We start from the raw sequence: 439,103 nt of genomic DNA, 5'->3' as shown, positions 1-439,103 counted from the left end.
CATCGACGCCTTGGGTCAGAATTTTGTAGAAGATATCTTCAAAAATCGTCGTGTCTTGGAAGCGTCGGACATAGTTTTTTCCGAAGGTTGAAAAATGAGGAACCTTTTCATCCAATCCAAGTCCTAGAAACCAACGATAGGCGACGTTCGTTTCGATTTCTTCGTCTTCCGCATAGAAGGAATACCGAATAAATATTGAAGGAGAGCCATCTTGATTAAGAGAACAGAATCCACGCTAGGTCTTCCGTTATTTTCACAGTATAACTTTTCAACCAATGGATAGATGAATTGAAAGTCCATCACCTGATCGACCTTGCGGACCAAGTGGTCCGCAGGAACCAATTGTTCGAGTGTGACCGTGATGTTTTCAGAACGATGGGGTTGATTTCGTTTTCCCATCATGGGAAACCCTCCTTCGTGGTATATTTTTTTACTTTATAATATGAAAGAAAGCTAAAAAAGCCTCGATTTCCGATCTAATCGCTTCCTAGTGGAAAGCAAACAGGAGCGACTCTGCAGCGAAGCGAAGCGGCGCGATGTTTGCCACAGGAAGACGATTAGGGAGGAAAGAGAGAGCAAAAAAAGATGGGAGATCACATTCAAGTGACCTTCCATCTAGTTTGTCTACACGCTGAAATGCCTGACATCCGAAGAACGGGTGTCAGGCATTTTTTAGAGATGCGGATGATCGGCGACGACGGCATATTCCGTCACGGCATTCGAGAGGACAAGTGGTTTGACTTCAGAAGTCCCAGCGTCTCGTTTTTTATGGACGCCTTTATATGCTTGGCTCGCTTGCCAAGCGTGGAAATCTGCTTGTTTTCCCCATGTCGTCATGATCGTCACGACATCGTGTTCGTCCTGACTAATATCGACGAGCACTTGCATCCGGATGAATCCTTCCATCTGCTCAATCCCTTTTGTCGTCTTAAAGCGCGCCGCAACTTGATCGGACTTCCCTTTGACAACGCGTAGTTGATTCATTACAATCCACATACCGATTCCTCCCTTGTTCACTGCAACTAGTATACCGAATGGGAAGACGAGTGCCCACTCTTGATGCTTCAGTCGATGGTGTTCGATAGGAAGCGAAACCGTTCTGCGCCTGAGGCGTCGACCGCGTGGAGATCAAAGAACAGTGATTTCGGAAAAGCTTGTGGGAGCTTTTGCACCGTATGGAACCGTTCCTTCGTTGCGACGTCAAATGTACGCGTCATCGCTTCGATGGCACGGATCTCTTCTGCGCCGTTCGTGACTGCAACCTTGAATGGTGCTACCGTCAAATGATCAATCAGGCGATGGTGATTTTCACCGACGACAATCAGGAAACGGCCGGCGTCCGTATCGATGACATCCGCTTCCGCCCACTCTTGTCCGTCGTGTACGGTACGGCGTGTGACGTGAGTGACGACGTACGTTGCCTCGTTGCGCCGTAACACAATCAAATAGCGCGTCGTCTTCGTCTCAGCATAAGCGATTGCCTGTGTATCGCTTAATGTTTCTGTCCAGTAGACCTCTTTCGTCGTAAGCTGAATGGTCGCATCTTTGTTGAAACCGGCGACGACCGCTTGCGGTGTTAACTCAGGGGCCGGATCATGGAACGCTGCGGAATGGTTGTCGTGTTGTAAAAATAAGAAACAACCGATCCCGACGAGGAAACTGCTGATGAGCCATACAAGTTGTTTCTTCATGCGATTCTCTCCTTGTGTAAGCGACGGTCCGTTCAACCGATTGATGGTTTCGTCTAGTTCTTTAGCATAACAAAGACCTGCTCGTCGCAACAAGAGCAGGTCTTATGTCCCGATGGAAAATCCATCAAAGTGTCGTCCGCCATGTTGTGTTAGCCACGTCTCGATCAACTGAATGACCGATTGTTTCTCATCATGACGGAAATAACGTTCGAAAGCATCCGTGAATCGGTCAGCATCTGCTTGACTGAGGGCGGCGAGTTCACGCGGCAACCATTTTCCTTGACCGAGCCAGCGTCCGGATGCCGTTAAGTGAAAGGCAGCTGCTTGATCGAAAAGACGTGTTGCGATGGCGAGTCCTTCCGTCCGGTCCTCTACCCCGATGAAGTCATCGAGCAGATCCGTCAAAAAATAGCGATTCTGATTTAATTGTTCAACCGTCCATCGCGTTGGTCCGGCAAGCAATTGGCGCGACGCTTCCGTTTTCAACCGGTCGACGAGTGGATGCACCCGGACCGGCACCGCTTCCGCGACCATCCGTTGCAGCGAGGGGCGTCGACGTGCGCGATCCGCTTCGAAAAAGTCGGCAATCGTCGCTTCCGTGTAAATGAACGCTTCGACGGGGTATCCTTCATACAGAAACGACTCCCGGTAGGTGCGTGCTCCTGTTGGCATGAGGACGATCAGGTCGATGTCAGACGTCGCTGTCGCCCGTCCACGGACATGACTGCCGGCAATCATTGCAGCTAAGGATTCAGGGAATCGTTCAGCCACCAGTTCATTCGTCAGTGTAAGAATTTCTGGATTCATGTCACTCCATGACCCGATCTTGGAATAAGGCGTTATCACTGGCGAAAACGGCCAGTTCATCTCCCGGTACAGCGACGATTGAGGCCGTCGCTTCGGCGTTCAACCGTAAATCGACCGTCCAGGATTCGTAATACGTGTCCGAGCCGTTGACGACGAGTGTCTTCCCGGAACTGAACGTCAGAAAAAGGTGCGGAATCGTTTTTCCGATGCGTACACCAGTGATTCGTTCAGTATGTAAGGTGACGATCAAGTGTAACATCTCTTCTTTCGTCATATGACGGACGACCCAATCTTTTGACGATTCGACGTCCCCGTAATAGAGGCGATCGGTTTCAATCCGTAACGAAATTTCCGGGTTCATCGTATCGTAGAGATTAATGAAATCCAGGCTGACGAAACTAGCCAAGTGAATCGTCGAGAGCTGTGTTCCGGTTAAGTAGGTCGTTAAAAGTTTTCTCGCAAGTTGATGGTCTTCTTTGTTCATCTGTACACACCTCTTCATGTAAGTTTTAAGTCAGTTCAAGATGATTTCCAGTCCATACATCACCGTCATGAGTCCGGTCATCGCGAGCAGCAGACACACTAACACGATTTGCAGGATGCCGGTATACACGTGTCGCATTTGACTGAGTAGTACGATCGAACAGGCCGACAGCAAAATTCCCAAGTAAAACAGCCAACTGAACGGATCGGCGACGGCGATTCGGAAATAGCCGCTCAGGACGATACTCGAGACAATCAAATAGAGGATCGAAGAGCTGACGACGACAGGGCTCGACCGACGCAATACATGATTCAAGAGCGTACCTCCTCTTAAAAAGAATCTTTCTTCCAACAAATTTACCACATATTAGTAAGTCACGGGAGTCCTAAAGAAAAAAGGAATCCTATCGGTAACGATAGAACCCCTCTTCAGACCGACTCAGTCTGCTTTCTTTAAGATGTTGAGTAACCATTTTTGCAGGTCTTTTCCACCTTCGTAAAAAGAGCTGTCACGTAATTCGAACGTGTGCCCGCCTTGCTTGATTGCTTCGTTAAACGTATCACCAAGATCGCGGTTTTCCCACTTGCGTTCATCATTCAAATATTTAAAGCCGAAATTACATTCGACATTAAAAATGATATGGAATGGTTCTTTAAATGAATTGACGGCCCGAATCATCTCGAGCAGAATCATCCGCTTCGGTGTCGATTGTTTGATGGTGTCGATCGTCGTCGTCCGACGCCCGTGAAACTCGACGACGCGGACGGCACGTCCCTGGTCTGCTTTAAAATCATAACTTGTCCGGATGGAGACGATAATTTCTCTCATGCTTTCTGTCATACGCTCTCACTGCCTTTCTCTCGCTTTCGAGTATACCACCCCACTCCACCTTCCTTGAAGAAAAAATTTTAGTATTCCGTCCTGAGACGGATTGAATACTACCATATTTTGTATTAAAATGAAGTAAATGACGAAAGGAGCCTTGTTTTGAAACCGTTATTTTCCATTATCCTGACTGTTTGTTTAGTCTTCACAGGGTGTTACTGTTCCCTTGAAGCACGAACAGACGACCCGCACTTCAAATCACGGACACGTTCGATTTCGACGTATCATACATTCGCTATTGAATTTTCACATGGACTCCGCGCTGATCAAGTTTCGAACCGAACCGTTACCGTCACGGATTCGACGGGGGAACGGATGCAAAATGAACTCGTTGTCATCGATGGGAAAGAGTTGCGGATTAAACCGCCTCGCTCTGGGTATCGGAAAGGACGACAATACATTATACATATCCGTGACTCGATTGATGCCCGGAAACAATTGAAAACAACGACTGTCCGCGAACGGATTTTTACTGTTGATCGTTAACAGTGAGATTCGTTTTTCTTATGTATTTTATTAAAAAATCGGATTGAACAAGCGTTATTTGCTTTCGGACAAATTAAAAGATGACGGGGATGTCCGTCATCTTGATTACGCTACAGCCTATTGCCCTATTATAGTATATGCTCTCGTCTTATCGGCCTAATAGGCACTCCATCCCCCGTCTGCAACGACGATTGCCCCATTGATGAAACTCGCGTCGTCTGATGCAAGAAACAAAGCGAGCTGTGCGATTTCGTCAGGTTGTCCGGTTCTGGGGTTCAAGCCCATCCCGAGCATCGTCCGTCCCATCCCGAACTCACTGATGTTCGTCATCGATTGTCCGATGTTCGTCTCGACGGCACCGGGCGCGATTCCGTTACAGCGAATCCCTTCTTGTGCATACATGAACGCCGTGTTTTTTGTCAGACCGACGACGGCGTGTTTGGAGGCGGCGTACGCAGCACCGGCACGCGCTCCGTTTAGTCCACCGATTGAGATGTTGTTGATGATGTTTCCGGAACCTTGTGCACGAAATAAGGGAATCGCGAGCCGCATCGTCTGCATGACGGCAGTCGTATTGATGGCGAGAACGCGGTCCCAGCGTTCATCGGTCAGCTCGTCGACCCCTTCCATCCCGTCCATGATTCCGGCATTGTTGACAAGGATATCGAGTTGTCCGTAAGCCGCTAACGTCTCGTCAAACAGTTGTTTAATCGCTTCAGCAGACGTGACATCCGTTTTGATGGCGGTCGCCGTCCCGCCGGCTGCTTCAATCGCCGCGACTACTGCGTTTGCCCCGTCCAGCTGAATGTCAGACACGATGACACGTGCTCCTTCTGCTCAAACCGCTCCACGATGCTCTTGCCCATTCCGGACGCCGCCCCCGTCACGATGGCAACTTTGTTTTCGAGTCTCATGTTTTTTCATCCTCTCTGCTTAAACACGACGATCTTACTCGTCTTTACCCGTTTCGACGTGTCATTTCACTTCAATCACGAAAGCCGAGTTCCCGTCCCCTTGCTCCCAATCAGCAAGGACATGATACACATAGATTCCGCGCGCATCAGGTGCTTTGAGTTGTTCGTCTTGCAGCGTAACTGTCTGTCTTGTCTCTGCATCTTGCCACTGTTCGATTTTTAAATCGTCCGGCGTAGGACCGTCATGAAAGGCAATCGTAATCGGTGACTCCGGTCGGACCACGGTCGGCTTCAATTTTTCTGTCATTTCGAGCGGGTTCGTGTAGATATAGTCGACACATTGTCCCCGTATGAGACCATGCCAGCAATAGGACCCTTGCTGCGTCGGGATCGTTTGGTTTCCGACCGACACGTCAGGAAGCGGCGGTTGATTTCGGAATGGTTCGATGATGAAAATCAATCCAATCACAAGTAAGATGACGATTAAACGAATCGTCCGTCGTTTCATACGAACCAGCTCCTTTTTTTCATAAGTGTCTTCCGTAGGTTTGTCCTGCAGCAAAACAGGCAATAACTCAACAGTGAGCATAAATCAGTGAAGCAACTACTACAGGAGGTTATCAATCATGGCTGAAAACAAAGTCGTCATCATTACAGGTGCATCAAGCGGTATCGGGGAAGCAACAGCGAAGTTACTTGCGAAGAACGGTGCAAAACTTGTCCTCGCAGCACGTCGTGAAGATCGGTTGCAAGCATTAAAAGAAGAAATCGAGCAGCTCGGTGGTCAAGCGGTCTATCAAGTGACGGACGTGACAAAGACGGAGCAACTCGAACAACTCGCGAAACTGGCACAGGAGACGTACGGATCAGTCGACGTCCTCGTCAACAATGCCGGTCTGATGCCGTTGTCGCAACTCCATAAAAACAAGCAGGATGAATGGGATACGATGGTTGACGTCAACATCAAAGGCGTTCTTTACGGAATCGGGGCTGTCCTTCCGTACATGCGAAAACAAAAATCAGGGCATATCATCAACATCTCGTCCGTCGCAGGTCACGAAGTCATGCCGTCAAGCGCTGTCTACAGTGGAACGAAGTTTGCCGTGCGTGCGATTACGGAAGGTCTCCGGAAGGAAGAGTCGGTCGATAATAACATTCGCGCGACAATCATTTCACCGGGAGCCGTCGATACGGAGCTAAAAGACCACATTACGGATGAAGACATCAAACAAGGGATCGGCAACATGCAGGCGATTGATGCCGACGCGATTGCTCGGGCAATCAACTATGCGGTCAGTGAACCGGATGATGTTTCGATCAATGAAATCCTGATCCGTCCGACATCACAAAAATAAGGAGTATACAAGAACGGCCGACACATCGTCGGCCGTTTTTTAGTGCTGTATCATCTGTTCGGCGATCAACCGGTACGATTTGAGCCGTTTGTCTTGGTCGTAAGCATTGTTGATTAACAAAAATTGATTCGTCCCGTACCGGGTTGCCAACTGTTCGAGTGCTGCTTCAACTTCCGTCGCCGTTCCGACGATAGTCCGGCGCCGGTCGTGTTGGATCCGTTTTAATTGTTCCGGGTTCCAGTCCTTCGTCCCGACGGTATCAAACGACGGGACGATCGAGTTTCCGAGCCGGATCCCTTGAATCCAGGCATCTTGTGTCGTCGCCAACTGTTCTGCTTCTGTTGTCGTTTCGGCACAGATCGCAAACACACAGACGATGACCGTCGGCTCCTTGAACTGCGCACTCGGAATGAACTGCTCGCGGTATGTCCGTAATGTCTCTTCCCAGCGGTCCGGATTGATGAAATGACCGAAGACAAGCCCCATCCCCCGCTCTGCCGCGAGCCTTGCGCTGTTCGGTGACAGGCCGAGCAAATAGAGGGGAGCCGTTTGCGTGAGGCGCGGCGTCGTCTTGACGATCCGAAACGGATGCTTTGCGGACAACGAATCAGTTAAAAAACCGGACAATTCATCCATCAAGCGTGGGAACTCAGAATACTTATTCGCTTCCCCGTCCGTCAAGGCACTTCGTGTCCGCTCACTTCCGCCTGGAGAGCTTCCGATACCAAGTTCAATCCGTCCCGGATAAAAGGCTTCGAGCGTCGAAAAATTTTCCGCGACTTTTAACGGGCGGTACTGCGGTAACAGGACGCCACCCGTCCCGAGCTTAATCGTTTTTGTATCACTCCCCATCCGGGCAATGAATAATTCAGGCGCTGCGCTAAGTAAACCGTTCGTATTATGGTGTTCGGCGAACCAGTAACGCTCATAACCAAGCTGTTCTGCTGCTTCGACGAGTCGTTTCGTTCGAATCATCGTGTGTTCGATCGTATCCCCTTCGTGGAGCGGGACTTGATCGAGTATGCCAAGTCGCATCATGCGTCGCCTCCTTTACTGATAAGTGTAAAGGGTCAGCCGTCCGAAAACAAAATCGGTGCTCCGTCAGACCGTGACGAGTCGCGAATCTTCGATGACAAGTCCGTCCTTCATCTCGATTTTTCGATTGGCGCGGTCAGCAAGCTCCGGGTCATGGGTGACGAACAAAACGCCACATCCTTTTTCAGCGTTCAACCGTTTTAAAAGTTGAAAGATGATTTCCCCGGTTTCCGTATCGAGGTTCCCCGTCGGTTCATCCGCGAGGAGCCACTTCGGCTCATGGACGAGTGCCCGGGCGACGGCGACACGCTGCTGTTGTCCGCCGGAGAGCTGGGACGGCAACGAGCTGGCTTTTTCTGCAAGACCGACTTGGTCGAGTAAGGCAAGTGCCCGCTCCTTCTTATCATAGGAAACTTTGCGTCCGAACAATGGAGCCATCACATTTTCAAGTGCCGTCAACGTCGGAATCAAATGAAACTGTTGGAAGATAAATCCGACGTTCTCGAACCGGAAATCAGACAGTTCTTTGCTCTTCAACTGATTGATCGGGCGGTCGCCATACAATAGCTGCCCTGTCGTCGGTCGATCAAGTGTCCCGATCAGACTGAGTAACGTCGATTTCCCTGATCCAGACGGTCCGATGATTGAGATGAAATCACCTGCGTCGAGCGTCAGATTGACGGCGTCAAGTGCCTTCGTTTCGATACCGTCCCCTGAAAATGATTTACCGATGTCCTGACACTGAAATGTATCCTTCATCTGATTTCCTCCTTAAATTCATCTTGTCCTGAATGGAATTCGTGATATATTTGGAAAATCCTGCAAAACAAAAACGACCTTTAAAAAAAGATCGTTTTACGTCGAGACAGAGGGACGTTTAACCCGTTTTGCACAGACTTCATACGGAATCACATAAAACAGACAGGCGATGACGGCAAAGCGAACGATTCCGAGCACGTTCAGTTGGATATCGATGGATGATTGACCAAACGCTTGATAACCACCGATAAACAAGAGAATGGCGAAGGTCAACGTCGTCAGATAAATCAGGAGACGTAACGGTAAAGGGTACCGCCCGGCAATCCATAACATGGGAATCCCGAACAAAAATGAAAAAAGTGTCACGGCAAACGTTCCAAATTGATAAAGAAATTCATTTTCTAAGTTGTTTAACAGCGCATAACCCGTAAAACATAAAAACGATAAAAGGACACTCACAGCAGAGTAACTGACTAAGCGCATCGTTTATCCTCCTTTGAATCCGTTTACAAATCCAGACACGACCACCATCATCTCGGAATGAGACGATGGACGACATCAGCTAACGTTTCTGCTGCGAGTTCTGCTTCTAACGCCTGTTGAGCCCGGCTGAACGTCGTCTCGAGCGCGCCTTGAATCTCGCGGCCGATCGGACAATTCGGATTCGGGGACTCATGCATCATGAATAAGTCTTCTTTCGGCTCAACAGCACGATAGACCATCAGCAATGTGATGTCTTCCGGCTTTAGTGTCAGGATTGCACCGGTCCGTCCCGCCTGTGTCTTGAGCAGTCCTGCTTTTCGCAGGAGACCGGTCAGGCGACGGATGACGACAGGGTTCGTATTGACACTCCCGGCAATGATTTCGGAAGACATCGGTTGTTCTTCACTTGAACTGATTAAAGCGAGTATATGCACTGCGACCGCTAGTCGACTATTGATCATTGTTTTCACCACCAATATCTTCAGTTTAGTGAGGGGATGTTTTTTTGTCAATTTCCTTGACAGAATAAATTTTTGTAACTAAAATGATTACAAGTGTCATGCTACATAAACTTAAAAGGAGGAGATGTGAGATGAAAGTTGCGATCATCGGTGCAAGTGGGAAAGCAGGACGAACTATTTTACGGGAACTGGCAGAACGGGGACATGCCTTGACGGCAATCGTCCGAAATGTAACCCGGACGACGCACGACTCCGTCCTCGAAAAAGATGCGTTTGCATTGACGAAGGACGACCTGTCGGGATTCGATGTCGTCATCAATGCCTTTGGCGCGGCGCCTGGAGATGAGATTCAGCACGTCGAACTCGGTCGCCATTTGATGGAGGCATTGTCAGGAACGGCAACGCGTTTAATCGTCGTCGGTGGCGCCGGCAGCCTGTTCGTCGACCAGGAACAAACGACACGTTTGGCAGATACACCGGATTTCCCGGAAGCATACCTTCCGACGGCGAAAAGTCAGACGCTTAACCTGATTGATTTGGAACAGGCGACCGACTTACATTGGACGTTCGTCAGTCCGGCAGCCTTCTTCGATCCGGAAGGTGAACGGACAGGAACGTACCAACTCGCTTCAGACGTCTTGACCGTTAATGCAGCAGGTGACAGTTACATCAGTTACGCCGATTATGCCGTCGCCATTGCGGATGAGGTCGAACACAATCGCCATGATAAAGAGCGCATTTCAGTTGTCTCGAAGTAACAGATAACGCCCGATGTCCTGTTCAAAAGGACGTCGGGCGCTTTTTCTGTCATGCTTGGTTTAATTCTTTACTTCAAAGGAGTTACGTAATGCCCAAATCGTGGTACCTAACTCCTCCAGTAAGGCATGTGCCCGTTTTTCGATTTTTTCCGGGAGCGCATCTTGACTGAAGTATGCCAAGTCAAAACTTTCGTCATCATTGATTTGTAATGTCCCCGTGACTTCGTGCGCGTGGAACAGGTTGATCACACTATCCGTCTCGTCTCCGTTCGGATATGTGAACTGGTAGCGTGGTCCGGAAAAGACACCAATGAGTTTGACCTTGTCCGTCACAAGTCCCGTTTCTTCATATAATTCCCGGATTGCGACTTCTTCTAATGTTTCCCCGAGTTCCATCGAGCCGCCCGGTAATCCCCAATCGTTTGTATCGGAACGGTGTTGGAACAAAAGTTGTCCTTGTTCATTGATGACGAGGATTGTCGCACCGACGCTGATAATCGGTCGACTGCCGATGAATTTTCTTAATTCTGTTATGTATCCCATTAGTTGTCCTCCTTCGTTACAATTGCTTCCAATTTCACTGTACCCTCTTTTGTAAAATACTGTATGATATGAAAGTTAGTTCATTTTACCAAAGGAGTGGATTTTAGTGAAGTCGTTTCCTGAAGAACTAGACCTGTTGTCCTTATTTTCAGTAAAACCGGATGAACCGGTTCCACTCTTCTATTACGACGAATCGACGTACCGCTTTCAAAATGCCGTCGAACAGTTCATCGTTCGTCTGACACCGGCAAGCGGTCAGTTTTCCCTTCAAGTCAATCAGCGTTCCGACGGTCGACTGCTGTCGAGTATGTCCTTACAGGCATTATCGTCATTTGAAATCATTCAAGACGACCGGGAAGCTGCACGGATTTTACTGACCTTGGAACAAGACGAAGTCGTCCAAACCATCGAAATCGACGTTCGTCCGAAGTTTCGTCTCATCTTTCAAGAACAATTAACGCGTTAAAAGGAGCAGATCATGTCGTATTTCGTATTATTGGGGACTTTTTTGCTGGCGACGCTCCTCCATGAACTCGGACACGTCGCAGGTGCCAAGCTCGTCCGGATACAGGTCCGCACCCTGTCAGTTGGGTTCGGTCCCGTTCTCGCGCGGGCGACATACCGTGGCGTCACCTACCAGCTTTGTTTGCTGTTACTCGGAGGGTATGTCTTACCGGCTGACGCTGCTGTCAATCGCGGTAGACGGATCGTCTTCGTCGCTTCGGGACTAATCATGAGCATCGTCCTCGTCCCGCTTGCTTGTCTCTCGGTCCTGCAAATCATGAATCCGGCACAATCTCTAGTGGCCGGGTGGTATCACCTGATAACACCGTGGGTCACGTATCCGGTTCACTTCCTGTTTGATAGTCTGCCGTCTCTTTTGCCGGACGGTCCTTACACCGTGACGGTCCTGCTTCAGTTACTCGCTGCGACGAGTCTCTTTCTCGGATTGACGAACTGTCTTCCGCTGATCATGCTCGACGGCGGACAACTGCTTTTGCTGCTGTTTGAAGGTTGGTTTCCCATGTTGCGGCAACAAGAGCGCAGATTACTCAAAATCAGTTATGTCCTGCTCGGCCTATTGATTGCCGTCCCGATTCTCATTGTATTCGTCAAACACATCGAGACGACGTATCCGATTCTGTTGGTCGGTGCCTTCATACTTTACCGCGTCGTCAAACTGTCTCCGGGCATGCGCCTTTAAAATCAAAAAACAGACCACTTTGTGTGCAACGGCAACAAAGTGGTCTGTTTTTTGTATAGAGAATATCCCCTCGTCCGGTCATTTGACGATCATGACGGGGCTTTTAACGCGTTTCGCGACTTTATGGCTGACGCTGCCGAGGACCATTTCCTGAAGCGAGTTCAACCCGCGGCTACCGATGATCGTCATATCCGTCGGCTGCTGATTCGCATGCTCGACAATGGCCGGCCCCGGTTCCCCGCGGAGGATTGTAACGTAATAGGACACCCCTGCCGCTTCGAGCTTTTCTTCGACCGGTCCGAGCTTTCGTCGCCGTGCGACTTCTAGCGCTTCGCTCCCCTCCGAATGCAAGACTTCTTCGCGTGCTTTCGCGAAGTCCGCGACGAAGACGACCTCAATCTTGCTCGATTCGTTCAAACGTGCGAGTTTAATCGCCTCTTCCGCTGCACGGACAGAATGGTCAGAACCGTCGACGGCTAATAGAATATGATTGTACATACAAATCACTCCTTCAGGTTAATGGGGTGAGGACTTCGAATCCGGTCGGTTATGAATCGCCAAGCGATCGACGAGACGTTTACTTTCCGGATTCAATCCAAGGATCGTGATACTATTCTGATTCGACATCAAGCGTAACATTACCTTGTCGATGGCACCGACTCCTGAATCATCCCAGATTTGTGTCGATGAGAAATCGATGATGATCGCAGTATCATGGACCTCATAATCAAAAGATGCGATGAAGTGATCGACGGAAGCGAAGAAGAGTGGTCCCTGGACGGTATAAATCGTCTGATCCTTCTCCTGTCGCTTGATGACGTTGATTTTTGAGACTTTCGCGACAAAGAACAAGGCGCTCAAGATGACTCCAGTGATGACTCCGATTGACAAATCATGTGTTGCGACGACCGTGATGACCGTCGTCAACATAACGATTGCATCGGCTTTCGGCGCCTTTCGGATATAGGTGAAGGACGACCAATCAAATGTTCCGATTGAAACCATGATCATAATCCCGACAAGAACCGGCATCGGAATTTGAATGACCCAGTTGCCAAGGACGATGATTAAGAACATTAAGAACAGTCCCGCGACGAGCGTCGAAAGTCGACCACGTCCCCCGGATTTAACATTGATGACGGATTGTCCGATCATCGCACATCCAGCCATCCCTCCGAAAAATCCGGTGACGAAGTTCGCGATCCCCTGCCCCCGTGCTTCGCGGTTCTTTTCGCTCTCCGTTCCCGTCATGTCGTCGACAATCGTTGCTGTCAGCAACGATTCGAGCAATCCGACGATCGACAAGGCGAGTGCGTACGGGAAGATGATGCCGAGCGTCTCGAATGTGAGCGGGACGTCCGGTAAGAAGAACGATGGCAATGACCGCTCAATCGTTCCAAGATCTCCGACCGTCCGTAAGTCGAAGCCGAAGTAAATCGTCAGTCCCGTCAAGACGATGATGGCAACGAGCGGTGCCGGAACCGCGTTGAACAAGCGCGGCAACAAATAGATGATGGCGAGTGTGATGCCGACAATGACATACGTCAACGTTGAAATCCCGACGAAGTGCGGGACTTGTGCCATAAAAATCAAGATTGCCAGTGCGTTGACGAAACCAATCATGACGGCTCTCGGGATGAACCGCATGAAGCGGGCAACCTTCAAGATACCGAATACGAGTTGAATGACACCGGTTAAAATCGTTGCCGCTAATAGATAATCCAGTCCGTGTTCCTTGACGAGCGGGACCATCAGGAGTGCCATCGCACCGGTCGCTGCCGATATCATTCCCGGACGTCCGCCGACGAAAGCGATGATGACGGCGATACAGAACGAGGCATACAAGCCAACCATCGGATCGACACCGGCAATGATCGAGAAGGCGATCGCTTCCGGAATCAATGCGAGGGCGACGACGATTCCCGCTAAAATATCACCGCGGATGTTTGAGAACCACTGTTCCCGGAGTGTCAAATTCATCAATTTCGTTCCACCTTTCCTTCCACCCCTACAGGGTTTCCCGTATACTAAGGGGGACCCGAATGGATGGTTTCGTTGAATGTCCGTTAAGCGTACCACTTAAAGTATCATAATGGAACTGTTTTGGGACGATTGATTTTACGACTAGTGTACGATGTGAGGAGAATTTTATGATTATCAGTTATATGCGTCCGTTTTATGAAGATCCGGAATGTATCCTTCAAATGGAAGCCGTTCAAGCCTTCAAACCCGAACGCCAAGTCATCGAAGAACACGCTTCGTCCAAACGACGGGAAGCGCTCGAACAGTTAATCGCTTCACTGGCGACGGGGGATGTGGTTGTCGTCTCGCAACTTTATGTCTTGGCTGACTCATCGCGCCATTTGATTGAATTGCTTGAACAAATCGAACAAAAGCAAGCATACCTCGTGACGATCCGGGAACAAATCGATACCCGCGAACCGCTCACGCACTCGTTTCGAGAACTCGTCGAACATCTTGTCGCCCTCCAAAGCGATGTCGTCAGTATGACGACACGCCAAGGGTTGACGAAAGCGAAGGCGGACGGGAAACAGACGGGCCGCCCGCGTAAAGCAGATGCCAATGTCAAACGGGCAATCGAAATGTATCAAAGCAAACAGTACAACCTCGCTGAAATCCGTCAGGAAACGGGGATTAGCAAAAGTACGCTCTACCGCTATTTGGAGCAATGATGCGAGACCTGTTAATCAAATCCGTGTTTCCTTCCGAAGTGACAGGAAACACGGATTTTTCATATTTTACAGTGAAAGTGGGTATACTGACTGTAACGAATAGATGAAGAATGGAGGTACTCCCCATGACTGCAACGGAAGAAGAACAGACAGTACTGAAACAACTCGAAACCCGCTTCAAGGAACAGATGCACCGGCACCCGAATGTCGACTGGGCTAATGTCGAAAGACGCTTACAGCAACAGCCTGATGCGTTAGCGGTTATCAAACGAATGGAACAGACCGGTGGTGAACCGGATCTCGTCACGGACCCGGACGCACCCGATGACTTAACCTTTTTTGATTGCGTCAAGGAAAGTCCTACGGGTCGCCGCAGTTGCTGTTATGACCAGGCTGCCCGCGAGAAGCGTAAAAAAAATTCACCTGCGACGAGTGCGCTCGAACAGGCAACGGAGATGGGGGTCAGCTTATTGACAGAAGCGCAATACCGAATGCTGCAAGCACTCGAACCAATGGACCTCAAAACGTCGAGTTGGGTTGCAACGCCATCATCGATTCGTGACCAAGGTGGTGCGCTTTATTGCGATCGCCGGTATGATACGGTATTCGTTTATCACAATGGAGCGGATTCCTATTATGCGAGTCGTGGCTTTCGCGGCTGCTTGACGCTGTGACGTGAAACAGAGATAAACCAAGAGTTACTCCGTGCTTACGTTGGAGTGTGTCTTGGTTTTTTGTTTACCGTCTAGTCAAGGTGTGGTCACTTGCATCAATCGCTCGTTCAAGGAGTTGGACCTGTTGATGCATCGTATCTCCATGACGTTTTAACTGTTCCTGCCGCGCGATGTTCACATTCATTTGATCACCCAGCGTCTTGCCGTACGTTTGTAACGTCAGTAAGGTGTGCTGGATGGTCTTGAGGTGCGAGGCGACTGCTGGATTCACCGTATTGACCGCATGGCGTTCCAGCTCGACGTGTCGTAATGCTTCTTCAATCCGAGATGAACCGGAAAATAGCTGGGTCATCCCGTCCGTCGCTTGACCTAACTGTTGGAACGTGTCATTGATGTGGGTCGTCATCTGGCTTAAATCGCCTTCCATCGTCGTGACACTCGCTGTCAATTCGTCGTTGGCTTGATTGATGCTCCGAATCAAGTGCGTCACGTCAAGCGATAGCAGTTCGACTTCTTTTGCGACGATTGCGAAACCACGCCCCGCTTCACCGGCGCGCGAGGCTTCTATCAAGGCATTAAGCGATAACCGTCGTGTCGCCTCAGCGACGCGTTGAATCTGCTGAATGGAGTGGTTCATCGAATCATTTTTCTCACGTGTGCTGTGTAGTGACCGCAAGACGACGTCGGACGACGTATGTAACGTCTGCGTTCTGATTTTCAACGCATCAAGAATGGTTTCTTCCTGTGCGATCTCCGACTGGAACTGGACGAGCGTCCGTTGACTCTCTTGTAGTGATTGATTCATCCGTTCTAACGCTAACGAGGAGGTGTGCAGGAGTTGATCCGTTTCTTCGACGACAGATTCCACTTCCCGTGAATGGGTGGTCAAGGAAGTGGCGACTTCTGAGATCGCCGTCACCGACTCCTCGGTTGCCGATAGCTGGCTCATGAATTCCGGTTGCATCCGTTTGAGCTGGTTACTCGTGTTGCCCAGTTCATCCGTCAAGCTTGTGATTTGGTTCATCAATTGATTGTACTGGAACACTAACTGTTCGACTTCAAACGTGGTGGTCTTAAGTGAAAGCGGCCGATAGTTCCGTTTCGCGTGGGCCTCTTCAATCTTCAGCGAGAGGACGGATAACGGGGCCAGCTGTTGTTTAATCCGGAAGCGGATCAGCAGACTGACGAAAAACAGGACCGCGAGGCTTAAGGTCCCGAGTTCGAATGCCAGTGCCTTGGCCGGACCGATCAGTTGATCCCGGTCGACCGATAAGAAGACGATCGTATCGAGTTCCTGAATCGCTTTTGCCAGGATGAACCGGTCTCCATGTGTTACCGTCGTGACGGTTTTCGTGTTTAAGTCGCGCCGGACGGTGGTTTGCTCGGTGTTCGTTAATGCAATTGCCGGGAAAACCTGATCTTTCGTACGGAACGTTTCGAACGCAGCTTCATAATCATCTTGCGCAAGATCCGCCAACTGTTGATTTTTCGTCCGTTTCACCGCTTGATCCCGCGCTTTATTCGCTTCCGGATAGGTCAGCGCAATCGCTTTGACGCTTGTATCGAGCATCGTCAACTCCCGTTCGAGCCGTTCCGTCACTGACTTCGTCGATGTCTGATATACTTCATAGACGCTCAGTAAACTAATCGTCAGTAAGCCGATTCCGACTAACGGAATTAACCACCCGTTCAATTGTTCACTCAGCAATGGTTTTCTTTTTCTAGGTCTCATGGCGTATCATCTCCTCGTCGAGTCTATCGGAGATGTCGACCGTTTCATTTATGAAGGGCGTGTAACGATTCGGTAAACTTCTGGTGCGGGCTGCCGCTACACGACTTCGAAAGGAGAAATGACATGACAAACTGGCAAATCTGGATGGACCATTATGGGTATCTCGGTGTCTTTCTCGCCCTGTTCGCCCACTTTATCCCGACCGAACTGATCATGAGTTATGCCGGCTTTTTAGTGGCGACGAATCAGCTCTCCTACGTTTTGATGCTTGCGACGGGCGTCATCGGATTCGTCCTGTCGCAACTCGTTTTGTATGGTCTCGGCTACTTCGGCGGTGAACGGCTGCTGCATGTGCTGACGAAGTGGCTTCACGTACGTCCGGACCGTTTGCAACGCGCCGAACACAACTTACGCCAGTATGGTGGCTGGTACCTGCTCTTGTCCCCGCTCTGGAAAACGGTTTTTGCGTTTGGTGCCGGGACGGTCCGGATTCGCTTGACGACATTTTTACTTTCAACGGCACTGTCCTTTACGGTCTGGTCCTTGCTCTTCATGACGAGCGGTTACTATCTAAAGGAACGCTGGGATCTCGTTGCCACATTTGCCATGAAACACGTCTCCTGGATGGTCTTGTTCGTCGTGCTTTCTGTGCTCGTGATTCGTTGCTGGAGCAGGAAAAGAGATTGATTGAAGAAATCAAGGACCGCATGACTCGTCTGACTTTACTTGATACTTCCTTCGATTCGAATCGAGATTTGTTTAATCAAGATTGCGACGAATAAGATGAACGGGAAGAATTGAAGTGGGAACAAAAATAATAACAACGTCGCCGTGACGAAAGGTTGTTTCAAAATGACGGTACAGCTCGCAGCAACGGCGACGGCGACGAGTAACCCGGGTGTATATGGAAACAAGACGGCAAACGCGAAGCCGATGGAGGTACTTGAGAAAATCGCCGGAAAGATTTTCCCGCCCCGCCATCCGAATGAAAAACAGATATTCGTCAGCAAAGCTTTTCCGAGCGCAAGCAAGACTAAAAAGAGAATGGATTGATCGAGCGCTTCTTTTGAAAAGTCTAATAGTTCATGTTCACCGGAAAATAAAAAATACGGTGACCAGATACCAAACAAACCGATGGCGAGTCCGGCGCTGATTGCGAGTCCGAGCGGTGATGGATATTTGATTGCAAGCTGGTCCGTCCATCGACCAAGAAGAAGAAACACTGCTCCGAAACCTGCCCCGATGAGGATTGCCGGGACTAAGAAGTAAAAGACTTCCCGCGTCCAATTGACTTCGGGGGTACTGATACCGAATACGGAAGCACTCGGGAAGAGGCGGTTCAACAACGTAAACGCTAAAATCCCGCACGCTGTCGTAATCCCGTACAAGAGGGCTTTCGTCAGTTTTGATTGAAAACGACGTTCTGCGATTCCCTCTTCGATCGCTTCACTGACACCGACGAACGGTGCATAAAATATCGTCGCTAACATCGCCCCGATCCCGAGTTCAAGCAATTGTTCCTTTTTATGAATCGTCCACGTCATCCGGTCGCCGATCCACGTCATCAATCCTCCCAAAATACTGACGAGTGCCGCTTCCGGACCAAGACTTGCCCCGAACGTTAAGACAAGTAATGCCGCGCTACTGTTTTTGATAATCGCCCCTTCATACGTAACCCGTCCGGTTTCCTGAAATTCACGTAACGTTTCGTGCATCGTCTTCGGATAATCCCCGATGTATTTCTGAAACAGTCCAATCAACACCCCACCCGTCGCTCCCATCCAAATCGGGTACCAGGTGCTGTCAAACGTTTCCGGTAATGTCGTCCACACAAGATGAATCAATGCGTTGACGACGCCTAAAAAAAGTGACGCGACTACACCGACGAGAATCCCGAGTAAGCAACTGTAGAAGATAAAAACCAGATTGAACTTCACATCATTCCCCTCCTCCTTTAGACCTCATTTCGGCTTCCGTTTCGTTTGATGAAATTCTTTTAACGCCCGATTGAAGTTGGCAATGACGGCACTGAGGACCCCGATGCCAAGCAACACGTAGACCATCGAAAAGATTTTTCCGAGTGGCGTGATCGGATGAACGTCACCATAGCCGACCGTCGTCAATGTCATGACCGCTAAGTAGACGGAATCGAGATACGTCAATTTTTCGACGCTATGATAGAAGAACATTCCGACCGCGAGTAAGAAGACGACGGAAAACATGACCGCTTTCTGTTCTTCTTGGCGAAACAGGATTCGGACGACATGAAACATGTTTCGCATCAATATGAAAAAGGCAATCATCGAATCAGTCCTTTAATTGGAATGGAAGTTCATCAAGATTGAATGACCGGTTGCTGAACCAGCTGGATTGACGCAACCGTTCTTCGAGATAACGGTTCAGGACGGCTGCTGCTTGTTCGCCCGTCAAGGCGTTGATGTCCGGGACCTGATTGATTACCAAGTCTGTATCCGCTAATCCATAGTCCGGTAAGCTCGATTCGATTGCCGTCACCTCTTCTTGAGACAGGCGTTTCCCGGTGACCGTCACCGTCAATTGTTCTTTTTGTTCATCATAGGACTGGTCAATCACCACGTTTTCCGCGAACTGCTCATCGATTAACGACGTGATCCCGGTACTGATGACACTTTCCTGGACTAATGTCACGGCAGAAAAAATACTGGGGATCGTAATCAGGATGGACAGGACGGCAAGTGCAATGTTAATGCGAGGGTTTTGACGTTTATTAGCATTCACTGCAGAAGCAATGCCCATGAACCGAATACCGATGAACGTCGCAATCGTGATGAAGCCGCAATTGATGACGAATAAATAACTCGATCCTAAAAAATAGTCCAAATTCATCGTCGCAATCGAATAGCCGACCGTACAAAGAGGCGGCATTAAAGCGGTCGCAATCGCGACACCGGGTACGATGTTATTGCTGACTTTTTTTCGCGCACCGATGATGCCTGCCGTCCCGCCGGCAAACGCAATCACGACATCCCAAATCGTCGGTGACGTTCTTGCAATGATCTCATTACTTGCATACGTGATGGGTGAAATGGAAAAGTATAACGTTGCCACAATCAGACTGACGGACACTTGGACAATCAATAATTTCGTCGCACGTTTGAGGAGTGTTAAATCGGATACGGATAATGCAAATCCGACACCTAAAATAGGGGTCATCAACGGCGAGACGAGCATCGCGCCGATGATGATTGGAATGGAGTTCATGTTCAGACCGATTGAGGCAATGAAGATTGAACACATGAGAATAACGGAGTCGCTCGGTGTTACTTTTAAATCGGCATACATCTTATCTTTAAATTCACTTGGCGAATAATGATGATCCATTATTTAATCAACTCCTTTAAAACAAAAGGACAGCTGTCGTGAACGATGCATGATGTTGATCCATTTAATTAATGGTGATGCGAATGAGGTGCGGCACGCCCCTCGAGTTCACAAAGTAAGGCATCACTATGCTCGTGATTCGCAGTCTCGATTTGTATCGTCGCATGATGGATATGTTGATCTTCAAGCTTATGCTTGATTTCCTGAAGTAACGCCTCCCCTTCAGCAATCGACATGTCCCCGTCCGTGACGACGTGACACGACAGGGCATTCAATCCACTCGTGATCGCCCAGACATGTAAGTCATGGACGTCGTTGACACCCTCTGTCCCTTGAATCGTCGCGGTGATTTCTTCGAGATTGACGTTCTCAGGGACACCTTCCATCAAAATATTGACGGCTGATTTCGTCACGAAGTAACCACTTCGTAAGACGAGCAGCGCTACGATGATACTTGCGAGCGGATCGGCCCAGTTCCAACCGAAAAACATGATGAGCAAGGCTGCTGCAATCGCACCAATCGAGCCGAGTGTGTCACTCAAGACATGGAGATAGGCACCTTTCATGTTCAGGTTTTCTTTGACGTCGCCTCCGCGTAGCATGATCCAAGCGACAAGCAGATTGACGAGAAGACCGATGACACTGACGATCAGCATCCCTGTCGAGGCAATCGACGTCGGCTCTGTAAAACGACGAATCGCTTCATAAAAGATATAGAGCGAAATCGCGATTAAAGCGACACCGTTGATGACGGCAGCCAGGATTTCGAAACGTCTGTAACCGAATGTCTTACTGCCGCTCGCTGCCCGTTCCCCGAGCTTAAACGCGACGAGCGAAATCGCGAGTGACGCCGAGTCACTTAACATATGTCCGGCGTCAGCGAGAAGTGCCAAACTATTCGTCAAGTATCCGCCAATCACTTCAACGATCATAAATAGTGTGATGATGGAAAAAGCAATCAATAATACACGTTTGTTTCCAGTGTGTGCATGGTCGTGCCCGTGGTCATGTCCCATTTCATTCTCTCCTTTAAGTGTTGTCTGCAATTCGGACAGTCGATCGTCCGTAGATGCACGCGGAAAGGATGAAGCAGCTTCTTGTTTAAAGCAGATCGCAACCCGTTCAATTCCTCGTATATTGCAAGTAGTTCCTATCCACTCGATACCCGAAAAAGACAGGAACAATTCATCCGGTTCAAAAAAAGGAATTACAGTTCTGGATGGAAGCAGAACGGAAACCTAAAAAATCGTCGTATAAAAAAGTAAAATAATTCAAAAAACATGGTATTATATAGGTTATATAGAATACAAGAAGGTGAATCCGCATGCTTGTTTTAGGAATGAGTATTGGTATTATCATGGCATTAATCTTTACCAAACTTCAAAAACCCGATGAAGCTTCTCAATTATCAGTTGAACTGATCGGACATCATACGAAAGATGTTATTTATGTTTACGAAGTGAAACCGATCCAACGCTTTCGGTACATCAGCCCGTCGCTTGATGAACATATTGGTGATGGCGTCGTCGACGCGAGCTACGCCGATCCGGCTGTCTGTTTTGACCGTATTCATCCGGATGACTTTGATGTTTTGATTGCAAAGATATCAGGTACGGGAAATTATGATACCGCCTTTTTACAACGGTGGCGGACGAATGATGGACGATATGTCTGGTTTGAGGAGTATACAACTCCGATTTATGAAAATGATGAACTTGTCGCAATCCAAGGAATCATACGTAATGTTGAACAAGCGATAACTGAAAAAAATGAATTAGAGAAACGGTGCAGGACTGATGCTTTGACAGGACTTTATAACCGTTATCAATTTGATAATATGATATCGGAACTTATGCCGTGTCAAAACGTTCCACTCGCTATCTTATTATTTGATTTAAACGACTTAAAGATTCAAAATGATCATCACGGTCATGCTGCCGGAGATGAATTGCTCAAATTGACCGCGTTCGCTCTAAAGCAGCATAGCCAAAACGTTTACCGCATTGGCGGTGACGAGTTTGCCATTATCGAATCACACTTGACGCTTGAAGAAATCGAAACACTAAGAGCAGGCATTCATGCTGAAATGGACAAGATGCATATCGCTCTCGCTTCGGGCTTCGCGAACGGAATGGCACAAGATGTCGAGCAGCTCATCATGCAAGCTGATGCTGCCATGTACATTGATAAATCAACAAAAAAAATCCGTACATCTTCCACACTTTAAAACGCGGAAGATGTACGGATTTTTTATATAAGCGAATGAATGGTGCTTCGCCTTACCGACTGATTTCGTCATGCTCAGGAGCACCGTCTGAACGAATCAATTTCTCTAGAATCTGAACAAGCCTTGAACGTTTGACCTGACTGGATGCATCTTGATGCGGATTTACGAACTGGCAACTATCGTTATCGTAATATTTTCCAGAAGCATTTTTGAACTCGTCTGAAAGTGCGGCGTCCACTAAAATTTTTGCGCCAATTTTCACATCATGACCTTCAATATGACCTTCAATGCCAAATGCAGACTTGACCATTTTACTTCCTAATAGTGATTTAGGGTTAATAGCGATAAAGGCAGGTGCTTGCTGTTTCGCCATTTCGATGGTCCACATTGTAAGTGCTAACTTGCTTTGAGCGTATGCATCCCCGTCAGGCAATACTTTTTTTCCGAGAAGGGCATCGACCTCTACTTCTTGTTGAGCTGCTGACGAAACGTTAATGACGCGACTACTTGAAGACATCAATGGCAGAAGCGCTTTTGTCAGCGTATAAGGAGCAATTGTATTTACGGCAAACCGAATGTCTAAACCTTCAGCAGTAACCGTTTCGGGTGCACCGTAGACGCCGGCATTGTTAATGAGCACATCGATTCCGGAAACCTCATGAGAGAGTTGCTCCGCCAATCGCTTAACCTCGATTAACCTAGACAAATCTGCTACAAAAGGTACGATTGTCGAGTTTTTCAAAGTTTTACACACAGCGGTTAACTTCTTTTCGTTCCGTCCGTGTAACAATATCGTATGACCTTGTTCGGCTAGTATCTTTGCTGTCTCAAGTCCGATTCCGTCTGTAGCACCGGTGATTAGGATATTCATCAGAATTCTTCGATGATTTCAGATTGCTCGAGTCGCGATTTTGGTAAGGATGCATTAAAATCAGAAGCAGCCCGATAGCCTAATGAAACGACGACACTTGAAGTGAAGCCTTGCTCGCGTAAGTTAAATTCTTCATCTAATACTTTCATGTCTAGTCCTTCCATTGGGACAGCATCGATTCCTAAATCCGCGACGCCGAGAAGGAATGACCCTAAGTTCAAGTACACCTGCTTTTCCGTCCAGTGTTGAAGATCTTTAAAGTCGTATTTGTGTAAATCAACGAAAATTTTTCGCCCCCCATGATTTGCCTGCTTAAATTCTTCTTCAGCAAACCGGCCATCCGCATCTTCTTTTTCCGTCAGATGAAGTAAATATTCGTCTGAAATGTCGCTTTTCGCGGCAAAGATCACGACAGCTGCTGCACCGGTGATTTTTGATTCGTTGAATCCGAAAAAGCCTTGTGCCGCCTTTGCAATCCGTTCTTTCCCTGCTTCACTTGATGCGATGACAAAGTGCCACGGTTGGACATTTGTTGACGAAGGTGCTAGTTGAAGGAGTGATTTAATTGTTGCCATATCTTCCTGTGAAATTTGTTTTTCCTGATCAAACTCTTTTGTAGAGTAGCGTGTTTGTAATGTGTTGATCAATGTCATATTGCCACGTCCTTTGTATGTTTAATGTGTAAAGTACTTCGTCAGTATATATCCCGGAAAATCGGCAAACAAGTACTGACATTTTTATCCGTACGGACATTAAAGTACAAAAAACGTGAACCGTTCACCCCTTAGTAAAAGGCGCACAGTTCACGTTTTTATGTTTTTTACTCGTATTCCTCGCTAAAAGAAATTTCACCATACTCATACGTTTCGTGGTAGGTTTTTCCCCAAGTGCCCAACTCTTTCAAAATCGGCAGTAATGCTTGTCCCAAGTCCTCTAACGCATATTCGACTTTCAATGGCAATTCGTCATATACTGTTCTTTTTACAAGCCCCGCATCTACCAGCTCTTTTAGTTGTCTTGAAAGGACACGTTCATTCACATTCGGTATTTTTCGTTTCAATTCGCCGAACCGGAGGATTTTTGCTCCGCCGATATGATAAATAATCAAAGGCTTCCATTTACCGCCCATGACATCTAAAGAAAGTTCAACATTACAATAAAAGTGCTTCTTGTTTTGATTCACCATCTTAATCTCCTTTCTATCATTCCCTTTTTGAGTTTATGCTTTTTGAATGAAAGAAACTAGGAAAATGCTGATTGATGGTAATACCAACATGATTCGAAAGGATTTTTAAACAACTGTTTACAGCTTGATTGATGTAGCTAGTAATTTCTTGATTGTGATTTTTATAAAATTCCAGCTTCTCGGTTTCTAATGAGGCATCAAGTTGAAAATCCAATGCCAACTCGTCAATTAAAGTAGGCAGATAAGTCTGATCATAGCCTTCGATTTCAAACAAAGGAACCGTTAGCGGAGAGAGTTTGAGTTCATATAATTTAATAATCCGACCATTTAAACGGTTGAAATCCCTGTAAGATTTTTCTAAATCCGCCTGCCATTGCTCGCGTGAGACGTACGCGACCTTCTCGAGGTAAAACGCTAACCATACCTGATCGGATATCAAATGACAGAGGTAACCGAGGTAAAACGGTTCCGCTAATCGTGTTTCATATGTATGCAAAAAGCGGTCCAGGTTAATCCGGTTCTTCCCGTTCTCATCTAGGTCCTTGAAATGGGTTTTCCCTTTCGGCACGCCCATCAGACCGTGGATATCCGGTGCAATCCCGCCTAACAGAAAATCACTCCGGGGCTCCGGTTTCAGCTTGTCCGCGAGCAATGACGCAATACAATAATGCATGATCCGCGATCCCATATGTCTTCGCTCCTTTTAGTTTAATCGTTCGCGCGTTCATCGATTCGGCGGACGGCATCAAGGACGGCGTTTGGTCGGTCCAGATGAATCGCATGACTTGCCTGCTCCACAAAAAGTAGTTCGCTTTGAGTCGATAAGTCGGCCTGTTCGCAAATCAATCGTTTCCATGTGTCCTCAAGCAAGCGTAGCTCCGCTTCCGGCAACCCCTCTTCGATTCCGCTGTTCACGGCCAGTTCCTTGTCGCGTCCGAGCACAATAAGTGGAAGATCAGCGAGTCGACCGCGCCGTTCCAACGTAACAGCGTCGTTCTGCCACTGTTCGATGGCGGTGGCCATTTCGCCGTACAGCAACGGATCGGTTTGGAAATCGAGCAGCTCTCGTTGGACGCTTACCGGTAACTGCCGTTGCTCGTGTGTCAGTTCTGGTCGAATGGCCTCGCATAAGGCGTGACGTGTCATTTCCGCGTAACTTCGGCACTTGTCAAGCCAGACCTGATCCGTCGACAGTTCATCGAGGACCGGTAACGTCAAGGAATCGAGTTGCCGTAAGCGAACGGATGTCGAGTCGACGAGAACGAGTCCACGGACGGTTTCCGGGTAATCATGCGCCATCTGTTGGGCACACAGCCCGCCGTAAGAGTGTCCGACAAGCAGGACCGGCTCCGTGACGTCTAAAGTTTTCAGTAATTCCTGCAATTGCAAAGCGACCGCAACTGTCCCGGTTTGAGTTGTGTTCATCAGTTCATGGCGGTGAAATGAAATCACGCGAAATGTTTGTTTTAATGATTCAATGACTGGATACCATTCATGATAGGTGCAGCCAAGACCGGGCAGAATGACGAGTGGTCGTCCCGGCGTTTTCGTATCGAAATGGGACATGTATATCCTCCGTTTTCTACAGTATAAACATTTTTTCCTATAGTCGTCATTTTTCCATTATAATGAAATTATGTTTTGATTTTATTATAAGAATGGCGGTAATTGAAATTAAAAATATTCAAGCTGTTATCTTTGATTTAGACGGTACCCTTCTGAATCGTCAGTTGTCCTTACAAAGATTCATCACGGGACAATACCAGCGTTTTTTTAACGACTTACAGCCTGTTTCACTGCCGGACTATTCGCGTCGCTTCATCACATTAGACAATGATGGTTACGTTTCAAAAGATGTTGTCTATCAACAATTACTTCAAGAGTTCGAGATCACGACGGTAACGTGGCGTCAATTATTCGACGATTACCTCGTTTTCTTTCCAGACCATTGCATCGCGTATCCTGATACGACGGTCATGTTAAACAACTTAAATAAACAAGGTTATCTGATTGGCCTCATTTCAAACGGCGCATCTGACTTCCAGCGCGCCAATTTAGAAGCTTTAGGGATTGTACATTATTTCAATCACATCCTCATTTCGGAAGACATTGGAATCAAAAAGCCGGACCCGCTTATTTTTAACTACTTTTTAGAAAAGTGTGCCCTTGACGCACATGCGACCGTCTACATCGGCGACCATCCCGTAAACGACGTTTACGGTGCGCAGCAAGTCGGGATGAACGTGATTTGGAAAAGAAACGGCTCCACGCGTCGGCCCCCGTGTACGGACTGGATCGACGACTGGTCCGAATTAGGCACATTGCTTCAGAATGACCAACAAAAAGGAGTTTTTACCATGTCAGAACTGCAATACCAAATCCGCCCCTACGCGGACCACGATTTCGAGGCGATTCAACGGTTGAATGCGGCTGAAGGCTGGAGTAATCTCGTCGCCCGTGCTGACGAAACAAAACGCGCCTTTGCGGCGTCTAACGTTGCTTACGTTGTCGTCATCGACGGCACCGTTTCCGGCTACATCCGTGGCATGACGGATACGGCGATCACGCTCTACATCTGTGAGCTGTTGATCGCGGACAGTGCCCGCGGGCAGGGACTCGGACAAGCTTTGCTCGGACACGTCCACGCCCTCTATCCGGCGACACGGCTCGAGATTCTCGCGAGCGCTTCCTCCCACTCGTTTTACGAACAACTCGGCTATCGTCCGTTTTATGGTTTTCGAAAGACGATCGATGCCACCGTCACAACGCCTCCCACATCGCTTTGAAGACGACCGGGTCGACCTTAAAGAAGACACCCAGTTGGTGATAGACGACGTAGCCGCCTGCAATCAGCCGCAGCGAAACTGTGATCCCGTCCGCTTGCGTCACGCGTAAGACCTTCATTGTTTTGTAATCCGTGACTTCTGGCGGTACTTCTTCGCGTGTCATCGCACGGGCCTCGTACAAGGCATCAATGAAAGCCCGGTACCGACTGTCCGCTGTCATCGGTTGTGCCGTTTCGTCGTCGTTCCACTGGTCAAATGTTTGATAGGCGAGGCGTCTGACCGGCGCGTCGAGGTTTAAATCCCGGAAAAAATCGTTGCCTGTTTTCAGCACGAAGCCCGTCTGGCGCTCGAGTAGCCAGACTTTTTTTATGCCTTCTTCCTCCCCTACAGCGAACAGGCGCACGGACGGCTTATAGCCGTCGACCCGATACAAAGTGACCGGTCCGAGGTTCGAGCCACTTTCCAGTGTTTCAGGGGTAGTATCACCCGTTTCCTCAAGTGTTGCCGTCACGCGCCCCAGTTTCTTCCCTTGCAGGGCACGGACGTCATCCGTCAGCGGTGTCTCCATCGCAAGATAAAGCTCATTTTGATAGACGAGCCCGGGGAGCATACTGCCTGCGGTCGAACTGCCCTCCACTTGTTCGTCCTGCGCCCAGTTCGGGACGACGACGGCACCGTCTGTCCGTACGATTTCTGCCGCAGGCGGTGTCTCTTCCAGTAGCATGCCGCCACCGACCGTCAACAGGAGTGCCGCTGCAACCAGTCCTGTCGCGGTCTTACGTCCGACGAAGCGCGGACGGCGTGCCTGCTGAACGCCGGCGAGCAAATGACTGCGGACCTGTCCGCGGGGCACATCGATTGAATCCACTGCGCGTTTGACCTGCTCTTTCATTTTGCCCCGCCCCCTTTCACCTGTTTGGCCTGAACCTTTTGAATGGCCCGGTAGAGTGTACTTTTGACCGTACTGACCGGTATTTGCAGGAGATCGGCGACGTGCTGCAGTGTGTAGTCCTCGTAATACCGTAAGAACAGGATCGTCCGTTCCGCTACGGTGAGCACTTCGAGCAGCTCCTGCAAGTAAAGATCATTGACGAGTCGCTCCTCGAAAATAACTGGTTCGGCGACATCCGTTGCCGCCGTCGCATAATCGACCCGGATTCCTTGGGTTTTCTTTAGCATGTCGAGCGCACAATTGATCGCGATCCGCGTCAACCAGGTTTTGGCGATCGTCGCGTCCAATAACGTACGGCGGTGTTTCCAGGCGCGATAGGCAACTTCCTGCACATTTTCGAGCGCATCCTGGTCATTTTTTAAGTACAGGTAGGACATCTTGTAAAGATAGGTATCATGACGCGTCAAAAACATCAGAAACGTGTCATCGTCAAACGCGGGTTGCCGCTTGTTTCGCCGACCGATCATCGCCCGTTCTCCCCTTTCTGTCTGTCACTACCTGTTAGACCGCGTAACCGACGGATTTCGTTTCAACGATTTAAATTTTTTTCACTCAAGTTGCTTCATTCTCCGCTTCATGGACACCCGGCCAGTTCTTTCCCCACTGTTTTTCCGTCAGCCGTTGCCGGTAAATCACTTGCCGTGCCGTCGCCTGGAACAGCGGCGTCGGCTGCAGCCGTTGCTGCAACAAATCACCAACACCGTAGGCCGTGAAAAATTCGAGCTGGTCCGCTTGTAGCGTCAGACCGATCGCCGTCACCGTCTCCGGAAACTGTGCCATCGCGTCGCGGGACGACCGGTATGGCGGTAAGTCATTTTTGGTATGCATCCGTGCCTGATTTTTGACGGACCAGGGGTAGTCCGGCAACTGTTCGTTCAGTCGGGCTTCCAGCATTTGGTCAGTCGCTTCCGTCGTGTCGGATGCGTCAAAATAGATGACGTCGATGTCCGCCACCGCTGTCGCTTCCTTTTGCTCTAAAAAATCCCAAATTTTCGCCCGGACATACCCGGCACAAATCCACCAGTCCGGTAAGTCGAGTGTCGCGACCGCCTCAAGAAGTATTCTTGTCTCCCGGTCCCGTTCAAACATCTGGACGATATCTGTTTCCGTCTTCATTTGCACCATCGCTCCTTTTTAATCGAACCACGTCACGCCATGCTGCTTGATGAAGGCAAGTTCTTGCTCATAATGCGTCGCATGCCCCTCCTCAATCATCCGCTGAAACGCCTCCTCCCCGTCGGCTGCTTTACGATGAATCGTCAACAGGAGGGCTTCAATCCGCAGCAGTAACGTATCAAACAATTGCTCTTTTAATTCCGGCATCCCGTAAGCCGCTAAAAAGATGTCGATGCGGCGTTTGATCCGGTCCGGTCCCGTAACGGGGTCATAGTCGACTTGTCGCCCGTGTTCATCGTGATGATGGCGGCTGAGCGGGACGAACGTATACAACGTGTAGGCGATGTCCCAAATCCGTGGTCCGGGTGCCGCTAAATCAAAGTCGATGACGCCGATTGGTTTTTTGTCCTTAAAAATGACATTGTAGACGGCAAAATCATTGTGACAGATGACTGCATACGGCAGCGGCGTATTGTCGAGCGGCTCCCATGACGCGGGTACTTCGAAGTCTGCCGTGGCATCATGAAACTGACGGAGTAACCGTGCCGTCTCTTCTAACACGGCCTCCGACCACATGTAGGCCTTGAGGGGATAGTTTCCCGCCTCCCCGTCAAGATACGACAGGATTTCCCGATTTTGTGGATCGATTCCGAGAAATCGTGGACTTGCCGGATACTCTTTTTTCTCGAGGTGCACGAGCAGCCGGTGAATCCGCGGGCTGTCCGGCGTTTGTTCCCGCCGGACCGTATCGCCTGCGCGACTGACGGCAGAAACGTTTCCCCCTGTTAACGGTTGTTCCTGTTCGCTTTTCTTTGACAAGATGTAACCTCCCTATCGTTTCGAATCAAACTTCGGTAAGAAGACGATGATACCTGCACCAATCAAACACATGATGACATCACTGAACGTAACCGACGCTACATCAAAATCAAGCATCGTCCTGATAAGCTGCCAGACGAGAACGAGCGTGATTGCTAAAGGAACGGTCCGTTTCATCCAGCGGGGTATGCGAATCCATTCCCGTAATAACCGTGCTCCCCATTTCTTCAACACGTCCCCACCTTTCACGATTGGTTAATCCCATATTTTCCCTATCCAATTTCAGTATAGCATTATCGGAAGGCGTGATACACTGGTTAAAAAGACTTGTCAGAGAGGGTGGATGTTCGGTGAAAGCAATGACGATTGAAAAATATGGAAACGTACCACTCGAACTAACGGAACAGCCCCTTCCCGTTGTCTCCGCGCATGATGTCTTAGTCGAAATTCATGCCGCGAGCATCAATCCGGTTGATTTTAAGATTCGGGACGGCAAGGTCAAACTGTTGATTCCCTTCCAGTTCCCGTTGATTCTCGGCAACGATTTTGCCGGCATCGTCACGAGGGTCGGTTCCGCGGTAACACAGTTTCAAGTCGGCGACGCCGTTTACGGACGCGCCGAAAAACAGCGGATCGGGACGTTCGCGGAATTCATCGCGATTCATGAAGACCTACTCGCACGAAAACCGGAGGCGTTATCGTTTGAAGAGGCGGCGTCGATCCCGCTCGTCGGTTTGACGTCCTATCAGGCACTTCACGACGTCTTACAAGCGACACCGGGTCAAAAAATCTTGATCCAGGCCGGTGCCGGGGGTGTCGGGACGTTCGCCATCCAACTGGCGAAGGCGATGGGACTGTATGTTGCGACGACTGCCAGTCCTGCCGGTCATGATTTGGTCAAAGCACTCGGTGCCGACGAAATCATCGACTACCGGACCGTTGCGTTCGATGAGGTCTTACATGACTTCGACGGCGTCTACGATACGATTGGCGACGAGACGCTCAGACGGGCCTTTAAAATCGTCCGGCCCGGTGGACAAATCGTCTCGATTTCCGGATTGCCGAATGGTCGGTTCGGCAAAGCGTACGGGTCCGGGGTTTTAAAAACGATGTTATTTCGTCTCTTGACGGTCCGCGAGGCCTTTCTCGAGCGGAAATACCGCGTCACATACACGTTTTTGTTCATGAAACCGAGCGGACGACAACTGCAGCACATCACGGAATGGATTGAGACTGGGCAAATCAAACCGGTCATCGATCGCGTCTATCCGTTTGAAGCGGCACAGGAGGCGCTCGCCTATTCAGAATCCGGTCATGCGAAAGGGAAAGTCATCTTGAAGGTGAAGTAAGCGAATTAAATGTTTTTGACAACCCATGCTGAAAGGAGCAGACGGATGCAGTTTTATATCGGATCAAGCTTTGCCAATATCACGAACGTCCGGATATTACAACACAAACTGATCGATCGCGGATTTACGCTGACGTATGATTGGACCCAAAATGAACGGGCGACGAGTAAAGCGGCACTGCAAACGATTGGTCATGCTGAAAAACAGGCCATCACGCTCTCGGACTGCGTCATCATTTTACTGCCGGCAGGGAAAGGAAGCCACATCGAGCTCGGAATCGCCTTAGGACAAGACAAGCCGATTTTTCTCCATTGTGTTGATCAGACATACGACCGGTTCGAGACGACGAGTACGTTCTATCATTTGCCGGAAATCATCCCCTGCAGCGGGACGCTTGAAGAATTGACCGAATTGATCGTGCATCATCACCAACAGATGTTTACGCGTGGATTGTAGAGGGTTCTCCTCTGCAATCTTTTTTTGTATCGGTAACTACTACACCTGGATTTTTTTGTAAGTTTCACTAGCTATTTTTTGCTGTTACCGCTATGATTTGTTTAACGGTTAACTTTTATTAACCGGTTTATTTTATGAGAAGAGGTGTTGGAAATGATGCAAAAGTCGATTTTGATTTTAGAACACTATGAACAGCTGAAGGTCATCAGTGACCCGATGCGGACAAAGATGTTGATGCACTTGATTGAACAACCGCATACGGGTCACCAGTTAGCTCAAAAACTGGATGTCTCCCGGGCAAAAATCCTGTACCACTTACGTGAACTCGAAAAGTACCAGCTGATAACGTTGGTGAAAGAAGAGATTCAGGGCGGAAACGTCTTGAAATATTATCAATCCGTCGCACGCGGCTTTATTCCGGCGGATCATTTGCTTAATTTAGTCGAGACACAACAAGCGACACGTCAGTCTTATCTTGAAGTCCTCGACCGCGCGAAAACACGTGTCCTCACTGCGCCGGACGACTCCTTTCAACCGCGTTCTTCCGATGTCGAAGCGTGGACCAGTTTGTCCGTCCAAAAAGAAGTCGCGACGACCCCGCAACAATTTTTAGAATTCACGAAAAAATACCGTCAGCTCCTGGCTGAGTTAGAAGATCAACTTGAAACGAAAGACGAAAAAAAACTTTTTTATATCATGGCGACCGGGTTTGAAATCGACGAGGCATTATTCGAGGAAAAATAACGGAAGGAGGAACGCTAATGTATGAACGCACGGTGAAAGAAAATCTCTCCTTTTTTCGAAACCGCTCCTTTCTTAGCCTTTGGCTAGCGAGTACAAGCTCTTTTCTTGCACTATCGAGTTACCTCTTTGCTGAACAATGGTATATCTTACGTGTGCTGCAGCAAGAGGCTTACCTCGGTATCGTCCTGATGTTGACGCTTCTTCCGCGAATTTTTCTCATGTTGATCGGCGGCGTGATCGCGGACCGCTTCAAAAAGGCGATGATCATGCGCTTTTCCAGTCTATTCCGGTTAGGCTTCGTCATCGCCCTTTTGTTTGTCTATCAAAATGATGCCTTAGGAATCGTCCAGTTGTCACTGTTCGCGTTTCTATTCGGTTGCATCGATGCGTTTTTTTCACCCGCCAGCTCAGCACTCCTTCCGTTACTCCTGTCATCCGAAGACTTCACACGGGCAAATGCCGTTGTCCAAACGTCGAACCAACTCGCCTTATTTTCCGGACCGCTTCTCGGCGGGATTCTTTTAACGACCTACTCGTTCACTCTTTTATTTGTTGTCGTCGGCTGTTTTTTGTCCGTGACGTTCCTTTGTTCCTTATTCATTAGCGAACGCCGTGTTGAACACCGACGTTCAACGTCTGCAACGGCTGAACTTATCGAAGGCGTCCGTTATGTTTTTTCTGAACCTTATTTACGAAAGATCCTGTTCATCTTAATCATCATCAACTTTTTCTTTTTCGGTCCACTCTTAATGGGAATCCCGTTATTAGTCGATGGTGTGCTGCACGGACAAGCCCTCGATTTAAGTTATCTGCAAGGAGCGTATCAAATCGGCATGTTGCTCGGTGCTGCCTTGATAGGACTACGCAATATCAAAAGTCAGTCGATCCGCTTACTGCTTCTACTGATTGGCGGATTAGGCATCGGGTTAGCCGCACTGGGTCAAATCTCAACGGTCTTTCAAGGTGTCGTCCTGTTGCTTGTCATGGGGCTGATGTCCGCTGTCATCAACGTCTTACTCTTGACGACCATTCAAGCGAAGAGCCAACAGCCGATGATGGGACGTGTCATGAGTTTAGTGAATGCGGCGTCGAACGGCTTAGTCCCGCTGTCGTATGCGTTAATCTCACTTTCGCTCTACTTCCATTTCACCATCACATGGATTCTCTTGTATTGCGGCATCATGATCGTGACCACTTCCTGTTTTTTCTTCATCCGTTCAATGAAAAAAGATTGATGAAGCTTAAAGATTTTACGTACAGATGCCGTTTTGTCGAGACGGAATACGCTTTAATACGTTTAGATGACGCATCTTTTTTTGGCATCTTCTAAATAAGGACAGATGCTTTTATCACTCAATATGACTTTGGCTACATATTGAACTATATGTACGAATTAATGATTTCAGTTGAAAAAACCGCTTGAATTGGATAAAATTAGAAATAGAAACATAGGACAATAATTCATTCGGCAATGCCCATACATTTTAGTAATTCAGAACATGAGAGGATACAATAGATGCTAACATTACAAAACATTTCGAAGACGTTTGGTGATCGGCTTGTCTTATCAGACATGTCGCTTACGATTCCGCGTGGAAAAGTAGTCGGCTTGATTGGTCCGAACGGTGCCGGGAAAACAACACTGATTCGAATCATGAACGGTGTGATCTCCCCGACGCATGGCACGGTCCGTTATGATGATCAGCCAATTGAAGCCCTTCGTACGAAAGCTGGCATCGTCACCGAAAGTGCGGGATTGTACCCTGACATGACGGCCCTTGAAAATTTAACTTTTTACGCGTCTTTATACGGTGTCAGAAATAAAAATCATCTGCTTGAACTGTTGAACCAGTTTGATTTGACCCATGTCCGCGATGTCTATGTCCATACGTTTAGTACCGGTATGAAAAAAAGACTCGCGCTCGCTAAAGCAATGCTGCATGACCCGGAAATTTTATTTTTGGATGAACCGACGAATGGACTGGACCCCGACGGCATTCGCCAGGTCCTGGATATGATTCGGTCCGTGAATCAAACGAAGGGAACGACCGTCATCATCACGTCGCACCTCCTCTACCAATTGGAGAGTGTCTGTGACGCCTACATCTTCATCGAACAAGGCCGCTTCATCGATCAAGGGACACTCGCGGACTTACTGAAGCGTCACCAAACGGCGATTCGCGTCAGAATCCGGACAAACCTTCCACCAGGTTCCGTCCACACGATGTTCGAAACAGCTGTTGCACCTGTTGCTTCTGACGTGATTGAAGTATCGTTTAAAGACGAAACGTGCATCAGTCCTTTTTTGAAACAAATCATTGATCAGGGCTACGCGGTGTATGAGTGTCAAGTAATCGACCGTGATTTAGAAGGTGTCTATTTTAAGTTAAGGGGTGAAACGAAATGAATTTACCACTCGTGCTTGCCGTGATTAAAAAAGACAGCATCCAACTCTTTCGAAAAAAGATCTTGCTGTTTACGTTGATTATCATCCCGGTCTTGATGGGGCTCGTTCTTCCGATCGGATTCTCCTGGTTCATCATCGAGCTTGATCCGTCCACGTTAACCGACCCGGAAGTGCTCGATTTACTGAATCGTTTTTTGGCGACTACGGCCAGTCCGGATGTTCTGACACTGACGTTTAATGAACAATTGCTTTATTTGTTCCTAAACTATCCGCTCGTGACGTTATTTTTGTTAGTTCCGGTCATTACATGTTCCGTCATCGCTGCCAATAGTTTCGTCAGTGAAAAGGAACAGCACACATTAGAAAGCCTATTGTTTTCGCCAATCACCATCCGTGATTTGTTTTATGGCAAGCTGCTGATCTCGATTGCCTCATCCTACCTGATTTCCGCCGTCTGCTTTTTGATAAATCTGCTCGTCATCAACACTTTGATTTCCGTCAACGGCTTTTCAGTCAGCTTTCCCTCGACCCAGTGGTGGGTGTTACTCTTTCTGCTGTTACCGATTCTTTTATTGACGACGGCGTTAATTAATTTATTGATCTCGACACGGGTCAGTACGTACCAGGAAGCACAAAACTTGAGCGGTATCATCATCTTACCGTTCATCGGATTAATCATCGGTCAAATCAGCGGATTATTCTTTATCGATACGCTGTTCCTGATTCTGTTATCGATCGGTTTACTGATTCTAAACATTTTCCTGTTAAAACTCGCGTTGCGCTTCGGGACACGCGACCAGCTGTTTAATTCCCAAATGTCATGAATCGGGTAACTTATGAAAAAATCGGTCTTGTTGAAGTTTTGCGTCACGGTTTTAATGCAGGTGTCTGTGTAAGGAAGTAACAAAAAACGCCTTTCGGGATTCAAAAGAATCTCGAAAGGCGTTTACTTTATAGCCGGATCAGGACAATTCCGCCGATCATCACGAGCAAACTGAGAATTTGAACACCGGTAACCGGCGTCCGGGCTGCCCCGAACCAACCGAACCGGTCAATCAAGAGACTCCCCGTCAACAGACCGATCGTCACGATGATGATGGCGACGCCGGTGCCGACGAGCGGGACGATGAACGCATTTCCGGCAATGAACGTCGCACCAATCAGACCGCCGATGAACATCCACCACGGTTTTGGTGCCGTCCGGTCCACTTCGAGCTTCGGTCGCACGAGCAACAACACGAACAGTAACGTCAGCGTCCCGATGACGAAGGAAATCAATGCCCCTTTAATCGCCGAATCGAGGACACTTCCGAGATGCCCGTTAATCGCTTCTTGCATCGCACTCATCATCCCGGTCGCGATGCCGAGTAAACGCCAACCGGTCAGGTTGACTTCCGCAAGGTTCTTCGTTTCCTGTTGTCCGCGTTGCCGGCGTTTCGCTAACCAATCCCCTAAGGCGACCGTACCGACGACACCAAGCAGGACGAGCACGGCCCCGATTAACCGGGTCGGCGACAACCGGTTGACCGCTGAATCAAACCATCCGAAATGGTCAATCAACAGCCCCATGATGACTTGTCCGAAGATGGGCATGATGACCGTCTGGACCCCGCCCAGTTTTGGAAAGAGTAAGATGTTTCCCGTTAAGAAGATGACCCCGAGAACACCACCGAACCAAATCCAGCGGGGTTCCGTCGTCCAGAGGGCTTCGTTCAATGTGAAGTCCCCTTCGACGATCAGGGTCAAGAGGACTAAAAAGACCGTCCCGATACTAAACGAGATGAAGGATGCCGTAAACGGTGATCCGACAACTCCACGCAGCCGCGTGTTGACGCTCGTCTGCACCGGAACGATGATGCCGATCGCTAAACCAATGATAATTGCTAACATGACGTGCCTCCTCTAACTACAAACAGATTCCGTCTCATCATACGGCAACTGTTTGCGAAAAGGCGATTCCTCTGCCTATATGTTCAAACGAACTCATGATGAGAGGCACCTCTCTGTTCCTTAAACGAGCTGCGTGATCGCCATCAGGTCATCGACGATATACTCGGCCGTCGCGAGCTCTGCTTCCTGTGCAAAATCAAACCGGCAGCCGATCGCCGACCAGCCGTTTTCTTTCGCTGCCGTAAAGTCCGATTGCCGGTCGCCGACGACGACACCCGACTGTAATCCGTGTTTCGTGCGAATCATCCGGACGAGTTCGGATTTGTTGAGCGAATCAACGTCTTCGATGCTATAGACGCCGGTCAGGTAACGGTCTAACGCAAACTGCTCGACGATCGCCGCTAGATATGCCGAAAGTCCATTACTCGCGACATACAGGTCGTGTCCGGCCGCGTGGAGTGTTTGCAATACCGTCACCGCTTTCGGATACAAGGCGCCTTGCCCTGCTTGAATCCTCTCGATCAAGGCCTGTTGAAACCAGTCGTCCATCAGCTTTCGGTCCGCCTCCGGATGGTTCGGCAAGAGCGTCGCCCAGACTTGCGGTAACGGGACACCCATGATCGCTTCGTATGTATCAAGCGGTGTTGCGTCATGCCATTTCCCTGCTTGCCGTAACCGGGTGAACGCCACGTCTAAAGCCGGTCCTAAAATCCGGTGCGTCTGAAATAACGTTCCGTCCATATCAAAGATGATTGCTTGTTTCATCGGTCTCCTCCTCTGCTTGAGCGTTCATATATAACCAGTCGCTCCAGTACATCGTACCCGTGATCCGGTGCGGATTGTCGACCGGGCAGATGAACTCGAGGCTGTTCCCGTCCGGATCATTGAAATGAATCTTCGCGTGCGCGTGGTGCGCCAGTGCCATGACGAATGGTTCCGTCGGTTCGAACCCGAACGCTTTTCGTGGCGTGTAACCGCGCGCCGTCAGCCAATCGACGGCATCCGTCAATGCCTCCAGTTCGACATGAAAGGCGATATGCCGGATCGACGGGTGGTAGTCGAGTTCGACTTGATCCGCGACCCAGAGGCCAAGCCAACTTTCTTCTTTGACAATCCAGAGGAACGCCAACCGGTCGTCGACGATATGATCGAGCGTCAGCCCGAGCCCTTCGTAAAAGGCAATCGATTGTTTTAAATTCCGGACCGGGAGATGGGCTTCGTACAGGCCGTTAATCATCCGTGCCGCCTAACGCGTCGATGTAGCGCGCGGCCGACCGCGCGACCGCACCTGCCGCGTCGGTCTCGACGATGCGGTGAAAGGCATCATACAACTGGTTGAACGAAAGCGGGCTAAGTTGTCTTGCCATCTGCGCTACCGTCGTTGCCGGCAGCGGAATCAGGTTCGGGTAACTGTACATGAAGCTGACCCATGCCCGGTCAGCGACGACACGGACGATATCGCCCGTCAACAGGACACCCCGTCCCGCGTCTCCCTGCGTCCACTCAAGGACCGTCGCTCCGTCAAAATGACCACCGACCCGCTGCAGGACGAGGTCTTCTGCCAGTTCCAGCCGGTCGCCGGACCAGAAAATAATCCGGTCGCTCGGTCGCGTCACCCACTGTTCGTCCGCCTGGTGGATATAAATCGGAACGTCAAACGCTTCCGCCCAGTCGACTTGTGTCGCATAGTAGTGCGGATGCGACAAGGCGATTGCGTCGAGTCCCCCCTGTTGGTTGATTTCATCAATCACGGTCTGATCGAGATAAGTAATGCAGTCCCACAACAGCCGTTTTGCCCCGGCGACCAGATACGCCGTTTGTCCGATTCCGAATTGTGGTGATGTCACGAGGCTCATCAGACCCGGCTGCTCCGGTGTCACCGTCGTCCGGTAGTTCTTGGACGCGACCATCGCCTCACGCGTCGTCCACGATTGTCCGTCCGGATTGACGTATTGCCGTTCATCACTGCAAATCCGGCAGGTCGTTGGTTGAACCGCCTCCTCATCCGTCTGCACCCCGCAGGTCGTACAAATCCAATAACTCATTTCTTTTCCCCCTTATTTTAACCAGTTACGCGTGCCGCTTCTTACGGGCCACTACGGCACTGATGCCCCCTAACAGGAGTGCTCCGCCGACGAATCCGAGAAAAACACTCCAGTTGAACTCTCCTTGTACGCTGTACATGATTGTTACTCCAATCAAGGCGCCGATTGTGATCGCGATCAGTCGCGCTGCTAAGGATGACGCGCGGTTCTGTTTGTTCATCTTGGTTGCCTCCCTTTTAGTTAAAACTCGTGTCATAACGTCCGTGGTGGACTCGCCATCGCATTCGCAAGAATCATGTAGATGATGACGTTGACGGGCAGTGGAATAAAGATAAAAATCAAGCGGACGGCGAATGACGACAACCCAAGCTGTTCCGCAAGTCCGCCGCAGACACCCTGGATTGATTTGTCCGTCGCTGATTTCCGTAATGTTCTTGCCATTTCGATACACCCCTTGCTGAATGTAAATATTCGATTTACCTGAACCTCCAGAAAAAATGGAGAATCCGTCCATCTGTTACAATAATTAGGTACTTCACCAGTCTACACGTTTTGGTATCGTTTTTCATCTGATTGACGATTTTCACTCTACTTAAAAAAGGAGAATCCCTCATGTACACCAAAACTGCTTTCGCCATCGCCGCACTTGCACTCGTCGTCACAAGCGGATGCATGAATGACACCGCATCGGTTACGCAAAACTCATCCGCCGTTAAAATGGAAGCTGTTTCAAAGTTTGCCGCGAAACCGGTTTCAAGTAAACATAAGCCGGTGGCATTATCAAAAAAGGAGGCACTGGTCTCGGTCGGTACGAAGCATTCATACAACCTGTCGCCTTTTCTTGTCGGGCAGACGGTTCAGGTTGCCACGGAGTATCTGTATGAACACGATATTTATTACACGCACTTCATCCAGACGAACGAAAACAAGGTCAGCAGTACGATCTACCGCTATACCCCGGGGTCGAACACGAACGAAGTCATCCAGACGGTCGATCAGACGATCGGCTCATTGACCGGTGTGTCCCATTACCTGTTCTGGGTCGCGTCAGCGCCGGCAGAAAACGGGATTGCCTGGACGATTCATAGCTTCAATCTTAAAAACGGAAAACAGGATCTGCTTGACCGAGGGATCAGCCGCTTCGACGCCTCCATCCCGGTGCTTGACGCTTCAACGACCCGCCTCTCCTGGCTGATCCATGACGCGACCGCGAAGAAGACGACAACGCTGATAAAGTCCTTTGATGTAGCCGCCGATACAATCATCGTCCACGAACAGTACGACCTAAACAAAAGAAAACAGGACGGCATCTTACCGTTTGATTTCCGGTCGGGCGACGCCGGACGCTTGATTCATACCCGCACGTTCAAGGACGGGACTAAAACCTCGCGCCTTGCGAGTGATGACGGCAGGTTCCAACGACCGATTGATGGGTTGATTGATTTCGAGTACGGTGCCGATTACGTCGCAACCGGTGAAGAAGGACACGCTGCTTTTTTACCGCTTGATTCAAAACAATCCGACTTCACTTATGAATTATCCGATCGGCATTCGACCGCTGATGCGTTTCGTTTCTTGTCCCGCGACCGGGTAATCTTCCGTGAAAACACGTCGCAGCTCCTCTATGCCGACTTAACGCGCGGAACCGTCGCCCCGTTGACCGAAATGGAAGACACGATGTCTAAACCGATTTACGTCAATGGGACAATTGCCTATGCCGTTTCGGACGGTCAGGATGTTACGTTTCATGTCATCGACGTCACGCCGTAACCGCTACTCCACCTTGATCTTTTCTTGAACGGGTGGAGTTTTTCGTCTGCATTGAAACGGTTTAAAATATGCTAAACTGACATATAGACTAAACAACGGAGTGCCGACTGCGGCCCGTTTTCGAAAGGACGTCCATAAGTTGAAACAAATCCATCACCTCTGTATCCAAACGGCTGATTACGCGGCCTCTAAATCCTTTTATGAAGCACTCGGGTTCGAACTCGTCCAGGAATCACCTGACTTTCACACCCGTGCGTTCAACAGTTGGCTCAAGCTCGGCGACTTTTATATCGAACTCCAGACGAACAAAGTCGACGAGACTTTGACGCCTTATACGAAACATACGTCTGGTCCCGTTCATTTCGCTTTATACGTCGACGATTTAGCGGCGGAAGTCGCACGGCTCGAACAACGCGGTGTCACCTTCCTGCCGAAAAACGGCGGGAACATCTATTTCGTCGTCGACGGGCACCTCAGTAAATTAAAAGCACCGGAAGGGACGATTGTCGAGCTTCGCGATACATTTGTCATTTCCTGACCGCTCAATCATTGACAGCCTCTCTGTTTTAATTTAAAACAAGATTTATATTTTTTTGGAGGACTTCTAACATGCGCATTCAAATCATCGGTGGATCCGGCACCGGCAAAAGCACGCTCGGCGAGTGGATCGGGCAACAAGAAGGCATACCATGGATCGATAGCGATCACTACTTGTGGACGGATCAAACATTCACTGAAAAACGGTCGGTCGACGACCGGTATGCCTTATATAGACAGGACATCGAACGCCATCAACAGTACATTGTTTCTGGTTCCGTCTTTTCATGGAATCCATACGGCTTCCCGGACCGCGAGCTGCTCGTATTTTTAACGTTGGACGAAGAAACACGGATGAACCGGTTAATCAAACGGGAACAGGCACGCTATCCCGATTTTTCAGGGTCAAACGATTTCCTCGATTGGTGCAGGACGTATTTGACGGAGACGGATCCTGCCAAGATCGGGACATTGGCAGAACATCAGCTCCAGATGATCCTTTCAAGGTCACCTGTCATCCGGATCGATGCCGCACAATCGACGGACCAGATGTATCAACAAATCAAACAGCTGTATCACGAGCTGTGTCCGACAACGTAGTGCCCGCTTTTTTTTTGATATAAAATATACGAATCATAAGGAGTGAGAAAAATGGGGCAACACCGGCTGTACACGACAGCGTTCTCAAGCGTCTATCCGCTTTACGTCAAAAAAGTGGAACGGAAAGGTCGGACGAAACAGGAAGTCGATACAATCATCCGTTGGTTGACCGGGTACTCGGAACAACAGCTCTCGACGTTATCGCAAGATGCGACGACCTTCGAAACCTTTTTTGCGGAAGCACCAGACATGCAGGAGCGCCGATTGTTAATCAAAGGTGTCGTATGCGGCGTCCGGGTCGAAAACGTCGAGGAGCCGTTGATGCGCGAAATCCGCTATCTCGACAAACTGATTGACGAGCTGGCAAAAGGAAAAGCGCTCGAAAAGATTTTACGGTGACCGTGGGGAATGCCTCATGTTGGCGACTCTCGCTTCCATCTTCGGTGCAACATCCCTTATAACCAAACGCTTCTAAAGAAAAACCGGGCCCCTAAAGAGGAGTCCGGTTTTTCTGAACTGTTAAAAACGCTCATCCAACCAGTTCAAGATGTCGGCAATCATGTCATCTGAGACAGTATGGTTGATCAATGGATATTTGAGGAACGTGACATCACTGTTAGTTGAAGCAGATTGTTCCACAAAATGCTGTTGTGTCGCAATCGGAATGACCTCATCGTCCTCTCCATGTAACAATAATGTCGGCGTCACCTGCTCTTGCGACAAGGGATCATACTTTCTCAGGCGTTGTTCTTCTGAAGTCGACAACGTCGTTCTTTTATCGCGGCTTCGTAAAAGCTGTTCCGCAAAGAGGAAGGAGCCTGAGCCGTTGATGTTAATCAATCCCGCGCTTCCCTGTTGTTTAGCCGCTACACCGCTCGCGATGAATCCTCCCATCGAGACGCCGAGCCAGATGATGTCCCCTCTTGGAACGTTCAGCTGTTTTGCGAGCGTGCCCGATTCTTCAATGCTTTGAAACACCACTTCCCAAAAGTGCTGTTCGACGATGCCCCGATCAAAATACGCACCTAGCGCATTGCGGCTGTCATGCAGAATCAGCTCCGGCACGATGACGGTAAATCCTTTATCGGAAAGCATCCGCGCGAATTCATCATATTTGGTCACACTCGATCCCCAGCCATGATACAAACAAATCGTTTTACGGTGTTTTTGATGTTCGGCCGGATATGTCCGGATCGACAGAACGGAATCATTTACTGTATGCATCGGTCTGTCCCCCTTTCAATTTAGATGTAAATAAATTACAACTATGTGAGTTGCATAATTTTCCCGTTTTTTATTATTTTTGTGAACGAGAGGAGGAGAAACATGCACTTACTCTGGTTCAATCTGATCATGTTTTGCTTTTACTTCCCCAGCCTGATTCTGCACGAATACGGCCATACGATCGTTGGTCGCTCGGTTGGGCTACGACTATAATCCATTTCCATTGGTAAAGGCGAACCCTTCTTACGAATTGGTCATTTTTCCGTCGCCCGAAAGCAATTTCGGGAGGGACTCTACCAATCTCACCCGTCAGAGATTCCGCTCCGTCGCGGACAAAGAGCAGCGATGTTACTCGGTGGAGTTGGTGCCAACTTTATCAGTGGTGTATTCGTCTTTATTCTGAGTCAGCACTTCCCAAGTCCAATCATGCATCTGTTGGAACTGCCCTTCATTCAGATGTCAGTCATTTTCGTCTAGTTAAATCTGTTTCCGATTCGGTTGACAAGTTGGTGTTCCAAGCGACGGACTGCAGTTGCAGCAACTGTTTTTCAACAAAAATCAACGGATATCCTGATAGGAGTTGAGTTCATGTTAAAACCATTGCTGTTCGCAAGCAGTCTACTGCTCGCCGGATGTGCTTCTTCCGAGGAACCAAAAACCGTTCCGTGGGGTGAAAATACACCGGCTCAAATGGAACGACTACAGTCCAACGACATTGATTTTACAGTTGAAGGCGACCAATTGCTGATCCCGCAAGATCAGGTCGATCAAGCGACAAAGTGTTTTACCTGATGCAAAAGATATAGCGGCCAATCCTAGACAATTCAGGAACCAGCCGCTATTTTGTATTGATTTAAGAATCGGACTGATCCAGTTCTTTTTGTGTCCGGCGTAATGAGATTTTTGTGAAGACCCATTCGTACAGTTGCAAAAATGCGATTACGACAACGAATGTCACCAGGACTCTCAGCCAGTCACGCAACGTCTCCGGCATCCCGCGCAGGAAAAGCATGACGATTGCAAAAAAGAGACCGCCGGTAAGGTGTGTCCAAAAATGTTGTTTCATTTTCTTCTTGAAACTGCGTTCGTCATCGACTTCCGTATCATAAATACCTTCCAGTGCCATCTTCGCTAACGCATAAAAAACATAGACGATGACATAGACGAGACTGGCTCCCCAATGTGAAGCCGGACGGTCCAAAATGAATCCCCGGACAATCAGGTCAAGCATCGCCAGGACGACGATAAACAGTCCGGCATTATGGAATGACCGTAACTCCTTCAGTTGTGTCCGTTCATCCTCTACAGTTTCAATCCCTAACCATTGTTTTAACTTATTCATCGGCTTCCTCCCAAAATAGCGTATTTAAATCGGTGTGCAACGCATGGGCAATCTCAAGACATAGTTTCAGACTCGGATTAAATTTTCGGGCTTCAATCAGGGCGATGGTTTGACGTGTCACTTTTACACGGTCGGCCAATTGTTGCTGCGTCCACCCTTGTTCCATTCGTTTTGATTTCATCGGACTCATGCTTGGACTCATGTTACTCACCTACTTCAAAGATTTTCCTTTTTTAGTATGTCATATATACATTCCATATGCAATGTATAAATTACATTTCTTTATCCTGACCTGATTCTATGATTTTTTTCAATAAAATTCATACAATCCGTCATCAAAATAGCGGAATGTTTCTTCTGAGATTAGTGAAAATCCATATCCGGAATAGAACGCATCGAGCATCTTGATATCCGTCCGAAAAGATCGCGTCGCCAAGGCTTCATCGTAGCGGGGATCGCCGACCGTCATTCCGGCTACATCAATAAACGCAACGATTGCGTTGTCTCGGACCACCAGATTGTCCGTCGTACAATCCCCGTGTATCCGCGTCGCTGGAACAGGTTCCGGCTGCTTGGTGGATAATGCGTTAAGCAACTCGCGTGATCCATTTGTCCAGCCCTGTTCAATGTAGCGATTGGCTTGAAGCAGCTGTTTGTCCAGCCAGTCTTTTGAAGATTGGGTAGAGCTAATCCCGCCCGTATGAAGCTGTCTGAGAAACTTTCCAAATGCACGGATCAGCTCAAGACGCTGCAGTTCGGAAGCATCCGCCAGTGCCGCTGTCAACGTCTCACCGGCTATGTAGGACATCAGTAAATAATCCTGTTGCGCGTCTTCCATATAATCAATATAAGTCGGGATAATGATGTGTTGCGACTTGAACGTCTGCATCACTGTCGCTTCCTGCGCCAACCATTCGCGGTATAGGGGTAAGCTTGCCTGCTTGAGGATATATGTGCCGCCTAACGTTTTCACATAGTAGACGATGGCTGTTCCCCCCTGCTCGACAACGGGATGGATCGAATGGATCAAACCGACTTGTTGTTCAATTCGTTGTTTGATAGAAACGTTCATATCAAAATCCCATCCCCGACCGTAAACGCCTTAAAGGCGACCGGCGACGACAAACGGATCCAGGTCGACGGTTTTCCGTATTCCATCGAGGCATCGATGAACGCTTCGAGTGTCTCGACTGACGGCGTGTATAGTTTGACCATGAAGTTAAACGTCCCGGCAAGCCGGTGGCACTCGACGACATCCGGATGGTCTTTACAAAACGCGATGAACGCCGCACAGCGTGTCTGCTCGAACATCAAAATCGCCATGATTGTTTTTTCGATTGCGACGGGATTGATGACGGCGCGGTATCCTTTAATCACTCCCCGATCTTCCAACTTCTTGACCCGTTCGTTGACGGCGGGCGTTGACAGGCCCACCGTTTTACCGAGTTCCGTCCAGGACATTCGCCCGTCCGCCTGCAACGCCCGGATAATGGCGTAATCAATTTCGTCCAATTTTTCACCCTCCTAATATTATGAAGACATATCTTTAAATTACCATTGTTTCTTAGGCGAAGCTACTTGAAAACGAGGAAAACCATCTGTCGGACCGTGACTCCATTTTGTAAAATAAAGATAGGTAAACAAGAAAAGTGAGGTGAGACCGATGCAGGCAACGACGTGTACCCGCTGCGCAGAGGCGTTCAAAGACAACCAAGTGACGTATCATTGTTCGCACAACTGTACATATTGCGCAGATTGTACGAAGACACTCGATTCCATTTGTCAAAATTGCGGGGAAACATTGATTCAAGTACGGCAGTAAATCGATTTTTTCTCTAAAGAAAAAGCCCTCCTGCTTAGGAACGGGCTTTTTTGTCTGCTTCACTGTTGTTCCGCATATTCTTTGAAGCGGTCAAGGATCGCCTGCCAGCCCGCTTGTTGCATCTCGGGCGGATTCGCCGACTCCGCTTCAAATGTTTCGACGACGTTCGTTTCGTCTCCATTTGCTTCGAACAAGACCGTCACGTGGCGACCGTCGTCCAGTGTATAGGCTAATTTTTCGTTCACGACGACATCGTCATAAACACCGGAAAAATCAAACCCCATGCTGCCGTCCTTTGCCGCCATGTGACTGAAAAAATGACCGCCTGCCTGGACATCATTCGTCGCTTCCGTCGTATGCCAATCGTCCGATGCCGCATTCCATGCCTTGATGTGCTCCGGTTCCGTCCATTACGTCCAGACTTCGGTGACGGGTCGTCGGATGACCGTCTGGATCTGAATTTCTTGAGCTTGGTTCAAATGAATCACTCCTCTGTAAGTTCAGAATCTGTTCTTTGCTTAACGTTCTGCTTTAACCGAACAAATCCTTCTTTTTTAAAGGTGGTTTATTTTGTCAATCTTTCAGCCGTACTAGCCTTACAGCTAATAAAAGTTAACCGATTATACCATTAGATTTGAACGCGTCAAGGAGAAAGCCCGAGGTGGAAAAGTATTGAATTTTTCAGGCTGTCGTCCGTGGGTTCATCCCTGCTGAGTATCTCCTGAATCTTGTCGAGACAAAACTTACATCCCTGTTCCTCTGACGTGTAGGACTAAGAAATCCTGTCGTTCCAACAAGAACTCCAACTTTCATCCGAACAATTTTTGCCGTTTACGAAATAGTTCCGTGAACTGTTGCAGGACATCGAACAAGATTCGTCATTTCACGCAAACTGATGGTTTTCTAGGTCAGATCCAGTACAATCCAAGAAAAAGATAAAACAAAATCGCACCTGTTATTAGCCAAACATTTTGGCGATTTGTCCAAAGAAACAGAAGCAACATTCCAAATAAAGAAACGAACGCGGCAATCAAAAGTCCTCCGGCTCTACCAGTACCATCTTCTCGATCAAGGTAAAAAAGAAATAAAAATAGCGCGGTGTCAAACAAAATAAAATAGACTGTTTCTCGAAGCCGGACATCCTCAATCCATTTCATGTGACCACCTCTTGTACCGTTTAATTATTTTTGCCTTCTTGCGTAATCTCGCAGCACACCTTCAACCAATTCATACAATTTCACGTCATTCTCGAGCACAATATATATCAAATGTTTCCGCCTGATTGAGATAGGTTACACAATCCGAAAGAACTCGTTTCGTCACCGAGACGAGATATGCCGCCTGTCCGATACCTAACTTCGGCGTTGTGACCAGACTCATAAGCCCCGATTGTTCTTCAGTAAGCGTCGTCTTGTATGTTTCGGACGACCTCATCTCTCCAAGTGTTGTTCATGATTGCCCGTTCGGATTGACATATTGACGCTCGTCTGTACAAATCGGTCAGATTTCGTCTGATGTCGTGCTTGGGTCCATCTGAACGTCACATGTTGTACTTATCAAGTAAGTCGTCACAGTTCCCCCTTAGCTGTTCAAGATTTTCTCACACGCACCCAAATGATGTTGATCAGAGCGAAAATAGCGGCACCGGCACGAATCCTAGCAGGATACTGACGTCAAAGATTCATTTCGCTTCGTAAACAATAAGTAAGCCGACGATTGCGCCAATCAAAATGCCTAACACACGAAGTGCAATCTTTCCGTTTGTCATCGACATAACCTCCTTTTGTTCATTTGTTTTACAACGTTCTTGGTGCATCCGCCATAGCATTAGCGAGAATCATGTAAATGATTAAATTAATCGGAAGCGGAATGACAATGAAAATCAGGCAGACGGCCAATGATGAAATACCGAAGTGTTCCGCGAGTCCGCCGCACACCCCTTGAATCGATCGATCTGTTGCTGATCTGCGTAATGATTGTGCCAATCGTCTCCCCTTCTTTCTTCGATTCCATTTTGGATTATTAATCCATATATTACAATAATTAGTATAACGTAACAGAGTCCGATTTTGCAGAGTACAGCCCATTTGAATCGAAATCTGACAGAAAGGACGTGAGACGTTGGATATTTTTTATTTGATCCAGGAACGGACGTTACCGTTCTCGATTTTAGCTTTACTGATGATGGCCAGTGCCGTCGTCGTGTATGTCGTCTGGAAAAGACAGGTCAGCTTACCGTTGCCGTTGCGTATTTTTACGACCGTGATCTGCCTGACCTGTATCACCGGTTCGACCGGTTTGATGCTTTTCACACTATTCGTCGGTTACAATACGTGAAACAAATGTGATTCCGTTAATCAAACAGACGTCATTCTCTCCCTTTAGGGAAAATGACGTCTGTTGTTCATTCATTGAGCGACTGCCCGTTCAAAAGCGGACTGAGTGCGGTACTCGTAATCCAACCAAATCCACCGTTTCGCTGTTCCTTTTTTTAATTGATAAGTATTGTGGTCAAACTGATTGCCGGAACTCGTTTTGAAGAAGTTCGCGACAAACAGGTTATCCCGCCCTGTCGTAAATGCATTATGGTCAATCCGATTATCGCGGACATCATGTTGGACGAGCAGCTGACCGCCTTCAAGTCCCTTCGTATCATTACCGGTGACCTGATTGTCCGTAATCCGAACCCGTTTCGTTCCACCGCGCTTTTTATCGTATCCGCCGATCGAAATGCCGGTAAACCGGTTTTGTTGGACGAGATTGCCGCGGACCGTAATGTCTTCTGCATACTTCTTCGCATGTTCACTTGTTACTTCAATCCCGATATCATTTCGCTCGACGGTATTGTGTTCGATTGTCAGCTGTTTCCCGCCGTCGACGTAAATCCCCGCTGCATTGTAGTCCTTGCCGTAGACCGGATTGCCGTAACTCGAACTGTCGGAGACGTGATTCCCGGAAATGACTCCATTACGGACATAATCCTCCGAGTTGTTTGTCGCGACTCCCTCATAACCAATCAAGTCGATGCCGATATTATCGTTACGACGGACGATGTTGTCCGTGACGGAAAACCCGTCAATGTTGCCGTTTAAAACAAGCGCTTCGCTCGCACCGAGCCGGTTGTCTTCGACACGATTCCCACGGACGGTGATTTGCTTCAAGCGACCGGTTCCGTAAATCGCAATCCCATGGGCATTGCCGCCTTTCGCATTCGTCTTGATGCGGCGGACCTGATTATCGATCAGTTGAATGTTCCGTCCTGTCCCGGTGATACATATCCCAATCGGTGTCTCATCGTTTCGTGTCGTCGCAATGTCTGCGACAACCAGTCCTTGAATCGTCACGTACTGCAGGTTTTCGATTCGGATGAGCGTCGTCTCCCCGTCCTGTTTCTTCAACGCCTTCCCACTTAAGACGACTTTTTCCGTTTGGTAATTCCGGAAGACGACCGGTGCCTGTTTCGTTCCGCTGTACCGGACTGTCAACGCTTCCGTGTATGTTCCTTGACGCAGATAGACCGTCGTCCCGGCTTTCGCAAGCTGACTCGCCCGTTTCAGTGTTTTGAGCGGTCGTTTCAACGAACCGGAATTCGTATCTTTGCCGGCTGGCGCGACATACATGACTTTTTTGGAAGCGGTCGCCTCTGCCTGTTCCTGGTTCCATGTCGCTAAACAACCGAACAGTCCAAGCGACAGGAAAAGAATAAATCGTTTTTTCACGCAAATCCCCCCTTTCCGTGAACACTTTTCTGATTGTAAATAACATCCAATCCTTTTATACTTACTTTATTTACATACGAAGGACGTGAAGTGGATGTTGAAACAAATGCTCGTCTGTTCATTATCGGCACTTTTACTTACCGGTTGCAGTTCGGAAGAGACCGTGCCGAAAAAAGTCGTCAAACCGATGGAGTTGCCGTTGACACTCACACTCGATACGACTAAAACTCCATCAGATTCGGATAAAAATGAGGCTGTTTATATCATGACTGGGAAAACCGACAACCTCCTTTACCTGACCGGAATTGAGTATTTTGCATCCGGCGAACAAAAAAATTGGTTTACCGAAACCATCAAACCCGGTCACTATGATGGGGAAAAACTGACACTCGGGCAAGTGTTCGATACGACAAAAGGCTACCGTTCATACATGTTTGACTTAGATGGTCTCATGCAGGAAAAATCCGAGGAGTCAGATGTTTTAAAGAAAGTCATGATGAGTGGCGTCGAGTTTCGTGATACGTCATTTCGCCCATCTGAATACGAGGTGTTGATGTTTGAGAAATCAACCGTTCAGGAGTCGATGGGAACAGACTCAATCGACGCCATCCATTCTCCTGAAGATATCCAACTCAAAAAAGGCGAGCGCGCTTTTACGATTTCTTTATCGACAACTCCTGTCGGCAGTTCGAGTGACGATACATTATGAAAACAGACCTGCCCCTTAAGTCAAAGAGGCAGGTCTGTTGTATTCACTTCCGTTGATGCGGTAAGGGAATCGTCAACGGCTTGAAGTCCGGTCCGAGCAGGATCTTCATTAAAAAAATCAGCTGTCCGGTGTGATAGGCATAATGCGCGAGTTGCCGTTCGATTGCGTCAACGACAAGATGCGGTTCCTCGCGAATCAAAACGGTCCGTTCCAGATCGTCCGGTGTCAGGGACGCGAGCGTCGCTTCGACAAGCTGCCAGCCGTCATCCCACAGTTTCAGTAACGTCGCTTTGTCATGTCCCTGGTCGATAAACTCGGCGTCCCGGTTGCGGTCCGGCTTTTCCCCGTCCGTCGTCAAAAAATCGGTCCAGCGTGACGTCATATTGTTCGTCATATGCTGAATCAACAACGCGACGCTGTTCGTGTCCGGTGCCAGTATCTGATGGAACTGTTCTTCGTTCAGCCAAGCGAGTGCCTGCTCGGCCGGTTCGCGGACTGCGCGGAACCGTGCTTGAATTGCCGTTAAATACACCTCTTCAATAGCCATTTCCCTCACTCCTTCTGCTGTTAATCGATCACAAAGTCCACACCTTTTTCTCCATCAATCGGTATCGTCCGTAACGTTTTTAACTGGTCATCCGTGACGATCAATCGGTATTCACCAGAAGATGACATGTCCGTTTCCGTGAAGTAGGAAGTCTTCTTATACGGATTCCGGTACAGGTAACGGTAATAGTTACCCGGCTTCCAAAAATCAGGTCGGACCGGTTCAACCCGGAACGCTTGTCCGAACGTCCACTTAACGAACCGTTGATCCGTATCGTTTTCACCGGTGCCGATGATTTGATAACCCGTCTGTTTGTTGATCATCCGCATCGGTTCCGTCGCCCAGTAGTTGACATCATCCAATACTGTAAATGACTTTTGCTGCATCGTTCCGTCCGTCTTTAGCTTGATCATCATGCCGTCGGTCGTTGCAAAATACGCTGTGTCCTTAGCGCCGTATAAAGCAGTATAAGCATATGGTTCAACCGCTTTTCGAATGACGTGTGATTTTCCGACGGCTTTGCAGCGTTTGATGTGACCCAGGCATCTTTCCCGTAATGGGCAATGGATGTTATCGATGTATTCGGCACCTCGTGTTTCTTGAACGTCCCTCGTTTTAAGTCATACGTAAAAAAGTGGTCCGCTTCGATACCGTCCGGGTGATGGATATAAATATGCCGCGGGTCAGTTCCTTTTTGTGAAAATGCCATCCGATACAAATCCGGATCAGCAATCGCCTCCGTCTTTAATGCTGTTCCCGTTTTTGATAATGTCGTCATCAGTGCCGGCTCTTGCGGATCATCCTGTGTTTCTTTAGAACGGTTAATATCGCTTCCATACAGCAGGATAACCTGACCGTCGTTCGGCTTAAACGTCATCGTCGTGACATCTTTTGATATGATCGGGTAAGAACTGGCTTTTGGTTCTTCGGGATGCGCGCCGATATAGAATGCACTCGCACATCCAGCTGCTGCTAGTCCAGCCGTTCCGTAAATCAATCGTTTTTTCCATGATTGCAGCAAAATTATCCACTCATTTCGTTTGTCATTTTCCCCTTCCATTGTAACGCTTTTTTTGTAAAAAAATTCTTTTGATCACATCCTCTGTTACTTATTGACCAAATATTTCATTAAGAAAAGACACTGCCGGATGGACAGTGCCTTGATTTATCCTCAGTTATCTTGCCGTGACCCCACTGTCGACCGGAAGACAGACGCCTTGAGATATGGCTCGCTTCATCCGTCGCGAGGAACAGGACAGCATGCGCGATCTCTTCCGCATTCTCGACATGACCAGGCGGAAACACCTGTTGCATCCCGCGAAACACACTGTTGACGTTATTGAACGTCAACATAGTTTCTTGTTATTTCTCACTAAACAAATAGAGAGTGCACGGTGCTAGCCGTGTCACTCTCCTATACTTTATGAAATTTGTTCAGCCGATTGATTCGCTCCGTTATTGACTTTCTTTTGACCGACGAATACAAATGCTGCCAAGACGAGTACAAGTAGCCCGCTGAAGACTGGAATAAGTTTCTTTTTCCAGTAACCAATCAATAAGCCGATGGCTGCTACCACTTCAATTGTTCCAACAAAATACATGAACCCTGTTCCATAGCCGTACACGTTTTCAAACGAGTCGACCATTGTCGGATCTGCACTCAGTTTCATAAATCCAAATAATAAAAAGCCAACTACTAACACCCCTTGAATAATTCGTACACTCCACTTCATTTTTACAACCACCTGTTTTTTCTGTCTCTTACTCTCTTATCATAAAGTCCTGTTTGTGAACTGAGAAGTAGGCACATTAATGTGGTTAAGTATCTAAAAGGATACTACGCATAATCAGCAGGCACTGACGAGCCAAGGCTGTCTCAGTTTTTAACCCGATAATAAAAAGAAAAATAGACAAAATTTTCAAATAATTTTATAGTTGAGTTACCTTATTTTGTAAAAGGAGCGTTCGAATGGATATTTCCGTTAATCACCTCTCCCATGCGTTTCAATTAGCCGGGAGTCCATTACTCGTCTTAAACGACCTCACGTGCCAGTTCTCAGCCACCGAAGTGACGGCAATCGTCGGTGCCTCGGGTTCCGGCAAGTCGACCTTTCTCAGTATGATCGGTTCACTCGACCGTCCGACGTCCGGACAAATCGAATACGACGGCCAAGACATCAGCCGTTGGAAAAATCGCCGCCTCTCCGCCTTCCGGGCACAGGAAATCGGCTTCGTCTTTCAACAATTTCACCTTCTGCCTGCGTTGACGGTCAAAGAAAACGTGCTCGTCCCGCTCTTAAAACAAAAAACGGACTTCAATAAAGAAGAGCGGATTGCCCAGATCCTCGAGAAAGTCGGCTTACTTGAAAAACAACACGCGTTACCGGCCCAACTGTCCGGGGGTCAACAGCAACGGGTCGCAATCGCACGGGCGCTGATCAGTCGCCCGCGCTGGATCCTTGCCGATGAACCGACCGGAAATCTTGATTCCGTCACCGGCGAGACAATTTTTCAATTGTTGCTTGACCTGCACAGGGAAGAGCAGTGCGGCATTTTGTTCGTCACCCATGACCTGGCACTTGCTGAACGGGCGGACCGGATTCTGTTCATGCAGGACGGACAAATCATTGAAGATCGTCGTAAGAAGACCATCCAAAGCGGGTAAACGAGACATCACAGCTCTTCTTATCGGCCTTTACCAAATGCTCCACGGCTCACCTCGCTACTCATTACAACATCAAGGAGGATCCAGATGCTACGTTTCGTTTTGAACCACTGGCGCCGGCAACGCTTTAAATTCATCTTGACGCTTGTCGGTGCCCTGATTATCAGTGCCGGACTCAGTTTGATGTTCAACCTGACCGATTCAAGTCAAGGAACGGTCGAACAGACATTACAGAAAAAATGGTCGTCCGCTTACGACATCGTCGTCCGACCGAAAGGCAGCCAGATGGCGACCGAAGCGAGTGACCTGCTTGAGCCGAACTATTTGAACGGCATCAACGGCGGGATTTCCTTTCAACAGTATGAGGACATCAAACAGATGAAGGAAGTTGATATTGCCGCACCGATTGCTGTGATGGGGTACGCGAATTCGAGTGTTTCTTACAAAAAAGCGTTAAAGTTTCCGACAAAGCCAGGCATATATCGTTTGACGACGACGAATTACATTCAAAATGGTTTTACGAAAGAACAGCAATCGCAAGAAATCATCCATATTGCACAAGGCACAAAAGTCCCTGTTCCTCAAAATGCCTCCTTTACGACGAATCCAGTTGAATATTTTCAAGATGCCAACGCAAGAAATCCTGCCCTTGTCGTCGCCATCGATCCGGTCGAAGAAGCGCGACTGGTCGGACTGGATGAAAGTGTCAGTTCGAAAAATAAATCGCGTTATTTCTCTAACCTTGATCACCATAAACCTGGAAACAACCCGGGTGAACATATCATTCCCGTCCTCATTAATCCGAATTCCTTTAATCAGGGCAATTATGAATACACGATTGAACGATTGGATGCTCCTTTTGTAACGGAACAAGATCAACAAAAGCTGATTGATGAATTGATTAAAAAACAACCAAAACGTTCCATTACTAACTCTGCCCTTACTACGTATTCTGCTAAAGTCATTCAACATCTCACAATCCCGATGTCTAAAGTAGAAAAAACGTATTTACAACAATTGCTAGAAAAAACGAACGCTACTGCCTTAGGCACGGATGAGTTAGAGGGGGCACAATTGCTCTACACATCAGGTCCGCTCCAGTTCAAAACAATCAACAGTCCTTATCCAACCCGTTGGACTACGGCTTATGAGATAAATTCCGCTCCCATCCAAATTAAAAATTGGACATATGGGAAAAATTATTTCCCTGAGCATGGATTCCGGTCACTTGAATCGAGTGGTCGAAAAATAAACAAGCCAAAGCCAGGTGAAGTAGACACTGCGTTCCCATACTTATCATTTAATGTCGTCGGTTTATATGATCCGAACAAAATCAACGTCTCAAAAGATCCACTCAACGAATTACCGATGGAAACATATCGTCCGTCGTCAGCTGATCTCGTCCTTGACGCCGAAGGAAAACCGATCAATCCGGCTAAACCGATTGATACGTCAGGAAACCCGGTCGGTCTATTGACCAGTTCACCAAATATCCTGACGACGCTTGACAGCGCCTTAGCAGTTAACGGGAAACAAGCGATTTCATCCATTCGTTTAAAAGTCAAAGGAGCAGCGACCGTCAGCGAACAGTCGGAACAACTGCTGCAAGACGTGAAGAAACAAATTGAACAAGAGACCGGTCTCGTCGCGACGATCACGAAAGGCTCCTCCCCGCAACCGGTCGTGACGAAAGTCGTTGATGACGGGAAGACACTCGGCTGGATTGAACAGCCGTGGATCCACATCGGTGCCGCGATGACGATTTTCCGTGAGACGAGCGTCGGCTTCTCCGGTGTCATCTTCGCGATGCTTGCCGTCGCCATCGTGTATGTCCTCGCGACGAGCTACGTCTCGATGCTTGCCCGCCGGAAAGAGTTCGCTGTCTTGCTCGCACTCGGCTGGCGGACGAAAGATCTTTACCGGATCGTCATGATTGAAGCCGTACTGCTCGCAGGCTTCGTCTCGCTCGTCGCCCTGCTCGTCGAAAGTATTTTCTCGTATGTCCGCAATGAAACGATGAACGTACTGAGTCTCGTCTTGATCGCCGGATTCAGCTTACTCATCTACCTGACCGGTGCTGCCTGGTCCGCCTGGACGATTCGTCAGATTTCGCCGTACGAAGCGATCAAGACCGGTGAATACGCCGCATCCTCACACATCAAACTGGGTCTGCGTTCGACCTTTACACTGGCGTTAAAGGAAATCTTCGGTAAATGGAAACGTAATGCGTTGTCGATTCTGTCGATTGCGTTACCGACAGCGCTGTTGACGTTCTTCCTGTTCGTGACGTTCCACTTGCAAGGTGTCCTCTATACGTCCTGGCTCGGCCAGTTCGTCGCGCTTCAAGTCGGCCCGATGCATTACATGACGATGGGCGTCGCGATCACGATCGCCATCTTGACGACCGGTGAAATCATGTGGCAAAACGTCACCGACCGCCGCGCCTCCCTCGCCATCCTCAAAGCTGTCGGTTGGACGAATCGTTCGATCCGCCAATTGATTCTGCTCGAAGGGATGCTGATCGGATTCGTCGCAGGGCTGGTCGGTCTCAGCATTTCCTATCTGACGATTTACGTCCTGTATGATTTAGTCCCGTGGGACGAACCGCTCTTGATCGGTGTCTCGCTTGCTTTGCCAATCCTGTTCGGGACAATCGCTTCACTGCTGCCGGCGCAAATCGCGGCACGGGTCAATCCGTATCAAGAGTTGAAAGATGCAGGCTAACCGCATCCATACACAAAACAGGCATGATGGCTCGCGGCCATCATGCCTGTTTCGTGATTCATTGCTTTGGAATCGGCAACGTCTCTGTCAGTCCGAGTTCAATCACTTTATTTTTCTTTAAGCGGTACAACATGTATTGATCCTGCTTGTATGCCTTCAGCTTGACGGCGATTTGGTGGCGCCGCTCCTTACTTTCGTCCGTATCGGCATATGCCGGACGGACCTCGACGATTTGTGCTTTTCCATATTGTTTTTGGACATATTGCGTCACTTTTGCTTGAACCATTTTTTCATAGGCGACGTCCGGTCCCCGGTTGAGGACGACATAGCCGACGCAACCAATCAGTGTCAGTAAAAAGAATGCTAAGATGGACTTTTTCACAATGTTCCTCCTCGGCCAAGCGATTCGTCTTTCCTGTGAAACGTACTTCTTATCGCAAATAGTTGACCGTTCACTTCTTTCTATTTATACACAATCGCTTCGTTTCCTTCTTCCGCATCGATTTAAGTGATTAAATGATGGATGCGATCATTTACGGAGTTTCAAGACGGGTGAATTTTCTTTTAACCGGAAGTCATAATCCGCGGCATTGACATATAACGGAGCTGTATACAGTGACGTCGCATCAATGACTTGTTTATTAAATGCAGCAAACGACAAGGTGTCCTCTTCCCATATCCAGTCACTCGTCTTGCCGGACTCTTTTTCATAGACGTTGCGTGCGAACTGATTCGTCGAACCGCTCGACACGTAATTGGCGATCATGATGCGTGACGGACCCGCCGTCACAGTATTTTCCTCGAAGCGTGTCGTTTCCACATAGTGCTGGACCAACAGTTGTCCGCCGTCTTCGCCCTTCGTATCGTTCCGGTAAAGGACATTTTGTTGAATCACCGTCTGTCGTGTCCCGCCCCGCTTGCTGTCGTAGCCGCCAATCGCGATGCCCGTGTAGTTGTTTTCATACACTGTATTCCCGACGACGTTAATCTGTTCAGCATATTTTCCGTGATGCTCGGATGTCACTTCGATTCCGATATCACTTCGATAGACGGTATTGTTGATGATGTCGATATTTTTCCCGCCGTCGACGTATATCCCGCCGGCAGCATACGCGTTCCCGTAAGCCGGGTTCCCGTAGGACGAGATGTCGTGGACGATATTGCCGGTGACGATTCCGTCCCGAACGTAATCTGTTCCGCTCGTCGCGACGCCCTCGTGCCCGATCAAATCGATTCCGATGTTATCATTTCGGCTGACCCGGTTCTCTTTGACAGTGAAACGTCGGATGTCCCCGTTTAAAACAATTGATTCACTCGAACCGAGCCGGCAATCTTCGACACGATTTTTTGTAAGCGTGATGTCATGCATCGGTTCTGTCCCGTAGACGGCAATCCCGTGCCCGTTTCCGTCTTTCGATGACGTTTCGATCCGGCGGACGGTGTTTTGCTCGAGCGTCACGTCGTGGCTCGGTCCCGTCAGGTAAATGCCGATAATCGTTTCATCGGCACGCTTCGTTTTGATGTCCTCGATGATGAAGCCGCGAATCGTCACGTAGGCCTTCCCGTCCATCGTGATGAGCGCCGTTGTTCCATCTTGCGACTTGAGTTTTTTCCCGCTTAAGATGACTTCATCATTCCGGTACGGTCGAAAGACGACCGGTTTCGCCTTCGTCCCGCTGTTTTTGACGACGAGCGGTTCCGTGTAGACGCCGGCATGGACATATACGGTCGTCCCTGGTTTCGCTAACGCAGCTGCCTGTTTTAGCGTCCGGACCGGGTTTTTCCGGGATCCGTCTTGTACATCGTCACCGTCCAGTGCGACATGAATTTCATTCGCCCTGAGACTCGGATTGATCCAGACGGTATAAAGAAAAGCCCCTCCTAGCAAGAGAAACAAGAGGAGGATGTAACGATTTTTCACAAGCTTCACGTCCTTTAAAAAACGATCTGACGTGCAATCGTTTCGTCTCTTCTTTTCATTATACTTGATTTTCAGAACGGTCTCCTAAAAAAAATCAGAAGCCGCTTCCTCGCTCCTGACGAATCGTTTAGATAACGGTCGTGAATTTTTTCGAAGTTTGATTCAAGGTCTCGGCCGCATGACTGACTGTATCAAACCGGCTTAACGTCTCTTCCATGACGCGGACGCTTGACGAGGCATCTTCGTTCGCCCGGGTAATCCCGGTTTCAATCCGGCTTAATTCCTTGTTCATGTCATCGGTCGTCGTCCGGACGTTGACGACGGCGAGTTCGACGAGTTTCGAAAGATTTCTGACTTCCATCGCAACGACGTTAAATCCACTCCCGTGTTCACCCGCGCGTGCTGCTTCAATCGAGGCGTTCAAAGACAACAAGTTCGTTTGGGCGGCAATCTCTTTAATCGTCCCCGCGATTTTTGTGATTTCCGACGATTGTGCCTGTAAGTTCGCTAACGTCTGCAAATTGTTTTTGGCATCCGTCGCCATTTTTTCAATCGTTCGCTTCAATTCTTCACTTTCCTGCTTTCCTTGAAGCGAACGCTCATCGAGATGTGTCGCAATTTCTTCGAAGGATGTCGCATATTCTGCAATCGTTTCCTGTCGCGCCGTAATGTCTGACGCAATCTTGACGACGCCGACGACCTGATCATTTTCGTAAATCGGCATATACGTCGCTTCGAGCCAAATCGCATTGCCCCGCGAATCAATCCGCTTGATTTTGTCGGCGGCACTGAAACCGCTCAGTAACTTATTCCAAAGTTCCTGGTAAGCAGGGCTGTTGACGAATTCCGGTGGACAAAACAGATGATGGTGCATCCCAATCATTTCGTCGCGTCGGTATTTCATCGTCTTCGCGAACAGATCATTGACGTCGACGACACGGCGTTGTACGTCAAACCGGATCATGGCGACATTTGTTTTTAAGGCTTCCAGGACATGGGTGGATGAGAGTGTTTTTTCGTTTGAAAGAAATGTAGTCAAGTGGGTGGTCTCCTTAGCTTAAATCTTCTCCCGTGTACAACCGTCAGTTTTATACATGGAGAAGTTTTTTAATAATGTACATAATGGAATGATTGACAATTAATTCTAAATATTAATAGTAAGAATTAAAGATAAATGGTAAAAAAAAGATTTGGGTCATTTTTACATAAAATTCTTTATCCTCATATACTATACGTATTAAGTAATTATATCCTGATTTATCAGGTTTTAAACTTTTTTCCGAATTAAATCATGATTTAAATTTAAAAGACGTTTTGTAAGCAGAGTTACAGCCTTTCTGCTACAGATGGTGTAAGGTAATAAGTAGATTTAACATTAAGGAGGAATAGAATACAATGAGTGCATTTCAACTAGGTACACATATTCCATCATTTACGCTCCCTTCTACAACAGGTGAAGATTATCACTATCCTTCATCGAAAAAACAAGACAACAATTGGCAGCTAATCATCTTCTTTAGAGGGGCATGGTGTCCTGTTTGTGTCGCAGATTTAAAGGAACTTGAAGAAAATAAAGGCTTTTTTGATAAACATGGCGTCGATCTCATTACGATTGCGACGGATCAATTAAAAAATTTGTCGGAAATGACTTCAAAAGAGCAACTGTCCTTCCCTGTGCTCTCCGATGAAGAGCTGAAGGTCCTTAAAGACTTTGACGTCTATTACCACGGTGAAGATTCACCTTATGAGGATCATGGATTACATGGTGAGCCGGCTTATTTCCTTGTTGATGAAACAGGATCTCTTCTTTATCAGCAACGGCAAACTAGCCCGTTTGGTCGTCCTACTGCTACTGAACTTCGTAAAATCATTACGTACATTAAGAAGAACTTAAAATGATAAAAAAATAAATGGGTGAACGCTTATTTCATTCACTCCAATGAAAAATGTATCCAACAAAAACCAGGCTGCCCTTACACGGATAAAATACTGTGTAAGGGCAGCCTGATTAACTTGTTGATTTCTAAAACTCCGACTAGCTGGACTCCGAAATTAAACTCACGTTCATCCTCCCCCTAAGGAGTGGACTTTCTCGTTCACAAATCCTGTAATGTGTGAAACTAACCGACATTAAAGTCTGAATATTCAGTCAATTATTCACGTTATTATCTTGAAAGACTCCAGTTATATTCATCGAACTTCCACATCACTCATGATGAATTCAAACGTTCCCATACAATTGCGGGGAGCTTGTCCCTGCGGAATAATGAAATGATCTCCCGCTTGAACCGGTACATTTTCAATCTCTCCGTGCCCGTTTAAAATTGTGATCGTACGGAAACGTTCAAGTGGCTTAAGGACAAACCCGTCTTTTACTTTGACGTGATATACGTTGAATTCCGGAACTTTAATAAGCGTCGTGATCTCTGCGTTTGTCACTTGCTTCGTCTCTGTTCGTCCGTAAAACGTAACATCGGGTGTTGTAATGACATTAAACGCTTGTTCAAGGTGCAAAACTCTTTTTTCTCCAACATCATCAATACGGTCGAAATCATACAGCCGGTAGGTCGTATCAGAAGATTGTTGTGTCTCGAGAACCACAATGCCTTTTCCAATCGCATGGATCGTTCCGCTCGGTACAAAAATAAAATCGCCCGCTTTGACACGTTGTGTCCGCAACAAGGTACTCCATTCAGCTTGTTCGATTGACTCTCGCAACGCTTCTTTCGTTCGGGCAGTATGACCTAAAATGATTTCCGCATCTTTTTCTGCTTCGATGACATACCAGCATTCCGTTTTTCCGTATGCTTCACCCTCCAGCTCAAAAGCTTGTTCATCACTCGGATGGACCTGAACCGACAGATCTTTTTCTGCATCGAGAATCTTCACTAATAGTGGGAATTCCGCTAATGTGTAGTCGCCGAACAATTCCCGTTCCTCAGACCATAACCGTTCTATTGAGTAGCCGGCATAGTGTCCTGTTTCAATGATGCTCATTCCATTGGGATGACCCGAAATCCCCCAACATTCGCCGATTGGACCGTCAGGAATTTCATAGTTAAAACGTGAGGCGAGCTTTCGTCCCCCCCATATCCGTTCTTGAAATACAGGTGTACATTTTAAAATCATTTTCGGCTTCATCCTTTCATCTCATCGTCATCCATAGTGCATATAGATTGGCCGCCGTGTACTTCAGAGTGTCATATGCTTTTTTAGGCTGCATCATCTCCTCTAGCGCGACCGGTTGTTGTGTAATCGAAAACGCAGCTGTGATCCCTGCTGTCCTTATGTGTTCAATCTGTGCGTCGACACTTCCGCCTAATAAAATAACGGGGATGCCGAACCGGTGTCCGAATTGCCCGATTGCTTGCGGCAATTTCCCTTGAAACGTCTGTCCGTCAATTTTTCCTTCACCTGAAAAAATAAACGCATAGTCCGCTACTTGCGCCATGACCCCTGTTTCCTCCAAAATCAGTTCAGCACCGCGTTTTAATTCAGCCTGTAAGAGCGACGAACAAGCACCTCCTAATCCACCGGCGGCACCTGCTCCTTGAATAGATTGAACATCTATTCCAGTATGTTCCGTAATTACTTTTGCTACATGGATGAGACGGTCATTCAGCTCGACAACATCACGCTCGGATGCCCCTTTTTGGGGACCGTATACATATGCAGCTCCAGTTGGACCGTAGAAAACATTATCGACATCACAAATGATTGTGAATTGACAATCTTCGAGAGCAGGGTGAACCCGTGTCTCATCGATGGACGCCAAAGAAGTAAGTTCTTGCATCTCTGTAATTTCCGTCCCGTCCTGTGCCAGAAATCGGTACCCCAATGCCTGAAGCATGCCGACCCCTGCATCAGTCGTCGCCGAACCGCCGAGTCCTAAGTAAATCCGCCGTGCTCCTGACGACAGGGCATCTGTAATTAATTGTCCGACCCCGAACGATGTCGCAGTTAGCGGATTCCGTTCTTCCTTTTTCAGTTGTGGTAATCCACAAGCAGATGCGACTTCGATCACGGCACGTTTTGTCTTTTTGTTATGACCATATACGGCTTCAGTCGGACGGCCGTTTGCATCATGCACAGTAACTTTCCGTCTCGTTAAATTAAAGGGGCCAGTCAAGGCAGCGACCGTTCCTTCGCCGCCATCTGCCACCTCGATCGATTGTATGGATTGATTCGGATTGATTTGACGAATTCCTTCCATGACCGCCCCGTTTGCCTGAGCTGAACTTAAACTTCCTTTAAAAGAGTCCATTGCGACTAAAATGGTTTGTCGTTCTTGCATTCGTCAGCCCTCCTGTCGTTTTACAGACCTTCAAATCCGACCATGGTCTGACGGTTAATTATCTTTTAATAAGAATTGTTTTTACCTGGTTCGGTGCGACCTCATAAGATTTGTCTTGTACCGCTGACGTGATTTCAACTGGATGTGCTTCGTTTAAATTGACTTCATGGAACGTTCCCGTTTGGTTTGATTTAAATCGAACAGATCGGCTGGTCGTCGTCGGATTGAAGACACGAAGAATGAGTCCTTCCCCTTGCTCTGCTTTTTTCAACGTACTCATGATAATCCCCGTCGATTCGAGTTCGAATAACGAATACGATACCGGCAAATGGAGTCCGGTCGGATTTAAACGCATCGCATCGTGCGGGATTTTATTGTAAGCAACAGTCGGTGATAAGTGACGCTTAGCGCAAACGGCCAGTTCTTCTTCTTTGCGGAGTGAAACGAGACCGAAATCAAAGCTGTATGTTCCGATCATCTGCGAATCCGGTGTCGCTAATTTGATTCCTGACGGACGACCCGGGCGGCGTACGAGCTCTTCTTTTCCGAGTACACCTACGCTACGGAACAGCGTAACTGCAAGCGTTGGTCGAGCTCCTGCAATGACCTCATATTCCCGTGAGCTGTTCGTGATTAAACCGAGTCCGTTCTCTGTCTCATCATCCTTTAGCCCAACATACGATAACATCGGGAAGATACCGTCTGGTCGTTCATTCCATTGTTCCTCTTCCCACACACGGAGCGCATCATCGACGAAGGGGCGGTGTATTACACCAAACTGATTATCTGAAAATGTTTGCCGGGTGTTTACTTCTGCCGGAATCAACAAACGTAAACGGTGGTCCTTCGCGTTGTTCGTAATCGTCACATTAAAGGCAATAACAGGATCGTCATGCTTTAAGACGATTTCAAGCGCGACCGTCATCTCTTTCGTCCGTTTGCCTTGCTTCCGCTCTTCTAAATCTGCCGGTACAGCGAAGCGGTGATCAATTCGGATCATTACCCGATAATTTGTTTGTGTGACTTCGATTGTCGGGCGATCCGTTTCTGTCGTAATACTCACATCATGAAGCAGGGGCGAATAATCATATTCATCTCCATCGTCCCCACTGTCCTCAAGCAGGAAGAGATCGCGGTACGTCCGATTCGACTGTTTATCTGTCACATCAAGTGTACCGTTCGACTGAATTACTACGTGATACAGCGCTGTGTCACATTCCGTTATACCTGTTTCCGCCTGCGGCAACGCGTCCGGAGTCGCACTCTCTTCAACAACGAAAAGTGTTTCATAACTCAAGGCCGGAAGTGTGATATCAAGTTCAATTGTGTAACGATAAAACGGATCATAGTTTCCATAGTGGACGATTTGGCGGTCAATCAGCCCCGGATCGATGACTGCTTTTTTCATCAACTGATAAGGAACAGGCTGCCCTGCTTCCGTTTCCAGACGGATATTTTCAAATTTACTGATGATTTCCGTCGTCGTTGTGGTCGTTTCCTGACTCGCATTCAAATTAAAGAAGGTTAACCGGTCTTCCGTTCGCTCCGTCGCAATCGAATCGACAATCTTTCTTTTATAGAATGAAATCAATTGATCGGTTTTTTCGTTTGCAATGAAAAAACGGTTGTAAATTTCTTGATGGACTTTATCGGAGCAGCAACATCCGATGCTATCATGGGCATGATTTTTCATGATTTCTTTCCAAATCAATTCGACTAGCCCGTGATGGTATTCAATCCCAAGTGAATAGGCAAGGCTCATTAACGGTTCTAATGTATTCGTCAGCTTGTTTTCGATTTGAGTATTCATCGCTTTGATGTCCATCCGTGTCGAATAGATGCTACGGTGAACACGCATATATTTCCCATCTAAAAACTCTCCTGAAATGGTCGGCAGATTAAGTTGTTGCTCCAGTTGATCAAATAAATCTTCGTATCGACTCAAGAAAAACTCGCGTTCCGGATACAGACGATGTAGTTGTTCGATGACTTCCGTAATGTTTTGCTGGAGCGGCATTTGATCATGACCATTCGGTAACAGCAGATGATCTCCGGTCGCACCCTTATCGAGGACAGGCAAATATTTATCCATTCGCTTTCTTAGTGCCGTTTCTTCAGTCGGTAAATATTTACCGATTGCATAGCCGAGCGGCATCAGCTGGACGAGTACATTGGAACCGTCCGCTGAATTCCAGTTGAATTCAGTTTTGTTCGTTCCATGCCGTTCCGACGTTCCTCGCCAGAAAATCGAGCGTTCGATATCGAATCCGTTCAAAATCATCGGCATTTGTGCCGACTGCCCGAACGAATCCGGTAAATAACCAATCTTCATATGGGGACCAAATTCACCTGAATCTTTAATGCCGTACAATAAGTTTCTGACAATCGACTCCCCGCCTACAATCATTTCGTCTGTTTGGGTATACCAAGGTCCAATAATCAATTTTCCTGATTGAACTAGCTGTTTTATCCGTGACCGGTTCTCCGGCTTTACCGCAAGATAATCTTCGAGGATTGATGTTTGTCCATCTAAAACGTAATATGGATAATTTTCATCCGTTTCAAGCCTTTCCATGATTTCTTCTAAATTATTGACTAATAAGATGCGTGATTCTTCGGTCGAGAAGTACCATTCCCGATCCCAGTGCATATGTGGTACGACATGAACATTTTTCATTGTTTCCAGCTCCCTTTAAGCAACATTTTTCAGTGCATCCTGATGCTTTTTATTTTTATGTTTTCGAGTGAGAAGGAGAAGGACCATCGAAATGAACGCTCCAACCAATGCCGCACCAAGCCATACTGATGCCGCAAGTACGAGGGGTTGTCCCTGAAGTAATGCCAACGAAAAGATACCTGCTCCCGGTACGTTCAGACCGATTCCGAAATAGGCCACAATCGCTCCCGTCACGGCGGATCCTGCGACTAATGAGGGAATGACACGGAGGGGATCATTAATCATGAAAGGAATCGCCCCTTCCGTAATCCCTGCTAAACCGAGTAACCAGGTTTGTTTTCCAATTTCCCGTTCTTCTTTAGTGAACGCCTCTTTGCCTAGGCGGGTTGCACCGGTTACGGCAAACGCTGATACCATCTTGACTGAAGCAAATGTGGCATACGGGATTAAATTTCCGCTCGCCATCGCTCCGATACAAAATGTATACGCCGCTTTATTGATTGGTCCACCGAGATCAAACGAAACCATCGCACCAATGATTGCCCCGAGTAATAAAGCATTAGCCCCCTCTAATCCATCCAGCCAAGAAATCAGTCCTGTATTTAAATACGCTAACGGACGACCGACGACAAATAACATGATTGACCCGACGACAAGTGTTCCGACGACCGGATAAAACCAAAAACTGATAAACCCGGCAAATGTACCCTTCGGTTTAACTTTTTGCTTTAAGAATTTGAGGAAATATCCGGCAAGTAAGCCTCCGAGCATTCCACCTAAGAAGCCACTACCGATTAAGTTGGCTGCGACTCCGGCAGCAAATCCAGGTCCTAGAGCAGGCTTATCAGCAATCGAATACGCCATGTATGCAGCTAAAATCGGAATCATTAACTGACCGAGCAGGGCTCCCCCTAATTGACGCAGTAACCATAACCACGAACCTTCTTCCGCATAGAGCGCCTGTAAATCAAACAGTTGGGAGATGAAGACGGCGACGGCAAGCGTCATCCCTCCGGCAACGATAACCGGAATGATATGCGAGATACCTGTCAGCAATGACGCTTTCACTTCGCTTTTCCAATTCGTCGGCTCCTCATCCGCTTCATCCGCCATCCGGTCAGCATCAGACTTCACATTTTCACTTTTCGTCAAAGCTTTTTCCAGGAGATCCTTTGCACTACGAAGCGGGGCAGCGACTGATGTTTTTATAGACGGAATGCCTTTAAAACGTGCTTCGTCCTTTACCGCGACGTCAACTGCAAAGATGACGGCATCTGCCTGCTGTAAATCTTTGGCTGCATGTCGGTCTTCGATTCCGTTTGCGCCTTGTTTTTCAACCTTCACTTCGATGCCAAGTTCGCGACCGGCCTTAATCAATGCTTCGGCTGCCATGTACGTATGCGCAATCCCTGCCGGACATGCTGTAACTGCCAGTACTAACTTTCCAGACGAAGGAACTTCTGCTGTTGAGTCCGTCTTTTCATCGACAGAGGCGTCTAAGGCTGCCAGTAAGTCTTCTGCTGAACGCGATTGAAGGAGGCGGTTTTTGTAGTCTTCGTTTGAAAGACGGGTTACAAATTCAGCCAATAGTGTCAAATGGGTTGATCCCGCTTCCGCTGAAGGAATCGCCAGCAGGATGACCAGCTCCACCTTGTTTGCCGGATCAATGCTTTCCCAGTCCGTTATCGGTTTTGTCAACGTCGCAATCGCAAATGATGCTTCTCTGACACTATCTGACTTACCATGGGGAATCGCAAGCCCCCCTTCAAATCCTGTCGGTGACAGTCCCTCCCGAGCGATGACTGCTTCATAAAATGCTTCTTCCGATGAAATTTTACCGGCTTCGGCGAGTTCGTGAATTAAAAAGCGAATCGCTTGATCTTTTGAATCAAATGTCTGTTGAACATGTAAAAGTGAGGTTGATGTATTCGCTTGCAACAACATGTTTGTAACCCCTTTCATTTTTACTTTTAATGAATTACCTGTAGTGTATCAACAAAAAAAGAAGAAGCTTGATTCTTCTTCTTCTTTCACATCCTTTTCTTTTGTAAGGGTTTTCATGTGTATAAATACACATCACTTGTGATTTTTCCAATACTGTTCTAACAGATGACGCAACAAGTAAAAAATCGGAGTCGGGTTTGTAATGTTGTGATGTAATAAGCGTTCAGGGGGCGAATAAAAATAGAGGCGGTAATCGGCATAGTTCACGAGGCTGTTATGCGTAAAGTGGGTGATACTGACAATCGGAATGTTTTTCTCTTTTGCCCGCCCTGCCAGTTCAATGACGGCTTCACTCTCGCCAGAAACGGATATCAAAAGAAGTAAGTCCTTCGGTGTCATCGCTTCTAGTTCCGTGATTGTCGTATGACGGTGAAGATAAAACTCACATTTTTTATTAACGACTCGATACCCTTGCACCAAGTATTCGCAATAGGTGACAGAGTCTCCAATACCGTATACGAGTACGCGACGGGCTTGTTCGAGTAAATGATGAACTTGCTCGACATGTACTTCATCGATGAGTTCTTTCGTCTTTTTTAATACGTCACCCGGCACATCTTCTTCATTTGCTTCAAGTTCATGCTTGATTGCATTTTTCATGTGCGAAAAACCGTCATAGCCTAATTTTTTAGCTAACCGGACGATTGTATTCGGGACTGTAAAAGATTCTTCCGCAATCGCCTGAATCGACATGCGTGTTACGTTCGTAAAATGATCGTTGATATATGAAATAATCTGATCGTCTGTATCGTTCAGGTGATATTCATACTTTTGAATCCGTTCCTTAAAAGTCAACATATACCCCACTCCTGCCGCAACGTTTAACCGTTTAATTGTCTACCAATTAAACAGTATACAAAAGCTCGAGTCAAAACAACAGTCACTTCAAGGACAGACCCTTTAACCGGTTTCAGCGAATTCCTTTTAATGAACGTTCACGCACGCTGGAATGCCTTCTCTTCATGACTTCCGTATATTTCCTTGGTCTGCGTAATCGTTAAATAGGCAGTGGAGTCCGTTGCCAACACAAAACGCTTTAATTTCGTGACGTCCGGTGACATCAAATGCACCGTGATTACATGTTGCTTCGCCTTCGAAGAATTCGTATTAACGACATGAACCGTTGCCGGTGCCTTTAATTCCTGTAGAATAAAGGACTGGATATGTTCAAATTGATGACTGATGATGACAACTTCACTATGCTGCTTTAATTTCTGTAGCAAAGTATCGATTAGGACCCCATTGAGAAATACACCAAATACAGCATACATTCCCTTCTCAATTCCAAATAGCATACTGGACACAAGCGCAATGCTTAAATCAAATAAAAGTACAGCTACTCCAATTCGTACACCACTCCATTTATTCAATATCATCGCTAAAATATCTGTTCCGCCGGTCGAAGCATTATGACTAAAAATCAATGCCATCCCGTATGCATTAATCGAAAAACCAAATACTAGCTGGATGAATAAATCATTTCCTACCGGTTGACGGATTGGTGCATACAAATCGAGCATATACACAAACAAAGATAATACCAGACTTGCATAGACTGTTTTAAAACCGAAAGTAAACCCTAAGAAAGCAAAACCGATACAAAAAATAAAAACGTTCAATCCTATCATGAGCACACCTAACGACAAGTTCGGCAGAAATTCGTGGATGATAACGGAAAGCCCTGAAACCCCGCCGGCCGCGACCGAATTTGGTACTAGGATAAAGTGAATATTAAAGGCCACCATCAAAAGCCCGGCATGTAATTGCAGTACATGTTTTTTTTGCATTTTTTTGCTCTCCTTTGTAGTAGAACTAAATTGTAGTACAATTTAGTTCTACTACATAAAACCTGTTTTGTCTATTGCTTTTTTCAGTTATAAAAACCATTCGATTTTTCAGAAAGAATCGACCGGGAAAAATGCTAAAATAAAATAAGAGACAATTCAATGGACGGAGGAACGTTTTCATGAAAACTGTAAAACCCATCGAAACGATTATTATTGAAAAAATTAAACGAGCTATCCTCAATCGGGAATTTGCTCCCGGTATGCAACTTACTGAATCCGTCATCGCCGAGAAACTTGAGACAAGCAGGACGCCCGTCCGGAACGCTTTTAAGAAACTCGAACTTGATGGATACATCGTCTTGAAACCGAATCGCGGAGCTTATGTGATTCAACCGACCGTAAATGACATCATTCAGGCGTTTGAACTCCGGATTGAATTAGAAGGTGTCGCCGTAAAATTTGGTCTCGCGAATGTCGAACAGAAGGATCTTGACTATTTAAAGCAACTCATCGAAAAAGAACTGGACGCCTACACTCATGAAGATTTAACCGAATATACGAGCATCAACAAAAAATTTCATATGCTACTCGCCGAAAAAAGTCAGAACCGGTATGTCATTGAATTTTTAAGTCGGATCATTGATCAAATCGACGTCTATTTAATGATGTACAATGTCATTGATTATAAAAGTAAAAGAAATAACAAGAGCCTTAAGGAGCATCTCGAGATCATCACAGCGATTGAATCCCGTCAGGTTGATCTTGTTACCGATGCCCTGCAACGCCATTTACACCAGACATTAGACTCTATTAAGTCAATAACGGAACCTTACCAGTCGCTTGAAGATATGTTCTAAAAAAAACGCAACGCATCCATTTCCCGACGACTCGGAAGTGAACGCGTTGCGTGTGACAGATTACATATTATATTGATGCTGCAGTTAAGAATAGTTCATTTATTCGTTTACGCTTTTGTCCAGTTTGGCACCATTTCAACATTTGCAGCGACCATAGTCGTGTAGACTGGGCAACGTGAATCCACAATGTGTTGCAATTCTTGTACACGTTCTTCGGATTCACTTGTTAAGACTTTTGCATTGACTGTGATGCGTTCGAAATAGGGACGAACTGATGCATCCCCCATCATACCGCGTGGATCCAGCGTGCCTTCCACTTCAAATTCAATTCCTTGCAGATCGAAGTTGATTTCTTTTGCGACGAAGTTAGCAATCGCATTTTCGCAACCTGTCAAAGCAACAAGCAGTGTTGCAAGTGGATTTGCACCTTCATCTGTTCCGCCCATTTTCGCCGGCTCATCGATGATGACTTTATGACCGTGTGAAACGCCTTCTGTATACATACCTTTTGATACTGCTGTAATTTTTTCAACCATTTGTAATCTCTCCTCATACACTTTTTTGTTGGTTTCTTTACCACACGCATACCGTACCACGCAGTCTTTTCTCTCTCCAAGACGAATGCTTACGCGTGTAAGCCAGCTTACACTTTCGGCGATTACCTGTTCATGTTTGCTGCTGATTCGAAACTATCTGTTTAGAAAATCTATGAAAACCAGTTATAGTGAAAAGACAATCCTCATCTTGATGAAGAGATGACCAAAAGGAGTAATAACATGGATAAACTTAAGCTTTTGTCGCAAATCAGCTTGTTTGAAGAACTTCCGACGAACGAATTGCAACTTATTAATGACGCAAGTGAAATGGTCCAGTTGAAACGGGGCGACGTTATCCTCTCGCCGCATCAACGGCAAGACGCACTATTTTTTCTAAAAGAAGGACAAGTTCGTTTGTATCGGATGAATAAACAAGGCAAGCAATTCACAGTTGATGTTTTAGTTGGTGGCAACACGTTCGGAGAAACGGCAACACTATCGTTGACGGACGACGACATATATGCAGAAGCCATGACAGATACGTGCCTTTGTATCATGCCAACTGATCAGTTCGAAACATTCATCGAAAGTAATCCAAAAATTGCGATGAAATTGATTCAAGTCTTGTCAAATCGACTAAAGGATGTCTACTCCTTCAGTGAGCACCTCGCGCTAAATGATGTGAAATACCGAATCGTTTATTTGTTGCTGAAGCTGAGTGAAAAATCGGGCACGCGACACAAACAGTGGCAATCAATCGATTTGAAACTTACCCACACTGACATCGCACAAATGATCGGTTCCACAAGAGAGACAACGAGCCTCATTCTGAATCAGTTAAAAAAAGAGGAAGTGCTCAAAAAAGAGCTCTACTTCGCGATTGATGCCAATCGTGCAAGTGAGCTTCTCAACCAATTTTAATTTTTTAAGTACGGCCTACTAATTACGCCAACTAAAAACGGTCATTGCCCGAATCTTTTTTCGAGAAATGACCGTTTTTTAGGTTTAAGCACAAGTTCAAACAATCTGATGGCCATCTGCCCGGAACAGTTCAACCGTTCGCTCGAGCGTGACATCTTTTACGAGAATATAGTCCGTATCATATGTGGATAAAGCAAAGATACTGATTTCATGTGCTGCAAGTGGACGAATCAGCTTGGATAAAATACCCGTCAATGCAAAATCAAGTGGACCTTCGACCTTGATTGCCCGAAATCCGGACTCGATTTTTAAGTATGTCTCGTCTGTCGGAATACTGGATGTCTCGCAGACGACCGATAGCTCATCACGTGTTTTCATGATGTTCCAAAATGATCCACTCTGAAAGATCCATTCTGGTAGTGTGGCTTCAACCGCATAGCGAACGACCGATAATTCTTCTGGTAAGACTGTTAAGTTCAATTGTTTATCCCCCTCTTATCTTAGATGTCATAAGAATACCCCCGAATCTTAGCCTTGTACAGGTCTAGATTTCGGAGGTGTTTTTTACGCTTTCGTCCAATTCGCGACAAGTGTGACGTCCGCTGCGACGAGTGTCGTCGAAATCGGACAACGGGCATCGACGATTTTTTGCAATTCCTGGACCCGTTCTTCCGTTTCCGATGTCGTGACCTTCGCATGGACCGTGACCCGCTTGAATTGTGTCCGGACAGACGGGTCACCCATCATGCCGCGCGGGTCAATCGAACCTTCGACTTCAAAGTCGATTCCTTGTAAATCAAACTCAATCTCTTTTGCGACGAAGTTCGCGACCGCATTTTCACAACCGACGAGGGCGACGAGTAGCGTCGCAAGAGGATTCGCGCCTTGATCTCCACCACCCATGCTTTCCGGTTCATCAATCCGGATCGTATGAATCCCTGCCTGACCTTCCGTGTGCATCCCTTTTGAGACTGCTGTCACTTTTTCGATCACAATCAACCGCTCCTTTTAATCGTTTAGTTTTTCAATATGAAAGTAGATTATTCAACGACGTTGCCTTCAGCCGGGATCGGGTGAGCTTGCAGCAGCTTCGCGAAATGCATCAAGTTGTAGGCCATGACTTTCGCATGCCCTTGCGTGAACGCGTTGTTTTTTCCATTTGCTTCAATGAAGGACGGACCCGGTCCCGCTTCGCCAACCCAGTACGTATCGACGTTCGGCGGAATCGTAAAGCCGATATGTGATAATCCGTAAAGGATCGACGCCGATGCATGCTTCGCCCCGTCCTCGTTCCCCGTGACGATGACTCCCCCGACTTTGTTGTAATACATGTATTGCCCTTTCTCATTTGTTAACCCGCTGCCGCCATACAACCGTTCAATGACTTGCGTCGCGATGCTGCTCTTCTCACCGAGCCAAAGTGGTGTCCCGATGACGACGATGTCAGCAGCCTTTACCTTTTCAAAAATTACCGGCCACTCGTCCCCGTCTCCCTCGTCAGTCGTCACGCCATAGGCGACGTTATAATCGACGACGCGAACGATTTCCGACTCGATGTCAAAGTCTTGATAATAAGCAATCACTTCGTTGATTAAGGCTTCCGTATTCGATAATTCATCTGACGATTTTAATGAACAATTTAAAAATAAAGCTTTTGTCATAAGTCTCAACTCCCTTATTGTCTAGCATTCACGTACTTTTTTATAATTCCTTTGTTTTTGATTTGTCAAACCTGACCGTCCTGCATTTTAAACCGTCACAACTTCTCCATTCAAAAAAATTGAACTTTTATTTTAAAACATCGAAAAAATAATTTTCAGACCGATAGTATATATATCACCAACTAGAAATCCACCAGGAGGTCCATCTATGACTGAAGCAAGAACCCATTCCATTCGTACACGTTTGTTACTGATCATCAGCTCCATCCTCATCATTTTTTTCCTCTTTAGTAGTGCCGCCCTTTATTACAACACGAACCAAACAGCGGTTTCGACGCTTAAAAAAACAGCGGAACAAGACGCTCTTCGCATCGCAAAAACATTCGACACGGCTGCCTACGCTGAATTTTTGAGCAATCCGACCGCTTCCGAGAATTATGAAACGCTTCGTGAATCGCTCGATACGTTACGTCAGCAAAACGGTTTACTGTATGCCTATACGGCAACGATCGACCAAAATAAAGTCAATTTGTTGATTGACGGTCTACCGAAAGCAGAAGCCGCAGCCATTAATGACCCGGCGACAGGTGCCGTCGCGCAGGACATGAAACACGTTTTGAACGGTGAGACCCATACGACGGACGTGATTGATGATCCGGAATACGGACAATACGTCAGCGTCTATGTACCGCTGAAAGATGCCTCGAACACAATCATCGGCATATTAGGTGTCGATATCGCTGCAAAAGACGTCGATGCGCTGTCGACAACTTTACTCAAACAAAACCTACCGCTCTTCATCGGTTTATTACTGATTTTACTTGCACTCACCTTAGCTGCCTTGTACTATATGCTCGGACGGAAGCTGAAACCGCTCGAGACGCTCCAAGCCGTCTCGGAAAACATCGCGGCCGGGCAACTTCGGCAGGCGGATACACAACTGACCCAGCTCGAAATCAAATCGCATGATGAGATTTATTCGCTCGCCCACTCGATTAAACAGATGAACGACATGTTACGGACGATGATCACCGACATCTCGCAGACGTCACTTCTCGTCCATGAGACGAGTCAATCGATCGACGACAGTACAACGGAAGTCCTCGACGGTTCAACACAAATCGCACAGACGATGACCGAAATCGCGACCGGGACCGAAAGTCAGACCCACGTCACGTTATCATTGACGGATGAAATGGATGCATTCTCGCGATTAATCGGGGCGACTTCGACGGAAGGTGAACAGGTCCAGATGACGGTAGCTGAGATGCGTGACATGACAGACGCCGGACGTTCCCAAATGGAACGGTCGGTCAGTCGGATGGAAACGATCCATCAACAAGTTTACGCTTCAACAGACCAAATCCAGCACCTGAAACGACAATCGACGGAAGTCCAAGCGCTCGTCACAATCATTCGCGACATCGCCGCGCAGACGAATCTGCTTGCACTGAACGCCGCGATTGAGGCAGCACGTGCCGGAGAACAAGGAAAAGGCTTTGCTGTCGTCGCGTCCGAAGTCAAAAAACTGTCGAACCATGTCGCAAGCAGTGTTAACGAAATCGCGGCAATCGTCCAAAGCGTCCAGGAAAATACGCAGCAGATGGAAAGCACCTTTGCCTTGACGCTGCAGGAAACGGTGTCCGGACAAACGGATATTAAAGAGACGGATGCTTCGTTCCGTCACCTCGCTGAACATGTCACAAGCGTCGCCTCGTCGATGGCACAAATGACCGATCAGATGACACAAGTCACCCGGTCGGAACAAACCATCCGCAGTGCCTTGCACGAAATCGCCACGGTCGCAGAGGGACATACCGCAAGCAATGAGGAAGTCGCAGCCGCTTCTGAACAAATGATTGCGACGATTACGGGCCTGCATACGCTTGTCGAGACCTTGAACACAACATCCCGTCACCTGGAAGATCAAACGAACAAATTTTCCTTATAATGAAAACCGCGCAGAGCCCAAATGGGATACACTTGAAAAAGTGAACCGTTTGGATTTTTCTATTGTTAGACGCCACTCGCCGGTACTGCGCAATCATGATTGGATTACCGTAAAATCAAATCGACACCTAGAAAGTGAGGCATCTTATGGTCATCAAACTATCACCGCTCAAACCCGTCTATTATGAAGGAGGTGAACGCGCCGTTCTCCTCTTACACTCGTTTACAAGTAGTCCGAACGACATGAAACCGCTCGGACGTTATTTGCAGCAAAATCAGTATTCGTGTTACACCCCGGTACTTAGTGGTCATAGTCTGCCGGCAGAAGACCTTCTGACCTATGGACCAGCCGACTGGTGGCAGGATGCACTCGACGCTTATCAACTGTTGCAGGACAAAGGATTTGAAAAAATCGCCGTCGTCGGTATTTCGCTTGGCGGTGTCCTTGCGTTAAAACTGGGACAGGAATTGCAGGTCAACGGTGTTGTAACACTGTCTGTGCCGATGTACAAGAAAGCCGGTTCCTTGCAAAAACGGCTGCTATATTATGCCCGACGCTATAAACAGATTGAAGGGAAAGAGGAGCAGCAAATCGAGTCAGAAATGGAAGCGCTCCGGCATCTCCCCGTTGATTCATTGGTCGATTTTGAACAGCTCGTCAACCAAACACGGGACAACTTGGTGCAAATCGATTCGCCGATTCGCATCCTGTACGGAGAATTAGACACGCCCCTGTACAAAGAAAGTGCCGAGGAGATTTTTAACCGCGTGGCGTCAGATCAAAAATCAATTAAGGGGTTTGCCCAATCAAAACACTTGATGACGTTAGGTCAGGACAGAAACGACATCAATGAAGAGATTCTTACCTTCTTAAACGAGCTGACGTGGTAGAAGACAGGCACGGAAAAGCAAGTTCAAATTGTTTTAAGGCATCCTGTACGCTACAGGATGCCTCTTTTTATATCGTCAGCATGCAGAGAATCAAACTAATTGACGACGTAATCAATAGATGTTATATTTATCTCGAATTAAAGATATTAGAATTACAGATATTCGAATTAAAGATAAATGGAGGTGAACGACATGGAACAGCCGAATCCGAACTTAAAAGCATTGACCGTCATGGTTCGGGCCGTCGATGCGCTTCATGAAGTCATCAAAAAGGATGTAGCCAAGTCTGGCTTGAATCCGACCGATTTTTCCGTACTCGAGTTGCTGTACCATAAAGGAAGGCAACCGATTCAACTGATCGGTAAAAAAGTCTTGATTACGAGCAGCAGCATCACCTATGTCATCAATAAGCTTGAAAAAAAGAATTACGTCGTCCGGCAGGCGTGTCCGACTGATCGGCGCGTGACATTTGCCGAACTGACCACAGAAGGCCGAGAATTAATGGACACGATTTTTCCGGAACATGAGAAAACAATCAATCAGGTGTTCGAAGGAATTGACCCGTCTGACATCGAAGCGTTGATTAACACCGCTAAAAAAGTCGGCTATCAGGCACAAAACCATTAATTTTTTTAATAGATATCTCGAATTCGAGATAATAATCAAAGGAGCGATTTTCATGAATGAATTAAAAGGAATCCACCACGTCACGGCGATCACAAGCAGTGCCGAGAAAAACTATGCGTTCTTCACAAATGTCTTAGGGATGCGTCTCGTCAAGAAGACCGTCAACCAGGATGACATTCAGACCTATCATCTATTTTTTGCCGACGACAAAGGGTCAGCCGGGACGGATATGACATTCTTTGATTTCCCCGGCATCCCAAAAGGAACACACGGTACAAATGAAATCTTTAAAACTGCTTTTCGCGTCCCGACGGATGCAGCGCTTGACTACTGGATTAAACGGTTTGATAAATATGACGTCAAGCATCGCGGCATCAAGGAACAGTTCGGGAAACAGACGCTCTCGTTCGTCGATTTCGACGACCAGCAGTACATGCTGATTTCAGACGAGTTGAACGAAGGCATCGCCTCCGGAACCCCGTGGCAAAACGGGCCCGTTCCATTAGAATTCGCGATTACCGGTTTAGGTCCGATTCACATCCGGATCGCGGAATTCGACCGGTTAAAAGACGTCTTGGAAAAAGCGATGCTGATGCGGGAAATCGATCAAGCCGGTTCCCTGCATTTGTTTGAAATGGGTCAAGGCGGAAACGGCGCCCAGGTCATCGTCGAGCATAACCTGTTACTGCCGAGTGGACGTCAAGGGTTCGGCACCGTCCACCACGTCGCGTTCCGCGTCGAAGACACGGCTGCCTTAACTGAATGGATCGAGCGGATGCAACAGTTACAATTCAACACATCCGGCTACGTCGACCGGTTCTTCTTCGAATCCCTGTATGCACGGGTCGCCCGCGGTGTCTTGTTCGAATGGGCGACAGACGGTCCCGGCTTCCTAGGCGATGAGCCGTACGAAACGGTCGGAGAAAAGTTATCCTTGCCACCATTCCTCGAATCCCAACGGCTACAGATTGAACAAATGGTCCGTCCGATTGATACCGTCCGAAGCACACGGACGATTGAAAAAGAATATCTTTAAGAAGGAAACACTACTTCAAGAGGAGGAAACGATCATGACAAAATTAAACATCGGCATCATCTTAGGCTCAACACGGGAAGGCCGTTTAAGTCCGCAGGTAGGCAGCTGGGTCAAACAACTGGCCGACCAACGCGGCGACGCCAACTATACGATCATCGACATCGCCGAGTACAAATTACCGCTGCTTGGTGAAAAGGACGGCGACGCAACAGGAGCAGCCGCCTGGTCTGAAGCAATTGCGGCGCAAGATGGGTTTGTCTTCATCACCCAGGAGTACAACCACTCAATCTCCGCTTCCTTAAAAAATGCCCTTGATTACCTCCGGGTCGAGTGGCATAACAAAGCGGCAGGGATCGTCTCCTACGGCTCAGTCGGCGGTGCGCGTGCGGCAGAACATTTGCGCGGCATCTTAGGTGAATTGATGGTTGCCGATGTCCGGGTCCACCCCGCTTTATCATTGTTCACGGATTTTGAAAATGGAGCTGTGTTAAAGGCGGCATCCGTCCAGGAAACTTCCGTGAACCAAATGCTTGACCAGGTCATCCCGTGGGCGACGGCCTTAAAAACGATTCGCTGAGCACCGCATCGTGGTGAAACACCTATGCAAGCGCACTAAAAAAGCGACTCCGGCACGATACCGAAGTCACCTGATTGCTACTCTTTTATAGACGTAAGGCGTAGTTCCGAAGCGGGAGCTACGCCTTTTAGTTCGCAACTTCCGTCATAACGTCGTTGCGACTTCCTGCAGGTCATCCGCCGTCTCGGCAATTGATTCTGCGACGGTCCGCATTCCTTCGATTGTGCCGGCGACATCCTGGGTATCGCTCGACAAGTCGACGAGTTGTTTTGAGACATGGATCGTCTGATTCGAAATCATCGTGAAGGCCGAGACGACACGCGCCATTTCATTCGTCGTCTGCGTGACTGACTGTTCCGTTCCCGCCATCTGACTCGAGACCGTCATCATTTTCGACGTGATTTCCTGCGCGATATCGGACGCTTCCGCGGCTGACCGTTTGCTTTCTTCCGCTAACTTGCGGATTTCCTGGGCAACGACGGTAAAACCGCGCCCCATCTCGCCGGCGCGTGCCGCTTCGATGGAAGCATTCAGACTCAATAAATTCGTCTGATCGGAAATTGCTGTTACCATCGCGGCGATCCGCTCGATTTCTTGCGACAAGAAGGCGAGCTGGGCGACCTGTTCCGTCGTCGCCTTCATGTCCGTGACGACGGCTTCGAAGCGTTGTGTCTCTGCTTCGACCAACTTGACACCATCTTCCGCCTCTTTGACGGCTTCTGCCAACTGACTTGAGATTTTCTCCGTCGTCATCGAAACGTTGTTCGCATGCCGCTCCATCTCCTGGAAACTTGCAGATGATTCTTCACTCATCGCCGCCAGTTCCTCGGTTGATTTTTGGACGGCGGCACCGACACGCTGTTTCGTCTCCAGCACACCTTGACGTTCCTCGTCGACAGTCGCTTCATACATCGTCAAAACGATTTGTTGTTCGAGATTGAATAACTTCCCGACAGAACGCAACATTTTCATCTTTTCGAGCTCCGGCCAAGTACTTCGTTCGACGTGTCCGCTAAAGACGTTTAATACATTCTGAAAAGCGGCGATGTACCACTTATTATGTAGGCCGATCTGAACATGACGCATGGCAATCCGTTGCCGTACCGCAATATAATCTGTCGTCACTTTACCTTCGAACATTTGTAAAATGTGCGTCGCAAGCGTCCCTTTTAACCGCTCAAGTGTCGAGTGCCGTTCAATCAGTTGCTTGAGTTCCGGCACACGGACGAGTTCTGCATAAAAGGCATCGACCATCTGTGGCATCCAGTCTTTAACGTCATCACGGATGACCCGGACGTTTTGTAAATCCTCGACCGTTAAATCAATCAATCGGAGTTGTTTCACTAAATCTGTCCCGAGTTCGAGCTCGACTTCGCTTGCGACCGACGCACGCGCTTTCTCAAAGTCGTTTCCTTGTCGGTTCGCTGACCACCATTTCATCATCCATTCCCCCAGTCATTCGTTCCCTCCCTACTATCGGTTCATTTTCCAGATATTAAACGCTTTCAACACACTTTTTTCTTTTCTAGAACAAAATCATATGGATGATCGGCTTATCGTAGTCGTTGATTAATTATTTCCTTATCTTACGGTTTTGTTAGTTAACGAACCCGTGACGAACTGCTACACTAGATTTAAGTTTTTCACCACTTTAAGGGAGACTCCGCTATGCGAAAGACCACTCACGCACTTCAACCCGATTTGACGGACTATCAAAAAATTATCCGCTTGATTCAAGGACTCCATCATATTCACCCAGAGCCGATGAGAGCAGCACATTATCAAAAGCTCGCTGCCTATCTTCCCTACCCGCCACTCGAAGAACTCGAACAGCGTTTTGACTCCTGGACGAATTTATTGCAGGAAGCGGGTGTTATCACGGAAGGACAACTGACACCGGCAGAACTGTCGACATTGAACCGACCAAAACCAGGAACAGGACCAAAAAAGCGCTGGACGGTGGAACAAAGCATCGCTCATTACGTCGAAACATACGGAACGCGCGTGACGATTAAACGCTATTCCGACTTACGCGAGACCGAGCGTCGCATGGTCAGCAGCAATACGATCATCCGCCATTACGGGACGTGGAAAAATGCGTTGGAACAGTTTGCTTTGTCCTCAAACGGCTGTTTTACGAACGAAGACTGTCTCAATGGATTACGGCAAGCCGCGGACGAACTAGGTGATCGTTTGACGAGTCAGACGTATGCACGGTGGGCGCGCGAACACCATGCGCCTTCATTAACATTATTGATTGAACGGTTTTCGAGTTGGCGGGAAGCCGTCCGGTATTATGAAGCTCATGATTTCGAAGCGTGACGACCGTAAAAAAAGGACCATCCCGCTCGAGGATCGTCCTTCTTCGACTTATCATGTGTTTACGTTGACAGCTAACCAGTGGTCAAGCCGTTCTAATTGTGACGTGAACCCTTCTTTCATTCCCATCTCAAGAACTTGACGGACGGCTTCCGCTGACCCGAAATCAGACCGGAAGATGACCCGCGTCTTTCCGTCAAGCGCTTCGAATGTCGTCTCATTTTCGCTTCCTGGTAAGGTTTCAGAAATCGTTCCTGCCTCGTCGGAAAAATAATCGGCATGGGCATAACGGACCGGGGCGTCGATACTCCGGAAGATTGCTTTCCCCCATGACTCCATCCCGTAAAAGTCTCCTTGTGCCGGATCCTGACACCGCATGCAGTAATGCCAAATGCCGTTCGGGACGAACTCGAACTGCTTGATTTCCGTCTCCCAGCCGGCTGGTCCCCACCATGCCTCGAGGTGATCTTTTTCTGTGAAAGCAGAAAAGACCAGGTCACGCGGTGCATCAAACGTCCACTCCATGATTAAGGTTGATCCGTCAAGCGTCGTTTTCAACTTTTCAGTCATCATCCGTCACTCCTTCAGTTGGTTTTTCCTGCAGCTCTAAAAGATACGATTCAAGGCGTAACATCCGTTCCTCGACTTGTTGTTCGAATGATTGGCTCCACGCCGTCAGCTTAAAAAAAGTTTCCGGACGCAAATGATAGATCCGCCGATTACCGAGCGGTTTTACCTGAACGATCTCAGCATCATGTAGCGTCCGCAAGTGCTTCGAGACTTGCGGTTGATTTAAACTCAATCGCTCCGCAATCTCTCCGACCGTCAACGGTCCCCGTTTCAACAAGTCGACGATCGCAAGACGGTTTGCGTCTGCTAAGGCGACGATGATCTGTAACATCGGTTCTGTCATGGCTGTCACCTCTTCTATATCTTCTATATACCCAAAAAGGAATATTCCAAAAGAGGAATATATAAATTTGAGCGAATTGATTGTCGCCACGAGCGGTTCTGCTGTATCGTCAATCACAGTGAACGACGAAGAAAGCGTGGGATTTCAATGAAAACGGAATGGTTGGAAGCATTTCAGATGACGGCTGAAACAAAAAGTTTGACGAAAGCGAGTGAGCTGTTACATCTGACACAACCGGCACTCAGTAAACAGATTAAGAATTTAGAACACGATCTCGGTACAAACGTCTTTCACCGCTCGGCGACGGGGGTCGCTTTGACGCCAGCCGGCGAAATCGTTTATGCTCAAGCCTTACAGATTTTGTCGCAACTGAGCGACATGCAACGGCAAATCGACCAATTGCAGGGTCAGGTTACGTTCACACTCGGGTCATGGCCGAGTGTCGCGATGTCCTACTTGCCGCAACACTTGGCGCTCCATCCGTCGGCAAACGGTCCGGAACTCAAAATCAAGACGGCCCATACGTATGTCGAATTGATGGCAGGACTCGAGCAACACCATTACGACGGTGTCCTGCTCGACGACCGGAAAATCGACCATCCGTATCCGTCGACGCATCTTTATACGGAACAGTTTTTACTCTATTTCCACCGTGAAGATGAACGGTTTACGGGGTGCGACGACGTCCGGTTCGACCAGATTGAGGCTGCTTCGTTTCTGTCGTTACCGACCGACTGCGACTCGACGAACATCTTAAAGGCGGCGTTCCAGGAGCGCGGTGCCACTTATACGGCTGCTTCCGAAATGGAGTTCGGGTCAAGCGTGCTCGGTTTCATCCGTGCTAAGCTCGGGATTGCCATCTTACCGGAGATTTTCCAGGACGGGCTTCCCCCGGAAATCCGGACATTGCCGATTACAGGGTTCGATGTCAAACGTGAATTATCGCTTCTGACGCGTGACGCGACGCATCACAAGACATTGCTCGGTTTGATTGGTCATGACTAAAACGGATGATCCACTATACGAAAACAAAGCTCGAGTTCCCGTTGTGCTTCGGGAAGTCGAGCTTTGTTTTTACATATAACCCGGCAAGTGGCTAATTTGACCTTAAGCATCCTTGACATCAAGCAGCGGCCGCACTTCCATCCGCCAGCCGTACTGTTCCGCTTCCGCAAGTTGCGTCGTCGGATGGAGCAGCGCCAAGTCGACGGCCTGCTCCAAATCATCCGCTTCAAAAAGGATCAGGCTGCCGATTTGCTCCGCTTTACGCGTATCCGGTCCATCCTGCCGTTCAATCTGACCACCTGACAATCTGGCTTGTTTCGTGTCCGCTCCCGGGTGCCACTCCTGCAAGACACGCGTCTGCTTAAAAAACTGTTCCAATGGTGGATTGCAGCGTTCCATGACGGCATCGAGCTCTTCTTGCGAGGACTGATTCATCTTTTCTGCATCGTAATAGCCGATGAATAGAAAGTACATCCAATCCCTCCTAGTTCTAAGGCTTTCCTGACACGTCGCTCTTTAAAAAAATACCCTGATTTCAGTTGACTTACTCGCTCAAGTCCCTTATTTAACAGAAAAACCCCTTGTCTCCCTGACTGAACTGAACCCTGAATGGTGGACACTTGATAAAAGACCCCATTCGGGGTTTTTTGTGTTTAAAGATATCGATATACTGTATCTATTCAATTTAGACGGGAGAATTATTCATGAACAGACGTACCTACAATAGCGAACGAAGACAATGGAAACTACAAAAGATGACTCCGGTACAATACCGAAGCCATCTCATAGCAGCTTAATACGTTAAGGGTGCTTTTATTAAACTGTCCAAACTCTAGGGCTCAGTTCAGACCGGAAACAAGGGGTTTCTTATTTAATGGTAATCTTGCGTAACAGATACAGCGCGTACACCATTGACAGAATCGCCATGACGAGCACCGCAATACGCAACAGTCCAAAAATGAAATTCAATTCTATATTATCCGTACCTACATCGTTCTTGCTTTCGTTAGTTGAGCGACTTCGCGACAACTTGCCGCGTTTTTTCAAAACCGATTCGCTCGTAAAAGACATCGACCCCGTCGTTGCTCATCCAGTAATCGAGTTCAACCTTATGTATTCCTTGCTCGCGTGCCCGCCGTTCAATGTCTTCGAGCAACAGGCGACCGTAGCCGTTCTGCTGTTTCGTATCCATGATACAGAGATGATGGACACGGACTTTCGCGTCAGCAAACTTAAATGCACTCTCAGCACGTCTGACGTACTCAATCCACGCGTAACCGATTGCTTCATCCTCCACTTCGAGGACCAGGAACTGATACAGCGCTTCCCCGGCGATTTTCGTAAAAAAAGCACGGACGGCATCAACGTCGTACGGCTTAAAATGATGCGGTTGCTGACGCACATGCGGCTCATGGACGTACCGGTTGAGTCGTGCCAGGACGTCGACGTCCGTTGTTTCGATGATTCGCATCGATTACACTCCCGTCTTAATGTGTGATTTGCCCATTGAAGATATACGGCACCGTTTGTTGTTTCGTCAAGATGTGTTCATACTCCGGCTCGAGCTGCATGTAGCGGACGGCGTCCGGAATCGCAACCCATGTGATGTCTTCGATTTCATCCGGGAAGACGGTGCCGATGACACCACCGACGATTTCCGATGTGAAAAAGAAGAACAGGCAGTGTTCGTCGACTTGCGGGAAAAACGCTTCACTGACGTGTAACAGGTCTCCGACTTCGACGTCAAAACCGGTCTCTTCCTTCGCTTCGCGAATCGCTGCTTCCGGTAAGGTTTCACCTGCTTCGACCGTCCCGCCCGGTAGCGTGTAGTACGAATACGACGGGCCGATGTTTTTGACCATCAACAGCTGATCCCGCGTCTCATTGAATAAGACATTATAGACGATATTTTTCCGTACAGTCATTCCTTACTCCCCCCCCATGGACAGATGGTATTTTTTAACTTACTTACTATAACATATTCCATTTCAAATACAGCAAGGAGTTATCACAAAACGATAAAAGGTAAATTATCCCTAATACATAATGCTTATGGTACACTTATTCCATCTAAAATCAGGGTGTTGCCTTATCTGATAATACACTGGTGCAAACTTCCTGTTTTATTACGGACGACTAATAAGGTGAGCTGATTTTTAATTTTTTATCACATCCTGCACCCACTAACTCTTACTTAGAAGGAGCAAGCTATGATTCCAATCATTCGAAATGAATTTTTCCAGACGTTTAAAAGTTTTAAGTCCGTCGCAATCGTCCTATTTTTTACGTTAACCTCCTTTTTGACTGCCACTTATCTCGCGAACCATCCAGAACTGTTAGGAGATGGAGGCAATGACTCGGCTTATACATCAAGCATCAAGTTTTCAATTTTCTTTTTAGGTTTTCTGTTCGTCTTCGCTGTCTCGCATGACATCGTGAATCGTGAGCTCGATGATCAAACGGTTCGCCTGCTTGTCAGCAAAACGTCCCGTTTCAACATCATCGCCGGTAAGTTTCTAGGATCATTTTTGTTTTGGGTTTGTTCGATTTCCATCAGTTTTTTTGTTGTAACACTCTATGCCAAGTCCACATTTTTTCTTGATTACCTGACTGTCATCACAGTCCTGTTCTTCATCACTTGCTTAAACGTCTTGTTGTCGACAGTTCTTACTCGGCCAGGCATGACGATGTTCGTCGGTATTCTATTGGGTGTTCTCTGTCCCGTCCTCGGGTTTTGGGCCGCTTTTTCGAACACCTGGTATTTGCTGTCCTTCAAGTATCTCTTACCGTATTATTATGTCGTCGCATCCGGCGGGTATCTCGTTGTTCCGTTTTTACTTGGTTTACTGTTTCTCGCAGCGTCATATTTCATGTTTAACAGAAGGGATTTGTAACGATGGTAGCAATTGAAGTGCGTGACTTACATAAGCAGTATGCGACAAAGGATGTCTTGAAAGGAATTCAACTCCGCGTCAAGCAAGGGGAAATCTTTGGTTTTTTAGGACGAAATGGCGCCGGCAAGTCGACGTTCATTCATATCTTGACCGGTATCACCCAGCCGACGCGTGGTTCGTTTACGATTTTAGGGGAAACGCATCACCACATGGATGCGATTAAACAGAAAATCGGTGTCATGCCGGATACGTCCAACCTCTACCAACACATGAAGGCACTTGATTTTTTGAAGTACATGGCGGCACTCAAAGGTGATAGAAGAAATACGACCAAGTTAAAAAAATTACTTGAACAAGTCGGGTTGCAGAATGTTGCCAAACAAAAAATTAAATCGTTTTCATTCGGAATGAAAAAGAAAATCAGCATTGCCCAAGCTCTACTCGGCAACCCGGAACTCCTTTTCCTCGATGAACCGACGTCTGGTCTTGATCCAGAATCCGCCATCGAAATTCAGCAGCTGATTGTCTCGTTAAAGGACCAAGGCAAGACAATTTTTCTGACATCGCATAATTTAACGGAAATCGAAAAGATTTGTGATACCGTCGCCATCATGACAAATGGTTTGATTGCAAAAATCGGGACAATCGCACAACTAAAACGCGTGGCGAACGAGACGATTCGTGTCCACCTTCGGACCAGTCCGTCACTTGACACGTCGATTTTACAGCATTGCAAAATAAACGACATCCGGTTCATCAAACATGAACAAGATTTTGCCGTTGTAGAAGTGAAAGAGGAAGAAGGTATTCCACTCTTGATTGAACAGTTGACGGCAGCGCGTATTAAAGTCTACGAAGTCAACATCGAAGCTATGTCTTTAGAAGATGTCTTCATGACGGTCTAGGAAACCCTCAACTTCTTACATGAAGGTGAGGGTTTATTTTTGTAATGATCTGTCTTTCTAATATCCTACGTCTTCATATTTATCCAATCCTTGATAGATTGTTGAACTACCTCCACCTACGCTTCGCTAAGAAGTGGTTGAAGACGAAGCGCGAACAACCGACGGTCTTCGCGATCAGGATTTCCTGCTCTTTTGTCGGGTATGTTCTGAATTTGCAGGCCTTGTGTGTCAACATGATGTTCACATCCTTACAAAGGATATACCCGAAAGAGAGGGTGGCGATTCATCTCCCACTTTCACTAGGGCTTCACCCGGATCGTTTAGAAGTGGGCGTATTCTCGCCTAATTTTGATAAAGATCACGCTTTAAGTAATCATGCATGATGGCTTTTCCAAGCATATAGTTGCTCTAGAAGGAATAAAAAACGACTAATCCCTTTGTCTTTTTGACTAATATCATTGTCATCAAGACGAGTATTGGTTATAATTCAAGTGAGGTGAAGGAAATGAAATCAAGATTAAAGGAACTACGGGCACGCCATGGATGGAATCAAACAGAATTGGCAAAACGCGCCAACATCTCACGTCAGACTGTTAGTTTGATTGAACGGGAGGAATTCATGCCGTCGCTCTTGATCGCTACTAAAATTGCCCTAGTTTTCGAGACGACAATCGAGAATATTTTTCAATTCGACGAGGAGGAATTACTGTGAAAAAAACTCTACAAATGATCGTACGGATACTTGTTGGTGGCACCATTGGATTTTTCGTAATGTATTGGATTATGAATAGTCCGCTTGAAGGACTCGCCTTCTCACACTACAGTTTCATCGTAAACGGTCTACTGCTTGTGATACTGGTAGGATTACTTCTGTTTTCGCTGATTCGTTATCGTCAAATTCAACGTCTTCTCAACCAGTCACTGACGGGTGATGCTGAAGATGTGGCAGACCAACAAATGTATCGCTGGTTCAGCGATGGTACGCTGAGTTTAAACTTAACCCTCCCAATCAGTCTTGCTCTAGTCAGCGTAAATTTAGTACTCGATCAACAACTCCCACTAGTTGTGATTGGAACCACTTTGATTGTTGTCGGATTGGTCGGTTCAATCCATTTTCAAACGCTTGTTCAGCAGATGTATCCGGAACGGAACCTTCCTGACGTCAGTGAAACGGATTACGGAATGAAACTCCTAGCGGCATCTGATGATGGTGAGAAACATATCATGCTCGAAGGACTTTATAAAACACATTCTGTTGTTAACATGATGTTGATTGTCGGAATCATCTTACTGCTCTTTTATTCCTTGTTGACGTCGACCTCTCAGTTATTCAGTATTTTCGTGATCACCTTGATCTTAATCGTCAGCAATACAAAATATTATTTTTCGATTCGAAATCGTTAAAAGGAAAGGAAAATCATCATGCCAAAAAATTATTGCTGTCGTTCTGACATCAATTTTTGTTTCTAGCGTCTTGACATATTGGTCCTATACACCGATGTCGGAACGAGCAGACGATACGTTGTATACATCAGCAAGCGAATTATTCATCTTTCAACGGATTTAAAGGTTTTTCTTCTGTCCGATTTACATTTATCTTACAAATATTTTATATGTACTATCAGGTGCCGTCATCGGAATAATTCTGATTTTACAGTTCACGAAAGGTGATTTTGATATTCCGAGTTCTCTGACGATTGCTGGATCATCAGCTATGCTCTACTTCATCGTATCTTGGATAATCGAACGAACTGGGCGGCGTTCTACATAAGAAAAGGATGTTTTCGTATGTTCAACAAACTGATTGCCGCCGGACTGACGTCAATCGTAACATCGGGTCTGTTGACTCTGATTTTGTCCATCTACGCATTTTTCCAAGATTTCGGCGAAGATGTCTATTTTTCAGCCGTTGATCTTTTTTTAATCTACACCGTTTATTCGTTTCCAATAATTTTAATTTCAGGACTTATGGTTGACTTACTTATGAAACGAATCCTTTTGTTCTTTCCGACTAGTCGGAACACTTTTTTCATATCAGCTGTTCTCTATGGTTTGTCCGGCAGTCTAATTGCCCTAGCCCTCCTGCTGTTCAACCATGAGGGCAACTATGTATTCAGCGACCTCTATTTTTTGTTGCTCGCCATTTTGCTCGCCGGGTCATCGGCTTTCTGTTATTTTTGGACATCTTATCAGTTGCAACGAAAGCGACCGCTTACTCCCCCTAAAAAATGACTCCGCTCAACGGGAAAATTCGCTAAAAACACCTTACCGTCTCCAGCTGTAATGCATCAATTGTATCCGTTGACCGTCTAACACCGCTTCTTCTTTCTTGTCTATCGGCTCAAATCCGTTGTGCTCCAAGATTTTTTGTGAAGCGATGTTTGCATCCGTCGTTTTGGCCTGGACTTCATCAGTGTCGTGTTCCCGACATTGTCCGAGTAGCAAGCGGACGGCTTCTTTTGCGATTCCTTTTCCCGCATGTACTTGTCCGATCCGGTAGCCGAGTTGAGCAGTTTTTTCGATTTGGTTCCGGTCGACCAGATTGATCCGACCGAGAATTGTTCCGGCTTCATTCTTGATCAGGTAAAAGAACGAATTGCCGTCTTGCTGTTCCTGCAGGAGCGCCGCGTGCCGTTCCTTAAACGTCTCCGGCAAGTAATAGGCGTCGCCCCGTGAAGGAATCGATTGTTCGAAGTAGAGACGGTTTTCGATTTCAAAGGCATAGAGTGCTTCTGTGTCTTTCGCGGTACAGCTCGTCAGTTGGATGTTCATGTCATCCCCTCTTCATCTCAAGAATTGTTGCAACAAAAACACGAGCAGCCATAATAACAGGAGGCCCGTCGTATTGACAGCGATGGTTTTAGACAACGGATTTTTCGACGTGTCCCGGAAACTGAACACGTACAGGACGAACATTGTCACGTACAGGACAAAAAACCACTGCGTGACTATAAAAAGGAGCATTCCGGTAATCGTTACGTTTGTCGACAGGCGATCTTGTTGTTGATTTTTGATTCTCGCAAACATCTAGTGTCCTCCGTTCTGCATCATCTCACTTTTTCTTTTAGTACATTATCCCTCGTTAATAAATCCAATTATTCCTTCCTTTTCCTATATTTTATAATTATAATCATATAGAATACCGTTCTGCATCATCACTCAAGTCAGGAACATTCATGTTTATCAAACGAAAAGCAATTGATTTAGCCAGCAATCATGCCGGTTGCTGTTGTGAGATCCGTTCCATGACTGATTGAAACATCCCGTCTGCTAAAAAAAGACACAACGCTAGAAATTACTGTGTCTTCGGTCCCTTTTGCTTTTTTCCGAGAAATAATAGTGCACACAGCAGGAAGAGCGTTCCTAAACCAGCGCCGACGAGCATCGCGGAGTCAAACAGGTTACTCAGTCCAAGTCCCCCCATGATGACGGCAGCATACAGCAGGAGAAATATGACTGTATAATTTTTCTTCAATTTGCATCAACCTCCTATATCGCTAGTATACTCGGACATTCATTCATTTGAATACACGCAGCCTCAAGAAATGGACGTGATTCTAGTCTTTTACCGCAAAATCATCGTCGCCTCACTTGCAGGTTCACTGTTTGCGATCGTACTCGGACTGTTCGTACCGGATCCGAGTGCTGATATCGGTTATTCAATCCTGCGCTATCTCTCGACCGTGATCATCAGTATTCCTGCCTATTTGATGTACAGCTTTCCGGTCATCTTCCTTTATGGTGGGACGACATCGATTTTGAGTGAGACACTCAGTCGATTCATCTACCGAAACCAAGAAAAGAATGCAAAAGAAGTCGTACTTTCCGGCATACTCCATGTATCGTTCGGTCTCGTTTTTCTTGTCCTCAACCCACTTATCGCTTTCCTCAGCGTGATTGCTGCCGTCCTGTTTTTTACGGTTGATTGTTATTTACGAAAAAGACAAGCGACGTACCGATGGACGCAGGCATTGATGAGCCTTGAGATCCCACTCGCCGTCTGGATCCTGTTCTCGGGAACCGACTATCTTATAGGTCTGTTCCAATCCCTAATCACCCTCTTGCAGCATACTATCAACTGAAAAGGAGTCGTTACATATGTCAGTAACCACCTGCCATCGCGCGTTTGGCGTCTATGGCTTACTCGTAAAAGACCATCAATTATTAGTCATCAACAAAAATGGCGGTCCGTACATTAATCGCTATGACCTCCCGGGAGGCAGCCTCGAAGCGGGCGAAGTGTTAGCCGATGCGATGCGTCGCGAGTTCTGCGAAGAGACGGGGCTCGAAATCGAAATCCTCCAAAACATCGGCGTGATTGACTTTAAACTGCCGTGGCTTTGGCGAAGTTTCACCGACGTCCACCACATCGCCGTCTACTACACCGTCAAGGCAATCGGCGGTGCCATTACTGTTCCGGAGCAATTCGACGGACAGGATTCGCTCGGGGCTGTCTGGGTCTCGGAACAGGACGTGACGCCTGACAATGCATCACCGCTCGTCCTCAAAGCCTTTGACTGGATCCGGTCGGCACAGTTAGGGATTGAAGCAGAAACGTATGATGCCTGGACTGTTTTGAAGTAATGTTTTAAAACACTGCTTTCAATTCTTCCCCACCTTCAAATACCTCACCGTCTTCATCCACATATTCGACTTGGATCGTGCCATGCGGGAGGTGGTTGTTTGACTGCAGTGTTGTACTCAAGTTGTTTAAACGCTTTTTGTCAGTCGTTTGTTGCTTGCGGTGAAGGGTGATACTGATGGTCGGTGAAAGTTTCATATCACGATAATCCACCTCGGCACCCGGCTGAAGATTTAACGCCATCACGCTTTCTTCATCAAAATGGACAAGATAATCCGCATCGTTCCCGAACACCGCTCCAACTGACGGCTGGATGACCGCGACCACGTCGGCTGTCCACTGTTCGACGTAATAGGTATCCACAACTTTATTTGTCGACTGATCGAGATAGACTAAAAACTCAATGCCTGTTTTGCGATCGATGACTTGTGCCGCGTAATCAAATGCTACATGATTCCCCATGTTGTCAAAGTAGACGTCTACAACTTCGGCCTCTTCATAATGTTGTTCCAGATAAGCTTCTGCTTGGCGTTTGACGATTTTTTCCTGCTCCGCGTCTGGTTGCATCGACCGGATGAAGAGGACTCCGAGTATTATAGTAGTTCCGAGAATTAATCCAAAACCGAATAACATACCTTTTACGAATCGACTCATCTGTCTCCTCCTGTAGTGAGCGTCCTATCCATACGGAGCAAAATTTAACGTGATGCCATTTCTTAGCTAAAGAAAGTGTAGGTGGAATCCTCGAAATACAAAATCCAGTTCTTGTTGGTTAGTTGCCTGACGTCATTCGTTTTATGTGCCTGTTCGGCAGACGACGCCTACGTCATCGTCGACATACAAGGAGACCAGATCTTTTTAGGACCGGACGAACAGGACCCGGACGCCTCCTATGCGTTGACAGAAGTCACGGTTGACCGGAAAACACGGATTTATGGCAAGCGGGACAACCGATCCGTTTTAAAGAAACATGACGTCATCCGGTTCGACTATCGGACGGATCAGGAGCCGCTTGTCGAAACGATTGAGCACGGCAATTAACGATAGAAAGAAGGTCATCCTTATGGAGATTACAGGAAAACGGATTCTCGTCACCGGGATCAGCGGAACACTTGGCCCACGGGTCGCCCGCCGTTTTATAGAAGAAGCAACCGAAGTCCGGGGGCTCGTCCGGAGCGAAGGACAAGCCGACCGTTGCAAACAACTTGGGATTACGCCCGCGTTCGGTGACTTGATGGACGCCGCGTCGCTTGAAACAGCGATGCAGGACATCGACATCGTCGTCCACTGTGCCGCTTACCTCGGCGACGACATCGAACTTGCCGTAGCAGCGAACGTCACCGGAGTCGAATATCTCGCGGCTGCCACGCTTGACGCGCGCGCCTTATTCCTCCACATCTCGACGACTTCCGTTTACGGCGAACCGGCGGGCGGTCTCATAACGGAAGCGACGCCACTGAGCGACGATCATCCGGCACCGTACATCTTGACGAAAGTGCGGTCCGAACGGATTTTACAGCAGTATGCGGCTGACGGGCTTGACGTCATCATCCTGCGTCCCGGTGCGATCTGCGCCGAAGAAAACTCTTACTGGGGCGACCGTCAAGTCCAACGGATGCAGGAAACAAAAGTTGTCACGTGGGTCCATCCGGATGATGTGGTCAACTGGGTCCACGCCGATAATCTGGCGGAAATGGTTCACCTTGCCGTCCGGCGCGCAACACCGGGAGATATCTTTCATGCGGTTGACGCCAACATCCCGGAGACCGAATTTCGGATGCAACTGATAAAGGCGTCCGGTAAACCCTATCAGATGCCGGACCGACCGGTTGAATGCCCTCTCTACACAACGGATAAAATTAGGACGCTCGGCTACACACCTGTTCGTTCGTTTTCGGATACGATGCAGCGATTGATTGAGTTGTTTTGAACGTATCTTTGACAGCAATACTGAAAGACGCTATGACGTGAATTAATCAGGCGTGACGGCGCTTGAGTTCCGCTCTTTGCATCTGCACACAGTAACGCCTGCTCGAACTCGACGCGCATGTTGTTGAAGAACAGCAAAACACGCCGACCCGCGACCGTTTTCTTGAAATGACACAGCTCCTGAAAAAACGGCGACTCAATCAAATGAAGAAAATCAGAAATCATCTGCTCTGACGCGTCACGAAGATTGATTTCCATATCGTGATGCTTCAGCTTGTATCCTTTTCGAAACCAACGTTTGGTCGGACGCGGAATGAGTGTATAGGACACGCCGTAACTTTGGACGAACTGTTCATACTGACGCTGATTCGCTTTGCTGCACGAGATGACGAATTCCTGCATCGCCAGTTCCTTCACCAATTGCGGTAAGGCGGACGGCACACCATCGACGGAATATGGCAAATCAATCGTCACCCAGTTTGCCTCCGGATCGATTCCGTATGTTTCTTCCACTTGTAAATCAATCGCATCGGGACTCAGGAATTCTGCACCTTGATCGAAATAAAAGTCCCCGGTCACAGTCTTGTTATTTCCCATCGCTTCTTCAAACAGTTCGCCCGCCGGCTCCGTCGTCCAATACGAACGCATGTAAGGATTGTAGAGAAATTGCAGTCCGTCTTCCGTGTAACAGCCGAGTGGCAACATCGACTGATGAAGCGTATGTAAGTCAGGCAACGCATCCGACGTAATTTCCTGTTCAAACGTCGTGTAATCGGTCATGAACACGGAACCGCTGAAGCGGGTAAACAGTTGTGTCCGAAGAATCCGCTCCAGTTGCCGGGCAGTCAGATTTTCAAACGTGACGCGTTTTAACGGCAATTCTTGCATGCGGATGTGACTGAATTTATAGCGCGGGATAAAAAAAGCATCTTCTTTTTGAGACATCGTTCTGCTACGTTTATTTTACAGCCGGCTAATAAAAAGTCCGACTTGCTGCTGAATCGTCCAAAAAATCCACCAACATCCACCAGCCAGTAACACGCTGATGAATATGGACACCCCTTGATTGAGTAATATGTATAAGATCAGCACCAGAAAAAATGTTGCCGGCAATCCATAGAGTACACTTTTAACGAACATCGTCACTTCCGTTTTAGACTGTCCTTGTTGAACCAACCAAATCAGACTGAGCAGGCTGACGAGTGGAAGTGCTGCGATCACACCACCATATGTCACCGAACGGCGTGCCACTTCTGTCACGATCCCGATGACGACTGCGCTTGAAAGCACCTTAATCAGAAAAGCAGTCATCTGCCGTCTCCCGAAATAACCGAAATGCCTGCTGAATCGACTGTTGTTCGTCAGCCGATAACTGACGGAGTACGTGCGCGACACGATCGACGTCGAGTTCTGTATGTGACCGAACTGCGCGTAACCCTTCATTCGTTAGACTCACATGAACCACCCGTTGATCGTCTGAAGCACGATTTTTTTCGATATAACCGAGTTGTTCCAGCTTTTTAATATGTTCCGACGCCGTATTCGGTGAAAGGGCAAATTTTTCAGCGACCTGTTTAACCGTAATCGGTGCCGTCATCTGAATCATCTGCAAAATACGCACGCTTTGATGTGACAAATTTTCTTTCCATTGCGGATGAAGATGGTAATAGAGTCTAGCAAAATCTTCATGAATCGTCATCAATATCCCCCTTATATATATCGCATGAGGCGATTATATCGTAATTAACGACATATATAAAGTATTTTACCAATCACCTACACTAAAGAAACGAGGTATCACTTTATGAAACGTATTCTCTCACTTGCCCTCGCAGTCAGTCTCATCCCGTTAAGCGGCTGTTCCGACGACACGACACGTGTTTCGACGACTGATACAATCGCCGCAGAAGCCCGTCAAAACAAAGATGCCGACTTAATCCGAATCAAAGACCGTGTTTACCAGCTATCCGATGCACCCGTGACGCTTACACAGGCAGACGTCAAATCGTTTGCGACCGTCACGAAACAATTGACCGCAAACGAGCCCTTAGCGGAAGGGATGGCGACAGACTGGCCGGCAGGAACGAAACTGTACCGGGGCGACACGACGGGTGTCATCTACATTTTCGAAAAAAATCAAGCGTACTTGTATGAAGCGATTCCGGAAGGCTGATTTACTTTCCGAGTTCTGCTGCCGTCGCTTCGAGTAACGGATGATTTTCTCCTTCGGCACAATCCGTCAACAGATAGACGTGCGTTTCACCTATTTGGTCTTTTTTCAACGCCTGACAGCTTTCCCCGTCCCGGTCGTCCGCTTGGTTACCGAACTCATCTTGCGACGAATCAAGTGAATAACTGAACTGTTTTCCGTCATACGTGACGTCCTGAAAAACCGGGTCACCTTCTGTCGTGTAGGAAGTAATCCGGATGCTGTCCTTGCCTTTTTGATCGACTTGGTTCAAAAATGTCTGGAACCGTTCCACATTCTCACGACTTGGCATCGTTACAATATCACCATTTTCGATTGCTTGTTCAATCGGATAACTTTTTCCACATCCGACAAGAACGACTACCAAAACAAGACCTACCCATCGTTGCTTCACCATTTGTCTGCCTCCTACCATAATAAGCTGTCACCATGCACAGTACCGTGCGTTAATTTCCTGGATGACGCCGCAACTGTTGCCGTAGTATATCGACGTCTGCCTGTTTAAATAATGTCTCATCCTGTTCCCCGTACCGTACGAGATGATAGAGCACCGGATCAACTGTCAGCCCGATCCGCTCTAACCATTCCTTCATCGTCTCTTCCGGTCGACGCCTAGATGAAGCGGGAAGGCGCTGGTCAAATATCTGAATCAATCGACGGACTTCAGAGACATTGTTTGATTGGTAAGAATGTGTATCATTACTCGGCGACGTTGACGGTTTTTGTAAGATGTTCAGCTCCTCTTCAAAAGAGGTATCACCACTTTGTTTTACCGTTCGTTTGTTCCGTTTCCTCTTCAACATAGACGCCAGTAAAATCAACAGCCCGATCGTCACGATGGCGCCGACTGAAGCGAGTGCTTTCGGAAATGTCACATCAACAAAATGAGGCATCGGACCAGCGGGAAAAGGTTGCCCCCTCAAATCTGGTGAGCCGAGTGGCTTACGTGGTTTGATGTCGTACTTAAACGCATAGTCAGCCGGTTCATGAATATATGTCGTGTAGAGATACTGCCCGAAGACTTGAAAAGAGGCTGCTAAAAAACAAACGACCAAAATAGCTATCCCTACTTTCCGTTTCATCTCACCCCTCCTTTTTTCCCAAATAATAACATTAAAATTAAGTGCTTACAGCATTTTTCTTTCTTTTCAGTCAATTTAGACGTACAGTAAAGACAGACTTTTTTAAGATAGGATGTGGCTAGATGTACTTACCGACGTTTCGACTTGATCAAACAACAGCCCTCGTGACCGGAGCCGGACGCGGCATCGGACGGGCGCTTGCCATCGGGATGGCAGAAGCTGGTGCTGACGTCATTCTCGTCGCCCGGACGGAAGCTGATTTACGGGAGACGGCAAGCCGGATTGAAGCACTCGGACGACAGGCGTTCGTCCTGACGTGTGACGTGACCGACCGGACGCAAGTCGTCGCGACGATCGAAAAAGCCTATACGCTCGTCGACCGGATCGATACGCTCGTCAACAATGCCGGGATGAACATCCGCTCGAAAGCGCTCGACGTCACGGAAGACGAATGGGAGACGATTCAACAGACGAACTTAAAGTCGGCCTTCCTGTTTTCGCAGGAAGTCGGACGCCGGATGCAGGACACGGGTGGCAACATCATCAACATCGCCTCGGTCGCAGGTCACGTCGCTTTGCGGACCGGTGTCGTCTATGCGACGACGAAGGCGGCCTTGATTCAGATGACGAAAGTTCTCGCCCTCGAATGGGGTCCGAAAAATATCCGCGTCAACGCGATTGGTCCGTGGTATTTCAAGACGCCGCTGACGGAGCCGTTACTGGCCGATCCGGCGTACTTAAAAGACATCGTCGACGTGACACCGCTCGGTCGGGTCGGTGAACTGACGGAACTCGTCGGTCCGACGGTCTTCCTCGCGTCCGATGCCGGATCGTACATCACCGGTCAGACACTGTTCGTCGACGGCGGGATGACGATTAAAGGGTTTTAAGTACAACGAAGCAACAGGGACTTCCGAGCGTCATGGAAAGTCCCTGTTTGATGTATTACATATTTGATCGGAGGACTTCATGACAGCATGGATTGGAAAAATCGCAGTCGTCACCGGTGCGTCACGCGGCGCCGGACGCGGGATTGCTTACGAACTCGGGCAAACCGGGGCAACAGTTTATGTGACCGGGCGCAGTACACAGAACGGGACGACCGACAATCGTCCGGAAACGATTGAAGAGACGGCCGCCGGTGTCACGGCTCGCGGTGGCCACGGAATTGCGGTCCGCTGTGACCATACGGATCCGGATGATGTTGCCCGATTGTTTCAACATATCCAAGCGCGACACGGACGGATTGATTTGCTCGTCAACAGTGTGTTCGGCGGTTCGGAAGCTTCGCTTCCTCCCGGAGAGGGCAAACGGTTTTGGGAACGTCCGCCGGAACACTGGGACGCGATGATGGTCGCTGGACCAAAAGCCTATTTGCTGACGACGCGGGCCGCTGTTCCGTTGCTTCAGCAAAGTCCGGCAGCATTGATTGTCAACTTGACGTCGTTCAGTCCGAATCAAGCCGCCGGCAACCTGTATTATGATTTGGCGATGCAGTCGATCAACCGAATGACGTGTGTCATGGGGCAGGAACTTCGGGAGAGTCACATCGCTGCTATTGCACTGTGTCCCGGTTTCATGCGGACGGAACGGGTCGTGGACGCAGGATTCGGCAACGATGCAACCGAGACCACCACGTACGTCGGCCGGGCCGTCGCCGCACTCATGAGTGATTCGACCTTGATGCACCGGACCGGGCAAGCCTTGATCGTGTCTGACCTCGCCCGTGACTACGGCTTTACGGATCGGGATGGAACGCAACCGGCATCGTTTCAGCTTTCAGATGAACATTCCACATCTGCACCAACTGTCCGCAGAAAGGACTAAGCATGTATGTATCCAAGAAACGATTACCCCTTGATCGAACAAGCAGTCAAAAGTTTCGGTCTCGTTTTTCACTCACTGGAAGTCCACCCTAACACATTAACGACACACGGCAAACATGGCGATAAACACTACAAAATCTTGATTGATGGTCAATCCTATTCGATTCGTCTGTTACCAGAACAGCGTTATGCCGAATCTGCCCTGTCCCACTCTACACCGGATTTACTTACAGAACAGTTGCGATATACCGATTATTTGCGGGCAAATGGCATCCCGTTCATGAAACGCGTGCAACCAATACATGAGGGACTTTTCACGACAATCCGCGATTCAACCGGAAAGGAGTGGACATGTTGCCTATTTCACTGGCTTGACGGTCATCACGTGACTGTCAATACGATGCATTCCGCTGCTCAAATTGGAACATTAGCCCGTCAAGTGCATGATTTGTCACGCAACTATCAAGGGTTTCACTTTCCATTCGTCGACCATACGGTGGCCTATCAGCGTTGGTTCCATGATTTGCAAGAGCTTTCGTTTTCATCGATGCCGGAATCGGTCCGGGATTCGTTTCAGGAGTATCTGAGTCTTGTCCAACAAAAGATCGATACCGCGAGACCTACCAATCATTCTTCTTCTCAATCGGTCATCTCGACCGACTTGAATTCGCTCAACGTCTTATGGGACACCACTCAACAAATCGTCGGAATTGTCGACCATGAACATATCGGCGCAACGGACCGCGTGCAAAAATTGGCCTGGCTGATCAAATGGTATACCCGGACAGAAGGCATCGCGTCGCATGATGTGTCCGGTCATTTAGCGAAAAGTTTACTTGCCCACTACAACTCCCAGACCGTTCTCGTGCCGGAAGATGATCCGCGACTGGCTTCCTTGCTTTGGCTCTCGGGCTGCTTCAATTTACATTTCGTCGAACAGACGACACATTTGTTGCAAGAAGCCGGGCAACATCCGGAACAGGATAATCCGCTGCAACTTCACTTGGAGACATATCGTCTTCGGGGTGAGCGACTGACCGGTCTGCTAAGCTAAAAAAGAAACAAGTCACAGGACTTGTTTCTTCAGTGTGTAGACAAACTTTGAACATGCGATATCGAGAGGCAATCCGTTTTCGCTTCTCTGTCTCGTCTTCAAAGCGATGCAAGACGGATTACGCGCTAAACTGTCTGCGTTCCCGGATTCCCCTGATGGTATTCCCTAAAAAGCGTCACGTTTCGTTGACTCCTACGGGGTAAAGTGCGTTTATAACGCACTTTTCAGAGGCAGGCAAGACCCTGCTCCTTGTCCGTGAGGACCAAGGAGCAACGGCTTGCGCCTCGCCCGAGGAAAGCAACGAAAAAAGACGCTTGATTTCCCAGGTAGCACGTTGCCTACAGTCTGAAGAAACAAGTCGCAGGACTCGTTTCTTTACAACAAACGGAACGGGCTGACAATATTGGATTTTTTTAAGCGGTATTCGGCAATCGGCTTAAAGTGAATGTTCAGTGTCTTCTCACGAAATCTGACTCGGATCAATCCATTATTGAAAATCGTAGTTTTCCCAGGTCATTCCATTCCGTTATGTCCACCCTCCAAAGCGGAAGTACACAAATGGGCCTTCCAGGTGTTTAATTAGGGACGTAATGAAAACACATGGAGGTGCAACACATGATTGAAAAAAATGTAGTGAACGGACAATGGTACGAAACAGAACAAACGATTCCGGTCTTTAACCCGGCAACAAAAGAATTACTCGGGCACGTCCCAAGCAGTTCAGCAGATGACGCTCTACGGGCAGTCGACGCAGCGAGTGATGCCTTCGTCACCTGGTCTAGCTTAACGGCGGATGCGCGTGCCGATAAAATCGACGCCTGGTACCGTTTGATCAATGAACACCGCGACGAAGTCGCTGACATCATGACACGCGAACAAGGAAAACCGTTTGTCGAAGCACTCGGCGAAGTCGATTACGGCAATCAATATGTCCGCTGGTATGCAGAAGAAGCACGCCGGATTTACGGGGAAACGATTCCGGCATCGGTTCCGGGTAAACGCCTGTTCGTCGAAAAAGAACCGGTCGGCGTCGTCGCCGCGATCACGCCGTGGAACTTCCCCGCTGCGATGATCACACGAAAACTCGCCCCGGCTCTTGCAGCCGGTTGTACGGTCGTCTTAAAACCGTCGGAGGAAACACCTTTCACAGCCCTTCGCCTCGTCGAACTTGCTGAAGAAGCAGGCATCCCGGCTGGTGTCATCAACGTCTTGACAGGTGACGCCGCAACAATCAGCGGTGTCTGGCAAGCCGAACGCCGTGTTCGCAAAATCACGTTCACCGGCTCTACTGCCGTCGGTAAATTAATCATGCGCCAGGCAGCCGATACGATGAAAAAACTATCACTTGAACTCGGGGGTCATGCACCGTTCATCGTCACGGAAAACGCGGACATCGACAAAGCCGTCACACAAGCAATCCGCTCGAAATTCCGCAACGGCGGCCAGGCCTGCGTCGCAACGAACCGCTTTTACGTCCAAGCCTCTGTGCTCGACGCGTTCACAGAGAAGTTCGTCGCGGAAGTGAACAAACTAAAAGTCGGGAACGGTCTTGACGCCGATTCAACGATCGGACCCTTGATTAACGCAAAAGCCGTCGAGAAAGTCAAAGCACACATCGACGACGCGGTTGCGAAAGGTGCAACGATCTTAACAGGCGGTACGATCGATGACTCGGTCGGTTACTTCGTTACACCGACAGTTCTCGCGAACGTCACGGAAGACATGATTTGTATGCAGGAAGAAACATTTGGTCCGCTCGCACCGATCTCGGTCTTCGAGACACTTGACGAAGTCATCGAACGGGCGAACAACACACCCTACGGTCTTGCGGCGTATGCGTTTTCTGAACGAATCGATGAAGCGCTCCTACTCGGTAAAAAACTCGAGTACGGCATCGTCGGCTTGAATGACGGCGCACCGTCTGCTGCCCAAGCACCATTCGGCGGCTACAAAGAAAGTGGACTCGGCCGTGAAGGCGGCGTCTACGGCATCGAGGATTACCTCGAAGTCAAATACTTGTCACTCGGTTAAACCAAAAAATCCCGCTTCTGAACCATCAGAGGCGGGACTTTTTTAATTAATCGACATATTCATAGAGCACGACGCTTTCGATGTAGTGGATGAAACGACGTAACTCTTTTTCTTTTTCCGAAGAAAGGTCCCCTTCCTTCGACATTTCGGCAATTTCTTGACGCTGGACTTCGATCGCCCGTAAGCACAGTTCTTCTTTTTGCTGTTCGATGTCGCCCTTACTGCCGACCGGTGACGCCCACTGCGTATGTTTACCGCGGAGGCGGAAGTAATGTCCTTTGACGCTTTGGACGACTTCCGTCGGATACTTGTCACGGCACGTCTCGAGCCGGTCGATGATGTCGCCGATGACATGTTCATAGAGGGCATGTTCCATCTCCGTCAGACGAATCAATTCATCCGGTGACAACGTGAACCGTTTACGTTTTCGCATCAGCTTCCGTAACGGCTGATAGAGCCGGACCGTCGATTCGGAATGAATCGCCCGGCGCCGGTGTTCAATCGAGGCAACCGTTTCTTTTTTCAGTAAATCCGGCACGTCATGGTTCTTAAAGAACGCTTTGACGAATTCCGTTTCCCACGCGACGGCTTCAAGGCGCAGTTCCTTCAACTGTTCGTTGTAGACGTTGAGTTCCTGTTCGCTCTTCTCTTCTGCACGCAACAACCGCAACATGACATGGTATTCGTTCAGCAGGTCAAACGCGACCGGTGAATTATCGGAATTCGTCGCCTGTTTGACTTCCTGAATCGCCCGTAACATCATTCGTTGCTTTTGGGCATTCAATCCGAAGTCCGTTTGACTGACCGTCTCTTTTTGACTCAGCAACGGTAAGGCAATCGTCGCGAGCACTAACGTAAAGATGATGACGCCCGCCGCGAGGAAGATGATCAACGACCGTTCCGGGAACGCAACACCAGCATCCGTCAAAAACGGCAGCGATAACACACCGACCATCGTGATTGTCCCGCGCACGCCGACGAGCGTCGTGATTAAGTCGCGCTTGAACGAAGGTGGCCGTTGCTCCTCTTTACGAAGAAAGCGATGATCAAACCAATTAAAGAACAGTGTCCAGACTAAGCGGATCCCGAGAATGACAAGACCGATTAAGCTGACGTACCCGAGTAAGCGCCAGTTGTTGATGGCGTCATCAATGAAGATGGCCTGCGTCGCTCCGGGCAACGTCAAACCAAGCAATAAGAAAATGACCCCGTTCAAGATATAGGCAATCATCGTCCAAATGTTATCCGTCAAGACTTGTTCCTGGGCAAAGAACGTCTCTGTCCGTTCCTTAATTAAGGCATGAAGTAAGCCACCGGCGACGACGGCGATGACGCCAGACGCATGAAGCAGTTCTTCCGAGACGAAAAAGATGATGAACGGCGTCAAGATTTGCAGGAGGGCATAAAAGACGACGTCATCAATTCCTGACCGGCGGAGCCGGATCTTCAGCCAGTTCATCACGACGATGATGACAAGGCCGACGACGGCACCGACAGCAAACATATAAACGAATTCAAACGAAGCTTCACGTAAAGAGAAATAGCCTGTCATGACGGCCGTGACGGCATAACTAAAGGCGACGAGTCCCGACGCATCGTTAATCAACGATTCTCCCCGGACAAGATTTAAAATCGGTTCCGGAAGCCGGACACGTTTTGCGATCCCGTTGACCGCGACCGGGTCAGTCGGTGATAAAATCGCGGCTAACGCAAAAGCGGCAGCGAGCGGAATGACCGGCAACATCCAGTGGATGAAGTATCCGCCGATCACGGTCGTCAATAAGACGAGCACGATGGCGTTGCCGAGAATCGCCCCGCGCATCTTCCACAGTTGTTCCCGCGGAAAATGCGAGCTGTCGTTGTACAGTAAGGGAGCGATGAACAACAGTAAAAACCATTCCGATTCGACTTCAATCGAAAGTTCTTTGATTGATAAAGCAACGAGCGTACCGACGATGATTTGAATCAGGGCCGTCGGAATAAAACGGATGTAATGTCCGATGACGTTCGTCAACAAAATTAAGGCCAGTAACAATAAAATCAATGATAACGTTTCCATAGTAAATCACTTCCATTCTTTCACTTTTCTCTAGTTTTATCGTACCATAATTTCTTGCTGGCATAGGAGAATCACTCCTTTTTTCAGGCATCATAGGACACGAGCAGGTCCCTTGCCTGTTTCAGGATTTCTTCCTTTAGTGTTGACGGTTCAAGGACTTTTACGTTTTCGCCCAGTCCAAACAACTGCCGTCCGAGAAACGGTAACTCGGTAACCGGAACAGACCACGTCCGCTGTGCGTTCAGCGGTAAAATCCCTTCAAGCAACCGTTCCCCGAGTGACGTCATTTCCAGTCGGATCGTCACCTGTTCACCTGACTTCACCTGACGTTCTGCCTCCTCGAACGTCAGCTGTTCGGACGAAATGGTCGTCGGTAAGACCTGCTCCATCCGGTCGACCCGGTACTGCCGCAGTCCCCGGTCAGTCTGGGCGAGCAGATACCAGCGATTGCGTTCAAACGTTAAACCGATCGGATCCATCAAAATCGTCCGTCGTCCGCTTGTCGTCCGGTAAGTGATTTCCCCTTTGACTTCCGCTTCCAACAATCGCAACACGTCTCGCGTCAACGGAGATGGCGGCGTATCGGGTCGGGCAAAACGGACCCGTCCTTTCAGGCGGTCCATCTTCGCTTCAAGGTCCGGCGGCAGTTCATGGAGATACCATTCAGCAAGATCCCCCCGTAACGGACCGAATGGCAGATCGGGAATTTGACCGACCCAGTCGAGCATTAAAAATAAAGTGATCGCTTCCTGTTCCCGTAAGGCAAGTGGCGGCAGCAAACGGTTCGGCAGGACCCGGTATCCGCCCTCTGCTCCCCGCTCGCTGTAAATCGGATATCCATTTGCTTCAAGTTCGAGTACGTCCCGTTGAATCGTCCGTAACGAGACGCCGCACGCTTCCGCCAGTTCCCGCGCCGTCAACAGCTGTTGCCGATTAAGCAGACGCATCAGTTTCAAATGGCGACCTTTCATACAAAATCCCCTCTCTAATTACGACATCTTTTGTCATAATTATAGCGTAGACTAGAGATAGCTCGAACAAAAGGAGGAGTTATTGATGACTAAAACCGTTTTATATATCGCCTGTAGTCTCGATGGAAAGATTGCCCAATCAAATGACTCGCTCGATTGGCTGTTCGCTGTCGAAGGGGACGGTGATAATGGGTACGCGGCGTTCATGGAAGACGTCGATGCCGTCATCATGGGTCGAAAAACCTTTGACGAAGTCTTGGTCCTCAGTGAGGACTATCCGTACAGTGGACTCGAGAACTACGTGTTGACCCGGCAGAGCGATCAACAGTCCGAATACGCGACCTACACGAATGAGCCACTCGATGTGTTGATTGACCGGATTAGTCCGACCATCAACGGCAAGATTTGGCTCGTCGGCGGCGGCGAGTTGATTCAAGAAGCCTTACGGTTACAATTGATTGATCAGCTCGAACTGGCGATCGCGCCGGTCGTCCTCGGCAGCGGGATTCCACTGTTTCCGGAAGGGACGCTTGAGACACGGTTCCGGCTGACCAGCTGTCGTCCGTCCGGTCAGTTCATCATGGCGACGTATGATGTCTTGAAGTGACGTTCTACGCAGATAAAAAACACCTTTGAAACGCTGTAAACTGTACCCTGAGTAATAGACACTTAAAAAAAGTCTATTGCTCAGGGTTTTTGTGTACACTGGATTAAATCAGATCGGGAGTGAATCGAGATGTCGACAAAGTTATTTACGTCTAAAGAGATAAATGCTTTACGTATCAATCCATATGTGAAGTCCGTAAGCCCGAAAGGGGTCACGTATACCGATGAATTCAAAGAACTTTTTATAGCACAGACTTTTGATGGAAGATTTCCTGTGGAAATTTTTCAAGACTGTGGTTTTAATATCGAAGCGTTAGGGACACATCGTATAAAATCCTGTAAAAAACGATGGTTAGCGTCCTATAAACGGGATGGGGTAATGGGCTTACGTGATACTCGTAAAGGCAATTCAGGTCACAAGAAAGATGGAACACTCTCTGCGGAAGAACGTTTTGCGAAGCTCGAGGCAGAAAACAAACTGTTGAAGGCGGAGGTCGAACTATTAAAGGAAATCCGTTTGGCAGAAGGGAGAGAAAAGCAGGCTTAAGCGCATCGCAAAAGTATGAGCTGATTCAAAGAATCGTCATCAAGCACGAAATGAAAGGGATGGTTAGCCACCTCTGTCAAGTAGTCAGAGTATCACGTCAAGGATACCACGCCTATTTTTCAAAACGGAGAATACAGATGAGACAGGAGCGTGAAACGAAGGACATCGTTCGCCGTGACCTTGTCTTGAAGGCATTCCACTTCAAAAAACGTAAAAAAGGAGCTAGGCAGATTAAGATGGTTCTGTCTGGTCACTTTGGTGTATCCATGAATCTAAAATGTATCCGGCGTATCATGCGGAAATACAACATCGTGTGTCCGATCCGTAAGGCGAAACCATATAAACGGCTCATCAAGGCGACATCCGAGCACCGGGTGGTGCCGAATCATCTCCGGCGCGAATTCAAGCAGGAGACGCCCTATAAAGTCCTCCTCACTGATATCACTTATATATTTTATGGAAACGGCAAGCGAGCTTATCTTTCAACCATCATAGACGGCTCAACCAACGAAGTACTAGCGCACCAACTTTCTGAAAACATTAAACTCGATATCGTATTGGATACACTGAAGAAGTTACGGAAGAACCGTCGGGTTCGTTTGGCGAAGGATGCCTTCATCCACTCAGACCAAGGTGGGCACTACACGAGTCCTACTTACCAGAAACAAGTAAAACGTATGAAGTTAGTTCAGTCCATGTCTCGTAGGGGCAACTGTTGGGACAATGCCGTTCAGGAGTCTTTTTTCGGACATTTCAAGGACATTATTGAGTTAGATCAATGCACAACGTTCGAATCTTTGTGTAGTGAGGTCCGTAGGACCATCAACTACTACAATCATCATCGTTACCAATGGAACATGAAAAAGATGACTCCCGTACAATACAGGAATCATCTACTTGAAGCAGCATAAGTTTTTTTCAAATGTCCTTTACATAGGGTACAGATTACTGCAGGCAAAGGTGTTTTTTGCGTCAGTCTGACGGTGTCCGTCCTGACGAAGTGGCATCTAATCCGTTTTACCGGAATCCTCCACGACCGACACGATGACATTGCCGTATTTCCGCCCGGAATCGACGTAACGGTGGGCAGCGACGATCTCTTCGAGCGAATATACCGTATCGATGACCGCTTTGATCTTCCCAGTTTCAAACCACTCATTCAGTAGTATCAAATCTTTTTTCAGCGCCCGCGCCACGCCGTGTCCGGCGACTGAACGAAACGCCCCTTTCGCTCCGACGTGCTTACGTGCCGTTCGTTTCTCCACCTTTCCGGACGCGTCAAATACTGCGTCATACGTCGTCAGGTGCGCATCATATCCTTCTGCTGTATAGTCGACGACACCATCCGCGCCAAGACCTTCCACCAACTCAACGTGCCGTCCGCTGCAGACCGCCGTCACATGAAGTCCGTATTGTTTGGCGATTTGGACGGCAAGCGAACCGACGGCGCCCGAGGCTCCGTAAATCAAGATCGTTTTCGCCTGCTTAAGGTTCAGCTTCCGGAAAAAATGGAGGACGGTCGTTCCGCCAAACGGAAGACTGGCTGCTTCCGCGAAGCTTGCATTGCGCGGCATCTGCCCGACACAGCTCGTTTCCTTGATACAGGCATATTCAGCGTAACCACTAAAGCGCATCCCGGTCAGGGCATAGACACGGTCGCCGACTTTAAAATCCTGGACGCGATTGCCTGTCGCGACGACTTCACCGGCTAAGACAACCCCTAAAATTGGCTGTCTCGGTGCTTTAAACCCGATGACGACACGCATCGGAAGTTTCCCTGCTGCCGGTACATCGAGTGCCCGCAGACGACGATCACCTGAATGCACGGCGGAGGCATGGACTTTTATCAGTAACTCAGATGCTTTCGGGACAGGCTGTTTCACTTCTCGCAGCTTAAGTACATCCGGCGGACCATATGCAGTACAAATGACGGCTCTCATCGTACCCCTCCTCAAGCTTATTTGTTACTTAAGTAATACGACAGATCGGTACAAACAACCTGCACGGTTCAGGCATTGTGAACCCTGGAATCATCCGATATACTATTGGTAATATATGTATACAAAAAGCGGGTGGATTCCCCTTGTCTCGTGCTACGACGCTCCTAGCTTCATTCGGCATTTCGCAATTCGGTGACTTTATTTACCTTGTCGCAATCAATGTCTACCTCTATCAATTGACCGGCTCTGCCACCGCTGTCGCCGGACTCTGGATCATCGGTCCGTTTGCCGCCCTGTTCACGAAATTTTGGGCCGGCAGTCTGATTGACCGGGTCGATGTACGCAGGTGGTTGATCGGGACGGACTTCATCCGGGCGTTGCTCGTCGCGCTGATTCCGTTCCTGTCGACACTGCCGTTGATTTATCTGACGCTGTTTGCGCTCGCCCTTGTCAAAGCGTTTTTTGAGCCTGCTGCGACGACCTACCTGACACAACTCGTGCCGGACACCGGTCGGAAAACGTTTAATGCCTACCGTGGTCTGATCACGTCGAGTGCTTTTTTGATTGGTCCGGCGTTAGCCGGCCTGCTGTTACTCGTCGCGACCACCGATGTCGCGATTTGGATCAATGCCGGCTCGTTTGTCGTTTCCGGGGTTCTACTAGCTTTCCTGCCCTCCGTTCCCCGTCCCCCTGATGTCGAGAAATTACGATTCACCGACGTCGCAGCGGACTGGCGCACCGTCGCCCGATTCAGTCGGTCGAACCGGTTTATCATCGTGATTTACGTCATCGGATTGTTGACGATGAGCCTTGCGCTGGCGATGGACGCCCAGGAAGTCGTTTTTCTGCAGACTGTCGTCGGACTATCGGTAACCGATTATGGACTGTTGATCAGCTTGACGGGCATCGGTTCCGTGCTCGGCGGACTGACCGTTGCCCGTTTCTCGCGTCGCCTGCCGCTCAAAACGTTGCTCGTCAGCGGTTATCTGTTCGTCGCAATCGGTTACTTGATCTATGCGACGGCCACCTCTTTTTTACTCGTCGCGACCGGTTTCATCTTGCTCGGCTTTTTTAATGCCTTTTCCGGGACCGGCTTTATGACGTTTTATCAAAACAATGTGCCCGATGAATTGATGGGTCGTGTAACGAGCCTTTATGGACTTGGGCAAAGCATGCTCCACATCGTGTTGATTTTATTCGTCGGTTTTACGGGTGACCTGTTCCCGCTCCGCTTCACCGTGTTGACGGCTGCCTGTCTGTTGGTCGGACTGAGTCTGCTTCAAAGCATCGCTGTCCTCCTGCCGGGTAAACAACTATATTTTAAAGAAGATTTGCCGGCGAAACACATTTCCTAAATCAGACGGCGTGACGTTCTCCTTTTGAAATTGACAAATTATGCTAAACTTAAACCCATCTACATAATCAATGACATAATACGAACGGAGTGAATGCCACATGCACATTTTGATTGGACAACCGAAACAAGAAACAGACTTACAACAGTTACGACGAGAGATTGCCGCCTATCCTGACATCGACATCGTGTTGTATCCGGAAGGCTACTGCCGGCAGACCGATCTCGCGACGCTCTGTCAACTAGCAAAACAGTACACGACGATGATCGTCACCGGGTACCGGGACGCCGACCGGTTAGATCGGGCCTTGATCATTAACGAACACGGGGAAGTCATCCTCGACCGGGCAAAAACGCCGGAAGCCGGTCCGCTCTATCAACCGTCGACCGTCGACGATGATGGACAACGGTACGGGTATCTGCTCTGTCGCGAAATCTTCTTAGGACTGGACGGGCTGAAAAACGATACCGTTGAGTTAATTTTCAATCCAATTGGCGTCGGGATGTTCAGTCCGGAACAATATGCCGAGTGGTCCGGCGAAGCAGCACGCATCAGCCGCCAGCAATCCGCCATCGTCATCGGGACGAGTCATGCTGACGGTTCTTACCGCAACTGCGGCTTTTCGATTCCGACGGCGTTTGCGTATGACGCGACCGGCGAAGCGATTTTCCTGTCAAAAGACGATCGACAGACACGGATTCTCGATACGGTCACGAACACGGTTACCGTCATCGATTCGTTGATTGAGAACAGAACATAATCAAAAAGCCCTCGACCGCTCAAAGTGGTCGGGGGCTTCATTCGTTCATTGATGTTGTTTTTCGTTCTGTTCCGCTGCCTGACGTTGCGTCACGTACTCCTCCCGTAAAATGGAGTACATCTTGACATCGTGAAACGTCCCTTTGATGAAAATCAAGCGGCGTAACGTGCCTTCGTACGTCATCCCGACCTTTTCCATCACCCGTGCTGAACCGACGTTCGGTTCCATGCACCGCGCCTGAATCCGCTCCAGCTGTAACGCCTTAAAACCGAAGTCCAGCACCCGTTCCACGGCTTCTGTGACGATGCCTTCGCCCCAGAATTGCCGCGATAACGCGTACCCGAGCTCGGCCTGTTTGTTTTCATCAAGCAACAGATGAATGAAATCAATCGTGCCGATCATCTGTCCCGTCGCCTTCCATTCAATTGCCCACGGTGCCTGTTTTCCCTGTTCGTAGTTCGACAGGACGTGCGTCAGGAACTGCTGCGCCTGACCAATCGTCTGATTTGCATTCCACGTCACGTAACGCGCCGTCTCCTCGTCCTGGGTATAGGCGAACAAATCGTCTACGTCCTCTTGGCGCATCGGCCGCAAGAGCAAGCGGTCCGTCTCAAGTGTTGGTAACGTCTTGTAAAATTGTTCAGTAGTCATCCAGGATTCTCCGTTTCTTTTTTTACATTATATACAAAAAAACGAGACAGTACAATTATTGGATAAAAACCGTTTAATCCTTGCACTGTATGTGTACTTCTACTCGCTTGATCGCCGTAGCGTATAATGAAGACATTCAAAAACCCCCCGAATCGGAACTTGTATCAAGTGTCCGTCATTCGGGGGTTCCGTACATTATTCAACTATATGTCAAATGACTATTTTGAGACATCTCGTAAATTTTGATGATTTCCTCTTTCGTAATCGGTCGTGGTCCAGTTGTCGTACTCGGTTCACTTCCCGGGAACATTCGTACTACATCTTCGGCCATTCTTTCGAATTGGTCAGACGGGATGTCAACATCTTCAAGCGTCAGATAAGATTCTGTATCTTTCAACCATTCCACGACTTTAACTGAAAGTAACTTAGCTGCTTTCAAATCATCTTCTTCCGTTACACCGAAACATCTTCTAGCTAATTTTGCCCATCTAGCAGGCATCGCTTCTGCCATCACTTTAAGATATGGTGGAATAATGATTGTCATCCCTCTTGCATGCGGTAAATCATAAACAGCACTTAAAGGCATTTCAATTGAGTGCATCGGAATTGATCCCATTCTCCCTAGCGCCTGGAAACCAGACCATCCAAAGATTGAACATAACGCGATTTGCCCTCTGACAGCGATATCGGTCGGATCTTTAATGATTTTATCAAAATTTTCTTTTAGTGTTAAAATCATTCCTTCTGTTGCCCGATCTGCAAATTCCGATTCTGCCTGGCTTGATAAATAATGTTCGATCAGATGAGAGAAAATGTCGACACAGCTGTCTTTAGTGATCGAAAGTGGTACAGACGTCAATAACCCTGGATCTACGATGGCAACTTTCGGGTAACGATATGCTGATCTAGAAAAGCTTTTCTCATTCGTTTCAGCATTTGTTAAAACACCACCAGCATTACACTCTGAACCCGATGCCGACATCGTCGGAATCGCAATGATTGGATAAGCGCCTGTGTACTCACGCGGAACTCTGTCCCCTAAGACAACATAGTCCCATGACTTACCGCCAGAAAAACCTGTAGCAGCGATATATTTTGAACCATCGATTACACTTCCACCGCCTAGTGCAATGACGAAGTCACACTGCTCCGACTTAAATATCTCAATCGCTTTATCGATTGTCTGCGCTCGTGGATTTGGTTCGATTCCAGTAAACGTCACAAATTCAATTCCCGCTTCTCTTAACAGGGATTCCACGTTATCAATGATCGGGTCTAAAAATCCACCTCTTTTATACGTCGCAATCATTGCCTTTTTTCCGTACGACTTAGCGATTTTACCGATTTCATTGACTCTACCTTCACCATAAACGATTTCTGTAGGGAAATTCCAATTAAAATTATCCATTTTCAATCTCCTTTATTTAAAAGATTTTTAACGTAACAACTTCTTTTTGTCTCACAATACGGAACGGCGTTCCATAAAATAATTATAACGTTTCTTAAAATAAAAATCTACATAAATCCCTTGTATTTCGCGGAATTTCAAAAGCTTTATTACGATATTCAGTTTAAAAACCGCATCTTTTTCTTATAAACTGTCCTCTACTATTTGACCGGCTTCCCTTTACACTCTTACCTTTTCAACTTCTTCGCCATCCCGTCGCACACTTCTGACTTTTTCTACATATTGTGCGGCGTATTCACTAATCAGGTTATAATCCCCGCTCTTCGCCGGGGTTATAAGATTCCCCCCCACCCCTACGGCTACACATCCGTTTTTTATCCATTGATCTACATTGTCTAAACTAACACCGCCGGTCGGCATTATATTTACTTGGGGCAGTGGTGCATGGACCCCTTTAATGAATTCCGGTCCAAAATTGTTCCCTGGAAACAGCTTTACAATATCGACTCCTGCCTCTAGGGCCTGTTTCATCTCTGTAATTGTCATGCAACCTGGCATATACGGTACCTGATACAGATTGCACAACTTTGCTGTAGCTTCGTCAAAACAAGGACTTACGACGAACTGTGCACCTGCTAAAATAGCAATCCTTGCCGTAGTAGAATCCAGAACAGTCCCTGCTCCAATCACCACCGAATCATCGCCAGTAAAGAGTGATCTTAATTTTGAAATGACACTATCTGCTCCATCAACTGTAAATGTTATCTCAATGCCTTTAATCCCTCCCTCCACGCAGGCTTCTGAAATTTTAATAGCTTCTTCTTCACTGTCTGCTCTTATTACCGCTACTACACCACAGTTCGTAATGCTGTTTAAAATCTTTAGTTTATTCATTAAGTTCCCTCACTTTTCAATAATTTTTCATACCACTTAAGAATTTTCAAATTTAGTTTCATTTCCTGTTATTTAGTAAGCCAAATTTTCATCAATCTTTGGTATACTTGAGAAACTAAACAAGTCTTGAAGAGACTGATTTTAAACAGTCCCTAAAACAAAAATACTAAAATAAAGAGGTTGAAGATTTTGTCTAACGTTCAATCATTAGAAAGAGCACTTACTATTTTAAACAAACTGTCAGAATATCCTGATGGCCTTAAAATTTCCCAATTAACTGAACAACTGGACTTATCCAAAAGTACTATTCACCGGTTGTTAACTACGCTGGGAAGCATGAATTATATCGCTAAGGATGCCGAAACAAACAAATACAAACTGGGGTTACAAATTCTTTTCCTCTCTAGAAATATTTCGGACAGCAACGAAATAATACGTGCTGCAAAACCTTTCATCGAAAAACTGTCCAAAGACATAAATGAAACGGTTCATTTATGCATAGAAGATCGTGGTGAAATTGTTTATATTGATAAAATCGAAAGTAACCACACAGTCCGAATGTTTTCACGGATTGGTACACGTGGCCAAATGTACTGTACAGCCGTAGGTAAAATCCTGCTTTCCGGAGTAACTCCAAGTTATTTTGAGGAAGTTGTTGAAAAAATTGATTTTGCTCCACGAACTCCAAACACGATTACATCACAAGGAGAATTCCGGCTAGAAATCGAAAAAGTAAAACAGCAGCAATATGCACTGGATAATATTGAAAACGAAGAAGGTATTCGTTGCATCGCTGCCCCGATCTACAACCATAAAGGTGAGATCATTGCTAGCTTTAGCGTATCTGGTCCTAGTAACCGGGTAACGATGGATATGATCGAAGATACTTTGATTGATAAAATGAAAGATACGAGTTTAAACATTTCGCAAACACTTGGTTTTACGGATGTTAACTAGTTTTCAATAATTCATACGATAAAAGTAAAGAAAACCGTTGAACACGGTCATCTTTACTTTTTTTCTACATTGTCAAATCAATTGCATTGCCTGCCATAAATTCTCCTAAACGTCTACGATCAGGCAATCCGTCATTGTCCCCAGGTGACATTACCGCCAACGCACCGATAGCAGTTCCCCGTCTTACTGACTCTTCCAGTGATAATCCTTCCAAGATACCGCTTATCACACCTACTGCAAAACCATCCCCGGCACCGACAGTGTCCACCACTCGATCAACCGGATAGCCATCTGTATAAAATTGATTTCCTTCCGAGCTAGTGTAGGCTCCATCAGCTCCAAGCTTCATCACGACTGTTTTAACCCCGAGATTATGATAAAATCTTGCAATGGCTTCAATTGACTTTTGTCCTGTCAATATTTCCCCTTCGCCAACACCGGGTAGTACGATATCCGCCAAAGAAGCTAACTCATTGACGACTTCAACCATCTCTTCTTTACTGGACCAAAGACCGGGCCGTAAGTTTGGATCATAAGAAACTTGAATACCTTTCATTCGTGCTTTTTGCATCAAGGTGTAGACCATTTCTCTGCAGTCTTTAGATAACGCAGGTAAAATCCCTGTCACATGAACGTGATCAATTGCTTCCAAATCCAAGTGTCGGATGGTTTCCGCATTCATATGTGATGCTGCAGAGTTTTTTCTCGCTGAGAACACTTCTGGATCAAATTTGCTTACCTTTTGTTTCCACTGCATTCCTGTTTTATAGGTTTCGTCATACGTTATATGACTCGTATCAATTCCATTCTCGAGTAAAAAATTCTCAATCGTTCTTCCGAACGGGTCTTGACCTAGTTTCGTGACGTATGTCATCTCATGTTCAAGACGAGACATCCCGATTGAAAAGTTAACTTCCGCCCCAGCCACAAAGCGGCTAAAGTTTTCAACATTTTCAAGTGGACCTTCTTGTTCGGCAACAAACAATGCCATAGGTTCTCCAATAGTTACAATTCTACTCATCATAATCTCTCCTTATTATTTAAAAGGTTTTTCTCTGAATTTTACGATTGTAAGACTTCTTTCATCTCTTCCGGATGATTTTGAGGGTCTTGGTGATCCTGATTTTTGTTTTTATTTTTCATATACTTGGCCCAATAGGCAGTTAAAATCGGTACTAAAATCGAAGTTACGATAACTGAAGCTGCAACTAATGCTGTAGCAGATTGTGCAATAGGAAGGAACTCCGGCTTCATCGTCGCGATAATCATCGGGTTTGCAACTGCAGCTCCCGCCGTACTAGAAGCTGCCAATCCTGCAGTACCGTTACCTCCCCCAATGAATTTGTCTGCCAGCATCAATGGAATACCAGTCACAATGATGACTAAAACCCCTAATATCACTCCACCCAGTCCTGTCTGCAGAATTACTTTTAAATCGATTGCATTACCTAATGCGAATCCAAAGAAAGGAATCATTACGTGTGATGCTCTACTGAAGAAGTCTCGCACATCACTATCCAGATTCCCCAGTATAAAACCAACCAGGAAAGGCAATACTGCGCCTACAAAAACATGCGGTTCAAAAGCAGCTACTCCTGTAGATCCTAAAATTAGCATGGTCACTAATGGACCCGACTCGATTGACATTAAAACAAATGCACCGGCTTCTTCTTTAGAACCGTATTGTTGCATGATTGATGCGTACAGTCCTCCGTTTGTCATATCCATCGCCGCAATTAAAGCTAAAACCGAAAAACCTGCAAAAATGCCTGTTTGGATACCATCAACCGGAATAAAGGACGATGCAATAACAGCAACTACCCACGCTACGGCAATTTTAGTTAGTACAAGAGTTCCAGATTTTCTTAATACTGTACCGGTCGCTTTAATATTTATTCCTGTTCCCATACAGAAGAACCAAACCGCTAAGATTGGAACGGTCCCCGTCATTAAGCCGTTCGTAAAAGAACCAAAATATTCACCGGATCCCGGGGCAAACGTGTGAATAAGTGCTCCGAGGAACAACGGAACTAACATTAAACCACCGGGAATTTTATTAAGTGTCTTCATAATTTTCATTTTTTACACACCTTTCATAATTGATTTAAATGCTAAATTTCATTGAAAAGATTATTTGGTTACTACAATGCAGATTACCGCCAATATTGATAACGCTTTCAAAAATATGTTTTTTAAAATTTCAGCCGCGAGTGACCACCCATGATCTATCCGGTGTATGTGACTCCTTCTCTACAACAACGTTTTTAACTTTAAGAACGAAATAACTACCTAGGTATTTTTGATCTGCTTCCAAAAATTCTTCTACATTCATCAATTCAGATTTATTTAAATAGAAAAGCGTATCTTCTTCATCATAACGACCAACTGAATACGGAGAAAAACCTGTTATTTCTAAATCGGCTAAGACTGTTTTTAATTCCTCTTCTAGAATATCCGTACTTTTAAGTTTGTTAATTTCCAGTAATCAAGTTAGCATCGTCTCACATGAACCTTTAGCGTTCAGACACTCATCGCATTTCCTCTAATTTTACTGGAATCGCGTCACTGATTGTTTTATTGTCGCCTGCCATCCCCCAAACAAATGCATAATTACTAGTTGCCGTACCGCAATGAATTGACCATGGAGGTGAAATCACTGCTTGCTCATTTTTCAGAATGACATGTTTTGTATTACGCGATTCCCCCATGAAATGAAATAACCGTGCATCCTCGTCCAAATCAATATACAGATACACCTCAGTTCTCCGATCATGTGTGTGTGTAGGAACGGAATTCCATACACTTCCTTTATCGAGTTGAGTCATGCCCATGACAATCTGGCAACTTTGAATGCCTTCCTCGTGAATAAAGCGACGAATCACACGTTGATTGGCATTATTTACAGTGCCCAACCGATCTCCCTCAATTGAACGAAAAGATACATGTTGAACGGGGTATTCTTTATGCGCCGGTGCTGAAAAAATGTAATACTTTGCTGCGTGTCCAGAAGATTCGCTTGAAAATACTAGTTCTTTTTTTCCTAACCCTACATAAAGGCAGTCCTTGTTTTCCATATCGAAAGTTTTACCATCGACGACAATCTTTCCTTTGCCCCCAACATTAAATATTCCGACTTCTCTCCGATCTAAAAAATATTCTGATTGCATCTGATCCGTACCTTCTAATAAAATCTGAGCATCCTTCGGTGTAATGCCTCCAATGATTATACGATCATCCATTGAATAAACTAGTTTAGTTTCATTTGATACAAATAACTCCTCGATCAAATAATTTTCCCGTAACTCCGCTGTACTAAAATCTTTAACTTGGTTTGGATGAGTCGAATATCTTGTTTCCATAAAAAAATACATCTCCTTTAGTTTCTGAATTTTAAACGCGAAAAGACAAATCTAATTTAAAATGAAGGCGTTTACAAAAAAGATTAAAAAAATAGTTTTTGTTCCGTATTGTGAAACGACGTTCTACATAATGATTATATAATGCTGTTTTAAAAAAAGCTAGCGAATTAATATTGTCAAAATTATGAATGTAACTTGTGTATTTTTTCACTAATACGTAATTAATTATCCATATATAGGTTTTAAAAGGTGAGCTACGTCCTCATCAAACCTCTCTTGAATGCAAAAAAACAGCAAATCTTTTTTAACGGATGATTGGTCGGTAGGAGATTGTTTTACTTAATCGTTACTTTTTTAAACAAGCATATTTGCTTGCTGTTAATAGTAGAACTATTTCGATGTAAGTAAAAATCCGGTTGGAAGTGATCATATAACTCTTGAGTACATAAAACTATTTTTTACAATGCTTGCTAATTCAAACTAAAATGAACGGGGGCTTCTGTATGTTTTATGTAAATAGAACGCTGTTTTGTTTTTTTTATTGTTAAGCAATAAAAAAATAGGAAATACACATTCAAGTGAACCTCTAGATTAATTATTTTTTAATTTTTTTACCTTTCATGAATAAAAACGTGAATCATAATTTGTACTTTTCTAATTTCTTGTTTTCTTATTTCTCATTTCCCATCTATAAAAAATCCGTTTGCGTTTGGAAATAATAAACAGTATATTTAGACTGAGTATTCTGATAATTATTTCCAAATTAAACAGGAGAAGGAGTGTTTCTATGATGACGACTCAAAAACGCTTGCTTTCACTCGCTACAATCACCGTCCTTACCGGAGGAGCTGTCTTTGCTTTTACGAATACAGATGGATTCAATACGCAGGACGAAACGGTATCCGATGTTGCAACGACTGACACTACCGTCACAAAAGTCAGCACTTCCCGAGTATCGGGTACCCCGTCAATCCAAAAATTAATGAGTGCCGGGATGGTCCAGACGTATCCGGGCGATCCTGCACTAAAGAAAAACTCTTTCCGTGTTGATCCGATCGTTTTATCTGCCCCAAAAGAATTGAAGCTGAAAGAAAAAGACGGGTACCGCTACATTACGGTTCCGCTCATTTTACACAATAAAGAAGGTACGTCAGACGGCTATAGCGTCTATCGTCCGAATGCTTTCTCGATTAACGACGGTCACGGGCATGACTATGCTCCGGTCGACTACATCAGTCATAACAAGAAAGCCTGGAAGTACGAACATCAATACATCGCTCCGAACCGTCTCGTGATGGATGTCGTCTACCACGTCCCGAAAAATGCCAATACGTTCGTTATGTTTGCGTCAAGCGATGCTTTCCCGAAGACGTATACCGTCAAAATCAGCATCGATTAACATGCTGATCTTTTCTACCCTGATCGGTTAAAACGACGGCCGGTTCCGATTCGGAATAGGCCGTCTTTCATATCGCTACACGTAAAAGGAGGTGGACGCCTATGATGTCCTTCATTTGGAACTCATGGTGGCGAAACAAAGAACGGTTCATCCTGTTACTCGTCGGTGTCCTGATTGTCAGTACAGGACTGAGCTATTTAATCGGGACGACCCAAGCGAACAATGGGACCGTCGTTGACGAACTGCAAAAACGCTGGAACTCGTCATATGATATCGTCGTCCGGCCGCCGGGAAGCCGGAGCGTAACGGAAGACTTACATTTACTCGAGCCGAATTATATGAGCGGTCTCGACGGCGGCATCACGATGAAACAGTATCAGACAATCAAAGACATCACGGACGTCGAAGTCGCAGCGCCGATCGCGATGATCGGAAATAAATCGACAGGCTCATCCGTCGGGACGCACACGTTTGATGACCCCGGCGTCTATAAGCTGACGATCACCGATTATCAAAATACCGGTCTGCAGGTCGACAAGTCGACGACGGTCCGTTATTTAGCCGCCGGCTGGGACGCGAGCGGCGATACGAAACAATCCGGCGTCTCACCGATCGGTCTCGGAAAACAACCGCTCGACGAGTATGGCAGTGATACGATGATTGCCGGGATTGATCCGGAAGCGGAAGAACAACTCGTCGGGCTTGATCAAGCGACGAAAAAGTCGGACCACAGCCGTTATTTCACGGATGAAGACGTCGTGACGGCGCTCGAGAACGTCGATATGATTCCGGTTTTGATGAACGAACGGGATTACATCGATGCGTCCCGGACCTATAAATATGAAAAACTTGATTTACCGCTGATTGATGACTCGATGGTACCGACGATTCAAGAAGTCACGAAAAAGGGCGGCAAAACATACTTAGACAAGCTCCCTACCGTCGATGAAAAGCCACAGACGTATAAAATCACGACGGCGCAAGTCCAAAAACAATTCATTCATGATATTTTGAATAATTCATTACCTGAAAAATACAGCGGCTACTCGGAATGGCTGATTCTCAAGCCTTCACCAATCACCTATCAATCCGTCGAGAGTCCCTATCCGTCACGCTGGCCGTTCACCTATCAGGTCGAACCGAAGCTGATCAACCCGGATTCTTTGCTTGCGAAACGCAGCATGTACCGGGCAGCACGCGAGTTCGGGACGTCGAGTGATGACTGGCCGCGGATCAACCCCTATTACATCGGAGTATTTGATCCGAAGAAATTGAATTTATCGAAAGATCCGTTGACGGAACTGCCGATGGAAACCTATTTCCCGGCGAAGGCAAAGTGGGTCATGGATAAAAATGAGACACCGGTCAACCCGCCGCGTGACGTCAAACCAACAAACGACCCGTACGACTTCATGACGAAACCGCCTTCGATGTTGACGACGCTAGACGCTGCTTTCAAGATTCGCGGCAAAAAAGCCATCTCCGTCATCCGGGTCAATGTCAAAGGCATCGATACGATGAATGAACAAAGCGAGAAAAAATTACAGGCCGTCGCGCAGGAAATCGAGGACAAGACCGGACTGATCACGGATGTGACGCTCGGTTCGTCACCGCAACTGGCGTTGACGTATCTGCCCGGACTTAAAGACCAGTCAGCACTCGGGTGGGTCCAGCAGCCCTGGATTAAACTCGGTTCCTCGATGGCGATTTTCCAGGAAGCGAAAGTCGGGATGAGCGGGGTCATTGCAAGCGTCATTTTGGTGGCGCTCGTCTATGTCTTCAGCTCAAATATCATCCTGCTTTACGCCCGGAAAAAAGAATTTGCGATTTTACTGGCCCTCGGCTGGCGCCCGCGCCAGCTGTCGAAGATGCTGTTCCTCGAAGCGACGTTACTCGGTTCACTCGTCGCCTTGATTGCCTGGACGATTCTCGGGACGTTTTGGCTGACGACGGACCATCCGATCGCCCTTGCCCAGATCGTTCTGATCGGTCTCGCCGGACTGTTGATTTACTGGGGCGGCACGTTCGTCCCGATGCTGTTGATCCGGAAGATTCAACCGTACGAAAGCATCCAGGCGGGAGAAGTCTCGCGGGGACGTCGTTTCGTCCGTTCGCAGTCCGTCCTCGGCATGAGCGTCAATCAATTGGTGACGTACTGGCAACGGACATTACTGTCGCTTGTCGCAATCGCCTTACCGACCAGTTTGTTCATTTTCTTCCTGTTCGTCACGTTCCGACTCAAGGGGGTCTTGTATGCGTCCTGGCTCGGCGAATTCGTTGCCCTTGAAGTCGGCATGATGCATTATGTCGCGATGGGGGTTGCCCTGCTGATCGCCATCTTGACGACGACGGAAATCATGTGGCAGAACGTCAACGAACGGAAATCACAGCTCGCCGTGCTGAAAGCGACCGGCTGGCGCGACGGGATGATCCGTCAACTCGTCTTTCTTGAGGGGGTCATGACCGGTCTGATTGCCGGATTGATCGGTCTTGCCGTCTCGCTCGGGTTGATTTACAAGATGTACAATCAATTCCCGACGGCCGAGCTCGGATTCCTGAGCCTGACGCTGTTGATTCCGATTACGACCGGGATCATCGGTGCTTTATTACCCGCCTACCGCGCGGTTAAAATTACACCGAATGCAGCCATCGGGAGCGTCGCCGTCAATGCCAAGGCGACGGAACGCCGCTTCAAAGTCGCGCTTGGAACAGTCGGGACCGCGCTTGTCGTGGGTGTCGTCGGACTATTCTTCTTTGCGACGACGAGTGAAGTCGAGCACCCGGCGGCCGAGCCAACAAGTCAAACAACTGAAACGACGACAGGGACGAAGCTCGCCGATTTGACCGCCAAAAAATCGACCGCCATACAACCGTCGAAACAGGAAACGGCAAAAATCGAAAAGCTGATGAATCAGGGGCTGCTCAAAACGTATCCCGGTGACCCGAAATTAAAGGATGCCACCTTCCGTGTCGGGAAACTGTTAGACCGCCCGCCGGCTGAACTCAAACTGACACAGCAAGCCGGTATACGCTACATCACGCTCCCGTTGTTTTTGCATGACCCGGATATTACAGAAGATGTACTCGGCTCCTACAGTCAATATAAACCGGACCGGTTCACACTTCAGGATGGGAATGGGCATGTCTACGAGACGGTCGATTACGTCAACCGTAATGAGAAGGCCTGGAAAAACAGTTACCAGTACTTTGCTCCCTATCAATCAAGGGTCGATCTCGTCTACGAAGTACCGGAAACGGAAAATGTCTTCGTCATGTTTGCGTCAAGTGATGCATTCGCAAAACCGACTACCGTCAAAATCGAACTCAACTAAAAAATAGTACTTCTACCCGTTGGTTGATGCGCGAGTAGAAGTACTGTTTTAGTTTGCCATCCGTGTTTTTTTTCGTAGATCGTCGTTCGTCGGGTGACTCGGATCCGTCCGCATGATCCGCAATTCCAGATATTGTTTCAAAAAGGCAATCAACAGCAGAGCCAGCAGAAGAACGATTAAAACAGATATACTCCAATAATCAGGGATCCATGCCTGAAGCGCAATCAATAAAGGAACGGGAACGAAACCGAACTCGACCGCGTAACGGAAACGAATCAGCCGCCGTGCTGCTTTGATGCTTGATAGGGCACTAATCCGTCTTGCCTCGCCGAGCAGTAACAGTCCATGGATGAGGACGAGGAGGACGAGCAGTGGAACAATCCATTCGTCGGCACCTGTTTGAACCAAGCCGTACAGACTTAGCGCGACGACTCCTACCAATGCCAATCGTTTAAAAAGATTCTGCTTGCTTTCCTGCTGCATGATTAGAATTTTCGTTTGTTTTTCCATTTTGTTCATCCCCTACTCAAAGTCACCTGGCTTTCAGGACAGGTGTTTTACTTCGTAATTCTTTTTTCGTCGGATGGGCTGGGTCAAGCACCGTCTGCGTTCGCTCGAGATAGATGTCACCGATAACGAAGGCTGCAAGTCCGATAAAGTAGCCGATAAAACTTGGCAAAGGCGGTAGTTCGAACCGGATTAATAGCGGGAAGAAAAAAGCAATCAGTCCGATTAGAGCAAAATCAACCGCGTAACGGAGTCGGATGATGTTGCGTGCTGGTCGGCTGTCTGAAAATACACTGATTCGTTTCGCTTCAATCCAGTGCAAAACACCGTGTGCCAGGAAGCTCACCCCGACGAGGATTTTCGGCCAAATTGCTGTCTCATATTGAAGAAGTGCAAAGATACTAAAACCAAGCATTACAGCAAAAATAATGCGAACGAACGCGATGCGTTCCTTTTCTTCCCGGATACGTTGAATTCTTCGTCGTTTTTCCATCATACTCACCTTATGTATACTCTACGTCAATCGGCAAAAAAAGTTCTAATTTTTTACAAACTTTCGGCTGGGACATCAAAAATTACCCTTTATAACCCTTTTCCACCTTGCGGGTCGAACGTCAACAAGCGTTCCATTCCCGTGATAAACGGGCGTGCCTGCTCAATCAGGCGCCGCGTCGCCGGAAGTTCGAGTGACGCCTTGTGCGACGCTTGATTCGTCCAAATTTCGTGGACGATGACCGTGTCCGCTTCTTCTGATACGCTGACGATATAATGGAGACATGACGGCTCGTCTTCGAACGAGGCTGCTGCTTCAAGTAACAGCTCCACCAATTTTTCTTGCTGTCCCGCCGTCGTCGTAAATTCCCCAAAAATCCCGTAACTCATCCTGATTCCTCCTCATTGTTTCTTAAGTTCCTTTTGTATGCATTCATAGCTTGAAACATTTTCCTTGCCGTGCCGTAGAACAGAGTAGCATCGACTGACTTTCAGGAGGACTTACTTTGACTACACGTACGAAACGAATCGTATCAGCACTCTACTTACTCCTGTTCGGGATGACCCTATTTAGTATCTTCTTTGAACAGACAGGCGCTACCTTCTTTTCGGTCGTCCAACTCGGCGTCCTCAGTTATTTTTATTTTGAATTACTGAGTCAGAATACGCACTACTCCAGTCCATCGAAAGAACAGGACATCATTCACCGGAGTACACGGCTCCGTTTTCGGATCATCCAGATTTTATTATTCCTGTTGATCGGCATCGATTATTTATTTTTCGAGCAGACCGATTTGTTGCTCGTTAGCGCTTTTTCGATTTCGATTGCGGTACCAGCCATCATCCGTTATGTCCGTTTGCGGATGAACGACCACTCAAAGGAGGAGAACGATGTCTAACCGCAGTTCGCTCGTCAGCTTGACGACCATTTTGACCATCATCCTGCTCAGTTTGTTTTTATTGGATGCCATAACGACACTATCGTTTTTAGTATTCTTCATACCACTTTCGCTTTGTATGCTGATCCTTGGCGTCAGCGAACTCCGACACGTATTAAAGGACAGTTGAAGAATATTTATCAAAATCAGGCGAGAATACTCCCACCTCTAAGTGTCTCAGGGCGAAGCCCAGCGCAGGTGGAGGTAGTTCAAGCTAAATAGGAGGACAAGTTACATGAACCGAACCTGTACCCAATGCGACACCCGACTAGTCGAAGACTGTGAAGTCCACGTCAAAGGTGCCATGTACGGCTTAAAGATTAAAAAACCGGGTCGTTTTTTCAGTAAGGCATCTGCTGAAGCGAAAGCTGCCGTTTGTCCGAAGTGCGGACTGGTCCAACTATATGTCGATCAACCAAACGCCTTTCTAAAAACATAACAATACTTTGAAAGAAAGGAACCTTTTGAGTGAGTACATACCACATATCTAGTATCCGCCTCCTTCTAATCATGATTGTTTTTACGATTTTCTGGTATTATTTTTTAGGATTGCCGCTTGGGTATGGAATTGTCATCCTTCCTGTCACTGTCGGTTATACGATTTATCGCAACTTCAAAGCGGCTCAGTCAGAAAAACATGAGTCTGAACAAAATTAGCAGCCGATGCACTGATCATAAATAAGACGCAGTTCCGGGATTTCATCCGAGACTGCGTCTTTTGTGTCATTAAGCTTTTAGCGTTGACGGTCAGCAGACAACCAACCACTAATGTTTTCATGCGTTGCCCCTCCTGATGTTCTAAATGAATCGTGTCAGATAGTCACTGAATATTTTGCGCATCACTTTTGGCGTATTCGCTATGTAGACGTTGATTTGTTCTTCGTTCGACTGGACTGGATCGCGGTCCGTCTCGTCCGTCGGAAAATCCGAGATGCCTTTAATGATGATACATTCGACCCCGTTTTTCTGACAGATATAGGCGATTGCGCCGGCTTCCGTATCGGCGACCGTGACGGCATTGTCTTTCAGCTCCAAGTAATCGTTCCACATCACGACGGCCCGGTCTGCCGTACCAATCGTTCCGGTGTGACAATCTGTTTGGTAAGCCGCAACAGCGAGTTCAACGATGAAGGACGGTTTAATCAACGGCTCGACTTCTTTCACCGTACAATCATACTGGACCGCGCGGTTTGGCACGATGATGTCGAGGACCGCAAACGACTCGTCAATGCCGGCACAGGTCCCGGCAACGATAATTTTTGTAAGCGGGAACCGTGCCATCATGTACTGATTTGCCCCGACCCCGTTTACTTTCCGGACACCGGTGCTGTAAAACAACACACGTTTTCCGGCAATCGTCCGGAAAAAATATTCGCCGTACGGGTACTTAGTACGTTCTAATTCTTTTACATCAAAATATGCGAGTGTCGCTTCGAACTCCCATATCGTCGCAATACTGACACCAATCATTCATTCATCCCCTTAAACGTCCCTCGTCACTTTTGGATAATATATACATTCTCATCATCGCTTGTTTTCCTATTTCAAGCAAGCGTGATTTGGCAGACAACAAACAACCTCCACCCGGTATAGGTGGAGGCTTATCGATTTACTGTTGTGTCGCTTTGTCGTACGACAACTCCTGTCCGTTCGTCGCAATGACCTGTTTGTACCAGTCGAATGAGTCTTTTTTCATCCGTTCCATCGAGCCGTTGCCTTCATTGTCGCGGTCGACGTAAATCATCCCGTAGCGTTTTTTCATCTCACCCGTCGTAAACGAGACGATGTCGATGATGCCCCATGGCGTGTAGCCCATCAGTTCGACGCCGTCTTCCGTGACCGCTTCCGTCAACGCTTCGATGTGAGTCTTCAAGTAATCAATCCGCGCTGCATCGTGAATCTTGCCGTCCTCAATCGTATCGACAGCCCCAAAGCCGTTTTCGACGATGAAGAGCGGGAGTTGGTAGCGGTCATACAACCGGTTCAGGACGTAACGGAGTCCGACCGGATCAATCGCCCAGCCCCAGTCGCTCGACTGGATGTACGGATTCTCGACGCCGTTCGCGAGACCGCCGTTGACGATGTTCCCCGTATTGTTGACCGTCGCATCATGCTTGACCGTTGTCGACATGTAATAACTGAAGCCGATGTAGTCGACCGTCCCGTTTTTCAGAATCTCGTCATCGCCGTCGAGGATCGGAATCTGATAGCCTTCCCGTTCGAACTCTTTTAAGGCATAGTTCGGATAATAACCGCGTGCCTGAACATCCGGGAAGAAGTAACGTTGACGCATCGATTTTTCCGCCAGCATGACGTCTTTCGGATGTGAGGAATACGGATAGACCGGGACGTGGGAAATCATCGCTCCGATTTGGAAATCGGGATTGATTGCTTTCCCTTTCGCGACAGCAAGGGCGCTGGCAATCAGTTCGTGGTGACCGGTCTGGTACATGACTTCCATCGCATTTTCGCCCGGTTCGACTTTGACACCGGAGTTCGTCCAGAGGAACAACGGATTCTCGACATCCATCTTGTTGTTGATTTCATTAAACGTCATCCAGTACGTAACTTTATCTTGGTAGCGCGTGAAGCAGACTTCGGCGAAGCGTTCGAAGAACTCGGCGACTTTGCGGTTACGGAACCCGCCGTATTCGCGCGCGAGGTGGAGCGGCATTTCAAAGTGCGATAACGTGATGATCGGCTCGATGCCGTACTTAATCAATTCGTCAAAGACATCATCATAAAACTGCAGTCCCGCTTCGTTCGGTTCCGTTTCGTCACCGTTCGGGAAAATCCGGCTCCAACCGATCGATGTCCGGAGACACTTCAATCCCATCTCGGCGAATAGCGCGATGTCTTCTTGATAGCGGTGGTAAAAATCAATCGCCTCATGATTCGGATAAAACGTCCCTTCTTCAATCGTATCGGTAATGCGCCGGGCGACGCCATGCGCGCCTGCTGTCATGACATCGACGACACTCGGTCCTTTGCCGCCGGCGTTCCAGCCGCCTTCAAATTGATGGGCAGCCAGTGCGCCGCCCCATAAAAAGTCGTTTGGTAATGTTTTCATCTTCAAGTCCTCCCTAGTAATCGAGATATATGCCTTTATCACCATCATAATTGTACATGCACAATTAATCAATACACATTTAATATCAAAAAACATGTCTACAAATATCGTCTTTTTATTATGATATAGTTGCGATATAACAATTTTTATGTAAATGAGGGTGAACCATGCTGAAATATCAACAGACGGCGACGGAAATCGAAGCCTACATCGAACAGAATGCGTTACAGCAAGGCGATAAATTACCGGTCCTCGATCAACTGATCCGACAATTTGAGGTCAGTAAAACGACGATGACGAAAGCGCTCGAACTGCTGGAACGAAAAGGAATCATCTTTCAAGTTCGCGGCAGCGGCATTTTTGTCCGCAAAAGTAATCGGAAAGGGTATTTTAATCTCTTCTCGACACAAGGCTTCAAGCAAAACTTGATTGATCATGATATCACGTCGCGTTTACTCGAACTTGAAGTCATTGCCTGCTCGGAGGATCTCGCTAAGAACCTTTCCATTACACCTGGGACAGACGTCTATTTCGTCAAACGGATCCGCTACATTGACGGACGGCTTCTCTGCCTCGAAGAATCCTATTATGTAAAAGCACTTGTCCCATACTTGAACCGGGAAATCGTCGAACAGTCGATTTTCGAGTATCTTGAGACGGCACTCGGACTGAACATCGGCTTTTCGGACATGTACATGCACGTCGGTAAATTGCCGGAGACAATTGCGGAACATTTGAAACTTGAAGCCGGTGATCCGGCATTGACGGTCGAGACGATTTTCCACTTGACGAACGGTCGACCGTTCGATTATTCCGTCATCACCTATCATTACGAACACTCGCAATTCGTCGTTCAGGCGAACGGCTTGTATTTATGAAGGGAATCGGAACATGAATGAAGAAGTAATTTTTTATTATGCTTTACTTGCGGGCGGTATCGTCTGTGTGGTGCTAAGTGTACTGTTACATTTCTGGTTTCGTGAGGATACCGGCATCGAATTTTCCCTGTTTTTCCGACTCGTTTTACTGTGTTTATTCGGTGTGGGACTGGTTTGGTATACGACTCCAAGCCTGAAGTACGTCTTTTATCATGACTATGCGACAACTAAAGGAATGTGTACGGTGGAATACGATGATCAATCCAGCCCGCGGACGATTGATCTTTATTATGATGAAACAGGTGACTATTTCAGTTTCTTCGATCGGGCCGATCTCGGCGCTTACGGACCGGACGTCCCGTATACCTGCCACGTGACAACGACAAAAGATCATGCATTTGAAATTTTTTACCGGATTTACGATTTCAAAACGGGCAAGTTATTATATTCGTCTGAATGACTGGTCATGTTAGAGAAAACTGCATGATTGCGGATTTGATGATTTCCGTTTTTGGAACAACTTAAGATCATCCGTTTTTCTTGTCTTTATGAACACTCGCAATGTTGAGGCGAACGGGTTGTATCTGTAAACGCAAAAAAGCAGACACGATCCAAGTACTTTTTGGACAGTGTCTGCTTTTTGATTTTCTATTTAATCATCGTTTATGCCGCTTACTCAAGAATATCGTCAGCGGATAAATACCGATACTTTGGACAATCAACGACAGGACGATGACAGCAAACGATAAGGAAATCAACACATCATATTGCGCTGATACCGTTTTTTCGAGCCATAGTAACAACGCGACAGACATCGAACCTTTAATCCCAGCTGCCGTAATGATTGAGATCGTCGAAAAGTCGTCGCGAAATTCACCTTTCCAGGCCGGTACCGCATAAATGAAGCCGCTGACCATGATGAACCGTGCCAACAAGGTCAGACCAAAAATGATCAACGCCAGTCCCCATTGTGAAAAAACTAAGTATCCAGCTGCTTGAATCCCAATCAGTAAGAATAAAATCGATAAAAATGTTGGTTTGATGATGTTCCAAAATCCATCCAATGATGCTTTAATTCCCTTCTCCTCATCCGCTTTTTCGATTTCGTAAGACAAGAAAATCCCCAAAATGACCGTGGTGAGAACACCTGAGACACCAAGCGCTTCTGCAAGATAAAATCCACCGTACGACATGACGATACTCAACATCACTTGATATTCTTTTTGCGTCGTCAAGTGAATAATTTTACTTAAAATCCATCCGAGCAAGAAACCAATCAGAATTCCGCCAAACGAAACAAGCATAAATTGTTCGATAAATGTCGTGAAATTAAAACGTTCCCCCGTTTGAAACATCGTTAATAAGATCGTAAACAAAACGATACTCGTCCCGTCATTGACCATCGATTCTCCTTCCACGATATCGGCGAGTTGTTCGTCCCCTGTACTTTTTTTGATGATGGACGTTACCGAGACCGGATCGGTCGGAATCAAGATGGCGGCAAGGAGCAGCGAAGCCGTCAGCGAAAGTGAAATGAACAGATTCGAGATCCAGTAAATTGAGACACCGAGTAATAAGGCCGTCACAATCAACCCAATCGTGCTGAACGCCGTAATGATACCCCAATTATTTTTCAACTGTTTAATCGGAAACTGATACGCTGCCGTAAACAGGAGCACCGGCAAAAACACTTCAAATACGATTTCCTTTGATAGATGAAGCGAAGAAAAATAGGGGATAAATGAAAGACCCAGTCCAATCACGACGAGCACCATCGGAACAGGAATCATTTTTTGTTTTAAATCGATTGTGTAAATTACGTAGCCGATAAGTAGTAGAATCAAAATTTGATACGTCATACAGTCACCCTTCCCTTACATGTCGCACTAAAATATTCTATGTGCCCTTATACCTTTTCAATAATTAGTTAAAACAAATCCTTCACTCGATTTTCCAATCTGTCAAGTAATACCTCATCCAAGAGAATGTAATGCCTTACAAAAAATATTAACTGTTAAAAGTAAATCTATGTTATTCTGTTGTCAAATAAATTAGACCGGTCAAATAAAAAGGAGTCTTCTCATGAAATCCATTTTAACGTTAACCACTTTAAGCCAATTAAAGGCGCTGAGTGTTCCGATCCGAGCTGAAATCATGATGCGGTTAATCGAAAAACCACTCACGGGTCAAATGTTGTCTGAAAAACTTAACTTATCGCGTCCTAAAGTACATTACCATTTAAAAGAGCTCGAAAAGAATCACTTAATCACGTTAGTCAAAACGGAAGAAAAAGGCGGAATCATCCAAAAGTTTTATCAATCGGTGGCACGGGGGTTCACACCATCACTTGAGCTCTTGCCGCATATGGAAGACGTCAATGAATCCAATCGGCAATTGCTTTTTCAGATGGCCGAAAAAACAAAGCAAGTTATTTTATCTGCGCCCGAGCATGCATTTACCCCTCAACGAGCCAGTGAATCGCCTGCTGACTGGAATCACGTCGGTTCAATGTGGCAAATCTCTGCAACGGAGGAACAGTTTAATGATTGGACAAAAAAATATTTTGAATTGATGGAGGAGCTTAGACACCTCTCAAAAGAACCGAGTGAAGAAACTGCTCAAAAACTTTATTTCTTTTCTACGATGGCGTTTGAAGTGGATGAACTCATCATGGAAACGATTGAACATGAAGATGAAGAAAACAAGGCTTGAACGTATAGCCTTTTTCTTTACCCGTCATTGTCAAATTAAATTGACCGGTCAAAATAATAAGTAAACCGGAGGTTTTACGTATGATTGAACTTTTGAAAAACCGTAATTTCATATTTTTACTGTCCGGCCGACTCGTGACGAATATTGGAGACAATCTTTATTACATCGCCGCGATGTGGCTTGTCCATGACATTGGACAGAGTGCATTTTATACAGGGCTCGCCGGGTTTCTGATTTTATCACCAAAAGCCCTGCAATTTCTTGCGGGTCCGCTGGTCGACCGCTGGAGAATCAAAACGACGTTAATCGTCACCCAAGTCGTGCAGTCGATTTTGATTTTGCTCATTCCACTTGCTTACCTGCTCGATTTTTTAAGCATTGCTTTAATTTTATCCGTCATGCCACTCCTCGCCTGCGTCGAAGAGTTTGCCTATCCGACGCAAACTAAAGCCCTCCCCTTGTTTCTAAAAGAAAAAGAACTGCTGCAAGGAAATTCACTTTTTGCATTTGCTTATCAAGGCGTTGATCTTGTCTTCAATTCATTGGCAGGATTAGCAATTGCCTTCTTTGGTGCCATCACGATGTTTTTCGTCGATTCAGTGACATTCGCACTCGCCGCGATGTTTTTCTCATTCCTCAACATGGATTTTGTAAAAACGCCAACACCAAAAACGCAACACTCCTTAAAACTCACCTTCACGGACTATATCGATGATTTAAAAGACGGCTTCGTTGTCGTCTTCACGTCATTACTTTGGGTCTTTCTGATTGGTTCGTCTGTCGCAAATTTTGCGATTGGGATGACGGTTGCCGTCCTTCCTGTCTTCGCGGATCAAATCGGCGGTGTACAAACATACGGTATTCTGTTAGCCGCTATGTCAGCGGGTTCGTTGCTCGGTGCACTCCTCGGTTCGACCCTCGGAAAACTGCGCGTCGGCATCGTCACAAGTGTTTGCTTTTTAGTCGGATCCATCTGCTGGGTATTTGCCGGGTGGCTCTCAAGTCCACTGGTTACACCGATTTTATTTGGTATCGCCTGGATTCCAATCGGTGCCGTAAATGTTTTGTTTGCCGGTGTTACGCAAACCATCATCCCGAACCAAATACTCGGGCGCGTGAATTCAGTCGCGTATAGCTTAGGAATTGCCGCGATGCCGATCGGTTCGTTACTAGGTGGATATGTCGCGACCTTTATCGATCCTCACTTCATTTTCATGTTCGCCGGACTCGGTATTTCGTTGATTGCATGTGTTTGGTTCTTCCATCCCAATCTCCGAAAGTTACCACAGGTGGAACAAATGACTGCTTCGACTTTTAAAATCAGTTAAAAACGCCCCCGATCGTCGAGGACGTTCATGATTAACATTGTGCGCGTCACAAATCACCCATGCCGCATCGTCCATTCAGCGACGACCCGCTTCGCCGACCGGAGCGCCCCTTCGACATGGCCACCAAACGCACTATCCGTTTCCGTTCCGGCAAGATAAAGCCGGCCTTGCCAGTTTGCGTCGACTGCGATGGGCCGATACTGCGGAAATTCCGTTAACGGACGGGCATCTGCAGGCGTCGCCGTATCAAGGTCTTGCGCCCAGTCATAATAGAACACTTCCCGCGGATGACGGGCTGCTTCGCCGTACATCGTGATAAGTTGCTCGAGTATGCAGGCTTTAACCGCTTCCGTCCCGAGTGACTGACGCTCTTCTGCCGTCAGCCGTAGGAAACCGAACAAGGCACCCGGTCCGCGCTGCGGTGATGCATCATGAATTTCCTGCATGGCGCCGACCCAGCTCATCCCAAACCCGGACAGACCCGCTTCGCGCCAAAACGGCGTGTCATAGACGACAAGTGCTTTTGCTTGTCCGGCCATCCAGGTCGGGGTCGTTTGCAGTTTCTCCCGCGTCGTCTCGGAAAACGGCGGTTCGATTGCGACTCGCTCGACAAGACGGGGTGGAAGGGCAACCACGACACTATCATACGTTTCTGAAGTCGTCCGTCCGTCTTTGATTGACGTAACGATTACTTGCTGTCCCGTCCGCTCAAGTTTCGTGACGCGTGTCTGTAAGCGGAGCGATGCCGCCGGGAGTTGTGACGCAATCGCTGTCACGAGTGCTTCCATTCCTCCCGCTAACCGCTTCGACGGGACGATACTGTCCGGTGCCAGCAGATGATGTTCGATGGCTCCTGCTTGCCGTTCGAGTACCATCGCGCCCGTCGTGTGTTGGGCGAATGCCGTCAGGCCGAGTTCGGCGACAAGATCCGTGATGACCGTTTCCGTATCCGGCCAGTACCATGTCGGTCCGAGGTCAAAGCGGTCTGCCTCGTCTCCATGCGTACCCGCCACGCTTACAATACGTCCGCCGATCCGGTCCCGTGCTTCATAGACGGTGACCGCTTGCCCCATCTGTTGTAAAAGCGATGCTGCATAAAGCCCGCTGACGCCTGCTCCGATGATTGCGATGGATTGTGTCATCTTGATTCTCCTTTGCTACGAACGGACGAATTGCTCCTGTCCTTACTTATTGTAGCAAGTGTACCTTGTTCCGACTCAATCCTCCAAACGCTCGAACTCGACTAAACGGACAGGCTTAACATATACTTCCTCGTCGAACGTCGTCAGCGAAACGAATGTCTCGCCTTTGCGATAGAGAATTTTAGCTCCTTCTTGATTCACTTTCTTCCAGCCGTCACGATTCAAGCGTGCTGCATACAGGAGTCCCGGTCCGTCTGTTTCTGAAGCAAGTTGCGTCGCGTAGTGTTGCCCGTTCGCACCCGTTTGCTCCGTCGCAAAGCGCGGGATCGGGAACGAACTGACAGATGTACCTTCTTTGAACAATAGGGATATCACCCCGTAATACGTTCCACCTAGCAAAAAGGCGAGCAAGATGATAGATATTATTCTTTTATTCATACGATCAGCCCCCTGATTGCTCGTTTAACATGACATCCATCATTTCAGATGTCTCTACAAATCAAATCACAAGAATATTCCTAATAATATCCATTATTGCAATTCCCTTAATTTTACTCAAGTTATTCTTTGAGGCATTTTCCTGTTCAAGTAGCAAACCAGATGCTACAGTATTTTTGTAAACTAACGACCGTTAGGAAGGTGAATGATTTGAAAGCTGCACAATTAATCCCGACCGCTTTGCGTCACTTCGCGACTCATGGTTACGAAGGGGCCTCCTTAAACGACATCGCCCAGGAAGTCGGTATCAAGAAACCATCCATTTACGCCCACTATTCCGGGAAAGACGATCTCTTTTTGAAGACGATGGCGTACGCGCTAGGTGAACAGAAAAAACACCTCGCGTCCTACTTCGTCGAGACACGGCAGTTGCCGCTCGAAGCATCGCTAAAAGGATTTTTCGACTGGTTCATCGAGGAAAGCAACCAAAACGACCAAATGAAGTTCATCCTTCGCATCGCTTATTTCCCCCCCGTCAAACTGGAGCATGAAGTGACAGCGTTGATCAATCCGTTTTTCGATTCGATCCATCGTCACCTTGCACGCTTATTTCGCGAACGCGACCGGACGGAGCAGATTCTCTACTCCGAAGACTATACGAGCGGCGCACTCGCCTATTTGACGGTTGCGGAAGGAACGATGACAGAACTCGTCTATAACGGGATTGACGCCTACCAACAACGACTCACTGCCGTCTGGCCGATTTTTTGGCGCGGACTCGTCCGTTAAGAAGTCAAATCAGAAACTGAGGTTCAAATCATGCAAAACAACAAACTCATTTTAGGTACACTTTTACTCAATCTGTTCATCGCCTTTTTAGGGATCGGACTCGTCATTCCCGTCACCCCGACGATCATGAATGAATTGAACATCTCCGGCTCGACGGTCGGCTATATGGTGTCGGCGTTCGCCTTTGCCCAACTGATTCTCTCGCCGCTTGCCGGACGCGCCGTCGACAAGTATGGACGGAAGCCGATGATCATCATCGGCCTGTTCATCTTCAGCATGTCGGAACTGTTATTCGGTCTCGGACAGACGGTCGAAGTCCTGTTCGCTTCGCGCATCCTAGGGGGAGTCAGTGCCGCCTTCATCATGCCGGCCGTGACGGCGTTCATCGCCGACATCACGACGAATGAGACGCGTCCGAAGGCGCTCGGCTATATGTCGGCCGCCATTTCGACCGGCTTCATCATCGGACCGGGGATCGGCGGATTTCTCGCTGACATCGGGACACGGGTTCCGTTTTTCTTTGCCGCGACGTTCGGGATGATTGCGATGATTTTGTCCGTCTTCACGTTACGTGAACCGGAACGTCATTATGCCGATGCGCCGACTGTCAAACAAGCGGCCGGCTTCTCAAAAGTCTTTTCCCCCCTCTATTTCGTCGCTTTTTTGGTCCTGTTGATTTCGTCATTCGGTCTCGCCTCGTTCGAATCGCTGTTCGCCCTGTTCGTCGACCGGAAGTTCGGCTTCACGGCGAAGGACATCGCTCTCGCGATTTCCCTCGGAGCGATTGTCGGTGTCGTCGTCCAAATCGGCCTGTTCGACCGCTTGACGCGGTGGTTCGGTGAGATCCGCCTGATCCGTTACAGCTTAATCGTCTCGTCCGCCCTCGTCCTCGTCATGACGTACGTGACGAGTTACTTCGCAATCATCCTTGTGACGATGGTCGTCTTCGTCGGATTCGACTTGATGCGTCCTGCCGTCACGACCTATCTGTCGAAGATTGCCGGCGATGAACAAGGTTTCGTCGGCGGAATGAACTCGATGTTTACGAGTGTCGGGAACATCCTCGGACCGATTGCGGGTGGACTCCTGTTTGATGTCAATCTCAACTACCCGTTTTATTTCGCGACGATCGTCCTGACGGTCGGCATCATCTTGACGTTCTTTTGGCGTCAACCGAAACTGTCGGTCGACTCGGGCGCAACGAAACTGTCATCGTGAACATGAAGAAGCGTTCCCCTGAACTAAGGGAGACGCTTCTTTTTCATGCATTAAGATGATTGCTGATAACTAGTATTCGATAAATTATCTTCGACTGATCTGACCCACTCGACCGGGACATATAATGATTTTGCAATGGCTTCATCCGTTTTTCCAAGCTTCCGTAACGTTTTGACGATGCGCATGCGGCGTGTGAGCTCCCTTTGATCCGGAATACATTCAGGCAACATTTAATTCCCCCCCTTTTTCTGTCCCGATGCCGTCGAAGTGATAAAGTACATATTACCCAAAAGTTGTCAGACTATTCTGTTTTAGTCAGACTCCACGAATTTTCGATAAATGAGGCGAAAAAATAAAAAGTATAGTTACCTTTACAAAATGTAAAACAAACTATACAATATGTTTATGTAAGAAAGGAGTGTCCCGATGAAACTTTCGAATCGCGTCAAAGCATTACGGCGCCAAACGGACTGGACGCAAGAACAATTCGCTGACTTGATCGGCGTCACGCGCCAGACCGTCATCTCACTCGAAAAAGGAAGCTATACCCCGTCCTTGTTACTGGCGATGCACATCGCCCGGGTCTTTGACCGACCAATCGAAGACATCTTTTATCTGGAGGAGGAATCACTTTGAAACGTGTCATCATTCAATCGAGCTTAAACATTTGTCTGTTCTATTTGTTAGCTGCTTTCGTCAGTTCTGTACACGATCAACTTGAAGTGTTTAACGATGATCCCGTCCGCGGTACCGGATTCAACATCACATTGGAACTTCCGCTTGTTCTTCCGATGATACTCATCGCTGTTTTACTAACCGTTATGGGGTATCTGACTCGGACCAACAAAAAAAGTACGTTTTCCGAATGGTCCGTCGGGATGACTGAATTTTCCGATCAGGACGAGCGCGAGGAAGTCATCACAGGTAAGGCGACACGTGTTGCCTATTCAACATTTTTGTCCACACTCCCTGTCCTGATGATTCCGTTTTTATTTTACGTCCAACTCGTTGAAGGTTTTCCGAACTTTCCCTTCTACGCCATCGCGACCGTCTTATCGCTCGGCACACTGTCCTATCTGATTGCTTGGATTTATTATTACAAGAAATAAGAATCAACTCATTTAAAGTAATTTTTTGTAGAAGTATTGTGTTATCCCTTCGACCGGATGATCGTCCAAGCGACCGTATTCGACGTACCCGTTTTTTTCATAGAAGCCGGGTGCCTGAAAACTGAACGTGTCGAGGATGACTTTGCTGCAGGCACGTTCGTTGGCATAGGCTTCGACCATGCTCAATAATTTGCTGCCGTATCCGCCGCCTTTGACGGACTCGTCGAGCCACAAGAAAGAGACGTGGACGTGGTTCCAGCTGTATTCACCTGTCAATCCGCCTTTAATCTCGCCACCTTCCTTTAAAAGAAAACAGATTTGTTCCGTCTCATGTTGAACCGCTAGCGGAACTTTCGTTTTGTTGAAGCCGATCAATTGTTCGCGAATGTATTCGCGGTCCTCCGTTGAACCCTGTTGTATCTCTAACATCTCTATCCATCCTTTCCAATCTGTTTCTAGTCTATCATGTGTCGATCTAGACAATCTTCGTTTGTCTTAATGGAAATACTTTACATTTTTAAATTATTTATGGCATTCTTAAGGGGGACGATTTTGATTTTACTAGTTTGGAGGCGAATATGATGGATCCAATTGACGCGAACATTCAATCTGTAACGTACACGATTCGTCCGGTAGAGCCTACGGATGCACGACAGCTTGCTTTACTGCGCGCGAGACTCGATGCAGAAACGGACCACTTTGACCGATTCCCGGGCGAAGACGTGCTGGATGAAAAGGGATTTCTGCAATTGATTCAGCATGAGACCGGTATTCCCCACTCCCTGCTCGTCGCTGAAGTGGATCGTCAACTCGTCGGTTATGCCCGCTGTGTCGGTTTCTCCTTGCGTCGGTTCGCACATAAAGCCGACTTCGGCGTCGGGGTCGTCCGTGACTGTTGGGGGCAAGGCATCGGGCGGGCTCTCTTACAGACGACACTTGACTGGGCACGGACGGTCGAACTGCAAAAGATTCAATTGACCGTCGTCGAGACGAATCAAGGGGCCGTTCGTTTATATCAGACAACCGGGTTTCAAGTCGAAGGACGACTCAAGCACGACCGACTGCTTGCGGACGGCTTGTATTATGATACGATTTTGATGGGCTTACTCCTCGTTTAACACGCTTCACACTAACTAGCCGGCGACTTCGCTGACTAGTTTTTTCATATTTTTGTTTCGTAAGACATGCCAACTCCTTTTTCATAGCTCCTTGTCATTACTTCTTCATAATTGTTTACATTTTTCTCATATTCCGTTCATATTCCTTCAGTAGGATGATGAATGTAGGCAATACATACTGTTCTTTAAATGACCAAGGAGGAATTATCATGAAACTGAAACGACTAATCCCGATTCTCGCCCTATCGACCTTATCGCTCAGCACGATGGTATCGACACCGGATGCCGATGCCAAAAGCAAATACAAGAAGACGCCGGAAATCCGCAACGTCATCTTTTTAATCGGTGACGGGATGGGTGTTTCCTATACGTCGGCGCACCGCTACTTAAAAAATGATCCGACGACGACCGTCGCCGAAAAAACTGCCTTCGACCAGTATCTCGTCGGTCAGCAAATGACCTATCCGGAAGATCCGGCACAAAACATCACCGACTCTGCCTCTGCCGCAACCGCAATGTCTTCCGGCGTCAAGACGTACAACGCAGCGATTGCCGTCGACAATGATAAGTCTGAAGTCAAGACCGTCCTTGAAGCGGCGAAAGAACGCGGTAAGTCGACGGGACTCGTCGCGACGTCAGAAATCACCCATGCGACACCGGCTTCGTTCGGCGCTCATGACGAAAATCGGAAAAACATGAACGCGATCGCAGATGATTACTTTAAGGAACGGATTAACGGGAAACATAAGATTGATGTTTTACTCGGCGGCGGCAAATCCAACTTCATCCGTCCGGATGTCGATTTGACGAAAGCATTCAAAAAAGACGGTTACGGATACGTGACGGATCTTGACGAATTAAATGCCGACCGCAACAAACAAGTCCTCGGTCTGTTTGCCGATGGCGGTTTAGCAAAACGGATCGACCGTGAAAATAGCGTTCCCTCATTGGAGCAAATGACGAATGCGGCGATTAAACGACTCGATACGAACAAAAAAGGCTTCTTCCTGATGGTCGAAGGGAGTCAAATCGACTGGGCCGGACATGATAATGACATCGTCAGCGCGATGAGTGAAATGGAAGATTTCGAACGGGCGTTTAAAGCGGCAATCGCCTTCGCGAAAAAGGACAAGCATACGCTCGTCGTCGCGACGGCCGATCATTCGACGGGTGGCTATTCAATCGGGGCAGACGGGATTTATAACTGGTTCGCCGAGCCGATTAAAGCAGCAAAGAAAACACCCGACTTCATGGCTGAAAAAATCGTTTCCGGCGCCGATGTCCGCAAGACCTTGACGAAGTACATCGATCAACAAAAATTGGCTTTGACGGAAGAGGAATTCACTTCGGTCGAACGAGCTGCCGCCTCTAAGAACGTGACAGACGTCGATAACGCGATTGAAGAAATCTTCAATCAACGGTCGCACACGGGTTGGACGACGGGCGGACATACGGGAGAAGACGTTCCCGTCTATGCCTATGGACCGGCTAAAGACCGGTTTGCCGGACAAGTCGACAATACGGATCACGCCAAAATCATTTTTGATCTCTTGAAAAAGAATAAATAAGGAGGTCCATCATGAAGCGACTCCTGCTCTCGATCACGCTTGGAACCATCCTCGCCGGATGTAGTGATTCTTCAGCTGATCAACAAGCCGTGCCGGCACCACCCGTCACACATACCTCCGTCGCACTTGAAAAGGCGGACGTCTATGTGCCGAACCCGCAATTGCCGGACGACCGGATGTTGACGAAACGGAATCAGACGGTTCGTGACGATAAAGGTGAATTGACGTTACAACAGATCCAGTCCGTCAAACAAACTCACTCGATTGGACCGATCAACATGACGATCGAGGAAGTAAAAGTTATTCAGACCCGTCCGAGTTACGCGATGATTGATTTCTTTCACGGCTTCACCCATGAAGAAGCATTCGATATGGTGAAGACCCGCGTCACGGTTACGAATACGAGCAAGCAACCGGTCACGTTCAACCCGGTTGCTCATGTAAAAATCAATCAATCGACAGAAAAAACAATTGATGATGACCTGTACCTCGAAGCATTGGCCGGGACATATGAGCCATCGGAACAGCGCAGCGGCAACCTTGGTTTCATCACGGAACGTCCCGTTGAAAAACTCGAGTTTTTGACGAGTGACGTCCTTGATGCGCAGCAGCAGGTCATTAAAAAAGGTCAACCTTTCACAGTGACGCTACACGATTAAATCAATAGACAAGACAAAGAACCACGTTCCGACTAGCGGAGCGTGGTTCTTGTACGTTAAACAAATTTTATGGAGAATAAAAACGTTACATCGGATAGTGCTCTAAACTATCTGTATGCCTGCTCTCCTCAATCATCACATAAATCGCGTCGTGTTTCGGTGACTCCTGCGGGAAAAAGCGCGTGATCAACGCGCTGCTAAGAGGCAGGCAAGACCCTGCTCCTTGTCCGTGAGGATCAAGGAGCAACGGCTTGCGCCTCACCCGAGGAAAGCAACGAAAAACAACGACGCGTATTACCGAACATGACTTTTCCTATACATTGAAAGCCACGCCCCGACTAGCGGAGCGTGATTCTTATTTATCCGGTTCTCCGCTTATTTCTTAGAAAAACAATGCTTCAGGTGCTGATAGTTCGTATTTCCACCGGACAAGTTACAGACATCCGTAAACCCGAGATTCTTGAGCACGTTTTGCGCTGCATTGCCGGTGACGCCTTTATTACAATAGACGACCGTCGGGATGGATGGATCGAGTTCCGCAGCCCGCGTCCGCAGTTCGCCGAGTGGGATATGAACCGCGCCGTCGACATGATTCTTCTCGAACTGTTTTTTCGACCGCGTATCGATGATTTGAATCGTCTCCCCGGTCGCCGTCTGCTCGATTAACGTTTCCGGCGTCATTAAACGGGCCGTCTTCTTAATCGCGTTATCAAGCGCCATCCCTGTGTAGAGGACAGGATCTTTTGTTGTCGAGAACGGCGGGGCATAGGCAAGATCGAGATGGAACAAGTCTTCCGCCTTCGCCTTGAACGTGATTGCCGTCGCGAGGACATCAATCCGTTTGTCGACGCCTTGCGGTCCAACGATCTGTGCGCCGAGGACCCGTCCTGTTTTTCGGTCAGCAATCGCTTTGATGACCATATCCTTTCCGCCCATATACTCGGGACGGTCCGGTTTAATGTTGTGTAAAATCTCAATATCGAATCCGGCGGCAAGGGCTTCTTTTTCCGTCAAGCCGGTTTGGGCGACCGTCAAATCGAATGCCTTGAAAATCCCCGTCCCGAGAATGCCGCGATGTGCCGCCTCTTCCCCGGTGATGACCATCCCGGCAATCCGACCCATCTTGTTCGCTGTAGAACCGAGCGGCCGATAAATCGCTTCGCCCGTAATGACGGAAAAGCTCTCTGAGACGTCACCGACGGCATAGACGTCTTTCACGTTCGTCTGCATTTGCGGATTGACGGCAATCGCCCCCGTCTGACCGAGTGTGACGCCGATTTGTGTCGCCAGTTCCGTGTTCGGTTTGACGCCGACCGAGAGGATGACGAAATCCGTCGCAATTGATTTTCCGCTCGCGAGTTCGACTTGCTCTACTTTGCCTTCGCCCGTCAATGCCGTGACCGATTCATTTAACAACAGCCGGACCCCTTTACTTTCAAGATGATCGCCGACACGTGACGCCATATCAAAATCAAGCGGCGGCATGACTTGCGGTAGTCGTTCGACGAGCGTGACGGCAATGCCGCGGTACGTCAACTGTTCCGCCATCTCAAGTCCGATGAATCCGCCACCGACAATCGTGACCGTCTTCGGATCGTGTTGCTCGATGTACGTACGGATCGCTCCGGCGTTCTGGACGTTCCGGACGGAAAAGACGTTTGGTGCATCAACACCGGGAAATGGAGGAATGATGCTTGACGCACCTGTCGCGAGGACCAGCGTATCGTACGTATCCTCGAAGCGTTCACCCGTTACGCCATTTAAGATGGTCGCCGTCTTCGTCTGATGATTAATTGATTCGACTTCATGTCGGGTCTTGACGTCGATATTGTAACGTTTTTTAAAGAATGCCGCGTCCCGTGGTGTCAAGGTATCGATGTCTTCGATCTCGCCACCGACGAAGTACGGGATGCCGCAACCCGAGTACGAGATGTCTTGATCGCGGTCATAAATCGTAATTTGTAATGATTCGTCGTTCCGACGGGCTTTTGCGCCGACCGATGTTCCGGCAGCAACTGAACCGATGATGAGTAGTTTCATGAATAATCCCCCTTAGTAAAGTAACAAGCTGATGTAAAGACCGAGTAAGGTGATCGCAAGCGTCGGAACCGTTAAAATCGTTCCAATCTTAACGTATTGTCCCCACCCAATTTTAACACCTTTTGTCCGTAAGACGTGTAACCAAAGTAACGTCGCAAGACTCCCGATCGGCGTGATTTTCGGACCTAAGTCGGAGCCGATGACATTGGCATAAATCAAGGCCTCCCGGATCGATCCTGTTGCCTGACTGAGATCGATCGCGAGTGCATCAATCATCACGGTCGGCATGTTATTCATGATTGATGACAAAATGGCAGCGAGGAAGCCCATCCCGAACGTCGCAGCGGCGAGATTTGTCGCAAACCCATCGATGATGTCCGCTAAAAATTGCGTCAGACCGGCATTTTGCAGACCGTAAACGACGATGTACATCCCGAGTGAGAAGAAGACGATTGCCCATGGTGCACCGGCGATGACTTGTTTCGTCGGGACACTTGGTGAACGGCGGGCCATCAGTAAGAAGAACAAGGCGATGACGCCGGCAACGAGACTGACGGGAATCCCGATAAGATCACTCGTGAAGTAACCGACGACAAGCAGCACGAGGACCACCCATGATAATTTGAACATTCGCTGATCTTTGATCGCCGCGCGTGGTGCGACGAGTTGTGTCACGTCATAAGTCTTCGGAATACTCTTACGGAAGTAAAGATAAAGTACGAGTAAACTCCCGGAAACTGCAAAGACGTTGACGAACACCATCCGTGCCGCATAGTCTGTAAAGCCGATGTCAAAGAAGTCGGCCGAGACGATGTTGACGAGGTTCGAAACGACGAACGGCAGACTTGCCGTATCGGCGATGAAGCCGGACGCGAAGACATACGCGAGGACGACATAATCCGGTAACTTTAAGTGCCGGACCATCGCGAGGACGATCGGTGTCAAAATCAACGCGGCGCCGTCATTTGCGAACAAGGCAGCGACCCCTGCCCCAAGTAGCGTCATGTAGATGAACAATTTCAATCCGCCGCCTTTGGCGATTCGTGCCATATGTAAGGCGGCCCATTCAAAGAAGCCGATCTCGTCTAAAATCAATGAGATGATGATCAGAGCGATGAAGGTAAACGTCGCGTTCCAGATGATGCCCCAAACGGTCGCGACATCGTCAAGATTGACGACGCCGGTCAGCAAGGCGATGATGGCCATCCCGATCGCCGAATAACCGATCCCGAGACCTTTTGGTTGTTTGATGATTAAAAATAACGTGATTAAAAAGATTCCAATCGCAAGTACGTGTGTTCCAGTCAAAATCGTCACTTCATTTCTATAAAAAATTTTAATTTCAGCAACTTCACATAACAACCTTGTTATATAAGGACGCTGTCGACCAACCGAAAAGTGACCTTTCCGGTCAGCACATATTTCCTTCCGTCAAGGACGGTCGTTCGAGTGTTGCTAAAATCGTCACGAGCAATGCATAGTGTGAATGGTCCGGATTAAGCCGAAAATGAATCCACTGACGATCGCGTCGTTCTAAGATGATGTGCGCTTGCCGTAATAATTTCAAATGCCGGCTGATTGCCGGCTGGGATATGCCATACACATCGACGAAATCACAGACACAGTGTTCACGCTCTTGCAGGCGATTCAACATATCAAGCCGGATTCCGTCACTCAGCAATTTCAAATAGGCACTGACTGTTTCGACGTCTGTGATCAATGGCCCCTCGCCTCCTCCTCTTTTCCTATGCCACGTGTTCTAACATAAACAGTCTATTATATAACTAACTCGTTATTCAATGATTTTTAAAAGATTATTTTTTGTTCTGTGTAAAGGATGTGAACGCCGGTAGATTGACGACCAAAAAATAAAGCGCGAATGCAATCAAAAAGAATACGGTGAAGGACAACAATTTTTCATCATGTAAAAACAATGTCCGGTCGATGTGCAGGTGCCCGGTTTTATCAATCGCGACCGGCATCGTCACCAGTGTTAAAAAAATACCGCCCATCAGGAAAAGTCCAAGTATGTTGAAATACCGTTGTGGTGTTTTCATGATTGCACCACCCAGTCCGGTTGAATTATCGAAAACAAACACCCATCATGCGAACGTCCACCTTGATAGAGATAACCCCGCAGTTTGCCTTCTTGAACGAACCCTTGTTTTTCGAGGAGATGGATTGACGCGACATTATCCGGGAAGGTGACGGCTCCGACACGGAATAAATCAAGTTCTTCAAACGCATACCGCAAAATTACCCGGACCGCTTCCGATGTATAGCCTTTCCCCCAATAAGCGGGACTTAATTCGAAACCGATTTCTGTTTTCTTGCTGTATTCACTCAAGTGATTAAAGCCGATCGTCCCGATGAACGCTCCGGTTTCCTTGTCGACCATCCCCCAGCGGATGCCGCGTCTTGTTTTATAAGTGTCGTCAAACGACTTGACGATCATGGTTCCCTGTTCGGCGGACGTCAACGGGTCCATCCCGTAAAAGCGCGTCACTGCCTCGTCCGATAAGATTTCAAATAATGCTTCCGCATGATCGGGTGTTACTTCGACGAGCTGTAATCGCTCCGTTTTTAAAACGGGAAAAGTCATGTTCATTCCTCCGATTTTTCATTTACTGTCCTTAAAAGCATATTACGGCACTCCCGCTCAAAATCCCTGCTTTTTCCACAAAAACAATGTTAATTCCTAATAATGAAAGACGAATGGGTTTTTGTTGTGTTATCCTATTTTTGGTCTTTTATTCCCATTTCACAAATTCAATAGTCTAGGAGGTAGATGTGTTTGAATACAAAACTAGCATTCATCTTATGCCTCATGCTTGTAGCTGAATTTCGCGTCATCCATCTGTTTGATTTGCCTTATTGGATGCAGCAATTCTATGGTGTGTTTTATCTTATCACGACAGGAATCATCGCATTCATGTTATGGAAACAAAAAAAAGCGAAACGCGTCCAATCTTAAGGGCGACAATTTATCTATGTAAAGGAGCATCATATGCCATCCATCTCATTTCCCGTTTTCACCCTGCTCGGACTACTCGGATTATTGATGTATGCCGGATTTGATTTCAGAAGACAGGCATTTAATCACTTAGGCAAACGAAGTATCATGTACAGCTTTCTCGTGTACGCGATTGTCGTCGTCCACTTGACAATCGGTTTCGTTTATTTCCCTCCGCAAGCAGGATCAATCGATATTCAGTTGCGCCCTTTCCACTTTATTAACGATTGGATGCTTGCAGGACAGCAAAGCAATTGGTTCTTTTGGAATTCAGTAAAGTTGACTGCTTATAACTTCCTTTTGTTCCTGCCGCTCGGCGTCTATCTTGTGGTCCTTTTCAAAATACGGTTCACAACAGGGTTGCTGTTCCTTTTTCTGACGAGCTTTGTGATTGAAACGCTGCAATTTGTCTTCAGTTATGCCGGTCTGCTGTTCCGCCGTACCTTCAACGTCGATGATTTATTGCTAAATACACTCGGTGGCTTACTTGGGATGCTCATCGCCTATAGCGTCATCCACTTCATGCTGACGAAATTCAACCAGTTCCCTAAGCAAACGGACAACACTAAGATTTCGTAACCCATATAAAACGACGGATGCCTTTCGCTGTAACAGCGTCGCATCCGTCGTTTTTGTATGATCTTATATTTCACGATCCAAAATCGATTCAAACTTGAAACCGGTCCGCTAGTCCTTTTAAATCCTCTGCCATCGTCGCAAGCGACTGCGAGGCCGATGAAATTTCCTGCATCGATGCCATCTGTTCTTCCGTCGACGCTGAAATGTTCTCCGTTCCGGCAGCAGCACTTTCCGTGACGCCCTGGATTTCCCGCATGACGGCCGCGATTTGTTCGCTGCCCGCTGCCATTTCCTGAACGGCACCGGATACTTCTTCGACTTGATCGGTCACGTCGACGATCGAGCGCTCGATTTCCTTGAACGAATCACTCGCTGCTGCGACGACGTGAATCCCGCTCGTCATCTCGCCTGATACCTTCTCCATCGAGACGACGGAATGTTCCGTCTCCCGCTGAATGACTTGAATCAATCCTTCGATTTGCTTCGCCGCAACCGCCGATTGTTCGGCGAGCGCCTTGACTTCTGCTGCGACGACGGCGAATCCGCGCCCTTGCTCCCCGGCACGTGCCGCTTCAATCGCTGCATTTAAGGCAAGTAAGTTCGTTTGCGCGGCGATGCCCGTGATCGACGCCGTAATCTGCCCGATTTCTTTTGAGCGACCACCGAGTCCGACGATGACGTGTCCAAGTTCCGTGACGTCCGTATTGATTTGTTCCATTTGTCGGCCGAGTTTGTCGACGACTTGACTGCCTTGCTCGACTTTCCCCATCGCGTCGCCGGTCACGTCAGACATCTGTTGCGCATTCCGCGCGACTTGGCGGATGCCGGACGTCAATTCCTCGACCGTTCGTGACGCGCCCGAGACTTGACCTAGTTGTTGTGTCGATCCGCTCGCGATTTCTTCCATTGTCACGGCGACGAGTTCCGTTGCTTTCGTCGTCGCTTCCGCGTTCGCACTCAGTTCGTCCGATGCTTTCGCGACGTGGTTCGATGTTCCCGTCATCTCGACGATGACATGATGCAACTGTTCCGTCATCGTATTGAACGATGCTGTCAATTGACCAAGTTCATCTTTTGAATTGTAATCACCACGTACCGTCAAATCACCATCACCCGACTGTTCCATCCAGCCTTGGAGTGAACGGATCGGTCGCGTGATTAAGCGAATGATGTAGAGCGCTAAAATCGCAAACAGAAGCAACGATCCGATGAAAATTGCCGCCATTAAGTAAAAGGCTGTCTGTTTCTCTGCCTGATTTTGTTCGTTGATCGACTTCGCTTGATTCGTCATCGATTTCATCAAGCTTGCTGCCGTATCAGCGACTTGATCACGAACTTGTTCGAGACCTGTCGCGTATGTTTCGTAAGCCTCTTCTTTACTCCCTTCAATCGCTAAACTTTGAATCGTACTGAGTCCATTGTCGTAGGCGATGACAAGATCATTCAATTCCACGAGTTGTTTTCTTTCACGGGCACCAATGTTCGCCGTCCGCTCAAATTTAGTAATCGATGTCCGGATCTGTGCTTGGCGTTGATCGATTTGTCCCTCCAGTTCTTCGAGTCGTGCCGGATCTTTCGTCAACATCATCTCGGCGAGGAACGAATCGAGCGCCCGGGTATCAATCCGAATCTGTCCGACTTCTTGAACCGGGATTAAGTTTTCTTCGTACATCGCTTCAGATGCATTGGCCATCTGATTTAAAAAGTAGATACTTGCACTCGTAATCAGGACCATCGCGACGATTGCCGTTGCAATCAACATTTGAATCTTTCTTCGTACCGTCAAATTTTTCATCCATCTTCCCCCTCCCTTTTCTATATCGGTAAAATGAAGCGATGTTTGACTCTTTTTACGGAATTTTTCCAATCCATGATGTGTTACCGCCAAAGCGTCGGCTACGACTTTTGTGGAGTCGTTCGGTATAATCGGCAGTACGAGAAGCAGAAAGGATGAGTCGTCATGCAACAGGTCGCTAATGAAATCACCCAGTTTCGCGGCACCCACTACGAGTTCGGCCGTGAACAAGGACGGTACGTCAAACAAAATGAATTACTCCATAACCGGGAAGACAACTGGAAGATTCGGGTTCCACGCTTTCAGGTCGACCCGGGCGAAACAAAAGAAATGTTCCTGCGGTATGTCCCGCACATGTGGGATGAAATCCTCGGACTCCAAGATGAACTTGAACTGTCGCTTGAAGACACATTGCTTCACTTTGGTCATTACCGCGTCGAAGGTCCGAAAAGCGGCTGTTCGATCATGACGGGCGATAATTTTTTAGTCCGCAATTATGATTATCATCCGATGACCTACGACGGACGGTTTTCCGTTTTCCAACCGACGGACGGTGGGTCTGCCATCATCGGTCCCGCGTCACGCGTGACCGGTCGGATGGACGGGATGAACGAACACGGACTGGCGATGGGCTACAACTTCATCAACCGGCGACGCCCCGGAGACGGTTTCGTCAGTTTCATGATTGGCCGGATCATCCTCGAAACGTGTACATCGGTCGAAGACGCGATTTCGCTCGTTAAGGAATTGCCGCACCGCGGTTCTTTCACCTACGTCGTCCACGATAAGTCGGCCCGCTCGTTCGTCATCGAAGCGACGGCACGCGACATCGAGGTCCGGGAGACGAATCTCTGTACGAACCATTTTGATTTACTGCAACACGAAAACCGGTTCCATCTCGATGACTCGAAACGACGGATGATGGAAATGAAGTCGCACCAGCACTTGATTCAAGATGCGGAGTCTGCCTTCCGTCTGCTCAACGATACCGATAAAGGGGTCTTTTCCGAGCTCTACTCCCACTGGGCCGGAACGATTCATACCTCGGCATACTTTCCGGAGGACTTGAAGGTCTGGTTCGCGCTCGGTGGTGACCAGGAGCCGGTCGAGTTCGATTTCCGCGACTGGTTGGCCGGGAACGACTTTGCTCTGAAACGCATCGAAGGAGAACTTGAGACCGACATCCAGTTCGCGAACACGTTACAGACGTGGCGCTGAACGCATTCAACTAACAAAAAGCACGAAAGCAGCTGGTACAGTTGCTTTCGTGCTTTCATTTAATCCAACCGTTTTTCCATATGGAGATCCGTCGGCGCGTACCCTGACGATTCATACAGCTTGATCGCCCGCGTATTGTGGGCAAAGACATGAAGTCCGATGATTTTGATGTTCATCCGCCGTGCGACCTGTTCAAGCGCCACCATCGCCTGTCGCCCGTAGCCTTTTCCTTGGTGATGTGCATCAACCGAAAAATCATAGATGAATGCCGTCCGTCCCTGTTTTTTTTCCACGACATGAAACCACATCATGCCGACCGCCTCAGTCGTCGCCTCATCGACTAGCGAGAAAAGATAATTGTCTTTTGACGCGCGTCCGTCCGGTAAGAGTTGACGAAACTCTTCCGTCGACCGGTCGATGGCTTCCGCTTCCACCCACGTTCCGGCTTTCACCTTTTCCGCGGCGTACTCTTCAATTGCCGTCGGTAAATACGTCTGATACGTCGTTTCCGTCATCGGTTCAAAGCGGATTTTCGTCATCGGTTGTCCCCTACTTCCGTTTGTTCGACCTGTATCATGTTCGATTGCCAGTCATCGGCGAGCATCGCGTAGACGATGACATCATGGAAATCTCCGTAAAGACGTTCTGCCGACCGTAACGTCCCTTCTTTGACGAATCCGAGCCGCTCGGGAATCCGTTGACTCCGTGTATTGCCGGCCGCACATTCAATGACGACTCGGTTCAAGCCGAGTGTCGTGAAGCAGTATGCCGTAATGAAGCGAACGACTTCCGTCATCAGGTTTTTTCCGCGCCCGGCTCCCGTTACGTAATAGCCGATTGATGTCTGGCGTAACGTTTGATTGATTTCGTGCAGGGCGACCGTTCCGACCAGTGCTCCGTCATAATAAATCCCGCAGGCGAAACCGTCCCCGTCCGCATATTGCTTCAGCCAGATCGGAATCACTTCCTCACGGTAGACTTCAGCTCCCGTCGCCCCGTCGACCCAGCCGAGCCACTCCCGTAAGTGGTCCCGGTTGGCGTCGACTAAGGCGAACAGGGCGTCGGCATCTTGCCGTTCAATCAATTTTAATCCGAGTCGTTCTGTGATCTGATGGGTAAACATGTCGTTTCACTCCTTATGTATGTCTAAAGCTATACTTTAGACGTTAAACGTTAAAATACCTGCTTGAGAATCTGTTGCTGTGATGAGTGGGACAGATTTTTGTGAATGACCTGTTTTGGTTTCGTCGTCAGCGCGTTCTCTATGATGCGATCGGCTCCTGGAAACTCAAAGCGAAGGACTTCGCTGCCTTCAACCAAGACGGCGCTGAAGTCCGGTCGTTTTTCGCTTCGCCGTTCGGCATCTTCAACCTGCGGATCAACAACCGCAATCACCGGAAACTTTGTACGATTGACCGGCAAATCGGCTACATCGGCGGTTTTAACGTCGGATCGGAGTACCTTGGGGAAGACGAACAGTTCGGCTACTGGCGTGACACACATCTGCGGGTCCTCGGCCCCGTCGTCGAAGCACTCGAGTTTCATTTTGAACAGAACTGGGATGCCGCGAGCCGTGAGCGAACCGATTGGTCAACGGCACCGATTCCACCGCTAGCGGATTCGACAGACCGTGTCCCGGCTCAAATCGTGACGTCCGGTCCAACGTCAGAGACGGAATACTTGAAAAACATGCTGATCCAAATAATTCATACGGCGGAAAAATCAATCTATATTCAGTCACCCTACTTTATTCCGGACGCCAGTTTCATGGATGCCTGCCGGATTGCCTTAGCGTCCGGCGTTACCCTGAAGATCATGATTCCGAACCAGCCGGATCACCCGTTCGTCTACTGGGCGACGTATGCGGCGGTCGGCGAAGAACTGGAACTGCTCTTTTTATCAGACGTCGCCGATAGTAGTTTGTTAACGCGGGAAAAATACGCTGCCCGTCCGCGGATGATCCGCTTTAAGGAAAGTATCTCGCGCCTGTTATCGCCAATCTTATAACATTAAAAAAAGTAACAACCAGCATGTAATGGAATAACTAAACAGATGGACGGCAAATCATAAATTAACTCATTTTTGGCTAAACATACTCATTTTGAATGATTTTGAGTATGTTTAGCGTATTTGACTATGTTTAATGAGTTCATTTTTCTTCTAAACGGATTCATTTGTTATAAAAATGAGCATGTTTAATGGCATGGAGTGACGTACCGACTACATTCGTGACAGGAGATATAAACGATGAAAAACATAGAAGCTGTCTTTTTGGATCGTGATGATACCATCGGCGGGGGTACCACCATGCACTACCCAAGAGAATTTGAACTGTTTCCGTATACTGCTTTGGAAATCAATCGATTAAAAAAAGACCAGATTCCATTGTTTTCATTTACAAATCAGCCCGGTATTTCTAAAGGCTTAGCAACAATCGAAGACTTTCAACAGGAATTGACTGGATTTGGTTTTGATGATGTTTACATATGTCCACACAATCCTCAAGAAGGTTGTACGTGCCGGAAGCCTGGTATCGGCATGTTATCGAAGGCGCAAAAAGCTCATAATTTAACTCTAGAAAATTGTGTCGTCATCGGGGATCGTTGGACCGACATGCTGGCGGCTTCAAAAGCAGGTTGTATTAAAATTTTAGTACGAACAGGTGCGGGGGAAATGTCGTTGCGCGACCATCGTGACGAATCAAATAACATCCGTATTGACTACATTGCAAGTGACTTAAAAGATGCCATCAGCTGGTTGTACAGCTAGTATTCGTTGACTGGCAGAGCATAAAACAAGATATAGTGACGGTTACAAGTCTTATATTTAAATAAAGGTGGAGATTAGATGATGCCAAAACATTCACTCTCAGCAGGTGCCGTCGTCCTTGATGATCACGGAAAAATCCTGCTCATTAAAGGGCCAGAGCGAGGTTGGGAATTTCCAGGTGGGGTCATTGAACTAGGAGAAACCATCGAGGACGGAATCATCCGTGAAGTGAAAGAAGAATCCGGAATCGATATTGAGGTGACTCACTTTTGTGGCATCTATCAAAACATAAGCCAACATGTTTGCGCGACCTGTTGGCTGGCAAAAGCAGTCGGTGGGACACCGCAAACGAGCAGCGAAAGTCTGGAAGTCGGCTTTTTCAGTTTAGAAGAAGTTCTAGACATGGTGACCTGGTCAAATTTCAGTGAACGGATTCTTAAAATATTAAACGAAGCGGAACAACCCTTTTATGTCGCTTTTTGAAGCCCCCTTCACTTCACCGTTCCGAGAAGACAGCATATAGACAATGAAGTGCTCCGAATTAGAGCATCCATCGCCCCAAATCTTTTGGCCAGATGGGTGTCCTTTGTTTACGGAACCAGCATTTGCTTTTAAATCGATGATTTTATTAATCGACGGCTTCCCTGACCGCCCATCTCTGATGCGCATGAAATAACTTATCCGTATCTTGAAGACTAAGCCACGCCGGATGATGATCCATTTCGACTGCCGCTTGTGTCAACTCGAGTAACGTCACTGTGTAAAAAAACGCATCGTTGAGGATTGCTTGCCCGTTTCGTGCTTTCAGATACTGTTTGGCCCGTCCAATCGGTACTTCGATACGAATCGTATAACCCGTCTCTTCTAACAGTTCTCTGTGAAGTGCTTGCTCCGGTGTTTCACCGACTTCCCTCCCACCTCCGGGAAGGAAGAAATGTTGTGAATTGGTCCGAACGCTTAGGTATTTTTGTTGTTCCTTATCAACGACAACAGCATAGACGCTCGCCTTGTGTTGATAATGCATCCCTTCCTGCTTCAGTCCGAAAATCGGAATCTCTTTTTTTATATTCGTTTTAGACTGTCTCATTGATGATCTCCTTTATACGTGTAATGTTATTTCAAATAGAATTCGTGATATACAGCTTTATACTAACTATAGACCATTTAAATCCGTTGAGAGGTGAACTGAAACGTGCATGATTTTTTCGAAGTACTGAATTATGTAAATAAAATCATTTATGAACCCAATCGTTTACCATTAGAGAGGGTTCAAGAAGAACCACAAAATGCGAACTATGGTGCTGGGACTTTTAAAATATTTTCCAAAACCGTTCGTTTTCGGATAGGACATGTAACGCCTACAAAACTAGGACAGTTTGTGGTCTTTTGGGAAAAAGACGACAACAATAAGAATCAGCCCTATCGATACGACGAAGCCCCTGATTTATTAGTCATCACGACTTTTAAAAATGAGACAGCATTCGGACAATTCATCTTTCCGAAAGAAGTACTTCTTCAACAAAATGTTCTTTCATCTAATGCAACAAAAGGAAAGATGGCGATGCGTGTATATCCGAGCTGGGATACACCAACAAGTAAACAAGCCATCGCAACTCAAAAATGGCAGGCACCATACTTTATCGATATGTGCGATGCTAGTGATTCGTTAAATGAGGAACTAGTTGAACGTTATTCGCTTTAATTTCCCGAAAACCCCTTTTTCATCGATTCATTTCATTTTAAAAAATCAATTGATTCGGTACTATCCAGACTGTTTAATTAAATTTCAGACATTTTGTGCCATACTAAGGAGATTGAAAAAGGAGGAGTTCAGTTGTCATCTCTCATGAAAAAAATCGCATCCCGGATACAGTTTCCACTTGACCGGCCGATTACGTTTGACGATTTACCATCTCTATTAGAAGCATTCGCCTACCACCTGCCGTTTGATAATCAGGCCGTCCTCTCGAAACGGACGTTACCTTTTAACGAAGCACGCCTTGAGCAGACGTTCGTCACCAATCAAGCAGGCGGTGTCTGTTACGATTTAAATCATCTGCTCTATGAAATTTTGCGGATCAAAGGATTTGATGTCGCGCTCGTCAAAGCGACCGTCTATGACAATGAACACGAAGTCTGGTCCGCGACCGGTCCGACCCATGTCGCGATTCTCCTCCAGCATGCAGGCGCGACGTACCTCGTCGACAGTGGGTTCGGAATCAATCTCGCCTTACGCCCTGTTCCATTGACAGGTGAGACCGTCCTTTCACCAAGCGGCAGCTTCCGGATTGCGCCGAACGGGTCCGGGTACCAGCTTGAAATGCAACGGATAGGACTCGACGACACGTTCATCATCGGCTACCATTTTTATACCCAACAGACGCTTTTGCCGGAGCAGCTCGCAGCGATCGAACAAGTCATCCAGCAGCATGCCGCCTCCCCGTTCAATAAACGGAGTTTACTTGCCGTCCGGACTGAAACCGGCCACCGGATTTTGACGGAACAAGCCTTGACGACTTGGGCGGATGGAAAGAAAACGATCCAACCCGTCCCGTCAGACGAACAGTATGCAAGTTGGAAAAAGGAGCTGTTCTGATCGTGCAGGACGTACCCTACCCGTATACGCTTTGCCTGATCCGCCAAGGCGAACAGTTCCTCTTGCTCAACCGGCAAAACCAGCCGGCGATGGGAATGTGGAATGGTGTCGGCGGCAAAATCGAACCCGGTGAAACACCAACTGCCGCTGTCGTCCGGGAGACGTTCGAAGAGACGAGAATCATGCTGTCACAAGTCCAGTTCGCCGGTACCGCCGTCCTACGCGCTGAACAAGCAGTCGGCATCTATCTCTACCTCGCCGACTTACCGGATGGTCAAACGCTTGCGACACCGCGCGCGACGCGCGAAGGGATTCTCGACTGGAAATCGCTAAACTGGGTTCTTGATCCGGACAATATCGGGATCATCAGTAACTTAAAACACTATTTACCGAACATCTTAAGCGGTCCACCGCGTCAACACACATTCACCTATAAGCAGCATCAGTTACTCGATTATTCGACGACCGTCTTACCTGCGGACGCGTTGCACCTCACATACTAAAAAAACTGCGTCCTTCATCCCGGAGACAATCGTTGTCAACGGAATGAAGGACGCAGTTTTTTAATTGAATCCGAACAGTTGAAGCCCCGTCACGATCACGGCCACCATCACGATACCGGGCAGGAGATTTGCGACCCGGATTTTTGTGATGCCGGCAAGATTCAACCCGATCGCCAAAATCATCACCCCGCCGGTCGCCGTCATCTCGACGATGAACTGTTGCAGGATCGCATCGGGAATGAACTGTGTAATCGCGACGGCACCGAGCGCAATCGCCCCTTGATACAGAAGTACGGGAATGGCGGAGAAGATGACGCCGATGCCGAGCGTCGAACTGAGGACGAGCGCCGTAAAGCCGTCAATCAGTCCTTTCGTATATAATACGTCGTGATCCTGACGCAATCCGCCGTCAAGCGCCCCGAGCACACCCATCGCGCCGATGACGAAGATCAGCGTCGCCGTGACGAATCCTTCAGCGATGTTTGACGGACGACCCCGGCCGATTCTCAGTTCGAGCCATTCGCCGAGCCGGTTGAGCTTTTCATCGATCCGCAACCATTCGCCAAGCGCCCCACCGATGACGAGACTGCCGATGACGATTAAAAAGTTCTCACTTTTCAACCCCATTTGGACACCGAGCACGACGACGGCGAGACCGATTGCCTGGACGACCGTTTCTTTCGTCCGCTCGGGAATTCTGTGAAACAGGAGACCGAGTAACGTCCCGACGATGATCAGTCCTGTGTTGACAAGTGTTCCTGTAAGTACCATCCTTGTTCCCTCGTTTGCTAAGTTATTTTTAAATTAAGGTAGTTGAAATAAATTCAATCCGAGATAACGGTCGGACTGGCTTGCCGAAAACTGTGGAGTGTCATCCCAAGCATGACGAGGATGATACCGAGCAGTCCGAGACCTGACGGAAATGCCGCGTGTAAAAAGACGGCTTCTCCGAGGACGGTGAACAAAATTTCGAACGATTGTGTCGCCTCGATTGTCGCGAGCCGGACGGGATCACGATGGACGAGCGATGTCGCGTAAAAGAACAAGGACGTCGCGACGACGCCGGAAAAGATTGCGACGAGTGCCGACTGTGATACTTGTGCCATCGAAGGGAAGCCACTCGAACGGTATGCAAATGCCGTCAAGATGAACCAAAACGGAAGACTCGCGAGCGTCATCCCGAGAATCCGGTCGAACACGTCGAGTTGGTCGCCGTACCGTATGAGCATCTTCCGGTTCCCGAGCGGATAGGCGATCGCTGCAATCAGGACCGGGACGACACCGTACAGCATCGATGACAGGCTGACGTTTTCCGCGACGGCAAGTTGCATGACGATGACGCCGGCGACGATGACAAGGGAAAACCGTAACGCCGTCCAGGGAATCTTCTGCTGAAACAACGGCGCAAGCAACGGACCAGCAAGGATTGTCAGTTGCCACGTCCCGGCGATCAACCAACCGGGCGCATGATCGGCAGCAAAACAAATCCCGCTGTAAAAAATGCCGAAGCCGATCGTCCCGTAGATGAGCCAAAATTTCAGGTCTTCGCGGAGCGCCCGGTAGACGTGTCCGACCCGCCGGCGAAAAGCGACGATTATAAACAACAACGGCAGCATAAAATAAAACCGGAGTGCCGCACTGTAAATCCAGTGCCCCCCACTTCCTTGCATCGATTGGTTCAGGATGAAGGTGACGGCAAAAAACAATGCCGCCAAGGTACCGAGTACGAGCGGACGCATTTTCACTCCTCCTTCAGTGCTGCGATGATATGGCGACCGAGCCCATTCCAGTTCTGCCTCGTCAACCGGACGAGTAAATCGACATCCCGCTGTTCGCACGCTTGAATGATCGCATCGTGGTCATCTGCCGACGAACTGCCGATCCGGCTGAACTGGGCGAACTCCAGCCGGCGGACGAGCGGCGTCAAGCGACTCAACGTTTCAGTCAGTTGCTGATTCTGACTTGCCTGTAAGAAGACATGATGAAACGCATCATCACATTGCATCGCCTCGAGGGCATCCTCCTGACCGATCGCCGTCCGAAATTCGCTATTCAGCTTGCGTAACGTCACTAACGTCTCCGGCGTAATGTGCGGAAACGCCAGTTGACTCGCAAGTCCATGGAGCGTCGCGACGATCGGAAACGTCTCGCGTGCCTGCACCACATCCAGTGCCGTCACATTCGTCCGTGAACCGGGTTTAAAGACGACGAGTCCCTCCTCTTCCAGTTTTTTCAGTGCTTCCCGGACAGGCGTCCGGCTGACACCGAACTGTTCTGCCAGATCCAGGTCATTCAATTTTTCACCCGGCGCCAGTTCCAAGGTGATGATTTGTTGCTGCAAGTGTTGATACACTTCCTGACTCAAGGAAGTCCGTTTGATTTTAAGAGTCTTTTTTGAGTTATCCATAAAACTAATATATTGCATATCAATGTTGATTGCACTTGTTTTTTTCAATTATCAGGAAAATTTAATTCACTACCTTGTATTACATGTTATTGAATGATAGGCTATAGTTACCTTGCAATACAAGATAGTGAAACGAGGAATTCATATGTCATCTACTCAAATGTTAAAAGGGATTCTTGACGGTTGTCTCCTCGCCTTGATTGCCGAAGAAGAGGTCTACGGTTATGAACTGGCGACGAAACTTGCGACCTACGGCTTTGCTGACGTCAGCGAAGGAACGATTTATCCGTTATTGATGCGGATGCAAAAGCTCGGTTGGATTGAAGCAACGCAACGCCAGTCCCCGAGCGGACCGAAACGAAAGTATTATGCCATCACTTCGGCAGGACGCGACGAACTGACTGCTTTTTCAGCTCGCTGGTACAGTCTTTCAGCAAGCGTCAATCAGATTTTAAAGGAGGAATGAACCATGCATCCCTTATCCACTGAATCAACTCGTTTTTTAGAGGACTTAAAAATCTATTTGTTAGCTTCCGGAAAAAATGAACAGGCGACGCAAGACATCGTCAGCGAACTCGAGGATCACTTGCGCGACGCTGAGACGGACGGCAAATCGGTCAAATCCATTACCGGCGGTAGTCCGGCTGCTTACATCCAGTCGATTTCGAACGAACTGGCCTTTGATTGGAAAGGATTGCTGCAAATCTTCGGGCTTGTGTTAGTAGGTGGATCCAGTTTTTCGTTTTTTCAACAGCTCTTTAATGGTTCCGTCTCCTACAACGCCATTCTCTTATTGAGTTTTGCGAGCGCAGTTGCATTACTCATCGTCTGTCTCGCGTTGATTTTGCGGTACCTGTCGACGCATACGGTCAGTCCTGTCCGTCAAAAGGTGCTGTCCGGACTGTTCGGCGGCTTATTTTCAGTCAGTATCTTGGTGACCGTTCTTGCCGACCGCTTCATCGATTCACCGACCGTGACGTTTTCGCTCCCTGTCAGTTATGCGATCGGGTTGCTTTATCTCGTCGTCATCGTCTGGTTATCGGTTTCGTCAGGGACATGGGTCATCGCCATCGGACTCGCCGCCTATTTTTTACCGCAATTTGTTTTACATCAGACTGGAGTCAATGGATTAATCGTCATTTTGAGCAGTTATCTCATTTCGATGATCAGTATGAATCTTTACTTTTTCTTACCGATGCTGCTTACGAAACGACAGATGCAGAAGTGATTTAGTTCGAAAAATGCATAGAATCCGCTACAAACGAGTATTGCTATGAGTTAGCGATTTTCATTTGGTATTTAATGACATTTTCAAGTAGAATGAATTAAACACACTGGGATCGAGGCTACCTTTTATGAATATTAAGATGCTGATTCTCGTCTTCCTCATTGTCTATCTAGCACTTAGCCTGCCGGCACTGTTCGGGATTGGACTTGTCATCGACTGGGTCCCTGAAGCCACCGTCGTTCAAAAGTTTAACGGATATGTCCTCGTGGGACTAACGGATAACTACTTATTCAAATGCGTCATGGCAGGGCTGATTAGCATCGTCCTGCAACTGATTATTTCTAAACGACAGCGAAATTAAATCAGGTAGCAAACAATGCATCGGGGGGATTATATGAAACTTTATCGATTCACAAAAGAGACCGGGAAAAAAATCACAAAATTCGACTCTGATTTTGTGATGTCGCGGATCACGCAGACAGAGAAGCCCGTTCATATAGGGTGTGTCCATTTAGATGTCACCGGGTTAATCGGTTATCATCAAGCGGTTGTTCCCCAGTTACTTTTACTTGTGAGCGGGGAAGGCTGGGTTAGAAGTGAAGACGATACATCCGTTAAAGTCCAGAGCGGTGATGCCGTGTTTTGGGATAGCGGCGAATGGCACGAAACCAGAACTGACAGCGGATTGACTGCAATCGTTATCGAAAGCGAAGAGTTGATCACGTCTTCCTTGACACCGTTAGAGCGATTACAGGTATGAAACAAACATGAGCATTGATTAAAAGAAGGCTGTCTGACAGGGAGAAAAAAGTTCCACTTCCCCTCCGTCAAACAGCCCTATTTATTAAAATTCACTTTCTTCAATGCCGATTTTTTCGAATTAACGTTCCATAACCTGTTCCTGCTGTTGGATATGGCTTATGTCTGCTTCTAGCACAATTTTAAGCTGATCCTCAACGCATTCAATAACCGACAAGGATGTATCCTTTATGAATGGAGGTGTTGACCATAACTTTTCTAGCGGTTGCTTTTTTAAAGTAGCCAATAACATTTTAATGACGACTGTGTGCGTAACAACCAGAACATCGCCTGTTTGATGTCGGCTTTTCAGTTTCTCAAAAAATGCGAGTAGACGCTGTTCTAACTCAAAAAAGTTTTCACCTGTTTCTGATGTATACAGATGTGGCGCATTCCAAAAGTTGAAATAGGCTTGCGGATAGTTCTCACTTAACACCTGTCTGTTTTGCCCTTCCCAGTCCCCAAAATGAATCTCTCTTAAATCCTCATCGATCACAAGCGGACACGTCCGTCCCTGCATCATCAATCGAGCCGTACTTAAACTCCTTTCACTCGGACTGGAATAGACCGATTGAAATGCAATAGCCTTCAGCCTTTCACCTAACTGACAGGCATTTCTTTTTCCTTTTTCAGTTAACGGTGAATCCGACCAGCCTTGCAGCTTCTGTTCTATGTTCCATTCGGTTTCGCCATGCCGCGTCAGATAAATCGTCAGCATGTTAGATCCTCCGGTACACTTCGCTTGCGTTCCGCTTCATACCGCTCCCGTGTCCACCGATACAATCGGCTCGTCACCGTCCGCCCGTCAATCCGCTCCATGACGAACGGTCGGTCGAGCACGTGGCGGAAGCCCATCTTTTCGATGACACGTTGCGATTGTCCGTTAAAATCAAAATGGGCAGACCAGACGATCTCCATCTCAAGCTCCACAAAAGCGACAGCAAGTGCCGCGTCGACGATTTCCGGCATCCGTCCCTGTCCCCAGTAATCAGGGTGCAGAACGAATCCGAACTCGACTTGTTTTTTGCCAGCCAGCGCCTCGACTGGTCGGCGCGTATGCATCCCGAAGCTGCCGATGACCTGGTCCGTCGCCCGGTCGACGATTGCATAACCATCATTCGCTTCCTGAAACATCGAAATGACGGCGCGGCTTTCGTCGATGGACGCGTGCGGTGCCCAGCCGGCGTTCGGTCCGACACGCGGATCTTTCGCATAGGCATATAAATCTTCAGCGTCACTCATGCGCCAGCGTCGTAACCGGTGCCGCTTCGTTGTCAATTCCTCCATTTTATCCACTCCTTTTGGATTACGAGACGTTTCGTTTCGTCTCGACGACTTCTTTCATGTAAAGACCCGAATACGCTAAGACCAATCCGAGGAAGACAATCAATCCGATATAGATACTCATCATGAACGGGGCTAGGACCGCTCCGAGGATGATCGTCGAGCGTGAAATCAAGTCGGCCCCGGCGTGGGAAGTGCCGGCAAAGGCCGAATAGGCGCCGCGTTTATCTTCCGGCATCATGTTCGCTTTTTCAGCGTTTAACGTCGGGGAATACAACAATTCCCCGATCGTCGCGATGAAGATGAACGTCAACAGGACGGTCATCGAATTCGCACTCGTGACGGTCATGTAGCCGATCAGGTATAACGTTAGTCCGGCGACAAGCGTCTTCCGGCTTGAAAAACGGTTGGCGAGCCGTTGGATGAAAAACGTCAGACAAACAACGAGAATCGTATTCTCGATGCTGATCAGACTGACCATCCGGACGCCGTTGACGAGGAGATTGCCGACTTCGACGGTCTTGAACTCGTCCGCCAGCCGGACGGCGACGTAACTGCCCATCGAAAACTCGGCGGCGAGGATACACATCGAACCGAGGACGACCTTGACGAACGGGCGGTCGCGCCAGGCGATCCGGTAACTGTTCGTGATGTCGGTCAGGACGGACCGGAACGGCTGCTTCCGCCAGACGTGTTTCGATTCGTCGAGCAGGAAGTGATACGCGACCGGTAAGAGAAGCGACGTACACGTCAATAAGCTGAACAGGAACAGTTTGTTGCTGACGTAGAGCCAGCCTCCGAGTGCCGTCCCGAGTGCAATCGAGAGATTGATCAACCAGTAATCAATCGCATAGACAGCCCGCCGATTGTCCGGCGTCGTCGCGTCAATGATGATCGCCCCCATCGCCGGTCGCCCGATGTTACTCGTGACGGTAAAGATGGCGTAGGCAATCGTGAAGGCAATCATCTGATTGACGGCGAGACTGATCGTCATCGCAAGGAACATCAAGCCGGTCGCTGTCGTCGAGAGGACGAGCAACCGTTTTCTCGGGAAGCGGTCGGCGAGGTAACCGCCAATCAATCCGATGAAGAAACTTAAAAAAACAGTGCTGATTAAAAACAATCCGGCAACGACTTTATTAAAGGCATCGACGAACAATAAGGCCATAAACGGCATGATGGCGAATGACACCGTCCGGTTAAAAAAAGATGTTACGAGTCTGACTTTAATTGGTTTAGGTATATCTTTCCATTTCATATTGTCACCTTCCATTCTCTACCTGTATGATAAACAAGACAGATTGATTGAAAAATGGACATCTTCATAAATTAATGTCCCCTTTTAAAGGAAGGAGCAACTGATGGAAACTTATCTCTTTACGTTATGGAAAACCTGTCGCGACGGACACTATACGATCCAGCACCTCGCCGATACGGTTCATTTGAGTCCGAAACAATTCAAACGTTATTTGAAGCGCTGGCAAGACGACGGTTGGCTTGATTATACGAGTGGTCAAGGGCGGGGACATTTGTCGGAGCTCGTCTGGTTGCGGCACGTCGAGCGCGAACTGGCCCGTCAGCTGCTCGAGCGGATCGACCGGGAATCGATTGACGCCGTGACGGAACAGCTCAGTTGGGACTGGTCCCCTGCTCAGACCGGGCGGTTCATGCGGCGGCTCGAACAAAAATTTGGTTATGTCCAAACGGCATCCGACGCTTTACTCATTCCGCGGAAACGGCCCTTCTTGACGGCTCATCCGCTCGAAGCAGCCGATATCCATAGTGCCCACCTGGTCCAAAATGTCTTTAACCGCTTGTTTTGGATTGATGAAGACGGTCTGCTTAAAGGGGAACTTGCCCATCACTATGCTTGGCAAGGCAACACCTTGTCGCTTTATTTACGAAAAGACGTCCGCTTCCACGACGGTTCACTGATGACGAGTAAAGATGTCACAAAAAGTTTACGCGCCTTGATCGCCTTCCCTGCTTACGCCTGGTCGTATCGCCACATTGAACAGATTAAATCGAACGGACCGTACCGGGTCGACCTGATTCTTGATCAGCAACGGAACTCGCTTTTACCGAAGCTTGCGACACTCCACACGAGCATTCATAAAGAAGGCGTCGGGACCGGTCCGTTTCAGCTGACGCAACAGGATGATAAAAAAACCGTTTTACAGGCGTTCGCGAACTTTTTTGGCGTCCGGGCGTTGCTCGACCGAATCGAGTTCATCCAGATGCCGGACGCCTACGACCCGGTCTACCGGACGTCATTATCAGAAACGGGCGAAACCGGGACAATCTCCACCCAATCGGGATTCGGACTGATTTTCTTGAATCCCCGTCCGGGCGGCGTCTTCGAAAGCGCGGAGGCGCGGCACTACATCCACCGCCTGATTGCTTCCGTCCGCCCCTTCATCAGCCAGTGCAATGAACGCAGTCAACCGAACGTCCGCGGGTTTCTCGGTGAGTTTAGTCAAGAATATATCGTTCCCGATGGACCACCCGTCACGTTCGACCGGCCAATCCGGATTAAACTGACGGACTTCACGGAAAACGTCACCTACTGGTTATGTGAGATGTTCGACCGTCAGCACATCCCTTATGAATTCGTTCCGGTCGGGTTCAAAGAAAGTATTACCAATCTGCATGCCTTCGCTGACATCGATCTCGCGATCCACGCGGAAGTGTTTGAGCGCAACTTGACGGTCGCATTCCATCAGTTCTTAACGAATGAATATTCTCCGCCGGCCAAGCTGTACCGTCAGATGCCGGAGATGGACCGGCGTATCCAGCAGTACGACGATACGACGTTTGAGGACTGGATGCCGCTCCACCAGTCGTTCGAACGCTACGTCATCGACGCCTCCTATTTCATCCCGTTGTTTGATGACACGCGGCTGATTCCTTACCCGATCGAGCTGCAGAACCTCGTCATCGATTCGTTCGGTTACCTCGACTTCTCAAAACTATGGATTCCGACTTGACCGCTGACACTAGTCAACGGTTTTTGTCCGTTTCTTGACGAATCGATGGCACGTTTGTGACAAAGTTCACTTTCTTTTTTTAATCTATTATTTTATATGTTGTATTTACGGACGAAAGCTCCAATACTGTGGGAGAACGAACTGAAAAGGAAGTGGTCTTATGTTAAACGCAGCAACGATTCAACTCATCAAGTCAACCGTCCCTGTTCTTGCAGAACACGGACCAGCCATCACCCGCGTCTTTTATCAACGCCTGTTTGAACGGCACCCGGAGATGACGCACATCTTTAATCAGACGAACCAAAAAACAAACCGTCAGTCGCAAGCCCTCGCTCACGCCGTCTATGCGGCAGCCGCGAACATCGATCAACTCGACGTCTTAAAACCAACGCTCCTGCCCGTCCTACATAAACACCGGAGCCTGCAAATCAAACCGGAGATGTACCCGATCGTCGGGACAGAACTGTTGCGCGCGATTGAAGAAGTCCTAGGCGACGCAGCAACCCCGGCAATCATCGATGCCTGGGGTCTCGCCTATCAGGAAATCGCTGATATGTTTATGACGCTTGAAGCCGAACTTTATGCACAAGACGAACAGGCAAAAGGCTTCACGGGATATCAGACATTCACGGTGACGGCAATCACGCAGGAAGCTTCGGATATCAAGTCGTTTACCCTGCAGCCGGCACATGCGTTGACGTTACCGGCCTTCACGCCGGGACAATACGTGACGCTCCGAATCAAAACACCGGCAGGACTGTGGCAAAACCGTCAGTACAGCTTAATCAATCGTCCAGGTGATGCGTTTTACACGATTGCCGTTAAACGCGACGGAAGCGTGTCGAAGCAATTGCATGACGCAACAAACATCGGCGATACGGTCCTGCTCAGTGCACCGGCTGGCAATTTTGCGTTACCGGCTGGTCAAGCACCCGTCGTCCTGTTCGCTGGCGGGATTGGTCTGACACCATTGCTCGCGATTGCCGATGCAGCGCTTGCGGCAAGTCGGTCCGTCACGCTCCACGTCGCGATTCAAGATGACCGCGACCGCGCCTTTTTGACGCACCTTGCAAGCCTGGAAACTGCCGGCGCAACGGTCATCCGCTATGCGGAACGGCATCCACAAACAGGGACGACTTCCGGTCGATTGACGGAAGAAATCATTCAAAACGTCGACAAATCCGCGATTGCTTTCGTCTGCGGACCGGAAGCGATGATTCGGTTCGTCGCGTCGAACTGGCAAGGTGCGACAGAGCAACTGCATTACGAAGTTTTCGGACCGGTGCTTGCGTTTGAGGCGGAAGCGGTTGGAGCGAAATAACGCTATGATTGGTTAAATTACAAAAAGCCTTATTTCCGTTTGGAAATAAGGCTTTTTGAAGTAATCGTATGAACCCTTCACCCTAACTTAACTAAACAATGAAACAATCCAACTGATGATGATACCGACTATCGCAAAATCGGAGTCGCCAAACGTCGTCCCTTCAAATCCTAAGTTACCGAGCAACGGAAGAAGAAGCGCTGGGAGAAAACTGATTAAAATTCCGTTCGCAAACGAACCGAGCATCGCTCCTCTTCGCCCACCTGTCGCGTTTCCGAAGACACCTGCTGCTGCCCCAGTAAAAAAGTGTGGTACGAGTCCAGGGACGATGATCGCTAATCCGAATAATGGTAGGAAGAACATTGAGATCAAACCAGCCGCGAAACTAATCAAGAAACCGATAATGACAGCATTTGGCGCAAACGGAAAAACCGTCGGACAATCAAGTGCGGGCTTCGCATTCGGTACCATTTTATCCGCAATTCCTTTGAAAGCTGGCACGATTTCTGAAATCAACATCCGAACACCGGCAAGGACGATATAAACTCCCGCTGCAAAGGTAATGGCTTGAATAATCGAAAAGACAATGTAGTTCGATCCGTCAGACAGTTCTGATTCGATGAATGCCGGTCCGGCAAACAAGGCAACGACGACAAACAATAGTGTCATTGTCAACGAGACAGCAACGGACGTATCCCGTAAAAATCCGAGTTGCTTCGGTACTTTAATTTGCTCTGTCGAATGCTCTTTATTCCCGAAGTATTTACCGATCGTCCCTGAGACAAAGTACCCGAACGAACCAAAATGCCCTACCGCAAAATCATCTGACCCTGTAATTTCACGGACGTAAGGTTGGATGAGCGCCGGAAATAAAACCATACATAACCCGAGTAAAATTGAACCTACGATAACTAAAACTGCTCCACTCAAACCTGATACGGAGAGAATCGCTGCTAGTAAGCTTGCCATAAACAATGTATGATGCCCTGTCAAAAAAATGTATTTGAATGGTGTAAATCGTGCTAAGACGATATTCATGACCATCCCGAAGACCATGATCATTGCCGTTTCGACTCCGAAAGCATCTTGGGCTACTGCGACGATGGCTTCATTGTTCGGAATGACACCGCGAATACTGAACGCCTCGTCAAACATTTTACTGAAGATACCAAGAGCGGCAATAATGACACCCGCCCCTGCTCCGATGATGACGAAGCCCATGATTGTTTTTAATGTCCCTGAAACAACTGTAGCGATATCTTTCTTTTGGAGCAATAAACCAATCAAAGCAAACAATCCGAGTAAGATGGCAGGTGTCCCAAGTATATCCCGCATAATTAAATCAAGCATGTCAAAATCCCCCCTCGCCTTGATGATTGCTTACAGTTTCGTGCTAAGTTGTTCTTTAATATCTTCGATGTTCATGACATTTTCAAGAGCTACGATTTCCCGGTTTCCATCATCGAGCGCTCCAATGATGTCTTTTGCGCCTAAATAAATATCGGCTTGTTCAGTTCGTGCTGTTGATAAGTCCGTATGCGACACATCTGCCTCTTTCCCCATCTGGTCGAGTGCTTTCTTAACGTTTAACTCCATGATGAAGCTTGACCCTAACCCATTCCCACATACTACTAAAATCTTTTTCATCGTTCTTCCTCCTCTGAATATTTATTAATGATAGTTAATACGTCTTCGGTCGATTGAGCTGCTAAAATATGAGCGACATCTGCCGAATTACTAAGCAACTCCGTCAATTGTGCGAGTGCCTTCAAATGCGTCGTCTGATCAATCGCAGCTAGCACAAAAAACAATCGAACCGGCTTGTTTCCAGGAAATTGCACCGGTTGTTCGAGCTTCAAAACACTCATTCCAAGTTTGGTGACACCGTCTTCCGGTCGAGCATGCGGAATAGCGACATCCGGCATCAACACGATATACGGTCCATGTATATGCACATTCTCAATCATCGTCTCAATGTAGGATTGATCGATCGAATAATCATTCACTAAAGGACGAGCCGCAAGACGCATTGCTTCTTCCCAGTCTGAGACACGCTCGTGCAGTTGCGTTCGTTTCTCACTAATCAGTTGATTCAGCATCGGTTGTCCCCCCTCATAAATCAAATTAGTTGGTTGAATCGGATGCAATAACATCCTTAATTTTTGACGTAAGACCGACTCATTACGAATCGTTCCATGTTGTTTAAACAAATCAAGAATGTCCTCTGCTTGAATGCTGGACAGATGACCGCGGTTCAAGTACCGTTGTTCAATCGTCCGTTTCAAGGTGATTTGTTCGAGACGCGTGGGTAATGTCGGAACAAGTGTGACATCAGCTAGCTGATGAACCCTGTCTTCGAGCGGTACTGTCGTAAAGATTAAATCGACGAGTGGTGCATACCGATCAATCTCACGTTGCGATGTCGGCGGCAGAAAGATAAACTCTGGAAATTGATTCTTTAAAATATGGTCGAGCATATGGGAGACGCTAATCCCACTCGGACAAACGACGATTGCTTTCATTTTTTCGTCTAAATTTTGACCTTGCCGATGCAAATGTGCAGCAAAGTGGAGCGTATAATACATCACTTCGATGTCAGGTAAAGTTCGTCCAAGTAATTGTCGGAACGGTTCGAGCGATCGTTCGACAAGGACATTCAAAACTTGATGTTCGTTTATGACGTAATGTTCTAATTCTTTTGAAGCCTCCAGCCCCGTATAGACACGTTGCATCGTCGCTTTTGAATGCAGGACCAGTTTTTCACATAAAGCTTCCTGTTCAATAATGAAGGTACAGCTGATTGACTCGAATCGACGGATGACTTCCCGCATGACATCAGACAATTTCTCTTGGACTTCTTGGTCAAGTTCTTCTTCCGTTTTCGGACCGCTTTTCATCAAGAGATCGAGTGTAATCATGAAGGAAGCATCACCTGCAAAATATTCGCCTAAAGTTGAATCCGTATTTTTTGTAAATGCCGTCTCCTGCGTGTCAAATTTAGTCGCGACCGGAAAATGTGCTCCTAATAAAATAAAGTAGGCTAATTTTTCACGATGGCTCTCGACAAACCGAAACTGACGGCTTGCTTCATACATTTCAATGTGTTGATACGCTTGTTGAAAGCGGTTCCCCCACTCATCAAGTATGGCGTCCAATAGGTGATTTTTAGTCGAGAGATGCACTAGGCGTTCAATCGACCGGTAGAGATAGAGGTACATTGTTTGCAAATGACCATTAAATCGATACCCCTCCTTGCGGGTGTACGCGAAATCTAAGCCAAATTGCACGGCGTTTTTTTTAACTGCGTTGAGACTTTCTTGAACTGTAAATTTCGAAACACCAAGTAGCTGTTGAAAATGTACCGATGATAGAAATTCTTCTTGGGTCAATGCATAGAAAATGACGAGCAATTCCCGTTCTTCATCCGATAAAATCAATTCTGTTTTTTCAAGTCTCTCAAGAAGTCCGGTCGCATGTTCAATCCGAAGCGTCGTCCCATCCATCTCCACATGGGGGAATCGATGATGCGTTAACCATTCTTGAATACGTTCTAGCTCATAATCCAGTGTTCGTTTAGAATAAGGCAGCATCGTCAATAAGAACGGGATGTTGACTTCCCTTTCGTGAACAAGCAGATGTAATATCCGCTTACTTTTTTCGTTTAATAACATAAGTAGTGGCCTCCTACAAACATAGTATAAAGGCAATCCGTCTCTTTTTTGTAAGCGGTTACGCCTGTCTTTTGTTTTAACACTTTACAAAAATCTGTTTCAAGTAAAACTACGCGCCGTAAGAGCCATAACTTAAAAAAGCCCTGTCCCGTTTGACAAAAGATGTCTCACGTTGCAAGGCTTCCTCGTTAACTATGTACGGAGTTAGTCACTAAACGCCATTTAGAACAGTCCGCTTTGTGAGTATCGCAAAACAAATCGTATCAAAGCTGATCTAAAAACGTCTGTACGTCGCGCTTCGATGATAAAATGACGACGTTTTTCTCATGTCGCACTTCGTCAAGCTGGCGTAAGACACCCGGTCGCCGCGCTTTCGGATACTGCCAGACCCACTTCAAGAACTGCCAGCTGAATTGTTCGATGCAGCCTTCCCCCATGTCCGGCCGTGTCCGGTTGCGGTACTTCAGATTACGTTTGATGACCCGGTACGCACAAACGGTCCGCGGCATGTCGAGAAAGATGACCGTATCGGCGGCGTCAAGCCGCATCCCGAGTGTTCCGCCGTAGTTTCCGTCAAGGATCCATTCCGGTTGTTCCATCAACTGCCGTTGCACCTCTATTTGCTCGTCCCGCGGGACGGCAACCCAATTCGGTTTCCAGAACAACGCATCGAGATGTGACACCTTAATCCCGGTTTGTTCATGCAATTGACGTCCGAACGTCGATTTCCCCGAACCTCCGGAACCGATGATGATGATTTTCTTCATGATTCTCCCCCTAAAATTTCGCATAAAAACAGACTGCCGGCTTACGGCAGTCCGTTCATTTCTTCATATTATTCTACTTCAATTCGTCGCCATAACAGATTCAACAACACCGTCATCCCACTAATCGGAATTAAAAATAACAATGCTATCATCATCAGACCATCCATCGTCGCTATCCCCTTTTGTTCTTCTTTTATTAAGTGTACTGCGAAAGAAAGCGCTTGCCCTCCACCTTAAGACCGATTTCCTTATCCTGCCTTGTCCTGACTGATATTACTAGCTGCGTGACGTGATGTAAGCATCAAGAATACGGCACCGACCAGTCCTGAACCGCCGAAAAGCAGAAAAACGTGTTCGATTGACAGGAAGGTCGTCATATAACCGGACAAGATATAACAGACGGCAGAACAGAGCGTCGAGACGGCGACCATCGCCGAGCGGACCCGTCCGAGCAGTAAATCCGGCGTCGTTTGCTGGAGCAGCGTCGAAAACGGAATTCCGAATAAACTGAGGGCAGCACCCAGTAAAAAGAGCGCGATGAAAGCGAGCGACACGGTATCCGTCAAACTGAGGATGATGATAAAGAGGCCTTGTAACAACACGGACAGCCGGAACAGTCGACTGTGGGCGACTTGTTTCGCGAACCGGGCATAGAGCAGCGACATGAGAATGCCACCGATGACGAGCGCGAGCTCCAGTACCGAAAAGGTTTTTGCTCCGCCAGCTACGACGTCTTTCGCGAACGGCGCGAGTAACGTATTCGCGGGTGTAATCATCCAGTTGGCGATGACGGCGAATCCTAAGATTTGCATCAGTTGCCGGTCTTGTTTTAAGTACGTCAGTCCTTCCGTCAACGCGTCGATGTACCGGTTCTGTTTCCCTTCTCCCCCGGGTGCAGCAGGCTTGATGGACAGGAGCAACAGCCACGCTGCGCCATGCAGGACGGCTTCCATCAGTAAAATCGTCTCGATGGAAAAGCTCGCAATCAGCACGCCGCCAATCAAGAGTCCGCTTAACGTCCCGATTCGGTCGAGTGTACTCAAGTAGGCATTCGCGACCGGTAGACGGTCTGCTTCGACAAGTCGGACCACGACTTTGAATGCCGTATTTCCGCCAATCGTCTGTAAAACCGTCTGAGCAATCAATAATGCAATCAACAGGACGATTGAACCGGAAAACAGTTGCAAGCCGATTGCTGTCAAAACTAATAATCCCGTCCGGAAGGCAACCGTCCCCTTGAGTAAGCGGACCGGGTCGACACGATCAATCCACGGACCACTAAAGGTCGCGACGACGAACCGTGTCAAAAAGACGGCGCCAATCAACAGGGCAAGCTGAAATGCCGTCAACCGTTCTGCACTCGTCCAGTAGATGGCGATATAGGAAATGCTCGCACCGACGACGGCCAACAAATCAGACAGATAAAAATAGCGAAACACTTTAGGCACGTCGTTTCCTCCTTGATGAGATGTAACTCGATGCTTCATTTTACACTTATTTACATATCCTGTCGAAATGTTTTTTGACTTTTACAAATTCAAGACGGGGCGACATCTGGATGTCATCTAGAAGTCAAATTGTTATGTAGTTCTTACGGGACTGTAACGAGGTTTCACCATCCCTTCCTTTATACTGAAATAGAAGGAGGTGACGATCCATGAAAATGTACACACGTATCGATCCGAACGACGAAGCAACTGAAGTTCCATCAGAAACGCGGCTTGGTTTCTATTTTTTACTGATTGTTTTACCGCTTGGTTTAGCACACTTGGTTCAATCGCTCGTTCCTTCAACGGATCAACACCACTTGTTGTCGTTATCACTACTTACGTTTTTAGCAGTTCTGTTGTTTGCGATTCTCGGACATAAACATGATCGAAACGCAAAAGCGACGTTTTTCAGCTATGCCTTATTCTTAGGTGTCAGCTTACTTTCGACGCTTGCGATTCCAATCATTTAACTTTAAAAAAACGCCATTCCTAGTTTTAGGAATGGCGTTTTCAGACTGTAGACAATCTCTGTGGAAAACGAGGAATTCATACGGGGAAGATTGCGTGTCGCGCTTTCCTGTCTCGCCTCGTCCCCCCCTGCGCCACTGCCTAAAAAGCGTCACGTTTCGTTGACTCCTACGGGGAAAAGTGCGTGTTTAACGCGACTTGCAAGAGGCAGGCAAGACCCTGCTCATTGTCCGTAAGGATCAAGGAGCAACGGCTTGCGCCTCGCCCGAGGAAAGCAACGAAAAAAACGCTTTTGTCTTCCGATAGCACGTTGTCTACAGCCTGACCATTCCTAGTTTTAGGGATGGCGTTTAAGCTGTTCATTAAGATATTATGGTTGCAACCGTTCATCGCTTTGAAAGCAGCGTAGCTCTATCTAAAAAAAATTCGCTACAGCGACGAAAATACACTTTGATTTTTTTCAGATTGAGACATTACAATCAGTAGATACTGATAGATTCACAAGAAAGGATGCGCATCCCGTTGCATGAAAGTACTCTAAAAGAACTTATGCCAAAAGGAATCGATTATATCGACAAGATGATGGTCAACCGGTTTCAGGCCATTCCCATCGATAAAGACGACGAAAAAATTGTCAATGTAATGGACGACCCTTTTATACCGCCTTATGAGACGATTTGTGGTGTTTACTGCATCTATCGGCGATCCATCCTGGATGTATTGCGTGGTCATATTATGTCGTTTGAGAGCTACGAATTTAAAACGGCATTTACTGCCGATAAATTAATTGAAGAACAGCATGTGGAAGATGTTCTCGATTTTGCAACATTTGTCGTGATCGCTTCCACGGATAAGGATGTGATCTCGCATTACTTTATCGGCGGCGACTGCGAAAAACTCAACAGCATCTTGAACGTGTGCTCTGGTTATCCTAAAGGAACGAATAAAAAAACCTTCTCTCATGCGATTCAACGCTTCAAGAAGGATATTACGATAGTCGAAAACATGGGGTATCTGGAAAATATAGTCCATGAAAAGGCATAGGCATTTGACTGACTGTCAAAAGCGAGTGTAAATCGAACCCGCTTCAACAATTAAACGCAAAACCAAGCCTCCGCATTAAAAGCGAAGGCTTGGTTTTTTACGCGTTTAGTTCGAGTTCGCGCCACCGACATACGTAAAGAGTGGTCCGCGTAGCTGGAAGGAATAATCTGCAGCATTGACGATCCCGACGATTGCATCACTTTCGAGCAATTGATCGAGGAACGTCGCCATTTCTGCCGCTGTATGATACTGCGGGACGTTTTTGCTGTAGTCGAACCCTGCCTCCCCGCGTGAGCGATCGGCGAATTCGGTTTCCGTCGCTGCCGGTGCAAGAACTTTTGCCCGCAACTTCGCACCGGATTGTTGCAATTCCTGCGCGAGGCCTTCCGTGTAGGCACTGACATAGAACTTCGTCGCACAATACGTGACCGCATTCGGAACGATCCGGTAGCCGCCGCCTGACGAGACGTTGAGGACCGTTGTCCCTTCGACGTCATGGTGGTCACGGACGTACAGACTCGTCAGGACCGTCAACGCTTCGATGTTCAAACGAAGCATCTTCTCGATTTTTCCGATTTCGATGTCTTTGACGTTGTCGAAGTCTCCGAATCCGGCGTTGTTGATCCACGTCTCGATTTCAAGGTGCTTGACGTCGTCATACAACTGATGCACGTTCGCCATCTCCGTCAAGTCGACTGAATGAAGGATGATATCAAGTTCCGGATAGGTCTTCAGTAAATCGTCCCGTAACGCTTCGAGCTGATCGCTCCGCCGGGCGACGAGGACAAGCGACTTTCCTTTTGCAGCGAGAACTTTCGCCGTCTCAAACCCAATCCCTGAACTTGCTCCTGTAATGACCGTATACTTCATCTGTTTTTCCCCATTTCGTTTTGGTATAGTGAGAGTCTACTCCTTCGAGTGAACTCTAAGTCAAGCAGAAAAGGTGATGTTGATGTATTCCATCTCAGAAGTCAGTCGATTGACTGATACGAGTGCCCACACGATTCGTTATTACGAAAAGGAAGGACTGCTGTTCCCGGACCGGACCGCAAGCGGCGTCCGGCAGTACGATGAAAAGCACATCGACTGGCTCCGGTTCGTCCTCCGCCTGCGGGCGACACACATGCCGATTGACCAAATCCGGCAGTATGTCGTGTTGTTCCGCGCTTCTTCAGACGATCACGATACGACGCTTGATCGGCTCGCCCTGCTCGAACAGCACCAAACCCTTGTCCGGGCGCAGCTTGCCGAATTACAACTGACGGAACAAATGATCACTGAAAAAATCAGCAGCTACCATCGCCTACATCCGTCCATTCCCGGGAAACAGCCTACTCAATCCCGTTAAGCTGAAAATTCTGCCGTCAAGCGGGTGATCAACTGTTCGAACGCCTCGTTTGAGACGGCGTCGAAGGCGTCACCGAAACTGATTTCCGTCGAACAGTATCCGTCGTGTTCGACGAGGTATCCGACGAGGCCAAGTCCAAGTTCATCCTGGATGTGCGCCAATCGTGCAGCGACGTCTGCCACTTCACCATTAAAGTGGAGGTGGAACATGTTTAAGACCGGAACGCGCGGTGTCGTGAAAATGTTGTCGATCGTGTTCAACCGCTCGGCGGCGTACTTTGCCTGCTCATAATAGTGCCCCATCCGGTCCTTGCGTTGCTCATAATAATAGTCGGACGAAATGACATAGGGATAGAGACTGATCAAGTCGCCGCCATAGCGCCGTTTCCAAATCCGTGCTTCTGTCGTAAACGCCTTCGGGCCGGCAAGGATCGCACCGGCAATCCCGCCGAGTCCTTTATAAAATGATAAGTAGACGCTGTCGAACAAGCTCGCGACGTCGCTTGCTAATTTGTCATAATACGGCAACAGTTCCAGCAGACGGGCACCATCAAGATGAAGACGGATTCCCTGCTCCCGGCAGTAGGCGACAATCGCTTCTAACTCGCTGAATGATGGCGCGACACCACCGAGTTCGCGGTTCGGCAGTTCGAGTAGTAGGCAGGCGATTTCCGGTAAGGCTTTGATGTCGTCTAGCGTCATCATCTTGTCCCGTTCACCGACGAGGATCGGCTCGATCGGATGAAGCTGCCGTAAGCCATCCTGTTCATGCAGCTCTAAGTGACAAAGCGGGTGGTAGGCGACGTGCCGGTTGTCCCGGTCATCGGACCAAATCCGTAACGCGATTTGCTGCGCCATCGTCCCGCTCGGGAAAAAGACGGCCGATTCATGCCCGAGCAACGCCGCGATTTTTTGTTCGAAGTCGTTGATGACCGCCCCGTTCCCGTAAATGTCACTTCCCGTATCGTCAGCGACGTTCAGCAAGGCTTCTTTTAGGACACCGACGTTCCGCTTGCCGTGTCCACTGACCTGCTGCCGCGCTGCTTGAAAACTTCTTCGTAATTCTTCCATCACAAAAAGCCCCCTATTATTTTTGTAAATAATGACTATATTTTGAAAAAACAAATAACAGACTGTACTTCTTTTGCTATACTCTTCCTAAAGATTCATCCCATTCAGGTTGAGAGAAAGGAGTAAACCGGTGCCACAGTCATTTCGTTTAAAAGTTTTTTTGTACATCAGTCTGACGTGTTTCCTTGTTTTATTTGCCCAATCCGTCCTCCCGTCCGTATATTTTTCGGCCTTATCACTTTTACATAAAACAGCTGATTCTTCGTGCGTAGCGCGTTGCGGCAATCAAGGCGATTCGTCCATCATTTCCAGTATCGAATCGTTCAACGTCGACCGTGGTGCCGTCGTCGACATCGAATCGATCACGCCGGAAAAACCGCTCTTTCGGACGAGTTTCGACTCTTCCATTTCGGCTCCACCTTATATTCTCATCTTAATCGTTCTAAGCTTCGCGACGCTCGCCTTTTTTTATTATTATATCAAGATTTACCGACCAAACCGGTTCCAACTCGCGGGGTTCGATTATGAGCATCACGTCACCGTCATCATCCAGCCGGATCATGATGTATCTTCCGAGCTGATTCGCGAACATATTCAATTTTTTAATTTTCGGCTACCGAAACATTTACAACGTTATGGTCATGAAACAATCACGGAATGGTTCAAACGAATCGGTTTCCCTTCCCCCGTCGATCCAGGTTATTTCGAGGTCCGTTACGGCAACAAATGCCAACTCAAAGTTCATCAATTTACGTTTTTCAAGCAAGCGACCGATGATTTTTTACGTAAACAACACCTCTAAACATTAACATTAACGAAGCAGGGCGTGAGCACGACTTCCGCCGCTTCGTTTTTTATTTTTCGACTGATCATCAAATTTCATTTTCTGTCGCTTTTCTGATATTTTCCGATAAAACTGGGTAATAACTACTATATAAGGCAAGCCGATTTTTTTATCCAGGTTTGGACAGGTTTTTTCGCAAGAGAGCGAGGTGAAACGGGATGATTTCAGCACAGGAAGCATACTTTATTAAAAATGGGTTGAATGAGCAATTTGAGGACCCCCGAATCGACTGCGATTTTTCTATTTTCTCGCTCGAACCATTTCAACTCCTGTTACACGTACATGATGCAGACATGGATGAACTGAGTACCGAGATCCGTTATGGGCTAAGTCGTAAAATCCGTTCACAGCTCCATCAACTCGATGCTAAACTGGGTGGAACACCGATCAACGTCGTGTTTGTGGTTTCTGCACCGTTAATCTCTGACAATTCGTACTGTGTGATTTTACATTGAATTCATTCAAAAAAGGCAACAGCTTCTGCGGAAGCTGTTGCCTTTTACGATTACGATCCATATTCAACTCGCATCGTGACGGACGAGCTGATTTTTCCCCGCTGCTTTTGCCGCATACAGTGCCATGTCGGCGCGATCAATTAAATGAATCTCCGTTAGCGCATCATCCGGCTGAACGGTTGCCATCCCTAAACTGACACTGACTTGGTACAGGGGCGCATACCGTTCATGGGGTAACTTCAAGTCGAGAATCCCTGTCCGAATCCGCTCGGCGACAAGCTCTCCTTGTGCCGATTGATCCGAGAGAACGACTGCAAATTCCTCACCGCCGTACCGGGCGACGTGTCCGAATAGTCCAGCCTGTTTCTTCAGGACACTCGCGACCTGTTTCAGACAATCTGGAATTGTTCGAAGTCTTGCTGACGTCGTTCCAGGTAAAAGCTCCGCACCGTTAATTCTTGATCGAGTAGTAAAGGAAACAATTGGGATGCTGTATTCGAAATCGGAATCGCTTCTGCAAGAATCCGGTCGTTCTCCCGCTCGATATTAGAAAATGCAGTGTAACTCCAAATACTTGTAAACATCAATGAAAACAAAGCCGTCATTAAGAACCATTGCAATGCGGAAAATTTCACGTCCAGTCAGACCTCTCTCTTTATACGCTCTCGCAAGAATCGAGAACGATTCAATTCATCACCTCTTTATCGGCATCTCGACTTCAAAGTATTAGTCTTCATCGCACATTCAGTCCGTCGAAACACTGCGCTTGAGTTCGTCAAGCAACGTTTGCGCCTCTTTTGCGGCCCGGGTGACGTTATTGTTTTTCCACCAAGCGACGAGTGTACCCAAAATGCCGACGAGCGTCGTCACTGCGAGATCGACGGTTGTCTCTGCAAATGGTAACGGATCATACCCGCTCGCAAGAAGCGTCAAATTGACAATCGAATAGAGGGGGACGATCAGTCGCAAGGCTGCTGCATATCGCTCCGTCATCCGCGTCCCTCCTGAAACAAATGACGCCATGTCACAGGGCCAACGATTCCGTCGACTGTGATTTTCACCTGTCGCTGAAAGTCTTTGACGGCACGCGTCAGACCGTCATCAAACCGGCCGCTCGCCGGAAGACGTAACTTCATTTGAATCAAGCGAATCGTCTCCTTGTCCTGACTCCCTTTCGCTAGAGCACGTCCTAGATAAAGCGGGGCAAGGTGCGGCTTCTTCTTCCCGTTGACGGCGTCGAACAGTTGAAAGTGCGGATAATCCCGAAATGGTGTCCAGTCCCCGCCCCATTCCATCTGTCGCTGCTTCATCGCCGCGACAATCCGTGACAACCGTTTGTCCGGTGGTGCTAAAAATTCAGCGCGTGTTCCGTCAGATGAATAACAAAAGAGATCGACGGCGACACCGAAGTTATGATTCGACTGTCCCCCGCGCGCGTAGGTGACGATTTTTCCGGGGCGTGTCCGTCCTACAGCATACAAGGCATCCTGTTCCTGTTTCGTCCGGTAGCTTTGCGCGACGCCGACGTAAATCTGTTGCGGTGCGAGTTCTTTGATGACGCTCCGCGTGATCGTGACGACATCCGCGTCCATTCCCTTGACGGATAATTTCCGATCGGCGCGTTCGAGTAACCATGCTGTGCTGATAGTCATCTGTGTATCCTCCTTTATTTTTTAAATCAATTGGGCGAGCAAGTCCGTCAGTTCGGCTTCTTCCGGGACTGACGCCGTCCAAGCCGCTCGTCGCTTTTCTTCGAACAGCCGCTGCTCCGTCCGCTCCATTTCGACCCAAGCCGGTAATACGGCTGACGAACGGTGCTTCGTCGGCTTCGTCCTTGCCGGTCGTTCCGCCCGTCTCGATTCATGACGGTTGATTTGTTCACCTGACGTGATCTGACGCGCGTGTAACTGATCGATGACGGCTTTGACGTATTGCCACTTGCGGACATTCGCCGCTGCCGCTTGCTCAATTGCATGGACGACGACGTCATGACTCGTCTTTATCACGGCTTGCGCCAGTTGCTGCTTGATCCAAGGGGAGGTGCAGCCAATTTCTGCTTCGAACAACGTGAAGACCGATGACGCCGTTGAGGATGGTTCTTTTTTTAAAGACTGTTTCTTCAAGACAGGTTCTTCGTCGTCATCTCGCGCCGCCCCGGTAGTCGGCTCCTGCTCCCCCGGTAGTCGTACCGCGTCCGGAACCGATCGGACGTGATATTCATTTGATGTTTGTCCCCCGTGTTGATTGAAGCGTTCCTCCTTTTCAATCAACCCTTTTTCAAGTAACGATGCAAGACACGCTTTGACGGTCGTCTTGCCGCACGGGACGGCGTCCGCAATCGTCTGGTGCGACGGAAAGGCACTCCCGGATGCTCCGGCATAACTCGCTAAAATCAAATAAATCATTTTTTCATGAACCGATGAAAACTGTTGTCCGTCGCGCAGGACACGGTGCTCGACTTGTAAATAAGGGTGCATCGCTCGTTCCTCCTTTGATATGCAAAGGAGGTTCGCCTCCTTTCTCTTAAGGATTAACAGGACCGTTTCGACAATTGTTCGAAAAAAAATAAAAAAAACGTGCGTCAGCTGATTAAAAAATCAGTGACACACGTTTCGTTAGTCTTCACTCGAACCAGAGACTAAACAATAAGGGCAGCAGTCCCGCGAGTAACACGGCCCCGATCGACGATGAGACGGTCGCGAACACGAACAGTCCTTTTGAGATTTGTTGCCGGCGGTAAGCGATTGATCCCGCCCGGATGATCGTAAAGAGCATCCCACCCGCAATTAAAAATGAACCGATAAGAATGATGAGTTGTTCCAAGATACTACCTCCATGTTACTTAAATATCGTTAAGATAAACGGTAAAGCGAGCAGCACAATCGCTGTCGTGAAAACGATTTTGTAAGTCGCTTCCTGATCCGTGTTCCGCTTCTTTTTTTGTATGTAGACGACACCATAAATAATTGTGACGAGCATAATCAATATGGCGAGTAGTGAACCAAGTGTTGTACTCATCTGTCTCCCCCCTTTTTCAACTAGTATTACGAAAAGGAGGAAGAAAAGGTTTCAGGTTGAATTATATTGAATAAAATTATCTGGTGTATGAAAAATGTACATATCCAATGGTTATCTTTTATTGACAACTTTTGTCAAAGTGGTAATGTGAAAGTATCATGTGCAAGGATGTGAAAACCATGTTCATCGTCGAACTGCTCGTGAATGCCTGCATTGCCTTCACAGGGTTTTATATCATCTCGAAAATTATCCATTCCACCCATTTTGAATCTTATGTCGTCAAGTCAATCATCGTCGGCCTTTTGACTGGGGCACTGGGTGTTTTATTGATGTTCAAGGGAATCGCCGTCAATGAGACGCTTCGGATGGATTTGCGTCACCTCCCACTCGTCTTGCTCGCGTTTTACGGGGGGCGCTTCCCGCTCGTTATCGCAACACTGATCATTGCCTGTTCCCGCTTCTTGTTCGGGGTGACGGAACAAGCTATCGTCGGCTTCACCGCCGTCCTTTGCATCAGTTTCGGGATGCTTGCGCTTCACCGGAAACTGCTCAATCGGCCGTTTTTTCAAAATGTCTCGATGAACGTCTGGGCATTATCAATGATCACCATCGCCGTCTTGATTAATTTAGGTTGGGGTCAACCTGCCCTCACCCTCCTGCTATCGACATGGACAATCGGTTTGGTAGTCGGTATTCTGTCCAGTCTGCTGACGCTCGATTTTCAACTGTTGAACCGGCAAGTCGACATTTATAAAAAGTCAGCCGAAGTCGATCATTTGACCGGTCTCTACAATCGCCGGGTTTGGGATACTCGGACGGCAGGACTTGAACAGGAAGGTCGGATTTACAATATTCTCGCGCTCGATATCGACCACTTTAAGCACGTCAATGATACATACGGGCATGGCAATGGTGACCTCGTCCTACAACAGTTCGCGAACATTCTGAAAGAAGAAACGCGTCCGCATGATTTTACGGCGCGGATTGGCGGCGAGGAGTTCATGGTCTTAATCTATGATTTAGCACCGGAAAAAGCGACCAAAGTCGCAAACCGGATTCGTCAACGAATTGCTGCTGAGCACTTCCAAATCGATGGATTCCCGGCAATCGATGTGACGACATCGATCGGTGTCGCCCACGGGAAGAACATTCATATTCAGCGGATGAGTGTCATCGCCGACGAAGCGTTGTATACCGCTAAGCAGCAAGGGCGTAACCGGACGATTTTGTTGGATAGCGAAAGTGAACAACATGTCGCAGCAACTGCGAGCCGGGAGACGGTTCGCTCTTGATCGGAGGTAAAGTATGCAAGAGAAAAAACTTGATTTCATTACGACGGCAGAAGCGATTCTATTCGTCAGTTCACTGTTCATGTGGATTTACGTCGCCCATACGTTTGTTTTTATCGATTCCTTTGCCTCGTTGTTTTTCATGCAATCGTGGTGGCTTCTGTTACCAGTCATGACATTCCTGATGTTTTTGACATCGTTCATCAGTCGCCGGACAGCGTGGCGCTGGAGTAATCCGGAAACGGAAGAGTTGAACGAAAAAAGAAAAGCCTGACTGAGACAGAACAGGAGCACGAGCATGTCCGATTACTTTGGACGACGCTTGTGCTCCTTTTCGCATGCCCCGACGGACTAGTCGCGGGATTTATGTACTTTTCGATTAAAGAAATATTCAATCGTAATCAAGAGGAACGCAACACCGGTTAAGAGGACGAACGCCAGCAAGGAATGGAGCAGCTTTTTATCGACAGTAACGTACATTGACAAATAATAATTGATCGTGACGATCAATCCGAAGTAAATCAGGTAACGCATGTATTTCATAGTGGTTCCTCCATCTAGATTACGACATAAACCGAAGAAAGAATTCGCTTATTGCAAATTTCTTCTCCAGTTTTCGTTACGGCTGGTGTTGCCGTTGATTCTTATTATGATGTGGATGTTCGAACGAATATAGCATCTTCTTCATTCCTGCCTCATTTCCAATGTTTCTGACGCTTGTAAACGCGGCGCCGTCGCCTCGTACCAGTGATAACAAAGAATGATGATGAGCGCGAGATCAACGACATCTCCCCCGTAATACATCAGCATGGCGCCTTGTTCCGCTTCCGCCTTCCCCACTCCACCAGGTGGATGAGCGTAGAGATATTTCGAAAGAATCTTATGCCCCGCCAACGCCAGTATTAAAATACCCGCCCGGTAGACGTGACTGTAACGGTGCGGCGTCAAATCGATATAAATCAGGGCACTTGTAAACAAGTAACCGGCCAGGAAGACGTGGAGATGGATCAGGGCATAGAGTGCAGTCGACTGATGCATCATCGGATAGAGTCCTGTCGTATAAAGCAGGTACAAGCCGCCGATGTTTAAAACCGTTGCCGTCATCGGGTGCGTCAAGAGACGAAGCGGCTGACTGTTCAAGACGCCCGTCACCCGTCTTGCCGCCTGCACGGGTAGCGTCCGTAACAATAACGTCACCGGCTTCGCAAACACGAGCAGGAGTGGTGCGAGCATCCCGAGTAAGAGATGCCCCGTCATATGTCCCGCGAAGTTCATGTGTGCCCAGTCTGCAACCGGACCGACGAGCGCAGCACCGGCACTCAGTATCCCGCTTCCCCAAAACACGTACCGATGGATTGGCCAGCGCCGGTAGTGATTGTTCGTTTTCCAGGCGGAAACCGGATAAACGAGAAGTAAGACGAGCACGAGGAGCGTCACACTCGTTTCAAAACCGTTTCCCATGCCTTCATGCGTATGCATCACTTATTTCACCTCCTCTGTCGTCCGCAGTTGTTTCCCGGTCTGCAGGAATAACACAATCCCTCCCGCTAAAATAAGCGCAGCGATTGCATTCCAAGCGATATCATACGGAAGAAGTTCCACACCGTAACGAATTTGATGAATTGCGAAGACTTTATGATTGATCAGACCATCGTACAATTGGAAAAAACCTCCGCCGATCATCACACCACTGATCCACCGCTTCATCCAAAAGGCGGATCGTCTCCGTAAGTCCGCAACTAAAAACAGGGCTGCCACTGTCGCGAACCAACTGAATGCGTGAAACAGACCATCGGAAAACAGTCCGACCGCGGTCGTTGATTTGTCATAAAAATGATGCCAGCCTAACAATTGGTGAAAAATGACTTCGTCTAAAAATGCGACGAGACCCAGACCGAATAAAAAACCGGACCCGAGGTTGCGCAACGCATAACGCTGTTGATTTTTCTGCATGAACGGACACTTCCTTTTTTTAGATATACACTTCAACACGAATTTTCCCTCTTACAGGTGTGATAAACGTATATCTTCCAGGAAAATGACCGCCTGGAATGAAAAGATGCTTTCCCCCTGTCCATTTTTTTGATTTTGGTTAAATAATATTAATACCGTTCCTTTTATAATTTTTCCAAAAAGTGTATATTCAAAGTACTAGTCAAAAAGGAGGTTCCACGCATATTATGAAATTCATCAGGACACCCCGGAGGCCTGCACTAAAATGGATTCCCGAAAATGAATGGCCGGATGTATGCAGGAGCCGCTCCCTTACGATTCAGGATCATCCACAGGAATCTTTAATAGGACTGGCTTACAACAACGAAAATCAAGTCGTCCAAGTTACGCGCAATGTACACAAGTTAGATTTTATCTATTACGTCACGCTATTAGAGAATCCGCAAACGACCAAGTCGCTAATCTCATCCCGGTCACACATGACGATTGAATATACTAAAACGTATCATTGTAATCATAAAGAGGTTGCAACCTTTACGTTACTTGACGTCCACGTCCGCAAAGAAGGACTCGGCGAACGTAACCTTCTGTTAGAAGCTTTGATTAATGATGTACAAAAACGTCATCTTTATTATCGAATCAGCGGTGACTTTGAAATCGTCACGCATCATGGCCAAGTATCGACAGATTGTTTTACCCGGTACGGTTTTCAATTACATCAAAATGCATTGATCCTTCAAAATTTCAATGCCGAACTTTTTGTGACGTAACGATCTGATGATCAACGTCAATTATTTTTGGAGAGTGCGGTGACACACTATGAATCATATTCAATCATTTTTACAAAAAACGATTTATTTGACGGGGTTTTGTTTACTCGCCGTCGCTTGTATCGATTTGTTTAAGCGTCAGCAGACACGTGGACCGAAGTGGGTTTGGGGTCTCACCATTTTCAGTGTCAATTACATCGGCCCTCTCCTTTATTTAGCTTGGGGCCGTCACCCGGCAGACAATGTAAACAAGCAAAGCGCCGATTAAAAACACATCGCTATACAACGCCTGTCCTGCTACTGGAACAAGTATTGTACAGCGATGTGTTTTTTCCAAAAATAAGAGCTAGTCCCGCCCCCTTTTTTGTGTTATTTTGTATCTAATCAAATCGTACTATCACTTTAAAACAAGAGGTTACATATGCAACCCAATACAGAGACATTATCGATCGCATGCTGGAACACGATTACGACGTACCACAATCATCAAACGAAACAAGTCAATGCCTTCTTAAAGACGTGGGACCTCTCGCACACGATGTTCGAGGTCTTGCGCTGCTTAAAGTCGACGACGTGTACAAGTCAAAAAGAAATCGCCCGCCTGATTCATGTCACGGACGGGACGATCTCTCAAGGGATTAAAAAGCTGTTCGCCAAGCGACTGATCGAAAAACAACGTCACCGCAAGGTCAACTATTTCCATCTGACACCGGCTGGAGAACGGTTTTTAAACGAAGTCTTACCGAAGTACGAACGTTTTCAAGCGAATCAATTTCATGCCTTGACCACATCGCAACAACACGCGTTACATCAACTTGTAATGCAGCTCCATAGTACACAACAACAGGAAGGGGAAGTTCGATGAATCCACATGCTGCCTTTTCATCGATTGGACACTGGCAATCGATCCAACGCATCCACAATCGTTACGTCAAAGAAGTCAATGATACGTTAAAACAATGGGAACTCTCGCGTTCTCAATTCGATATGCTCTATACGTTGTACCAACTAGAGAGCGCGACACAAAAGTCGCTTGAGACGACACTCGAGCTCTCGAGCGGATCGATTTCACAGACGCTTAAAAAACTGATGCAAAACCGACTCTTAACCCGTAAACGGATTGACCGTGAAAAACGGATCGTTCTGACGGCGGACGGGGAAACACTCGTCCAGGCATCCGCGCCGGTCATCGAAGTCATCGACGAGCGTTACTTCCAGTCCTTTACGAAAAACGATCATCAAACGTTTGATCAATTGTTGAACAAAATGCAAAACAGTCAATTTTGATAGCAAAAGGAGGCCGGCCGGCATGATTCTCAGACACTACACCCATCGTCAGTTTTTACCGGCAATCGTTGCCCGGGGCGGCATCTCTACAAACCTTCACACGGAAAGTCCGCATAGCGGTTATTTACTGTTTGAGCTGAACCCTACAACAAATCAACTCGCACAGACCGTCCATCAGTTCTATTCGAACTCAGAACCCCCTTGGGACGAGACGGATACGGTCGTCCTCGACTTTGACTTCGTCAAACTGCAGGCTGCCGGCATCGAGGTGCACAAGACACCGCATCACTTCGCTGACGACCTGGCGCCGAATCAACCTGCGGATTCTTTCCGCTTCGTTCAAAGCTTCTTATCGCTCGGTTATTTAACGGAAGCGTCACGAGAGCAGCTGTCGGAATACTATTAGAATGCGATATGACTAGCTGACTTAGAATGGAAAGAAGGAATTGCCATCGTCATAGATGCGCAATTCCTTCTTTTTTCGTTCTATATTATCAGATTGGCCCTCAGGCAATAGTCTGAATGGGCCACTTTCTCAGGTTTGCCACTACAAGAGTGAAGCCTAGTTTACGTTTCATCTTCGGTTTTCCTCATAGAAAAATACCCTCGAAACCGTGCTCTGTTCCAGCCTCAATTCAAATTATTTTAAGACTTATTTTTTAGCAGTCGACAATACACCATCTGCAGTAAATTTTACAAATGCACCTACACAAATGGCTAGCATTACTGCACCTGCTTTTGTCTCATTTGTACTCGTAAAGAATAATACAGCCGATATGATGATCGCTACGATGGCAGCCATATAGTATTTATCAAAATCAGGCGAGAATACTCCCACCTCTAAGCGTCTCAGGGCGAAGCCCAGCGCAGGTGGGAGATGAATCGCCTTCGGGCAAGACGTGTCTTGAGACACGTCAATTGCACGACATTCTTGGTTTAAAAACACTCAAAATCAGGAATAAAATCAATGTCATGTTCTTTGAAAACTGAAGATATAGGGTTGTGACAGGGAGTTCGTCTGTCACGTAAAATCTTCAACGTTCACCTTGCGGATGACCGAAGTAGCGAAAACCAAGCAAAGTAGGCATCCGCGTAAAAGAAACTGACAAGATTAACTCTCAACCGTCGGGACGACGGGGTTAGCCTGATAAAGTTTCGACCGATAGGTCGGATAACTCAGGAATCTTCCACCTCTTAACGTAGCGTAGGTGGAGGTAGTTCAATCAAAACCATCTTCTCCTTTCAATGTACCTTCACTAAATACATTACAAATACGTTGTCAATCAGTAAACGTCCGTCCGTCGCTAACGGGCGCCAAGCGTTCGGGCATTAGGAGCTTGTTAGCGTCGTTTTTAACAATTTTTAATCTTTACTACATAACGCGTTTATACAAGAACAGCATTGCCGTGTACGTAAGCATTTGCAAGCTAAACATGATCAATAACGCCGTCATGACATGTTGAATGAGATTAAAGTGAACGAGCGCTAAGAGAGAGAACGCATACACAATACTTAAAGCATAAGTTGTACTTCCACTCTTCGACTGGACGGACCGTTGCCGCTCATCAACCGAATCGTTCTTCGGAAAAACTAAATCAACCGTTAACTGGGTAATGCCCGCTAAAATTAAAGCGATGCTAAGCGTGTCCGGTCCTTCAAATACAGCTAAGTATCCTCCATACAACAGGAAAGCAGCAGCTAGAAAACGTTTGAACAAATTGACTCTTTTCATGATTCACCTTCCTCTTTTAGACGTCATTAACACATTTTTAATCGCGTAGACACAGTTCTACCTCTTATTTACGATGCAGCACACCCTCCCGATCAAGTCGGACATGCATCTGATTATCGATCTCTAACTCGAGCGGACTCGTCAGCGCTATTTTCGGTGAAAACAACCACGGCCGTCCGGCGCGCCCGAGCAACAGATGGGTCCCGTCTTCCGGTTCTCCGAGGAAGTTCAGGAAATCCGGTTTGATTGGCTGACGATCCCGCCGAACGATACCGAGTTCAGCAAATCTTGCCCCGACACCGGCGACGTCCTGCGTCGTCACGTTCATTTCACCAATATCGAGAATATCGTCCACCGTAAACGTTTTTAGCGACTTGTTCGGATTGACATCACGCCGGGCAATCAACTCAACGACGTTCTCATCCGAATCGTAAAAGTAGACAGAATGGGCATCGATGTTTTCAAAATAAATTTCGTCTTCCCCGTTCTCGACCAATAACGGGACACGTTGCCTCAACCAATTTTTCGCCAGCTGAAACGCATCCCCCGGAATATTGAACGCAAAGTGATATTGTTTCTCTTGCTGCATTGTGTCCAGTTCAAATCGAAGCTGACTCGTCCCGATTTGAACCGTAAAGGATGTTTCCGTCTCCTCGACGAGCGGAAAACTGAGTGTCCCAGTGTAAAAGTCCTGCATCGGTTTTACCTGATCCGTCCAAAGCGTCGACACTGTAATTTTCATTCCACGTTCCCTCCATAGTGTTTTCATTCAATTTCTTAGCTTCAGTATACAATAAATGATGTATAATAATGGTTAAAAAGTAAGAACTCACCTATCGAAACGGAGGAAGTCAAATGAAACGGTATAACATTGAATGCGCAGGTACCTCTACACAGGTCACCGAATGGGGCGAACCGGACCGTCCGGTGATTTTTTGCCTGCACGGCCTCGGCGGAACAAGCCTCAGCTTTATTGAACTGGCTGATGCCTTGAAACATGACTACCGGATTGTTTCGATTGACGCCCCGGGTCACGGAAAAACGGCACCGTTCACGGACGAACGTGATTATCAGTTTGCCCGCTTTTCCGATTGGCTGAACCAACTGTTTGAACTTCTACATATCCAAGACTTCTATTTTCTCTCGCACTCCTGGGGTAGTTTCATCGCGCTCTTTTATCAGAAGGAACAGCCGGAGCGGGTCCGCGGCTCGATTTTGATTGACGGCGGGTATCAGAGTAAACGGTTGCGGGCCACACCGCTCGAACAGGAAGCGGCCTTTTACGAGACCGACTTCGAAGAATCGGTTGCGACACTCGAAGCGTTTTTAGACGTCGCTGTCTATGGACCGAAGATGCGCCGGTCGCCGTTACTTGACTTGGCCGGACAAGATTTCGTCCGGATGCAGGACGGACGGTATTACTGGCATGCCCGTGCGAAAACGGCGCGTGCGATCCTGGCGGCAATGTATCAGGACGAAATTCTCGACTTCCTTGACGACGTCCCGGGAGACAACGTACTGTTGCTGCGGGCGACGTTACCCGTCTCGGATGAACCGTTCCGCCAAGAAGCGATTGCCATCTGGCAGGAGAAAACCGGTGGGACGGTAATATCTGCTCCGTCGACTTCCCACATCTTGCACTGGGATGATCCGGAGGTTGTCCTTGAAGCGATTCGGAAAAACTGGACGATTTCAAAATCGCTTCATTCATAAAAAAATAAGGAGAATCATCATGAATTTTGTTTTTGATTTGGACGGAACTCTCTGTTTTCAAGGGTTGCCGTTGTCTCAACCCATTACAAAGGCGCTTCATTCGCTTGAAAAAGTGGGGCACCGCGTCATCTTCGCTTCAGCCCGACCGATTCGCGATTTGTTACCGGTCCTTCCGGAAACATTTCATCATCACCTGCTGATTGGTGGAAACGGATCGTTAGTTTCTCATCGTGGAGAAATCGTCTATTCGAAGCACTTTTCTCAATCTGACGTCATCTACATCCAAAAACTGATTCAACAGATGGATGCCACCTACTTAGTTGACGGTTTGTGGAACTACAGCTACACAGGGACTATATCTCACCCGATTCGCAAGAATCTGGATCCATTACACTCTGCAAAAAATGTAAGTCTGACAGAACATGACACCATTATAAAAGTCCTGATTTTAAGTGCAACGAGTATGCCGGACTTTTCGGAAGCATTACGCGAGATTGATGTCGTTTCACATTCGCATGGTGAAGAGCAGGTGCTCGACATCAGTCCAAAAGGCATTCATAAACGAAATGCTCTTCACATCATGGGCATTACAACAGAAGGATATGTCGCGTTCGGGAACGATGCAAACGACATCGAGATGTTTAAAGGTGCCGTTCATTCGGTCATGATCGGTAGTCATGTCGATCTAGCTACCTATGCAGATGAACAGATTCCGTTAAACGGTTTGCTCGAAGAACAACTTGTTGCTAAACTACGAGAATTGAGTCTCCGTTTCAGTACCGAAAATTGTTTGCCAACTTAATTGTAAGTAATTGATTTGATGCTGTTGCGTTTCACTTCATCCTGACAATGATTGATTACTTTTCACCCGAGTCTCAGGTTCAATGTAGAAAAGATTTCAGCCAGACAAAGTGGACGTCCCCTCTCTGAGCAATTCTCAGAGGATTGACGTCCATTTTGTCTGGATTTCGATTAAGTAGCTGTCTCCAATAATTGACAAACGTCGTTCCGGGATTTCAATACGATGTTGGTTTTCGTCGATGTCACTTGATTGAGTTTCGATTGGATATCCGGTCGTTATACGTTTGGATTATTCCAAATCTATTTAAAAAAAGCAAAATCGATTTTTTCTGGACACCCTGCTGTCATATCTGTTCTTGGTTCATGGCGTATTTTCCGTTTCAAGACACGGCTGCGTTGTTTAGCTAACGTCGACTTGCCGGAGCCCCTGGAGCCAATCAGGACGATTCTTTTAATTCCGTTTCCTTCCTCGTTTCCTGTGTTCGCTCACTTGACGATTCATCGACTTTTGTATTTCGTTCAAGATAGACACATACCAACTCGTTGACATGAAACGCCAAGGCGTTTCCCCGATCAACTGACAGTCTAAAAAACTGGGTCGTATAATGTGCAGCTGTCTCGTGGTGTTCCAAAAAACCATCAATCGATTCCATGAACATATTAAAATCAACAAAATCATCAATAAAATGTACATCCCCGTTTTTTAATTTCAAAAAAAGTTTGTCCTCCATCGTCCTCCCCCTCTATCATTTATATTCAGTATTGCTGCTTCATCCTTTCGGTGAGTGAGTTGCTTACTTACAACTCTACCCACTCAAGCCGAAAAAGTCCCCCGGGCCCAATCTGTTGCAGCAACGGCCGATCCGCCTCGATCACGCGACCGATGACATTGACCCGTTCGTCGCCCGCAAGATTCCGTTTCGTGACTTGCAATTCGCCGGCGTACCGTCCGTACTTAAGATTGTCGATCGTGATCGAGCCGACAGGCCGGTCTGATACGGTCGCGGGTTCAAGCCATCCATTGCCTGGGTGCCCGGAGCTACGCGACTCGACGGACCGGATGACGTCGCGTGCCGGATCCAACCGGTTCGTCTGTACGCGCGTCAACAACGGATCATCGCTTTGACCCGTCGCCCGGAGGACAATGATTCCCTCCTGATAGGCAGCAAACTGTTTCATCGTGCTCGCCAACAAACCCGGGTCTCCGATCAGAATCCGGTCGACGGATGCTTGAAGCTCGAGATAACAGGCAAACGGTGATCTCCTGCGGTGGTCTTCGAGCGTCGGTAACGTGGCATGAAGCGGACCACGCAGTTGTCCGTCTCCCGGAATGAACGCCTGGACACGGATTCCCTGTTCACGGAGCCAGCGGTTTTTATCGTGGAACCAGTCTCGGTCAAGCCCCGTTTCCGGTCGCGGATAAAAGTTGTGCCACGCTTCGACCTGCTCAAGGACAAGCCCCTCCGCTTTCATCGCAGCGAGCTCCTCTGCCGTCAATGTACTAGCGTTTAAGGCGACCATCATCTGTTTTGACAAGTCCGCGACCTGCTTCGGCGTGATGCCATAATCGACCCGCAGACCGGTCACGCCCCATTCGATTAAGGTAGCAGCATCGTCCCACGTCTTGCCGAGTGCGGCAAGCGAACTCGGTGCGATATCCGCGACGAGTTCCATCTCGAGCTCCCGAGCGAACGCCCCGAGATCCCGCAAGCGCTCCGTATACAGCGTCGGGTCATCTTCCGGAATATGTAATGAGGTAAAGATTGAGGTAAAACCAATTGTCCGCATCTGCCGGATGTTGCCTTTCGCCTCATCAGTCAACGGTTCACTTAAATAAACGGCGAGTCCTTTCATCTGCTTCACTCCTCTTGATTGACTAGATGTTCACTCTTGACGAATTGTTACTAAAGTCCCAATATAAGAATTTTTTAGAAGGTATTCTACAAATTATGATACCATGAGGGGGAGATACTTAAAGGAGCGATTATCAATGAAACGAATTTTAATCCCATTGTTGTCGATTGTCTGCCTCGTACTGATTTGGAACGGCTACAGCCAACGTGCTGATTCAAAGGTGGACCTGTTCCACTACAAACATACTTATGTCGGTGATAACAGTGCTGTCGGAACGATCGTCAAGCAATTGGCACACCATCAAGAGTTGCGACAGATCGCTCTTGAAACCAAACAAACACCGTACGGAATCACTTTAGATTATAAAGAAATTGAGACAGAAGAAGTTGAACAAGAAATCAAAGAAACGGTCTTGTATAATGCAACCTATCTCTTTGCACTTATCGACAATGTCGACCACATCACCTTTTCGTTCCCGGACTATACCTTCAAGGTGACGCGGGAACAGCTTGACGGGTGGTACAACACGCAACTCAGCACAATCGAACAGGAACAGGACTTGAAAAAGCTGATCCGGAATCAGCTGAAGTCCGATAAATCAGTGAATCAGTTTTTTGCTCATTGATTTTGAATGGGCCGGGAGCCAAAAAAAAGATGGAACATCACCTCAACCGTGATCTTCCATCTTTATATTTCTTCTGAAATCCTCTATCCCCGTTAAATCCCGTCTGCCATTTCCTCCTTAAAGCCAAACCAATACGTAAACAGGAATCCTGCCGCGTACGAGATGATAAGACCGGCGATATACGTCAAGTACATCCCGTTATCAATCAACGGTGTCAACGATAGACCGGATACACCGATTCCAAGCGCCGTCGTCTTCATCGTCGCCTGGAACGCGCCACCGACGGCCGCTCCCATACAAGCCGTCAAGAATGGACGACCGAGCGGCAACGTGACCCCGTACAATAGCGGTTCACCGATTCCGAGGAAACCGACCGGAATCGCCCCCTTGATGATGTTACGTAAACGCTGATTCCGCGTCTTGACGAAAATCGCCAGTGCCGCCCCGACTTGTCCGGCACCTGCCATCGCGAGAATCGGTAAGAGTGGCGTATCGCCAATCGTGTTCAGGAGCTCCAAATGAATCGGTGTCAAGCCATGATGGAGACCGACCATGACGAGCGGCAGGAAGAATCCGGCGAGCACGGCACCGGCGAGTGGTCCACCGACTTCAAGCGTTGCATTGATGCCTAACATGATGCCGTCGGACAAGATGCCGGCGACCGGCATGATTGCATAAAGTGCCGTAAAGCCGACAATCAAGACCGTAAACAGCGGTGTAAAGATGATATCGATCGAGACCGGCATGAAGCGGCGGATGTGTTTTTCAAGATAGGTCATTAGCCAGGCGGCAAAGATGACACCAAACAGTCCGCCCCGACCGACGACGAGCGGTTCCCCGTATATGACGATGTCGACGAGTAACGGATTAAATAAAATCCCGCCGGCAATCGCTCCGAGGACAGGTGTGCCGCCAAACTCCTTCGCCGTATTCCAGCCGACGAGGATCGCTAAGTAGGCAAAGACGGTACTTCCGAGTAACAATAGAATCTGCATCCAGGTCACTGTTGCATCGACTCCGGCATTCTTCGCGAAGTTCGCTCCGCCGTTGATGATTCCGGATGCGACCAGTCCCGGGATGAGCGGGATGAAGATGTTCCCGATCCGGCGTAAGAAGCGCTTGAACGGGGACTTTTGTTTCTCTTTAACTTTTTGCCGTTCGATCGCGGCCCGTTCCTCGAACGTCAAGTTTTCATCGACCGATTCCTCACCGATTGCAAGTCCTGTCGTGCGGCTGAGATAATCCGCGACCCGGTTGACCGTCCCCGGTCCGACGACGAGTTGCAACGTCTCGTCATCGATGACACCCATGACACCGTCGATTTGTTTAAGTGCCTCGATGTCTGCTTTCGTCGGGTCTTTCAGCGACAACCGGACCCGTGTCATGCAGTGGGCGAGTTGCCGAATGTTATCCGTTCCCCCGACCTGTGCGAGGATGGCTTCCGCCAAGATTTCTTCTTTTTTCATCTTTTATCCCCCCTTAAAGTGCATCACGGACGAATCCGCTTGCGCGGTGCAAGCGTTCGACTGCTTCATCATACGATATGTCGGCTAAAATCATCACGATCGCCGTCTTGACGTGACCGTTCGCCGAAGTGAAAGTACGCGCTGCCGTCTCTCCGTCAACCCCGGTCGCTTCGACAATCATCCGTTTCGCACGGACTTCTAACTTTTCGTTCGTCGACTGGACGTCGACCATCAAGTTTTGATACACCTTTCCGACGCCGATCATCGCCGCCGTCGAAATCATGTTCAGGACAAGTTTTTGTGCCGTGCCCGCCTTGAGTCGAGTCGAACCGGTCAAGACTTCCGGTCCGGTTTCGACTTCAATCTTGTACTGCGCGTGCTTACTGATGACCGCTTGTTTGTTACAGGACAGGGCAGCCGTCGTCGCACCGACTTCGTGTGCATAATCCAGTCCGCCGATGACATACGGTGTCCGCCCGCTCGCCGCGATGCCGATGACGGTGTCGTTTACGTTTACTTTAAGTGCCTGTAAATCTTCAACAGCAAGCGTCTGACTGTCTTCCGCCCCTTCGACGGCTTGAATCAGTGCCCGTTCCCCACCCGCAATCAGTCCGACGACCATGTCCGGCGAGACACCGAACGTCGGCACACATTCCGCCGCGTCGAGGACACCGAGTCGCCCGCTCGTGCCGGCTCCGATGTAAATCAAGCGCCCACCTACTTGAAACGACTGAATGACGCGCTCGACGACTTGTTTGATGACCGGGATTTCCTGTCGAATGACAGTGGCGACCGTTTGATCTTCCGCGTTCATGACGGTCAACATGTCTTCGACCGCCATGTCGTCCAGGTGCATCGTTCGTTCGTTTCGTCGTTCTGTTGCTAATTTATCTAACATCGTCAACACCCTCTCTACTCACTATGTAACCTTTTAAAAAACTTTAGTTTACTCTTCTTAACAAACCATTAAAATTTTATTGCAAAAGAGTCAATAGGGAAAGCCCAATCCGATTGATTGAGCTCATCTATTCCCTTCACACTTACCGGTTCCAATTCCGGAACCCGTCTCCAAACTCGAGATGAAGCGCCTCTTTAAAGAGACCATCCTCAAATTTCGGGACATCGACCGGCAGTTTCCCCTGTGGTTTCACTTCACCAAAGATGGCACGGATTCCTGCCGGTAAATTCGGTCCGGCCGATTTCGTGTTCCCGGCTTCCGAATCGGGACCATTCGGATCGCCCTTAAAACCGTACACAAGCAGTTGCGCTTTCGCGTCCGGTTGCACGGCGACATCATACGGATTCCGGAGACTGAGCATGACAGACGGTGTTTTTGTGCGTTTCGCCTGACGGAAGACTTCCGCCGGTACATAATGATCCGCCGACGTCGCTTTCAGCTTGTCACTGTTGTTGACGTTTGAGCCGATGATGATGTAGTCTGCCGCATCCAGCTTTTCTTGCAAGACCTGGTTTTGCTCCAGGTGCGGTGTCGACGCTGTATAATTTTCCGTCAAGATGTTGACGCGTTTCAGGTTACCGGCGTTTTTTTCAAGCGACCGGATCGTCTTGACCATACTGTCCGTCTGATCTTTTGCCGGTGACAGGACGAGTATCGTCTCGCCTTTCTTCGGTTTGAACGGCAGTGTTTTCTTATCATTTTTGACGAGCGTGACCGCTGCCTCCGTCATTTCTCGTTCAAGTGCTTTATGTTCCGGACTGCCGACGACCGTTCTTGCTTGTACGAGTTTTTCGTCGAGCGTCACCGCGTCGACTGTTTCGTTCCAAATGCCGCGCGTTGCTTTTAACGTCAAAATTCGTTCGACGGATGCGTCAATCGTTGCTTCCGATAATTGACCGGCTTCAACGGCTGCAATCACATCGTCAAAAATCGATTCCAGTTTCGTTACATCGTTCGCAGATCTTAAAATCGTCGGCATCAAGGCGATATCGACGCCTGCTTTAAACGTCTTGATGACGGCTTCCGATTCCGTAAAGTTGTCGGCAATCGCTTGCATGTTCAAGGCATCGGTGACGACAAGTCCCTCATAGCCGAGCTCTTCCCGTAAGACACCGGTGATGACGTCATCCGACAACGTCGCCGGCAGCGGGAACGTTCCTTGTTTTGACTCGACGACTTCATCTTCAATTTGCGGCATCCCGATATGTGCCGTCATGATCATGTCGATGCCTTCCGCAATCGCCCGTTTAAACGGAATCAGTTCCAGCTGTTTCAGTTCAGCCAGTGATTTGTCGACGACCGGTAAGCCGTAATGCGAGTCGACTGCCGTATCCCCGTGTCCCGGGAAGTGTTTCGCCGTCGCAGCGACTCCTTGCTTCTGAATGCCTTGCGTCATCGCCGAACCGAGTTTCCCGACCAGCTGCGGATCACTTGAAAACGAGCGAACACCGATGACGGGATTGCCCGGATTGTTGTTGACGTCTAGGACCGGACCAAAGTTGACGTTGATTCCGAGGGCGTTCAACTCGGACCCGATGATGCTTCCTGCCGCTTCCGCGTAAACCGGACTACGGGTCGCCCCGAGTGCCATGTTGCCCGGTAAATTCGTCCCCGTCCCGAGGCGTGTGACGATGCCACCTTCCTGGTCAATCGTCACGAACAGTGGAATGTCGTTACTCGCGTCACTTTTGACGACTTCCTGCAAGTCATGGACCAGTTTCGTCGTCTGTTCCGTTGCATTGACATTTTCCGCAAACAAGATGACGCCGCCTAAATCAAACCGGTCGATGACCCGTCCGACTTCCGGTGCCAGCTGCGTATGGTCGACCCCGTCCCACAGCCGGAAATCCGGCATGATCATTTGTCCGATTTTCTGTTCGAGCGTCATCTGATCGAGTTGTGCGTCGACCCGCTCCGTGACGGAAGGTGTCGTTTCCGCCGCGACCGTTTGCATCGGCAGCGACGCAGCGAGTAGCGCCGTCGTCAATCCGAGTGTTGCCGTCCAGTTGAGTTTCTGTCCCATGTGCTCAGCTCCCCTTTAATGAAATCATTGGCCGTTATAAGACAATGTAATATAAAACATCGTTTTGACTGTACATCGCTCGTTGATCTGTGATCCGTGCGCAAGTTCCCCTTGTTCACCAACAGTATAGCAAGTCCTCATTTAAGAAACAATGTTTTAATTGAAAGCGTCAACAAATTAAAATAAAATTACTGAAATAAAATAAAAAAACCTACCTCGCTAAAGGTAGGCATGTTGTAGAACAATTAAAAATCTGCTGTTCATGAATGTTTAGCCGCTCATTTCATTTTTTTCTCAAATCGCCTCTTAGCGCCAATCTTGTACGCCGCTACGCTACGATGCAGGGCTGGTTTTGGTTACCCTTTCCCTTAAAAGCGATTCATGTCGGAAATCACGTCAATGCCCTCGCTATCAAAAGTAAGAATTGGAACTGACATTCCAACCACTGAAGCAGCGGGCTTCCTAGCCATAAATTCTGTGAAGACAGACATCTAAATAAGGAAATTAAGTTGAAGCAATGATTTCGTTGACGATATCTGATAAGCGCTCTTTATATTGTTCGATTTCATATACTTCATTAATTTTATGTCGCACATTCGGTTCATCACGGAAAGTTATATATTTATTTGTTAATGAATTAAGGTGCAAACGACAGACCCATTTCCGATTACTATCATCAATGAGAATGTTAAAGTAGCTCGCGTTATCCCGATAAAAAATCCGATTTTTATCGACTGTCGATCCAAGTAACACCTTTACGGTCGCATACCCCTCAATTTCTTCTTGTGTGGTTTCAATCGAAGGCTGTGATGGAATATCTATAGTCGGTTCATCGATGGTATTTTCTGCTTCTAACTCTGATGAGGAAGGAACAGAGACCGTCGATGATTCCGAGTCTCCTGAAATTACATGTTTGATTCGTTCATTCATATTCTCATTCATGAACTGCGTAAACGCTTTTGAAACGATAGGTCTAAACTTATCAACCACAGTTTGCGTTTTAATCCCTTGATAGCAGTCTTGAATCAGTAATCTAATAAACTCGTCGCTCGGTAACTGTGATTGTGTTTTTAACTGTTCTTTAATCGCACTTAAATATTTTAGTTCCTCTGCTGTAGAGAGAATCGTGTTGACGTTAAATTCTTGTTTTTTAAATTTGTACAGCTCTTTGATTTCATTATCCTTAATGGTAGACAGTGTAATTTCAAAGAATGGAACAGTATCCATTACGTTGGGTGTTTCTAAATCCGTGTAGAATCGATAAGTGTCGCCATTCGTTAAAATAGCAAACTTAGCTTGTGTCGTTCCATAGTACCTAAACAGTTGCGAATCATGTTTCGTGAGCGGTTCTCGGATTGATTTAGCTTCAATAAGAATAGTCGGCTGTCCCTGATCCATGATTGCATAATCAACCTTTTCACCCTTTTTTATTCCGACGTCAGCAATATACTCAGGAGTAAACTCTGCCGGATTAAATACGTCATAACCCAACGTTTGAAAAAATGGCATAATTAAAGCAGTTTTAGTAGCTTCTTCGGTAGAAATCGAATGTTGAATTTGCTGAATTCTTTGAGAGACTAAACGGATATCTGAAGAAAATTTTTCCAATGTAAAAACCTCCTCATTTCATAGTTCACTAAAGATGTATTTAAAGTGAACCAATGTTAATTCACATTATATAGGACTTTCCATTTATCACCAAGTAAAAACAGAAATTAACGATATTAAATCAGGAATTACCCGATTCGTTTCATTTAACCTAGTTTGATATGTAAAAATGATAATTAAATAACTCGATTCATGTACAGGAGGACTAAAGGCATGAAAAAATTCAGAGGCAAACGCCGTTACTTCCGAAATCTGCAAAAAGAACAACAACTCAGCGCCCATCCGCTCGATTTCAGTCCTGACAGCTGGTTCGATTTTTGGCACGTCCACCTCGATTTTGACGGACACGGAAACGGTCACCTTAAGATGCGAACAGCACATGTCAAGGCCTTGTTTCATCTGATGAACGAGCTCGACACCGCTCTTCAAACGTGGGGACAACCGTACCAGCTCTGGATCGAACTGTCCCAGTTGGATGCAGGATTGGACGCCGTTTTTATCCATACAAATAATTCGAACGACGATAATTTTCCTTTTACCGATTCAACGTTAACGGAACCGACCGAAAGATTGCCCGACTATTTGCAAACCATCGAGGGTTTGGAGCAATACCAAATCCGGTTGTCCGAACGAATCACGTATGATCCGTTCGACGACGAACCGGAAGAAATCACGGATCACATTCTCGTCATCGAACGACGAGGGAGTCGTCACCCTCTTTAACCACGTACATACGGATGGTCCTATGAAAGAAACCGTCCGTCGATTGCAACTGACCTTTATATTCTTTTGAACATCATTTTCGAACCGGCAAGGAACATGATCAGAAGTACGCCGCCGAATATGAGATTGATCAGCCAAGGTAATGTTCCCATGAACACTTCTTTAGCCGCACCGTTGAACCAGTAAGCTAGAGCCGCAAATAACACCACACTCATCAGCAGGATAAACGAAAAGCCGCTATCCTGCTTTTGTGTTTTCTTGGCAATCCCGCAACCGATGAGAAAAACAACCACTGCTCCAATTGCAAAATAAATGTAAAACCATGCATCGACAGACAGCATAAACGGACCAGCTCCTATTAAGAAATGAATTTCCTTAATAAGGAATTTTCCGTTTTAATCTCTAATCCTTTCGCACGGTCAAACACTTCAATCGTACTAACAAAAACGACCGCCTGAAATCAGGACGGTCGTTTTGCTGTGCAGTATGATGGTCCGCTTTAAGAAGAAACGACTTCCTCACCCGTCAAATCGATATGTCCTTCGCCCCACGCACACATGGCGTCGAGAATCGGACGCAATGACCAACCGTAGTCGGACAAGGAATAGATGACTTTCGGTGGGACTTGTTCGTAGACGGTCCGGATGATGACACCGTCCTGTTCAAGCTCGCGCAATTGTTGCGTCAACATTTTTTGCGTGATGTTCGGCATCAGCTTCTTCAACTCACTCGTCCGTCGTTCCCCTTTGATGAGATGACACATGATGACGACTTTCCATTTGCCTCCGATGACTTGCAGCGTCGCTTCGACCGGAATGTTATAGGCCATGCTGATTCTTCCTTTCGATTCTTGGAGTACAGCGGGACAGGTACTTTTTAGTGCCTATCGTACTTAAAAGTGCGTACTTCTCAAGTGCATTTGATGGGTTTATGATAACAACTGTCAACAGAAAGTACAAGTTGCTTTCGTCCATTGATTTGATGAAAGTAGGTAAGGTACTTTTTAGTGCCTATGGTACTTGAAAGTGCGTACTTTCTTAATTCAACTTGCCACTCTATGATGGGATGCAGAAGCTTCTCCTTCTCATCAAGCAGACTGGGCCCGGTCTGCCGGCAACAAACTGTTTTTTATTCATTTCAACCTTAGGAGGAATTATCATGAATCAATTAAACCCCCGTTCCGAACAGGAACAGGTTCCTAAAAACGGTCGCCTCGCCCTGCTTGCCCTTGCAATCAGCGCTTTCGGCATCGGAACAACAGAATTCGTCCCGGTCGGATTGCTTGCTGCCATCGCCGGTGACTTAAATATCGGCATCACTCTTGCCGGGTTGATCATTTCCGGTTACGCGATTGGCGTCGCCGTCGGTGCCCCGATTCTGACTGCTTTAACGAACCGGATGAACCGGAAAACGTTACTGATGGCATTGATGGTCATCTTTATAGCCGGTAATCTCGTCTCTGCCGTCGCTCCCAGTTTTGAACTGTTGATCGTCGCCCGTTTTATCACCGCATTCTCGCACGGTGTCTTCTTCTCGATTGGTGCGACGATTGCCGTTCAGCTCGTACCGGCAGATAAAAAAGCCAGTGCCATCGCCTTGATGTTCACCGGACTGACTGTCGCAACGGTTACCGGCGTCCCGCTTGGTACGTTCATCGGTCAAGCGTTCGGTTGGCGCGCGACGTTCTTCGCAGTAGCCGCATTAGGTCTTGTCTCAATCATCGCCAGTTTCTTCTTAATTCCAAAAGACTTGAAACAATCTCCACCAGCGAAGTTTTCCGACATGTTTAAATTGTTGACGAACGGGCGTCTGCTGCTCGGTTTCTTAATCACTGCGCTTGGTTACGGTGGAACGTTTGTCGCCTTCACCTACTTGACGCCGATCATGCAGGACGTGACGAAAATCAGTCCGAGCCTGATCAGCATCATCCTGCTCGTCTACGGCATTGCCGTCGCGATCGGCAACGCAGTAGGTGGAAAACTCGCCAACGGCAATCCGATTAAAGCATTGTTCTATATGTTCATTTTGCACGCCATCGTCATGATCGCCTTGTCATTCATGATTCCGTTTAAAGTCGCCGGTATCATCGGCATCATCTTGATGGGACTTTTAGCCTTCATGAATGTCCCGGGACTGCAACTCTATATCGTTCAGCTCGCTGAAAAATATGTCCCGGCTGCCGTCGATGTCGCGTCTGCGTTAAACATCTCCGCCTTTAACATCGGGATCGCCCTCGGTGCAACGATCGGCGGACTTGTCGCCGACACGATTGGACTCGTTCACACACCGTGGGTCGGTGGCATCATGGTCATTCTCGCCGTCATTTTGACTGCCGTCTCCCGTCGTCTCGAACACCAGTAAGGAGGAAATTTCATGCTTGACAATCATGCCAGTTACCGGCGGATGTACCGGGAAGGTGAGCTGACGCTCGGTCTCCACATTCCACTGGAGAATTTTAAGATGCAGACACCGACCCTCGCGAAACAAATCGAGCTGGCACAAAAAGCCGATCAGTTTGGTTTTACAACCCTTTGGTTACGCGACGTGCTGTTGAAAGATCCTTATTTTCTTGATCCTGCCGTCGGTCAAATTTATGACATGTTGATTTATGGTACTCACCTACTCAGTCAGACGAAACAGATTGCCCTCGGAACATCTGCTTTGGTCCTGCCGCTCCGTCACCCGTTACGGGCTGCCAAAGAACTCGCGACGATTGACGCATTGTTCCCGGAACGGCTGATACTCGGTGTTTCGTCCGGCGACCGGCAAGCGGATTTTCATGGTCTCGGGATTGATCATCCGAGTCGGGGTGTCCAGTTTAAAGAAGCGTTACGCGTGATGGAACAAGCATTGTATACGGACTACCCGACGATTCAGTCTGAGTACGGCGACGTCACCGGTGCGACACTCGTGCCGCGACCACAGAAGCGGATTCCGACGATGATTACCGGGTTTGCCCAACAAAACATGGACTGGCTTGCAACCAACGGGGACGGCTGGATGTATTATCCGCAAGGACCTTTGGAACAGGCAAAAGCGATTGAGGATTGGCGCCGGACAAGTCAAGACGCCGGAATAACCCGGTTCCGCCCGTTTTCGATGCCAATGCATCTCGATCTATCTGCTGATCCGGATGAAGAACCGACACCGATCCGACTTGGATTCCGAATCGGACGCAATCGTTTGATTGAACTGCTCCATCTCTACCGTGACCTAGGTGTCAACCACCTTTTCTTCGCCCTGTTCGACAGTGAACGACCGGCGGAAGAGGTCATTGATGAACTCGGAACCTATGTTTTGCCGCACTTCCCGCCGTTACGTTGAGGAGGTGTATCACATGACATCTGATATACGCGCACTTGACCATACGGTCCAGATCCTCGGGACCAAGTTCGAGATGCAGATTATTCGGGTGCTGTTGCAAGCTCCCTGTTCCTTCGAACAACTGACAGCAGTCGGATCAGCACATTCCACACCTGAGTTGACCGTTTGTCTCGCGCAACTCGAACAACGCGGAGTCATCGAACGACCGGCATCCATCTATCGTCTGACACCAATCGGCGAGAGTTTGCAGCCTATCTTTCACGCCATCGAAAAACAAACCCGGCATCCGTAAATGGATGCCGGGTTTTATGTCGTCGCGACGAGCGTGAATTCCCACGGGATGTTTTCGCCGTTCCAGCCCCGGTGCTCGTCCAGTTGTGCGAGGGTGAAGCCGCTCCGGATGACCGTGTTTACGATCTCACTCATCGTATAGTGACGCAGCATCACCTTCGGAAACTCCGTTTGCTCAGCGGGATCAAAATGTGATTGATAGGCGATTTTGTCTTCGTACACATCCTGATCGAAATAACGCGGGATGTACGTGTCTTCATCAATACAATGTTTGATCGGGTGATAGTCGCTTAAAATCAGCTTCCCGCCCGGCTTGAGCAAGGCAAACAAAATCGCCGCGAACGCCTCCAGATCATGAAAATAATGTAATATCCCGCCTTCAAGATACAAAACATCAAACTGGTTGCGATACCGGTTCAAATCCATTTCGTAAATATCACCGACGATGTATTCAATTTCTGTCCCGGTACAGGCGGCAAGTTCCAGTGCATAACGGCGGTTTTCTTCCGAGATGTCGAAGACCGTGACGTCAGCACCGAGTAACGCCAGCGGAACCGCTTTGCGTCCGTTCGAGCCGCACAAGTTGGCAATCCGCTTGCCAATCACTTCCCCAAAATAATGCTGATGCTTCTTCAGATTCGCTTTTGGATCGGCCAGGATTGCTTTCGCCTTGTCCGCCGGCGATCCGTCGCGTTGATTCCAAAATTCATAGGCGCGGTATTCCCAGGCGGTTTTGTTGATGGCACTTGTTTTTTCCATACCAATCTCCCCTTTTGATTTTAAGACGAAAAAGTGTCTGATTGATTTTATAAACAAAAGCAGCACACTCCCTTCTTTACTTTAAGTTCATTTGAACCTATAATTTAAATATGAACAGAACACCACTTAAAAGGAGGAAGCGCTGTTGACACTATTGATTGTATTTTTAGCGATCGTCTTCATCATGCTCGCATTGGACCTTGGCGTATTTCACAGGAAAGCCCATGAGGTCTCGCTCCGCGAAGCCTGGACGTGGACGTTCGTCTGGATCGGACTCGCCGTCGCCTTTGGCGGTTGGTTATTTTATGTGCAAGGCAGCGACGCTGCCATTGAGTACACGAGCGTCTATTTCATCGAAAAGGCACTTGCGATTGATAACGTCTTCGTCTTCTCACTCGTCTTTGCGTACTTTGCGATTCCGTTGAAGTATCAGCACAAAGTCCTGTTTTGGGGCATTCTCGGTGCCATCCTCTTCCGCGTCATCTTCATCGTCGCCGGGGTGTCGCTTCTTGATAACTTCGCTTGGGTGTACTACATCTTCGGTGCGTTCCTCGTCTACACCGGTTACATGATGTTTAAGAACATCGGGCAGGAAACGTCGCTTGAAGAGAACAAGACGGTCCGTTGGCTTGAAAAACGTTTACCAATCACACAAGACATCTCGTCCGGTAAGTTTACGCAGCGGATCAACGGCAAATTGTTCTTCACACCGCTGTTGATCGCGTTGATTTTCATCGAAATCTCGGATATCGTCTTCGCCGTCGACTCGGTCGCAGCAAGCTTTGCCTATTCGCGTGACCCGTTCATCATCTTCTATGCGAACATCATGGCAATCCTCGGACTCCGCAGTCTCTACTTCGTCCTCGCGAACCTGATCGACCGCTTCTATTACCTGAAGCACGGTCTCAGCTTCATGCTCGTCTTCATCGGAGCGAAGATGATTCTCGGTGATGTCTACAAAATGCCACTCTGGATGTCGCTCGGTACGATCGTCCTCGTCATCCTGATCAGCGTCTTCTACAGTTTCTATAAAACAAAGCCAGGAAAATAACCGATGACAGGAAAGGGAGAATGGTTCTTCCTTTCCTGTTTGTTTACGTAAAAACAGCATCCCGGCAGGATGCTGTTTTATATTTACTTCTTCATATACCGTTCAATGATTTTCGTGTACAACGCGTCTAATCGGGCGTTTTCCTCGACGACGATTGTGTCTTTCGCATACGTAAAGAGTTCGTTCGCTTCTTCGAATTTACCGGCGTAAATCAACAGGAACATCTTGCCACGCGTGTCCCCTAACCGTTCTGACGATTCTTCCCGCGCGTTTAACATCCGTTCACTGTTGAGGTCGATAATATCCGCTTTTGCATCCTTGCTGTAATGATTTTCTGTTAAATAGTTGTCCAAGCGCGTCAAATAGTCACGGTAGCTGATCAGCGTCAACGCTTCGCTGATTGAACCGTACTGGCTTTCAAACGAGAGGATTTGTTGTTGCTCATAGTTTGTGATGACTTTGTACAAAGCTTGGCCCTGTTTCAACAACGCTTGTGATTTCGTCTTCAAGCGTGCCGTTTCTTTCTTCAAGGCCGCGACACGTCGATCCGTTATCTTTTTCTCCTTCGCCGTGTTCACTTCAGGAATGAATTTTTTAATTGCTTTGACTTCTTTGACCGCAGCTGCACGGTCTTTTTTAAACGCCTCGACCTTTTTATTATACCGTTCGACTTGTGCACGGTAGACAGGATCAGTCACATAGTCCGGCACTTTGATGCTACCAAATCGATCTATGTGAAAGAGGGTGCTATCGTATGAAGCAACAACTTTCAATTGTTTCGCGCGATACTTTTTATAGTCCGTCTTCTTCTTCACGACTTGGGTCGTCTTTGTTTTTGTCGCCGCATCGGCAACTCCGCCCTGGAAGGAAGCCCCTGTCAATACGAGCGCTGTCACGACACCGCTTGCTACCACATTCCGAAATGTTACTTTTTTCATATGAACCCGCCCTTTTAAATTAAGTCAATATCAGGATAAATATCCCATCTTTAATTTTATCACCTAACATCAAAATCGACCTACACTTTTTTAACCGTTCTCACTTTAATTTATCTTCCGGGATGAGGAGATAGATGCCGACAATGATCAAGATGCCGAATAAGACATATTCCATTACCGGAAGACCGCCTCCCCAAGCAAGATCCCCCTCATTCGTAGCGATATATGCTCCAGCTTCTGCAATCGTGTCTGTCATTTTGTCGAGTTGAATAATCAGCATGCCAAACAAGATCGTTTGTACAATAATGATGAGACCAATCCATTTTTTCATCTTATTTCCCCCTATGTATGGTTTGTAACAGCTTAATGATTTCCGGATACCGGTGTTTCAATGCAAAGTCGAGCGCCGTTCGCCCTTTTGCATCCTGATGATCCCGCTCTGCATTGTGTCCCAGCAACACTTTCGTGATGTCCGTCAGACCATACTGACTGGCGAGCATCAAAGCTGTATTGTTATCGTCTAATCGATTTTCGATTTCGATGTCTGCCCCTGCCGCCAGTAACGCCTATACCGCTTTGACATGTCCTTCTCCTGCTGCGAGGTGCAACGGTGAAAATCCGTTCATTTCGATGCGATTGACATCAGCTCCTGCCGCTGCCAACATGACAATCTTCTTTACTTTTCCTTCCTGTGCGGCATAATGCAGAGGTGTATAACCTACTCCGTCATCCGTCTGCCAATCAACACGTGTGCAATCTTCAAGTAAACGACACAAGACTCGTTTGTTGCCGGAACGCGCGGCGATGAAGTGCAACGCCGTGAATCCGTGTCCGTCAAAATCAAGAGCGGCACCACCGTCAATCAGTTGCATTGCGATAGCGGACCGGTTTTCATACAACGCAAGGTGCAACGGCATTAACCCGTCCCGGCTCCGTCGGTTGATGTCTGCACGGTGCTCAAGCAAAAGCGTGACGATTTCGTCATACCCTTCCTCGATTGCCCAGTGCAATGCCGAATTTCCTTCTTCATCCAGTTCATCCAGATCGTCCCCGCGGTCGATACACTTTTTTACTTTTTCGATGTTTCCGTAAAAAGCATGGTCCTGCAATGATTTTTTAGGCAAACTGATTTCCACTTTTTAGATATTGTAAAAATTGAATGCAATCACCAATCTTCTTCTGAATACTCTTGCAACGGACTGGTTTCAATCGTCGGTGCACCTTCATTTGCTTTCTTTGAAGGGTACAAGTAATGCTTTACAACTAGTAAAAGAAGAACAATTGACGACAGAATGCAGCTAGTCGCATAAACCGGTAGCAGGACATTTTCCAGTCCGAAGACTGACAGAACTTGTAACAGTGTCAGGATAAAAAGCGTCAGGTGGAAATACTTGCGCACAATTTTCGGAATACCGGTTTTCCCATAAATCCCCCACCAGACATATAAACTTAAGCTGAATGCCACGACGTTCGGAATCGTATAGGGACTGACGAACAGTAAAATGCCCATTAAAAGCATCAACCAGGCATAACGAATCGCCTGCTTAAGAAAGGTTGAATCGAGTTCTTCGTCACCGTTGACGATTGCTGCTTCCTCTTCCGCTGTCAACGACCGAAAGCCAAGTGCTTTCTTTTCTTCCGCCAAGTGCCGCATTCTTTTTCGCATGCCGATGTACAGCGGATACCGTTCTTTCGTCATTTCGCCGTCATTCGATTGACCGCTTTCGTCCTCCTGGATAAAACCCTGATGCAGCGTCCGACCAATTCGGTAACAGACCCAGTGGTCAACCTGCCGACCGTTTTCCCGTTTCAAATAAATCATTTGTTTCTCCTTGTCCCTCATAGAGTAATTTCCTTCGTCTCTTCTTCTTTTAGCGTTTGGATCACATGCAACAGTAAGAGAAAACCGGAGACAAGGCACACCGTACCGCTGATCGAAAGATTAATCGGGTTTAAGTAGTCTTTTGACGTGCCGCCCAAGGGAATCAGCATGATGGCTCCGTACCAGCGATAGAAACGGGCACGCCTCGATTTCCCTTCATCCATCGGCCAAACCCACGGGAGATAAAATAACGGAATATAGCCTGGGACGGGCAACACTCCCGTCAGTGATGACAGTCCACAAAGCATCGTGAACAGTGCGACAAATACTTTCCGTTTTTTACTGCGACGTTCAATCCATTTGTCCATCGTTTTTGACGAAGGGAAATCTGACTTGAAGTAGCCATCCGCTTTCTTTAGGCGAATCCATTCTTTCTTTTGCCGATATGCTGCTATTACGTGCCGACATTTGACTACCACGGTCGCTGTTTCAACATTGACCTGGACTAGTTCGTCACTTCCCTCTTGCTTCTCCTTACGGGCAATCCCTTCCCGGTAAAACAACGTTCGTCCTTCCTGATGATAGATGATGTGGTGCACTTGATCGTCGATTTGTTTTAACAATTGAATCATTGTGCTCTCCCTTTACTCCACTTTATATACTACTTCCAAGATGAGTCAATTCCTCATCTCAATCGTTTACCAGACAGAGTTGACACTGTACAGTACGAACAATCCTCCTGCGATACATATATAACCGTACTGTCTGATGGTCAACGAACAAAAAATAAATAGTCCAATCGAGAGTAGGATGCCGAGCACAAATGAATCAACATTGTCGACGTTACTCCCATGTCCGTCTAGTGGCATCTTCTTCGCATGCTTCGACCGGATGAAGTACGTTCCTACTATCAATAAGAAGAGACCGGCAACAAGACCGATGAATGGTAAAATCACAAGCGTTCCCTCCAAGATATGTATCGTGTTCTATTAGTAGCTCGTTGTGTTTTATAAAACATTATACTACTAACAAATACGATATTTCCCTTTATTAAGTTTCATTTATGAAAAAAGTTCCAAAAAAACCTACTCGGGGTGGATGATTCTTCCCGTCACAAAAGAAGCCCCATTGCTATGCTAATAGTAAGTTGACTCCTCAAAAAGGACCACATCACCAATCAGATGTGGTCTCGTTTGCTTACATTGACAGCAATAAGCAACCCTTTGATTGTTTCTTCAATACCTTCTTGAACTACCTCCACCTACGCTTCGCTTAGAGGTGGAGGATTCCTGAGTGATCCGACCTAACGGTCGAAAATTGATCAGGCTAACCCCGTCGTCCCGACGGTTGAAGAAGCTAAGAGGCGTTCAGCTTCTTGTTTGAGGTTCAATCCTGCGTTCACATCACGGTCGTGGTGGATGCCGCAACTCGGGCATGTCCATTCACGCAAGCCAAGATGTTTCACGTCTTTGTGTTGATGTACGCAACGGGAACACAGTTGACTAGAGGCGAAGGTCTTGCCGACTTTCACGACGGTCTTTCCGTACCATTCCGCCTTGTATCCGAGCATGCGAAAGAACTCCGACCAACTGACATCCGAGATGGACTTGCTCAACTTGCGATTCTTCTGCATGTACTTCACTTGCAAGGTCTCGATGCCGATGACGTCGTGGTTTTTGACGATCTCGGTCGATACCTTGTGCAGGAAATCGGTTCGCTTGTTCGCGATATTCTCGTGGATGCGGGCGACCTTCCGCTTTTGCTTCTGATAGTTCTTCGCCTCGGAAAGTGTTACTTTCTTGTCCAAGGCCAATCGTTGACGACGAGAGAGTTTACGTTGTTCACGTGCAAGCTTTTTCTCAAGCGAACGGAAGTAACGGTCATTCTTGTACACCGTGCCGTCCGACAGAATGGCGAAGTGCTTCAACCCGACATCGACGCCGACGGATGAGCCCGTCTTCGGCATTTCGTTGCTCTCCTGCTCGACGAGCAGGGAGACAAAGTATTTTCCTGAAGCGTTACGCCGGATGGTCGCGTTCAAGATGCGACCGACGACCTGCCTCGAGTTGGCGAAACGCACCCACTTCAGCTTTGGAATTTTGATTTTGGCGCCGACGATCGAGACTTCTGGAAGTTGAGACTTGCCTTGAATGTTCGTCTTATACGATTGAACAAGATTGCTCTTCGACTTGAAGCGAGGCCATTCGTTCTGTTTCTTGAAGAAGCGGTCAAAGGCATCAGCAAGATGCTTGACGCTCGTTTGGACAGACGTGCTATCGACTTCCTTCAGCCAGTCGAACGCCTGCTTCAACATCGGAATTTCTTTCGAACAAGAACCGTAGGACAGTCCTTTACCTGTCGCTCTATACGTCTCATCCCACTTCGCTAAGAAGTGGTTGAATACGAAGCGCGAACAACCGATCGTCTTCGCAATCAGGGTTTCCTGCTCTTTTGTCGGATAGATTCTGAATTTGTAGGCCTTGTGCTTTAACACCATTTTTCACCTCCTTCAAAGGGAATATACCCGAAAGAGAGGTTGGCGATTCATCTCCCACTTTCACTCGATCTTCACCCGGATCGTTTAGAAGTGGGCATATTCTCGCCTGATTTTGATAAATACGATATTTTCCTTAATTAAGTTCCATTTTCTAATTTTTTCCAATAAATCAATTAAGTATTATTCAGTAAATAGCTGTACATGTACCCTATAATTAAAATCCATTCATTTTTAAGCCATTTCCTATTAACGCTGCAAATGATATGCGCATATATGAGCTTACTTTTTATGAATCATACTCTAATTATGCTATATTTCGTTTTGGTAATTCTTTTACGAACTACTCTGTCATTGTATTTAACTTTATTGGATAAAGGGGTCATCGTTTTGAGTAAATTTAGTATTCCTGTCGAAGCAGCTTTGAAAGTAATCGGCGGGAAGTGGAAAGTCGTCATCTTATGCCACTTGTTTAAAGATAAGTACCGGACGAGTGAGTTGAAACGTCGCATGCCGAACGTTTCTCAAAAAATGCTCGTTCAACAGTTGAGAGAGTTAGAACAGGACGGCGTCATTCGACGGGTCATCTATCGCCAAGCTCCACCTAAGGTCGAATATGAGTTAACGGACTATGGTCGGTCGTTAAAATCGACCATGGATGTCTTATGTGACTGGGGAGAGCAGCATCTCCAAAATGAACACTTGAAAAATAGCTGTTAATTTTTCTGTATTTCCATAAACAGCCCTGCATTTTCGAATGCAGGGCTGTTTGCTGTTTGATTTTTTTTTAACTTTTCCCCTTCCCCCGTCCCAGTAATCTAGGAAAAGTCACTTTTTGGTGACTATGGAACTTTAAAGTGCCGTCTTCTTATTTCTGATTGCTCCCGATATGATGATGTCACACATACAGCACGATTTTTTTGCTGTAATTTTGATAAAGGAGCTAGATGAATATGAATATCTCTACAGTACGGTTAAACAACGGTGTGGACATGCCACAAGTCGGATATGGCGTATTTCGTGTCGAGGACGGTGCGGATCTTGAGCAAGCAATCGTGACTGCGATTCGCGAAGGCTATCGCAGTATCGATACTGCAGCCATCTATGGTAACGAACAAAGTGTAGGAAAAGGCATTGCGAAGGCTATCGAAGAAGGGCTCGTAACACGCGAAGAACTATTCGTGACATCAAAAGTCTGGAATGCACATGGATCATACGAAGAAACACTCGCTGACTACGAGGAATCCTTAGAAAAAATGCAGTTAGAGTATCTTGATCTCTACTTGATCCATTGGCCAGGAAAAGCCAAGTATCAAGCTCCTTGGAAACCACTTGAAGAATTGTATCAAACGCACAAGGTCCGTGCGATTGGTGTGAGTAATTTTCAAATCCACCATCTCGAGGACTTACTGCAACATGCAACGATCACACCTGTCGTCAATCAAATCGAACTCCATCCGAAACTAACTCAGTCAGAGTTACGTCAATTCTGTAGCGAACATGGTATTCAAATTGAAGCCTGGTCACCTCTTATGAATGCGGAACTTCTAGAAAATGAGGTCGTTCAGACGCTCGCTACACAATACAAGAAATCAGCTGCTCAAATCATTCTACGATGGGATATTCAGCAGGGCATCATCACGATTCCTAAGTCTATGACGCCTTCACGGATGCAAGAAAATCTACGCGTTACTGATTTCGAGCTCTTTTCAGAAGATATGGAACGATTAGACAAATTGAATGAAAATCTTCGGAGTGGACCGGATCCAGATACGTTTGACTTTTAATCAGAATGGATACTCTACCCCATTTTAAAAGGAGCTTACCTATGTCTATCGAAGACTTGATAAAACAGACACAAAATGAAGAACACACTTTACGTTTCAAACGATTTACACACAATGATGTCTTTCCGTTAGGATTGACTTTGATTAAAGAAGCACAGAAAAACAATGTATCCATCGCCGTTGATATTACAGTCAATGGTACGTCGATGTTCCACTATAAAATGCCGGGTACGACCCGTATCAACAGCGAATGGATCGAACGAAAAAAACGAGTCGTCAACTACCACCTTCACAGTTCTTACTTCATGCAGTTATGGGCTGCACGTAGTGAGGTGACGTATAACGAGGAACATCGACTAGACTCAAGCTTTGCTGCTTTCGGCGGTTCTTTCCCGATCACACTGGATGGTGGGCTGATTGTCGGAATGATCACTGTTTCAGGGTTAACTCCTGAAGAAGACCATGAGCTCGTAGTAAATTCTATGCGTATTTATCTAAAAGAACGAGAGGTGCTCTGATGCCATTACTTTCTCTAAATACTTGGCCAGCGATGTCACGTGATACGAAACGACAACTCATCCATCAACTAACAAATACAACGGTCGAGACATTGAACATGATTCCTGACAAGATTCAAATCTTGATTCACGAACAAGAACCAGAAAACTTTGGAAAAGCAGGTGCCATGGCATCCGATCCGACCTTTTCTTCCGATAGCCGCATAACGAATTGGCAGACACGAGCTTCTTATGGAACAGCCGCCACTCCTGTCGCAGGAATGGCTATCTTGACGATCGATGTGTGGGATACGTTCTATCAAGAAACAAAAGATGCTTGGGTGAATAAGTTAACTGAAGTTCTCTCGCTTTTTACCCATGCACCGGGAGATAAAGTATTGATTCTTATTCGAGAAATGCCCCCAGGAAATTGGGCGCAAAACGGTGTTACAGGTATCCATGAAGATTTTTTAACGAAAAGTAGAAGAGTTTAGAATCTACTTTCATAAAACTGTAGATTTAAGTAAAGAGCCACCAAGTACGGTGGCTTTTTACTTAAATGAAGGTCGAAGAGATAGCCATCCTTGTCTAAGATTAGTAGTAATAGTTTAGTCCCTTCACTTAGTATGTATATAGAATCGTAACAAATGTATTTCCCCCTCTAAAATTACATATTTTGACTATAAAGAGACGGAATGCTATCTTTATTTTAATGATTATTTATTTTTGAAATAATCTTCCAGGTTATTCATGTATCTATCGAAGGGATGATCATGTTTTGAAAAAAATACTTGCACCTTTTTTATGTGTTCCTTTAGTCGTTTTAACCGCATGTTCGGAAGAAAGTCAAAGCGAAAAATTTAAACCTGAGTCCATTAAAATCAATCATGATAGTGAAGTGAATATCGTTCCTCTTTACTCGCCCTATCAAAAGTACTTAAAAGCTTCACTTGATGGTGATACTGAAGTGAGTAAAAAAAATTACATGAACTATGTACTTAGTGATATCGATAAAATTGGAGAAAAAGAAGAGTTTGATACTACTTCCTTAAAAGGTTTCTTCATGATGCAATCGACTGCTTATCAGCAAGCGCTACTTGATCGAATCGAAGCATTGGAGGAACGACAAGACGAGATTAAAAAAATCATCACAAAAAATTACACAGCAGCACATAAAGTGCTTCCAAAGAAAAAAAGCACGATTTTCATCGTACCAATCAACTCAGAATATACGACGATGACCGAACCGATGGGAGGTGTTGCGGCAGGCACGTACAAAGATGCCGTCGTGCTATATCTGGATGAAGATTTCGATAAGGATGCTTTAGCCTATACGGTTGCGCATGAATATCATCATTTAATTCTTCAAGATAGACCCGAATATCAGATGAATAAATTACTCGATTCGGTCATTATTGAGGGAAAAGCGGATGCTTTTGCTGATCGAATCCTTAAAGATGTGAAGGCCCCATGGGATGAACCGATGGATGAAACGACGATCAAACATGTTTCAAAACTGATTCAGACTGGTGAGGCTACATACGAAGACCTTGTGGGCGGTAGTCCCCAAAAAGACATTCCCCGCTGGAGTAATTACAATTTAGGACACGATATCCTCGACCATTATTTTAAATTACATCCAGATTCTAAAATAGAGGAATGGTCCTTTAAAGGTGAAGCTGACCTTTTGAAAGGATATAAATATAAAAAGTTACTTCAGTAATAATAAATACACTTCTTTCACTTCAAATTTGACGTAACCTAAATGCATGTGAAAAAACACCTTCTAATTGGTACATTAAAAAGTAACAATACCAGAGGTGTTTTTGCATGTTTATCGTTTGTAGATTTAAGGCTCACAATTTAAATTTAATAATCGATACATATCAATTAAGTAGATTTAAAAATTTATCACACTCTTTACTTGGCATTGTGATTGCTTCATTAATAAATAGTTACACTATGACTAGAAAATTAAATAAAACAATCATTATCTGACCAATCAATCCCTATTTCAGAAAACGAGATTTTACTCTCCTCAATCCCCTCCATATTACTTGTATCTAATACTTGAATATCCTCATGTGATAGCGTGATAGCTTGTGATGATTTCTTTATTTTTAAGTGATACAGTTTTTCCAGTAACGCCAGCTGACTTTCAGTGAGCTCATAATACTCTTCCCAATATTCAAGTCCAATTTTGTAAACCGATGCCTGGATCTCTAACAGACTTCCTCCTCGCTCCATCATTTCTTCATATGGGTGACTAGAAAATACTCGGCTATCATCTCCCCACAAGATAGTAGTGACGACAGGAATCACCACTCCATCAACATCATCTAGTAGATAGTGAAAGGTATCGTTTATAGCCATTTGCTTTACTTTTTCTGATGCTTCGATTAGCAAATCGCTTGCCTCTATAATCTCTTCAACAAATTCTTCGTTTCGAAACCCCGCCATAAAAATATCTTGTCCAAATGTTACTGTTCCTCTACAGCCTTGACCATCATTCGTGCTGTAATGATCATCATCCCAAGAGTGCTCATAAGCAAAATCGGGGTTATTCGCGACAAAGATAGCGTGAGCGATTGACGCAAGTATACATCCTGCCATATGTTTTGATGATTCCATCCATAGTCCATGAGTTGATTCTTTTTCATTCATACCTCCTATTTTTTTATGCAGTTGCGAAAATCCTTCTCTTTTAAGGGACGAATGCTATATTGCTTGCTTTTGTAAACCAACTAAATGATTTACTCTGATTGTGCGATATACCCAAAACTTTATTTGAATTTTTTTCTACACTTCTGATGATATTTGTTCTCAATATTTTGGAGTTCCTTCACCCAGTCACGGATGTCTTCTTCACAATGAAGATATTCGGTAGGACTATTTAGCAAGTCCATTCCATACACTGTAGTTAAGCAATCAAAGACTGCAATATCGTAATCTGTCGTCTCCCATCCTTCTTTATTTTCTAAAACCATCATCCATTTATAAGCCCATTCTGAAACTTCTTCCCTTGAAAGTTGATTTTCTAAAACCAATTCTAATTTCGTTATGATGTCATTGATGTTGGGCGTCTTCATTTGATCCTCCTTTACTTTGTAGAACTCCTAAAAATTCCACTCAGATCATGTAGATCAATATTTTACTTTCAAATACCTATCAAAAATTACCTACACTAATGGCTTACGATTAAAATCTACTAATTCATCTATCTCAAACAAAAGATCTTCGAATCGATCCGCTCCGTGCTTTTCAATGTATTTCTCCTCAGATTCAAAAATTGGTACGAACCATACTGGCAATACGGTATCTGGCTCATCCCCAACATTAGAATCTGTTTCAAATAAGCAGAAGGATTCATCAAAATATACAGGACTTGTGACATAGACAGACGTGAACTGATACTTTTCAAATATTCCTTCAGGAAGTGGATAGTACTCTGCTGCATCAAACGCATTTCCTGATCTCATCGCGTATTCAGCTAATTGCCAGAGTAGAAAAATGATCTCATCCTGAACGTCTGGTTGTTCCGCTGACATCATTAATTCTTGATGCATCAGTGAACCGTCTTCCAATCGAAGAGGTTGAAACAATAGCCCAAGTGAGGCAATCGTATAGGTTTCATTAAACGGAGCGTCTTCAAATTTCAAGATTTGGACATGTTTCTGCTCAAGTTCCTCGATTGGAAATGCTTCTGTAAATTCTCCACAATGCTTTTCTAAATGATCAAGATAATTCATTGAATAAACCTCCGTTTTGTTCTCGTTTTGATACTTCTAAAATGATCCGTAATTACAACATAAGAAGTCATTGCAAGTGGTCATTGATTTCTTTTAATCGTTCTTCATATTCGTAAACAGCAACTATATCCCCACTTGAACCATATGGATTTACGACTGCTTTCGCCTCTTTTTCATCCACAAAAATTTTCTCTCCCCATAAGCCTTTCGTGATGAAATACTCTTCATCATTCGATTCTAAAGTGTCAAATAACAACGGAGTTGAAAATGTTCCTTCTTCTCGATGGCGTCTTCCAAGTACAATCCATTCCCCATTTTTTATACCATAGTAACCCGTTCTAATGACTATACAAGGTTCAGGATTTTTTTATCTAACTCATGAAGCGTGAAGATCTTCTCTGTTCTAAGATTATAGTATTGGATGTAATCCATAGACTCTAGCTTTCCAGTCTCATGATTCTCATCTTGAGAAACTTTCATTTCTGCATATCCGTATCCTCCTAGTCGAGGTAAAGGAATCGCATAGACAATGCCGGATGACAGCTTCCAACGAGCAGGTCTTTTTTTCGTTCGAATGGAGACCTTTGAAATCATTTGCTGTACGTCTTCACGCGTGCTTAAAAGACTATTTAATCCGTTCTCAAGAAGGTATCGCCATTCCTCAATCGAAAAATACGTGCCCCATCTTCTGTTCGAATTCATGAAGTGCATCTCTTAATTGGTTGATATGCTTCTCTAGTTGTTCGCTCGATTCCATCGTTTTTTATCCTCCTGATCCATTACGCTAAAAGCTTTTGCTAGATTAATAGAGTTTTTTGCTCGCTCGTATTCAAAAATTGCCCACGGAAACCATAAGACCGATTCTGTCGCCTCACCTAATTCATTGCAGTAATTCGAGTAACAATCTGCTTCTTCGAACGTATGGATCAAACCGCGACTGTTTAGTGAAAAATTAAAAGGGTGATTGAAATCGCGTTCCAGTCCATTACACAAATAGGAATGAAACAATCCGGAATCAAAGCCTAACACTTCGTAGCCAATTTTTTTGGCACCGTCCATGTCAGGGCTGAGATGCTGAGATAACATTTTTTCGACTCCATAAGGCTCAGGATTTTTACTACTAAATAAATCGACATCTTCAAGAAAATCCACTTTGTAATGTTCCGGTAAGCCAATGCTGATGATGCGTATATCAGGAAGATGATTTAAGAAACGATTTACGAACGTTTGCGCAGCATCTAAGTTAGAGAACACTTGAGGAAACAACACATCTCTTGTTTTCCGATGTTCTTCTACCCATTGTTCGAGTAACTGAAAGGTGTTAAGTGAAAGAGCAAGTTGCTCCATATAACGCTCTTTCTTTACTTCCGATTCTCCCCATAAGATACTGGTATCAGGATAGTGCGTACAGCTACACTCACTTACGGATTGCACGGATTTTGGAACAACCGTCTTATCCATGTACTCTTTTCGAGGGGTAGGCAGAATAAGATAATTTCCTGCAGATAGGTAGTTCATGACTTTTCTCCTTATCGTGATCAGTAATTATATGCAAGGAATTCTATACGCTAGTTTGAGTAGAAAGGAGATAAACGTATGGATAAAGAACAAGAAATAGTGCTTGTCCAATCATTCTTCGTTAAACGCGTTCAAGAGCGCGTTCTGCATGAACTGTTCACACCAAAGAAACGGGATATGGCGCTTCAACGTTTAGACCACCGATATTTAAGCATGCTGAAGAATGATTATTTGATTGAAATCAAACCACCTAATTCATGGCCGGATGATACATATGACTTATTGAAACAGCACGGTGCATCCGATACGTGCTATTGTCTATCAGAAAACGAGCTAATCAGCGGAAAAACGTTGCCTCTCCGTGAAGCACTCGAGCACGCCATCGGCTTCGGATTTGCCTCAATCATTTCCTGTATTCCAGGCGAATTGGCGTATTTCGAAGCGGAGCAATCTTTTGGTCCGCCACCTCGTTATTTGTTGAAGAAACCAAGCAATCGGTAAGCATCGTCCTTCATCCATGCTTGGTTTCTAACAACTACGTCACATGATTGTGCGTCAAGATTTGCTGAATACCCATTATGTTCTTCTTAATCTGCTTCGTATATCCCCTCTCTGAAGTCATAGACTTGACTCCATATCTTAATTTTTGTGCCATTGATCGTCACCGTATCCTTCGTCCACTTCACTTCTTTTATTTCGCGACAAGGATATTCCCAGTACATTCTACGCTTTTCTCCGTCCTTGTTCTCCATGATGCCAAGCATCGCAAAATCTACTGTCGCCCCACCATTTGCGCGGTAAAAACGAATCGTATACGCCTGATCGGGCGAAATACTTTTCGAGATATATTCTTCTTTTGGAACAACGTTGATATCGACTAAGAAAAACAGTCGATAGATCATCCATACAATATATACAACCAAACTTATTCCAACTACTATTCCAGTTATCTTCAGCTTTTTTTTCAATTTTCAAAACTCCAATTTCTTATATTTTTCAACATTCAATCGATGAGATGGACTACCTATGGTGTGTGCTAGAACCGAATGGTCCACATTATTTCGTAAAAGGGATTCTTGAACTCCCGATTGCTGGACAAGACGAACCCTTCTGGTGGATCACATGGGTGAGCCTGAGCCCTGACAACTTCGCTCGCTTCAACGAGAAGAAACGTCCTCGTATCGAAGAGCCGATGTTCGGTTGGTTCTCAAGCGATCTACCGGCTTACCCGGATACCGTCAACTTGAAAGTGATGGTCCATGACGAAGGGCCTGATCAACTTCCCTTCTTTGAACTCGAGCCAACGGATCACCCTTTATCAATCGAATTCTATTCTGAGATGACACTTGCGCAAGTCCATGCCATCGCAGATATAGTCTATGCACAAGAGTGAATCATCTAAAACGAAGCCGCTGTGGATCAGCGGTTTTTAGTTTTCACTCTGTTTCGTGATCAAAATATGGGTTCTTTCAGGAATCTCAATGTCTTCTAACTGATTAAGTTCTAAAGACAGTGTCATACTTTTCTCTTGCGGATAGGACTCTTCCCCAATCCAACATGTATAAAGTTCAAACGATTCACCTTCGTCTAAGAAGTCATTCATGAACGTAAATAGATAACGTAGCTTTTCCTTTGACTCCTTTGAAATGCTAGAATCAAAAGGTTCGACGATCTCGATTCCCCAATCACTTGAAATTTCATATACATACCATTTATGAAAATGTCTCGTTTTTACTTCATACAGACAGTCTTTATCCGCAAAACTGGGTCCTATATATAAGGGAAGTGTTTCATCTTCTTCATCCAAATTGAGATACTTTTCAGGAATTTGTCTCTCCATACAGATATATGACGCTAAGCTCATTACGCTTCCTCCTTATGTTTGATACTTCTATCGTTACTTGAAAGATGTCTCTACATTGTCTATTTTTCCAAAATGTGCGATCTTTCCATTCGTACAAAAGTGATCGAGCATGCCAAATCGATCCGTTGCATCGCGGGTCACGATGAAGTTATACGCCATCAATAACGAGAATTCAGACATAAAGTCCTCGAGCGTTTGTTTCGAGGAACGCGAATACTTCCCTGTCGTCACTTCTTTTCGATTCAGCAAATGCAATAAATGTTCTTCAAAAACAGCTTGCCAATTGGAGTCGTGCAACGTCATCACGTGAATCGAATCCTGGTTTTCTAAAACATCCCGACCACAAAAGACGACCTCGACCGGAAACGTGGCATGCGGTAAGACTGCATCAAAAAAGTTCTCATATTCTGTACCTGATTCATCAAGCTCCTCATATGCGACTCCATACATCGCGACACAATCGTTCGTGACCCGGACGATTCCTTGTTCTTGTTTTTGGACGATGAGCGTCACTTCTGCTTCAGTCGCCATTTCCTGCTGTTCGATGACAAGATGTTCGAGAAATTGTTCAAGTTGCGCGGCATTGGTCATGATGAAATGGGATCGAACCGTCCAATCCGAAAACACTCAGTAGTTTATATCTCTCATCTTAAACGCTTATCGTTTATATCTGTTCGCCAGGATTTCTTCTTACTCTGACTATACCGACAAACGGGTCCGTGGATCATTGTCATCTGTCACCCACTCGATTCTGGTATATCCACGTTTCACAGCGTTCTCATAAAACGCTTCCGATACGTGCTGCTCCTTACAATAGATATCGACGTACGTGCAGTCATAAATCAAAATCGCGATGTGACAATTGCTTTCCTGAAACCATTCATAAGTCATTCCGACTTCTTCAGTCTGACCACTTTGAAATGCAAACAATTCAGCAAAGATCAGGTAATTGCTAGGTCCCCTTAGCCATTTCGCTAGTTCACGTCCTGTCACGTTCTGATCGACCGAAAACTCTTCTAAACTGTCATACAACTCCCCGTCCATCGTTTGGATTGGAAAATCAAAATTACGAAGAAACCAATCATACGCTTTCAACTCGATCGCACTTAATATATCAATCAAGATACGCCCCGATTCATTCGGGATCTCAAATGACACACCACGCAAACTCATCGAATCCCCTCTTTCTACCTTGTCATAAGAAAGCTGCCGTATGAAAACACTGTAGTTCCTGTTCTTCATTCGAAATGATATGTTCTTTCTTATACATATTTATAGAGAACATCCTTTTTAGTACCACTGACATGTCACACTTTGATTGGTTTCAAACTGTAGATACACGAGTTGGTTCGTACCAAGATGAGAGAGTCTGAGTGATTGCTGTGATGGTTGCGTATAAGGCAATTCGAATCTGACACCTTCGATTTTTTTCAATAAAAAGTATGCCCAGTGCCGATTGTATTCGTTCTCGGACAGAGCGTCCCATAACGCATCTTCACAAAGATTCGCCTCGTAGATATACAATTTCATAATCGTATTCTCCGCTATCACGGGTAACTCCGCAAATACGGAAGAGTTCGGAATTCGCGGTTTCTGAATGACCAAGGTATAGCCATCTTTCAGAAGACGATCCAATTGTTCGCGGCTATCCGGAATCTCCTCTTCGATGACAGAAGCCGGAAGTTCTCTGATGCGGATCGGTAATCCCACCTCATATTCAAAGGGATCTTCGAGTGCTAATAAATCTTCATGAGAATAGGTTACTTTCATACTTTCATTTTCCCCTACCTTTATGCAATGCTTTGAAGTTTTAGTCATATCAGAAATTGATTCTTTAAACGGATTCGTAATCTCTTTGTTTCATTCCTATGTAGCAATCTCCACATTCAGGAGATTCTTTCGATTTTACGTTTGTGCTTGCTTCGAAGATATAATAGAAGCAACGTTCCTGTTCCAATCGATAGAATCGGAAATAAATGCGGAATATACGGCTCTTGCCGAAAACTGACATGCATCAAGAAGTAATCGACGAAACAGATAATCCGTAGCCACAATGGTAACCAATCCTTACTGATGAATGCCAAGAACATCAGAACGATACCGATACCTAATACAACAATCGCTAATAGAGAGAACGGTGTCACTGACTGGAACAGACCGAGTCCAACCAGAAGATAAGCGAGCCATGTCGTCCAGCGTCGAAACGTCTCGCGTTCCTTTCGTCCGAGCTGCATCCCGTAGATATCCTCCTGCTTGTATCCTTCCGCCTGCTTCTCGGCAATCAGTTCCTCCATCCGTCGTTTTGCTTGGCGCCGAAATGTATACTTTTCTTCGATTGAATCGCTGACATCTTGATCGAGCTTCCATTGCTCGGTGACTCCGTGATACATCTGAATCGTCCGACCATCGCGAAATATGAACCAGACATAGGTGATGCCACCCACTTGTTTACTGAGTGTCTGAATCATGTTAACCCTCCAGATCTGCTAGAACATCTTCCGGATCAAGCTCAAGTCCGACGAGCTCCGGTCCCCAGTTCAAGCCACAATACAGTCCGTCGTCGATCATGTTCGGTAACCAGCCATTCATGAACAAATTCAGGTCTAAGCGAATCAGGTGATAGTTCGCCCATTCCTTCGTCTGTAAAGCCTTCGCTGCTGCTTCCGTCGAAAAAAATAACAGTACATCCGTTTCCTCTTGGTTCGACGGACAATACGCCCAGCCCGACTGTTCAAACTTCGATAGACCATAGACAGCTCCCGTTTCAAGAACCGTCTCTAAGAAAAGTTCTGCTTGTTCCGCACTCCGTTCCATTTGTTGTTCCTTTTCAATGAACGCCTTCAACGTCGGTGCTACCGGAAACAACTCTTGTTCTTCATGATCCCATAAGACGATCGTCTCCGTGTCCGGAAGCTGATACCCGAGTTCGTCACCTGTTCCGTCACTAGCAATTCGTAAGAAACCGGATAGATAGTCGTCCGTATCCGTCGTGTTAACACGAACAAGGTCGTCCCATGTCCGCTTGATATATTGCTCGTCCTTGATCGGATGAAACTCCCATTCGCCGATGCTGAACTTGTTTTCGCGCTTGTATATGTTTCGTAATTCTTTCGGAAGCTTGAAGCCGAGCTCTGCTTCTATCTCTTGTAGTCTCTCTTCCGTGATACCTGGTAAGCCGATTGGGTATTCCATCAATATGACTCCTTTTATCTTAAAATAAATTATTTGTAGGTATTTAAAACATGATCAATCTGATAATCCGGTGGTAGGATCGCTTTTAGCTGATCGACGCTTTGAAAAGCATCTCCATTCGAAAACCACATGAAACCGAGCGCATCATGCGATGGAAGAATAAACGGTAATCCATCACGTGAATCAATCACATGGGTATATTTCGCTTCTTTAAAGATCCATCTCCCAGAAATCTTCAACTCAAACGTAGGTCGCGCGAACGTGATGAGGAACGTTTCACTATAAGCAGCTCGAAAAAAGGACTCTTCTAAGATGAAACGCAGAGCATTCGCATCCAACACTTCGATACAACAGTAAAAACTGGTACGCCGATGATCGCCTTCGTACCGTGGATGTTCGTGGCATACGAATAGTCTCGATTTTAAACGGTCTAAGAGGTTCATCTCATCTTCTCTAATCTCATCAAAATTAGTCGTGATATATAAAGGAAAATGATTGTAGCGAACTAGCGTGTCATACAATACCCCCTCCGTCAATTCACTTGTAAAGCTACCTACTGTATGGTCATAACACATGATTTCGTAGATAGTTTGTAATGGACCAAGCACGTTGATTTCGGATGTCTGAAGCATACGTTGTATACTCTTCGACTGAAAAGAGTATTCGTCGATCATCAGCTCGTTCATACTGTACCTCCTACCTGTATCGTCATCGTTCAATTTTTCCGGTTAAAATTCTTGCCTGCGGGATAAAGTCCGGTCAAGCGTCTGCCGTAATGAACCTCTGCCTGCCCCACCCGGATCTTCGTCACGCCATACTGTGCCTTAAAATATTCAATGACGGGTTCGACGATCTGAGATGGTTCGAGAACATAGAGGACGAATTCGATTGCTTCCGGACCATAATCATCCTCAAAAAAATAACCGTTTCCCGACGAAAAAAGAAATTCATTGAGGTCCTCTTCGATGTTCGCACGATATTCACTAATGAGATCATATTCCTTATCCTGACAAAAGATCTCGACGACAACTTCGTGGTAATCCGCTTCTTGAACGACGTAGTATCCGTCTTTTTCTTTCTCTACTACAAGTTCCCGGATGTAGGCATCCAGATTAAAAAAACGCGAGAATTTTTGCTCGCTCATTGGTTCTTCTAACCGCTCTCCCATGATGCCGTGAAACGTGTAGAGTGTCCGTCCATCCTTTTCGAACAGCCAAAAATGATTCTGACCGTTAATTGGTTTGATGACTTGCATGCCGTTCCTCCCGTTCTTATAGGTCTGCGAACCATTCTCCATTCAGCTGCCGAATCACCGTATCGCTTGGTAACTGTTGTCGTAGTCGTTTCGCCCAGTCCGTCCGAAGATCATAAGCGAAGTGTTCTTCGTTCGAGAGCAGATAAAGCATTGCACCATCATGACCGACGATCACGACGGTCGACTCTTGCGGATAAACGAATCGATCGTCTAAGACACGTGTTTTTCGGTACGTCGTTTCGACCTCTTGTTGAATCGACAAACGATCGGAATAGGAAAACATGAACAGTTCGTTCATAAATGCGTTCTCATAGGCGTGCTCAAGGATGAGTTCGAGCATCCTAGCATCTTCAATTTTGACCGTAAAGTAATGACTCTCCCTTGTCGATGTTCGTTTTCCGCGTAACCATCCGTTTGTTTGTTTTTGTCTAGACAAGACATGTGAAGTGAACGACATATGATGTTGCGTGAAGAAAGCTCTGTCGTCGTCTTCCTTTTTAAGAGCAAAAAAGGTCGCATAGATCGGAAAACGATTTTGATGATTTAGAAAATCAAATAGGAAGGTTTGAGTTTCGACCGCATTACCTCGTGCTTCCGAATCAAGATTTATCTCATACGCCTTATTTAATGGTCCTTCTAGCACTAACGGTCGTTGAATGTCATCTTCAAAAAAATCATCCGTAATCTCACACTCGAGAACGAAGAGTTGTCTCTTAGCGTTTAATGCTTCGATCGCTCCATCGTCTCCAAAGAGCGGATGTCGCTTTAAATTAAGCAATTGCATCTCAGTTTCGTACAACATGTCATTAAATTCATCGACCCCGTACTGTTCGATGTATGCGACTTCTGAAGCAAAGATCGGCACGAACCAGACCGGTAACACCGTTTCCGGTTCCCCGGACGCCGCGTCTCCTTTATGGACTTGAAACGATTCTTCAAAGTAGAACGGTGTCGTCACGTATAAGGCAGCGAAGCCGTACTTCGATAACAACCCATCCGGCATCGGTAAGTACTCGCCTAAATCATAAGCATGTCCAGTCTTTAATGCTTCCAGCGTCAAGCGATAAGCCAATTCAATTAAGTCCGACTCTGCATCTCGCTGCATGACGGACAGCATCACTTCTTGATAAACGATACTTCCATTCTCGAATTGTAACGGGTGGCGCAATAGTCCGAGTGACGTCACCGTCACCGCATTCGCAAACGGTGCATTTTGAAACTGAACCAATTGAATCGCCTCTTTTTGTAATTCTTCAATCTCGAGATGACCCGTCATCTTGCCACAATGTTTTTCCAAATGCTCGATATAATTCATATGTACCTCCACTATGTTGCCTTTGATTAAATTGCTATTCTAAATTAATCAATTTCTAATTTTCTTATTTATTATATAATAAGGTAACATTTCTGGGAATTTTTATTTAGTGGAGTCGATTGATACTCAAACAAAGAAAATTTCTTTCACTCAATGGAAATACTGATTCCATTAGTACATCACACGCTAACGGTTGAACGGCCCTGTCAGCACCCATTTCCAGGAAGTTCGTCTCAAGACAAAAAAGGTTAAAACACATCCCATTCGGGTGGTTTTAACCTTTTTTTGTAGCATCACCGATACTATTTACAATCGAGTCAGCTATTGACGACTTTTTCAGCTGTTTCTGCAGCCATGACCGATCGGTTGATTGACAGTTGTTCCCCTTCTCTTAAACGTTTTTTGAATTCAGCTGTCGCCGTAAACAGAACGTCTGTCGAAGAGTTAAGACCTGTCTCAAACGAATCTTGCAAGACTCCGATAATGAAACCGACCGCTACAACCTGCATCGCTATATCATTTGAAATACCGAATAGACTACATGCGAGCGGAATCAGGAGGAGTGATCCGCCTGCGACACCGGAAGCTCCGCACGCACAGACCGCAGCCAGGACGCTTAAGATGATCGCTGTCGGAAGATCGACTTGGATGCCTAACGTATTTACCGCTGCGAGCGTTAAGACGGAAATCGTAATTGCCGCGCCGCCCATGTTAATTGTCGCACCGAGCGGAATGGAAATCCCGTATGTTTCTTTATCAAGGCCAAGCTTCTTACAGAGTTCCATGTTGACCGGAATGTTTGCTGCCGAGCTCCGTGTGAAGAAAGCCGTAATGCCGCTCTCACGAAGACATTTGAAGACAAGCGGATAAGGATTTTGACGAACATTGATGAATACAATCAGCGGATTGATGATCAGTGCAACAGCGAGCATCGAACCAATCAAGACGAGTAATAAATTGAGATAACTAAGCAAAGAGCTGAGACCATTTTCCGTGATCGCTCCGATGACAAGCCCCATGATACCGAGCGGAGCGAGCTTGATGATCCATCCGACCACTTTAGCGATCGCGTCCGAGAAATTCGAGATGAACGTCTTCGTCGTATCCGAAGCATTTTTAAGCGCTAACCCTAAGACGATGGCCCATGCTAGAATACCGATGTAGTTCGCATTGATTAACGCGTTGACTGGATTGTCGACCACATTCAAGACGAGCGTCCGGAGAACTTCGACGGCATTCCCCGGAGCAGTCAGTTCTTCTGTATTTTGAGTCAGAGTAATATCTACCGGGAACAGGAAGCTAAACACGACTGCCACGATTGCTGCTAAGAACGTACCGAGAAGATACAAGAAGACGATTGACTTCATGTTCGTCTGCTGTCCTTTTTTATGCTGGGCAATCGACGCCATGACGAGGAAGAAGACCAGGACCGGTGCAACTCCCTTCAACGCGGAAACAAACAGTGTCCCAAAAATCGTTAAGGATTTTGCGGCTTCAGGAATCGATACAGCTAAAATAATACCAAGAATCAAGCCGATTGCAATTTGTTTCACTAAACTGATTTGGTTCCACATCTTCAACACTTTCATACTTTCCCCTCCAGGCTTAAAGCAAATAAATTATTTAGAATTTGAAAAACGACGATTTTCTCTTTTATCCAAAAAATTAGATAATCTATTCGTTCATTTTTCTAAAAATTCTCTCAGTTTGTTGTCCTCTATTTTTACACAAAACCTAAGAAATAAAAACTAGTTTTTTGCAAGAGAAACGATTCATTTAATCTGCTGCTTTAATCGAATACGGATGCAATCGTTTGCATAAATACAAAAGGAAGACACCCTCGTTGCGAGACGTCCTCCTTTGACTTTTCTTCTTTTCTGTTAGGTATTGCATTCATTTTCCAATCCACCAGACGTTCATTCGTCCTCTGCGAAGTTGACCCGTACTCCGACGATTTGCCACGAGACATCATACTGGATGTCAACATCATACAGCCCGTCTCCAAAACCTGACGTTGAGACAGCACCAAATGAGACGACACCGGCCTGATCATCGGCAGAAACAACTGTCTCAAACTCCATCGCTTGATTCTGACGATAAGCTGTCCAATCAAAAATGCCGGCCAGTGCCGAGTCGACGCCGACCAGTTTTTCCTGCCGGTGCCATTTGCCGCTTCGCTTTTTATTCCCTTCAAAAACAAGCAGCTGTTTGACCCAGTCGTCCTCCGTGTAAACGACAGCTGCGGTCCAGCTGCCTGACTTCACATTCGACAAAATCAGCTGTAAATCAGTGCCTTCTTCTAGTCCGTAATAAGGATCCGTCACGATTAGCTCGTTGCCTTCTACCGTGAAACGACCAATTCGGTTAGCTTGATTCGTTTTTCGTTTCGAGACATGCCAATCGACGAACTCTCCCAAAGAAGACGACGGGTATTTTGCAATTCCCGTCTTTTCATTCCATCTAAAGACGAGTTCCTGCAGGAAACGTTTCCGGATCCGGTAACACAGCTTGTCACCCGTTAGATTTTCACCGATACAAATCAAGTCATCGGGCAAGCCAACCGGACGCTTCTCATTGTGACGAACGATATCCTGTAAGACTGCTTGTCTGGTTGGTACAGGATACAGGCTCCATTCACCAAACTGTGCACCATTCGTCTGCAAGAAAAGGTCTTTGTATTCATCTGGAAACAAAACACCTAAGGCACGTTCTGCTTTTTTCAGGTCAACAACTGATACCCCAGGGGCCCTTGAATCGGGATGGAGACGTTTAATGAGTTTGCTCACGATAGCATCGCTCCTATCCATTTTGTTTAGACGGCGTAAGGCAACCAAATAATTAATACAAGTGACAGCACCGTTTTCGAAAATTGTTTTTTCTCCAGAAACCATGGCAATAACACCAGCCCGACTATTGTCATGGCGAGCAACACCAGTCCTAGATTAAAGTAATGCGCTCCCGCTGCTATCGGAATACTCATAATCTGAAAATCTGCATTCGGAAAATAACCGAGTCGATCGAATAAAATATTTCCAAGTACCCCACCTGCCATCAACAAAATGGAAAGAATTAACATTTTTTCTTCAATATGAACAGCTCCTTTTTAACGTCTATGTATGATTTACACCATATTTCATTCTAAAACCATTCCGAACACCAACACGACCAAGGCCAGCGTCAGCGACCAGACGATGGTTCTCCTAAGGTTCCCTTCAATTCGTACAGACCAGAGCGAAAAGATATTCATGACTAAAAAATAAAATGATCGGTACAGCTTTTCCTCTGCAGCATTCCATCCAAGCAACACGGTCATACTGATCAAAACCAGAAACAAGACGGTCACACTGACACTGATCGTCCGAATATGACTCCCCGGTTGCAACCGATTAAACAGAAAGGCCACAACTGTTCCGATACAGGCAATCAGACACATATAATACAAAACGTGCTCCACTCTCATTCCTCCATGTTCAGTTTCATCCTTCTTTTACGTGTACCAGGATCAATCGGTTTTGTCATCCAGTAACCAGTCATCATTGATTTGCGAAATGACGGTCCCTTTCAGAAGCCGGGTCACCAGGTGTTCGATTGGTATATAGCTATCATCGTTTGATAGCAGGTAAAAACCGTTGCCATCGTGGGCAATCTTAAAACAGGTCATGTTTGTATGCATCGTTAAAACACCAATCGGACGAATCAGTTTCAATCTCCACCATTTTATCTCATCCAACTTAAATGACAGGTTATCTGAGTACGAGATCGTATAAAACAGATTTTCCGATGCCAGCCAGTAGGTTTTGTTCAGGACAAGACGCAGGTCTTCCGCATTTTGAACGGTAATCGTATAACACGGATGGTATTCCTTAGAACGGACTTTCACATCTCCACTTCGAAACTGTGTATCTAAATCCAATACGACATACGAAAGCTTATTTTGCTTGAAGAACGCGTCATGTTCTTCCTGTAACTCGTACTCATCCACAAAACTGACATAGAGCGGAAACACCTGTTGATGAATTAAGAATTCAAGTAAAAATTCTTTGTTTTCATCTGCTCCGTCTTTTTCAATTCGGCTTACATCAATGAAATAAGCGGTTGTCAACTCTCCACCCATTTCGAACGGGTATCCTAAGTTCATCGCATCCTTTTCGATAATCTTTTCTTCCATAATCATGATTTCTGCTATATTGTTCTCCTTACTGAGACACAGTTTTTTATTTTTTAAAGTGCAGGTGATGCAGAAGACGAGATTTAAATGCCTTCTTCTTGATCCTCTGTATGTAATATCTCATCTTCTATTACTTCATCGTTGATTTGCGTCACGACCATCTGATCCGGTAAACTGGCGATCAATCCAGCAAGAGAAGTGTACTGCTTATCCTGGCTGAGGATACAAAATCCTAATCCGTCATAATCGGTCGTGATGTAGGTCTGTGAAGCATTAAAATCAAATACAGCGACGGATCGTCTTCTTTTGACTCCTCGCTCTAAGAAGTCTCCCCATTCGAACGTTAAAGAATTTGAATGACTGATGCAGTAGAATACATTTTCAGATGCGAGCCAGTACGTTTTGTTTAGTACAAGCCGTAAATCATCAGGATTTTTAATTTTTACCGTAAGACAAGAGTAGTAGTTGTACCGTCTGTACCCATAAGATTTCAAGTTACCGTCACAGTCGTCGACCGTATAGTCAATCTGATTTTGTTGAAAAAAGGTTGTAAAGTCTTCAGACAGTTCATACTCGTCGACAAAATGCACATACAACGGAAAGACCGCTTGATGTGTTAAAAATGCCATTAAAAATTCTCGACCTTCTTCGACATGCCCTTCTCCGCTTAAACGATGCACAACAGGTAAACCTCCGTCAAACCGATGGGGATGCACTAAATCTTCTATGAAATTTTCACTGACAGGTTCTTCTATAACAAGGACTTCTATCATTTTGTTCTCTTCACCCCATCATCGTATCGTTCTATTCTTTTAAGCATAACGAACCTTGCCTTTGCTTTCCATTTTTTCTAGTATCCGGTACGCATTTTGATATACTAAAAGAAGAAATAAATGATGAAAGGATGAATTATATGTGGAAACCCGTGTTGTTTTTTTCTGTTTGGCTCAACCTTACCGTACCATTACAGTTGACTGCGGTCTTTACCATCTTCCAACCGCTCCTCGCTGTTGATAAGAATGGCATCATCATGCTCGGTCTCCTCTTACTTAGTACGATTCCAAATGTGTATGTTGCTACACGTATTTGGAATCGAATCGAAGAGAAAATGTACAAACGAAAGACTTTCATGTGAAAAACGCAGAGCATCTTGTTCACGGAAGAACAAAGCATCTGCGTTTTTTCGTTCTCATCACATAAGGGGACGTGATATTTGACACGTGTCGTTGCACCGCTCGCCATGTCTTTGATGTCAAAGAACCCGTTTTGAAGCTCGTTTTCCGACGCCCCCCGATTGTTCAAAAGCATACAAGATGACATCCAGACCAAACGAGATACCGACGGTCGAAAACGTCTGTCCGGATTTCAACAGTCTACCGATCGCATTATCATACCGGCCTCCGCTGCCGATGCTCGAGCGGATCGTCCCGTCCTCCAAGAAAATTTCGTAAATCGTTCCCGTATAGACCTCAAGAACACGTGCAAGGAACGGATTAAACCGGCACATGTCTGCAATGTCCAGCCGCACCAGATAAGCCGACAACTCGTCCAGTTCCACCAACCCTTGTTGTAAATCGGGATTGTCCTGCTCGAGTCCTTTAAAGTACTCAATCGTCCATTCTGATTTTGATTCAATAAACGACCGGATGTCTAAAAGACAGTTCTCGGCCAACTCCAGTTTAACCAGTTCACGCATCATCGCTTCAACAGAAACCTTCTCCATATTAATTTCCCAGTTATTTTTCCCTTTTTATGAATCCAAGTGGGGGAATTGGACAAGTTACGACAACTGCTTCTTTTGAAATTACACTCCTTTAGTGAGGATTTACGGAGGAAATATTTTACTTTTCATTCCTTCTATCCTTACATCTAGCTGAAAAAAATCAACAATGAACTTGATAAAGAAAAGGAATACATACAAAAGAAAAAGAGTTGCATAGCAAAGGCTTTACGTGTGTCTTCTTAATATAGAATGTAAAAAAATCGTTTTTAACTTAAATTTCAAGACTTGTTTCGGCTCGCTATATTTGACTGTACATTTGATAAAGTATCCTCTAGTTCTCCTTTAATAATTGATAAGCTACCGTCTGTTTCAAGAACCACAGCTTTCACCTCCTCTAATCCCCCGATTCCTTTATTACGCATAGCTTGTAAGATCTCGTTCTTGCTGATTCTTTCTTTTTTCATAGCCCTTTCAAGAAATTCGCCTCTTAAATATAGCAATCGTGGTTCTGACTTAATGAGTTTATTGAATTTTTCAAAACGAACAGCTATGAATGTCATTATGAATTGCATTAAAATTAATAGAGTAAGTGCAGTCAATCCTTCTAATAAACTGACATCCTTACTAAGTAAAATAGTAGATAAAGTAGAACCAAGTGCGACTGTAATCACTAAATCGAAAGCGTTCAACTTAGTTAATGTCCGCTTCCCAGAAATTCGTAAAAAAATTATTAGACTGATATAAGCTAAAAATCCTACAGTGGTAATGCGTATAAAACTCTCTATTGTTATTGAAAACATTTAGTCATCCCCTGTCTTTTCAAAATTTCATGCTACTGAACCGTTAGTTCAGTCTGTCGTGGAAAGGCTCAAATTGAACTACCTCTACCTACGCTTCGCTTAGAGGTTAAGGTCTTGCCGTACCATTCCGCTTTGTATTCGAGCATGCGGAAAGTTTTCCTTTCTTGTCCAAGACCAACCGTTGACGACGAGAAAGCTTGCGTTGCTCACGCGCCAGCTTTTTCTCAAGCGAACGAAAAAAAACGGTCATTCTTGTACACCGTGCCGTTCGACAGGATGGCGAAGGTCTTGAGTCCGACATCGACGCCGACGGATGAGCCCGTCTTCGGGAAGTTGAGACTTGCCCTGCATGTTCGTCCTATACGATTGAACAGGGTTGCACTTTGACTTGAAGCGTGGCCGTTCGTTCAGCTTCTTGAAGAAGCGGTCAAAAGCACCGTCAAGATGTTTGACGTTCGTTTGAATAGACGTGCTATCAACTTCTTTCAACCAGTCGAACGCCTGCTTCAACATCGGAATTTCTTCCGAACAAGAACCGTAAGACAGTCCTTTTCCTGTCATTTTGTATGTCTCATCCCACTTCAATATGTCTCATCCCACTTCAATAAGAAGTGATTGAAGATGAAGCGCGAACAACCAATGGTCTTCGCGATCAGGATTTCCTGTTCTTTTGTCGGGTATATTCTGAAGTTGTAGGCCTTGTGTGTCAACATGATGTTCCTCTCCTTGCAACGTATATACCCGAAAGAGAGGGTGGCGATTCATCTCCCACTTTCACTCGAGCTTCACGCGTTGTGCTCTCTGATAATAATGGTAAAGAACTTGGTCGATATACGAATATATTTGGTGCAGACCCTGTCGATTTTGAAATCAACGTCACGAACGTCAAAGGACTTCGGGTGACGGCTGAAGGACTAGATACGGTGTCTACAGTCATTTCACCCGTGTTAACAAAGTAATTCTCCTTTCATGCACCATGAGCTCTCATCTTTGAAGTATTTCTTAACTTTAAGTGGCGCACTCAAAGGAGTTCACACACGAAAAATACTGCACAATAAAGCACGTCCAGTTTGTATGGACGTGCTTTATTGTGCAGTTCTACCAAACGTTCGTCATCCACGTGGCGGAAAAGGATCGTTTCCGTACGAATCCCGATCGCGGATTTGACCTTCTTTGTTATGAATTATTAATTCTACCTGCTGCTTCTTCGCAATTTCACGACCTGCGGCAATAGCTTCTTTTTGCGTCGAAAAACGTTTTGTGGCTTTGGAGGCCCCTGCCGCTTTGACTTGATATCCACCATCCGGATGTGGTGTGACATGCTGATTTTGTTTCGTCATGAGTTCACTTCCTATCGTTAAAAATTCTCTTGCAAAAAAATGCTTTTATAGAAAGTACCCTTTAAGTTGAATTTTTATTCAGGGAAAACTCGCGGTAATGTTGCGTGTCTTTCCTCTCGCTTACTTTTCTAAAAGACTGCAGCACACGATTGGGATTCACTAAATTGACCAATCATCGCCCTACAAGTGTTAAGATGTTTTTTGGAAATGGAATCATTTCAGTATTTGAAAAAACTCTTACATACAATTTCAGCCACTGTTATCCTCCCTAAACATCGGACATTCCTTATCTATTCATTTCACCCGTCTAAGAAATTAAATTTTCTTCATCGTCTTTTTTGATTCCAGTTGTTCCTGCTTTTTTGCCTGCCGCTTTACATCTTCTTGCCACCAGCCGTTAATCAACAGGAAACTGCCAATAGCAAGGGCAGTGACCGGGAAGTACATCAAATGGTACGCCCCGAGTTCCTCACTTGCATAATCCGGTGAAAGTTCAATATAGGCACTGAATAGTTGAACGATGAAAAACAAGAAAAAGCTGACAATCAATGCCCACGTACCGTAACGATAATTCGGATTCTTCAATAGGTGTTCCTCCTGGATTGAATTATTTTAATCGAATTTCGCCGTCACCGGCTGTAGCTTCCCCTATGTTGTCACGGACGATGTAGTCAATGTCGTACACACTCGCTGGAATGGCACCGGCTTCAACGGTTTTCTTCAGTGTCACCGTTGTATGCGGTTGAACTTCTTTTGACAATCGTTTTGGCTCGACTTCTTGGTACGAATCGTAGACGATTTTTTGCGTATCGTGCTTGCGCACTTGCACGTTCAACAAACGTCCGGCACGGGAGGCGACTTTTATAGGATAATCACCTGTATTCGACAGTTTGTATTCAAACGTAAATCCCTCTTTGACACTGCCTTGAATACGGTTTTCGACTGTTGTACTGCTCGGTTTCGTATCGAGGGACATGCATCCGCCTAAACTGAACAATAACGGGACGATGAGTAATTTTTTCATTTCATGATGCTCCTTTTTAAACGTGATTCTTGCTTATTCCCAGCCCGGTAAAGAGCATGACCAATAACTAGGCGTTCATCGGTTCGAGCAAATTAAATTTTGCTTGACCGATTTCGTTATACTTCCGTTGAATGAACGTCGATCCATGCTGATTTTCTGTTTGAGTCCATCTAGGACAACTGCGATTTGATTCATGATCTCCATCCTTTTTGTATCTCTATCTAAGGCTTACTGATACGTCCTCCTCGATTCTACCATTTTACCAATAATTTGGGTGATTCGTCTTTCCTGTTTCTGTGGTATTCTTTTTCTAATCATAACGGTGCCTGTATCACATCAGTCATCAATTAATTTGGAGGTGGACCATGCAGAAACAATCGTCGATGTTGCTGATTTTACTGGCCGCGATGCTGTGGGGCACGACCGGCACGTCGCAAGCCTTTGCGCCGGAAACGGCCCATCCGATTGCGATCGGTGCCGTCCGTTTAGCAGTCGGCGGATTCTTTTTACTGTGCCTCGTCTTACTGACGGGAAAGTTGACCTTAAAAGATTGGCCCCTGCTCACGGTTTTTCTAGCCGCCCTCAGCATGGCCGCCTATCAGCCGTTATTTTTTTCTGCGGTCCTCATGACCGGTGTCGCCGTCGGAACGGTCGTCGCGATCGGCAGTGCGCCGATTTTTTCCGGAGTGCTTGAATGGTTGGTCCTAAAAAACCGTCCCGGTACGATTTGGTGGCTGTCGACGTTACTCTCGATTACTGGTTGTTTGCTGCTCGTCATGAATCAAGCGGCCGTCTCGGTCAATCCGCTCGGCATTTTGCTCGCTCTTGGTGCCGGACTCTCCTTTGCCGCCTACACGTTCGTCAGCCGGAATCTGGTGAAAACCCATCCGCCGCTGTCGGTCGTCGCCGTCGTCTTTACACTCAGCGCTCTCTTGTTGTCGCCGCTCCTGTTCCTGTTCGACCTGTCATGGGTCTTCAGTCTACGCGGTGCCGGTATCAGTCTGCATCTCGGAGTTTTTGCGACCGGTCTTGCCTACCTCTTGTTCGCAAAAGGGCTCGCGTATGTCTCGTCTTCGACTGCCGTCACGCTGTCGCTTGGTGAACCGTTGACCGCTGCATTACTTGGAATCTTTGTCCTCGGGGAAACGCTCAGTCTGTTGTCGTGGGTCGGCATTTTACTTTTATTTTGCGGCATCGGATTACTCATCTGGTCGTCACGACGGGTGCGACAGCCGGATATCCTCGAACTCGCCAAGGAGAAACACTCTTAAGGGGGATTAGTCATGCACATTACATTTGAGAAACTGTTGTACCGGGAAGACTATCAGATTGCACTTGATCACTTAGTCATAGATGAGAAAAACAGCGATCGGTTAGCACTTTATTTTCGCGGCCATACGGACGAAATCATGGTGCTCATCGGTGACTATTCCTGCAATTATTTTGAACTGTTGTTTGAAGCAGATTGTGTCTTACTCCGGTCGTCGGATTTGCATGAACTGGATGACGGACTGGAGTTCAGTACGGTTCCGCTCACCCTGTATCAGGACTCGGCACTTCTGACCTTTGCGACGGCCTGGATGGGCTTGAAGCGGGATCCGTCGCGCGACTGGACCCACTACGCCATCCGGGCATTCGAACAAGACTTTCATGTCCTGTCCCCGCGTCCGCCGGTCTTTACGGATCTTGGTCACAAGATGAGTGATTTTACCGTCAGACATTCTTTTAATCTGCCAAAGCAGAGTTGACATAAAAAAAGCCCTACCTCGCCAAAGGTAGGGTGATACGATACGCCTGTCCGACGGCTTGCGCCGGACAGGACGTGGTTTCATTATACATAGCGCGCCAGTGTTTTTTCAATCGTCTGGATTGAATCGACCGGGGCAAACCGCTTAACGACCCGCCCTTGACGGTCGACGAGAAACTTCGTGAAGTTCCATTTGATGGTTGACGAAAGCAGTCCTCCCTGTTGCTGTTTCAAGTACGTATACAACCGGTGTTCCGTCGGGCCGTTGACGTCAATCTTCTGAAACATCGGGAACGTCACGCCGTAGTTCCGCTGACAAAACTGCATCGTTTCCTCTTGATTGGCGAATTCCTGACGGTTGAACTGATCACACGGGAAACCAAGCACCTGAACGCCTTGCTCGGCATACGTGTCGTACAACCGTTGCAAGTCTCCGAGCTGACCGGCGAGCCCGCATTTGCTGGCTGTATTGACGATGAGAAGTACCTCTCCCGCATAATCTTGTAATGAAACGGTCTGTCCGGTTGCATCCTGTACTTCAATCTCATAAAGCGATGGCATCCCGTCGCGCCCCCTTTTCCGTCAGTATACACCGTTAGAAAAACTCCGTCTTTTTTGAACACGCGGCGAGCTGCTTACCAGACAGATTCTTCCCGATCACTCAGCTTGATGACGAACGGCATGATCAGTAAAAAAAACAGGCTGACGTATCCGAGCGACAGATAATGCTGCGTATCTTTTGAAAGATACTGCTTCTCGCCACAATTCGGGCATGCTTTGCCATGCTTCGCAAAACCGACAGCGAGTACATCTTTCGTCTTCCACTTGTAGTCACAATTTGTACAGCGTACCATCTCATCATCCCCTTTGCTCTCTTCTACTTCTTCTTCTCAAAGCAGGTTTCACGATTTCGGTAATTTCTTATACGATTAGTATTCAAAACAATTTGATACGTGATATTTTTTGTAAATAAAAGGAATTATCGAAACCTTATGCAACGGTCTCCCGTATAAAGTGATGTCGCTTCACTACATTGAACTTACGCTCACTGAAGCATTCATTCCTACATATTGACAAAATAATAAACACTGATGGAGGTCATCCCCTTGAAAAAAGTAATCGTTCCTTTGCTTTGTGTCCCGTTCCTTCTGTTATCGGCATGTTCAGATGAAAAAGAAAAAGCAGTGACTCATGAAGAGTCTGCAGCTTTCAAACCAGAAACTATAAAAATCGGCAAGGACAGCGAACTGACGATCGTACCGCTGTACGCGCCGTATCAAACATATTTGAAGGCATCGCTTAAGAAAGACGACTCAGCGATGGACGTAAAAAATTATGCAGAATATGTCCTCGGCTACATTGACAAGATCGGGGAACAGGAGAACTTCAATACAAACAGCCTAAAGAGCTTTTTCTTGTTGCAATCAACAATCAATGAGCAGGATCTGCTCGATCGTACGAATGAATTGGCGAAACGGAATGACGAAATCAAAGAAATCATTACGAACAGCTACCTCGCTTCCCATAAGGTTCTCCCTAAAAAAAACAGCACGATTTTCATCGCACCGTCCAATCCGGAATTTTGGTCGATGATTGATCCGTTAGGAGGAGTCGGTGGAGCCGCTTTTAAAGATTCCATCCTCTTTAATCTAAATCCCGACTTCGATCAGGACGTGCTTGCCTATACGGTCGCACACGAATACCATCACCTGGTCCTGAATGACACACCCGAGTTAAGTTCAATCGATACGTCCCTCGACTCTGTCATCTTCGAAGGGAAAGCCGATGCCTTTGCCGATCGCATCATTAAAGATGTCAAGCCGCCCTGGGATAAACCAATCGATGAGGCAGCGAAGAAACATGTAGCGCGTCTGATTGGGAACGGCGAAGCCGATTATCAGGAGATTACAATGGGAAACACTGAAAAAGACATCCCTTTATGGAGCCGCTATTCTTTAGGCCGCGATATCTTGACGCATCACCTGAAAGCAAACCCTGATCTCGCCGTCAAAGCATGGACGTATGAAGAGAATGATGACATCTTAAAAGGCTACAAGTATCAGGATCTTCTCAAATGATGAATAAGCAAAATAGTAGTGAAAAGAGCAAAGATTCAATTGAGTCAGGTTCGGTGAATACAAAAAAAATATCGTTGCAGGATGCTTTCTTAATCGTCAAGTCCGTCCTTACATTACGTTTGATAATGGCCGAATTGTCTTTTCGATGATGTCGAGAGAAGCCGGAATCTGAATCCATCTTTCCATCTCCGGGTCAAAATAAAGTCCCTGTTCTCGCATGGTTTCTTTGCTGTTCATTTCATCATATTCTAAAATTTGATCCAGATTTTCATCGGACTCCTCAAAGTCATCGAACGGTCCCGACCCATAATAAAAGAGTAAGCCTTCTTTTGTATATCCCTCTAATTCTTGAACCGTTTCTTCCATTAATTCGAGTGGACGTATGCGGGCTTTCGCGTAATCGATGATTGTCGGATAAACGTCAAATGGTATGTCGTGTTCTAAAAATCGTTTCGAATACCATTGCCAAATCCATTTCCACTTACAGATGAAATACACGATGTATTCGACTTGTGATGTTTCTTCCCGCTCATGCATTTCGTAAGACAACGTGATGGTGTCTTGTTCCAGCTCGAATTCAATAATAAATTCACCATTCCGATCTTCCTCTTTCAGAAGTTCATCGATTCGTAAATCGTTTAGTTCAAGATAGTCCAACAATGGAACTGGTCGTTTCGCTTCTTCGCGAAACAACACCCTTATATTTTTAATTACTTCGATTGTCATTTGGAACCTCCAGAATGAGTCAAGCAAAGAAACCTTGCTTGATTCATTAGTTTTATCAAAACTAGCCACAAATCTGCCTACTTCTAAACAATAAGGACGAAATCCTCATGAAAGTCATTACCGCGATACCTACCTATAAACAACACATACAAAAGGAAGGAGTAGAAAAACATGTTTTATGATGAGTACGAACTGCTTGAATTGTTCGAATCAGAACCTGAAGAACTTTATCAAGAAGGTGCCGGTTTTTATATGTATAAAAAGGTCGACAAACTCGGATTTCAGCTATTACTGTATATCTCACAATATGAACATAAATGTGACGTCAGCTTAAGTAATGATGAATACAGGTGGACGATCTTCGATTTTGAACTATATTTTATAGAATCAATTAGAAATGAAAGTGAGTGTTTAAAAATCAAAGGCGATTCAGGAAAAACGGAAGTTGATATACAGTTTAAGCCACATTTCAGTTTAACTCATATTAGATTATCTGATTAAAAATATGATTGATTTTTTTAATTTTGCTGGAGTGGCATGTTTAGAGGTCAATGCGTCGACAAAATCTACGCAGACGGTCTGCACATGACTGAAAAAAGTAACCCGGTTACGTTAAAAAATAAGCAACTCGTAATACCAAAAAAGAGTGGAACGTACGCATATGAACTTCAAGCAAGATGGTCGGAGAACGGTGATGGTCAGTTTGCTCTCTTAATCAAAATAGATTGAAGTGAGAACGAACTCGTATCTATACTAACATCTAAATATGTATTACAATGTATTACAAAGGAGATGATAAGGATGAGTACGATTTCTATTCGACTCGACGATCAGGATACGCGACTGATTAAAGAATATGCGAAAGCAAAAAACATCACGATTTCTACACTTGTTCGCGATGCCGTTCTCGATCGTATTGAAGATGAGATTGATTTACAACTCTATCATGATTCCATGGCAGCACACCGCAAAAAATCAGAAGCAATCTCGTTTGATGATATGATGAAGGCACTTGATTTAGAATGACAGCATATACAGTCGAGTTTGAGCGCGGAGCTCAAAAGTCCCTTAAGAAGATGGATCCTCAACAATCGCGGATCATCATGTCCTGGATCAAGAAGAACCTGGTCGGGACGGATGATCCGCGTCGTCATGGAAGGGGTCTGGTCTCGAATCGTTCGGGTGAATGGCGGTATCGCATCGGTGATTATCGTCTGATTGCTGACATCCAAGAGGACAAAGTCGTGATCTTGATTCTTGAGATTGGCCATCGTCGGGATATCTATAAATAAGGAAGCTAAGACCCACGGATAAGTAAACATCTTCGTTTCTCTTTTTAACGACTGTTTTTGCAAACATCACTTAACCATTATTCATACGTATGATGAAAAGGAGCAAAGTGCCTTCACCTCTAACAAAGAAGGGATTTGGCTCTTTTTATGACTTTAAGTTCGTGGTTTTAAATAGTTACAGGTAAAAACATTTAAGACTCCCTTTCCCAAGTTGGCAATTTTATGTAAAAATGTATAATCATATAATAAACCCAACAGAATGTGATTGGATGCAAAAAACATTATTCTATCTTTCCGTACTGAACAGTCTTTACCTCGTGATTAACTCATTCACGTATTCCGACAGTTTCCTTAACGCCCCGCTCGGCTTAACAACGCTGTTTGCCATCATTTTGATGTTTTTCAATGACAGAGCAAAGAAAACGGGACGATCGTCCTTTACCAAAACAACGGATGTCCTCAGTTTCATCAACATCCTGATTGGATTTTCGCTGATTGTCTTTATTTAGGAACGGAAAATACCGATGACGATTTTCTACATAGCCGAATCTTATTTAACGGCACATAACGTACGAAAGAGGAGTGGGAACCAGTTTATGTGTACACTCCTCTTTTTATCAATCAAGCTGATTTTCATTATTAAAGTAGAACTACTCGAAAGTTCAGTTCTTCAAATTCTTCTTTAGGACGTAGACAGCAAGAGCAATCAGACCACATCCGATACCTAGCACTAAGGCTATAAAACTTGATAAATGTAGCAAATTCAACCTCACCTTCTTTACCTGATAACCTATAATCAGTGCCAATTTCATACTAACATTAGTTCTTCTTCTTTCACTTGTTACTCAGCTTCAATAGGCTTTTAACCAATGGTACGGCTGCAACTCATGGAGTGCTTTAAAGACCAGTGCTTGCTCGGGATTTGTGACGGCAGCTTTGACGTCCGCTCCAAAGTAAAATAGGCGCTCCTGGCAGACACCGCATGGACTCAAAATCTTGAACGGTGCCTGTTCATCGTCCCGCACGACACAAATCGTATGTGTGATCCGACAATTCAACTTGTGTGCTTCGAGGATGGCACCAGTCTCGATGCACAATTCCGTCGACGCATTCACGACTTCCGGTGCGACACTCGTCAAGATCCGTCCGTCATCGGTCGCCATCGCTGCCGCTCCGCCCCATCCGCTCGGATACCTCGTTTCGATTAATTCTTTTGCTGCCTCAAATAACTGCTGTTCGATATTCATTTCATCACTCCTGTATGCAGACGCATTTTGACGAATTCAAAGCTTCCACCGTTCGTTTCTTGCTGAAACCGTTCAATCGGCTCAAAACCGCTTTTAGTGTACAACCGGATTGTCCGTTCGTTAAACGTTGCGACGGCTAATTCAATGTGGCGCGGTTGATACTGCTTGATCGCAAAGGCAAGACCGGATTCCAAAAAAGCCGTTCCGTTTCCCCGTCCCGTCAAATCGGGTCGCATCCCTAACGCCAATTCAAGGCTGTCCTATCCGGGTTCGAACACAAAAAATCCAATTAGTTGTGTACCATCCATCACCGCATAGTAATGTTCCGTCCGTTTGTCCGGATCCAAAAATTCTGCCAAGTCCTCTTGGTCGTTCGGCATATCGTAGAACGCAAAGTCACCCTCGTATTTCCAGTCATACGCAATTTGTTCCGCCTGACGTTGTGTCAGTGGTAAATAGGTATAGGTCATCATGTGATCCCCTTTTAAAATCCATTCACGCCTCAATTAAGATCGGTTTTTTCGATATTCGAGCAACAGTGGTGCCAGATTCAGTCCAATCGACACAATCGTCAAGAACCACCAGACGCGTTCCATTCCGGGAACAACGTCTGCCAAGGCCGCCCAGTCCTCCGCTTCGACCCAGTTCGCAATTTGACTGTTTTCCGCACACAGCGTGAGCGCCGTAAGCGATAACCCGGCAGCCATTGCCAGCTTATAGTCCTTGCCGATGAAGTACAAAATCAGATTCACCGCCGTCGCGAAGATGGCAAGTATCCCAAACAGTAGCCACATGACACCTTTTCCCCTTTCCTTATCGTGTTTCCTTTCGACAATTAATCGAATGTTTTACATTTTATTTTTAAGATCAAGTATTTTATTTAACGACGGCAAATAAATCAGCCAAGCTGAAAATATAGAATAGAAAAAGAATCCTAACCTCGAATCATGATGCATGTCACTTCAAATCCTGTATGCTCATGCGCTCCAACTCTTTTTCTTGATTTTTTCGAAACACCTCTCGGCCTTTCCCCCACTCCGCTACCAAAAAAAGCAAACCAAGCCCTGTGATTAGCAAGTATTGCATTGTACTAACCGACTCGACGTTAACATACCGCCAAGTCATTCCCACTACAAAAAGCAACGGGACAACTGCCCCTACGTACACATTCTTTTGACTCGATAATAGATACTGCGCTCCGAGCACAGCTGCATAAAGTAAACCTTTCAACAGAATATCCATTCTTCTTCCTCCCCTAATCGAGCATATTTTAAAATCTTCAATCGTCAAAAGTTTTTTCATACATACAGGCTGGTTTCTTCAACCATTTGCTAACATCAATAATTTACCATATTAAACCCGATTATCGTTCGATATTTCTGTTGATTACAAAAATGTAAGTGAATACCTAAACGGAGAAAAACTAAAAAGCGATTCTTCTCTTAAACGAGAAAAATCGCTTTTCGTTTTCAATCTCTAGCCCCTCTGGATGCTGTTCTCTATCTGTATAAAGATAATGATTTGACTAATTTTAATGAAACCAAGCATAATGATAAACAGCAAAGCGTTACACAACTCGCTCTGCAATGAAAGGATGTTGGTTATTATGTCATCAAAAAAAGTCTGGACAGTCGAAGGTTATGAGGAAAATGGTGTAGAGAAGCATCAAAAGGCAACTATGACGGAAACGTTTACGAATGAAGCCGATGCTCGTAAAGCTGCTAAAAAAATGGCGGATCAGCACGATGACCTCGATGTATATGTCATCTATACGAATACGTCAAGCGGTAAAGCAGAAGAACGCTTCTTCAATTCGGATGGATCTTATAGTGAAGAAGGATATGAATGGTAACATCTCAGCCGTCGATTTGACGGCTTATTTTGTATGACGAATTGTATGATTAAACACAATACCTAACTGAATACACAAAAAACGCTCTGTTGAGCAGTTCGCGGGGAAATTCTTGAGGCTGACTCATATGTGGGGTATCTATCGATTAAAACGAATCAGTGTTTTTTTCGTGCGTGATTCAGTCACAGACTAAACCGTTATGAACACTACGAATTTGTACCAAAATGGCCGATATTCCCGTGAAAAGTGGGATTATCGGCCATTTGATTGATGGAGGACGGAAACGTTCATCCTCGACTCCTATGGGAAAAGGAAACGTGATTCGCGTTTCCGTCAGGAAGAGGGAAGACCCGGCATGACCGCATCCAAATGCGGGCTGTCGCGGCTTACCTTCCGCCCATGGAAAGCGAGGATGGCGGAAACGTCCGTCACAAACATATTTTTTAGACTGACTTATATCAGTCAAATTTCAATAAAACAACAGGAGCGACTTACGCTTGCGGACGTTTCCGGCGCAATCCGTAGTACTGATAAAACTGAACTTCGATGTTCCCGTTATACAGCTTACGGCGTTTTGTCGCCGGGCGGCCGAACGCTTTTTCGAACTCGACGTATGACGTGATCATATAGACACTGTAATACGGGAATTCCTTAAAGGCGTTACCGACTTTCCGGTACAGCTGATGGACTTCACGTGCATCCTCGAGACGTTCCCCGTACGGCGGGTTGCCGATGATGACACCGAAGTCTTCCTTCGGCTTGAAGTCGGCCGCGTCGCGTTGCATGACGTTGATCGCGTCCCGGACGTCCGCGAGCTCAGCGTTTTGTTTCGCGAGCTTGACCATCTCCGGATCGGTATCGTTGGCATAGATTTTGAGCGGCTTGTCCCACTCGGCTTTTTCGTTTGCTTCCTTGATTGCGTCGAACCAGGCTTTTTTCGGAATCGCTGCCCATTCCTGCGAGACGAACTCACGGTTGATCCCGGGTGCGATATTGCGTCCGATCATCGCCGCTTCGATTGCCAGTGTTCCGGAACCCGTAAAGACGTCATAGAGCGGCATGTCCGGCTTCCAGTTCGTCAGCATCAGCATCGCCGCTGCCATCGTCTCTTTCAGTGGTGCCGCCGAGTGGAACTCGCGGTAGCCGCGTTTATGGAGGGCGTCGCCTGACGTATCGATCGTCAGCGTCGCGATGTCTTTTAAGAGCGCGACTTCAATCGGGAAGCTCGCTCCTGTTTTCGGCAGCCACTCGTCCCCTTTGTTGTACGCTTCCTGCATATGCGAGACGATTGCTTTCTCCGTGATTTTCTGACAGTCACGGATCGAGAACAACTTCGATTTGACCGAGCGGCCGTTGACGACGTAGTTCGCTTCCCACGGGAGCAGTTCACTCCACGGGAGGTCTTTGACTTGATCAAATAATTTTTCGAACGACGTCGCCTTAAATTCCGCGACGACCAGTTTGACTCGGTCTGCCGTCCGGAGCCACAAGTTCAAACGTGGAATGTCTTCCATCTCACAGTCGATGTAAACTTTTCCGTCTTCGACCGTACACTCATATCCTAAATCGCGGACTTCTTTTGCGACCAATGCCTCAATGCCCATCGCTGCCGTCGCGATGACTAAACGTTTTGCCATGATTGTTCACGCTCCTACCTGTTTTTAAGTTTTCCAAAATCATTTCAATAAAAAAAGAGCCCAGTTGGACCTGGACTCTCGTTCAAAGTAAAAATAACAGCCTATGTGGTCCTGTAAGCCATGTTCTGTTCCCTAGTGTTGCAAACGGTTTGACCCTCACACGTGGGCGACAATCATCTATCTCCGTATTTACATACGCTCTCCTTCGCGTTCAGTTCCGCTCCGGAAATTCCCCTACCAAATTTGGGTTTCTCGCTCGTGGGGTTTACCTCGTTCCACCCTTACTGTTTCCAGTAAGGCTCCGTCACTGTGGCACTTTCAAGAAGTTTCGGCCGTATCCGAAGACTTAGGCGTTCCTTCTGCCGTCAGCACGACGCTGCCTACACTTATCTTTTCGTGTAGCACGATCACTACAACCATCGCAGGTTGTGCGAGCATGGACTTTCCTCAAAGCACCGAAGTGCCCCGCAATTGTCCGAACCAACATAGTCACTGCTTAACAGTGTAGCGTACTCCCCTGTTTCCCGCAAGGTTTATTTTCAGAAACGGCAATCGAAAAAGTTGCGTGTTCACGTGATTTCGCGGTATAGTACAATGGTTCAGAAGGGGGCATGTACTATGAAAAAACGACGCTCTGGTACGAACCAGCGTACCGTCCGGAAGCTGACGTTCTTGATCGAAATCGATGAAATCAAGGCGCTGCATCTCCGCAACGGCATCTTTGCCTTTTATCGTAAAGGAGAACTCATCCATGCGTTCGAGCCATTTAACGTCAAACAACCGGATGCGTTATCAAAACGAAGCTATCATTTCGACCAACACGATATTCTTTTGATGAACGAACGATTCCCACAACAAATTCCACTCTATGATGAAGCGATGACATTACGCTCATGGGCGGAACAGGTTGAATTCGGTTTGTATCAACTAATTGATTCGGGACGCCTCTCGTTTGTCCATGAGGATGATACCGGGTATAAAATGGAAGCTAAAATCGAGTGGACAGGTGAGACACTCACTGTGCCGACTCCCGTTTATAAAAAAGGAAAAGACCCAAAGCAAGATCTTTGAGTCCTTTCTTCGAGCCAGTTCCTCACATGAGGAATTGGCTTTTTTTATTTGATTATTTGACCGTCAGGACACGTTCGACCGTTCGTGTGTGGCGGCCGGCAGACGTCGTGAAGACGAGTTTGTACGTCCCTTTGTCCTTTAGCTTGTAGGAAAATTTGTGAAGCCCGTTGCGTAAGTTCGAGTCGGAAAACGTTTTGACGACGGCACCGTCCTTATACAGACGGGTCCGGGTCGACGCACTCGAATACTCATTAAAATAGAACGAAAACGTCTGGTTCGGTTTAATGACGGACGGCAACGAGATTTTCGAAATCGGAGCCGGTACTTTCGCCAGCATCCCGGCATTCAGACGGCCTTTCCCGTAATGAAGCGACGTATCGCCTGATTTTTTCGATGCGGCCGCATAAAGCTTACTGCGGAGCGTATGGTTCGAAATGAACGGGTTCTTTGACTTCGCAAGCGCCATGACGCCACTGACGATCGGTGTCGCCATCGACGTTCCGTCGAGGTAGCCGTATTTGTTCCCGACGATCGTCGAATAGACGCCTTCCCCCGGTGCCATGATGTTCAGTCCACGTCCGTAGTTCGAAAATGTCGATGCCCGACCGAGCGTTCCGACCGAGCCGACGGCGACGACCGACGACATCGACGCCGGGAAGAGCAATTTATTGCGACCGTCGTTGCCGGCAGCGCCGACGACGATGATGTTATTCGCTTCCGCCTTCTTGATCGCTTTTTCCATGTACGGATCAAATTCATATTGACCGAGCGACAGATTGATGACGTCCGCGCCTTGCGCGATCGCATATAAAATCCCGTCACCGATATCAATCGAACTGGCATAATCACCGTCAAAGACGTCCGCGCCGATCAGCTTGACACCGGAAGCGACACCGACGATGCCTTTTCCGTCTTCTGCAGCTGCGACGATTCCGGCGACATGCGTCCCGTGATCATCCGGTTTACGGATTCCGGAAATCGTCGTCGTCTTATAGATGACGTTCTTGAATTCCGAGTGTTTCGTATCAATCGCGTCATCGATGATTGCGACGCGGATATCTGATTTCCCATGACTGTACTTCCAGTAAGTAGGGATGCGTGATTGATCAAGATATGTTTGTTGCAATTGTGCCGAATCGGTCGCCTTCTCGACATCCGTGACGGGAATCAAGTCAACTTTGACTTCATCCGCATCGAGGTGTGCGAGTGGCTCGACGAGCGAAAATCCGTCCTGTTTCAGCGGACGTACTTCTTTTAAGCCTTGGTCTTTTAACCAGGTTTGTTTTTGTTGGTCAGTGAACGTCGGATCGTACTGGACATATTGGGAACTAGCGAATGCCGTCGTCGGTAGACCGACCGCAAGCGCGACAGTGAGTGATACAAGTTGCTTTTTCATATGGACCCTGCCCTTCTGTTAACACACGCCGATTCGATTGATTTGCTGATTCAACGGACTTAAAAAGGAACAGTGCCACCTGATTCTTCGCTGACTTCAAATGAAGTGATTTTCCCAATCGTGACATACGCATAGTACCGTGCCAGGACGGCGCGCCAACGCGCGGCGTCAATCCCCGTCAAGTCTTCTCCGAGCGGAGAACCGTCAAATGTCTCAAACTGCTGACAAAAAAACGCTTCTTCGTCCTCGTTCCATATTACAGATTCGCCAATGAAACCCGTTGAAAATCTGACGAAATCCGCAATCGAGGGACCGATTACTTCTGCCGGGAGGCGTTCACTCATTCTCCCGACCAGTTCATAGCGGTCGCGCTGAGCTTGATCCGCGTCTTCTAACGTCTGACAAAGTAATACTTCGCGATTGATTTCAACTAGAACGATGTAGTCACCGCTCGGTACATTGACGTGTATCATCACTACACCCCTTGGATTAAATTCGTGTAGTTTCTTGATGTGACTTGCTGTTCACTGCCTTATAATGTCCATTTTCGATCAAACATCAATTCAATCGGTTCGTTGTTCTTAGACTTTAACACATGGACGCGCGTCGTATCAATTTGATCGAGTAAATCAGACTTTTGGAGCGAGCGGATTTCAGTCGCTTCCGACTCGGCGATGCGCGCCCGGTGTGGCTCAAGCAACGCTTGTTGCTGACTTGCGAGAGCGTACCAGGCAAGCCGCGCAAACGGCTCGTCTTTCGCCGTCTCAAGAGCGTAACTTTCAAAAATGTCCGGCAGATAGCTGCTGAATTGATCGAGCGCATCAATACGTTCCGCTAAATCGAGGACCGTCAACCAGCTCGGTAACGATAACAACGATTCACTTGACCACCAGTCGATTAAATCGACGTGCTCTTTAAAGAGTTGTTGTGCTTCCGTCCGGTCGATGAAGTGGTGCATCGTTTGAATCAATTCATTCCAGGCGACCGTCCAATATTCTTCCGACGGGTTCGCCGAGATGAAGAATTGACGATACACCGTCAACAGCTCCGATATGTCACGGAGCGTTTCGACTTCCAGCCGCTGGTTGAGTCGACTGACTGCTTTTGTGAAATAACTTGGTTCTAATGTTAGCGCCATATAAAGTAATTTCGGGACATCTTTCAAATCTCCTTGATCGACAGTCTCAAATAATTCTTGAATCCACTCTGGTTGTTCGTTCGTCATAATAAATTCTCCTCTACATAGTAAATTTATTTACTATACCCGAAAAGAAATAAATGTAATCCTCTTCTTTAAAAAGCACCAATCCGTTTAGCTGTTTCTTCTCCACATAACACGATCAACAATGAGCCGGGCGGAATCGTTTCGTCGAGTCGCCGGTTCAGGTCAAGTCGCTTTCCGTCGGACAAAATCGTCACGCCTTCTTCGAGCATCGCATGGAACGCTTCACGGTACGTCGTCCACTCCGGTCGTACCGGAATCGAGAACATCCCGTCCCCGTGTTTCGTCAATAAGTTCGTCACGACTTTCGTCACACCCGGGTGATGGGAGGCGAGAATCGCCATCCGGGAAATCGTTTCGTCCCCGAGAATGACTTCGTCGACCTTGATTTGTTCAAAGCTGTCGAGATGTTCTTCAAGCATCATCTCGACGATTGTATAGATGTCCGGATTCGCGCGTTCGATACTTGAAGCAATCAGCAGCGTCCGGCCGTCCGCCAGCGCCGGTGGCATTGAATGATCGGCGAGGACGATTGCACGCGCCGCCTGTTTGACGTTCGCCCGTTGTAACGTCGAGGCGAGTGCCGGGTCCCCGTTGACATAGTGGAACCGTTCGTGACTGAATGGTTCCCGCTCCAAATCATCGACGAGGATGACATCCGTCGTCTCGAGCAGTTCCTCGATGACATGTTTCGACCGGCGGCTGTAGCCGAAGACAATCGTATGGCCTGACTCTTTCACTTGCAACAACCCTCTCTCTTTTTGATCGCGGATCACTTGGACTCCGTCGACGAGCTTCGAAATTAAACTCCCGACGATCCCGATCCCGAAAATGAATACAAAAATCGTCATCATCCGCCCGAAATCCGTATTCGGGAAGAAATCACCGTATCCGACCGTGACGACGGTCGTCATCGTCCAGTAGACGGCACGGAAATACGAGCCGAACGTCTCCGGTTCGACGAGATACATCAGCAAGGCGACGCCGAACACAAAGAAAAACGACGCATAGCCTAACGTCCGCATCTTTAAAAAGGACATCTTTCGTAAAAATCGAAACCAAATCATTCTTTTTTTCACTTCCTTTCGAACAATATCTCTTCGCACCCTGTTAATAGGGGCGAAGGAGGTGATACACATGACACAAGCGGAAGAAATCAAAACGAGTCTCGTCGTCGTCTTCGAACGAGCGGATAAAGTTTCACCGAACGGAGATGCCCTCATCGCCCGTCGTCGCTTCAACGGACTCCGTCCAGACTTAGCTCCTGAAGCTGTCGCTGCAATCGGTCAAGCCATCGGCGCAATGATTACAGGAACATACACACACAGTGAAATCAGTCGTGACTACGCCCTACTCAACGCCTAATCTTAAAGGAGGATTCTCATGGAACATACCATTTTATTGACGTTCGACACATCGACGAACAAACCGTTTCGCCTTCGGTTATCCGGTGCGAAAGCAGACACGACGGTCGCTGAGGTCAAAGCCCTCGGCAACTTGATGGTCGCACACGATCCGTTTTATAACGGCATCATCAAATTGCGTGAAGCCGAACTGCAAAACAGCTCGGAATCCGCCTACGTCCTCTAACACGCACCAGTTGTCATCATCACCGATTGAGGTGATGATGACTTTTTTTTGGTATACTAGTGTTATCAACCAGCTGGAAAGGAAGTCAATTTATGGCCAAACGCCCTCTTACCCCTCGCGAATGCGAACTCGTCGTCTGTAGTCTCTATGTAATGGAACTGATTCCATTCGAAGGAATTATGGAACGACTCGAGTCGATCACGCTCCGAGACATCATCGGACCGGTCGCGACCGGTGACGCGACCCGTCAACAAGCAGCGGAGTCGCTTGATCAATACATCAAGGTGCGGCGCCGCCGTTTCCGTAACGTCCCTCCGGAACACTTATGGTCGCTCGACGACCGGATGGAGCAGGAAGCATTACGGATGATCCGTAAACGCTCTCCCCTCTCTGCCGGAGAGAAGCTCCAACCGAAAGCAATCCCGTTCGAGATGGGTGACACCGTCGAGATGAAGGTCACGGAGATTCAGGAACGCAACAGTAAAGTGACCGTCGTCGGGAAAGTCGGACAAGTCACGGCAAAACTTCCCGTCGCGAACCGCCAAGCGCTCAAAGGCAGTAAAACGATAGCAGCTTGGGTGACGGGCATCGAGAAAAAACCGGCCTTGATCCACTTGTCGACTTCCGACTACGGAAAACACCAACCGTCGGCTGAAGTCCTCGCGGCATACGTGACAGCAATCCGGGGCTTACGTCAGTTTTTCGAAACGAACGAGCTGCCTTCGACAGAAGAAGTCGATTTAGCGAAATCCTTGTTCCAACGGATGATCCGCCGCGATCAAAATGACTGGTTCACGGTCTATGTCGCAATGGGCCGTCCACAACTCGACCATGTCCGCCGCTGGGTCAAAGTCATCCAAATGCTCGGCAAGTCATTGCGTGGCGACGAAGATGCGACACGCCAACTGGCTTCACAGGAAGATCGCTTCTTCAAGGACGCGTTACTCCGTGCCTGCCGCTCCGTCGAGAAGAATCTCGATTCGCGTACGTAACCTCTTTCGACTCTCACGCATGAAATACCTATTAAATGAAACCGATTTTCCGAAACAAAAAAATGCCGCTACCGTCGAACACTTACTTCGAGGTAGCGGCATTTTGAAATTAAGTGATGTCGAGCGTCGACTCGAGGGCCCGACACGTTCTGCGGATCGTCGGTAAAAAGTCCGTTCGTTTCGCGACGCCGCCTTTAATATGAACATGATGAATCCCTTTCGTCCGTTGAATCGCCGTCAGGACCGTGACGAGTTCGACGAACCAATTCGAAATCAGTTCTACGACCTGCTCATCAAAAGCAGCCGCTCCATACACATCATACCCGTTCTCGCAGAGATGGTTCGGGAATTGTTGCTTAAACCGAAAAATTAACGTCTCCGTCGTCGGAATCGACCATTGCTGAAAGAGGATGCGTCGTTCATGATCCATCGACGTTTCAATCACTCCGTCCGTCTTTAACTTTGGCTGACTACCGATGTTCAAAATCCAACTCGTTTTCTTTCGTTCGCCAGTGGAAGTGATCGTTCGCATGGTTTCGTCCATCTCCTTTGATGTGTAAGCGTTTACTCTCTTATTCTACAAGCCGATTGACCTTTCGTGCAAGTGACAAACTAATGAAACTGAACGATGCCTTCGTCTGACGTTTAGTCTAACAAACTTTTCCGCTGTTGACGATGTCAGTAATTAACAACATTCCCCGTGTCTTGCTTTTTTTAACCGCTTGGACGCAAATCGGCAAAAAATGATCGAATCCTGCGACACCATCCGTCCCGTAAAGAAATAGCTACTAGCCCCACTAAAAATGTGATACCATTCAGTGGAATCATCGAAAGAGGAGAGAACATTATGCGAAAGTTTTTACGAGTTAGCATCTTGTTCGTACTGTTCGTCCTCATCGCCGGCAGCTTCGTCTACTGGCAGAATCGGGAACGTGTCCAAAATGAATTGTATCGTACCTATTACGGGCAATACGGCGTCCCTGCCGAGAACATCGACATCTACGAACAAGCCGGTGACCGTTATGAAATCGATTGGAAGCTGTTAGCAGCAATCCATCGGGTCGAGACGATTTTTTCGAACTCTTCCGCGATGCAGTCGTCCGTCGGCGCCATCGGTCCATTCCAATTCATGCCGAAAACATGGGTCGGTTGGGGATATGAAGGTGGTACGTCGCTCGGTGACATCGAGCACGACGGGATTGATTTAACGGATCCGGAAGCAATTGAAAAGTATGGCGGTCTTGGGGTCGATGCTGACCAGGACGGCAAAGCCGATCCGACAAACCTGACGGATAGCGCCCATACGGCAGCGAAGTACCTCAACCAGCATGACGTCACGAAAACATCTGAACGCCAGACGCTCGAGTCCGCACTGTTTGAATACAATCGCAGTGAACAATATGTCGTCGACGTCCTCGCACAATACGATAATTACCAACAGCAAGTCGAGACGATTGATGCGAACGACCTCGACTTCAAACAAAAGACACTCGCCCTACTTCTTCGCGTCAGCTCACGTTTACTCAATTAAAGGAGGCACCACCATGACACAACCCGATCTTTCATCACTTCAGATCGAGGAATCGTCGATCCGCGTCAAGACGACATTTGATGCAGACAAGACGAAACGTTATTTGCGAAGCTACATCTTTGACGATATCGAGGAAGGGACGCACGTCGCCGCGATGATTTATACACCGCGGACGACGGACGCCTTCTTGTCCGGGACGACGACACAACGGGCGTATAACTTGATGAAGAAACACGTCAGTGCTCCCGTCAAACAATACGATATCATCAGCTTGATGCCTGATTTACTCGTCAGTGAAGATTTACCGTTCGCCCAGGCGAGCTATGACGAAATCAACTACCAATTCGTCGAACAGACGTTACAGCAAGTCCGGGCGAAAAATGGTGTTGTCTTATGCGGATGGGGCTCCCCCGGTCGCTTGATGCACCACTTGCCTGCATTCGAAGATTTATTCAACGAATATGCCGACATATTATACTGCTCCGGCATCACGTCTAAAGGCGAACCGAACCACTTGCGTCTGACCGTCGACGACAGCCCGATGATCACGTATCGTGAGATGCAACAAAAAGCGAAAAAACTGCGGCGTAAATAATCCGTCAACAAAAAGGTGTTCTTCCCGGTTCTTACACACGGGAGAACACCTTTTTTTAGGACGATTAAAGCATTTACGTCTGGATGCTGTCTTGTCTCATCGGTAAAGCGGTTCGAATCACTTTTCGACTTCGACTTCCAGAATAGCTTCGATTTCTGCTTCGACTTCTTTATTCACCATCTGCGAACGTTTTTTTCTCAATTCAAGATCCATTTCTTGATCGATGAACTGGTTCGTATGCTTATCAAAACAGCTGTAACAAACCGCATGAAAGTCTTTTTCATCTGTCTTCAAAGATTTAAATTCCCACGTCTCCAGTTCCAGATAACTGACTTGGTTATTCGTTTCTTTTCCACATATTTCGCACGTCATGTTCATTCCGCTCCCCTTTTCAGACATCTTGCTTACTTTTTCCTAATTGGCGTTCTTTGATTCGTTTTAGACGTCCATGATATTTCATGATGTTCGCTTGTGATTGTTTGGCTTCTTCACTCGTCGGTTCCAAGTTCTCGATATCCCAGTATTTCACGACGACATCTAATACTTGGTCGAAGTATTGGAGTGGTCCGTAATTCGTATCGACGGCGATGGTTTTCATGCGCTCGGTAAAGTCCGGCATGACGGCACCCGGCATCGAGAAGTTAATGATGACATCTTCAAAGAACACGATGAAGTTCGGATCGAGCTCAAGGTGTGCCTTTACCGTATCGCGATAGAACGCATAGTGAAGGGCTTCGTCTTTCGCCAAACGGCGAAGCAGCGTCGCCAAGTCTTTGTCATGCGCCCCTGCCACTCTCGCGACGTTGTTATAGAAAACGAGTGTCGCAAGCTCCTGCAACGACGTATAGGCCATTGTTGCTAAAGGATTCGTAAAGTCCGGGAACCAACCACTTTCAACGACGCGTCTTCTTAATTGATGCAACCGGGTCGGATTGACGTTTCGTGTCACGAGTAAATACGTTTCGAGTAAGCTCGAATGCTGATCTTCCTCCGCCGTCCACGTACGGACGAAATCATTGATGACCTCCATCGAATTTTTAAAGGTGTAATCCAAATGCGACGTGTACCAAGGTAAATTCACTTCTGTCAGCAAGGCCGTTTCCACCGCAACGATGACACCTTCCGGAAGCGTGACTTGACTTTCCTCCCAAGGAACCCGTTTAAATGACATCGCCTTGTCCCAAGGAATGAATTCGTGATAGCTCCAGTCGATATGTGCAGAGCGTTCCTTATGTAATCGATATAATTCTTGAATGCGCGGTTCTAAACGAATATCTAAATCTGAATTTAACATGATCATGTCTCCTTTAAGATGTTTTTTTAACCTTAACCCATTTAAATGTATTTAACCATTATAATGATTTAAATCAAACTTGTTTATGGCTATAACATTTTAAGGAGCAGGTCGTATTAGCTACTGTAGACATTATAAAGTGAGACGCCGTCCTATCCAAGAAAAAAAACCTGCATTCACAGATTTTTTAAAAATCCATGCATACAGGCTTATGACTCACTTGAGAAAAATCGCTAAAATTATTTGAATACTATTCATCCTGTCGTTCATTTTCGCGTCAGTACAGCATCAATTCAAGTAAACAGTCGACGAGATCCTTCTCAAGATCCAGTGCCTGGAGCTGATGCATCAAATTGATCGGCTCAAGACGTTGCGTCAACAGACGATAGAGACGGTCCTTCAAGTCGTAGCCGATTTCCGCCTGATCGAGGAACTCATATAAGCGTTCCATCCGATTATCGTTCGTTGACATTTCGACTTGGAGCGATAACGTGACCGTTTCCGTCACTTCACCGAGCGAAACCGTCAACGATTGTTTTTTCGGGTCATATTCGCCCGGTAACGTTTCTCCGTCACGGACGATATACCCTTCGTTGACACCACGTAAAATCACAGTGATGACCCGTTTTTCAGGCAACAGTTCCTGTTTTCCGATTGGTGCTGCGATCGTCATCGTCCGGGCGACCCAGTCGAGTTCGAACGATGTCTCGACGTTTTCCCCGTCCCGGTGGGCGACACCGACACTGTCATCCTCAAACAGCGTGAATTGGTTCGAGGCGCCAGGGAATACGTGAACATCGAGGTGTTCCGGATTATGCAAGGCGTTCGAGTGCTCGACATGTCGACCGAGCGGAATGATCGCGCCTGCTTTCGCGAGAACCGCCTGTTCGTCAAGCTTTCGGAACAGACGCATTTGTTTCCCGCCTGTATAACGGTGACCGGAGAAGAAATCGAACCATTCCCCGTCCGGCAACCACGCCGTCGTCGCCGCGACGTGTAATTTCTGATTCATCGGTTCGACGATCGGTGCGACCATCATTTCCGTTCCGAAATAATACTGGTTCGGGACGGCATACGCAAGTTCGTCTTCCGGATGCTCATAATACATCGGTGAGACGAGCGGCAATCCGTCAAAATGATTGCGGGCATTCATCGTGTAAATATACGGGACGAGTTGATGACGCAACCGTAAATACCGTTTCATGACTTGTTCCGCCTCGACCGAATACCGCCACGGTTCCTTCCCGTTAAAGATGCTCATCGTACTGTGCAAACGCATGATCGGGCTGAAGACGCCATATTGGAGCCAGCGCGTCGATAATTCATCATCTTTTTCACCGCGCTGGTGTCCGCCGATATCGTGACTCCACCAGCCGTAGCCGATGTTCGACGCCGTCGCCGTGAAGTACGGCTGGAACTTGAGTGATGCCCAGGAGATGATCGTGTCACCGGAGAAACCGACCGGATAACGGTGACTGCCGGGTCCTGCGTAGCGTGAGAAGATTAACGGACGATTGCCGTCACGGGCGATATCGAGCGCATGGTAATGATTGAGCATCCAGAGCGGGTCGAGCCCTTTAATCTTCGAGTTCGCCCCCTGTTGCCAGTCGATCCACCAAAAGTCGACGCCGTCCGCCTCATGCGGGTGATGCAGTTTCGTGAAGTAGTTTTCGATGAACGTCTTGTCCGAAAAATCAAACGGAATCCGGTCTTCCGTATCCGGATCAAGTCCCATCGCGACAGCCATCGCTTCATAGGCCTCTTCAAACCCGCGAACACCGTCCGCCGGGTGCAGGTTGAGCGTCACCATCCGGTCATCATCCTTTAACCATTTCAGGAAGCCTCGCGGATCGGGGAACAAGTCGCGGTTCCACGTATAGCCGGTCCAGCCGCTCCCGTATTTTTCCGGAATGTCGGTCACGTGCCAATCCATGTCGATGACGCTGACGGAAAACGGGACGTCTTCTTTTTTGAAACGTGTCATCAAGTCTTTGTACTCTTTTTCGTTATAGCGCCAGTAACGGCTCCACCAGTTCCCAAGGACTTGACGCGGCAGCATCGGCGTCGGTCCTGTTAAATGATAGAAGTCCTTCAACGCTTGTTTATAGTCATGACCATAACCGAAGTAATAAATATCTTTTGCCCCGGCTTGGCGCGGCTCGACGAAATGATCTTCCGTCAGGACGAACGAAGCCGAGTCGTCAATCGCCGCGTACCCTTGGCGGGAGATGATTCCTTCTTCGAGCGGAATCTCCCCGTCCGCATGGTCGAGTGTCCGCGCCGTCCCTTTGAGCGTCCGGAGCGGTCCGCCGAATGTATAGCGGCTGTAGTACGTACTGAAGTTCCCGAGCACGTCGACATATAACGTATTCTCAGCGAACGGACCTTTCGTATAGTGGAGGTGCACATGTTCCGTGATAATTTGCAATTCCGTATCGTCTTCAACGATTCGGAATGACGGGACGGGAAAATCGCGGTTCCAGACCGTTTGCGTCGGCCGGTCCTCAAAGCGACCATCCTCCGCGTATTCCATCCGAATCATCCGACTCGTCAAAATCGTGAAGCGGTAATGATCACCTTGAATGATCGCTTCCGGTCGTGCCAGTGGTTTCATGTCTCGCGTATAGAAATGGGATTCGTCAATTGTTCGCATACGGGATCAGGACGAAATCGTCCTTTTCACTTCCTTCCAAAAAGTAAGTAGTGCAACCGATGTACACCCTAAGTGTATAAAACTGTTTGTTCCCGTTTCAAGTTCCAACTAATCCATTATTCAAAAAAAGTAGTCCCGCCAATGCATTATCGACGGGACTACGAACTCTGCTTTTTATAATAAGGGGGAAATCAGCCGCGAGAATGATTCGAACAGACGAAAACGAAGCGATCGCTTGACATAATCATTGGACGACAACTGAATCGAAACTTCGAAGTCATCGATGAAGTCCCGCTCAAGCTTCGATGCACTTTCCGTATCATAGAGAAACGCCATGATTTCGTAGTTGAGGACGAAACTGCGAATATCCATGTTCGCCGTCCCGACGACGCCGATCTTGCCATCAATCAACACGATTTTCGCATGGATGAAATGACGGTTATACGTATAAATTTTCACTCCGTCTTTGAGCAAGGGTCCGAAATAAGACCGTGTCCCGTAATACGACGTGAAGCTGTCCCCTCGTCCCGGCGTCAAAATCCGGACGTCGAGCCCGGCCCGTGCTGCAAGCCGCAGCAATGTCATCGTTTCATTGTCCGGAATCAAATAGGGCGTCGCAATCCAAATCGAGCGCTGGGCAGAGATGATTGCTGCAATCAGGGCATTACGGATCGCCGGATCTTTTGACGTCGGTCCACTCGTGACGACTTGTACCGCCCCGTCCGTCTCAGCGTCATGTTTCGGGAAGTAGCGTGCTAATCCGTCCTCGCCACCGAACGTCTCCCATGTATCCGTCCCTTCAAGATGCGCATAAATCCAATCATCCAAAAACGTCGCCTGCAACTCCTTGACGGCACGCCCTTCGAGTCGAAGGTGCGTATCGCGCCAAAATCCAAATTTCTTGTTTTTACCATCGTATTCATCGCCGACGTTCAATCCACCGGTAAAGCCGACTTTGCCGTCGATGACGACGATTTTCCGGTGATTCCGGAAGTTTGCCGTGAAGATGAACAAGGGACTCGAAATCGGATCATAAGCGGCGATTTTTGCTCCGGCGTCACGGAGCGGACGTAAAAAGCCTTCCCCGAGCATATAACTGCCGAGCCCGTCGTACATGAAGCGGACTTCGACCCCGGCTTCTAGCCGTTCAATCAATGCTTCACGGATCGCCTTCCCCGTCTCATCGTTGCGGTAGATGTAATACTGGATGTGGACGTGATGCTTCGCACTCCGGATCGCCTCAAGAATCGCCGGGAACGTCTCCGTTCCGTTCGTCAAAATTTTACTTGCCGTATGGACATCGACCCCACCGCCACCGAAGTTTCGAATCGTGTTGGCGAGCTTCAGGTGATTTGCCGGCAATTCACTGACGGCGAGCGAACGGACCGGCCGGGTCGCTTGTTTGAGTAACATCCGCTCATCATGCGACCGGCGGTTCCGGCGACGGCGACGCGGGTTCCGACCGAACATCATCCAGATGATGACCCCGAGAATCGGTAAAAAGATTAAGACTAGAAACCAGGCAATCGTCGATTCTGCCGTCCGATTTTCGATGAAGATGATCATGATGACGGCGAGCGGCACGACGACCGCGGAAATCGTTAATACAAAATAGAGGTAATCCAACTGATACAATGTCCAAATGATACCTCCAGCGACTAAAAACACGAGCGCGAACTGTAAAACCCGATTGCGCACTTTACTTCCCCCTCTATGAAACATACTCTCTTATCGTCATTTCCCTGTTCCCTTTAAAAATATAGCAAAAAAAGAAACCACAGATGTGATTTCTTCAAAAGTTGACCTGAATTTAAAAAACGTCATCGTACATCGCGCGACCCGGAAGCGGATCGGCGAGCGAGGCCCAATCAGTTTCATCCCGCTGAACGAGGCAGGCATCGAATTGTGCTTCAAGCCGTTTTTGATCCAAACCAATCCCGATCAGGACGAGTTCCGTCCGGCGATCCGCTTGCGTCTCGAACCGTCCGGCGTATTCCATATTCGACGCATATCCTGCTTGATGAAACAAGAGTGCCACTTCCGGTCGTGTCGCGAGGAACAAAAATCCTTTCGCGCGGACGATTGTTTCCGACCACGTCTCAATCAACGCAAGCAGGCGCTCCGGATGAAACGGTACCTCCCGCCGATAAACAAAGGATTGAATCCCGTATTCTTCCGTCTCCGGGACATGTTCCTCGGCATTGAGCTCACGGATCCAACCGGCACTTCCTGCCGCCTGCTCAAAATCAAATAAATCGACGTCAAGAATTGCTGCCGGGTCGACTTGTCCGTAGGTCGTCTCGATCAGTTTCGCCACCGGGTTCAGTGCTTTCAAATAACGAATGACTTCGATACGTTCTTCCGCCGTCAGTCGGTCCACTTTGTTCAAGAGAAGGATATCCGCAAACTCGACCTGGTCGACGAGCAAGTCAACGACTTCCCGGACGTCCTGTTCATCAACTGCCTGTTGCCGTTCAATTAGTGATTCGCCGGACTCAAAATCTTTCAGGAAACTGTACCCGTCGATGACCGTCACCATCGCATTGATTTTCGTCGCGTCCGTCAAATCGATTCGGCTGTCTTCATCGACGTACGTAAACGTTTGGGCAACCGGAATCGGTTCCGAGATCCCGCTTGATTCGATGACGATGCCATCCAGATCGCCTTGGTCGACGAGGCGACGGACTTCAACTAATAGATCATCACGAAGCGTACAACAGATGCAACCGTTCGATAACGTCACGAACGACTCCTCCGTCCGTGAAAAGCCGGCCTTTTCAATCAATGCCGCATCGATATTGACTTCACTCATATCGTTGACGATGATGGCGAGCTTCCGCCCTGCCCGATTATGTAATAAGTGATTCAAGACTGTTGTTTTTCCTGCACCAAGATAACCGGACAGGACCGTGATCGGAATGCGTGACATGTAAATCGTCTCCTTTATAAATCGTAATGATTACGTTTTAAATAGTAACGATTCCGATTTAGACTGTCAAGTCCCGAAAAATAAAAAAAGTCACGACAACGACAGTCCGTTCAATCACAAAACGTCGTCCGGATCAACTGGACGATTCTTTCGGCAGCCTCTTTTGAAAAACCGGCAATCGTGTAATGGTTCGTATTCGCAATCAGATGGAATCTCGCATCCGGCAAACTATCGGCAAACCGTTCATGAGCTGCATTGATCCGTTTCGTCAAATCTTTGTTCAGCCATTTTTCAGGCATCCCGCCCGCCCAATCGGAAGCTGACAATACAAGAACCGGCGGCGTCACATGCGGGACGAGCTGCAGAATCTGCTGATTGTTGTGTGCGACGGTGTCCCACTCGTCAAGCGTGCCCCGCCAGTGATGCGTCCGGCTCAACTGTCGCCACAGCGGGACACGGTCCGCTTCCGGAAGGCTTTTGAACATCCGCGCCCCGAGATTGTCCGGAATCAACCAGGTGAGAGGACGGATATGACTGAGGACATACAAAAAACGGTTCCACTTTTCCTGCATCCGCTCATACCAGTCCGGTAGTTCAACATCGACTTCCGGATGTGACGGATCGAGCAAGACGATGCCAACCGTCTCGTCCGGACGACGGCGCCCGAGTTCGAGCGAGATATAGGCACCGAGCGAATGACCGATGAACAGAAACGGTCCGTCGATTGTGAGTACATCCAGGACGCGTCCGAGTTCAGCCGCCTGTTGACTAAAAAATCGTTTCGTTTTGCCGCGCGAGGACTTGCCATACCCGAGCCGTGAATATTCAAAGACGCGTCCGAGCTGCAATAACTCGCCGCGCAACCAGCCCCACTGGTGGTGGTTCGACATCATCCCGTGATCAAGGATGAATGTGACTTCGCCCGTTCCCGTCAAGCGGGTGTCAAACCGTCCGTCAACCGTCTCAACAATCCGTTCCACTTTAATCCCCCCTTATTCAAATAACGCCAGCTCGATATCGTACCCGAGCAGATTTAAGTAATCAAACAATTGTGACCGGTGATGATACAAGTGGACGGCTGCTTCCACCAACCAACCGGACGAACTGTCTCTGACGCCCCAGTAGGTCGGTTCCGTCGCAAAACCACCCGCCAGCCGGTCTTGATAGTACTGCCATGACTGGTCCAAGCGGTCGACAAGCTGACCGGTCGGCACCGGAATCGCATAAAACTGCGCCATCTCCTCTGCCGTCGCGCCGGTCGCAATCCGCAAATCCGCTTCGAGCAACACGGCAAGATGGGCGGCGACTTCATATACGGACCGCTTCCCCGCAATCGGTCGCTTCTGCCAATCGTCCTGTCGAATCCGTTCCATCAATCGGCTTGTCGTCCGGACACCAACGGCGACGTGCCGTTGTAACGCCTGTTGCCACTCATCCACGGGACCACCACGCGAGCGCACGGTGTTCCATTTCTTTGACGAACGCATCCTTACCGGCGATGTAGGCACTGATGTCGACCGGATGCTGCTTCGCCAGTTGTTCCTTGATGTCGCTGTAAGCTGTCGCTTCTTGCGGATGCTGCCGTAAGTAATCGCGAAAGACGACATGACGCCTGATTTCCGGACTGCCGTCCGCATAGAGATGGATGTGATGCGTCCGCGCATCGCCGCCCTTGCGGTAGTAACGCCGTCCCGGCATGCCGAACTCGCCCATGACTTCGTAACCGAGTGCTTCCATCGCCGTGTCGAACGACTCAATCTCACCCAGCGTATCGACGACCGGTAAGATGTCGATGATCGGTTTTGCCGACAGTCCCGCGACCGATGTACTGCCGATATGATGGATGCCACGCAACCGTTGCCCGAAAATCGCCCGCAGTTGTGCCGCTTCCGTTTCAAACATTTCTGCCCATACCTCTTGATACGGTGTAACGATGACTTGTCTCATACCAATCCTCTCCTTTGTTATTTAGTATGCCAGTTCTTTAAGCAAAACAAAACGACCTCACGCGTGCGAGGTCGTTTTCGTTCGGTTATTTTTTCGTGATGAAGTAACGGGATTGATCGAGACGATCCGATGCCGTATAGACATTCATCTTGTACGAACCTGTCGCAAGACCCGTCCGCATTTTCAAGACGTAGTTGCCGTGGTTGTCGGCGACGTCTTGAGCAATCAATCGATAGCCGCTGCTCGTTTTTTCGAACAGACGGACGATTTGACGTTTTTCGACTTTGCCCGTCAACGTCTTTTTACCTGTCCATTTTTTGACCGGGTAGGTGTTTTTAATCGTGAATGATGCTTTTTTCGTGACTTTGTGCGAGATATCCGTCGATTTGACCGTGTATGTCCCTGTCGTCAAACCGTTTTTGACTGGAATCTTAAAGCCGCTCGCTGTCGTTTTTGCTTTGGCAATTTTTGTCGACCCTTTGTACAGCGTGACATCAAGTCCTGCTGTCGCTTTACCCGTCAAGACCGTCGAACCGTAGACGGCTGATTTTTTATCGATCGCCGGTGTCGCGACGAAGCCTGTTCCGACCGTGACGGTTGCTGATTTTTTCATGAATCCGAGTTCCGAGACGACCGTCAGTTTGTCACGGAGCTTGACCGGACGAACCGTTACCGCATACTTTCCTGTTTCGTCAGCAGTCGCCGTTCCGAGAACTGTTGATCCGAGTTTGACGGTAATCTTCGCTCCGGCAACAGCTGTTCCTGTGACGACTTTCGCTCCCGGTTTGACGGTTGCAACGTTAACATTAAAGTTTTTCATCGGCACGTTCATTTCGAACTTCAGGAACGTTCCCGTTTCACCGGCACGTGTCACGCCTGTATTCGTGATCCCTTCGTAACGTTTCGTATATGCTGCTGCCGCTTCCGCTGAATCGAAGTTGACCGTCATCGGTTTACTGGCAACAAGCGACCAGTTCGCATCGGCCTTATAGTCGACCGGCTGCTTGGCTTGGATGAAGTCTGAGATGACGTTCCGTGTTTCGTACGCTGACTTGTAGACGATGTTTTTTCCGCCACCAAGACCCGGGAACGACGCACTGCCTGCACGGTAGTTGTTTGTCGCGACGAGGAATTCCTGCTCCTCCGTGATTTCCTTGCCTTCGTACTTGATGTCTTGGACACGACTGGCATCCGCGTTGACGACGACGCCGTTGTAGTCATACTTCGCGGGTTTCGTAATGTCGATTTCATACGTCAATCCGTCGAGGATATCGAAGTTGTAGCTGCGGAAATCCTTGTTCAATAAATCGGTTTGTTCGCCTGATACTTCATTGAATTGACCGGCCGACATCTCGAGCCAGTTCTTGACGTCTTTGCCCGTCACCTTGACGACTTCAAGCGTGTTCGGATAGACATATAGATCAGCGACGTTTTTCAGTGCGATCGGGCCTTTTTTAATCAACGTGTAGTCTGCCGCATTGACTTGATTCCGTCCGCCTGTTTTGAATGGTGCACCGGCAGATAAGAGTGGCAAATCTTTATATTTCGCGAGTTCCGCATTGTCTTTTAACTGTTTTTCGACGTACCATTTTTGAGCGTTCGTGACGAACTGGACGGAATCATCATCCTGGACGAGTGCAAAGAAACTTTGGATATCGTCGTTGATCGTTCCGACTTCCTGACGGATATAGTCGAGTGTTCCTTGATGCGACTTCTCGATCAGCTTGACCGCACCGGCATCAGCGACCGTCTCTTTCGTGACGTCAGCGAGTTTCGCAGATGACGTATCGATCGTCCACTTGCCGTCGACTTGTTTTAATTGCAGATCGATGACACCGACATTTTTCCCTTGCGTGTTCGCCATGACGACCGGTTTTCCGTTAATCAGCCCTTTTTCGGCATCGACGTTCGGTAACTTATTGAATGCCGAGTCAGCTGCCGGGAATTTTCCGTGCTGGTGACCGGTCATCAAGACATCGATGTCGGCCAGTTTCGATAAAGCATACCCGACGTTCTCATCGCCGTCTTTTTGGTCGATCGTATCCCCGATTCCGGAGTGGGCCAACGCAACGACGACGTCTGCACCAGCGTCTTTTAGTTTTTTCGCCGTCGCTTTAGCGACCGGGATGATGGCTTCCGCCGTCACTTTACCGGTCAAGTTCCCCGCGTCCCACGCCATGATTTGTGGTGTGACGACACCGAAGACGCCGACTTTGATTGTTTTCGGTTGATTGTTTTGATCCATCACTTGCCGTTCAATGATTTGATAGTCTTTTCCGTCTTCATTGTATTCCGCGACGATTGGTTGTTTCGTCACGGCGTCGAGGACGTTTGAGTTGACGAACTTGATTGAACCGCTTGAAGCACTCATCGCTGACTTCAGGAAGTCGAGTCCGAAGTTGAACTCATGGTTACCGAGCGTGACGGCGTCGTAACCAAGGTATTCCATTAATTCATACATCGGGTGTTTGCCTTTGTTGCCTTGATCGTACTGATTTTTGACATAATCCCCGAACGGCGTGCCTTGGAGTGTGTCCCCGTTATCGAACAGGAAGCTGTTCGTTTCGCCGACGACGTTTTGTTGCTGTTTGATGACTGTCGCTGCTTTGACGAGACCGATCGACTCATCTTGCGCGTCTTTGAAGTAATCATAATTCATCGAGTTTGTATGTAAATCTGTTGTTTCTAGAAAACGTAGTTTGACGACACTGTCATCTGCTGCGAGTGTTTTGACTTGGATGACGGGTGCTAACATCGGTGCGATCAACGTGGTAGCGATAATAATTTTTGTAGCCTGTTTCATCTGGTTTCCCCCTAAGATATAAATGACTGCTCAATTAATTTAACACGCTTTGATTGTAGCTTATAGCCTCTTTGAATAGGTCGGACATCCGTCTTATTTAACCTTCTTAACTAATTCCACAAATTGGCTTTACATTAACCTTGAACCTTTACAAATTTACTTGTAAAAAAGAAAACCGCTCCCCGAACTTACGGGAAACGGTTTTCACCCTTCATCTATCACCATGATGCTGTCGTTTGATTGCGTAACCGATGAAACCGGCAATCAGTGCCAGTACCGTCGCATAGAGAATCGTCGTCACCGTCGCCGTCTCTTGACTGAACCGGACGAGAGCATCGTCCTGCCATAAGAGTGCAAACGATGTCCCCGTCAGCGAACAGATGAACCAGCTAATCAAACCGGTCGCAACAGCGAAAACGACGGGATCGTATATTTTCTTAAAGGCCCGGATGCTGACAAGGAGATAGACGACGAACGGGACAATCAGAAACAGCCAAAACGGGAACGGCTTGTCCTGTTCGACTTGATCAGCGGCCGCCGTTTGCCCGGCCGACCGAGCGTCCATCGCAAGGACGACATTTCGTGCCGTCCCGTAATCGACTGCGTCAAGCGTCAAACGCGTATTCGATAAATCGGGACGTTCTCCCCCGATGACAGTCAACAATTGATTCGTGACGCGCTCGGCGTCGATTCGGTTGACGACGTCCTCCATCGATTGTTTCAACCGCGTCACGTCGGTTTCCCCGTTCAAAAACGTCACCGGGACATTTAATCTTGCACCAAGGACATTTGCCTTGTAGGTCACTTGACTGCCGTGCATCAAATCATACCAGCCGTCACTGCCTGCGTTTAAACTCGAAACAGTCAACCAGGTCCGGGTCGAGGCGTCCCCCTCATATTTCGCTTCATCCGTCACCGTAAAGAACAGTTGTGCACTACTTGCGACCATCAGAATAATGATCGCAGCACGGGCGGCGGCTGACACACCGGACAGTTGTCGTGGATAAAACGCGAGATAAAACAGTCCTGTCAAAAAGAGTAAAATGAAGATTCCATTCCAGACGGTCGCTTGATCAATTGTCAGCACATCAATCCCGAGTCCTGTATTGAACGTAAATGCAAACAAGACGAAACTCGCCGCTAAAAAGCTGATTGTTCGAATCGTCCAGGTCACACGCGTTGCACCGATCCGTAAAACTAAGAATAAGATTAGGAATAGACCGATTCCGAAAATCGATAAGAAGGGACTCCCATATTCGGCGCGGAAGGACAGGGGTTCCAAGACTTGATTGAGATCGATTCCGAAAACCGATAAGATGTTCCCCGTATCATTTGCGCCAATCAGTTGATTCGTCAATCCCTCTTTGACGGCTTCCGGCAACGTGACAGCCATTCCGCTGATGAAAAACAGGAGGAACACGAGGGTCAATTCCAGTGTCGTCCACGAGACGTCCGCGTCCTGCATCAGTTCCACGAACGCCTGGTAATCGGCAGATTTCTCGATTTGTTGGACGAGAACGGTCATGACACCGAACAGGACGAGAAAACCAATACAAGCGAGTCCTATACCAAACAAGATATTGCGTAACATATGCGAGCGTTCCTTTCGCTGTTGCCTCCGCTCCATAAAAGCGCCTCCCCTTGACTAGATTGTTTGTATAGTTATTCCTGTTCCGGGTGATTTGAAAACGAATCTTCTGCATTAAATACAAAAAGTAGCTCGTCCATGACGAACGGGCTACTTCCCTGACTCCGACTCTGATTGGCAGGAACGCTTAGTTTACGAATTTTTTCACGTCCGACTCCCCCACCTGAGCTAAACCAAAATGTTCCCGAAGCGTAGTCCCTTGATAGGCTTCTCTAAACAACCCTCTTTTTTGCAGTTCAGGAACGATCAGGTCTACAAAATCCTCTAAGCTTGATGGGAGTGACGGCGGCATCAGATTAAATCCGTCTGCGATACCCATTTCAAACCACAGCTCCATCTGATCGACGATTTCTTCCGGTGTACCTATCAGTGTCAGGTGTCCCCCACCAGCTGCCAGATAACCTAACAGTTCTCTTAGTGTAGGCTTTGTATCATCGATGATTTCAAGAATCGTTTTATAGCGTCCGACCGGTCCTGAAAACGCATCGACAGGCGGTAAGGACGGCACCGCTTTGTCAAGATCCCAATCAGAACAGTCCTGTTGCAAAAAGAAACTCAGTTGCTTCAAGGCATTCGCGACCGGTAATTTTTCATCCAGTTCGGCTTTCTTCGCCAGCGCCTCTTCCCGTGTTCGACCGACGTATGTAACCAATCCTGGAAAGATTTTAATCTGCCGCTCCGGTGACTCACTTTCTTTGATTTGTGTCTGTAGACTTTCCCGGAATGCTTTCGCTTGCTTTACATTCCACGACACCGAATAGACGGCATCCGCGTGCTTCGATGCAAGTGCAATCCCTTGGGCAGATGCACCCGCCTGCATTGCCACCGGCTTCCCTTGAGGACTACGCGGTGTAGACGAAGGACCTTTTACGTTGAAGTAGGTCCCGCTATGATGGAATGGTTGAATCTTTTCAGGATCAATCAACCGGTTGTCCGTCCGGCTCGAAAGGAAATCAGCTCGATCCCAGGATAAAAATAATTTTTCCATTACAGATGCAAATTCATCCGCCTTTTGATACCGTTCGTCCCTTGCAGGGAGCCTATCCATACTATGGTTTAACGCTTCCCAGTCCGTCATCGACGTCACCAGGTTCCAGCCGACACGCCCGTTCGTCACGTGATCAAGGCTTAACAGTTGTCTCGCCGCTGTATACGGATTTGAAAACGTACTCGATATCGTTGAAACTAACCCGATATGATGGGTTACTTGAGAAATAGCGGTTAAATTGATTACAGGATCGAGCCAAAAGGCAGGTAGTTCAGTTGCGTTTGCAGCAGGAAAAGATTGATTGTCAGCAAAAAATACAGCATCCAGGCAACCCGCTTCCGCTAGTTGAGCCAATCGCTGATAATAACCGCTCTCCCCGATTTCTTCAATCGCAGAATCCGGCATTAACCATGCCGCTTGATGATGGCCACAGCCGTACAATAAAACACCGACGTTTAACTGCTTTGTTTTCGTCATCTCTAGTTCCCTGACTCCTTTCTCCTGAACGCTGACATCAGTTCATCGTCAATCCGCCATCTACGGTTAGATTTTGACCGGTAATGCCAGAGGCGGCTTCTGACGCTAAAAAGGCGACCAATTGCGCCACCTCTTCCGGCGTCGTCACTCTTTTTAACGGAGTTGATTGAGCAATTAAATCGAATACTTCAGCGGTCGTCACAGCGCTGGCATCTGTCACTTTTAACAAGCCGCCGGAGACGACATTCACGTTTATGCCGTACTGTCCTAGCTCTGATGCAAGATTACGCGTAAAGCCGATCAACCCTGCTTTTGCCGTTGTATATTCGTGATAGGGAACTACCGGGTTTTGATACAGATTCGTGCCGATGCTGATGATGGTGCCGCTATTTCGTTCAATGAACTGCGGCAGGACACTTTGCACGACGTGGAACGCTGCTTTCAACGTGCCATCCAACTGTTTTTGATAATCTTCCCATTCCAAATCGATGAATGATTTTTGAGCGCGCGGATCGAACTTAAAATCGACTAAGGCATTATTGATCACGACATCGATTTGTCCGTAATGAGCTGTCGCTGACTGCATCAATGTCTCGACGTCTTCTCGCTTCGTGACATCCGCATACAGGGCAATGGCATGTTCTGCACCGAGCTCATTTACGAGTTCCTCTGCCGCATCCTTGCTCTTATAATAATTAATCACAACTTTAAACCCATTGTTCACCAATACTCTTGCAATCGTCGCGCCAAGTCCCCGACTGCTTCCCGTCACTACTACCGTTCTGTTCACTGTCTTCCACTCCTTCATCGTCTTTTGCAACTTAAATAGCGAAGTCGTAAACAAAAAAAGCGCAACTCTCCAAAAGGAAAGTTGCGCACGTCTAAATAATCACATAGCAAAAAACCGACAGACTGGTCTTCGCTGGTTTATTAGAGTCTACACTTCCCTACGCTAGTACGAACTAGTTCAGGTTCAAAGGGTTTGAGTATCTACTCATCTCAGTTTAGCAACACCCCTAGTGATTCTATTCAAGTTACCTTCACTTTAGCGGTCTTAGAAATATCTGTCAATAATGACAAGACAGTTTTATCGGTGTCTCTTCTGATTACAAACGAAAGCCTTGCCTCCGTCGACCGGAAGCAAGGCTCTTTTGAATTGCCATGATTTTTTTCTCTGTTATACGCCTTCGTACGCAAGCTCCATGATGTTCCGAAGTTCCGTCACGAGCGGCATTTTTGGATTCGCTGTCGTACATTGATCTTCGAATGCATCGACGGCCATCTTGTCGAGTTTTGCTTCAAAGTCGGCTTTTTTGATGCCTTGGGCTTTGAATGACATTTTGATGTTCAACTGTTGTCCGAGTTCTGTGATCGCTTGGATTAGTGACTCGACACCTTGTTCCGTCGTCGCTGCCGGTAGTCCGAGATAACGCGCGATTTCTGCGTACCGTTCATCAGCGATGAATGATTCATATTTCGGGAACGAAGCGAGTTTCGTCGGTTTCGCTGCATTGTAGCGGATGACGTGTGGCATCAGAATCGCATTCGTGCGACCGTGTGGCGTGTGGAACTCCCCACCGATTTTGTGCGCGATCGAATGGTTAATCCCGAGGAAGGCATTGGCAAACGCCATTCCGGCCATCGTTGACGCATTGTGAACTTTTTCGCGTGCTTCGGCATCGTCACCATTCGCATAAGCGCGTGGCAAGTAGTCGAAGATCATCTTGATCGCTTTTAGCGCCAGTCCGTCCGTATAGTCGTTCGCGAGGACGGAGACGAAGGCTTCTGTCGCATGTGTCAAGACGTCCATTCCGGTGTCCGCCGTGATTGATGCCGGGACCGTCATGACGAATTCCGGATCGATGATTGCGACATCTGGTGTTAATGCATAGTCAGCAATCGGATACTTGACGTTTTTCTCTTTGTCCGTGATGACGGTAAACGGTGTGACTTCAGATCCTGTTCCGGACGTCGTCGGAATCGCGACGAACTTCGCTTTGTTACCGAGCGCCGGGAATTTATAGGCCCGTTTCCGGATATCGAGGAACTTTTGACGTAAGTTCGAGAACGTTTCGTTCGGTTGCTCGTAGAAGAGCCACATGCCTTTCGCTGCATCCATCGCTGATCCGCCACCGAGGGCGATGATCAAGTCCGGTTTGAAGTCGCGCATCGCTTGCGCTCCTGTCTGAACCGTTGCAACCGATGGATCCGGTTCGACTTGGTCGAAGATCCGGTAGCTGACGCCTGCCGGTAAGTTGCGGATGACTTTATCCGCGTAGCCGAACTCGACCATCGCTTGATCGGTGACGATCAACGCACGTGAGACATCTTGAATCGATTTCAAGTATTGGACTGAATTTTTTTCAAAGAAAATCTTTTCCGGTACTTTGAACCACTGCATGTTCACGCGTCGTCTCGCCACCTTCTTGACATTGAGTAGATGTTTCGCCGTTACGTTTTCAGAGACGGAGTTTTTCCCGTAAGAGCCGCAACCGAGTGTCAGTGATGGTGTCAATTCGTTATACAGATCACCAATCCCACCGTGTGCTGACGGGCTGTTGACGAGAATCCGGCAGGCTTTCATCCGCATTCCGAATGTCGTCATCAAGTCGTCATTCGTCGTGTGGATGACTGCCGTATGACCGAGGCCACCGATTTCAAGCATCCGTTCGGCGACATGGAACGCATCTTCCGTTGACTGGACGCTATACGCACCAAGGACAGGGCTTAGTTTTTCGTGTGAGAGTGGTTCTTCTGAGCCGACTTTTTCAAGTTCTGCGACGAGCATGACGGTGTTGCTCGGAACGTCGATGCCCGCTTTTGCTGCGATCCAGGTTGCCGGTTTCCCGACGATGTCGGCATTGACGGCACATGTATCGGTTTTGATGACGAGCGCTTCGAGACGTTTTTTCTCATCTGCTGTACAGAAGTAGCAACCGAGTGCTTCCATCTCCGCCCGAACTTCCGCGTAGATTTCCTGATCGACGATGACTGCTTGCTCCGATGCACAAATCATGCCGTTATCAAACGTTTTGGAGAGGACAAGGTCACTGACGGCACGTTTGATTTTTGCTGTTTTTTCGATGTAGCACGGGACGTTCCCCGGTCCGACACCGAGTGCCGGCTTACCTGTTGAATAGGCTGATTTGACCATGCCGGCTCCGCCGGTCGCAAGGACCATCGCGATATCCGTGTGGTTCATCAAGACTTTTGTTGCTTCGAGTGACGGTTGTTCGACCCACTGGATACAGTCACGCGGTGCGCCGGCTTTGACAGCCGCGTCACGTAACGTTTTCGCTGCTTCGAGTGAGCAGTTTTGCGCTGACGGGTGGAAGGCGAACACAATCGGGTTTCGTGTTTTAATCGCGATCAACGCTTTGAACATCGTCGTTGATGTCGGATTCGTCACAGGTGTGACGCCACAGACGACACCGACCGGTTCTGCGATATAGGTGATGCCGTTTTGAACATCTTCTTCTAAGACGCCGACCGTTTTTTCTTCACGGAGACTGTTATAGATATATTCCGTCGCAAACATATTTTTAATCATTTTATCTTCAAAGACACCACGTCCTGTTTCTTCAACGGCGAGTCGTGCCAGTTCAACGTGACGTTCGAGACCGGCAAGCGCCATGTCACGGACAATCGTATCGATTTTCTCTTGATCAAATGTTAATAATTCTTGTAATGCAGTTTGACCTTTTGCAACGATTTTATTGATCGTTTGTTCGACAGGTGATACGTCTTGTTTGATTTTTTCTTTGACAGCCATGTTAGGTTTCCTCCCTATTTTGGAACGAATCTGAGTCTGCATTTCCCTACTAAATGTTAGGAATGCCAAGCTGATATTCAATAGTTTGTGCTTTCCTTCACAAATCAATCATACCGCCTTTTTGATGATTTGTGCATGACCATCCTGTGAACTATTTCACATCATTGAAAACGTTCTCATTCTCAAAAGGTGTTGTCGGACAAGGCATCCTTTTTGAATCCCTTGCCTGTGACTTTTCTCACAGCACCTATTTTCTTTGCTTGTCTGACGGACAAAACATCGTGTAATCTATTAAAAGATACATATTTATTTGTTTTGAAGGAGGAAGTTTCATGACAATCGTCAATCAAATGCTTGCGTTCAACGAACAATTCGTCGAAGAAAAACAATACGAACAATTCATCTCGGATAAATTCCCAGATAAAAAGGTCGTAATCTTAACATGTATGGATGCCCGCTTGACGGAACTCCTCCCGCACGCGCTCGGTCTGAAAAACGGCGATGCAAAAATCATTAAAAATGCCGGGGCCGTTCTGTCACACCCATTCGGTTCCGTCATGCGCTCGATCCTCGTCGCCTTATACGCACTCGGGGCGGAAGAAGTCATCGTCATCGGTCACCATGACTGCGGCATGAGTACGATCGACCCGGCAAACATGATTGCCGAGATGGAAGGACGCGGCATCAATCAACAAGTCCTAAAGACACTCGAAGCATCCGGCGTCGACTTGAAACAATGGTTACGCGGGTTCACGTCAGTCGAAGAAAACGTCAGTCATTCCGTCGGTCTGATTAAAAACCATCCATTATTACCACCGGGCACGAACGTCCACGGGCTCGTCATCGACCCGGGAACAGGGAAACTCGACCGCGTCGATTGCTAAACTTGTCCTTATATAGTAGAAAGAAGGTACGACCGACACCGGTCGTGCCTTTTTATGTTTTTTTCTTGACAGCAAAAAGAACGGTCTGTATGATACTTTAGTATAGTACAGTGATACCAAAAGAAAGCGTGGTTTTATAGTTATGTTCAATGCTGTTGTTTTAGCCGTTATCCTTTTATTTGTCTTAGCCATCTTCCGTGTCCACATCGTCCTCGCGATGGTCATCAGCGCTCTCGCCGGTGGTTTACTCGGCGGTCTTGGTTTAACGAAAACGATCGAAAGTTTCTCAGGCGGTCTTGGAGCCGGCGCAGAAATTGCCCTCAGTTATGCCTTGCTTGGTGCGTTCGCCGTCGCCCTGTCGAAAACAGGTTTGCCGGACGCCCTCGCACATAGCTTGATTGCTCGCTCAAAAGGAAGTGCCGATGCGACGTCGGTCAAGAAGTTAAAAGGGTTCATCATGTTCGCGATTTTATTACTCGCAATCAGTTCACAAAACGTCTTGCCGATTCACATCGCCTTCATTCCGATCATCATCCCGCCGTTACTCGGTCTGTTTAATGATTTGAAAATTGACCGGCGCCGGATGGCCATCATCATGACGTTTGGTCTCGTCACACCGTATATGTTTTTACCAATCGGTTTCGGTGATATCTATCTCAATCAGATTCTGTTACCGAACTTACAAGAAAACGGGATGGACACCGCTGGCGCATCAGTCATCAAAGCGATGGCGATTCCGGCGCTCGGGATGTTGTTCGGATTGTTACTCGGTTTATACAATTACCGGAAACCGCGTGAATATGAGATGCGGAACATCGCACCGGACGATTACGAGATTCCTGTCGTCACGAAATCCAAATTATTACTGAGTTCAATTGTCGTCATCGCGACGCTCGTCGTCCAATTGACGACGGAATCGATGATCATCGCCGCGACGACCGGCCTCCTGCTCTTCCTCGTGTTACGACTCGTCCGCTTCAGCGAAGCAGACGATGTCATCACACGCGGTATGCGGATGATGTCGTTCATCGGATTCGTCATGATTTCAGCGAATGGCTTCTCAAACGTTTTACGTGAGACAGGTGATATCGAACCACTCGTTGAAAACTCAAAATCGTTAATGGGCGATTCGCAGCTCGTCGCTGCCTTCGTCATGCTATTGATTGGATTACTTGTCACTGTCGGAATCGGTTCAAGTTTCTCGACGATTCCGGTCATCGCCGCCATCTTCGTGCCGCTTTGCATCCAGTACGGATTCAGTCTCGAGGCGACGATTGCCATCATCGGTACAGCCGGTGCACTCGGTGACGCCGGTAGTCCGGCAAGTGATTCGACACTCGGACCGACGAGCGGATTGAATGCTGACGGACAACACGATCACATGCGTGAAACGGTCATTCCGACATTTTTACACTACAACTTACCATTGCTGATTTTCGGTACGATTGCTGCCGTCATTCTTTAATGAAGAAATCATCTCGTTTTAACGACGGGGTGATTTTTTTCTTTCCATTTTGCGTGGACTTCTCTAAAATGAAGGGATGAAGTGCAATTAAAGGAGTGTGGAACGTGTTATCTAGCGTCGTCAATACCGTCTTACTATATTTAGCCGACTTAGGTTATGTCGGAATCGCGCTTGGCTTGATGATTGAAATCATCCCGAGTGAGATCGTCTTATCCTATGGTGGGTTCATGATTTCTCAAGGGACGATCGGCTGGCCACTCGCTATCGTCGCCGCCGTCATCGGTGGATTGTTCTCGCAATTGTTTTTGTACTGGTTCGCCCGCTACGGCGGTCGTCCCCTCATCTTGAAGTACGGAAAATATGTATTGATCACGGAACACCATCTTGATCTCGCGGAACGTTGGTTCGTCAAATACGGACAAGGTGTCATTTTCGGGGCACGATTCATCCCCGTCGTCCGCCATGCGATCTCCATTCCGGCAGGTCTCGCCAAAATGGATCAAACAAAGTTCTCAATCTACACGATTCTCGCGATCATCCCGTGGTCGATTTTATTTCTCTATCTCGGTGAGACACTCGGAACGAACTGGCGCTCGATTAAAGACGTCGCCGCTCCCTATACGAACGGCATCTTAATCGCAGCGGTCGTCATGATCGTCTTGTACGTCGCCCTCAAGAAACGCCAACGTACGACGTAATCCGTTTACAGCCTGTCCTACTGCGACAGGCTTTTTTTAAAAGGAGTGATTTCTATTGGAGACATCAAAAACCGTAACCATGCATCTGGATCGTGTCACTGCCTCACATATCCGTGGAACGCATATCGCGACGGGACTGACGATTGCCGGTCATATTCTACTCGTCGAACAAATCTACGATGAAAAACGGCACCGTCCTTTCTTGCATGTCCATCGGATTCATGACCAGTGGCGCAATACGATCATCATCGCCCAGGAAGACGTTGAATTCAGTTATGTCGAATCGTTTTCCGACGGACGGATCCTGCTCGTCGCCTCGCGTTGTGATGACGATGTCGACGGATCATGGTTACCGAATGCTTTTATTTACGATCAAGTCGGTCATCTGATTGACAGTTATTGTCTAGATGACGGAATTCAAAATGTCCAAGTCGATGAGCGTGACCACATTTGGGTCAGTTATTTCGATGAAGGCGTCTTTGCTGACGCCGCGACCAATTCAGTTGGGTCGTTCGGCCTCGTCGCTTTTAACGACCAGGGGAAAGTCGTCTTTAAAAATCGCGACTATCCCATCGATAACTGTTATGCAATGAACGTCTCGTCTGCGAATGATGTCTGGTTCTTTTATTACTCCGACTACCGGATCGTTCAACTGCAAGGAGGAACGAGTCAGGCGTTCCACGCACCGAAACGGCCGTTCACAGATTTTGCTATTTATAAGGACTATCTCGTCTCGACGGATAATACGCAGACCCACGTCTTACAGCAACAAGGAAAACAGTATGTCGAGCAAGGACAGATGTCCTTCATGTCGGAGCAGGATGAATGCTTGTCCGGAACCATCAAGATGCGCAAAAACCAAATCGTCTTAACGACAGAAACGCGCCTTTATACAGGCGCATTAAGTGATATGATTTTTGACGCGTAAAAAAGTACCTCGATGATTTGAAGTCATCGAGGTACTTTTGATTAACGATTTGATTCAATCGCAGCATTTAAATAATCAAATACATGTGTAGTTTTAGCATTGGTTAAGTCGATTGTTTTCAGACGTTGCTCAGTCTTATTTTTTAAGTCACCGTCTAAATACGAAAGCAACATTGCATATACTGTGCTCGATTCATCATTAGATTTTGGAGCTCCTGTTTTTAAATCATAACGCGTATAGATTTTACCTTTTAATAATTCGTTACTGATGAATTGATCGAAAGATTTATCCTTCCTACCAGTCAGTTCCTTATAAGCAATTGCTATTAAAACTTGATCAATCATATTAACTTCAGCATCATTCGCAAACTGATATATTTGTTTATCTGGAAAATATATTTCCGAAAAAAATGGTCCACTTCTTTTAGATTCTAGAAGAATTTTTTTCATTTCATCAAATTGACCCAATCGTTTTACTGATTGACTATCCAAATAGTTAATATGGAGCGTTTTCGCCTTTTCTTGAAACTTCCAATCGTAAAAATCAATCAAAACGTTTGACCGAATCATATTTTTTTTAACGCTATCGTCAATCTTTGTAGCAATTTCTTTATATTTTTGCTTTTCAAACACTTTAGCAGCTAAATGTAATGCATTACTTATTCTAAAATCATCTACGATGGCATTAGTTGAAGTTGTATTATTTAATTCCCACTTAATAAATAGATTATCTGATTCGTTAACAAAGAAATTGTTTTCTAATACTTTCACCTGTTCCTCGAATCGTTTTTCGTCATTGATTTCAACTAAATAAGTCATATACTGTCCAATACTTTCAGCGAGATGCATAGATTCGACTTTATCATAATCACGAATCAGACCTTTTTCCATGTAGGAATTTTCAATTTGATTCACGATTTCATCTTGATTTTTCATAGTAAAGTAAACGCCTCCAGCAGCTATACACAGTATAATTACGATAACACCTAAGATAATTCGTTTCATGATTGCTCTACTTTGACACGTTTCGTTTTATCCCATACAATCACTTCATTATTGAGCTTACTTTTCACATATGCAAAAACACCTCGGAATAAAAGTACGACAAATAATTGAGCATATGTAAAATACATTATCAGGCCAATCAATACATTAAGTGGTGTCGCAGTTTTTTCTAATTCTTGTGCTGCTAAAATTTGAATAGTATAGACTAAATAAGTCATAAACCAAAACATGATTAATGGGGTGCTCACTTCATCAAAAGCGTAGCCAAACAACCCTAGTATCAAGACTGTGTCTGAAATAAGCAGTAAGAAAATAAATAAAAGGTAGGTCAAGATATGTTGCAATGAATGGACAAGTGTACGTCCCTTCCAAAATTCTTTAGTCACAAATGCTTTTTCCAATAAATATATATTCCCTAACATCCAACGTGTTCGTTGTTTCATATACACTTTCAAGTTTTCAGGTTCTTGCTCCCATGTCTCTGACTCGTATACGACAGGTAGTTTGTAACCAAGTGCTGTTATCCGCATAGTTAATTCTGCATCTTCAGCTAGTGCATACGGATCATATCCACCTAATTCTTCAATTACACTTCTTTTTAATAACATGTTCGTCCCGGCTAGTGAACCGGTATTAAAAGCTTTCCATCGGCCGCTTTGCATAATTAATTGAAATACTTGAAACTCTATGGCAATCATTCTTGTAAGTATATTCGTATTCGCATTAATCGTTTTTACAACACCTACTGAGCCACAGGCACCTTCAGTTTGAAAGGCAGCCTCTACTAATTTTGTAACAGCATCTGGTTTAGGTTGATTATCAGCATCGTAAATTAAAAAATATTCCGAGTCAGTGATTTTTAATCCATAATTTAATACTCTTGATTTACCAATCGGTTCACCTTTAGGAACAGGAATGTAATGAATCCGACTAAACATTTGAGTAAACTCTAGAGCAATAGTCTTCGTATCATCAGTTGATTGATCATCGAGCAGAAAAACATCAAGTTGACCTGCATAATCAATTGTCATCATCGCTTCTAGTGTTTGTCTCATTACAATTCCCTCATTGTGTGCAGGAATTAAGATAGCTACAGAGGGATAGTCTGTCATGGTTTTAACTTTCGATTTTGAAAATCTATCAACAATTCCGGCGACTGTTAAAAAAGAATAATAAATAAGCATCAACCAAAAAATAGCCATAATCCCGTTTAATAAAAGATTCATTGCGCCACCTCAATTTTTTCCAATGAACTCTCCACAGATTCTTCGACTAGAATAATTTTTGCTTCGAACGGATATTCGATCGAGGTAAAATCGGTACGGAGGTTTTCTAAATAACGTGACCAGGCAATAGTAGCACCTTTTTCCGTAGTATTTTGCAAAAATATAATAAACTCTGTTTTGTTACGTTGTGACATTACATCATAATTTGCGCGAAATACATTTAATCCGGCAACTGTTAGTGTTTGGATAATCGTTTTCTTATTTAAAGTGGAAGGATTAAGGTGGATGTGGATTAAATAATTTAGTTCATTCCGTCGATTTGCTCCAGTAATTAAAAAATCCGTTCTATCTAAAAATTCACTATAAGACAGGAGTTGAGGTGTTTCAGAATAACCCTCAAGAATTTTAACACGGTTTTCTAGTACTTGATTTTCTTCGAAGACCCCTCTCAGTTGTCGAAGCAATAACCAATATAAAAACACGATTATAGAGGATAAAAGATGTTCAAAAATATAAAAAAGCTGAGTTTCATTTGAAGACTTTACAAACCAGGTAATAAGAAGATAAACAAAACCTAGCGACAATACATAAGTAACAAGAATCACAAAATTTTTCCGTCCATTTAGTGCAGTCATTAATACTAAAACAGGCAACACTAGTATAGCTGAAATTGAAATTCTTGATTCTTCATTCGATACATGCAATACATAAATAGAGCAAGTTAACAGAGCAATCAAAATAAGTAATGAAAAACCATATTTCTTCATAAGGTATCTCCCAGCCTGAAAATTTTTATCAATTAATTATTACTGACATTAATTTATTTTAAAGGCATTTATGGGTTTAGTATACTAATTTTTTAAAAACGTACATTTGATGTTAATTTTTATAAAAAATCTCGCCTACATCGAATAAATATTTATTCGATGTAGGCGAGATTTATATTTTGCTAATCAAATCATTTTTTTAACGCTCCCCGTGCATTCAGTGCCGCAAACACAACCATCGCAAGACTGAGAACAGCCGCGACAAGCACCCCTTGCGTATAGACACTCCAGTCAATCGTCTCACGTAGCAAAACGGCCCGCATCCCTTCCATGATATAGGTCGTCGGGTTGATCGTCGCAGCTATCTTTAACCATTCCGCCTCAATCAATTCTTTCGGGACGAATGTCGTCGATAAGAAAATCAACGGGAAGAACAACAACGTTCCGGCTTGTGCCGCCTGTGCATTGCGTGTTTTCAAGGCGACCCCGACCGAATAGCCGGCAAAGGCGAGTCCGAAGCCAAGCGCAAGGACAATCGTCAGGAAAAAACCGGCAGCTCCGGCAGGAATCGATAATCCAAGTAAAAAGCCCATCCCGAAAATCAACAGTGTTTGGACGAACAACTGCAACATCCCGGCAATCATCGGGCCGAGGACGATCGCCGTCCGCGAGACCGGTGTCAAAAGCAGTCGTGCAAAATATCCACTTTCGATATCCTTGACGAGGGCTTGTCCCGCGCCCCCTGCTCCACCGACGGCACCAGAAACGATCGAGACGGGTAAGATGAAGTTCAAATAATCGACGCCCCCGAACTGAGGTAAGCTCGAGATGCCGGATAAACCACTCGTGTAGACGAGCAAAAAGAACACACTGATGATCAGGTTTGGGATGAAGGAGAATGGATTACGAAGTGTCACGAGCAAACTCCGTTTCGTCAAAATCAAGGTTTCACGCCACATCTCAATCACGCTCCTTATAGACTTGACCGGTCAACTGAATGAAGACGTCGTCGAGCGACGGTTGCTTGACGAGTAATGATTTCGCCGTCAGTTGGTGTTCATCCAAATAACGGACGACATTTTTTAAGCTTTCCGTCCCGCTCGACGGTAAGATGACCGTCGCCTTTTCGACCCGACCGTCGAAGTTCTCACTGAGCCGACGCATCGCGTGTTCATCGTCGAGGACGACTTCGATCCGCTCTTCCCCACTCGTCGCTTTCAGCTCAGCAGCTGTCCCTTCTGCGATCAGTTTTCCTTCATTGATAATGGCAATCCGGTCGGCCAATTGATCGGCTTCTTCGAGATACTGTGTCGTCAGGAAAATCGTCGTTCCGTATTCTTCATTCAAGCGTCGGACTTCCGTCCAAATCTGGAGGCGACTGGACGGATCAAGACCGGTCGTCGGCTCATCGAGAAACAGGACGGGTGGACGATGGACTAACGTCAACGCTAAGTCGAGCCGTCGCTTCATTCCGCCGGAGTAAGTACCGGATCGTCGCTTGCCGTCGCCACTTAACCCGACGAGTTCAAGCAGCTCTGTCGCACGCCGTTCCGCTTCCTTCGCTTCAAAACCAAACAGCTTACCTTGGAGGACGAGTAATTCGTATCCGGTCAAATCTTCATCAATCCCTGTGTCCTGGAGTGCAACACCGATTTGGAGCCGAACTTTCTTTTCATCCCGCTTAATGTCAAATTGATTAATCGTCGCACTGCCTGAACTCGCCGTAATCAGTGTCGTCAACATTTGGACCATCGTCGACTTCCCAGCGCCGTTCGGTCCTAAAAAAGCAAAGATTTCGCCCTTGTCCACATGAAAGGAAATTGCATCGACAACCTTTTTCCCGTCGTATTCCTTCGTCAAATCCTGCACATCGATCATCGTCATCCATCCTCTCCACCTAAAAAGAAGCGATTTTAATTTATTTCCCCTGTTTTGATGACAATGAAGCGAAAAAAACTGCACCGCTCTTTTTAAAAGAGAACAGTGCAGTCTGAAAAAATCATTCTATTGTAGTTACGATGCGACTAACCATTTTTCCTTCAAGGCATCGATTTCCTGGCTGCCTTCATAAGAATTCATCCACAAGTTCATCACATCGAGAACGTCCGGTTGCCGTTCCCGGACGAGATAACTTTTTTCAGCAGGGATCCATTTTTCCGTGATTTTCGGTGCCCCGAGTCGTTCGTCGAGTGAAGCATAGTGAACAGCCTCGACCGTATCGGTAATCATGACATCGACTTCACCCGTCGCGACGGCTGCCGGAATGGCTAAGTTATCCGTGTACATGACGATACGGGCACGATCGAACGTCTGACGGACGAACTGCTCGTTCGTTCCCCCCGGATTCAGACCGATTGTAATGTCCGGACGATTGATGGCAGCAATTGATGTCAAACGGTTTAAGTCACTTTTGCGGACGAGTGGTGTCTTTTGGAAAGACAAGTAACTTTTCGTGAAGTCACCAATGATTTCGCGTTCGATGTTTTTTGTCACGCCGCCGACAACCATATCGAATTTACCGGCACGTAAGTCGCGCGTCAACGTCGGCCACGTCGTCGGGACGAATTCGACTTCAAGTCCTGCTGTTTTTGCAAACGAGCGGATGACCTCGATATCGAACCCTTCATAGTCATTCGTCTGACGGTTCAAGTAGGTGAACGGTTTATAATCCCCCGTCGTCCCGACGATGATTTTTTTATCGGAAAAGACATCACGTGTCCGTTCCTCTTTCTTTGGGGAAACAAACTCTCGCAACCGCGTCACCGCGAACAAACTCGAAATAACAAGACTTCCTCCAAGCACGACTCCCTGCAGTTTATTCACCTAGCTCGCATCCTCTCTCTATCTCGTTCTATTTTGTATAGTACTCAAAAGAGTATCACATCCCTGTCCGTTCTAAAAGATTTTTTTGATTATTTCGTCAAATCGTGTTTCAACGTTTTTTCGTGCGAAGCCCTCTCGATTGCATTTGACGATGCGTTTCTTTCATAATAGGAAAGAATCGATTAGCGAAATGGAGGAATGTAAGATGAGTAAAGTATTCATTATTGGAGCGAACGGGAAAGTAGGACGGCACGTCGCCAAACAATTGAGTGACTCAACTCATGAAGTCCGCGTCGGTCTGCGGTCACCTGACCAGTTTTCTGACTTTGAAGCACTCGGACTGACTCCTGTCCTGCTTGATCTCGAGCAGAACATGGCATCGATCCAGGACGCACTCGGAGATAGCGACGTCGTCATCTTCACAGCGGGATCCGGCGGACACACCGGTGCCGATAAGACGATGTTGATTGACTTAGACGGTGCCGCTAAATCAATCGCGGCAGCAGAGCAACAAGAAGCGAAACAATTCATCATGGTCAGTGCCTTGAACGCCGACTCGCCGGAAACTTGGTCTGACAGCATGAAACCGTATTATGTCGCAAAACACTATGCCGACCGGTTGTTACGTGACAGCAAACTCAACTATACGATTTTGCGTCCCGGCGGTTTATCAGACGATGCCGGAACAGGTGCCGTCACGACCGACCCGTCTGATGCGGATACAAAATCGATTGCCCGTGAAGATGTCGCAGCCGTCATCGTTGCTTCAATCGGACAAGAAACGGCATCCCGTCAAACAATTACACTCCTCGAAGGCGATACACCCATCGCTGACGTATTTGCATAAAACGAAAAACGAGCGACCCCGATTCCGGAGGTCACTCGTTTTTTCATGACGCTTGTTTCACTTCAACGATGTGTGCTTGTTCGCGACGGATTGCCGTTACAATCAACGTAACGCCTAACGTCACAATTAAGATCATTACCAGGTTAAAGGCATACTGCGAGATATCTCCATCAAAGTAAATTAATCGTGTCAGTCCTGCGACTGCATTCGGGACGGGAAGAAACTGACCGAGCGACTGATAGAACGGTGCGAGCATCGATGGTGGCACGATATTTCCTGCCGTCATCAACTGGAACGGAATCAACGCGACGTTGACGAGCGGTGCGATTGGTCCGAATATCGCAAAGTTCATTTGCGTGACACTGATACAGGCTGCTGTTAATAAGACTTGGAATCCCCAGACTTTTAAAAAGGATGCTGCACTATCCGAGAACAAGAAGGCAATCGTCACCATGACAAGTGGCACGACGACAAGAACGATGCCATGCAACAATTGTTTACTCCAAAAGAGCGACCACTTTTGATGTTGCTTCTGAAGAGTTTGTGTCACGAGATTAAACTGAATCCCCATCGTCATGACAGCGATGTAAATGACGAAGCCAAGGATGATCGGTAACATCGACGTCGAGAATTCTGACACGTGATGTTCGATGATGATATCGGATGTGAACGGGACGTCTCCATTCAGTTGATTGACGATTTGTCCCGCTCCCTGTTTCAAGATTCCATTAGCAAACTCTGCATTGGCTTGGTTGACATGGAACGTCAAGCGCTGTTCATTCGTCAAATCCGCGACGAGGACCATTTCGACATCACCCTGGTCAAGTTGCTTCAGTCCGGTTTCTGTTGAATTGACTTGCGAGACGGTAAATGGACTTTCAGCTTTGAACTGTTGATAGAAATCTGCCGAGCCTTGATCCGCCACGACCGCGACGCGTAATTGATCCAGTCGTTCCGTCGCACCCTGGTACCCTGTCATCCAGACGACGAGGAAGAGAACCGGTACGACGAGGGCGAACATGAGCCCGACTTTCGTTTGTGTGATTGCAAATACGTCTTTCATTGTCTTCATTTTTGTATCCCCTTTTTATGTGCATTGCTTATAATAGCATGTGCAACTATTAAACCAAAAAAGAAAACCACTCACGTCACATTTTTGTGAATGGTTTCAAGCGTCCGAATGAACTGTTCAATCTCCGCTTTCGTCAGCCCTTGAAACGCTTGTTCTTGCAACGCATCAAGCGTCGGTTCAAGCAATTCAAGCACGTGGACACCCTCTTTTGTTGTCAAAAGAATGAACGCACGGCGATCTCTCGGATCAGACGTTCGCATGACGAACCCTTTTTTGACAAGCTTATCAAGAATCTTCCCAACTGTCGTTTGATCCCGTTCCGTCACGAGCGCTAACTGTTTTTGGGAAACACCTTCTTGCTTATGCAATTCACTTAAGACAGAGAGTTGTTCCGGTGTCAGACCGTGCACGTCCATCCGCTTCGTCGCCGCCCGTTTAAATGAATGATAGCTGCGCGACAGCTGCATGCCAAGCGACCAATCGACTTCCTTCACATGCTTCCCCTTCTTTCCGATAAATAGTTGCACTACTTATTATTTCGACTTACTCACTATACTGGTCAGGAAGAGGAGTTGTCAATGACCTTTCTTGAATCGTCGGTGTTTCTATTTTTCTGGTTAGCGGCACGGATCCTTTTCAATATTCCAGATATGATTAGCACACCGAACGCCGTTCCTAATGTGTTCAACCACACATCATCGACGTCAAAACTACGGTAGTTGTAGCCGATGAACAGACCTATTATCGCTTGAGTCGATTCAATGCCTATACTCATCATAAAGCCCAGCATGATGACGTTCCGTCGCTTCATCATCGGATAGAGAACTAACAAAAAGATTCCTAACGGTACAAACAAAAGAACATTTCCCATGACCTGGATCAAAAAAGCTTCGCCTTGTCCTGAATTTACCGTATCAAGCAGCAGTTTGAACGGAAGGAAGTTATGATGTTCCCCATGCTGTTCACGAATTACTTCATCAATCAAACTTCGTTGAACGGGTAATGGGAATAACGTAAGTGACACGACGCCGGCAAGATAAACGGAAAGTAACATCCAGTAACTAAAGCGTCGTCCTGAAATTTTACCTTGTGTGACGCGGTAAGAAAGAATAAGTAAACAAATCGTAATCATCAAAAAACAAGGAAGTTCGAAGGTCAGCTGAACTGCGCCCTATAGTTTGGACAATTTAATAAAAGCACCTTTATTGTTTAAGCTGCTATGAGATGGCTTCGGTATTGTGCCGGAGTCATCTTTTGTAGTTTCCATTGTCTTCGTTCGCTATTGTAATAGTCAATGTATACATCGACCATAGCGCAGACCTCATCGAGGTCAGATGCTAATTGATAATCGACATAATCTTTCAAGTGCCCAAAGAATGATTCCATCGGGGCATTATCCAGGCAGTTTCCTCGACGTGACATGGATTGAACCATCCCCATCTCACGAATCCGTGCTTGATAAGCAGGATGCGTATAATGGAAACCTTGATCGGAGTGTATCATGGCTTCCGGATGTGTATTCCCTTGAAGTCGTTCTGCGAGTTTATTCGTCGTATGACGTAAATCTTGAATTCTCCCTTGTATTGGATGGTGCGATCCGATACCGAGGCTACGTGGGGATTCGCTTCAAGTTGTCTGATTTGATCTGGATTAAAGGTACGTCTGTTCATAAATAGTCCTCCCGTATGAATTGAATAGATATAGTATATCGATATCTCTGAACACAAAAAACCCCGAATGGGGTCTTTTATCAAGTGTCCACCATTTAGGGTTCAGTTCAAGCATGCAAAAGGTAGTCCTTTCTTTAATAAAAATGCTCATTTTATTCGATTAACTTCGACATTATAGTAAGAACGAAGTTACATTTACGACGTAAACGATTTTATCGACTCGATATGCGCGTCTTTAATCATTTGATCGACTTGCGACCGTTGCTTGAGCTCCTCGTAAACGTTATCGACTTGTGCTCGTGTCAAACGATTAACCGTCGCCAGTTTATTGATGGTCCGGCGTAACTCATTCCGCTTGATGACATGGACATGGCTCGAATCGACCGTGATTTTCTTCAGTTCGCACCGTTCACTGAAGACGATCAGTGAATGGTAAACCGCTTCATCTACCGTTCCTGACAAAAACTTTTGAAGACTCTTCAGGTGCTGTTCATTTTGTTTGATCGGATTGTAAAACCGTTGTTTAAACCGATTCTTGAACATCTGTGTCCACTGACGGTCGACTTCTTTCCCGAAAATCCAGCCGCTGTAGTTTTTCGATTCGAGGACGTAAATCCCGCTCTCATGAATGAACGTGACGTCGATTTCCGTCATGCCTTTCCCCCGTGCTTTTGGTACATATGTATTGATGACAAACTTTCCGTATCCGTCGATTTTTTCAAGTTCGCGTGTCGTCAAGTACTCGCCCCACAGTCCTTTGTCACGGACCGCTTTGAGGAATCGTTCTTGTGTTACTTGCTTATACGTACTACGTTCAAATGAGCGGCGCCGTAAGTAATACAGACTTGAGAGCGTCACGACGAAACCAACGAACATGACACCACCTATGAGGACTAACAACGGAATTAACGATACAATGATTTTTTCCACTTTTTTCATTCCTTTCACCTAAAAAACCTTTATTTACCACTAATTAAGAATAAACGTATTCTTATGACTTTTCCACTATTTGTTACATGGTACAGTCTATGCTACGGTGAACAAAAGGAGGTGGATGCATTGATGGATGCTTTATTCACATGGTTGCCCGTCTTGTTTCTTGCCATCATCTGGCAATCGATTTCACAACAACTAGCCAAGCAGCGGATCCAGCAACAGCAATTAACGAAGGAAATTAAACGTATTCAAATTCACCTTGGAATGCCGGGAGTAGATGCGGATGAGGTTAAACTCCAACATCAAGTTAAACACCTTCTTCAAGAGGATCAGATGGTGGAAGCTGTTAAACTAGTCCGAAATCAACTTGGTTATTCATTACTCGAAGCTAAGCAGTATGTCGATTCTCTTCATTTTGATTCATCAAACTAAAAAGACAGGCAAACCTTCCCTAAGTGAGTGGAAAGTTTGCCTGTTTAATTCGGTGGATAAATTATTTGCTTTCCTTCAATTATTGTCATAATTTAAAACATCATTATGAATTATACCCAAATGATAACGTGCTGACGATGAAACCAATCGTCGCAAAGATGAAAAACGTACAACACATCGTCAACAAGACCAACAACGGTTTTGGCAGCTGAACTTTCACTTTCCAAATTGCCACGAGGAGCAGGGCGTTCAAGAGCAGGAATCCGAATAAAAATGTAAACAAGCCGAGCCGTTCCTTCATCATGAAGATTAAATCCATGTCATTCTTCCCTTCTTCGATCTGTCAGTCAAACACATCTGTGATTATTTTCTCGATTTATTAATCATTACAAAAATATCCAAAAAAGACAATCAGATTATTGATTCACTTTTTTTAACTGTGCATTTTGAATCTTATAGACTTCGTCACATAACAAATCGATGTCCTGTTGATGATGACTCGTCAGGAAAATCGTCCGCCCTTCTTCTTTATACTGCACGAGCAGTGTTCGAATCCGCTCGACACTTTCTGCATCGAGTGCATTAAACGGCTCATCGAGTAACAAGACTTGTTGATTTTCCATGATGGCTTGCGCGATTCCAAGTTTTTGCTTCATTCCGAGCGAATAATGTTTGACCTTTTGGGTCAAATTCGGTGCCAGTCCGACTTGTTCCATCGCCCGGCGAATCGTCACATCATCGACTTTATTTTGAATCCGGGCGAGTTCCTTTAAATTCGTGAATCCATCCAGTTGACCGATATAGCCCGGTCGTTCAATTAAGATGCCGAAGTCTTTCGGAAAGCGGTGTTTCCCCGTCAAGCTTTGTCCGTCGACTTCAATCGTGCCCGCGTCCGGAAAGACAAACCCGCATAACATCTTAAATAACACGGACTTACCGGACCCGTTGACACCCGTTATCCCATAAATTTTTCCCAGTTCGAACGAGGCGTTCAGGTCGTGAAATAATTCATGTCCTTTATATTGTTTGCTGACGTTCGTTAATGTAATCATCATATTTTCCCCCTTAATGATTTGTCCGGACGTGTTTTTTTAAAACGAACTGGATGATGATATAAACGAAGAGGCTTGCTCCAACTAGTTGGAGACTGATCGTGTAAGCGGAATGATCGAGCAATTGAACTGTTCCGTTTCGTCCAATCGGAATCCAGTCGTTTTGAACGAGTGGTAACAGTGCGACCATCCCTCCTCCGATCCAGTAAATCCCTTGAACGGCTTCGCGCGTCCAGTACAAGACCAAAAACAGAATCAATCCGTACACGATGAGTTGGAGTGTCCCGTTGATGATTGTCTGGTAAAGAATCGTCGCGAGATCAACTGACAAACCGTTCACCTTTGTCGTCCACTCGACGCCCCGTAAAAATGCAAAAAGTGTCGCTAAACCGACGAGACCGATAACCGTTCCGGTTGCTGTCACTAAAAGCCGCGCCAATTGTTTCGAAAACCATCGATTCAACGACCGGTGCCGGATGATGTGATAAAGTCCTTGATCGATGACGTCCCGTTCATATCGTTGCGTCAGCAGGTAGGTATAGCCAAAAAATAAGACGGCATGATTCAAATATGCCTGCAGCGTGAAACCATCAGACCGGACGCCGCTGAATACGGTCAGTAAGTAATCACCATACGTCTGATTCGCCGGCTGCATCAAGAAAATCAATGCACAACATACTAGATAGAGAGCGGATGAACCGCCGCTGTTCGGCAAACGAATCGGCCGGTCAAGAAGCAAAAATCCGATGCCCAGGACAAAAACGCAACCTATCCAAAATTCATACGCCTGATGCGCAAGCAGTGCGGCTAACGACAACAGGAAAAATAGGCTCGGAAGTCCGATTTTAAAGGCAAGCCCTGTCCCGAGAAACAGCAGGCCCGAAAGCAGGTACAAGAGTTTCCGCTGCTTCGTCCACAGGTAGAAAAAACCCAGTAATAAATGAATCAACAAGCCGCCGACAAATAAAAATTCAAGTTGCAGACAATGGGAAAGCAGCGGCGAAATGTTCAAAAACACCGAGTCTTTTGGGATATAAAATACCTGTCCGGCCCGTGCCGCAAGACTCCAATTCGTTTCAGCCGGTGCCTGCAGTGCAAACAGGTATCCGACAATCGCATACACTAATAAACCCATTCCCCACGATTTAGCGAACCGTCCGGTACTATGTATCAACGCACTCCGTGTATTCCGGAAGCGGATCAACCGGAAATCCGTTAAGTCCCTTTGTATTCGAACAATCGATAACAGGAGAACAAGCAACAAAATATCGTACATCAACAAATAGGTATTCATCGTCACTGCCGTCATTAAATCCCATTGATTAAATTCGATTCCTTTACCAAGCGCTTCCTGTTGATCTTGATACATCCAGATACCCGCAAAAAGCGTCACTTGAAGCCAACAAACCGCATAGACGATCCGGCTCACAGTTCCCACTCCGTCCGCTTCATCCCCGTGATCATCAGTCCGAGCAACATCAATCCCAGGACACTGAACGGAACAAATATCGTCCACAACGGCATCGCGATAATGTTAAACGGGAAAATCGTACTGACGGGCGAAAATTGCGGGACACTGAGCAAACCGGTCGCAAAGTTCAACAGGTGATAAAACAAAAACGGAAGACCGACTGCCAGAAATAATTTCCCGGACAACACTAACAACAGGTAAGCAATTGTCGCATATACCATCGCATTGAGTCCGATCCATCCCGCATAAGCGATCATATACATCCCATCCGTCGTAAAGGCTTGGGTGAACGTCGTCAATGATTCCGGACCCTGTTCATATGTCATCCAGTTCAAGCTCGGCTCTACGAACCGTAAAAACAGCATCCATCCGAGCATCGTCACAAAAAAGACGATAAACGTGATCAAGGCGTTGACGACTCCTTTGGCAATGAGATAGTCCGTTAGCGAAACACGGGTCCGCGCGTACCGGATGAACTGATGATCGATTTCACGGGCGACCGTTGGCAGGTACAGCACACAACAGAGTAACGGAAACGCGACGGCGATAATCGTTCCGGCAGATTCTTCGAACACCCCCTGCCACGTCAAGAATACGTACCCGGTCCGAACCTGGTTAAACTGTAACAGGATAATCAGCGGGAGCAGCAAAGCCAGACATAACGTCCGACGTGTCATGCTTCGTTTTAATTCCGTCCAGATAATCGATTGCAACGGCTTCTCCTCCTTTAGTTATGGTCGTTTTTTCGTGACAAAATACAACAAGATGCTGAGGGCGGGAATCACGATCGACAAGACGGTCGTCGTTCGCGACAGCCGATCCGTCCGGTGCCGCTGAATGATGATCCAGATTGCAAACAAGACATGTGCCGCCGTCAATCCGAGCAAGGCAAATGCTAATCCAATGATAACCGTATCAATCTCATCAAATTCGACTTCCCAACCTTTGTCCGGTGCACCGCTAAGAGATGATGACATGAACGGTTGAAAAACAGCGGGGACGCTTTTTCCATAGCTTTGTTCAAGCGTCACTCGCCCGCCTTCAGCCGACGTACTGTATATCCGGGCTGCCGTGACCATCCACTCTTCTTCGACAACTGTCTTCAGCGGAGCAGAATCAGTTGCCTGCCATTCCTCCCCTAGTTGATATCGAATACCGCTTTCCGAAATATCCGATGTACTCCGGACGATGAAACCACTGAAACCAAACATCAGACTCAACACCAATACGACAATCCCGGCACGTAAAATCCGTTTTGCAAACAACTTTTGGATCAGTTGTAATTCATGGATCAATGCCTGCGATTGTTCTTCACCACCAAATCGATTGATGGCAATTTTCATTGCCGCCTGTTCCGAGTACCCGTCAAACACCAGCTCGGCGACGGTTTCCTCCAAGTGTTGCCGCGTTTCATCTTTCAGTTCCTTCGTTTCCGGCAAATCCGGATCAGCCGAGCGGTAGAGCTGATTTACATACTCATCTATCATCGGGGTCCCCTCCTAAAAACTGATCCATCAATCGTTTGACGACCTGCCATTCCTGCCGTTTCGTCCGCATTAACGCCCGTCCCTCATCCGTCAGGTGGTAATACTTACGGCGTGCCCCACCGGCCGCTTCGTCACTCCAGTACGAGATGACGGCTGTTTTCTTTTCCAGTCGCTTCAGTGAAAGATAAAGTGTTCCTTCTTTTAATTCGAATGCATCGGCGCTTTTTTCACGAACTTCTTTTGCAATTTCATAGCCGTAACGGTCCTTGTCGACTAATAACGCTAAAATCAAGGTGTCGATATGTCCTTTTAACAGCTCTTTATCAATTTCCATCTTATCCCACCACCTCTTACATACAATGTAAAACAATGTACTCTATAATGCAAGGTACTATTTAAAAATGAAGCATGATACCCTAAATGCTTTGCTTCTCGTGACTCCTACGGGAAAAAGCGCAAGGTTTCTTGCGCTGTCAGAGGCTGGCGAGACCCTGCTCATTGTCCGTTAGGAACAAGGAGCAACGGCTTGCGCCTCGCCCGAGGAAAGCACGGGAAGAAAAAAGCATTTGCCCAGCAACGCTTTATCAAAAAAGCACCGTACCCGTCAAAACGGAAACGATGCTCAAATTACAATTAAACGCCCTAGTGAATTCTAATACATATGATGACCACTAATATTTTTACCGTCATAGCACCTTACCAAAACCCTCAGCTACTCGTGACTTCTATCGAAAAAAGCATTTGCCCAGCAACTTTTCATAAAAAAAACCGTCTCCGTTAAAACGGAAACGATGTGTTAAACAGGTTTTAGTCACGCGCGGCTAAACGATACAATAAATCGAGTAACTCGATGTACAGCCAGATGATCGTCACGATCAAACCGAACGCGGCGACCCATTCCATCGACTTCGGTGCCCGTGCCTCGACTTGACGCGAGATGAAGTCGAAGTCCATCACGAGTGACAGCGAGGCGACGATGACGATGACAAACTGAATCCCGATCGCGAGCGGCGAGCTGCCTGTCATGAACGGGAGGTCGACACCGAACAAGGCGAGCAGGAAATTGACACCGTACAAGACGAGAATCGAGAGGATCGCTGCCGTGACAGCGGAACGGAACCGTTGTGTCACTTTAATCATCCCGGTCGTATAGACGAACCACATCGCGAACGAGACGACGAACGTCGCGACGACGGCTTTTCCGACGATGCCTGGGTACATGCTTTCGAACATTAAGGAAATCGCACCGACTGCGACCCCTTCGACCAGCGCATAGACCGGTGAAAGAACAGGTGCCGTAGCCGGTTTAAAGGTGATGACGAGAGCAAGGATCAGTCCAAGAACAATCCCGCCAATCAAAGCCGGGAATAAAAATTGCGGATTCGCGGCTAAAAAGAACCATGTTCCTCCGGCTGCTGCCGTGACGAGGGCGAGCATTAAGAAAATCTTACTCATCGTCCCACTTTTCGTCATCGACCGTTCGCCAGCCCGTGCCGTCTCAAAACCTCGGCGCAGCGCTGGGTTAACTTTAAATCGTGATGCCATCTTGCGTTCACTCCTTTTAATTTCTCTGTGTCTTATTACGAATCGTTCCCGAAAAAGTTTCAGCTTAACCAGCTATTTAAAGCACTCAGCTGGAACATGACGACGGGAATCGATTCCTTGGCGGAGACGAGGTGCGACGTCGCACGACCGATTTTTCCGCTCGTCACGAACGATTCGTCCGTGAACCCTTCGCCAATCGGACCGAATGGGTCACTATCAATCAAGCGGTGCCAATAGTGAACGAATACTTCGTCATCGCCTCGCTTGATTTTACACCCGCTCTCGATGTCCGGACGCTCAATCCCATACTCGGCATAATGCCAGACCGTCGTCGCATCCCACGGTGAGCCGATATGCAGAATCTGACCGTCCGCCTCGATGAACCGTTCAATCGGTGAGCCGGGACCGAATCCGTTCTCGAACGTGTGGTCCGCGACGAACTCGGCCGCATCTTTCCCCCAGGCTGCGACCGACCACATCGGGTGGTCGCTGCGCTCGACATCCGGAAATGTCCGGAACAATTCCGGCACTTTGCCGACGCTCCGCGTCGGCGTCTTCCGTTTATCATACGCCGGCATTTCTTGACGGACCGTCTCCCACCATTCCTCCGGTACGGCAGGACGACTCCAGTTTTTCGGGTCCGAGTTATCGGTACTTTGTGTCGCCATCATGATCAAGCCCGTCTCGGTGACGACTTCCTGGACAGCTTCGATGACCGCTTGCGCCCCGCCCGGAACCCAGCCGATCTGTTTCATCGCACTGTGCACGAACACTTTCATCCCTGGTTCGACCCCGAGCTGTTTCAGGTCGCGGATTAAATCCGACTTCGTTACCATTTGATTGACTTCCATCCGTCTCACTCCTTATTCAACGACAAGCTGTATCGTCGAGCCTGTTTTTCCTTGCGTGACTTCAATTTTAGCATCGACCCGTGACTTCAGCTCCTGGACGTGGCTGATGATCCCGACCATCCGTCCGCTCGCTTGAATCGACAGTAACGTCTCGATCGCTTGTTCGAGCGACTCGGGGTCGAGTGTCCCGAATCCTTCATCGATGAACATCGTTTCAAGGGAAACGCCGCCACTCGCTTCTTGGACGACTTCCGACAGACCAAGCGCGAGCGCAAGCGACGCTTTAAAGCTTTCGCCCCCGGACAATGTTTTGACATGCCGTGTCTGTGACGTATAAGCATCAAAAACATTCAGGTCGAGGCCATACTTCTTCAAGCCTTTACCGGCTTCCGTCTTCCGCTCGAGCTGGAAGCGACCTGACGTCATCTCCGTCAAATGGCGGTTCGCCGCCTGGAGAATCTCATCGAAGTACGCCGTCTGGACGTAGGTTTCGAACGTCATCCGTTGCGCATTTTCACCGACTCCAACCCGTGCCAGCTCCCCGATGATCCCGTACCGGGCGTCCTCGGCTTCAATCGTTTGTTGGAGCGTCACCCAGGCATCGATCAGCTGTTTGACATGGATGTGTTCCTTCTCGGCACCGACACGTTGGTCTGTCGCTTCCGCCAAGCGTCCTTCCGCTGTTTCGACAAGCGTCCGTAAATGCGCGAGATCCGGACGTGCCGCGGCATTGATTTGTTGTTTCAAGCGTTCGAGTCCTGTCGCGACTTCCTGGCGCTTGACACGATCCGCTTCAAGCAGCGCTGCGAGTTGTTGCATCTCCTGCCGGGACAATCGCGCCTGTTCGAATTGTTCTAACGTCTCAAAATGCTCTTCCGACAGGGCCTGTTCCAAGTCAGCCTTCGCTTGCGTCCGCGCTGCAACATGTGTCGTCGCCTCTTCGGTAATGTGTTGAAGGCGTCCCTGTCGTTCTGCGACTTCCCGATTGAGTTGATTTTTTTGTTGATCGACCGTCGCCCGGTCGGTTTCATATTGTGTCTGTTTCGCCTGCAATGTCTGTTGTTCCTGTTCGAGAACCCCTTTCGACGCTGACGGCTCGCCTGCTTTCGTCAGCAATGCATCAAGTCGGGCAAGCTCAAGTTCGAGTTTCCCTTGTGCCGCGAGCTGCTGATCGATTTGACTCGTCAGTGTCTCAAGTTCTGTTTCGAGCGTCCGCAAGCGTTGTTCGAGCTGACGTTTTTTATCTTGTTGCTGTTTTTGTTCTGCTTCTGCTGCGACGAGGCGGTTGATTTCCGTCCGAATCAGATCGAGTTCCGTCGGCAGCGTCTGTTCTTGCCCGAGTGTTGCGATATCGTGCTCGAGTTGTCGTTTCCGTTCGACGATTGTCCGGTACGTCGCCTGTAATTCCTGGTGGGCCGTCTGCGCTTTTAAATACAGCTGATGCAACACTTCGACGTCATCCAGTTGTGTCTTCACCGCTGGTTCCGGGTGCTCACGGCTCCCGCAAACGGGACACGCTTCCCCGTCGTGCAGATGTTCAGCAAGCTCGGACGCGAGTTGCATCCGTTCTTTTCGCCGCCCTTCCGCATAGGCCGCTTCCGCTTCATCTTTTTCTTTCCGGACACGGGTCCCGCGTTCAATCAATTGTTGCCGTTCCGTTTCACTCCGTTGCCACTCGAGCCGCTTTTGTTCGAGAGTCTGAAGGCTGAAGCGCCGTTCCTGCAACGTCAGTTGCGTGTCCGAGACGTCAGCCAGTGCCGCGAGTTCTGCTTGGATGCGGGTCCGTTCCGCACGTTTGGTCTCACGCTCTGTCAGTAATGCTTGCGGGTTCAGGCGTGCGACGTCCTCCGCTAAACTTTTTTGTTTTTGTTGCAGGTGTTCCTGTTCGCGCAGTTGCTTCAATTCCGTCTCGATTTGGTCGATCCGTCGGGCCCCGTCACGAATTTCTTGTTCGCGACTCGCTAACTGTTCCGCTTGACCGGTGATTTGGTCAAGACGTCCTTGCAACGTCGTCAGTTCTGACGTCAATTGCGTTTGCGCCGTCTCCAGGCGGACGACCGTCTGCTGCTCTGACAAGAAGGCATCGTATCGTCCCGTGATGGCCGCGGCACGTGTCGCAATCTCATACCGGTTCGCTTGTCGCGTGATGTCGGGTAACGTCACGGCGAGTTCTTGCTCGAGTCGCGACAGCCGTTCATGTTCGACGAAGGCATGTTCGAGTTGTTCCGCCTGGCGGAAGCGTTCGCTAACCTGATTGACGTCTTGACGCACCTGCTGTTCGACTGTTTTGGCGGCAGTGATCGTTTCATCGAGCGACGCTAACAATTCATCCGTCACGCTCCGGATCGTCGTCTCATTTTGATTGACCCAATCAACTTCTAACGGCAATTCCTCCAGTTTTGCGAGCTGTTTCGTTTTTGTCTCTTTGATTGCTGCAGCAAGATCGAGTGCTTTCCGGTGCAAGCGTTGCTGGAACTCACCGTACTGCTCCGTCTTGAACAGTTGCTTCAGGATTTGCAGTTTGTCTTTTGACTCCGCCATCAACAGCTCCCGGAATTTATTTTGCGGCAACAGCAAAATTTGCGAAAACTGTTTATGGTCGAGCTGCAAGAGACTTTGAACCCGTTGCTTGACTTCGGGGATTTTGACGGCGAGCGGTTGCCACGCCATCCCGTCGAACCGTGCCAGTTCTGCCTCGTGCGCATAGTCCGTTTTGTTGACGGGATGTGGTTGGCTCGGTTGGCGAATCACACGATAGCGTTCACCTTTCAGTAAAAATTCCAGTTCGACTTCCGTTTTGACATCAGGGCGCGCGAAATGACTCCGTAAATCCGTCATCTCCCGTTCGCCGCCTGACGTCTCCCCGTAAAGGGCAAACGTCAAGGCATCAAAAATCGTCGTTTTGCCGGCTCCCGTATTACCGGAAATGACGAACATCGTCCGTCCGGCGAGTGCCGTGAAATCAATCGTCTGTTCTTCTGCGAACGGGCCGAACGCCCGTAAGGTCAATCGTTCTGGCCGCATGTCGCTTCCTCCTCTAGGACGGTCTGCATCGCATCCGTCGGTCGTTTTTCCCGGACTGCTTCATAAAACTCACTGAATAAATCGGTTAGCGTCGCCGTCTTGACCTGGTCGCGCGATGCTTGGACGGAGCGTGTGCTCTCCCTAGTAAAACCGGTCCGCTCGAGATGCAGGATGTTCGGAAAAACTTTTTTCAGCTTACCCATCGGATCAATCAACGCTTCCGCATCCGTCAAGTTGATTTTGATGTAGTCGTCCGTCGATTGTGTCGCGACGAACGTCGGATCCATCAGTTCGGCGAGCGTTCCCGTCAACTCCCGTAAATCACGCCGCGGGGCAATCGGCTCAAAGCGACGTTCAAACGTTCCTGCGTCATTGAGCGTCAGGATATCGACGCCTTTGACGTGACTCGCTTCCGAAAAGGAATACTTTAAAAGTGATCCACTGTACCGGATCGTCTCGGAACGGATCGCGAGCGGGTTATGTAGGTGACCGAGTGCCGTATAAGTGAACGGCGCAAACGTACTGGCACTGATTTGCCCTGCCGTCCCGACCGACAGTTGACGCTCCGAGTCGGTCTCGAGTCCACCGATGACGAAGGCATGACCGACGAGGACGCTTGGTCCTGTAATCGTTAAGGGTTCGATGATTTTTCGCATCGCTTCGTCATGATTCCGAATCGTGTCGTCCTGATAGACGTAACGGACGATCGCCGGATCTGCGAACGGGACCGGATAAAACTTGACGCCTTTAATCTCGATCGGCTCAATCACCGGTGTTAATTTACCGGCGAGATGTAGACCTGACCGTTCGAGAAGGGTCGTCGCGAAACTGAGCCGTTCCGCCGAATCGTGGTTACCGCTGATCGCGATGACCGGAATCCCGCGGTCGAGGACGATGTCCGCGAGTGTCGCATCGAGCAGTTCGACCGCCTCGGTCGGTGGGACGGCGCGATCATATAAGTCGCCCGCAATGACCACCGCGTCCGGACGTTCCCGGTCGAGTAATGCTAAAAATGCTTCGAGCGCGGCGCGTTGATTGTCAATCATCGATTCGCCGTGGACGATTTTTCCTAAATGCCAATCCGCTGTATGAATCCATTTCATGTTTCCTCACCCTCACTTTACTAATATATTAAGTCCAGTTTAACACGTCTGAAACGGCAATGACGACTCTCGTCCGCGCATAGGCTTCGATCCGGCATGCGTCTATAATCAAAAAAAAGACAGTAAAGACCGGACGCGACCGGACCTTACTATCCTTTACATTCCATGCATTCATTTCCTTAATGTTTGTGCCGCAACCGCTTGACAGAAGTGATGATGGAGACGGATCCTCCGATGATAGCACCGACTACAATTCCTGTCGTGAATTTTGAGCTCTGATGTTTGTTCGGTATATGGGCTGTTTGTTGTTGTTCGAAAATTTGGGCAAGAGGGGACGCGTCTGGTTCAACTTCGATCAGATGATTCGCATGTGCTTCAACATCTTCCCGTCGTTCGACGCTACAAGGTGACAGATAGAACGGATTTAAGTTCGTCCGGTACCGATCTGGATTCCAATTCGCCTGCTGAACCGGTTCAGCTGTCTGTTCTGTCCGCTTCGTCTGGTCCGATGATTGGACCACTTTATCGAATTCTTGTTTCATCCTAATCACTCCTCTTCGCTTTCAGTCTACCTAAAACGCCATTTTGTGTCTTGAAGTCTTATTTACCTCTTTTCAAAACATCTAAAACATATATTTTGAATGTTAGTTTGATTTTTTTGTGACTTTTTAACCAAAAAAGGCGTGATAGAGCTGTTTTGCACGGACGAGTTCCTGTTCCCCATGAATCAGGACGCGTCCGTCACGAAAGGCGACGAATCGATGCGTCTCCGTCTTAAAACTGAGCAAGTACGGATTTTTCGCGACGATACTGACGACCGGGCTCAGATTCTGTTCAAGACGTTCTAAGTCACGCGCCTCATCTCCACGGACCTGGACGGCGTCACGTCCACACAATGTTGTAAACTGCACCGGCATGTGCGTCAAATACGGATAGGTCCGGTTCTCGCCGCAGGACGGGCATGATGCCTTCTTCAAAGACGCGACATTGATGCGGCTCTGTTCATTCGTCCAGACGTCGAACGCGAGCAATTCCTGCCGTAGCGCGTCCGTCGCACCGACGAGGAGCTTCAAGGCTTCCGCGACTTGATACGCGGCGACGAGTTGAATCGCCGGACCAATCACACCCGCCGTCTCGCACGTCGCTTGCCCGCGTGGTAAATGTTCGAGCAAACAATGCAGGCACGGGGTCTCGTCCGGGAGGACCGTATAGGTCATGCCGTAACTCCCGACGCAGCCGCCGTAAATCCACGGAATCTTGTGTTGCGCCGCCACATCATTGATCAGCATCCGGATATCGAAGTGATCGGTTGCGTCAAGAATCAAATCGACACCAGGAATCAATTGCGGTAATTCGTAACGCGTGACATCGGTGACGTGGGCTATAATCTCGACTTCCTGATTGATGGCATTTAAGCGGCGCTCCGCCGCGATCGCTTTCGGGACATGCTGCGCGGCATCGTCCTCCGTGTAAAGGTGCTGCCGCTGGAGATTGCTCCACTCGACGTAATCACGGTCGACGATCGTCAGCTTGCCGATTCCGGCACGGACGAGTTGTTCGGCACTTGCCGTTCCGAGTGCGCCCATGCCGATGATGAGAACATGTTTTTTTGTCAGCTCATCTTGTCCCGCCTGACCGATCGGCCGAAACCGGGTTTGCCGTGAATAACGATCCGTCATCGACTCATCCCTGTCTCGGGACTACTCGCCGTCGCGTACCGTTTCTTTTCGATCCGTCCCGCTTCAAAGCCAAGTCGTCCCGCTTCGACGGCAAGCTTCATCGCTCGCGCCATCTTGACCGGGTCTTTCGCATGGGCGACGGCCGAATTAAGTAAGACGGCGTCTGCACCGAGTTCCATTGCGTAGGCGACATCGGTCGGTGAACCGATTCCTGCATCGACGATGACTGGGACCGTCATCTGTTCGATGATGAAGCTTAAGGCCAGTGGATTAAGGATTCCTTGTCCGGATCCGATTGGGGACGCGGCAGGCATGATGGCGTGACACCCGAGTTCTTCCAGTCTTCGTGCCAACAACAGATCGTCTGACGTATACGGTAAGACGGTGAATCCTTCTTTTAATAATTCTTCCGATGCCCGCAACGTTTCGATTGGGTCCGGTAACAGCGTTTTATCACAGCCGATGACTTCAACTTTGACCATGTCGCACAGTCCGGACGCGCGGGCGAGTTTTGCCAGCCGAACCGCTTCTTCCGCTGTCTTCGCCCCCGCCGTGTTCGGTAATAAATGATACTGACTCAAATCAAGCGCCTCTAAAAAGTTCGGTTGACTCGCTTCAAAGATATCCATCCGGCGAACGGAAAAGGTCAGGATGTCTGCTCCTGATGCCTCGACTGCTTGCTGCTGTGTCGTCACGTCGGGGTATTTGCCCGTTCCGAGTAATAACCGCGACTGAAATGTCGTTTGACCAATCGTTAACATGATTAACCGCCTCCTACGAAGTGAACGATTTCAAAAGAATCGCCTGTTTGAATGGGTGTGTTTTGGTATGCTGTCCGCTCGACAATCTGTCGATTCTGTTCGATGATGACCATTTTTTCCGTCAAATTGAGATGATGAATCAATCCGTCGATTGTCGAAATCGATCCGTCAAGCGTATACGGTTGACCATTAATGGTGAGTTGCATTCGTGTTCCTCCTCGATTCATGTAATGAAAACGGACGAAGCTCATATTTCGGCGTGATTCCCGTTACCTCGTCTGCCAGGACGGACGCCGTGATCGGGGCGAGTAATATCCCGTGCCGATGATGCCCGGTCGCGACGAATAGGTGCCCGACTCCCGGGACCTGCCCGAGATAAGGCAATCCGTCCGCTGTTTGTGGACGAATCCCGGACCAGATGTCCACGATTTCCGCTTCTCTGATTGCCGGGAACAGTCGCGCCGCCGCCTGCAGGAGATGTTCAATCCCGCTGACGCTGACCCCTGTCGTCTCGTCACCGATCCGTTCCGTCGCCCCGATGATGATCCGTCCGTCAAACTTCGGAACGAGGTACACGTCGTCGCTAAACAACGTCTCGGTCAAGACATGTCCCGTAAGCCGGACGGCGAGGCATTCGCCTTTGACCGGTACCGTCGCGATCTCGACACCACTCGTCGCGAGTAACGCTTCTGATCCCCGACCGCTTGCGACCACGACGTTCCCGGCTTCGCGCTTACCGTTACTTGTCGCAACGCCGACGACGGTCGCCCCTGCCCGGAGCAGTCCCGTGACCATTGTCTGTTCTTCAATCACACCTCCGCGGGCTTTAATCGCGTGACGGAGCGAACGCGTCAACTGGACGGGATCGATTTGACCGACTGAAGCGAACCGGATGTCCCCGTCTGCACGGATCAGTCGAAACGGGTTTTCTTTATAGCCACTATCAATGCCGGTCTCATTAAACAGCTCACGGACGAGGTCGGGATAAAGCTGTCGACTCGCTGCTGCCAGTTGATGTAAGGCAGGAATCAGTTCATGATCCGTCGCAAGCATGCCGGCTGCTGCCCGCGTCGCTCCTTCACTGGAACGATTTTGCTCAAGCACGCGTACCGGTTGTCCTCGTTTGAGCAATTCGTAGGCGAGTGTCAAACCGATTACGCCTGCGCCGACGATTAACGTCTCTTTTGCTTTCATTGATCAATCACCTCGCGATACGACTGGACTGCTTCGACCGGATTTGCCTGACCGAGAATCCCTGACATCACAGCGATGCCAGCAACTCCGGTCGCGAGGACACCCGCGACATTCTCCGGCTGAATCCCGCCAATCGCGATGACGGGGACTTTTGAAAACGTGACGATTTGCGCGAGTGCCGCTAGTCCGCGCGGGGCGACGTCCTGTTTTGACGCCGTCGCAAAGACATGACCATACATGACGAAGTCGCTGTCCGTCTCAAGCGCTTCCGTCAAGGAGTGGATTGATCGGCCGATTTGTAGCTCGCTGAATTGACGCCGCACGACAGCGACGGGAATACTGCGCGATGTCAACTGGACACTTGACTTCGTCACGAGGGCGACATCGAGCCGGTCATGGACGATTAGTTTTTCACGTGGAACACCGGCGCATACTAGCTCCTCGATCAATTGGACGAGTCGGTCCGCCGACCAACCCGGTTCCCGGATATGAATCATGTCGACATAAGGCACAACAGCCGGCAAGACTTCTAGAAGATGTGTCAGCTCTTTTGTCCCGGTCGTCACAATATGTAACTTCGGACGCATACCTTCTCCTCCTTGCTACACAAAAAGGACCACCCCATGAACATGATGGAGTGGTCCGAAAAATGTCCAGGTAAGACCTGAGACAGGATGATAATCAGAAGCCACTTCCCTCCGCTAGTACGAACTAGATCAGGTTCAAAGGGTCCGGATATTTCCGTCTCAGTCTGCTGCGAGACTCCCCTAGTGTAGAACTATTTAGTGTTGGTTGGTTCATTCGTAGTCTACCATGACCGCTCGCTTGATTTCTAGTCTGACTTGTCAGTTCAGCCAATCCGTGACCGTTTTGACCTGTTCCGTCAATTGTTCACGCGTTGGAATCAGCTTCGTGTCTGCTAAATCATACGTTTGTTTCAGACGTAAGACACGTGTCACTTTCGCGTCGAGGTCAGCCCGTGATAGTGACTTGTCCTTGATCCCCTGCATAATTGCCGCATGAACATCCGTGTAAGCACCGGCTTGCGAGAACATCGCCATGTCGGCACCACGTTCGAGGGCGAGACGCGAAGCTTGGGCGAGACCATATTGTTTCGTGATCGCACCCATTACGAGGTCGTCCGTCACGATGACGCCATCGAACTTCAACTCGTCACGCAACAGTTGTTGCATGACCGGCTCTGATAACGACGACGGATTGTCTGGGTCGAGCGCCGGGAATAAAATGTGTGCGACCATCACCATTTCCGCTCCGGCATCGATTGCCGCTTTGAACGGGACGAGTTCCAGTTGCTCGAGTTGCGCTTTCGTCTTCGTCACGGTCGGTAAGCCGACATGCGAATCGACGGTCGTATCCCCGTGTCCGGGAAAATGTTTGATGACCGGCACGACATCTTCCGACTTGATTCCCTGCATTAACGGGACACCGAGCCGGGCGACATCATCCGGCTCAGCGCTCAGTGCCCGGTCCCCGATGATCGGGTTCGCCGGATTGCTGTTGACATCAAGAACCGGGGCAAAATCCATATTGAATCCATAAAACCGTGACATCGCACCAAATGCCTGTCCGGTCTTTTGCATCAATGCCGGATCGTTTTTCTGACCGAGCGTCAAACTCGGAGGTAAATGAAACGTTTGATCCGGGACACGGCTGACCCGTCCTCCTTCTTCATCGAAACCGAGGAACGCGAGCGGTTCGGCGGCTTGTGCGTCCTTGATTGCTGCCGTCAAGGTTTTCAGCTGGGCGTCTGACGTGATATTGCCTCCGAGTAACAGGACACCGCCTATCGCGTGATTGTTTAACAGACTTCGGTCCGCGTCCGATAACGTCGTCCCGCTGATCCCGATATACAGCAATTGATCGACCTTTTCAGCAGTCGAGAGTTTGGCGAGCTGACGTTTGATGTCTTGCTCCGCCTGTTCGGCAGCCGTCGGTTCGTCGGCTGCCGGCTGTTGCTGACTCGTCTTCGGTTCCGGTTTCGTCTTCGGTTCTGTTGCTGGTTCACTCGCGCATGCCGTCAAAAAGCAAGCCGTTAAAAGCAGGTAAATCGGTTTCAAAGCGGTTCCTCGTTTCGGACGCCATTGATTGAATAATAGACTTCAATTTCAGCATTCAGTGATTTCGAGACAGAACAGTATTTATCTTTTGATAACGACACGGCCCGGCGGACTTTATCGTCCGGTAAGTCGCCTTCGAGACGATAATGAATCGAAATCGTCGTAAAGCGGCGCGGGTGTTCCGTCGCCCGTTCTCCCTCAATGTCCATCTCAAACGAGGTTAACGGTAAACGCATTTTTTCTAAAATGGAGACGATGTCCATTCCCGTACAGCCGGCGACGGCGTGTAACAACAATTCAGTTGGTCGTGGTGCTCCGTTCTCCCCGTTATTTTCAGGTGCTGCATCCATTGCCAGTTGGTGTCCGGACTCCGTCACTCCACTAAAGCCCATCTTGTGATTCCATGTAATTGTCGCTTGCATTTTTCTCACTACCTTTCGATTTTTAGTTCGGTTCGCTTCGCTCTCCTTCATTATAGCGTAGTCTCACCTGAAGAAAATTGACATGCTATTCAAAATAATTCTTCTTTTCCGTTTCCATCCGATTCCCGTTCACCTGACACACGAATCATGCTATTCTGAAAAACGATAGTTTCGCGCTGCTTAGCGCTAGAATTGAGGAATTGATATGTCATCTACTACCCGTTTAAGTAAAACGGACTGGCTTTTAATCGCCACCCTCTCCTTACTGACGTTCGTCTTAGGCACAAGCGAATTCGTCATTGTCGGGATTTTATCAGAAATCGCTTCGGCCCTCGGAATTACGATTGCGAAAGCCGGCGCACTCGTCTCCGCCTTTGCGATTGCCTTCGCGATCGGGACACCGTTCACGATGTCGATCACGGGACGCTTCGAACGTCGCAAATTGATGCTCAGCCTGATCTTTGTTTGGGTCGTCTTGAACTTTTGCAGCAGCATCGCCGACACCTACTCGCTACTGCTCGCAACACGGATCGTCACGGCCGTCCTGACCGGTGTCTTGATTTCGCTTGCGATGGTCGTCGCGAGTGACAGTGTCCCGGTCGCGAAACGCGGTGTCGCCGTGTCGTTCATCTTCGGCGGCTTCACGCTCGCGAACGTCTTCGGCGTCCCGATCGGCACGTTCATCGGGCAACATGCCGGTTTTGAAGCGACGTTTTGGCTGACGACAGCCCTCGGACTGATTGCTTTTTTCGCCGTTTTCAAAGTCGTCCCGCGGCAACAGGCGACGGCGTCAAGTTCCGTTAAGGATCAACTGCGCCTGCTCGCGAACCCACGTATCATGATTGCTTTCTTCATCCCGTCGTTCGGATTTGGTGCGACCTATGTCGTCTACACGTACCTCGTGCCGATCCTCGAACTTGAACTCGAGCTGCCGCGGGCCTGGATCAGTCCAATCCTCCTCGCGTACGGCGTCGTCTCGATTTTCAGTAACATTCTGGCCGGGAAAATCGCCAGTCATAATCCGATCGGTCGGTTACGGTTTGTGTTCGTCGTGCAAGCGTTCGTCTTGGCGGCCTTATATGTCACGACGTCATCCGTCACGCTCGGACTGATCAATATCGCTTTGATGTCACTGATGTCGATTTTATTGACGACATCGACACAAATCTATCTGATTGACTTGGCGGAAAAGTTCAACCCGGAAGCAAAAGGACTCGCTGCGTCCTTGATGCCGGTCGCAAGTAACGTCGGGATCGCTTTCGGCTCCGCGCTCGGTGGACTCGTTTACGCGAGCGGACCGATGATGAATACGGCGCTCGTCGGCGGACTTGTCGCTTTGCTTGCCGCGTTGTTGACTGCAATCAGCTTCCGACTCGACCGGCGCTCATAATCAAGTAACTTGAACATAATGATCCAATGAACCCGCATCCTATAAACTGGTAACTGGTAGTACGAAAGGGAAACTAACGTTTGAGCTTCTATTCATACCCATAATAAAAGCACGATGCCCCTTTCTTCCAGGACGGCATCGTGCTTTTTCGATTATTTTTCAAACTCTAAAATCGTTTGTTGCATCGGAACACCAGACATCGAAACCGTCCGTTCAACGAAAAGATAACGTTTCCCGCTTACTAAAAAGCGGCGGTTTCCTAAGTACTCGACCTGTTTTCCGTCCTGCTTTAATTTCTGCTCAATTGCTTTGACATGCTCATCGAGCGTATAAAAACGATCGTCAAACGTCATCGTGATATTTTTCTTTTTGAAGCCAAGTAAGTAACTGAAGAAAAACCAAAATGCTGCCCCGACTGCAATGATCCCCAAAATGATTTCCATCCGAACTTCCCCCTTTGTTTAACCTATTCTACGGATACCCACCTAAAAAGTTCCTGTTTTTTTGATTATTTTGTCATTTACCAAAGGCTTATACGATTCTTTTATAAAGGGGTGAAGCGTCTGCATCAAAAAAAGAGCCTTATCTACATAATGATTGAAGTCATACGTTATTTTGACGACGTCAAAAGGACCTCCCGCAACGCTGGAAGTCCTTGACTATTCTTATTTCCGGTCCCAAAAACGTGCTTGGGCGATGCCTTCGATGAACGAATCAAAATGATCCAAGTTATGTTCTTTGAATAAGAAGACACCCGGTTGATCCGTTTCAACACGGCACTTATCGAGTACTGAGTCATCATGGAGATGTAACGCCAGCGGTTTAGCATGTTTATACGTGTTCTCGATAAATTCGAGCACGTCGTCCGCTACTTTTGAAGATGCGCTGATTAAGAATGCGGCGTCAAACAAACTTGAATCGACCGTATCATACGTTTCTTTTACTTTCATTTCACCTAGTGTATAGGCTTTTTTACCAACGAGGCTGTAATTGATGTTATGCTCCGCCAGTTTTTCGACCCACGCCTTCACCTGATTTGCATCCACGTCCCCTGCAAGCAACAGAGCAACACTGCGCGTATCCGTTTTTCGAATCGTATGTTCCATACTGAGGGCATCTGAGCGTTTCTCTGATTGAACCCCTTCATCCGTCGTCGGTACCGCAACGTCAATGTTCTCCGCAACCTCTTTCGCGAGGGCATGGTCGATATGATTCAGCAAATCCACGGCATTCGTTTTGACAACATCAGATTCACACTTTCCGAGCTCGAAGCTGTAGGCATCACGAATGTGTTGTTGTTCAACAGCAGTCATGCTGTTGTAAAAGAGCTTCGCCTGTGAATAAAAGTCGAGGAAACTTTCACTCCGGCCACGCACTTTATGGCCGTCGACTTTTTCCTGGTAATGTTCAAAACCGCCTTCTTCGACCGGGACAGGCTCAGGCTGATTTTCATTCAAACCATTTTTGTGATAGCTCGTCTGTCCTTTATGGACCGCCATCTGATGCATGCCGTCCCGCTGATTGTTATGGTACGGACAAACCGGCTGATTGATCGGGATTTGATGGAAGTTCGGTCCTCCGAGTCGGGACAACTGTGTGTCCGTATATGAGAACAACCGCCCTTGCAACAACGGATCATTTGAAAAATCAATTCCCGGAACGATGTGTCCTGGGTGGAACGCTACTTGTTCTGTTTCCGCAAAGAAATTGTCGACATTGCGGTTCAATGTCATTTTACCGACGAGTCGGACCGGTACTTCTTCCTCCGGCCATAGTTTCGTCGGATCGAGAATGTCAAAATCGAACTTGAACTCATCCTCTTCCGCAATCAATTGCAGTCCGAGCTCCCATTCCGGGAAATCCCCCTTATCGATTGCTTCATATAAATCAACGCGGTGGAAATCAGGATTTTTACCAAGTGCTTTTTGTGCTTCATCCCAGACTTGCGAATGAACACCAAGTTTTGGTTTCCAGTGGAACTTAACAAAGTGCGCCTTCCCTTGTGCGTTGACGAGTCGGAATGTATGGACGCCGAACCCTTCCATCATCCGAAGGCTCCGTGGAATTCCACGGTCACTCATCGCCCACATGACCGTATGTGCAGTCTCATGATTTTGACCGATGAAATCCCAAAACGTATCATGCGCGCTTGCGCCTTGCGGAACTTCCGTATGTGGCTCCGGTTTGACGGCATGGACGAAATCAGGAAACTTGATGGCATCTTGAATGAAGAATACCGGAATGTTATTCCCGACTAAATCGTAGTTGCCTTCATCCGTATAAAACTTCGTCGAGAAACCACGGACATCACGGACCGTATCTCCTGAACCGCGTGACCCTTGGACCGTCGAAAAACGGACGAAGACCGGTGTCGTTTTCGAGGGATCGTTCAAAAAGCCCGCTTTCGTAATCTCAGCTAGCGGTTCGTATACCTGAAATTCACCATGTGCCCCGACACCTCTAGCATGGACGATTCGTTCCGGAATCCGTTCATGGTCAAAGTGTGTCATCTTCTCTCTAAAGTGGAAGTCTTCAATCAATGTCGGTCCCCGTAGTCCTGCCTTTAGCGAAAATTCATCTTCCGCCATTTTCAACCCTTGATTCGTCGTCAGTCCCGCTTTTTTCGTGTTATCGATTTGGTGCGCCTTCATTTGTTCTTCTTTTTTATTCGTCATACTGTTACCTCCCCATAAGTAAAAGCAATCGGTGTCAATCAGCTAGTTAGGTCATCGCTACCATCAATACGGTGTCGGATCTTCTTGTGGTGCATCCGGTATTTCTGTCGGTTCCGGGAACGTATCCGGCTCCGGCTGACGGATTGGATCTTCTTGCGGCGTGTCCGGAATTTCCGACGGTGGTGTTCCCGGCACTTCATTCGGTTCGTGATTCGGTTCGTGCTCCGGTACTTCGTTCGGATTCTTCTTCATAAAAAAGACCTCCTTATGATGTAATATAATCGCCGCCATTGATATGGATGGTTTGTCCCGTGACGTAACTCGAGTCGCGTGACGCGAGGTAAACATAAGCTGGAGCATTTTCTGAAGGTTGTCCCCGACGCTTCAGTAACGTGTCTTCCCCATGTGCTTCGACCTTCTCTTTCGAGAACGTCGCCGGAATTAACGGTGTCCAAATCGGACCCGGTGCGACGGCATTGACACGAATGCCTTTTTCGACGAGGCTCGATGCAAGCGAACGTGTTAACGTCGTAATCGCCCCTTTTGTCGCCGAATAATCGATCAACGTCGGTGCCCCGCGATAAGCCGTCACGGACGACGTATTGATGATTGTATCTTCTTCTTTAAGATGCGGTACGGCAGCCTGCGTCAAATAAAACATCGAGAAGATGTTCGTTTCGAACGTCTCCTGCAACTGTTCCGGTGTGATGTCTAAAAAATCATCTTGCGGAAATTGTTTTCCTGCGTTGTTGACGAGAATATTCAGTTGACCGAATTCCTCAAGTACCTGATCAATGATTGGTTTTGCATTTTCCGGACGGCTGACGTCTTTCGCAAATGCAAGGGCCTTAACTCCGTACCCTTCAATTAACTGCTTCGTTTTTTCCGCGTCCTGTCCTTCATTTAAGTAAACGATCGCGACATTTGCGCCTTCTTTTGCGTAAGCGACCGCGACGGCGCGACCAATCCCGCTGTCACCACCAGTGATAAGCGCGACTTTCCCTTTCAGCTTCCCGGAGCCGACATACTCGGGATCGTCATAAATCGGTTCAGGATTCATTTCGGACTCGATTCCTGGTTGATGATCTTGTGTTTGCCCTTTTGCTTCTTCATGCATATCCCTCAGTTGCTTTTCGCGCATCTCACTCATCCCCTCTACTGTGATAATTGACTTCCTTAGTTAACATTCCCTTGCCATGTATGAATAAACGTCATTCCATAAAAAAATTCCCCTTCAAAAAGGGGATACAGACTACAGACAAACTCTTATGAAACATGAACAGGCTATAAAAAGAGGCAATCCGTTCGCGCTGCTTTGTCTCGCCTCGTCTTCAAAGCGGCAATCTTCCGCACCACTACAGCAAAGCTGCAGAGTCGCGACCGATTGCTTTTCGCGGTTCTAAGCGATTCGAGACGACTTGCGCCTCGCCCGGGGAAAGCAACGAAAAAAGACGCTTGATCTCCCAATCGCACGTTGTCTACAGCCAGAATCCCCTTCAAAAAAGGGTGCATACAAGTCTTACTCCAGGAATTCATTCTTTTATTAGACGGTCCCACTCACCTGTCTTCAGCATCGTTTTTAACTGTAGGGGATAGAATTCGATGGATGGCAATTCGTCGATCGGGACGAACCGGTAAATCAGTTCCTCGCCCTCGACACCGTAAAAATCTTCCGTCGTCACATTGATCTCATTTAACAACTCGACTTCGTAATAAAAACCGACTTCATGAAAAGCGACGTCTTCATATGTAAAGAAATTTTCGTGAACGCACAAAAAACGTTTAACTTGTGCTTCTAATCCTAATTCTTCTTTGATTTCACGGACAACCGCTGTCTCCCCACTCTCCATCAGTTGAATCCGTCCCCCTGGTAATGCCCAAAAAGCATCTCGAATATTCCGATGAATTAAGAGACACCCTTCCTTGACGATCACGGCAGCCGCCCGGTGATTGAATCGTTGCTTCTCAAACTTAAAGTTAATATCCAACTGTTCCACACTCCTTTGTTATGTTTCGATACAATATCATAATTTCCCATAATTGACTTTGTAATAAAAAAGTCAAACAGATGACATAGACAAACCCTCGTCTCAAGGGATTGCGTAATTATCTCAAAACGAAGATTACAATATATATTATCTAAAGATATTTTAGAAATAAAATTGAAATATCGATTTGTAAATTCCGAATGCTATACTCAGTTTGTTCGAAAGCACCACTCACTCTACTAACTCAATCTACTCTATATACAACACATCCTATTTAATGACTCAGTCATTTCATTTTTCATTAACCCGTCACTTTGTTTTCACATCAGGAGGATTTACAACATGAAACGTATTTTGACAACTATGACGATGAGCGCGCTTGTCGTTTCAGGATTTGCAGCTACGGGTACAGGTAAGGTTGAAGCGGCTGGTACTTCTTATAAAGTAAAAGTCATGGCAGACGGACTTCGCGTTCGGACCGGCCCTTCAACAAAATACCGGATCATCGGAGGCGTCAACTCGGGCCAAACGTTTAAGTACCTTGGACGTAAAGGAAACTGGACGAAAATCATCTACGGTGGAGAAAAACGCTACGTATACTCAGGATACGTTAAAAAGTACAGCCTCAAGTCTAAAACTAGCACTGCAAAAAAAGCATCCGTCTCGTCTAGCTTTATTCGCCCGACAAGCGGGACTCTGACGCAACGCTATGGCAATGCAAGCGGCCGCTACGGATATACGTTCCATAACGGTGTCGACTTCGGAGCGAAGACAGGAACTCCTGTCTATGCGACAGCCACTGGGAAAGTCATCTCCTCAAAATATCAAGGCGCGTACGGAAACTACATCATGATGTCACATAAGGTGAACGGTTTAACCTACACAAGTGTTTATGCCCACCTCAATTCACGTAAAGTTTATGCGGGTCAAACGATTGCAAAAGGAACGAAGATCGGAACAGTCGGTAGCACAGGTAATGCGTTCGGTGCTCACCTTCACTTCGAACTTCATCGTGGCAGCTACGTCTACAGCAGCTCTTCAGCCGCAAGTAGTGTCAACCCACTCAACTTACTTTAAACCAAAGAAAGGCACCTCTAATCAGGTGTCTTTTTTGTTTGGATTCCTATTTTGAAAACTTAAAAAATTTTTTAAACATCAAAATTACAAAAATTCAAATTTTAAAAAATACTATTATTTCCATTTCAACTTTATCTTAAACGACCTCAACTTGTCACACTTTTTTATTAATTCCCCAGTGTATGAACATTTTTTAAACATCTAAAATGTGTTGATATATATAGAAAAACCAATAAATGTCATATGTTATTTTTGGATAGCTTAAATATATTCTATTGAAACATTTCCGAAATGTTAATGTAATATTTAAACATTTTAAGTAATGTTATACTCATTTATGAAATTTAGTAGAACATATTTTCAACAAACAACTAACCTATCGTGTTGATTTTCAAGGAGGACATACATAGATGAACAAATTATTAACGACTTTAACAGTATCTGCCATTGCAGTAGCTGGACTGACAACATTTGCAGTCCCGAAAGTCGATGCTGCGACAACTTACTATAAAGTTAAAGTCATGGATGACGGTTTACGCGTCCGGACCGGCCCCTCTACTTCATCAAGCGTCATTACGGGTGTTGCTAAGGGAGAAACCTACAAGTATCTCGGGCGTACCGGCAACTGGACAAAAATTTTATACGGATCAAGTAAAGTGTATGTTTCTTCGTCTTATGTCAAAAAATATTCAGTCACACGTTATTATAAAATCAAGGTAATGGCGGATAACCTTCGTGTCCGTACAAGTTCTTCGACAAGCAGCCAGCAGGTCGGTTCGGTCGATAGTGGAGAAACGTACCGCTACCTCGGCAAAAAAGGCGACTGGATTAAGTTCCTTTATAATGGCGATAAGCGTTATGTGCACGCCGACTATGTAAAAAAATACGCGGTCTTAAAATTAACGAATTCAGGTGCTAGTAAAGCCTCAAAAGATTTCGTCACACCGACAAGCGGACCGATTACACAAGGTTACGGGGCAGCGAGCGGCGTTTACGGTTATACGTTCCATAACGGCATCGATTATGGTGCAGCAAAAGGAACGCCCGTCTATGCGACAGCTGCCGGTAAAGTCACGACGTCTAAAAACTACGGCGCGTACGGGAACTACATCATGATGACTCATACAATTGACGGATCTTCCTTCACAAGCCTCTATGCTCACTTAAACAGCCGGAGCGTCTCCGTCGGTCAAACGGTCTCGCAAGGACAACTGATCGGAACGGTCGGCGAAACAGGGAATGCTTTCGGAGCACACCTTCATTTCGAGCTTCATCGTGGTACATATGTCTACAGCGCAACCTCCGCTGCAAGCAGTGTCAATCCGCTCGATTACTTATAAGACAACACCCCCGACCACATCCGGTCGGGGGTGTTTGTTTTCTGACTCATTTTAATTTTGCTTGATAGGCTTTCGAGTAACGGTCCGCGGCGATGATCGCATCAGCCACTTCTTCCGCCGTCACATCGAATCCATCATGGATTGTCTCACCATCTGCCGTCGCCGCTTCCCCGACTTTCAAGATGTCGTCGCGCGAGGCATCTTTGAGTTTGACGTCTTCGAGCGTGACCGGTAACCCGAGATCCATATAAAATGCGATATACCGCTCGATTTCTTCTTGACTGTGTTGCTCAAGCGCCAGCTGGACGAGCGTCCCGAATGCAACTTTTTCCCCGTGCGTCAAGTGGTGGATGTCACCGTCAAGCGCCGTGAAGCCGTTATGAATCGCGTGTGCCGCGGCTAGTCCCCCACTTTCGAAACCAAGTCCACTCAGTAACGTATTCGCTTCGACGACTGCTTCAAGAGCCGGCGTAACGACTTTTGCTTGAACCGACTCATACGCGAGTCGACCATGTTCGAACAACACTTCCTCACAGCGTTTCGCGATCGCTTCCGCCGCAATCGTCGGCCGACCACCGGCCATTGTCTTCCCGCCGAATGCGATGACACTTCTGACCTCGACCCAGGTCGCGAGCGCGTCGGCAATCCCGGACGCGAAGAATCGCGCCGGTGCTTCCGAGATCAGCTTCGTATCGACGAGGACAAGATCGGGATTCTTTTTATAGAAGCGATAGCTCTCAAAAATCCCGGCGTCTGAATAAATGACTGATAACGCGCTCGTCGGTGCATCGGTCGAAGCAATCGTCGGCACGATGACGACAGGCACCGTCAGTTCGTCCGAGACGGCTTTCGCCGTATCCAGCGTCTTCCCGCCGCCGACCCCGACGACAAAGCGGACGTCCGCTTCTTTCGCCTGCTTCGTGATCCGTTCGACTTCATGGCGCGATGCTTCCCCACTAAAGTCGACTTGTTCGATACCAATTTTTTCTGTTTCAAAGGAGTCATGAATCCGTTGCCCGACGATTTTAAAGACGACATCGTCTGCGATCAACAGAGCTTTATCTCCGAACGGGCTCACGTATGTACCGAGCCGGTCGATGACGTTTTTTCCTTGGACGTACTTGCTTGGGCTGATGAAGACACGTTCTGACATAATCAACATCCTTTCCGAGAAAACACGAAACAATGACGTACACAATAGTGTTTCCCTGTTCGCGCCGCTTCTTAAACGCTGATCTGTATGACCATTACATGAACTGCAGTTGTGATTTTTCTAATACATCGCGTACTTTACGACAATCTGTTTTTAATTGTTCATCCGGACTATCACCGAACCATTCAAGACTGGCCGTTTTCAATGTTAACGCTTGCTTCAGTTCTTCGAAAAATCTTTCGTAATCAATGATTCCATCAAACAGCGGTACCATACCGTCACGTGTTCCACCTGCCGCATATACGTTTGCCGGATTAAAGACTTCGAATTGATCCGTCCGGGCAATCGACTTCAAGTGAAGATGTTCGATGACTGGTTCAAGACGACGGTAAGCAGTGACCGGATCAGCACCTGATTCGACGACATGCAACACATCAAAGTTCAGCCGGCAAGCCGGATGGTTCACTTCGCGTACTAACCGTTCCGTCGATTCAATCGTGTCCGCTGCCGTATTTGGATGAATTTCAATTAACAGCAGTTGCTTGCTTTGATCTAAAATCTTACAAACGCCCTGCAACTGATAGACGAGCCGGACCCGTTCCGGTTCGGTCAACTGCTGACTTGACTTGTTGCCCGCAAAAATCCGAATACGCCTTGTTCCGATTCGTTGTCCTAAACGGGATAACGCTTTCGTCTGTTCAAGCAACACCGATAATGGTGCGTCAAACGATAGATAATGACTCAGCATACTGACCTCTATAGCATGCTCGCGTAAACGCAATATTTCATCGTCTTGTAAATGCTTCGCATGAACCCCCCAAACATCTAACGCATCAAACTGCTCCGCCAATGCGTAGGATAATAAGTCGTCAAACGAGCGGAGATGATGGCGATAGCTGATGGTACACAGTGCAATTTTCATCTGTTTCCCCTTCTTTCCGGCAGTATTCGTTAAATAATCCGATGAGCTGTTGTTTGATCGTATCTTCTAAGATCGCCTGATCTGCGAGCAACGCTTGAATCTCAGTCAAAACAGCTGGATCGCACGTCATACTGTATTTAATTGTCCGGTGCTGGATGACAGTATATTGATTGACGAGTCGTTCGATTCGATCACACCACCCGTCGAAATCGGAAGAGCCTAAATCGAGACCTAACTGTTCATAAAAATAAGCAAAAGCATGTTCATAGGCATATTTACGGATCGCGATGACCGGAAGTTGTTTTAGCGAAGAAGGTAAGCGATTTGGTGTTTTCTTATGATGCGAGACAATTTTTCCGACTGCTTCCGTCAACGGGTGGTGCCGCTTGAGACCACTCATGAAGTAAGCTGCGACCGTTTCCCGATCCGGAAGTTTGACGTGACTCCCGTCAAACCAGAACCCTCCGGCGACAGTCGGCTGATCGATTGCCTGGATGATCCGTACGCGATCCATTTCACCTTCATATCTAAAATCCGGGTCCATCATCCGCCATGTCTCTTCGTCATCCGTTGGTTCAAGCATCACATAATGTGGAAACACGTCATGGTGAAACTTGTTTTCCCGCTCCGGTAACTGCGCGAGATCCAGCATGACGATAATCGATTGTTCCGGTCGTTTCGTTTTCATGAGTCGTTCGAGGTTCATGATATTCGTAGCCCGTGACAGGGTCCGGTCATACCACTGATGGACTGTGATCCCGTACAGTAACCGGTACCACTCGAGCATCGCTTCATGATTAATCTCCGGGGCATGATGCGATAAAACAAAATCGGACGTCAAGCCAAAGTCGGCGTCCCAAATCCCGAAATAATACGGACGATGATCTGCTTGCGACCGTTTGATTGTTTCACAGACACAACTGACGAGACAGTGAACTTTTATCATTAAAGCACCTCCTTTTTTGTTAGCGCAGCTAAGAACATTTCAACCGTCATCTGTGGAAGCTGTCCGAGTTGCTCGTCGGCTAGAACGAGACCGTATTCAAGCTCCAGATGAACGAGCAACTGCAACAACCGCATCGAATCCAGTTGCAGTTCATCGCGAAGCCGCTCCTGTCCCGTCACTACGATCGGTAAGATGACATCGAGTTGCGCCTCGACGATTTGATGAAATCTTTGCTGGTCGAGGAAGGAACTCATGACGTCACCCCCAGTCGGATTCGACTGATTTTTCCGTTCGGCAGTTTTTTTATTTCCGTAACAAACGTCCAGTCAGTCGGACATTGATGTGGAGCAAGATGCGCATGGCAAAACGAACGTAATGTCTCCTCGGTCGCCGAACTGACGATCTGGACACAGACTCGTTCGCCTTGCAGACGATCACTTTTCTTAAAGACGACGGCTTCGTTGACGTCGGCGCGACGTAGTAATACATCTTCAACATCTGCTGGATAAACGGATAGACCAGATACATTTATCATTTCGTCCAACCGGCTGAAGAAGAACAATTCGCCGTTTTCCGACGCTCCGACCAAATCCTTCGTACCCGTCCAGGTTCCATCTGATTCGACTAGCAATTCAGCCGGTTGATTTATAGTTCCAGCCTCCGTTTGAAGATGTGGTAACGGATAGCCAATCGCCTGCGCTGTTTTCGGATCAGGGTGTAATGCGATGCAACCGGTTTCTGAGCATCCGTATTGCTGTAAAAGATGATCGGTCACGTCCTGAATCGCTTCAAACCAACTATTCGGCAACGTCATACCGGAAATCATCACTGCAAATAGCCGCTGCTTAAATTGACTGAGCAGATAGACAAGCCCCGGTCCCGCATACAAAATCGCATCCGGATGTGCCCGACAGACACGCAAGACATGTCGCGGTGCCGTATGTTCGAGAATGACGGGTACTGCCCCCCGATATAGCGTCGCCATGACACCGCAAATCAAGCCGAATGAATGTGATGTCGGACAGGCGACAATCGTTCCTGTTGCATGCGGTAACGGAAAACATTGATTGTATGCTGTCACTTCTTGTTCAATCGACAACCATGTCCGGTGAATCACTTTCGCCTCTCCGGTCGTACCGGAGCTGAATTGAATCAGACCTCCCGGACGAGGTTTTGCCTGCGTCAATCGAACCGGTTGTTGAAAATCACCATAAATTAAAAAGTCACACCCTGCTCGTTCCGCCATATCGCGTGCACCGGCTTCCGGTAAGTCCGGATGAAGCGGTACGACCGTTCCTTGTGTTCTTTTCATAAGTAAACAAAAGGCAATCCAGGCTGCCGTGTCTTTAGTACAAACTGCAACAACTGTAGTCCCGGGGTCAGCGAGCCAACTTAACTGGCAAACGGGATGATCTGTCAGCATTTGTTCGGTATAAAGCGTCTCTTCAATGTATAACATGCGTTTCGCTTCCCTTCTGCGTCCTTGTATATAATGTATTGCAAACAAGATGCCGGCACTGCCCTGTCTCGAATTTACGCGCGAAGAGGGACTCCGTGTACATGGTCGCTTCGCCGAATCCTAAGGCGGCAAAGCGATCCGGCGACAGCTCGAGTCGGTCGAGTACCGCGGCAGCCCATTTGAAAAATGTTGTTTCTTTCAAGCCGTACTTGTCCTCCAACTGATGCGATAATTCCGTCAAATGAAATACAAATACCGTATCGCTGACGAGCTCGCGTAATGCCTCGACGTCTTTCATTTCGTAATATGTCCCGACCGGCGAATTAAAAGCGGGATGGATGGTCTTAAAATCAGGTATCTCCTCCGGATGCCGGACAAATTTCCCGACATATTCGACGCTATCATGAAAATCCCGCAAAATTAGTCGCGTTGGCCAGCCGTCTTTTAACACGAGTAAACTATTTTGGGCATGTGCTTCGAGAGCAAGCCCTTCTTCGGCGACGAGACGGAAGACCGGTTGTAAATAAACGGTCAGAAACTGTTTTACCCACTGTTCCATCCCGTATTTCTTGAACCACGGGTCAAGAAACAGTCCCCCGTTCGCTTCGTTGAGGGCAAGCGCCGTAAAAGGGATGACTGTTTCCTCAGCTGTGACATTCGTCAGGACATTGTCGCGATAGAGACAGCCGATGCGGCCTGATAATTTTCCGTCCTTCGTCTCGACGACCTGACTGGCGAATTCGCGGAGCAACGTTACGGGAAGCTTTTCCGCTCTTCTGATCAGCCAATCGGATAACACCGGTGCCGCAACAATGCTCGGGACGTCAAACGTCCGTCTCGCCGACGTCTGGATGAGATCAAGCGGGAGCTTAATATGCGGAGCATCCGGTACGCCTGGTTGGAAAACAGTCCGGATTGATTGAGTCGCTTGAAACAGGGGACCGCTTTCTCCAAGGTCAATGCCGCCCGACTCGAGGACGTCCATCCCGACGCATCTCCATTGCCACGGGTGGACCGGAACAATTTGATAATCGGCGGAATCATTTGTTGCGCGGATTAGAAGTGCATTCAAGCACTCAAGGGTCGCTTGACCGAATGCCTGTTCCATCACGCCATTCATTTGTGTCATGTGGACAGTAGTAGCCGGAAGTGCGACGAACCGTAAACGAAACCGCTGTCCCGACTCCGGTCCATATCGCCAATGATCGGCGCGCGAAAATCCGATGCGGGACTTGAAGCATGGATGATACGGATGTCCTTCGATTAACGCCTGCTCTAAAGCACTGTATGTCATTTGCGTTCGTGCAACGATGGGGACGGGACAGCTCTCATCAAGCGCGACCGTTTGCTCGAGCTCTTGCCGGAGCGAATCCTTAATTTGAAAACACGCGATGATTTGCGCCAGTGTCATCGGTTGAACTTGATTGTTTTTGGTCAGCACACCTGTAGAAAGTTCGAGCCAAATCCGGTCAAATGCCCCACGCCTCCCGTTAATCGTCAGTTCATACGGGGGACGGATGAATCGAAACGTCGCATTGCCGTCTTGTCGCGGATGTTCACTGAACGGCTCGATCCGTTCGAATAAAAGTGCTTCAAGAAGTTGTTTGCAGACACGTTGTTCGCTCGTTTGCCTCATGAGGGACCTCCCGTTGTAATGGATTAGCGATTTCAATAAAGATGACCCGCTCCCCGCTGACTTCCAGCTCGTCGAGTGCATGCAGACGTGTCAGCAAGTTCGCCTTGTACGGTAGCGTCTGACGTGAGCGGACATAGTGAATCCAGTCTTGAGCCGGACCGGACAATGTTTGCTGTCGTTGATCAAGCCAAGTTCCGAGCCAATCGAGCATGTCCTGTTCCCGTAAGAGTCCGTCTCGGTCAAAACGGTGAAGCAGTCCGCCCAAATGGTTCCAGACCATGTAATACGTTAACCGTTCCTCAATCGTCGACTCGTCATAAAACAGTTCTCGTGCCTGATCCAATGATGGTTCCAAAGACAATAATTTCTCTTCGCAGGACAGGGCGAGATAATACCCTTGGTTATCGCGGAACTGATAACGGATAGGCCGTCCCTGTTCAACAGTAATCAGGCTGTTTTGTTGGTGTGCCTCAAGCGCGATGCCGTAGTTGTCGTACAACTCGAGCAACGCCCCGAGTGTCAGTTCGATATACGTTGCAAACCAGTCCCATGCAGCTTCTTCCAATGACTGATCCGCTTGTTTCGCTTCGAGGACGAGCGACATCAAAACGGAAGGTTCATTTTCCAGCGGTTCCTGGACGAGTGCAGCGACATTGACCGCGTCGGCTTGTGCTTCCCGGTAAATTACTTCAAAACCGGATTCTTCCGTATCCGTCCAAAGTGTGGCGTATGCCGGATCATGCGTAATTGAAAATCCTCGGGGCAACGTCAAATGCCCGGCGAGACGTTTCATGACTATCCCTGCCGTTAGTTCATGTCGTTTGTTGACTCGTCGTGAATTCGTTACCTGGACGGGAATTGAAAACTTCAACATGTGCAGGCCGTCGGTATGTAAAACCGTCCGGATTGAAGATGTCGCATAATACAGTGGACCGAGCTGCCCGAGGTGGCGAATCCGTCCGTGTGCCACTAATGCTTTAACAGTCGTTTGCGTCAACAAAAACTGAGTTTGCATAGGGTGTGCCGGCAGAAGCGCTTCCCCAGCTGAAAGTTTTACCGTTGATTCGAGTTGCTTGCACATCTGCTCACTGATCAGCCGATCCGTCGCACTTTCCTCAATCAGTAAAGTCCGATCGACGGCAAAATAATCGAGTTGGAAACCGTTTTTAAATTCCGGAGCATATGCAATTTGTTCCCAGTCATGCATTCCCACCCGACTTTTCGGCGTCGGGTGAAACCAATGTCCGAACCGAACTGTCTGTTCATGTTCAAGGAATGTATGAGCTCGCGTCGTCTCGTCCAACTGATGTGTGATGACTTGACACATCACCCGATGGCTATCGAGGACCCGGTATAGTAAATCCGTTAATCCCGGTACAAGCCGTTGAAGATGTTGGCAACACGCTATGATGAAGACAAGAGGTGCTTCTTCCACCCATCCGCTCGAAGTCTGGCGATAAATCCGCCCGATTTCATGTCGTCCAATGCGTGAACGATGACGGATTTCGAGGATATAGACTGTTGTCACATCAATTCGGCAACCACTCTTACCGCACTTCTCTCTCTCCTCCTCTTTCGGAATGAACCAATCAACTGTTTTGACTTCACGGAGATAACTATTCGCAAATGCCTGGAGCGTTGCCCGGGTTGCAATCTCATCGATACGTTCTTTTCGTGTTGTCATGACTGCCACTATCCTTCCATCAATTGATAACGATTCTCATTGTAAGAAAAGAGAAAAACGGGTTTCCCCGTTCCTCTTCCTGCTCTGTAATTGATTATTTCAGTAAGACGTCTTCCAGTTCTTTTAACCCTTTTTCACGTTCAATCGGATCCCAGAAGCCCCATGTCGTTGATAGCTGATGAACTTGATCTTTTTTAACTGCCGTTAATCCTTTCCAGACCTTTCCGTTTGTTACTTCATCGTAGTAAGGACCGCTGCTGAAGTAGGACAGATCGATGATATGGTCCGGATTGTATTTCGCCAATCCTTCGATGGAAATGTTCTCCCCGAAATCTTTTGGTAAACCTTTCGTCGGTGTTAATCCGATATCGTCAAACAACAATGAGTTTGTCGCATGATTTGTCAGACCGTAAACGCGAATATCTTTTTTATTGACCGATACGGCCATAAACGTTTCGTCTTTGACACTATCCTTGATGCGTTGTCCGATACTCTTCGCTTCTTCCGACAAGTCATCGATGACTGCCTGCCCTTCCGCTTTTTTGTTGACAGCTTCCGCAACTTTCAAATGATCTTCTTTCCAGTCCCCGCCGACTTCGACTGCGACAGTCGGAATCGTTTTTGCCAGTTTATCGTAAAGTGGTTTGTAACGGTCGCTGATGATCAGTAAATCCGGATTGAGCTTAACGATTTCTTCCGGATTAATTTCGTCGGCATATGGTAAGGCTTTCGTTCCTTGCAGTTCTTCCGTCAAGTGGGGCGGAAACTCATTGTCATACGCCATGACCGCATACGGTTTAACGCCGACTGAAACCAGTGAGCCTTCCCATGAGACGTGCGATAAGACGACGACCTTCTTCGGATTATCCGGAACTTCTGTTTTCCCGAAAATATGTTCGACCGTATGGACGGCTGTTGTCTGCTTAGCTGGCTGTTCGCTTGCTTCCCCTCCACATGCAGCTAAAATTGCACATGTCGCAAGGACTGATGTTACCCCTATGATTTTTTTCATTATTATCTTTTCTCCTCTCAAACTCGTTCTTCATTAGTAATGATAATCATTATCACTTAAAAACGACATGGACGAACCCGTCAACTTTCATGGACAAATCAATCGTTTGTCCTGTTCGATGTAAATCAGGAATTGGCGTAACATATGAATCCGTCCGAGCGGTCCCCATGGATCCCAGTCAACACTGTCCGGACAAAAGACGCGATGCGTGCTGACTGCTTTGAGCGTTTGCCAGGCGGCATCATGTTGAATCCGTTCGATATCCGTCTGTTGGCTCCATAAAATCAATAGATTGTCCGGTTCAATTATTTTCAGTTCTGATAATGTGACAGATTGGTAAACCGTCTTCGGTAAACCGGTCGCACTTGTCATCCCTACATCGTGAAACAAAAAATCAAGCATCGTATGCTGACCCGTTCCATAAAGCCGCACCTCGTCCGGGCGAACCCAAACTACCGCCCACGTCCCCGTCCGGTGCCACGCTATCCGTTCCCGAACGGTTTGTTCCAACCGGTCGACCTCTTCCATAATCGGTTCCAGGCGCTCTTCCCGATCTGTTGCGATTGCCAGCAGACGCAGATACTCGCTCCAACACGTCTGGCGGGGCAATTCGAGGACGTGTTCTGGCGGCGACCAGCTGACATCATGCTGTTTATCGAGATCTGGTGTCTTGATGATCAAATCCAGTTGCATCGATTCAAACACTTCCCGCGGTGCGGGGCGATTGGCGTCATAAAACTGTGTACCTTCCAAATCGGTTAAAAATACAGGTAGGCCACTCGCACCGTATTCCGTCGGATAACTTGGTGCAAGAATCGGTTGCAGACCAAGCGCCAGCAAGTGGTCCTGCAATAAAAGACGGCTGGCGATACCGATGCGGGGTGAAACACGCTTCAAAAAATGGGTGGGAGACGAACCTGTCCGCTTTTTAAATAAACGGCTAAAATAAAATTCATCTTGCAAACCAACCTTTTGAGCGATTTGTGCCAACGTCATGTCCGGCGACGTCAGCATCCACTCTTTCGCTGTTCGAATGCGGAGTTGATTTAAGTACGCTTTAGGTGTTTCGGCATATTGCTCCTTAAACAGACGATTAAATGTCGGCACAGACATCCCGAGCTCTACTGCCAGTTCGTTGACGGGACGGTTATCGCCTAGTTGTTCTAGCCATTCTTTCGTCACTTGTTCGAATACATGTTTTTCCTGTTCGTGGCTTAATGTCTCAAGCAACTCATAAACGAGACGCTGTTGGCGTAGCATCCCCTTGACGGTCGTCGGACTCGTACTCATTCTTCGCAACTGTGCGTGAAGTTGTTCCGGATTTTGCCGGTAAAGTGGGCAACGGTCTCCGGTTACGGCAAGATGATAAACAAGACTGCTCTCTTTCGTAGCTGCCAGTACCTCCTGCGTTTGATCGACCCAGGCGCTTTCACCCGGTTGTAGCCGTTGGCGGCCGTCATATAAAAACACCTTGCCGACAACAACAATGATGATGCCCGAATTGACCGGTTGCCGGTCCCCTTCCAGCAACCAGTATTTTTGGATGATTAATGGCTTTAAATTCACTTCCATAGTGTTTGCTCCCTAAAAAAACATTTGACAAAAATTTGCTATTCGATGTAAGTTTAATCGCGTTGATAATGAATATAATTCTCATTTAAAAAGGAGAGACGATTATGGATGCATCTGCACGCCCTCACCCTACAGCTATCGTTCTTTTGATTACGCTTTTTCTGTTTTTCTTATGTAGCGGATTATCACTCTTTTACGGAGCTTTTCCGGTTTCTTCGGATACAGTCCTCGCATCGTTCCATTCGTTTGATGCCAATAACCTGCAGCACCAATTGATTCAAGAAGTCCGCCTGCCGCGTTTAATCTGCGCAGGACTTGTCGGAATTGCCCTGGCTTTGTCAGGAACGATGATGCAGGGATTGACCCGTAACGCATTGGCCGACCCGTCCCTGCTCGGCATTACCCACGGGGCTGGTCTTGGGGTCGCGATTTCCCTCGCTTTTGTTTCTGCCCATTCCTTCTTCAGTTCGCTGATGTTCTCTTTTGGCGGTGCAGCCCTTGGTACAGGGCTCATCGTTCTAATTACGGTTTTTGCACGTGGCCGTTTTTCACCTGTCACGTTGACCGTCGCCGGAGCCGCACTCAGTGCATTTTTCGGTGCGCTTTCAACAGGCATCACTTTGTTCCATCAAGTTGCCCAAGATTTAAGTTTCTGGTATGCTGGCGGGTTATCCGGTTCTAAGTGGGAACATGTCCATGTTCTTCTTCCCATCGTCTTAATCGGTATGGCGATTTCCTTACATATCGCGAGAAGCATGACCGTTCTCTCGCTTGGAGAAGAGGTCGCGGCAGGTCTTGGATCGTCGTTAACGAAAGTCCGGGTTCTCGGATTTTGCAGTATCGTCCTGCTTGCCGGGAGTGCTGTATCCATCGCTGGTGTCATAGGTTTCGTCGGTCTTGTCATTCCACATATCAGTCGTTTTCTTGTCGGAACGAATTATTATCTTCTCCTGCCGGTCAGTGCATTATTCGGAATGACACTTCTCATTGTCTCCGATTTACTCGCACGAATGGTCAATCCCCCGTTTGAAACACCACTTGGAGCCATTACGGCCGTAATCGGGGTTCCTTATTTTCTTTACCTTGCACGACGGAAGGAGTTGGCGATCTGATGGATATGTGGAGCGCTTTTCAAAAATCACGTTTTACGTTTCTTAGCTTATGTGTTCTTCTTATCGTTACATTTTTATACAGCCTCTCAACCGGCATTCTTCCCGTTTCGTTCAGTTCAATCAGCCGGACCATAATCGGACAAGGAACGGATGCAGAACGGTTAGTCTTGATTGACCTGCGACTGCCCCGGATGCTGCTGGCTCTCTTGATCGGATCAGGTCTTGCTGTTTCCGGGACACTGCTTCAGGGCATGTCACGCAATGCTTTGGCCGACCCGGGTATTCTCGGGATTAATGCAGGTGCCGGGCTGTTTGTCGTCATGACCCTGTTTTATTTTCGCTCCGCTTTACATCAGCTCCCGCTTTTGCCATTCGTCGCTTTTTTCGGTGCAATACTCGTCGCCTGGACGATTTATCGGCTGGCAGGAGCGACTTCACTACAGCCTGCCCGCCTGTTGTTGGTCGGCGTCGGAATCAATGCTTTATGCGGTGCCCTTTTAATCATTTTTCAGTTGAAGATGGATCCAAGAGATTTCCAGCAAGCAACCGTTTGGCTGACCGGAAGCATCTGGCAGGCAGATTGGTCGTCCGTCTTCATGCTTACGCCCTGGATCGTCCTTTTCATCCCACTCGCATTTATGCAGAGCCGTTCGTTGAACTTATTGCAATTGAGCGGTTCACTGCCACAAACCTTAGGACTTCAGGTTGAACGTACCCGTAAACGTATTCTCTTCGTGGCTGCGGCTCTTGCTGGAGCCTGCGTGGCGGCTGGCGGAGGGATTTCATTTATCGGTCTGCTCGCCCCTCATATCGCGAGACGACTCGTCGGTCCGAACCATTACAGTCTGATTCCGGTTGCCGCGCTTGTCGGTAGTCTGCTCGTATTGTTAGCTGATTTAATCGGAAAAAATCTGTTGGCCCCGGCCGATATTCCGGTCGGGATCGTCATCGCCGTTCTCGGTGCACCGTACTTTATCGTATTGCTTTTTCGTAAATGAAGTGTGACCGATTCGTCAAGGTTTTAACGAATCGGTCACATGTTACACACTTTTCGTTTTTTGACCGAGCATCTCATAATATACTTGACTGCTGTCGAGTATATAGGACGGTGCCGGCTGACCACGGCGCTCCCGATGACCTGCGAGATGGACATCGCTTGTTTCCCAGGCTTTCCAGTCCTTTTCGGATTCCCAGCGGATTAAAATCACGACTTCCTCATCGCCGCGTGTCCGCTTTTTTTTCAAAACGCTCAGATCAACGAATCCTGGCTGCTGTTCGATGATGCCTTCTCCTGCAAATCGTTCAATCATTGTCTCCGCGTAGCCGTGCTCAATACGAATGGTTTTCAGTTGGATAAACATATGTCTCACTCTCCTCAATTGATAATGAATCTCATTTTCACTATCAATATAACATTATACTCCTTAAAATTGTCAATCCCGTACTAAATTTTATTTCATTTTTTTGAAATTCGAGTAATTCAACGCAAAAAAAAGATACACTCGCGTTCGAATGCATCTTGAACAGGTTAGTTTAGGCGGTTGGTTGCTCCGACAAGAAACGCTCAAACGCGATATCCGGATTATCGGTTTCATAACGCGCGACGAAGGCATGATAGGAGCCGCTGTAGACGATTTTTCCATGATGGAGAAAATGCATCTTGCACGGCAGGTGGGCGACTTCATGCAATATGTGCGTCGACAATAATACGATTTTTTGACGGTCGAGTAACGCACCGATCGCTTCGACGACGAAACGCCGTGACTCCGGGTCGAGCCCGACCGTCGGCTCGTCAAAGATGTAGAGTGTACGATCGAGATGACAGACCGTCCGGATGACCAGCCAGCGTTTTTCACCGGCTGACATCTGACCGAGCCGTAAGTCTTGCAGACGCTCTAACCGGCTTCGCTCCTGTTCGCGTAACGAGGCGACATATGTATCCCATAACGAACGGAACGGCTCCGTCCGGTCACTTTTCAAAATCAACCGGACTAAATCTTTTCCTTTCAGCATCGGCGGAAGCGGTGCCTGCTGCAACTGATAAAGAATCTCCGCCCGTTCAAACGGCGGATGAAACCCGTCCGCCGGGAGCGCCCCGGCGACGACGTCAAACAACGTCGATTTCCCTGATCCGTTTAAACCAATCACGACGTTCAACCGTTCCGGATCGAGATCAAGATCCGCTTTATCTAAAATCATCCGTTTTTCATCATAGCTGTAATCGATTGTCCCGAGTTGCATTTGTCCGTCCCCTTCCGTTAACGATTTGTTTTTGACGTGATCGACAACCGCTGATAGGCAACGTAGCCGACTACTAAATAAACCATGATACCTGTCAGAATCGACAAGCCCATCATCCCGTCACTGACACTGCCTGTCAGGAAGCGGGCTTCATTCAAGATTAAATTCGCCGGATTCAGGAATGAAAAATACGCAAGCAATCGATTATCCGTCAGTTCAAATACATCGATGAAAATGAAGACGGCAAAAATTAAAATCGTCCCGAGCGGTGTCATCGTCTCCGGCTTCAATGGGAGTGCTGCAATCAGCAGGCTACAGGCAAAGACCGGTAACGGGATGATGAGCGCAAGCAATCCGGTCATCAGCACGGTCTTCAGCAACGGTTGATGAAACAAAACCGCCATCATCAGGCTGGCAGCGAACATGTTCAGACTGAGGAAAAACCATTGCGACATGAGACGTCCGAAGATGACCGGGAATTTTTGCCCGGACAAAAACGTATACATCTTCAAAAAGCCGCTCTCCCGTTGGTTGAGTAATGATATGCCAATTCCATTGATTGCAGTCAACACAATCATGATCGCAAAGAATTGAATCATCGCCGACTGAAAGACCGTCCACGTCGGGGAATCCTTGAACCAGTCGAAGTGATTGAGGAGAATGATGACGAGTGGTACGGCGAGCGTATAGAGATAAGCAAACTTATTGAAGAACATTTCTTTGTTGTAAAGCAAAAAGAATTCATAACTTTTCCGCACGCGGTTCCCTCCTAGTGTGTAATCCAATAAAATCCATAATCAAATTGATTCTTACATTATCTTACTATACGCTAACAAAAGAAGAAATGTTTCAAAAAATGGTTTCTTCGAACGTTCTCCCACAGACCAAAAGAAAGGATGTGATCGGAATGAAACGATTGATCGTGAGTGCCTTCTTGGCCAGCTTACTCGCCGGGTGCTCCGAGGAACCGGAAGCACAAAAAACCAAGCCGACGGACGTTACCTTCACGCAAGATGATAAAACAATTAAGATCATCCCACTGTATGATGCCTATCAGTCATATGTCGATGCAGCACTGAAAGTTCCGACTGAAAATGGAGCGCTGTTCGAAAAATACGTTTTAAAGGAAAACGATCGTATCCGTGAGCAGGAGCAGGTTTCGGAACAGCTTGGTGTCTATAATCCGCTCGACCAACCGATGAACGATCTCAAACACTTAAAAGAAAATGTTACCTACTTACAGCAGCATCAAACCGAGATACAGCAACAAATCAAACAATCGTTACAACAAGCATCAAAACAGTTACCCCGCCAAAACGATTTAGTCGTTCTAGTCGCTCCAATTAATTCAGATAATCCCGTGAATAACAAACGAATGGGTGGTCTGACAGGAATTGCACTCGCTAAAAATCTGTTAGTGCTTTATATCGATCGTGATGTCGATCAATCGATGCTTGCCTATACAGTTGCCCATGAATACCATCACACCGTTTTACTCGAAAAGCTTGGAATTTCATCGATTGCCGATAATATCATTTCGGAAGGAAAAGCGGACTTATTTGCGAAAGCTCTCTATCCAGATGTCAATCCACCTTGGACAGAACCGCTGCTCGACCATTCCTTTAAGCATGTTCTGCATGAAGTAAACACGTATCACGCCAAATTTTCAGACTTACAGAACGGCAATTCTGATTTGCAGATCCCCGGTTGGTCGAATTATGCAATCGGAAATACGATTATGACCGACTTCATTCAGAAAAATCCCGACACTTCCGTTGAAAAATGGACGCATCTACCGACAGGCGATATTTTAGAGCAAAGCGGTTATGCAAAACAATTGACGGCACAATGAAGCGGTTTTGAGTTGATCAGGCAGACCGTCTGTTGTGCTTTAATCAACAATCGTTTTAAAAAAATCACCCGCTTTACACGACGCCAAGCGGACGTGTGAAGCGGGTGATTTTTTTAACTGAGTTCTAGCGATTGTCCGACAAGTCACTTTTGTTTGAGTATCAGTTGAAAGCCGGTATCGCCGTTTCATCATAATTTTCTTCTAAGAACTTTTTGACTTCCGGACTCGTCATCGCTTTCGCAAGCTTCTGAATCGCTTCCGCATCCTGATTGTCCTTCCGGGCAACGAGGGTAATCGCAAAGTCATTCTCGATGCCTTCCGTGACGAGTGCATCCTGTTTCGGCGTCAGACCGAGCGGTGCTGCATAAGCCGGTGTCATGACGACCGCGTCAGCATCATCATAAAGACGCGCGAGCATCAATAAGTCCACTTCCTTGAACTTGTAATCTTGTTTATTCTCAACGACGTCCTTCATCGTATAGTAAGATCCTGTCTTCTTTTTCAATTTAATCGCGTCATGCTGGGCGAGTAACGACAGCGAACGGTCGATGTTCGAGACGTCGTTCGCCATCGCGATGACGGCCCCCTTCGGTAGTTGATCGATTGATTTATATTCTTTCGAGTAGACACCGTAATTGGCAAAATAGATTGGCTCGATCGGAACGAGGTTCGCATCGTTATTCCGATTGAATTCCTCCATATACGGAACGTGTTGGAAGAAGTTTGCATCGACCTCTTTCGCTGCCAGCGCACTGTTTGGCTGAACGTTATCGCTCAGAACGACGACTTCCAGGTTAATCCCGTCTTCCTTTAACTGTGGTTTCACGAGATCAAGAATTTCCGTCATCGGTTTAATCAGTGACGCGACCTTCAAGGTTTTTGTCTCTTCCGTAGAACCGGTATCGCTGTCATCACTATTTCCGCAACCTGCTAAGGCCAGGACAACTATTGTCAACATCATCATCAGTTTTTTCATTTCATTTCCTACTTTCTTTTAACGTTTGTCAATCAATCGTGCTACTGTCGTACCTATGAATTGAATCAATTGAACGAGGATGACCATAATCAGGATCATGTACATCATCAACTCAGTCTGGAATTGCTGATACCCGTACCGTACGGCAAAATCTCCGATGCCCCCTCCACCGACCACTCCCATGATCGTCGAGTAGGAGATAAAACTGACGATCGATGTCGTCAGACCGAGAACGAGTCCGGACCGGGCCTCAACGAATAAAAATTTCACGACAACTTCTCGTGTCGACGCGCCCATTGAGATCGCTGCTTCGATGACGCCTTTTGGTACATCAAGTAACGATTGTTCGACGAGCCGGGAATAATGGGCGATCGCGATAATCGCAAGTGGAACGGTCGCTGCTGCCGTCCCGATGGCTGTACCGATAATCAACCGTGTAAACGGAATCAAAAAGACGACAAGTAACAAAAACGGAAAGGAGCGGACCGTGTTGACTAGCAGATTCAAACCGGAGAACAGGAAGCGATTTTCGAGTAACTGATTTTTCCGCGATAAAAACAGCAACGTTCCGACCGGCAGTCCGATCAGCACTGCAGCAAAAATCGAGACCCCTACCATCACGAACGTTTGTCCGATGGCAAGTCTGATTTCCCCTGCGTACTCGATTAATATGTCAGGCATCCGCGTTCCCCCGTTCGGTCAACTGCGTTAAGAACCAACCCGCATCACTCGTGATTTCGGCAACACCTGCAGGTTCAGTCGCGACCGTATCGCGAATCTGACCGTTCTCCATAATCGTGACGCGATTGCAAATACTCTGAATCACGTTCATTTCGTGGCTGACGAGCACGATGGTGACACCAAGCGTCCGATTAATGTTTTGAAGAACCCGTAAGATCTCCGACGTCGTACTTGGATCGAGGGAAGACGTTGGTTCGTCACATAAAAGTACACGTGGCCGATTGGCAAGCGCACGGGCAATTGCAACACGTTGCATCTGACCGCCGCTCAATTCGGCTGGGTACTTGTCAGAAAAGGATTCCAATCCGACGAACCGGAGGCAGTCCTGAACCCGCGCGGAACGCTCCTGCTTCTGCACGCGCGCGAGTTCGAGGGATACCAAAATATTCTGTTCGACCGTCTTATTCGCGATCAAATTAAAGTTTTGAAAAATCATCCCGATGTCTTGGCGAACACCCCGCAATTTATGGTGCGGTAAAGCAAGCAAATCGATGCCATCAAACTCAATGTCGCCTTCATCCGGTCGTTCGAGCAGGTTCATCAGCCGAAGCAGTGTCGATTTACCTGCTCCGCTCGCACCGATGATGCCATGTATCTCACCCTGTTCAATCATTAAGGATACTGATTGAATAACGGGTTGTTTGGAAAATGCTTTACTGACCGTATGTAATGTAATCATGTGCCCTCCCCCTTTTGCCATTTTCCATTCTATCGTAAGCTCCCATTCCTTGTCATGCTGAATGCTTTTTTTCTTTCCCGCGTTATCTCACTAATTAAATAAACCATTTAGTCAAATAAACACATACATCTCATGTTCACCGTTGAGGTCACCTGTATTTTTTTGAAGTCATGAGAGCATATGCCCACTTCTTAACGATCAGACGAAGCACTAATGATATTTTTTTGAAAATCGATGTCGGCATTATAGTACAATAGACATAATTGGTTTAAAAGGAGTCCGCGACATATGAAAACAATCATCTATGATGTTCTTCACAATATCACTTTTTTAATGAGTGGTTTTTACTTACTCGGAAAATTATCTTCTCAACCGATTACACAGGATTCTAAACAGTCACTGCGTATTTTGTATGGTCTATGTTTGAGTGTCCTCGCGATTGTGTTGATGCAGATGACGATTGAACCGGCCCCTGGAATTTTAGTCGACTTACGGCATATCCCGGTCATTGTCGCCGCCTATTTCGCTGGCCCATTGCCGACGTTCATCGTGACTGTCGCCATCATCGTTTACCGCTTTACCATCAGTACGAATTTTGCAGCTTATGCAGCATGTTTTTTCATCATCAGTCTCGCTGTCGGCATCTCCCTGATTGTCAAACTGATGCCTTTGTATTCAAAAAAGACCTTCATGACGGTGACGCTTTATGCGACGCTTCTGCACGCTGTCATTTTAGGAATCGTCTTACGCGACACCGGTCAAATCGTCGAAATCCTGTCAGTCATCACCCCTGCGTCTTTCGTCAGTAGCTGGTTGACTTTGCTCATCATCCAAGACATCCGGATGACGAAGCTTGCGTTACGGACGTTCCAACATAAAGCGCAAATCGACTTTTTGACGGGTCTTCACAACTCGCGTGCTTTTTCAGATTACTTAACGGACATTAAACGGCAAAGTATCTTCAATGAGCAGCAGGTCGCCCTCGTCATGATTGACATCGATCACTTTAAGTCGGTCAATGATACGTACGGGCATGAGGCTGGTGACGACGTGTTACGTCAATTCTCAAAACGGTTACGTAACGGAGTCGGAGATACTGGCTACCTGTCACGAAACGGCGGTGAAGAATTTTCACTCATCATCACAAATCTTGCTTTAACGCGCGTCTTGACCCTCGCTGAAGAATTGCGTGTGCGCATTGAAACTGCTCCTTTCACGACACAGACCGGTCAAACCCTCCATGTGACGGCATCCTTTGGTGTCGCAAGCTTTGAAGAGACGACTGCAAATATTGATCATTTAGTCCGCCATGCCGATCAAGCATTATATGCTTCTAAACAATCCGGTCGAAACCAAGTTACGCTCCATTCCGTACAAGAAGAGATCGCGACGACGACGTGATTCAATTAAGGATGGACGTAATCAAAAAAATCAGCTACGTTTGATAGTAAGGCAGGTGAAGAATATGAAGTTAACAAAAGGACCGTACATTTTCATTGGTCTTCTCCTCGGTTTATTGTTTGGATTTATCGGAGATAATTTTTATCTGTATGTATCCGCCGGGATTTTAGTAGGTGCCTTACTTGAACTCTATGTCGCGATTCAGCAAAAAAAAGACCGCAACAACAAGAAACGTTCTTAAGGGGGAAATGGTATGGCATTCAGTGACTTGTTTTTATCAACACTCGCCTATATCGGTGTAGCGACGCTCTTGCTCGCAATCGGTGTTGTCCTGTTTGAAGTGACGACGAAATCAAAGGAAATGGAATTGATTCGTCAAGGTAAAAAAGCAGCCGTCTATGCGTTCGGCGGACGGATTCTCGGACTTGCGATCGTGCTTTATTCAAGTATCGCAAACTCTGTCAGCATCCTCGACATGGTTTTGTGGGGGGCTCTCGCGATCGTTTTCCAAATCGTCCTGTTTTATCTTGCCGATCTGCTCATTCCGCGTCTCAGCATGACGAAGGAAATCGATGCCAACAACGAAGCCGTTGGTTTATTGTTATTGTTCCTCTCGTTATCAATCGGCTTAATCATCGCCGGGTCTCTTACATACTAAAAAAAATGACAGAAATCCGGGAAGCGGACTTCTGTCATTTTTTTATTTATCTAATTCATCGAGTTCTTGTTGCGAACGCGGGAATCCGTTCGCTTGCCACTCTGATCGGTATATCGAATCAAGCTTCGTCAATCCTACTTCATCCTCGTCTTTATCCGCATCTTGACTCTCATCTTGATCGAGGTGGTCCAAATACTCCTTCAAATGACTCGGCGGGCGGCGTGATTTTATTTTTTTCATGACAAGTCCTGTACCTGCCAATACACCGGCTCCAAATAAAAATCGCTTCCGTAGCTTCATGACTGTTCCTCCTTAAAAAAACGAGTAATGATGCACTACTTATCTATCCCGACTACGTTGAGTCAAGTTCAAACGATTCCGCCACCGCTCCGCAGCGTTGGGTGGGCAAGCAGTTTGATATTTCCGTATTCTAGAGTCAACACATGATCCGGTTGCCGCTCAAAATAACCGGTTTCGATGACACCACTCCATGACTTCAATTCCCGTACGAAATGGGCGACGTCCGGGACACGATCCAGGGCGACATCCAAAATCAAATGGCCTCCATCCGTCACGAATGCTTCTCCCGCCGTTTCGCGGTGTGTATAGGAAATTCCTTTGTCCGCAAGAAGTCGTTCGACGTGTGTCCGTCCGAACGGTTCGACTTCGACCGGTAAAGGTCCCGTCAACTGACGGACGAACTTCGAGCTGTCTGCGAGATACAACACTTCGCGTGCTTGCAGCGCGACGAGCTTTTCCCGGAACAATGCGCCGCCGCCACCTTTGATGACTTGGAACTGTTCATCAATCTGGTCAATCCCGTCGATGACGAGATCAAGCTGTTCGACATCACGTAACTGACGCATCGGTATTCCGAGCCGCTTGCCCTGTTCTTCCGTCTCAATCGACGTCGCGATCGCTTCGATTTTTAATCCTTCGTCCACTGCTTTTCCTACAGCATCAATAAAATAGCGTGTCGTCGAACCCGTACCGAGCCCGAGTGTCATACCGGGTTTTACATATGCGAGTGCAGCTTGCGCAATCAATGCTTTATCCTGTTCTTGCATCGTTCACCCTCCATTCTCTAATTCCAGTTCACTGATAGTTTTCCCGAATCCTGCGCCCTTTAACCAAAAAACCGGGTGCGACGTCTCCGTCGTACCCGGTTCATGAACGTTAAATGACGAAGAAATAGACGCAACAGAAGTGCGCGAGACTTCCAAGTAAGACAAAGACGTGGAAAATTTCGTGGAAACCAAGGTGCTTGAACGATAATGCGCTTGGTTTCAATCCGTAAATGACTCCACCGACAGTATAAAAGATTCCGCCGAGGAACAGTAAGCCGATTCCGACTGGCGACAGAACTGCGGCAAGCGGCGTGATCGCGAAGACCATGATCCAGCCCATTCCGATATAAAGCGTCGTCGATAACCAACGCGGACTGTTGAACCAGACTAACTTAAATGTGATTCCGAAGACGGCAATCAACATGACGATCGAGAACAATACCCAACCGGTCGGTCCGTTCAAACTGATGAGACAAAACGGTGCGTAGGATCCGGCAATCAATAAATAAATCATCGAGTGATCAAGGCGGCGCCAAATCGCGATCGCCCGGTCACTTGCAAGTACCATATGATAAGTTGCCGAGACGGAATACAGGGCGATCATACTGACTCCGAAAATGATGGCTGCGACGATGGCGATGGCCGCGCCCCGCTCAAGTGAGGCCTTGATGACTAGAGCAAGAAGTCCGACAAAGGCAAAGACGGCTCCCCCGAGATGAGTCAATCCATTAATCGGTTCGCGCATATACGTTTTCATAAGTTACCCTCCAAAAGTTATGTAGTTTTCAATACTACATGGCGTTATATAGATATCTTATCATATAGTAGAGAAATAGAAAGCATTACCTGTAAATTTCATGGAGGTTTTTTTAATGACACACGATGACGACAAATCGCGACCGCTCGATCGCCAACTCCAGTTAGACGATATTCCGAACATCGACTTATATATGGATCAAGTCATTCAATTGTTCGAACGGACATTTGAAGCAACGACGCGGACAGAAGGCGAAACGATTTTGACGAAGACGATGATTAACAATTACGCGAAAAAGAAACTCTTTTTCCCCGTCACGAATAAAAAGTATACGAAGAATCATCTCATTCTGATCAGTTTGATTTATCAACTGAAAGGAACCGTCTCAATTAATGACATCAAAGCAACATTGACTGAATTGAATCAAGGTGTCGCAAACGAGACGCTCAATCTGGAAGCCTTTTATGCAAGCTACCTGGAAAACACGGTACAAAATCTCGAGACATTCGAAGCTGAGCAAGCGTCGGCTGATGAAAACGAACCAATCGATCAGTTGCAACAGATCCTTTCACTTGCACATATGAGCAATCTCTATCGACGTGCCGCCGAACGGATGATTGATCAACTCGACGGTTAACTTCTACCGGGTGCTCATGGTAAAATAGGGAAAATGGAGATGGGGGTGGGCTGTGATGGAGGAAAGCACACGCTTTTTGCATCAGCTCGAAGACGTAGGACAGTATTTTGTTAGCTACCAAGACACTATCTTGATCGAACTCGCTTTTGATCAAACGATTGGTCATTATGCGACAGAATTTTCGACGCTCGAACAGACTGCTGATTACATCGAACTTCACTTACATTCGCACCAGACCCAGGCACTGCTTCTCGCGTCGAAAATCCACGCCTTTGATGCGTCCCCGTTTGAGCGCATCACGGAAATGATGTCGATTCAAAGTTTTTTTGCGACGCATCGCATGACGCATCCTGCAAATGCCTTCTCGACGGCTCTGCTGATCAGCCGGCTTAATCCATCGGATGCTCACTTACGTCGGACGTTATCCCTTTACCGACTCGCCAAACAACAACACCGTTTCATCGTCTCCCCTTTACTCGGATCATTCTTCTTTTTCCAATGTTACAAGCGCGGTGAGGTCGAGCATCTTCTTGCACGAGTGGAAGATGCTTACGATCTGTTGAAGAAACCGTTTGGTCGCGCCCAACAGACCTATATCGTCGCTCTCCTATTTTCACTTTTACCTGCAGACGATTTCGAGGCGTATGTCGACCAATTACGGGCGTCGCGCGCACGTTATCGTAAATCTCACATCCCACTTGCATTCCACGGTCTGCTCGCCTTACTCGGTGATCCTGCCGAACATGCTTCAAAACTCGACCAAATCGTCGAGCAACTCCGCTCGGATGTCCACTTCAAGCATCGAAAAGACTTACTTTTTTTAACGGCTGTCCGGCTCTATCTTGCGAATCATCCGACACTGCAACAACTGTTTGCTCAACTCGCTCCGACGATCGACGACATGGCGACGGAAACAGTCCCCTTTTTACTGTTTCCAATCGATATTACTGACACGTCGCATGCGACAGATGGCGGAATGGTCGACGGCGGATTTGACGGCGATGCGGGGAGTAGCAGTAGCGATGCTTGACGATGATCCTACAGGAGGTTTCCCATGAAAAAAGTTGCGTACGATACGTATTATTTAGATGAAAATTATTTCGGACAGCCTTATCCGGGACTCGTCTCTTTTTTCAGTGAATATCAACCGAAGGGACACGTGCTCGATTTAGGATGTGGTCAAGGACGGGACGCCTTGTTACTCGGACAGTTGGGTTATACCGTGACGGGTGTCGATCATTCCGTCGTCGGCATCACCCAGCTCAACCAACACGCTTCAGTAAAGGGCTATGTTGTCGAAGGTATTGTCGGCAATGCTTATGCCTTTCCGATTTCCGAACAGATCGATGTCGTGTTGTTAGACTCGATGCTGCATTTCCATAAAATTGATTTAAAGAACGAAACGACGTTCGTAAACAACATCTTGAACCAGTTGCGCGAAGGCGCAGTCTTCGTCAATTGCATGTTGCAAGGGACAAACCGCGAACAGGTATTAAAAAATATTCTTTCTGATTCTCCTCATGAATGGGAAACGCTCGCTGACACATATACTGAATATGCAGAAGCAAATGCAACATTCCATCTGCTCGCCGTAAAAAAGCGAGGTCCCGTTCCGCCCGATTGAACGGAAAGAAGTCTTTGCCAGACTACCTCTTTATTTGCATTCAAAAAGGCATCGACTCATCTGAAAGAGTGGATGCCTTTTAGGTGCGTGGAACGAATACGGTTCGCTCACTTAGTTATCTTGATTCGTTTCCTCGTTCGCTTCGACGTCAGAGTCATCGTCTGCTTCATGCGAAAGATCCGGTTGTTCGGACGCATCGTCTGATTTCTCAGCATCCGCTTTTTGGTTTTTTGCTTGATCGTGCTTGTCGCGAGTATCCGGTGCCGTGTCTTTATCACGTCCCGCAATTTCATCGTTCGTCATCTGATTACCTGATGTAATCGGATCTGTTTCTTTATCGTGTTGTTCATTCATGAGAAATCCCCCTTAACAAAATTAAGCTACAGTTAAGAGTATTCCCTGAACGATTTCCGTTAAACATCAAGAGGTTGCATTTTCTTCGCAAAGTCCGTAATCAACTTATCGAGCGGTTGCGGATGATGCAGATAGTGCCCCTGGACATATAAACGTTCGCCTAGCATTTCTACCTGCCTGTATTGCGATAATGTCTCGACCTCTTGAATGACAAGTGAAATCTTTAATGTTTCCGTCAAAGCATAGACCGAACGAATCATCGACTGTTCGAGCTGATTTTGAGCCAAACGTCGGGTGAAGATCGGATCGAGCTTGACCGCCTGGACCGGTAGATGAAGCAATGAATTGAGCGATGCATAATGGCTACCGAAATGATCGACCGTCAAGCGGTATCCCGCGCTTCGTAACAGTTGAAGGCGCTCAATTGCTTTTTTCCGTCCCGTCTGCAATACTTCTTCCCGAATCTCGAGGACGACACGATCTTGTTTAAAGTTTGCTTGCTTCGAAAAGGACAAGAGTTCTTCTAACAGTTGATTCGACTGGAATTGACTCGCGGAAAGATTGACCGCAACCGAAACCGGTAAGTCGAATTCTGCTTCGAACCGTTCGCGATCGGCAATCGCTTGGCGAATCGTAAATCGACCGATGTCGCCAAAGACCCCCATACGTTCTGCAATTGGAATGAAGTCAGTCGGGCTGACGAATCCGAGCACAGGATGATTCCAGCGTAATAAGGCCTCGACCGCAACGGTCACCCCTCGCTTCATATCAAGAATCCGCTGGTAATACAGTTCGAATTGCCCGCGTTCTAACGCATGCGTCAACTCTTCTTCAAGAACGGAAGCGAACGGATGCTGTTCGAACTCCCGCTGTTGATTGACGAACAGCATTCCATTTTTCCCATCGAGCTTCACTTGTTGCATCAAGGCCTCTGCCGCATAGACTTGCGTCTGTCGGTTCGTATAATCCCCCGTCAACAAACTGACACCGGACGACGCCGTCAAATGAATCGGTTCAAATCCGATGTCCGCGATCGGCGCCTCGATTGCTGCCATGATGTAATCGGCATACATCGCACCCGTTTGTTCAAACTCTCGTTCATCAAGCGGCGCAAGAATGATGAATTCATTGCCGTCCTTCCGTCCGACAACATGATTCGGAATCGGAACATATTTCAGCCGGTCGGCGAGGACTTGTAAAACCCGGTTGCCGACACGGTATCCGAATTTGGCATTGACAGCGTGAAAGTTATCCAGGTTCAAGACCATTAAAAATGCCGGATGAATCGTCACACTTGAAATCAAACGGTTCATGTACCGTTCATTGTACACATCCGTCAAGGCATCTTTAATGACGTATGTTTCGACACTGATCGATTTGCTGATGATATCAGCGTAATGTTCAATCAATGCTAAATCGCTCGCTGAGAAGTCATATGGTCGATCGTCAAAAGCACAAAGCGTTCCGATTTTCTCATTGTCGGCGTTTTTGATTGCGACGCCAAGAAAGCTCCCGTTTCCTAATGCCTTTGTGACGGGATGGTCGACCGTCAATGGACTCGTCAACAACTCATTGATTTGAATTTTTCCTGCATTCTCATCGATGACCAGTTTACAAAGGACGTGGTTGAACACATGCGTCGATCCTTCTTCAATCAATTCTTGATCTTGATTGATTGCTTTGACGATGAAGTTGCTACTTGAATCATTCAGTGCGAAAAATAACGAATTGACGCCAATTTTTTCACTGAGTTTCTCTAAAATTTCTTCGACGAGCGGATGTAAGGCTTCGTAGCGGCTTTGAGAATTATCCATTGTGCTGCCTCCTTTCGTATCATGACATCGGATGAATCGGGAACTCAACGATGAAGCGACTTCCGACACCAACTTCTGACTGAACAGAAATCGCCCCCCCATGGTCCATGACGATCATTTTACAAATCGCAAGTCCGAGACCTGTCCCGCCAATTTTCCGGGTATCCGAGTTATCGGCCCGGTAGAATTTATCAAAAATGAACGGTAACGCCTTATCCGGAATACCGATCCCTTCATCTTCGACTTCAATTCGGACGTCCTGCGCTGTCACTTCAGTACGTATCTCGATGTTTCCACCATTCGGTGAGTATTTGATCGCATTCATGATTAAGTTCGTAAACAATTGCTTCATTTTTTCTTCGCTTGCCATCAAGAGATGCGCCCCTGAACCGAACGCCATCCGAACTGTATGTTCACTGCTCGCTAACTCGAACATCGTTTTCATTTCAATCAGCAGTTTCTTTAAATCAATCGTTCTTTTCGTTGCCCCTTGCGTCAAATCTTCACCCTTTTGAATTTCGAGGATGTCGTGGATCAGCTCAGACAAACGGACGGTCTCGGAATAAATCGTCTCAAGGTATTTCTTTTGACGGGGTCCGTCGAGGGAACGCTTCATCAACAATTCTGTGAATCCCATGATTGAAGAGAGCGGCGTCCGCAGTTCATGAGAGACGATGGACACGAATTCAGCTTGCTTCAAGTCGAGTTCTTTATCTTTCGTCACATCGCGCAAGACGAGCATCATGCCCCACTCGACGTTCGCAATCGCAATCCGCTCCGCATAGGCACTGAGCAAGAGATTGCCTCGAAAGGCTGACAGTTCAATCGTTTCACCCGGTATATCACCGTTCATCAGCTGACCAATATAATCGTGCAACGCATCCGGTTGGTCGACGTGCTCAAACAGCGATGTCGCCCGCTCGTAGGCATGCCGAAATCCTTGTGCTTGATTCAACAGTTTTGGCGGGAACATATCGAGCAACGCTTGGTTGGCATAGATTTGTTCGCCACTACTCTCGATGTAGAGGACTGCTTCGCGAATCGAATCGAGTAACTGGTACGTCTTGATTTTTTCATGCTCCATCTGATGGAACAAGAGGTGTCGCTCTAACGTCATCCCGAGCTTGCGTGACAAGTCTAAGATGTCTCCGACTTGTTCTAAATTAAATTGCTCGAACTCATGCTTTAAATAAATCAACCCGACGACACTGTTGTTACTCGGTGACTGGATTGGAATCGCGGACTCATATCCTCCTGTTTCAATCGGCAGTTGGACGGACTTTCGCATCACGAATGCACGGCGCAAAACGGAATATTGATCTAAGTCCTTTTCAATCAACTCCATCTCTTCCACCGCCTCTGTCACGACATGACTGAGTTGTTCGCGCCGGTAGAGAATGATTGCACCACGCGTCAATCCGATGAGCGGAAGCAGCTTCAACAGAAGCGTCTCGCACGCAGACTCGACGTTTTGTGTCGCGAGTGTTTCCATGATTTCATTTCGGTGTCTTAATTTATCTTCGGCTGCGAGCAAGTCGTGTTTCAGCTGACCGATTTGTTGCTGATCCGTCGTGACATCCGCACTTTGCTCGATCGAAGGAAACGATCCACTCTTCAAACGATATGGTCGTGTTTTTTTAGTTGGACGGTACCGCATGACTTTTTTCAATGAATTTTTTCCTCCTAGCTGAAAAATCGTTTCTAAAATTATACCACGCGTATGAGAAGGCCGGCATACATCATTTGAATTCTTCTTGCTTCAGTAATGAGCGGAAGGACACTTCAAATTGCTCGTTTTCTAGGCGCGTTCGCTTTTTCGGTCCCTTCGTCCGTCCGCCGGCCCGACGAATTTGTTGGCCGACATGCCGCGTATGCAAGAGAAAATCAATATTGTCATCTGTAAAAATTCGTCCATTCTGGTCAATCGGTCGTCCTTTACGCGCTAAGGCAAGTGCCGCCAGTCCATAATCTTGTGTGACGATGATATCACCCGGTGAAATCCGGTTGACGATTGCATAATCGACCGCATCCGGACCTTGTCCAATTGTAATCGTCGTCGCCCCCGCCCGGTTAAATTCATGCGCTGTATCACAGACTAAAAACACGTCCACCCCGGCGCTTAACCGGATTGTCAAATCAACGACCGGACACCCATCGGCATCGACTAATACTTTCATTTCCCTCTTCCTCTCTGTTTACCTATCTGTCCTAAGTGTCCGCGAGAAACAGAAACACTGTCAAGCGAATCGCTATAAGTTGACCCGAGTCCGATTTCGCAAGACAATAGATAGGAAAGGAAGTGCCCGTATGGAGCAAGCTACATTCAAATCATTTTTACATCTTCTCAAAAAAAGTAATCCCCCGGTCGGTCTGCTATCAGCAGCCGTCGCCGTATCGGTCATCCAGGCATTAGCGGCACTGATGATTCCGTGGTTTCTGAAATCACTGATTGATAATTTCTCGGTCGATCGGCTGACACCCGGACTGATTTCCTTATTCATCGTCGTTTTTCTCGTCCAACTCGTCAGTAACGCCTTTTCGATTTACTGGCTCCAGATTGCCGGGCAACGCATCGTCGCCAACTTGCGGACATTACTGTGGAAACATCTCCTCGGTCTACCGGTTCCGTTTTATGATGAAACAAAATCAGGGGAGCTCGTCTCCCGCCTCAACAATGACGCGACGACGTTACAACAGTTGTTGTCGGAGCAGCTCGTCCGCCTGTTGACATCCGTCGTTTCCATCATCGGGGCCATCACGATTTTATTTTTCCTCGATTGGCAGATGACGCTTGTCATGGTGATTGCCGTTCCGTTGACGTTACTGATCATCATCCCGCTCGTCCGGAAACTGCATGAGATTTCCCGGGCGACACAAAAAGAACTCGCCGGATTATCCGGCTTCTTCGCCGAGATGTTGAGCGAAGTCCGGCTCATCAAATCGCAAGCGACCGAGTCTTACGAAATGGACCGTGGAAACGAAAAGATTGAGAATCTCTTCGGCTTCGGCGTCAAAGAAGGTCGGATTCAAGCGATTCTGTTACCGCTGTTCAACGTGACGCTGACATCGATGCTGATCATCATCATCGGCTTCGGTGCTTACCGGGTCTCGACGAACCAAATTTCTGCCGGTGAGCTCGTCGCCTTTTCACTCTACTTGTTCCAAATCATGACCCCGCTCGTGACGATGACCGAATTCATTTCAAAGCTCCAAAAAGCACGCGGGGCGACAGAACGAATTTCGGAACTGCTCGAAGAACAGCCGGAGCAACAAGGAACGCGTGACGTCACCCGTCCGTTCGGAGCGGTTCAATTCAATCAGCTCTCGTTCGGCTATGATGAGACGACGTTACTGCATGACGTGTCCTTTTCTTTGCCGCACGGCCAGACGACGGCGATCGTCGGACCAAGCGGTTCTGGAAAATCGACGTTGTTTGCGTTGCTCGAGCGGTTTTATCAACCGACGTCAGGAGATATTTCACTCGGACCGGACGGCATCGAGACGTTCCGACTTGAAAGCTGGCGCCGGGCAATCGGCTACGTCGCCCAGGATTCACCCGTCTTGTCGGGAACGATTCGTGATAATTTACTGTACGGACTCGTCCGTGACGTGACGGAACAGGAAATCCGCGATGCTGCAGAAATGGCGAATGCCGATGCCTTCATCGAGTCGTTCCCGCACGGCTACATGACGGAAATCGGCGAACGCGGGGTCAAACTGTCGGGTGGACAACGGCAACGAATTGCGATCGCCCGTGCCTTGCTGCGTGATCCGGAACTCTTACTGCTCGACGAAGCGACGTCAAGCCTTGACTCAGAATCGGAACGTGTCGTCCAGGAAGCACTCGAACGTCTGATGCGCGGACGGACGACGTTCGTCATCGCTCACCGCCTGGCGACAGTCCGTCACGCGGATCAAATTATCGTTCTTGAGGACGGACGGGTTTCCGGCATCGGGACACACGACACCCTCGTCGAGACGAATGTTTTGTATAATAAACTCGTAACGCAACAATTCATCGGTCAGACCGATGCAATCAGGGGGAATCACGGATGACGAAAACGGTAGGATTTATTGGACTCGGTGTCATGGGGCAAGGAATGGTGCGGAACTTACTGAAATCCGGTTTTGCCGTCAAAGGCTATAACCGGACAAAAGAAAAAGGCTTACCGCTCGAACAGGACGGGGCGACGATCGTCGACACGATTAAAGAAGCCGTCACCGGCGCAGACGTCGTCATTTCAATCGTCGGGTACCCGGAAGACGTCGAACAGATTTACTTCAGTGAAGACGGAATTTTAGCGAATGCTGCGCCCGGGACGATCGTCATCGACATGACGACATCAAGCCCGGCGCTCGCCGTCAAAATCGCGGAGCAGGCACAAGCAAACGGGCTCGTTTCACTCGATGCACCTGTCACAGGTGGAGACCTTGGTGCGAAAAACGGGACACTCGCGATTCTTGTCGGTGGTCAAGAACAGGCTTTCGCTGACGTCAAACCATTGTTTGAGGCGATGGGACGCTCGATTTCATTATTCGGCGGTCCCGGAAAAGGACAATCGGCGAAACTCGCAAACCAGATTGCAATTGCCGGTTCAATGATCGGGACAGCTGAGATGTTATTGTTTGTCACGCGCTCCGGTATCGACCCGACGCAGTTCGTCGAGACGATTAAAAGTGGTTCTGCCGGCAGCTGGTCACTCGAGAACTTGATTCCGCGTGTCATCGCGGAGAATTATTCACCAGGATTTTTTGTCAAACATTTCATCAAAGACATGCGTCTGGCACTTGAACGGGCGGATGAGATGGGAATTTCGACACCGGGTCTCGCGCTCGTCAAATCACTGTATGACGAGCTCGCAGCGATGGGGCACGGTGAGTCTGGTACACAAGCACTCTATTTATTACTCGCTGAAAAGTCACAGCAGCAGCAACCGTAACAAAAAGGTCCGCCCGATTCAGTTGGGTGGACCTTTTTTGATTACTTGATATCGATTAATGAGAAATCGTATGTGACAATTACTTCTTGCTTCTCGTGCTTTTCACATAGGAATCATAAAGGCAAAGTCCGTTTGTTGCGGCAACCGCTTCTTGCTTCCCGTGCTTTCCACATAGAAATCATAAAGGGCAAAGTCCGTTTGTTGCGGCAACCGCTTCTTGCTTCCCGTGCTTTCCTCGGGCGAGCCGCAAGCCGTTGCTCCTTGCTTCTGACGAACAAGGAGCAGGGTCTCGCCTGGCTCTGACAGCGCAAGGTGACCTTGCGCTTTTTCCCGTAGGAGTCACGAAAAGCGAAGCGATTCTGAACATATTATCTTTGGCTTCTTGAAAATAGAACAATTCAACCGAGCCGTCCGTCTTGAATCGCTCCCTAGCGAATAGCAGTGCATTTGTGACCCTGCAGCGCAGCGAAGCGGCACAAATCACTGCCGCTTGGGAGACGAGACAAGGGAAGGAGGCGCGAACGGTCGGTTTACTCCGAATTTACCATTACATGACTCACAAACAGCATACCTCTGAGCATATTATCTTTGCCTTCTTGAAAAACAGAACGATTCAACCGAGCCGTCCGTCTTGAATTGCTCCCTGGCGAATAGCAGTACATTTGTACCACTTTGTGAGACGAGGCAAGGTAGGAAGGCGCGAACGGTTGGTTTACTCCGAATCCAGTCCAACTCAAAAGGTCCTCCGATTTCTCAGAGGACCCATCCGTACCAATCATTCAGCCGCTGTCGGCCGTTCTGCTTTTAATTTCTCATAAAAATGCGCCATCGTCGTATCGAAATACGGCGTCAGGAAGATGACACCGACCGTACTCAACAAGGCGAGAATTCCCCAACCGATGAAGCTGATGTAGAGTTTGATCAAACGTCGTTTCTGTCCACGCATCATCCGTCGGCTCTCTCCTAATACTTGAATAAACGACAGTTCCGGACGATCGACGAGAATATACGGGACGAGTCGGTAAACAAGATAGAAATAGATCGCCGGTAAAATCAAAAATGATCCTGCATAGACGAGCAGTGTAACGACCGTGTACGAAAGAATCGTCCGGACATATGATTTCAACGAAGCGAATCCTTCGAACAACGTTCCGATGCCGGCTTTTTCTCCTCGAACGAACCGTAAGTAGGAAATCGTCCGTCCGACCGTGACCGGTGCCAAAATAATCGTGACGACGATGTTCAAGCCAACGAACTTCATCATACTTCCGATGTCTTCTTGATCAAACGACATTCGACTGGCCGCTAAGGCAAAAATCGCAAAATAGACGATTGAAATGCTTAGCCCAACAAACCAGTTGCCTTTTAATGTCGCGAGTGCTGTTTTTTTGTACGCTGAATTTGTCATCATAAACCCCTTCTCACTTCACTTTCCCATTTGATTTTAACGTAGTCCCGCTTGAAAAAATAGGGACGTGCTTCGATTTCAGAGAAAGTTGTGACAAACTACTGAAAGATGGACGGACGACAGCAACAAACAAAAGGAGAGGCACACCCTCCCATTCAGGGAAGATGCGCCTCTCGTAACCGATGTTTCTTTAAAGAAGTGATTTCAAAGCCGACACTCTTGATGCATCGACTTTTCCGTTGACGAGAACTGCTGAGCCGACGTGGAGTTCGGTCGCTTTCGTCGTTTCCAATAACTCTTTTGCTGCTTCGACGGTAATGCCGGAGCCCGGTAAAATCGTCAATTCCTCGTGGCGTTCAACAAGTTCCGCGATGACCGCTTGTCCTTCGAGCGCCGTTGCTTTGGCACCCGACGTCAAAATACGGTCGACTTCCGGGAAGTCGGCTAAGACCTCTGCTGCTTCGTGGATATCACGGCTGCTGTCGATGGCCCGGTGGAACGTCAGCGACAGCTCCCCTTTGTGTTTGATGACGCGACCAAGGAATCCTTCATCAATCCGTCCATCCGCTGTCAACGAACCGACGACGATGCCGGCAGCCCCTAATTCACGAATCAGATCGATATCGGTGATGATCGTTTCCTGATCCGCTTCTGAATAAACAAATGACTTACTATGTGGCCGGACAAGGACATGGACCGGGATTTCGACCGCTGAAAGAACTTGACGAATCAATCCGTAACTTGGTGTCAGTCCACCTTCCGATAAGGCAGATACGAGCTCGAGTCGATCTGCGCCTGCTTGTTCTGCAGCCGTCGCCTCTTCGACGGTTGCTGCGATTACTTCTAACATGTACATCCCTCCCGCATCAGTGTATCACGAGACGACGGTCCAGTTCACCCGTTCGTTAAACAACTTCATCTCCCATGATGGTGGATAGGTCGAAGGACTGAGGACGATTTTAGCCCGTCGGAACTCGGCGACTTTATACTTGCGGTTTCCCTCAAACTCGTCACATGCTAAAAAGGCATAGACGTCTTTCGTACAACCGATGACGGCTTTTTGAATCAAGGATGACTCGATGTCGTCACTAACGAAGCCTCGTTCGATTTCTGCGCCGTCAAATGCAAGGAAACAGGCATCAAACGCATAGGAATCAAGTGCTTGCAACACTTCGACACCGACCGTTTGACCATAGGTGTCGACAGTTCCGCCAAGTAAGCGGATTTCACCGCTGAACGGTCCATTCTTACGACATTGTTCCAGATGGTTTGCGATCGACAGCGAGTTCGTCACAATCGTCGCCGTTCCCGTTAAGTACGGCAATAAGTGCTCAACGGGTTCCCCTTTCCCTAAAAAGATACAGGAGTATTCACTGAGCCAGCCTTTCGCGTAACGCGCGAGACGACGCGACAATTGATCCGTCCGACGGGAAATCGGCGATTCCGGTTTCCCGCCTTGATAGATGGCTCCCCCATAAACACGTTTGAGTTGGCGGTCCCGCTCGAGTTCCTCCAGGTAGCGACGGACGGTCTCCCCTGAAACATCCAATCGATCAATTAAATCTTTCGTCATGACTTTCCCTTCTTCTTCAAGCCATTTCATGATTTGTCCTTTTCGTTCTTCTCCGAGTAACGACACACGACCTTCCCCCTTCATTAACGAGTACTAGTTCTAGTGTACCGAACGTCTGTAAAGGTCTTGTAAATCCGGTGTAAAAAAACGTGTTCTTCCTATGAATTGTTGTTGAATTCCTCATTTTTTCAGAATTAACACGTCTCTCAGACAAAAAAAGTCCACCTTTATTCACGGATGACATGAATAAAGGTGGACTAAAGTCAGACTGTTATTGCTTTTCTTTATCGAACAACGGAATCTTCGACTCGGTCCCTTGACGAATCCGACCGATGTTATCGCGGTGCTTGAAGATGACGAACAAAGCAAGCACGGTAAAGAATGTCGGAACGATCCAGTCGTGTTGTACGATGCCGATCGACACGGCAGCGACGATTCCGATGCTTGCCGCGACAATCGAGCTGAGCGACACCATTCGACTGAAACGAAGCGTCGTTAAGAACGAGACGAGCAAAATCAAGAATAAGAGTGGACTCGTCACGAGCAACATCCCACCTGATGTCGCGACAGCTTTTCCACCTTTGAACTTTGCGAAGATCGGATAAATATGTCCGATGACTGCCGCAATACCGGCAAAGAGTGGATGGAGTTCTGACGCGAGCAGAATTGGGGCGAGACTCGCGACCGCCCCCTTACCGAGATCCCCAATCAAGACGATGATCCCGGCTTTTTTACCTAAGACACGAAACGTATTCGTCGTTCCTAGGTTACCGCTCCCGTGCTGGCGGATATCTATCCCGTGTCCCCATTTTCCGACAAGTAACGCAAATGGTATCGATCCAAGCAGATAGCCGAGAATCAAAATCCCAATGATTTCAATCATGGTCAACCTCCAAAGTATTAATGACCGACCTTCATATATTCTTCGAGAGTCTGTCCATTATTTTTGATTTGTGTTGCAGGACCGACACCGACGTAACGAATATGCCATGGTTCATACGTATACCCTGTCCGCGCTTGGAACCCTTTATCATAACGAACGATGAAACCATACTTCGCCGCATTGTTCGCAATCCACTTACCTTCTTTTGTGTTGCCGAGTTCAGCTGTCAAGCCGTTTCCGACGCTCGGTGCTGAAATATCGAAGACGAGCCCTGTCTGGTGTTCACTGTGACCAGGACGTGCCGAATATTGATCGGCTGCTGCTTTCCCGTCTCGTGCGACATAGTTATTGTAGAGGACCGTCTGGCGTTGACCGGACCGGAAACCACTGACCGCATTCAATGTCACGCCGTCTGCTTTAGCGGCTGCGAACATCTTCTCAATTTGTTTTGCGGCAGGTGCGCGCATGTAACTTTGTTCGAGCACACCCGAGTAAGAGAAACTGATGTCTGGAACGACGAGATCAGACGGTTTGTAGTCGATTGGCAGACTGTATTTCTTGTTGACGACGACGAGTTCATTGAGTCCTAAATCGGCTTTCGTATCCGATTTATCGACGTCCGGTGTCTCTGATTCCGGTTCAGACTTTTTATCCGCCTCAGGATCTTGCGACGATGTTGTTTTACCATCATCCTTTTTATCCTCAGTTGCTTTATCTTCCGTCGCTTTATCGTCTGCGGCTTTTTTATCAGCAGCGGCTTTCTCTTCTGCTGCCTTCTTGTCTGCTGCCGCCTTATCTTCTGCTGCTTTTTCTTCCGCAGCCTTCTTGTCAGCAGCTGCTTTCGCGTCCGCTTCTTCTGCTTCTTTTTCTTTCGCTACTTCTGCGTCTGTCTTCTTATCTTCTTGGGCGACGTTGTCATCCGTTTTTTCTTTTGTCGCATCTTCTGTTTTAGTGGCATCTTCTGCGCCTTGATCCCCAGGATTACATCCTGCAAGGAGGAGCGCTAACGTGCTGACTGCTACGATTTTCTTCATCGTGTATTCCCCTCTTCCTTCGTGCTATTCTATGTTACCTCTAATTGACGCAATAGAAAAGCCCTCCAGCAAGAAATCCTGCTGAGGGCTTAGGCTTAGTTCGAAACGAGTCGTGCATCCTCAGCACTCATCTGTTCATAGATGGCATGCCAGTTCGGAAAGACCTTTGGTAAACGAATCGGTCGGAAATTTTCTTTTTTGACGACGACATGCGTCGTTTTTCCAGCGACGGCAAGTTGACCATCCGCATTTTTGACTTCATAGCCGTAAATCGTCCGAAGTCCGTCGTAATGGCTGATCCAGACCGAGACTGTCGCCGTATCGCCATACGTCAATGACCGTTTGTAGTCGAGATTGACGTTCGTAACCGGTGAGACGTAGCCTGCCTCTTCCATTTCCTTATAATCAAGACCGAGCGACTTAATCAGCTCCGTCCGGGCGATTTCAAGATAAACGAGATAGTTCGAGTGATAGACGATCCCCATCATGTCCGTTTCCGCATAGCGAACCGGTATTTCAATCGTGTGCATGTAGCTTCCCCCTTAAAAATCCTCTTTTTCAAGATAGGACCATTCTGAACCGCTGACACTCGCTTTGTCAATCAATCGGACGGACTGTTTCGCGATTGCCCGCTCGACAATCGTAATCGCGGCACGGGCGTTTCCGTTCGGCACGACCTGAATCTGTTCATCTAACGCCAGACGCGCTTCTTCCGTCAAGACATACCCGTAGCGTTCCGCGTAGTTGACGATGATTTCAATCAACTCGTCTTTCGCGTAGTTCGGGAAGTGGAGTTCCCTCTTAAAGCGTGACTTCAGACCGGGATTGCTTGCGAGTAATGCTTGCATCGGTTGCTCGTAACCGGCGAGAACGACGACGAGATTATCGCTATGTTTCGTCATCTCATCGACGAGCGTATCGATTGCTTCCTTGCCGAAGTCATTTGCCCCGCCGTTCAACGAATAGGCTTCATCGATGAAGAGGACACCACCGAGTGCGTCACGGATGACGTCCCGCGTCTGTTGCGCCGTCTGTCCGACATAACCGGAGACGAGGTCGGCGCGACTGACGACTTTCAAATGTCCGCGTTTCAAATATCCCGCTTGACGCAACACGTCAGCATAAAGGGCGGCGACCGTCGTTTTACCCGTTCCGCTGTTGCCGCTAAAGACGGCATGCAGTTCGACCGGTAAGACTTTAAAGCCTGCTTCCTGGCGACGCTGTTGCATCGAGAGCAGTGCCTGGATTTGTTTGAGTTCTGCCTTGAGTTCCGTCAGACCGACGAGTGACGCTAACCTTGCATCGATCGACTCGTCTTCCGGTGCCGCGAGTTCGAAATCCGCTTGTTCGAGCAGGGCAAAGTCTTCATGACTCGCACTTTCGCCGAGACTCGCACCCTTTTTGAAGATTGCATCGAGGACGATGTTACGGACGGCACGCCCGTTTCCGAAACTCGAGTCGACCCGTTCGCGCTCGAGTCGCGCAAGTAGCGTCCGCTCCGCTTGATCCGTCAGGACATAATCGTTAGACGTCGCAATCGACCGACCGATTTCAAGCAATTCCTGATCCGTATAGTCGGCGAGCAGATAATGGTTCGATTCCGGAAAACGGCTCCGGAGTCCCGGATTCGCTTTTAGGAAGTCACGCATCTCTTCCGGATAACCGGCGAGGACAACGGCGAAACGTCCCGCGTATTCCCCGCTCGTCATCGCCGCAACGAGCGTATCGATTGCCGCCTGTCCGTAATCATTCCCGCTTTGACCGGACCGTTTCAAGGCATAGGCCTCATCGATGAAGAGGACACCACCGACCGCCTCCCGGACTTTACTCATGACCTGTTCTTCTGTCTGACCGACGAATGCACCGACGAGCGACGACCGGTCCGTCTCGACGACTTCCGCCCGTTCAAGCAATCCGAGTTCATGATAGATTTTCGCCATCAGACGAGCGAGCGTCGTTTTTCCGGTACCGGGGTTACCCATGAAAATCATGTGCAGTGACGGCTGGTCACTCGACCGGTAACCGTCTTCCGTCCGTTTTTGCTGGTACTTCAAGAAACGGTACATTTGATGGACACGTAACTTGATGTCTTCGAGTCCAATCATCGCATCGAGTTCCTCGAGTGCCGAGCGTTCGACTTGTTTGATCTCAATCGGGAGCAGTGAGACGACACGGCGTAATTCTTCCGTCGCCGTCACCTTCAGCTCTGTCATCTCCCGAAAGGCTTCGCGTGAATAAAACCGTTCCTGTAAACTGTTGACAAAGTCCGTCGCCGTCTGTTCGAGTCGGGCACTCGACAAGAGGAGCGCTTTCGCCGCCTCGAACAATTCCGTCCAGCGCGTCGCATCGATCCGCCGCAGCCGTTCCGTCAATTCGACGACTTGTTCTGTTTCTTGTACGATTTGACTCGCCTGCTGAATCATATCTTTTGTCGCCGATCGTTTCGCATTGGCATTATCCGTCTCACGAATCGTCGGGAACGTGTTCGCGACGAGCAGTTGATAACTGCCTTGTAATTGTTGTTCGATCATCAATTGCTCCAAGCGTTCCGGTAAGCGACCGTGTTGTTTGATTTCTTGAATCCAGCTTTCTGCCAGCGCATCAATCCGTCCCGTCATGATGTACCGGTGTTCGACGAGTAGCGCGAGAATCCGGACGAGTGCTTCCGTCTCTTTTAACAGCCGACTACTTTGTGCGTAGCGTAAGGCGCGGACCTCCTCGACTTTTTCACCCTGTTCCCAGGCTTCAATTTGTTTGAACATCTCCTCTTTCGAGAATGCTTCCATCGCTTTAGTCCCTCCTACTTCTCGAAAAAACCGACTTTTGTCGCCACGATGTGCGACGTTCAAGTCGGTTTTTCGATTACTTCATTTTTAACCAAGCTGGATCAAATTCATCCAACGACTCGATTTTTTTCATTTTGACGGAATAGAATAACTTACCGTTATTCCGTGACTCCGCCCCTAAGACTTTCGAACGGTCGGATGCGACATAATATGTCGCTTCTTCTTGATTGTCTTCTTTATCGAAGAACGATGGATACTGTTTAATCCACTCATCCGGAACCGTGCTTGCCGGTTCTTTTTTGACGTAGACGTCTGCTGCATTGCCGGCAATATCCGCCTCGCCCTCGATTTGACCAAAGTCACCTTTATCGATGAAGTCGAGGATTTGTTCATTGAAGCCACGCGATAAGAATGGGCGCGGCGCACTGACACTTTTCGATGCTTCCGTCTCATTGACTAGCTTGCCGTCAGCGTCGTATTCCCGGAACATTTCACCGTCCCAAATCGCCGTCGTGCCTGTCGAAGGTCCTTCAATGACTTCCGTTCGGAAATGACCCTGATCGTCAAATACGACTTCGTACGTCCGAGCTTCGAGTGCATCTTCCTTCGTCGATAATTTCTTTTCGACATACTGGATGCGGGACATCGTATAGAACGGTTTGACGGGAGTCGCTTCATCCTCTTTAGAGGTCTGTGTCGTATTCAGTAAATAAAAATTATAGGCAAGGAGTATCGCCATTGCCACGATTGCTACAGCAATCCATGTACTCGTTCGTTTCGTCATGCCATGTACACCATCCTAATCAGTCTCGATTCATAGTTAATGGTATCGGTTTTACGCCTAGAATACAAAGGGTTTGTCTAAGTTCAACTGATTTCTGAGGAAATACGGCAGACTTTTGAACGATTCCGTTCATCGAACATACAAATTGACAAAAAAAGACGAAATGAATCACGTGCGCGCGATTCATCCCGTCTTCGGTTAATTTTCTTTTGGTTCACGTGCGATGATCATCGATTCGTCGACGAGGTAATACGAATGCTGTGGCAATTCGCGTAAATAGCCTGTCGCAAACAACATCGCACAATCGACTTGAAATGTCTTCGTGTACTTTTTCAATGGTAACTTGCCTTCTTTATCAAAATAGCGATCAACGGCGAGCTGGACGTGATCCATCTCATAGACGATGTCCCGGTCTTTTGCTTCCATGATTGCGAACGTCTCCCGCGACATGTAAAAGCTTTGTGTCGACCGGACACCGAGGTGGACAGCCAGGCGGTCTAAATCAATTTTCTGTGCTTCGTCGAGTAAGACCGTCCGGTTCGTCCCTTTCGGTAACGTCAACTCAAATTCGTGGGTCGCTTGTTTGACTTCATCGAGCGTAACATCACGAATCGGTAAAGGTTCTTCCTCTTTCGGCTGAAACCACTTTTTGAACCGACTCATCGGCTGGCCTCCCTCCTATAGAAAAAGGCGGGGTTCCCCCCACCTTTTCAATCAACGACAATCCCTTATTTTTGAAGACGTTCGCGAAGGACCATCGGTAAGATTCCACCGTGGCGGTAGTAATCGATGTCGACCTCCGAGTCAAAGCGGGCAATCGCTTCAAACTTCGTGACTTTTCCGTCAGCAGCTGTCGCTGTCAACTGAATGATGTCACGTGGACGGACAGATTCGTCGATTGCGATACTGATTGCTTCCTCACCTGTTAAACCAAGTGACTCAGCAGACGTACCGGCGACGTATTGAAGTGGTAGGACACCCATCATGACAAGGTTCGAACGGTGAATCCGCTCGAAACTCTCGGCGATGACGGCTTTAACGCCGAGCAAGTTCGTTCCTTTTGCTGCCCAGTCACGCGACGAGCCCATACCATAGTCTTTACCAGCGAGGATGACGAGACCTGTGCCATCTTCTTTATACTTCATCGCAGCATCGTACATCGCCATCGTTTCACCAGTTGGCCAGTACGTCGTGAATCCGCCTTCTGTTCCCGGTGCGACTTGGTTACGGATCCGGATGTTCGCGAATGTCCCGCGCATCATGATTTCGTGGTTACCACGACGTGATCCGTATGAGTTGAAGTCTTTTGGTGCAACGCCTTTATTGACGAGGTATTGACCGGCTGGTGTCGTTTTCGAGAATGATCCGGCTGGTGAAATGTGGTCTGTCGTAACAGAATCCGCAAATTTACCGAACACACGGAGATCATTCAATGCTTCAACATGTCCAGCTTCCTTCGCCAAGTTCTCGAAGAACGGCGGGTTTTGGATATATGTCGACGCTTCGTCGAAGTCATATTGATCGCCTGTCGGGACGTCGAGGTTGTTCCAACGTTCGTTTCCTGTGAAGACTGAATCATATTCAGCACGGAAGCTTTGTGGTGTGACGACTGTGTTGATGATCGTCTGAATTTCGTCACGTGACGGCCAGATGTCCGCGAAGAAAACTTCTTGTCCGTCTTTACCTGTTCCGAGTGATGCGTTCATGATATCAACATCAACTGTTCCCGCGATTGCGTATGCAACGACGAGCGGTGGTGATGCCAAGTAGTTGGCTTTGACGAGCGGGTGAACCCGACCTTCAAAGTTACGGTTACCCGAGAGGACAGATGAGACGAGCAGGTCTGAACCGAGAATTGCATCTTCGACAGCACGGTCGAGTGGACCCGAGTTCCCGATACATGTCGTACAACCGTAACCGACCGTGTTGAATCCGAGCTCATCGAGGTACGGTTGAAGTCCTGATTTCTCAAGGTAATCCGTTACGACTTTTGATCCCGGAGCAAGTGACGTCTTGACGTATTTTGGAACTGTCAAGCCGAGGTCGATTGCTTTTTTCGCAACGAGTCCGGCACCGATCATGACGTAAGGGTTTGATGTGTTCGTACAGCTTGTGATGGCTGCGATTGCTAGGTCCCCTGTACGCATTTCGACCGCTTCGTCTTCGAACTGGACGACTGCGACTTTATCTTTTTCGTCTTCAGAAAGACCGAATCCAGCATTGCCTTGCGGCGCTGTCAACGCTTTTTCGAATGACGTGTGGACGTCTGTCAAATCAATCCGGTCTTGTGGACGTTTTGGCCCAGCAAGCGCAGGAACGATTGTTGAAAGATCAAGTTCAACTGTTTTCGTGAACGTTGGATCTTCGTTTTGTGGTGTGTAGAACAAGCCGTTTGCTTTCGAGTAGTTTTCAACTTTCTCGATCAACTCTTCTTCACGACCTGTCAAGCGAAGGTACGTCAACGTTTCTGTATCGACTGGGAAGAATCCGCATGTCGCACCGTATTCTGGTGCCATGTTAGCGATCGTCGCACGGTCAGATAATGACATCAAGTGAAGTGATGGACCGAAGAACTCAACGAATTTACCGACAACGTTTTGTTGACGGAGCATTTCCGTCACGCGAAGGGCAACGTCCGTTGCTGTTGTTCCCGGGTGCATTTCACCTGTGATGCGGACACCGATGACTTCAGGAACTGGGAAGAATGACGGTTGTCCGAGCATGCCGGCTTCCGCTTCGATTCCACCGACGCCCCATCCGAGGACACCAAGACCGTTGATCATCGTCGTATGTGAGTCTGTTCCAACGAGTGTATCCGGATAGACGTCGACTGTGCCGTCTGCCGTTTCTTTTTCAAGGACGACTGATGCCAAGTACTCGAGGTTGACTTGGTGGACGATTCCTGTTGCCGGTGGAACGGCACGGTAGTTGTCGAATGCCGTCGTTGCCCAGCGTAATAATTTGTAACGTTCTTCGTTGCGTTCAAACTCTAAATCCATGTTTTCAGCGAGTGCGCCAGCGAAACCGTAGGCATCGACTTGAACCGAGTGGTCGACGACGAGGTCAACTGGAACTTCCGGGTTGATGACCGATGGATCACCACCGAGGTCCTGCATCGCTTTACGGAGTGACGCGAGATCAACGACAGTCGGAACACCTGTGAAATCTTGCAAGATGACGCGTGACGGTTTGAACGGGACGTCGATATCGTTCGAAACTTGGGCAGTTCCCCATTTCGCCAAGTTTTCGACGTGTTCTTTCGTGATTGAGCGACCATCTTGTTGACGAAGAACCGATTCAAGCAGGACACGGATTGAATATGGAAGACGTTTGACTTCCGTTAGTCCGAGTTCTTCTAATTTTTCCAGGCTGTAATAGTTGTAATTTTTACCGTTCGCTTCAAACGAACGGCGTGCACCAAACACGTCTTGCGTTGGTTGCGTTTGTTTCATGCTGATTCCCCCTTTAAGTGTTGACGACATCAAGCCCCTGATACCGCTTACTTGTACAGCTCTATCATAGTATAATATGGGTCTCGTTACAATTTGAAAGAACAAAAGACTTTTGATAAGTTTTCCTTATCGCCTAATTGAGAAGTTATATCAATCATATGCTTAGGCGGAGTTCACGTTTCTAGTTTTCGATACTTCCGTTCCGGGTACTACTAAACTGTAGAACGACATCAGAACTTTCTGGAGGCGGAAATTATGGCAGAATATAAAAATGATGCAACCCACGTCGTCACGACGATTATTTTCAACGATTTAGAAAAAGCCAAAACCGGCTTTGAGATGATCAAGGACCTCGAAGCGATTAAAGAAATCGAGATGGAGCAGATGGTTTTAGCGAAACGCGATGAGACGGACGGGTTTTCGTTCATCGATGCGATCGACTTTACGCAGCAGGATCAATCGTTCAAAGGCTCAATGATCGGGATGGCAGTCGGTGTCGTCGGTGGACCATTCGGGATGCTCGTCGGTTCTGTTGCCGGATACTTGATCGGCGCAAACCGGGACGAAAAAAACGAACGCGATTCGTTTGATTTATTTAACCGGACGCTGAACCAAATCAGTGCCGATCACTACGGTGTCATCATCATCAGTGAAGTCAATGAAGATTCAGAAGCGATCAATGCAATTGCGGCCGAACTCGAAGCGACCGTGCGCCGGACGGGTGAAACGTTTACGGATGAGACGGTGTGATTTAAAAATTTAAGGTGTTTGCTTCGCCCCCCCTTTTTCGGGGGCGTTTTTGATGTAGATAGTTGATGAACAATTGTATGTCGCTCATCCAAATGGCTTGGTCTAAAACAAAATATGAAAAGAATCTCGGATCTCCAAACGATAAGTCCGTCTTCAACAAGCGGAAAATCGAAGTCGAGTCTGTGTTTGGGTCCATCAAACAGAACTGGAATTCGGGTTGGTAGCTATCGCTCATAATCTCCGAAAACTGGTCAAAAAACCGTTTCTAATCTAATACATCAATTGAAAAAGAAAGAAAAGGGAGGCAGATAATCGGATTTAATCCAATCATCTGCCTCCCTTCGTTCAGTTTAATCAAAAGACGCACTCTCTTTTGAGTCAGTCCCCTTGTTTAAAATCTGAATTGACTGAGAGATTGGCATTTAAAATGTTATTTATTCTTCTTTAAAAACAATATAATTATTTGGCTTATATGTCTTTCTTATTGAGAAAACATGCCAGTATAAATTACGTTAGCTGGTAAAATCCCAGTAAATCTTAAATAGATACCTTTACCTTTATTTGTTTTATAAAACATCGCAGAGGAACCACCCAAAACAACTACCGCACTTGTAGCTACAGCTTTCACAATAGCCGTAGGAGCTGAGAACCAAGGCGCCCAAATAGCTACAAGTGCAGCAGTACCAGATCCACCCGCCAAAGCCTGAGCTGTAGTATTTGTTAAATTGTCATTTAAAAATACCTTATAACCCCACCAGTGAACTTCAAGAGCATTTTTACCTTTACTGCTAGCTCTTGCCGATACATTTTGATCTAAAAACTGAACATGATTATCAACTACAGCTATGCTGTCAAGTTCTTCTGTTGTAAGTTCACTTAACAAGGCATTTTTATCAGCAATCTCTGCATTAACTTTAGCAAACTCTTCTTCACCAATTTTAGTGGTTAGAATCTCAGTATTTTCAATCACAAAATTATTATCTTTAAAAACTATAAAATTATCCACTAAATCAATCGTTTTTTGATTTAGTTCATTTGTATTTGATGGTGAATCATCTGCACTTACGTAGTTTCCACCTGCAGCAAAACTACTGAAAACTAACAAGATAGACAACAAGAGGAAAAATCCTTTAAATTTCAACAAAAAAACCTCCTATTAAAATTTGGGATATGATTCTACTAATAGTAGTGTTAGAAACAATAAGTTGATAATTATTTTGTAAAACCTATTTACTTACAATTTTTTTACCATATCTGTTTTCCATAACAAAAAATACAAAAAGTGTTATAAGAACAACAAATGGAACTGTACTGTACTTCATTATCTCAAAGTATGGTAAAATTAGAGATAGAAGTATCAGAAATGTCGCTACCAATCGAATGGTAATAAGATTTTTATAATATTTCTTATTTTCCAATTTAAACCCTCCTTTTCTTGATATAACCATAACATAGCGTTTAATCTAACGAAACCGGTGTGCTATTAATCACATGATTTCTTCATCCAACACGTTATGTCATCTGCAATAATAAAAATTTTTTTCTTCTGACTACTCGTTTAGTCTTTATTAGTTCAATCGTTTAACTAGGTGATTTGAATGTCAGATGATTAAGAATATAAAAAGAGGATGGTTAGACTTAACTGCTCCTCGTCAAATAGATAGGGAAAATAACATAAATCTCTTTATCGGCTTAACTCTGTATTTTAACTGAGCTAAGCCGTTTAATCGTTGTTGATATCGTTCTTCATTGTAAACGTACTTTGGTCGTAAGCTGGGGTTCGTGAACTCCACAAATTTATGTAGATAATAATTTTCACATTTCAACGCTCGCTAAGGGGATTCAATCGGACCTTTATCAATCCCATATCTTCTAGAGAGACAACTTGCTTATCATAATCGAGTGCTTTATGAACTTCGATATGTTCATCACGAGGTGGAACGAAATCTTGGCAGACTATCGACCGAGAAAATAACGACTCCCATATCATTCATGGTGACGTGAACGATACGTCATGTACGTGATCCTATCACATCGCGATGACGGAAGTACCTTACTTGAATACTACGTTCTTCTGTTTCTTCTTTTGATCTCGCGATTTACTCTTCCATTCAGACTGTCCTAACCCTAGATGATTTAACGCCTCTCTAGCTAACTCTTCATGTTCGGATAGAGTTCGAAGATTAGCGAAGTGAAAAAAGAAATTCCCTACATGCACTCTCTCGTCAGGATGCATGTAATCGACCGTAGCTTTATCTGGAGGGATATGTTCCTCAATACGTCGTACATCCCTCCAAAGGAAAATTAGAAGTCTCGATGTAAAAAGCATCGCCAAGCTTAACGATATATAAACAAAGAAGTTCACAGTGATCTCCTTGCAAACGTCTGAAATGAGGATAGCGTCCCCTGAAACCATGCGAACGTAATACAGGGACGATTGTATTTTTAAGCGCGTCTCGTATCATCGATCTGTCGTTCACTTATTTTCTCCCCTTTTCATATTCATTGGTTCGCACCCTCTGAACTTTATCGATAGAGCCGTTCAGGAAGCACTGGCGCTCAATCCTCATCGGCATAGATACCATCGATGAGTTCCTGCTTGAAATCGCCATCCGTTCCCTTAGGTGTAACGTGTACCTCAACAGCGATCAGACTCTCCCCTTCCTCAATCTTGAGATCGGAGACGGGGCTAGGTGTATTGAACTTCGTATTGTAATCGATCATGACTTCTAACATTCCCTCGAGCACCTCTTCGGCGTGTTTCACGGTTTCCAAGAGTGTCTCGCCATCAGTGAAAACATTCTTTAGGTCTGGAAATCGAACGAGATAGCAATCATTCTCCAAATCTGGGGTGACCAGCATAGTATTTAAATGTTTGCATGGATGTACCTCCTTGATGAAATCTTATGTGCATCGTCGAGTATCATGAAATACGGACATTCGAACTGATAATAGCTATATTCCTATACAAAAACTAACATACGGACTATATAATAAGCAAAAACCAATTTTTAGGATTAAATTTCAAATAAAATACACTATTCTTTCAGGATGGCGTATTTTACAGTTTGAATACATATACAATCCATTTTTTGAAAAAAATTCTGCGGAGACGTTGATACTGCTGTTCTTGTCAGGATTCGACGTTCGTAACATCTTTGACACATCAAATAGCGATTGAATTGACAGAATAATATGCTAAATTCTAACTATCACCAGGAAGACATTGTCATACTGTGGTTCTCGAAGGAAAGGAACATGTACCATGTACCGATTCGGAGAGTAGTTACGACTTAAACGTCTAGAGCATTGATGGAGTCATGTGCAATTGTGCGTCTAGTGATGCTGAAGAATGTTTCAATATAGACAAAAAACGACAGAACTCATACATTCGTGAGTTCTCTCGTTTTAGTAAGAATTTACTTCATGTGTTCTAATTCGTTGATAATCCGCTTCACTGCAAGTTTTGTCGTTCCCAGTTCTACTCTACTTAGTTTGTTTTGTTGGACGGAAATCACTAAATTCTTGTAGCTGATAAGTATTAAATCAGATTGATTCGCGAGTTTTTGATTCAATTTGTCATAGCCCGAGCTGCTGGGATACTGGATCATATCTTCGCCTATGTAGTGGTCGGTGTAGGCAAAGTGGACCGACAACTGAGTCGTCTGTTTTTTATCTTCGAAATATAGGCTTTCTTGTGTTGAGGCACTATCACTACTTCCATCAACGGTTAACCAATTTCTTTTACCAAAGCTTAATTCCTTGTCGATGATTGTGAAATCTGAACCCCGCGTACTTGCTTTTAGCTGAAAATGATCAATCTTCAAGTGTTCGTTCATGTGTGCAAACAGCTGTTCAAACTGGTCATGATTCATGATTTGATTTTCATCTGTTTTTTGATTCGAAACAGTGACTTTTTTCTTTTCTGATTTAGACTTAGATGTCACAGCATCGTCCGTGCATCCCGCAATCAAAAAAACACTAGATAACAAAATCAAGTATTTTTTTCTCCATTTCATTTAATGTTCTCTCTCCAGGACTCCACATACGAAACGACGTACTCTTTTTTCGTCCGACTGTACTTCATCTCGAAGAAGTACAGAATATTCTCTTTCTGATTCAAGACAGAATACGAATACGTCTTGTACGCCTTTGGAAAAACAGGCTGTTTTTTACCGGATTGCTTCCCGACTTTTGAATAGTCGATATACGAGACGGCTTCGTATCTCCCGAGCCCTGTTCCAGTCAGCACGTCATCCAACTGCTTTTTCGTCATGCCTTTTTCAATTTTTTGATTGTTGTAGACACGTTTTGAATTTTCGACGGATACGTCAAACCAATGTTTTTCGACAAGCTTTAACTGCTTGCTGTGCTCTTTCGACTTAAATACGAGCAACATCCGGACGGTTTGGAACGTCACTTCATCCGTATTGTCCGATTCATTCGGCACCTTTGAATCTGGGTACAGATAAAACTCATACTTCAAATATTTTAGCTTCCCGCTTTTATCGTATGTATTGGAATCGTTCAATTCACCACTGCATAAAAGATTAACTTTCACTTCATCTTCTGAACGGTCACACAGATGTTTTTTATAGTTCTTGCCATACATGACTTCCGCAACGCTGGTCATCGACGTATTCAGTTTCAGCTTTTTAAAAGTGTCATGTTGTGTTTCTTTTTTGTTTTTCGCCACGGCTTCGTTTGACGGAAAACCTGTCAACATCAGACCTATTGAGACGGACAAAACAATCAGTACTTTAATTACATTTTTCATGTTACCCCCCTCCTTCAACAGCGTTAATCAACCGAAAGTAAATCATTGAACTGGATGATGCTGCTGCCTTTTTTCTCATAGTATTCAATCATCTCCGGAAGCTTCTTTTTGTCATAGCTGGTAATCCCGTCCGTAATCACTGTCACGTCATAATCCAGTTTACGTAAGTTAAAGCAGGTCGATTTGACACAAGCTGTCGCGTCTCCACCGGTCAGATAAAAGTCGGTGATCTCGTGCTGCTCAATAAACGCCGCGAACGCTTCGCTTGTTAAAGCATTCCCCTTGTATTTCGTGAAGATATTTTCGGAAACGATTTTTAAATCGGGTACTAACTCGGCACCACGTGTCCCGGTTTTAAACGTTCTTGTTCCCGCCGATAAACTCTCATGCCGGATGTAGACCACATGCATGTCCTGTTCAATCGCCCAATCGATTGACTGATTGATCGTACCGATGACTTCCTTATAATTTTTTGTCATGTCATTTTGAATATCAATAACGACTAACGCTTTCTTTTGCATAAGAACTCCTCCTGTGAATGAACGGATATTTTACTTTTATGATGACGACAAATTACTTCTTCCTGTTTGTGTCAGATGAAGTACACTTGACGTATGAAACAGATAAAGCGAGGTGTGCCGAGTGACAGAAAAATACTACTTTGAAGTCTTTCCTGAACTGACGAGCGAACGGCTGTTATTAAAAGAAATTCAATTAAGTGAAGCGAATCAAATGATTGAGATTACGGTCTATGATGGGCAACAGGCAAAAAACAGCCTTGACGTAGTCAACATCTTGAGTCAGATTGCTCTTGATTACTTCAACGGCGACGGAATCACGTGGGGACTGTACTTAAAGTCGACCGGCGAATTCATCGGGAACTGCTGTTTTTGCCGCGGCTACCAAAACAACATTGCTGAGATCGGCTATGTCCTGAAACCGGACTTCCGCGGCCACGGTTATATGACAGAAGCCGTCAAGACCGTTACCGAGTTTGGACTGCAGGAGATGAAAGTTTTACAGGTCTGTGCCTATACAGAACATGATAATCGTGCCTCCCAATCCGTACTTGTAAAAGCAGGCTTTCTCCGCAGCGCTGATGATGGGGAGACTTACAAATATCTAAGTAACTAGCGTCTTCGGATGAACGGATATCTTCCACATATGATAAAATTTAACCAAGACGCAGATGTCCGAACGCTGCACTGAAAAACCTCTGAAGTGGAGTGATGCACATGAAAACAATCACGAAGATTCTCCTTGGCGTCGTCATCGTCGGTATCCTGGCAATCAGTTGGTGGTTAGTCTCGCCACTTCTTTTTGATAAAGCAGTTGACGAAGGACTTCCCCCGACTTCATCTGACGTCAAAATGGAAGAACAGACACCGGATACTGAAGATGAAACGGAAACTACGACACCTGGCACGCAGGAGGAAGAGCTTACATTCTCCGGTAAATTCGTCGATGGAGAAAAAAACTACAAAACCTCAGGAACACTCAAAACGATTCAAGCAGATGACGGTCAGTATCTCCGGTTTGAAGATTTCAAGACGACGAATGGTCCAGATTTATTCGTCTATCTCATTCAACCGGGTATGGAGCCAAAAGAAGGTATCAACTTAGGGGCATTAAAAGGCAATACCGGCAATCAGAATTATGCTGTCCCCCAAGATGTCGATTTCACGAAGTACAATACCGTCGTGATTTGGTGCCGCGCCTTCAATGCCAACTTTGGTACGGCAGTAGTAAAGACTGACAACGAGTAAATATTATGTAACCGATCCCCTCACCACTGATTCATTTCCAATCAGAAGGTCGGGGGATTTGGTCTGGTTCAAAGTCGCAGACACCTGCCGGATCACTTCGCCTTAAAGTTATAGAGCGGCTTGATGACTTTGAGTAATTCGACCGTATCTTCTGTGTTCCGGATGATTTCCTCCATCGGTTTATAGACGAATGGTGACTCATCACGCGTCGATTCGACGACCGAACTCGACCAGACGTCCTGCATCGTCGCTTCAAATTCTCTCAGATCAACGGATTTAAAGGCTTTCGAACGGGACATGATCCGTCCTGCTCCGTGTGGCGCCGAATAGTTCCAGTCCGGATTACCTTTTCCTTTGACAATCAGTGAACCGTCACGCATGTTCATCGGAATGATGGCGACTTCACCCGCCTGTGCGGAAATCGCACCTTTCCGGAGAATCATCCGCTCGAGATCGATGTAGTTATGGATCGTATCGAATTGATCGGTCGCTGACCAGCCCATCGCTTCCAGGATGACCTCCGTCATCGCTTGACGGTTCAGTGCCGCGTACGTTTGAGCGATTTTCAAGTCATGCAGGTAATTGTCCATATCGGAACCGGACACGTACGCTAAATCTTTATTCGTTTCATTGAACTGACTCTTCAGCTCGACCAACGTCGATTGGATGTCCTGCTCCCGTCCCTGATCTTTCAGTGAGGCGACGACCGACGCCGTATCGACGGTGAATTGTGAGCTTTCCGCCAGCTTTTGATAATGCTCGGCAATCGTTTTCCCGAGGTTCCGGCTGCCGGAATGAATCACGAGATAGAGATTGTCCTCGTCGTCCGCGTTCAGCTCGATAAAGTGATTCCCGCCGCCTAACGTGCCGATTGATAACCGGGCCCGTGTTTCGTTAAACGGTGCCAACACCTGCTCAAACGGAATCTGTTCCGACAACCGGTGCGGCTGATTGCGAACCGACATGCCGCTCGGAACCAGTGCCTGAATCGCAGCATCCAACTTCTCATAATCGACGCCGGCTGTTCCTTCACGGTTGATTTGTGTACATAACATGCCGCAGCCAATATCGACACCGACGAGATTCGGAACCACCTTATCGTGAATCCGCATCGTCGTTCCGATGACCGAGCCTTTGCCGGCGTGACAATCGGGCATGATTCGGACATTGCCGTCGACAGCAATGTTTTCGTTCAGAATCCCCGTCACCTGTTCAATCGTCGTGTCATCGACATTGTGTGTAAAAATCTTCGCTTCGCCGTACTTTCCGCGAATCGTCTTCATTTCATCCTCCCCCTTACCTTCCTGTCTCTTGTTCAAGTATCCTATAAAATCCCTTTTTTAACAATTCGTTCTTACTCGTGGACAATCGAGACCCATTGTTGGGTCAGCGCCGATTGACCGTCCTCCGTCAACCAGACAAGAGCCGTCGTACTCGTCGCGTCCGGTAACCGTTCCCGCACCAGTCCCGTCATGTCGAGTTCGCGGAGCGTACTTTCCGGTAACAGCGTCACCGCTTGTCCACACCGGACGAGGCCAATCAAGGTCAAGACGTCGGAACACGTTTCCTGTGAGACGACCCCGAACTGTTGGCTGAGCGTCTGAAAGACACCCAGTCCTTCCTGACTCGGAATAATCATATCGGCATCCGGAAAATCAGGATGATGGATCTGATAAAACGGTTCCTCTTCCATCCACTCGATCGTGACGCCTTGCGCCTCAATTGGCAGCCGGACGAGTGCCACGTCGATCGCATGATCCTTCAAACGATCAATCAAAGCAGCAGACTCGCCCTGATGAATCTGTAACGTAATCCGCGGATGCCGTCGTTTCATTTCTCTCACCCAGCCTGTCAAGCGGCCGGCGGACAACGTATTGACGCCGATCCGTAAGATGCCGGTCCGCCCTTCCTTGATGTCACTGACTTCGATCCGCGTTTCCGCTTCATAGCGCAATAGTGAGACGGCCCGTTCATAGAGCCGCTCACCGCTCGCTGTAATCCGGATGCCGCGTCCCGCCCGTTCAATCAGCCGTACGCCAAGCAACTCTTCCATCTTCCGAATTTGTTGCGTCAAGGCAGGCTGAGCCATCCGCAGGCGTTCCGCTGCCCGCGTGACCGATTGTTCTTCGACGACTGCACAAAAATAGCGATATTGCCGTAAATCCATATTCATCATCTCTTTCATATGTTTTCAGTCATAAATATGTATGAATCATAACATCAATCATATGATACGATGCTGAAATCAGCGATTTTTAAAGGAGACGATTTTTGTGAAACGTACGACGTCCACAGTCCAGTGGATTATTTTCTTATTAGCCAATACGATTGCCTTGCCGATCGTCGTCGCGAGTCTGTTCGACCTCTCAAGTGTCGAAACGGCCGCACTTGTCCAGCGATCCTTTTTTGTCGGCGGGATTGCCTGTTTTCTTCATGGTGTGTTCGGTCACCGGTTACCGATCGTGTCCGGCCCTGCCGGTTCATGGGTCAGTATCTTTGTTGTCATCGCCGCTCTGCCGGTCGATTCAAAGACGGCCTTCACGATTGCGATGGCCGCGGTCGTCATTGCCGGTGTTGTCCTGATTTTCCTCGGGTTGACAGGATGGACCCGCTTTTTATTACCGGTCTTCACCCCGCTCGTCAGCGGCACGTTTTTGCTTTTATTATGTATTCAACTGACCGGCGTCATGCTGGGTGCCGTTCTCGCCGTCGAAGCGACACGTCTTGCCGGTGTTCTGACATTCCTGCTTGTCCTCGGACTGAGCCAGTTTGGTCCGGCACGGCTCCGTCCGTTCGCTTTGATGATCGGCATTGTCGTCGGCTGGTTGGTCAGTCGCCCGTCACTGCCGGAAGCATCCGGTGTCTTTTCCGTCCCGACCGCTTTACCGTTCGGGATGCCGCAATTTGACGGCAGTGCGTTTCTCGTCGCGATTCCGTTTGCAATTCTTTTAATCGTCAACTTGATTGCTGCGCTCAGCGCCGTCGAAGCGACGATTCAGAAACTAGGCGCCTTGCATCAAGGACTGACGATCGAAGGGATCATTCACTTGATCGCGGCGACGTTCTCGACGCTCGTTCCGGTTCCCTTGCCGATCACGAGTGGCTTTATCGCCCAGACAGGCAGTAAGGACCGCCGACCGTTTTTGATTGCCTCACTCGTCATCGCCTTGGTCGGTTTTTTCCCGAGCATCATCGGCATCATCGCGACATTGCCGCGTAGTGTCGCCAGTGCAGCGTTACTCGCGACGTTACCGCACATGTTCCTGATTGCCTGGCAGTCGGCTGAAAGCAGCATGACGACAAGCCGCCGGAAACATGCCTTTGCGATTTGTGCCGTCATCGGGATCAGCATTCTGTTGCAATCGACGGTCCTGGCAGAAATTCTGCCACTGACGTTACGTCCGTTCTTCAGTAACGGCTTATTGATCGGGACGATGCTCGTCCTCGGTTTTGAAGTCATCGAACGTTTGCGCGTGCGACGTGATGCTCAATCAGAACGGCTTGCCAGTTAACTCGTCCGAAAACACAACATCCCCGCTCTCTCGCGACAGGCGAAAGAGCGGGGATGTTTTTTGAGTCATCATCTGATGGCAGTCCATTAACCTCGGCTTCTTCCCGTGACTCCTACAGGAAAAAGCGCGTGCTTTTCGCGCTGTCAGAGACAAACGAGATCCAACTGCTCGCCTGAGGAAAGCACGGGAAAAGATGAGAGTTTCACTTAACTTAACCTAACTTCACCGCACTTCGCGCCACCATTTACGGGTCTGACTTGCAACCGTCACGCTTTCGCCGATCATCGGTGTCACGACCGGTACGTCATGTTTCGCCGCTTCCTTCAACAGCCGTTCGACCGGTTCGTACCACGGATGAAACGCCAGTGTAAACGCCGACCAATGGACAGGAATCATCACGTCCCCTTTGACGTCAAGATGTGCCGCGAGTGTCTGTTCCGGTAACATGTGCGAACTGGACCAACGGGTATCGTATTGACCGCACTCCATGATCGTCAAGTCAAACGGACCATACTGGTCACCGATCGCCTTAAAGTGTGGACCGTAGCCGCTGTCGCCGCTGAAAAAGACTTTCTTCGATCCCTCAATTACCCATGATGCCCAAAGCGTCGAAAATTGATCAAGCCCGTTACGACCGGAGTAATGCCGGGCCGGCGTCGCCGTCAGACGGAGGCCATTCGTCTCAATCGATTCGTGCCAATCGAGTTCCGTGATCCGGCTTGCGTCGACGCCCCAGCCTTTCAGGCGGCTCGCGACACCAAGCGGAACGATAAATTGTCCGACCCGGTCTTTTAATGCCAGGACCGAATGGTAATCCAAGTGGTCATAATGGTCATGCGAATAAATGACGAGATCGATTGCCGGCAAGGCATCGAGGTCGACCGGTGCCGTCGTCTGGAACCGTCCGCCTCCGAGTTTCGGGAACGGTGACGGCGCACGACCGAGCATCGGATCAAAGAAAATCGTCTGGTGATCGAGTTCGAGCAGGAATGCCGAATGCCCGAACCAGGTCACACGCGGTTCTGTCCCGTCCGTCCGCTGTTCAAACGGTTTGACCGGTAACGGTTTGACCGGTTTTAAAGACGGCAATTTCCGCCCATAATCTTTTAAGATACTTTTTGTTGTCTCCCATTCCATCTTCAGTTGAAACGGCAGTTCATTTTGAAACTTTCCATTTTTGAACTGGGCGGATCGTCTGTAATCCTGTTGATCGGCTTTAGACGGTCGGCGACCGAATAATGGATAACGCGTCATAAAGACCGTTCCGAGTAAACCGAGCCCTGTAAGTGTTGCGACTGTTTTTTTCATGTTTTCACCTCTTCAATAAGTGCTTCCAGTATAGCACTCGCCTTTTTCCTGGCGGTAGCGAAGACACTTCTCCAACAAAAAACACGGGTTACTTTTAGAAAAAGCAATCCGTGTTCGTCCCTTATTTATTTAAATCGTCTGCGTCCCATTTCGTCCGCGTACTTTTTTCGTGATTCGCATCCTGCTCCGCCTCATAGTCATTGACGCCGGGATTTTCGACTTTTCCCTCATGTCGATGTCCTTCATCATGGTCATGGTCATGATTGTGGTCGTGATCGTCCCGTTCCTTGACGAACAAGGCGATGCCGCCACGCTCGACTTCTTCGTAATGTTTTGCCGCTTCGTCGTCCGAATGACCGACGCGTTTCAGCGTCTCGCGTAACGGTGGTTCCTTGCTGAACTTCGCTTTCATTTCATCGACCCAAGACGCACCCGATGTCTCTTCGGCCGCTTCATCCCGTCCGACAACTGAAAAATCAGAGTCCTTATGTCCGTGTTCTTTTAAAGCATGCATCTTTTGCTCCAAGCTGGATTGATCATGAAAAACGCCTACGAATTTTTTCGCCATCGTTACCACCATCCCTCTCACAAAATGTATGAATCGGACTACTTCCCTTTTTTACCCATGTTCTTCTGAAGCAAAACAGTGCAGTAAAAAAAGAACTCCTCCGCTGACGCGGAAAAGCTCTCTCAAGATTCGATTAATCGTTCAGCTGTTGCGGCGAATCGACTAATGTAATCGTACCTTCATTTTTTTGGACGAAGCGTTCGTAGACGAAATCATTCGCAAAGAGGAGAACCGGGTTTTCCCAACGGTCATAAACGAGGACCGTCCGTGAATCCGTCAATTTCTTCACTTCATTGATTTCTGTCACCTTGACCCACTTCGCGACCTGGAAGTTCGCCGCATCTTTTAAGATATCGACGCCATACTCGCCTTTAAGGCGGTGTTCGAAAACTTCGAACTGCAGTTGACCGATCGCACCGAGGATGACCTCGTTGTATTCCGTCTTATAGACTTGAATTGCCCCTTCTTGTGCCAATTGTTCAATCCCTTTTTGGAACTGTTTTGACTTCAGGGCATTTTTCGTAAAGACCTTCAAGAATAATTCCGGTGCGAATGTCGGCAAGGCTTCGTATTGGAGTGACGGATCACCATTCGTGATTGTATCGCCAATTTGATAGTTGCCCGAATCATAGAGACCGATGACGTCTCCAGCAAAGGCTTCGTTGACCGTTTCCCGCTCATCTGCCATGAACTGCGTCGATTGCGACAATTTCATTTTCTTACCTGTCCGCGTCAGGACGACATCCATCCCACGGTCGAATTTGCCGGTACAGATGCGGATGAACGCAATCCGGTCCCGGTGATTCGGGTTCATGTTCGCCTGGATTTTAAAGACGAATCCGCTGAAGAATTCTTGTGCCGGCTCGATCTTCCCTTTGTTCGATTCCCGTGGTGTCGGTGACGGGGACAAGTTGAGATAGTGCTCGAGCAGTGGTGTGACACCAAAGTCGACGAGTGCTGAACCGAAGAAGACCGGTGTCAGCTCACCTTTTGCAATCAATTCCTCGTCATAGGCATTGCCGGCACCGTCGAGTAAATCAACTTCGTCGACGAGCGTGTCGTACATTTCATTGTTGATTGAGTTAGCGAGTTCGTCGTTTGCGAGCCCCTCTTCCCCAAGCTCAATCGTCTTCCGGTCTTGTTTGAAGCAGTGGAACTTCTCGTTGACCCGGTCATAGACCCCTTCGAACTGTTGTCCTGAACCTGCCGGCCACGTGACGGCAACCGACGGGATCCCGAGGACTTCTTCCAGCTCTTCCATCAGTTCGAGTGGATCGCGTGCTTGACGGTCCATCTTGTTGATGAATGTAAAGATCGGAATACCGCGCATCCGACAGACTTGAAAAAGTTTTTTCGTTTGTGACTCGATCCCTTTCGCCGCATCGATGACCATGATTGCCGAGTCGACGGCCGTCAAAATCCGGTACGTATCTTCACCGAAGTCTGAGTGACCCGGTGTATCCATGATGGAAACGATTTTTTTATCGTATTCGAATTGCATGACCGATGAGGTGACCGAGATTCCACGTTGTTTCTCGATTTCCATCCAGTCGGATTTAGCAAATTTTGAATTTTTCCGGGCTTTGACCGATCCCGCTTCCCGGATTGCCCCTCCGTGGAGTAAGAATTTTTCTGTTAATGTCGTTTTCCCGGCATCCGGGTGGGAGATGATACCGAAAATCCGGCGTTTCTCGACTTCAGTTTGTAATTTTGTCATGTATAATAAGTCCCTTCACGATAAATTCAATACTTGTAACCAGCTCATTTTTCGCAACTAATCTATCATACCGAATTTTCAGCTATTCGTCTATTTCACACGATTGACTCAATTTTCAGATTTTTAGTTGACAACTCGTCCTGATGTTCTATAAGATGACGAGGAAGTTAACTAACTAGAAGGAGGAGACGTACACATGAAACAGCCACAAGCACAGCGACAGATTCAGGTATCAAACTCATCTGCGATCATTGTACGTCACCCAATCGTTTAATTTTTTTAAAAATTAAGCAGGGTGTGCGTATGCGTATACGTACATGCTGCCCCCTTATATCAGGACGGGTATGCCCATATTTGTGCGTATCCGTCTTTTCTATTGTCAAAAAACGGAATAATAAGGGGTTTTATTTATGTTCAACTCATTAAAACTGCTCGACCGTAACATCTGGATCCGGTTCGTCGGGGAAACGTTAACCGGTATCATGATGTTCATGATTGCACCATTTCTTGTACTCTATTACGCCGATCAACTCGATTCGTACCTCCTCGTCGGCGTCATCATGGCGATCGGGCCGATTGCCGCTTTATTCGGCTCTTTCCTCGGAGGGCACCTCGCCGACATTTACGGCCGCAAACCGTTGATGGTCATCGCCATCGTCGGGGATGCGCTCGCCCTAATCGGTTTTACGTTTGCCGATACATTTTGGCCGTTGCTTATCTTAAATGCGACGCTCGGCCTGACGAATTCTCTGTTCCACCCGGCAGCGAGCGCAATGGTCGCTGATGTCACGCCACCGGAACGATTAAACGAATCGTTTGGTCTCTTACGGATGGGACATAACATCGGGGCTGCGTTCGGTCCATTGATCGGCAGTGCCGTCCTCTTCATCGATCGGTCCTTGATTTTCTATGGAGCAGCTATTGTTTATGTACTTTATGCCCTCGTCCTCCTGCTGTTCATCGGTGAGACGAAGCCTGAAAAAATTGAGCATCCGGTGGATACACCACAACTTTCTTCACTGACTGTCTTACGAAAGGACCATGTCTTTTTAATCTTCATTGCGGCTGGTGTCTTCATCTCGATGGGCTTCACGCTCGTCGAAAACATGCTACCCGTCTTCTTAAAAGAAGCCTTACCGGGATTACCGGACGAAAAAAATCCTTTCCCGTACTTGATGGGACTGAACGGCATCATGGTCGTCTTGTTCCAATTTCCGATTGCTGCGAAGCTATCCGGGAAATCGTTCGGGAAAGTCATGTTACTCGGCGCAAGCGTCTTCGGACTCGGCATGATTTTACTCGCCTTCGTCCCGTCCTACTTCTTCTCGCTCGGAACGGATTATATCGTCATCGTCATTCTCTTACTCGTCATTTATGCCCTTTATACCATCGGCGAAATGATCATGTCACCGGTCCAAATGACGTTCATCGCTTTAATCGCGCCGGTTCACTTACGGGGAACGTATAATGGTGCCGCGAGCGTGCAGTGGTTGATTGGTGGCGTAACGGCACCGCTCCTCGGGTCGTTGTTCCTCGAATCCGGTCACGGCGACTATGCGCTTGGCGCCATCGGGGTCGCGTGTTGTTTATCTGGACTTGTCTACTTGGCACTCGATCGTTCGATTCGCCGTGCGAAACGGTTGTCCGAGTCGGCGTAAGTTAACGTTTATTTTAAAAAGGCGCATCTGACGAAAAGTCGAATGCGCCTTTTACTGTTTTAGAAAGAAGAGGTCCCTGTTTCTTATGTTTAGGGCGGAACGCTCTTCCTCGACTCGTCTTCAAATCTCCCCATTTCCGTTAGTTTCATCGGGAAAAAGCGACTAAACGCACGCTGCTCAAGAGACAGGCAAGCCGAAGGTGATTTTCGTCTCCCCCCTTCGATTCATTCCTCACAACGGCAAGTTTCGTTTCCGGAAAAGGACGATGGCAAGACCATAGCTCAGCAGACCAATCAAGATTAAAATGATTACTGAGACGAGGACCTCTCCTTCCCCACTGGCGATTTTTCCGGGTTCATAAAGCGAAAACGGCGTAAAATGCCGAATCCAGTCGATTTTCGTGACAATTTTCCCCATCATGTTCATCCCGTAAAATAGAAAAGTTATCCCACCCGCGACCGCAAAAGCATTTTTTTCATCGTTGAACAAACAGGAAATCAAGAACGAATAACCGCTGACGGCTAAAAATAAGCAAAACCCGACGTAGTTGATTTGGAAAAACTCAGTGAGTGCGATTCGGTCCGTATCGATTAAGAACCGTGCTGCGAGCGCCCCGCCTGCGAATGTCAAAACATGAATCACAATTAAACCACTGATTAAGACGAGCATTTGTGTGACGATGACTTTCGTTCGTGAGACCTGCGTCGATAAAAGATAGGCCATCGAACCGCGGTCGACGAGCCGTGCGACGAGTTGAATCGCGACCATCACGCTAAAGACACCCAGGATTAAAAGATAAAATAGACCATAGTATTCGGCCGAGATGAATTGACCGTAGTTGCTGATCGACTCCATTCCGAATGCCCGCATCATTCCCTCCGGTAAGATCTGCATCATGTCGTCAATCTGTTCCATGTTGTCGTCGAGCAACGGATAAAGGGAGGTAATCAACGTGACATACATGGCTGAGCCGACCCCGAAACCAAAAAACATCTTCAGATGGAGCTGCATCATATGACGATAAAGGGCGAGATTCATTTCCCCAACTCCTTTTGATTATAATAATCCATAAAAATTTGTTCCAAGCTTTGGTCATCGGCACTGATGTTCTTGACGTGATACGGGGCGAGCGTTTGGATGAGTAAATCATAATTCCCACGGAGTTCGACCCGGACCGTCCGCACGTCGATTCGCTCCGTCGTCAAGGCGGAAGCAAGCAGAGCGGCTACAGCCACTTCTTCATCGAGCGTGACGTTAAATGATTTTCGTTGCATCGTCTGCAACTCATGAATATTTTTTGTCGCGACGATTTTTCCGTCACGAATAATCGCTGCCCGGTCGCATGTCCGCTCGATTTCAGCAAAACTATGAGACGACATCAAGAAGGTCTTGCCACGTGCTTTTTCTTCAAGGACGAGTTCGATGAACAAGTTCTGCATCAATGGATCGAGTCCCGACGTCGGTTCGTCGAGGATATAGATTTCCGGGTCATGCATGAATGTCGCGACGATCCCAATCTTTTGCTTCATTCCTTTTGACATCTTGCGAATCGGTGTGTTCGGGTTGAATTGGAGCTTTTTAATCAACTCGTCACGTCTGTCCGGATTGTCTGATCCTTGCATACCGGCCATCATGTTGAGGAATGCAAGCCCTGTCATTCCGTCGAGGAACGCCATTTCGCCGGGTAAATAACCGACGTGACTTCGCGCTTGCGCCTGATTTGCCCACGTATCGATCCCTTTTATCGTCGCCCGCCCGCGTTGCGGCTTCATATATCCCATCAAATGGCGAATCGTCGTTGATTTTCCGCTACCGTTCGGTCCGAGAAAACCGAATACTTCGCCTTTCTCCACATTGATCGTGACATCAAAAATTCCTTTTCCGTTTGAAAACTGTTGCGTCAGATTCTCGATGTTAATCATGTCACCCCTCCTGAAAGTTTGAAAGAATACTCCGGCATTGATACTTTTAATACCTTTCAAGAAAAACGATCAGTTCTCCTCTTTCAGCTGAAAAAGTCCGCTGTTCCAACCAGCTTACGCACGAGCAACGCTAATTCGACAAAAAAAGCGGACATCCCTCGAAAACATCGGGGTATCCGCTCTCGTACCTGAAATAACTCGATTCAGGCAATCCTTCATTAAGACGGCAATGCATTATCTGCGACAAATGGACCAAAGATAACCGGTAGCGGTTCCAGCGTCCTTTGCACATCCGCGATGAACCGACTCGATCCACTGACGAATACGATCGGGTCGTCGCTTGCAATCATCTCTAAAAATTCAACCGCCCCTTCATCCGTACTATTTTGGTGCATAGTATGGAAAACAAGTCCCTTTTGAATAAGTCCTTCGAGTGTCATCATCAACTTAGCCGAGAGCGCCTTCATGTCGTTAAAATGGACAAGCGTCGTTTTCCGATGATTCGTCAAAGCATACCTTGCTTCGTCAATGACAGCACCTAAATGATGTGTTTCTGCAATCAACAACACTTCGAGTTGTCTCCAGTCTGCGTTTGATGAATATTTGCAAAAGTGACGACACGTATCAACGAGTTGGTGATGGACGACAGACCATGCCTCGAGCAACGGGTCTGTCGCTTCAAGCTCAAATTCCCATTGCACGGCGAGCAGGATCTCCTGACTGACGATTTCTGGGTAAGACAGAATGAACGATTTCGTTTGATTGATTTCTTCGAGTAAAATGAGTTTAAACAACTCACTCGGTTCTTGTTGGTTCGTCACATGATGCAACAGGCGACTGAGGCGTAAAATCCGAAGTTCACGATTTTGTAAACGCATGTCCTGCTGTCCCATTTGTTCAAGCTGTCGGCTATGATTTTTTTCTAACTGATCATAAAACCGGCTCGCGATGCGGAAACCGCGTTTATCCACTTCCGGACCCATCTTTTGTAAGAGGTGTAATGCTTGATCAAAATGCATACCATGACCTACCTTTCCCCCCTCATTATGCCCGAACCCCTAGATAAAAACAATCTTCAAAAAAGGTATAAAAAATACTTGTTTTATACAACATATTTAAACTTGTTCTTCCTTCCTATCCATTTTAGAATCTAGGATAAGTAGGTGATATATATGCGCATGACACGTTATACGGACTATGCGATCCGGTCGCTTTTATTTGCAGGCACACATGCGGATCGACTTGTCCGAATCCAGGAAGTAGCGGATTGTTACGACATTTCTAAAAATCATCTGATGAAAGTCGTCTATCGTTTAGGACAAAATGGTCTGATTCATTCTGTCCGTGGTCGTGGTGGTGGATTTCGCTTAGCAAGTCCTCCGGATGAAATTTATCTCGGTGACGTCGTACAATTGTTCGAACCAACGACTCATTTTTTGGACCCGCAAGAGGGAATGGTGGAACATCCATCTCTTGACCCTGCACGAACTGCCTTTGATGAAGCGATTGAAGCGTTCCATCAGGTACTTAATAGTTATACGATCCAGGATTTATTGCATCCGGCAAATGAACTGCATCCACAAATTCTTGAAATGATTCCGAGACGCAATTGATGCGTAGCGGAATCATTTTTTGTTGCGCCCGCATCATCAACGATTTCTCATCCGCTGCGTGGTATACTCATATAAGAAAGGAGGGGTACAGATGAACCCTCATGAAGAACTCAATAGCCTATATCTTCGATTGAAAGAGGAAAATCCGTCACTCGAACGTGGCGAATCACTTTGGACGATTTTTGAAGATACGACCGACGATTCACTTCGCCCCTTAGCATTATGGACCTTTTCTCAAAACCAGTTTGATCTCGGACATTTCCGCTCGTTCCTCGTCTCGTTTTCATTATTGATGGACTGGATTCGTAAGGACGAACTGACACTGACACATAAACAGGAGCTTGACCTGTACTGGAACTATAAATCGTATTTGATTTATGCCGCTGAACAAGAAGACGTCTCGATCGCTTTGTTAGAGGCGGATTATGAACGTTTTAGCGACTTTTGTGACGCCAACGGATTTGCGCGGACCCGTGATTATATCGGTTTCATGATTTACAGTAAACTTGGTGACGAAGAACAAGCGGATCAATACTTGGAAGAATGGATTGATGCCCCTTCCGATGAACTGAGTGATTGTCCGTCGTGTGAAGGATTCAGCCGGATGACGTATGCGATTGAACGTGGTTTCGAAGACCGGGCACTTCTATTGTATGCAGCAATCCGACACGAGCGCGGTTGTTCACGGATGCCGGACCAGGCACATCCGTACATCTTGCCATTGTTCATCAGTCGTAAACAGGACCGATTCGATTGGATGGAGAAACTCACACAAGAAGTACGCCGCGTCAAGCCGCTCTTCACAGGTGGTGACGAACCGTATCACCTTTATGCCGAAATGTATTACAACCCGAATTACGTCTGGTCGATGGAAGAGAAAAAACAATTGATTCCGCTTTTGACAGATCGCGGCTACCTTCAGTTCTTACTCGCTCATTACGCAGCCTCTTACCGATCAGCCCGTAAAGAAGAAGCCGGTTATCTCGGATTGCTCCGTTCGAATATTTATGAAATTGCCCAAAGTCTTGACCACCGCATTGACGGTTCCTTCTATCTAGACTTTGTCGAACGTGAACTTAAACGGGTCACACAATTTGTCGGTTGATGCACCACGAAAGGAAGTGTCGTCATGCTTGATCATGTTCAGTTAGCTGCGCCACCTGCTTCAGAAGATGCGACCCGGGCTTTTTATGCCGGGCTATTACATATGAAAGAAGTCGAAAAGCCCGTCGGTGTCCGTGCGACGGGTGGCGTTTGGTTTACAAGTCACGCTGCAGCGATTCACGTTGGCATCGAACAAAATTTTCAGCCGGCTAAAAAAGCACATCCCGGCCTTACGTTTCCCGACTTGGATGGTGTCGCCGAGCGCTTGAATAAAGCCGGTCACCCGGTCACGTTTGACGATCGGCTTGCACCGCGCCGGCGATTGTTTACGGAGGATCCGTTCGGAAACCGGATCGAGTGTATCGAAAGCCAGTTGACGCCGATTACTCCGGATAAACTAAAGGCAGGTTCGCATGTCCGTCTCCTTGCGCCTGCTTCGAGCTTAGCGAGTGTCGATGAAAAAATCATTAATGACGCCATCGAACTGTTAGAAACGCTCGGACTCCGCGTCTCAATCAGTCAACATGCCCGCGCCGTCAATCCGTTCGGTTCGAGCGACCCGGCTTGCCGAATCGACGATTTACATGCCGCTTTCGCCGACAGCGACGTCAACGCGATTCTTTGCGTACGCGGTGGCTTCAGTTCAAACGAATTGCTTGCGGGACTCGACTACGATTTGATTCGGACCCACCCGAAGATTCTTTGCGGGTTCTCTGACATTACGGCGCTCAGTAATGCGATTTTCACAAAAACAGGTCTCGTCACCTACTCAGGACCGATGCTACGCGCACTCAGTTCGCGTGACGCCTATACGCTCGACTACTTCAAAAAAATGTTCTTCGACGTCCAAGCGATCTCCGTTCGTCCGAGCGTCAACTGGCATGACTGGTTTGACGGCCGGACCGTCACGTCGTTGAACGACGGGCACCTCGTTTTAGCGAGTGGAAAAGCGAGTGGTCGGATTCTCGGGGGGAACCTTTGTACGTTGAACTTATTACAAGGAACACCGTTTTTCCCCGATTTACGTCAAGCCGTCCTTTTCTTAGAAGACGACTACGAAGTCCATCCGGCGACGTTTGCCCGTGATTTTGCTTCGTTACTGGCACAACCGGGCGCTGACGAAATCCGCGGGATCGTCTTCGGCCGGTTCCAACTGACAACGAAGATGACGGAAGAACATTTACGTTATCTCGTCAGTCTCTACCCGCAACTTAAAACAATCCCCGTCATCGCGAATGCGGATTTCGGTCACACGGAACCTTTATTTACGTTCCCGATTGGCGGGATCGCCGAGCTTGACCATGATCAAATCACGCTGAACGCGAAATAAAAAGAAGGAGTCGCGGCAATCCGCGTCTCCTTCTTTTTTTAATAGTCGAGCAATCTCGAAGCGTCGATTTGGCGCTTCGATCCATCGGCGAACATTTCAAGTGTCGCGAGGATCTGATGATCTATAAGGTCATATTTCACTAATGTAAAATCTTCAAGAGTCGAGATCGTCTTAAACGTCTTCCCGACGGTAAATGCCCGCTTGCGACTGGCATCAAAAGCAGGAATTGTCACGAATACGACCGTGATTTCCGTTCCACTCGTATCATAATAAAATTCGACGACGCGACCGTCTGCTGTCTCGGGTAAGTTCCCCTTTTGCGGTCGTCCGGATTCATCTAATTGTACATATGGCTGTAACATCTCTTCTCCTCACTTTCTCCGTCATTCATCATAGCATGAGAAAACCATTTATGCTAATCTATAAATGATGTTGAAAGGGGGATGAGTCACGGATGGCATGGTTCATGAACGGAATTTTGCTCTGGGGCTTTATCATGATTACACTAATGGCGATTGGCGGCTTCTTCATGTTCCGGAAGTTCTTAAAAAAACTCCCGAAAGAAGACGGCAAATCGATGATGGATTGGGAAGATGAGTACATCGACCAAACACGACACTTGTGGACGGACGAGACAATGGAGTTATTGAATGCCCTCGTCATGCCTGTTCCGGCGGCGTTTCGTGACGTCGCACGGCGGAAAATTGCCGGACGGATCGGTCAGTTCGCACTTGAAGAACGTGCTTCAGTCATGACGTCAGAGCTTGTCGTCAAAGGATATATTTCAGCGACTCCGAAACGTGATCATAATTTTTTGAAAAAAGCCTTAAAAGAACACGCAATCGATTGGCGTGAATACGAACTCTACTTCCAACGTTAATGATGGCAGAATCAATCTACTCTGAGTGAACGAGATTCTATGTGATGTATTCAAAAAATGACCGCCTTGTCCATTAAATCGGACAAGACGGTCATTTTTCATGATTGTGGTAAATGTTCGACGGGAACAATCCCCGACTTAACTTGTTTGTACTTCAGATACATGGCGATTCGCCACGGGACGATCATTCCGAACGCGACGAGATAGAAAATTCCACCTGTCTCAAAAATATCGATTTGACCCCCGATCACAAATTTTGCGACCGTCCGTACGAGTAAGATTCCGAATAAGACGATAAAAAATGCTTTTGAACGTTGCAAATAAATTTGACCTTCTGCTTCATAAAAATTTGACGTCTTAATCAAGAAGACACTGAAAATCATCCCGACAATCAATGCTTCCGCGACCTCCGTCCATGTCAGACGAGATGCCGGGTATAAAAATTGCAACATCCCGGTCGACATCGCGAACGGAGGGATTAAAATCTTTTTGGCATTTGTCGGTTTCGCCGACGCCTTCACCCGTATGAAGCTGATGAGTAACCCCATCACGAGCGCAACCCCTGTTGATATCCAAATCATCTCATCACTTCCTCGATTAAAATCCTGTAAATCCAACGATATCACTCATCCAGGCCGCAAATTTACTCAAGCCATTGAAATACAACATGACTCCGAAGACCATCATCAAGGCGCCACCGAATTTCGTCATTTTGAGACTGTACTGGACAAGGAGTTTCGAACGTCCAACAAAAAAGGCCATTAATAAGAAGGGGATCGAAAATCCAAGGACATAAAACAGCATGTAGAGCATACCTTGGCTCGGATTCGTCGCCGCTAGACCGATGACACCAGCAAGGATTGGACCTGTACAGGGTGTCCAGCCTGCCGCAAATCCGATTCCGACGAGGACTGTACCGATGTAACCGCCCTTGCGTTCACCAAGATTCATTTTTTTTTCACGCATCAAGAACGTCGGCTGCCATAAACCGACTAAGACGATCCCGAAGACGAAAATTACGAGGGCCCCAACCATCCGTAATGTATCGCGATACGTGATGAAGACGTCCGCAAAGAGTGACGTCGATAATCCAAGGACGACGAATACGAGTGCGAACCCGACTAAAAAGGCGAGTGTATGGAAAAGTGAACGTCTTTCCCGGACACCTTTTTCTTTTAAATCCGTTACAGATACTCCGGTAATGTACGAAAGAAATACCGGATACAACGGTAGCGTACAGGGAGACACGAATGACAGTAACCCTGCCCCAAATGCTAACCACAACGAGAGCTCCATTTCAGCAGCTCCTTTCTATAAGAAGAAGTTCTTCTCTATTTTGCCAAACTCCGCATCATTTAGCACCTATTATCTCACAAAAGATAAGAAAGATTCGTGACTTCTCAAATTACAAAAAAATTACATTTACTTTATCTTACTAAAATTTCGTTGCACTCCGAATAATCACTTGCTAGAATATGGATACGACACCAATGTAAGGGAGACTGCTATGACAAGCCAACAATTACTGACCTTAGCAATTGAAGCAAAACGAAGCGAACTGTATCTTCAAGCAGATCGGTCTAGTTTCACCTCCCCACATGTATTGAAGCTCAGTCATGAACTCGATCTGTTATTAGTCGAGTACACACGGATTATGCAAACTTATGCCGTTGGCTCTTCAAATGAGCGGCTCCTCACATAAAACGAAAATTCAATGCAGTCATTTCGTGGCACCTTCCATTAAGTGTACTTGTTTGATCACTAATCCTTTTTAAGCAAACCCTCTTTCCATTCAGAGGGTTTGTTTTTGTTCAATCGCTTTTTCATTGTCATGCTCCCCTTCTTCTCTCAAACTTCGCCTCCAGTTTGATTAGAAGATGGTTCAACTTATTTTTAGACAAGGGATTGATTCATGACTTTTGTACATTACAATTGCTTCCGTTTATTCTTTGTATAGGCATAAAGACTTATGAACCTAATTAAAAACCATGCTTTATGACCTACTAATGACAAAAACACGCTTTTTGCAATCTGTTTGTCACACTGACCTCTTTTGTAACTTTAATGACATTGACCTGTAAACGCACTACCCGGTTTCGGGGTGTAGAGTAGGAACAGTAAACACAGCATATGTCAGGAGGACATCAATAATGAAAAAAGCAGTTTTCGCTGCAGGACTTGCAGCAACGGCTCTATCAGTAGGATTCGCCCAAGAGACAGAGGCTGCCTCAGAGACGGTAAAAGTAGACACAGCAGTACTCAACGTTCGCACAGCACCTACAACAGCATCAGCAGACGTAGGTAACGTATATAAAGGGCAAACATTAAATGTCGAAGGACGTTCTGGTGCATGGATTAAAACAAGCATCAATGGCCAAAAACGTTATGTACATGGCGCATATACTACTGCTGCCTCATCATTCGACTTTAAAAAAGCTACAGTCACTACGGCAGTATTAAACGTTCGGACACAACCTACTACGAACTCGAAAGATGTAGGTAACTTGTATAAAGGTGAAACAGTAAACGTAGAAAGTAAAGTCGGTTCTTGGATTAAAACAACAATCGATGGTAAAACGCGCTATGTGCATAGTGCTTACACTACACTTTCTGGTTCTACTGCTTCAACTTCAGCAGCTCCAGCTCCTAAAGCAGAAGCAAAACCAGCAGCTAAGCCAGCACCAAAACCAGCAGCTAAACCGGCTACTGCAACTAAACAAACGACTTCAGCGAAGTCTGGTACTAAAGTGACGATGAACGTAAGTGCATACACGAACGATCCATCAAGCAACGGTAGTCAGCTTTACAACGGTCGTGCATTGACTGCTAGCGGTTATGATGTAACAAACACGATCACGTACAATGGTATGCGTATCGTAGCAGCTTCTTCACAATACCCGATCGGCACACGGATGCACATTTCAGGTATCGGTGAAGCAATCGTTCTTGACCGTGGTGGCGCAATTCAAGGTAACAAACTTGACCTTCTCGTTGGTTCACAACAAGAAGCCATCAACTGGGGACGCCAAAACGTCACAGTAACTGTCTACTAATTAAAAAAAGTAACAGCAAAACCTGCCGGGCGAGATCGCCTGGCAGGCCTTTTTGTGTGCATTTACGTAATCGAAGTCACATGACCCGACTGTAATTGATACATTTTTTTATAGAGTCCGTCTTTCGCAATCAACGTTTGGTGATTTCCTTGTTCGACGACTTCCCCTTGATGTAACACAAGAATCAAGTCGGCGTCCTGAATCGTCGATAACCGGTGAGCGATTGCAATCGTCGTCCGCCCTTCCCGCATTCGTTTCAATGCCGTCTGGACTTTCTCTTCCGTCTCCGTATCGATTGAACTTGTCGCTTCATCCAAGATTAAGATTTTCGGATCACGCGCCATCGTTCTTGCAAATGAAATCAATTGCCGTTCCCCGGCTGAAAACGTTGCCCCGCGCTCGGCGACCGGGCTATCGTATCCCTCGTCAAGTTGGTGAATGAAACCATCCGCCTGAACGAAACGGGCCGCCTCTTCAACGGTTCCGAACGAAATCCGATCGTCAAACAACCGAATGTTATCAGCGACACTTCCCGTAAAGAGGAACGAATCCTGCAGGACAAGTCCGACGTGACGCCGTAATTCATCTTCCGGTAACTGTTCGAGCGGCTTTCCATCAATTAAAATTCGTCCCGACTGATAGGCATAAAACCGCATTAAGATGTTGATGATTGAACTTTTCCCGCTTCCCGTCTGACCGACAAGGGCAATCGTCTGTCCTTTTTTCGCTTCAAAGGTAATCCCTTTCAAGACTTCCGTCTCTCCATCATAACTGAACCGCACGTCTTCAAAGACGATATGTCCATCCGTGACGCTCGCTGCACCAGGCAACCCTTTCGTCGGTTCCGGCTCATCCGTATCGAGAACTTTAAACACACGGTCGGCCGAAACAATCGCCTGTTGGAATTCAGACAACCGTTGCATGATTTGTTGAACGGGTTGGAAAATGCGTTCAAGATAACTGATGAAGGCATAGACGACACCGACTTGAACCGTCTCCGTAAATGATAAGAACCCAAAGTACGTGACGAGTGTCGCGATTGAAATCGCCAGCATCAGTTCAATGATTGGACGAAGTAACCAACTGTCGAGCTTTAAGTTTTTATAACGACCATTTTGGTGGGCGACGTTCGTCTCTTCAAATTCCGCCATTAATCGTTTTTCTTGGCGGAATTGCTGAATGATCGCCATCCCGTTGATTGATTCATTTAACTGCGCATTGATTTTCGATAACAAATCGCGGACTTCTGCATAATATTTCGTCGAGTACTTGCGGTAGATCCAGATGACGAAATAAAATACAGGCAGTAAGACAAGTGCGATTGTCGCAAGCGTCGGGTCCAAGAAATAGAGGAAGATATAAGTTCCGATCAATTGGACACCACTTTGGACAAACGTCGAGAGGACGCCGATGTAGAGTTCCTTGATCGCTTCCGTATCATTCGTGATCCGCGAGACTAAAAGCCCAGCCGGTGTCCGGTCAAAGTAAGCGAGTCGCAGGTGCATGACGTGACGAAACACATCAATCCGTAAGCGCTGAATGACTTTTAACGCGATTTTTTGAAATTCAAATGCTTGCAAATAATCGACGATAATCCCTGTCGTATGCAAGATGAGGTAGGCACTAAATAATAAGGCGACTTCCTGGACTGGATAATTACCAGTCGTGACATAGTTGTCAATGAAGATTTTAACTAAATAAGGTCCTCCGAGTTTCGCACCCGTCGTGACCAATAAGAGAAGGAACGCCACAAAGACTTGTTTCTTAAAGGGACCGACAAACCGAAGCAGACGCTTCAAGACGTCTTTTTCATTGATATCATGATTCAAACGGTCCACCCCCTTGTTCAACTAATGATTCGAGTTGTTGATGGTCATACGTTTCTTTATACCAGCCTTTTCGCCGCAACAACTGCTCATGTGTCCCCCGTTCGATGATCCGTCCCGCGTCGAGAACGATGATTTCGTCCGTATGGGAAACGGCCGACAAACGATGGGCGACGATGATTTGCGACTGTTCGTTATCAGCCGTGCGGAAATGATCGATGATCGCCTCTTCTGTCTTCGCATCGACGGCCGATAACGCGTCATCGAGCACTAAAATCGGACAGTCGGCGAGTAACGCCCGGGCAATCGAAATCCGTTGTTTTTGTCCACCGGATAACGTCACGCCGCGTTCTCCAACCATCGTCGCGTAGCCTTCTTTAAAACCAAGAATATCGTCATGGACAGCAGCAACACGAGCTGCTTCCATGATTTGTTCCATCGAAGCGTCCGGTTTCGCAAAAGCGATATTGTCCGCAATCGATGCTGAGAACAAGAAATGGTCTTGCGGGACGACGGCGATCTGCTTCCGGACCGTTTCGCGGAGGAGTTGTTTAATATCTTGCCCTCCCATTCGAATAGCCCCTTGTTTGACATCATATTCGCGGGTTAATAACCGGACAAACGTCGACTTCCCAGCACCTGTCCGCCCGACGATTCCGAGCGACTTTCCAGGCTCGAGTGTGACATCAATCTGTTCGAGAACCGGCTGTGTGTCATAGATAAAACGGTCAATCGCGATATCGAGTCGTGGTGAATCGACGGTCGTCACCGCTTCCTTCGCATCTTTAATTTCCGGCTCCACGGCAAGCATCCGTTCGATTCGGTCATACGAAGCACGTCCTCGTTCGACGATATTGAATAACCAGCCGAATGCGAGCATCGGCCACGTCAAGAGACCTAAGTATGTAGTGAAGGCGACGATGTCACCGATCCGGATTTCCCCTTGTTGTAACAAATATGCTCCGTACCCGACGGCGATGATATACGATAAACCGACGAGTCCAAAGATCGTTGGATCAAACAACGCATCAATTTTCGCGACACGACGGTTTTTTTGAACGACATCGTCCGATAACGACGTGAATGTCGTCACGTCTGACTCGACTTCACCCGTTGCTTTTAAAACACGGACGCCACTGATACTTTCTGCTACTTTGTCATTCAAGTCAGAAAAGGCTTCCTGTGCATCATGAAAACGGGAATGCAGCATCTTTCCGTAACGCGATGTCAAGTAGACCATCAACGGCATCGGCAGAAGGGAAACGAGCGTCAGTTTCCAACTGATTGTCGTCACCATCATGACAACGACAAAACTTCCCATTGTCACAGAATCGACGAGCGTCAAAATCCCTGCCCCTGCCGTCATTGAAACCGCTTGGACATCATTCGTCGCATGCGCCATTAAGTCTCCACTTCGATATTTCTTATAAAACGATTGGTCTAAATCTGAAAAGTGACCATAAAGCTGACTCCGCAACAACCGGCCCAGTCGGATCGATGCGCCGAAGATGTAAAAACGCCAAAAGTAACGGATGACGTAGGTCGAGACTCCGATCAACACGAGCACCCCGGCGAGTGTAAACAATCGCTCTTTCGTCAATGTACCGTCACTTAATCCATTGACCGTCGTCCCGATGACTTTTGGTGGAATCACTTCGAGACCTGCGACAAAAATCAAACAAATGATGCCGATGCTATATGCTTTCCATTCAAGTCGGAAAAACCAACTCAATTTCTTGAAGACTCCCATTCAAGTCTCCCCCCCTTTTTCAAATCAATTGAGTATTTTAAATAGTCTCACATTTTAGATTAGCCATCTTTCCAGTAAATAGCAAACAAAAAGGAGACCACAAGGGTCTCCTTTTGAAACTGCTTATTTTTTAGGTGATTTCATCGAACCACTCATTGAACGCATCACTTGGTTAACTTTCTTTTGTGATGGCTTTTGACCCATTTGCATCATCAATGTCTTAATCATATCTTCGTTGATTGGCGGGTTTTGCTCCAAATAGTTCATCATGTATCGACGAGCGATATAGAAACCAAGGGCGACACCTGCTACCAAGCAAAGAAGGGCAATTAAAATCCAAATCCATGTAGCCAAGTTGCTTCCTCCTCTAACTTAAAACGTCGCTTTTTACTATACTATAATTCTAACCGTTTGCATAGATAATGCATGAAAAAGGTGCGCATGAACGCGCACCTGTTCCACTTATCCGAGTTGCTTGACTGTTTCCAAGATATTTTCGACAGACATGCCGTACTCTTTTAATAGAAGGTCTCCTGGAGCCGATGCGCCGAAACGATCGATTCCGATGACTTGTCCTTCTGTTCCCACGTACTTGTACCAACCGAGTGACGCGCCTGCTTCGATCGCAAGACGTTTCGTGATCCGTTTTGGTAAGACAGATTCTTTGTACTCAGCTGTTTGCGCTTCGAACAACTCCCATGATGGAAGTGAAACGACCGCAACCTTTTCACCCAGTTGTTTTTGTGCTTCGACGAGCAAGTGAACTTCTGAACCCGTTCCCATCAAGATTGTATCTGCTGTGTTTACGTCACCTGCGATGACATAACCACCCTTTTCAGCACCTTCGACTGTCGTGCCTTCAAGTTCAGGTAAACCTTGGCGTGTCATAACGAGCAACGTCGGTTTGTTTTTCGATTGAACAGCTGTTTTCCAAGCGGCAATCGTTTCTTTTCCGTCTGCCGGACGATAGACCGTCAAGTTCGGCATCGCACGGAAACTCATCAAGTGTTCGACTGGCTCGTGTGTTGGACCATCTTCTCCCACTGCGATCGAGTCATGCGTCAAGACGAAGATTGATTGAATCCCCATCAATGCTGCAAGACGGACTGCCGGGCGCAAGTAATCTGAGAAGACGAAGAATGTCGCACCGTAAGGGATGACGCCACCGTGAAGTGCCATTCCGTTGACAGCTGCTGCCATCGCGAACTCACGGACACCGAACCAAATGTTACGGCCGCTTGGATCGATATCGAAGTCAGCTTCGCCTTTTAGCATCGTGTTGTTCGAACCAGCTAAGTCAGCTGATCCACCGAAGATTGATGGAATATTTTTCGCAAGAGCGTTTAAGACTTCCCCACTCGTCTGACGTGTTGCTTTTTTCGATGTCAGATCATATGTCGGAAGATCTGCTTCCCAGTTGCTCGGCAATTCATTGTTGATCGCTTGAACAAGCTCAGCGTGCAATTCCGGATGTGCTGCTTTGTATTGCTCCATTTTTTCCGTCCATGCTGCTTCTGTATCAGCGCCACGTTTTTCGATGCGCTCCTCGAACAAGTCTTTGACTTCTTCCGGTACATAGAATTCTTCATGATCCCAAACGTAGCTTGCTTTCGTCAACTTGATTTCCGCATCGCCGAGTGGTGCACCGTGTGAAGCCGATTTCCCTGATTTGTTCGGCGAACCGAATCCGATAACCGTTTTGACTTCGATCAATGTCGGTTTTGTTGTTTCCGCTTTCGCCGCGTCGAGTGCTTTTGAAATCGAATCGATATCCGTTCCATCTTCAACACGGATGACTTGCCAGTTGTATGCTTCAAAACGTTGTTGGACGTTTTCAGAGAATGACTTGTCCAAGTCACCATCTAACGAGATGTCGTTTGAATCATACAGGACGACGAGTTTACCAAGACCTAAATGTCCTGCGAGTGAAGCCGCTTCTGCAGAGACACCTTCCATTAAATCACCGTCTCCGCAAATTCCATACGTGAAGTGATCGACGACGTTTAAGTCGTCACGGTTGTATTTGGCTTCGAGGTGACGTTCTGCCATCGCCATCCCGACAGCCATCGCGATGCCTTGTCCGAGTGGACCAGTCGTCGCATCGACACCTGCTGTGTGACGGTATTCCGGGTGACCCGGTGTTTTTGAGTTCCATTGACGGAATGACTTCAAGTCATCCATCGCGAGGTCGTATCCTGATAAATGGAGGAGTGAGTAGAGAAGCATTGAACCGTGTCCTGCTGAAAGTACAAAACGGTCACGGTTAAACCATTCTGGATTTTTAGGGTTGTGGTTCATATGATCCGCCCATAATGTAAATGCCATCGGTGCTGCACCCATCGGCATTCCCGGGTGGCCCGAGTTCGCTTTTTGTACTGCATCAATTGATAAGGTACGAATCGTATTTACTGCTAATAATTCTACTGTTGTCATGTTCGTCAAAACAATCATCCTCTCTCTTTTTCACAAATTCTATATCATTTTAGCACACACAGAAATGTGATACAACTTTTCTAAATAGTATGTCACATTAAAATGAATGCGCTCTCTATTGCCCTTTTCAAGCGACTTTCATGATACACATTACTGATTTTCCCATTAAAAAAGCTACCTCGCTCACGGATTGAGCGACGCAGCTTTCGTTCATACAAAACTTGCTTACTGTTTATTGCGTTCTTCTTCTTGTGCTTGCTTCAATTTTTCAGGCGTAACATCCGTTCCTTCTTCATCAACGATTTTGATACCCATCATTTGATTTTTGAACGAACCACGAAATGCTTCTAAATAGGCCGTTCTTAATTCTTTTTGTTCCGCCGTCTCAGCTTCCGTTAACGGTTCGACTTTTGATTTATTAGCAAGTTCATTAATTCGATCGAGTTGTTCTTGTGATAACATAATATCCCTCTTTCTCTTTGACTCAACGCGGAGCACTTTAATAGTAACCTTACTGTAAAAGACCCGAAAAAAAAAAGCAAGTTTGTCGCGTCAAGATGACACAACACCTGCTTTCATTCATAAGACTGGACAACTTCTTTATATTCAAGATAACGCCGGTTGACCGTCGCTTTCGAAATATCATGCCCCATGCCGCGTAAGGTCGTCGCGATGTCAGCAAACGTCAAACCAAGTTCACGTAATCGAACGATTTCTTCAATCGGGACTTCCTTTCGACTGCGGCCGGCATTCTCGCCTTGCCGATTAAGATTTTGTTCGGGTCTAAAACCATTATCGACAGCCCGTCGCATACCGCGTGCGATTTTTGCATTGTGGAGCTTACGCTGGTATTCCTCAACGAGTGAAACGATCTCGAGGACCATTGCTTCCGCATCCGCCAGTTGGTATTCACCGTCTGACTCCATCGTCATCAACTGGACATCATGTTTTTTGAACGTATGCAAAATCGCGATTTTGGCGTTTCCTCGTCCGATTCGTGTATCGTCCGTCACGAGCACCGCTTCCACCAGATGACGCGTTACATAATCAAGAACGGTTAACATCCCTTCTCGCTCTACATCATAGCCACTTTCTTTTTCGACGATGATATCTATGATTTCAAATCCTTTTGTTAAAGCGAGTCCCGACAGTTCTGCTCTTTGCCGCTCCAGTGAGCTCTCTTGTGCTTCTTTTTCCGTCGAGACGCGACAGTAGATTACTACTTTCATCGTACCTCACACCCCTGTTCGTTCATTCAACAACTTTTATATTCTGTCATTGTTGTGCGATTGGTACAACGATTTTGTCTTTCGAAATGACATGTTTTGTTTCGAGCTCATTGTTCTTGATCAGCCAGTCGATGTATTCCTGGTTCGTCATCGAACCATCATTGTAGACTTCTGCAACTTGTTCGACCGTTACGTTCTCATCAACCGTGACTGACGCCGTGAGTAATTGGTGTACCTTTTCATCTGGTCGTGGTGTTAAAAGAAAAAGAATGAAAGCAAAACTGAGCGTATAAAACAGAATTGAAAAGGCATGAGTACGAATAGAATGAATCATCATGAATCCCTCCAAATAGGTTATTAGAATAAATGTTCTCGGAACAATTGTTCGCATAATCTATAATAAACACAGAACCAGTGTTCGGTCAACACAAAAACATCGAACAATTGTTTGTGCGCTCATTTGTTCTATGTTATAGTAATTCTAGAAACATATATTCCTAAATCCTAAAAAAACCAATCCGGAAAGAGGTGGCAATTCGTATGCGGAAAATGTCTAAACGTCAACAAGAAATCCTTGACTACATCATCGCTGAAGTGAAGTTAAAGGGCTATCCACCTTCAGTTCGCGAAATTGGTGAAGCTGTTGGTCTTGCTTCAAGCTCAACGGTACACGGTCATTTGGATCGTCTAGAAAAACGTGGACTGATTCGCCGTGACCCGACGAAACCACGCGCGATTGAAATATTGCTTGATAAACCTGAAGAAATCAACGAAGCGATCGTCCATGTCCCCGTTATCGGCAAGGTAACTGCCGGACTTCCGATCACTGCGATTGAAAACATAGAAGAGCATTTCCCACTCCCTGCACATTATGTAGGAAATGAAACCGTCTTTATGTTGACGATTGATGGCGAATCGATGATTAATGCAGGTATTCTTGATGGCGATCGTGTTATCGTGCGTCAACAAAACACAGCAGAAAACGGGGAGATTGTCGTTGCGATGACCGAAGATAGTGAAGCGACAGTCAAACGGTTCTTCTTAGAAGATCAACAGGTACGTCTTCAACCAGAAAATGACTCGATGGACCCGATGTATTTCGATAACGTGTCGATTCTTGGCAAGGTCATCGGCGTTTACCGGACGATTCACTAAGAGAGGGACCAGCTAAGCTGGTCTTTTTTCATGCCTTCTGGAAATGTACATGATACGGTCAACTCCGTTGCCCTAACGGGATATGTTGTTTATTCGGTCGCAACGAACCAAACGGATTGGCTCCCGACCGCTGTCGGAATCGCCGTCGGGACCTTATGGCTTTCGCCCGACTTAGACTTAAAATCGGAACCTTACTATCGTTTTGGCCCTTTGCGTGTCCTTTGGATGCCATACGTTAAAATTATGCCGCACCGCTCCATCTGGTCGCATGGCTTAATCATCGGAGATGTCATCCGCCTACTCTACAGTGCCGCTTTATTGATTCCGCTACTCTTTTTAGCCTTCTATAGTGAAATCATCCAAGCAAGCACGGTCGACTCATTGATTGACGTCATGCCTGCTTTTATTATCGGTGTGATGACCGCAAGTACGATTCATATCATCCTTGATCATACGAGTAGTTGGTTCCGCCCTAAAAAGAAACGAAAAAAACGTCGATCCTGACTTTTTCCATTCAATCATGGAAAAAGTCTTTTTATTATCCAATTCTAATTTTTTTAAACCTAAATATTGAAAATTTCGATTCCTATATTTCAATTATTTGTATTGAAAACGTTATCAATTCGGGTTAGGTTTAAATAGAAAGGCATTATTCGCTTTAATCCAAAGGGAGGGTTTTTGCATGAGTAATTTTATTAGTGAGATGATGGGAACATTGATTCTCGTCCTACTCGGGGATGGCGTCGTCGCCGGTGTCGTTCTGAAGAAAACCAAGTCTGAAAATGGTGGCTGGATTGTCATCACGCTCGCTTGGGGTCTCGCCGTTATGACCGGTGTTTACGTCGCGGCATCCAGTGGTGCCCACTTGAACCCAGCGGTTACTTTGTCGCTCGCGCTCAATTCTGACTTACCGTGGGCAGATGTACCTATCTATATCGCTGCTCAACTTGTCGGAGCATTCCTTGGCGCAGTACTCGTTTGGCTTCATTACATGAAACATTTTGAAGCGACAGAAGATCAAGCCGCAAAACTCGGTGTCTTCGCGACAGGTCCAGCAATCCGTCATACGGGATCAAACTTAGTATCTGAGATCATCGGGACATTCGTTCTCGTCTTTGGTATCTTGGCGCTTGGAGCGAATACGTTTGCAGACGGACTCAATCCATTGATCGTCGGTCTCCTCGTAGTCGTCATCGGTCTTTCGCTCGGTGGTACGACGGGTTATGCAATCAACCCTGCCCGTGACCTTGGTCCACGTATCGCCCACGCGATCTTACCGATTCCGGGTAAGGGATCATCAGACTGGGGTTACTCATGGATTCCGATTGTCGGACCAATCATCGGAGGCGCAATCGCCGTCTTCATCTATCAACTGCTATTTTGATTGAGCATTAGGTATCTTAACTATTCAAGGGGGACTCACAGATGGAAAACAAGTATATTTTAGCACTCGACCAAGGAACGACAAGCTCACGCGCCATCATTTTCGATCATGATGGTCAAATCGTCAACTCTGCTCAACGTGAATTCAAACAATACTTCCCACAACCAGGCTGGGTCGAGCATGATGCAAATGAAATCTGGGGTTCGATTTTAGCAGTCATGGCGGATGCACTCGGAACGGCTGACATCAAACCGAGTCAAATCGCGAGCATCGGAATTACGAACCAACGTGAAACGACAGTCGTCTGGAACAAGGAAACGGGAAAACCAGTTTATCATGCCCTTGTCTGGCAATCGCGTCAAACGGCCGACATTTGTGATGAGCTAAAAGAACAAGGACTCAATCAAAAATTCCGCGATAAAACTGGCTTACTCATCGATGCCTACTTCTCAGGAACAAAAGTCAAATGGATTCTAGATAACGTCGATGGTGCACGTGAGCAAGCAGAGAACGGGGAACTGCTCTTCGGTACAATCGATACGTGGCTCGTCTGGAAGCTCTCAGGTGGAAAAACACATATCACAGACTACACGAATGCCTCACGGACACTCATGTACAACATTTACGAACAACAATGGGATGACGAGTTACTTGAAATCCTGACAGTCCCTAAATCGATGTTGCCAGAAGTCCGTCAATCAAGTGAAGTCTACGACAACACAGTCCCGTATCACTTCTTCGGCTTCGAAGTTCCAATCGCCGGCATCGCCGGTGACCAACAAGCTGCCTTGTTCGGTCAAACGTGCTTTGAACCGGGCGAAGGGAAAAACACATACGGTACAGGTTGCTTCATGTTGATGAATACGGGCGAAAAAGCCGTTTCTTCAGACCACGGACTCTTGACGACGATCGCTTGGGGCGTCGACGGCAAAGTGGAATACGCACTCGAAGGTTCAATCTTCGTTGCCGGTTCTGCAATCCAGTGGTTGCGTGACGGTCTCCGAATGTTGAAAAATGCAAAAGACTCAGAAGGCTACGCTTTGAAAGTCGATTCAACAGACGGTGTCTACGTCGTTCCTGCTTTCGTTGGTCTTGGTGCACCGTACTGGGATAGCGACGTTCGCGGTGCCATCTTCGGATTGACACGCGGGACGGAAAAAGAGCACTTTGTCCGCGCAACACTCGAGTCACTCGCTTACCAAACTCGCGACGTCTTGACAGCGATGCAGCAAGATTCCGGCATCGAACTGAAAACGTTACGCGTCGACGGTGGTGCCGTTGCCAACGACTTCTTGATGCAATTCCAATCGGATATTCTCGGTGTTCCAGTTGACCGCCCGGAAATCAATGAGACGACGGCACTCGGTGCAGCCTACCTCGCTGGACTCGCTGTCGGCTATTGGAAAGATAAAGCTGAAATCAAAAAGCAGTGGAAACTCAACCATCAATTCACACCTGAAATGAAAGAAGACGATCGCGAAAAACGTTATGCCGGATGGCAAAAAGCGGTCGAAGCGACAATGGCATTCACACCGAACAAAAAAGCAGCCAACGCAAACGTCTAATCGAACAACGATGACTTTTGCACCACTCTATTAAAAAGAAGCGATTTCGATATCACTCGAAATCGCTTTTTTTTTTGTCTTTGACCTCTTAATTCATACACCTTCTCAATCCACACTAAAGAACTCCCCTCTAAGCGAACAGGCAGATACCTGACTTAGAAGGGAGATCGGTCTTACGCGAATCATTTAGGCGAATTCATTTTTCAATCCGTCAACGACTTCAGTCAGTGACTTCGATTGACCACTTAAAACAGCCGCGAGGAATGCCCCTTCGACGAGCGGCGCCTCGACAAATTGGACTGTTTTATCACCGCTATACAGTTCAAGGGCCAACTCCGTATTCATTGTTGCAGAACCGATATCCGTCAAGATAACACCGTCATCGTCGAGCGCATTCAACGTCTCTTCAATGCGCGAAGCATCTGTCCCGATGCTTCCATCCGCTAAACCGGCCGCTAGCAGGATTGGTGTATCCGGTGCCATTTCGGCAAGCAGTTCCTTTAGACCAGTCGCCAGTTTTTCACTGTGTGAAACGAGAATTACATTAACCATGTAGCACCTCCACGATTTCTTGTAACAAGAGTGCACTCGATAAAGAACCTGGATCTTGCACGCCGACTGTCGCGTCTCCAAAGTAGGAAGCCCGCCCTTTCGTCGCGACACGTTCTTTTGTATCACGGAGCGCTTGTTCGAGTGCAGCGTTTAAATCCGCCTCTTTGCTCAAGGCCTCATGGAAAGGTGTCCAAATGTCGACCATTGTTTTCTGACCGAATTCAGACTTTCCACGCATCTTGATGCCTTCCGTCGCTTCAACAAAAGCTTGTGCCAGTTCTTGCCCTTCCACTTCTTTTTTCCCTTTAAAGGCTCCGGCGAACTTGACGAACGCTGTTCCGTATAACGGACCAGACGCCCCACCGACCGTCTTGATTAACGTCATCCCAACTTGTTTTGACAAATCACCTAAATCTTCATACTCACCATGTGCTTCTAGTTCTTTTTGGACGGCTTGAAAACCACGTGACATGTTAATCCCGTGATCACCGTCGCCGATTTCACGATCAAGATCGGTCAGTTCATCTTTATGGGCTTCAATCTGTGCTGCTGCCTTCAGTAAGCTTTCACGAAACTGTTCTGTCGTTAACTTCATTTCAATCCACCTCTTCTATTTCTTTTAAAAATTTTTAGTTTGATTAAAAACCGATTGCATTCGTTTTTGCGTCAAGGTAACCGACGAGCTCATCGTCGACCGGAAGTAACGTAATCGAGAAACCGTGCATCTCAAGCGATGTCATATAGTTTCCAACGTATGGACGGACGATGTCGTAGCCTTTTGCTTGTAATTGTTCCGCGACATACTTGTAGGTGATGTAGAGTTCCGATTCCGGCGTTCCACCCATACCATTGACCATGACAGCGACTTTTTTGTCTGTTACTTCTGCTGTCAGTCGGTCGAGCAGTTCCGTGACGATTGCTTCAACGGACGCAACCGGTTTCCGGTCGATTCCTTTTTCACCATGGATTCCAATTCCGATTTCCATCTCATCTTCATGTAAGTCGAAACCAGGTTTTCCGCTTTCCGGCATGTAACACGGTGAAAGTGCCATCCCAATCGAACGCACGCTTCCGATGACTTTCTCGGCAATTGCTTTGACTTCAGCAAGCGACTTGCCTTCCGCCGCTGCCGCACCAGCAATTTTATGGACAAAGACTGTACCCGCGACACCGCGGCGATCTTCTTCTTTTTTGATGGCGATGTCATCCTTTACGACAACCGTCTCGACTTCGATATCTTCAAGTTCTGCCAGTTCCTTCGCCATATCAAAGTTCATGACGTCCCCGGAATAGTTTTTAACGACGAGAAGTACGCCTTTACCAGCGTCTGCTGCCTTGATCCCTTCAAGGACCATATCTGGTGTCGGCGAGGTGAAGACCTCTCCACAAACTGCTGCAGCTAACATCCCGTCACCAATGAAACCAGCATGGGCTGGCTCATGCCCACTGCCGCCACCCGAAACGAGGGCAACTTTTCCGTTCAGTGGTTCTTTTCGTTTTACGACATTGACGCCGTCGACTTTCGCATATAAATCCGGATGAGCTAAAACGAGACCTTCCACCATATCTGATACGAATCGGTTGGCATCTTGCATTAATTTATCCATCTTGAACGCTCCTTCGTCTAACGAATTTTTGCACTACCACTTAGTCTTTACCACAATTCAAGCAAACTTATGTCAAGAAAACATATGAAAATATTGACCACTTAGTGTCCATTTTTGAGTACGGATGCTATGCTCATCTTACATGTCAAAAAAGGAGGAATTGTATCGTGTCTTCTTCATTCCAAGCAGGAATCAAAGCCTGTTTACCAACTGTTCTCGGTTATCTCGGAATCGGCTTTTCTGCCGGCATCGTCGGTCGTGCCTCCGGTTTATCCCCTCTTGAAGTCGGATTCATGTCCGTCTTCATTTACGCCGGTGCCGCCCAGTTCATCATCACAAGTCTTTTATTATTGAATAGTCCCGCTTCTGCCATCATCCTGACGACGTTCATCGTCAATCTCAGGCACTTATTGATGAGTCTGACGCTTGCACCGCATGTTGAGACCCGGCATATCCGTGATCGGATCGGCGTCGGGACATTACTGACAGATGAGTCGTTCGCTGTCGCGATGAATACTGCGCAAAAAGGAACGCTTTCCCCGTCTTTCATGCACGGCTTGAACCTGACTGCGTATCTCAGCTGGATCGTCGCAACTGTTCTCGGAGCACTCGTCGGCAGTTGGTTCCCTGATCCGGAGCGCTTCGGTCTCGACTTTGCCCTGACGGCGATGTTCATCGGCTTATTGTACTTACAGTTCGAAGGAGAACGTTCCCGCATTGCCGTGAACAGTTGCCTCTTACTGATCGTCTTACTATTGCTTTACATAACCATGCGCTACTTTTCTCCAGAAGTCGCCGTTCTTTGCGCGACGCTCGGTGGTGCAAGTATAGGAGTCGTGATCACACGATGGAAATCCGTCCAGAATTAATCGCTCTTTTTTTAGCTTGTGGACTCGTCACTTGGATTCCACGCGTCTTACCGTTTCTTGTCCTTCATGGACTGACGTTACCACGCCTCGTAACGGAATGGCTCTCCTTCATTCCGGTCTGCCTGCTTGGTGCCCTCTTTTTTCAAAATCTACTCATCGCGCAAGACGACGCGTTTCCGACGATTTCGACGCTTCATGTCTTCGCAGCACTACCGACGATGGCGGTGGCAATTTTCAGCAAAAGTCTATCCTGGACGGTCGTGACCGGTGTCGTCACCATGGCATTTCTACGATTGTATCTGTAAGCACCTCATTCATCTTTAACATGTTTCGATGCATCTCTTGTGTTATTTTTAAAATAAAAATTAATGGATAGTGAAGGAGGTCCTGATGTGCCGAATAAGCAGTTTGTATCCTATTTGATATTGCTGTGCGCGATTTTTCTGATCGCGAGTCAAATGGATATCCCCTATATGCTAAAACAAGGACTGGTCGCGTTGTACGTCGTCGCCTATTTCGGCGCGATGGTTGTTTCTCGCAAAATGAAAGTCAGGGCTCACAAACAATGACTCGAAAAAATCTCCTCTGGTCTTGAGAGACTGGAGGAGATTTTTGTGTTCACGTATTTGCTTGTACGTCCTGATAATCCGATTGATGTTCAAACTCTTTTTTCGCAAACGGACATAACGGCAGTAGCTTGACGTTAACTTCCCGTGCCCAGTTGACGATTTCGGCAACGAGTTGTTCGCCGATTTGCTGGTTCCGGTGCGCGGGATCGACATACGTATGATCGATGATCCACATGCCGTTGTTCGTGTCGCTGTAGGTGATTTCTCCAATCACTGCACCTTCCTGATGCGCTTCGATTTTACGTTCTGCTCGTTTCAGTTCCATTTGCTTCCCTCCGTTCATAAGATAAAGCACCACTTGGACAGCCATCAATCACACGCATGACTTCTTCTGCTTCCGCACGGTTCGCTTCAATCCATGGTCGTTTTTTGACATCGAACACGCTAGGCAGGCTCTTGACGCAGTGACCGGAATGAATGCACACTTCTGGATCAAAGTAGACAGTCACGTCTTTTCCCTCATAGCCTTTCTTCATATGGAACGCCTCCTTAGTATATTTTTCTATTCCTTAAATAGACGCATGCACCTTTCGAAAATCAAAAAATTAATAAAATCACAAAAATGTAAGCATCCATCAATTGAATTCTCACAAAAAACGCCCGAAATAAATTCAGACGTTCCAGGCTGTAGATAAACTCTAATGAAAGGTTTATACCGATATGCTTGCGTGTTGCACTTTCCTGTCTCGTCTCATCTTCAAAACGGCTGCACGACGGTCTAAAAAGCATCTCTCTTCCGTTGACTCCTACGGGAAAAAGTGCGTTTTTAACGCACTGTCAGAGGCAGGCAAGACCCTGCTCATTGTCCGAGAGGATCAAGGAGCAACGGCTTGCGCCTCGCCCGAGGAAAGCAACGGAAAAGAGAGATGCTTTTATCACTTTATGTTGCTTTGTCCACACGCTAAAAAACGCCCGAAATAAATTCGGGCGTTTCCAGTAGACTTAGAACAAGACCATGTACTGATCGCGTTCCCATTCCGTGACTTGTGTCCGGAACATATCCCACTCGATTTCTTTGAGCTCAACGAAGTGTTCCGCGATGTGATCGCCGAGTGCGTGCATGACGACGTCATCTGCTTTGAGTACTTCGAGTGCATGGCTGAGTGTTGATGGTAAATCATCGATGCCGTTCGCAACACGTTCTGGTTTGTCCATGACGTAGATGTTACGGTCGATTGGTGCAGGTGCTTGCAAGTTGTTTTTGATTCCGTCAAGACCTGACGCAAGCAATGTCGCAAGTGCAAGGTACGGGTTAGCCGCCGGGTCAACTGAACGAACTTCGATTCGAGTTGAAAGACCACGTGCAGCAGGAACTCGGACGAGCGGTGAACGGTTACGGGCTGACCATGCGACGTAGCAAGGTGCTTCATAACCAGGAACAAGACGTTTGTACGAGTTGACTGTCGGGTTACAGACAGCTGTGAAGGCACGAGCGTGCTTCAGGATACCTGCTGTGAAGGCGCGTGCATCGTCAGAGAGTTGCATGTTGCTGTTCTCTTCGTCGAAGAAGACGTTTTCGTTTCCTTTGAAGAGGGACATGTTCGCATGCATACCTGAACCGTTGACACCGAAGAGCGGTTTCGGCATGAATGTCGCGTGCAAGTTATGTTTCGCAGCAATCGTCTTAACGACGAGTTTAAACGTTTGGATGTTATCGGCAGTCGTGATCGCATCCGCATATTTAAAGTCGATTTCGTGTTGACCCGGTGCGACTTCGTGGTGTGACGCTTCGATTTCAAAGCCCATGTTTTCGAGCTCGATGACGATTTCTTTACGGCAGTTCTCACCGAGATCGACAGGTGCGAGGTCGAAGTATCCACCTTGGTCGTTTAATTCAAGTGTCGGGCGACCGTTTTCATCCTTTTTGAAGAGGAAGAATTCCGGTTCTGGTCCGACGTTGAATGAAGAGAAACCAAGCTCTTCCATTTCTTTAAGTACGCGTTTCAATTGACCACGTGGATCACCTGAGAACGATGTGCCATCTGGATTGTGAATGTCACAAATGAGACGTGCGACTTTACCTGTTCCATCTTCAGTCCATGGGAAGACAACCCATGTATTTAAGTCTGGGAAGAGATACATATCTGATTCTTCGATCCGGACGAATCCTTCAATCGACGAACCATCGAACATCATCTTATTATCAAGTGCCTTCTCCAATTGACTTACTGGAATTTCAACGTTCTTGATTGTACCGAGGATATCTGTGAATTGTAGACGAATAAACCGTACGTCCTCAGCTTTAGCGATTTTCATAATGTCTTCTCGTGTAATGTTGCGGCGTGTCATGTAACAGTTCCCCTCTCCGATTCTGTTTTTCATATATGGTAACAGGTACTTACTTGAAGAAACGCCCGAGCTCACCTTGGATGAGCGACGTTTTTCCAGGTTGACCTGCTTCCTTCAGTTGATTTTTCAGGAGTTTATACAACTCTCCATCGGATAGTTCCGGACGTGTCTTGACGACCGTCTCCGCAACGCGTTCTCGTTTGATGAGATCATTGTCAAAAATCATTTTAATCCCTGCGATATTCAGTCCCTGATCCAAATATTCCTTGATCGACAGTAAACGATCAACATCGTTGAACGAGTAGAGGCGGCGTTTCGTCTCTGTCCGTTCCGGTTTGATCAGTCCCTGTTCTTCATAGTAACGGATCTGCCGGGCAGATAACGCGGTCAACTCTTGAACGACTCCGATCGGAAACAGTGGCTTGGACTGTCGTGTTACGTCTGCCATGTCGTTCCTCCTTTTTCCTTACTCCATGAGAATAAACCTCTGTGAGGCAAGTTGTCAAGCTATGTCAGGAAAGTTAACACAACTTTCCCACAAGTCAGACAACCTGTCATCAAAGGTCTTTTCACAGTTTGTAATTATTTTAAACCCGCGTTTGCGGAAGCAATTGTTTTTCCATCAAATGGTCGACGGCAGAAATGATGGCGATTTTGACGTGACTAAATGTCAACCCGCCTTGGACGTAAGCCGTATAGGGCGCACGAATCGGTCCGTCTGCCGACAATTCGATCGACGACCCTTGGATGAATGTCCCTGCTGCCATGATGACATCATCCGCATATCCGGGCATATAGTCCGGAATCGGTAAAGCATGAGCATTGACCGGTGACGCCGCTTGAATCGCCTGACAAAAGGCAATCATCGGTTCCGGGGCATGGAACGAGACCGATTGAATCAAATCCGTCCGCTCTGCTGCGTAATGCGGTGCCGTATCGAAACCGAACTGCTCCATCATGCTCGACGTGAACATTGCCCCCATCAATGCCTGGCTGACCGTGTGCGGCGCCATATAGAAGCCTTGATACATGTCTTGGAGCGAGTAGAGCGACGGTCCCGCTTCCGCGCCGATGCCCGGAGTCGTCATTCGGAACGATGCCCGTTCGATCAAGTCCGTCCGTCCGACGAGGTAGCCGCCAGTTTTCGCGAGACCCCCACCCGGATTTTTAATCAGTGAGCCTGCCATCAAGTCAGCCCCGACGTGGGTCGGTTCCATCGTCTCGACGAACTCGCCGTAACAGTTGTCAACAAAGACGATGACGTCCGGATGGACGGCTTTAATCGTCGCAATCGCGTGACCGATTTCTTCGACCGGTAAGCTGCGCCGTGTCGCATAACCTTTCGACCGTTGAATCCCGACGACTTTCGTCTTGCTTGTGATCCGGGCGAGAACGGCATCGATATCAATCGTCTCCGCCTGTTTCATCTCGACGACATCATAGGTGACACCGAGTTCTTTTAGCGAGCCCCGCCCGTCACCCCGGATGCCGACGATTTCCTCTAACGTGTCGTACGGTTTGCCTGTGATATACAGTAATTCGTCTCCCGGCAAGAGTAACCCGAACAACGCAATCCCGATCGCATGGGTCCCACTGATAATTTGCGCACGGCAAAGTCCGGCTTCTGCACCGAAGACGTCGGCATAAATCCGTTCGAGCGTATCGCGCCCTTCATCGTTATAGCCGTAACCTGTCGACGGCATGAAGTGAAAATCGCTGACTTTGTGTTTCCGGAACGCGTTCAAGACGCGAAACTGATTGTATTCCGCGATTTCTTGCGTCCGTTTGATCCCGGGAGCGATTCGCGTCTCCGCCGTCTCGATGAAGGGACGAATCGTTTCATAATGCGTTAATTCTGTAAACATGCTTACACCTCGTATTGTTTCAATGTCGAGTAGAGACGCGTGTCTTTACGCAAGTACCCTTTGAGCGTGACCGATCCATCCTCTTCATATTGTTCTTTTAAATTCATCATGACTTCTTTTGCCGGGTTGTAGTGGGCAAACGCCTCGACCGGAATCCGGATTTCGAGATATTCCAAAATCTCACTGATCGACTTTTCGATTTCGAGCGTTAACCGTTCGATATCAGTCGGATCGAGTGCTGAAATCAGCAATTTTCCGCCGGCGAACAAGTCTGTCAACTGGTCTTTTTTATTGAAGACTTCGAGTTGCGGAATATCACCCGCTCCGAGCTCATCGAGGACATCGTTCGTCGTCTGCATTTGGTTGAGATAATGTTCACTCGAAGCATCAATGACATGGAGGATTAAATCGGCTTCAAGCACTTCTTCCAGCGTCGAACGGAAGGCAGCAATCAGTTTCGTCGGAAGGTCCTGGATGAAACCAACCGTATCCGTCAACAGGATTTGTCCGCCTTCCGGTAAATCGAACTGACGTGTCAATGGATCGAGCGTCGCGAACAATTCATTTTTTTCATACGTGTCAGCATGCGTCAAGCGATTGAAAATCGTCGACTTCCCGGCATTCGTATACCCGACGAGCGCGATTTGGAACGTCTGATTTTCTTTACGGCGTTCCCGGTAACGCGCTCGGTGTGCGACCGATGTTTCGAGCTGTTTCTTGATTTCATCGACACGGCGACGGATGTGTCGACGGTCCGTCTCAAGTTTCGATTCACCCGGACCACGTGTCCCGATTCCGCCACCAAGACGTGACAGTTGCGTTCCTTGTCCACTGAGACGCGGTAACAAATAACTCATTTGCGCGAGCTCGACTTGAAGTTTCCCTTCCCGTGACTGAGCACGCCCGGCGAAGATATCGAGAATCAATTGGGTCCGGTCAATCAATTTGATCGATTCCGGGTCTTCAAGTGCAATCCGGATGTTCTTCATCTGACCGGGTGTGACTTCTGCATTAAAAATAATTAAATCCGGTTCGAGTTCTTCCGCTAGCGCGACCAGTTCCTCGACCTTCCCTTTTCCGATAAATGTACGCCGATCGACTGCCTGCCGTTTTTGATCGAGTCGTCCAACGACGACCCCGTGCGCAGTCGTGACGAGTGCTTCAAGCTCCGCGACCGATTCTGCATAAATATGGTCTGCCACATCGGGGAGCTGACAACCGACGACAATAACGCGTTCTGACATAAAATCATTCCTTTCAAGATAAAGACATTCTGCGTCCCTAATCATACCACACGCCGCTATCCGTCTGAACTTTTTTGGACAGGAAACATTCGTTCGGTTTATGATAAGAATAACAAGGTTGAAGGAGGCGGAACATGGCACGCGAACGACTGGATTATACGTTGCCCGAGTTCATCGAACGGTATCTCCTCTATTTAACGGTCAGCGGTCGACAGGACTCGACCGTCCGACGCTACCGTTATGATTTAATCGAGGTTCACCGGTACATGACGGAAGTCGACCAACCGCTCGAGACGATTGATGATTTCAAAGCAATTTCGCTCGATGCCTGGAAGACATTCATCAACGAATACTTGATCGAAGAAAAACTCTATAAACAAGCGACGGTCGCCCGGATCGTCACCGTCATCAATCAATTGAACTATCAAATCCGACAATCAAAAGCAAAACTAATTGAGTATGCCCAGCCGACCCATGAGCTCGGTCCACACCATGTCGCGTCGCAGAAAGAATATGACCAGTTGATCCGGACGAATCAGTCCGACCGCGGTTTGACCGATCATCAGCTCGTCGCCCGCCCGTACTTGATCGACCGCAATGAATTGATTTTACGGTTGTTCTACCGGTACGGACTACGCGTTCACCACATCATCGGGCTGAAGATGCAAGACCTCAATTTTGCCCAGCAAGAGATGCTCGTCCACGACCGGCTCGGGAACACGTACAAATTGCATATCGAGCGTGAGGATCAGGACGTCATGCTCCGTTACTTGAAGACCGTTCCGGAACCCGTCCGTCCACGTTATCATACAACGGACCCGTTTTTCGTCGCCTTCGACTTCGCCCGGATGACGTTCCGCTGGCTCTATAGTAAAAATGCGCCGAAGCAGCTCTCGATCGTCATGATCACGAAAATGATGCGGCAACTCAATGAACGGTCGGATAACAAACGATTGATCACCCCGTCGATGCTCCGTAACAGCTTCATCTTGAAAACGTATGTCGACGAGATGACGACAGAAGACCGCCTGACGAAGACATGTCTCTATAAAGACGTCTCGTTAAGACGATACGCGGAAGCATTTGAAGAATTAAAAGAGTTATTATGATGAATGTGCTGTAAAGGCAAATGGTACAAGACGCCGGCATCTTTTTCTTGTACCATTCGTCATCCTCCACAAAAAAAGATGAAGAGTCACTTCGCAGTGACCTTTCATCTAAATGGATTGCATTTCTTACAAGATGGCCCCCGCGGCCGTCTTGTTTAACGCGATACTTCTTCCGTTTCCTCTTGTTCGTACAACGTCACGTTACGTGCCGGCGCGAACGTCGAAATGGCATGCTTATAAATCAGTTGTTGTTTTCCTTCTGATTCTAGGATGACCGTGAAGTTATCGAATGATTTGATTAATCCCCGTAATTGATACCCACTGATTAAGAAGACGGTTGTTGGAACCGCATCTTTTCGTAATTGATTTAAAAAATAGTCTTGAATGTTGTATGTCGCTTTCATAAGACCCCGTGCCCCCTCTATTTTATCTGTTTCTGTCTTCAGGCCAGTCCGAGTTAACCGCTTTCAGAAACCCTACTGTTCTATCATAGATAATTTTGAAGTTTTGTTCAAATGAAATCGTTCCCATTTCTACCCAAACGCCATCAAATTGATGACGGAACCAGGTTAACTGCCGTTTTGCGAAGCGTCGCGTGTTACGTTTCAACTGTTCGACCGCCGGTTCAAGTGGCGCGCCACTCAAAACAGGGACGATTTCCTTGTAGCCGATTGCTTGCATCGCTTTCGTATCGGCGAAGCCGGCGTCAACAAGCTGCCGGACTTCCTCGACGAGTCCCTGCCCCACCATCAAATCGACCCGCTCATTGATTCGGTCATATAAGCGATCCCGGTCGTCCATATGTAAGACGAACAGCAAGCTCTCATATAAGCTCGGTTCACTACCGGACGTTTGTGTCTGTCCACTCTCGGCGACTTCAATCGCCCGGACGACCCGTTGCACATTGTTCGGATGAATTTCCTCTGCCCGATTCGGATCGAGTTGACGCAAGCGTTCATGGAGTGCGACTACGCCTTGCTCCGCTGCAAATTGTTCCAGCTCCTGCCGCAATTCTTTATTTTCCGCTTGTGCTGTAAATTGATAGTCATACAAAATCGCCCGGATGTATAACCCGGTCCCGCCGACGATGATTGGCAATTTCCCTCGACCTGCAATGTCCGCAATCGCCTGACGTGCCAGCGTCTGAAAACGAGCAACACTCATCTCATCATCCGGATTGACAAGGTCGAGCATATGATGCGCTACACCGTCCATTTCTTCTTCTGTCACTTTCGCTGAACCGATGTCCATTCCTTGATAGACCTGAACGGAGTCACCGGAGATGATTTCACCATTCAAGCGCTTCGCTAATTCTATACCTGTCTTCGTTTTTCCGACCGCAGTCGGACCGACGATGACGATGACTGGTTGTTTCACTATGCATCACCATTCCTACACTGATCATTTTTGATGTCAGTGTACCATAATTCACAATTCTGCCGTAGCCGTTTTAAGACAAAAAAAGAGCACCTATCCTGAAGAAAAAGGACATGTACCCTATTTGTCACGAAAAAAATATTAGACACGACGAATGAAGTCGTCATAAATTGCGCTGAATACACACCATCCGCAAATCACTAACCCTGTCAACATAATACCCCAATCTGCCATCATAGCCCCTCCTCTTTTATCTGTTATCTACCTTTTTACAATTTGCGACAACTGTAAACCCATTCGAGCATGTTTGACACCAATTAATGGAATCGCTATGATTAAGATACGATTGGTACGTAGCGCGGAAGTTGACCTGCATCGGCTTTCCATTAGAGGCTCTGCCTCTCGATTCCAAGTGACGGGCTTGCCCGTTGCGAAAACCCCCTGTTCCGAGTTCGGGACAGGGGGTTTTTTATTAATACATATCTTTTTGCGTAAAGTTCCAAAAGGCGATTCCAAGTGTCGCGACTGTCCAACAGCCAAGGACGGCAAGCGAGAATGGCAACGTCATGCCTTCAATCGGTGGTGCTTGACCATCCAGATAATTGATTAGTCCAAAGTTGACGTTAACGAGGTATTTCGAACTTGTCCAGCTCGAACCGAGTGTCGTCAACAATGTTCCGGAAATCAAGACTGCCATCATGATGCCAATCCCGGTCGCCGTATTCTTGACGAGGACAGAGACCATCAACGCAATCGTTCCGACGACGGCTGTGACGATCCAGGCGAGACCGATTGCCATCAGGAGGTATTCCCACATCGGAATCGTATGCACGAATTCGGTCGAGAACGTCCCGCTCGGCGATGCTTGGAACCCGGTCAAAATCGGGGCGGTCCAGCCGTCATACCCGAGGACGATGCCGGAAATCGCGTAACAGACGAACGCGGTCAATGCCATCAGCATCGAGGTATAGAGTAAAACCGTGATCCATTTCGCCATCAAAATTTTCCAGCGCCGGACCGGTCGCGACAGAAGCGTCTTGATCGTTCCGTCGTTTTGCTCCCCGCTGACGATGTCCGCCATGATGACGATGATGAAGAGCGGTAAGATTAACGTTAATCCTTGTGAGAAGAAAATGCGGATGAACGTCGGCGCACCCGGATAGTTCGGATTGATATCATTATCGAGGTAGTATTGATTCTGTTTTAAATCAAATTCTAAAAACTGGCGGAACTCGTCTTGAATACTGCTCGAGGCCAGGCGATTCTGTGTATCGACGATGTCTTGTTGCAGTTCGACACGCCAATCGAGCGTACCTTGTTTCTTAATTTGTTCTTGGATGTCACGATACTGTGCATACGTAAACATCGACACAAGAACGACTAAAATGATCGCGACGACGGCGAAGCGCTTTTTCGAAGCAATTTTCGTCACTTCGTTGCGGACGAGACCAAGCATGTTCGGATTACGCAATATGATCTCCCCCCGTCAAGGTGATGAAGAGATCTTCGAGCGTCTGGACTTTTCGTTCAATCGTCCAGACTTCGACGCCGGCTTCAAACAGCTGTTTATTGAGTGCCGGTGTCTTACTTGAATCCATCAATGTATGGACGGTATTCGCGTCAACGACTTCAGAGACCTGGACGTCTTCAGACGCGGATAAAATTTCATTTGCTTTGAAGGCATCATCGACCCGCCAGTCGACACCTGGAGCAAGCGACTCGACGAGCTCCTTGACCGTCCCGACTTGAACGATTTTGCCGTAACTCATGATGGCGACCCGGTCAGCGAGCATCTCAATCTCAGCCAGGATGTGGCTCGAGACTAAAACTGATAATCCTGTCTCATCAACGAGCTTCCGAATGAATTGCCGTAAATCACGAATCCCCATCGGATCGAGTCCGTTTGTTGGTTCATCGAGTATCAAAACACTTGGACGACCGAGCAAGGCTTGGGCGATTCCAAGGCGTTGACGCATCCCGAGGGAATACGTCCGGACTTGATCGTCGACCCGCGCCGTCAAGTCGACCAAGTCAATTACTTCTTGAATCCGAGCTTCATCGACATTCGGTAACATCCGGGCGAAGACACGCAAGTTTTCGCGCCCACTCAAATATTTGTAAAGCTCTGGGTTTTCAACGATCGAGCCAATCCGCTCCATCGCTTGAACAAATTGTTTGCGGACGTCAAAATCACAGACTGTGATTTTACCCGACGTCGGTTTAATCAATCCGACGAGCATCCGGATCGTCGTTGTTTTCCCTGCCCCGTTCGGACCGAGAAATCCAAAGACTTCACCTGGGAAGATTTCAAACGAAATGTTATCGATAATCGTTTTCTTTCCAATCACCTTCGTGACCGATTCTAATTTTACAGTTGGATTCACGTTTCTCACCTCTTATGGTCTATTCTAGCGGAATAATGAATGATTTGACTCGTCTAAGCACTTCAAAACCGCACATTTTCTAAAGTTTTGCTACAATCATCGTAACAGTAAAAGGAGGAACGATTCATGAAACGATATGCTTGGCCTTTATTTTTAAGCGTTTCGCTCATCTTGACCGCACTTTTCGGGTACGGATTTGCAAGCGCCTATAACGACGTCGTTAATCCACCAAAACGGGCGGTCTTGACACCAACGAAAGAAGAACCCGTTGCAAAAGGCGGGACTTACGTCGCTTTAGGTGACTCGTTGACACGCGGCGTCGGTGCTTCGAACGGAAACAGTTATGCAGCAATCGTCGGTCAAGAACTTACAAAAGACAACACCGTCGAACGTTTCCAAAATCTAGCCGTCAGCGGAGCCCGGACGGAAGATCTACTGAAGCAACTTGAACAAAAAGAAGTCCTTCGCTCCCTTAGCCAGGCAAAAGTCATTTCGGTGACGATTGGCGGGAATGATTTGTTCAACCGTGGTGAAGGTGTCGCAAACTTTGATGCAAAAAAGACTGCTGATACGATTAAATCAGCTCAAACCAACTTGGAGAAGACCTTTAAAATCCTCCGAGATGAAAATCCGGATGCCGTCATCTTCTACGTCGGACTGTATAATCCTTTCCGTGCCAGTGAAAATGGGGAGGCATTTGACGCAATCGTCCAAAATTGGAATGCCGAGTCGCGTCAACTCGGACTCGAATATGATATTGAAGTCATCGATACGTTCAACCTAGTCCGTGACGTCAAACGCGATCTCTCAAGTGATCAGTTCCACCCGAATGATTCAACGTACGAACAAATTGCGAAAGCTTCCCTGCTCGCTGTAAATAAACGTTTTTAATCCAAAGAAAGCCGCCGAATCACATCGACTCGGCGGCTTCATTTCATTTCAGACGTTTGGCTAAGGCGATTAAGACCCATTGCAGCGGCAAACGTGTCCATAACGCCCAGGCCGGCAATTTTTTACCGTTGATGGGTTGTGGATTAACTGCCATGTTGACGTTCGCCGGTAAGACGGCATATAAAAAGCCAGGTAGTGTCTTGCGAACGATATCGACACCTTTACCTGTCAACAACATGAAGCCGTACAAAACTTCGATGATACCCGTCACTTGAACGAAAAACCGCTTAAACGGAATAAAGGACGGCATGATGCTGACAAATCCTCTTTCGTTTCGAAAATGACCGACCCCAGCAAATAATAATCCTCCACCGTACAACAAACGTAAAACATACTTCATGACTTCCATCTCCCCGTTGATATAAGTAAGAACCAAACTCAGTGTAACGGACGAACCCTTTTCGCTCAACTATAAGAAACTGTCGATCAATTGTGGGGAATGATGAGTCATTTTGGAAAAACGTCCGCAATTTCATTTTCAGTTTGGATATCTGATACAGTAAAAATAGAAATTGATACGGAAGGAATGGTCGATATGGCAGGAAAAACAAAACAACTTTTACCCGGACTGACAGGAGGCATCATCGGTGCCGTTTTGACGGCAACGATCGCCTTTCCACTTTTGATGGATCAAGAACAACAAGTCGCCGACACACCTCTTTCAAACGGGATGCCGAAACAAGTTTCAACGACGTCAAATGACCCTGTGACGAACGCCGTCGCATCCGCCCAAAAATCGGTCGTGACCGTCACGAACTACCAAACCGGTAACAGCATGACGCAAGAAGAAGCGGCGAGCGGATCTGGTTCCGGTGTCATCTATAAAAAAGCAGACGGAAAGGCTTACATCATTACGAACCACCACGTCGTCGACGGTGCCTCGAAACTCGAAGTGACATTAAACGACGGTAACACTTTGAGTGCAAAGTTACTCGGTAGCGACGCAACATACGATCTTGCCGTTCTCGAGGTCGACGCAAAAGACGTTCCCGCTGTCATCACGGTCGGAAAATCGGCTGACTTAAAAGCCGGTCAAACCGTGCTCGCCATCGGAAACCCGCTCGGTGAATTCCAAAACTCCGTCACACGTGGAATCGTCAGTTCAAATGACCGGACGGTTCCTGTCGATACGAACAGCGATGGGCAAGATGACTTCAATACGACCGTCATTCAGACCGATGCAGCCATCAACCCCGGTAACTCTGGTGGTGCCTTAATCAACGAACAAGGTCAGCTCGTCGGAATCAACTCGATGAAGATTGCTGAAACGGGCGTCGAAGGCGTTGGTTTCAGTATCCCGATCGACGATGCGCTGCCCATCCTAAAACAGCTTGAAACGACCGGTGAAGTCAAACATCCGACGCTTGGTGTCGCCTTGCAGGACGTTTCCGCCTTCCCGGCCGGTTATTTGCTTGATCAAGTCAAGTTGCCTGAATCCCAAAAAACCGGTGTCGTCATCATGTCAGTTGAACCGAACAGTCCGGCTGCCTCCGCGAAGCTGAAAACAGGTGACGTCATCACGAAAATTAACGGATCGGCGATTGAGAGTTTTGTCGACATCAAGACGGCGCTGATTAAATCGGACGGTGACATCACGTTGACGATTATCCGCGATGGTAAAACATCAACCGTTAAAACAACGACGACGACAACCGATCAGTTATAATCTTCCACATCAAGACGTTTCAATTGCCTCCCATATCGGGTATTGTTTTAGAACAATATCTTTGGGGGGCTCTCTTTATGTATGATTTGATCGGCATCGGGATTGGACCGATGAATTTAGGGTTGAGCGCACTCGCTCATCCAACATCATTACGGACACTTTTTTTTGATGAAAGCGAACAATTTTCATGGCATCCCGGGATGATGATTAAGGACTCGATGATGCAAACGAGTTTCATCTCTGACTTAGTCACACTTGCTGATCCGACGTCTTCTTTTACTTATTTAAACTACTTGCGTTCCATCAATCGTTTGCATACATTTTATTTTTATGAAAAATTATTGATTTCGCGCCAAGAATACAATTCGTATTTGAAATGGGTCGCAACCCAACTCGATGACTTATGTTTTTCGACCCGCGTCATCGATGTTCAGGACACGGGTGATAGCTATGAGGTGCTTGTCGAAGACGTCAAGACGGGTGAACGGAAGACATATGAAACACGTAACGTCGTCATCGGAACAGGGTCTAAACCTTCAATTCCCGATACGTTTGATTCAAGCGTCATTCACAACACGCAATATGTCATGGAAAAAGAACAGCTCCTGTCGAAAAATAAAATTTCCATCGTCGGATCGGGTCAAAGTGCAGCAGAAATTTTCCTTGATCTATTGACGAGCGACCGCTCGCCGGATCTCGAACTCGAGTGGATTTCACGTTCGACGATTTTTGAAACACTTGAGACCGGAAAACTCGGCGAAGAAATCTTTTCACCGAGTTATGTCACGTATTTTAATCAATTACCACTTGAAACACGGCAAGAGGCCGTTTCGAAATTCACGCGGTCGCAAAACGGGATCAGTCCGGAAACCTTACAGGCCATTTACGAACACCTCTATGATTTGACGACGGATCAAAAAGACCGCGTCCAGATTCGCGCAAATCTTGAGGTCGAACAAATTACGCACGATACGTCATTTGCAATCAAAATGCGGCATACGGAACTCAACCAAGTCCGGACATCAAACACGGATGCCGTTGTCGCAGCAACCGGTTTCGTCCCGGCATTACCGCGCTTCATTGACCGATTGAACATCGAGTTCGAAGGTGAACAGGCTTGGAAAGTCGATGCGAATTACCGGGTCGTTCGTTCCATCGCAACAAATCATCAGTTGTACGCGACGACGAACTTAGAGCTTTCGCACGGTCCTGCCGCCGACAATCTAGGTATGTCGGTCTCACGAAATCAATTGATTTTAAATGATGTCGCCGGGAAAGAGTTGTATCCTGTCGAACAGCATGCAACGTTTACGACGTTCGACTGACAAAAAAGTAGCTCGCCAAATATATGGCGAGCTACTTTTTAGCGTTTTTTCGTCAATTCAAGCGTTTCGAGTACAAGTAAGGTTGACTGCAACCGGCTATGCCCCGCTTTAGCGAGTAATAGATGAAACGCAAGCAACCAGTTGACTTCTTCGGAAAACCGATTCCGCGACCGTTCCCGGTCGACGACCCGTGTCACGTATATCAAGTCGACACGATCAGTCGAACGTAACAGGGCGAGTAGCGGGAATAGGCGTTCAAACATGCGAACTTCCCGTTTTTCAAGCATGTCCACCCAATTTTCAATCCGTTTTTTTTGTTCTGCTTGATTGTTTGACGTAGCAAGGATTTGAGCGGCAATCAATCGTTCGCTTGACGGTCCCATCCATTTACTGAGCCATTCTTCACTCGTCTTGACATCCTCGACGAAGGATGCGAGCAATTGTTTTTGGTCCATCAATGCTGCCGTGACGACGTATTGTTTCGTCACATTCAACCCCGGGCGTTCTGCTCGAAAGTGTTCGACGACCGGCAAAGCGTCCGTACCGCGCTGTCGATTCAAGAGCTCTCCAAGGGCAAAAAACGGGCGGACGGCTTTGTCTTTGATGAAGCGCCGTTTAATATGCTTTTCAGCTTCAATCACTTGCTCGACTAACTGTTCCGGTCGGTCGCTATAAAGTTGAAGTTGCGAAATCAGCAGTGGCGTATAACGACTTTGAAGTGCTGAAAAGCGTGTTGTCTTCCGTTTAATGGCATGCGCTAAGCGATCGTAGGCCGCCCGGTCGAACACGACGTCTTGAATCGTATACGATAAGGCAAAAAAACGGCGGAAGTCGTGGGACGTTTCCTCGCGGAGAATGGCATAGGTCTTATTGTAGTTTTCACAAAATAATCCGTACATCAAAGCGCCCTCCCTTCGGTTCTGTTTTCCCCTTTTCCTGACAAATCATTCCCGAATCTGACTATACGCGTCGAAGTTCCTCAAAAGAAAAAACCGGGTTCACCTCGTCTTTCAAATGAAAAGACAGCCGGTACCCGGTTTTTAAAGGCATGTCAGACCCGTTGTTTTTCAAGTAACCGGGAGAAATAACCACCATTTTTAATCAATTCGTCATGTGTACCGTCTTCAATGATGCCCTCTTTCGTGACGACGAGAATCCGGTCCGCATTTCGAATCGTCCCGAGACGATGGGCAATGATTAAAGTCGTCCGGTTTTTCGAGAGTTCCGCGAGCGATTCTTGAATAATCGCTTCCGTCTCCGTATCAAGTGCAGATGTCGCTTCATCTAGAATCAATAGCGGCGGATTCTTCAAGAACATCCGGGCAATCGCCAGCCGTTGCTTTTGTCCCCCGGATAATTTCAAGCCCCGCTCCCCAATCTGTGTATCATACCCCTCCGGTAAATCAGCGATCATCTGTCCGAGATGGGCACGCTCGGCAGCTGCGATGACATCCGTCCGATTCGCCGTTAAATCTCCGTAAGCAATGTTCTCAGCGATCGTCCCTGAAAAGAGAAAGACGTCTTGTTGAACGATACCGATTTGTTGGCGGAGAGAAGCTTTTGTCATCTGCCGGACATCGATGCCGTCAATCGTAATCGCCCCTTCTAAAACATCGTAAAAGCGAGGGATTAAGGAACAAATCGTCGTTTTCCCGGCACCCGAAGTTCCGACGAAGGCAATTGTCTGACCGGGTTCAACGGACAGGTTGATATTTTTTAAAATCAATCGATCGGCTTCGTAGCCGAAACTAACATCATCGAACTCGATTGCACCATGCAGACGATCGACCGTGATTGCGTCTGGCGCATCCTTCAGCTCATCATCCTGATCAATCATTTCAGCGAATCGCTTAAAACCTGCCATCCCTTTCGGATAAAGTTCGAGAAGTGCCGTGATTTTATCAATCGGTTTCAGCAAAATGTTCATGTAGAGAATGAACCCGACAAGTTCGCCGTAACTAAGGCGGCCGTTGTAACTTAAATAGGCACCGTAGACAAGAACGGCGAGCGTCATCAGCCGCGTCGTCAAGTAAATACCGGACAGACTCGTACTCATGACTTTATAGGCATTAATCTTCGATTGACGGAACGTTGCATTATCTTGCTCGAACCGCGCGACTTCGTGGGCTTCGTTCGTAAACGACTGGACGACACGAATTCCTGAGACGCTATCTTCGACACGGGAGTTGACTTCGGCGATATTGCCGTACATCTTGTCCCACGAACGATTCATCCGGACGTTGGCGAAACTAATCAACCAAATCAGGAACGGAACAGCAATGACGGTAACGAGCGCAAGCGGCGCATTAATCGTCAGCATGATTGAGAAGGCACCAAGTAACGTCATCACGGCAATGAAGGCATCTTCCGGTCCGTGGTGAGCCAGTTCCCCGATATCGAACAAGTCATTTGTGATTCGGCTCATGATGTGCCCTGTTTTCGTGTTATCAAAAAAGCGGAACGACTGTTTTTGAACGTGTCCGAATAATTGGCGCCGCATGTCGGTCTCGATGTTGATACCGAGCTTATGTCCGAAGTAATTGACGACGAACTGCATCATCGTACTGATGACATAAAGCAACAGTAGACCGACACTGACTAAGATGATCCAGTTCAGCTCGCCTTCTGGCAACAAAGAATCGATGAACCACTGGACGGCAAGCGGAAACGCGAGCTCGAGTATACCGACGAATAAGGCTGACGAAAAATCGAGCCAAAACAAGCGTTTATGCGGTATGTAGTATTGATAAAATCGTTTTAACATTTGTAAATTCCCCTCCTAGCTAATTCTAGTGTACAAGAAGACTCTAGATTAATCGCGCCTCAAAACACAGATCATTATTTTTGAAAATCAAAGTAAGTTTTTTCATAAAAAATATATTTTAAAAACAGGGGAATTAACATCTCATATGACAAAATGGTAACAACGATTCTATTCGAACCATTTTGGAAGGGAGTTACGCAACTTGAAAAAGACACTTCTCGCTTTGACGACGCTCGCGTTGGTCAGTTCAGCGACCGCGGTCGAAGCCGCCTCCACAAAGTTAACGTTAACCGAAAATGTCAACATCCGAACTGCTGCCACTACTTCCGCACCCATCATTACGACCTTAAAAAAAGGTACAACGGTAACCGCTGTTAAGAAGTCAGGTTCTTGGTACGAAATTCGTTATCAATCGAAAAAAGCATTCATCACTTCGAGTTATGTGAAAGCAGCTACTGCTGCAAAAACGACGACAGCTAAAACGACGACAACAACGACTTACATAACGAATACAGCTGGTGTCAATGTTCGTGAGAAAGCGAGTACGGCTTCCAAAAAAGTCGGACAACTTACTAAAAATGCAGCCGTGTCCGTCAAAAAGAAAACCGGTTCTTGGTACCAAATCGTCTACAAGAAAAAGACGGCATACGTCCATGCCAGTCTCATCACTGCGAAAAAATCAACCGTCAAAACGACATCGAAACCACCAGTGACGACACCTGTCGCAACAGCCGTTAAAGCCGTCGATACGACCAAACAATATACAGTCAACGCAAGTGGCGGACTGAATGCCCGCTTAGCAGCATCGGCGTCGGCACAAATCTACAAAACGATTCCGAATAAAACGCTCTTGACGGTCACGGGTACGATTGACGCCTGGTATCAAATTAAGCTCGACGGAAAAGTCCTCTACGTCGCCGCGAGTTATGTTGCTGCATCAGCAAAAGAAACACCGCCTGCAACGAATGGCGTCTCGATCAATCCGGTCGACCAAGCCAAAACGTATACCGTCAATGCGCCGTCAGGTTTGAATGTCCGGACGGCACCAACAACCTCCTCACAAGTCTTCACCCAAGTTGCCCACGGTTCGAGCGTTCAGGTGATGGGTGAAACGACGGGTTCCGCTGCCGGATGGTACCAAATCAAAATCGGGACAGGTTACTATTATGTCGCGAAAAGCTACATTACGACCGGGACTGTTGCGACGACTCCGCCCGTAACACCGCCTCCTGTCTCGACTGTCCCTGCTTCCGGTGTCATGGAACGGGCGATTTCAATCGGTCAACAGTATCTCGGGACACCGTACGTCTGGGGGTCGAGTAGCCCGATCAACGGCGGATTCGATTGCTCGGGTTTTATCAACTACACGTTGAATACGGCCGGTTACAAAGTCGGGCGGACGAACGTCAATGGCTACTGGAACAACGACCTGTACCTCGGTCAGAAGCTGTCGAAATTACGTCAGCCGGTCCGGGGAGATATCATCTTCTTCGAGAATACGTATGCCGCAGGTCCGACCCACATCGGAATCATGTTGAACAATGACCAATTCATCCATGCCAATACACCGTCACTCGGCATCAGTCGCCTGTCGGAAAAGTACTGGACTCAAAAATTACTGGGCTTTAAAGCCCTCTGATGCAACAGGATTGACTAAAAAAGTGCACTTTCCCCCTTTTTTCAGTCGAGACATAAGATCCGATTTCCTGCCCTTAGTGGACAGGAGGTCGGGTCTCTTTGTCTCTGACAGCGTAAGTTTTGCGTTTTTTTCTGCAGGCGTCGCGTGAAGCAAGCGCCTCCTTTTTTTCTTTTCGATAGGCATCTTAGATGTGCCGAGTGTTCATCCTCGACTCCTATGGGAAAAAGGAGCGCAATCCTCGCTTCCTGCCGGGTCTTCCGCCCATGGAAAGCGCGGACTCAAAAATCGTCTGGAGCGACTTTTGCATCAGCCCTGTTTTTTACGATAATTCCGCTAAGATTTGCTCGATTTCTTGTTTGAATCGTCCCGGTGACAGTTGTTTCGTCATTTCTTCCACTTCTGCCCGACGGTCCACCCCTACCCCGGCGCGCATCGCTAATGCGAGTGCATATAGCATCATCGCGTGATCGTATTCACCGCCAACTTGCCATAAATGTGCACCGCGCCAAATGTTAGCGACACCGCTCTGGAGGTCAAACGGGAGTGTCTCTTTTGAGTCCTTCCACAAACACAGATTGACTTCGAAGTATCCGATGTAATGAATGCACGCTTCAATATTGACTTCAACAAGTCGTTCCCGCGCATACCGGACGCCTTCATAATCCTCTCGGTGGACCGCAATCGACCCTTTCGTCAACTCGACAAGAATCCGCTCGAATGCTGTTGCTTCCGTGAACAAAAAGAAATGTTCCAGTAATTCCAGTTCGTGGTCGGCTGCCTCAAAGTCTCCGTCTAGACTTAAGAATAACGCCAGCAACCGGTGATAGTTACTGACGTCACTGTAGACGCCTTTTTCCCGCATATAACGGATGCCTTCCCGTAAAAAGTCAATCGACTGGCTCCAGTTGTCTTCGTTCACACTGACGCGGAGAGCCTGTAACATTTGGTAGTCAAGAAACGTTTCAGGTGCAAGTGGGACGTCCTGATGAATCATCATCGCATCCACCTTTCGGTACGCCTCTTCATAACGGCGCAGGAAAAATAAAAAATAGACTTTCGAGATTTGTACATTCATCTGTTCATCCCGTAATTCAAGCCGCTTGTAAATTTCCTCCGCTAAATCGAAATAATGTAAGCCCTGTTCCATGTTCGAAAAACGTAATGCGTTTCCATACATCTCATAGATTCGACCTTGCCAGTAAGAATCAATCGCCGGTTCTAAATAGGGTGCAAGCATGTCGGCGATCTGTTCTTCCGCATAATAGTCGTTTGTTCGTGCATTGATTTTTTCAATCAGCTGCTTCATTTCGATCGCCCGGGGATCAATCAACAACTCATCGATCGAGACATGCAGACGACGCGCAATTGCTTGTAACGCCGGTAAGGACGGCGTCGCCTTATCGTTCTCAATCATACTGAGCATCGATTTCGTCATGATGCCGTCTGCGACATCCGACTGCGTCATTTTTTTCGCTTTCCGTAAACTTTTAATTCGTTGTCCAAGCATGGCCGGCACCTCATTCTACTGATTAAGTTAAATTAAATTTAACTTTTATATTTACAAATATCTCCTGTTCATCTAGTATAAAGGAAAGTTCAATTTAATTGAACAAAAAGGAGGAATCATGATGTCGAAAAATTTACAACGGTTGTTATTTGGTAAGTTTTGTTCGTTATTCGCAGCGAGTCTCTTTACGTTCGTCGCGGGTTTGACCGTATTACGGGAAACGTCATCCGGGCTGCAATTCGCGCTCGTCTTACTCGCCGGGACACTGCCACGGATTCTATTGTCGCCCGTTGCCGGAGTGCTGTCCGACCGCTGGAACCGGAAAAAAATCATCGTCACGACCGAGGCGACGAGTGCCGTCATACTCGCCGGTTTTGCCGGGTACGCCGCCCTGTTCCCGGTCCATACGATTCATTACATGATCGTCAGTGCCCTTTTAACGGCTCTTTCGACATTCCTCTCCGTTACCTTGATGAGTTCCTTGCCCCGCTTGCTTGACGATACGGAATTACAGCGTGGTAATTCCCTGATTTCAAGTATCAGTTCCCTTTCGTCGATTGTTGCTCCGATGCTGGCCGGTTTCCTGTTAGCCTTTGCACCAATCCACCTTTTCACCCTTTTACCGCTCAGCTTGTTTTCTCTCGCTGCGCTGTGGAACATGCGCCTGACATTCTGCGTCATCCCCGCTGTTCATGAAGAAAGCCCGCCTTCGTTTTGGGCAGACTTTCAGTCCGGCTACCGTTATTTATTCAAACAACGGGTCCTGACGACACTCATCTTGATGGCACTTGTGTTGAATTTCTTTTTCATCGCCTTAGAAGTCATCTATCCCATCATTTTACTCGATCGTCTCAACGTTACACCATTTCAGTTCGGAACGATTGAAGCAGCTTTAGGTGTGGGTCTTTTGCTTAGTTCGCTGTTGCTTGCGCTCCCCCGCTTTACGATTAAGCGTCCATTGATGACGTTGTTCCAGTCGGTTGCTTTAGTCGGGTTTCTATTCCTTTCCCCTTTATTACCGTTACTCGGGATTGTTCCGCCGAACTGGACATTTGCTTATTTTCTCATCTTCTCCTTCACTGTCGGGTTCATCATTCTCCGGTCAAACATTCCGATTCAACTGCTCGTGCAACGGCAAACCGATCCGGCTTACTTAGGGCGTGTCATCGGTGTCCTCGAATCACTCGCAATGGGTATTACACCAATCGGGATGCTGTTATTCGGCCTGTTAAGTGATTACGTCTCGCTCAATCTGATCCTCGCAATCAGTTCATCCGGTTTACTCGTGACGGTCGGAATCGGATTTTTCCACTTACGGCATGACGTCCGGGCAGAACGTCTTGCGAAGGATCAGCTCCCTGAACCTGAAAAAACGTCCACCTCAGCAAGCTGAGATGAACGTCCGGATTGATTTAAACCGTTGCTTTGACCGCGTCCATGATGAGACGGAGTGATTGTTGTTTCGCTTCTTTATCGGCAATCATCGAAGCAATCATGACTTCGTCCGTTCCATATGAATCGGCGAGGTCTTGCAATTGACGGGCGACGTCTTCCGGATTTCCGACGATCATCCGTTTCCGGTTTTCGGCAATCCGGAATTGATCCTGGAACGAATACTGGTATGCCGCTGCTTCTTCCGGTGTCGGTGTTCCGGTTGATGAAACCCCTTTTTCGAGTAAGAGTAATGACAAATCAAGACTGGATGCCAACCGTTCTGCTTCTTCCGTCGTTTCGGCACACGTCACAAAAATCGAGACGAGTGTCTGCGGTGTCGCGTTGAATGATGTCGCCATGAAGTTATGACGGTAATAATCCATCACGTCTTGTCCGCCCTGTCCGTTGATGAAGTGGGCGAATGCAAAACCGAATCCGCGTTGTGCTGCATTTAACGCACTGCCGCCACTTGACCCGAGCAACCACGCTTCCGGTGTCGTGTCGACTTCCGGTGTTGCGACGAGTCCTGCGAAACGGTGATCGGCCGGTGCGCCGTCTTTTAGGTAATCAACGAGATCGTCAAGCTGTGCGCCATAGTCCGCGCCGCCGAAGCGTGGCGACGAACCTTCTTGTAAGGCACGTGTCGCTAGCGGCATGCCGCCCGGTGCCCGGCCAAGCCCAAGGTCAATCCGGTTCGGGGCAAGCCCTTCGAGGACACGGAAGTTTTCCGCAACTTTGTAAGGACTATAATGAGGTAACATGACGCCGCCTGAACCAAGACGGATTTGTTTCGTCACCGCTGCCATGTAGGCAATCAAGACTTCCGGACTCGACCCGGCCAGTGTCTTCGCGAAGTGGTGTTCCGAAACCCACAGGCGTGTGTAGCCAAGTTCATCTGCTGTTTTTGCAAGATCGACTGTTTCTTGTAATGCTTCGGATGGGGTTTGCCCTTTTGAGACAGGAGATTGATCCAATATACTTAATTTCATCGTGTAAAACGCTCCTTTGAAGTGAAATTCATACTTAGACTGTACGCCTCGGAAACGACGGAATGCAATAAAACTGCTTCTTGATTCATTGATGACGTTTTCAATTTTAAATTCAGGGAACATTCTTAAAGTGAGCAAAAAAAATGAACAGATGGGGTGTTATACATGTCAACGAATCAAGAAGCAGTCGAAACGGTCAAAAAATTAGTCGATAAAATCGAAACGGCGATGCTGACGACAGTGTCAGATGAAGGTCTTGTCTCGCGTCCGATGCAAACACAGGATATCGAGTTCGATGGCGATCTCTGGTTCCTCACTTCTAAAGAAACCGGGAAATACAATGAAATCTTAAAAAATCCGAGCGTCAACGTCGCCTATGTCGACAAATCATACGTCTCGATTCGCGGGAAAGCAGAAATCGTCGAAGATGTCGCCCGCAAAAAAGAACTATGGAGCCCCCGTTACGAAGCGTATCTCGGGACAAGCTACGAAGATCCGAAAGTCGTCTTAATCAAGATTGATACGGAAGCTGCCGAGTACTGGGAAACGGGAAACACGACTAAGTCTGTCAAACAAGTCCTCAAGAAAGTCACAGGAAATGACGACTCGAACGAAATCAACAAAACCGTTGATTTGACGTAATAGCTTGATATCCAGCCGTTCCGCCTTGTGCGGAGCGGTTTTTTTCTAGTCTCTCCTATCGATTTAGTGTAGACTACTACTATTACTATAGTTTGTTAACAAAAGGAGCACACTCATGGGAGAATTCATTACGTTATTACGACGAGGAAATCGTTCGGCATTAACAGCCGGAATCGTCAACTCCATCATTGCCATCATCAAGACCATTGCCTACACCTTAACCGGAAACGTTGCGATGTTCGCCGAAATGATGCACTCACTTGGCGACGCCGCGAACCAGTTCTTTGTCTTCATCGGTTCAGCGCTCAGTAAAAAAGCACCGACAAAACGCTTTCCGAATGGCTTTGGTCGACTCGTCAACCTCGTTCTGCTCGGCGCAATTTTATTCGTCGGCATCATGGCTTACGAAACGATTCATGAAGGGATTGGACATATTATCGACCCAACGGAGTCAACGGGATTCTGGATCACCCTATCTGTCTTATTTGCCGGTGTCGTCCTTGAAAGTGCTGTCTTCTTTAAGGCGATGAAAGAAATTGCCCACGATGCCAAACTGACAGCAAAAGGACCACGTCTGATTCTCGAAAGTTTTCGATCATTAAAACAAGCGAAGCCTGCGACACGACTCGTCTTCTTAGAATATTTAGTCGCGACGGCTGGTGGCATCGTTGCGATGATCGCTGTCGTCATTTCACATGTGACGCCTTATCATCAAGCGGAAGGCATCGCCTCTGTCCTCATCGGTCTGATGATGTTTTATGTCGTCGGTAACGTTTTCTTGCAAAACGCTGCCGGAGCGCTCGGTGAAGCCGATGAAACGATGGCGGCACGGCTCGGTGGTTTAATCATGCAAGATCCGGACGTCCGTGATATCAGTAAACTTGAAGTCATCAAAGAAGGTGACCACTTCCACGTCGAAGTCGAGATTGAAATCGATCCGGCGATGACCGTAGCGCAAGCGGACGATATTAAAGACCGACTCGAACTGCAACTCCGGATCCAACAAGACATCACCGACGTCACGATCGGCTTCGATGAGGACGATCAAGTCCAGCAATACATCGTCTCGACAAACGAAGAACGATGACCCCCTTCACGCAGGACGTCGTGACGATCATCCGTGCGATTCCTGCAGGACGTGTCGCAACATACGGTCAAATCGCCCGCCTCGCTGGAAACCCACGGGCCGCTCGCCAAGTCGTCCGGATTCTGCATAGTATGAGTCAGGCGGAACGTTTACCATGGCATCGCGTCGTCAACGCCAAAGGTGAAATTTCGCAAGGGATTGAACAGCAATTGGCCCTCGAAGCGGAAGGAATCGTCTTTCAATCGGACGGCAAGCTCGTGCTGCCGGATTATCAAATGTAAGCTGATTGTAGAGGACGGATATTTACTCACTTTCAAAAAAAGAACCACTTCCCTGACTAAGCGGAAGTGGTTTCAGTCTGAAGTTACACTTATGAAGTTTAAAACGATTCAAGACGGAACGCGCGCTACACTGTCTGCATTCTCACGATCCCGCTAAAAAGCGTCACGTTTCGTTGACTCCTACGGGAAAAAGTGCAAGGTCCTTGCGCTGTCAGAGGCATGCAAGACCCTGCTCGTTGTCCGCTAGGAGCAAGGAGCAACGGCTTGCGCCTCGCCCGAGGAAAGCAACGAAAAAAGACGCGTTTATCTCCCGCTATCACTTCGTCTATACACTAGAACCACTTCCCTAACTAAGCGGAAGTGGTTCTTTTTGTTCGATCGTAGTCCATCCTTATGCTTTTTCATCCATCTGCCGTAACACTTCGGCCTCGAGTTGCGGTTCCGGTGGCAACCAACCGTCCGGTTTCATGACTTTTTGATCGGATTCTCGGAAGATCGGTTGACCGTCTGGCCCGAGTTTCGCCATGTTCGCGCGTTGAACGATTTCAAAAAGAGGTCCCGGTTCGAGTCCTGCTTCGACAAAGCTACCCATGATGAAGTAAAGTGCGTCCGTCAAGGCATCACCTTGACCAACGAGGCGTTCGACGGACGTCGTCGGATACGTTTCCTTTAATGATTTTTCAACAGCCCGGTCAATCCCTGCTTTGAGGAAATCGATTGCTGCTAAAAATTCGGCTTCATCCCGTGACGATTGATGCAGAAATTCGACTGCTGCTTCTTCTGTCGTCCAAGTTGCCCGTTTGATGCCACGCTCGAGTCCGAGCGGGGTTGGTCGTTCTGCTCCCGGGTGATTAAATGTGTGATGGAACTGTTTCACGTCTTGAAAATAATTTGGTTGTTTCACACTGTCCACTCCCCTATGTTTACGTTTCATCCATGAACCGTATTCATTTTAACAGGTTTGGACAGATTTCTCGAACGTCCGCTTCATGCATGAACGAGATCAAGCATCTTGATGCCACGCGTGATCAACTCGTCGCGTTCCGGTGACGTCTGCTTCAGGCGCTCGAGATCGTCAAGGAGACGCGGTTGGTCGACTTCATCTGCCAGTTCAAGCAGTTCAAGCCGGAGTAACCAGGCATCCGGTAACTGGACAAGTGTCTGATCAATCAGCTGTGACAGGCGCGACTGACTCGCCTGACCTTCACGAATGGCACGAACGGCTTCAAAAATCGGATCAGCTGCCGTCAATGGACGTTCGATCCGTTCAAATTCAACGGTTTCCGGAATCGGTTTTAAGGCTTCAACTTCTGTTCCCGGGAAGGTTGACGTAATCGCACCAATCACGAGATCCAGTTGATCGAATTGCTCCGTCACACCATTTTTCGTTAATCGAGCGTCTTTCAGGACGGCGATGGCACGTTTACCGTTCACTTGCTCGATTGCTGCGACATGACCCGTCAATTGTAACGTCCCTTCCGTCCACTCGAGTTGCTCGCCGACTTCGACTCGCTCGAGAACCGCGTTCAATCCTTCTCCGTGCAAGAGCGTAAAGCCGTTCGGGTGCTCCGTCTGTGATTGACCTTCTAATACTTCGCCATTCGCTGCGAGTGCCGTCGGTCCAGTAAATCGAACGAGATCAATTGTTTCAAACGTTTCTTGTGCTGCCGGAACACCGACGAGCGAGAGACCTGATGCAAAGACGAGCGTCGACAGATTACCGGACTCGACCGCCTTGATGAGGCCGTGACGTCCACCACGGACGTATGACATCGTCTGTGCAAACTCTTCTAATGCGTCACGCAGTTGTTCAAATGATTCACAGACGAACAATTCTTTTTGCATGCTCGTGACGTCATGTTTTGTTGCGAGTGCCTTCGCAAGTGAAAATGGATGTTTCTTGACGGCATCCGTCAAGCAGTGGCGGCTTTCCCCGACTGAGGACAGAAGACCTGCCCCGTAAATTTGCGGGTCGTTAAGATCACCGATTAAACCAAACTCGACCGTCCACCAAAAGAGGCGTGAAATTTCATTGGCTTCCGAAATCCCTGTGACATGGGTCCGTGTTTCTGCGAGTGCGATTTCTGCTTCCTCAATGTCTTCCGGTGTTGAAAATGGACTTTCTTTGACAATCGTTAATTTTTTCAGCGCCTTAAAGACATCATGTTCTGCTTTATGATTGAAGGCATGTGCTCCGATTTCACCGAACCGGCGGACAAATTCAGCATACGTCGGATTCATCAAAATTGGTGCGTGTCCTGCCGCTTCATGCAGAATGTCCGGTGCCGGCGTGTAAAGAATGTTATCGACCTTCCGAATGTCGGTTGCGATCGGCAGGAGACCGTGTCCTTGGAAATCGAAGAAAGCGACACCCGGAATCAAACCGTCGACGGCGACCGTTCCCCAACCACCGCGACTGAGGTTCGCCGTCATTTCGCGGACATCAGGAATGCGTTCCGGGCTGATTCCGGAAGCAGCGAGCCCTTCGAGGTACGCCGGGTGTGCTGTATGTTGCAATGTATTTAAATTCAAGCGCATGACGTAGCGCCAGACCGCATGATCCGTTGGTGTGTAATCTTCGTAATGCTGTGGTGCGACGTGTGGTTGTAAGTGACTTGGAATGATTGGTGTAGACATATGAAGTTCCCCCTTGGATTAAATTAAACAATAAAAAGTCCCTGTCGGACATCAAGTCCGACAGGGACGACGAAAGCCGCGGTACCACCCTGATAATCCATGCTTCGCACGAATCACTTCATTACGGGATAACGGTTTTCTCCGCTTGCTTCGCAAGAGACTCAGAAACTGTAATTCGATTCAATCTGTGTACACGTTCGCAGCGCCACGTGCTCTCTGAAACAGGGAGATTGTTTCTACTTCGGTTTCGTCCTCGTCTATATCTTTCGTTCTGTTATGCTGTTATGCTTTTAGTAACTAAAGTGCTGTTAAGAAGGACTATACGCTTACTTTTGGCTTTCGTCAATGGCTTTTTTACGTTTAAACCGATTAAATGTTTTGTCCCGGACTGATTTCTGTTCAATCGATAATGACGTCGCATGCCGTTTTAACGCGCCATGAAGGCGTTTTTCAAAAGCTTCAAGTTCTTGAATCCATTCATTCATCGCGACGACAATCGGTAAAATTTCCATGATTTCTTCTTCTTCAAGCTCATCACGATCGAGAAAAGAATGTTTAACGAAGGCGATATTTTCTTTCACTAAGTCTTCCATCGCGAGCGGTTCTTCCGTCAACAATAAATCATACGTCAACAGGACTTTCTCCTGCCGCTGGGCGATATGCATGACGTGGTAGAACAATTCACTGCGTAAGTCATCGGCGATGTTCGACAGGGCCTGTTCCCGCTCACGGAAACGTTCCGCTGTCGCGACACTCCGTTCCAAGCACGACTGCATGTGTTGTAAGATGATGATGTTACGAAGCAACGGGACATGTTTTTGGCGTGTCCCTCGTACTTCCTCCCGGTGCAAGTTAAATAATTGTTGTGTCTCGCGTAGGGATTTACTCATTTTATCGATTGCCGGGCGATACGGAGCGACCTTCCCTTCAAAAGCGATTGCCCGCGTGACGACGAGCAGCTTCTCAAATAGTTTTGAGGCTTTTTGATAATAAACGTTCCCGTACCGTGGCGGGAAAATCAATGCATTGACACCGAGGGCACACGCAATCCCGAGCATCACGAGTAAATACCGTATCAAAACGATTTGCCATAACGGCTCTGTCGCCCCTTCGACACTCTCCAAGATAACGATGATCATCAAGACGACGTGAGGAATCGTCCGACCGAATCCGAACGCCAGCAGGATGGAAATGGCTGCCATGATGACAATGCCGATCGCAAGTGGGTTCGCAGGATTCGCTCCGAGAATCCATAAGGCGAGTAACGTTAAAAAGGCACCGATCAAGTTGGCCTCCGCCTCTTCTAAAAATTGTTTCCATGTTTGATAAACAGAAGGCAACAATGTCGTTGCTGCCGAAATCCCTGGTAAAATCGGGCTTAAGTTAAAGAGATTGCTAATAACTAATGCCAAAATAACGGCTAGTCCTGTTTTGATGGTACGTGGTCCAATTTGTAAGGATTGACCCCCCATAGTTGATCCCTCCTTCATAATGTAAGTATGCCCTCTATTCTTCCTTTAATATCATGAAAACGCAATAAAAAAATCACCCCCAGCGGACTGAGGGTGATTTCATATCTTTAACACACAATCTTCCTTAAGAATATAGAAAAGGACTAGCTCCGAACTTAGTCTAATGGAAAACAAGAAAAATCTAACCTAACTTTACTAATTTTCCTTTGGTAAAGCAGTGGTCACGCCTTCCTCGACTACCTTTCCATCATTCAAGCGAAAAACCATATATTCATCGTCTTTCAATCCTTCACCGGTAATTTTGACGGCAATCTTATATCTCTTATCTTTCTCTCTATGTTTATCGTCGTACGCAGATTTTACTGAAACAATATTTTCTTCGCCATACTTTTTGTTTATATAGTTTACAATTTTTTCTCTGACGTCTTCTTCATACTCTTTATCTACTCCCCTGTTTATAAAAAGAAAACCGCCTATCATTAAAAATAAAGTCAAACTAGTAATCATGATTTTTTTCAAGACGTTTCCCCCCTTCATTCTCTTCTCTATTTACTTTAAATGAATCTAGCTCATAAACAAACTACTATAACAGCAGTTTTGACGTGATGTTTACCCACCTTTCGCTCCTTGAATCGCCTTTTGTGGCAATCCTAAAACGATTTAAGACAGAACGCGCTCTTAATCGACTGTCTGATTTGCTTTTTCTAGCGGTATCGCCTAAAAAGCTTCGTTTTTTCGTTGACTCCTACGGGAAAAGTGCGTGACCACGCACTGGCAAGAGGCAAGCAACGGAAATGGAAGAAGCTTTTATCCTCCAACACCACTTTGTCTGTACGCTGGATAGAAGGATTTCCTAACAGAAAAAATCACCCCCAGCGGACTGAGGGTGATTTCGTTTTGATTACGATGCTTTTGTAGCTGTTCCAGATGTCATTTCTTTTTTCGCGAGTTCTTGATCGACGAGCGGTTTCTTCCAAAGCGAGAGAATTGCCGCTCCGACAAGTGCACCGATTAAGATAGCACCTGCGTAGCTGAGTGCTGCCATCAATGTGCCTGAAGGGCCGTCGAGTAACGGGAAGACGAATACGCCGCCGTGTGGTGCCGGAAGTAAGACGCCGAAGACGATTGTAAGTGCACCAGCGATTGCTGAACCGATGACACTTGACGGGATGACACGAAGTGGATCTGCTGCCGCGAATGGAATCGCACCTTCCGTAACGAATGATGCACCCATTGCGTAAGCTGCGATACCCGCTTCACGTTCCTGCGGTGTAAATTTCTTACGTGCAAACAATGTTGATGAGAACGCGACGAGAAGTGGTGGCACCATACCGCCTGCCATGACCGCAGCCATGACTTCCGTGTTCCCTGCTGTAAGTGCTGCCGTACCGAAGACGTATGCTGTTTTGTTGATCGGACCACCCATATCGATTGCCATCATCGCTGCGACGAGCATACCGAGGAGGATTGCGTTACCGCCACTAAGTCCGTTAAGTGAATCTGTCAACCATGTCATGAAGGCTGCAACCGGTTCGTTGATGACGAGCAACATGATCATACCGGTAATGAATGAACCGAACAATGGATAAAGCAGGACTGGTTTAATTCCTTCAAGAGCTTTCGGAAGACCTTTCAAAGCTTTAACAAGAACTAGAACTACGTAACCTGCAAGGAAACCGGCAATCAGACCACCGAGGAAACCTGCATTCCCTTGGCTTGCGAGGAAACCGGCAATCAAACCTGGTGCGAGACCTGGTTTATCAGCGATTGACATCGCGATGAATCCAGCAAGGACAGGAATTAAAAGACCGAATGCGGCTTGACCAATCGACATCAATTGACCTGCAAATTGGTTATACGTCGGGTCATCCGGGTTTGACGAGTTGATTCCCCAGAAGAAGCTGATTGCGATTAAGAGTCCACCTGCGACGACGAGCGGTAACATCGCTGAAACCCCACTCATTAAGTGTTTGTAGAATCCACCACGTGCTGGTGTACCGCTGTTTCCTGACCCGCTGCCTTTATAGACAGGAGCGTCCTGTTTGACGGCGCGATCAATCAGTTCCTTTGGTTTACGGATTCCTTGTGCGACTGGTACTTCAACGACGTGCTTGCCATTGAAGCGGTCCATTTCGACTGCTTTATCTGCAGCGACGATGATTGCTGTCGCTTCTTGGATGTCAGCATCCGTCAGACCGTTTTTAACACCTGTCGAACCGTTCGTTTCTACTTTAATCCGGACACCCATCTCTTCCGCTTTTTGACGGAGAGCATCTGCTGCCATATACGTGTGGGCGATTCCTGTCGGACAAGCGGTTACAGCGAGGATGTAAGGTGCGTTTTGATCGACCGTTTCCGGTGTCACATCAACAGGACCTTCTTCTTCCCGTTCCTTCGCTTCAATGGCCGCGATGACTTCATCTTCCGAACGAGCCGAGAGAATCGTGTCACGGAAGTTGTTGTCCATCAAGTAGACTGATAGTTTCGAGAGTGTTTCAAGGTGGGCATTGTCCGCATTTTCTCCAGCTGCAATCATGAAGAACAAGCGACTTGGTTGTCCGTCCAGTGCTTCATAATCAAGTCCTGTCGAACGACCGAACGCGATTGCCGGTGATTTAACGGCAGCCGTTTTTGCGTGAGGAATCGCAATCCCTTCACCAAGCCCTGTCGTACTTTGTGCTTCACGTGCTAAAATCGCCTCACGGTAAGCATCCCGGTCGTTTAGTTTACCAGCACGATCAAGTACTTCAACAAGCTCATCGATGACGCTTGCTTTTGTATCAGAACGTAAATCCAGTTTAATCGTATCGCGTGTTAACAGATCTGTAATTTTCATGAGTAGTCACACTCCTTTATTATGATTGAATGAGTTCAACGACTTCGACATCGGTCAATAACCGTTCGATGTCTGCTTTTGTACATAATCCGAACGAATACGCGGAAGCACTTCCTGTCGTCACGGCGTACCGGAATGCTTCTTCCGGCGGACGTCCGAGTGCATGACTGGCAACGAACCCTGCGACGAGTGAATCCCCTGCTCCGACCGAGTTGACGAGTTTTCCTTTTGGCGTATTCGCCGTGTAAGCCCCTTGCTTGTTGACGAGCAATGCCCCGTCACCTGCAAAGGAAATAATGACGTTTTCCGCTCCTCGTTCGACAAGCTGTTGGGCGTACGGGACGGCCATTTCTTTTGATGTGATATCGACATCAAAGATTTCCCCGAGTTCGTGATGATTCGGTTTAATCATGAATGGACCGAGCGGCAGCACTTCGAGCATTGCTTCTTTAGTTGTATCGACGGCAAATTTAACACCGCGTTCATTTAATAAGAGTGCAATTTTTTTGTATAAATCATGTGGAAGACTGCTTGGGATACTTCCGGCGAAGACGACGATGTCACCTGACTGCATTGTTTCGAATGTTGCGAGCAGCGTCTCTAGTTCTGCATCCTGAATAACTGGACCTGCTGCATTTAGTTCCGATTCTTGATCGGCACGAATTTTAACGTTAATCCGGGTTTCGTCAGCAATTGGTGTGAAAGCTGTCAGTACGCCTTGTTTTTCAAGTTCACTTCGAATGAATTGTCCCGTACTTCCGCCTAAAAAACCGAGTGCTTCTGTCTCGACGTCATAATTTTTTAAGACGAGTGAAACGTTGATTCCTTTTCCACCTGCTACTTTTTCTGCTTGTTCGACACGATTGACTTGTCCTGCCTCAAATACCGGTAACGATACGTAATAATCGATTGATGGGTTGAGTGTCAGTGTATAAATCATTTCGCGTTCACCACCTCTGTATATTGACTGTATTTCGCTGTTTGTTCGTTCGATGCCATCGTGATAATCGTCGCCGCACGAAGTGGTGCAACGCGACTAAAACTGATTTCATCCAACTTGGTTTCGTCGACCAACACATACGATTTTTTCGCTAACTCAATCGCTGTCTTCTTTACGAGTGCCTCTTCCGGATCTGGTGTCGTAAACCCTTGCGTCGGATGAACGCCGTTCATCCCAAGAAATGCGACATCAAAGTGGTAAATCAACATTCCTTCACGTGCATTGTAGCCGACCAGTGCTTGCGTCGAATGCTTGAGTTGCCCTCCGACGACGAACGTCGGGATACGGTGGTAGAGTAACGTATTCGCAAGAGGAAGACTGTTCGTCACGACCGTAATCGCCTTCTGTTCGAGATAAGGAACGATGGCAAGCGTCGTCGTTCCAGCATCGAGATAGACATACATGCCGTCTTCGATTAAATCAGCCGCCGCTCGGGCAATTTGATTTTTCTCATCGACGAAACGATCTGTTTTCTCGACATAACTCGGCTCATCAATCTGCAGATGGTTTGCCGTCGCTCCCCCGTGAACACGGCGTAAGTGACCAGCAGTTTCCAGTTGTGATAAATCGCGACGGATGGTCGATTCACTAGCTCCCGTCCGTTCGACGATCGTCTGCATTTTGACGACTTCTTCTCGAGCGAGTAGCTCAAGAATCAGCTGATGGCGTTTTTTCGTTAACATTGGTTTCCCTCCGCATCTTTAATATAAAGCGTTTACATTTAAAAATCAACCAAAAACGTTCATTTTTTTATTTATTTCTCTAAAAAACATTCATTTTACGACTTTATTCGACAGTAATGTCGATTTAATACTAATTATACATCAAAAACGGTCACAATATGACGGTTTACACAAAAAAACCGTTCAACGAGTGAACGGTTTATAAAGACAGGTAAATCAGCCTTTCAACTTCAGTTAGGTTTGTGCTTTATGCCTTGACTTCATTGCGAAGGTGACCGATTCCTTCAATCGAAACATCGACGATATCCCCTGTCTGTAAGTATACTGGGGGTTTCATCCCATGACCGACGCCAGCTGGTGTCCCTGTCGCAATGATATCTCCTGCTTCGAGTGTCATCCCGCGCGAGACTTCCGTCAAAATCGTCACGATGTCACGAATCATCAACTTCGTCGAACCGGATTGACGCACTTGCCCGTTGACACGCGTCTCGACCAAGACGTCAGTCGGATCAAACGTATCCTTCGTGACGATAACGGGACCGAATGGACAAAAACCATCAAGCGACTTCCCGCGGAAAAACTGGACGTGTTCTTTTTGAAGGTCACGCGCCGTCACATCATTGACGATGCTGTAGCCAAAAACGTGGTCCAGTGCATTTTCAGGTGTCAAATCACGCCCCGTCGTCCCGATGATGATGGCGAGTTCGCCTTCATAGTCCAGCTGATCCGTTAAATCAGCATGGCGTTCAATGGAATCGAACGGCCCGACGATTGCACTCGGCGCCTTCGTGAACAATACAAATTTCCCTGCCCCTGCCGTATCCATTTCTTTAATATGGTCGGCATAATTTTTACCGACACAAATGACGTTACGCATCGGAACGTACGGCGCGAGCAAGCGGACATCTTCTGTAATCAATGGTGCGATGTCTAAATCAACATCCATCTCAAACCCCCGTGTGATGACTTCGAGCAATGAATCCGTATAGGCTTGTGTCGTCACGTCATACCGGTGTCCGTCCGACTCCACACCAATCCGTTCCCGTCCTTCTTGTTCAAATCGAAACCATTTCATGAAAACTCCCCCTTTTTTCTTAGTATACCGTTCACCCGGTCATGTATACAAAAAAACCGTCAAGATTTTCATCCTGACGGTCCTTCATTATGCAATCCGGTGCGCTAACCGATCGATTAATGCTTGTGATTCTTCATTTAATGCAACGAGTTCTACTTTCGTCCCTGCTGCCTGATATTTCAAGACAACCGTTTCAATTGCTTCCGTCGCGGAATCATCAAATAAATGGGCGTTCGTAAAGTCAATGACGACTTGTTTCATTTGTGCATCGGCTACGATATCAAACTGTTCAGTAAATGTCGTCGTCGAGGCAAAGAAAATCGGTCCATTGATTTGATACGTGACTTGATCGTTTTCAACACGACGTGTCATGTTGATGCGCGAAATTTTTGACGCAAAGAGAATCGCTGCAAGCAAGATTCCGACGAGTACCCCCATCGATAAATCATCCGTCAAGACCGTCACGATGACTGTCGCGAGCATGACAGCAGAGTCACTTTTCGGTGAATTCTTCAACATTTTGAATGAACCCCAATCAAAGGTCGCATACGATACAAAGAACATGACACCGACGAGTGCCCCCATCGGAATCGTCATTAATAAGTCATTCATCGTGACCATCAGCAGCATCAAGAATGCTCCTGCTGTAAAGGTCGATAGACGACCACGTCCACCTGATGTGACATTGATGACCGATTGACCGATCATCGCACAGCCCGGCATCCCGCCAAAGAATCCAGCAACGATGTTTGCGATTCCTTGTCCACGTGATTCCGTCGCCTTGTTTGATGTCGTATCCGTCATCTCATCAACGATTCGTGCCGTCAAGAGTGACTCGATCAAACCAACGAAAGCGAGTGATAAGGCATACGGGAAAATGATTTGTAACGTCTCGAGTGAAAACGGAACGTTCGGTAAGAAAAAGCTCGGTAGTGACGCAGAAATTTGTCCCATATCACCGATGACGCGCGTATCAAGTGAAAAGACGACCGTCAAAATCGTCATAATCGTGATCGCGACGAGTGGTGCCGGCAGTACTTTTGTAAAGCGCGGGAAAATTAAGATGATGGCGAGCGACGCTGCGACCATTGCGTACATGATCCAGTTTTGTCCTTCGAACTGCGGCAGTTGTGCCGAAAAAATTAAAATCGCTAACGCGTTAACGAAACCAACCATGACGGAACGCGGAATGAAGCGAAGTAATTTCGCAACGCCTAAAAAACCGAGCACGATTTGAATGACCCCGGCGAGAATCCCGGCAGCGAGTAAATAGTCGACGCCATGATCTTTGACGAGTTGGACGACGACGAGTGCCATCGCACCTGTCGCAGCTGAAATCATTCCCGGTCGACCACCGGCGATTGAGATGATGATCGCAATAATGACGGAAGCATACAGCCCGACCATCGGGTTAACGCCAGCAATCAAGGAAAAGGCGATTGCTTCCGGAACGAGTGCCAAGGCGACGACGATTCCAGATAGAATGTCTGTTTTAGGTTGCAGCAGCCATTCCTTTCTCCATTGTGAAAACATATAATTCCTCATTTCTTTTTTTGTCTATTTCCTATCATAGTACCTTTTTGGGACGCAAACAAGACTCATTGTGATTTTGTCCGGATCATCACGATTTCATCGACCATTTCTTTATACGTCGCCATGATGTCCTGTCCACAGAAGATTGGATCCTCGTCGAGCGTATCGAGGGCACGACGGAGGAGATGAATTTTTGGTTTTTTTCGTTCGAGCAGTTCTTCATAGACAAAATCAAGCACTTCGTTATGTGCTTCCCTTGAAGCGTCTGAAATCGCCGACAAGCCAATCAACCGTTTCATGTGTTCATTTGTTTTTACGAACAGTTCTTTCCGGATGACGACCTCATCTTGCGGACGATCGAGCCAAACGGAGAGGAAACGTGGTGGAATCAATTGTTCTTCCGTTCGACTGACGTCGTCGACGAAATGTGTCAACCGATTAAAGACGTAACGGACGACCCGCTCCGGTTGTGTATTTTTTTCCGATTGACGGAAAAAATACATCGCGTATTGGAGCATCCCTGTATAAAGGACGGCGAAGTCAAGCAAGTATGGTGCTTTTTCCTCGCCAAACAAATCACGCATCCGGTGATAGGTCCATTCGATTTCAAGTAATCGGTTCTTTTCCATGAACGCCTTCAGTTCTTTTTCGTTCGAAGCGACAGCTTCTTCAAACAAGGTATAGAGCTTATATTTTTGCATCAGTTCAAGGTAACAGTTACCTTGTTGGATGAATGTCTCATAATCCGACACGTCGCGTCCGACCAAAATGTCTTTTCGAACATTACGCATTTTTTCAAAGACGACGTTAAATACGTCGATGAACAATTCGTTTTTCGATGAAAAGTAGTTATAGAACGTCCCTTTCGAGACATTACTATGCTCGAGAATATCTTGAATCGATGTGGACTGGTATCCCTTTTCAACGAACAGACGATATGCAGCATCCAGGAGTTGTTTCTTTTTTGGGTTCATTTTCTAATCCCTCTTCTAGTAAAAGATCTTTTTGAGTACATTCGATTTTACCTCAATCTTTTTTATTTTAGTGTATAAAGCAAATAATTTGTAATGTTTTGCTTCAGGCGGTAAGATAGCTAAGTTGTAGAATTGAAGTATAACAAATTAGACACGTAGTATAAAAGGAGCATAACGAAATGCAATCAACCAAGCAATCATCTCGACTTTATCTTATTTTAGCTGTCCTCATGGCAGGCGCGTTCGTTGCCGTCCTCAACTCGACGCTATTAAATATCGCCTTACCTTCCATTATGGTTTCGCTCGATATTCAAACCAGTACGGCCCAGTGGCTGACAACGGGCTATATGCTCGTCAACGGCATCATGATTCCGACGTCTGCCTTTCTCGTCCAAAAGTTCTCAACCCGCCAGCTGTTTCTAACGGCGATGAGCTTATTTACGATTGGAACCATCGTTGCGGGTCAAACGGAGCTCTTCCCCGTCTTACTCGGTTCACGGATGTTACAAGCATCTGGTTCTGCTATCATGATGCCATTATTAATGAACGTCTTGATCACCGGCTTCCCAATCGAGAAACGCGGACAAGCGATGGGGATTTTCGGACTCGTCATCACATTTGCACCGGCAATCGGTCCGACCCTGTCCGGTTGGGTCCTTGAGCATTACGAATGGCCGATGCTGTTCCACATCGTGACACCGATTGCTGCACTTGTTCTTGTTCTTGGTTTCTTCTTACTAAAAAAAGAAGTCGTCACAAGCAGTTTACGCATCGATCGCCTGTCACTCGTGTTGTCCAGTTTTGGATTCGGTGGGTTGTTGTATGGATTCAGTTCAGCCGGTTCAGCCGGTTGGGGATCATTCGCTGTCATCGGCTCCTTAACAGTCGGCGTCATCAGTCTCGTCTCATTCATTATACGACAATTACGTCTCGACGAACCGATGCTTGAATTCCGGATTTTTAAATATCCGATGTTTGCTTTATCACAAGGGATTTCGATGGTCCTTAACATGTCGATGTTCTCGGCGATGATCTTGATGCCGATTTATGTCCAAACGATTCGCGGGATTTCCCCGTTCCACTCTGGACTCTTGATGTTACCCGGTGCACTCGTCATGGCGTTTATGTCTCCGATCACAGGTCGTTTGTTTGACCGGTTCGGTGCCCGGGTGCTTGCCATCATCGGATTGTCGTTGACAGTCTTAACAACGTTCTTCTTCAGTCGTTTGACGGCAGATACAGCGTATTCGTTCCTCGTCATCATGTACACATTACGTTTCCTCGGAATCTCAATGGTGATGATGCCCGTCATGACGAACGGTCTCAATCATATTCCACAACATTTGACACCACATGGTACGGCACTCAACAATACGTTATCGCAAGTATCAGGAGCAATCGGTTCCGGCTTACTCATTTCCGTCATGACATCACGGACAGCGAGTTACGCAACGGATCTTGCTGCGAACGCAACGCCGACGACAGCACCGAAAACGATCATGACGCAAGCAATGGTCGAAGGGATTAATGATACGTTTTTCATCGCGACATTGCTCGCCTTGTTCGCCTTAATCCTTTCGTTCTTCATTAAAAAGCGTCCATCGGAAACATTAACGGTCGTCGAAACGGTCGCCGAAAAAAAATATGCGTAACGGTAGCTTTCGCTTCCTTCCGTTATGAATGAAAAGAATAGACATGAAAACGCCGATGACTCCGGATGAAACATGGGAGCATCGGCGTTTTTTTGTTGTCTGCAGTCCGTCCGCTATCTGTTCTTGATATACTCCTCAATCTGTTTGGCGAAGAGAATCCGCTGGTTCGTACTGCCACGGATGGCAAGGCTCGTATCATGGAGCTGCTCCATGTAGGGTCCGTCAATCAAACAATCCACCTGCCGTAAGATTCGACACGCGCGTTCATCTTTAACTAAGTCTTCAATCCGATACCCGGTGAACAAATAAATCTCATAGTCCGGTCGCAATACCAGGACGAGCTGTTCAAGTGCTTCGATTTGAGCGAACGGTTCACCCCCCGACAGCGTAATCCGTTTTGATCCGATTTCCTCGACCCGCTTGATGACGTCAGGAGTCGAGTAGGTTGCACCTGCTGCAAGCGACCACGACGATGGATTATGACAGCCTCGGCACCGATGTGGACAACCGGCGAAAAAGATGACCGTCCGTAAGCCGGGACCATCGACGACCGAATCAGCGACGATGGATAGCAGTCGTACCATGGTAGACCCGGTCCTGTTCTTCCGCCCGTTTGGCTTCATTCCAGCGTGCCATCGTCCCGACGAGATATCCCGTAATCCGCCGAATCCGTTCAATGTCTTCTCCGCCACAGACCGGACACGTCTGCTCGATTGTCTGTTCCGTCCGACAGGTCAAACAACGATCGATTGGATGATTGATTGAGCCATAGCCAATGCCTTCTGCCACCATCATCCGGACGATATCCTCGACGGCTTGCGGATTTTCTGCGAGCGCTCCATCCGTCTCGACATAGGTGATATGTCCTCCGTTACAAAGGGCATGAAACGGCGCTTCGAGGCGAATCTTTTGACGCATCGTTACAGCTGCCGTCACTGGAAGATGGAACGAGTTCGTATAGTAGGTTTTATCCGTCACACCGGCAATCAAACCAAACTTTGCGACATCATGCGCCGTGAATTTTCCAGACAATCCTTCCGCCGGTGTCGCAATCAGTGAAAAATTCAATCCCGTCTCATCCCCGAATTGATCGACAACGTTACGCATCGTCTGAATCAACGCCCGGCCGATGTTATGGGCAATCGCTGAATCGCCGTGATCATGTCCCGTCAAAACGACGAGCGCTTCCGCGAGACCAATGAATCCGACCGAAAGCGTCCCGTGACGCAGGACCGGCTCAACGCGATCGGTCGGTTGAAGCGTCTCCCCGTCGCGCCAGACGTGTTGATAAAGAAACTGAAATTCTTCCGCCCGTCGATTCGCTTGGTACTGATAACGCTCGAGCAGCTGTTCGCAAGCAAGTTTCGTATAATCAGTCAATGTCGCAAACATATGATCGACCGTTTGACTCGTCAAGGCGAGACGAACGAGGTTCACACTCGTAAACGACAGATTTCCCCGCCCCGTCACGGAAGCTTCTCCTTGACGATTTTCGAAAACACGCGTCCGGCAACCCATGTAGGCAACTTCTTCTGTTGTCTTGCTGACGTTGAACGGGGCATCTAAAAATGCAAAGTTCGGAAACAACCGTTTTCCCGTGACTTTTGTCGCAAGCTGAAATAAATCGTAATTCGGATCACCCGGATTTAACGTCACACCTGCTTTGACTTTAAAAATCTGAATCGGAAAGATGGGCGTTTCCCCTTTTCCGAGACCTGCCAGTGTCGCTTCAAGTAAGGCTTTTGTTAGCATTCGACCGTAAAACGACGTATCCGTCCCGTAATTAATCGAGATGAATGGGACTTGTCCGCCACCGCGTGAATGCATTGAATTCGTATTATGAATAAAGGCTTCGCATGCTTGATAGGTGATTTCGTATGCTTCTTGGCGCGCATATCTCGCACGACGTGCCTTCGACCAGCTCGGAGCAATCTGATTAATTTTCTTCATTTGACGTTCGTATGTTTTTTCGACGAACGGCGCTAAGTCAAAGTCAAACGTCGGAAAGGCTTGCCCACCATGTTGCATGTTTTGATTGGCCTGCATGATGATTGCAGCGAGGGCAAGGGCGGAGCGGATATCTTTCGCCGGACGAATCGACCCATGACTCATCTGAAACCCGTTCGTCAGCAAGCGTCCTAATGGAATTTGCGCGCAGGTCGTCGTTCCCGTGACATAGTAGTCAGCGTCATGGATATAGAGGATGTTGTCCGCTAACGCTTGTTTGACGATCGGCGTCACGAGCAAGTCTTCCATCATCGCCCGCGCTGCCGCACTCGCAATCCGGTTCAACTTCGCAAGTGGTACTTTCCCATCGATGTTGGCATTTTCTTGGACATGATTAGTCGTCGGTTCCTCAATCACTTGTTGGTATAAGGTGTTCACTTCCATTACCATCACTCCCTAAATGTCGCTTTTTTTCTGTCTGTACGACTACTATATCTAGGAAGAATCTTCATCAGCAATCCCTGCATACTTTTGATTTTTTGCAAGGAAACGGACTCATTTTTCACGAAATGGTTGTAGAATTTAAGTATTCTTCAGCTCCAGGCACGCTTTTCGAACTTCCAGAGCGCTATGATGATTCTCACGACCGTCGAGCCACTCCGTCAAAAAAAGAACATCTTCCGAATACATGTGTTCGATTGTCTCGAGTTCAGCACGCGGCATCCACGCCACCTGTTCAATCGTTTCGTCCGGGTCGTTGATTCCTTGACTGTCACCGATTCGGATGACTTCAAAATATGTCGTTTCAACTTGAATCGTTTGGATGACGGTCTGTTTCTTGAACTACCTCCACCTAGGCTTCGCTCAGAGGTGGAGGATTCCTGAGTTATCCGACCTAACGGTCGAAAATTGATCAGGCTAACCCCGTCGTCCCGACGGTTGAAGAAGCTAAGAGGCGTTCAGCTTCTTGTTTGAGGTTCAGTCCTGCGTTCACATCACGGTCGTGGTGGATCCCGCAACTCGGGCATGTCCATTCACGCAAACCAAGATGTTTCACGTCTTTGTGTTGATGTCCGCAACGGGAGCACAGTTGACTAGAGGCGAAGGTCTTTCCGACTTTCACGACGGTCTTTCCGTACCATTCCGCCTTGTATTCGAGCATGCGGAAGAACTCCGACCAACTGACATCAGAGATGGACTTGCTCAATTTGCGGTTCTTCTGTAAGTTTTTCACTTGCAAGGTCTCGATGCCGATGACGTCGTGTTTTTTGACGATCTCGGTCGATACCTTGTGCAGGAAATCGGATCGCTTGTTTGCGATCTTCTCGTGGATGCGGGCGACCTTCCGCTTCTGCTTCTGATAGTTCTTCGCCTCGGAAAGTGTTACTTTCTTGTCCAAGGCCAACCGTTGACGACGAGAGAGTTTACGTTGTTCACGTGTCAGCTTTTTCTCAAGCGAACGGAAGTAACGGTCGTTCTTGTATACCGTGCCATCCGACAGGATGGCGAAGTGCTTCAATCCGACATCGACGCCGACGGATGAGTCCGTCTTCGGCATTTCGTTGCTCTCCTGCTCGACGAGCAGGGAGACAAAGTATTTACCTGAAGCGTTCCGCCGGATGGTCGCGTTCAAGATGCGTCCTACGACCTGCCTCGAGTTGGCGAAACGCACCCACTTCAGCTTTGGAATTTTGATTTTGGCGCCGACGATCGAGACTTCTGGAAGTTGAGACTTGCCCTGAATGTTCGTCTTATACGATTGAACAGGGTTGCGCTTTGACTTGAAGCGGGGTCGTTCGTTCTGCTTCTTGAAGAAGCGGTCAAAGGCATCAGCAAGATGTTTGACGCTCGTCTGAACAGACGTGCTATCGACTTCCTTCAGCCAGTCGAACGCCTGCTTCAACATCGGAATTTCTTTCGAGCAAGACGCGTAGGACAGTCCTTTCCCTGTCGCTTTATACGTCTCATCCCACTTCGCCAAGAAGTGATTGAAGACGAAGCGCGAACAACCGATTGTCTTCGCAATCAGGATTTCCTGCTCTTTTGTCGGGTATATTCTGAATTTGTAGGCCTTGTGTGTCAGCATGATGTTCACCTCCTTACAAAGAGTATACCCGAAAGAGAGGGTGGCGATTCATCGCCTAATTTAGATAAATAGGTTCTGTTTAACCTTTACGGGATACCCGGTCTCTTCCATGACTTCCCGCACACAGCATTCGCCTGCCGTCTCTCCCGGCTCGATTCCACCGGACGGGACGGCCCACGCCTCAGAACCATAACTTTTGACCATCAATACTTGATTTTCCTCATTGACACAAACTGCTGCTGCACCGTACCATTCTCGCATCGTTTAATCCCCTTTCAGCTACTCGTTTCTGTTTAGTCATTCGCGATGACCTTAAACATCCCCTACAAAAAAACTGCCGCTCCAACAAAATGAATTGTTGAAGAGACAGGTAGCCTGCTTACTTTTTAGTTGCGTTCGGTAACATGACTTTAAAGAGTGCCCCGTCGCCTAAGACGGACTCGACTTCAATCGTTCCGTCATGCTCGCGGACGATTTCTTTACAAATCGACAATCCGAGTCCCGTTCCGCCAATTTTACGACTATCCGAGTTGTCGACGCGATAAAACTTACTAAACAGGTGCGGCGTCGAACTGACAGGAATCCCGACACCAAAATCACGGACACTCAGTTCGATGTTTGCATCATGCTCGAGTAAACCAATGATGATATCACCGCCGTCCGGCGAGTACTTCACGGCATTGTTTAATAAATTACCGAGGAGTTGCTTCATGCTGTTGCGATCGGCTTCTACTAGGAATGTCTGCCCTTGATCCGCATCGAGTTGAAGGTTGTGCCGTTCCGTCGTCGCCTGATGAAACTGAATTTGCTCTTTGACGACATCGAGGAGATTAAATACCTCTTTCTCGTATGACTGCTTGCCTGATTCCATTCGTTGTACATTCAAGAAATCACTGACGAGATCAGTCAGGCGTTTTGATTCGTCATGAATTGTCTGTAAATACCGTTTACTCCGATCCGGACCTAAATCCCGTTTTAACATCAGCTCGGTAAAACCATAAATGGACGATAAGGGTGTCCGTAGTTCATGCGAGACCGTTGAAACGAGTTCGGACTTCATTCGGTCGACTTCTGTTTCAGGCGTTACATCCCGGAAGACGAGGATTGTCCCGATTGGTTGTCCCTCATGAACGATTCCTTCAGCATAGACTTGAATAAAGTATGTGCCGTCGTCAATCGATAAAGAAAACATGTCTGTCGGAATCTGACCAGCGAGGACCTTCTCGAAATACATTGCGAATGCCTCTCGTTGATCCATCTGTTCGAACATCGTCTCGGGATTCACTTCAAGAAACGTCGTCATATCTGTTTCTTCCTCAATCTGAAGCGACTGGAAGATTTCAAACAATGCTCGGTTACCGAGTATCACTCGTTCTTCATATTTGACGTATAATATCGCTTCTCGGACAGAATTTAACAGTTGCGCCGTTTCAGCCCGCTCATAGTCCATCTGTTCATATAACGTCATCCGCATCCGTGAAATCGCAATCTGTTTTGCGAACGATGCCAGTTCGGTGATGTCATGTTCCGTGAACGCTTCATCAAATCGTGCTAAATAAAGGCAAGCAATCAATTCATCTTTTGCCGGGTCCATGATTGGAATGACCGCTTCATGAATGTAGTACGGGTAACCTAGCAACCGATCTTCGGTCACTTGCTTCGTCGATTGTGCACTTTCTTTTGAGACCATGACCCGTTTCAACAGTAACGATTCCGTTTTTAAGCTCTCTTGCTGCTCATCGGTCATCTCTTTTGGTACAACCGACGTAATCTCATTATTCTTGATGAACAGTAATGCCCCGAACTCCGTTTTCGTCAAACGGACAATCGTACTGATGACGGAAGAAAAATCAAATAAACTTTCTTTGGAAGCCAATGTCTCAATCAATTCATTCCGATCTTTCAAGTGCAATTCATTCGATCGTGTTGCCGTCAAAGACTGTTCGAGTTCTCTTTGCTTACCGGTCAAATCATCTTGTTTTTGTTCGAGCTCCTGATTTTGTCGTGATAGATCGGTATGTTGGGACGAAATTGAATCGGCCATTTCGTAAAAGGAGTCAGTTAATTGACCGACTTCGTTATTCGATTGGCGGTCATATTCTAAGGAAATCGACTTCCCTTCTGCAAGACGGTGACTTTTCTTCGTCAGCTCTTGCAACTGTTCCGTCAACCGATTGATGATCGGTCTGACGATGAACACAAGACACAAAATGAAAATCAGTAAGTTCAAAAACCAGAACCATTGTGTTTTCTCTAATTGGTCGAGTACTTGACGTTTCGTCTGACTTGCTGCGCCGTCGATATATAGGTAGCTCGCAAATGACGTCAATGCCCCAATCGCGAATACCCCATAAAAAATCGCCATCAGTTGTCTTCCTATCTTTTCGGTCATCCAGTTTCTCATAAAAAAATCCCCCTACTTATCTTCAAAAAATACAGGGATGTCTTTAACCCATCTCGTACCTCCCTGTTAATTCCCTGAATTCGGGTGAATCAATCATCAAAAGAGACGTTTACGACATGGCGGTGCTACATGCAGGTCACAACTTAGCGCAATCGCATCAACTACCCCTTGCTTCGTCAGTCGATCAGTCTGGATGTGTTGATTGAAAAGCGGATCAGTCAATGCTTGAATGCGGGCATCTGCTTGCTGCCCTCCCCAGGAATCCGGTCGTTCAAATCGTCGAAGTAAACGTCGTTTCACGGTAGAGCTAGAGGCCATTAACGAAACATGATGGACCAGGTGCCCCCGGCGTCTTAATTCACCAACGATCTCATCAAAATATGTCGGGTTCGTCACCGTCATCGGTACAATGACCGTCCGATTGCCGGATTGATTGCTTCGTTCGAGAATCACCCGCGTCAGTTCCCGCCACAACGGTTCATCTTGAAAATCGCTATACGTGCGTGTCGACGGTAATTGTTCTCTCAACAACTGACCGACTGATTCCGGATCGAAGATATCAGATCCCGGTATTCTTTTTTGTAATCCCTTAGCCGCCGTCATTTTTCCTACTCCAAATGTCCCGTTAATCCAGATAATCATGATTTCCCCGTCTCCCCTTTTCCTTGCATGATGTACATACGAAAAAGCCGTCCCGCCGGTTTCAACCGTCGGACAGCTTTACAGAAATATTAATAAATAAACTGAATGATGAAAGGTGCCAGGACACTCGCAAAAATCGCTGTCAAGACCATCGTCAGCAATCCGACCGC

The 439,103-nt window shown here is 47.4% G+C and carries 499 protein-coding genes, 1 other RNA gene, 8 pseudogenes, 2 riboswitches and 1 other annotated feature (1 of these 511 running past the window's edge); of the genes and pseudogenes, 177 read left to right on the top strand and 331 right to left on the bottom strand.

All coding sequences use genetic code 11. The features are described 5' to 3' along the window. The 7 genes and pseudogenes from A0126_RS07780 to A0126_RS07750 all read right to left on the bottom strand — a co-directional run. Positions 1–399 (bottom strand): annotated as a pseudogene (locus tag A0126_RS07780) (transposase); the annotation flags it as partial. A gap of 273 nt (positions 400–672) precedes the next feature. Beyond that, the gene (locus tag A0126_RS07775) at positions 673–996 is read right to left on the bottom strand and encodes an antibiotic biosynthesis monooxygenase (RefSeq protein WP_088837154.1); all 324 of its coding nucleotides are present in this window, start codon (positions 994–996) and stop codon (positions 673–675) included. Between the two features lie 68 nt (positions 997–1,064). Continuing rightward, complete coding sequence (locus A0126_RS07770; RefSeq protein WP_088837153.1) at positions 1,065–1,691, bottom strand: hypothetical protein; 627 nt, start codon at positions 1,689–1,691, stop codon at positions 1,065–1,067. A gap of 102 nt (positions 1,692–1,793) precedes the next feature. Further along, on the bottom strand, positions 1,794–2,498 hold the full coding sequence (locus A0126_RS07765) for a nucleotidyltransferase domain-containing protein (RefSeq protein ID WP_088837152.1): 705 nt from the start codon (positions 2,496–2,498) through the stop codon (positions 1,794–1,796). A 1-nt stretch (position 2,499) separates the two neighbouring features. Beyond that, positions 2,500–2,982: a hypothetical protein gene (locus tag A0126_RS07760; protein ID WP_088837151.1), complete on the bottom strand. Its 483-nt coding sequence runs from the start codon at positions 2,980–2,982 to the stop codon at positions 2,500–2,502. Positions 2,983–3,012: 30 nt separating this feature from the next. After that, on the bottom strand, positions 3,013–3,297 hold the full coding sequence (locus A0126_RS07755; protein WP_088837150.1) for a hypothetical protein: 285 nt from the start codon (positions 3,295–3,297) through the stop codon (positions 3,013–3,015). Between the two features lie 123 nt (positions 3,298–3,420). Next, a complete protein-coding gene (locus A0126_RS07750; RefSeq protein WP_239456893.1) occupies positions 3,421–3,810 on the bottom strand; it encodes a hypothetical protein in 390 nt (129 codons plus the stop codon). 159 nt (positions 3,811–3,969) lie between these two features. Here A0126_RS07750 and A0126_RS07745 point away from each other — a divergent pair, with 159 nt between their 5' ends. Then, on the top strand, positions 3,970–4,353 hold the full coding sequence (locus tag A0126_RS07745) for a hypothetical protein (RefSeq protein WP_088837148.1): 384 nt from the start codon (positions 3,970–3,972) through the stop codon (positions 4,351–4,353). Positions 4,354–4,509: 156 nt separating this feature from the next. On the opposite strand, the pseudogene A0126_RS07740 reads toward A0126_RS07745, so the two are convergent. Continuing rightward, positions 4,510–5,267: pseudogene (locus tag A0126_RS07740) on the bottom strand (glucose 1-dehydrogenase). A gap of 61 nt (positions 5,268–5,328) precedes the next feature. Continuing rightward, positions 5,329–5,775, bottom strand: a complete 447-nt coding sequence (locus tag A0126_RS07735; RefSeq protein WP_088837147.1) for a hypothetical protein — start codon at positions 5,773–5,775, stop codon at positions 5,329–5,331. A 118-nt stretch (positions 5,776–5,893) separates the two neighbouring features. Here A0126_RS07735 and A0126_RS07730 point away from each other — a divergent pair, with 118 nt between their 5' ends. Further along, positions 5,894–6,622: an SDR family oxidoreductase gene (locus A0126_RS07730; RefSeq protein WP_088837146.1), complete on the top strand. Its 729-nt coding sequence runs from the start codon at positions 5,894–5,896 to the stop codon at positions 6,620–6,622. Between the two features lie 39 nt (positions 6,623–6,661). On the opposite strand, the gene A0126_RS07725 is transcribed toward A0126_RS07730, so the two are convergent. From A0126_RS07725 to A0126_RS07710, 4 genes are all read right to left on the bottom strand, one after another. After that, positions 6,662–7,660, bottom strand: a complete 999-nt coding sequence (locus A0126_RS07725) for an LLM class flavin-dependent oxidoreductase (protein WP_239456892.1) — start codon at positions 7,658–7,660, stop codon at positions 6,662–6,664. 63 nt (positions 7,661–7,723) lie between these two features. Beyond that, positions 7,724–8,416, bottom strand: a complete 693-nt coding sequence (locus A0126_RS07720) for an ABC transporter ATP-binding protein (protein ID WP_088837144.1) — start codon at positions 8,414–8,416, stop codon at positions 7,724–7,726. 96 nt (positions 8,417–8,512) lie between these two features. Continuing rightward, complete coding sequence (locus A0126_RS07715; RefSeq protein ID WP_088837143.1) at positions 8,513–8,899, bottom strand: hypothetical protein; 387 nt, start codon at positions 8,897–8,899, stop codon at positions 8,513–8,515. Positions 8,900–8,946: 47 nt separating this feature from the next. Further along, positions 8,947–9,360 carry an Rrf2 family transcriptional regulator gene (locus A0126_RS07710; RefSeq protein ID WP_088837142.1) on the bottom strand — a complete coding sequence of 138 codons (414 nt, stop codon included), beginning with the start codon at positions 9,358–9,360 and terminating at the stop codon, positions 8,947–8,949. Positions 9,361–9,491: 131 nt separating this feature from the next. On the opposite strand from A0126_RS07710, the gene A0126_RS07705 reads away from it, so the two are divergent. After that, positions 9,492–10,118 (top strand): NAD(P)-dependent oxidoreductase, encoded by a 627-nt coding sequence (locus A0126_RS07705; RefSeq protein ID WP_088837141.1) that lies wholly within the window; start codon positions 9,492–9,494, stop codon positions 10,116–10,118. 60 nt (positions 10,119–10,178) lie between these two features. On the opposite strand, the gene A0126_RS07700 is transcribed toward A0126_RS07705, so the two are convergent. Beyond that, positions 10,179–10,661 carry an NUDIX hydrolase gene (locus A0126_RS07700; RefSeq protein ID WP_088837140.1) on the bottom strand — a complete coding sequence of 161 codons (483 nt, stop codon included), beginning with the start codon at positions 10,659–10,661 and terminating at the stop codon, positions 10,179–10,181. Positions 10,662–10,767: 106 nt separating this feature from the next. On the opposite strand from A0126_RS07700, the gene A0126_RS07695 reads away from it, so the two are divergent. Next, positions 10,768–11,127, top strand: coding sequence for a hypothetical protein (locus A0126_RS07695; RefSeq protein WP_088837139.1), 360 nt, complete (start codon positions 10,768–10,770; stop codon positions 11,125–11,127). Positions 11,128–11,139: 12 nt separating this feature from the next. Then, positions 11,140–11,865, top strand: coding sequence for a site-2 protease family protein (locus A0126_RS07690; RefSeq protein ID WP_088837138.1), 726 nt, complete (start codon positions 11,140–11,142; stop codon positions 11,863–11,865). Between the two features lie 78 nt (positions 11,866–11,943). On the opposite strand, the gene A0126_RS07685 is transcribed toward A0126_RS07690, so the two are convergent. Beyond that, positions 11,944–12,363: a universal stress protein gene (locus tag A0126_RS07685; RefSeq protein ID WP_088837137.1), complete on the bottom strand. Its 420-nt coding sequence runs from the start codon at positions 12,361–12,363 to the stop codon at positions 11,944–11,946. An 18-nt stretch (positions 12,364–12,381) separates the two neighbouring features. Next, positions 12,382–13,845, bottom strand: coding sequence for a SulP family inorganic anion transporter (locus tag A0126_RS07680; RefSeq protein WP_088837136.1), 1,464 nt, complete (start codon positions 13,843–13,845; stop codon positions 12,382–12,384). 170 nt (positions 13,846–14,015) lie between these two features. Here A0126_RS07680 and A0126_RS07675 point away from each other — a divergent pair, with 170 nt between their 5' ends. Further along, complete coding sequence (locus A0126_RS07675) at positions 14,016–14,558, top strand: recombinase family protein (RefSeq protein ID WP_088837135.1); 543 nt, start codon at positions 14,016–14,018, stop codon at positions 14,556–14,558. Positions 14,559–14,683: 125 nt separating this feature from the next. Continuing rightward, positions 14,684–15,232, top strand: coding sequence for a DUF4256 domain-containing protein (locus A0126_RS07670; protein ID WP_088837134.1), 549 nt, complete (start codon positions 14,684–14,686; stop codon positions 15,230–15,232). Positions 15,233–15,296: 64 nt separating this feature from the next. Here the strand turns inward: A0126_RS07670 and A0126_RS07665 are convergent, their stop codons facing one another. Continuing rightward, positions 15,297–16,964, bottom strand: a complete 1,668-nt coding sequence (locus A0126_RS07665) for a methyl-accepting chemotaxis protein (protein WP_088837133.1) — start codon at positions 16,962–16,964, stop codon at positions 15,297–15,299. A gap of 123 nt (positions 16,965–17,087) precedes the next feature. Between A0126_RS07665 and A0126_RS07660 the strand changes: the two genes are divergently transcribed. Continuing rightward, positions 17,088–17,651 carry a DedA family protein gene (locus tag A0126_RS07660; protein WP_088837132.1) on the top strand — a complete coding sequence of 188 codons (564 nt, stop codon included), beginning with the start codon at positions 17,088–17,090 and terminating at the stop codon, positions 17,649–17,651. 35 nt (positions 17,652–17,686) lie between these two features. On the opposite strand, the gene A0126_RS07655 is transcribed toward A0126_RS07660, so the two are convergent. From A0126_RS07655 to A0126_RS07640, 4 genes are all read right to left on the bottom strand, one after another. Continuing rightward, positions 17,687–18,901, bottom strand: a complete 1,215-nt coding sequence (locus A0126_RS07655; protein ID WP_088837131.1) for a chloride channel protein — start codon at positions 18,899–18,901, stop codon at positions 17,687–17,689. Between the two features lie 24 nt (positions 18,902–18,925). Further along, entirely contained in the window at positions 18,926–19,267 is a 342-nt protein-coding gene (locus tag A0126_RS07650) for a potassium channel family protein (RefSeq protein WP_088837130.1), read from the bottom strand. Positions 19,268–19,271: 4 nt separating this feature from the next. Then, a complete protein-coding gene (locus A0126_RS07645; RefSeq protein ID WP_204251449.1) occupies positions 19,272–20,324 on the bottom strand; it encodes a DUF389 domain-containing protein in 1,053 nt (350 codons plus the stop codon). A 68-nt stretch (positions 20,325–20,392) separates the two neighbouring features. Further along, a complete protein-coding gene (locus A0126_RS07640; RefSeq protein ID WP_088837128.1) occupies positions 20,393–21,340 on the bottom strand; it encodes a cation diffusion facilitator family transporter in 948 nt (315 codons plus the stop codon). Between the two features lie 308 nt (positions 21,341–21,648). Here A0126_RS07640 and A0126_RS07635 point away from each other — a divergent pair, with 308 nt between their 5' ends. After that, the gene (locus tag A0126_RS07635) at positions 21,649–22,551 is read left to right on the top strand and encodes a sensor domain-containing diguanylate cyclase (protein WP_088837127.1); all 903 of its coding nucleotides are present in this window, start codon (positions 21,649–21,651) and stop codon (positions 22,549–22,551) included. 52 nt (positions 22,552–22,603) lie between these two features. Here A0126_RS07635 and A0126_RS07630 read toward each other — a convergent pair whose 3' ends face one another. The 5 genes from A0126_RS07630 to A0126_RS07610 all read right to left on the bottom strand — a co-directional run bounded on the left by A0126_RS07630 (position 22,604) and on the right by A0126_RS07610 (position 26,174). Further along, positions 22,604–23,422, bottom strand: coding sequence for an SDR family NAD(P)-dependent oxidoreductase (locus A0126_RS07630; RefSeq protein WP_204251424.1), 819 nt, complete (start codon positions 23,420–23,422; stop codon positions 22,604–22,606). Beyond that, positions 23,422–24,075, bottom strand: a complete 654-nt coding sequence (nfsB, locus tag A0126_RS07625) for an oxygen-insensitive NAD(P)H nitroreductase (protein WP_088837125.1) — start codon at positions 24,073–24,075, stop codon at positions 23,422–23,424. Before nfsB ends, A0126_RS07630 begins: the two co-directional genes overlap by 1 nt. 167 nt (positions 24,076–24,242) lie before the next feature. Next, a complete protein-coding gene (locus A0126_RS07620; protein ID WP_239456891.1) occupies positions 24,243–24,605 on the bottom strand; it encodes a winged helix-turn-helix transcriptional regulator in 363 nt (120 codons plus the stop codon). 19 nt (positions 24,606–24,624) lie between these two features. Further along, positions 24,625–25,296, bottom strand: coding sequence for a zinc dependent phospholipase C family protein (locus A0126_RS07615; protein WP_088837123.1), 672 nt, complete (start codon positions 25,294–25,296; stop codon positions 24,625–24,627). Positions 25,297–25,316: 20 nt separating this feature from the next. After that, positions 25,317–26,174, bottom strand: coding sequence for an alpha/beta hydrolase (locus A0126_RS07610; RefSeq protein ID WP_088837122.1), 858 nt, complete (start codon positions 26,172–26,174; stop codon positions 25,317–25,319). Between the two features lie 92 nt (positions 26,175–26,266). On the opposite strand from A0126_RS07610, the gene A0126_RS07605 reads away from it, so the two are divergent. After that, on the top strand, positions 26,267–27,394 hold the full coding sequence (locus A0126_RS07605; protein ID WP_162288270.1) for an HAD-IA family hydrolase: 1,128 nt from the start codon (positions 26,267–26,269) through the stop codon (positions 27,392–27,394). Here the strand turns inward: A0126_RS07605 and A0126_RS07600 are convergent. The 5 genes from A0126_RS07600 to A0126_RS07580 form a co-directional block, all read right to left on the bottom strand. Beyond that, positions 27,369–28,286, bottom strand: a complete 918-nt coding sequence (locus A0126_RS07600) for a hypothetical protein (RefSeq protein ID WP_088837120.1) — start codon at positions 28,284–28,286, stop codon at positions 27,369–27,371. The two genes, A0126_RS07605 and A0126_RS07600, sit on opposite strands and share 26 nt — an antisense overlap. Further along, the gene (locus A0126_RS07595; protein ID WP_088837119.1) at positions 28,283–28,813 is read right to left on the bottom strand and encodes an RNA polymerase sigma factor; all 531 of its coding nucleotides are present in this window, start codon (positions 28,811–28,813) and stop codon (positions 28,283–28,285) included. Before A0126_RS07595 ends, A0126_RS07600 begins: the two co-directional genes overlap by 4 nt. An 85-nt stretch (positions 28,814–28,898) precedes the next feature. Continuing rightward, positions 28,899–29,462 carry a nucleotidyltransferase family protein gene (locus A0126_RS07590; RefSeq protein WP_088837118.1) on the bottom strand — a complete coding sequence of 188 codons (564 nt, stop codon included), beginning with the start codon at positions 29,460–29,462 and terminating at the stop codon, positions 28,899–28,901. Between the two features lie 18 nt (positions 29,463–29,480). Continuing rightward, complete coding sequence (locus A0126_RS07585; protein ID WP_088837117.1) at positions 29,481–30,281, bottom strand: phosphotransferase enzyme family protein; 801 nt, start codon at positions 30,279–30,281, stop codon at positions 29,481–29,483. Between the two features lie 12 nt (positions 30,282–30,293). Beyond that, complete coding sequence (locus tag A0126_RS07580; protein ID WP_088837116.1) at positions 30,294–30,512, bottom strand: hypothetical protein; 219 nt, start codon at positions 30,510–30,512, stop codon at positions 30,294–30,296. A gap of 119 nt (positions 30,513–30,631) precedes the next feature. Here A0126_RS07580 and A0126_RS07575 point away from each other — a divergent pair, with 119 nt between their 5' ends. From A0126_RS07575 to A0126_RS07550, 6 genes are all read left to right on the top strand, one after another. Further along, positions 30,632–31,630, top strand: coding sequence for an NADP-dependent oxidoreductase (locus A0126_RS07575; protein ID WP_088837115.1), 999 nt, complete (start codon positions 30,632–30,634; stop codon positions 31,628–31,630). Between the two features lie 45 nt (positions 31,631–31,675). Then, complete coding sequence (locus A0126_RS07570) at positions 31,676–32,086, top strand: TIR domain-containing protein (protein WP_088837114.1); 411 nt, start codon at positions 31,676–31,678, stop codon at positions 32,084–32,086. Between the two features lie 153 nt (positions 32,087–32,239). Further along, positions 32,240–32,830 carry an ArsR/SmtB family transcription factor gene (locus A0126_RS07565; RefSeq protein WP_088837113.1) on the top strand — a complete coding sequence of 197 codons (591 nt, stop codon included), beginning with the start codon at positions 32,240–32,242 and terminating at the stop codon, positions 32,828–32,830. A gap of 17 nt (positions 32,831–32,847) precedes the next feature. Next, on the top strand, positions 32,848–34,065 hold the full coding sequence (locus A0126_RS07560; protein ID WP_088837112.1) for an MFS transporter: 1,218 nt from the start codon (positions 32,848–32,850) through the stop codon (positions 34,063–34,065). Positions 34,066–34,346: 281 nt separating this feature from the next. Further along, positions 34,347–35,237, top strand: coding sequence for a heme ABC exporter ATP-binding protein CcmA (gene ccmA, locus A0126_RS07555; protein WP_088837111.1), 891 nt, complete (start codon positions 34,347–34,349; stop codon positions 35,235–35,237). After that, a complete protein-coding gene (locus A0126_RS07550; RefSeq protein WP_088837110.1) occupies positions 35,234–36,061 on the top strand; it encodes an ABC transporter permease subunit in 828 nt (275 codons plus the stop codon). The genes ccmA and A0126_RS07550 overlap by 4 nt, the downstream gene beginning before the upstream one ends. A 127-nt stretch (positions 36,062–36,188) precedes the next feature. On the opposite strand, the gene A0126_RS07545 is transcribed toward A0126_RS07550, so the two are convergent. The 6 genes from A0126_RS07545 to A0126_RS07520 form a co-directional block, all read right to left on the bottom strand. Further along, positions 36,189–37,127: a DMT family transporter gene (locus tag A0126_RS07545; protein WP_088837109.1), complete on the bottom strand. Its 939-nt coding sequence runs from the start codon at positions 37,125–37,127 to the stop codon at positions 36,189–36,191. Between the two features lie 120 nt (positions 37,128–37,247). Then, positions 37,248–37,892, bottom strand: a complete 645-nt coding sequence (locus tag A0126_RS07540) for an HAD family hydrolase (protein WP_088837108.1) — start codon at positions 37,890–37,892, stop codon at positions 37,248–37,250. Beyond that, positions 37,870–38,364, bottom strand: a complete 495-nt coding sequence (locus A0126_RS07535) for a VOC family protein (RefSeq protein ID WP_088837107.1) — start codon at positions 38,362–38,364, stop codon at positions 37,870–37,872. The genes A0126_RS07540 and A0126_RS07535 overlap by 23 nt, the downstream gene beginning before the upstream one ends. Beyond that, on the bottom strand, positions 38,357–39,172 hold the full coding sequence (locus A0126_RS07530) for an MBL fold metallo-hydrolase (RefSeq protein ID WP_088837106.1): 816 nt from the start codon (positions 39,170–39,172) through the stop codon (positions 38,357–38,359). The genes A0126_RS07535 and A0126_RS07530 overlap by 8 nt, the downstream gene beginning before the upstream one ends. Before the next feature lie 25 nt (positions 39,173–39,197). Next, complete coding sequence (locus A0126_RS07525; RefSeq protein ID WP_088837105.1) at positions 39,198–39,392, bottom strand: LPXTG cell wall anchor domain-containing protein; 195 nt, start codon at positions 39,390–39,392, stop codon at positions 39,198–39,200. 32 nt (positions 39,393–39,424) lie between these two features. Then, positions 39,425–39,613: a PspC domain-containing protein gene (locus tag A0126_RS07520; protein ID WP_088837104.1), complete on the bottom strand. Its 189-nt coding sequence runs from the start codon at positions 39,611–39,613 to the stop codon at positions 39,425–39,427. Between the two features lie 171 nt (positions 39,614–39,784). Here A0126_RS07520 and A0126_RS07515 point away from each other — a divergent pair, with 171 nt between their 5' ends. From A0126_RS07515 to A0126_RS07500, 4 genes are all read left to right on the top strand, one after another. Beyond that, on the top strand, positions 39,785–40,942 hold the full coding sequence (locus tag A0126_RS07515) for a hypothetical protein (protein WP_088837103.1): 1,158 nt from the start codon (positions 39,785–39,787) through the stop codon (positions 40,940–40,942). A gap of 139 nt (positions 40,943–41,081) precedes the next feature. Continuing rightward, positions 41,082–41,480 carry a VOC family protein gene (locus A0126_RS07510; RefSeq protein WP_088837102.1) on the top strand — a complete coding sequence of 133 codons (399 nt, stop codon included), beginning with the start codon at positions 41,082–41,084 and terminating at the stop codon, positions 41,478–41,480. 71 nt (positions 41,481–41,551) lie between these two features. After that, complete coding sequence (locus A0126_RS07505; protein ID WP_088837101.1) at positions 41,552–42,079, top strand: shikimate kinase; 528 nt, start codon at positions 41,552–41,554, stop codon at positions 42,077–42,079. Positions 42,080–42,130: 51 nt separating this feature from the next. Beyond that, the gene (locus A0126_RS07500) at positions 42,131–42,478 is read left to right on the top strand and encodes a DUF2200 domain-containing protein (protein WP_088837100.1); all 348 of its coding nucleotides are present in this window, start codon (positions 42,131–42,133) and stop codon (positions 42,476–42,478) included. A 120-nt stretch (positions 42,479–42,598) separates the two neighbouring features. On the opposite strand, the gene A0126_RS07495 is transcribed toward A0126_RS07500, so the two are convergent. Then, the gene (locus A0126_RS07495; RefSeq protein ID WP_088837099.1) at positions 42,599–43,303 is read right to left on the bottom strand and encodes an alpha/beta hydrolase; all 705 of its coding nucleotides are present in this window, start codon (positions 43,301–43,303) and stop codon (positions 42,599–42,601) included. A gap of 588 nt (positions 43,304–43,891) precedes the next feature. Between A0126_RS07495 and A0126_RS07490 the strand changes: the two genes are divergently transcribed. Further along, entirely contained in the window at positions 43,892–44,095 is a 204-nt protein-coding gene (locus tag A0126_RS07490; protein ID WP_088837098.1) for a hypothetical protein, read from the top strand. Between the two features lie 61 nt (positions 44,096–44,156). Here the strand turns inward: A0126_RS07490 and A0126_RS07485 are convergent, their stop codons facing one another. The 4 genes from A0126_RS07485 to A0126_RS07470 form a co-directional block, all read right to left on the bottom strand. After that, positions 44,157–44,645 carry a DUF6773 family protein gene (locus tag A0126_RS07485; protein WP_088837097.1) on the bottom strand — a complete coding sequence of 163 codons (489 nt, stop codon included), beginning with the start codon at positions 44,643–44,645 and terminating at the stop codon, positions 44,157–44,159. Continuing rightward, complete coding sequence (locus A0126_RS07480; protein ID WP_239456920.1) at positions 44,638–44,847, bottom strand: helix-turn-helix transcriptional regulator; 210 nt, start codon at positions 44,845–44,847, stop codon at positions 44,638–44,640. The genes A0126_RS07485 and A0126_RS07480 overlap by 8 nt, the downstream gene beginning before the upstream one ends. Positions 44,848–44,955: 108 nt before the next feature. Continuing rightward, on the bottom strand, positions 44,956–45,717 hold the full coding sequence (locus tag A0126_RS07475) for a phosphotransferase (protein ID WP_088837095.1): 762 nt from the start codon (positions 45,715–45,717) through the stop codon (positions 44,956–44,958). After that, a complete protein-coding gene (locus tag A0126_RS07470; protein WP_088837094.1) occupies positions 45,714–46,157 on the bottom strand; it encodes an Lrp/AsnC family transcriptional regulator in 444 nt (147 codons plus the stop codon). The genes A0126_RS07475 and A0126_RS07470 overlap by 4 nt, the downstream gene beginning before the upstream one ends. Before the next feature lie 151 nt (positions 46,158–46,308). Here A0126_RS07470 and A0126_RS19845 point away from each other — a divergent pair, with 151 nt between their 5' ends. Then, positions 46,309–46,467, top strand: coding sequence for a DUF1272 domain-containing protein (locus A0126_RS19845; RefSeq protein WP_088837093.1), 159 nt, complete (start codon positions 46,309–46,311; stop codon positions 46,465–46,467). A 59-nt stretch (positions 46,468–46,526) separates the two neighbouring features. On the opposite strand, the pseudogene A0126_RS07460 reads toward A0126_RS19845, so the two are convergent. The 3 genes and pseudogenes from A0126_RS07460 to A0126_RS07450 form a co-directional block, all read right to left on the bottom strand. Beyond that, a pseudogene (locus tag A0126_RS07460) lies at positions 46,527–46,865 on the bottom strand (SRPBCC domain-containing protein); the annotation flags it as partial. Positions 46,866–47,375: 510 nt separating this feature from the next. Then, complete coding sequence (locus tag A0126_RS07455; protein WP_088837092.1) at positions 47,376–47,624, bottom strand: hypothetical protein; 249 nt, start codon at positions 47,622–47,624, stop codon at positions 47,376–47,378. 639 nt (positions 47,625–48,263) lie between these two features. Further along, on the bottom strand, positions 48,264–48,452 hold the full coding sequence (locus A0126_RS07450) for a PspC domain-containing protein (protein WP_014970392.1): 189 nt from the start codon (positions 48,450–48,452) through the stop codon (positions 48,264–48,266). A gap of 136 nt (positions 48,453–48,588) precedes the next feature. Here A0126_RS07450 and A0126_RS07445 point away from each other — a divergent pair, with 136 nt between their 5' ends. Then, positions 48,589–48,804 carry a hypothetical protein gene (locus tag A0126_RS07445; RefSeq protein WP_088837091.1) on the top strand — a complete coding sequence of 72 codons (216 nt, stop codon included), beginning with the start codon at positions 48,589–48,591 and terminating at the stop codon, positions 48,802–48,804. Between the two features lie 71 nt (positions 48,805–48,875). Here A0126_RS07445 and A0126_RS07440 read toward each other — a convergent pair whose 3' ends face one another. Next, entirely contained in the window at positions 48,876–50,186 is a 1,311-nt protein-coding gene (locus A0126_RS07440; RefSeq protein ID WP_088837090.1) for a right-handed parallel beta-helix repeat-containing protein, read from the bottom strand. 94 nt (positions 50,187–50,280) lie between these two features. Here A0126_RS07440 and A0126_RS07435 point away from each other — a divergent pair, with 94 nt between their 5' ends. After that, positions 50,281–50,895, top strand: a complete 615-nt coding sequence (locus A0126_RS07435; protein WP_088837089.1) for a hypothetical protein — start codon at positions 50,281–50,283, stop codon at positions 50,893–50,895. A 43-nt stretch (positions 50,896–50,938) separates the two neighbouring features. Here the strand turns inward: A0126_RS07435 and A0126_RS07430 are convergent, their stop codons facing one another. From A0126_RS07430 to A0126_RS07420, 5 genes are all read right to left on the bottom strand, one after another. After that, positions 50,939–51,442: a DUF1572 family protein gene (locus tag A0126_RS07430; RefSeq protein ID WP_088837088.1), complete on the bottom strand. Its 504-nt coding sequence runs from the start codon at positions 51,440–51,442 to the stop codon at positions 50,939–50,941. Positions 51,443–51,462: 20 nt separating this feature from the next. Continuing rightward, positions 51,463–51,858, bottom strand: a complete 396-nt coding sequence (locus A0126_RS19505; RefSeq protein ID WP_239456890.1) for a hypothetical protein — start codon at positions 51,856–51,858, stop codon at positions 51,463–51,465. Then, positions 51,855–52,463 (bottom strand): hypothetical protein, encoded by a 609-nt coding sequence (locus A0126_RS19500; RefSeq protein ID WP_239456889.1) that lies wholly within the window; start codon positions 52,461–52,463, stop codon positions 51,855–51,857. The genes A0126_RS19505 and A0126_RS19500 overlap by 4 nt, the downstream gene beginning before the upstream one ends. Positions 52,464–52,570: 107 nt before the next feature. Then, positions 52,571–52,795, bottom strand: coding sequence for a hypothetical protein (locus tag A0126_RS19140; RefSeq protein WP_157898480.1), 225 nt, complete (start codon positions 52,793–52,795; stop codon positions 52,571–52,573). Positions 52,796–52,863: 68 nt separating this feature from the next. Beyond that, positions 52,864–53,175, bottom strand: a complete 312-nt coding sequence (locus A0126_RS07420) for a DoxX family protein (RefSeq protein WP_088837087.1) — start codon at positions 53,173–53,175, stop codon at positions 52,864–52,866. A gap of 236 nt (positions 53,176–53,411) precedes the next feature. On the opposite strand from A0126_RS07420, the gene A0126_RS07415 reads away from it, so the two are divergent. Further along, entirely contained in the window at positions 53,412–54,107 is a 696-nt protein-coding gene (locus tag A0126_RS07415; protein ID WP_088837086.1) for an ABC transporter ATP-binding protein, read from the top strand. Positions 54,108–54,194: 87 nt separating this feature from the next. Next, the gene (locus A0126_RS07410; RefSeq protein WP_088837085.1) at positions 54,195–56,831 is read left to right on the top strand and encodes an ABC transporter permease; all 2,637 of its coding nucleotides are present in this window, start codon (positions 54,195–54,197) and stop codon (positions 56,829–56,831) included. 58 nt (positions 56,832–56,889) lie between these two features. Here A0126_RS07410 and A0126_RS07405 read toward each other — a convergent pair whose 3' ends face one another. The 3 genes from A0126_RS07405 to A0126_RS07395 all read right to left on the bottom strand — a co-directional run bounded on the left by A0126_RS07405 (position 56,890) and on the right by A0126_RS07395 (position 59,791). Then, on the bottom strand, positions 56,890–57,213 hold the full coding sequence (locus A0126_RS07405; RefSeq protein WP_088837084.1) for a hypothetical protein: 324 nt from the start codon (positions 57,211–57,213) through the stop codon (positions 56,890–56,892). A gap of 147 nt (positions 57,214–57,360) precedes the next feature. Further along, positions 57,361–58,752, bottom strand: a complete 1,392-nt coding sequence (locus A0126_RS07400; RefSeq protein WP_157898479.1) for a DUF1565 domain-containing protein — start codon at positions 58,750–58,752, stop codon at positions 57,361–57,363. Positions 58,753–58,879: 127 nt separating this feature from the next. Beyond that, the gene (locus tag A0126_RS07395; RefSeq protein WP_088837083.1) at positions 58,880–59,791 is read right to left on the bottom strand and encodes a methyl-accepting chemotaxis protein; all 912 of its coding nucleotides are present in this window, start codon (positions 59,789–59,791) and stop codon (positions 58,880–58,882) included. Between the two features lie 356 nt (positions 59,792–60,147). Between A0126_RS07395 and A0126_RS07390 the strand changes: the two genes are divergently transcribed. Continuing rightward, a complete protein-coding gene (locus A0126_RS07390) occupies positions 60,148–60,651 on the top strand; it encodes a peroxiredoxin family protein (protein WP_088837082.1) in 504 nt (167 codons plus the stop codon). Positions 60,652–60,942: 291 nt separating this feature from the next. Here A0126_RS07390 and manA read toward each other — a convergent pair whose 3' ends face one another. From manA to A0126_RS07360, 6 genes are all read right to left on the bottom strand, one after another. Then, positions 60,943–61,881, bottom strand: a complete 939-nt coding sequence (gene manA, locus A0126_RS07385) for a mannose-6-phosphate isomerase, class I (protein WP_088838487.1) — start codon at positions 61,879–61,881, stop codon at positions 60,943–60,945. Positions 61,882–61,897: 16 nt separating this feature from the next. Then, positions 61,898–63,046 (bottom strand): glycerate kinase family protein, encoded by a 1,149-nt coding sequence (locus A0126_RS07380; RefSeq protein WP_088837081.1) that lies wholly within the window; start codon positions 63,044–63,046, stop codon positions 61,898–61,900. Positions 63,047–63,104: 58 nt separating this feature from the next. Next, positions 63,105–65,723: a mannosylglycerate hydrolase gene (mngB, locus tag A0126_RS07375; RefSeq protein ID WP_088837080.1), complete on the bottom strand. Its 2,619-nt coding sequence runs from the start codon at positions 65,721–65,723 to the stop codon at positions 63,105–63,107. 15 nt (positions 65,724–65,738) lie between these two features. Continuing rightward, the gene (gene mngA, locus A0126_RS07370; RefSeq protein WP_088837079.1) at positions 65,739–67,667 is read right to left on the bottom strand and encodes a PTS 2-O-a-mannosyl-D-glycerate transporter subunit IIABC; all 1,929 of its coding nucleotides are present in this window, start codon (positions 67,665–67,667) and stop codon (positions 65,739–65,741) included. 132 nt (positions 67,668–67,799) lie between these two features. Continuing rightward, a complete protein-coding gene (locus tag A0126_RS07365) occupies positions 67,800–68,525 on the bottom strand; it encodes a MurR/RpiR family transcriptional regulator (RefSeq protein WP_088837078.1) in 726 nt (241 codons plus the stop codon). Positions 68,526–68,662: 137 nt separating this feature from the next. Continuing rightward, the gene (locus A0126_RS07360; protein ID WP_088837077.1) at positions 68,663–69,514 is read right to left on the bottom strand and encodes a YitT family protein; all 852 of its coding nucleotides are present in this window, start codon (positions 69,512–69,514) and stop codon (positions 68,663–68,665) included. Positions 69,515–69,693: 179 nt separating this feature from the next. Here A0126_RS07360 and A0126_RS07355 point away from each other — a divergent pair, with 179 nt between their 5' ends. Then, complete coding sequence (locus A0126_RS07355) at positions 69,694–70,371, top strand: GntR family transcriptional regulator (RefSeq protein WP_088837076.1); 678 nt, start codon at positions 69,694–69,696, stop codon at positions 70,369–70,371. A gap of 107 nt (positions 70,372–70,478) precedes the next feature. Here A0126_RS07355 and A0126_RS07350 read toward each other — a convergent pair whose 3' ends face one another. Further along, positions 70,479–70,907 carry an OsmC family protein gene (locus A0126_RS07350; protein ID WP_088837075.1) on the bottom strand — a complete coding sequence of 143 codons (429 nt, stop codon included), beginning with the start codon at positions 70,905–70,907 and terminating at the stop codon, positions 70,479–70,481. A gap of 240 nt (positions 70,908–71,147) precedes the next feature. On the opposite strand from A0126_RS07350, the gene A0126_RS07345 reads away from it, so the two are divergent. After that, a complete protein-coding gene (locus tag A0126_RS07345; protein WP_088837074.1) occupies positions 71,148–71,828 on the top strand; it encodes a Crp/Fnr family transcriptional regulator in 681 nt (226 codons plus the stop codon). Positions 71,829–71,924: 96 nt separating this feature from the next. Here the strand turns inward: A0126_RS07345 and A0126_RS07340 are convergent, their stop codons facing one another. The 3 genes from A0126_RS07340 to A0126_RS07330 all read right to left on the bottom strand — a co-directional run bounded on the left by A0126_RS07340 (position 71,925) and on the right by A0126_RS07330 (position 73,489). Continuing rightward, positions 71,925–72,308, bottom strand: a complete 384-nt coding sequence (locus A0126_RS07340) for an ACT domain-containing protein (protein ID WP_157898478.1) — start codon at positions 72,306–72,308, stop codon at positions 71,925–71,927. 84 nt (positions 72,309–72,392) lie between these two features. Beyond that, positions 72,393–72,788 carry an OsmC family protein gene (locus A0126_RS07335; RefSeq protein ID WP_088838483.1) on the bottom strand — a complete coding sequence of 132 codons (396 nt, stop codon included), beginning with the start codon at positions 72,786–72,788 and terminating at the stop codon, positions 72,393–72,395. 80 nt (positions 72,789–72,868) lie between these two features. Continuing rightward, positions 72,869–73,489, bottom strand: a complete 621-nt coding sequence (locus A0126_RS07330; protein ID WP_088837073.1) for a flavodoxin family protein — start codon at positions 73,487–73,489, stop codon at positions 72,869–72,871. Positions 73,490–73,697: 208 nt separating this feature from the next. On the opposite strand from A0126_RS07330, the gene A0126_RS07325 reads away from it, so the two are divergent. The 5 genes from A0126_RS07325 to A0126_RS07305 all read left to right on the top strand — a co-directional run bounded on the left by A0126_RS07325 (position 73,698) and on the right by A0126_RS07305 (position 78,570). After that, positions 73,698–75,440 (top strand): methyl-accepting chemotaxis protein, encoded by a 1,743-nt coding sequence (locus tag A0126_RS07325; protein ID WP_088837072.1) that lies wholly within the window; start codon positions 73,698–73,700, stop codon positions 75,438–75,440. A gap of 146 nt (positions 75,441–75,586) precedes the next feature. Further along, a complete protein-coding gene (locus A0126_RS07320; protein ID WP_239456888.1) occupies positions 75,587–76,330 on the top strand; it encodes an alpha/beta hydrolase in 744 nt (247 codons plus the stop codon). Positions 76,331–76,522: 192 nt separating this feature from the next. Next, positions 76,523–76,957, top strand: coding sequence for a MarR family winged helix-turn-helix transcriptional regulator (locus A0126_RS07315; RefSeq protein WP_088837071.1), 435 nt, complete (start codon positions 76,523–76,525; stop codon positions 76,955–76,957). Positions 76,958–77,009: 52 nt separating this feature from the next. After that, positions 77,010–77,993, top strand: coding sequence for a ring-cleaving dioxygenase (locus tag A0126_RS07310; protein ID WP_088837070.1), 984 nt, complete (start codon positions 77,010–77,012; stop codon positions 77,991–77,993). 34 nt (positions 77,994–78,027) lie between these two features. Then, positions 78,028–78,570 carry an NADPH-dependent FMN reductase gene (locus A0126_RS07305; protein ID WP_088837069.1) on the top strand — a complete coding sequence of 181 codons (543 nt, stop codon included), beginning with the start codon at positions 78,028–78,030 and terminating at the stop codon, positions 78,568–78,570. 144 nt (positions 78,571–78,714) lie between these two features. Here the strand turns inward: A0126_RS07305 and A0126_RS07300 are convergent, their stop codons facing one another. After that, the gene (locus A0126_RS07300; protein WP_088837068.1) at positions 78,715–80,010 is read right to left on the bottom strand and encodes a globin-coupled sensor protein; all 1,296 of its coding nucleotides are present in this window, start codon (positions 80,008–80,010) and stop codon (positions 78,715–78,717) included. A 228-nt stretch (positions 80,011–80,238) separates the two neighbouring features. On the opposite strand from A0126_RS07300, the gene A0126_RS07295 reads away from it, so the two are divergent. After that, on the top strand, positions 80,239–80,892 hold the full coding sequence (locus A0126_RS07295; protein ID WP_088837067.1) for a homing endonuclease associated repeat-containing protein: 654 nt from the start codon (positions 80,239–80,241) through the stop codon (positions 80,890–80,892). A 51-nt stretch (positions 80,893–80,943) separates the two neighbouring features. Here the strand turns inward: A0126_RS07295 and A0126_RS07290 are convergent, their stop codons facing one another. Both A0126_RS07290 and A0126_RS07285 read right to left on the bottom strand, forming a co-directional pair. Further along, positions 80,944–81,459 carry an SRPBCC family protein gene (locus A0126_RS07290; protein WP_239456887.1) on the bottom strand — a complete coding sequence of 172 codons (516 nt, stop codon included), beginning with the start codon at positions 81,457–81,459 and terminating at the stop codon, positions 80,944–80,946. Next, complete coding sequence (locus A0126_RS07285; protein ID WP_088837065.1) at positions 81,452–81,802, bottom strand: ArsR/SmtB family transcription factor; 351 nt, start codon at positions 81,800–81,802, stop codon at positions 81,452–81,454. Before A0126_RS07285 ends, A0126_RS07290 begins: the two co-directional genes overlap by 8 nt. Positions 81,803–81,949: 147 nt before the next feature. On the opposite strand from A0126_RS07285, the gene A0126_RS07280 reads away from it, so the two are divergent. Beyond that, on the top strand, positions 81,950–82,807 hold the full coding sequence (locus tag A0126_RS07280; RefSeq protein ID WP_088837064.1) for a LysR family transcriptional regulator: 858 nt from the start codon (positions 81,950–81,952) through the stop codon (positions 82,805–82,807). 102 nt (positions 82,808–82,909) lie between these two features. On the opposite strand, the gene A0126_RS07275 is transcribed toward A0126_RS07280, so the two are convergent. Further along, positions 82,910–83,281 (bottom strand): YciI family protein, encoded by a 372-nt coding sequence (locus tag A0126_RS07275; RefSeq protein ID WP_088837063.1) that lies wholly within the window; start codon positions 83,279–83,281, stop codon positions 82,910–82,912. Positions 83,282–83,511: 230 nt separating this feature from the next. On the opposite strand from A0126_RS07275, the gene A0126_RS19840 reads away from it, so the two are divergent. Beyond that, entirely contained in the window at positions 83,512–83,604 is a 93-nt protein-coding gene (locus A0126_RS19840) for an IS3 family transposase (protein WP_157898462.1), read from the top strand. 209 nt (positions 83,605–83,813) lie between these two features. Here A0126_RS19840 and A0126_RS07270 read toward each other — a convergent pair whose 3' ends face one another. Next, positions 83,814–84,278, bottom strand: a complete 465-nt coding sequence (locus A0126_RS07270) for a GNAT family N-acetyltransferase (RefSeq protein ID WP_088837062.1) — start codon at positions 84,276–84,278, stop codon at positions 83,814–83,816. Between the two features lie 16 nt (positions 84,279–84,294). Beyond that, a complete protein-coding gene (locus A0126_RS07265) occupies positions 84,295–84,732 on the bottom strand; it encodes an NUDIX domain-containing protein (RefSeq protein ID WP_088837061.1) in 438 nt (145 codons plus the stop codon). Positions 84,733–85,017: 285 nt separating this feature from the next. Here A0126_RS07265 and A0126_RS07260 point away from each other — a divergent pair, with 285 nt between their 5' ends. Together A0126_RS07260 and A0126_RS07255 are read left to right on the top strand one after the other, a co-directional pair. Continuing rightward, positions 85,018–85,701, top strand: coding sequence for an ABC transporter permease subunit (locus tag A0126_RS07260; protein ID WP_088837060.1), 684 nt, complete (start codon positions 85,018–85,020; stop codon positions 85,699–85,701). A gap of 2 nt (positions 85,702–85,703) precedes the next feature. Continuing rightward, positions 85,704–86,606, top strand: a complete 903-nt coding sequence (locus tag A0126_RS07255; protein WP_088837059.1) for an ABC transporter ATP-binding protein — start codon at positions 85,704–85,706, stop codon at positions 86,604–86,606. A gap of 121 nt (positions 86,607–86,727) precedes the next feature. On the opposite strand, the pseudogene A0126_RS07250 reads toward A0126_RS07255, so the two are convergent. Continuing rightward, positions 86,728–86,841 (bottom strand): annotated as a pseudogene (locus tag A0126_RS07250) (helix-turn-helix domain-containing protein); the annotation flags it as partial. A gap of 270 nt (positions 86,842–87,111) precedes the next feature. On the opposite strand from A0126_RS07250, the gene A0126_RS07245 reads away from it, so the two are divergent. From A0126_RS07245 to A0126_RS07235, 3 genes are all read left to right on the top strand, one after another. Next, positions 87,112–87,318: a helix-turn-helix transcriptional regulator gene (locus A0126_RS07245; protein WP_088838481.1), complete on the top strand. Its 207-nt coding sequence runs from the start codon at positions 87,112–87,114 to the stop codon at positions 87,316–87,318. Further along, complete coding sequence (locus tag A0126_RS07240) at positions 87,315–88,010, top strand: DUF3169 family protein (protein ID WP_088837058.1); 696 nt, start codon at positions 87,315–87,317, stop codon at positions 88,008–88,010. Before A0126_RS07245 ends, A0126_RS07240 begins: the two co-directional genes overlap by 4 nt. A 384-nt stretch (positions 88,011–88,394) precedes the next feature. Continuing rightward, positions 88,395–88,838, top strand: a complete 444-nt coding sequence (locus tag A0126_RS07235) for a hypothetical protein (RefSeq protein ID WP_088837057.1) — start codon at positions 88,395–88,397, stop codon at positions 88,836–88,838. A 33-nt stretch (positions 88,839–88,871) separates the two neighbouring features. On the opposite strand, the gene A0126_RS07230 is transcribed toward A0126_RS07235, so the two are convergent. The 3 genes from A0126_RS07230 to A0126_RS07220 form a co-directional block, all read right to left on the bottom strand. Beyond that, positions 88,872–89,378 (bottom strand): GNAT family N-acetyltransferase, encoded by a 507-nt coding sequence (locus A0126_RS07230; protein WP_088837056.1) that lies wholly within the window; start codon positions 89,376–89,378, stop codon positions 88,872–88,874. A gap of 12 nt (positions 89,379–89,390) precedes the next feature. Further along, positions 89,391–89,633, bottom strand: a complete 243-nt coding sequence (locus A0126_RS07225) for a hypothetical protein (protein WP_088837055.1) — start codon at positions 89,631–89,633, stop codon at positions 89,391–89,393. A 268-nt stretch (positions 89,634–89,901) separates the two neighbouring features. Beyond that, on the bottom strand, positions 89,902–90,081 hold the full coding sequence (locus A0126_RS07220; protein WP_088837054.1) for a hypothetical protein: 180 nt from the start codon (positions 90,079–90,081) through the stop codon (positions 89,902–89,904). A gap of 70 nt (positions 90,082–90,151) precedes the next feature. Between A0126_RS07220 and A0126_RS07215 the strand changes: the two genes are divergently transcribed. Further along, entirely contained in the window at positions 90,152–90,688 is a 537-nt protein-coding gene (locus A0126_RS07215) for a hypothetical protein (protein WP_088837053.1), read from the top strand. 16 nt (positions 90,689–90,704) lie between these two features. Beyond that, positions 90,705–91,190: an NUDIX hydrolase gene (locus A0126_RS07210; RefSeq protein ID WP_088837052.1), complete on the top strand. Its 486-nt coding sequence runs from the start codon at positions 90,705–90,707 to the stop codon at positions 91,188–91,190. A 4-nt stretch (positions 91,191–91,194) separates the two neighbouring features. Here A0126_RS07210 and A0126_RS07205 read toward each other — a convergent pair whose 3' ends face one another. Beyond that, entirely contained in the window at positions 91,195–91,842 is a 648-nt protein-coding gene (locus tag A0126_RS07205; protein WP_088837051.1) for a hypothetical protein, read from the bottom strand. A gap of 81 nt (positions 91,843–91,923) precedes the next feature. On the opposite strand from A0126_RS07205, the gene A0126_RS07200 reads away from it, so the two are divergent. Beyond that, positions 91,924–92,229 (top strand): hypothetical protein, encoded by a 306-nt coding sequence (locus tag A0126_RS07200; protein WP_239456885.1) that lies wholly within the window; start codon positions 91,924–91,926, stop codon positions 92,227–92,229. A gap of 22 nt (positions 92,230–92,251) precedes the next feature. Beyond that, complete coding sequence (locus tag A0126_RS07195) at positions 92,252–93,118, top strand: NAD-dependent epimerase/dehydratase family protein (RefSeq protein WP_088837050.1); 867 nt, start codon at positions 92,252–92,254, stop codon at positions 93,116–93,118. Here A0126_RS07195 and A0126_RS07190 read toward each other — a convergent pair. From A0126_RS07190 to A0126_RS07180, 3 genes are read right to left on the bottom strand one after another with little or no spacing between them, the layout of a single operon-like run. After that, on the bottom strand, positions 93,061–94,062 hold the full coding sequence (locus A0126_RS07190) for a hypothetical protein (RefSeq protein ID WP_088837049.1): 1,002 nt from the start codon (positions 94,060–94,062) through the stop codon (positions 93,061–93,063). The genes A0126_RS07195 and A0126_RS07190 overlap by 58 nt on opposite strands. Before the next feature lie 18 nt (positions 94,063–94,080). Further along, a complete protein-coding gene (locus A0126_RS07185; protein ID WP_088837048.1) occupies positions 94,081–94,428 on the bottom strand; it encodes a DUF3147 family protein in 348 nt (115 codons plus the stop codon). Next, positions 94,409–94,816 (bottom strand): MarR family winged helix-turn-helix transcriptional regulator, encoded by a 408-nt coding sequence (locus A0126_RS07180; protein WP_239456884.1) that lies wholly within the window; start codon positions 94,814–94,816, stop codon positions 94,409–94,411. Before A0126_RS07180 ends, A0126_RS07185 begins: the two co-directional genes overlap by 20 nt. A 105-nt stretch (positions 94,817–94,921) precedes the next feature. Here A0126_RS07180 and A0126_RS07175 point away from each other — a divergent pair, with 105 nt between their 5' ends. Continuing rightward, positions 94,922–95,290: a hypothetical protein gene (locus A0126_RS07175; protein WP_088837046.1), complete on the top strand. Its 369-nt coding sequence runs from the start codon at positions 94,922–94,924 to the stop codon at positions 95,288–95,290. Position 95,291: 1 nt separating this feature from the next. Here A0126_RS07175 and A0126_RS07170 read toward each other — a convergent pair whose 3' ends face one another. Next, positions 95,292–95,723: a DUF4362 domain-containing protein gene (locus A0126_RS07170; protein ID WP_088837045.1), complete on the bottom strand. Its 432-nt coding sequence runs from the start codon at positions 95,721–95,723 to the stop codon at positions 95,292–95,294. A 49-nt stretch (positions 95,724–95,772) separates the two neighbouring features. Further along, positions 95,773–96,408 carry a hypothetical protein gene (locus tag A0126_RS07165; protein WP_088837044.1) on the bottom strand — a complete coding sequence of 212 codons (636 nt, stop codon included), beginning with the start codon at positions 96,406–96,408 and terminating at the stop codon, positions 95,773–95,775. Positions 96,409–96,530: 122 nt separating this feature from the next. On the opposite strand from A0126_RS07165, the gene A0126_RS07160 reads away from it, so the two are divergent. From A0126_RS07160 to A0126_RS07145, 4 genes are all read left to right on the top strand, one after another. Then, positions 96,531–97,298 carry an SDR family NAD(P)-dependent oxidoreductase gene (locus A0126_RS07160; protein WP_088837043.1) on the top strand — a complete coding sequence of 256 codons (768 nt, stop codon included), beginning with the start codon at positions 96,531–96,533 and terminating at the stop codon, positions 97,296–97,298. Positions 97,299–97,377: 79 nt separating this feature from the next. Then, entirely contained in the window at positions 97,378–98,235 is an 858-nt protein-coding gene (locus tag A0126_RS07155; protein ID WP_088837042.1) for an SDR family NAD(P)-dependent oxidoreductase, read from the top strand. Between the two features lie 6 nt (positions 98,236–98,241). Next, on the top strand, positions 98,242–99,288 hold the full coding sequence (locus A0126_RS07150) for a phosphotransferase (protein ID WP_088837041.1): 1,047 nt from the start codon (positions 98,242–98,244) through the stop codon (positions 99,286–99,288). A 615-nt stretch (positions 99,289–99,903) separates the two neighbouring features. Then, positions 99,904–101,319 (top strand): NAD-dependent succinate-semialdehyde dehydrogenase, encoded by a 1,416-nt coding sequence (locus tag A0126_RS07145; RefSeq protein WP_029329917.1) that lies wholly within the window; start codon positions 99,904–99,906, stop codon positions 101,317–101,319. A 46-nt stretch (positions 101,320–101,365) separates the two neighbouring features. On the opposite strand, the gene A0126_RS07140 is transcribed toward A0126_RS07145, so the two are convergent. Both A0126_RS07140 and A0126_RS07135 read right to left on the bottom strand, forming a co-directional pair. Next, entirely contained in the window at positions 101,366–103,378 is a 2,013-nt protein-coding gene (locus A0126_RS07140) for a Na+/H+ antiporter (protein WP_088837040.1), read from the bottom strand. A gap of 83 nt (positions 103,379–103,461) precedes the next feature. Then, positions 103,462–104,349 carry a helix-turn-helix transcriptional regulator gene (locus tag A0126_RS07135; RefSeq protein WP_088837039.1) on the bottom strand — a complete coding sequence of 296 codons (888 nt, stop codon included), beginning with the start codon at positions 104,347–104,349 and terminating at the stop codon, positions 103,462–103,464. Positions 104,350–104,434: 85 nt separating this feature from the next. Here A0126_RS07135 and A0126_RS07130 point away from each other — a divergent pair, with 85 nt between their 5' ends. Both A0126_RS07130 and A0126_RS07125 read left to right on the top strand, forming a co-directional pair. Then, entirely contained in the window at positions 104,435–104,956 is a 522-nt protein-coding gene (locus A0126_RS07130) for a dihydrofolate reductase family protein (RefSeq protein WP_088837038.1), read from the top strand. Positions 104,957–105,085: 129 nt separating this feature from the next. Continuing rightward, positions 105,086–106,413: pseudogene (locus A0126_RS07125) on the top strand (IS3 family transposase). Between the two features lie 96 nt (positions 106,414–106,509). On the opposite strand, the gene A0126_RS07120 reads toward A0126_RS07125, so the two are convergent. Next, positions 106,510–107,442, bottom strand: coding sequence for an NAD(P)-dependent alcohol dehydrogenase (locus A0126_RS07120; RefSeq protein ID WP_088837037.1), 933 nt, complete (start codon positions 107,440–107,442; stop codon positions 106,510–106,512). Between the two features lie 143 nt (positions 107,443–107,585). On the opposite strand from A0126_RS07120, the gene A0126_RS07115 reads away from it, so the two are divergent. Then, positions 107,586–108,797 carry an MFS transporter gene (locus A0126_RS07115; protein ID WP_088837036.1) on the top strand — a complete coding sequence of 404 codons (1,212 nt, stop codon included), beginning with the start codon at positions 107,586–107,588 and terminating at the stop codon, positions 108,795–108,797. Between the two features lie 100 nt (positions 108,798–108,897). Next, positions 108,898–109,557: a hypothetical protein gene (locus tag A0126_RS07110; RefSeq protein ID WP_088837035.1), complete on the top strand. Its 660-nt coding sequence runs from the start codon at positions 108,898–108,900 to the stop codon at positions 109,555–109,557. A 45-nt stretch (positions 109,558–109,602) separates the two neighbouring features. Here the strand turns inward: A0126_RS07110 and A0126_RS07105 are convergent, their stop codons facing one another. The 3 genes from A0126_RS07105 to A0126_RS07095 all read right to left on the bottom strand — a co-directional run bounded on the left by A0126_RS07105 (position 109,603) and on the right by A0126_RS07095 (position 112,510). After that, on the bottom strand, positions 109,603–110,208 hold the full coding sequence (locus A0126_RS07105; protein ID WP_088837034.1) for a GNAT family N-acetyltransferase: 606 nt from the start codon (positions 110,206–110,208) through the stop codon (positions 109,603–109,605). Positions 110,209–110,407: 199 nt separating this feature from the next. Then, positions 110,408–111,616, bottom strand: coding sequence for an iron-containing alcohol dehydrogenase (locus A0126_RS07100; protein ID WP_088837033.1), 1,209 nt, complete (start codon positions 111,614–111,616; stop codon positions 110,408–110,410). Positions 111,617–111,835: 219 nt separating this feature from the next. After that, positions 111,836–112,510, bottom strand: coding sequence for a bifunctional 4-hydroxy-2-oxoglutarate aldolase/2-dehydro-3-deoxy-phosphogluconate aldolase (locus tag A0126_RS07095; RefSeq protein WP_088837032.1), 675 nt, complete (start codon positions 112,508–112,510; stop codon positions 111,836–111,838). Positions 112,511–112,699: 189 nt separating this feature from the next. Between A0126_RS07095 and A0126_RS07090 the strand changes: the two genes are divergently transcribed. Continuing rightward, entirely contained in the window at positions 112,700–113,467 is a 768-nt protein-coding gene (locus tag A0126_RS07090) for an IclR family transcriptional regulator (protein ID WP_088837031.1), read from the top strand. A gap of 64 nt (positions 113,468–113,531) precedes the next feature. Here the strand turns inward: A0126_RS07090 and A0126_RS07085 are convergent, their stop codons facing one another. From A0126_RS07085 to kduI, 3 genes are all read right to left on the bottom strand, one after another. After that, a complete protein-coding gene (locus A0126_RS07085) occupies positions 113,532–114,488 on the bottom strand; it encodes a sugar kinase (RefSeq protein ID WP_088837030.1) in 957 nt (318 codons plus the stop codon). A 41-nt stretch (positions 114,489–114,529) separates the two neighbouring features. Beyond that, the gene (gene kdgT, locus A0126_RS07080; protein WP_088837029.1) at positions 114,530–115,546 is read right to left on the bottom strand and encodes a 2-keto-3-deoxygluconate transporter; all 1,017 of its coding nucleotides are present in this window, start codon (positions 115,544–115,546) and stop codon (positions 114,530–114,532) included. Between the two features lie 449 nt (positions 115,547–115,995). Further along, positions 115,996–116,826 (bottom strand): 5-dehydro-4-deoxy-D-glucuronate isomerase, encoded by an 831-nt coding sequence (gene kduI, locus A0126_RS07075; protein WP_088837028.1) that lies wholly within the window; start codon positions 116,824–116,826, stop codon positions 115,996–115,998. Positions 116,827–117,613: 787 nt separating this feature from the next. Between kduI and A0126_RS07070 the strand changes: the two genes are divergently transcribed. Both A0126_RS07070 and A0126_RS07065 read left to right on the top strand, forming a co-directional pair. Further along, positions 117,614–118,225 (top strand): hypothetical protein, encoded by a 612-nt coding sequence (locus A0126_RS07070; RefSeq protein WP_088837027.1) that lies wholly within the window; start codon positions 117,614–117,616, stop codon positions 118,223–118,225. A gap of 101 nt (positions 118,226–118,326) precedes the next feature. Then, on the top strand, positions 118,327–121,557 hold the full coding sequence (locus A0126_RS07065) for an ABC transporter permease (protein WP_088837026.1): 3,231 nt from the start codon (positions 118,327–118,329) through the stop codon (positions 121,555–121,557). A gap of 48 nt (positions 121,558–121,605) precedes the next feature. Here the strand turns inward: A0126_RS07065 and A0126_RS07060 are convergent, their stop codons facing one another. The 3 genes from A0126_RS07060 to A0126_RS07050 all read right to left on the bottom strand — a co-directional run bounded on the left by A0126_RS07060 (position 121,606) and on the right by A0126_RS07050 (position 122,946). Then, on the bottom strand, positions 121,606–122,067 hold the full coding sequence (locus A0126_RS07060; RefSeq protein WP_088837025.1) for a hypothetical protein: 462 nt from the start codon (positions 122,065–122,067) through the stop codon (positions 121,606–121,608). A gap of 22 nt (positions 122,068–122,089) precedes the next feature. After that, on the bottom strand, positions 122,090–122,557 hold the full coding sequence (locus tag A0126_RS07055) for a hypothetical protein (RefSeq protein WP_088837024.1): 468 nt from the start codon (positions 122,555–122,557) through the stop codon (positions 122,090–122,092). 89 nt (positions 122,558–122,646) lie between these two features. Continuing rightward, positions 122,647–122,946, bottom strand: coding sequence for a putative quinol monooxygenase (locus A0126_RS07050; protein WP_088837023.1), 300 nt, complete (start codon positions 122,944–122,946; stop codon positions 122,647–122,649). Between the two features lie 116 nt (positions 122,947–123,062). Here A0126_RS07050 and A0126_RS07045 point away from each other — a divergent pair, with 116 nt between their 5' ends. From A0126_RS07045 to A0126_RS07040, 3 genes are all read left to right on the top strand, one after another. After that, positions 123,063–123,455 carry a hypothetical protein gene (locus tag A0126_RS07045; RefSeq protein WP_088837022.1) on the top strand — a complete coding sequence of 131 codons (393 nt, stop codon included), beginning with the start codon at positions 123,063–123,065 and terminating at the stop codon, positions 123,453–123,455. Further along, on the top strand, positions 123,448–123,624 hold the full coding sequence (locus A0126_RS19125) for a hypothetical protein (protein WP_157898475.1): 177 nt from the start codon (positions 123,448–123,450) through the stop codon (positions 123,622–123,624). The genes A0126_RS07045 and A0126_RS19125 overlap by 8 nt, the downstream gene beginning before the upstream one ends. A 105-nt stretch (positions 123,625–123,729) precedes the next feature. Next, positions 123,730–123,933 (top strand): nucleic acid-binding protein, encoded by a 204-nt coding sequence (locus tag A0126_RS07040; RefSeq protein ID WP_088837021.1) that lies wholly within the window; start codon positions 123,730–123,732, stop codon positions 123,931–123,933. 174 nt (positions 123,934–124,107) lie between these two features. Here the strand turns inward: A0126_RS07040 and A0126_RS19120 are convergent, their stop codons facing one another. The 3 genes from A0126_RS19120 to bglA all read right to left on the bottom strand — a co-directional run bounded on the left by A0126_RS19120 (position 124,108) and on the right by bglA (position 126,564). Further along, complete coding sequence (locus A0126_RS19120) at positions 124,108–124,272, bottom strand: hypothetical protein (protein ID WP_157898474.1); 165 nt, start codon at positions 124,270–124,272, stop codon at positions 124,108–124,110. Between the two features lie 20 nt (positions 124,273–124,292). Then, entirely contained in the window at positions 124,293–124,964 is a 672-nt protein-coding gene (locus tag A0126_RS07035; RefSeq protein WP_088837020.1) for a 5'-methylthioadenosine/S-adenosylhomocysteine nucleosidase family protein, read from the bottom strand. Between the two features lie 139 nt (positions 124,965–125,103). After that, positions 125,104–126,564, bottom strand: a complete 1,461-nt coding sequence (gene bglA / locus A0126_RS07030; RefSeq protein ID WP_088837019.1) for a 6-phospho-beta-glucosidase BglA — start codon at positions 126,562–126,564, stop codon at positions 125,104–125,106. A gap of 167 nt (positions 126,565–126,731) precedes the next feature. On the opposite strand from bglA, the gene A0126_RS07025 reads away from it, so the two are divergent. Together A0126_RS07025 and A0126_RS07020 are read left to right on the top strand one after the other, a co-directional pair. Further along, positions 126,732–127,442: a GntR family transcriptional regulator gene (locus tag A0126_RS07025; RefSeq protein ID WP_088837018.1), complete on the top strand. Its 711-nt coding sequence runs from the start codon at positions 126,732–126,734 to the stop codon at positions 127,440–127,442. A gap of 13 nt (positions 127,443–127,455) precedes the next feature. After that, positions 127,456–127,902 carry a hypothetical protein gene (locus A0126_RS07020; protein WP_088837017.1) on the top strand — a complete coding sequence of 149 codons (447 nt, stop codon included), beginning with the start codon at positions 127,456–127,458 and terminating at the stop codon, positions 127,900–127,902. A gap of 196 nt (positions 127,903–128,098) precedes the next feature. On the opposite strand, the gene A0126_RS07015 is transcribed toward A0126_RS07020, so the two are convergent. Next, positions 128,099–129,301 (bottom strand): cation:proton antiporter, encoded by a 1,203-nt coding sequence (locus A0126_RS07015; RefSeq protein WP_088837016.1) that lies wholly within the window; start codon positions 129,299–129,301, stop codon positions 128,099–128,101. Positions 129,302–129,524: 223 nt separating this feature from the next. Here A0126_RS07015 and A0126_RS07010 point away from each other — a divergent pair, with 223 nt between their 5' ends. Further along, a complete protein-coding gene (locus A0126_RS07010) occupies positions 129,525–130,154 on the top strand; it encodes an ArsR/SmtB family transcription factor (RefSeq protein WP_088837015.1) in 630 nt (209 codons plus the stop codon). An 83-nt stretch (positions 130,155–130,237) separates the two neighbouring features. Continuing rightward, entirely contained in the window at positions 130,238–131,482 is a 1,245-nt protein-coding gene (locus A0126_RS07005) for an MFS transporter (RefSeq protein ID WP_088838477.1), read from the top strand. Between the two features lie 53 nt (positions 131,483–131,535). On the opposite strand, the gene A0126_RS07000 is transcribed toward A0126_RS07005, so the two are convergent. Then, complete coding sequence (locus A0126_RS07000) at positions 131,536–132,624, bottom strand: flavin monoamine oxidase family protein (RefSeq protein WP_088837014.1); 1,089 nt, start codon at positions 132,622–132,624, stop codon at positions 131,536–131,538. 75 nt (positions 132,625–132,699) lie between these two features. Continuing rightward, positions 132,700–133,062 carry a hypothetical protein gene (locus A0126_RS06995; protein ID WP_088837013.1) on the bottom strand — a complete coding sequence of 121 codons (363 nt, stop codon included), beginning with the start codon at positions 133,060–133,062 and terminating at the stop codon, positions 132,700–132,702. Positions 133,063–133,272: 210 nt separating this feature from the next. Here A0126_RS06995 and A0126_RS06990 point away from each other — a divergent pair, with 210 nt between their 5' ends. After that, complete coding sequence (locus A0126_RS06990; RefSeq protein ID WP_088837012.1) at positions 133,273–133,851, top strand: TetR/AcrR family transcriptional regulator; 579 nt, start codon at positions 133,273–133,275, stop codon at positions 133,849–133,851. 30 nt (positions 133,852–133,881) lie between these two features. Next, on the top strand, positions 133,882–135,069 hold the full coding sequence (locus tag A0126_RS06985; RefSeq protein WP_088837011.1) for an MFS transporter: 1,188 nt from the start codon (positions 133,882–133,884) through the stop codon (positions 135,067–135,069). A 50-nt stretch (positions 135,070–135,119) separates the two neighbouring features. On the opposite strand, the gene A0126_RS06980 is transcribed toward A0126_RS06985, so the two are convergent. Beyond that, on the bottom strand, positions 135,120–135,299 hold the full coding sequence (locus tag A0126_RS06980; RefSeq protein WP_088837010.1) for a hypothetical protein: 180 nt from the start codon (positions 135,297–135,299) through the stop codon (positions 135,120–135,122). Between the two features lie 196 nt (positions 135,300–135,495). On the opposite strand from A0126_RS06980, the gene A0126_RS06975 reads away from it, so the two are divergent. Together A0126_RS06975 and A0126_RS06970 are read left to right on the top strand one after the other, a co-directional pair. Continuing rightward, a complete protein-coding gene (locus A0126_RS06975; protein ID WP_088837009.1) occupies positions 135,496–135,705 on the top strand; it encodes a helix-turn-helix transcriptional regulator in 210 nt (69 codons plus the stop codon). After that, on the top strand, positions 135,702–136,178 hold the full coding sequence (locus tag A0126_RS06970; RefSeq protein ID WP_088837008.1) for a DUF2178 domain-containing protein: 477 nt from the start codon (positions 135,702–135,704) through the stop codon (positions 136,176–136,178). The genes A0126_RS06975 and A0126_RS06970 overlap by 4 nt, the downstream gene beginning before the upstream one ends. 12 nt (positions 136,179–136,190) lie before the next feature. Here A0126_RS06970 and A0126_RS06965 read toward each other — a convergent pair whose 3' ends face one another. Beyond that, positions 136,191–136,607 carry a GNAT family N-acetyltransferase gene (locus tag A0126_RS06965; RefSeq protein WP_088837007.1) on the bottom strand — a complete coding sequence of 139 codons (417 nt, stop codon included), beginning with the start codon at positions 136,605–136,607 and terminating at the stop codon, positions 136,191–136,193. A 152-nt stretch (positions 136,608–136,759) separates the two neighbouring features. Here A0126_RS06965 and A0126_RS06960 point away from each other — a divergent pair, with 152 nt between their 5' ends. The 3 genes from A0126_RS06960 to A0126_RS06950 all read left to right on the top strand — a co-directional run bounded on the left by A0126_RS06960 (position 136,760) and on the right by A0126_RS06950 (position 139,523). Beyond that, on the top strand, positions 136,760–137,296 hold the full coding sequence (locus tag A0126_RS06960) for a GNAT family N-acetyltransferase (RefSeq protein ID WP_239456883.1): 537 nt from the start codon (positions 136,760–136,762) through the stop codon (positions 137,294–137,296). Between the two features lie 209 nt (positions 137,297–137,505). After that, positions 137,506–138,864, top strand: coding sequence for an alkaline phosphatase (locus A0126_RS06955; RefSeq protein ID WP_088837005.1), 1,359 nt, complete (start codon positions 137,506–137,508; stop codon positions 138,862–138,864). Between the two features lie 11 nt (positions 138,865–138,875). Next, on the top strand, positions 138,876–139,523 hold the full coding sequence (locus A0126_RS06950; protein WP_088837004.1) for a DUF4352 domain-containing protein: 648 nt from the start codon (positions 138,876–138,878) through the stop codon (positions 139,521–139,523). Between the two features lie 375 nt (positions 139,524–139,898). Here the strand turns inward: A0126_RS06950 and A0126_RS06945 are convergent, their stop codons facing one another. The 5 genes from A0126_RS06945 to A0126_RS06925 form a co-directional block, all read right to left on the bottom strand. Next, positions 139,899–141,563, bottom strand: a complete 1,665-nt coding sequence (locus A0126_RS06945) for an FAD-dependent oxidoreductase (RefSeq protein ID WP_088837003.1) — start codon at positions 141,561–141,563, stop codon at positions 139,899–139,901. A 12-nt stretch (positions 141,564–141,575) separates the two neighbouring features. After that, positions 141,576–142,880: an arsenic transporter gene (locus tag A0126_RS06940; RefSeq protein WP_088838476.1), complete on the bottom strand. Its 1,305-nt coding sequence runs from the start codon at positions 142,878–142,880 to the stop codon at positions 141,576–141,578. Between the two features lie 94 nt (positions 142,881–142,974). Continuing rightward, positions 142,975–143,283 (bottom strand): ArsR/SmtB family transcription factor, encoded by a 309-nt coding sequence (locus A0126_RS06935; protein WP_239456882.1) that lies wholly within the window; start codon positions 143,281–143,283, stop codon positions 142,975–142,977. Positions 143,284–143,377: 94 nt separating this feature from the next. Beyond that, positions 143,378–143,620 carry a hypothetical protein gene (locus A0126_RS06930; protein ID WP_029333604.1) on the bottom strand — a complete coding sequence of 81 codons (243 nt, stop codon included), beginning with the start codon at positions 143,618–143,620 and terminating at the stop codon, positions 143,378–143,380. Continuing rightward, positions 143,617–144,165 carry a GNAT family N-acetyltransferase gene (locus tag A0126_RS06925; RefSeq protein WP_088837002.1) on the bottom strand — a complete coding sequence of 183 codons (549 nt, stop codon included), beginning with the start codon at positions 144,163–144,165 and terminating at the stop codon, positions 143,617–143,619. The genes A0126_RS06930 and A0126_RS06925 overlap by 4 nt, the downstream gene beginning before the upstream one ends. 192 nt (positions 144,166–144,357) lie before the next feature. On the opposite strand from A0126_RS06925, the gene A0126_RS06920 reads away from it, so the two are divergent. Both A0126_RS06920 and A0126_RS06915 read left to right on the top strand, forming a co-directional pair. Then, a complete protein-coding gene (locus A0126_RS06920) occupies positions 144,358–144,537 on the top strand; it encodes a hypothetical protein (RefSeq protein ID WP_088837001.1) in 180 nt (59 codons plus the stop codon). 33 nt (positions 144,538–144,570) lie between these two features. Continuing rightward, entirely contained in the window at positions 144,571–145,155 is a 585-nt protein-coding gene (locus A0126_RS06915) for a VanZ family protein (protein ID WP_088837000.1), read from the top strand. An 88-nt stretch (positions 145,156–145,243) separates the two neighbouring features. Here the strand turns inward: A0126_RS06915 and A0126_RS06910 are convergent, their stop codons facing one another. Beyond that, on the bottom strand, positions 145,244–146,950 hold the full coding sequence (locus tag A0126_RS06910; protein ID WP_088836999.1) for a methyl-accepting chemotaxis protein: 1,707 nt from the start codon (positions 146,948–146,950) through the stop codon (positions 145,244–145,246). Between the two features lie 165 nt (positions 146,951–147,115). Here A0126_RS06910 and A0126_RS06905 point away from each other — a divergent pair, with 165 nt between their 5' ends. After that, a complete protein-coding gene (locus tag A0126_RS06905) occupies positions 147,116–148,168 on the top strand; it encodes a C45 family autoproteolytic acyltransferase/hydrolase (RefSeq protein WP_088836998.1) in 1,053 nt (350 codons plus the stop codon). Positions 148,169–148,227: 59 nt separating this feature from the next. Here the strand turns inward: A0126_RS06905 and A0126_RS06900 are convergent, their stop codons facing one another. After that, the gene (locus A0126_RS06900) at positions 148,228–148,707 is read right to left on the bottom strand and encodes a GNAT family N-acetyltransferase (protein WP_088836997.1); all 480 of its coding nucleotides are present in this window, start codon (positions 148,705–148,707) and stop codon (positions 148,228–148,230) included. Further along, on the bottom strand, positions 148,704–149,291 hold the full coding sequence (locus A0126_RS06895; protein ID WP_088836996.1) for a GNAT family N-acetyltransferase: 588 nt from the start codon (positions 149,289–149,291) through the stop codon (positions 148,704–148,706). Before A0126_RS06895 ends, A0126_RS06900 begins: the two co-directional genes overlap by 4 nt. A gap of 101 nt (positions 149,292–149,392) precedes the next feature. Here A0126_RS06895 and A0126_RS06890 point away from each other — a divergent pair, with 101 nt between their 5' ends. From A0126_RS06890 to A0126_RS06880, 3 genes are all read left to right on the top strand, one after another. Next, positions 149,393–150,175: a phospholipase D-like domain-containing protein gene (locus A0126_RS06890; RefSeq protein ID WP_239456881.1), complete on the top strand. Its 783-nt coding sequence runs from the start codon at positions 149,393–149,395 to the stop codon at positions 150,173–150,175. A gap of 240 nt (positions 150,176–150,415) precedes the next feature. Beyond that, complete coding sequence (locus A0126_RS06885; RefSeq protein ID WP_088836995.1) at positions 150,416–150,937, top strand: HAD-IIIA family hydrolase; 522 nt, start codon at positions 150,416–150,418, stop codon at positions 150,935–150,937. Between the two features lie 78 nt (positions 150,938–151,015). Next, on the top strand, positions 151,016–151,420 hold the full coding sequence (locus A0126_RS06880) for an NUDIX hydrolase (RefSeq protein WP_088836994.1): 405 nt from the start codon (positions 151,016–151,018) through the stop codon (positions 151,418–151,420). 145 nt (positions 151,421–151,565) lie between these two features. On the opposite strand, the gene A0126_RS06875 is transcribed toward A0126_RS06880, so the two are convergent. After that, positions 151,566–152,024 carry an NUDIX domain-containing protein gene (locus tag A0126_RS06875; RefSeq protein ID WP_088836993.1) on the bottom strand — a complete coding sequence of 153 codons (459 nt, stop codon included), beginning with the start codon at positions 152,022–152,024 and terminating at the stop codon, positions 151,566–151,568. Between the two features lie 105 nt (positions 152,025–152,129). Here A0126_RS06875 and A0126_RS06870 point away from each other — a divergent pair, with 105 nt between their 5' ends. The 3 genes from A0126_RS06870 to A0126_RS06860 all read left to right on the top strand — a co-directional run bounded on the left by A0126_RS06870 (position 152,130) and on the right by A0126_RS06860 (position 154,036). After that, the gene (locus A0126_RS06870) at positions 152,130–152,639 is read left to right on the top strand and encodes a MepB family protein (protein ID WP_088836992.1); all 510 of its coding nucleotides are present in this window, start codon (positions 152,130–152,132) and stop codon (positions 152,637–152,639) included. A gap of 132 nt (positions 152,640–152,771) precedes the next feature. Continuing rightward, positions 152,772–153,533: an arylamine N-acetyltransferase family protein gene (locus A0126_RS06865; protein ID WP_239456880.1), complete on the top strand. Its 762-nt coding sequence runs from the start codon at positions 152,772–152,774 to the stop codon at positions 153,531–153,533. Positions 153,534–153,535: 2 nt separating this feature from the next. Next, entirely contained in the window at positions 153,536–154,036 is a 501-nt protein-coding gene (locus A0126_RS06860) for an NUDIX hydrolase (RefSeq protein WP_088836991.1), read from the top strand. A 60-nt stretch (positions 154,037–154,096) separates the two neighbouring features. Here A0126_RS06860 and A0126_RS06855 read toward each other — a convergent pair whose 3' ends face one another. The 3 genes from A0126_RS06855 to A0126_RS06845 are packed head-to-tail and all read right to left on the bottom strand — an operon-like array spanning position 154,097 to position 156,443. Then, positions 154,097–154,807, bottom strand: coding sequence for a DUF554 domain-containing protein (locus tag A0126_RS06855; RefSeq protein WP_088836990.1), 711 nt, complete (start codon positions 154,805–154,807; stop codon positions 154,097–154,099). Positions 154,808–154,860: 53 nt separating this feature from the next. Continuing rightward, positions 154,861–155,775, bottom strand: a complete 915-nt coding sequence (locus A0126_RS06850; RefSeq protein WP_088836989.1) for a DMT family transporter — start codon at positions 155,773–155,775, stop codon at positions 154,861–154,863. Between the two features lie 2 nt (positions 155,776–155,777). After that, a complete protein-coding gene (locus tag A0126_RS06845) occupies positions 155,778–156,443 on the bottom strand; it encodes a GntR family transcriptional regulator (protein WP_088838471.1) in 666 nt (221 codons plus the stop codon). Between the two features lie 145 nt (positions 156,444–156,588). On the opposite strand from A0126_RS06845, the gene A0126_RS06840 reads away from it, so the two are divergent. From A0126_RS06840 to A0126_RS06825, 4 genes are all read left to right on the top strand, one after another. After that, a complete protein-coding gene (locus A0126_RS06840; RefSeq protein ID WP_029333588.1) occupies positions 156,589–156,909 on the top strand; it encodes a PadR family transcriptional regulator in 321 nt (106 codons plus the stop codon). 3 nt (positions 156,910–156,912) lie between these two features. Beyond that, positions 156,913–157,671 (top strand): hypothetical protein, encoded by a 759-nt coding sequence (locus A0126_RS06835; protein ID WP_088836988.1) that lies wholly within the window; start codon positions 156,913–156,915, stop codon positions 157,669–157,671. Positions 157,672–157,798: 127 nt separating this feature from the next. Then, positions 157,799–158,032, top strand: coding sequence for a hypothetical protein (locus A0126_RS06830; RefSeq protein ID WP_088836987.1), 234 nt, complete (start codon positions 157,799–157,801; stop codon positions 158,030–158,032). A gap of 33 nt (positions 158,033–158,065) precedes the next feature. Further along, on the top strand, positions 158,066–158,431 hold the full coding sequence (locus tag A0126_RS06825; protein WP_088836986.1) for a cupin domain-containing protein: 366 nt from the start codon (positions 158,066–158,068) through the stop codon (positions 158,429–158,431). A gap of 120 nt (positions 158,432–158,551) precedes the next feature. On the opposite strand, the gene A0126_RS06820 is transcribed toward A0126_RS06825, so the two are convergent. Genes A0126_RS06820 through A0126_RS06810 form a run of 3 tightly spaced genes read right to left on the bottom strand, consistent with a single transcriptional unit; the run spans position 158,552 to position 161,011 of the window. After that, positions 158,552–159,187: a histidine phosphatase family protein gene (locus A0126_RS06820; RefSeq protein WP_088836985.1), complete on the bottom strand. Its 636-nt coding sequence runs from the start codon at positions 159,185–159,187 to the stop codon at positions 158,552–158,554. Further along, positions 159,181–159,756 carry a GNAT family N-acetyltransferase gene (locus A0126_RS06815; RefSeq protein ID WP_088836984.1) on the bottom strand — a complete coding sequence of 192 codons (576 nt, stop codon included), beginning with the start codon at positions 159,754–159,756 and terminating at the stop codon, positions 159,181–159,183. Before A0126_RS06815 ends, A0126_RS06820 begins: the two co-directional genes overlap by 7 nt. 19 nt (positions 159,757–159,775) lie before the next feature. Further along, positions 159,776–161,011 (bottom strand): MDR family MFS transporter, encoded by a 1,236-nt coding sequence (locus tag A0126_RS06810; protein ID WP_088836983.1) that lies wholly within the window; start codon positions 161,009–161,011, stop codon positions 159,776–159,778. Positions 161,012–161,114: 103 nt separating this feature from the next. On the opposite strand from A0126_RS06810, the gene A0126_RS06805 reads away from it, so the two are divergent. Continuing rightward, positions 161,115–162,740, top strand: coding sequence for an ABC transporter substrate-binding protein (locus tag A0126_RS06805; RefSeq protein WP_088836982.1), 1,626 nt, complete (start codon positions 161,115–161,117; stop codon positions 162,738–162,740). A gap of 160 nt (positions 162,741–162,900) precedes the next feature. Next, positions 162,901–164,061: a globin domain-containing protein gene (locus A0126_RS06800; RefSeq protein WP_088836981.1), complete on the top strand. Its 1,161-nt coding sequence runs from the start codon at positions 162,901–162,903 to the stop codon at positions 164,059–164,061. A gap of 87 nt (positions 164,062–164,148) precedes the next feature. Here A0126_RS06800 and A0126_RS06795 read toward each other — a convergent pair whose 3' ends face one another. The 5 genes from A0126_RS06795 to A0126_RS06775 all read right to left on the bottom strand — a co-directional run bounded on the left by A0126_RS06795 (position 164,149) and on the right by A0126_RS06775 (position 169,947). After that, positions 164,149–165,411, bottom strand: a complete 1,263-nt coding sequence (locus A0126_RS06795; RefSeq protein WP_088836980.1) for a PTS ascorbate transporter subunit IIC — start codon at positions 165,409–165,411, stop codon at positions 164,149–164,151. A 30-nt stretch (positions 165,412–165,441) separates the two neighbouring features. After that, on the bottom strand, positions 165,442–165,708 hold the full coding sequence (locus tag A0126_RS06790; RefSeq protein WP_088836979.1) for a PTS sugar transporter subunit IIB: 267 nt from the start codon (positions 165,706–165,708) through the stop codon (positions 165,442–165,444). After that, positions 165,705–167,732: a BglG family transcription antiterminator gene (locus A0126_RS06785; RefSeq protein ID WP_088836978.1), complete on the bottom strand. Its 2,028-nt coding sequence runs from the start codon at positions 167,730–167,732 to the stop codon at positions 165,705–165,707. The genes A0126_RS06790 and A0126_RS06785 overlap by 4 nt, the downstream gene beginning before the upstream one ends. 263 nt (positions 167,733–167,995) lie before the next feature. After that, positions 167,996–168,499: a DNA topology modulation protein gene (locus tag A0126_RS06780; RefSeq protein ID WP_088836977.1), complete on the bottom strand. Its 504-nt coding sequence runs from the start codon at positions 168,497–168,499 to the stop codon at positions 167,996–167,998. 248 nt (positions 168,500–168,747) lie between these two features. Further along, a complete protein-coding gene (locus tag A0126_RS06775) occupies positions 168,748–169,947 on the bottom strand; it encodes an MFS transporter (RefSeq protein ID WP_157898473.1) in 1,200 nt (399 codons plus the stop codon). 209 nt (positions 169,948–170,156) lie between these two features. Between A0126_RS06775 and A0126_RS06770 the strand changes: the two genes are divergently transcribed. Further along, entirely contained in the window at positions 170,157–170,459 is a 303-nt protein-coding gene (locus A0126_RS06770; RefSeq protein WP_088836975.1) for a hypothetical protein, read from the top strand. Between the two features lie 520 nt (positions 170,460–170,979). Further along, positions 170,980–171,501: a hypothetical protein gene (locus tag A0126_RS06765; protein WP_088836974.1), complete on the top strand. Its 522-nt coding sequence runs from the start codon at positions 170,980–170,982 to the stop codon at positions 171,499–171,501. Positions 171,502–171,606: 105 nt separating this feature from the next. On the opposite strand, the gene A0126_RS06760 is transcribed toward A0126_RS06765, so the two are convergent. Next, complete coding sequence (locus tag A0126_RS06760) at positions 171,607–172,371, bottom strand: SDR family NAD(P)-dependent oxidoreductase (protein ID WP_088836973.1); 765 nt, start codon at positions 172,369–172,371, stop codon at positions 171,607–171,609. An 82-nt stretch (positions 172,372–172,453) separates the two neighbouring features. On the opposite strand from A0126_RS06760, the gene A0126_RS06755 reads away from it, so the two are divergent. Next, entirely contained in the window at positions 172,454–172,849 is a 396-nt protein-coding gene (locus A0126_RS06755) for a MerR family transcriptional regulator (protein WP_088836972.1), read from the top strand. Here A0126_RS06755 and A0126_RS06750 read toward each other — a convergent pair. Continuing rightward, positions 172,846–173,922, bottom strand: a complete 1,077-nt coding sequence (locus tag A0126_RS06750; protein WP_239456878.1) for a threonine aldolase family protein — start codon at positions 173,920–173,922, stop codon at positions 172,846–172,848. The genes A0126_RS06755 and A0126_RS06750 overlap by 4 nt on opposite strands. Positions 173,923–174,049: 127 nt before the next feature. On the opposite strand from A0126_RS06750, the gene A0126_RS06745 reads away from it, so the two are divergent. After that, a complete protein-coding gene (locus A0126_RS06745) occupies positions 174,050–174,721 on the top strand; it encodes a hypothetical protein (protein WP_088836970.1) in 672 nt (223 codons plus the stop codon). 200 nt (positions 174,722–174,921) lie between these two features. Beyond that, the gene (locus A0126_RS06740) at positions 174,922–175,218 is read left to right on the top strand and encodes a hypothetical protein (RefSeq protein WP_088836969.1); all 297 of its coding nucleotides are present in this window, start codon (positions 174,922–174,924) and stop codon (positions 175,216–175,218) included. A 63-nt stretch (positions 175,219–175,281) separates the two neighbouring features. On the opposite strand, the gene A0126_RS19495 is transcribed toward A0126_RS06740, so the two are convergent. From A0126_RS19495 to A0126_RS06710, 7 genes are all read right to left on the bottom strand, one after another. Beyond that, a complete protein-coding gene (locus A0126_RS19495; RefSeq protein WP_239456904.1) occupies positions 175,282–175,590 on the bottom strand; it encodes a GGDEF domain-containing protein in 309 nt (102 codons plus the stop codon). 17 nt (positions 175,591–175,607) lie between these two features. After that, complete coding sequence (locus tag A0126_RS19490) at positions 175,608–175,853, bottom strand: hypothetical protein (protein ID WP_239456877.1); 246 nt, start codon at positions 175,851–175,853, stop codon at positions 175,608–175,610. 109 nt (positions 175,854–175,962) lie between these two features. Next, positions 175,963–176,211, bottom strand: coding sequence for a phage holin (locus tag A0126_RS06730; protein ID WP_088836968.1), 249 nt, complete (start codon positions 176,209–176,211; stop codon positions 175,963–175,965). Next, positions 176,208–176,870, bottom strand: coding sequence for a M15 family metallopeptidase (locus tag A0126_RS06725; protein ID WP_088836967.1), 663 nt, complete (start codon positions 176,868–176,870; stop codon positions 176,208–176,210). Before A0126_RS06725 ends, A0126_RS06730 begins: the two co-directional genes overlap by 4 nt. Positions 176,871–176,891: 21 nt before the next feature. Beyond that, a complete protein-coding gene (locus A0126_RS06720) occupies positions 176,892–177,695 on the bottom strand; it encodes a helix-turn-helix domain-containing protein (RefSeq protein ID WP_088836966.1) in 804 nt (267 codons plus the stop codon). A 145-nt stretch (positions 177,696–177,840) separates the two neighbouring features. Further along, positions 177,841–178,041 (bottom strand): hypothetical protein, encoded by a 201-nt coding sequence (locus A0126_RS06715; protein WP_088836965.1) that lies wholly within the window; start codon positions 178,039–178,041, stop codon positions 177,841–177,843. 15 nt (positions 178,042–178,056) lie between these two features. Beyond that, positions 178,057–178,236, bottom strand: coding sequence for a hypothetical protein (locus tag A0126_RS06710; protein WP_088836964.1), 180 nt, complete (start codon positions 178,234–178,236; stop codon positions 178,057–178,059). A 179-nt stretch (positions 178,237–178,415) separates the two neighbouring features. Here A0126_RS06710 and A0126_RS06705 point away from each other — a divergent pair, with 179 nt between their 5' ends. Next, a complete protein-coding gene (locus A0126_RS06705) occupies positions 178,416–179,528 on the top strand; it encodes a GGDEF domain-containing protein (RefSeq protein ID WP_088836963.1) in 1,113 nt (370 codons plus the stop codon). Between the two features lie 13 nt (positions 179,529–179,541). After that, positions 179,542–179,799, top strand: a complete 258-nt coding sequence (locus A0126_RS06700) for a hypothetical protein (protein ID WP_088836962.1) — start codon at positions 179,542–179,544, stop codon at positions 179,797–179,799. A gap of 77 nt (positions 179,800–179,876) precedes the next feature. On the opposite strand, the gene A0126_RS06695 is transcribed toward A0126_RS06700, so the two are convergent. The 3 genes from A0126_RS06695 to A0126_RS06685 form a co-directional block, all read right to left on the bottom strand. Further along, positions 179,877–180,068 (bottom strand): hypothetical protein, encoded by a 192-nt coding sequence (locus A0126_RS06695; RefSeq protein WP_088836961.1) that lies wholly within the window; start codon positions 180,066–180,068, stop codon positions 179,877–179,879. 141 nt (positions 180,069–180,209) lie between these two features. Then, positions 180,210–181,004 (bottom strand): cytochrome c oxidase assembly protein, encoded by a 795-nt coding sequence (locus A0126_RS06690; RefSeq protein ID WP_088838469.1) that lies wholly within the window; start codon positions 181,002–181,004, stop codon positions 180,210–180,212. Between the two features lie 3 nt (positions 181,005–181,007). Next, a complete protein-coding gene (locus A0126_RS06685; RefSeq protein ID WP_088836960.1) occupies positions 181,008–181,478 on the bottom strand; it encodes a DUF2243 domain-containing protein in 471 nt (156 codons plus the stop codon). A gap of 227 nt (positions 181,479–181,705) precedes the next feature. Between A0126_RS06685 and A0126_RS06680 the strand changes: the two genes are divergently transcribed. From A0126_RS06680 to A0126_RS06660, 5 genes are all read left to right on the top strand, one after another. Next, entirely contained in the window at positions 181,706–182,248 is a 543-nt protein-coding gene (locus A0126_RS06680) for a hypothetical protein (RefSeq protein WP_088836959.1), read from the top strand. Between the two features lie 49 nt (positions 182,249–182,297). Then, entirely contained in the window at positions 182,298–182,516 is a 219-nt protein-coding gene (locus A0126_RS06675; RefSeq protein ID WP_088836958.1) for a PLD nuclease N-terminal domain-containing protein, read from the top strand. Between the two features lie 153 nt (positions 182,517–182,669). Next, entirely contained in the window at positions 182,670–183,113 is a 444-nt protein-coding gene (locus A0126_RS06670; RefSeq protein WP_088836957.1) for a MarR family winged helix-turn-helix transcriptional regulator, read from the top strand. Next, on the top strand, positions 183,110–183,535 hold the full coding sequence (locus A0126_RS06665; RefSeq protein ID WP_088836956.1) for a MarR family winged helix-turn-helix transcriptional regulator: 426 nt from the start codon (positions 183,110–183,112) through the stop codon (positions 183,533–183,535). The genes A0126_RS06670 and A0126_RS06665 overlap by 4 nt, the downstream gene beginning before the upstream one ends. Before the next feature lie 22 nt (positions 183,536–183,557). Further along, a complete protein-coding gene (locus tag A0126_RS06660) occupies positions 183,558–183,941 on the top strand; it encodes a hypothetical protein (protein ID WP_088836955.1) in 384 nt (127 codons plus the stop codon). 966 nt (positions 183,942–184,907) lie between these two features. Here the strand turns inward: A0126_RS06660 and A0126_RS06655 are convergent. Both A0126_RS06655 and A0126_RS06650 read right to left on the bottom strand, forming a co-directional pair. Further along, positions 184,908–185,267: a DUF2178 domain-containing protein gene (locus tag A0126_RS06655; RefSeq protein WP_088836954.1), complete on the bottom strand. Its 360-nt coding sequence runs from the start codon at positions 185,265–185,267 to the stop codon at positions 184,908–184,910. Positions 185,268–185,331: 64 nt separating this feature from the next. Beyond that, positions 185,332–186,009, bottom strand: coding sequence for a glyoxalase (locus A0126_RS06650; RefSeq protein ID WP_088836953.1), 678 nt, complete (start codon positions 186,007–186,009; stop codon positions 185,332–185,334). A gap of 113 nt (positions 186,010–186,122) precedes the next feature. On the opposite strand from A0126_RS06650, the gene A0126_RS06645 reads away from it, so the two are divergent. Continuing rightward, positions 186,123–186,980 carry an alpha/beta fold hydrolase gene (locus A0126_RS06645; RefSeq protein WP_088836952.1) on the top strand — a complete coding sequence of 286 codons (858 nt, stop codon included), beginning with the start codon at positions 186,123–186,125 and terminating at the stop codon, positions 186,978–186,980. Positions 186,981–186,999: 19 nt separating this feature from the next. Then, positions 187,000–187,782: an HAD-IIB family hydrolase gene (locus A0126_RS06640; protein ID WP_088836951.1), complete on the top strand. Its 783-nt coding sequence runs from the start codon at positions 187,000–187,002 to the stop codon at positions 187,780–187,782. A 170-nt stretch (positions 187,783–187,952) separates the two neighbouring features. On the opposite strand, the pseudogene A0126_RS19485 reads toward A0126_RS06640, so the two are convergent. From A0126_RS19485 to A0126_RS06625, 3 genes and pseudogenes are all read right to left on the bottom strand, one after another. Then, positions 187,953–188,237: pseudogene (locus tag A0126_RS19485) on the bottom strand (hypothetical protein). Then, positions 188,219–188,512, bottom strand: coding sequence for a hypothetical protein (locus A0126_RS06630; RefSeq protein WP_088836950.1), 294 nt, complete (start codon positions 188,510–188,512; stop codon positions 188,219–188,221). The pseudogene A0126_RS19485 and the gene A0126_RS06630 overlap by 19 nt, the downstream one beginning before the upstream one ends. 67 nt (positions 188,513–188,579) lie before the next feature. Next, complete coding sequence (locus A0126_RS06625; protein WP_088836949.1) at positions 188,580–189,635, bottom strand: DUF871 domain-containing protein; 1,056 nt, start codon at positions 189,633–189,635, stop codon at positions 188,580–188,582. Positions 189,636–189,771: 136 nt separating this feature from the next. On the opposite strand from A0126_RS06625, the gene A0126_RS06620 reads away from it, so the two are divergent. Next, positions 189,772–190,260 (top strand): DUF4825 domain-containing protein, encoded by a 489-nt coding sequence (locus A0126_RS06620; protein WP_088836948.1) that lies wholly within the window; start codon positions 189,772–189,774, stop codon positions 190,258–190,260. A gap of 92 nt (positions 190,261–190,352) precedes the next feature. On the opposite strand, the gene A0126_RS06615 is transcribed toward A0126_RS06620, so the two are convergent. The 4 genes from A0126_RS06615 to A0126_RS06600 form a co-directional block, all read right to left on the bottom strand. After that, complete coding sequence (locus A0126_RS06615) at positions 190,353–191,726, bottom strand: PTS transporter subunit EIIC (protein WP_088836947.1); 1,374 nt, start codon at positions 191,724–191,726, stop codon at positions 190,353–190,355. Between the two features lie 13 nt (positions 191,727–191,739). Then, positions 191,740–192,624 carry an N-acetylmuramic acid 6-phosphate etherase gene (gene murQ / locus A0126_RS06610; protein ID WP_088836946.1) on the bottom strand — a complete coding sequence of 295 codons (885 nt, stop codon included), beginning with the start codon at positions 192,622–192,624 and terminating at the stop codon, positions 191,740–191,742. 142 nt (positions 192,625–192,766) lie between these two features. Next, on the bottom strand, positions 192,767–194,707 hold the full coding sequence (locus A0126_RS06605; RefSeq protein ID WP_088836945.1) for a glycoside hydrolase family 3 protein: 1,941 nt from the start codon (positions 194,705–194,707) through the stop codon (positions 192,767–192,769). A 504-nt stretch (positions 194,708–195,211) separates the two neighbouring features. After that, positions 195,212–196,315, bottom strand: a complete 1,104-nt coding sequence (locus A0126_RS06600) for a type I restriction endonuclease (RefSeq protein ID WP_088836944.1) — start codon at positions 196,313–196,315, stop codon at positions 195,212–195,214. Between the two features lie 213 nt (positions 196,316–196,528). Between A0126_RS06600 and A0126_RS06595 the strand changes: the two genes are divergently transcribed. Next, the gene (locus A0126_RS06595; protein ID WP_088836943.1) at positions 196,529–197,038 is read left to right on the top strand and encodes a hypothetical protein; all 510 of its coding nucleotides are present in this window, start codon (positions 196,529–196,531) and stop codon (positions 197,036–197,038) included. A 56-nt stretch (positions 197,039–197,094) separates the two neighbouring features. Here the strand turns inward: A0126_RS06595 and A0126_RS06590 are convergent, their stop codons facing one another. Together A0126_RS06590 and A0126_RS06585 are read right to left on the bottom strand one after the other, a co-directional pair. Then, on the bottom strand, positions 197,095–197,379 hold the full coding sequence (locus A0126_RS06590; protein WP_088836942.1) for a hypothetical protein: 285 nt from the start codon (positions 197,377–197,379) through the stop codon (positions 197,095–197,097). Between the two features lie 158 nt (positions 197,380–197,537). Next, positions 197,538–197,867: a winged helix-turn-helix transcriptional regulator gene (locus A0126_RS06585; protein ID WP_012370213.1), complete on the bottom strand. Its 330-nt coding sequence runs from the start codon at positions 197,865–197,867 to the stop codon at positions 197,538–197,540. 329 nt (positions 197,868–198,196) lie between these two features. Between A0126_RS06585 and A0126_RS06580 the strand changes: the two genes are divergently transcribed. Genes A0126_RS06580 through A0126_RS06570 form a run of 3 tightly spaced genes read left to right on the top strand, consistent with a single transcriptional unit; the run spans position 198,197 to position 200,654 of the window. Next, a complete protein-coding gene (locus A0126_RS06580) occupies positions 198,197–199,399 on the top strand; it encodes an MFS transporter (protein ID WP_088836941.1) in 1,203 nt (400 codons plus the stop codon). Between the two features lie 12 nt (positions 199,400–199,411). Beyond that, positions 199,412–200,362 (top strand): TIGR03571 family LLM class oxidoreductase, encoded by a 951-nt coding sequence (locus tag A0126_RS06575; RefSeq protein WP_088836940.1) that lies wholly within the window; start codon positions 199,412–199,414, stop codon positions 200,360–200,362. Positions 200,363–200,375: 13 nt separating this feature from the next. Beyond that, positions 200,376–200,654: a winged helix-turn-helix transcriptional regulator gene (locus tag A0126_RS06570; protein ID WP_157898472.1), complete on the top strand. Its 279-nt coding sequence runs from the start codon at positions 200,376–200,378 to the stop codon at positions 200,652–200,654. Positions 200,655–200,668: 14 nt separating this feature from the next. On the opposite strand, the gene A0126_RS06565 is transcribed toward A0126_RS06570, so the two are convergent. Beyond that, positions 200,669–201,412: a class I SAM-dependent methyltransferase gene (locus A0126_RS06565; RefSeq protein WP_088836938.1), complete on the bottom strand. Its 744-nt coding sequence runs from the start codon at positions 201,410–201,412 to the stop codon at positions 200,669–200,671. A gap of 145 nt (positions 201,413–201,557) precedes the next feature. On the opposite strand from A0126_RS06565, the gene A0126_RS06560 reads away from it, so the two are divergent. Further along, positions 201,558–202,463: a TerC family protein gene (locus tag A0126_RS06560; RefSeq protein WP_088836937.1), complete on the top strand. Its 906-nt coding sequence runs from the start codon at positions 201,558–201,560 to the stop codon at positions 202,461–202,463. Between the two features lie 83 nt (positions 202,464–202,546). On the opposite strand, the gene A0126_RS06555 is transcribed toward A0126_RS06560, so the two are convergent. The 8 genes from A0126_RS06555 to tnpB (A0126_RS06520) all read right to left on the bottom strand — a co-directional run bounded on the left by A0126_RS06555 (position 202,547) and on the right by tnpB (A0126_RS06520) (position 207,717). Continuing rightward, positions 202,547–203,401 (bottom strand): hypothetical protein, encoded by an 855-nt coding sequence (locus A0126_RS06555; RefSeq protein ID WP_088836936.1) that lies wholly within the window; start codon positions 203,399–203,401, stop codon positions 202,547–202,549. Between the two features lie 100 nt (positions 203,402–203,501). Further along, a complete protein-coding gene (locus A0126_RS06550; protein WP_239456876.1) occupies positions 203,502–203,732 on the bottom strand; it encodes a hypothetical protein in 231 nt (76 codons plus the stop codon). A gap of 1 nt (position 203,733) precedes the next feature. Then, positions 203,734–203,961 (bottom strand): ankyrin repeat domain-containing protein, encoded by a 228-nt coding sequence (locus A0126_RS06545; RefSeq protein ID WP_088836935.1) that lies wholly within the window; start codon positions 203,959–203,961, stop codon positions 203,734–203,736. A gap of 6 nt (positions 203,962–203,967) precedes the next feature. Continuing rightward, positions 203,968–204,525 carry an ankyrin repeat domain-containing protein gene (locus A0126_RS06540; protein ID WP_157898471.1) on the bottom strand — a complete coding sequence of 186 codons (558 nt, stop codon included), beginning with the start codon at positions 204,523–204,525 and terminating at the stop codon, positions 203,968–203,970. A 41-nt stretch (positions 204,526–204,566) separates the two neighbouring features. Continuing rightward, positions 204,567–205,223: a UbiA prenyltransferase family protein gene (locus A0126_RS06535; RefSeq protein WP_088836933.1), complete on the bottom strand. Its 657-nt coding sequence runs from the start codon at positions 205,221–205,223 to the stop codon at positions 204,567–204,569. Positions 205,224–205,240: 17 nt separating this feature from the next. Beyond that, positions 205,241–205,855 (bottom strand): hypothetical protein, encoded by a 615-nt coding sequence (locus tag A0126_RS06530; protein WP_088836932.1) that lies wholly within the window; start codon positions 205,853–205,855, stop codon positions 205,241–205,243. A 66-nt stretch (positions 205,856–205,921) separates the two neighbouring features. Next, complete coding sequence (locus A0126_RS06525; protein ID WP_088836931.1) at positions 205,922–206,179, bottom strand: hypothetical protein; 258 nt, start codon at positions 206,177–206,179, stop codon at positions 205,922–205,924. Between the two features lie 365 nt (positions 206,180–206,544). After that, positions 206,545–207,717: an IS200/IS605 family element RNA-guided endonuclease TnpB gene (gene tnpB / locus A0126_RS06520; RefSeq protein ID WP_088838466.1), complete on the bottom strand. Its 1,173-nt coding sequence runs from the start codon at positions 207,715–207,717 to the stop codon at positions 206,545–206,547. A gap of 390 nt (positions 207,718–208,107) precedes the next feature. Here tnpB (A0126_RS06520) and A0126_RS06515 point away from each other — a divergent pair, with 390 nt between their 5' ends. The 5 genes from A0126_RS06515 (at position 208,108) to A0126_RS06495 (ending at position 211,724) form a co-directional block, all read left to right on the top strand. Continuing rightward, positions 208,108–208,437, top strand: a complete 330-nt coding sequence (locus A0126_RS06515) for a winged helix-turn-helix transcriptional regulator (RefSeq protein ID WP_088836930.1) — start codon at positions 208,108–208,110, stop codon at positions 208,435–208,437. Between the two features lie 233 nt (positions 208,438–208,670). After that, complete coding sequence (locus tag A0126_RS06510; RefSeq protein ID WP_369834765.1) at positions 208,671–209,504, top strand: aldo/keto reductase; 834 nt, start codon at positions 208,671–208,673, stop codon at positions 209,502–209,504. A gap of 41 nt (positions 209,505–209,545) precedes the next feature. Beyond that, positions 209,546–210,022, top strand: coding sequence for a heme-degrading domain-containing protein (locus tag A0126_RS06505; protein ID WP_088836928.1), 477 nt, complete (start codon positions 209,546–209,548; stop codon positions 210,020–210,022). Continuing rightward, the gene (locus A0126_RS06500; protein WP_088836927.1) at positions 210,022–210,495 is read left to right on the top strand and encodes a tautomerase family protein; all 474 of its coding nucleotides are present in this window, start codon (positions 210,022–210,024) and stop codon (positions 210,493–210,495) included. The genes A0126_RS06505 and A0126_RS06500 overlap by 1 nt, the downstream gene beginning before the upstream one ends. A 284-nt stretch (positions 210,496–210,779) precedes the next feature. After that, positions 210,780–211,724 carry a DUF2268 domain-containing putative Zn-dependent protease gene (locus tag A0126_RS06495; RefSeq protein ID WP_088836926.1) on the top strand — a complete coding sequence of 315 codons (945 nt, stop codon included), beginning with the start codon at positions 210,780–210,782 and terminating at the stop codon, positions 211,722–211,724. 251 nt (positions 211,725–211,975) lie between these two features. Here the strand turns inward: A0126_RS06495 and A0126_RS06490 are convergent, their stop codons facing one another. From A0126_RS06490 to A0126_RS06465, 4 genes are all read right to left on the bottom strand, one after another. Then, positions 211,976–212,665 carry a hypothetical protein gene (locus A0126_RS06490; protein ID WP_088836925.1) on the bottom strand — a complete coding sequence of 230 codons (690 nt, stop codon included), beginning with the start codon at positions 212,663–212,665 and terminating at the stop codon, positions 211,976–211,978. Positions 212,666–212,784: 119 nt separating this feature from the next. Further along, on the bottom strand, positions 212,785–213,090 hold the full coding sequence (locus tag A0126_RS06485) for a hypothetical protein (RefSeq protein WP_088836924.1): 306 nt from the start codon (positions 213,088–213,090) through the stop codon (positions 212,785–212,787). A gap of 90 nt (positions 213,091–213,180) precedes the next feature. Next, positions 213,181–213,750, bottom strand: coding sequence for a suppressor of fused domain protein (locus A0126_RS06480; RefSeq protein WP_088836923.1), 570 nt, complete (start codon positions 213,748–213,750; stop codon positions 213,181–213,183). A gap of 735 nt (positions 213,751–214,485) precedes the next feature. Beyond that, positions 214,486–215,268, bottom strand: coding sequence for a hypothetical protein (locus tag A0126_RS06465; protein ID WP_239456874.1), 783 nt, complete (start codon positions 215,266–215,268; stop codon positions 214,486–214,488). A gap of 78 nt (positions 215,269–215,346) precedes the next feature. On the opposite strand from A0126_RS06465, the gene A0126_RS06460 reads away from it, so the two are divergent. Beyond that, positions 215,347–215,769 carry a hypothetical protein gene (locus A0126_RS06460; RefSeq protein WP_088836920.1) on the top strand — a complete coding sequence of 141 codons (423 nt, stop codon included), beginning with the start codon at positions 215,347–215,349 and terminating at the stop codon, positions 215,767–215,769. Between the two features lie 86 nt (positions 215,770–215,855). Here A0126_RS06460 and A0126_RS06455 read toward each other — a convergent pair whose 3' ends face one another. Continuing rightward, positions 215,856–216,236: a DUF5412 family protein gene (locus A0126_RS06455; protein ID WP_088836919.1), complete on the bottom strand. Its 381-nt coding sequence runs from the start codon at positions 216,234–216,236 to the stop codon at positions 215,856–215,858. A gap of 65 nt (positions 216,237–216,301) precedes the next feature. Between A0126_RS06455 and A0126_RS06450 the strand changes: the two genes are divergently transcribed. Beyond that, positions 216,302–216,661, top strand: a complete 360-nt coding sequence (locus tag A0126_RS06450) for a DUF2199 domain-containing protein (RefSeq protein WP_157898470.1) — start codon at positions 216,302–216,304, stop codon at positions 216,659–216,661. A 36-nt stretch (positions 216,662–216,697) separates the two neighbouring features. Here A0126_RS06450 and A0126_RS06445 read toward each other — a convergent pair whose 3' ends face one another. The 14 genes from A0126_RS06445 to A0126_RS06375 form a co-directional block, all read right to left on the bottom strand. Then, the gene (locus A0126_RS06445) at positions 216,698–217,132 is read right to left on the bottom strand and encodes a hypothetical protein (RefSeq protein ID WP_088836917.1); all 435 of its coding nucleotides are present in this window, start codon (positions 217,130–217,132) and stop codon (positions 216,698–216,700) included. Positions 217,133–217,165: 33 nt separating this feature from the next. Further along, on the bottom strand, positions 217,166–217,723 hold the full coding sequence (locus A0126_RS06440) for a hypothetical protein (RefSeq protein ID WP_204251423.1): 558 nt from the start codon (positions 217,721–217,723) through the stop codon (positions 217,166–217,168). Positions 217,724–217,831: 108 nt separating this feature from the next. Next, a complete protein-coding gene (locus A0126_RS06435) occupies positions 217,832–218,305 on the bottom strand; it encodes a DUF2691 family protein (RefSeq protein ID WP_157898469.1) in 474 nt (157 codons plus the stop codon). A 117-nt stretch (positions 218,306–218,422) separates the two neighbouring features. Then, positions 218,423–218,902, bottom strand: coding sequence for a hypothetical protein (locus tag A0126_RS06430; protein WP_088836915.1), 480 nt, complete (start codon positions 218,900–218,902; stop codon positions 218,423–218,425). Positions 218,903–219,018: 116 nt separating this feature from the next. Further along, positions 219,019–219,600, bottom strand: coding sequence for a hypothetical protein (locus A0126_RS06425; protein ID WP_088836914.1), 582 nt, complete (start codon positions 219,598–219,600; stop codon positions 219,019–219,021). A 1-nt stretch (position 219,601) separates the two neighbouring features. Then, positions 219,602–220,324, bottom strand: coding sequence for a DUF2750 domain-containing protein (locus A0126_RS06420; protein WP_088836913.1), 723 nt, complete (start codon positions 220,322–220,324; stop codon positions 219,602–219,604). 29 nt (positions 220,325–220,353) lie between these two features. Further along, a complete protein-coding gene (locus A0126_RS06415) occupies positions 220,354–221,010 on the bottom strand; it encodes a hypothetical protein (RefSeq protein WP_088836912.1) in 657 nt (218 codons plus the stop codon). A 29-nt stretch (positions 221,011–221,039) separates the two neighbouring features. Further along, on the bottom strand, positions 221,040–221,579 hold the full coding sequence (locus A0126_RS06410; protein WP_088836911.1) for a hypothetical protein: 540 nt from the start codon (positions 221,577–221,579) through the stop codon (positions 221,040–221,042). 16 nt (positions 221,580–221,595) lie between these two features. Beyond that, on the bottom strand, positions 221,596–222,894 hold the full coding sequence (locus A0126_RS06405; protein ID WP_088836910.1) for a suppressor of fused domain protein: 1,299 nt from the start codon (positions 222,892–222,894) through the stop codon (positions 221,596–221,598). A 317-nt stretch (positions 222,895–223,211) separates the two neighbouring features. Beyond that, complete coding sequence (sstT, locus tag A0126_RS06400) at positions 223,212–224,483, bottom strand: serine/threonine transporter SstT (protein ID WP_088836909.1); 1,272 nt, start codon at positions 224,481–224,483, stop codon at positions 223,212–223,214. 327 nt (positions 224,484–224,810) lie between these two features. Further along, positions 224,811–225,680 carry an SMI1/KNR4 family protein gene (locus tag A0126_RS06395; RefSeq protein WP_088836908.1) on the bottom strand — a complete coding sequence of 290 codons (870 nt, stop codon included), beginning with the start codon at positions 225,678–225,680 and terminating at the stop codon, positions 224,811–224,813. Positions 225,681–226,027: 347 nt separating this feature from the next. Next, positions 226,028–226,354: a hypothetical protein gene (locus tag A0126_RS06385; RefSeq protein ID WP_239456873.1), complete on the bottom strand. Its 327-nt coding sequence runs from the start codon at positions 226,352–226,354 to the stop codon at positions 226,028–226,030. A gap of 42 nt (positions 226,355–226,396) precedes the next feature. Next, positions 226,397–227,062 (bottom strand): hypothetical protein, encoded by a 666-nt coding sequence (locus tag A0126_RS06380; RefSeq protein WP_239456872.1) that lies wholly within the window; start codon positions 227,060–227,062, stop codon positions 226,397–226,399. Positions 227,063–227,145: 83 nt separating this feature from the next. Then, positions 227,146–227,742: a hypothetical protein gene (locus tag A0126_RS06375; RefSeq protein ID WP_088836904.1), complete on the bottom strand. Its 597-nt coding sequence runs from the start codon at positions 227,740–227,742 to the stop codon at positions 227,146–227,148. A 233-nt stretch (positions 227,743–227,975) separates the two neighbouring features. Between A0126_RS06375 and A0126_RS06370 the strand changes: the two genes are divergently transcribed. Then, positions 227,976–228,197, top strand: a complete 222-nt coding sequence (locus A0126_RS06370) for a hypothetical protein (protein ID WP_088836903.1) — start codon at positions 227,976–227,978, stop codon at positions 228,195–228,197. 117 nt (positions 228,198–228,314) lie between these two features. Here the strand turns inward: A0126_RS06370 and A0126_RS06365 are convergent, their stop codons facing one another. From A0126_RS06365 to A0126_RS06340, 6 genes and pseudogenes are all read right to left on the bottom strand, one after another. Then, entirely contained in the window at positions 228,315–228,785 is a 471-nt protein-coding gene (locus A0126_RS06365; protein WP_088836902.1) for an ATP phosphoribosyltransferase regulatory subunit, read from the bottom strand. Between the two features lie 278 nt (positions 228,786–229,063). After that, entirely contained in the window at positions 229,064–229,585 is a 522-nt protein-coding gene (locus A0126_RS06360; RefSeq protein ID WP_088836901.1) for a DUF421 domain-containing protein, read from the bottom strand. A 178-nt stretch (positions 229,586–229,763) separates the two neighbouring features. After that, positions 229,764–230,298: pseudogene (locus tag A0126_RS06355) on the bottom strand (helix-turn-helix domain-containing protein); the annotation flags it as partial. A gap of 399 nt (positions 230,299–230,697) precedes the next feature. Next, positions 230,698–230,925 (bottom strand): DUF2188 domain-containing protein, encoded by a 228-nt coding sequence (locus A0126_RS06350; RefSeq protein WP_088836900.1) that lies wholly within the window; start codon positions 230,923–230,925, stop codon positions 230,698–230,700. A gap of 315 nt (positions 230,926–231,240) precedes the next feature. Further along, entirely contained in the window at positions 231,241–231,510 is a 270-nt protein-coding gene (locus A0126_RS06345; protein WP_239456871.1) for a hypothetical protein, read from the bottom strand. Positions 231,511–231,532: 22 nt separating this feature from the next. Beyond that, a complete protein-coding gene (locus A0126_RS06340; RefSeq protein WP_088836898.1) occupies positions 231,533–231,949 on the bottom strand; it encodes a hypothetical protein in 417 nt (138 codons plus the stop codon). 365 nt (positions 231,950–232,314) lie between these two features. On the opposite strand from A0126_RS06340, the gene A0126_RS06335 reads away from it, so the two are divergent. Beyond that, the gene (locus tag A0126_RS06335; protein ID WP_088836897.1) at positions 232,315–233,220 is read left to right on the top strand and encodes an EamA family transporter; all 906 of its coding nucleotides are present in this window, start codon (positions 232,315–232,317) and stop codon (positions 233,218–233,220) included. 12 nt (positions 233,221–233,232) lie between these two features. Beyond that, a complete protein-coding gene (locus A0126_RS06330; protein WP_088836896.1) occupies positions 233,233–233,697 on the top strand; it encodes a hypothetical protein in 465 nt (154 codons plus the stop codon). An 83-nt stretch (positions 233,698–233,780) separates the two neighbouring features. Here A0126_RS06330 and A0126_RS06325 read toward each other — a convergent pair whose 3' ends face one another. Both A0126_RS06325 and A0126_RS06320 read right to left on the bottom strand, forming a co-directional pair. Continuing rightward, positions 233,781–234,257, bottom strand: coding sequence for a glutathione peroxidase (locus A0126_RS06325; protein WP_088836895.1), 477 nt, complete (start codon positions 234,255–234,257; stop codon positions 233,781–233,783). A gap of 74 nt (positions 234,258–234,331) precedes the next feature. After that, complete coding sequence (locus tag A0126_RS06320; protein ID WP_088836894.1) at positions 234,332–234,550, bottom strand: hypothetical protein; 219 nt, start codon at positions 234,548–234,550, stop codon at positions 234,332–234,334. A 252-nt stretch (positions 234,551–234,802) separates the two neighbouring features. Here A0126_RS06320 and A0126_RS06315 point away from each other — a divergent pair, with 252 nt between their 5' ends. Further along, a complete protein-coding gene (locus A0126_RS06315; protein ID WP_088836893.1) occupies positions 234,803–235,774 on the top strand; it encodes a DUF2268 domain-containing putative Zn-dependent protease in 972 nt (323 codons plus the stop codon). Positions 235,775–235,882: 108 nt separating this feature from the next. On the opposite strand, the gene A0126_RS06310 is transcribed toward A0126_RS06315, so the two are convergent. Continuing rightward, positions 235,883–236,500, bottom strand: a complete 618-nt coding sequence (locus A0126_RS06310; RefSeq protein WP_088836892.1) for a hypothetical protein — start codon at positions 236,498–236,500, stop codon at positions 235,883–235,885. A 171-nt stretch (positions 236,501–236,671) separates the two neighbouring features. Between A0126_RS06310 and A0126_RS06305 the strand changes: the two genes are divergently transcribed. The 4 genes from A0126_RS06305 to A0126_RS06285 all read left to right on the top strand — a co-directional run bounded on the left by A0126_RS06305 (position 236,672) and on the right by A0126_RS06285 (position 238,301). Beyond that, positions 236,672–237,001 (top strand): hypothetical protein, encoded by a 330-nt coding sequence (locus A0126_RS06305; RefSeq protein WP_088836891.1) that lies wholly within the window; start codon positions 236,672–236,674, stop codon positions 236,999–237,001. 300 nt (positions 237,002–237,301) lie between these two features. Continuing rightward, positions 237,302–237,526, top strand: coding sequence for a type II toxin-antitoxin system RelB family antitoxin (gene relB / locus A0126_RS06295; RefSeq protein ID WP_088836890.1), 225 nt, complete (start codon positions 237,302–237,304; stop codon positions 237,524–237,526). Next, positions 237,523–237,792, top strand: coding sequence for a type II toxin-antitoxin system RelE family toxin (locus A0126_RS06290; protein WP_088836889.1), 270 nt, complete (start codon positions 237,523–237,525; stop codon positions 237,790–237,792). The genes relB and A0126_RS06290 overlap by 4 nt, the downstream gene beginning before the upstream one ends. 269 nt (positions 237,793–238,061) lie before the next feature. Then, positions 238,062–238,301: a hypothetical protein gene (locus A0126_RS06285; RefSeq protein WP_088836888.1), complete on the top strand. Its 240-nt coding sequence runs from the start codon at positions 238,062–238,064 to the stop codon at positions 238,299–238,301. 342 nt (positions 238,302–238,643) lie between these two features. Here the strand turns inward: A0126_RS06285 and A0126_RS06280 are convergent, their stop codons facing one another. From A0126_RS06280 to A0126_RS06265, 5 genes are all read right to left on the bottom strand, one after another. Continuing rightward, a complete protein-coding gene (locus tag A0126_RS06280) occupies positions 238,644–239,039 on the bottom strand; it encodes a cytidine deaminase (protein ID WP_088836887.1) in 396 nt (131 codons plus the stop codon). Further along, the gene (locus tag A0126_RS19835; protein WP_369834763.1) at positions 239,036–239,287 is read right to left on the bottom strand and encodes a GNAT family N-acetyltransferase; all 252 of its coding nucleotides are present in this window, start codon (positions 239,285–239,287) and stop codon (positions 239,036–239,038) included. Before A0126_RS19835 ends, A0126_RS06280 begins: the two co-directional genes overlap by 4 nt. A 12-nt stretch (positions 239,288–239,299) precedes the next feature. Next, the gene (locus A0126_RS19830) at positions 239,300–239,509 is read right to left on the bottom strand and encodes a hypothetical protein (protein ID WP_369834762.1); all 210 of its coding nucleotides are present in this window, start codon (positions 239,507–239,509) and stop codon (positions 239,300–239,302) included. A gap of 36 nt (positions 239,510–239,545) precedes the next feature. After that, complete coding sequence (locus A0126_RS06270; RefSeq protein ID WP_088836886.1) at positions 239,546–239,833, bottom strand: hypothetical protein; 288 nt, start codon at positions 239,831–239,833, stop codon at positions 239,546–239,548. Between the two features lie 163 nt (positions 239,834–239,996). Then, on the bottom strand, positions 239,997–240,281 hold the full coding sequence (locus A0126_RS06265) for a hypothetical protein (protein ID WP_088836885.1): 285 nt from the start codon (positions 240,279–240,281) through the stop codon (positions 239,997–239,999). 364 nt (positions 240,282–240,645) lie between these two features. On the opposite strand from A0126_RS06265, the gene A0126_RS06260 reads away from it, so the two are divergent. After that, positions 240,646–240,891, top strand: a complete 246-nt coding sequence (locus A0126_RS06260) for a hypothetical protein (RefSeq protein WP_088836884.1) — start codon at positions 240,646–240,648, stop codon at positions 240,889–240,891. 491 nt (positions 240,892–241,382) lie between these two features. Here A0126_RS06260 and A0126_RS06255 read toward each other — a convergent pair whose 3' ends face one another. Then, the gene (locus A0126_RS06255; protein ID WP_088836883.1) at positions 241,383–242,528 is read right to left on the bottom strand and encodes a THUMP domain-containing class I SAM-dependent RNA methyltransferase; all 1,146 of its coding nucleotides are present in this window, start codon (positions 242,526–242,528) and stop codon (positions 241,383–241,385) included. 109 nt (positions 242,529–242,637) lie between these two features. Further along, positions 242,638–243,011, bottom strand: an RNA gene (gene rnpB / locus A0126_RS06250) — RNase P RNA component class B. Positions 243,012–243,146: 135 nt separating this feature from the next. Here rnpB and A0126_RS06245 point away from each other — a divergent pair. After that, complete coding sequence (locus A0126_RS06245) at positions 243,147–243,599, top strand: hypothetical protein (RefSeq protein ID WP_235195231.1); 453 nt, start codon at positions 243,147–243,149, stop codon at positions 243,597–243,599. 52 nt (positions 243,600–243,651) lie between these two features. Here the strand turns inward: A0126_RS06245 and A0126_RS06240 are convergent, their stop codons facing one another. From A0126_RS06240 to A0126_RS06225, 4 genes are all read right to left on the bottom strand, one after another. Beyond that, positions 243,652–244,995, bottom strand: a complete 1,344-nt coding sequence (locus tag A0126_RS06240; protein WP_088836882.1) for a S8 family peptidase — start codon at positions 244,993–244,995, stop codon at positions 243,652–243,654. Between the two features lie 59 nt (positions 244,996–245,054). After that, positions 245,055–245,468 (bottom strand): hypothetical protein, encoded by a 414-nt coding sequence (locus A0126_RS06235; protein ID WP_088836881.1) that lies wholly within the window; start codon positions 245,466–245,468, stop codon positions 245,055–245,057. A gap of 59 nt (positions 245,469–245,527) precedes the next feature. Continuing rightward, the gene (locus A0126_RS06230; RefSeq protein WP_088836880.1) at positions 245,528–246,220 is read right to left on the bottom strand and encodes a hypothetical protein; all 693 of its coding nucleotides are present in this window, start codon (positions 246,218–246,220) and stop codon (positions 245,528–245,530) included. Positions 246,221–246,288: 68 nt separating this feature from the next. Further along, positions 246,289–247,284: a potassium channel family protein gene (locus tag A0126_RS06225; protein ID WP_236549986.1), complete on the bottom strand. Its 996-nt coding sequence runs from the start codon at positions 247,282–247,284 to the stop codon at positions 246,289–246,291. A gap of 70 nt (positions 247,285–247,354) precedes the next feature. Between A0126_RS06225 and A0126_RS06220 the strand changes: the two genes are divergently transcribed. The 3 genes from A0126_RS06220 to A0126_RS06210 all read left to right on the top strand — a co-directional run bounded on the left by A0126_RS06220 (position 247,355) and on the right by A0126_RS06210 (position 248,799). Next, positions 247,355–247,582 carry a DUF1659 domain-containing protein gene (locus tag A0126_RS06220; RefSeq protein WP_029333476.1) on the top strand — a complete coding sequence of 76 codons (228 nt, stop codon included), beginning with the start codon at positions 247,355–247,357 and terminating at the stop codon, positions 247,580–247,582. A gap of 18 nt (positions 247,583–247,600) precedes the next feature. After that, positions 247,601–247,807: a DUF2922 domain-containing protein gene (locus A0126_RS06215; protein ID WP_029333475.1), complete on the top strand. Its 207-nt coding sequence runs from the start codon at positions 247,601–247,603 to the stop codon at positions 247,805–247,807. 92 nt (positions 247,808–247,899) lie between these two features. Continuing rightward, complete coding sequence (locus A0126_RS06210; RefSeq protein WP_088836878.1) at positions 247,900–248,799, top strand: hypothetical protein; 900 nt, start codon at positions 247,900–247,902, stop codon at positions 248,797–248,799. A gap of 109 nt (positions 248,800–248,908) precedes the next feature. Here the strand turns inward: A0126_RS06210 and A0126_RS06205 are convergent, their stop codons facing one another. Further along, positions 248,909–249,331 carry a hypothetical protein gene (locus A0126_RS06205; RefSeq protein ID WP_088836877.1) on the bottom strand — a complete coding sequence of 141 codons (423 nt, stop codon included), beginning with the start codon at positions 249,329–249,331 and terminating at the stop codon, positions 248,909–248,911. A 315-nt stretch (positions 249,332–249,646) separates the two neighbouring features. Here A0126_RS06205 and A0126_RS06200 point away from each other — a divergent pair, with 315 nt between their 5' ends. Together A0126_RS06200 and A0126_RS06195 are read left to right on the top strand one after the other, a co-directional pair. Beyond that, positions 249,647–250,330 (top strand): lytic transglycosylase domain-containing protein, encoded by a 684-nt coding sequence (locus A0126_RS06200; protein WP_029333472.1) that lies wholly within the window; start codon positions 249,647–249,649, stop codon positions 250,328–250,330. Positions 250,331–250,343: 13 nt separating this feature from the next. Then, on the top strand, positions 250,344–250,925 hold the full coding sequence (locus tag A0126_RS06195) for a DUF1643 domain-containing protein (RefSeq protein ID WP_029333471.1): 582 nt from the start codon (positions 250,344–250,346) through the stop codon (positions 250,923–250,925). 117 nt (positions 250,926–251,042) lie between these two features. Here A0126_RS06195 and A0126_RS06190 read toward each other — a convergent pair whose 3' ends face one another. From A0126_RS06190 to adhE, 13 genes are all read right to left on the bottom strand, one after another. Continuing rightward, entirely contained in the window at positions 251,043–251,303 is a 261-nt protein-coding gene (locus A0126_RS06190) for a hypothetical protein (RefSeq protein ID WP_029333470.1), read from the bottom strand. A 13-nt stretch (positions 251,304–251,316) separates the two neighbouring features. Then, on the bottom strand, positions 251,317–252,219 hold the full coding sequence (locus A0126_RS06185; protein ID WP_088836876.1) for an acyl-ACP desaturase: 903 nt from the start codon (positions 252,217–252,219) through the stop codon (positions 251,317–251,319). 277 nt (positions 252,220–252,496) lie between these two features. Continuing rightward, complete coding sequence (locus A0126_RS06180) at positions 252,497–254,872, bottom strand: glycoside hydrolase family 31 protein (protein WP_088836875.1); 2,376 nt, start codon at positions 254,870–254,872, stop codon at positions 252,497–252,499. 174 nt (positions 254,873–255,046) lie between these two features. Next, a complete protein-coding gene (locus tag A0126_RS06175; RefSeq protein WP_088836874.1) occupies positions 255,047–256,570 on the bottom strand; it encodes a cardiolipin synthase in 1,524 nt (507 codons plus the stop codon). A 112-nt stretch (positions 256,571–256,682) separates the two neighbouring features. Further along, positions 256,683–257,801 (bottom strand): GTP-binding protein, encoded by a 1,119-nt coding sequence (locus tag A0126_RS06170; protein WP_088836873.1) that lies wholly within the window; start codon positions 257,799–257,801, stop codon positions 256,683–256,685. A 110-nt stretch (positions 257,802–257,911) separates the two neighbouring features. Further along, positions 257,912–258,781 carry an alpha/beta fold hydrolase gene (locus tag A0126_RS06165; protein WP_088836872.1) on the bottom strand — a complete coding sequence of 290 codons (870 nt, stop codon included), beginning with the start codon at positions 258,779–258,781 and terminating at the stop codon, positions 257,912–257,914. Positions 258,782–258,793: 12 nt separating this feature from the next. Next, positions 258,794–259,240, bottom strand: a complete 447-nt coding sequence (locus tag A0126_RS06160) for a DinB family protein (protein WP_088836871.1) — start codon at positions 259,238–259,240, stop codon at positions 258,794–258,796. Further along, positions 259,233–259,748, bottom strand: a complete 516-nt coding sequence (locus A0126_RS06155; protein WP_088836870.1) for a GrpB family protein — start codon at positions 259,746–259,748, stop codon at positions 259,233–259,235. The genes A0126_RS06160 and A0126_RS06155 overlap by 8 nt, the downstream gene beginning before the upstream one ends. Positions 259,749–259,833: 85 nt before the next feature. After that, positions 259,834–262,551, bottom strand: a complete 2,718-nt coding sequence (locus A0126_RS06150) for a bifunctional 2',3'-cyclic-nucleotide 2'-phosphodiesterase/3'-nucleotidase (RefSeq protein ID WP_088836869.1) — start codon at positions 262,549–262,551, stop codon at positions 259,834–259,836. Between the two features lie 211 nt (positions 262,552–262,762). Further along, positions 262,763–264,178 carry a hypothetical protein gene (locus A0126_RS06145; RefSeq protein WP_088836868.1) on the bottom strand — a complete coding sequence of 472 codons (1,416 nt, stop codon included), beginning with the start codon at positions 264,176–264,178 and terminating at the stop codon, positions 262,763–262,765. A 148-nt stretch (positions 264,179–264,326) separates the two neighbouring features. Beyond that, on the bottom strand, positions 264,327–265,664 hold the full coding sequence (locus A0126_RS06140) for an LLM class flavin-dependent oxidoreductase (protein ID WP_088836867.1): 1,338 nt from the start codon (positions 265,662–265,664) through the stop codon (positions 264,327–264,329). Between the two features lie 37 nt (positions 265,665–265,701). Then, positions 265,702–266,472 (bottom strand): 3-oxoacyl-ACP reductase, encoded by a 771-nt coding sequence (locus A0126_RS06135; protein ID WP_369834761.1) that lies wholly within the window; start codon positions 266,470–266,472, stop codon positions 265,702–265,704. A 119-nt stretch (positions 266,473–266,591) separates the two neighbouring features. Next, a riboswitch (TPP riboswitch) is annotated at positions 266,592–266,692 on the bottom strand. Positions 266,693–266,841: 149 nt separating this feature from the next. Beyond that, the gene (gene adhE, locus A0126_RS06130) at positions 266,842–269,436 is read right to left on the bottom strand and encodes a bifunctional acetaldehyde-CoA/alcohol dehydrogenase (RefSeq protein WP_088836865.1); all 2,595 of its coding nucleotides are present in this window, start codon (positions 269,434–269,436) and stop codon (positions 266,842–266,844) included. Positions 269,437–269,768: 332 nt separating this feature from the next. Here adhE and A0126_RS06125 point away from each other — a divergent pair, with 332 nt between their 5' ends. From A0126_RS06125 to A0126_RS06110, 4 genes are all read left to right on the top strand, one after another. After that, on the top strand, positions 269,769–270,320 hold the full coding sequence (locus A0126_RS06125) for a beta-class carbonic anhydrase (protein WP_088836864.1): 552 nt from the start codon (positions 269,769–269,771) through the stop codon (positions 270,318–270,320). Positions 270,321–270,462: 142 nt separating this feature from the next. After that, entirely contained in the window at positions 270,463–271,785 is a 1,323-nt protein-coding gene (locus A0126_RS06120) for a Na+/H+ antiporter family protein (protein WP_088836863.1), read from the top strand. Positions 271,786–271,889: 104 nt separating this feature from the next. Further along, a complete protein-coding gene (locus tag A0126_RS06115; protein ID WP_088836862.1) occupies positions 271,890–272,483 on the top strand; it encodes an undecaprenyl phosphate transporter UptA in 594 nt (197 codons plus the stop codon). Positions 272,484–272,538: 55 nt separating this feature from the next. Beyond that, entirely contained in the window at positions 272,539–273,411 is an 873-nt protein-coding gene (locus A0126_RS06110; RefSeq protein ID WP_088836861.1) for a hypothetical protein, read from the top strand. Between the two features lie 41 nt (positions 273,412–273,452). Here the strand turns inward: A0126_RS06110 and A0126_RS06105 are convergent, their stop codons facing one another. The 6 genes from A0126_RS06105 to A0126_RS06080 form a co-directional block, all read right to left on the bottom strand. Continuing rightward, entirely contained in the window at positions 273,453–274,415 is a 963-nt protein-coding gene (locus A0126_RS06105) for a glycoside transferase (protein ID WP_088836860.1), read from the bottom strand. After that, positions 274,412–275,641: a glycosyltransferase family 2 protein gene (locus A0126_RS06100; RefSeq protein WP_088836859.1), complete on the bottom strand. Its 1,230-nt coding sequence runs from the start codon at positions 275,639–275,641 to the stop codon at positions 274,412–274,414. The genes A0126_RS06105 and A0126_RS06100 overlap by 4 nt, the downstream gene beginning before the upstream one ends. Beyond that, the gene (locus tag A0126_RS06095) at positions 275,638–276,408 is read right to left on the bottom strand and encodes a hypothetical protein (protein ID WP_088836858.1); all 771 of its coding nucleotides are present in this window, start codon (positions 276,406–276,408) and stop codon (positions 275,638–275,640) included. The genes A0126_RS06100 and A0126_RS06095 overlap by 4 nt, the downstream gene beginning before the upstream one ends. Before the next feature lie 191 nt (positions 276,409–276,599). Further along, positions 276,600–277,367: an ABC transporter permease gene (locus A0126_RS06090; protein WP_088836857.1), complete on the bottom strand. Its 768-nt coding sequence runs from the start codon at positions 277,365–277,367 to the stop codon at positions 276,600–276,602. A 1-nt stretch (position 277,368) separates the two neighbouring features. After that, on the bottom strand, positions 277,369–278,292 hold the full coding sequence (locus A0126_RS06085) for an ATP-binding cassette domain-containing protein (RefSeq protein ID WP_239456869.1): 924 nt from the start codon (positions 278,290–278,292) through the stop codon (positions 277,369–277,371). 129 nt (positions 278,293–278,421) lie between these two features. Further along, entirely contained in the window at positions 278,422–279,231 is an 810-nt protein-coding gene (locus tag A0126_RS06080) for a transporter substrate-binding domain-containing protein (protein ID WP_088836856.1), read from the bottom strand. Positions 279,232–279,436: 205 nt separating this feature from the next. On the opposite strand from A0126_RS06080, the gene A0126_RS06075 reads away from it, so the two are divergent. Then, a complete protein-coding gene (locus A0126_RS06075; RefSeq protein ID WP_088836855.1) occupies positions 279,437–280,078 on the top strand; it encodes an SDR family oxidoreductase in 642 nt (213 codons plus the stop codon). A gap of 43 nt (positions 280,079–280,121) precedes the next feature. Here the strand turns inward: A0126_RS06075 and A0126_RS06070 are convergent, their stop codons facing one another. From A0126_RS06070 to A0126_RS06050, 5 genes and pseudogenes are all read right to left on the bottom strand, one after another. Beyond that, positions 280,122–281,150 (bottom strand): ABC transporter permease, encoded by a 1,029-nt coding sequence (locus A0126_RS06070; protein WP_088836854.1) that lies wholly within the window; start codon positions 281,148–281,150, stop codon positions 280,122–280,124. A 71-nt stretch (positions 281,151–281,221) separates the two neighbouring features. After that, positions 281,222–281,644 carry a MarR family winged helix-turn-helix transcriptional regulator gene (locus A0126_RS06065; protein WP_088836853.1) on the bottom strand — a complete coding sequence of 141 codons (423 nt, stop codon included), beginning with the start codon at positions 281,642–281,644 and terminating at the stop codon, positions 281,222–281,224. 65 nt (positions 281,645–281,709) lie between these two features. Further along, positions 281,710–282,204, bottom strand: a complete 495-nt coding sequence (locus tag A0126_RS06060) for a VanZ family protein (protein WP_157898468.1) — start codon at positions 282,202–282,204, stop codon at positions 281,710–281,712. A gap of 155 nt (positions 282,205–282,359) precedes the next feature. After that, a pseudogene (locus tag A0126_RS06055) lies at positions 282,360–282,725 on the bottom strand (IS3 family transposase); the annotation flags it as partial. 290 nt (positions 282,726–283,015) lie between these two features. Beyond that, positions 283,016–283,750, bottom strand: a complete 735-nt coding sequence (locus tag A0126_RS06050; RefSeq protein WP_088838463.1) for a nuclease-related domain-containing protein — start codon at positions 283,748–283,750, stop codon at positions 283,016–283,018. A gap of 132 nt (positions 283,751–283,882) precedes the next feature. On the opposite strand from A0126_RS06050, the gene A0126_RS06045 reads away from it, so the two are divergent. Next, positions 283,883–284,188: a hypothetical protein gene (locus A0126_RS06045; RefSeq protein ID WP_088836850.1), complete on the top strand. Its 306-nt coding sequence runs from the start codon at positions 283,883–283,885 to the stop codon at positions 284,186–284,188. Positions 284,189–284,291: 103 nt separating this feature from the next. Here the strand turns inward: A0126_RS06045 and A0126_RS06040 are convergent, their stop codons facing one another. The 18 genes from A0126_RS06040 to A0126_RS05955 all read right to left on the bottom strand — a co-directional run bounded on the left by A0126_RS06040 (position 284,292) and on the right by A0126_RS05955 (position 300,855). Continuing rightward, on the bottom strand, positions 284,292–284,507 hold the full coding sequence (locus A0126_RS06040; RefSeq protein ID WP_088836849.1) for a hypothetical protein: 216 nt from the start codon (positions 284,505–284,507) through the stop codon (positions 284,292–284,294). Between the two features lie 97 nt (positions 284,508–284,604). Next, the gene (locus A0126_RS06035) at positions 284,605–285,240 is read right to left on the bottom strand and encodes an ABC transporter ATP-binding protein (RefSeq protein WP_239456867.1); all 636 of its coding nucleotides are present in this window, start codon (positions 285,238–285,240) and stop codon (positions 284,605–284,607) included. Between the two features lie 13 nt (positions 285,241–285,253). After that, the gene (locus A0126_RS06030; RefSeq protein WP_088836847.1) at positions 285,254–286,669 is read right to left on the bottom strand and encodes a hypothetical protein; all 1,416 of its coding nucleotides are present in this window, start codon (positions 286,667–286,669) and stop codon (positions 285,254–285,256) included. Continuing rightward, entirely contained in the window at positions 286,666–287,424 is a 759-nt protein-coding gene (locus A0126_RS06025; RefSeq protein WP_088836846.1) for an ABC transporter permease, read from the bottom strand. Before A0126_RS06025 ends, A0126_RS06030 begins: the two co-directional genes overlap by 4 nt. An 18-nt stretch (positions 287,425–287,442) precedes the next feature. After that, positions 287,443–288,198 (bottom strand): permease prefix domain 1-containing protein, encoded by a 756-nt coding sequence (locus A0126_RS06020; RefSeq protein WP_088836845.1) that lies wholly within the window; start codon positions 288,196–288,198, stop codon positions 287,443–287,445. Beyond that, positions 288,188–288,532 carry a PadR family transcriptional regulator gene (locus tag A0126_RS06015; RefSeq protein ID WP_088836844.1) on the bottom strand — a complete coding sequence of 115 codons (345 nt, stop codon included), beginning with the start codon at positions 288,530–288,532 and terminating at the stop codon, positions 288,188–288,190. The genes A0126_RS06020 and A0126_RS06015 overlap by 11 nt, the downstream gene beginning before the upstream one ends. A gap of 473 nt (positions 288,533–289,005) precedes the next feature. Continuing rightward, entirely contained in the window at positions 289,006–289,743 is a 738-nt protein-coding gene (locus A0126_RS06010) for a Bax inhibitor-1/YccA family protein (RefSeq protein ID WP_088836843.1), read from the bottom strand. A 59-nt stretch (positions 289,744–289,802) separates the two neighbouring features. After that, positions 289,803–290,594: an AAC(3) family N-acetyltransferase gene (locus tag A0126_RS06005; protein WP_088836842.1), complete on the bottom strand. Its 792-nt coding sequence runs from the start codon at positions 290,592–290,594 to the stop codon at positions 289,803–289,805. Between the two features lie 12 nt (positions 290,595–290,606). Continuing rightward, positions 290,607–293,618, bottom strand: a complete 3,012-nt coding sequence (locus tag A0126_RS06000) for an AAA family ATPase (protein WP_088836841.1) — start codon at positions 293,616–293,618, stop codon at positions 290,607–290,609. After that, positions 293,600–294,721 (bottom strand): exonuclease SbcCD subunit D, encoded by a 1,122-nt coding sequence (locus A0126_RS05995; RefSeq protein WP_088836840.1) that lies wholly within the window; start codon positions 294,719–294,721, stop codon positions 293,600–293,602. Before A0126_RS05995 ends, A0126_RS06000 begins: the two co-directional genes overlap by 19 nt. 179 nt (positions 294,722–294,900) lie before the next feature. Then, positions 294,901–295,263, bottom strand: coding sequence for a hypothetical protein (locus tag A0126_RS05990; protein ID WP_088836839.1), 363 nt, complete (start codon positions 295,261–295,263; stop codon positions 294,901–294,903). A 126-nt stretch (positions 295,264–295,389) separates the two neighbouring features. After that, entirely contained in the window at positions 295,390–296,400 is a 1,011-nt protein-coding gene (locus tag A0126_RS05985; RefSeq protein WP_088836838.1) for a ThiF family adenylyltransferase, read from the bottom strand. Next, the gene (locus A0126_RS05980) at positions 296,397–297,161 is read right to left on the bottom strand and encodes a thiazole synthase (RefSeq protein ID WP_088836837.1); all 765 of its coding nucleotides are present in this window, start codon (positions 297,159–297,161) and stop codon (positions 296,397–296,399) included. Before A0126_RS05980 ends, A0126_RS05985 begins: the two co-directional genes overlap by 4 nt. Before the next feature lie 2 nt (positions 297,162–297,163). Further along, positions 297,164–297,367, bottom strand: a complete 204-nt coding sequence (gene thiS, locus A0126_RS05975; protein WP_029333431.1) for a sulfur carrier protein ThiS — start codon at positions 297,365–297,367, stop codon at positions 297,164–297,166. Beyond that, a complete protein-coding gene (locus A0126_RS05970) occupies positions 297,351–298,355 on the bottom strand; it encodes an NAD(P)/FAD-dependent oxidoreductase (protein WP_088836836.1) in 1,005 nt (334 codons plus the stop codon). Before A0126_RS05970 ends, thiS begins: the two co-directional genes overlap by 17 nt. Beyond that, positions 298,352–298,942 carry a thiamine phosphate synthase gene (locus A0126_RS05965; RefSeq protein ID WP_088836835.1) on the bottom strand — a complete coding sequence of 197 codons (591 nt, stop codon included), beginning with the start codon at positions 298,940–298,942 and terminating at the stop codon, positions 298,352–298,354. Before A0126_RS05965 ends, A0126_RS05970 begins: the two co-directional genes overlap by 4 nt. 89 nt (positions 298,943–299,031) lie before the next feature. Further along, a riboswitch (TPP riboswitch) is annotated at positions 299,032–299,134 on the bottom strand. Between the two features lie 66 nt (positions 299,135–299,200). Further along, positions 299,201–300,433, bottom strand: coding sequence for a beta-N-acetylhexosaminidase (nagZ, locus tag A0126_RS05960; protein ID WP_088836834.1), 1,233 nt, complete (start codon positions 300,431–300,433; stop codon positions 299,201–299,203). Further along, a complete protein-coding gene (locus A0126_RS05955) occupies positions 300,430–300,855 on the bottom strand; it encodes an OsmC family protein (protein WP_088836833.1) in 426 nt (141 codons plus the stop codon). The genes nagZ and A0126_RS05955 overlap by 4 nt, the downstream gene beginning before the upstream one ends. A 205-nt stretch (positions 300,856–301,060) precedes the next feature. On the opposite strand from A0126_RS05955, the gene A0126_RS05950 reads away from it, so the two are divergent. After that, complete coding sequence (locus tag A0126_RS05950; RefSeq protein WP_088836832.1) at positions 301,061–302,245, top strand: MFS transporter; 1,185 nt, start codon at positions 301,061–301,063, stop codon at positions 302,243–302,245. A gap of 152 nt (positions 302,246–302,397) precedes the next feature. On the opposite strand, the gene A0126_RS05945 is transcribed toward A0126_RS05950, so the two are convergent. From A0126_RS05945 to A0126_RS05920, 5 genes are all read right to left on the bottom strand, one after another. Beyond that, positions 302,398–302,688 carry a hypothetical protein gene (locus A0126_RS05945; protein WP_029333417.1) on the bottom strand — a complete coding sequence of 97 codons (291 nt, stop codon included), beginning with the start codon at positions 302,686–302,688 and terminating at the stop codon, positions 302,398–302,400. 222 nt (positions 302,689–302,910) lie between these two features. Continuing rightward, on the bottom strand, positions 302,911–304,920 hold the full coding sequence (locus A0126_RS05940) for a catalase (protein WP_088836831.1): 2,010 nt from the start codon (positions 304,918–304,920) through the stop codon (positions 302,911–302,913). 63 nt (positions 304,921–304,983) lie between these two features. Beyond that, positions 304,984–305,172 carry a hypothetical protein gene (locus A0126_RS05935; RefSeq protein ID WP_029333410.1) on the bottom strand — a complete coding sequence of 63 codons (189 nt, stop codon included), beginning with the start codon at positions 305,170–305,172 and terminating at the stop codon, positions 304,984–304,986. 13 nt (positions 305,173–305,185) lie between these two features. After that, positions 305,186–306,061 (bottom strand): SDR family oxidoreductase, encoded by an 876-nt coding sequence (locus tag A0126_RS05930; RefSeq protein WP_088836830.1) that lies wholly within the window; start codon positions 306,059–306,061, stop codon positions 305,186–305,188. Between the two features lie 391 nt (positions 306,062–306,452). Beyond that, positions 306,453–306,917 (bottom strand): NUDIX hydrolase, encoded by a 465-nt coding sequence (locus A0126_RS05920; protein ID WP_088836828.1) that lies wholly within the window; start codon positions 306,915–306,917, stop codon positions 306,453–306,455. A 333-nt stretch (positions 306,918–307,250) separates the two neighbouring features. On the opposite strand from A0126_RS05920, the gene A0126_RS05915 reads away from it, so the two are divergent. Both A0126_RS05915 and A0126_RS05910 read left to right on the top strand, forming a co-directional pair. Beyond that, on the top strand, positions 307,251–307,985 hold the full coding sequence (locus tag A0126_RS05915; protein WP_088836827.1) for a peptidoglycan DD-metalloendopeptidase family protein: 735 nt from the start codon (positions 307,251–307,253) through the stop codon (positions 307,983–307,985). Positions 307,986–308,395: 410 nt separating this feature from the next. Continuing rightward, positions 308,396–309,325, top strand: coding sequence for a peptidoglycan DD-metalloendopeptidase family protein (locus tag A0126_RS05910; protein ID WP_088836826.1), 930 nt, complete (start codon positions 308,396–308,398; stop codon positions 309,323–309,325). Positions 309,326–309,371: 46 nt separating this feature from the next. Here the strand turns inward: A0126_RS05910 and A0126_RS05905 are convergent, their stop codons facing one another. The 9 genes from A0126_RS05905 to A0126_RS05865 all read right to left on the bottom strand — a co-directional run bounded on the left by A0126_RS05905 (position 309,372) and on the right by A0126_RS05865 (position 319,709). Beyond that, entirely contained in the window at positions 309,372–310,478 is a 1,107-nt protein-coding gene (locus A0126_RS05905; protein WP_088836825.1) for a glycerol dehydrogenase, read from the bottom strand. Positions 310,479–310,572: 94 nt separating this feature from the next. Beyond that, on the bottom strand, positions 310,573–311,400 hold the full coding sequence (locus A0126_RS05900; protein ID WP_088836824.1) for a sugar phosphate isomerase/epimerase family protein: 828 nt from the start codon (positions 311,398–311,400) through the stop codon (positions 310,573–310,575). Continuing rightward, positions 311,348–312,346 (bottom strand): DUF6005 family protein, encoded by a 999-nt coding sequence (locus tag A0126_RS05895; protein ID WP_204251422.1) that lies wholly within the window; start codon positions 312,344–312,346, stop codon positions 311,348–311,350. The genes A0126_RS05900 and A0126_RS05895 overlap by 53 nt, the downstream gene beginning before the upstream one ends. Further along, positions 312,346–312,600: a phosphopantetheine-binding protein gene (locus A0126_RS05890; protein WP_088836823.1), complete on the bottom strand. Its 255-nt coding sequence runs from the start codon at positions 312,598–312,600 to the stop codon at positions 312,346–312,348. The genes A0126_RS05895 and A0126_RS05890 overlap by 1 nt, the downstream gene beginning before the upstream one ends. Beyond that, on the bottom strand, positions 312,597–313,805 hold the full coding sequence (locus A0126_RS05885) for an AMP-binding protein (RefSeq protein WP_088836822.1): 1,209 nt from the start codon (positions 313,803–313,805) through the stop codon (positions 312,597–312,599). The genes A0126_RS05890 and A0126_RS05885 overlap by 4 nt, the downstream gene beginning before the upstream one ends. Beyond that, positions 313,792–315,441, bottom strand: coding sequence for an IucA/IucC family protein (locus A0126_RS05880; RefSeq protein WP_162288269.1), 1,650 nt, complete (start codon positions 315,439–315,441; stop codon positions 313,792–313,794). Before A0126_RS05880 ends, A0126_RS05885 begins: the two co-directional genes overlap by 14 nt. Further along, positions 315,398–317,125, bottom strand: a complete 1,728-nt coding sequence (locus A0126_RS05875; protein WP_088836820.1) for an IucA/IucC family protein — start codon at positions 317,123–317,125, stop codon at positions 315,398–315,400. The genes A0126_RS05880 and A0126_RS05875 overlap by 44 nt, the downstream gene beginning before the upstream one ends. Before the next feature lie 94 nt (positions 317,126–317,219). Further along, a complete protein-coding gene (locus tag A0126_RS05870) occupies positions 317,220–318,137 on the bottom strand; it encodes an ABC transporter substrate-binding protein (protein ID WP_088836819.1) in 918 nt (305 codons plus the stop codon). An 87-nt stretch (positions 318,138–318,224) separates the two neighbouring features. Continuing rightward, complete coding sequence (locus A0126_RS05865; protein ID WP_088836818.1) at positions 318,225–319,709, bottom strand: helix-turn-helix domain-containing protein; 1,485 nt, start codon at positions 319,707–319,709, stop codon at positions 318,225–318,227. A 104-nt stretch (positions 319,710–319,813) separates the two neighbouring features. Here A0126_RS05865 and A0126_RS05860 point away from each other — a divergent pair, with 104 nt between their 5' ends. Continuing rightward, complete coding sequence (locus A0126_RS05860; RefSeq protein WP_088836817.1) at positions 319,814–320,821, top strand: FecCD family ABC transporter permease; 1,008 nt, start codon at positions 319,814–319,816, stop codon at positions 320,819–320,821. Further along, positions 320,821–321,819 (top strand): FecCD family ABC transporter permease, encoded by a 999-nt coding sequence (locus A0126_RS05855; protein ID WP_088836816.1) that lies wholly within the window; start codon positions 320,821–320,823, stop codon positions 321,817–321,819. The genes A0126_RS05860 and A0126_RS05855 overlap by 1 nt, the downstream gene beginning before the upstream one ends. A gap of 42 nt (positions 321,820–321,861) precedes the next feature. On the opposite strand, the gene A0126_RS05850 is transcribed toward A0126_RS05855, so the two are convergent. From A0126_RS05850 to A0126_RS05840, 3 genes are all read right to left on the bottom strand, one after another. Then, complete coding sequence (locus A0126_RS05850; RefSeq protein ID WP_088836815.1) at positions 321,862–322,182, bottom strand: antibiotic biosynthesis monooxygenase; 321 nt, start codon at positions 322,180–322,182, stop codon at positions 321,862–321,864. 172 nt (positions 322,183–322,354) lie between these two features. Next, positions 322,355–323,062 carry an AAA family ATPase gene (locus tag A0126_RS05845; RefSeq protein WP_088836814.1) on the bottom strand — a complete coding sequence of 236 codons (708 nt, stop codon included), beginning with the start codon at positions 323,060–323,062 and terminating at the stop codon, positions 322,355–322,357. Between the two features lie 17 nt (positions 323,063–323,079). After that, on the bottom strand, positions 323,080–323,820 hold the full coding sequence (locus tag A0126_RS05840; RefSeq protein WP_088836813.1) for a hypothetical protein: 741 nt from the start codon (positions 323,818–323,820) through the stop codon (positions 323,080–323,082). Between the two features lie 149 nt (positions 323,821–323,969). On the opposite strand from A0126_RS05840, the gene A0126_RS05835 reads away from it, so the two are divergent. Then, a complete protein-coding gene (locus A0126_RS05835; RefSeq protein ID WP_157898467.1) occupies positions 323,970–324,914 on the top strand; it encodes a DUF2268 domain-containing putative Zn-dependent protease in 945 nt (314 codons plus the stop codon). Positions 324,915–325,074: 160 nt separating this feature from the next. Here the strand turns inward: A0126_RS05835 and A0126_RS05830 are convergent, their stop codons facing one another. Genes A0126_RS05830 through A0126_RS05820 form a run of 3 tightly spaced genes read right to left on the bottom strand, consistent with a single transcriptional unit; the run spans position 325,075 to position 327,310 of the window. Continuing rightward, the gene (locus A0126_RS05830) at positions 325,075–325,890 is read right to left on the bottom strand and encodes a MetQ/NlpA family ABC transporter substrate-binding protein (RefSeq protein WP_088836811.1); all 816 of its coding nucleotides are present in this window, start codon (positions 325,888–325,890) and stop codon (positions 325,075–325,077) included. A gap of 18 nt (positions 325,891–325,908) precedes the next feature. Continuing rightward, a complete protein-coding gene (locus A0126_RS05825; RefSeq protein ID WP_088836810.1) occupies positions 325,909–326,571 on the bottom strand; it encodes a methionine ABC transporter permease in 663 nt (220 codons plus the stop codon). Further along, on the bottom strand, positions 326,564–327,310 hold the full coding sequence (locus A0126_RS05820; RefSeq protein WP_088836809.1) for a methionine ABC transporter ATP-binding protein: 747 nt from the start codon (positions 327,308–327,310) through the stop codon (positions 326,564–326,566). The genes A0126_RS05825 and A0126_RS05820 overlap by 8 nt, the downstream gene beginning before the upstream one ends. A gap of 288 nt (positions 327,311–327,598) precedes the next feature. Between A0126_RS05820 and A0126_RS05815 the strand changes: the two genes are divergently transcribed. The 3 genes from A0126_RS05815 to A0126_RS05810 all read left to right on the top strand — a co-directional run bounded on the left by A0126_RS05815 (position 327,599) and on the right by A0126_RS05810 (position 329,369). Beyond that, on the top strand, positions 327,599–328,711 hold the full coding sequence (locus tag A0126_RS05815) for a GGDEF domain-containing protein (RefSeq protein ID WP_088836808.1): 1,113 nt from the start codon (positions 327,599–327,601) through the stop codon (positions 328,709–328,711). 64 nt (positions 328,712–328,775) lie between these two features. Then, a complete protein-coding gene (locus A0126_RS19390) occupies positions 328,776–328,952 on the top strand; it encodes a hypothetical protein (protein ID WP_167331096.1) in 177 nt (58 codons plus the stop codon). Between the two features lie 12 nt (positions 328,953–328,964). After that, positions 328,965–329,369, top strand: coding sequence for a DUF350 domain-containing protein (locus A0126_RS05810; protein ID WP_029333388.1), 405 nt, complete (start codon positions 328,965–328,967; stop codon positions 329,367–329,369). Positions 329,370–329,411: 42 nt separating this feature from the next. Here the strand turns inward: A0126_RS05810 and A0126_RS05805 are convergent, their stop codons facing one another. The 3 genes from A0126_RS05805 to A0126_RS05795 form a co-directional block, all read right to left on the bottom strand. Then, positions 329,412–329,669 (bottom strand): hypothetical protein, encoded by a 258-nt coding sequence (locus A0126_RS05805; RefSeq protein WP_088836807.1) that lies wholly within the window; start codon positions 329,667–329,669, stop codon positions 329,412–329,414. Positions 329,670–329,737: 68 nt separating this feature from the next. Further along, positions 329,738–330,436: a ribose-5-phosphate isomerase RpiA gene (gene rpiA, locus A0126_RS05800; RefSeq protein ID WP_088836806.1), complete on the bottom strand. Its 699-nt coding sequence runs from the start codon at positions 330,434–330,436 to the stop codon at positions 329,738–329,740. A gap of 109 nt (positions 330,437–330,545) precedes the next feature. Then, the gene (locus A0126_RS05795; RefSeq protein WP_088836805.1) at positions 330,546–331,193 is read right to left on the bottom strand and encodes a PAQR family membrane homeostasis protein TrhA; all 648 of its coding nucleotides are present in this window, start codon (positions 331,191–331,193) and stop codon (positions 330,546–330,548) included. Between the two features lie 115 nt (positions 331,194–331,308). Here A0126_RS05795 and A0126_RS05790 point away from each other — a divergent pair, with 115 nt between their 5' ends. Genes A0126_RS05790 through A0126_RS05780 form a run of 3 tightly spaced genes read left to right on the top strand, consistent with a single transcriptional unit; the run spans position 331,309 to position 333,454 of the window. Then, positions 331,309–331,830 (top strand): DUF1836 domain-containing protein, encoded by a 522-nt coding sequence (locus tag A0126_RS05790; RefSeq protein WP_088836804.1) that lies wholly within the window; start codon positions 331,309–331,311, stop codon positions 331,828–331,830. A gap of 55 nt (positions 331,831–331,885) precedes the next feature. Continuing rightward, a complete protein-coding gene (locus A0126_RS05785) occupies positions 331,886–332,860 on the top strand; it encodes a DUF4003 family protein (RefSeq protein ID WP_088836803.1) in 975 nt (324 codons plus the stop codon). 24 nt (positions 332,861–332,884) lie between these two features. Continuing rightward, positions 332,885–333,454 (top strand): class I SAM-dependent methyltransferase, encoded by a 570-nt coding sequence (locus A0126_RS05780; RefSeq protein ID WP_088836802.1) that lies wholly within the window; start codon positions 332,885–332,887, stop codon positions 333,452–333,454. Positions 333,455–333,565: 111 nt separating this feature from the next. On the opposite strand, the gene A0126_RS05775 is transcribed toward A0126_RS05780, so the two are convergent. The 4 genes from A0126_RS05775 to A0126_RS05760 form a co-directional block, all read right to left on the bottom strand. After that, the gene (locus A0126_RS05775) at positions 333,566–333,808 is read right to left on the bottom strand and encodes a hypothetical protein (protein ID WP_088836801.1); all 243 of its coding nucleotides are present in this window, start codon (positions 333,806–333,808) and stop codon (positions 333,566–333,568) included. A gap of 59 nt (positions 333,809–333,867) precedes the next feature. Next, positions 333,868–335,622, bottom strand: coding sequence for an EAL domain-containing protein (locus A0126_RS05770; RefSeq protein ID WP_088836800.1), 1,755 nt, complete (start codon positions 335,620–335,622; stop codon positions 333,868–333,870). A 19-nt stretch (positions 335,623–335,641) separates the two neighbouring features. Then, complete coding sequence (locus A0126_RS05765) at positions 335,642–337,291, bottom strand: sensor histidine kinase (RefSeq protein ID WP_239456866.1); 1,650 nt, start codon at positions 337,289–337,291, stop codon at positions 335,642–335,644. 70 nt (positions 337,292–337,361) lie between these two features. Next, positions 337,362–337,799, bottom strand: a complete 438-nt coding sequence (locus A0126_RS05760) for a YaiI/YqxD family protein (RefSeq protein ID WP_088836799.1) — start codon at positions 337,797–337,799, stop codon at positions 337,362–337,364. Positions 337,800–337,929: 130 nt separating this feature from the next. On the opposite strand from A0126_RS05760, the gene A0126_RS05755 reads away from it, so the two are divergent. Both A0126_RS05755 and A0126_RS05750 read left to right on the top strand, forming a co-directional pair. Then, the gene (locus A0126_RS05755; RefSeq protein ID WP_088836798.1) at positions 337,930–339,678 is read left to right on the top strand and encodes an ABC transporter ATP-binding protein; all 1,749 of its coding nucleotides are present in this window, start codon (positions 337,930–337,932) and stop codon (positions 339,676–339,678) included. After that, positions 339,675–340,562 (top strand): NAD(P)-dependent oxidoreductase, encoded by an 888-nt coding sequence (locus A0126_RS05750; protein WP_088836797.1) that lies wholly within the window; start codon positions 339,675–339,677, stop codon positions 340,560–340,562. Before A0126_RS05755 ends, A0126_RS05750 begins: the two co-directional genes overlap by 4 nt. Before the next feature lie 775 nt (positions 340,563–341,337). Here the strand turns inward: A0126_RS05750 and A0126_RS05745 are convergent. The 10 genes from A0126_RS05745 to acnA all read right to left on the bottom strand — a co-directional run bounded on the left by A0126_RS05745 (position 341,338) and on the right by acnA (position 352,482). Further along, on the bottom strand, positions 341,338–341,970 hold the full coding sequence (locus tag A0126_RS05745) for a DUF975 family protein (protein WP_088836796.1): 633 nt from the start codon (positions 341,968–341,970) through the stop codon (positions 341,338–341,340). A gap of 190 nt (positions 341,971–342,160) precedes the next feature. Further along, entirely contained in the window at positions 342,161–342,820 is a 660-nt protein-coding gene (locus tag A0126_RS05740; RefSeq protein WP_088836795.1) for a copper homeostasis protein CutC, read from the bottom strand. Between the two features lie 24 nt (positions 342,821–342,844). Next, positions 342,845–343,609 carry a DeoR/GlpR family DNA-binding transcription regulator gene (locus tag A0126_RS05735; RefSeq protein ID WP_029333368.1) on the bottom strand — a complete coding sequence of 255 codons (765 nt, stop codon included), beginning with the start codon at positions 343,607–343,609 and terminating at the stop codon, positions 342,845–342,847. A 205-nt stretch (positions 343,610–343,814) separates the two neighbouring features. Next, on the bottom strand, positions 343,815–344,426 hold the full coding sequence (plsY, locus tag A0126_RS05730; protein ID WP_088836794.1) for a glycerol-3-phosphate 1-O-acyltransferase PlsY: 612 nt from the start codon (positions 344,424–344,426) through the stop codon (positions 343,815–343,817). 17 nt (positions 344,427–344,443) lie between these two features. Then, positions 344,444–345,460 carry a M15 family metallopeptidase gene (locus A0126_RS05725; RefSeq protein ID WP_088836793.1) on the bottom strand — a complete coding sequence of 339 codons (1,017 nt, stop codon included), beginning with the start codon at positions 345,458–345,460 and terminating at the stop codon, positions 344,444–344,446. 95 nt (positions 345,461–345,555) lie between these two features. Then, a complete protein-coding gene (locus tag A0126_RS05720; protein ID WP_034801290.1) occupies positions 345,556–345,990 on the bottom strand; it encodes an acyl-CoA thioesterase in 435 nt (144 codons plus the stop codon). Between the two features lie 12 nt (positions 345,991–346,002). Further along, positions 346,003–348,246, bottom strand: a complete 2,244-nt coding sequence (locus A0126_RS05715; protein ID WP_088836792.1) for an AAA family ATPase — start codon at positions 348,244–348,246, stop codon at positions 346,003–346,005. Positions 348,247–348,322: 76 nt separating this feature from the next. After that, positions 348,323–349,030, bottom strand: a complete 708-nt coding sequence (locus A0126_RS05710; protein ID WP_088836791.1) for a hypothetical protein — start codon at positions 349,028–349,030, stop codon at positions 348,323–348,325. 198 nt (positions 349,031–349,228) lie between these two features. Next, complete coding sequence (locus A0126_RS05705) at positions 349,229–349,693, bottom strand: DUF3939 domain-containing protein (protein ID WP_088836790.1); 465 nt, start codon at positions 349,691–349,693, stop codon at positions 349,229–349,231. Between the two features lie 65 nt (positions 349,694–349,758). Further along, positions 349,759–352,482 carry an aconitate hydratase AcnA gene (acnA, locus tag A0126_RS05700; protein ID WP_088836789.1) on the bottom strand — a complete coding sequence of 908 codons (2,724 nt, stop codon included), beginning with the start codon at positions 352,480–352,482 and terminating at the stop codon, positions 349,759–349,761. A 255-nt stretch (positions 352,483–352,737) separates the two neighbouring features. Here acnA and A0126_RS05695 point away from each other — a divergent pair, with 255 nt between their 5' ends. Beyond that, a complete protein-coding gene (locus A0126_RS05695; RefSeq protein ID WP_088836788.1) occupies positions 352,738–353,232 on the top strand; it encodes a hypothetical protein in 495 nt (164 codons plus the stop codon). Positions 353,233–353,713: 481 nt separating this feature from the next. Here A0126_RS05695 and A0126_RS05690 read toward each other — a convergent pair whose 3' ends face one another. From A0126_RS05690 to A0126_RS05660, 6 genes are all read right to left on the bottom strand, one after another. Then, positions 353,714–354,373 (bottom strand): hypothetical protein, encoded by a 660-nt coding sequence (locus tag A0126_RS05690; protein WP_088836787.1) that lies wholly within the window; start codon positions 354,371–354,373, stop codon positions 353,714–353,716. A gap of 1,132 nt (positions 354,374–355,505) precedes the next feature. Next, a complete protein-coding gene (locus A0126_RS19825; RefSeq protein WP_353048687.1) occupies positions 355,506–355,697 on the bottom strand; it encodes a DUF4304 domain-containing protein in 192 nt (63 codons plus the stop codon). A 94-nt stretch (positions 355,698–355,791) separates the two neighbouring features. Then, positions 355,792–356,094, bottom strand: a complete 303-nt coding sequence (locus A0126_RS05675; protein WP_088836784.1) for a type II toxin-antitoxin system HicB family antitoxin — start codon at positions 356,092–356,094, stop codon at positions 355,792–355,794. Between the two features lie 557 nt (positions 356,095–356,651). After that, positions 356,652–357,251, bottom strand: a complete 600-nt coding sequence (locus A0126_RS05670) for a hypothetical protein (RefSeq protein ID WP_088836783.1) — start codon at positions 357,249–357,251, stop codon at positions 356,652–356,654. Then, positions 357,248–358,009 (bottom strand): hypothetical protein, encoded by a 762-nt coding sequence (locus A0126_RS05665; RefSeq protein WP_088836782.1) that lies wholly within the window; start codon positions 358,007–358,009, stop codon positions 357,248–357,250. The genes A0126_RS05670 and A0126_RS05665 overlap by 4 nt, the downstream gene beginning before the upstream one ends. A 23-nt stretch (positions 358,010–358,032) precedes the next feature. Further along, the gene (locus A0126_RS05660) at positions 358,033–358,530 is read right to left on the bottom strand and encodes a cysteine hydrolase family protein (RefSeq protein ID WP_088836781.1); all 498 of its coding nucleotides are present in this window, start codon (positions 358,528–358,530) and stop codon (positions 358,033–358,035) included. A gap of 121 nt (positions 358,531–358,651) precedes the next feature. Between A0126_RS05660 and A0126_RS05655 the strand changes: the two genes are divergently transcribed. Then, a complete protein-coding gene (locus A0126_RS05655; protein ID WP_088836780.1) occupies positions 358,652–359,143 on the top strand; it encodes a GNAT family N-acetyltransferase in 492 nt (163 codons plus the stop codon). A 101-nt stretch (positions 359,144–359,244) separates the two neighbouring features. After that, the gene (locus A0126_RS05650) at positions 359,245–359,775 is read left to right on the top strand and encodes a DM13 domain-containing protein (protein ID WP_088836779.1); all 531 of its coding nucleotides are present in this window, start codon (positions 359,245–359,247) and stop codon (positions 359,773–359,775) included. Between the two features lie 92 nt (positions 359,776–359,867). Here the strand turns inward: A0126_RS05650 and A0126_RS05645 are convergent, their stop codons facing one another. Both A0126_RS05645 and A0126_RS05640 read right to left on the bottom strand, forming a co-directional pair. Continuing rightward, positions 359,868–361,058 carry an RtcB family protein gene (locus A0126_RS05645; protein WP_088836778.1) on the bottom strand — a complete coding sequence of 397 codons (1,191 nt, stop codon included), beginning with the start codon at positions 361,056–361,058 and terminating at the stop codon, positions 359,868–359,870. Between the two features lie 71 nt (positions 361,059–361,129). Further along, on the bottom strand, positions 361,130–361,942 hold the full coding sequence (locus A0126_RS05640; protein WP_088836777.1) for a LysR family transcriptional regulator: 813 nt from the start codon (positions 361,940–361,942) through the stop codon (positions 361,130–361,132). Positions 361,943–362,048: 106 nt separating this feature from the next. Here A0126_RS05640 and A0126_RS05635 point away from each other — a divergent pair, with 106 nt between their 5' ends. Continuing rightward, positions 362,049–363,287, top strand: coding sequence for a purine/pyrimidine permease (locus A0126_RS05635; RefSeq protein WP_088836776.1), 1,239 nt, complete (start codon positions 362,049–362,051; stop codon positions 363,285–363,287). Positions 363,288–363,509: 222 nt separating this feature from the next. On the opposite strand, the gene A0126_RS05630 is transcribed toward A0126_RS05635, so the two are convergent. The 3 genes from A0126_RS05630 to A0126_RS05620 form a co-directional block, all read right to left on the bottom strand. Next, the gene (locus tag A0126_RS05630; protein ID WP_088836775.1) at positions 363,510–364,595 is read right to left on the bottom strand and encodes an MBL fold metallo-hydrolase; all 1,086 of its coding nucleotides are present in this window, start codon (positions 364,593–364,595) and stop codon (positions 363,510–363,512) included. 121 nt (positions 364,596–364,716) lie between these two features. Beyond that, entirely contained in the window at positions 364,717–365,163 is a 447-nt protein-coding gene (locus A0126_RS05625) for a general stress protein (protein WP_239456864.1), read from the bottom strand. A gap of 133 nt (positions 365,164–365,296) precedes the next feature. Beyond that, on the bottom strand, positions 365,297–366,880 hold the full coding sequence (locus A0126_RS05620) for a peptide chain release factor 3 (RefSeq protein ID WP_088836773.1): 1,584 nt from the start codon (positions 366,878–366,880) through the stop codon (positions 365,297–365,299). 410 nt (positions 366,881–367,290) lie between these two features. Here A0126_RS05620 and A0126_RS05615 point away from each other — a divergent pair, with 410 nt between their 5' ends. Further along, complete coding sequence (locus tag A0126_RS05615; RefSeq protein ID WP_088836772.1) at positions 367,291–368,538, top strand: MDR family MFS transporter; 1,248 nt, start codon at positions 367,291–367,293, stop codon at positions 368,536–368,538. Positions 368,539–368,769: 231 nt separating this feature from the next. On the opposite strand, the gene A0126_RS05610 is transcribed toward A0126_RS05615, so the two are convergent. From A0126_RS05610 to A0126_RS05600, 3 genes are all read right to left on the bottom strand, one after another. Further along, positions 368,770–369,576, bottom strand: a complete 807-nt coding sequence (locus tag A0126_RS05610) for an ABC transporter permease subunit (RefSeq protein ID WP_088836771.1) — start codon at positions 369,574–369,576, stop codon at positions 368,770–368,772. Continuing rightward, on the bottom strand, positions 369,573–370,460 hold the full coding sequence (locus A0126_RS05605; RefSeq protein WP_088836770.1) for an ABC transporter ATP-binding protein: 888 nt from the start codon (positions 370,458–370,460) through the stop codon (positions 369,573–369,575). The genes A0126_RS05610 and A0126_RS05605 overlap by 4 nt, the downstream gene beginning before the upstream one ends. A 218-nt stretch (positions 370,461–370,678) precedes the next feature. Continuing rightward, entirely contained in the window at positions 370,679–371,479 is an 801-nt protein-coding gene (locus tag A0126_RS05600) for a hypothetical protein (RefSeq protein ID WP_088836769.1), read from the bottom strand. A 153-nt stretch (positions 371,480–371,632) separates the two neighbouring features. Between A0126_RS05600 and A0126_RS05595 the strand changes: the two genes are divergently transcribed. The 3 genes from A0126_RS05595 (at position 371,633) to A0126_RS05585 (ending at position 374,507) form a co-directional block, all read left to right on the top strand. Beyond that, positions 371,633–372,073 (top strand): RrF2 family transcriptional regulator, encoded by a 441-nt coding sequence (locus A0126_RS05595; RefSeq protein WP_088836768.1) that lies wholly within the window; start codon positions 371,633–371,635, stop codon positions 372,071–372,073. A gap of 91 nt (positions 372,074–372,164) precedes the next feature. Next, positions 372,165–373,178 (top strand): hypothetical protein, encoded by a 1,014-nt coding sequence (locus A0126_RS05590; protein ID WP_029333318.1) that lies wholly within the window; start codon positions 372,165–372,167, stop codon positions 373,176–373,178. A gap of 24 nt (positions 373,179–373,202) precedes the next feature. Then, positions 373,203–374,507 (top strand): VOC family protein, encoded by a 1,305-nt coding sequence (locus A0126_RS05585; RefSeq protein WP_088836767.1) that lies wholly within the window; start codon positions 373,203–373,205, stop codon positions 374,505–374,507. A gap of 38 nt (positions 374,508–374,545) precedes the next feature. Here A0126_RS05585 and A0126_RS05580 read toward each other — a convergent pair whose 3' ends face one another. Continuing rightward, a complete protein-coding gene (locus A0126_RS05580; protein ID WP_029333315.1) occupies positions 374,546–374,869 on the bottom strand; it encodes a hypothetical protein in 324 nt (107 codons plus the stop codon). 92 nt (positions 374,870–374,961) lie between these two features. Here A0126_RS05580 and A0126_RS05575 point away from each other — a divergent pair, with 92 nt between their 5' ends. After that, on the top strand, positions 374,962–375,387 hold the full coding sequence (locus A0126_RS05575; protein WP_088836766.1) for a DUF2621 family protein: 426 nt from the start codon (positions 374,962–374,964) through the stop codon (positions 375,385–375,387). Positions 375,388–375,485: 98 nt separating this feature from the next. Here A0126_RS05575 and A0126_RS05570 read toward each other — a convergent pair whose 3' ends face one another. Both A0126_RS05570 and A0126_RS05565 read right to left on the bottom strand, forming a co-directional pair. Beyond that, a complete protein-coding gene (locus A0126_RS05570; protein WP_029333313.1) occupies positions 375,486–375,968 on the bottom strand; it encodes a CcdC family protein in 483 nt (160 codons plus the stop codon). Positions 375,969–375,984: 16 nt separating this feature from the next. Then, positions 375,985–376,683 carry a cytochrome c biogenesis CcdA family protein gene (locus A0126_RS05565; protein WP_088836765.1) on the bottom strand — a complete coding sequence of 233 codons (699 nt, stop codon included), beginning with the start codon at positions 376,681–376,683 and terminating at the stop codon, positions 375,985–375,987. Between the two features lie 211 nt (positions 376,684–376,894). On the opposite strand from A0126_RS05565, the gene A0126_RS05560 reads away from it, so the two are divergent. Continuing rightward, the gene (locus A0126_RS05560) at positions 376,895–377,089 is read left to right on the top strand and encodes an aspartyl-phosphate phosphatase Spo0E family protein (protein ID WP_029333310.1); all 195 of its coding nucleotides are present in this window, start codon (positions 376,895–376,897) and stop codon (positions 377,087–377,089) included. A 448-nt stretch (positions 377,090–377,537) separates the two neighbouring features. Further along, the gene (locus A0126_RS05555) at positions 377,538–378,440 is read left to right on the top strand and encodes an SH3 domain-containing protein (protein ID WP_088836764.1); all 903 of its coding nucleotides are present in this window, start codon (positions 377,538–377,540) and stop codon (positions 378,438–378,440) included. Positions 378,441–378,502: 62 nt separating this feature from the next. Here the strand turns inward: A0126_RS05555 and A0126_RS05550 are convergent, their stop codons facing one another. The 7 genes from A0126_RS05550 to A0126_RS05520 all read right to left on the bottom strand — a co-directional run bounded on the left by A0126_RS05550 (position 378,503) and on the right by A0126_RS05520 (position 386,012). Then, the gene (locus A0126_RS05550; protein ID WP_088836763.1) at positions 378,503–380,269 is read right to left on the bottom strand and encodes an ABC transporter ATP-binding protein; all 1,767 of its coding nucleotides are present in this window, start codon (positions 380,267–380,269) and stop codon (positions 378,503–378,505) included. After that, positions 380,259–382,016 carry an ABC transporter transmembrane domain-containing protein gene (locus A0126_RS05545; protein WP_029333305.1) on the bottom strand — a complete coding sequence of 586 codons (1,758 nt, stop codon included), beginning with the start codon at positions 382,014–382,016 and terminating at the stop codon, positions 380,259–380,261. The genes A0126_RS05550 and A0126_RS05545 overlap by 11 nt, the downstream gene beginning before the upstream one ends. A gap of 123 nt (positions 382,017–382,139) precedes the next feature. Further along, a complete protein-coding gene (locus tag A0126_RS05540) occupies positions 382,140–382,370 on the bottom strand; it encodes a YneF family protein (RefSeq protein WP_012370001.1) in 231 nt (76 codons plus the stop codon). Between the two features lie 108 nt (positions 382,371–382,478). Next, positions 382,479–384,467 (bottom strand): transketolase, encoded by a 1,989-nt coding sequence (gene tkt / locus A0126_RS05535; protein ID WP_088836762.1) that lies wholly within the window; start codon positions 384,465–384,467, stop codon positions 382,479–382,481. A 207-nt stretch (positions 384,468–384,674) separates the two neighbouring features. After that, positions 384,675–384,911 carry a DUF896 domain-containing protein gene (locus A0126_RS05530; protein ID WP_029333302.1) on the bottom strand — a complete coding sequence of 79 codons (237 nt, stop codon included), beginning with the start codon at positions 384,909–384,911 and terminating at the stop codon, positions 384,675–384,677. A gap of 113 nt (positions 384,912–385,024) precedes the next feature. Continuing rightward, the gene (locus A0126_RS05525; protein WP_088836761.1) at positions 385,025–385,678 is read right to left on the bottom strand and encodes a YneB family resolvase-like protein; all 654 of its coding nucleotides are present in this window, start codon (positions 385,676–385,678) and stop codon (positions 385,025–385,027) included. 46 nt (positions 385,679–385,724) lie between these two features. Beyond that, the gene (locus A0126_RS05520; RefSeq protein ID WP_029333299.1) at positions 385,725–386,012 is read right to left on the bottom strand and encodes a cell division suppressor protein YneA; all 288 of its coding nucleotides are present in this window, start codon (positions 386,010–386,012) and stop codon (positions 385,725–385,727) included. Positions 386,013–386,218: 206 nt separating this feature from the next. Between A0126_RS05520 and lexA the strand changes: the two genes are divergently transcribed. The 4 genes from lexA (at position 386,219) to glpK (ending at position 389,782) form a co-directional block, all read left to right on the top strand. After that, the gene (lexA, locus tag A0126_RS05515; protein WP_029333297.1) at positions 386,219–386,833 is read left to right on the top strand and encodes a transcriptional repressor LexA; all 615 of its coding nucleotides are present in this window, start codon (positions 386,219–386,221) and stop codon (positions 386,831–386,833) included. Between the two features lie 30 nt (positions 386,834–386,863). Continuing rightward, positions 386,864–387,337: a metal-binding protein gene (locus A0126_RS05510; RefSeq protein ID WP_088836760.1), complete on the top strand. Its 474-nt coding sequence runs from the start codon at positions 386,864–386,866 to the stop codon at positions 387,335–387,337. 178 nt (positions 387,338–387,515) lie between these two features. Further along, complete coding sequence (locus A0126_RS05505; protein WP_088836759.1) at positions 387,516–388,217, top strand: MIP/aquaporin family protein; 702 nt, start codon at positions 387,516–387,518, stop codon at positions 388,215–388,217. A 41-nt stretch (positions 388,218–388,258) separates the two neighbouring features. Then, the gene (gene glpK, locus A0126_RS05500) at positions 388,259–389,782 is read left to right on the top strand and encodes a glycerol kinase GlpK (RefSeq protein WP_088836758.1); all 1,524 of its coding nucleotides are present in this window, start codon (positions 388,259–388,261) and stop codon (positions 389,780–389,782) included. A 186-nt stretch (positions 389,783–389,968) separates the two neighbouring features. On the opposite strand, the gene dhaM is transcribed toward glpK, so the two are convergent. Genes dhaM through dhaK form a run of 3 tightly spaced genes read right to left on the bottom strand, consistent with a single transcriptional unit; the run spans position 389,969 to position 391,941 of the window. Beyond that, entirely contained in the window at positions 389,969–390,334 is a 366-nt protein-coding gene (dhaM, locus tag A0126_RS05495) for a dihydroxyacetone kinase phosphoryl donor subunit DhaM (protein ID WP_088836757.1), read from the bottom strand. Continuing rightward, positions 390,327–390,929 (bottom strand): dihydroxyacetone kinase subunit DhaL, encoded by a 603-nt coding sequence (gene dhaL, locus A0126_RS05490; protein ID WP_029333286.1) that lies wholly within the window; start codon positions 390,927–390,929, stop codon positions 390,327–390,329. Before dhaL ends, dhaM begins: the two co-directional genes overlap by 8 nt. 43 nt (positions 390,930–390,972) lie before the next feature. Then, positions 390,973–391,941, bottom strand: a complete 969-nt coding sequence (gene dhaK / locus A0126_RS05485) for a dihydroxyacetone kinase subunit DhaK (protein ID WP_029333284.1) — start codon at positions 391,939–391,941, stop codon at positions 390,973–390,975. A gap of 167 nt (positions 391,942–392,108) precedes the next feature. On the opposite strand from dhaK, the gene A0126_RS05480 reads away from it, so the two are divergent. The 3 genes from A0126_RS05480 to A0126_RS19110 all read left to right on the top strand — a co-directional run bounded on the left by A0126_RS05480 (position 392,109) and on the right by A0126_RS19110 (position 393,379). Further along, positions 392,109–392,810 carry an AzlC family ABC transporter permease gene (locus A0126_RS05480; RefSeq protein WP_088836756.1) on the top strand — a complete coding sequence of 234 codons (702 nt, stop codon included), beginning with the start codon at positions 392,109–392,111 and terminating at the stop codon, positions 392,808–392,810. Continuing rightward, positions 392,789–393,115 carry an AzlD domain-containing protein gene (locus A0126_RS05475; protein ID WP_088836755.1) on the top strand — a complete coding sequence of 109 codons (327 nt, stop codon included), beginning with the start codon at positions 392,789–392,791 and terminating at the stop codon, positions 393,113–393,115. The genes A0126_RS05480 and A0126_RS05475 overlap by 22 nt, the downstream gene beginning before the upstream one ends. A gap of 87 nt (positions 393,116–393,202) precedes the next feature. Next, the gene (locus tag A0126_RS19110; protein WP_157898466.1) at positions 393,203–393,379 is read left to right on the top strand and encodes a hypothetical protein; all 177 of its coding nucleotides are present in this window, start codon (positions 393,203–393,205) and stop codon (positions 393,377–393,379) included. A 49-nt stretch (positions 393,380–393,428) separates the two neighbouring features. On the opposite strand, the gene A0126_RS05470 is transcribed toward A0126_RS19110, so the two are convergent. The 6 genes from A0126_RS05470 to hflX form a co-directional block, all read right to left on the bottom strand. After that, positions 393,429–393,704 (bottom strand): GNAT family N-acetyltransferase, encoded by a 276-nt coding sequence (locus A0126_RS05470; RefSeq protein WP_088836754.1) that lies wholly within the window; start codon positions 393,702–393,704, stop codon positions 393,429–393,431. Next, positions 393,679–393,915, bottom strand: coding sequence for a (4Fe-4S)-binding protein (locus tag A0126_RS05465; protein WP_088836753.1), 237 nt, complete (start codon positions 393,913–393,915; stop codon positions 393,679–393,681). Before A0126_RS05465 ends, A0126_RS05470 begins: the two co-directional genes overlap by 26 nt. A gap of 466 nt (positions 393,916–394,381) precedes the next feature. Beyond that, on the bottom strand, positions 394,382–395,728 hold the full coding sequence (gene glnA, locus A0126_RS05455) for a type I glutamate--ammonia ligase (RefSeq protein ID WP_088836751.1): 1,347 nt from the start codon (positions 395,726–395,728) through the stop codon (positions 394,382–394,384). 49 nt (positions 395,729–395,777) lie between these two features. After that, positions 395,778–396,176, bottom strand: a complete 399-nt coding sequence (locus A0126_RS05450) for a MerR family transcriptional regulator (protein ID WP_029333272.1) — start codon at positions 396,174–396,176, stop codon at positions 395,778–395,780. Between the two features lie 139 nt (positions 396,177–396,315). After that, positions 396,316–397,593: a methionine gamma-lyase family protein gene (locus A0126_RS05445; RefSeq protein ID WP_088836750.1), complete on the bottom strand. Its 1,278-nt coding sequence runs from the start codon at positions 397,591–397,593 to the stop codon at positions 396,316–396,318. Positions 397,594–397,595: 2 nt separating this feature from the next. Continuing rightward, complete coding sequence (gene hflX / locus A0126_RS05440) at positions 397,596–398,837, bottom strand: GTPase HflX (protein WP_088836749.1); 1,242 nt, start codon at positions 398,835–398,837, stop codon at positions 397,596–397,598. A 134-nt stretch (positions 398,838–398,971) separates the two neighbouring features. On the opposite strand from hflX, the gene A0126_RS05435 reads away from it, so the two are divergent. Beyond that, positions 398,972–399,946: a tyrosine-type recombinase/integrase gene (locus A0126_RS05435; RefSeq protein ID WP_088836748.1), complete on the top strand. Its 975-nt coding sequence runs from the start codon at positions 398,972–398,974 to the stop codon at positions 399,944–399,946. A gap of 155 nt (positions 399,947–400,101) precedes the next feature. Here A0126_RS05435 and hfq read toward each other — a convergent pair whose 3' ends face one another. From hfq to A0126_RS05415, 4 genes are all read right to left on the bottom strand, one after another. Then, entirely contained in the window at positions 400,102–400,350 is a 249-nt protein-coding gene (gene hfq / locus A0126_RS05430) for an RNA chaperone Hfq (RefSeq protein WP_029333264.1), read from the bottom strand. Between the two features lie 22 nt (positions 400,351–400,372). Continuing rightward, positions 400,373–401,326 (bottom strand): tRNA (adenosine(37)-N6)-dimethylallyltransferase MiaA, encoded by a 954-nt coding sequence (gene miaA, locus A0126_RS05425; protein ID WP_088836747.1) that lies wholly within the window; start codon positions 401,324–401,326, stop codon positions 400,373–400,375. 469 nt (positions 401,327–401,795) lie between these two features. Then, on the bottom strand, positions 401,796–402,794 hold the full coding sequence (locus A0126_RS05420; RefSeq protein WP_034801277.1) for an ABC transporter permease: 999 nt from the start codon (positions 402,792–402,794) through the stop codon (positions 401,796–401,798). Next, positions 402,787–403,707 carry an ABC transporter ATP-binding protein gene (locus A0126_RS05415; protein ID WP_029333260.1) on the bottom strand — a complete coding sequence of 307 codons (921 nt, stop codon included), beginning with the start codon at positions 403,705–403,707 and terminating at the stop codon, positions 402,787–402,789. The genes A0126_RS05420 and A0126_RS05415 overlap by 8 nt, the downstream gene beginning before the upstream one ends. Before the next feature lie 126 nt (positions 403,708–403,833). On the opposite strand from A0126_RS05415, the gene A0126_RS05410 reads away from it, so the two are divergent. Continuing rightward, positions 403,834–404,598, top strand: a complete 765-nt coding sequence (locus A0126_RS05410) for an SGNH/GDSL hydrolase family protein (protein WP_088836746.1) — start codon at positions 403,834–403,836, stop codon at positions 404,596–404,598. A 43-nt stretch (positions 404,599–404,641) separates the two neighbouring features. On the opposite strand, the gene A0126_RS05405 is transcribed toward A0126_RS05410, so the two are convergent. Continuing rightward, on the bottom strand, positions 404,642–404,998 hold the full coding sequence (locus A0126_RS05405) for a DoxX family protein (protein ID WP_088836745.1): 357 nt from the start codon (positions 404,996–404,998) through the stop codon (positions 404,642–404,644). A gap of 195 nt (positions 404,999–405,193) precedes the next feature. Between A0126_RS05405 and A0126_RS05400 the strand changes: the two genes are divergently transcribed. After that, positions 405,194–406,324, top strand: coding sequence for a S1C family serine protease (locus A0126_RS05400; RefSeq protein WP_029333256.1), 1,131 nt, complete (start codon positions 405,194–405,196; stop codon positions 406,322–406,324). A gap of 77 nt (positions 406,325–406,401) precedes the next feature. Further along, complete coding sequence (locus A0126_RS05395; protein ID WP_088836744.1) at positions 406,402–407,649, top strand: lysine N(6)-hydroxylase/L-ornithine N(5)-oxygenase family protein; 1,248 nt, start codon at positions 406,402–406,404, stop codon at positions 407,647–407,649. 38 nt (positions 407,650–407,687) lie between these two features. On the opposite strand, the gene A0126_RS05390 is transcribed toward A0126_RS05395, so the two are convergent. Continuing rightward, on the bottom strand, positions 407,688–408,548 hold the full coding sequence (locus A0126_RS05390) for a DUF4003 family protein (protein ID WP_088836743.1): 861 nt from the start codon (positions 408,546–408,548) through the stop codon (positions 407,688–407,690). A 152-nt stretch (positions 408,549–408,700) separates the two neighbouring features. Then, positions 408,701–410,413: an ABC transporter ATP-binding protein gene (locus tag A0126_RS05385; RefSeq protein ID WP_088836742.1), complete on the bottom strand. Its 1,713-nt coding sequence runs from the start codon at positions 410,411–410,413 to the stop codon at positions 408,701–408,703. Between the two features lie 202 nt (positions 410,414–410,615). Between A0126_RS05385 and A0126_RS05380 the strand changes: the two genes are divergently transcribed. Then, positions 410,616–412,052, top strand: a complete 1,437-nt coding sequence (locus tag A0126_RS05380) for a C40 family peptidase (protein ID WP_088836741.1) — start codon at positions 410,616–410,618, stop codon at positions 412,050–412,052. Positions 412,053–412,371: 319 nt separating this feature from the next. Here the strand turns inward: A0126_RS05380 and A0126_RS05370 are convergent, their stop codons facing one another. Next, on the bottom strand, positions 412,372–413,559 hold the full coding sequence (locus A0126_RS05370; protein ID WP_088836739.1) for a helix-turn-helix domain-containing protein: 1,188 nt from the start codon (positions 413,557–413,559) through the stop codon (positions 412,372–412,374). A gap of 121 nt (positions 413,560–413,680) precedes the next feature. On the opposite strand from A0126_RS05370, the gene A0126_RS05365 reads away from it, so the two are divergent. Beyond that, entirely contained in the window at positions 413,681–414,952 is a 1,272-nt protein-coding gene (locus A0126_RS05365) for an MFS transporter (RefSeq protein ID WP_088836738.1), read from the top strand. Positions 414,953–414,971: 19 nt separating this feature from the next. Here A0126_RS05365 and A0126_RS05360 read toward each other — a convergent pair whose 3' ends face one another. Further along, entirely contained in the window at positions 414,972–415,982 is a 1,011-nt protein-coding gene (locus A0126_RS05360) for an LLM class flavin-dependent oxidoreductase (protein ID WP_088836737.1), read from the bottom strand. Positions 415,983–416,147: 165 nt separating this feature from the next. Between A0126_RS05360 and A0126_RS05355 the strand changes: the two genes are divergently transcribed. The 3 genes from A0126_RS05355 (at position 416,148) to A0126_RS05345 (ending at position 417,992) form a co-directional block, all read left to right on the top strand. Further along, positions 416,148–416,624, top strand: coding sequence for a pyridoxamine 5'-phosphate oxidase family protein (locus A0126_RS05355; RefSeq protein ID WP_088836736.1), 477 nt, complete (start codon positions 416,148–416,150; stop codon positions 416,622–416,624). 115 nt (positions 416,625–416,739) lie between these two features. Continuing rightward, complete coding sequence (locus A0126_RS05350) at positions 416,740–417,711, top strand: cation diffusion facilitator family transporter (RefSeq protein ID WP_088836735.1); 972 nt, start codon at positions 416,740–416,742, stop codon at positions 417,709–417,711. Continuing rightward, on the top strand, positions 417,708–417,992 hold the full coding sequence (locus tag A0126_RS05345; protein WP_088836734.1) for an MGMT family protein: 285 nt from the start codon (positions 417,708–417,710) through the stop codon (positions 417,990–417,992). Before A0126_RS05350 ends, A0126_RS05345 begins: the two co-directional genes overlap by 4 nt. A 391-nt stretch (positions 417,993–418,383) precedes the next feature. Here A0126_RS05345 and A0126_RS05340 read toward each other — a convergent pair whose 3' ends face one another. From A0126_RS05340 to A0126_RS05295, 10 genes are all read right to left on the bottom strand, one after another. Then, on the bottom strand, positions 418,384–418,896 hold the full coding sequence (locus A0126_RS05340; RefSeq protein WP_088836733.1) for a pyrophosphohydrolase domain-containing protein: 513 nt from the start codon (positions 418,894–418,896) through the stop codon (positions 418,384–418,386). 83 nt (positions 418,897–418,979) lie between these two features. Continuing rightward, positions 418,980–420,629, bottom strand: coding sequence for an aromatic amino acid hydroxylase (locus A0126_RS05335; RefSeq protein WP_088836732.1), 1,650 nt, complete (start codon positions 420,627–420,629; stop codon positions 418,980–418,982). A gap of 59 nt (positions 420,630–420,688) precedes the next feature. Continuing rightward, positions 420,689–420,892, bottom strand: a binding site (T-box leader). Positions 420,893–420,955: 63 nt separating this feature from the next. Continuing rightward, entirely contained in the window at positions 420,956–422,101 is a 1,146-nt protein-coding gene (locus tag A0126_RS05330; RefSeq protein ID WP_088836731.1) for an FUSC family protein, read from the bottom strand. 195 nt (positions 422,102–422,296) lie between these two features. Beyond that, on the bottom strand, positions 422,297–422,620 hold the full coding sequence (locus tag A0126_RS05325) for a hypothetical protein (protein WP_088836730.1): 324 nt from the start codon (positions 422,618–422,620) through the stop codon (positions 422,297–422,299). Between the two features lie 382 nt (positions 422,621–423,002). Further along, complete coding sequence (locus tag A0126_RS05320; RefSeq protein WP_029333226.1) at positions 423,003–424,937, bottom strand: PTS fructose transporter subunit IIABC; 1,935 nt, start codon at positions 424,935–424,937, stop codon at positions 423,003–423,005. A gap of 19 nt (positions 424,938–424,956) precedes the next feature. Then, positions 424,957–425,877, bottom strand: coding sequence for a 1-phosphofructokinase (gene pfkB / locus A0126_RS05315; RefSeq protein ID WP_088836729.1), 921 nt, complete (start codon positions 425,875–425,877; stop codon positions 424,957–424,959). Further along, positions 425,874–426,620 (bottom strand): DeoR/GlpR family DNA-binding transcription regulator, encoded by a 747-nt coding sequence (locus A0126_RS05310; RefSeq protein WP_029333224.1) that lies wholly within the window; start codon positions 426,618–426,620, stop codon positions 425,874–425,876. Before A0126_RS05310 ends, pfkB begins: the two co-directional genes overlap by 4 nt. A gap of 247 nt (positions 426,621–426,867) precedes the next feature. Next, the gene (locus tag A0126_RS05305) at positions 426,868–427,695 is read right to left on the bottom strand and encodes a fumarylacetoacetate hydrolase family protein (protein ID WP_088836728.1); all 828 of its coding nucleotides are present in this window, start codon (positions 427,693–427,695) and stop codon (positions 426,868–426,870) included. Between the two features lie 87 nt (positions 427,696–427,782). Continuing rightward, on the bottom strand, positions 427,783–429,228 hold the full coding sequence (locus tag A0126_RS05300) for a SulP family inorganic anion transporter (protein WP_029333221.1): 1,446 nt from the start codon (positions 429,226–429,228) through the stop codon (positions 427,783–427,785). A gap of 65 nt (positions 429,229–429,293) precedes the next feature. Further along, positions 429,294–430,202: a TetR/AcrR family transcriptional regulator gene (locus A0126_RS05295; protein WP_088836727.1), complete on the bottom strand. Its 909-nt coding sequence runs from the start codon at positions 430,200–430,202 to the stop codon at positions 429,294–429,296. 179 nt (positions 430,203–430,381) lie between these two features. Between A0126_RS05295 and A0126_RS05290 the strand changes: the two genes are divergently transcribed. Beyond that, the gene (locus tag A0126_RS05290; RefSeq protein WP_088836726.1) at positions 430,382–431,854 is read left to right on the top strand and encodes a DHA2 family efflux MFS transporter permease subunit; all 1,473 of its coding nucleotides are present in this window, start codon (positions 430,382–430,384) and stop codon (positions 431,852–431,854) included. A 113-nt stretch (positions 431,855–431,967) separates the two neighbouring features. Here A0126_RS05290 and nrdG read toward each other — a convergent pair whose 3' ends face one another. The 8 genes from nrdG to A0126_RS05255 form a co-directional block, all read right to left on the bottom strand. Next, positions 431,968–432,438: an anaerobic ribonucleoside-triphosphate reductase activating protein gene (gene nrdG, locus A0126_RS05285; protein ID WP_088836725.1), complete on the bottom strand. Its 471-nt coding sequence runs from the start codon at positions 432,436–432,438 to the stop codon at positions 431,968–431,970. After that, complete coding sequence (locus tag A0126_RS05280; protein WP_088836724.1) at positions 432,410–434,245, bottom strand: anaerobic ribonucleoside triphosphate reductase; 1,836 nt, start codon at positions 434,243–434,245, stop codon at positions 432,410–432,412. The genes nrdG and A0126_RS05280 overlap by 29 nt, the downstream gene beginning before the upstream one ends. 138 nt (positions 434,246–434,383) lie before the next feature. Then, a complete protein-coding gene (locus A0126_RS19105; RefSeq protein WP_157898465.1) occupies positions 434,384–434,524 on the bottom strand; it encodes a hypothetical protein in 141 nt (46 codons plus the stop codon). 190 nt (positions 434,525–434,714) lie between these two features. Next, complete coding sequence (gene tnpB / locus A0126_RS05275; RefSeq protein ID WP_088836723.1) at positions 434,715–435,887, bottom strand: IS200/IS605 family element RNA-guided endonuclease TnpB; 1,173 nt, start codon at positions 435,885–435,887, stop codon at positions 434,715–434,717. A gap of 60 nt (positions 435,888–435,947) precedes the next feature. Further along, positions 435,948–436,148, bottom strand: a complete 201-nt coding sequence (locus A0126_RS05270; protein WP_088836722.1) for an NUDIX hydrolase — start codon at positions 436,146–436,148, stop codon at positions 435,948–435,950. Between the two features lie 118 nt (positions 436,149–436,266). Continuing rightward, positions 436,267–438,291: an ATP-binding protein gene (locus A0126_RS05265; RefSeq protein WP_088836721.1), complete on the bottom strand. Its 2,025-nt coding sequence runs from the start codon at positions 438,289–438,291 to the stop codon at positions 436,267–436,269. A gap of 96 nt (positions 438,292–438,387) precedes the next feature. Continuing rightward, on the bottom strand, positions 438,388–438,933 hold the full coding sequence (locus A0126_RS05260; RefSeq protein WP_088836720.1) for an AAA family ATPase: 546 nt from the start codon (positions 438,931–438,933) through the stop codon (positions 438,388–438,390). An 89-nt stretch (positions 438,934–439,022) separates the two neighbouring features. Continuing rightward, positions 439,023–439,103, bottom strand: partial view of an LrgB family protein gene (locus tag A0126_RS05255; protein WP_088836719.1) — the 3' end only. 600 nt of this gene lie beyond the right edge of the window; only the last 81 of its 681 coding nucleotides appear in the window; its start codon lies off the right edge, out of view; it ends in the stop codon at positions 439,023–439,025.

The sequence above is a fragment of the Exiguobacterium sp. N4-1P genome (assembly GCF_002214325.1).
The sequence above is the reverse complement of the archived record's forward strand: the minus strand, read 5'-3'. Positions and strand labels throughout refer to the sequence as shown.

Bases quoted from the DNA above. Each gene is read 5' to 3' on its own strand.
- A0126_RS07775 (WP_088837154.1), bottom strand. From the start codon at position 996: ATGTGGATTGTAATGAATCAACTACGCGTTGTCAAAGGGAAGTCCGAT.
- A0126_RS07770 (WP_088837153.1), bottom strand. From the start codon at position 1,691: ATGAAGAAACAACTTGTATGGCTCATCAGCAGTTTCCTCGTCGGGATC.
- A0126_RS07765 (WP_088837152.1), bottom strand. From the start codon at position 2,498: ATGAATCCAGAAATTCTTACACTGACGAATGAACTGGTGGCTGAACGA.
- A0126_RS07760 (WP_088837151.1), bottom strand. From the start codon at position 2,982: ATGAACAAAGAAGACCATCAACTTGCGAGAAAACTTTTAACGACCTAC.
- A0126_RS07750 (WP_239456893.1), bottom strand. From the start codon at position 3,810: ATGAGAGAAATTATCGTCTCCATCCGGACAAGTTATGATTTTAAAGCA.
- A0126_RS07735 (WP_088837147.1), bottom strand. From the start codon at position 5,775: ATGAAACGACGGACGATTCGTTTAATCGTCATCTTACTTGTGATTGGA.
- A0126_RS07730 (WP_088837146.1), top strand. From the start codon at position 5,894: ATGGCTGAAAACAAAGTCGTCATCATTACAGGTGCATCAAGCGGTATC.
- A0126_RS07725 (WP_239456892.1), bottom strand. From the start codon at position 7,660: ATGATGCGACTTGGCATACTCGATCAAGTCCCGCTCCACGAAGGGGAT.
- A0126_RS07720 (WP_088837144.1), bottom strand. From the start codon at position 8,416: ATGAAGGATACATTTCAGTGTCAGGACATCGGTAAATCATTTTCAGGG.
- A0126_RS07715 (WP_088837143.1), bottom strand. From the start codon at position 8,899: ATGCGCTTAGTCAGTTACTCTGCTGTGAGTGTCCTTTTATCGTTTTTA.
- A0126_RS07710 (WP_088837142.1), bottom strand. From the start codon at position 9,360: ATGATCAATAGTCGACTAGCGGTCGCAGTGCATATACTCGCTTTAATC.
- A0126_RS07705 (WP_088837141.1), top strand. From the start codon at position 9,492: ATGAAAGTTGCGATCATCGGTGCAAGTGGGAAAGCAGGACGAACTATT.
- A0126_RS07700 (WP_088837140.1), bottom strand. From the start codon at position 10,661: ATGGGATACATAACAGAATTAAGAAAATTCATCGGCAGTCGACCGATT.
- A0126_RS07690 (WP_088837138.1), top strand. From the start codon at position 11,140: ATGTCGTATTTCGTATTATTGGGGACTTTTTTGCTGGCGACGCTCCTC.
- A0126_RS07685 (WP_088837137.1), bottom strand. From the start codon at position 12,363: ATGTACAATCATATTCTATTAGCCGTCGACGGTTCTGACCATTCTGTC.
- A0126_RS07680 (WP_088837136.1), bottom strand. From the start codon at position 13,845: ATGAATTTGACACTCCGGGAACAGTGGTTCTCAAACATCCGCGGTGAT.
- A0126_RS07675 (WP_088837135.1), top strand. From the start codon at position 14,016: ATGATTATCAGTTATATGCGTCCGTTTTATGAAGATCCGGAATGTATC.
- A0126_RS07670 (WP_088837134.1), top strand. From the start codon at position 14,684: ATGACTGCAACGGAAGAAGAACAGACAGTACTGAAACAACTCGAAACC.
- A0126_RS07665 (WP_088837133.1), bottom strand. From the start codon at position 16,964: ATGAGACCTAGAAAAAGAAAACCATTGCTGAGTGAACAATTGAACGGG.
- A0126_RS07660 (WP_088837132.1), top strand. From the start codon at position 17,088: ATGACAAACTGGCAAATCTGGATGGACCATTATGGGTATCTCGGTGTC.
- A0126_RS07650 (WP_088837130.1), bottom strand. From the start codon at position 19,267: ATGATTGCCTTTTTCATATTGATGCGAAACATGTTTCATGTCGTCCGA.
- A0126_RS07645 (WP_204251449.1), bottom strand. From the start codon at position 20,324: ATGGATCATCATTATTCGCCAAGTGAATTTAAAGATAAGATGTATGCC.
- A0126_RS07640 (WP_088837128.1), bottom strand. From the start codon at position 21,340: ATGGGACATGACCACGGGCACGACCATGCACACACTGGAAACAAACGT.
- A0126_RS07635 (WP_088837127.1), top strand. From the start codon at position 21,649: ATGCTTGTTTTAGGAATGAGTATTGGTATTATCATGGCATTAATCTTT.
- A0126_RS07630 (WP_204251424.1), bottom strand. From the start codon at position 23,422: ATGAATATCCTAATCACCGGTGCTACAGACGGAATCGGACTTGAGACA.
- nfsB (WP_088837125.1), bottom strand. From the start codon at position 24,075: ATGACATTGATCAACACATTACAAACACGCTACTCTACAAAAGAGTTT.
- A0126_RS07615 (WP_088837123.1), bottom strand. From the start codon at position 25,296: ATGGGATCGCGGATCATGCATTATTGTATTGCGTCATTGCTCGCGGAC.
- A0126_RS07610 (WP_088837122.1), bottom strand. From the start codon at position 26,174: ATGTCCCATTTCGATACGAAAACGCCGGGACGACCACTCGTCATTCTG.
- A0126_RS07605 (WP_162288270.1), top strand. From the start codon at position 26,267: ATGGCGGTAATTGAAATTAAAAATATTCAAGCTGTTATCTTTGATTTA.
- A0126_RS07600 (WP_088837120.1), bottom strand. From the start codon at position 28,286: ATGAAAGAGCAGGTCAAACGCGCAGTGGATTCAATCGATGTGCCCCGC.
- A0126_RS07595 (WP_088837119.1), bottom strand. From the start codon at position 28,813: ATGATCGGTCGGCGAAACAAGCGGCAACCCGCGTTTGACGATGACACG.
- A0126_RS07590 (WP_088837118.1), bottom strand. From the start codon at position 29,462: ATGAAGACGGAAACAGATATCGTCCAGATGTTTGAACGGGACCGGGAG.
- A0126_RS07570 (WP_088837114.1), top strand. From the start codon at position 31,676: ATGCAGTTTTATATCGGATCAAGCTTTGCCAATATCACGAACGTCCGG.
- A0126_RS07565 (WP_088837113.1), top strand. From the start codon at position 32,240: ATGATGCAAAAGTCGATTTTGATTTTAGAACACTATGAACAGCTGAAG.
- A0126_RS07560 (WP_088837112.1), top strand. From the start codon at position 32,848: ATGTATGAACGCACGGTGAAAGAAAATCTCTCCTTTTTTCGAAACCGC.
- ccmA (WP_088837111.1), top strand. From the start codon at position 34,347: ATGCTAACATTACAAAACATTTCGAAGACGTTTGGTGATCGGCTTGTC.
- A0126_RS07550 (WP_088837110.1), top strand. From the start codon at position 35,234: ATGAATTTACCACTCGTGCTTGCCGTGATTAAAAAAGACAGCATCCAA.
- A0126_RS07545 (WP_088837109.1), bottom strand. From the start codon at position 37,127: ATGTTAGCAATTATCATTGGTTTAGCGATCGGCATCATCGTTCCGGTG.
- A0126_RS07540 (WP_088837108.1), bottom strand. From the start codon at position 37,892: ATGAAACAAGCAATCATCTTTGATATGGACGGAACGTTATTTCAGACG.
- A0126_RS07535 (WP_088837107.1), bottom strand. From the start codon at position 38,364: ATGATTAACGGCCTGTACGAAGCCCATCTCCCGGTCCGGAATTTAAAA.
- A0126_RS07530 (WP_088837106.1), bottom strand. From the start codon at position 39,172: ATGAGTTATTGGATTTGTACGACCTGCGGGGTGCAGACGGATGAGGAG.
- A0126_RS07525 (WP_088837105.1), bottom strand. From the start codon at position 39,392: ATGAACAAACAGAACCGCGCGTCATCCTTAGCAGCGCGACTGATCGCG.
- A0126_RS07520 (WP_088837104.1), bottom strand. From the start codon at position 39,613: ATGGCAAGAACATTACGGAAATCAGCGACGGACAAATCAATCCAGGGT.
- A0126_RS07515 (WP_088837103.1), top strand. From the start codon at position 39,785: ATGTACACCAAAACTGCTTTCGCCATCGCCGCACTTGCACTCGTCGTC.
- A0126_RS07505 (WP_088837101.1), top strand. From the start codon at position 41,552: ATGCGCATTCAAATCATCGGTGGATCCGGCACCGGCAAAAGCACGCTC.
- A0126_RS07500 (WP_088837100.1), top strand. From the start codon at position 42,131: ATGGGGCAACACCGGCTGTACACGACAGCGTTCTCAAGCGTCTATCCG.
- A0126_RS07495 (WP_088837099.1), bottom strand. From the start codon at position 43,303: ATGCATACAGTAAATGATTCCGTTCTGTCGATCCGGACATATCCGGCC.
- A0126_RS07490 (WP_088837098.1), top strand. From the start codon at position 43,892: ATGTTAAAACCATTGCTGTTCGCAAGCAGTCTACTGCTCGCCGGATGT.
- A0126_RS07485 (WP_088837097.1), bottom strand. From the start codon at position 44,645: ATGAATAAGTTAAAACAATGGTTAGGGATTGAAACTGTAGAGGATGAA.
- A0126_RS07480 (WP_239456920.1), bottom strand. From the start codon at position 44,847: ATGAGTCCAAGCATGAGTCCGATGAAATCAAAACGAATGGAACAAGGG.
- A0126_RS07475 (WP_088837095.1), bottom strand. From the start codon at position 45,717: ATGAACGTTTCTATCAAACAACGAATTGAACAACAAGTCGGTTTGATC.
- A0126_RS19845 (WP_088837093.1), top strand. From the start codon at position 46,309: ATGCAGGCAACGACGTGTACCCGCTGCGCAGAGGCGTTCAAAGACAAC.
- A0126_RS07455 (WP_088837092.1), bottom strand. From the start codon at position 47,624: ATGAAATGGATTGAGGATGTCCGGCTTCGAGAAACAGTCTATTTTATT.
- A0126_RS07435 (WP_088837089.1), top strand. From the start codon at position 50,281: ATGTTGAAACAAATGCTCGTCTGTTCATTATCGGCACTTTTACTTACC.
- A0126_RS07430 (WP_088837088.1), bottom strand. From the start codon at position 51,442: ATGGCTATTGAAGAGGTGTATTTAACGGCAATTCAAGCACGGTTCCGC.
- A0126_RS19505 (WP_239456890.1), bottom strand. From the start codon at position 51,858: ATGATGATCAAGCTAAAGACGGACGGAACGATGCAGCAAAAGTCATTT.
- A0126_RS19140 (WP_157898480.1), bottom strand. From the start codon at position 52,795: ATGTTGACGTTCAATAACGTCAACAGTGTGTTTCGCGGGATGCAACAG.
- A0126_RS07420 (WP_088837087.1), bottom strand. From the start codon at position 53,175: ATGAAGTGGAGTGTACGAATTATTCAAGGGGTGTTAGTAGTTGGCTTT.
- A0126_RS07415 (WP_088837086.1), top strand. From the start codon at position 53,412: ATGGATATTTCCGTTAATCACCTCTCCCATGCGTTTCAATTAGCCGGG.
- A0126_RS07410 (WP_088837085.1), top strand. From the start codon at position 54,195: ATGCTACGTTTCGTTTTGAACCACTGGCGCCGGCAACGCTTTAAATTC.
- A0126_RS07390 (WP_088837082.1), top strand. From the start codon at position 60,148: ATGAGTGCATTTCAACTAGGTACACATATTCCATCATTTACGCTCCCT.
- manA (WP_088838487.1), bottom strand. From the start codon at position 61,881: ATGATTTTAAAATGTACACCTGTATTTCAAGAACGGATATGGGGGGGA.
- A0126_RS07380 (WP_088837081.1), bottom strand. From the start codon at position 63,046: ATGCAAGAACGACAAACCATTTTAGTCGCAATGGACTCTTTTAAAGGA.
- mngB (WP_088837080.1), bottom strand. From the start codon at position 65,723: ATGAAAAATGTTCATGTCGTACCACATATGCACTGGGATCGGGAATGG.
- mngA (WP_088837079.1), bottom strand. From the start codon at position 67,667: ATGTTGTTGCAAGCGAATACATCAACCTCACTTTTACATGTTCAACAG.
- A0126_RS07365 (WP_088837078.1), bottom strand. From the start codon at position 68,525: ATGTTGACTTTTAAGGAACGGATTCAAAAGTATGAATATCACCTGAAC.
- A0126_RS07360 (WP_088837077.1), bottom strand. From the start codon at position 69,514: ATGCAAAAAAAACATGTACTGCAATTACATGCCGGGCTTTTGATGGTG.
- A0126_RS07355 (WP_088837076.1), top strand. From the start codon at position 69,694: ATGAAAACTGTAAAACCCATCGAAACGATTATTATTGAAAAAATTAAA.
- A0126_RS07350 (WP_088837075.1), bottom strand. From the start codon at position 70,907: ATGGTTGAAAAAATTACAGCAGTATCAAAAGGTATGTATACAGAAGGC.
- A0126_RS07345 (WP_088837074.1), top strand. From the start codon at position 71,148: ATGGATAAACTTAAGCTTTTGTCGCAAATCAGCTTGTTTGAAGAACTT.
- A0126_RS07335 (WP_088838483.1), bottom strand. From the start codon at position 72,788: ATGCACACGGAAGGTCAGGCAGGGATTCATACGATCCGGATTGATGAA.
- A0126_RS07330 (WP_088837073.1), bottom strand. From the start codon at position 73,489: ATGACAAAAGCTTTATTTTTAAATTGTTCATTAAAATCGTCAGATGAA.
- A0126_RS07325 (WP_088837072.1), top strand. From the start codon at position 73,698: ATGACTGAAGCAAGAACCCATTCCATTCGTACACGTTTGTTACTGATC.
- A0126_RS07320 (WP_239456888.1), top strand. From the start codon at position 75,587: ATGGTCATCAAACTATCACCGCTCAAACCCGTCTATTATGAAGGAGGT.
- A0126_RS07315 (WP_088837071.1), top strand. From the start codon at position 76,523: ATGGAACAGCCGAATCCGAACTTAAAAGCATTGACCGTCATGGTTCGG.
- A0126_RS07310 (WP_088837070.1), top strand. From the start codon at position 77,010: ATGAATGAATTAAAAGGAATCCACCACGTCACGGCGATCACAAGCAGT.
- A0126_RS07305 (WP_088837069.1), top strand. From the start codon at position 78,028: ATGACAAAATTAAACATCGGCATCATCTTAGGCTCAACACGGGAAGGC.
- A0126_RS07300 (WP_088837068.1), bottom strand. From the start codon at position 80,010: ATGAAATGGTGGTCAGCGAACCGACAAGGAAACGACTTTGAGAAAGCG.
- A0126_RS07295 (WP_088837067.1), top strand. From the start codon at position 80,239: ATGCGAAAGACCACTCACGCACTTCAACCCGATTTGACGGACTATCAA.
- A0126_RS07290 (WP_239456887.1), bottom strand. From the start codon at position 81,459: ATGACTGAAAAGTTGAAAACGACGCTTGACGGATCAACCTTAATCATG.
- A0126_RS07285 (WP_088837065.1), bottom strand. From the start codon at position 81,802: ATGACAGAACCGATGTTACAGATCATCGTCGCCTTAGCAGACGCAAAC.
- A0126_RS07280 (WP_088837064.1), top strand. From the start codon at position 81,950: ATGAAAACGGAATGGTTGGAAGCATTTCAGATGACGGCTGAAACAAAA.
- A0126_RS07275 (WP_088837063.1), bottom strand. From the start codon at position 83,281: ATGTACTTTCTATTCATCGGCTATTACGATGCAGAAAAGATGAATCAG.
- A0126_RS19840 (WP_157898462.1), top strand. From the start codon at position 83,512: ATGAACAGACGTACCTACAATAGCGAACGAAGACAATGGAAACTACAA.
- A0126_RS07270 (WP_088837062.1), bottom strand. From the start codon at position 84,278: ATGCGAATCATCGAAACAACGGACGTCGACGTCCTGGCACGACTCAAC.
- A0126_RS07265 (WP_088837061.1), bottom strand. From the start codon at position 84,732: ATGACTGTACGGAAAAATATCGTCTATAATGTCTTATTCAATGAGACG.
- A0126_RS07260 (WP_088837060.1), top strand. From the start codon at position 85,018: ATGATTCCAATCATTCGAAATGAATTTTTCCAGACGTTTAAAAGTTTT.
- A0126_RS07255 (WP_088837059.1), top strand. From the start codon at position 85,704: ATGGTAGCAATTGAAGTGCGTGACTTACATAAGCAGTATGCGACAAAG.
- A0126_RS07245 (WP_088838481.1), top strand. From the start codon at position 87,112: ATGAAATCAAGATTAAAGGAACTACGGGCACGCCATGGATGGAATCAA.
- A0126_RS07235 (WP_088837057.1), top strand. From the start codon at position 88,395: ATGTTCAACAAACTGATTGCCGCCGGACTGACGTCAATCGTAACATCG.
- A0126_RS07230 (WP_088837056.1), bottom strand. From the start codon at position 89,378: ATGAACATCCAACTGACGAGCTGTACCGCGAAAGACACAGAAGCACTC.
- A0126_RS07225 (WP_088837055.1), bottom strand. From the start codon at position 89,633: ATGTTTGCGAGAATCAAAAATCAACAACAAGATCGCCTGTCGACAAAC.
- A0126_RS07215 (WP_088837053.1), top strand. From the start codon at position 90,152: ATGGACGTGATTCTAGTCTTTTACCGCAAAATCATCGTCGCCTCACTT.
- A0126_RS07210 (WP_088837052.1), top strand. From the start codon at position 90,705: ATGTCAGTAACCACCTGCCATCGCGCGTTTGGCGTCTATGGCTTACTC.
- A0126_RS07205 (WP_088837051.1), bottom strand. From the start codon at position 91,842: ATGAGTCGATTCGTAAAAGGTATGTTATTCGGTTTTGGATTAATTCTC.
- A0126_RS07195 (WP_088837050.1), top strand. From the start codon at position 92,252: ATGGAGATTACAGGAAAACGGATTCTCGTCACCGGGATCAGCGGAACA.
- A0126_RS07190 (WP_088837049.1), bottom strand. From the start codon at position 94,062: ATGTCTCAAAAAGAAGATGCTTTTTTTATCCCGCGCTATAAATTCAGT.
- A0126_RS07185 (WP_088837048.1), bottom strand. From the start codon at position 94,428: ATGACTGCTTTTCTGATTAAGGTGCTTTCAAGCGCAGTCGTCATCGGG.
- A0126_RS07180 (WP_239456884.1), bottom strand. From the start codon at position 94,816: ATGACGATTCATGAAGATTTTGCTAGACTCTATTACCATCTTCATCCG.
- A0126_RS07175 (WP_088837046.1), top strand. From the start codon at position 94,922: ATGAAACGTATTCTCTCACTTGCCCTCGCAGTCAGTCTCATCCCGTTA.
- A0126_RS07170 (WP_088837045.1), bottom strand. From the start codon at position 95,723: ATGGTGAAGCAACGATGGGTAGGTCTTGTTTTGGTAGTCGTTCTTGTC.
- A0126_RS07165 (WP_088837044.1), bottom strand. From the start codon at position 96,408: ATGAAACGGAAAGTAGGGATAGCTATTTTGGTCGTTTGTTTTTTAGCA.
- A0126_RS07160 (WP_088837043.1), top strand. From the start codon at position 96,531: ATGTACTTACCGACGTTTCGACTTGATCAAACAACAGCCCTCGTGACC.
- A0126_RS07155 (WP_088837042.1), top strand. From the start codon at position 97,378: ATGACAGCATGGATTGGAAAAATCGCAGTCGTCACCGGTGCGTCACGC.
- A0126_RS07150 (WP_088837041.1), top strand. From the start codon at position 98,242: ATGTATCCAAGAAACGATTACCCCTTGATCGAACAAGCAGTCAAAAGT.
- A0126_RS07145 (WP_029329917.1), top strand. From the start codon at position 99,904: ATGATTGAAAAAAATGTAGTGAACGGACAATGGTACGAAACAGAACAA.
- A0126_RS07140 (WP_088837040.1), bottom strand. From the start codon at position 103,378: ATGGAAACGTTATCATTGATTTTATTGTTACTGGCCTTAATTTTGTTG.
- A0126_RS07135 (WP_088837039.1), bottom strand. From the start codon at position 104,349: ATGAAAGGTCGCCATTTGAAACTGATGCGTCTGCTTAATCGGCAACAG.
- A0126_RS07130 (WP_088837038.1), top strand. From the start codon at position 104,435: ATGACTAAAACCGTTTTATATATCGCCTGTAGTCTCGATGGAAAGATT.
- A0126_RS07120 (WP_088837037.1), bottom strand. From the start codon at position 107,442: ATGAGAGCCGTCATTTGTACTGCATATGGTCCGCCGGATGTACTTAAG.
- A0126_RS07110 (WP_088837035.1), top strand. From the start codon at position 108,898: ATGCACATTTTGATTGGACAACCGAAACAAGAAACAGACTTACAACAG.
- A0126_RS07105 (WP_088837034.1), bottom strand. From the start codon at position 110,208: ATGACTACTGAACAATTTTACAAGACGTTACCAACACTTGAGACGGAC.
- A0126_RS07100 (WP_088837033.1), bottom strand. From the start codon at position 111,616: ATGGATAATTTTAATTGGAATTTCCCTACAGAAATCGTTTATGGTGAA.
- A0126_RS07095 (WP_088837032.1), bottom strand. From the start codon at position 112,510: ATGAATAAACTAAAGATTTTAAACAGCATTACGAACTGTGGTGTAGTA.
- A0126_RS07085 (WP_088837030.1), bottom strand. From the start codon at position 114,488: ATGAGTAGAATTGTAACTATTGGAGAACCTATGGCATTGTTTGTTGCC.
- kdgT (WP_088837029.1), bottom strand. From the start codon at position 115,546: ATGAAAATTATGAAGACACTTAATAAAATTCCCGGTGGTTTAATGTTA.
- kduI (WP_088837028.1), bottom strand. From the start codon at position 116,826: ATGGAAACAAGATATTCGACTCATCCAAACCAAGTTAAAGATTTTAGT.
- A0126_RS07070 (WP_088837027.1), top strand. From the start codon at position 117,614: ATGATGACGACTCAAAAACGCTTGCTTTCACTCGCTACAATCACCGTC.
- A0126_RS07065 (WP_088837026.1), top strand. From the start codon at position 118,327: ATGATGTCCTTCATTTGGAACTCATGGTGGCGAAACAAAGAACGGTTC.
- A0126_RS07060 (WP_088837025.1), bottom strand. From the start codon at position 122,067: ATGGAAAAACAAACGAAAATTCTAATCATGCAGCAGGAAAGCAAGCAG.
- A0126_RS07055 (WP_088837024.1), bottom strand. From the start codon at position 122,557: ATGGAAAAACGACGAAGAATTCAACGTATCCGGGAAGAAAAGGAACGC.
- A0126_RS07050 (WP_088837023.1), bottom strand. From the start codon at position 122,946: ATGAGTTACGGGATTTTTGGGGAATTTACGACGACGGCGGGACAGCAA.
- A0126_RS19125 (WP_157898475.1), top strand. From the start codon at position 123,448: ATGTCTAACCGCAGTTCGCTCGTCAGCTTGACGACCATTTTGACCATC.
- A0126_RS07040 (WP_088837021.1), top strand. From the start codon at position 123,730: ATGAACCGAACCTGTACCCAATGCGACACCCGACTAGTCGAAGACTGT.
- A0126_RS19120 (WP_157898474.1), bottom strand. From the start codon at position 124,272: ATGAAAACATTAGTGGTTGGTTGTCTGCTGACCGTCAACGCTAAAAGC.
- A0126_RS07035 (WP_088837020.1), bottom strand. From the start codon at position 124,964: ATGATTGGTGTCAGTATTGCGACGATATGGGAGTTCGAAGCGACACTC.
- bglA (WP_088837019.1), bottom strand. From the start codon at position 126,564: ATGAAAACATTACCAAACGACTTTTTATGGGGCGGCGCACTGGCTGCC.
- A0126_RS07025 (WP_088837018.1), top strand. From the start codon at position 126,732: ATGCTGAAATATCAACAGACGGCGACGGAAATCGAAGCCTACATCGAA.
- A0126_RS07020 (WP_088837017.1), top strand. From the start codon at position 127,456: ATGAATGAAGAAGTAATTTTTTATTATGCTTTACTTGCGGGCGGTATC.
- A0126_RS07015 (WP_088837016.1), bottom strand. From the start codon at position 129,301: ATGACGTATCAAATTTTGATTCTACTACTTATCGGCTACGTAATTTAC.
- A0126_RS07010 (WP_088837015.1), top strand. From the start codon at position 129,525: ATGAAATCCATTTTAACGTTAACCACTTTAAGCCAATTAAAGGCGCTG.
- A0126_RS07000 (WP_088837014.1), bottom strand. From the start codon at position 132,624: ATGACACAATCCATCGCAATCATCGGAGCAGGCGTCAGCGGGCTTTAT.
- A0126_RS06995 (WP_088837013.1), bottom strand. From the start codon at position 133,062: ATGAATAAAAGAATAATATCTATCATCTTGCTCGCCTTTTTGCTAGGT.
- A0126_RS06985 (WP_088837011.1), top strand. From the start codon at position 133,882: ATGCAAAACAACAAACTCATTTTAGGTACACTTTTACTCAATCTGTTC.
- A0126_RS06980 (WP_088837010.1), bottom strand. From the start codon at position 135,299: ATGTTGCCTGAATGTATTCCGGATCAAAGGGAGCTCACACGCCGCATG.
- A0126_RS06975 (WP_088837009.1), top strand. From the start codon at position 135,496: ATGAAACTTTCGAATCGCGTCAAAGCATTACGGCGCCAAACGGACTGG.
- A0126_RS06965 (WP_088837007.1), bottom strand. From the start codon at position 136,607: ATGTTAGAGATACAACAGGGTTCAACGGAGGACCGCGAATACATTCGC.
- A0126_RS06960 (WP_239456883.1), top strand. From the start codon at position 136,760: ATGGATCCAATTGACGCGAACATTCAATCTGTAACGTACACGATTCGT.
- A0126_RS06955 (WP_088837005.1), top strand. From the start codon at position 137,506: ATGAAACTGAAACGACTAATCCCGATTCTCGCCCTATCGACCTTATCG.
- A0126_RS06950 (WP_088837004.1), top strand. From the start codon at position 138,876: ATGAAGCGACTCCTGCTCTCGATCACGCTTGGAACCATCCTCGCCGGA.
- A0126_RS06945 (WP_088837003.1), bottom strand. From the start codon at position 141,563: ATGAAACTACTCATCATCGGTTCAGTTGCTGCCGGAACATCGGTCGGC.
- A0126_RS06930 (WP_029333604.1), bottom strand. From the start codon at position 143,620: ATGAAAACACCACAACGGTATTTCAACATACTTGGACTTTTCCTGATG.
- A0126_RS06925 (WP_088837002.1), bottom strand. From the start codon at position 144,165: ATGACTTTTCCCGTTTTAAAAACGGAGCGATTACAGCTCGTCGAAGTA.
- A0126_RS06915 (WP_088837000.1), top strand. From the start codon at position 144,571: ATGCCATCCATCTCATTTCCCGTTTTCACCCTGCTCGGACTACTCGGA.
- A0126_RS06910 (WP_088836999.1), bottom strand. From the start codon at position 146,950: ATGAAAAATTTGACGGTACGAAGAAAGATTCAAATGTTGATTGCAACG.
- A0126_RS06905 (WP_088836998.1), top strand. From the start codon at position 147,116: ATGCAACAGGTCGCTAATGAAATCACCCAGTTTCGCGGCACCCACTAC.
- A0126_RS06900 (WP_088836997.1), bottom strand. From the start codon at position 148,707: ATGACGAAAATCCGCTTTGAACCGATGACGGAAACGACGTATCAGACG.
- A0126_RS06895 (WP_088836996.1), bottom strand. From the start codon at position 149,291: ATGTTTACCCATCAGATCACAGAACGACTCGGATTAAAATTGATTGAA.
- A0126_RS06885 (WP_088836995.1), top strand. From the start codon at position 150,416: ATGAAAAACATAGAAGCTGTCTTTTTGGATCGTGATGATACCATCGGC.
- A0126_RS06880 (WP_088836994.1), top strand. From the start codon at position 151,016: ATGATGCCAAAACATTCACTCTCAGCAGGTGCCGTCGTCCTTGATGAT.
- A0126_RS06875 (WP_088836993.1), bottom strand. From the start codon at position 152,024: ATGAGACAGTCTAAAACGAATATAAAAAAAGAGATTCCGATTTTCGGA.
- A0126_RS06855 (WP_088836990.1), bottom strand. From the start codon at position 154,807: ATGGTACTTACAGGAACACTTGTCAACACAGGACTGATCATCGTCGGG.
- A0126_RS06850 (WP_088836989.1), bottom strand. From the start codon at position 155,775: ATGCGTCCGCTCGTACTCGGTACCTTGGCGGCATTGTTTTTTGCCGTC.
- A0126_RS06845 (WP_088838471.1), bottom strand. From the start codon at position 156,443: ATGGATAACTCAAAAAAGACTCTTAAAATCAAACGGACTTCCTTGAGT.
- A0126_RS06840 (WP_029333588.1), top strand. From the start codon at position 156,589: ATGTCATCTACTCAAATGTTAAAAGGGATTCTTGACGGTTGTCTCCTC.
- A0126_RS06835 (WP_088836988.1), top strand. From the start codon at position 156,913: ATGCATCCCTTATCCACTGAATCAACTCGTTTTTTAGAGGACTTAAAA.
- A0126_RS06830 (WP_088836987.1), top strand. From the start codon at position 157,799: ATGAATATTAAGATGCTGATTCTCGTCTTCCTCATTGTCTATCTAGCA.
- A0126_RS06825 (WP_088836986.1), top strand. From the start codon at position 158,066: ATGAAACTTTATCGATTCACAAAAGAGACCGGGAAAAAAATCACAAAA.
- A0126_RS06820 (WP_088836985.1), bottom strand. From the start codon at position 159,187: ATGCTGACGATTTATCTGACGCGGCATGGCGAAACCGAATGGAACATA.
- A0126_RS06815 (WP_088836984.1), bottom strand. From the start codon at position 159,756: ATGGAGGAATTGACAACGAAGCGGCACCGGTTACGACGCTGGCGCATG.
- A0126_RS06810 (WP_088836983.1), bottom strand. From the start codon at position 161,011: ATGAAATGGAAAGATATACCTAAACCAATTAAAGTCAGACTCGTAACA.
- A0126_RS06805 (WP_088836982.1), top strand. From the start codon at position 161,115: ATGGAAACTTATCTCTTTACGTTATGGAAAACCTGTCGCGACGGACAC.
- A0126_RS06800 (WP_088836981.1), top strand. From the start codon at position 162,901: ATGTTAAACGCAGCAACGATTCAACTCATCAAGTCAACCGTCCCTGTT.
- A0126_RS06795 (WP_088836980.1), bottom strand. From the start codon at position 165,411: ATGCTTGATTTAATTATGCGGGATATACTTGGGACACCTGCCATCTTA.
- A0126_RS06790 (WP_088836979.1), bottom strand. From the start codon at position 165,708: ATGAAAAAGATTTTAGTAGTATGTGGGAATGGGTTAGGGTCAAGCTTC.
- A0126_RS06785 (WP_088836978.1), bottom strand. From the start codon at position 167,732: ATGTTATTAAACGAAAAAAGTAAGCGGATATTACATCTGCTTGTTCAC.
- A0126_RS06780 (WP_088836977.1), bottom strand. From the start codon at position 168,499: ATGAAGAAAATCATCATCATCGGTTCCGGAGGTTCGGGGAAATCGACG.
- A0126_RS06770 (WP_088836975.1), top strand. From the start codon at position 170,157: ATGAAAATGTACACACGTATCGATCCGAACGACGAAGCAACTGAAGTT.
- A0126_RS06760 (WP_088836973.1), bottom strand. From the start codon at position 172,371: ATGAAGTATACGGTCATTACAGGAGCAAGTTCAGGGATTGGGTTTGAG.
- A0126_RS06755 (WP_088836972.1), top strand. From the start codon at position 172,454: ATGTATTCCATCTCAGAAGTCAGTCGATTGACTGATACGAGTGCCCAC.
- A0126_RS06740 (WP_088836969.1), top strand. From the start codon at position 174,922: ATGATTTCAGCACAGGAAGCATACTTTATTAAAAATGGGTTGAATGAG.
- A0126_RS06730 (WP_088836968.1), bottom strand. From the start codon at position 176,211: ATGACGGAGCGATATGCAGCAGCCTTGCGACTGATCGTCCCCCTCTAT.
- A0126_RS06725 (WP_088836967.1), bottom strand. From the start codon at position 176,870: ATGACTATCAGCACAGCATGGTTACTCGAACGCGCCGATCGGAAATTA.
- A0126_RS06720 (WP_088836966.1), bottom strand. From the start codon at position 177,695: ATGCACCCTTATTTACAAGTCGAGCACCGTGTCCTGCGCGACGGACAA.
- A0126_RS06710 (WP_088836964.1), bottom strand. From the start codon at position 178,236: ATGAGTACAACACTTGGTTCACTACTCGCCATATTGATTATGCTCGTC.
- A0126_RS06705 (WP_088836963.1), top strand. From the start codon at position 178,416: ATGTTCATCGTCGAACTGCTCGTGAATGCCTGCATTGCCTTCACAGGG.
- A0126_RS06700 (WP_088836962.1), top strand. From the start codon at position 179,542: ATGCAAGAGAAAAAACTTGATTTCATTACGACGGCAGAAGCGATTCTA.
- A0126_RS06695 (WP_088836961.1), bottom strand. From the start codon at position 180,068: ATGAAATACATGCGTTACCTGATTTACTTCGGATTGATCGTCACGATC.
- A0126_RS06690 (WP_088838469.1), bottom strand. From the start codon at position 181,004: ATGCATACGCATGAAGGCATGGGAAACGGTTTTGAAACGAGTGTGACG.
- A0126_RS06685 (WP_088836960.1), bottom strand. From the start codon at position 181,478: ATGCAGAAAAATCAACAGCGTTATGCGTTGCGCAACCTCGGGTCCGGT.
- A0126_RS06680 (WP_088836959.1), top strand. From the start codon at position 181,706: ATGAAATTCATCAGGACACCCCGGAGGCCTGCACTAAAATGGATTCCC.
- A0126_RS06675 (WP_088836958.1), top strand. From the start codon at position 182,298: ATGAATCATATTCAATCATTTTTACAAAAAACGATTTATTTGACGGGG.
- A0126_RS06670 (WP_088836957.1), top strand. From the start codon at position 182,670: ATGCAACCCAATACAGAGACATTATCGATCGCATGCTGGAACACGATT.
- A0126_RS06665 (WP_088836956.1), top strand. From the start codon at position 183,110: ATGAATCCACATGCTGCCTTTTCATCGATTGGACACTGGCAATCGATC.
- A0126_RS06660 (WP_088836955.1), top strand. From the start codon at position 183,558: ATGATTCTCAGACACTACACCCATCGTCAGTTTTTACCGGCAATCGTT.
- A0126_RS06655 (WP_088836954.1), bottom strand. From the start codon at position 185,267: ATGAAAAGAGTCAATTTGTTCAAACGTTTTCTAGCTGCTGCTTTCCTG.
- A0126_RS06650 (WP_088836953.1), bottom strand. From the start codon at position 186,009: ATGAAAATTACAGTGTCGACGCTTTGGACGGATCAGGTAAAACCGATG.
- A0126_RS06645 (WP_088836952.1), top strand. From the start codon at position 186,123: ATGAAACGGTATAACATTGAATGCGCAGGTACCTCTACACAGGTCACC.
- A0126_RS06640 (WP_088836951.1), top strand. From the start codon at position 187,000: ATGAATTTTGTTTTTGATTTGGACGGAACTCTCTGTTTTCAAGGGTTG.
- A0126_RS06630 (WP_088836950.1), bottom strand. From the start codon at position 188,512: ATGGAGGACAAACTTTTTTTGAAATTAAAAAACGGGGATGTACATTTT.
- A0126_RS06625 (WP_088836949.1), bottom strand. From the start codon at position 189,635: ATGAAAGGACTCGCCGTTTATTTAAGTGAACCGTTGACTGATGAGGCG.
- A0126_RS06620 (WP_088836948.1), top strand. From the start codon at position 189,772: ATGAAACGAATTTTAATCCCATTGTTGTCGATTGTCTGCCTCGTACTG.
- A0126_RS06615 (WP_088836947.1), bottom strand. From the start codon at position 191,726: ATGAAAAAAGAAGAAATCTTGGCGGAAGCCATCCTCGCACAGGTCGGG.
- murQ (WP_088836946.1), bottom strand. From the start codon at position 192,624: ATGTTAGATAAATTAGCAACAGAACGACGAAACGAACGAACGATGCAC.
- A0126_RS06605 (WP_088836945.1), bottom strand. From the start codon at position 194,707: ATGGGACAGAAACTCAACTGGACGGCAACACTCGGATTGACGACGGCG.
- A0126_RS06595 (WP_088836943.1), top strand. From the start codon at position 196,529: ATGAAAAAATTCAGAGGCAAACGCCGTTACTTCCGAAATCTGCAAAAA.
- A0126_RS06590 (WP_088836942.1), bottom strand. From the start codon at position 197,379: ATGCTGTCTGTCGATGCATGGTTTTACATTTATTTTGCAATTGGAGCA.
- A0126_RS06585 (WP_012370213.1), bottom strand. From the start codon at position 197,867: ATGGCCTATAACATTCCGGTCGAAGCGACGCTGCAAGTCATCGGAGGC.
- A0126_RS06580 (WP_088836941.1), top strand. From the start codon at position 198,197: ATGAATCAATTAAACCCCCGTTCCGAACAGGAACAGGTTCCTAAAAAC.
- A0126_RS06575 (WP_088836940.1), top strand. From the start codon at position 199,412: ATGCTTGACAATCATGCCAGTTACCGGCGGATGTACCGGGAAGGTGAG.
- A0126_RS06570 (WP_157898472.1), top strand. From the start codon at position 200,376: ATGACATCTGATATACGCGCACTTGACCATACGGTCCAGATCCTCGGG.
- A0126_RS06565 (WP_088836938.1), bottom strand. From the start codon at position 201,412: ATGGAAAAAACAAGTGCCATCAACAAAACCGCCTGGGAATACCGCGCC.
- A0126_RS06555 (WP_088836936.1), bottom strand. From the start codon at position 203,401: ATGAAAAAAGTAACATTTCGGAATGTGGTAGCAAGCGGTGTCGTGACA.
- A0126_RS06550 (WP_239456876.1), bottom strand. From the start codon at position 203,732: ATGAAAAAATGGATTGGTCTCATCATTATTGTACAAACGATCTTGTTT.
- A0126_RS06535 (WP_088836933.1), bottom strand. From the start codon at position 205,223: ATGATTTATTTGAAACGGGAAAACGGTCGGCAGGTTGACCACTGGGTC.
- A0126_RS06530 (WP_088836932.1), bottom strand. From the start codon at position 205,855: ATGATTCAATTGTTAAAACAAATCGACGATCAAGTGCACCACATCATC.
- A0126_RS06510 (WP_369834765.1), top strand. From the start codon at position 208,671: ATGAATATCTCTACAGTACGGTTAAACAACGGTGTGGACATGCCACAA.
- A0126_RS06505 (WP_088836928.1), top strand. From the start codon at position 209,546: ATGTCTATCGAAGACTTGATAAAACAGACACAAAATGAAGAACACACT.
- A0126_RS06500 (WP_088836927.1), top strand. From the start codon at position 210,022: ATGCCATTACTTTCTCTAAATACTTGGCCAGCGATGTCACGTGATACG.
- A0126_RS06490 (WP_088836925.1), bottom strand. From the start codon at position 212,665: ATGAATGAAAAAGAATCAACTCATGGACTATGGATGGAATCATCAAAA.
- A0126_RS06485 (WP_088836924.1), bottom strand. From the start codon at position 213,090: ATGAAGACGCCCAACATCAATGACATCATAACGAAATTAGAATTGGTT.
- A0126_RS06480 (WP_088836923.1), bottom strand. From the start codon at position 213,750: ATGAATTATCTTGATCATTTAGAAAAGCATTGTGGAGAATTTACAGAA.
- A0126_RS06465 (WP_239456874.1), bottom strand. From the start codon at position 215,268: ATGAACTACCTATCTGCAGGAAATTATCTTATTCTGCCTACCCCTCGA.
- A0126_RS06460 (WP_088836920.1), top strand. From the start codon at position 215,347: ATGGATAAAGAACAAGAAATAGTGCTTGTCCAATCATTCTTCGTTAAA.
- A0126_RS06445 (WP_088836917.1), bottom strand. From the start codon at position 217,132: ATGAGCTTAGCGTCATATATCTGTATGGAGAGACAAATTCCTGAAAAG.
- A0126_RS06440 (WP_204251423.1), bottom strand. From the start codon at position 217,723: ATGACCAATGCCGCGCAACTTGAACAATTTCTCGAACATCTTGTCATC.
- A0126_RS06435 (WP_157898469.1), bottom strand. From the start codon at position 218,305: ATGAGTTTGCGTGGTGTGTCATTTGAGATCCCGAATGAATCGGGGCGT.
- A0126_RS06430 (WP_088836915.1), bottom strand. From the start codon at position 218,902: ATGAAAGTAACCTATTCTCATGAAGATTTATTAGCACTCGAAGATCCC.
- A0126_RS06425 (WP_088836914.1), bottom strand. From the start codon at position 219,600: ATGATTCAGACACTCAGTAAACAAGTGGGTGGCATCACCTATGTCTGG.
- A0126_RS06420 (WP_088836913.1), bottom strand. From the start codon at position 220,324: ATGGAATACCCAATCGGCTTACCAGGTATCACGGAAGAGAGACTACAA.
- A0126_RS06415 (WP_088836912.1), bottom strand. From the start codon at position 221,010: ATGAACGAGCTGATGATCGACGAATACTCTTTTCAGTCGAAGAGTATA.
- A0126_RS06410 (WP_088836911.1), bottom strand. From the start codon at position 221,579: ATGCAAGTCATCAAACCAATTAACGGTCAGAATCATTTTTGGCTGTTC.
- A0126_RS06405 (WP_088836910.1), bottom strand. From the start codon at position 222,894: ATGAATTATATCGAGCATTTGGAAAAACATTGTGGCAAGATGACGGGT.
- sstT (WP_088836909.1), bottom strand. From the start codon at position 224,483: ATGAAAGTGTTGAAGATGTGGAACCAAATCAGTTTAGTGAAACAAATT.
- A0126_RS06385 (WP_239456873.1), bottom strand. From the start codon at position 226,354: ATGAGAGTGGAGCACGTTTTGTATTATATGTGTCTGATTGCCTGTATC.
- A0126_RS06380 (WP_239456872.1), bottom strand. From the start codon at position 227,062: ATGGAAGAAAAGATTATCGAAAAGGATGCGATGAACTTAGGATACCCG.
- A0126_RS06370 (WP_088836903.1), top strand. From the start codon at position 227,976: ATGTGGAAACCCGTGTTGTTTTTTTCTGTTTGGCTCAACCTTACCGTA.
- A0126_RS06365 (WP_088836902.1), bottom strand. From the start codon at position 228,785: ATGGAGAAGGTTTCTGTTGAAGCGATGATGCGTGAACTGGTTAAACTG.
- A0126_RS06360 (WP_088836901.1), bottom strand. From the start codon at position 229,585: ATGTTTTCAATAACAATAGAGAGTTTTATACGCATTACCACTGTAGGA.
- A0126_RS06350 (WP_088836900.1), bottom strand. From the start codon at position 230,925: ATGACGAAACAAAATCAGCATGTCACACCACATCCGGATGGTGGATAT.
- A0126_RS06340 (WP_088836898.1), bottom strand. From the start codon at position 231,949: ATGAAAAAATTACTCATCGTCCCGTTATTGTTCAGTTTAGGCGGATGC.
- A0126_RS06335 (WP_088836897.1), top strand. From the start codon at position 232,315: ATGCAGAAACAATCGTCGATGTTGCTGATTTTACTGGCCGCGATGCTG.
- A0126_RS06330 (WP_088836896.1), top strand. From the start codon at position 233,233: ATGCACATTACATTTGAGAAACTGTTGTACCGGGAAGACTATCAGATT.
- A0126_RS06325 (WP_088836895.1), bottom strand. From the start codon at position 234,257: ATGCCATCGCTTTATGAGATTGAAGTACAGGATGCAACCGGACAGACC.
- A0126_RS06320 (WP_088836894.1), bottom strand. From the start codon at position 234,550: ATGGTACGCTGTACAAATTGTGACTACAAGTGGAAGACGAAAGATGTA.
- A0126_RS06310 (WP_088836892.1), bottom strand. From the start codon at position 236,500: ATGACAATCGAAGTAATTAAAAATATAAGGGTGTTGTTTCGCGAAGAA.
- A0126_RS06305 (WP_088836891.1), top strand. From the start codon at position 236,672: ATGTTTTATGATGAGTACGAACTGCTTGAATTGTTCGAATCAGAACCT.
- relB (WP_088836890.1), top strand. From the start codon at position 237,302: ATGAGTACGATTTCTATTCGACTCGACGATCAGGATACGCGACTGATT.
- A0126_RS06290 (WP_088836889.1), top strand. From the start codon at position 237,523: ATGACAGCATATACAGTCGAGTTTGAGCGCGGAGCTCAAAAGTCCCTT.
- A0126_RS06285 (WP_088836888.1), top strand. From the start codon at position 238,062: ATGCAAAAAACATTATTCTATCTTTCCGTACTGAACAGTCTTTACCTC.
- A0126_RS06280 (WP_088836887.1), bottom strand. From the start codon at position 239,039: ATGAATATCGAACAGCAGTTATTTGAGGCAGCAAAAGAATTAATCGAA.
- A0126_RS19830 (WP_369834762.1), bottom strand. From the start codon at position 239,509: ATGACCTATACCTATTTACCACTGACACAACGTCAGGCGGAACAAATT.
- A0126_RS06270 (WP_088836886.1), bottom strand. From the start codon at position 239,833: ATGTGGCTACTGTTTGGGATACTTGCCATCTTCGCGACGGCGGTGAAT.
- A0126_RS06265 (WP_088836885.1), bottom strand. From the start codon at position 240,281: ATGGATATTCTGTTGAAAGGTTTACTTTATGCAGCTGTGCTCGGAGCG.
- A0126_RS06260 (WP_088836884.1), top strand. From the start codon at position 240,646: ATGTCATCAAAAAAAGTCTGGACAGTCGAAGGTTATGAGGAAAATGGT.
- A0126_RS06255 (WP_088836883.1), bottom strand. From the start codon at position 242,528: ATGGCAAAACGTTTAGTCATCGCGACGGCAGCGATGGGCATTGAGGCA.
- A0126_RS06245 (WP_235195231.1), top strand. From the start codon at position 243,147: ATGAAAAAACGACGCTCTGGTACGAACCAGCGTACCGTCCGGAAGCTG.
- A0126_RS06240 (WP_088836882.1), bottom strand. From the start codon at position 244,995: ATGAAAAAGCAACTTGTATCACTCACTGTCGCGCTTGCGGTCGGTCTA.
- A0126_RS06235 (WP_088836881.1), bottom strand. From the start codon at position 245,468: ATGATACACGTCAATGTACCGAGCGGTGACTACATCGTTCTAGTTGAA.
- A0126_RS06230 (WP_088836880.1), bottom strand. From the start codon at position 246,220: ATGACGAACGAACAACCAGAGTGGATTCAAGAATTATTTGAGACTGTC.
- A0126_RS06225 (WP_236549986.1), bottom strand. From the start codon at position 247,284: ATGATTTGGTTTCGATTTTTACGAAAGATGTCCTTTTTAAAGATGCGG.
- A0126_RS06220 (WP_029333476.1), top strand. From the start codon at position 247,355: ATGACACAAGCGGAAGAAATCAAAACGAGTCTCGTCGTCGTCTTCGAA.
- A0126_RS06215 (WP_029333475.1), top strand. From the start codon at position 247,601: ATGGAACATACCATTTTATTGACGTTCGACACATCGACGAACAAACCG.
- A0126_RS06210 (WP_088836878.1), top strand. From the start codon at position 247,900: ATGGCCAAACGCCCTCTTACCCCTCGCGAATGCGAACTCGTCGTCTGT.
- A0126_RS06205 (WP_088836877.1), bottom strand. From the start codon at position 249,331: ATGCGAACGATCACTTCCACTGGCGAACGAAAGAAAACGAGTTGGATT.
- A0126_RS06200 (WP_029333472.1), top strand. From the start codon at position 249,647: ATGCGAAAGTTTTTACGAGTTAGCATCTTGTTCGTACTGTTCGTCCTC.
- A0126_RS06195 (WP_029333471.1), top strand. From the start codon at position 250,344: ATGACACAACCCGATCTTTCATCACTTCAGATCGAGGAATCGTCGATC.
- A0126_RS06190 (WP_029333470.1), bottom strand. From the start codon at position 251,303: ATGAACATGACGTGCGAAATATGTGGAAAAGAAACGAATAACCAAGTC.
- A0126_RS06185 (WP_088836876.1), bottom strand. From the start codon at position 252,219: ATGTTAAATTCAGATTTAGATATTCGTTTAGAACCGCGCATTCAAGAA.
- A0126_RS06180 (WP_088836875.1), bottom strand. From the start codon at position 254,872: ATGCGAACAATTGACGAATCCCATTTCTATACGCGAGACATGAAACCA.
- A0126_RS06170 (WP_088836873.1), bottom strand. From the start codon at position 257,801: ATGTCACGCATTCCGATCACGGTCCTGTCCGGTTATCTTGGTGCAGGA.
- A0126_RS06155 (WP_088836870.1), bottom strand. From the start codon at position 259,748: ATGAGACAAGTCATCGTTACACCGTATCAAGAGGTATGGGCAGAAATG.
- A0126_RS06150 (WP_088836869.1), bottom strand. From the start codon at position 262,551: ATGAAACAGGCTACAAAAATTATTATCGCTACCACGTTGATCGCACCG.
- A0126_RS06145 (WP_088836868.1), bottom strand. From the start codon at position 264,178: ATGGAGCGGAGGCAACAGCGAAAGGAACGCTCGCATATGTTACGCAAT.
- A0126_RS06140 (WP_088836867.1), bottom strand. From the start codon at position 265,664: ATGACGAAAACAAAGCAGTTAAACGTCGGTGTTTTATTGTACGGCTGT.
- A0126_RS06135 (WP_369834761.1), bottom strand. From the start codon at position 266,472: ATGAAGGAGTGGAAGACAGTGAACAGAACGGTAGTAGTGACGGGAAGC.
- adhE (WP_088836865.1), bottom strand. From the start codon at position 269,436: ATGGCTGTCAAAGAAAAAATCAAACAAGACGTATCACCTGTCGAACAA.
- A0126_RS06125 (WP_088836864.1), top strand. From the start codon at position 269,769: ATGACAATCGTCAATCAAATGCTTGCGTTCAACGAACAATTCGTCGAA.
- A0126_RS06120 (WP_088836863.1), top strand. From the start codon at position 270,463: ATGTTCAATGCTGTTGTTTTAGCCGTTATCCTTTTATTTGTCTTAGCC.
- A0126_RS06105 (WP_088836860.1), bottom strand. From the start codon at position 274,415: ATGAAACGAATTATCTTAGGTGTTATCGTAATTATACTGTGTATAGCT.
- A0126_RS06100 (WP_088836859.1), bottom strand. From the start codon at position 275,641: ATGAATCTTTTATTAAACGGGATTATGGCTATTTTTTGGTTGATGCTT.
- A0126_RS06095 (WP_088836858.1), bottom strand. From the start codon at position 276,408: ATGAAGAAATATGGTTTTTCATTACTTATTTTGATTGCTCTGTTAACT.
- A0126_RS06090 (WP_088836857.1), bottom strand. From the start codon at position 277,367: ATGTGGCGTGAAACCTTGATTTTGACGAAACGGAGTTTGCTCGTGACA.
- A0126_RS06085 (WP_239456869.1), bottom strand. From the start codon at position 278,292: ATGACGATGATCGATGTGCAGGATTTGACGAAGGAATACGACGGGAAA.
- A0126_RS06075 (WP_088836855.1), top strand. From the start codon at position 279,437: ATGAGTAAAGTATTCATTATTGGAGCGAACGGGAAAGTAGGACGGCAC.
- A0126_RS06070 (WP_088836854.1), bottom strand. From the start codon at position 281,150: ATGAAGACAATGAAAGACGTATTTGCAATCACACAAACGAAAGTCGGG.
- A0126_RS06060 (WP_157898468.1), bottom strand. From the start codon at position 282,204: ATGTTACTTTCCGTTTATCTTGCCGGCGTCGTGTCACTTACGTTATTC.
- A0126_RS06045 (WP_088836850.1), top strand. From the start codon at position 283,883: ATGGATGCTTTATTCACATGGTTGCCCGTCTTGTTTCTTGCCATCATC.
- A0126_RS06040 (WP_088836849.1), bottom strand. From the start codon at position 284,507: ATGGATTTAATCTTCATGATGAAGGAACGGCTCGGCTTGTTTACATTT.
- A0126_RS06035 (WP_239456867.1), bottom strand. From the start codon at position 285,240: ATGATTACATTAACGAACGTCAGCAAACAATATAAAGGACATGAATTA.
- A0126_RS06020 (WP_088836845.1), bottom strand. From the start codon at position 288,198: ATGATAGATGAGTATGTAAATCAGCTCTACCGCTCGGCTGATCCGGAT.
- A0126_RS06015 (WP_088836844.1), bottom strand. From the start codon at position 288,532: ATGGAAATTGATAAAGAGCTGTTAAAAGGACATATCGACACCTTGATT.
- A0126_RS06010 (WP_088836843.1), bottom strand. From the start codon at position 289,743: ATGGCATCACGATTTAAAGTTAACCCAGCGCTGCGCCGAGGTTTTGAG.
- A0126_RS06005 (WP_088836842.1), bottom strand. From the start codon at position 290,594: ATGGAAGTCAATCAAATGGTAACGAAGTCGGATTTAATCCGCGACCTG.
- A0126_RS06000 (WP_088836841.1), bottom strand. From the start codon at position 293,618: ATGCGGCCAGAACGATTGACCTTACGGGCGTTCGGCCCGTTCGCAGAA.
- A0126_RS05995 (WP_088836840.1), bottom strand. From the start codon at position 294,721: ATGAAATGGATTCATACAGCGGATTGGCATTTAGGAAAAATCGTCCAC.
- A0126_RS05990 (WP_088836839.1), bottom strand. From the start codon at position 295,263: ATGAAACAAGAATTCGATAAAGTGGTCCAATCATCGGACCAGACGAAG.
- A0126_RS05985 (WP_088836838.1), bottom strand. From the start codon at position 296,400: ATGACGGATCGTTATTCACGGCAAACCCGGTTTCGGCCGATCGGTCAG.
- A0126_RS05980 (WP_088836837.1), bottom strand. From the start codon at position 297,161: ATGTTAACGATTGGTCAAACGACATTTCAGTCGCGGTTATTACTCGGA.
- thiS (WP_029333431.1), bottom strand. From the start codon at position 297,367: ATGCAACTCACCATTAATGGTCAACCGTATACGCTTGACGGATCGATT.
- A0126_RS05970 (WP_088836836.1), bottom strand. From the start codon at position 298,355: ATGAAAGCAAAAGAGACGTTAATCGTCGGCGCAGGCGTAATCGGTTTG.
- A0126_RS05965 (WP_088836835.1), bottom strand. From the start codon at position 298,942: ATGCGTCCGAAGTTACATATTGTGACGACCGGGACAAAAGAGCTGACA.
- A0126_RS05955 (WP_088836833.1), bottom strand. From the start codon at position 300,855: ATGCAAGCGACAATTACATGGAATCACAAGATGGGCTTTAGTGGAGTG.
- A0126_RS05950 (WP_088836832.1), top strand. From the start codon at position 301,061: ATGTCATCTACTACCCGTTTAAGTAAAACGGACTGGCTTTTAATCGCC.
- A0126_RS05945 (WP_029333417.1), bottom strand. From the start codon at position 302,688: ATGGAAATCATTTTGGGGATCATTGCAGTCGGGGCAGCATTTTGGTTT.
- A0126_RS05940 (WP_088836831.1), bottom strand. From the start codon at position 304,920: ATGACGAATAAAAAAGAAGAACAAATGAAGGCGCACCAAATCGATAAC.
- A0126_RS05935 (WP_029333410.1), bottom strand. From the start codon at position 305,172: ATGAAGAAGAATCCGAACGAAGTACCGGAGCACGAACCGAATCACGAA.
- A0126_RS05930 (WP_088836830.1), bottom strand. From the start codon at position 306,061: ATGCGCGAAAAGCAACTGAGGGATATGCATGAAGAAGCAAAAGGGCAA.
- A0126_RS05915 (WP_088836827.1), top strand. From the start codon at position 307,251: ATGAAACGTATTTTGACAACTATGACGATGAGCGCGCTTGTCGTTTCA.
- A0126_RS05910 (WP_088836826.1), top strand. From the start codon at position 308,396: ATGAACAAATTATTAACGACTTTAACAGTATCTGCCATTGCAGTAGCT.
- A0126_RS05905 (WP_088836825.1), bottom strand. From the start codon at position 310,478: ATGTCAGAACGTGTCTTCATCAGCCCAAGCAAGTACGTCCAAGGAAAA.
- A0126_RS05900 (WP_088836824.1), bottom strand. From the start codon at position 311,400: ATGAAAATTGCACTGTGTACCATCAGCTATCGCCATCATCTCCGCTCG.
- A0126_RS05895 (WP_204251422.1), bottom strand. From the start codon at position 312,346: ATGATAAAAGTTCACTGTCTCGTCAGTTGTGTCTGTGAAACAATCAAA.
- A0126_RS05890 (WP_088836823.1), bottom strand. From the start codon at position 312,600: ATGAGTTCCTTCCTCGACCAGCAAAGATTTCATCAAATCGTCGAGGCG.
- A0126_RS05885 (WP_088836822.1), bottom strand. From the start codon at position 313,805: ATGTTATACATTGAAGAGACGCTTTATACCGAACAAATGCTGACAGAT.
- A0126_RS05880 (WP_162288269.1), bottom strand. From the start codon at position 315,441: ATGAGGCAAACGAGCGAACAACGTGTCTGCAAACAACTTCTTGAAGCA.
- A0126_RS05875 (WP_088836820.1), bottom strand. From the start codon at position 317,125: ATGACAACACGAAAAGAACGTATCGATGAGATTGCAACCCGGGCAACG.
- A0126_RS05870 (WP_088836819.1), bottom strand. From the start codon at position 318,137: ATGAAAAAAATCATAGGGGTAACATCAGTCCTTGCGACATGTGCAATT.
- A0126_RS05865 (WP_088836818.1), bottom strand. From the start codon at position 319,709: ATGGAAGTGAATTTAAAGCCATTAATCATCCAAAAATACTGGTTGCTG.
- A0126_RS05860 (WP_088836817.1), top strand. From the start codon at position 319,814: ATGGATGCATCTGCACGCCCTCACCCTACAGCTATCGTTCTTTTGATT.
- A0126_RS05855 (WP_088836816.1), top strand. From the start codon at position 320,821: ATGGATATGTGGAGCGCTTTTCAAAAATCACGTTTTACGTTTCTTAGC.
- A0126_RS05850 (WP_088836815.1), bottom strand. From the start codon at position 322,182: ATGTTTATCCAACTGAAAACCATTCGTATTGAGCACGGCTACGCGGAG.
- A0126_RS05845 (WP_088836814.1), bottom strand. From the start codon at position 323,062: ATGCAACTCGGGACAATCGATTACAGCTATGATGAAAAACGGATGATT.
- A0126_RS05835 (WP_157898467.1), top strand. From the start codon at position 323,970: ATGAAACGATTGATCGTGAGTGCCTTCTTGGCCAGCTTACTCGCCGGG.
- A0126_RS05830 (WP_088836811.1), bottom strand. From the start codon at position 325,890: ATGAAAAAACTGATGATGATGTTGACAATAGTTGTCCTGGCCTTAGCA.
- A0126_RS05825 (WP_088836810.1), bottom strand. From the start codon at position 326,571: ATGCCTGACATATTAATCGAGTACGCAGGGGAAATCAGACTTGCCATC.
- A0126_RS05820 (WP_088836809.1), bottom strand. From the start codon at position 327,310: ATGATTACATTACATACGGTCAGTAAAGCATTTTCCAAACAACCCGTT.
- A0126_RS05815 (WP_088836808.1), top strand. From the start codon at position 327,599: ATGAAAACAATCATCTATGATGTTCTTCACAATATCACTTTTTTAATG.
- A0126_RS19390 (WP_167331096.1), top strand. From the start codon at position 328,776: ATGAAGTTAACAAAAGGACCGTACATTTTCATTGGTCTTCTCCTCGGT.
- A0126_RS05810 (WP_029333388.1), top strand. From the start codon at position 328,965: ATGGCATTCAGTGACTTGTTTTTATCAACACTCGCCTATATCGGTGTA.
- A0126_RS05805 (WP_088836807.1), bottom strand. From the start codon at position 329,669: ATGAAGCTACGGAAGCGATTTTTATTTGGAGCCGGTGTATTGGCAGGT.
- rpiA (WP_088836806.1), bottom strand. From the start codon at position 330,436: ATGCAAGAACAGGATAAAGCATTGATTGCGCAAGCTGCACTCGCATAT.
- A0126_RS05795 (WP_088836805.1), bottom strand. From the start codon at position 331,193: ATGAAAACGTATATGCGCGAACCGATTAATGGATTGACTCATCTCGGG.
- A0126_RS05790 (WP_088836804.1), top strand. From the start codon at position 331,309: ATGACACACGATGACGACAAATCGCGACCGCTCGATCGCCAACTCCAG.
- A0126_RS05785 (WP_088836803.1), top strand. From the start codon at position 331,886: ATGGAGGAAAGCACACGCTTTTTGCATCAGCTCGAAGACGTAGGACAG.
- A0126_RS05780 (WP_088836802.1), top strand. From the start codon at position 332,885: ATGAAAAAAGTTGCGTACGATACGTATTATTTAGATGAAAATTATTTC.
- A0126_RS05775 (WP_088836801.1), bottom strand. From the start codon at position 333,808: ATGAATGAACAACACGATAAAGAAACAGATCCGATTACATCAGGTAAT.
- A0126_RS05770 (WP_088836800.1), bottom strand. From the start codon at position 335,622: ATGGATAATTCTCAAAGCCGCTACGAAGCCTTACATCCGCTCGTCGAA.
- A0126_RS05760 (WP_088836799.1), bottom strand. From the start codon at position 337,799: ATGAAAGTATTAGTCGATGCCGATGGGTGTCCGGTCGTTGATTTGACA.
- A0126_RS05755 (WP_088836798.1), top strand. From the start codon at position 337,930: ATGGAGCAAGCTACATTCAAATCATTTTTACATCTTCTCAAAAAAAGT.
- A0126_RS05750 (WP_088836797.1), top strand. From the start codon at position 339,675: ATGACGAAAACGGTAGGATTTATTGGACTCGGTGTCATGGGGCAAGGA.
- A0126_RS05745 (WP_088836796.1), bottom strand. From the start codon at position 341,970: ATGACAAATTCAGCGTACAAAAAAACAGCACTCGCGACATTAAAAGGC.
- A0126_RS05740 (WP_088836795.1), bottom strand. From the start codon at position 342,820: ATGTTAGAAGTAATCGCAGCAACCGTCGAAGAGGCGACGGCTGCAGAA.
- plsY (WP_088836794.1), bottom strand. From the start codon at position 344,426: ATGATTGAAATCATTGGGATTTTGATTCTCGGCTATCTGCTTGGATCG.
- A0126_RS05725 (WP_088836793.1), bottom strand. From the start codon at position 345,460: ATGAAGAAAATCGTAGCAGTCAGCACGTTAGCGCTCCTCCTTGCAGGA.
- A0126_RS05720 (WP_034801290.1), bottom strand. From the start codon at position 345,990: ATGCACACGATTGAAATACCGGTTCGCTATGCGGAAACGGACATGATG.
- A0126_RS05715 (WP_088836792.1), bottom strand. From the start codon at position 348,246: ATGGAAGCATTCTCGAAAGAGGAGATGTTCAAACAAATTGAAGCCTGG.
- A0126_RS05710 (WP_088836791.1), bottom strand. From the start codon at position 349,030: ATGACGAAACGAACGAGTACATGGATTGCTGTAGCAATCGTGGCAATG.
- A0126_RS05705 (WP_088836790.1), bottom strand. From the start codon at position 349,693: ATGAGTCGGTTCAAAAAGTGGTTTCAGCCGAAAGAGGAAGAACCTTTA.
- acnA (WP_088836789.1), bottom strand. From the start codon at position 352,482: ATGAAACAAACGCAACCAACGCAAGACGTGTTTGGTGCACGCCGTTCG.
- A0126_RS05695 (WP_088836788.1), top strand. From the start codon at position 352,738: ATGGCAGAATATAAAAATGATGCAACCCACGTCGTCACGACGATTATT.
- A0126_RS19825 (WP_353048687.1), bottom strand. From the start codon at position 355,697: ATGATACGAGACGCGCTTAAAAATACAATCGTCCCTGTATTACGTTCG.
- A0126_RS05675 (WP_088836784.1), bottom strand. From the start codon at position 356,094: ATGCTGGTCACCCCAGATTTGGAGAATGATTGCTATCTCGTTCGATTT.
- A0126_RS05670 (WP_088836783.1), bottom strand. From the start codon at position 357,251: ATGAAATGGAGAAAAAAATACTTGATTTTGTTATCTAGTGTTTTTTTG.
- A0126_RS05665 (WP_088836782.1), bottom strand. From the start codon at position 358,009: ATGAAAAATGTAATTAAAGTACTGATTGTTTTGTCCGTCTCAATAGGT.
- A0126_RS05660 (WP_088836781.1), bottom strand. From the start codon at position 358,530: ATGCAAAAGAAAGCGTTAGTCGTTATTGATATTCAAAATGACATGACA.
- A0126_RS05650 (WP_088836779.1), top strand. From the start codon at position 359,245: ATGAAAACAATCACGAAGATTCTCCTTGGCGTCGTCATCGTCGGTATC.
- A0126_RS05645 (WP_088836778.1), bottom strand. From the start codon at position 361,058: ATGAAGACGATTCGCGGAAAGTACGGCGAAGCGAAGATTTTTACACAC.
- A0126_RS05640 (WP_088836777.1), bottom strand. From the start codon at position 361,942: ATGGATTTACGGCAATATCGCTATTTTTGTGCAGTCGTCGAAGAACAA.
- A0126_RS05630 (WP_088836775.1), bottom strand. From the start codon at position 364,595: ATGAAAAAAACAGTCGCAACACTTACAGGGCTCGGTTTACTCGGAACG.
- A0126_RS05625 (WP_239456864.1), bottom strand. From the start codon at position 365,163: ATGGCGAAAAAATTCGTAGGCGTTTTTCATGATCAATCCAGCTTGGAG.
- A0126_RS05620 (WP_088836773.1), bottom strand. From the start codon at position 366,880: ATGACAAAATTACAAACTGAAGTCGAGAAACGCCGGATTTTCGGTATC.
- A0126_RS05615 (WP_088836772.1), top strand. From the start codon at position 367,291: ATGTTCAACTCATTAAAACTGCTCGACCGTAACATCTGGATCCGGTTC.
- A0126_RS05610 (WP_088836771.1), bottom strand. From the start codon at position 369,576: ATGAATCTCGCCCTTTATCGTCATATGATGCAGCTCCATCTGAAGATG.
- A0126_RS05605 (WP_088836770.1), bottom strand. From the start codon at position 370,460: ATGATTAACATCGAGAATCTGACGCAACAGTTTTCAAACGGAAAAGGA.
- A0126_RS05600 (WP_088836769.1), bottom strand. From the start codon at position 371,479: ATGCATTTTGATCAAGCATTACACCTCTTACAAAAGATGGGTCCGGAA.
- A0126_RS05595 (WP_088836768.1), top strand. From the start codon at position 371,633: ATGCGCATGACACGTTATACGGACTATGCGATCCGGTCGCTTTTATTT.
- A0126_RS05590 (WP_029333318.1), top strand. From the start codon at position 372,165: ATGAACCCTCATGAAGAACTCAATAGCCTATATCTTCGATTGAAAGAG.
- A0126_RS05585 (WP_088836767.1), top strand. From the start codon at position 373,203: ATGCTTGATCATGTTCAGTTAGCTGCGCCACCTGCTTCAGAAGATGCG.
- A0126_RS05580 (WP_029333315.1), bottom strand. From the start codon at position 374,869: ATGTTACAGCCATATGTACAATTAGATGAATCCGGACGACCGCAAAAG.
- A0126_RS05575 (WP_088836766.1), top strand. From the start codon at position 374,962: ATGGCATGGTTCATGAACGGAATTTTGCTCTGGGGCTTTATCATGATT.
- A0126_RS05570 (WP_029333313.1), bottom strand. From the start codon at position 375,968: ATGATTTGGATATCAACAGGGGTTGCGCTCGTGATGGGGTTACTCATC.
- A0126_RS05565 (WP_088836765.1), bottom strand. From the start codon at position 376,683: ATGGAGCTCTCGTTGTGGTTAGCATTTGGGGCAGGGTTACTGTCATTC.
- A0126_RS05560 (WP_029333310.1), top strand. From the start codon at position 376,895: ATGACAAGCCAACAATTACTGACCTTAGCAATTGAAGCAAAACGAAGC.
- A0126_RS05555 (WP_088836764.1), top strand. From the start codon at position 377,538: ATGAAAAAAGCAGTTTTCGCTGCAGGACTTGCAGCAACGGCTCTATCA.
- A0126_RS05545 (WP_029333305.1), bottom strand. From the start codon at position 382,016: ATGGGAGTCTTCAAGAAATTGAGTTGGTTTTTCCGACTTGAATGGAAA.
- tkt (WP_088836762.1), bottom strand. From the start codon at position 384,467: ATGATTGTTTTGACGAACATGACAACAGTAGAATTATTAGCAGTAAAT.
- A0126_RS05530 (WP_029333302.1), bottom strand. From the start codon at position 384,911: ATGTTATCACAAGAACAACTCGATCGAATTAATGAACTTGCTAATAAA.
- A0126_RS05525 (WP_088836761.1), bottom strand. From the start codon at position 385,678: ATGAAAGTAGTAATCTACTGTCGCGTCTCGACGGAAAAAGAAGCACAA.
- A0126_RS05520 (WP_029333299.1), bottom strand. From the start codon at position 386,012: ATGATTCATTCTATTCGTACTCATGCCTTTTCAATTCTGTTTTATACG.
- lexA (WP_029333297.1), top strand. From the start codon at position 386,219: ATGCGGAAAATGTCTAAACGTCAACAAGAAATCCTTGACTACATCATC.
- A0126_RS05510 (WP_088836760.1), top strand. From the start codon at position 386,864: ATGCCTTCTGGAAATGTACATGATACGGTCAACTCCGTTGCCCTAACG.
- A0126_RS05505 (WP_088836759.1), top strand. From the start codon at position 387,516: ATGAGTAATTTTATTAGTGAGATGATGGGAACATTGATTCTCGTCCTA.
- glpK (WP_088836758.1), top strand. From the start codon at position 388,259: ATGGAAAACAAGTATATTTTAGCACTCGACCAAGGAACGACAAGCTCA.
- dhaM (WP_088836757.1), bottom strand. From the start codon at position 390,334: ATGGTTAATGTAATTCTCGTTTCACACAGTGAAAAACTGGCGACTGGT.
- dhaL (WP_029333286.1), bottom strand. From the start codon at position 390,929: ATGAAGTTAACGACAGAACAGTTTCGTGAAAGCTTACTGAAGGCAGCA.
- dhaK (WP_029333284.1), bottom strand. From the start codon at position 391,941: ATGGATAAATTAATGCAAGATGCCAACCGATTCGTATCAGATATGGTG.
- A0126_RS05475 (WP_088836755.1), top strand. From the start codon at position 392,789: ATGGAAATCCGTCCAGAATTAATCGCTCTTTTTTTAGCTTGTGGACTC.
- A0126_RS05470 (WP_088836754.1), bottom strand. From the start codon at position 393,704: ATGGAACTGAAACGAGCAGAACGTAAAATCGAAGCGCATCAGGAAGGT.
- A0126_RS05465 (WP_088836753.1), bottom strand. From the start codon at position 393,915: ATGAAGAAAGGCTATGAGGGAAAAGACGTGACTGTCTACTTTGATCCA.
- glnA (WP_088836751.1), bottom strand. From the start codon at position 395,728: ATGACACGCCGCAACATTACACGAGAAGACATTATGAAAATCGCTAAA.
- A0126_RS05450 (WP_029333272.1), bottom strand. From the start codon at position 396,176: ATGGCAGACGTAACACGACAGTCCAAGCCACTGTTTCCGATCGGAGTC.
- A0126_RS05445 (WP_088836750.1), bottom strand. From the start codon at position 397,593: ATGTTTACAGAATTAACGCATTATGAAACGATTCGTCCCTTCATCGAG.
- hflX (WP_088836749.1), bottom strand. From the start codon at position 398,837: ATGTCAGAACGCGTTATTGTCGTCGGTTGTCAGCTCCCCGATGTGGCA.
- A0126_RS05435 (WP_088836748.1), top strand. From the start codon at position 398,972: ATGGCACGCGAACGACTGGATTATACGTTGCCCGAGTTCATCGAACGG.
- hfq (WP_029333264.1), bottom strand. From the start codon at position 400,350: ATGAAAGCGACATACAACATTCAAGACTATTTTTTAAATCAATTACGA.
- A0126_RS05410 (WP_088836746.1), top strand. From the start codon at position 403,834: ATGAAACGATATGCTTGGCCTTTATTTTTAAGCGTTTCGCTCATCTTG.
- A0126_RS05405 (WP_088836745.1), bottom strand. From the start codon at position 404,998: ATGAAGTATGTTTTACGTTTGTTGTACGGTGGAGGATTATTATTTGCT.
- A0126_RS05400 (WP_029333256.1), top strand. From the start codon at position 405,194: ATGGCAGGAAAAACAAAACAACTTTTACCCGGACTGACAGGAGGCATC.
- A0126_RS05395 (WP_088836744.1), top strand. From the start codon at position 406,402: ATGTATGATTTGATCGGCATCGGGATTGGACCGATGAATTTAGGGTTG.
- A0126_RS05390 (WP_088836743.1), bottom strand. From the start codon at position 408,548: ATGTACGGATTATTTTGTGAAAACTACAATAAGACCTATGCCATTCTC.
- A0126_RS05385 (WP_088836742.1), bottom strand. From the start codon at position 410,413: ATGTTAAAACGATTTTATCAATACTACATACCGCATAAACGCTTGTTT.
- A0126_RS05370 (WP_088836739.1), bottom strand. From the start codon at position 413,559: ATGCTTGGACAACGAATTAAAAGTTTACGGAAAGCGAAAAAAATGACG.
- A0126_RS05365 (WP_088836738.1), top strand. From the start codon at position 413,681: ATGTCGAAAAATTTACAACGGTTGTTATTTGGTAAGTTTTGTTCGTTA.
- A0126_RS05360 (WP_088836737.1), bottom strand. From the start codon at position 415,982: ATGAAATTAAGTATATTGGATCAATCTCCTGTCTCAAAAGGGCAAACC.
- A0126_RS05355 (WP_088836736.1), top strand. From the start codon at position 416,148: ATGTCAACGAATCAAGAAGCAGTCGAAACGGTCAAAAAATTAGTCGAT.
- A0126_RS05350 (WP_088836735.1), top strand. From the start codon at position 416,740: ATGGGAGAATTCATTACGTTATTACGACGAGGAAATCGTTCGGCATTA.
- A0126_RS05345 (WP_088836734.1), top strand. From the start codon at position 417,708: ATGACCCCCTTCACGCAGGACGTCGTGACGATCATCCGTGCGATTCCT.
- A0126_RS05335 (WP_088836732.1), bottom strand. From the start codon at position 420,629: ATGTCTACACCAATCATTCCAAGTCACTTACAACCACACGTCGCACCA.
- A0126_RS05330 (WP_088836731.1), bottom strand. From the start codon at position 422,101: ATGGGGGGTCAATCCTTACAAATTGGACCACGTACCATCAAAACAGGA.
- A0126_RS05320 (WP_029333226.1), bottom strand. From the start codon at position 424,937: ATGAAAATTACAGATCTGTTAACACGCGATACGATTAAACTGGATTTA.
- pfkB (WP_088836729.1), bottom strand. From the start codon at position 425,877: ATGATTTATACACTGACACTCAACCCATCAATCGATTATTACGTATCG.
- A0126_RS05310 (WP_029333224.1), bottom strand. From the start codon at position 426,620: ATGTTAACGAAAAAACGCCATCAGCTGATTCTTGAGCTACTCGCTCGA.
- A0126_RS05305 (WP_088836728.1), bottom strand. From the start codon at position 427,695: ATGAAATGGTTTCGATTTGAACAAGAAGGACGGGAACGGATTGGTGTG.
- A0126_RS05300 (WP_029333221.1), bottom strand. From the start codon at position 429,228: ATGTTTTCACAATGGAGAAAGGAATGGCTGCTGCAACCTAAAACAGAC.
- A0126_RS05295 (WP_088836727.1), bottom strand. From the start codon at position 430,202: ATGAACCCAAAAAAGAAACAACTCCTGGATGCTGCATATCGTCTGTTC.
- A0126_RS05290 (WP_088836726.1), top strand. From the start codon at position 430,382: ATGCAATCAACCAAGCAATCATCTCGACTTTATCTTATTTTAGCTGTC.
- nrdG (WP_088836725.1), bottom strand. From the start codon at position 432,438: ATGGTACGACTGCTATCCATCGTCGCTGATTCGGTCGTCGATGGTCCC.
- A0126_RS05280 (WP_088836724.1), bottom strand. From the start codon at position 434,245: ATGGAAGTGAACACCTTATACCAACAAGTGATTGAGGAACCGACGACT.
- A0126_RS19105 (WP_157898465.1), bottom strand. From the start codon at position 434,524: ATGCCGCGTGCTGAACTCGAGACAATCGAACACATGTATTCGGAAGAT.
- tnpB (WP_088836723.1), bottom strand. From the start codon at position 435,887: ATGCTGACACACAAGGCCTACAAATTCAGAATATACCCGACAAAAGAG.
- A0126_RS05270 (WP_088836722.1), bottom strand. From the start codon at position 436,148: ATGCGAGAATGGTACGGTGCAGCAGCAGTTTGTGTCAATGAGGAAAAT.
- A0126_RS05265 (WP_088836721.1), bottom strand. From the start codon at position 438,291: ATGAGAAACTGGATGACCGAAAAGATAGGAAGACAACTGATGGCGATT.
- A0126_RS05260 (WP_088836720.1), bottom strand. From the start codon at position 438,933: ATGATTATCTGGATTAACGGGACATTTGGAGTAGGAAAAATGACGGCG.